This window comes from Shewanella sediminis HAW-EB3 (assembly GCF_000018025.1).
Classification (GTDB): Bacteria; Pseudomonadota; Gammaproteobacteria; order Enterobacterales; family Shewanellaceae; genus Shewanella; species Shewanella sediminis.
The window spans coordinates 2,595,214-3,056,586 of the sequence record NC_009831.1 but is presented as its reverse complement, the minus strand read 5'-3'; the positions used below and the strand labels follow the sequence as shown (position 1 = coordinate 3,056,586).

Below are 461,373 nucleotides of genomic sequence, written 5' to 3'. Positions count from 1 at the left end.
GCCGATAAATTGCACCTCTCCGGCATTGATTTTAAGGGTTTGCCCCATAAATTTATAGCTACCGTCGATGACTCTTATATCGCCGTACAGCAGAGGAGGGCGAAAGGCTTCCTGTCTGAGATCGAGCGTCCCCGTTAGCTTTCCTCTTAACCCCATGCCATCGATTCTAAGTCTATCCGCAACCTTGATTTTAATGTTGGTTGTGATGGCATAGGGGCTTTGTTCGACTTGTCCGCTGGAGATGCTGTCTTCAAATACCACATCATCGGAGACGGCGACACCGCCTTCTGGCAGTTGACTAATCTTAATATTACCCGAATCGATATCTATAGAGCCTTGAATGTCGGCCCTATCTTTATCGAATTTGATTTTAAGTGCAGGGGAGGCCGTGATGATGGCAAGCGGTGGTTGGATAATAGCAAGCTTATCACCATCGAACTGAATATCACCGTTGAAGCTATCGCCTCTCCAATCAAACAAACCAGTAACTTTTGCCTCGCCCTCTCCCATTTTCCACCGCCCATCGAGTGTGGCTTTCTGGCCCGAGAGTAAGAGATCGAGTTCGATATTCTCCAATGGAGTCGGGTTGGCGGCGGCCAGCAGGTGACCATTTTCCAGCTGCACTTTTCCGGAAATATCCGGTTTGGCGAGTGTGCCGGATATCTCCAGCTCACTGGAAATTTTTCCGGTCAGAGTTTCGAGTTGTGGCATAAGCTCCGATAGGGCATCGAGGTTTATTTGATCTAGCTTAGTGTAACCGGATATCGCCCTGTCAGGGGAGACGCTTACCTCTAACTGTCCTTCCCAACTGGCGATATCGTGTGAATCAAATTTAAGTTGGGTGGCAAGCTTATCTTTGTCCAGGCTAGCTTGAAAATTAAGCATCCTGTAGCCGACATCGATAACACGGTTATTATTGTTGAAACTCACCTGACCCGGGGCTAAATTCAGTTCTAAGTAGCCTTCGGGTTTCGACTCTTCTTGCCACTTGATATTAGAGGTTAAGTTAGCGGGGGCCTGCCACGTCAAATTTTCCGGCAGTAATGGCGTCAATACTCCACCTATATCGCCATCGAACAGGATACTGGCCTCACCGTTTTTGCTGAGCTCTGCCGGATCATCGAGGCAAAGTTTACCGTTTTCGTTGAGCCAGCAAAAAGTGTTAACTAAGCCCGTTTGCTTGTCATTATTCCAGCTGACATCGATAGGTGCCTGGAGCGCCCACTTACCCAGCACAGAGTTCAAACTCAAGTTTCTGATCTCGGCCTCTAATTGAGTCGTTTTTGTGTCGTATCGGGAGTAAATTTTGGTATTGAGTTGTAGCTCACCGAACGTTTGCAGCCCCAGTTTCTGCTTTGTGTCATTACCTTTAAAACCCAGGGTAACCGAATCAAGCTTGACGGTTGCGAGCTTCAGTTCCTTAGCCTTAACAGAGAGGGCAAACTCCTGATTATCTTTGGGTCGATAAAAGCCTTTGGCCAGGGCTTGTTCAATTTTGTGTTGTTGAAATTGCAGCTCGAATAACTCGGCTGAAACGGAAACTTGTGGGTGCTCGCTTTCACCCGAGACATTGATAAATGCATCGATACTGCCCGATGACTCGGTATGCCAGAGGCTAAGATCCGGGATCTGCAATTTTGCGTTAACGGCCCAAGCCTCATCAGCATTGCCGGATATGGACAATACACTCTGCAGCGCGCTGAGCTTTAAACTATCGGCTTTGAGGTGCAGTTTATCATCGATATTGATATCCCCGAGGAGGTGAAATGGGTAGCCCTGAATTTCGCCCTCCAGATCTGAGTTGTCAATGCCGACCTCCCAGCGTTTAGAGTCAACCTGGCCCTTGGTGTGAAATTGGCCACTGATGATGCTATCGGGCAGAGGCGTTTCAAGGTTTAGTTTTAGCTGTTGCATCTTGAAGTCGACAGTGTTGATGTCGGCGTCCCAGCTTACCCCATCTTCATACTGTGCGCTGCCTGACAGCTCAGCTTCTCCCAACTCTCCTTCCACTCGCAGATGATCTACATCCAGTTGTTTACCTGTATGTTTAAATTGGGTATCGACAGCCAACACGGGATGAAAAGGGGTCTTGATGTTGCCCGAGAGGATGACATCCTGACTATTGAGATCCCCATGGGTGATAAGACTTATCGATTTACCCGAGTAATTTGGTGCATCGAGTGGCCAACCTATGGCCTTACTCTCAAATTTAAGCTCATAGGGGAGGCTTCTCTTTGCCAGGCCGATATCACCTTGCAGGTTAAAGTCGATATGACCCTTACCAGTCGCCGTCACGGCTAGTTTTTTAAAGCCCTGAGATACGTGGACCGAAAGCTGTTGCAGCTTAAGTCCGGGCAGTTCGGCTACACTGCGTGCATCGACAGTGGCTGAGATATCCATAGGGTAGTCATCTTTGAGTGTGATCCCCCCCTTGAGATCAACCTTGCCATAGGTATGTTCAACATGCAGCTGATTGAGGTTCACCAGAAAGCTATGGTAACTACCGTCGAGTACGATGTTGTCGAAATAGTCATCGCGCTTACCGAGTTTCAGGTGACTCTTCTCCAGGACGGCATCGGTAACAAACACCGGTATCGGCATAAAGACGGCGGGCAGGTGTGCCATGGTCCAGCTGGTGTCTTCGTCTTGAGTCGTTTGGTTTGCCTTTTCAATTATTTCAGCGTTCTTGTCTGCAGAAGATAATGGAATCGATACCAGCAGATCATTACTGTGCAGATACTTGGCTCTGATGCCGGTCTGTTGCCATTGTGCCTGTGTTTGTAGACGTGAGGCATTGAACTGCATATCGTTGACGCGCACCTTTACGTTGGCTAAATCTGCCCGCTTGAGATCGATACCGAAAGGCAGTTGTATCTCTTGGTTTTGATTTGACGGATAGTCCTTGAGCTGAGAGTCATTAAGCTGATTGTCCGGAAAGCCTTGTTTGCCGCTATCAACTTCGGTGGCGCCCTTAAGTCCTGTTAGCTCTTCATCAACCAGGTTTTGATCTCCGAGCTTGTCTGTATCTATCGACACCAACACCTTACTTGCTGCGAGTTCGTTGACACATAACTGTTTGCTCAGCAGGCACATGGGGCGCCAATCTAATATAAGGTCGTCAACATCGACCGCGATACCCTCCATACTCCAGTGGACATCGGTCGTTTCGAGGCGTTTGTTTAACGTGCCTGAGACGTAGGTGATATCGAGATCGGGCACGAAAATATCGGCAAGGGCCACCGCGAGTCTGCTACCTAAGGGGGTGCCTAAAAGTATTGCAAGGATGATCAGCATGCCCAGAGGCAGATAGATAATCGTCCTGGAGACGGCCTTAAAACTTTTCCATAGTGTCCGTGCAAGGCTATTTTTTGGGGCGGCATCAGTACTATCTGACGGAGTTTCAGCCTGGTTAATACCAGTCTCTCTAGTGGGCTGCGTCATAGCTCTGCCCCCATAGTGATATGGATGCGCCAGGGTCTATCGACAGTATCGGTTTCCTTCAGACCGACACCCAGATCGATTTTTATCGGGCCGATAGGAGAGATCCAGTGAATACCTCCTCCCACTGAGACGATGGGCTCAATCTGATTAACATCGAAAGCATTACCCGCATCGATAAAGGAGCCCACACGCCAGGTTGGTGTCAGATAATACTGGTACTCTATGCTACCGACCATAAGATAACGCCCGCCGACAACTTGCCTTGCCAGTTGACCATCGCTGTTGGTGTAGTCCAGGTGGGGGCCGAGCTCCTGATAACTGTAACCCCTGATGCTCTGATCGCCACCGGCAAAGTATCTCAGGGAGGGAGGAATAAGCGCTAAATCATCATCAGCTGCCAGGTTAACTCCGAGATCCAGTCTTGAGACGATTCTATGCTTGTCGAAGAAGGTATCGATCCATTTGTATTTTGTCTGCAGCCGCGTTAACCGTATGCTGGAGCCCAGAGAGGGATCGGCGTGTTCCAGGCTGTAGTGTTGAAAGAATCCGGATTTTGGGTCTAAGCTATTATCGCCACGTGTCGTCTTAGAGATACTGGTACCGAACAGGACGAGCTTGGGGTCATAATCGGTATCCGATTGGTTGTAGAACTCTCGCATCCATTCAATCGAATAACTGAACAGCCACTGATTATCTAGCCTCTGCTGACGGATCACACCTAATAAACGCTTACTTCCTTCAAGCTCACCCGTGTTATCGAACTGATTCTCTTCGGGGTCATAGACCTGAGTCACGCCATATTTATCCCTGAGCATTCCGACCCGGATTTTCAGTTGGTCATCCAGAGGATGGGTCAGAGGAATGGTATAGGTAGTAAGGAACTTGGGTTTATCCGGTGACCATTCGGCCGTGGTTTCCTGAGAGTGACCATGACGGTTGATTTGTGGGGTACGCCAGGTCACACGGACCCTAGGTTCCATGCTGTTATCGGTCGTGTTACCTATATCGGCACCCAGACCCAGTTCGATAGAATGGCTGGGTTTTGGGGATAGTTCAACCTTGATAGGCACGGCTAACCCTTGGGTTTTATCTATTTGGGGCAATACTTTAATGTTGGAGAAATAACTGGTATCCAGCAGTTCCCGATTCAGACTGCTCAGCTTACCTGTGCTGAACAGAGAGTTTGTTTCGAAGGGAAGCAGCTCGTTTAGCAGCTCATCGTTTAATGTGTGTCCTTCGAAACTGACTGTGCCTATGTGGTACCGCTTGCCTGAGTCGTAATGCAGGGTGATCTGCGCCGTGTTGAGATCGCGATTGATGGTGATCTAGGTTCCATGCTGTTATCGGTCGTGTTACCTATATCGGCACCCAGACCCAGTTCGATAGAATGGCTGGGTTTTGGGGATAGTTCAACCTTGATAGGCACGGCTAACCCTTGGGTTTTATCTATTTGGGGCAATACTTTAATGTTGGAGAAATAACTGGTATCCAGCAGTTCCCGATTCAGACTGCTCAGCTTACCTGTGCTGAACAGAGAGTTTGTTTCGAAGGGAAGCAGCTCGTTTAGCAGCTCATCGTTTAATGTGTGTCCTTCGAAACTGACTGTGCCTATGTGGTACCGCTTGCCTGAGTCGTAATGCAGGGTGATCTGCGCCGTGTTGAGATCGCGATTGATGGTGATTGCCGAGCGTTTGTACTTACCATCGAAATAACCCCGGGCTAATGCAATCGTCACCAGTTGAGATTTTAATTGATCATAGGTACCGTGATTTAACACGTCTCCGGGTTTAATCGTCACCGTATCTAACCAGTTGAGAATAAATTTGTCTTCGACAATTTCGCCATCGAAGTTGATATCGATCCATTGGAGTCGTGTCGGTTCGCCGGGCGTAATAGAGAGTGACAGTGTCCAGGGGCCGTCCTTTGACTGGGCGACCTCCTCGTGGATCACACCATGATAGAAACCCAAAGAGTGAAGGGCGGCAGTCGTGTTATCTTCTGCATTAAAGATAAAGGCTCTGCGCTGCACATTAGACTTAGGTAAAGCGCCTAAGTGGGCCTTGATGTTTCGGGCTAAAACATCGTCGACACCTTCAATTTTTAATGTTAACCAGTCATTGGCATGTGCGGAAAATATGCACAGGAAATAGCCTATAAAAATGATGCTCAATGACCATAAACGCAATGAACTGTTTTTCAAAAAATCAGACTCTTTTTAGTAATGAACGAATGCGTCTCTATTGTCGCTAGATTATTGATCTCAGGCAAGTTGATGATTGTAATTATGGATGAAAATGGTTACAAAGAGTGCAAATAAAAAACAAAGGACCCTTTTGTGAAAAATAAATCGACTTTAGTAGCATTGATCTTGGCGGCCGCAGCGTCTGTCACCACTTCTGTATGGGCGGATGATAAGCCATTTTCGATTGCTATCCACGGCGGGGCCGGAACAATTACCAAGGCTAAGCTTACACCGCAGCAGCAACAAGACTATCGCGATAAGCTCACCGAAGCGGTCAATGCTGGATATAAGGTGCTTGAGAAAGGTGGCGATAGTGTGGTGGCTATTCAAGCGGCGATCAATGTGATGGAAAACAGCCCGCTGTTTAATGCCGGCGTCGGGGCCGTGTATACCTATGATGGTGCCCATGAGATGGATGCCTCAATCATGGATGGCAAGACCATGAATGCCGGTGCGGTCTCAGGAGTTAAACATATCAAGAACCCCATTAATCTCGCCGATGCCGTGATGAACCGGTCGCCTCATGTCATGTTATCGGGTGCGGGCGCCGAAGAGTTTGCATTGACCCAAGGTTTTACGCTGGTGCCGGCCAACTCTTTCGACACAGAATCTCGTTATAAGCAGCTACAAGATGCCAAGGTGAAATTAAGAAAAGCCGAGTCGGAAAAGTCGCCCGATTATCAGGCGTCATTAAACGGTGTTCCAGAGATAGACTACCTGGATCTGGATTATAAGTTCGGTACCGTCGGCGCCGTGGCTCTGGATAAAAAAGGCAACCTAGCGGCCGGGACCTCTACAGGTGGCATGACGGCGAAACGCTTCGGTCGAATCGGTGATTCTCCGGTCATCGGTGCGGGCACCTACGCAGAAAATGGGGTGTGCGCGGTATCTGCGACCGGTCATGGCGAGTACTTTATTCGTTACCATGTAGCGGGAGATATCTGTGCACGGGTAAAATACCAACAAAAGTCGATAATTCAGGCGGCAGATGAGGTCATCAATCAACGTCTTATCACTGCAGGTGGTACCGGCGGCGTGATTGCTATCGATCAGCGCGGCAATATCGCTACCCCATTCAATACCGAAGGGATGTACCGCGCCACACGTAAGAATGGTGAGCCAGCAGATGTGATGATCTGGCGGGATATGTAACTCAATGTAGGAGTGGCTTTAGCCGCGAAGCTTGCTCCTTTAGTTAGTAGTACCCACCTGATTAACATCATTTTTCAACACTAACGCCGCTAGGATAGACCAAAGCGAATGGAGGGATCAAGGATAAAATAATGCCAATAACTGTGGCCAGAATGGGTGTTTGAGTTTTTCTTTTGCCCAGATAAAAACTCAATATACCGACCAAAATAGCGGTGAAAAAAATGACCTGGCCCAGAATTGTGGCGTTTATATTCATTATCAAAACTCCTTTTTGATTATTAGCTAGTTACCTCAGTTGTACCATACGCTTACAACTAAGGTTGCTGGTTGAAATGAGCCACCACTTTGTGATTGAGTAATATTTTGAATATCGATATTCGGCTGAGAGGCTAACCAAAGATTAATTTCAGCTTCTAAACCATGGTCTGTAGCTGTGTCAGACTTAGGCAGAAAGCCCACCTTAGGGCGTAAAACTTTAGTGAATATTTTAACTTCCATGATTATTTACAACTCCATAATAAAATTAATCGGCTGGTGATGTAATGCTAATTATGGTGACTAGCAACTTAATGCGGATTACCAATCATGGAAAAGGACAAAAGAGCTATAGTGCTAAAGCCGACTGGGGGGGCGGCTTATTGTGCGCTGTAGCTCCATATGGCTATGGGAAGCACCTTTCAATTTGCGCAAACCCGAACGCAAGACCAAAAATATTCCAGATAGGCGGATTTATATTATCTCGCTTTCTGTATCTTGCCCTTAACTTCTATTCGTTTTTCCAAATTTAAATAGAGAGTTTATTTGATTGTTAAAATCTCCAACTTTAACTATGTGGTAGATGTTGATCATGATGCAAATACAATTCATCAGAACAACAGGGTATGCGCTAATTAGCAGGGCGTAGGTCACCATTATTGCGCAGCCAATTGAATTAAGATAACGAAGCAGGGTTACATTAGCTACCAGTAAGGATATAGCAATAACGGCCGAGCCCAAATAACCGATAAGTTCATAGCTCATTATATTTACCTTTATAAAACTAATAGTTTAACTTTTATTAAACTATGGAGTGTGATGCTTTTATAAAAAGGCTATAAGCCGTTTATATGGCATAAGCACCACATTAGAGTTGACCCTTAAAATAGATTTTTTCCGTGATGGAAGCGATAGATAGCCTCCAAAGCTACCTCTGTCTCCTTCTCGATACCTTGTTCGAGCAGAATATTTCGCTTACCCCAAAAATTTTCGCCTCGTTTATGGTTCGCGGCGACCGCACAGATGGTTGCGCCTTTTAAACCTCGACGGTGACAGACGGTAAATAGCGCCGATGCTTCCATCTCAATATTCTTCAAATTCAGATCGATAAGCTTCTGGATCCATTCAGGGGTCTCACCGTAAAATGAGTCATCGGTTGAGCTGATCCCCCAGTGAACCTGATAGTCATCACCGTTCGACATCTCTTTAGCGACGCGAATTAGCTCGGATGTGACCTCAAGATCGGCGACGGCCGGTAAGTTGTCGGGTACATAGAATTTTGATGTCCCCTCATTCTTCATCGCTGCGGTGGTGATAACTAGATCGCCGATATTGATATCGTCTTGCAAGGCTGCGCAGCTTCCCAAACGGATGAATACCTTGGCGCCAATGTTAGCCAGCTCTTCAGCAGCGATAGCGGTAGATGGGCAGCCCATGCCAGTCGATGTCACCGATACTCTGACCCCCTTGTAGTAACCGGTATAGGTCTTATGTTCACGCTTATGAGCGACCAACTCTACGTCATCCATATATTTGGCGATGATGTCTGTTCTGAATGGGTCTCCCGGCAGAAGAACATATTCTGCGACATCTCCCTCAACCATGCCGATATGATACTGTTTTATTCCATTGGTTCTTTCGCTTTTATTAACGACTGACATAAATTACCTCTGTAAATATAATTAAATGTTGTTTTAAATTAATTTTGGTTTTTCTCAATAGAAAATGTTTTGCATATTACATTGAGAATAATTAACAGCTTTTAGAGTGGTGAAATTTCTAAAAGTCATTATCCCGTCGATAAACAGATGGTAATTAAATTGTTATTTCCTATCTACCAGCAATCACTTGAAACAGTTTTTCCAACTGAGAAGAGGATAGCTGATGATTTAAACAAGGTTTAATACTGCGGTTTGAACAGATATAAGTTCTGCTGGTCAAAATGATGATTAGCGGATAGAGCCGGATGTAAAAGGGGGGGAATCAAGGTGGCAAGTGAGTCGATTATTCGTAGCCATCCAATAGACTTGGATGGCTACGGTGGCTAATCCTTAAGCCATTTGGATAAGTTGTTGTCCCAGTAGGGCGGTTGTCCTATGACCTGTTTAACAAAATCTATGATGGTTTTCAGTCGAACCGGGAGGTTTTGGTATTTCGGGTAAACGGCATAGACAGGCATCTTTTGCGTGGGTTTCCAGTCTGACATCAGCGGAATGAGTTTTCCACTCTCCAGCTCATCGGTTAACAGATAAGTGGCTATATAGCCTATGCCTCTGCCCGCCAGAACGGCGTCACGAATGGCTTCGGCCTTATCTACCCGATAATTACCTGAGACTTGTACATCAAGCTGTTCTTCATCTTTTGCAAATAACCAATGGGTGTAGCTGCGATTTTTGCTGTGGTAGGTGACGCAGTTATGCGCTTTTAAATCGTCTGGGTGTGTTGGCGCACCATGTACCTGTATGTAGTCAGGGGATGCCAACAGAATGAAGTGGGTATCGACGATTCTTTGGGCCACATAACCGGCATTTATCTCTTCGAAAGTGGTGAACCATAGGTCTATCTCCTCCTCCAACATGTCGACCTTATAGTCAAACAGGCTAACTTCGGTGGTGAGTGAGGGATATTTTTTCTGAAGCGCGTCTAATGCCGGTAACACGTGCAGGGTGCCAAATGAGCAGGAGAGTGCCAGTCGAACGTTTCCGGAAACCTCATCTCTGGAATCTGTCATCAGCGTGTTGGCGCTATGGATCAAACCCACTATCTGGTCACAATAATCGGCAAAGTCTTTGCCTTCTTGAGTCAGTGCCAGGCTTCGGGTACTGCGATTGATGAGTTGAACGTTAAGCTTATCTTCCAGAATATGCAGTTGCTTACTGACGTGAGATACAGAGACTTCGAGTCTCTCAGCAGCCTTAGTGAGACTACCTGTGGTCGCTAAGGCATTAAATAGGACCATTTGGTAGGCTTCATGTTGCAGACCGTCCTTCATCTTTCAACCTCATATCGTGGAAAACAGGCGTGAGATAGTAAATCATTCAGCGGCTGATACAAAATAAAACGGCTCATTTGTGCAATACTTTCATAATCATGAAACCGTTTTATCTTACAGTCTTACAGTCTTACAGTCTTACAGTCTTACAGTCTTACAGTCTTACAGTCTTACAGTCTTACAGTCTTACAGCCCCTTTTTATATTGGGTGTCGATAGTGTGGCCAATCAGTTGGTGAAGCTCAGCTTCTGCCTCACTCTGACCTTCGAGCAGCATTTGAAAAAGACGTACTATTGTCGATTTATCCCGTCCGGCTCGGGTATTGGTTCTGATACCTCTGAGATCGATAAAAAAGCTGCTGAACATATCTGGTATATCGCTCACTATCTCAGTATTTAGGAAGTGCTGACTGCCATACATGTTGTTGTGCTCACCCGTCTGCTTATCGATGACAAAAGCGGTATCCTTTAAATTCATGATAGAGACAGATTTCTTGCATTCGGTCAGGCAGTCGGCATCCATAGACTCTTTATGACAACCTGTAGTCTGATGAAATAAACACTGTCTGCTGGTTAACAGCAAGATTGGGTGATAGATGCTGTAATACAGCTTCATGTCACTGCAGCCTGCAATGTGTTTTATCTGTTTCCTGTTAATTTCGTTGGATATAAATGACCCATAACAGTTAAACTCCTCCTTCATCGCCAACAGGCTATATGAGTTGGTGATGTTAAGGTAGGGCCCCGCAATCCAATCTATTCCGTTTTCAAATGCGGCTTGAGCAATGCCTGTGTTGTTGGTCACTATCAGCTTTGGCTTAATCGTTTTTAACAGCTTTACACCTGCCCGATAGTCTTCACCGATAAGAATCGACGGGAACCAGGGGATTAAACGCGCATTGTTAGAAAACAGTTCGATAAGTTGGCTGTATTGGCTCTCGATACAGTCCGGAAGCTGGTAATAGATCTCTGCATTGCCGGTATCACAGAGATCTAAATCTTTAGTCGATGAGATCAGCGCCGACAGACTCGCTTTGGCAGAGTGTCGCTGTTTCGGCAGTTTGGTCAGTGTTATCGGCTCGATGAGGGCTTTCTCATCATTGAGCAGATACTCGATCCGATGCTTTAAAACGGTTAGCTCTTTAAACGAGATTAGCAGGTCTGCATTGAGCTGTTCGGTATTAAGCTCAGCTATCTCATGTTTCGCGTTGTTCAGGCTCTTGAATCTTTGCTTGATACAGGCGTTATCGAGGGTGTATTTCCCGGCTTTGAACAGATTTGTGTCTGAGTGAACTGTAAACTCCTTATCCGGTGTCTCCACCGACACGGTTAAGGGCGTGTTTAATTTACCGGAAACTCTGATTGTCAGCGGCGTTTTTCCAATGTTTAACTCTTTTATCTTCTCTTCGACGGTTTGAATTAGGACTGTTTTTTCGTCATAGAGGGATTGCTTAACCGACTGGATCTCTACCTCAGTGTTATAACCTTTGATGGCGGTAAAATGTTGAACCGAGTTGCCTCTTGGATTATCAATAAACATATTTTTATTAATATCACCCTTAAGGTAGGCGTTGGTAAAGTCTCGGTTGAAAACCTTATAGAGATCTTCATTGTCACTCTTTATGCTCTTATGCTGGCAATAGCGCTGTATCTGTTCTCTCCAGCTGCTGACTACGGTATAGACGTAGTCAAATTTCTTAATACGGCCTTCGATCTTCAACGAGTCGACACCGGCGTCACCGAGCGCGGCAATATCTGAGAATGCGGAGTTGTCTTTGAGATTCAGGGGGAAATCTTTACCTGCTCGAGTCGTTTGGTACTGGTCCCTGCATGGCTGACTGCAGCGTCCCCGGTTGCCTGAGTTACCGCCATGGGCTGAGCTGATATAGCACAGTCCGGAGAAGCCGATACAGTTAGAGCCGTGAACGAACACCTCTGTCATCATATCGTTCTGATGAGAGACTTTTGTTAGCTGTTTAATCTCGTCGATGTTTAATTCGCGGGAAAGGTTTGTTCTGCCTGCACCCAGCTTATTCAGAAATAATATCTGGCCCTCATTGTGTGTCGTCACCTGAGTTGATGCGTGTACATCGAGGGTTTTATAGTACCTGGAGAGGATATAAAACAGGCCTAAGTCTTGAATTATGACGCCGTCGATACCTGTGTTAACCAGTTCATTGAGCAGGCGGATTAACGCCGGGAGCTCACTCTCTAAGATGATGATATTCAGCGTCAGGAATATTTGGCAGTCGCTCTTATGAGCCAGCCTTAAGATACCGTTCAAGTCATCGAATGAGATATTTGCCGCTCGGGTTCTCGCGTTGAAATGATCTAAACCGCAATAGATAGCATCGGCGCCCGCCACAATGGCGGCTTTTATCGAATCTATATCGCCACCGGGTGCCAGCAATTCAAATTGGTTTTTCATAGTGAAACAGTCCACAGGTCAGATCATTTTATCGGGCGCGTATTCTACCTGCTACACCTCTTGTGTGTCTATCGAATCGGGCTGAGTTGTCGGGGGACAATAATAGTTTGAGCACTTTTCAACTCAACTCCGGACAAAAACTTGTTTACTTGTCGGATAACAAGTTTCAAATATCTTTTGGATGATTCATCTGACGGTGTCGGTATTTGTTTGGCTTATGGAATGGCATAGTTTTGTTGGAGTTAATTGCTTGCAGCATGCCTTATGTGTAAACACTTCAGTGACACGCTGTGAATATGTCCCTATACGCTCTGCGACATCATCCCTGATGCCGAAGGTCACAGCCGCGTTTACACCTGACTCTGGTTTCGAGAAAGGTATCTCTTCGAATTTGGTTTCGAGGAATTCTCAAGCTAGCTCATTTCTGGACATAAATGAGCTAGAGCTAAGGCTCTAAAGGTGAGTCGTGAGATTAGGAAATGTATGGTAATCAAATAAAGTTTACACTGACCCCCACATATCTGCTTTTTAACTAGGCTCATTAATCCTAACTAACTAACTAACAAACTGATATGACAGGCAAAGGCTTTTGTATTCCAGATTCAACATTGCAAGGCGCTGCTCTTCGTTCACATCTTCCACGTCACTAGTTAAAGACTGACGAATCGTAGAAGTATGATCTGTTAGTTCAAAGTTCGAATAATGGTTTAAGGCTGCACCATGTGATTGAGGTAAGCACCAGCGTTGTATAAACTCTTTTGTCTTTTTAAAAGGTTCGAGTCTTGAAAGCTTAGTCAATATCGATACGCAAGCACTTATAACTCTAATATGTTTGAAATAAGGTAAGTGATAAGAAGCATACAACTTATCAAGTTCTTGAATAGAAACGATATATGTTTGCATCTTCACGAAGTATTTACCATTTGATTTTAGCGGAAGTTGGCAACTATCACTTGAACAAGACACTATTAGCTCATGCAACTTTGCTCTTGCTTCTTTTATCTCTTGGTTTATCAATGAGCGGGTGCTGTTCCTCGCATTTTGGGTAGCAGTAAAGTACCAACCTAAAACAGCAATTATGAAAGCTATCCACCAAGTCATTCTAATTGCCCCCTAGCTCTTTAATCTGACGAGTGATATAGCTATTTATTTCTTTAATAACTGACGGGTCATCGTTAGACACTAAATTATTTTTAATAAAATTAATCATATCCAACGTAATAAAATCGTACTTAATGATCTTGTCGCCACTTGGATGCATAGATGCTGGGTGAGTAGGCATAGCACGAACAATACCGCCAAAAATCTCTTCCAAGAATGACGAACCGTAGCCAAGAACTCCATCTAAGTTAACTGAAACTTCAGAGTTACTTTTAAGGGCATCGATCAAATATTGTTCTCGAAACTCTTCCCCGCTGTTTGGTCCAAGAACTTTGTACCTTGGGCCGGGGTATTTCGTAAAATCAGTAACTTTTAAATCGAACATGTGATTACTCATTATTTAACTGTTAATGGAATAGACATGGAAATTAGCGTTCCATCCAATCCCGTATCAAAATCTTTAGGATCTACATCCATAGAGTCGGGGTTTGATGCGTCTAACATTAGAGAACCTTTCCCCGACATAATCAAAAGCCTGCCTTCTAGCCCTTTAATGGCATTCTGTAGGTCAACACCACCATAACCTCTATTATCAAAATCTTTGTGTCTGGAGCTTCTTTCACGAACATTTTTAATGTTAATCATACCTTTCAAACATTCACTATCTCTAGATGAGAAACTCTTATTCCCCCGAACTAACCTATTGAATCGTTTGAAAATCTCCCACGAATCTTTTGCCTTTCCATGTTCTAAAGTATAGCGAATACCCACGCCAAGGTCTGCAACAACAACAACAACAAGCTGCCCTTCTATGATAGCAAATAAGCATCGAGTTTTCTTATACTGTAAACCTTTTTCATTCATGAACGATTTATCGTATGCGTGCTCTGGGCAGTTATTCACGGCTTCTATCAGTATCTTGTATATTTTTGCTATCTGATCATTAGAGACATTGGGGACTTGGTGACAGACATTTTCTAGTATTTGCCCAACTAATGAGGAGTCGCTATTGGCAAAAGACTTTGTTTCCCAAATCTTAAGTTTAGGAGGCGGAAGTGTATGACAAAGGGGGGCTTTGGGGCTACCTAATTGTTTATAAAGTTCTAAGTGATTAAATACATGATTAGGCTGGATTGTCTCAACTGAGCTACCAGCATGAGGCTTAATTCGATTTGGATACTTAATCTTAAAGTTAACTCTTGGATATAGCTCTTGAAACATTTCGATGTAGGAGAACAAGAAAGCACACCCGCTAGGGTCTACTTTTACTACTTTCTCAAGGTTTAATAGCACAACCCCATGAAAGTTACTCTTCTTATTAGATTCTTGTAAAAAAGAGCTAACATCCTCAAAGAATTTTAGCAATTTTGTTCTATCTTCAGGATGGAATGGTGCCACACTCAAGGTATTAACTGTTAGCTTAAATTTCTCAGTTTTGGATTTGGCACAGTTTGGGCTACTACATGCTGATGCCTTCCTTCGAAGAGTCGCAAAAGATTTTTTTCTAGTTCTTACTCGACGGTTATTGCTATTAACGAAGCGAGAAAATACTTTTCTAGCCCAGCGTTGCTTTTGAACCTTTTGGATACTTGATGATGCCACACTATCTCCTTTAGCTTTTATCGTGATAAATCACTTATCGTTTCCAAATTTACAAACTCGCGGCCTTTGTAACGAGGTTTATCGAACCACCCAGCAAAAAAACATTTCACCGAGTACGGACTCTGACACCCTAAGCACTAGATCACCAATAAATCAATGGCTTAATGTATGTTACGATATCAATTTGATTGGTTTTTTGCAACCATGATAAATGGACAACCATTAAGTTTCATCACTTCAGCTTTGAACAAAGTAGCTGGAAATTATTGCTTAGATTTAGTAACCCATTCTTAAAATTCACTACGGCTGTACGCTCTATTTGACGCTTTTATCAATTAGGTTTCTTATCGCAAATTCTGATGGTTTATAAAGGCTGTGTATTTTAACTGAATCGTTTTGGGGCAGAAATGAGTTACGCATCCTAGCAAAAAGGCCGAATCGAAGAGATTGATACTCAGGTGCAAGTGAGCACGAGGACTTCGATTTCAGGGATGAAATCGCAGAGCGCCCAGGGACGGGTTTACAGCGTACCGAGAGATTACTTGCACATAAGCTCACCGCAGGTGATAGATAACGTTGAGGGTATGACCATCAAGCAAACTACCCAATATCAACAACCCACATAGAAAATGTAATCAGCCTTCATTCGAAGGCCAGCTAACTTTGGGACACTGGTATGGATGTTATTTCTTAGCAGTCAATGTGGCTTGCTGTTTCATCACGCTATGCCAGAAACTGGCACCTAACTCGCCGATAACCCGGGATTCACCGTTGAGTAGCATGGCCATACCGATCTTCAGACGAGGAGAGTAGGCGACTTCTGCCACATAACCTGCCACCCAACCGGCGTGATAAACGAGCTCCTCTCCCTCAAAATCATATACCCGCCAACCTTTACCGTAGTGGGCGTTATTGAGATAGTTCTTCCAGGCGCGACGTCTTAACTCTTTGCTGGTGCGAACTCCGGGGGTTTTTATCTCCGCTAATAGTCTTGGGCTGAGAACGTCAGGGTTATTGCCCAAGTTTGCGATTAACCATTTAGAGATGTCGAGAATACTGGCGTTAACCCCTGCGGCGGGTTCCACCTGATAGTAGTTAGGTTTAACTTTGACCTTTCTAAACCCGGAGCGGGTCTTAACATGTGGCTTCGCACGGTTATCGGTGGCGAGAAACTTGTCCATGCCGACAGAGGCAGAGGTCATCTTAAGGGGGGTAAATATCCGCTCTGTCACTAAATCGGCGTACTCACTCCCGGTTTGTTGTTCGATGACTGGTTGGATAAATGAGAAGGCGATGTTCTGATAGCTGTAACATTTACCAGGAGAGCACATAGGTTCTAACTTGGAAAATTTTGGGATGATTTTTTCGAGTTTACGATTAGCGTTGAGGATATTGTCGTAGCTGTTCGGCATTAATCCGGTACTTTGGCCTATCAGGTGGCCTAAGTTGATCTGTCTCGAGGCGACGGGATCGGCCAGGCTGAAGTCGGGCATATATTGAGTTAACGGATCGTCCCAGCTAAATCGATTTTCGTGTACCAGCATAGTGGCCAGAGAACCGGCAAAGGTTTTAGATACCGACGCCAGTCGAAAGACGGTGTTGGAGTTGACGTTGAGTTTGCCTCCTTTCTCTCTCTTGCCGTAGGTGCTTAACTTTAAAATGGCATCGTCTTCAATAATGACGAAGGCGCCACCGGGCACTTTATTTTTTTTCAACTTAGAATGAAACAGAGTTTTAAAGTCATCACTTATCCCCTGATATTGGGATTTAGCCTCACCGGACGCGGAGAATAGCAGGCTAAAGAGGGTGAGAGTGATGAGGGGAACAGGCGAACGAAACATGGATAGCGTGGCTCCAATATGGTGAAACTGCCTTTAAGATGCAGACACCCCTATAAACAAATAGATCATAATTATAACAATAAACGGTGTGGATAAAATACAGCTTAATCATCGATGACGTTTGTATGACGTATTTTTGTCCATTACCGTTCTCTCTACAAGGCATAGCAGGCTTTGAAAATGGTACGCGATTGAAGTTATTTGGTTGTTATTTCCTTTTTAGCAGTCAGGATAATCGCCGTAACGGCTGAGCCGTGTGAGTTAATTATTGCTGTCAGCTGCTTTCATCGTTAGTCTGTATTGAGTTGTTTTTATGGAAAAAATGATATGAAACTAGCTTTGGTGAGCGATCATAGCAGTGTTAATGGAATGGCCACGATTCGGTGTGTTCTGAATGCACTCAGCTCGGATATGACGCGTGTCGCCTATATTGCCTCTCAGCCGGACCCGGATCGGATCTATTACCGGGCAACACAGGCTATCTACCGTGAGTTAGGAGCGGATCTGTCTAATCATGTTGAACTTGAGTCGGACTTCGATGAAAGTGCTGTCGCGTCTATGTTCGGTTTCGATGCGATTCATCTATCCGGTGGTGATACCTTCAGGTTTCTTAAGTGGTTAAAAAAGAGAGACCTGCTCACATCGCTGCAAGCCTACCTTAACGATGGGGGGGCAATTATAGGGGTCAGTGCAGGTGCTATGATAATGACGCCCTCTATCGAGAGTGCCCGGCTTTGCGGTGACACTAATGATGTGGACCTGCAGGATCTTTCCTCCTTGTCGCTGGTACCATTTCAATTTGTGCCCCATGTAGACGGTGACATAAAGGATGCTTCCATGTTGCTCAATCAGCTTATGGATGAGCATTCGGATGCGGTGCGGCCCAATACCATGCCCTGGACTGTGGCTTTGAGAAACCTTGTGAATGAGTACTATCTTTGTCCCGATGACGCGGGTATTGCGGTGATAGATGACAAGATAATTGAATTTGGTCAGCCCGTTATTTATCGGCCAAATAGTTAACTTCCAGATTCAAGTATCACTGTCACCTAAATTTCATTCGTAAAAAAAACGCCTGTCAGGCGGTTTTTTGATACAGAACTTTTTTAAAGGCACTCAATGCCTATCGTCTCATGTCTATCGCTTATTGAGAGCGGCATTGAACCGCTCGAATCCTGCTTCCAGATCGGCAATAAGATCGTCGGGGTTTTCCAGCCCGATATGCAGACGTATCAGAGGTTTACTGCTATCCCATTTGGTGGCGGTTCTTAACTTATCGATGCCAAATACCCCTAAGATCAGGCTCTCAAATCCACCCCAGGAGAAGCCCATCTTGAAGTGGTGCATATTTTCGACCAGTGCAGTGACTGAGTTCAGGTCGCCCTCTTTGAGCACAAAGGAGAACAGGCCATTCGAGGCGCTGAAATCGCGTTTAAAAAACTGATGGCCGGGACAGGTGTCGAATGCCGGATGCCTTATATGATCGACCTCGGGACGAGTGGCTAACCAGTTGGCAACTTTAAGCGCATTCTGCTCATGTTGCTGCATACGCACACCTAATGTTCTCAGACCCCGATTAGCCAGGTAGACATCATCGGGTGAGGTGCATTGCCCCATCAGGTAACTATTTTCTCTCAGTTGATCCCAGTGAGCTTCATTGGATGTCGCGGTACCCATCATGACATCCGAATGTCCGACAATATATTTAGTGGCGGCCTGAATTGAGATATCGACGCCCATGTCGAAGGGTCGCGAGTTAATGGGGGAAGCCCAGGTGTTATCCAGCATGACGACGATATCGTGCTTGTGAGCAATTTCACTCAGTGTGGGTACATCCTGAACTTCCATGGTGATGGAGCCTGGAGATTCGAGAAACAACACCTTAGTGTTTGGCCTGATGAGTTCGCTAATGCCGGCACCAATCATAGGATCGTAGTAGGTGGTCTCGATACCGAACCCCGCAAGCAATTTATTGCACAGATCCCGGGTGGGTTCATAGGCGCTATCGACCATTAGCAGGTGATCGCCGGCTTTTAAAAATGAGAGCAGGGCACCGCTGATGGCGGCCGATCCCGACGGATATAGTGCGGTCCCTACACCACCCTCAAGTTCGGCGATGGCGGCCTGAAAAGCAAAGTGGGTCGGCCCGCCGCGTCTGCCATAGAACATCTCTCCATTGGCCCGGTTCTTGATGGCGAAACGCATCTCATCCATAGTGTCGAAAACCATGGTCGAAGCTCGAAATACAGGAGGATTAATGACGCCTTTGGTCCATTTTTTATCTCGACCGGTACTGATTATCTGTGTCTCTTTTTTCATAAGGTACTGTCCACAACCGAAGAGGATTGAATTGTTGTTTAGCCATCTTAACATCTAAACGGCTAAATGGAAGTTCAAGTTAACTGCTCATTCATCTATCAGCTTAATCACATTCAGAAAGTTAGTTACTCTTTGCAAAGCGGTAGGGTGACACAGATGGTGACACCAGAGTGGCCAGGGTCTTGAACACGACTCGGTTCATTGTCTTTTATCGACTCGCTACTCGTCGAAATATTTGTAGCCACAATACTGCCCTGATGGAACTCTGTGATTAGCCTTGCGATATACAGACCTAAACCAAGATGTGGCTTGTCTTGTGCTTTTTGCGCCCGCACAGAGACCATAGATTCAAAGATCTGCTCGCTCATTTTATCGGGCAACTCAGGCCCGAAATTACTGATGCTAAGCTCCGCCTGCCTCTGTTTAACTTCGAGTGAAACCGTAATCGCCGTACCCGGAAGACTAAATTCAAGTGCGTTGGCAATCAGTTTATCCATCAGTTGGGCGATATATTCGGGAACCCCACTCATATTTAATGGTTCATCGGGGATGGAGAGGATAAATTCCTGCTGGGGATAGGTCAGCTGATATCCTTGCATGCAGCCGTTTACCACTTTCGACAGTGGGAATATGTCCATTTCGGCCTTGGAAAGACTCTCTTCTAATCGTGTCGCCTCACTCATATTATTGAGGATCATGCTCAAACGACTTACCCCCTCCTGAGCTCGGTCAACATATTTGCGGCTATCCTTGTCCAGTTGTTGCAAGCCTAAGTGTTCCAGTGATGAGCGAACCACGGCGACAGGCGTTCTTAACTCATGGGATAGTCTGGACGACATATTCTCAAGGTAATGGGTATATAGGCCTAAGCGACTCACGATACTGGCGAAACTTCTGGAGAGATCGCCTATTTCGTCACGTACTTTCGAACCTTGGATATGGTTTCTTATCCGTCCCTGGCTGTCGATGGCGCGTTCGGCTTCATCTCTGAGTTTACGAATACGGCTCGAGATGCTGGAAGCGAAGAAGAACAGGGCTAAGGTACCCATGCTCATGACCGTTAATATGACGTTGAACAGTTTCTCTAAGGCCTTGTTCCTAAGTGTGCGTATGCCGTGGGTGGTCTCTTCAGAGATCACCACACCCATCACCTTATCGTCGATCCAGATCGGGCTGGCAGCGGCGAGGATCACGGCCTTGTTGTCCGGGGTTAGTCGCCAGGTCGAACCCTGCTTTCCGGACAGTGCTCGCTGGATATGGCTACCTTCTAATACAGTTGAATCCTGCAGTGAGTCGATAAAATCTTTAGGAGGCGTCGTCAATATCTTGTAATAAAAAGGGGTCAGGACATTGTGCTTAAATTGCCCCCAAAATGAGGGATCCGGCGCCTCTGTCACCGTCCGGGTCCAAACACTGCTACCGTTGCGTATATCACCGGATTTGGCTAATACGCGTCCATGTTTATCGACCACCCAGATCCGAGAGCTGTTATGGCTCATTCCCTTGATGATGCCTTCAATTTCGGGAGAGGGAACCAGCACTGTGCCGAGTTTATCTACATCATCGATAGCCGATGTGCCGACGACGGCATCGAGTCTGCGGCTCTTGAGATTATTCACATCGTGTATCGCAAACCCTAGCTTACTGCCAACCATATCCAGAGGCATTCGCAGTTCGACATTATAGCCCTGTTTGGTCTTTTTCCATTTACCCTGAATCTGAATCTCAGGTTTGACCGGCGTGCTGAGGGAGGGGTCTTCGGGTAACTCGAAGGCGCTGATCCAACCGTCCTTAATGGTCGATATGATGTAACGTTTAAATACACCGTCGGGGGCGAGTGTGGCTATGGTGAGGTGATCGTTCTGATCGATTCGTAATGTGTTTTTGCCGCGATAGACGACATTGGGATCTGTGACCTCGAAGAAGCTATAAAGGTAACCCGAATACTTACCCACCATATGGGTAAAGCTGACGGTTAAGGGAGTATTAGGATCGGCTTTAAATATCTGATGGTTTTTACCATACTCGATGCTTTTATGACGATAGGGAGCCCAATCTGACAACTTACCATCGAGCTGGATCGGGCCAGCCAGTGGATAGGCATAGAGATCCCGCCCCTGTTGAACCTGAGTTAAAAAGCTCGCCTGACTGTCAAAAAGTTTTGGCCTCTCATGCAGGGCGGTCGCCAGCGCCTGTGTCGTGCCTTCGAGGGTTTTTTCCTGTCCGTGTCTCAGGTACTTCTCCATCTCCCATACATATTGGTAGCCCAGCCAGGGAAGGCAGAGCAGAAAAAGGGAGAGGACCGCAACCTTGGTTCGAAGGCCTACAGGGAGGTTAAACATGCTTGATTAGCTCAATTGAGATAGATGGAAATATGTCCACAGGCGCTCTGGTTGATCTAGATGAGTCTGCCATCGGTTACCCCTGGGGATCCCAGCGATAACCCATGCCGTAAACGGTATCTATGCAATCAAATTTCTCATCTTGAGCCACGAATTTTTTTCGGATCCGCTTCACATGGGAGGTGATGGTGCTGTCATCGACGAATATTTTCGCCTCCTGCATCAACTCCTGACGGTTTTTAACATGACCGGGTCGCTTTGCGAGGGCATGAACCATCCAAAATTCGGTGACTGTGAGTTCGATTGGCACGTTATTCCAGTAAACTTGCATGCGGTTAGCGTCTATGGTCAATGCATCTCTTTCGAGTAAATTGTCATCTGACTGAGCAGCATCTTGAAGATCTGAGCGTCTGAAAAGAGCCGCAAGTCTGGCAATTAGGTGCGGGAAACTGACGTCTTTACTCAAGTAATCATCGGCGCCAAGACGAAGGCCACACACGGTATCGAAGTCACTGTCTCTGGCCGTTAAGAAGATGATAGGCAGATTACTGGACAGGGCTCGCAGAGATTGACACAGGGTGAACCCGCCGTCGATTTCATCCTCGAGTCCGATATCGATAATCGCAAGATCCGGCAATCGGGTACAAAATGCCTGCATGGCAGTGGGGCGGTTGGGATAGGCTTGCACACTGTAGCCTTGCTGTTGCAGCACCTCTTTATAATTCTCCCGGATAGCCGCTTCATCTTCTACGATCGCAATACGTTTGATTGACATTAAAAATAACCTTGATGTTGTAATAGGTATTCAACGCTCTGGAAATACCGCTTTACCTTCTGCGATTGCTATAGGTTTCACCGGTGGCACGCCTGAATACCTTGTCTTATTGCCAGTGACTATACAGGAAAAACAGGGCGATAAAAGATAGCCAAGGCAATTGCCATTTTCTTGCCACAATTCATATGTGTAATGCCATTTTTCATCCCTTCCTTCGACATTTACATCTTGTTTAATACACACATCGAAACGGCGTCGAGATAAGAACTACCGATGTCGACGACTCATTTATGTCAATAACAAGATTAGGAAAAACAAAATGAAGAAGCAGATTATCGCAGCAATGGTTGTCAGCAGTTTAACCCTTTCAAATGTCAGTTATGCATCGGACACAAGCGAAGAGCGTCAGCATCACGAAGAGTTGATAGGACTCAGCTCAGGGATTGTGCTTGGCGCCGTTGTTGCCGGTCCGGTGGGGGCAATTATTGGTGCATTTACCGGCACCATCATAGGTAAGTCAGTCGGTGATGAATCTGAGCTCTACTCACAGCAAGCGCAGCTGGCAATGCAGGAGTCAAAAATGAATCAACTCAGCGATGAGAATCGGTCATTGATGGCAATATCGAACCGATATGATTCGGCGCAACATGAGTTAGCCCAGTTGAAAGCCGAAGATCAGCAAAAACTCGCCGAACTCTCGTTGGGCTTGAATGTACAGTTTAAAACCGGATCATCTGAACTTGTCCCTCACTTCAAATTGCAGCTCGATGAGGTGGCCTATGCCATGTCACTTTCTCCCGAGTTAAGACTCGATTTGACCGGATATGCCGACAGGAGAGGGGACAGTACCTATAACCAGGCTTTATCTGAGCAGCGGGTTGCCGAGGTTAAAACCTATCTGGTCAATCAAGGGATAGATGAGAGTCGCCTGGACTTCAGGGCCTATGGGGCCAGCGCGCCGATGACGGAAGAGCAGAGCTTCGAAAATGACTTTTTCGACCGAAGAGTGACCGTCAAGCTGCTATCGACAGGGTCTGCACTGACTGCCAACAATTAGATTGATTTTCATTATAAAGGAATATGCGTATGAAAATTGATGTGGTATCGGCTACCAGTCAAGGAGCCCCCAACCGGGGGGCTCTCGGCTTCCTCCTTCTTATAGGCGCATTGCTGTTGCCATCGATGAATGTGAAAGCATCATTTGATGCCGAGCTCAGTCAGGGCAGCTTCGTCTATCGAGTGGCAGATCAGGACGGCGGATCGCAAGTATCGATGTCGCTCCCCCTTGAAACTGAAGTTCAGATGACGGTTTCGGGGTGGGTGAATCGGGTTAAGGTGAAACAGACATTTAAAAATCTCAGCGGCGAATGGCTAAATGGCAGCTATCTTTTTCCTCTTCCTAATGAAGCCGCGGTAGATGGTATGAAGTTACTCATCGGCTCCCGAGTCATAGAGGGGCAGATTAAGGAGCGGTTGGAGGCAAAGAAAATATATGAGCAGGCAAAGAGTGCGGGTAAGCGAGCGAGCCTGGTCGAGCACAATCGCCCCAACATTTTTAAAACCTCTGTTGCCAACCTAGGGCCCGATGAGCTTTTAGTAGTGGAGATAAGCTATCAGGAACTGGTGGACTATGACGAGGGTGAGTTTAGCCTCAGGTTTCCTATGGTCGTTAATCCACGATATTACCCTCAAGGCGGCAGTAAACAGCCTGATGACTTTCAGAACCAAGGTTTTCAATATCAGGATTTTCAGTACCGAGGTCTCACCGGAGATGAGAGCTGGCTGGATAAGTTATCTGCTATGGAAGCATCGCTTCGTGGAGAAAGTTACGGAGTAAGAAGCCACAATGCTCCTACAGTTAACATTCGGGTCAACCTCGATGCCGGGGTTGAACTCAGTGAGATCACCAGCGCCTATCACACCATCGATAAAACGCCGCTGGATAATACAGGTTACCAGATCCACTTAGCGAGTCAGGTCGCGGCCAACAGAGATTTTGTATTGCGCTGGAAACCAGTAGCGGGAAGTGAGCCAACAGCTGCTGTATTTGCCCAAAAGGGACAAACTTATTCCTCATCATCGACACAGAAAAACTCATCAGAGCAACATGTAAAATCCGATCCGGAACTAAATGCAAAACCCGATGCTGACTATGCACTGGTTATGCTTTTGCCTCCGTCCCTTGAGAAGAGCCGAAATAGGGTTTCGAGAGAGTTGATATTAGTGATAGATACCTCCGGTTCTATGTCGGGCAGCGCTATGGAACAGGCAAAAAAGGCGATGAAGTACGCATTGGCTGGATTAGGAAGTGATGACACGTTTAACGTTATCGAGTTTAACTCAAAGGTGAGTTCACTCTCAAAGGGGCCGATACCAGCCAGTACGAAGAATATTGAGATGGCGAATCGATTCGTTCATTCGTTAACTTCCGATGGTGGTACGGAGATGGCACTGGCGCTCGAACATGCATTAGGACAGGAGTCTGGTGGCTCATCATGGCAAGAGACTGGGTTACAGGGTAAAGATGAAGAATCGACGAGTCGATTACGGCAGGTCTTGTTTATGACAGATGGCGCCGTGGGCAATGAAGCTGAGCTATTTAAGTTGATAAAATATCGAATTGGCAAGAGTCGTCTTTTTACCCTTGGTATAGGTTCTGCGCCAAACTCTCACTTTATGCAGAGGGCGGCCGAGTTTGGCAGAGGCACCTTCACCTATATTGGTGACTTAGATGAGGTACAAGAGAAGATCCAAGGGCTGCTATATAAAATTGAACATCCACAAATTACCGACATTGAGCTCCATTACACTGACGGAACCATTCCGGATTTCTGGCCAGCGACCATTCCTGATCTCTATGCCGAGGAACCTTTGCTGGTGGCAATAAAAATGCCGTCGGACAAGTACGCGGCATCGCAAGATAAATTGGTGATTTCCGGCTCAATAGCCGGTCGTTATTGGCAAGATGCAGTCTCGCTCGATAATAAAAAAACTGCCGCTGGGCTGGATCTTATTTGGGCCAATAAACAGATTGCAGCCCTTGATTTAAATAAAGATGGCGTTAATAACAGCAGAGTGAAGCAACAGATCACCGCGCTGGCGCTTAATTATCACCTGGTGAGCAGACATACCAGCTTGGTTGCGGTGGATATCACTCCCGTGAAGCATTCATCGATAATTTCCAATAATGCTGCCGTTTTACCATTAACGCCATTTGGTTGGAAACCGCCTGTGGGCAGCTTACCTCAGACTGGCACAGACAGCCGTCTATTCATCATGACTGGGCTGATTTTACTGTGTTTGTTGTGTGTCTACATGATGAGCTTTCGTATTGAATTGCGTATGGAGATAGTGGAGCGATTGACTGGAAAAAAGGTGGGTGAGCGTGATGCCTTATGAGATTCTCAGGAGTTTTACACTTAGTAGTCATCGTTACTCTGTTAGTCGTCAGTACGAGCCTGATTGGCAAGGGGGTCTATATGCAAGCTAAGGCACATTTCGCCCAGTATCTGATCATGCAGGCATGGGAGCAGACGCTCAAAGACAGGCAAGTTCATAAACCCTGGAGCTGGGCCGATACCTACCCAGTCTCTAAGTTAACCTTTTTACCGGTTGCTAATGATTCAGTCATAGATTCAAGCCTGGATAGCTCACTCTATGTACTCGCAGGTGCGTCGGGCAGAAATTTGGCCTTTGGGCCCGCGGAACTGAACCTTAACTCCCATGAAATCGGTGGTAGCCATAGTGGTAATCGAGTGATTGCTGGCCATAACGATACCCACTTTGCGATTTTAAATGGAGTAAATAAGGGGCGTTTAATTCAACTGCAAGATGCAACCGGCAAGAAGGTAGTGTACCGGGTGACGGGCAGAGCCATTGTTCATGAGTCAGATACCCGGGTGCTTGCACCATCTGATGACAGGCTGCTTACCCTAATCACCTGTTACCCGTTTAATTCAGTTGAGGCGGGTGGAGAGCTGCGTCTGGTTGTGAAAGCCGAGGCGATAGCCAGATAACAGGTGATTAGAGGCTGCGTCTGGATGAAGGTCGCAGCCGTTAGAGAGTGCAGATAACAAGTTAATCGGTTTCGTCAGGGTTAACTTGAGATGGGCATGACTCGATTTCGACCTAAACGTTTGGCTTCATAGAGGAGTTTATCTGCTTGTTCAATAAGCTGTGCATGAGTCATAGATGGCTGCCATTGAGCCACACCAAATGAGGCGGTGATATTATTTATTCTGGTATCTTTGCGCCTATCCTTTAGCGACACTTTTTCCAGACTTCGACGCATGGCTTCTGCGAGGTGTCTGGCGGTTCTAAGTTGATTGTTGGGGAGTAACACTGCAAACTCTTCACCGCCATAGCGATAGATTTTTACACCGTCCCGACACGCTTCAGAGAGTCGTTTGGCCACAGCCTTGAGTACCTGATCTCCCAGCTGGTGTCCGTAATTGTCGTTAAATGCTTTGAAATGGTCGATATCTACCAATATTAAGCATGTTCCGTCAGGACTCTGATTGAGGATCCCTTTGAAGTCATCATCGAATGCCCGGCGATTGAGAATGCCGGTCAAGGCATCAAACAGTACATCTTTTTCGGATTGCTTAAGTTGTAACTTTAACGCTTCAATTTCCTGTTGAGCCTTGCTGAGCTGGCCTGTAAAAAACTCGGTGCTGGAACGGATATCATCAGATTCTTTAACCAGATTACGGACAAGTCCAAGCACCTTCTCGAGACTCACGCCTTCCTCTTCGATTCGGTTCAGCTTGTCAAAGTTGCTGTCGATTCGGGTCTGAAATTGTGTGGCGTCGAGGTTGGTATCTTTCAAGGATTGAGACAGTTCAGTTGCCATCGCCTCCAGGTTTTGGCGCATATCGATGACGTCGAGCTCCACCGGATCGGAAACAAACTCGCGGTAAAGCAGTTCAGAGTTTACTGGAGGGCAGGTTTGGTATTGTTCAACTATGATATCGAGCTGCTTGTTTAATGCGGGAGTCTGCTCACCAACATAGGCGTACCAGAGCGCGTAGTTTGTTGGAGTGGTCGGTATTTGATGTTTTAGCATCAATGGAACGGCTTTCTTTAGGTTCCGGGCCGCTTGCTGCATTAATTCTTTAGTCATATCGATACCTGAATTGAAAAAGCGAACCTTTTAATGGATTAGCTATTGGATCTATTTTAGAACATATAGCTAAAATTGAACCTAAACCAGAACTGACGATTCTGGCTTAGGTGTAAAGCACTACGCGGAAATCACGGGGCTGTCTGAATGGGAGCCCAAGATAACCATGCAGGGTTAAGTTTGTTATGCAAGGTAAATACCGCGTCAGCCGATACTTGATTGCCAGAGCTGGTTTGCGCCTGTGTCACCACGCCAATACCGCCGGCCATGATGGTTTCCAGAGAGCCGGTTTCTATCCGCGCGCCTGAAAACAATCCTATATCGACTTTCACGCCAGAAAGATCCCAGAATTGACTCGTTTGATTCACCAAATGACGATACTGCTTATCGATATGAGCCTTCATCCGCACGCTATTGCCAGTGTCTGATAGAAGGTAGCTATCCACTTCACCAATTTTGATACCACGAAAGATGATGGGCGTGCCAGCCTTGACTGAGCCCAGATTGACATCTTCCAGGGTAAATTGAAGCCAATCATGCTTAACTATCACAGGAGCTGTCAGTTCACCAATAAACGCTTGACCGACTCGAGAACTCACTCCTGGCATCACACCAACATAGGGCCCCGTGAGCATCGTTTCCGGTGCCTTAATTCCCGATAGGGATATCTGAGCATCGACCAGATAATAAAGGGCATCTTCCTGGGTAAAATGTTTCGAGTAATCGCCATAAAGGTAAGCACTGGCAGTAACGCTGGTGAGATCTTTATTAAGGGAAACACGCTCAATCTCGCCGACTTGATGACCCTGGTAGCGAATAGGGGCCTTGGCCGATAATTTCACATCGGCCGGGAAGGTGAGGGTGATGGCTTTAGCCTGAGCCAGGGCCAATTTTTTTGATCCATAGAGATGGGTTTTATTCCCCTTTGCATCGGTGTCGAGCAAGCCTAAACTGATACTGCCTTTCAGTGCCCCCTGGAGGGGAGCAACATCAATTTCTACCCCGGAAAGCGCAGCATTAACCGACATGGCACTGTTGCGCCAGAATACGCTGTTGGGCTTAATTAAGGTTTTAAATTGATTCTGAATACTGACTCTTATAGAAAATGCCTCGGAACCTGAAAGCCAATCGATACTGTCTACCCGACCGATCTGCATCTTCTTATAATAGACCGGAGAGCCAGGATTAAGATCTGCACCATCCGGGCTGAGCAGGCTTAACTTAGTGAGGTTACGGTTGGCAAAGAATGTTGTTGCATCTTGGTCTGTGCCAAACAGAGGCAGCTTGGCGTCGCTTTTAACTTTCTTCCTGCTATTCCCCTGAACCAGGCTAATAGCGCCCTTAGTCAGAGTTGTTAAATCCCGGGTCTGTACGCTGACACCATCGAGCGATGCATCAATTGCCAGGGCTGACTCTGATACAAAGTAACTGTTTGCCGTGATAAGTTGCGAAAACTCCGGCCATATCTCTATCTGGTATTCGACACCCGTAAGGGCTTTATTAAGCTTGACGGCGTTAACTTTTCCGATAGGGATCTGTTTGTAGCGCACCTCTGCATCGGCCCCGATACCCGGGTTGGTGTCTGCATTTAATGTCAATACCAGCTTGGATAGCGCATCTTGATCCGGAGCCTCGTCGAGCAGTGTGTATTGCTCAACGGCATCACCCGTACCCAGTGAAAACTTGATCACACTGCCGGTGATGAGCCGCTCAGGATGTTTGATACCCGATAGCGAAAGGTCTGCCCCTTCCAGCCAGAACCGGGATGTGGCAGAGAGAAGTTGGGCATACTCTTCATCCACTTTAGCCTTAAATCGAACACCGATGTCGGTCAGATCCGATTGGGTTATTCGTCCGATCTCTATGCCTCTGAAGACTATCTTAGTGCCAACACTTGCCGTTTCCGAATTGTCTGCCGTAAGTGTCAGCTCGACGCCTCCGAGGGCCATCTTCTGATTGTCATAAATTTGGAAACTTTGGCCATTAGCCGCTTCTTGTGCATCATCTGATGAACTGAAACTGAGTCCTCCGGCAAGGATTGCCGACAAGCTTTCAGACTTTACCTCGATACCCGAAAGAGAGGCATCTATGCTGATCCCAGACACATTCCAAAATTGCGAGTCTGTTTTAACCAAATGTGCATACTGTTTTTTGACAAACGCAGTCATTAATATGCGCTTAGAGCCCTCTAAACGGTAACTGGTGACCTGACCGACTGGAATTTGGCGGTAAAAAAGCTGTGAACCGACATCCAACGAGCCTAAGTTGTCGCTGCTTAACTCTATGACTAGTCCGTCAGTGCCGGGTTGGACTGCCGGAGCGTTGATTTCAGCTTCAAAGAAAGATTGTGACTCTCCCTCACCGGGTTGAATCGCGATATAGTTTCCGGAAAATAGTGCATCCAGGCCTTCAACACCGGTAATTGAGGCTTTAGGGGCAACTAACCAGAACTTAGTGCCGTCGTTCAGAAACGGCCCTGCACGGTAATCCATCTTAAGGTCGACATTAACGCCCTTTAGATCATCATCAATACTGATATCGACAACTTTTCCGACGGTGAGACCTTGATAACGAACCAAGGTTTTCCCAATATCTATCCCGGTTGCACTGGGAAAGTGTATCTGCACCTCAATTCCGGCTTCTTTTATGCTCTTGATACCCAGCCAGCCGCCTAGGGCTAGCGCAACCAGAGGTAAGAGCCAAATTGGCGAGAATAGCTTCTTTTTTACGACTTTAGGTGTTTCCATTTGCGTCATCTTTCGATTCCAATCGATCCCAGAGTAAACGAGTATCCAGCACTTTTGCTGCTAATTGGGTCAGTAATATGACCAAGGCAAAAGCAGTGGCTGCCGGTGCGGGTTTAGCATCTAACAACTGGCCCATATTAACCAGTGCGGCGGTTATTGATATAACGAAAAGGTCCAACATCGACCAACGTCCTATCCATTCAATGATATGAAATCCGATCATCAATTTCTGTTTAGATATTGGCAGTCGGAAACTGATAGCGATCAAATATGCGGTTAGCCCGACGATCTTCAGCATAGGGACCAGAATGCTGGCAGTAAATAGAATGACAGCGATAGGGAACATATCCGACTCGACCAAGTGGACTATCCCTGTGAAAATAGTATCGTGGCGGATCTGCCCTCTGTTGACCAACATAGTGATGGGGTAGAGATTGGCTGGAAACAATAAAATGGTTGCCGTGATCAACAGGGCCCAACTTTTATGGAGACTGGAATAGTCTCGCAATACTAATGCTTTACCACACCGCTTACAGTGAATATCTGAATGAACAGATAGTTTACCGCAAGAGGGACAGGGGGTTAGACCCAGCGTTATGCCTTGCATCTTGTTATTGAGTTCACTCATCTAAAACACTCCACATATGTTCCAGATTGTACTCACGTTGAAGAAACAGGGTGACCAAAAATAACATTCCGAAGCAAAAAGTACCCATCCCTAAGAAAATATCTGCAAAATCTGAGAGTTGAAATACAGAGACGAGAATACTGATCATATAAATTTCTAGCATGCTCAATTGCGCCAACAAGCCCTGATAACTGAGTAGACGTTTCAGTACCGCACGAAAAAAGGGGGAGTTTAGACGATATTTGATTATTAAAATTTGACAGAATACAGACCAAATGAGTAGTGCAGGAGCGATGACTGCTGAAACTAAAACGGCGATACCTACAATCCAATAGCCTTGATTCGATACCGCCATAGCGCCTTCGATAATCGTCGTGGTTCTGACACTGCCTAAAAAGTGCAGCTCAAGCACTGGCAGTACATTGGCCGGAAGCAAAAAAAGTAAAGCTGTTAAACACAAGGCTAACATACCGTTGATTGAACAGTATGGCGTGTCGTATAGAGTTGTATGACAGCGAGGACATAATGCACGGACGCCTGAAGGTAGCGCACGTTTTCTGATAACTAAGTCACAAGAGCGGCATAACACCACACTATTGTCAGCACATTCTTGTTCCATCGCCGATTTCAATCCGTTTCTTACACCCGTTATTGATACATGTCTTTTGCAGATAACCCACCGCTGTTGATTAAGCGTAGCACGCCTGAATCACATTCCATGGAAGATCTCTGTGTCGATAATCAATCAGATACTATCAGATTTTCCAGAGTACTTGCATAAGAACTTGTTTTTATGAGACTCTGTAACTGTATATAAAAACAGTATGAGGGCAGTCATGGCAGTTATTACTAAATTTGTTGTGGTCAGAGAAGGGGTTGAGAAGATGACATTTACATCTAAGAAGGAGGCGGATGCCTACGATAAGATGCTTGATATCGCGGATCAACTCACTCCTTTCTTGACCGAGTCCGAGCTTGAGATAGATGAAAATACTTGTGAAAAGTTAAGTTTCTATCTGGCACAACATAAAGAGCAACTAATGAGTTTATTGAAAGGTGTTGCGCCTAAAAAAGAACCTTCGCCTAAAAAAACGGCTAATAAAGCCGAATCGAAAAAATAAATTGTTAGGAAGTTTGTATGATAACGGAATTTTACTCATCACTGGATAGGCAAGCCAAGGCACTACTCGATGGTGAAGATGACTTGATTGCTGCAATGGCAAACTTTTCGGCCTTGATAAATGACGCCTTAGATGATTTGAATTGGGTAGGGTTTTATCTTTTAAAAAATAAACAGTTAGTATTAGGTCCATTTCAAGGTAAAGTGGCTTGCACGCGGATTCCACTAGGAAAAGGTGTGTGTGGAACGGCTGCTTCAGAGGGCACGACTCAGCGGATTGCCGATGTCCATCAATTTGATGGTCATATTGCCTGCGATGCGGCTAGTAATTCAGAGATTGTGATCCCTATTATGCGTGATCACGAAGTGGTAGCCGTCCTCGATATTGACAGCCCAAGCCTGGCAAGATTCGCTGAAACTGACCAAGTTGGACTGGAAAAATTGGTAAATAGCTTTGAAAAGGCGTTATTTGCTCAAACTACAACCAATTTATCATAATTGATGGTCGCAATCGTCAAAGTCCCGTTTATAATAGGCGGTTCGAATGATAAGGGCGTCGAGATATTTCCATTCGTGGAATGAAAGCTTGGCGTTTGTTAATTGTAATTGCTAAGGTATGTTTGCTGTTTCAGTTCTTCGTATCGAGTTTCAATGTTGCTATTGGAGCTTGTACTTGGCCTAAGACAGACAAATATAAACGACTCTTGGTGGCGTATCTTTTCGATATGTTCAACTAGTGTCCCTTTTTTAACTGTGGAAGTAATGATGGAATCAACAGAGAAGTTGACCGACACCAACGCAATTCTTGCGTATTTATATGAAACATTTCCTTTGTGCTTTATCGCCGAGGGTGAAACGAAGCCATTAAAAATTGGATTGTTTCAGGATTTGGCTGAAAGGTTAGCTGATGATTCTAAAGTCAGTAAAACTCAATTGAGAATTGCCTTAAGACGCTATACTAGTAGTTGGCGTTACCTAAAGGGCGTTAAAGCCGGTGCACAGCGTATCGACTTAGACGGAACCCCTTGTGGTGAGTTAGAGCAAGAGCACATAGACCATGCTCAGTCTACTCTTAAAGAGAGTCAAGAGAAGGCTAAAGCTAAGCGTGTAGCCAAAGCCGCTGCCGCTAAGAGCGAAGGTCAGGCTGCTAAGGCGAATAAAAAGCCAGCAAAGAAACCTGCTGCTAAACGTGCAAAACCAGCACCTAAGCCGGTTAAAGAGCAAGCTCCGGAAGTTATTTTAACACCTGCTGTGTTAAATGAGCTGAAACAAAATCAGCGTGTTAATGTCAAACTAGGTAAGACACCAGTTGCTGGCGTTATCTTAGACATTAAGAAAGAAGATGTTCAGGTACAGTTAGATTCAGGTTTAACCGTTAAAGTACGTATTGAACACATAATGCTGTAACTATCTCATAGTAAAGGAGTAACTTGTTGATGCGAAAAATTACCCTGGCTGCCTCAATCGCCAGTATTTTTGTAGGATTCTCGGCGTGGGCGTTAACCCCATCAATTCCATTCAGCGAGTTACCCGCACTATCGCAGGAACCGCAGCATAAAGTAGCCAGTAAGCGCGTTACTGGCCTCTTTACTCGCTCTCACTATCACAGATTTGATCTTGATGATGCGTTTTCCGAGCAGGTATTCAAGCGCTACCTCAAGCAATTAGATTACCGTCGTAATGTATTGCTACAAACAGATCTTGATACTTTTGCTGTTTATTCGAAACAGTTTGATGACATGCTTAAAAGTGGTGATTTGACTCCTGCTTATAAGATGTTCGAACTCGTTCAAAAGCGTCGTTATGACCGTTTCTCATATGCATTATCTCTCTTAGACAAAGAGATGGATTTTACTCTTGCTAATGATAAGTATCAGTTTAATCGTGAAGATGCCGCCTGGCCGAAAGATGAGGCTGAACTCAACGAGTTATGGCGTCAAAGAGTCAAATATGATGCGTTAAACCTTAAATTAACCGGTAAAGAGTGGGATGAAATTGTTCCCGTTCTTGAGAAGCGCTATAACAATGCGATTAAGCGCCTTAGTCAGACTAAGAGTGAAGATGTTTTTCAAGGCGTGATGAATGCCTTTTCTCGCACCGTAGAGCCTCACACCAGTTATCTCTCTCCAAGAAATGCTGAACGTTTCCAGATGGAGATGAACTTAAGTCTTGAGGGTATTGGTGCCGTATTACAGATGGATGATGATTATACCGTCATCAAGAGTCTGGTTGCTGGCGGGCCCGCAGCAACGAGTGAAAAGTTATCACCGGAAGATAAGATTGTCGGTGTTGGCCAGGATGACAAAGAGATTGTTGATGTCATTGGCTGGCGTCTCGATGATGTTGTCGAGCTGATTAAAGGCCCTAAGGGCAGTAAAGTCGTTTTACAGATTTTACCTAAAAAAGGTGGTTCTTCGGCTAAAACATTCGAAGTGACCATAGTAAGAGATAAGATCAGACTCGAAGATCGTGCAGCTACCTCTGAGGTGATAGAGCCAGATGAAGGTCTCTATGCTAATCGTAAGGTCGGTGTCATCCAGATCCCAGGCTTCTATATGGATCTGTCTAAAGATGTGTCTAAAGAGCTGATTAAGCTGAAAAAAGCGCAGGTCGAAGGTGTTATTATTGATCTGCGGGGCAACGGTGGTGGTGCATTAACCGAGGCTACACTCTTAACCGGATTGTTTATCGAGCAAGGTCCGGTTGTACAAATAAGAGATGCCAATGGTAAGGTCTCGCAAAATCGAGATAATGACGGCCGTACCACCTATAGCGGACCATTAACAGTCATGGTTGATCGTTATAGTGCTTCTGCCTCTGAAATTTTCGCTGCTGCACTTCAGGATTATGACCGTGCGCTGATTGTCGGTGAGTCGACTTTCGGTAAAGGTACGGTTCAGCAGCATAAGAGCCTCGGCCGTATCTATGATATGTATGAGAAGCCAATTGGTCACGTTCAGTACACCATAGCTAAGTTCTACCGTATCAATGGTGGCAGTACTCAGCTTAAGGGTGTTACACCGGATATTTCATTCCCGAGTGCTTTAGAGCCGGGTGAGTATGGTGAAGCTGAGGAAGAGAATGCATTGCCTTGGGATAAAGTGCCGGTTGCACAATATGGCACTCTGGGTGATGTTAGCCCTAACATGATCGGTAACTTGTCTGTTAAGCACGATTCTCGTATTAAGCAAGATGTTGAGTTTAGCTATATTTACCAAGATATTGCCGAATTTAAGCAGCATCATGATGAAAAAACGGTCTCTCTTGTTGAGAGTGAACGTATTGCAGAGCGCGAAGCCAATGACAAGAAGCAGCTCGTTCGTCTTAATGAACGTCGTGTGAGCCAAGGCTTAGAGGTTGTTAAGTCGCTCGATTCAGAAGATACAGAAACTGAATCGGATGCAGATGAAGATGAACTGGTTACACCGGATGCTTTCCGTGATGAAACGGTTTATATCACTCTCGATATGGTCGATATCGAAAGAGTGGCTAAAAACGAATCAAAGTAAAACGAGTTAAATAATTAAAAACGCGCCAATGGCGCGTTTTTTCATATCTGTTACATCCCAAACTTAGTTTATTTATACCAGTTGGTATTATAAGTATGTAAAAAGGATTTAAGGCCTGTTTATGACAACAATGAATGCGAAGTACCTGAAGGATTACCTGGCTCCTGCTTTTACCATCACCCATATCGATCTCGACTTCTATTTGGATGGGGCAGAGACATTTGTCACGGCGAAAAGTCAGGTTGTACGAAAAGATGACCAAGCGACGACCTTAGTATTACACGGTGAAGGTATTGAGATCATTTCACTTAAAGTCGCTGGTGTTGATACCTGCTATAGCCAGGAAGAGGCAAAACTTAGTATCGAGACTCAGCTTGAAGAGTTTGAGTTAGAGATAGTAACAAAACTCGATCCTGAATCGAATTCAAGCCTCGAAGGACTCTATATGTCTGACGGGGCCTACTGTACTCAGTGCGAGGCCGAAGGCTTCAGACGTATCACCTATTTCCTCGACAGACCCGACGTACTTGCTGTGTACAGTGTGAGAGTTGAAGCAGATGCCAAGGCATTTCCCTACCTTTTGAGCAACGGTAATTTACTGGAGCAGGGCGAGACTTCATCGGGACGTCATTTTGTTAAATGGCATGATCCGTTTCCAAAGCCAGCCTATCTGTTTGCCCTGGTCGCAGGAGATTTTGATCTGTTGGAAGATCAGTTTGTTACATCAAGCCAACGGCAGATCAAATTACAGGTCTTTGTCGATAAAGGTAACCTTCATAAGGCTCACCATGCAATGGCATCGTTAAAGAAGTCGATGGCTTGGGATGAGTCCAGGTTCGATCTTGAGTATGATCTGGATATATACATGATTGTGGCGGTCGATTTCTTCAATATGGGCGCTATGGAGAACAAAGGGCTCAATGTATTCAATACCAAATATGTGTTGGCCGATACGAACTCGGCGACAGATGAGGATTATCATGGTATCGAGTCGGTGGTGGGGCATGAGTATTTCCACAACTGGACAGGAAACAGGGTGACCTGCAGAGATTGGTTTCAACTGAGTCTTAAAGAAGGGTTAACCGTATTTAGAGATCAAGAGTTCAGCTCAGATCTCGGCTCTCGTGCGGTTAATCGTATTCATGCCATTAAGGTGATAAAAAATCAGCAGTTCGCCGAAGATTCAGGACCCATGGCGCATCCTATACGCCCTGAGTCTGTGATCGAGATGAACAACTTCTATACGGTTACTGTCTATAACAAAGGTGCCGAAGTTATTCGTATGATGCATACCTTACTTGGTGAAAAGTCATTTCAAGCCGGTATGAAACTGTATTTCGAACGTCATGATGGTCAGGCTGTGACCTGTGATGACTTTGCCGCTGCTATGACAGACGCCAGTGGCGTAGACCTCTCACTATTTAAACGTTGGTATAGTCAATCCGGAACTCCGGTGGTCACAGTGACGGAGAAGTATGATGCTAAAAAGGCGTGCTATTCTCTTGTTATCGAGCAGGTTACACATTCTACGGCGGATCAAACTGACAAACTAGCACTTCATATTCCGTTTGATTTAGAGCTTTTATCACCGGATGGAACCTCAATGTTGAGTCAGGTTTTGAATGTTAAGGAGTCTCGTCAGGAGTTTATCTTTAATGATATTACCGAGCAGCCGATACCTTCGCTACTGCAAAACTTCTCGGCGCCGGTTAAGCTTGATTTCTCCTACTCGGTCGAACAGTTAGTGCATCTGATGCGCTATGCCAGCAGTGAAGTTGCCCGTTGGGAAGCCTCTGTAGCGCTTATCAGCCAATCTATTTGGGATAATGTCGCTAACTTAGACCAGCAGCAATCGATGCACATCGATCCACGAGTGACCGATGCCTACCGTGGTATACTCCTCAGTGAAGAGCTTGACCATGCTCTGGTTGCCGAAATCTTTACTCTGCCTTCGGTCTCAGCCTTAATTGAACAAGCAGAAACTGTCGATCTCGATGCCCTGGCGACTGCCAGGTCTTTTGTGGTTGAAGAGCTGGCAATGGCCTGTGAAGATGAACTACTTAGCCGTTATCGTGAGCAGGCGAGTATCGATAATGCCGGTTCACGTGCGCTTAAGAATATTTGCTTGTTGTTACTTCAAAAAGTTTCAGATGACCATCAGCGATTTGCCAAAGTGCAGTATGAACAGGCTGAAAATATGACTGACAGTCTTGGGGCATTACTGGCGCTCAACGGGGAAGACTCCTCGCTACGCACCACCTTGATGTCTGATTATGAAACCAAGTGGAGTGAGACACCATTGGTGATGGATAAGTGGCTATCTCTGCAGGCTACGTGTGCATCGGATACCTGTTTACAGCAGCTCGAAAGGTTAACTAAGCATCAATCTTTTAGTTTTTCTAACCCTAACAGAGTGCGTTCGTTAATTGGTGCATTTGCGTCTGCAAACACGGTACAGTTCCATAAACTCGATGGCAGCGGTTATGAGTTTGTCACCGACACCATTATCAAGCTCAATAAGTTAAACCCGCAAGTTGCAGCTCGGATAATTACGCCTCTTATTCAGTTTAAAAAGTTTGACCAAGCCAGACAGTCACTGATGAAAGCGTCGCTTAAACGAATATTAGGGCTCGAAGACTTGTCAAAAGATCTGTATGAGAAAGTGTCAAAAGCGCTCGATTCTAAGTAACATACGTTAATCGATGATGACTCCCTGCAGTCCTAAGTGGGGAGTCATCAGTTTGTTGTAACCTTCTGTGATTTAGTTAGTTTCTCATTGTTTTAGTTTGAAAATATGACCTTTTATTTCTCTTTAAATGTAAGTTTTCACGAATTTCAGCGATATTATCAGGGGCATGTCGACAAAGTCGAAGTGCATGATAGTCACGGAAGGAAACTTTGGATCAACGGCCGTCATTTTCGCCAGTTTTTAACTCGCTCCGGTGTTCATGGCAATTTTAAATTGGAGCTCGGTGAAAAGGGAGAGTTGCTTTCTCTGCAAAAAATTTAGCTTTAAAGATTAGAGTAATTACTTCAAACGACTGATTGGCTTTTCTTTGTCGAACAGTCCTGTTCTGCTTTATGTAATCCTTTGTTATTTCACAATATCCTTCTTATTTTTTGCTTATAACACCATCTTCTTATCTAACTTTTAAATCAAGCGTTTAAATTATTGTTTTATTTTTAGCTAAGGTACTTAAATCTTTAGAAGATTTTCTCTAATTCCATCTTGCTCATCAGATGTAAATACTGTAACAATGGTGTTACCTGTAGGCTAACAAGATGTTGGTTGACATTCCTATAACAAGAATCCAGCAGGTTATGGAGAGAAGCTAAAATGAAAAAGGTTATAAACGGCTTTAACAAGTCGACGCTTACTTTGGGGATCGTAGCGGCACTGAGTATGGGAGTTACTTCCGGTGTCAACGCTGTATCATTTGATTGGGGAGAAGTTCAAGGAACATTCGATTCAACCTTCTCTGCCGGCGCTAGTTGGCGGGTCGAGGGACGTGATTGGGATAACAATATTGGTAAAGTGAATCATCCCAGATTTGATTGGTCAAACTACTCTGCGTTCAATAATACGAAATATACCTCCGCCGAGATTTGGGCTCAACCTGGGTCATATTCCAGTAATGGTGACTTGAGTAATCTACTCTATTCCCAAGGTGATACAACGGCTGTTGTGTTCAAGGGTTTACACGAACTTTCACTCAAATACAAAAACTTCGGTATCTTCGCTCGTGGCATGTACTTCTACGATCAGAAAGCGAATAACGGCGACTATGGTTATAGCGATCCGTTAACGGGTAAAGAGTACGATCCTTGTATGGACTCGGAAGCATCGAAAGTCCAATGTAAAGATGTACGCTTGCTTGATGCTTTCGTTTACGGCAACTTCGATTTCAATGATGGGGCTAACCCGCTTACCATTCGTGTCGGTAACCAGGTGGTCTCTTGGGGTGAAAGTACCTTGATACCTCACGGCATCGGTGTGATTAATCCTGTCGATCTCAATATCCTCAATGCGCCAGGTGCAGAACTTAAAGAGGCATTCAGGCCTCAGGGAATGGTGTGGGCATCATTTGGCATGACAGATGAGCTATCAGTCGAGGCCTTCTACCAATATGACTGGGAGCCTGTTTGGGTACCGACGCCAGGATCATATTTCTCGTCGAACGATTTTGCCGGATATGGCGGCTATGGCCAAAATGCTCAGTTAGGTTTTCAGGCCAACCCGGACATGAATCTGGAGTTCCTCGAAGCGGAATATAATAAGTTAGCCCAGATGATTATCTCAGGTGATTATGACTCGGCGACGCTTGGTGCATTAGCTTTAGCCTATCCCACCAAGGCTACGCTGGTACAAGATCAAGCCAGTGCCAGCGATTCGGGACAGTATGGTGTAAAGCTGGGTTACTACTCACCGGCTTTGTGGGAGACCGAGTTTGGCCTCTATTACATGAATTATCATAGTCGCAGACCTCTCATTAGCGGAACGACGGCTGATTTTGGTCAACAGGCGATCGCCAATGATCTAGGTACGCTCGGTGCGCTTGCGGCGACTGGCGGAAGCGTCGATCGCGATGTGCTGCTTGGTTTAGAAACCTTCTCTAAGGCGCAGATCGAGTACCCTGAAGATATCCAACTCTATGGCTTCAGCTTCAATACATTGATAGGCGATACTTCGGTTGCCGGTGAAATTGCTCACCGTCAGGATGAACCACTGCAAATTGATGATGTTGAACTGCTGTTTGCTGCTATGCCGCAACAGCTGGCGAATGCGGGTCTTCGCCCCGATTTCGATGGGATATCTCAATACACCTCTTATGTCGATGACGTGGGACCTGGCGAGTATGCAGAGGGCTTTATACGCCTGGATACCACTCAAGCCCAAGCCACCTTTACTCACCTGTTTGGGCCTACATTAGGCACGAGTAATCTGGTTATGTTAGCCGAGATTGGTGGCGTGTGGATCCATGATATGCCAGGTTTCGATGAGTTAAGACTCAATGGACCGGGGACTGCGCGTTCGGGTGGAAATCCGGATATGCCAGGTATCATCGAAGGTGTGCATAATGGTCCGGAGACCAACCCATTCCCCACTGACTTCGCCTGGGGTTACCGTTTAGTCGCTAAGGCTGATTACAACAACTTGTTTTCTGGTGTCAATATGTCTCCTCGTGTGATCTTCTCACATGATGTAGAGGGTATTACGCCCGATCCTATGTTCCTGTTCACCGAAGGAAAGAAATCAGTTTCTGTCGGCGTAAACTTCGATTATCAGAATCGTTGGGGCGCAGATTTCTCCTACAATAGCTTCTTTGGTGGCGTCGGTACGACTAACCAGATGTCAGACCGTGATTACGTGTCATTTAACATCAAGTACTCAATCTAAATCACAAGGACAATAACAATGAATAAACTTGGGATATTGTCGGCGTCTGTGATGCTAGCACTCAGTGCGCCAGCCGCATTGGCTAAAGTTACAGATGCTGAAGCTGCAAAGCTTGGAACCGAATTAACGCCATTAGGTGGTGTTAAAGCCGGTAATGCCGATGGTTCGATTCCTGCCTGGGATGGTGGGATCACTTCCGCCATTGCAGGTTATGAGAAGGGGATGCATCATCCGGATCCTTTTCCTCAGGACAAGATTGAATTTACGATAACTAATGCCAATAAAGATAAATACAAGGCTCATCTGACCGATGGCCAGAGGAAGTTATTTGAACTTTACCCTGACACCTACAAGATGAATGTCTATCAGACCAGGCGTACCGCTTCTGTGCCTCAGTTTGTCTATGATGCGACTAAAGCCAATGCGACCCGCGCCGAACTTGTATCTGAAGGTAACGGCGTTAAAGGTGCATCGATTGGTGTGCCATTCCCTATGCCTAAAAATGGTTTAGAGGTTATCTGGAACCATGTACTGCGTTTTCGTGGGGTGGATGTAGAAACTTCCCGTAGCCAAGCCGCGCCGACGGCGAGTGGTAGCTATACCTTAGTTGAAACCGCCGAGGAGATACGTTTTCAGTATTCTCGTCCGGAGATCACCTTAGATAAACTCAATGCGTCAAATACCTTGTTCTACTTTAAGCAGGTCGTGACACAACCGGCGCGTCTTGCGGGTACTGCACTACTGGTTAAAGAGACCATGGATCAAGAGGCATTACCTCGCCAGGCGTGGACCTACAATACAGGTCAACGCCGTGTTCGTAAGGCCCCTAATGTGGCCTTCGATACACCGGGTTCTGTATCTGACGGTCTTAGAACGACGGATGACTTTGACATGTTTAACGGCTCTCCTGTTCGTTATAACTGGGAGTTGATCGGTAAGCAGGAAGTCTACATTCCCTATAATGATTACAAGCTACATTCGGATAAGCTTAAGTATGACCAGATTATTCATCCCGGTCATGTGAATCCTGAGCTTGTGCGTTGGGAAAAGCACCGTGTTTGGGTTGTCAAAGCTCAGCTTAAAGAGGGCATGCGTCATATTTATAAGACGCGTACTTTCTATATAGATGAGGACTCCTGGCAGGTGTCGCTAGCCGATATCTATGATAATCGTGATGAGTTATATCGTGTTGCCTTTGCGCATGCTATTAACTATTACGAAGTTCCTACACATTGGACTACGCTTGAGGTCTTCCATGATCTTCAATCCCGTCGTTATATCGCAATGGGACTCGATAACGAAGGCCGTATGTATAATTTTGATGCCAAGCTGAGTGAAGCTAACTTCACCCCCGCGGCGTTAAGACGTGCCGGTATTCGTTAATCCTCCGATACAAAAGGGGCATCGATAGGGTGCCCCTCTATCTCTTAAGGAAGTCTGTATGTTGTTTAGCATGCTTCGATTTGTTTCTGTTTGTTTAATTGCTGCCCTTTTTCTGTCACCTGTATCTCAGGCGAGTGATGCAAACGGTTCAAGTAGTCAAATTCAGCCATTAGCCATCGAGTCAATCATCCTCGATATTGCGACTAAGGGGGCCACTACGGTTGCCGTCGGTGAACGCGGACACGTTTTCATTCTTAATGGTGAAAAAGAGGGGCTGTGGACGCAAGTTTCAACGCCGACGCAGGCCCACCTCACAAAAGTATTTTTTATCACTCCTGAACTTGGTTGGGCGGTTGGCCATGATGCTACCATTATTCATACCATCGATGCCGGCTTGACCTGGCAGTTACAGATGGGGTCACCAGAGATCGAAAAACCTTTGATGGATATTCTCTTCTTTGATGAACAAAATGGAGTGGCTATAGGCGCTTATGGCTTGTTCTATAGAACGTCTGATGGTGGTAAAACATGGTTAAGCGAATACCATGAAGAGTTGCTGTTTGAGGAAGATGTCAGCTACCTGGCTGAATTAAAGGCAGAAGATGAGGCGCTCTATCTAAGTGAACGCAGTGCTTTGCTTCCACATTTCAATCGCATTAATTCGCTGTCTAACGGTCAACTCATTATGGTCGGAGAGCTTGGCTTAGTTGCCGTGTCAGACAATCGAGGCAAGCAGTGGACCAAAGTTGACTTCATCTATGAAGGCTCCCTGTTCAATACCATTCAACTCAATGACACTATTTTCGTTATGGGACTGCGAGGTCACATTTTCCAAGCCTCTCTTGATATGGGCAGCTGGAAAGAGGTGACATTACCTGTCAAGTCTACGATTAACGGCGCTTTGCCGAACAATGATGGCGGGTTGATTTTAGTCGGTAATGCCGGTGTGATAATTGATGTACCCGCTCTGGGAGAGAGTAAGATTATTCATCAGCGACAGGGAGAGAATCTCGTTGCTATTAATCAAGATCCACAGGGACATATTTGGGTGGCTGGTACAAAAGGCCTCTTCGAATTAAAATAATAATAGGATCCTTAAGATGTTAGATAAAATGGTTAATGGACTTGAATCCTATCTATTCAGGCATAGAGCATTTGTTATTCTTGTTTTTTTAGTCACGACAGTGTTCTTAGGCTTACAGGCAAGTAATCTAAAAATGGATGCTGCCTTTATTAAGAATATTCCGCTCAACCATACTTATATGCAGACCTACCTCAAGCATCAAAAACAGTTTGGTGGGGCTAATAGTATTATGGTTGCCGTTGAAGACAGCAGTGGTGATATCTTCAACGAGCGATTCTTCGATGTGTTAAAGAATGTTCACGATCAGTTGTTCTTCATTCCAGGCGTCGACAGGGCTCAGGTTAAGTCTCTGTTTTCGCCATCGACACGTTTCACAGAGGTGGTCGAAGATGGCTTTGCGGGCGGCCCGGTTATACCGGCGGACTTCTCGACAACAACCGCCGGACTCACCGTCGTACGAAATAATATTGAAAAAGCAGGTATTGTAGGAAGACTCATCGCTGAAGATTATTCGGCAGCCATGGTGACGGCTCAACTGATGGATTTTGACCCTCAAACGGGCGAGCCATTGGACACTCTCGCATTTGCATCTCAGCTTGAAGAGGAGCTGCGAACTCAATACGAAAATGACGACATAAAAATTCACATTATCGGTTTTGCCAAGATGGCGGGTGATGTTGCCGATGGTGCCAAAGGGGTCGTGCTGTTTTTCCTGATAGCGATCATAGTGACCGCTATCATGGTCTATCTGTTTTCAAAATCGCTGGTACTGACCTTTTTGCCACTCGCGTGTAGTTTAATCGCCGTGATCTGGCAATTGGGATTACTGACCGTGGTTGGGTTTGGTTTAGACCCCATGTCAATTTTGATCCCCTTCCTTGTCTTTGCCATTGGCGTGAGTCACAGCGTACAGATGATCAATGCGGTCAGGCGCAGGGTGGCCGATGGCAAGTCGACTAAATCAGCAGCAGCCTCGGCGTTCAGAAGTTTGTTGATCCCCGGTGGTATTGCGCTCTTGTCTGACACTGTGGGTTTTCTCACTTTGCTGGCGATTGATATCGGAATTATTCGGGAGTTGGCGATATCGGCTTCTTTAGGCGTTGGTGTCATCATTCTCACCAACTTGATTTTATTGCCCTTGGTTATTTCATACACACAGGTTACTCCACCGAAAAGGTCTCACGATCCTTCCAATGATGGAATAAACCATATCTGGAGGAAGCTGTCTGCGTTTGCCACAACTAAATATGCGATCTGGGTGTTGGTCATCACAACGGGGCTTTACGCTCTGGGCGCCCAGCAAGCTAGCCTGATGAAAGTGGGTGACCTGCAAGGCGGCGCGCCTGCACTTCATTTTGATTCTCGCTACAATCAGGATACTTTTTATATCACTGATAAGTTTTCAATAACTACCGATGTCATGACCGTGATTGTAGAAGCTTTTCCTGAAGCCTGTACTTATCACTCAGTCTTGACTGAAATTGATGAGTTTGAATGGTTGGTCCGTAACACGCCAGGTGTTGAGGCGACAGCAAGCTTAGCCTCTGTTGCAAAGCGCGTTAATGCCGGTTTCAACGAAGGAAATCCTAAGTGGCAAGTGTTACCGCGTACTACAGCGAGCCTGGTACAAGCGGTTGGTCGAGTTCCGACCACATCGGGTTTGCTCAATGGTGATTGTTCTGTCATGCCTGTTTATCTGTTTTTAAAAGATCATAAGGCAGAAACCATTGAGTTGGTGATAGATAAAGTTAAGACTCTGGCAGCTGAAATGGACTCGGAGAAATTGAAGTTTAAGCTGGCTTCAGGTCCCGTCGGTGTCATGGCTGCAACGAATGAGGCGGTGGCAGAAGCACAGTTACCTATGATGCTGTACGTGTATGGTGCGGTCTTTATTCTCTGTTTAATCAGCTTTAGATCGCTACGGGCTACCGTTGCTGTCGTACTACCGCTTTACGTTGTATCAACATTAGCTCAGGCACTGATGACGCAACTCGATATCGGTCTGGCTGTTAGTACTCTGCCTGTTATTGCATTAGGGGTGGGTATCGGTGTCGATTACGGCATCTATATTCTTTCTACTATGGCAGTGAGGCTTAGGGACGGCATGCCTGTTCAGGAAGCCTACTATGAGGCGTTGGTTGAAAGGGGAAGTGCGGTTATATTCACCGGCCTTACTCTAGCGATTGGCGTGAGTACCTGGTTCTTCTCTGCACTTAAGTTTCAAATGGATATGGGGATTCTTCTGACATTTATGTTTTTAGTTAATATGTTGGGAGCCATAATTATTTTGCCGGCAATTGGCGCCTTCTTTTGGCGAAAACCCAGAGTAGAATAGGGATAGAGGGAGCTTCGGCTCCCTTTTTTATTACCCTGTTTTTTGCATAGTTACGCTCAAATGCCGATTGTTTTTTCATCTTTAGCACAAAAATACCGCTATTACTGGTTTCGCAGAGGATCTACCACTAAAATAACACTCGAAAAATGGCAAGTTTAGTAATAGACTTCGCGCATGACCTAGGTCACATTCTCCGGACCGGTCATTTGTACAAGCATCCCAAAAATTATAAAAGCGCTGCCATAGACCCTAAGGAAACAGCAACATGGCCTTGAAAGATGCAATGCCTTCAGTACTACTCGAAAATGTAGTTAGCCTAATTCACTCTAAAGTTCCTCAATCACAATCAAAACAAGTAGAGCAGCTTGCGGCTTGCCTTTATGCTCATATGTCCAAAGACGACCTCAATGCCCGTAATGACAGTGATCTTTATGGTGCGGTACTCAGTTTATGGAATTCGGCAAATGTCACCCCTAAGGGGGAGTCTCATATTCGGGTTTTTAACCCTAGTCAGTCTAAACATGGTTGGCAGTCGACTCACTCGATCATCGAAGTTATTCAACCCGATATGCCATTCCTGGTTGATTCTGTCGGTATGGCACTCAACCGAATAGGTATCACTGCCCACGCGATTCTGCATACTCCTCTCTCAATAAAAAGAACTAAAGGGATGATTTCGCAGGTTCACTACGGGGATGAAGGCGGCGATAAACTTGAAAAGGTCGCAGTGTTCCTGATTGAGATTGATAGACAAAGCAGTGACAAGGATATTAAGCAATTAGAGAAAGAAATTGAATCTGTGTTGGGTGATGTAGCGGCGTCGGTTGGCGACTGGGACATGATGTCTGACAAATTGACAGAGACAATTAAAGAGCTCGATACTCGCCCATACCCGGGCCATAAGAGTGAGCGTGAAGAAGCGATTAATTTTCTTAAGTATCTTAACGATCACCATTTTACACTACTAGGTTATCGCAGGTACGATCTACGCAAGGTTGAAGGTGATTTAGAACTCATTCCCGATACTTCAACGAGCCTGGGATTAATGAATATTCCCGGTAAGCCAAAGCCTGAAACCGGATTACTCATCTCCCGGTTATCGGAAAGCGCCCGTAAAGAAGCCTTGGATAATAGCTTGTTGGTCTTGACCAAAAGTAGCGAAAAAAGTCGTGTTCACCGCCCAGCCTATGTCGATTACGTTGGCGTTAAACGTTTCGATGAAAAAGGCAATGTGATTGGCGAAGATAGATTCTTAGGCCTCTACGTTTCTAATCTCTATAATCGTAGCCCTCGTGAAATTCCACTGTTAGCCGAAAAAGTACAGCGAGTGCTGGACCGCTCCGGTTTGACACCGAGCTCACACGACTATAAAGCCTTGATGCACATCCTGGAGACACTACCCCGCGATGAACTTATTCAGGGGAATGTCGAAGAGTTAGCCCATGTCGCCCATGGTGTTCTGGAGATGCAAGACAGAGATAAATTGAAACTATTTGTACGTAAAGATGGTTTCGGTCGCTTCCTCTCTTGTTTGGTATATGTCTCTAAAGATAGATATAACACTAAACTACGTGAAGATACTCAGCGAATTCTTGGCCAGCACTTCAACAGTGATTCAGAAGTTGAATTTACAACTTATTTCTCAGAATCAACGCTCGCGCGAACTCATTACATAGTGAAAGTCGATAATAATAATATGGATGTGGATGTGGCTGCTATCGAAAACAATTTAATTGAAGCTGCTCGCTCTTGGGAAGATAAACTCAATGATGCATTGAGTAGTGCTCAGGGTGAAGAGTTAGGTAAGAGTCTTAGCAAGCGTTATATCAATGCTTTTCCTCGTAGTTATAAAGAGGATGTATTGCCAAGCTCTGCTGTTGTCGATATTCAGCATCTTGAGTCTCTGAATGATGAGCTGCAACTGGGGATGCTTTTCTATCAGCCACAAGAGACTGCACTTAATAACAGTAAAGTTCGTCTCAAGTTGTTCCATAAAGATGAGCCTATTCATCTGTCTGATGTTTTACCTATGCTGGAAAACTTCGGTCTAAGAGTGATCAACGAACGTCCCTATGAACTTAAGACGGCGGATGGCGCAACCTATTGGATCCTCGATTTCTTGATGACAGTGCAGGGCACGTCAACACAGAGCATCGCTGATAGTCAGCTTCGTTTCCAAACTGCGCTATCTGAAGTGTGGAGAAAGAAACTTGAAGATGATGGATTTAACCGATTAGTGTTAGCGACAGGTCTTGGTGGAAGAGAAGTCTCGATTCTACGTGCTTATGCGAAATATATGCGCCAGATCGATGCAACCTTCAGCCAAGCTTACATCGAGGAGACATTCACTCGCTATCCTCAGATCGCAGATTTTCTGGTTAAGATGTTTATGCGTAAGTTTAACCCGAAACTTAAGACTCGCACGCTGAGTAAGTTTGTTGAACAGATCGATCTGCGTTTGGAAGATGTGTCCAGCCTGGATGATGACAGAATTATTCGTCGTTACTTAGATCTTATCAATGCCACGTTGAGAACGAACTTCTATCAAGTTAGCGAAACTGCTGAAGTGAAAGCTTATCTTTCATTCAAATTTGCACCGGAAGAGATCCCTGAGATGCCTCGTCCTCTGCCTAAATTTGAAATCTTTGTCTATTCACCAAGAGTCGAAGGTGTGCACCTTCGTGGTGGCAAAGTGGCGCGTGGTGGTCTGCGTTGGTCTGACCGTCGTGAAGATTTCCGTACTGAAGTATTGGGTCTTGTTAAAGCGCAGCAAGTTAAAAATACCGTAATCGTACCGGTTGGTGCTAAAGGTGGTTTTGTTTGTAAGCAACTGCCGACAGAGGGAGGACGCGAAGCGTTCTTTACTGAAGGTCAAGAGTGCTACCGCCTGTTTATTCGCGGTTTATTGGATATCTCTGACAATATTATCAATGGGGAAGTCGTACCGCCTGCGAACGTCGTTCGTCATGACGAAGACGACCCTTACTTAGTCGTCGCAGCCGATAAAGGCACCGCAACCTTCTCTGATATCGCGAATGCTATCTCCGAGGAGTATAACTTCTGGTTAGGTGATGCTTTTGCTTCGGGTGGTAGCAATGGTTATGACCACAAGAAGATGGGCATCACGGCTCGTGGTGCTTGGGAGTCTGTTAAACGTCATTTCCGTGAGATAGGTATCGATTGTCAGACAACCGATTTTTCCTGTCTGGCAGTCGGTGATATGGCCGGAGATGTATTTGGCAACGGTATGTTGCTATCTGAACATACTCGCTTGGTTACTGCCTTTAACCATTTGCATATCTTTATCGACCCTAACCCTGATGCAGCATCAAGTTATAAAGAGCGTGCGCGATTATTTGAACTCCCTCGTTCAAGTTGGGAAGACTATAACAAGGAGCTTATCTCTAAGGGGGGGGGCATATTCCTTCGTTCAGCGAAGAAGATCTCTTTGACTCCAGAAATGAAGAAGATGCTGGAGACCAAGAAAGCATCGATGACACCAACTGAGTTGTTAAAAGAGCTGCTTAAGATGAAGGTCGACCTTATCTGGAATGGTGGTATCGGCACTTATGTTAAGGCATCGAACGAAACTCATGCCGAAGTTGGCGACCGCGCTAATGATGCTCTTCGCGTCAATGGTGATGAAGTTCAGGCCAGAATTATTGGTGAAGGTGGTAATTTAGGCTGTACTCAGCTCGGTCGTATTGAATATGCCAGCAATGGCGGACGTATGAACACGGATTTCGTGGACAACGTCGGTGGTGTTGACTGCTCTGATAATGAGGTCAACATCAAGATCTTACTGAACGCACTGGTTGCCGACGGTGAGATGACGTTGAAACAGCGTAATCGCCTCTTAATTGAGATGACTGATGAAGTGGGACGTATTGTCTTACAAGACTGTAAAGATCAAACCAGAACCATTTCGGTTACTCAGGTTCGAGGTGCTGAACAGCTTAAAGAGCAGATCCGCTTTATTCATTACCTTGAAAAAGACGGTAAGCTGGACAGAGGGATGGAATTTATTCCGACAGATGATGAACTTGCGGAGCGACTCGCTAATGGTAAGGCGCTAACTCGTCCAGAGCTGTCTGTACTGGTTGCCTATGCGAAGATGGTGTTAAAAGAGCAATTGCTAACGCCTGAAATTACTGATGACCCTTTCCTGAGTCAGCTGCTCATCGCTTATTTCCCTCAACAGTTAAAAGAGAAGTATAGCGACCGTATGGTAGCTCACCCACTGCGTGCAGAAATTATTGCCACCTCACTCGCCAATGAGCTTGTGAATGATTTAGGCCTTAATTTTGTTCAACGTATGCAAGATGAGACCGGTGCCTCAGTAGCTGAAGCTGCCATTTGTTATACTATGGCACGTGAAGTGTTTGGTTTATATGATTTAACCAAAGAGATCACTGCATTAAATGGAGTTATTCCTGCAGTTGTTCAAGGTGAAATGCTACATCAAATTCGCCGAAATATTCGTCGTGCTTGTCGTTGGTTCCTACGCCATCGCAATCGCAGCCAAAGTATTGAGCAAACTGTAGGGTTTTATGCTCCGGTATTCGCTGACTTAAAAGCGAATGTACACAATTATATGGTCGAAGAAGAGGTCAACGGCATACGTTCAGAAATTGCTGCTTTAGTTAAAGAGGGCGTTACTGAAGATGTTGCTACCCATGTTGTTAATATGAGTACCCTGTTCTCTGCACTGGATATATCACAAATCGCTGAACTTGAAGATAAGCCTGTTGCCTTAGTTGCTCAGACGTACTTCAAGTTAGGTGCGCGTGTTGAGTTACACTGGTTCTTAGATCAGATTAGTGCTCAGCCGGTAGCGAACCATTGGCAAGCGCTCGCTAGAGCGGCCTTTAGAGAAGAGTTAGACTGGCAGCAACGTTCACTGAGTTCGGTCGTACTTCGTACCTGTACAGATACGTGTGATGCAGAGACAATAATCACGCAGTGGATCGACTCCAATGAGGGCTTGTTGGAGAGATGGTTCCACATGCTTGCAGACTTTAAGACTTCGCAGATCCATGAGTTTGCGAAGTTCTCGGTCGCATTGCGTGAACTAAACCTTTTGATTCTTCATTGTGAAGGTCAAAAGTAAACAATAATAATTAAATAGCCCTGGCAAATGCCGGGGCTTTTTTCGGTCTAGGAGAAAACATGTTTTACAAAATTGCTCAAAAAGTCATGTTTCAGATGGATCCTGAGAAGGCGCATCATCTTGCTATAGCAAGTCTTAAGGCGACGGCGAATACACCTTTAGATTGTTTTTATGCGCAGAAGTTTACTCAAGCCCCTGTTGAGTTTATGGGAGTGACTTTTCCTAACCCCGTTGGTTTAGCAGCGGGGATGGATAAAGATGGCGAATGCATAGATGGCTTTCATGCGATGGGGTTTGGTCATATTGAAGTGGGGACAGTAACCCCCCGACCACAACCAGGCAATGATCTGCCACGTCTGTTTCGCTTGAAGCCTGCGAAAGCGATTATCAATAGAATGGGATTTAATAACAAGGGTGTTGATAATCTGGTTGCGAATCTGAAAGCGGCTAAGTCAGGTGCCTTGGTTGGCGTCAATATTGGTAAGAACAAAGATACGCCAGTAGAGCAGGGTAAAGATGATTATCTTATCTGTATGGAGAAGGTTTATGAATATTCGGCATATATCGCCGTCAATATCTCATCTCCCAATACTCCGGGACTCCGTAGTCTACAATATGGTGATTTGCTTGATGATCTATTGGGATCATTAAAAGCCAAACAGAAAGATCTTGCTGAGAAGCATGGTAAGTATGTGCCGATCGCTCTTAAAATTGCGCCTGATCTGTCATCAGAAGAGATTGAGAAAATCGCTGATTCACTGATCAGAAATCAATTTGACGGTGCTATAGCAACGAACACTACTCTCAGTCGCGATGGTGTCAGCGGTTTAATGAACTCCAATGAAGCGGGTGGATTAAGTGGTAAGCCATTAAATTCATTATCTACAGCGGTGATTAAACAGTTATCAGATTGCTTAAAAGGTGAGATACCGATCATAGGTGTAGGTGGAATTAATACTGCTTCAGATGCTTTAGATAAACTGGATGCAGGTGCACAAATGGTGCAAATATACTCAGGATTTATCTATCAGGGACCTAAATTAATCCAAGATATTGTTGAGGCTTATAGGGCTAGATAAAAAATAGATCCTTTTAGGATCTATTTTTTGATCGCGCGATCGTAATTAGATCGCGCATGATCAATATAACATATTGTTATTCAACTCATATTTTGAAAATATATTTTGATATTGGATAAAATATCATCTATTATCGAGCTGTACTTTATATTATGGGTAAACGTTATGTTATTAATGCCAAAAAGGGATTGGCAATGGATATATAACGATGCGTATGGTTTTTTAAGCGTTTCGTTAGGCTCAGATATGGAATTTCTGACCCCTTATAAATCTAAATCTTTAATACCTGATGCCCAATCGGAATTAGAGTTCAGTGTCGAACACGCTAAATTTTATATCGACTTCGTTGAGAGACTCTCTAAATCTATGAGTGTATCTGATGCGACGATGGTGCAATTAGCGCTTAATGCGACTGCCGCGCATTTCTTATTAAAGCCTCAGATGCCTAAGTCTTGGTTTTTCGACACGAGTACTATGTGTGTCTATAGTGAATTAGCTAAAGTTTTTCAACTTAGATGTCAGGGCGTGAACGCACAGGTCCTCGTGGTTGAAACAAATATTCAAGCGTCACTCGTGATGCTCTTATCAAATGAGCTTTCGCTAAATGGCACTAAGTCATTAATGCAATTTGAGTGTATCAAGGTCATGAATGACAGATTGTACCCATTAAATATCAAGCGACATATTGTTGCGGCCTGATTAATAGGCAAGCAACTCGCCATATATTCTGCCTCTGGTTATTTTAGTGATAGCCAGGGACTGACTTAACGCTTCCTTCCCCCCGAAATATTCAACCTTATTAAATAGCCAAAAAAGATGAGAGTCGATCTTTCACTTATCGTACGTTCACAGAACACATAAAATTAATGAAAAGTTTGAATGAATAGTTATGAATCTGATTAATTTATAATTAGCAGAATTGTGAATTAATAAAGGTACGGATCAAGAAAATGGCTAGGGAAGTGGAATTAATTTTAAAGCAGGGTATCGACTTTGGTTTTAGATAAAAATGGTTGCGGGAGCTGGATTTGAACCAACGACCTTCGGGTTATGAGCCCGACGAGCTACCAAACTGCTCCATCCCGCGACTGTTTTTATTAAAGTCCAATAGATGTTTTCATTCTTCTATTAAAGAATTGGTTGCGGTAGCTGGATTACTTTCTATAAAAGCAGGGCAACGACCTTCGACTTTCTTTAAAAATGGTTGCGGGAGCTGGATTTGAACCAACGACCTTCGGGTTATGAGCCCGACGAGCTACCATACTGCTCCATCCCGCGACTGTACTTTTTATAATAAAAGTCTGATAGATGTTTAGATTCTCCTATCAAAGAATTGGTTGCGGGAGCTGGATTTGAACCAACGACCTTCGGGTTATGAGCCCGACGAGCTACCAAACTGCTCCATCCCGCGACTGTTTTTATTAAAGTCCAATAGATGTTTTCATTCTTCTACTAAAGAATTGGTTGCGGGAGCTGGATTACTTTTTATTAAAGCAGGGCAACGACCTTCGCCTTGTTTCAATAAAGAGTTGAGTCCGAGTAGCTTTTATACTGCTCCATCCCGCGTCCGGATGACCTATACACTAGATGAATGAATTGAAGTTTTGATTCTTTCAATTAAAGAATTGGTTGCGGGAGCTGGATTTGAACCAACGACCTTCGGGTTATGAGCCCGACGAGCTACCATACTGCTCCATCCCGCGCCCGGATGACCTATACACTAGATGAATGAATTGAAGTTTTGATTCTTTCAATCAAAGAATTGGTTGCGGGAGCTGGATTTGAACCAACGACCTTCGGGTTATGAGCCCGACGAGCTACCATACTGCTCCATCCCGCGTCCGACTTTCCGCTTAAAGTGATGAAGATAAATAATTGACATAAATCGTTTGTTTATCTGCCCTCTCAAAGCGGGGCGAACTATAGCGATAAGGTTTACCCATTGCAAGCCACATTTACGAAACCTCGATTGAACGTTCATTAATGAAGCTAAACGTATCGTGAACGTACAAATCAGCAAAATCTAAGTGGATTATTGAGCCACTTATCCAATAACTTTTTATCATTTGTCTCATCTTCGGGGTATAATGTCTGATTAATTTTTAAAGTGTACCCATTTATCGATGTTAAATTTCTTTGCTGCGGCTCCTAGGGGCTATGAATATGCGTTATCACTTGAGCTTGCAGACCTCGGTGCTTCTGAAATAAAAGAGAGTGTTGCAGGTGTTTATTTTTCGGCCTCGCTGGAATTAGGATACCGTATAACGCTATGGTCACGGATCGCTAGCCGTATAATTCTTGTTATCCACAAAGGTCCGTGTGAATCACCCGAGCAGCTATATAATGCGGCTTATGGTATCGATTGGCAGATGGAGTTTAATCACCGTAGTACATTCAGCATCGATTTTCATGGTATGGGTGGCTTTATTAATAACACCATGTTTGGTGCGCTTAAGATTAAAGATGCCATCGTTGACCGTTTCCGTGACGATGACTGCCCAAGACCTGACGTTGCTCGTGTCGATGCAGATTTTAGAATCGATGCTCACTACCGCCGCGGACAGATCACTATCGGTTTGAATTTTTCTGGCCCAGCACTCCATAAGCGTGGCTACCGTTCAACAACGGGTGAGGCACCACTGAAAGAGAACCTGGCTGCGAACATGTTGGTTCGTAGTGGTTGGCAAAAGACCCCCGTTACCCTGATGGATCCGTTCTGTGGTAGTGGTACGATATTGATTGAAGCCGCTATGATTGCTTGTGATATGGCGCCCGGACTACATCGTGAGCGTTTTGGTTTTGAACATTGGCACAGACATAATGACAAAGTATGGCAAGGTTTGTTAGACGAAGCCAAAGCCAGGGCGTCAATAGGCAAAACGCGTTGTACAACTAAGTTTTATGGCTCAGACATAGACTCACGGCTCGTTGCTCTGGCAAAACGTAATGCCGAAAATGCTGGCGTATTGGATCTGATAGAGTTTGACGTCTCAAATGCATTGAATGTTAAAGTGCCTGGTGAATCAGGTTACCTTATCAGTAACCCGCCTTATGGTGAGCGATTAGGTACAGTGACAGCACTTTTACAGCTGTACTATCAATTAGGTGATAAGTTTAAGGCTGAATTTGGTGGCTGGAATCTCGCTATTCTAAACAGTGATGTTGAACTCCTGTCAGCATTGAAGCTGAAAGCTGACAAGCAGATGAAGATGAATAACGGTGCGCTGGAATGTGCATTTAATCTTTACACTGTTCATGCAGAAAATACACGACGTGTCGATCCTAGCAAAATCAATCGAGACGGCGATGTCAGTGACATTGCGGTGCCTTTTGCTAACCGGGTTAAAAAGAATTTTAAGCAGTTGCAAAAGTGGGCTAAGAAAGAGGGCGTCGATAGCTATCGTATTTATGATGCCGATCTACCTGACTACAAAGTTGCCATCGATAAATACCTGGATTACGTTGTGATCCAAGAATATACCGCGCCGGTCGATATTCCTGAGTCTGTCACTAAACGTCGTTTAACAGACGTTTTGATCACCTTGCCAAGTGCTATTGGTATCGACCCCGAAAATATTATTTTAAAGACTCGTGAGCGTCAGAAGGGCACTAATCAGTACGAGAAGATCCAAGCAAATAAACTTGAGCTAATAACCACTGAGTACGGCGCTAAATTTAAGTTAAATCTTAAAGAGTATTTAGACACGGGCCTTTTCCTGGATCATCGTCTCACGCGTAAACTCGTTGGGCAAAAGTCTAAAGATAAAGATGTACTGAATTTATTTGCTTATACCGGAACTGCATCAGTGCATGCGGCATTAGGTGGCGCTAAATCGGTCAAAACCGTCGATATGTCAAATACCTATACCAATTGGGCTAAAGAGAATTTTGCCTTAAATGGGTTGAATGATGACAAATATCAGTTCGTTCAAGCTAACTGCATGCAGTGGATCAAAACCACTCATGATAAGTTTGACCTTATATTTATCGATCCGCCAACGTTTTCCAATTCAAAGCGCATGGAAGATTCTTTCGATGTTCTTCGTGACCATGTTGCCTTGTTATCGAGTTTAATTAAGCTGTTGAATCCAGGTGGAGAAATCATCTTCTCCAACAATAAGCGTAAGTTCAAAATGGAAATCGAAGCGTTAGAAGCATTGAACTTTACCGTTAAAAATATCGATAACCAGACATTACCTTTGGATTTCAAGCGTAATCCACAAATCCATAATACCTGGCTGTTGACCCATGCCGAGTAAGCCATTTCAGTATATCTTGTTTCACACAGATGCCTGTCATCTGTGTGAACTTGCAGCTCAGTTACTCGATGAAATTCAGATTGAGTATGAGATGCATGATATTTGCGATGATGATCTTCTTGCCGAACAATATGGCATTCGAATACCTGTATTAAAATGCACGGATACTGATAAAGAGTTAAATTGGCCATTTGATATGGGCAGTTTGCAAGAATTTTTAGGAGCGTAAGTTGAGTCTAGTTCGTATTAATAGTGGTTCATTAGCCTATGGCTACACACCATTATTGCAAAAAGCCGATTTTACTATCGAACCCGGCGAGCGAGTGTGTATCGTTGGTCGTAACGGTGCGGGCAAGTCGAGTCTGATGAAAGTACTCAGTGGTGATGTGCTTCTCGATGATGGCGAATTTAATATTGCAACCGATGTTAAAGTGAGTCGTCTACAGCAAGATCCCCCTAAAGCCGAGAAGGGATCAGTTTATTCATACATTTCAGCGGGACTTCAGGAAGTCGGTGAGAAACTAGAACGATATCATCAGCTTTCACATGACGTTGCCACGGCAACGCCAGAGCAGATGGATCGAATGCTTAAGCAGATGGAACGCTTGCAAGAAGATATCGATCACCTGAATGGCTGGCAGTTAGATAATCGTATCAACCAAAATTGTGCTCTGCTTGGTTTAGATCCTGATGGTGCCTTGAATGAGCTTTCTGGTGGATGGCAGCGCAAAGTGGCGTTAGCACGTTCACTGGTCAGTGATCCCGATCTACTGTTGCTGGATGAGCCGACAAACCATCTGGATATCGATACGATCGAGTGGCTTGAACAATTTTTGTTAAGTTATAAAGGTGCTATCGTGTTTGTGAGTCATGACCGAGGCTTCATTCAACGTATGGCGACTCGAATTGTCGATCTGGATCGTGGCGTGGTGACCTCTTGGCCTGGGAACTATCAGACTTATCTGGATGGTAAAGCTGAGTGGTTAAGAGTTGAAGCCGAGCAAAATGCTCATTTCGATAAGAAGTTGGCTGAAGAAGAATCTTGGATAAGACAAGGTGTTAAAGCTCGTCGAACACGTAATGAAGGGCGGGTACGCGCCCTTAAAGCACTGCGAGTAGAGCGTATGGCACGACTTAATCGCCAAGGTGGCGCTAAGATGGCTGTTGCGGATACCGATCGCTCTGGTAAGTTAGTATTCGATATTGAAAACCTAAACTACAATCTTCCAGATAAGAATCTGGTCAAGAATTTCACGACCTCAGTCATGCGTGGTGACCGAATAGCGCTGATTGGGCCTAATGGCTGTGGTAAATCTACATTAGTGAAACTACTGATTGGCCAGTTAGAAGCTCAGTCGGGTAGTGTCAAAGTTGGTACCAAACTCGAAATTGCCTATTTCGATCAGTACCGTGAAGCACTCGATCCAGAAAAGACAGTGGAAGAAAATGTCGGGGAAGGTAAGAAGACCATCACTATTAATGGTCAAGACCGTCACATTCTGAGCTATCTGCAGGATTTCCTATTTTCACCAATGAGAGCAAGGACACCGGTTAAAGCACTCTCAGGCGGTGAAAAGAACAGATTACTGTTAGCGCGTCTACTGTTAAGACCTGCCAATTTAATTATTCTCGATGAGCCGACGAACGACCTTGATATCGAAACCTTAGAGTTGTTAGAGTCACTACTGACTGAATATCCTGGCACCTTACTTATCGTCAGTCATGATCGAGCCTTTATCGATAATACTGTGACCAGTAGTTGGTGGTTCACAGGTAACGGTGGCTGGGCCGAGTATGTTGGTGGTTATCAAGATGCCGTCTCTCAAGGAGCAAAGTTTTATTCTGCGGAACCTCAAGAGACAAAGAGTGTCCAACCTGTCGAGGTTGAGGTAAAAGAGGTTAAAACCCCAGTAGCTAAAGCTGAAAAGAAGCTGTCGTATAAGTTACAGCGTGAGCTCGAAGCGCTGCCAGCCACTATGGAGCAGTTAGAGCAAGAAGTTGAAGCTTTACAGGAAAAGATTAGTGCGCCAGAGTTTTATGCTCAGGAACAAGAGAAAATTAGCCTTCAACTCGAGCTGCTAGCTAATAAAGAGCAGGAGTTGGAAGTTTGCTTTGAGCGATGGGAAGAACTTGAGTCGCTCAAGTAAGACTAAAAATAATAATGGGAATAGCGTTAATGAAGTTTAAACTGGATAAAACCCTTTCATTAGTTGCCGTAGGCGTAATTGGTGTTCTTCAGGGCGCTCATGCCGCGCCTGTCTATGAAATTAAAAATATCGAAGATTTCGATCTTAACGGCACGCTGGAAAGCACCCGTAACGGATATGGTATGGCTGTCAATGCCGATAACAAGTCTGTCGGTGTTTCAAAGGGTAAGAAAAAACTCGATACTTCTGATGAAGATGATGATGGCGTAATCGATATCGAAGATGGTATAGCCGATGCTGAGAAGATCACCTATTCGATCGATGAGCCGATTAAAGCAAACAACTTCACTTTCACCGCTGATGAGAATGGTGCATCGGGTGCCTGGATACCCACGTTTGATAGCGTGAATGGCACTACGCCGCCAAAAGATACCGATCCTGATGTTCCTGAGTCAATCAACTCTGTCGATGTTAATTACTACGACATGAATGACGCCGGAGTAAAAATTGGCTCCATGACATCCCCGGAGCAGAAAGTTGAATATACTGGGGAGACCGCCGATCAAGATTACTGGTATTACCGGGAGTTTGAAGAGCGTGGGTTTGCTAAAACTGCCAGTGGTAGCGAGATACAACTATTACCACCATTAACTGAATACGTAAAAGACAGTGACACGGTTAATGTTGGTGGCTATTCGGTGGCTACGGCCATTAATGCAACAAGCCTTATCACAGGTTATGCAGGCTCCGAGCTTTCTAAAACGGCAAAAGAGAAGTTAGACAGCTGTATCTCCGGTGATACATACCCGATAGATGTGTGTATTCAGGATGAGCAATATCCCGATACCAATGGTTATAGCAGCATTCAGTATCAAGTACGTGCCTATGTGTGGCAGTTGGGTGCCGATGGCACCGTGACAGAGCGTAAAGAGCTACCATTAGGTCTGTCTTCAACATCCGATACAGTGTTTACTGCGCAGGGACTGGGTGTGAATGGCGAAGGTGTGATTGCTGGGCGCTCGCACGTCTATCGCAACGATGATACAGACAAACTCGCATATGATTCTGCCTACTGGACTAAGAACGGTGACGGCAACTATGAGTATCACTGGATCCCGATGATTGACGATAGATTCAGTTCTATCGCCTATGACATCAATGACAGTGGCATACTGGTTGGTAGTTATCAGCAGTATCTTGAAGGTTATATCAGAGATAAGTTTTTCTATTTCGATACCAATAATCCAGATAGTGAAATCGTCACACCTAACGACTTTTATAACACAACTTCAGATCTAAGCAGTAAAGCTAAAGACATCAACAATAAAGGTCAGGTCGTCGGATTTATCGAGACGACTCATGATAAAGAGAAGCCGCGTCCGAAAGAGGGTTTCCTGTTTGACAAGTCTACCAGCGAGTTCAGCAACTTAAATAAGTTGCTGACCTGTGAATCGAAAGGGTTTGTTAAAAACTCTGACGGTGACTGGGTGCGTAATAAGATAGAAGTTCAAGACGGCACCGGAGTGACACTGACCTATAGCAGTGACATTAAGGTCGTTGAAGCTAACAGCATCAATGAAGAGGGTACTATTGTCGGCACGGCCTTTATTCGTAAGCCACTGTATAAATTTGACGACGATGGCAACCTCGTTATCGGTGAGAATGGTTTGCCTGTATTTGATGTCAATGGCTATGGCGATCCGTTAACTTCTTACCTGCCTCGCATGGTAGTTCTGCAGCCTAATGGTGGAGAAGCAGATGAAGCATTCGTCAACGCAAATAACTGTGTCGATGATAACGGCGACCCAGAGGATTATAAGCGTAAAGGGGCTGCCAGTTTTGCGTGGTTGTTCGCCCTACCACTGCTTTGGCTGCGTCGCAGATTTAAGTAGATCATAAATCTTAAAAAGTCGAGGCAAATGCCTCGATTTTTTTTGTTCAAAAAACTCAATAGCTTAAATAATAACCGGTAAAAATGGTTAAATTTTGATTGATTTTGAGTTCAAAAAACTCTATTTATATTAAGTGAAGCTATTGCTTCTTTGTATGTAGAACAGAGGATGCTTGCATGAAGAGACAAAAAAGAGATCGTTTAGATAGAGCTTTTTCGAAAGGATTTCAGGCTGGAGTTGGCGGCCGCTCAAAGGAGAATTGTCCTTATTCGACACTTGACTCGAAGTCACAATGGTTAGGGGGTTGGCGTGAAGGAGTAGATGGCCGGCTAACTGGCTTATTCAATAAATAACGCAGCATTTTTGCCCTCCGGCCTCATCATATATATATAAGTGAGTTAAGAGGGCATTTTTATGGACGAACAAAAGTGCTTAGAATGAAGATGTATCGGTGAATATACCCACTTTTAGATCTTTTGCACTGTAGATCTCACGTCCGTCAACTTCCATCGTCGCATCGGCAATACCCATTACCAACTTTCGGTATACTTTACGTTTAATCGTCAGCTTATAGGTCACTTTTTTAGCATCAGGTAGTACCTGGCCTGTAAACTTAACCTCACCCACGCCCAATGCGCGTCCTTTGCCTTCAGCACCTTCCCAGCCCAGGAAGAAACCGACTAGCTGCCATAATGCATCTAAACCCAGACAACCAGGCATTACAGGATCGCCTGAAAAGTGACAGCCGAAAAACCATAGGTCAGGGTTAATATCAAGCTCTGCTACAATTTCGCCCTTACCGAATTCACCGCCATCTGCATTAATTTTGGTGATCCTATCCATCATCAACATGTTGTCTATAGGCAGACGTGGAGAGTTTTTACCGAATAACTGACCATGGCCGCAGGCTATTAGGTCTTTTTTATTGAAACTGTTTGCTTTACTCATCGATATACTTCACTTTAGCAATTTTTAGAGCTCAAGATTAGCGAACACGTGTAAGCTAAACAACTCCGATCAGCTGGAAAAGCTGAATTTTTCGACTAACTTCGCAAAAAAACTTTTCTCTTCATCCTGATAACCCGCTAATCCGGCGAGACGGCCCTGAACTAATCCATATAGAGAATCTTCCGGGAAGTTATTATCTTTATCTGCAATACCCGCGCTGATATTCATTAGTTGTTCAACTGCTTCATCAATATGTTCAATTCCATACAGGTGAAACTCACCCGATGTAATGGCTTCTATCAACTGTGGGCTAAGGTTAAGTTGTTGAGTATTCGATTTTGGGATGATGACACCTTGGGTACCGGTTAAGCCACGACGTGAACATAGATTAAAGAAGCCCTCAATTTTCTCATTAACGCCACCGATGGCTTGCACACTTCCAAATTGATCGAGTGCTCCGGTTACAGCAATACCTTGATCGATGGGTTTTTCAGTAATAGCTGAAATCAGGCAGCAATACTCGGCAAGCGAAGCACTGTCACCATCGATCTCTTGATATGATTGCTCAAAGACGATGTTTGCATTCAAGTGCAGAGGTGCATCTTTACCGAAGATCCTGTAGAGACAAGAGGAGAGGATCATCATACCCTTCGCATGAATATTGCCACCTAGCTCAGATTTTCTTTCGATATCGGCAACCTCACCATCACCATAATGGACAGAAGCTGTGATCCTTGCCGGCTCACCATAACTGTACTCGACGGTCTCCAGTACAGTGAGGCCGTTTATTTGACCGACCATAAACTTATCTGTGGGTAAGTTAATAAATTTATCGTCAAAATTTTGAGCCGATAACATTTCAGATGCATTATGCCTGCTCTGATGTTTTTTCAACGCATGAATAATGGATTCACCGGTGAGCTCCTCTTGCCCGGAATAAGCTTTAGCCTGAGCTAACAGGTGTCCAATTTGCGACGAGAGTAGTGACAGCCTTTGCTGATGGTCGGCTAATCGGGCACTGTATGAGAATAGTTGAACAAGGGCGGATTGAGACAGGGTGGCACCTACACCGGCAGCAACGGCTAATAACCAGCATACATAATCGGCTTCAGAATGTTTGCCTAGATCGAGTTCGTTAACCATCTCTCCGAGTAACGGGAAATGTAATGAAAACAGTGCCTCTTCAACCCAGCAGACACTGAATTGTGTACTGGAGCCGACAAGTACTATTTTACAGTTAAGAGGCAGAGCTGGGAGAGTGGAATGTACATGGTACTGTCTATGGGTCAGTATTTCTAAAAGGAGATCCCATAATCCTTCACGTTTCCAGAGTGATTCGGCGCAGATAAATAGATAGTGACATTGTGCGAGCGCCCCGGGAATATATTGAGTCTTATTATTACCCGCTTCTATATTGCTTTGAGCGAGTCTCCCGATGAGATCTGCGCGTTTAATGTTACCGGAAAGGTATTGATAGGATTGATTTTTGGTTGAGAAAATATCCCCTAGAGCGGCTGAGTCGTCGTTTTTCCAATCAAAGGTTAACTGCTTGTTGTTTATTGCTTTATGCAAATATTGGTCTTCTTGAGCACCCAAGTTAAGTGTGAGTGATTTGATGAATTCACACCTGTCTATCCCCGGCAAATCAGCAAGGTACATATGCTGATTTGATGTTCTTGTCAGTAGCTCAAATGCATCGATGACTCTTTCCTGACCTAATAATAAACCTTGTTCATTATGTTTAATTTCAGAGAGAGTTGGAATTTTATGATGGGGTGACAATGCTGAAACTGGGATGACGTTTGAATTCATATAGCAAGTGCTACTTAATAATAAACAGATTAACAATATACAGATGTTAGCACATCTTGATCCTAGCCTATATCCTATTTGCTTTTTTAGTGGTTTATACCACAGGTATTTCTCATGTTTTACGTCAATAATTAATCAATCTGGATAGAAGCTGGTCGCTTGAAGCTTTAAACAGAAATAATGGTTTACATCAAACTGGGATACTTATAATATTCGTCTCGTTCGGAGAGATGGCAGAGTGGTCGAATGCACCGGTCTTGAAAACCGGCATGGGTTTGTAGCCCATCTAGGGTTCAAATCCCTATCTCTCCGCCATATTAAAATCGAGAAAAGCCGTTGATTATCAACGGCTTTTTTTGTATCTGAAGCATTTCGGAACAGTCCTACAGGATTGACTGAGACAATGCACTTATTCCGCGCTCCAAATTGCACCTATTACACACGTATTTGCTACCCAAAGTCTTTGAGAGATATGGGTTTTCCCTTTGATGTAAAAATTTCCTTGTTAACGAAAACTAGAGCCATCGCCAAAAAACGAAATTTACGGGTTATTTTGGCTGTTAATCAAGCAATGGATTCAATTACGACAGAAACTGTTTCAGGTGAATTCAAATCCTCACTAAATAAACAAATTGATGCAGTTCGACTTAGTTTCAGTGACGTCTCTGCTGAAGGCGTTCCACTGCGTTTTGCCACAAAGGGTAAAATCGAGGTAAGGGGACCGAACTTAGCGGTTAAACAATGCGAACAAGTTCCTCTTAAGCTTGCTTTAGAGATGTTCATTAGCTCTAAAAGCAAGGAAGGGGTGCGCACTTTAACAGTACAGCAGCTTTATCAGCGTATTAGTCATTTTATTGATGCCATTAAACCTGATTTCACCAATGAGGTCACGAGCGCTTGTGCGCTTGGCTATAGAGATTTGTTACTCGACGAGGGAAGAAGCCACAAAACCAATAAGGATTATCTTGCTGCGTCGTCACAGCTCTTTAAATGGTGTTGCCTAATGCAGTTCACTGACGCTAATCCATTCGCATTGATCACACTTAAGCAGCACTCCCTGGTTGAGCCTAATTCAGCGCGAACGCGCTGGCAGAAAAGAGATTTACAGGCCTTATTTAGTCATGAAGAGTTTCAAAAGGCTGAAAACGACTTCAAGTGGGCCACATTGCTGATGATGTTTCAAGGGCTGCGACCGTCTGAGGCTTGCCAATTACGTACCGCAGACGTTATTAAACAAGAAGGACTTTATTGTATCAAGATTAATAATGGGGGCGAGAAGCGGAGAGTGAAAAATGCCTCATCTCTTCGTATTCTGCCTATTCATCATTTTCTGTTAAAGCATGGCTTTATTGAGCTTGTTAAGGAAGCTAGCCAGGCCCAACGAGTGCAGCTGTTTAACTATATTCCAAGTAATCAAAATGAGGATTGGAGTCGCCAATATTGTCAATATTTCGGGCGAATGCAGAATCGAATTGGAATGAAGCCGGGTGCTAGGCCGACACCTTACAGTTTCAGGCACACGTTTGTAGATGAGCTGAAACAGCATGAGGTTGACGAAAACATTGTTGCAGAGCTGGTTGGGCACAAAAACCAGAACATAACTTTCGGTAGATATGGAAAAAAATACAAAATTTCTCTATTAAAAAAATACGTAGATATCATTTCATACGATATTGATTATACAGAATTATTTTAACTAAATTAACAATGTAACTTGGCTTTTTTGTGCGGTGAAATTGGTATATCGTTGATTTTATTCGTGTTTTAGTATGGTTTTTGCTTTTTGTACTATGTACGCTGTTGACAAATATTACAGGTGGCACTTGCCCCTATGGTCAACATGATGGAAAAGTTTAACGATTACGCAAAGCAGTATTTAGCAGAGAGCAAGTTTGATAAAGCACATTCAACCTATGTGAGTGAGTGCTCGAAAGTTAAAAATTTAGTTAGTTTTTTTGGCAAAAAACAAATTAGGTCAATAAGCCAATCAGATATAAAACGGTGGAAAATTAAAGTTCATCGACGTTTTAGCAATAAAACCATAAACGAACATTTTACAATTCTCAGAGCTATTTTTTCTTGTGCATTAAGTGATTGTGTTTTGGGTCGTAACCCGATGACTGGGGTTGAAAACCTTAAAATACATACCGCTGAGCCAAAACCATTGGGACGTGAAGAGCTTTTAAAGCTTCATGCTACACCTGCCCAATGTGAAAGTGGTAAAGCACTGCTGTTTCTAGGCGTGCTAACAGGGTTACGAATTAGTGAACTCATAGCTCTAACTTGGGATTGTATTGATTTTGAATCGAGAGAAATCAAAGTTCATACGGCAAAAGTCTTGGGCAAATACAAAGTCCCTAAGACTACTAGTTCAATCAGAACTGTTGAGATGAATCAGCACGCATTCGCGCTATTAAAGAAACACTATGAAGTCACTGGTTCGCTTAGGCCCCGTGTTATTCGGGTGCTTCAGAATGATAACAAGACAATTGAAAAACGACGTGTTCAACATTTGTTTATCAATTCTCAGAGCAATAAGCCATTCATCGACTCTAAGCAGTATTCAAAAACATTCTTCACTCCTTTTTTAGTCAAGGCTTCAGTACAGCACAGAGGTCCAAATCAATTACGCCACACGTTTGCTAGTCAGTGTTTAACTGCTGGAATTAGTAAAGAGTGGATTGCGAGACAACTTGGTCATAACTCGACGAACATGGTCGATAAGCATTACGCTCGCTGGCTTCAAAGTGACGCACCAGATAATGCCGCAAAATATAGTGATGCTATGGGGTCTGTTTTTGCTGAACCGTCAGTCAAGCAGCCGTTTGATAGCAAGTCGGTACCGACTATCGTCGCATCAACCTGGAGTCAGCTTCAACCAAAAGGTCCATTTTCCGCTTTAAACATGGGGCCGCTTCGTGAAGGTCTGCCTGGTGCATTCAAAGTTCAGCGTAGGGGAGGCCTGACTCATGTTTGATTCGATATGGGCCTTAAAATGTATTTTGATATTGGCAGGAGCATGCTTTGATTGTGGCCACGCTGTGAAAGTGGGCCGTGGTATTAACCAGCTAAGCTATCGTCACACTTTTGGCTACGCAAAAGATGAAACGATAGCTGCTGGCAAGGGGGAGCCCTTAACCCCGTTTTTGGCCCACACCTCGCAAAGAGGTGTGGCATGAAAATAATCCGCTTTTTATATCGACAAATGAATCTGAATACGACAGGGAAGCACCGGGCAAGAATTCGTAAAACACTAATCCACTCGCTTCGTATTCTTACAGAAAAGAAGTCAGGGCCTGAATGGGATGAGTCATTATCTGGAGGAAATTTACTTTGGTTCCAGAACAAATGTCGACCGCTCGATGACTATACGTCTGAGCAAAAACAAGTTGTATTCGATACGATTGTACCCCCAAAACAAATCACCAACATGTCACGAGTTAAAACGAAGCGACGGCAGTACAAAGCAAAAATTCAAAATGCGATAAAAGTCGAGCGTATACATGGCCATGATGATGCCGCAGATTTGTTATGGGATCTTATCGGGATTTCAGATGATGTACATATCAAGGAGAGCAAACTTGCTGCATTAGAAATGATGGTCATGAATCGACATAAGCAGCGAATAGAGATGATAAAGACATTTATCAAGGCACACAACAAGCTCATTGACTCCAGGCCCAATAAAAATGCTACTTATGTGCAGGAAGGGATCCTGAAGATTCCACACCGTTGGCAGGTTGGTAGTGATATCGTTAGCCCACAGGACTTTATCGACTTTACCAAAGCATTTTTAACTCACCATTTCCCAAACTATCCTATTCATGCGTTGGTCGTTCACACTGACGAACGGGAGAAAAAAGAATTGACGGGGGCTCACTGCCACTATTTTTTATCTGGACAAGAAACTGTTTTTGGCAACTGGGACTTACTCAAAACCCAGGTTGAAGTGGTGAATCAATATCAACGCGAGAAAAATAAACGCTTAGCAGCTGTAGCTGAGGCCACAGGCGAGGTTAGTGCTAAAACAAATATAGAGGATGAAGAGGCGGCTGGTGCTGACAGCGAAGGGGAGGCTGAAGAAGAGCTACTGCCGGAAAATTGCATTTTGACGTTGGAGCAGAGCGCTATTCATGGGGAACGATTTCAGCGTATGTTTTTTGATTTTGTTAACGACAATCTATTAAATGACAAAGGATTAAATGCAGAGATAGCGCCGGAGTCTGAACGCAAATCCGAAGAACGTAAAATTTTGAATCGTGATGCAAAAAAAACAAAATCGGAGCGACCTTACAACTATGCTACACGTAGCATAGAGCTTAAAGAGAAGCGGCTTGCCCACATTCAAAACCAGATAGTAGAGCAGCATCAAGAGTTAGAAAATGTTCAGTTAAATATTGATAGACAAAAGATACAGGGGCAGCAGGAATTAGATGCAATACAGGTAGCTAAGGACAGCTTAACAAATGATGTAAAGCAACTGGAAACAGAGATAGAAAATAAATTAGAGACAAAGTTTGTCAACTACCTTTCTGAGCTGTGCAGCGCTATCTACGCACGCACTAAGGCGTTAAATACAGGGAATGATGCGCTGGCTGCAAAGTTTGCTAAAAACATAGTCACTAAGATACATGGGGCCTCCACACCTGAGCTTGAGCAGGCGTGCATTCAAGTATTAAACATAGCAGGGGACGATGTGTTGCTTAATGAATATGACAGTAGCAATGATACATCCCCTAATGAGGCAAGCCCTGAAGTAGTTTAGCAATAAACCAAAATGTTGAGATAGAATTCCGTGGGTTACACGCAACTCGGTCAAATTGGTGCATGAGATTCTCAGGGCTGTCTAGTCAGTAATTAAGGTGTATAGAGATTAGAAGGTGTACTCCCAGTTAGCCATAACATCACTTATCATATTCAGCCCTGTTGAGTCTCTGTTATCAGACAATTTCAGGAATATAGGGGATGTCGAGTAATTGGCGTAACCCTTCAGGACCTGATGTATCGAATATTAGCTTCAAGTATTTAAAGTAGGCTTTAACGTCGTATTTATCGTTATACTCTTCGTGATTGACTGATTTCATATAAGCTAAAACACCATTGTTAGGTTTTAACCCGTGTTCAGCATTTAAAATCATTTGCATCGCGCCACATCGAGCTAGCAGAGTGTGTTCTTTAGGCATCATTCTCTCTATGTAAAGTCAATATCCTGTCCCTGATTCGGGGACGGTACGGGTCGTCCCTATAATAGGGACTACTATGATAAAGTAATTAACAATACCCAATACGAGTCAGTAATTAGCTGGTTGGAAAATGCTCGCCGTGAGCAAGGCTTGACTGTGCGAGACGTCGGCATACTTCTTGATGAACCTTTTCAGATCGTCACAAAAATTGAGACATGCCAGCGGAAGCTTAACGTCTATGAATTTGTGCAGTACTGTTCGGCCCTCAAGCTCAATCCAAAAGAGGGGATAGATCTGTTGATGTATAACTCAGATTTTGATACCCGGTTGCATAAATGACATAAGACTAGTTTAGCCATATGTCTGATTTTTCAGTTAAAGAGTCATTATTCAATTCCGGTTTTCTATGAGCGGGTAAACCCGAAAATTATCAATGTTGACCGCTAGATCTAACTCTCTTTTCCATAAGTGGTTGGGCTGTTTGCTAACATGTTCATGCCCCATTGTGAGTTTCAGCTTGTATGCTGCACAGGTAAATAACCAATCAGTTGGCCTACCTTTACTAATCCATTAATGGCACTAGCTGATCGCACTGGGCAACACCTTTGTATCAATCGCACCTTTCGATTACGTTTGCTCGTTTTTTCAGCATCACTCTGATAGAGTGATTATAAATCAATGGTTTTGTGAAAATTGGGCTTAGTTAATAGGTTAATTTAGTGCGCATACGCGTTTTGCCAAATATATCCGAATGCGCACTATACAAAGGTTAGGATCCTAAATGACAATTTTGTTTAGAGTCATAGTGATAGCACTTGTAGCTATGATTTCAGGGACCATAATAATTGCGGCTATTACGGTCTCAGGTTATGGGACCGTAGATTTTGATGATGTAAGTACCATTACACCATATTCTGAAGTTGTGGGTTTAATTGTCACCTCTAAAGAGAAGGTTATCCTCCATGGATGGACGGAAGAGGATCATACAGTGGAAAACCCTGTTTTTTACTCATTTTCACTGCCACCCGGAACCGATAATAGGTTTGTAAAGTCGCGAACAACTATTCCGGCAGGGCTACGGCTTGAAATAGTCGCTGTAGAAAAGTGTAAAAATTGTTTTTTGGATTTTAAACCTCGAATAAAATTTAGAGTAACCGCTCGCAATCTTAAGACTGATCATGATTTACCAATATACTTAAATGATTCATTTTTAGTCGAAGAGTGGGGGGGGAATCATGAGCCGATCACTTATGACTATAGTGTATTTGCAGTTGGCTCCTAACAAGGTCGGCCAGAGGGGCCTAAAAACCGCCGCTTCGCTCTGGTTTTTAGGCCCCTACTGGCGTCGTTAAATGGTAAGGAAGTATTGTGCTTAAACCGAATAAACTAATCGCAGCAAGCATAACACTTGTAGCATTATACTCTGCTTACGTTATCTTACCGAACCTTCCAGTGACGTATGCTGGTTGGCAATCATTCTTTGATCAAGACAGTGTGTTTTACCCAATCATTATTACTAGCGCATATTTAATGGTTCCTCTCGTTTTTCTGTCTATAGCGATTTGTGTATACATTAACAGGCGTAGCTATTTGGTTTTTCCTGCACTAGTATTCGGTTGGTTTATATTTGTCAGTAATACAGTTTACTTCGTATTAGTCTTGGTGCTCTACTGGTGGTTTGAACGTCCTATAAAGCACCATTTAACAAGGCGCAGCACCGGATCGCCAAAAAGCGGCTCCCGATGAGCTAGGAGTTATGTGAATAGGTAAATTGCAATGGGTCTAGATGCTGTCGAGTTTATTATATCTATTGAAAAGCATTATTCGATTACTTTACCAGATGAAGATTTAGAAGGTTTAGCTGTTGTAGGTAACTTTGTAGTTTACGTTGCGAATGCTTGTGAAATGCAAAATGGGAATGAAATTGAATTTGAAGAAGTTTACGAAACAGTAAAGTGTTTTCTTTATCGAGATTTTAATATTCCTGCTAATGAAATAAACCTTAAGTCTCATTTTGTAAACGACTTGGGTATGGGGTAATTCACATACAAGTCATTTAAAAGTGCTAAAAAAAACGGACTATCTCGCTTCGCTCGTATTTTAGCCCACAATTTTTATCCTCGTAATGAGGCATAATGTGTCTAGCCCATGTCAAGTAGAGACAAGATGAAAGAACTTATAATTGATGCAATCGCGTATGGTTCGCAAGGTGACGAAACTGCATTCTTTTCTTGGTTAACGAGTATCGAAGATGTAATAAATGTATTTGGCCAGGGTCTGGAATTACATGTGGAGTTGAAAAGTGATTGTTTAAGTGACGAGCCACTAAGGGAGTTCATCGCACTTTTTAACAGATACGGCATTCCAATGAAGGCATTGGCACAGTTTAGAAGTAAACAGAATGAGTCGTGGTTCTACGGTAATAGGGAAGCATACTGGCATGAGTCTGTTTTTGCTTGTGACTCCGACACATAACAAGAGCAATCAGGCTGCTAGTTACACTCGTCTGGCCCGTTGTTGCTAGCGTTACCGCATATCTGTTTGCCATACCATAGCTAATGAGTAAAGTTCTGTAGAACACCTGACGATGGAACTGACCGACATCACCCCTCTGTTGTATCTAACAAATTTTGAGAGTGCCGCGGTAAACCTTGTCTACCTGTGGTCTTATGACTCTTTGTCGAAGGTGGTGGCAAACGCAACTTTTGAGGAAAGTTGCTCAAACTGTGCGCGTTTACACTTGTTAGTAAAAAAATTAACCTGTAATCTCAGATGCTTACAAAAGTGGTAAGCCCCTAGTTATCTAGACACTTTCTAGTTTCTCAAAATACTGCTTTTCGAACTTCATCGGAGACAGTCCGTTATTACTACCATGATGTCGAACTGGATTATAGAAATATTCTATATAGTTAAATATTTCAGAGCGTGCTTCGTCTCTGGTTTTGTAGACTTTTCGCTTAACTCTATCCTTCTTTAGGAGTGAGAAAAAGCTCTCTGCAACAGCGTTATCATGACAGTTTCCTCTGCGGCTCATACTTGCTTCAAGGTTGTGTTCTTTAAGAAAACTACGCCAGTCTGAACAGGTATATTGCACACCTTGATCGGAATGTATCAGTACCTTTTCGGTCGGAGAACGTCGCCATATCGCCATCAATAGCGCGTCAATAACCAAGTCCGCCTTAGGTGTGCTTTTCATCGTCCAACCGACAACTTGTCGTGAGAATAGGTCGATCACAACAGTTAGATACAACCAACCTTCATGGGTGCGGATATAAGTAAAATCGGTCACCCAAACTTTGTTAGGCTTAGCGACATCAAAGCCACGATTTAGCGTGTTTGGTGCTGTATGGCTAACATCGCCACCACCAAAGCTTGGATTACGCTTATAGCCTCGTACAGCCTTAATCTGAGCAGCTTTCATAATGCGATGCACACGATTTTTACCAACCGATTCACCGTCATCCTTGAGGTCCAATGTAATATTTCGATAACCATACACACAGCCACTCTCCAGCCAAAATTGCTTAATCTTACCTAGCAATCTTTTATCTTCAGCTTCTCGGTTACTCAAAGGCTCCTTTAGCCACGCATAGAAGCCACTGTGGTGAACATCAAGTATTCGACACAGGGTTCTGACAGGATATTGCTTGAGCCTGGACTTTATGAACGTGTACTTTTCTTTGACTCGCTTGCAAAGTACACGGCGGCCTCCTTTAGGATATTTCTCTCTTCGGTTACCCGACGTAGTTCCGCTTTCAGTTTACGTATTTCGTCTTGCTGATTATCAATGGTGATGTGTTGCTTTTCTGGCTTATCAAACTTGTTAATCCAGTTGTGCAAACTTTTGGGAGTGACGCCTAATCTTTCTGCCACATCGGCGATCTGGTGACCACGCTCTGTGACCTGTTTAACTGCTTCGATTTTGAACTCGTCGGGATATCGTTTTCCGCGCATGTAACACCTCATATTTTTGGTCCATTATAACTCTATGAAGTGTCTACTGTTCTAGGGGCTTACCAAACCCTGAACATTTGGCTTGTGTCGATATCACCTTCGGCGCAAGCCTGTGCTGGGTCGGTAATGGCCAATGGTGTTTGCAGGGGGATTAACGTACTGGAGTTTTAAATCATGAAATATGGAACAGAGATTTACAAAGAGTGTAACCATTGTGGTGGTAGCCTCACTCTTCGGCCGTTACTCGAAGTGAATGCACGAACTGCAACACTGTGGAGTGATGGTTATGTCGATAGTCCTATGGTTCCACAGCAGCCATTGCTCGTTAAGTGTGGACACTGCAAAGCCGAAGTATGGTTGCCCGAGTTGAAAACATCTGCGTTTAACAGTGCTGACAGCGCACTTAAATATCTCGCTTTGGATGAAGAGGGACTCTGGCTCCTGCTCGAGAGGTATGGTCAGCAACCCTCAGAGCATCAGTTGTATATTCGGCTGAACTTGTGGCAGTTGGCAAACCATAAGTATCGCCGTGAAAAGACAATTCCGGTCGAGTGGAGCGCTCGAGAGAGAAGTAATATGAAAGATCTGCTGATGATACTGGATATGAATTCTGTGCAGGAGAGGTTACTGGCTGCGGAGTTGCTAAGGCAGCTTGGTGACTTCGAGGAGGCTGAGGAGCCACTGCAGGCACCACTTGAGGGAAGTGCTTTTGAGGTGTCAAAGCAACTTTTACACCGCATTAAGCATAAGCAACAACAGGTGTTCAAGTGTCGTCTGCAGCCATCGAGTGACGAGCTAAAAACAGGTGGCAGCGGTTAAGTTGTAGTTATCTGTAGTCTGGAAAGCAAATGTTATAGTGGCAATGATAAGAGGGGAGGAGATATGACTCAGGTACCGTTATCCGCTGCGCTGAGCTCTTTTTTGCAACAAGGGTGTAAAGACCTTCAGGTAGATGAGATCTGTTATTGCTATGATATTCAGACCCCCTCAGATTGGGGGCGGAAAATGGGCAGTCATAAACATCTGATCCGCAACTTCACTAAACGTCGTAAGTTATTCGCAAGCTCGCTGAAGGGGCTAAGCTTATGGCGGCAAAAGGTATTGTTTTTAAAGAATATGGAGGAGGTCGTTGGCCAGCTCTACAGTCATTCAGTTTGTGTGTGGTCCAATAGGACACTGCCTCGCGGAATGAAGCGATATCTGGATAGCCAACAGATAGAAGGCATAGTGACAGTTTCAGTTTCATGCCCCGTCTCACCTCAGCTGACGGGGCGGTTTAATCTAATACTGCATAAATCAGAACAGGTGAGCGATCTGCTGGGCAGGATTGATGAGGTAGAGGTCTACTTGAGTCGTCTTCAAACCAAAATTGCACTTCATCATGGAATTGAGATCAACCCCTTAGTTGATTACAACATCATCAGTCCAATTTCCGCTTATATACTGACCCACCTTGCCAACGGAGCAGATAGAGAGGAGATCTCATCGCTGCTTAACCTGACTCTGCGGGGAGTGGATTATCACCTCTCAGTGCTCAAACAGACCTTGAACGCACGAAATACGGCACAACTGGTTCATGAGGCCGGCAAGCTTAGTTTACTATGAGGATTAGGGGGGCATCGACGGATAGTCATTGTGGCTATAGTTCAACGAAGAAACCTTTCTACCAACGGCAAAGCTAAGCGCATTTTTGTCGGAAGCCAGCACAGCAAGTCTGCAGTTGCGAGTTTCTTTAAATTGCCCCCTCTTAGACTACACTTCAAAGCACTTATCAATAATCTTACGCTATATAGAGGATGACATTATGAGTGCGAAACCAAGTTTTCAAGGTAGCTGTTTCTGTGGAGCGGTTCAATTTACTGTTAAGGGTACACCAAATGGCATGGGATATTGTCACTGTGAATCTTGCCGAAAGTGGTCGGCAGGACCTGTAAATGCATTTACCCTATGGGAGCCCGAAGCTATTAGCATCACTGCCGGTGCCGATAAAATTTCCAGCTTTAATAAGACTCCCGGTAGTACGCGCAAATGGTGTAGTGAATGTGGCGGACACATTATGACTGAACACCCGACAATGAATTTAATTGATGTATTTGCTGCAAGTATTCCATCACTTAAGTTTGAGCCGGGTATTCATGTTCATTATCAAGAAAGTGTTTTACCTATTAAAGACGGTTTACCGAAAATGAAAGATATGCCGAGTGAAGCCGGTGGTTCAGGTGAAACCATGCCTGAATGATCACCACTTTAGTGTTGTAGGTTAGGCTATTAAGAACAATAGCCATTCAAAGTGTGTCACTTTGGACAATTGGACATCAACTTGATGCTCAAATGAGCATTCAATTGGCTGGTGGTAAGATAGGTATTTACACATAAGGGGCTGGGCGCTATTATATCGCTCGTTCGGAGAGATGGCAGAGTGGTCGAATGCACCGGTCTTGAAAACCGGCATGGGTTTGTAGCCCATCTAGGGTTCAAATCCCTATCTCTCCGCCACATTTAAGATGAAGCCCCAGCAGAAATGCTGGGGCTTTTTCGTATAGTCAGAAGTTGAACCCTAGGGTTCCTTTTGTATAAATCAGCTATCTCTCCGCCATATTCAGATGAAGCCCCTAACAGCAATGTTAGGGGCTTTTTCGTTTTAAAAGGACATGGAATTGAACTCTGGGGTTCCAGTTATAAGATCGGTATCTCGTGCCTCGATTTCTGAACGTGAGTCAGGCTAAGGGCTACACTTCTTGTCATAAAGTTGAACTAGTCAATTAGTATAGGTCTGGTTGGGCATGATTAAGTCTTGAACTATGATTTAGCTTGATAATTCGATGGGTGATAGGTAGATAGAAAATCATACTCTCCAATAGGATAGACTTTAATTACTATGCAGCATCTCCTTTGACTGTTACCTGTCAATAGTTTTTTGTAATAGTTTACTTAAAATTCATTATGTTACATTCTTATAAATACCGCTTTCCTATTGATCATTAATGGGCTAAATTACGAGTAAATAAGATTGTGAATCGAGTTTGATTCATCGCTCTACTTTTAAGGTAAATATCAGTTGATTTCAGTATATTTGGTTGATGATCATGAGTTAGTTCGAACGGGGATCCGTCGTATCCTTGAAGATGAACGTGGAATAAAAGTGACGGGGGAAGCGGGGGATGGTGAAACTGCTGTTCACTGGAGCCGTAGTAACGAAGCCGATGTTATCTTGATGGACATGAATATGCCCGGTATCGGCGGTCTGGAAGCCACTCGAAAAATACTTCGTTATCAACCTCATGCTAAAATTATTGTGTTGACTATCCATACCGAAGATCCGTTTCCTACAAAAGTGATGCAAGCTGGAGCATCTGGCTACCTTACAAAGGGAGCGACGCCTCCGGAAGTGCTTCAAGCTATTCGACAAGTTGCACACGGCCAAAGGTACCTTTCACCTGAGATTGCGCAACAGATGGCGTTAAGCCAGTTTAATCAAACGGAAGAGAATCCTTTTAAAACACTTTCGGAGCGAGAGTTGCAGATCATGATGATGATCACCAGCGGTGAGAAGGTCAATGATATCTCCGAGCAGCTTAATTTAAGTCCCAAGACAGTGAATAGCTACCGATATAGGTTGTTTGCAAAACTTGGTATCAGTGGGGATGTAGAACTGACTCGACTGGCCATTCGTTATAAAATGTTGGATACCGGTCAGTTTTAGTCGACACTCTATTTGAGTACCATGTTTAATACTCTGTTTGAATACTATGCCCTCTACATTTGATTCAAAGTTGTTTCTAAAAACCGTCTCCTCATCGCCGGGTGTTTACCGAATGTATGATGAAGAGGGGACCGTTATCTATGTCGGTAAGGCTAAAGACTTAAAAAAACGGCTGAGTTCCTATTTTCGCGTCAATCTGCCGAATGTAAAAACTCAGGCGTTGGTTTCACATATCGCCAATATTGATGTCACAGTCACCCACAGCGAAACCGATGCCCTTATTCTCGAAAATGATTATATCAAGCAGTATATGCCGAGATATAACGTTTTGCTTCGGGATGACAAATCCTACCCTTATATATTATTAAGCGATCACAAGCATCCAAGGTTAGCGTATCACCGCGGCCCGAAGAGGGATAAAGGCAGCTATTTTGGCCCCTACCCAAATGGCGGCGCGGTAAGGGAGAGCCTTCATTTGTTGCAGAAGATCTTCCCCATTCGTCAGTGTGATGACCTCTATTATAAATCTCGTTCGCGCCCCTGTTTGCAATATCAAATAGGTCGGTGTAGTGCTCCCTGTGTGAATAAAGTCAGTGATGAAGAGTATGCCGTGCAGGTCAAGTTGGCGAGTCTATTCCTGAAAGGAAAAGATCTGCAGGTGATGACCGAACTGGTTTCTAAGATGGAGGCCTCTGCGCTGGCTCTGGAGTATGAACAAGCGGCGAGTTACAGAGATCAAATAGCCGCCTTAAGGAGGGTGGCAGAGCAGCAAGAGGTGTCAAACACCTCCGGCGATATGGATGTTATTGGCGCTTACTACGCCTCAGGAGTCGCTTGTTTTCATCTTTTGTTTATTCGGGAAGGTAAAATATTTGGTAGTAGAAGCTATTATCCAAGTGTCCCCGCGGAAACTGAATTAGATGAAGTTCTCAGTGCATTTATGATCCAATTTTATCTAAACTCAGATAGTCAGCGGACCGTGCCTAAAGAGATACTATTAAGCCATGGGTTTGATGACCTTCCTGAGTTGGAGCGGGCAATACAGACGGCGCTCGAGAAGAAGGTAGAGATTAAAACTAATGTCCGCAGTGAAAGAGCAAACTTTTTACGACTCGCGGTGACGAATGCAACAAATGCGGTGAACACTCGTTTGTCCCATAAAAATACGGTTGAGCAACGTTTCTTGTTACTTGAAGAAGCTTTGGAAGTGTCGACACTTATCCAACGGATGGAATGTTTCGACATCAGTCATACAATGGGAGAGAGTACCGTGGCGTCTTGTGTCGTATTTGATCGAGAGGGGCCCAATAAAGCGGATTATCGACGTTACAATATCAATGGGATCACGCCGGGTGATGACTACGCCGCTATGAAGCAGGCGATAACGAGACGATTTGATAAAATCGATAAAAATGGCAAAATCCCCGATCTGTTATTCATCGATGGTGGAACGGGTCAGCTTCGTATCGCACAGAAAATTGTCGATGAAAAATTTGTCGATATAGACAAAACACCAATGCTGATTGGTGTTGCGAAAGGTGAAGGAAGAAAACCTGGATTAGAGACGTTGATATATGGTGAAAATGAGCAATCTTTCACTATCCCGGCCGACTCAGGAGCATTACACCTTATTCAGCATATTCGCGATGAATCACATCGTTTTGCCATTACCGGCCACAGAAATAAGCGTCAGAAAACAAGAAATACCTCCACCTTAGAATCTATTGCCGGAGTCGGACCTAAACGCCGTAAAGCGCTTTTGCAATATTTAGGTGGTATACAGGAAGTTAAGGGCGCAAGTGTGGCTGAATTGGCTAAAGTACCCGGTATTAGTTTAGAAATGGCACAAACGATACATGATTCATTGCGAGGCTAGTAAAATTAAGGCAAGATTGTCGCTGCTTTTAAACTATTGGTTTTCTCATGCCGTTTAATATACCTATAGCGTTAACTCTTTTCAGGTTGTTTTTACTGCCTGTTTTCGTGGTTATTTTTTATTTACCATACTCATGGGCTCCCTTTGTTGCTGCCTTCGTCTTCTGGTTAGCCGCAGTTACCGATGCACTCGATGGTTATGCTGCCAGGAAGCTAAAGCAATCTACACGCTTTGGTGCCTTCTTAGACCCGGTTGCTGATAAGATAATGGTAACAACAGCACTCGTATTACTTGTAGCCGAGTATAATAGTGTGTGGTTGACACTACCGGCGCTCTTTATGATTGGTAGAGAAATTGTTATTTCAGCATTGAGAGAATGGATGGCTGAAATAGGTAAGAGGGGCGCTGTGGCCGTTTCTTGGATTGGCAAGTATAAGACAGCAGCCCAGATGATTGCGATCATTGGTTTGATTTGGAAACCGAATGACTTTCTAACTTACGCCGCTTATGGTTTGTTCTACGTCGCAACCGTGCTGACTTTCTGGTCTATGATGAGTTACATTCTTGCCGCCTGGGGCGATCTTACTGCTGAATCGGATAATTAAAATGCAATGAGACTATTTAGTGTGCAAGCAGTCATTTATCATCAAATATGCGATTGACTCTTGTGCCTAAATCGGTAGAATGCCATTTCGCAGTCAGGGGAAAGCAGCAATGCAAAACCTACTGAAGATAAAAAAGTTTAAAGCGACATTAGCTCAGTTGGTAGAGCGATACCTTGCCAAGGTATAGGTCATCGGTTCGAACCCGATATGTCGCTCCAAATTCTCTCTTGAGAATTGCAAGAAAATATGGCGCGATGGCAGAATGGCTATGCTGCGGATTGCAAATCCGTCGATCTCGGTTCGACTCCGGGTCGCGCCTCCATATTAGATTGTGGTGAGTTTGTTTTTGAATAAGAGCAAACAGTATTAACTATCGATAATACGTATCATCAGAATCAACGAGTTTGCCCGAGTGGTGGAATCGGTAGACACAAGGGATTTAAAATCCCTCGCTGAATAAGCGTGCCGGTTCAAGTCCGGCCTCGGGTACCATCATTCTCTTAGAGATTGAGCATGAAAGCCTCAACGAAAGTTGGGGCTTTTTTGTATTCCAAATTCAGTATGTAAGAAGCAAATAATAAAATCCCTCGCGCCGTTGATATACACGTACCGGTGCTGGTCCGGCCTCGGGTACCATCATTCAAGCCCTGACTTATTGTCAGGGCTTTTTTGTATCTGCAGAATGATGTAGGTAATTATATGGATTTAGAATCCCTCGCGCCGTTGAAATACACGTGCCAGTTCACTCTCTATTACAAGAAGGGCTTCGGGTACCATCATTCTCTTTGATATGAACAGTAGCCCTGACTTGCGTCAGTTTTTTGTACCTGCAGAATGATGAAGGTGAAGATATGGATTTAAAATCCTTCGCACTCTCAATAATGCAGGGCCAATTCACTCTCCATGACAACCATAGTTTACAAGAGCGGTGAGCCATGTGCGAAAGTCCCAACACCTCATCGCTATGTAACTTTTGTTTCGCTGTTGTTACATTTTGCAGGCTTTCATGTTGAAGTATTCATGCACGGTAGCGATTAATTTGTGTTGATGGCTTTTAAGGAGGATTATCCCTCTGTTTCTCGTGACGCTGGAAACTCAATAGCGGTATAATGTATATCTTATTGGCTGTTAACGTGATTAAAGGTAATAGTGGTAATGAAGTACACCATTTCTAAGGGCTTTACTCTGATAGAGCTTGTTGTCGTGATCATTATTTTGGGAATTTTGTCTGTCGTGGCGCTCCCTAAGTTTATGAGTTTGGGGCAAGATGCACATGACTCGGCGGCTAAAGGTGCTTTTGGCGCATTTCGTTCGGGTGTGAGTCTGTACCACAGCTGTTGGGCCGCTTCGGGAGCCAGTAATCGTGTGGAAGATTTGGCTTGTTATGGCGATGGGACATTGGATTCGAGTAAGACGGGTTACCCGTTGAGTACGAAAAACGGTGGCGATGGCACTGTATTAACCGGAGATAATTGCAGGCAAATCTGGACAGGTTTGATGGAAGGGGATGAGTACGTGCTTAGAAACCTGGGGGCTGCCGATGATTTTGGTCCTGAAACCGACATAGTCTATTGGTATGCTGGTGGTCAATTATATAAAGGTGATGGTACGCCAAATGAGTCTACTTATTGTTTCTATGATTATATCTCCGATAATCGCTCTAAAGTAGAGCATTGGCAGCTTAGGTATGTACCAAGCACAGGTAAGACCTTGATCACCAGGGCTACTCAAAGTTCAAAGGCTCCTTGATTTAATTGTTATCTTTCGTGGCCGATGAATATAGAGCAAAGTTTTTTTGTTCATCGGCCCATCATTTTTTTGATTTATTCCGTTTCAAATCTCTTCTGTGTATTTTCCTCGCATGCCTTAAATTTTGCCATACTTGTATCAACTGCATCAGGAAAGTATGACGATTACTCACCCTGTGCTTGATATTAGAGAGGGGAATTATGGCGCTAAGAAATCTTGTTTGGTTGATATGCACCGGCTTTCTATTGGTTCTGTATGTAACTCCAGTTGCAGCAATGGACAGAAGCGATGCCGGGCTGAACTCTCTACGCTATCAGCTACAGCTAGTAAACTTAGTCAGACCAAGTAAGCAGTCTGAAGATTCCTATCGAATATTACGAAGCGGTACAGTGCAGGAGAAACTCGACAGAGTCGGCGGTATTCAAGCTGACTTGAAATATTTTTGGCAAAATAAAAATATTCCTAATGATGCCAATAGGCTAGATGACACAGAGGATCTTTACCAACGTGCCATCTCTTTAGAACCCACTTCGAGTGATTACCTTCCCGTTAGCAATAGACTGCGTTACTTGCTATGGCTAAGCGAGCATTATCCCTGGAAACCACTTGTTATTGGTGGCTGGCTTAAAGAGGGCGATTATCATAAATCGATACCTGAGATAAGTTTTCGGCTCAACATGCTAGGCGATTTAGATAGCTATGACAGAAACAACAAGCAACTGAACCGAACACTTGCAACTAGTTTACTGCGTTTCCAGCGACGACATGGTTTAAAGCAAGATGCGATAATAGGGCCTGAGACCTTGAGATGGTTGAATGCTTCGCCTAAGAATCGAGCGCGTTTATTAGCAAACAACTTCTTAAAAAAATCCAGTTACTTAGCCTCATTGGATAGTCGATTTTTACTGATTAATATCCCGGCATTTGAGATGGTACTCGTTGACCATGATGAGATACAGCTAAAATCCAGGGTCATTGTCGGTAAACCCTATCGTCAAACTCCCATGTTGAGTAGTCAAATATCTAATGTTGTTCTCAACCCCAGTTGGCGGGTACCCAGACGCCTGCTTTGGCGAGATCTATTACCTAAGGTGAGAGAGAATGGTAGCTATATTACTCAACGAAATTTTGATGTGTTCGATGCTAAAGGCGTGATCATTGAGAAAAGCCCTGATGAGTGGCAAGAGTTAGCCCAAGGCCGCTTTCCGTATCGATTGGTACAGAGACCCGGTGAAGAGAATACATTAGGGCGGTACAAATTTTACTTTGCAAATGACTACAATGTTTACCTTCATGATACCGTCGACAAATCTCTGTTTGAAGAGTCTAACAGAGCGTTGTCATCTGGCTGTATTCGGGTCGAAAATGTGGAGAGCCTGGCAAATTGGATGGCATCGAATTTAGTCAGGGATAAGCAAACCTGGGTAGATATGCAAGTTGAGAGGCAAAAAACACAATGGTTTTCTCTCGATGACTCCTTAGCCGTACATTTAGTATACTGGACCGCATGGATAGATAGTGAAGGGGACTCGCAATTTAGAAATGATATTTATAACCAAAATTCAACAGGTAACCTTGCTTTAATCGAAAATCGATAGTTCAAAGCAAATCCTCACGTCGTTATCGCTTGTCTCGTTAACTTGATTTCACCGCCAATAACGTTTAGTTTATTGGCATTCGTGATTAAAAAGTAGGCAGTGGTGGTAGTGTGTCAATAGTATGTCCAGCCCGTAGGCAGTTGTTGTTAGGCCTTGGTGGCGTTGCAATGTTTTCAATGATCCCCTCAAAAGTACAGGCAAGTCGATCGACTACAGGAGTGCGAAGCTTAGGTTTTCGTAACTTACATACCGGGGAGCGTGGGCAAGGAAGCTATTGGGTAGATGGAAATTATCAAAGTGGTATCCTATCGGATTTCAGTCATATTTTACGAGATCATAGGCGCAATGAGTCGGCCCCCATGGATAAACGATTATATGATCTCCTGTTTAAGTTAAAAGAATCGTTAAATGTGGATCAGGACTTTAATGTGATCTCAGGATATCGGTCGCCTAAAACCAATGCTATGTTAGCCTCAAAAAGTAATGGTGTAGCGAAGAAGAGTTACCATATGAAGGGAATGGCGATGGATATTGCGATCCCAGATGTAAATTTGAGTCATCTGCGTGAAGCCGCCATAGAGTTAAAGTTAGGTGGAGTAGGGTATTATCCTCAGTCTGGGTTTATTCATGTCGATACCGGTCCGGTTCGTACTTGGTAGGATGTTGAACTTAATCTTTTAGTATTAAACAGTTTGTTAGCTGATGTATGTTATGTTAGAATATTGCCGCTTTAAAAACAGTCTTCGTTGGTCGAAAATGAGGGCTATCTGAAATTTATTTTATTTAAGTGAGTAAACTATGTCTTATACTATCGCAGCTGAAATCCGCACTGAAATCGGGAAAGGTTCGAGCCGCCGCCTACGTCATGCGAACAAAGTTCCTGCTGTTATCTATGGTGCTGGTAAAGAGCCTATCTCTATCAAGTTCGACCATAAAGATATCATCAATATCCAAGAAAATGCTGATTTCTACTCAAGCGACCTAACTATCACAGTTGATGGTAAAGACGTTAAAGTACGTGTTCAGGCAATGCAGCGTCATGCATTCAAGGGCCTTATTGAGCACATCGATTTCAAATTCGCATAAGTTGCGACATTGAAATTAAAAAGCGCCAATAGGCGCTTTTTTTATATCTGTAAACTGATATCAGATTCAGAATACCGGTGACATATACCAATCGGTATAAGAAAGTGGTCAACTCAGAGTTATTTTTGGCTGCTTAATTCAAGGCGAAAGAGTGAGAGAATGGTGAGCCCTTTTGAACTCATTCAACACAGAAGTAGGCAGCCAAAAACACTCCTGAAAGGCGAGTTTTAGCGCTTCCGATACGGCGTTAACGAGCTTAAACGTAGAATAACTATGTTCCTCACTCGTTGCCTTGCCTCACAAGCGCTAAACTCTCGCTGAGTGACCACACCTTTATACCGATTGGTATTACTCCTCGGCTTGTTTATCCGGGCAAGAGGCAATGATATTTTGCACTCCCTCTTCGTTAAACTCTTCGAGTCTTACATCAAATCCCCAGAGTCTATGTAGGTGCTTCACGACTTCATGGCGACTTTTGGCTAGTGGGATTCTGTTAGTCGGTACATACCTTAGTGTTAATGAACGGTCTCCGGTAATATCCACTTTTTGAACTTGAATGTTAGGCTCGATATTGGAAAGGTTATATTGTTGCGACAACATCTGACGGATATCTTTATACCCTTGTTCATCATGGATGGCAGAGACTGACAGGTAGTTTTTTTTATCATCGTCAAGAATGCTAAAAAGCTTGAACTGCCTGATGATGTTAGGTGAAAGATATTGGCTGATGAAGCTCTCGTCTTTAAAGTTTTGCATTGCAAAATGTAATGTTTCTAACCAATCGCTGCCAGCAATATCAGGAAACCAAAGTTTGTCTTCTTCGGTAGGGGACTCACAAATTCTCCTTATATCCACGAACATATTAAACCCTAAGGCGTACGGGTTTATCCCACTATAGTAGGGACTATTGTAGCTAGGCTGTACAATGACATTGGTATGATTTTGAAGAAACTCCATCATAAATCTATCGGTAACTACGCCATCGTCATAGAGATGGTTGAGAATCGTATAATGCCAAAAGGTAGCCCAGCCCTCATTCATTACCTGAGTTTGTTTCTGAGGATAAAAATACTGGCCCATTTTTCTTACTATCCGAACTATCTCTCTCTGCCAGGGTTCTAACAAAGGGGCATTCTTCTCAATAAAATAGAGAATGTTTTCCTGGGGCTCGTCAGGAAAGTTGAATGTTTCCTTTTCGATATCATCATGAGGAGTGAAGGGGATGGTTCGCCATAGATCATTGACTTGGCTCTGCAGGTATTCCTCTCTATCTTTTTGTCTTAGCTGCTCTTCTTTGAATGAAATTTCGCTCGGACGCTTATAGCGGTCGACGCCATAGTTCATTAACGCATGGCAGGAGTCGACGATAAGCTCAACTTGGTTTGTACCGTGTGTTTCCTCGCATTGACTAATATAGTTTTTCGCAAAAACCAGATAGTCAATAATCGAACTGGCATCGGTCCAGGTTTTAAAGAGATAATTATTCTTGAAGAAACTATTGTGGCCGAAACTTGCGTGCGCCATCACAAGGGCTTGCATTGTGATGGTATTCTCCTCCATAAGGTAGGCGATGCAGGGATCTGAGTTGATCACTATCTCATAGGCCAGGCCCATCTGTCCTCGTTTATAGCTTTGCTCCGTTTCGATAAACTTTTTCCCGAAGGACCAGTGGGTATAACCTATTGGCATGCCTATGCCGGCATAAGCATCCATCATCTGCTCGGCTGTTATGACCTCTATCTGGTTTGGATAAGATTCAAGCTTATAATGTGCAGCCACTCTTTCGATTTCAGTTAAATATGACTGAAGTAGCTCGAAGTTCCAATCGGGCCCGTCATCGAGTGGAGTTCTCTTTTTTTTAGCATCCATAGCGCCCCCTTAAACTGCTTGCTTCTTAAATAGTTCTCTAAATACCGGGTATATATCTTCCGCCTGTTTAATATGCTGGACGGCGATGTTATCAAACGACTTTTGGAGGTTTTCATACTCCCGCCAGAGTGTTTGATGGGCGCGGTTAGTGATCTCTATGTAACTAAAATATCTCACCACAGGAAGGAGGTTTTTTTCAAGGATCTGTTTACATCCGGGGGAGTCATCAGCCCAATTGTCACCATCAGATGCCTGTGCTGCATAGATATTCCATTCGCTTTCCGGATAACGCTCTTTTTGAATTTTATGCATGAGTTTTAATGCACTCGATACAATAGTGCCACCTGTTTCCTGTGAATAGAAAAACTCGTGTTCATCAACCTCTTTAGCTTGGGTGTGGTGGCGTATATAGACAACGTCAAGATTCTTATAGGTTCGGGTTAGAAAAAGGTAGAGCAGAATATAAAAGCGCTTGGCCATATCCTTAGTTGCCTGATCCATTGAACCGGACACATCCATCAGACAGAACATGACAGCCTGACTCGAAGGTATCTCGCGTTTGGCGAAGTTGTTGTACCTGAGATCAAACGTATCGATAAAGGGAACCCTGTCTATCTTCTGCTTTAGCTCTTCTATCTGCTCCTTGATGAGTAGAATTCTTTCCGCTTCTGCTCCAGGTGTATTTTCCAGCTCTTCAAGCTCTTTCTCTAGCAGGCTAAGTTGGGCCTTCTTCGAGGAGGTCATTGCAATTCTGCGTGCTAATGATGAGCGTAGTGAACGAACAATATTGATATTTGCCGGCACACCATCATTGGTAAAGCCTGCACGATAGGTTTGGTATTCAACCAATTTGTTTAGACGATTATTTTGTAAGTTGGGTAACTCGAGATCTTCAAATAATAACTCAAGGTACTCATCCTTAGAGATCTGGAAAACAAAATCATCTTGCCCTTCACCAGAATCGGACGCATCTCCCTGGCCGGAACCTTGTCCTGTGCCAGAAGGTGGTCGCTCGATTTTATCTCCTCTGGTAAATTGGTCATTGCCCGGATGTACCCGTTCCTTAACTCCTCCTTGTCCTTGATGAAAGGAAGGTTCACTAATGTCTTTCGTCGGGATCCCGATTTTTTCACCCTTATCAACATCGGTAACACTGCGTCGAGTGACAGCATCACTCACAGCTTTTTTTATCTGCTGTTTGTATCTGTTGATAAACCGTTGACGATTAACCGTGCTTTTTCCCTTAGCATTGAGTCGTCTATCTATGAAATTCGCCATGCGCACCTCCCAAGTCATTGTAGGGAGCAGTTAATGCTCCCTGAATGTCTATTTTAAGAAGACTTTCTAACTCTCAGATACCATTCTGAAAGCAATCTGACTTGCTTTTTGGTGTAGCCTTTTTCCATCATACGATTTACAAAATCATCATGCTTTCGCTGATCATCGGTAGATGTTTTGGCATTAAATGAGATGACGGGCAGAAGATCTTCTGTGTTGGAGAACATCTTCTTCTCGATGACAGTTCGAAGCTTTTCATAACTCGTCCATAATGGATTCGAGCCCTCATTGTTGGCACGCGCCCTGAGTACAAAGTTAACAATCTCATTTCTGAAGTCTTTAGGATTACTAATTCCTGCAGGTTTTTCAATTTTCTCGAGCTCTGCATTGAGTGCCGAGCGGTCGAACAATTGGCCCGTTTCAGGATCTCGATACTCTTGATCTTGAATCCAGAAGTCTGCGTAGGTGACATAGCGGTCAAAAATATTTTGACCGTATTCTGAATAGGACTCCAAATAGGCCGTTTGTATCTCTTTACCTATAAACTCAACGTATTTTGGTATTAAGTAGCCTTTCAGAGACTCAAGATAACGCTCGGCAAGTTCAGTCGGGAATTGCTCCTGCTCAATTTGTCGTTCCAATACATAGAAAAGATGGACCGGATTTGCTGCAATTTCACTATGGTCGAAGTTAAAGACTTTAGATAAGATCTTAAAGGCGAATCGGGTCGATAGCCCATGCATTCCCTCATCAACCCCGGCGTAATCGCGGTATTCCTGATAGGATTTTGCTTTAGGATCTGTGTCTTTTAAACTTTCACCATCATAGACACGCATTTTTGAAAAGATTGAGGAATTTTCCGGTGCTATTACACGTGACAGTACACTAAACTGAGCGAGCGTTTCCAGCGTTCCGGGAGCACAAGGTGCTTGTGAGAGTTCTGAGTTGGCTAACAACTTATTATAGATCTGGATCTCTTCAGACACTCTTAAGCAGTATGGCACTTTTACGATGTAAACCCTGTCCAGAAATGCTTCATTTGTTTTGTTATTTCTGAATGTTGTCCACTCAGATTCATTAGAGTGCGCGAGAATAATACCATTATAGGGGAGGGCCGACAGGCCTTCGGTGCCGTTATAGTTCCCTTCTTGAGTCGCTGTTAATAGTGGGTGAAGCACCTTGATCGGTGCTTTAAACATCTCAACGAACTCCATCAAGCCTTGATTTGCGCGGCATAATGCGCCGGAGTATGAGTAAGCATCTGCATCATTTTGAGCAAAATGTTCCAGTTGTCTGATATCAACCTTACCAACCAAGGCTGAGATGTCCTGATTGTTTTCATCTCCTGGTTCTGTTTTCGCAATGGCCATCTGATCCAAAATAGAGGGAAACACTTTGACTACTTTAAATTGTGATATGTCTCCGCCGTAATCGTGCAGGCGCTTCACGGCCCATGGTGACATGATAGATTTGAGGTAGCGAGACGGAATGTTATATTCACTCTCTAATAATCCACTGTCCTCTTCAGGGTTGAATAGGCAAAATGGGTGATCATTTACCGGGCTTCTATCACCATTGGCACTTAACACATAGATGGGTATCTTTTGCATCAGTGCTTTTAATTTTTCGGCGAGAGATGATTTACCGCCACCGACAGGACCCAATAAGTAAAGGATCTGTTTCGACTCTTCCAAGCCTTGAGCCGAGTGTTTCAGGTAGGCAACTATCTGTTCGATAGACTCTTCCATACCGTAAAAGTCTTTAAATTCCGGGAATCGTGAAATTAATCGATTAGAGAAAATTCGACTGAGTATTGGATCTTTCGATGTATCAACGACTTCAGGTTCACCGATTGCTAATAGCAGTCGTTCGGCCGCCGATGCATATGCTGAACGGTCCTTCTTACAGATCTCCAAAAAATCCTGTAATGAATATTCCTCATCGAGCTTTTTTTCGTAGCGCTGTTGGTAATGCTCAAATATGCCCATTTTCCACCCCCTGAAACGCCTAAATTAGATGAAAGCGATAACTGAAAACCAGTCTCCTAGTATTAATCTTAGACCTAATAACTGAAATTAGTATTAAAAAAGTCAAATGAAAACAATGAGAAACAGTTGCAAATGCAACAGTTGCAACTGTGGAGGAGGGGAGTATTACGTGGAGTATTACCAAAGGAGTATAAAAAAGGAGCTTGATAAGCTCCTTTTTTTTATGCTTTAAAAATCGGCTGAAAATGTTAGTTTAGCTAAAATTTTGATTCACAAAGTCCCAATTAACCAGTTCCCAATAATGTGCGAGGTAATCGGGGCGTACATTGCGGTAATCGATATAATACGCATGCTCCCAAACATCCACAGTCATAATGGGTGTCATGCTGTCATCGGTTAATGGCGTTGCAGCGTTGCTTGTATTCACTATGGCTACAGAGCCGTCGGCATTCTTAACCAACCAGGTCCATGCACTACCAAAATTATTAACTGCGGCGTCGGTGAATTTAGCTTTAAAAGCCTCAAATGAACCGAAAGCTTCATCTATGGCTTTAGCAACGGCGCCAGTTGCGGCTCCACCACCATTTGGAGACAAGCAGTTCCAATAGAAAGTGTGATTCCAGATTTGAGCTGCGTTGTTAAAAATGCCACCGGTTGATGATTTTATGATCTCTTCGAGGCTCTTTTCGGCGAGTTCAGTGCCTTCAACAAGGCCGTTTAGTTTTACAACGTAGGTATTATGATGCTTACCATAATGGTATTCGATGGTTTCCTGAGAAATATGAGGTTCAAGTGCGTTTTTAGGATACGGTAATGCGGGTAGTTCAAAAGCCATTGCGATTCTCCACTCATCAATAGTTGTAATATGTTGCTTCTAGCGTTAATTCTATTTGAAAATGTCATTAAGAGTATGATTAATTTTACGATTATAGCAATCTATAAAAACGGTTAACGCTATAATGAAAGCATTTTAAAAGAGATAGCGCCAATTTCCCTAAAGTTCTATTGGGTACTTTAGGTCAATTCAGTGCTTCAATTCGGATCTCTTTTCACTTTTTTGTATGCTGAGTAATACCTTATTGATAGGAATCGTTATAACCCTATTAAAAGTAGGTTTTTGTTCTTGCCATACCTGAAGTACAATAGAGTCAGTTTATTAATCATTGTATGTGTAAGTTAGGAATTAAAAATGGAAACAAACGAAACCGTAGCGAAAATCAAACAGCAGATCGCAGAGAATCCAATCATTGTTTACATGAAAGGCTCTCCTAAGTTACCTAGCTGTGGCTTCTCATCTCAAGTTGCTCAAATTATGATTAACTGTAATGCTCAATTTGCGTTTGTTGACATTTTACAGAATCCCGATATTCGCTCAGAACTGCCTAAATACGCTAACTGGCCAACGTTCCCTCAACTTTGGGTTGAAGGTGAGTTGATCGGTGGGTGTGATATTCTTACTGAGATGTATCAAAAAGGTGAGCTTCAAACATTGATCACCGAAACTGCCGCAAAATACCCGTCAGAAGAGCAAGCGTAATAGCTTGAAAACTCAATAATCTTGAGTTCCGTCATTTTGATGTCTGGCGATTATTGACTTAAGATTTGACATAAAAAAAGCCTTTCTCCCGAAAGGCTTTTTTATTGCTTGTCTGTTAGTGAACCATATTGTTGATTATGCCGTTGCTTCCTCTTTAGGCATAGGCAGTAGCAAGTTCATCGTGATCGCCACGATCCCACACAGGCTAATACCTGTCAGACTGAATGAGCCAATACCAAAGGCCATACCGCCAATACCAAATACCAAGGTCACACCTACAATACAGAGATTTCTGGGTTCATTCAGGTCAACATTATTCTTAATTAACGCATTTAAACCAACAGCGGCAATTGAGCCAAACAATAGACACATGATGCCGCCCATAACGGGGACTGGGATGGTTTGCATTAGTGCACCAAGCTTGCCGATAAAGGCCAGAATAATGGCGGTGATTGCAGTATAAGTCATGATCACAGGATTAAACGACTTAGTCAGTGTCACAGCACCAGTCACTTCTGAATAGGTGGTATTTGGTGGTCCACCGAAAGCTGAAGCGGCGATTGTAGCTACGCCATCGCCAGCGAGTGTACGGTGAAGCCCTGGTTTTTTCAAAAAGTCTTTACCAGTTACATTGGAAATAGCAAGAATGTCGCCAATATGCTCCACAGCAGGTGCGATGGCCACAGGTATCATGAATGCGATAGCATGCCAGTTAAATTCTGGTGCAACAAAATTAGGCATGGAAATCCAACTTGCCGCCGTTACGGGACTGAAATCAACAATCCCGAAACTTAAACTAAGTCCATAACCGACAAGGATCCCTGCGAGAATGGGCATTAATTTTACAATGCCTTTAGCAAAAATAGCGACACTCACCGTGGTTAATAGTGCCGATAGCGAGATGATGAGTGCCGTATTTTGCTCCACAAGTACCAGGCTGCCATCGCCACTCTTTCCCAGCGCCATGTTGACCGCGACAGGTGCTAGTCCTAAGCCGATAACAATAATTACCGGACCGACAACGACAGGGGGCAATAATCGCTTAATAAAATTATCGCCTCTTAGTTTTATCAAACTGGCTAACATTAAATACACCGCCCCCGCTGCCATCAGCCCGCCCATGGTGGAGGGGAGCCCCCACGTTTGAACGCCATACATTATTGGGGCGATAAAGGCGAAAGATGAAGCCAGGAATATCGGTATTTGGCGTTTTGTTATTAATTGAAATAACAGGGTTCCAATACCTGCGGTGAATAAAGCAACATTGGTATCCAGGCCTGTGAGTAGAGGCATTAAGACCAATGCACCAAAAGCGACAAACAGCATTTGCGCCCCTTGAAGGGCAAGTGCAATATTTTTCATTATTATTCTCTTATAGGGTAAACCTGCTAATGTTAACAGTATGATGAATGCTTGGTCGCGGTCGACGTCACTGTTTGCCGATTATGTATGCAATTTCTCGATCTTTTATGCCTTTACATCGTGATTAAGTGAATTCAGATGATAGAGAAGTTGTGGTACAATTTTGATAATTCGTTTTCTTTAGAACAGTAGAACATGCTGAAAACCTTATTAAACTCTTCGCTCCTACTTGCCAGCTGTTTGTTATTACAAGCAAACATGGCTAATGCTGCCGAGGTTTCCAAACTTGATGAAAGTTTGGTACCCGTTGACTCTCGTTCTGCTACTGAGCGGAAAAAAGCCATCTCAACGGGTCTAAAGAGCGTCATATTAAAGAATTCAGGCTCTAAGTCGGCCCTGGCCCATCCAAGTATTGCCGCTATGGTGAAGCAACCAACGGCGTTGATCAGCCAGTTTGGCTACCAAGACATGGATGGAGAACTCTACCTTAAAGTCAGTTTTGACCATAAACGAATCATCCGCTTATTAAGAGAGGCACAGCAGCCTGTATGGGGTAAGCAAAGGCCACTGACATTAGCCTGGATTGTAGAAGATATTCCAGGAGAGAGAGTCATTGTTAATGATGAGTCTTTATTAGAGAGCCGTGATCTGTTTCAAGTGGAGTCAGAAGCTAAGGGAGTGCCGCTGTTATTTCCCTTAATGGATCTCGACGATAATATGAAAGTCTCGGCGAATGATATTCGGGGAATGTTTGCCGATCAAGTTGCCGATGCATCTCAGCGTTATCAAGCAGATTATTTTGTGATGGCTTCCATCGACACAACCGCTGAACCCTTGAAATACAATTTGGCTCTATATCCGGTAGGAAAGGGGGAGCCGATGCATACTCCCTTGGTGAGTAAGCGTGATGTGGTTGGTGATATAAATACTGCGGTGACAGAGATAATATCCACGGTAAGTGAATATTATGTTGGTCGTTATGCTATCGCCGATACCGGTGCCGAAATAGCTAGTTACGTGGATTTTATCGATATCACAGATATGAAACAGCTAGTTTCAATTGAGAAGTATTTAAAACAGTTGAGTGCCGTTAAATCTGTACAGCTTACTCAATTGAATGGGACCAGAGTGCGTTATACGCTAGAGCTCTTTGGAACTGAAGAGGACCTTCATCGTTTGATGAATTTAGAACCGAGAGTGCATGCACAAGAGCGCCTAACCATAGATCCCTTTAATAAAGTACAGGGCTCTGATCCTTTCTCACCGGATGAGAGCGGCGGCATCGAATATCGCTGGCAAGGATAGGTCATTCAAATTCATGGGTACTCATGTTAAAATGGGTATCTAAGTTACATAGCGTGAAACAGAGAAGTATCTGAGTGAAATCGAACTCACCTTTACAACTATCATTACCGGTACACCTGCCTGATGATGAAACATTTAATAGTTATTACCCTGCAGCGGGTAATGACGAACTCATTCAAAGTCTACAAGCCTGCGCCGAAGGGCGGGCAGATCGAAGCGTTTTCTTATGGGGACCGGTCAAGTCAGGCCGAACACACCTTATGCATGCCGCTTGTGCTCATGCGAACGATTTAGAGCGAAGTAGTTTTTATCTGCCTTTGGGTATTCATGCAAGCATATCGCCTATGCTTCTCGAAGGTTTAGAACAGCTCGATCTTATCTGTATTGACGATGTCGATGCCATTGCGGGCCATCCCCTCTGGGAAGAAGCTATTTTCGATCTTTATAATCGCGTTTCAGAGCACGATAATTGTTCTTTGATTGTTAGTGCGAGTGTTTCGCCAAATGATTCAGGTTTTGCACTCCCTGACCTCGTATCTCGAATGCAGTGGGGATTGAATTATCAGTTACAACCCATGGCCGATGATGAGAAGTTAGCCGCATTACAACGGCGGGCCGCTATGCGCGGACTACAGTTACCCGAAGATGTAGGACGCTTTCTATTGAACCGTTTAGCAAGAGATTTAAGAACCTTGTTTGATGTGTTAGACAGACTGGATAAAGACTCCCTCGTTCACCAGCGAAAGCTAACCATTCCCTTCGTAAAAGAGATGCTTAGACTGTGATTTTCGAAGTATCGATTTAAATGTTTTAACAAAGCGCGACCCAAGATTGAGTTGCGCGACTGAGATCCGCTTTCCCTAATTATCTATTTTATGCCTGTCGCCACTGACTCTGAGTTCTGGTATTACTCTCTGTGTGTGATTACTGATAGGAGCCTGTTTTGAGAGGTGCTCAGAGTCAGATGAGATTGACAGAACCGGTGAAATCGTTAAATTATCTAACCAGGACAACCCTTGAGTCATCTGGATCGGATCAGGAAGCGCCCCGACTAAGGTGTTACCATCGAGTTCTGGTAATATTTCATTAATCACTAATGCTGCTCTGGCTTGAATCGTATCCTCTCCTATTCGGCCTCTCTGGCCCCAATCAACAAGAATGTTACTCGCGGTAGGGCTATCCGGTTTATCCGTTATACCGACATCACGTAAGATCCTATATCGATGGCTCATCATCGCCTCTTCAAACAGCATCGCCGTATCTTCACGTTTGGTTGAATAAGCGTAATAACCTGTTGCCCTGTCTGTTGAGAAGAATTGTGTAATATCGGCAGGTAGATAGGCTTTTTGGATAGCAGTAGCCGCCTGACCACGGAAGCTTACATTCGCCAGAGAGGTGAGTTCATCACTGTACAGTGGATATTGAGCTGTAACCTTATCCGATACTAATTCACCAGCAAGGGATCTTCTATTGTAGTGGTCGAGTAAGGTACCACCTTCGATGCTATCGTGTACTGAACGCGGAAAGAAATCATTTGCATGGGCGAGTTCATGATAAAGGAGTGACGAAAGCTCAGGGGACAATTCAGCCATGGTCCGATGGGTGCGGGTTTCTCTAGGTACACTGTAGGAGACATATTGGTTATCTTTTACATAGCGCCAAGGCATAATAAAATTTAACTCGTTGCCGAATAGACTTCGGTAATCAGCGGCCTCATTAATGACGTCACGTTCCTGGGCAAGTAGCCAAAGATCATTTGGATCCAGATAGATCGCGCCGGTTAAGGCCCAGTAGAAAGAAGGACGAATATCGTAACTAATCACGACTGCCGTTACTGATTGTAATAGCTTGGAAAAGTCAGTCGCCGGATCCATTTCATTCAGAAAAGCCTCAAAATTTTCCCCCATCCACTGATGAGAAACCAGTAATCGGTCTAGAATTTTATTCTTGTCCGGTAGCGCTTGTGTATGTCCTATCAATGGCAGCTGCTCTATGCTACAAGGTGCGGTTAGCTGGTTAGAATAAACACAGCTTTGCAGATTACCGGCATAGGGAGTATCGCTTTTGTAAGGATGGGTTCTGGCTATCGGTTTATCAAAATACTCAGAGGTGATGACTTGTTCATGGGTAATGAGAGCAATGACGTCTGAAGATGTTTGAACTCCACCAATGGTAGCCGTCGCTCTAAGCTGGCTTATCGTATCAGTGTTAACCTCTGGGGCAATGAATTGTGGGGTTTCGATATTACTGGTATCGAGATTAAGATCCGGGCCCGCGGCGATACACCAGCTTAAATCGGATGGGATTTGACCATCGACTCTGTCGACTCTGAAGCTGACGTTATTTCCCTCTACTACCTGGTGATCCGAGCGAACATTTAATCTGCTTACCGGGCCTTCCTGAATCGTTAATTCAATATTTTTCTCTAATAACAACTCATCTCCGCTAACGGTAACGGAGAAAGTGTAACTCCCAGGCTTCGTTGCCTGAAACGCTAAGACTTGGCTCTTTATCGATTTTAAAATAAGAGCCGGTCCCGTTAACTGTTGCCAACTGAAGTGTAAACCGTCGCTATCTTGGTTGTTTATTCTTGCGATGATGGCAGCCGACTGATTAACCTGGTAATCCTCCTCAACTAAAAACTCTAAATCAGACCCCGTTTCTATGCTGGTTAACTGCGATTGCAGTTCACAACGAGGAAACGTGGGCATGGGCTCGCCATCATCTGAGCTACCACAGGCGATTAAGGATAATGTACTGACTAACATGACTGTTTTTAAGGTGTTCATTCCAGACATTTCCCCGAATTATTATTATTTTAAGCTGAGTAAATAAAAATATAGCACGTAGTATGGGGTTCAGAAAGTGAAGATATATTGTTCGATTAAAGAGGCGGTGGGGTGAGGGTTTAAAGGAAAACAAGCGCCATGAGGCGCTTGCTATTTTAAAAACTAATTTATCTCTTTTTACTTTGCTTTCTTTTTTAATCCCAGACCCAATTCACGACCTCGAATGCGGGCGTAAAAAGGAAATCCGACCAGCAATGCACCTAGTAGCATGACTTCGGTTAGGGCAAATAGCAGATGTTCATCTGTTACATAGAGTAACGTTAATCCATGTAACATATATAAACAGATGATGAAACTTCCCCAAGCATAGGTATAAGGCTTGCCGGTTAAGACACCTTTTAGCGGCAGCAGGAGTGGTATTATCCATAGCGCAGCAAACGCTAGAGAGTATTCTCCCGTTATCCCTTTATTGATAAACCAAGCACTTAATAGAATGACCAGAGCCATATAACCTGCCCGGCATAATTTAAATAAGGTGTTAGAGCTCATTAGGTTACCTTAACTTATAATATTGAAAGCACGTTTTCAGGTGGTCGGCCAATGGCGGCTTTGTCATTGGCGAGCACAATTGGGCGTTCGAGCAGTTTTGGTGTTTGGATTATAGCCTGGATAAGTTGTGCTTCTGTGAGATTAATATCTGCTAAGCCTTGCTCTTTATATTCTACTTCTTTAGTGCGCATCAATTCGCGAGCACTGATATTGAGCTTTGCCAATAAGCCTTCGATTTCACTTCTGACTAATGGCGATTTCAGGTACTCCACAACTTGAATTTGACAGTCTTGTTCTTGTAACAACGCCAGAGTTTGACGGCTTTTTGAACAACGTGGGTTGTGGATGATAGTAACTTGAGTCATTGGATATACTCTTCATGTGAAATTTGACGCTATCATACTTTAAAAGGTGAGCAAAGTCACAAAAAGCCATAAGCTAGAGCACTGATGGTTTTAGTTTTATTGTGCTTTTCTATAGGGTTATCGCTAACTCCTGAGGAGGAAAGGATTACCATTCAACGACCCGAACCGATGAGAGCATCAGTCCGGGTGACTGGGGGCATACTATTATTTTAACTCTTCTAAGGCTCTATTTGATTGTTTAAACTGACGAATTCGGGCTTCAATTCTTGCCAGTTGTAGAGGATTATCGGCTGATAACTTATAAGCAAAGTTTAATTGATCGATGGCCCCTTTATAGTCTGCGCCCAAAGCCATTGATTCAGCACTCACGAAATGCTCCATCGCTTTATTTCCCGTCTTTTTATAGGCATCTCTCAGTAAAAACAGGGGAAGCTGATTTTGTCTATCCAGAAAAATCATATCCTCTAACAGAGGAATGGCTTTAGTCGCTTGGTTCGATTCAATATAAACATTCGCCAGATTGGTATTGACCACTTGCGAAGTGGGCTTTAGTTTTCTCTGAGTTTCAAGCAGTGCAATCGCATCATCATTGGCTTTTCTTTCTACCAGAAGATCTGTCTTTGTATCTATGTAGAATAAATTATTTCTATCTTCCTTTAGAAGATTGTCTATGATGATTTCAGCCTCATCGAAACGCTCGGCTCGAAACAGTGCTAAGGCTTTTCCATACAGAGCGGCATTTTTAAATGTGTAGCTACGCTTTTTTAGTTGGGTGTCAAACAATGCCAACGCCGCTTCTTCGCTGTAACTTGAAAATCTAACCTGAATACGGGCCTTTGCCAGCTGAAAGTCGATGTTATCGGGTACGTACCTGTGAGGGTATTGAGTCGCTCGGTTTCTTGCCTCTGTGATACGGGATTCAGGAAGCGGGTGGGTCAACAGCATCTGCGGAGGCTTAGTTGTAAAACGGTAACGGGTGGCCAGCTTTGCAAAAAAGTCAGCAGCGCCATTTGGATCAAACCCCGCATCGACTAAAATTTGCATCCCGATCCGGTCGGCTTCTTTCTCGTGTAGGCGGGTATAGTTTATCTTGGCTTGTGTCGCTAATGCTTGTGTCGTTGCTAACGCCGCCATGCCAGCCTGAGGCGATGCAATAGTCAATAAGATAGCACCTAACATGCTTACCATGGTTGCGGTTGAGCTTTTCTCTTGTGCTTCTAATGAGCGGGCTAAATGCCGTTGAGTTACGTGGGTAATTTCATGCCCTAATACCGATGCGATCTGACTTTCGTTGTCTGCATTGAGAAATAAGCCTGTGTGAACGCCAACATGGCCGCCGAAGAAAGCGAACGCGTTGATCTCATCATTTCTTAACAGGAAGAAGTAGAAGGGGGTTTTCACACCAGTGGCATGAGCAACCAGCTTGTTGCCTAGCTCCGTGAGATATTGACTCAGGACAGGGTCGTTGAGAATAGGAGCCGATGAGCGGATAACCCGCATGTAGGCGTCACCATATACCGTCTCTTTCTCGAGACTAAAGGTATTAACGGCGGCGGTTCCAAGATCAGGGAGGTCGTTATTAGCTAGACTCAAAGGCGCGGTTGCACAAAAAATAAGTGACAATGCACCTGCGAGAAGAGATTTTGGCGAAGTAATTTTACTCAAACTGATCCTTAAATTAGGGCTATGTTGTCCTAAGAAGACAATCTAAAAATGTTCTGCAGCAAATTGATTTTACCCGCAGAGTAACTCTTAATCCATATATGTTTTAGTATGAGCTACACAGTGAAACAAATGTAAATCTGTGTTCGCTTACTCACTATATCAAGCACTAAGCTATAGTTGAAAGTCTGATTTAATTAATACTTTTTTATGAAACAGTTTAAAACTTGGTTTTGTTTCATCCTTATCTCTTACTATCTTATGGCATAACTTGTGGTTTGCCGTGCAACTTAGGATAATGGCTTAAGTTTATTCATAGCATGAATATTATGGTTTCTATCGATTTAACGGCAATACGTTGTCCATTAGCTTTAGTGAAAGTAAAACTCGCATTAAAACAACTTGAAGATGGAGAGGTACTTTGTGTCTCTTTATCTGACATTGGCTCTAGGCAGGATGTTCCCCGTTTTTTAAAAAAAGTCGGATATCGCTATTCTGAGGTATGTAATGATGAGAATATGCTGACAATAAAAATATCTAATCTTCGTTAGAACGAGAATGTAAAATTTCAGGAATCTTGAATGTTAAATTTATTAACTACTTGGTATAAAGAGCGATTTAGCGATCCTCAAGCGGTAACCTTAGTTTTTATATTGATGGGGATCGCCCTTGCAATTTACTTTGCTGGTGGCTTGTTGGCGCCATTGTTGGTGGCATTAGTATTGGCCTTTTTACTCGAGTGGCCCGTTGCACAGATGATTAAGGTTGGAATGAACCGGACGACTGCAGCCTCGGCGGTGTTAGTCCTGTTTATTGGCACTATGCTGCTGATAACCTTCGGTCTTGTTCCCAGTATTTGGAAGCAGGGGCTAGCGTTGATCACGGATCTGCCAACCATGCTGGATAAGGGACTTCATACGGCCCAGAGCTATGTGAACCAGTATCCCCAGTTTGTGAATCCCGATCAGCTCGATACTATGGTGGGTGAGCTCAAGAAGATGCTCGATACTCAACATCTGCTCGATATTGGCAAGCAGATCATTGGCTATTCGGCCTCCTTACTCGTATTGATGGTGTACGCTATTCTGGTGCCTTTATTGGTCTTTTTCTTTCTTAAGGATAAAGACGAGCTGATAAAGGGCAGTAAGCGGTTTATTCCTACTAACCGAGAACTTGCCCGCAAAGTTTGGTATGAGATGCATCAACAGATCTTTAATTATATCCGGGGTAAGGTGATAGAGATCATTATTATTGGCGGCGTGAGTTATGTTTTCTTTGCCATCATGGATCTCAGGTATGCAGCACTCCTGGGCGTACTGACAGGATTATCAGTGCTTATTCCCTATGTAGGTGCGACGTTAGTGACCTTACCCATAGCACTCGTGGCATTTTTCCAGTGGGGGATAAGCCCTGAATTTGGATATCTGATGTTAGGTTACGGTATTATTCAAGCTCTGGATGGTAACTTACTGGTTCCAATCCTCTTCTCTGATGCGGTCGATCTTCACCCTGTGTTTATTATCGCCGCAGTACTTATCTTCGGTGGTTTATGGGGAGTATGGGGAGTCTTCTTCGCGATACCTTTGGCGTCGTTGGTGAAGGCGGTATTAAATGCCTGGCCAACACCAAATTCTCAAGTCAATGGCGTCGAACCGAAAACCGAGTAGGCCCAGCCTAGGCATGGTAAAAGAAAAGGGGCTTTGGCCCCTTTTTTTGATCATTTTAGCTTAACAGGCCAGCTTGGTAGCTTTTGCTTTTTGGCTGTCGAGATGTTCAGTCAAAAGTCGACACGCTAGCAAAGGGACTGTTTCGCCGTGACCGCCAGAGAACGATATACTATGGTCGTTTGTTTGGCCTTAATATTCCAGTGCTGCCAATAGAGTGGTACACGCTTCCTTTTCCCTGGCGTTATCTCGACAAGCACGCCTTTTTCAAGCAAAGGTTCTGCTTGAAGGTGCCCCACCAGTCCATATCCTAATCCCTGTATGATGGCGTCGAGAAAGCTCTCCGATGAAGGGATTTTATGTTCACGCCAACTTCCCGGGGACATCTTGAAATATTTACGTAGGTACTTCTCATGCAGCTTATCTTTGGTTGAAAAAACAACCGCAGGGGCCTTTTCGAGTGATGTTTGACTAACATTGACCGGGAAGTACTCTTGGATGAACTCTGGCGTCGCTACGCACAGGTACTCCATTTGTCCCAGGTATTCGCTGCTGCATCCAGCCAGTGGTGCCTGAGTTGTAGTGACACAGCCCACAGCTTCACCATTCTTCAATAGATTGTGGGTATATGATTCATCATCGACAATCAATTCCAATAGCCACTGATGGCGCTTAAATACTTCACATAGTGCCGGAAGGAACCAAGTGGCCAGACTATCGGCATTAACGGCAATTTTAACTATGGTAGGGAGTTTGGGGTCATCGGCATCCATCTCAACACTCAACTCACTTTCTAGAAGCTGAACTTGTGAGTAGTGCCGAAGTAGTCTCTTCCCCATAGGTGTTGCTTCCACAGGGTTTGAACGAATCACTAAGGCTTGTCCAACTCTCTCTTCAAGCTGTTTAATTCGCTGGGAAACGGCAGGTTGAGTGATACAGAGCACCTTAGCCGCGCGATCGAACCCTCCTTCAGATATAACGATTGAAAGGGCGCGTAGATGTGCGTAATCAATCAAAGTCGCTTCTCCATAAATTAAGGTTTTATTATAAGTTTTACTTATACACCATAAAAAACATTAGTTATATTTATTTTTGTTGTTTAGGTAAACTTGCGATCAATTAGTAGTATGACGTTGGAACAACACAGATGCAGGCATTTATTCAGGGTGTAGGAATTGGCGGAAGCCTTATTATGGCGGTAGGCGCACAAAATGCGTTTGTACTTAAACAGGGGCTTAAGCGTTCACATTCTTTACCCATAGCCGCATTATGTTCATTGATCGATGCCTTGATGATAACGGCTGGTGTCGCAGGCCTTGGGCACTTGATATTAGCCTTTCCTTTGATTAAGGATATTGCCAGCATAGGCGGGGCCATCTTCTTGTTGGTTTATGGTGCGAAGGCATTAAAGTCTTCGTTTAATGAGCAGACGATTTCGGAAGGTGCAACTAAAGGGGCTGAAACACTTAAGGCTGCAGTACTGACGACATTGGGTATTAGCTTTCTCAACCCTCATCTGTATCTGGACACTGTAGTGTTGCTTGGTAGCATCAGTGCACAGTTTGAAGGAGTGGATCGCCCTCTATTTGGTGCCGGTGCCGTGCTGGCCTCGTTTGTGTGGTTTTTTAGTTTAAGTTTTGGAGCGAGATATTTAAGTCCGCTATTTCAAAACCCTAAAGCCTGGAGCTATTTAGATAGATTTATCTGCATGACGATGTGGACCATTGCGGCGGTCTTGATCTGGCCTTACTTATAAGTTCAGTGGCCATTGATGGGAGCCTTTTATAAGAGGCTCCTTGTAGTCATATTATAGAAAGTCTCATCATAGAATGCCTTCATACAAAAATGCCCGCTATTGCGGGCATTTTTGTGGGTATTATGGTCTGTTTAAGCATCTTTGAGATGATTAAGGACTACGTCGTGGTGCTCTTTCGTTTTGAACTTATTGAATACATGAGTGACTTTACCATCTTGTCCGATCAAGAAGCTTAATCTATGGATACCGTCATAGATTTTTCCCATAAACTTTTTCTCGCCCCATACTCCGAATGCATCTGCAATAGCATGGTCTTCATCGCTTAACAGGGAAAAGTTCAGTTCCTGTTTCTCGGCAAAACGGCTCAGTTTAGGCACAGGATCAGGGCTAATGCCTAATACCGTTACATTCAGCGTATTGAGCGCAGTTTTACTGTCTCTCAACCCACAGGCCTGTACAGTACAGCCTGGAGTCGATGCTTTCGGGTAAAAATAAACGAGTACCGGGCCGCTCTCAAGGCATTGTGATAGTGAGATGGGCTGATCATCTTGGTTTTTTAGCTCGAAAAGTGGGGCTGAGTCGCCCTTTATCAATGTGTTCATTGGTTTTCCTGTGCGGCCTCGATTATTTTGATGTTATGCCTTGCATACGCTTGATTGTGCACTCTAACGCGACTTCATCTGCGAGTTCATTAATGCTGGTTTCTAATTTATCCAGATCAACTTTCTCTGGAACATTAATGGTGAGGAAAACGTTTTGAGACGGGTCGCCTTGATCATCTTCATCGGCATGGGATCTCACGGCTGCCAGATCCAAGGAGCGGTCGGCAAGAAATTGAGTTATCTTCTTCATGGTGCCGCGTTGGTTGCTACCACTGAACGTGACTTCGAGTCTGGATATGTAATTTTGAGCTGTATGCTTCGAGGTTCGCTTCATTACAGTCATCAATTCGAGTTCTACACTGAGACTCGGAAGATTTGTTTCAACTTTAGTGATTGAAGCCCAAGAGCCGGATAGCATCATGATTAATGTGAATTCGTTACCAAATAAGGCCATTCGACTATCGACAATATCGCAGTCGCATTCACTTGCAAGTCTTGCAAATTTACTGACAATTCCAGGGCGATCGGCACCCAGCGCAGTAACAACAAGATGGTTGGACATGAATTCTCCTTATCTATTCGAATTATTAGAAAAAACGTAATATGTAACACCACGTTTAATAACAGCCGCTAATGTTACCATAAGTTGCGCAAGATGAGATCCCCATCTTATCCCTTGGGGTCTCCAAAGTGTTAGGCTCTGTGGTCTGCATATTGAATCAGATTGGCAATATCTATCATTTAAAGTGTTGAAAACTTTTCATGATGAAAAAGTCTTAACGCTAACCAAACGCTGAAATGCTTGTTTTTAGCGGTTAGCATCAGTACCATAGCGAATCCTGAATTCTTGGGGAAGTCACATGATAAACGGAAGCATCGTAGCCTTAATCACACCAATGAATAGTGATGGCTCAGTAGATTACAAAAGTCTTGAAAATTTAGTTGAGTACCATATTGCTGAAGGTACAGATGCCATCGTTGCCGTAGGCACCACAGGTGAGTCTGCTACTTTACCTATTCCTGAGCATATCGAAGTCGTATCTCAGACTGTAAAATTTGCCGCGGGCAGATTACCTGTCATTGGCGGAAATGGCGGAAATGCAACGGCCGAAGCCATAGAGCTAACCAAAGCCCAGTCTAAATTGGGGGTCGCCGCCATGTTAGGTGTGACTCCTTATTACAACAAACCTAGCCCTAAAGGGATCATCGCGCATTATAAAGCCGTTGCCGCGAGTACCGATATTCCTCAGATACTCTATAACGTACCGGGTCGTACCGCTGTCGATATGTTACCCGAGACAGTGGCTGAATTGGCTGAAGTGCCAAATATTATCGGTGTGAAAGAAGCTACCGGTGATCTTAGTCGCGTTAAACGTCTACGTGAGCTATGTGGAGATGATTTTCTTCTCTATAGTGGCGATGATGCAACGGCCAGAGAGTTTCTGACTCTGGGCGGCGATGGTGTCATTTCCGTTGCTAATAACATAGTACCGAAACAGTTTAAAATGATGTGTGACGCTGCATTAGCGGGTAATGTTCAGGCTGCGATGGCGGCCGAAGATTCAATCAAGGGGCTATTTAGTGCTCTGTTTTGCGAAGCGAATCCAATACCTGTGAAGTGGGCAGTTCATCGAATGGGACTTATCAGCCAGGGCGAAATCCGTTTACCTTTAACGGAACTTTCTACTGAGTTTCATGGTCTGTTGTTAGATGCAATGAAAAATGCTCGAATTGAGGTTAAATAATAGATGTTAAAGCAAGTGACTCCTTTAGTACTCATCGCTGCCGTTACGGCCTGTAGTTCACCGGTGGAACGCAGACAAGCGAATGGTGGGGACGAGTACACCAATGTGAAAGTACAACCCGCTTTGACCATTCCAGAAGGGTTAAATGCTCCTACTTATAGTAAAGAATTTGATATTCCGAAGCTTAATTCGAAGGCCGATGACAAATTGGTTGGTAAGCTTTTGGATATCAGACCGCCATTGCAAGTGTTACCCATGGCGGAAGGCACTCATGTAGAAGAGAGTGGTGATAGCATCAAGATCGTTGTCGAGTCCATCGATAAAGATGTCGATCTGAAACAAGAACTCTATACCGTGTTGAATAACTATTTGGCGAGTCAGTCGATTAATGTTCTCAGTGAAGATTATGACAAAGGGCTAATTGAAACGGATTGGATTGAAAACGAGGAAGTGATCGACTCCAGTTTCTGGGGCAGTGATGAGATCTATCAACTTCGTCAACGCTATCAGTTTGAGGTGGATGTTCGTCCCCATGGACGCAGTGGTAACATAGCCATAAACTTGATTGACCATGAAGAAAGTTTTGATGGTAAGCAGCAAAATATCCTCCTGAGTGGCGAAGATAAACGTCGTTATACCATTGATATGTTGAACAATGCTGTAGCTTACATGAGTGTAAAACGCTCTCAGGCTATCAAGGCCAAACGTCTCAGAGAGAGTCTGGGCATCGACGTTAATGTCGTAAAAGGTGCACCTGCAACTGTTGAAGGTGAGGCGGCTGAACAGTCTTATTGGTTAGCCGATGCGCCGTTCGAACGTACCTGGGATAGATTACGTATCGTATTACCGGAAATGGGTTTCGAAATTGTTGATATGGACAGTAATAAAGGCCTTTATTACATCAATGTTAATGACGATTCAGGTTTCTGGAGCTCACTATGGAGTGAAAAGAAACTCCCTGTTGAGGAAGGTTCTTATCGAATGTTACTAAAAGAGGGTGACAGCGAAGATAAGACGCGCATCTACCTCCACAACTCAGAAGATAAACCCTTGGATAATGTAGTGGTCGAAGCTGTGTATGAAGGCTTCTCTGAGCTTATGCAGGAAGATCGTAAAATTCGATAGTTAATATCTGTACAATAGAACCTAAAAGGAGGCTTATGCCTCCTTTTTTTTATTTTTAAATAGTCGACTCGGCTAGAGTAAACGACTCGATAAAGCCTATATCCCAGTAGTTATCATTAATAATCTCACCTCTGTTCGAGTATACCAATACCTTAAGTTGGTGTAATGAATGTGTTTAATTGTAAGTAAAGGTAAAACAACTTGATGCTGTGTTATGCATGGGTAAACTGTCATGTATCAAAAGAAGTAGTGTCTTGGACAGTTAATGAAAAAAATAATAATAATGATCATTTTGGTCTCGGTGGCTTGGTTTGCTTACCAGGAGTTTTCTCCCAATTCCCCCTCTCAAATAAAAAAAGCCAGGCCTATTGCTAATGTCGTCGTCGCCAAAGCTGCTATGGAGCAGGTTAGGGATGAGGTCGAGGCGCTAGGTACCAGTAAAGCCTACGAGTCAATAACGGTAACCCCTAAAGTTACAGAGGTAGTGACGCAAATTAATTTCAACGATGGTGATAGTGTTGAGAAAGGACGCTTACTTGTCCGGTTACAGGATCGAGAGCAAGTTGCCAGAGTCACAGTCGCAAGGGTACGCGTGAGTGACCATATGAGAGAACTTGAACGGATCCGCTCGCTGGTTACCAGCCAGACAATTGCAGAACTGGAAAGAGACAGGCTTCAAACCTTAATCGACACCACGAAAGCCGAGCTGGTCCAGGCGCAGTCGGCGCTAAAGGACCGCACCATTACTGCCCCCTTCAAGGGCCGATTAGGTCTACGTCAAATCAGCGTGGGTAGCCTGGTCTCTCCGGGGACTGTGATCACCACATTGGATGATATTTCGATAATTAAGCTGGATTTTTCAGTTCCCGAGCGTTTCTTACAGTCCTTAGCAATAGGTAAAAATGTGGAAGCCACCGCGGTAGCATTCCCCGATGAGCTGTTTACCGGTCAAGTGGTCTCAATTGATAGTCGTGTTAACCCAACGACCCGAGCCGTGACGGTACGCGCGGAGATCGGCAATGCTAAGCATCGACTCCTGCCCGGCATGCTGATGAAAGTAAAGTTGATCAAGGAGAGCAGACAAGCCTTGATTTTACCTGAGTCTGCCATCATCCCAATTCAGGACAGACATTTTGTCTATCTCGTGAATGATGAAAATGTAGTGTTTAAGAGAGAGGTTGAACTTGGACTGAGAAAGCGCGGTTGGGTCGAAGTGCTTACAGGGGTCGAGCTGGGTGAGCAGGTGGTGATCCGGGGTATTCTCAAGGTGAGACCCGGTGACAAGGTTAAAGTCCAATTTAGTGAGAAATTTAGTTTTTTAAAAGAAGCTAAGGTAGGGCCTACCGCATGATTTTAACTGATCTGTCGGTAAAGCGGCCTGTCTTTGCCTCTGTGATAAGTATTCTGCTTATCGCTTTTGGCCTCGTCTCCTTCGATAAGCTCCCGTTAAGAGAATATCCCAATATTGATCCACCCGTGGTATCGATTCAAACGAATTATCGCGGTGCAAGTGCATCTGTGGTCGAGAGTCGTATCACTCAGCTTGTGGAGGACCGTATCAGTGGCGTCGAAGGTATTCGCCATATTAACTCCTCGAGTCGGGATGGGCGCTCCACTGTAACTTTAGAGTTCGATGTCGGAAGAGATATTGAAGCCGCCGCTAACGATGTTCGTGACCGCGTCTCTGGTTTACTCAATAACTTACCCGAGGAAGCTGAGCCGCCAGAGGTGCGAAAAGCAAATGGTGGTGATGAAGTCATCATGTGGTTAAATTTGGTGTCCGATCAGATGACGACATTACAGCTGACCGACTATGCGCGCCGTTACCTGACCGACAGGTTGTCTGTCATCGATGGTGTTGCCAATATTCGCATCGGTGGTGGTAAGGTCTATGCGATGCGGGTTTGGATCGATAGACAGGCACTCGCAGCGCGGGATCTGACCGTGGCCGATATCGAAAAAGTGCTTCGCTCTGAAAATGTTGAGCTTCCGGCGGGCTCTGTTGAATCAAAAGAGAGACATTTCACCGTTCGCGTCGAACGAAGTTTTCGAACCGCCGAAGATTTTGCCAGCCTGGTGCTCACCGAAGGGGATGATGGTTATCTGGTAACATTAGGCGATGTAGCAAAAGTTGAAATAGGCTCGGAGGAGGAACGCATCACCTTCAGGGGGAATCGTGAGGCTATGATAGGCTTGGGGATCTCCAAACAATCCACAGCCAATACCCTGGACGTTGCCAGGGCGGCTAATGCACTCGTCGATAAGATAAACCCGACATTACCTGCCGGTATGGAGATTAAACGTTCATACGACAGCTCTGTTTTCATCGAAGCCTCGGTAAAGGAGGTGTATCAAACCCTCTTTATTGCCATGTTTCTGGTTATCGTGGTTATCTATCTTTTCTTAGGTAGCGTACGCGCCATGCTGATCCCCGCAGTAACGGTACCCGTCTCGTTAACGGCAACCTTTATCGTGTTATACGCCCTCGGGTACACGATTAACCTGCTGACTCTGCTAGCCATGATATTGGCCATAGGTATGGTCGTCGATGATGCCATTGTGGTGCTGGAGAACATTCATCGCCGTATTGAGGAGGGGGATTCGCCGCTTAAGGCGGCCTATCTGGGGGCGAGGGAAGTGGCGTTTGCCGTTGTGGCCACAACGCTTGTACTTGTTGCCGTATTTATGCCGATCACCTTCTTAGAGGGCGATCTGGGTAAGCTATTTAAAGAGTTTGCAGTCGCGATGAGCGCGGCCGTGATCTTCTCGAGTATCGTCGCGCTGACCTTGAGCCCCATGATGTGCTCGAAACTACTTAAACCAGCGGGTGACGATCCCTGGCTTGTCAGGAAAGTGGATGCAGGAATGAACTATGTATCGGCTCAGTATCAGGCTCTGGTTATTAAGTTGATGCGTTATCCGCTGATGGTTAGCTCTCTGGTATTAATAGCTCTGGCATGTAGTGCATTTTTAGTTAAAGAGGTGCCTCAGGAGTTTGCGCCAAGAGAGGACAGGGGCTCAATGTTCCTCATCGTAAACGGCCCTCAAGGCGCGAGTTATGAATATATTGAATCCTATATGGATGAAATTGAAAATCGATTGATGCCTCTTGTCGAATCGGGTGAGGTAAAACGCCTGCTGATCCGTGCACCGAGAAGTTTCGGCCGCAGCGCCAACTTCTCAAATGGTATGGCCATCATAGTACTCGAAGATTGGGCTCAAAGACGAAGTGCATTTGAGATCACCGGGGATATTCGTCGCCGTCTATCCGATCTCGCCGGAGTCAGAGCCTTTCCTGTGATGAGACAGGCATTTGGCCGTGGCGTCGGTAAACCGGTTCAATTTGTACTGGGAGGCCCGAGCTATGAGGAGATTGCAAGGTGGCGGGATATCATCCTTGAGAAGGCGAAAGATAACCCTAAGCTGGTGGGGTTAGATCATGATTACAAAGAGACGAAGCCACAACTTAGGGTCATCATCGATAAAGACAGGGCCGCCGATCTTGGTGTCTCCATATCCCATATCGGCCGAACATTAGAGTCTATGTTGGGCTCTCGTCTGGTGACGACCTTTATGCGTGATGGGGAGGAGTATGATGTCATCATCGAGGGGAATCGGGATAATCAAAATACCGCATCAGATCTTGAGAATATCTATGTTCGTTCAGACCGGAATAAGGCATTGATCCCTCTGTCTAACTTAGTCAGTGTCGAAGAGTTTGCCGATGCGAGTCAGCTAAACAGATACAACCGTATGCGCTCTATTACATTGGAAGCAAACTTAGCCGACGGTTACAGTTTAGGAGAAGCGCTGGATTACCTTAACGAGCTATCGAGTACTTATCTGCCGGCCGAGGCGGTGATCAGCTATAAGGGGCAGTCACTCGATTATCAGGAGTCGGGCAGTTCGATGTACTTTGTCTTTATTCTTGCACTCGGGATCGTCTTCTTGGTGCTGGCCGCACAATTTGAGAGCTTCATCCATCCCATGGTTATCATGTTAACCGTTCCTTTGGCCACACTCGGTGCCTTGGTCGGCTTATGGTTAACCGGACAAAGCCTGAACATTTACAGCCAGATTGGTATCATCATGTTGGTGGGGCTGGCGGCTAAAAATGGTATCTTGATCGTCGAATTTGCCAATCAGCTCAGGGATAAAGGGGTTGAATTCGAAAGGGCAATTGTGCAGGCGTCGGCGCAACGATTACGTCCTATTTTAATGACCGGGATCACAACCGCTGCCGGTGCCGTACCTCTGGTATTGGCTCAGGGAGCGGGGGCTGAAACCAGATTTGTTATCGGGGTCGTGGTGCTATCGGGGATAGTGTTGGCCACTATGTTCACCTTACTCGTGATCCCTGTGGCCTATTCGCTATTTGCACGAAATTCAAGTTCACCCGAAGCTGTTGCACGCGAACTGGCAAAAGAGTTAGAAATAAAGTAATTACATAAATACAGCGTTAGATGTGTAAAGTAGCAAAAGGCCTGTCAGTGAAACTGGCAGGCCTTTTAATTGTTCTATAAAGGTAAATGGTTAGCCGAGCGGTATATCCCGCAACCTACAAACTTTCTAGTTTTCAGGATAATAGACCGTTTTGGCACGCCTTATTTTCAGCATCTTATACTTTCTATGTTGCACCATGATAGATATCACCTCTTCAATATCATCGGTTACTGTGAGCAACTCCAGATCTTCCGGTGAGATGAGGCCATGTTTAAGGGGTTGAGCCGCCATCCAGTCTAATAGTCCCTGCCAAAAATCAGTGCCGTAAAGCACGATGGGTATGGGGTAGATTTTATTGGTCTGCAATAAGGTCAGAGCTTCAAAGAACTCATCGAAGGTGCCAAACCCTCCTGGCATACAGACATACCCCATGGAGTGTTTGACAAACATGACTTTTCTGGCAAAAAAATAGCGATAATTCAGGGAGATATTTTGATAGGGGTTAGGTGACTGCTCCATGGGGAGATCTATGTTCAGCCCAACCGATTTAGCCTGATTTTCATTGGCTCCTTTATTACCCGCCTCCATAATTCCAGGACCGCCACCTGTGATGGTGGCAAACCCCTCTTGGGCTAAACGCCGTGCGAGCTGCTCCGCTTTTTCATAATAGATGTTGTCGGGAGTGACCCTCGCTGAACCAAAAATCGATATGGCAAAGCCTAGATCTGAGAGGGCATCAATGCCTTCGGTAAACTCTGCGATAATTCTGAATAGACGCCATGACTCATCGCCTTTGAAATCATCAATCATACTTTCATACTCGATAGTTTGTTGTGATAGTTCATTGTGATAGTTCAATGGAAAGAACAAAATCAATATGAAGAGAGAGTGTCGACTTATTCTAAGTCTAGGTCAGAGTGATTAAATTCGCAGGATTAACAATTATAATTTATTTGTTCCGGGAAAAAATTGATTTAAACAGAGAGCTTGGGGAAAACTAATTGCTGGATAGGGGATACAAAAAAAGCTTACAGCTTAACTCTATAATAAGAATAAGCTATAAGCCTTTTTCACTTCTTCTACACCTTATACCGATTGGTATAATGACTAGTTGTCAGTATTGTGCTTGTCTGATGAGGCAAGATCTGCGTCTTTGTCAGAGTTGTTTTCGCTGAGCTTTTCAGCTTTATTGGCCTCATCTTTAAGTTTAGATTTTGGCTTAACTTTATGGTCCTTGCCAAATTGAGGCATCTTATATTTGGTACTGTATTTCAAGACTGCAAGGTTACTTGCAATCACACCAATCACTAAGATGATGATGAGCCAGGTTTCAAGATCTGACATCGACACTCCTCAATATGTAAACGATCAATATACTAAGTCGTTTAATCGACCGCTAAACGAGACTCACAGACTCGAATATCTTCGGGGGTATCAACTTCCGGAGAATCAAAAGCACTGATAGCGACCTTGATTTTATAGCCATGTTCGAGCGCTCTGAGTTGCTCAAGTTTTTCTAAATCTTCTAAACGTCCGAGGGGTAACTTAGCAAATGTAGAGATAAAACTTCTGGTGTAAGCGTAGACACCTAAATGCTTATAAACAGGATAGTCGTTGGTATCTCTGCCGAACGGGATACGTGCACGAGAAAAATAGAGTGCATTAAACTCGTTATCGAATACCATTTTAACGTGCTTAGGATCGTCGAGTTCACATTTTTCAGTGATCTCAAATCCTAAGGTTGCCATTCCAAATTCTCCTGGATGGCGTTCAAACAGGCTGATTATCTGCTCGATAGAGATGGGGTCGATTAAGGGCTGATCGCCTTGCAGGTTAACCACAAGATCATCATCTTTCAGGCCTAATTGCGTAATGGCATCTTCGATACGATCTGTACCAGAAGCGGCGTCAGGACTCGTCATGACTACTTTCCCACCGAATCCTTCGACAGCGTCTTTAATGCGGTCATCATCGGTTGCAACGTAGATAGCGGTTAAGCCTTTTGCCAAAGATGCACGTTCATAAACATGCTGGATCATTGGCTTACCGTTAATCGGCGCCAAAGGCTTGCCAGGGAAACGGCTTGAGCCATAGCGAGCTGGGATTAACAGAGTTACGTTCATTCGTTATACCTATTGGTTTACTTTTCAACAAGGGTTTTCTAATCGAAAAGAGTTTACTGATCGACAAGGATTTATTTATAGAAAAAGGGCTCAATTGGAGCCCTTATCACTTTAGAGACTAGATGCGGCGGAACAGTTTAGTCAGCATCTCGTCGGTCACTTTCTCTTCCCAACCTTCGCCATAAACGTTATCCCAAAGTGGTCCCATGCTCTTAGTCACGGCGACCATCTTAGCGATCGTTTCATCGGGAAGATCTTTACAGATGTTCTTCGGGAGCACGATGTTGTGCTTAATCATCATCTTACGGAACTCTGCAACGCCTTCAGGGTAGAACTCTTCGAGTACATCGAAGGCAAGACAGTTACCGATACCATGATGGTAGCCTAAGACATAGCCCAGACCATAAGAGACGGCATGACAGGCACCGACCTGGCTATACGCGATACTCATTCCGCCCATATAGGAGGCCATCATCAACTTATCGGCTTTTTCAGCATGATCGTCGATGTAGACTTCACGACATAGATCCATCGATTTTTCAGCGAAAGCCTTGGCAAATTCGTTGAGGTAAGTCCCTTCCAGTGACTCAACACAGTGAATATAGCAATCCATACCGGTGTAGAACCATTGATCGGTTGGCACACCGGCAATGAGCTCTGAGTCCATGATGATCTGATCAAATACTGTGTAGTCTGAGTTTAGACCCAGCTTACGAACAGGACCACAAAGCACGGCAGTACGAGACGCTTCAGCACCCGTACCGGAGACAGTTGGTATACCGATATGGTGAATAGCCGGGTTCTTAATCAGGTCCCAACCTTGGTACATCGCTGAGCCACCTGGGTTAGTTAGCATCAGCGAAACGGCTTTTGCTAAATCCAGTGTCGAACCGCCGCCCAGTCCCACAACACTGACTGGCTGATTTTTGCTGAAAGCTTGAACTTGTTCAGTTAAGGCATCGACTTGCTTAGTCGTTGGCTCGTCGTCAACGTTGACATAGATAAGCAGATCATGAGCTTTTACCGGAACACGGCCACCCAGTGGCTTGTCCTGATGCACATCATCGACAAGAAATACGACGAAATCTTCTTCTGCTTTACGTTCTTCGCCCAAGACTTTATCAAGGTCGGCAAATGAACCACGACCAAAAATCATTTTGGGTACGCATTTGAAATTTTTAAAACTCATTACAACATTCTCCGTTGAGATTAGTACTGTAAAAAGTGAAATTGCGCCTCAATTAAGGCGCAATTGAATGATATGGTTTGAGAACTTAAGCAAAGGCTTTCTTAATATTCTCAATACGCTGTGCGATCTCTTCTTCAGTCCAAGACAGCTTGATCAACATAGAGATAGTTCGGCTCATGATCGCATCAGATTTTGGTACCGACACGTTAGTATAGTCAGGACGGTCTTCAATTAATGTGATTGGCAGGGCAGAGCAAGACTTGAGTTCTTGAATGTGTTTCCAATTACTTAGGTAATGCCAGTTGTTTACATACCAGTAGAAGCAACCGTCGACGCCATTTTCAGCCAGCTTCTTGTTGATCTCTATGGTACGTTCTTCGGTTGGCATCATAAAGGTCAGGAAACCCGCTGAATCACCTTCGGCATCTGGTAGTTCGCGGAAAGAGAGTTCAGCGATATCTTTTATGCCATTTTTGATGGTGTTTTTGTTTTTACGTTGAATATCGATAATGGTATCGAGTTTACGCAGTTGAGCAAGACCCATTGCTGAGTTCATCTCAGAGATACGGAAGTTCAAGCCCATAATGGGGTGATCTTCGGCGCCACGATCGTTACCAACATGGTCATGACCATGGTCTGAGAACATGTGAGAGTTTTTGTAGATGGTTTCGCTGTTCGTGATCACAGCGCCGCCTTCACCACAGGTGATGGTTTTTACCGAATCGAATGAGTAGCAACCTACGTCACCGATAGTACCCAATGCCTGACCTTTATAGGTGCCACCAATTGCCTGACAGGCATCTTCTAAAAGAACAAGGTCATGTTTTTCACATACGGCCTTAATCTCGTCAAGCTTGCCCATAGAACCACACATATGAACTAAGTTAACCGCCTTAGTACGTGGTGTGATGGCGGCTTCAATACCTTCTGGAGACAAACAGAGAGTCTCATCGATCTCAGCAAAAACGGGCACCGCACCAGCCATAAATACGGCTTCTACAGAGGCGACGAAAGTGAAAGGAGGAACGATGACTTCGTCTCCGGCACCAATACCTGCAGCGGCAAGTGCCGTTTGAAGAGCTGCAGTACCGCTTGATAGAAGGTGCGCGTGATTAACATTCATCTTTTCACACAACAACTGCTCCATTTCACGCGTCTTCCAACGATCATTACGCATATGATCGAAGTTATAACGGAAGGTGAAACCGTTCTCCATTACATCTGCAACTTCCTGCTTCTCTTCAGGACCAAATAATTCAAAACCAGGCATGGAAATTTCCTTAGAATTCGCTGCGCTTTTTGCGCGAGAAATAAAACATAACTAGAGGATTATAACTGGGATGGACGGAAAACTGCGATGTTTATTAAGGAATATTTAGCTAATTTGGGCATTTTTTTCAATGATAGTATAAAGCGTGTACTAAAGGCCCCTAAAATGGGGGAGATTAAGGGCCTTCGATCTCTGGATATTGAAGCGCTTGCTGTTGAAAATGTTGAGCCAGTGGTGATAAGCGTCACCACTCAAAGCCTAAGGGCAATGAGTAAACACATTAAACCCAAAGAATTAAATTACTAAACTTGGGGTTTAAATTTTTCGTTATCGACAGTCACATCTAGATCTGAGAGTAGTCCGTTCTCGATACTATAGATCCAGCCATGAACGGATACATTCTCCCCTCTGGCCCAGGCATCTTGTACTATATTGGTGCTACAGACATTGCCGACCTGTTCGATGACGTTTAGCTCGCAGAGACGATCAAACTTCTCTTCACCCTCAAGCTTATCCAGCTCATTACTGTGAAGGCGGTGAATATCTCTGATATGGCCGAGCCAGTTGTCGATAAGCCCGAGTCGTTCGTTCCCCATAGAAGCCTTAACTCCACCACAGCCATAGTGTCCAACCACCATGATATGTTTAACTTTGAGGACTTCTACGGCATATTGCAGTACCGATAAGCAGTTTAAATCTGTGTGGATCACCATGTTGGCAATATTTCGATGAACAAACACTTCACCGGGCATTAAGTCGATGATCTGGTTGGAAGGAACGCGGCTGTCTGAGCAACCGATCCAGAGATATTCAGGGTTTTGTTGAGTCGCGAGCTGTTCAAAAAAATCAGGTGTCTCTTTAACGATACGTTCAGCCCAGCGGCGATTATTCTCAAAAAGGGGAGTTAGTATTTTCATTTGTCTCAACAATTCAGTAAGTAAGGGTATTCCTCATTGCACAAAGATAATAGCATTGAAATACACCTTTGGTGGTCCATTCAGTAAAATAACCAATTAATATTAATCAATTATTAATAGCTTTGCTTTATTGTTAAATAAGCTCTCAAAAGGTTAAGGTGAGCCATCGATTCATGACTCACCTGAATGCCGGTATTGCTATGATGCTTAAGGCTTGAGATGTTTATTTAGAAAATTAGTGAGCTGTTCATTGATAAACTCTGGCTGCTCCAGGCTAGAGATATGCCCCGCATTAGGAATATGAATATATTCACTGCCATCTATGGCGTCATGCATCAAGTATCCCTCGAGAACCGGACGTACACTGTCTTCGAGACCTGTCATAATTAAACAGGGAAGGGTGAGCTTTTCTACCTCTTCCATGGTATCTCGTCTGCCGAAGATGATCTTGCCTAATCTAAATAGTGTTTCGACGAGTTCAGGTTTTAACTCTGCAAGAGATTGTTTGAAGTGAGCAAACAATTCGGGGGTATTTTGAGCCGCATTTTTAGCAAAAAACAGTGGTGCGATCTGTTCGATTAAAGGCGCGGGAACACCCTGACTGGCCTTAATGATATCGAGCATATTGTAGTACTTGGTGCGCGATACTTCGGGCTCAAAGCCAATAAAGCAGCCCATCATCACGAGCGTGGTGACTCGTGTAGGTGCTTTTAAGGCCAGTTCCGCGCCCCACATGCCTCCTACAGACAAGCCAATGACCGAGAACGTCTCTACCTTCAAGGTATCCATGAGAGTGAGCATCTGATCGGCAATATGCTGTAGGGAGTGCGTGCTGTCAGGAATAGGGTCTGAATGACCATGACCCCATAGATCGGGAACAATACAACGATAATGGCGGGAAAGGTGAGCGAGTTGAGGCGCCCACATCTGTGAGTCCCAAAGATAACTATGACCGAATAAAAGCACCGGGCCATCGCCGATATCTAAATAATTAAGACATTTGTTATCTACTGTGATCTGATTTCGATAGGAAGAAAAATTCATATTTCCTGCTGTGATAAAATTTTGATTAATAATAAATATTATATTTAATTATAGTTGATTGGGTGGAGGAGCAATAGTATAGACGTACTCGTTGACAAGAGATTCAATTCTCACCATGACCTCGGCTTTAAGTTCGAGCTCAGCATCATTCAGAATTTGCTTTAATGCGTCAACATCGAACGCTCTGAGAATGTCAGATGAGACAGGGTAATAACTCAGATGCCAAGGTTCGGCACTGACACCACTTAAGCCTTCCTGGAAGGGAAAATAGAAGCCAAAATCCCCGGCGTGTTTAACCAGCCAGCGATGCAGCTTCCCACAGGGTCCGGAAGAGGTATATTCGGAGGAGACCAGCTGTAATTGAGTACGTTCGATGCCATTTTCATCATAAACATCGATATCAGTGCCCCAATGATGCCTGGATGTGCCGGGCAGAGCAGACCAGAGCATGATGAGATCTACGATCTCTTTATCACTCTTTTGATTTAACTCGATGGGTTGTGAGTCTTTGTCGAGGACTGTTCGTTTACCCCGAGCTTTATCGTTCCAGATTTTCAACTGTCTGGAAAAGTCGCGGTAGCCGGAGCAAACCTTGATTTTTATCCCATCCAGGCTCGCCGCCTGCGCCATCTTCTCGAGGGCTTTAGCGGTTTCAGCTTCTAAAAGATGGCCTTGATAGTCAACTAAATCAGCATGTACAAGGCCATAAGGTGATGTCGTCGGCATTAGCAAAGTAGCTTTTCCAAAATGACTTCATAACAAAGGGCGAGTTGTTCGAGATCGGCGACTTTTACACACTCGTTCACTTTGTGAATGGTCGCATTGACAGGGCCAAGTTCGATGACATGTGCGCCTGTCGGTGCGATAAAGCGCCCATCGGAAGTGCCACCAGAGGTTTGAGGGTCGGTATCAGTGCCCGTCACTTGTTTTATCGCGTCTCTCGTTGCATCGAGTAGTGGGCCCTCTCCGGTGAGGAAAGGGAGGCCATTGAAGGTCCAACTAATGTCATAATCCAGTCCATGGGCATCGAGTATGTTGAGCACTCGCTTAATCAACTCTTCAGCGGTCACTTCTGTCGAGTAGCGGAAGTTAAACATGACCTCCAGTGAACCCGGAATAACATTTGATGCGCCGGTACCACCGTTGATATTGGCTATTTGGAAACTGGTTGGCGGGAAAAACTCATTGCCATTATCCCACTTCATGCGGGCTAACTCATCGAGGGCTGGGGCTGCGTTGTGAATTGGATTATCGGCAAGGTGAGGATATGCAACATGGCCTTGGATACCGTTAACCGTTAAGTTGCCTGTCAGACTTCCTCTGCGGCCATTTTTAACGATATCACCCAGCTTATGGGTGGAAGAGGGCTCACCGACTAGTGCCCAGGTTATTTTCTCGTTACGGGCCTCAAGTGTATCAATGACCCGAGTTGTCCCATTGATAAATGGCCCCTCTTCGTCACTGGTAATTAAAAAGGCAATTGATCCGTTATGATCCGGGTGCTTCTCTACAAAACGCTCGGTGGCAACCAACATGGCAGCGAGTGAGCCTTTCATATCTGCGGCGCCTCGACCGTGAAGGTATCCATCGATAACGACAGGATCGAAAGGAGGGGTATGCCAGCGATTCAGATCGCCCACGGGAACCACATCGGTGTGACCCGCAAAACAGAATAGAGGCCCGCTATTACCACGTCTCGCCCACATGTTGGTTGTATCATCAAAGACCATGGATTCGATATCGAAGCCTTTGGCACTCAATCGGTCGGCCATCAGTTGTTGGCAGCCTTCATCTAAGGGAGTGACAGACTCACGAGAGATAAGATCTTGGGCAAGCGTTAATACGTCCTGACTCATAGGTTAAACCACGCTTTATACTCGGATTCTTTAAAGCCGACCATGACTTTATCATTCGTGACCAAAACGGGCCTCTTGATCAGTGTCGGATGCGTCAGCATCAACTCGATGGCTTTCGCTTCGTCAATATTGGATCTGTCTTCATCGCTGAGGTTTCTATAGCTGGTGCTACGCTTGTTGAACAGGTTTTCCCAGCCTAAATAGGCAGCCCAAGTTGCAACTTGATCTTTAGTCAGGCCATCAACACGAAAATCATGGAAAGGAATAGTAAGATCGTTGGCTTCAATCCATTTACGGGCCTTCTTGACCGTATCACAATTTTTAATGCCGAAAAGCGTCAAGGTGTTTTCTCCGATGAGGGCGTGTTGAGCACGCGGGGTAGGTTATTGTCGTTAGTCTTCTTCATGCATTGTGTCATTGCCTTCTGGATGTCTCAAGTTCTGTTAGTGTGAATAGCTGAACTTTTTTCATGGAGAGAAACGTTGCCGAGGACTTAATTGCCAAATATTTAATTAACGCGCCATCGTTGGTTTAACTATTTGTCAATCGCTTTTGAATAGGCTGATTGCTTCGGTATTGCTGGATGTCGAGCGTGAGAAGGACTTTATAGAGGGCTTTGCCGGGAGATAGAGAGAGCATTCGCTGGTTAAACTGACTGCATCATTGGGACGATAGGGCGGCTCATTTTGTCACATAGAATAAGCCGCAATAAGTATCAGAGCTCTACCGAGAAAATAACGTCTTTACCTGCTTCTATGGAACCATGACGTTTATCCAATGAGCGGACATCTTCCATATTAGCCAGTACCACAGGGGTGAGCAGACTCTCTACTTGCTCTTTAAGGTATCCCAGATCGAATTCAAGAATAGGCTCACCCACCTTAACAACTTGTCCCTCTTCGGCGAGACGTTTAAATCCATTACCACGCAGCTCTACTGTGCCTACACCGAAATGGACAAAGAGTTCCAGCCCTTGAGGTGATTCGATGCTGAACGCATGATTTGTTTCGAATATTTTCCCGATAGTTCCGTCGATGGGAGCGACAATCAAGTGACCTTTTGGTTGAATGGCCAGGCCATCACCGACAATTTTTTCGGCAAAGACGACGTCGGGAACCTTCTCAATGGCGACAATGTCGCCTGAAACGGGAGCAAAAACATCAATTCCGCCAACCAGGTTGGTTTGCCCCGACATTAAACGTCTGATACGGCTTAAAAATCCCATTTTTATCCCCTAGTACAAATATTGTTATTCGCTATAATTTTTATTTTGACTAGCATACTGAATAATCTTCACTAGTAACAGTGCGATACGTAATGATTTAGTTCATCTATGCGTTGTATCAATAATGCCTCTTCACTGCATTTGATATAAGTGGCAAGTTCGTTATTACAAATTGCCGATTTTAGTTCCAGTAATGAGTTTAAATTTACACTTAATTCATCGATTCCCATTCCGATAAGAATAGGTGCAACGAGGGGGTTGCTCGCCAGTTCGCCGCAAAGTGAGACAGGAATACTCGCATCTTTTGCCGCATCGATTGTCATCTTTATCAGCTTTAAAATTGAGGGAGATAAGGAGGGGTAGATTTTGGTTAAATCAGGGTTGGTTCTATCTGCGGCCATCGAATATTGAGTAAGATCATTGGTCCCGATACTGATGAAATCCAGAAGCGGTAACATGGAGGTCAGGTTTAAGACTGCCGACGGGGTTTCAACCACGATTCCATAACTTAACTCACCGAAGCCCCGTTCTTCCTCTACCAGCTCCGCTTTACACTCTTCAATCATGTTAAAGAGCTCATCTAACTCTTCAACTTGATTTATCATCGGAAACATCAACCTGATAGAGCCATGGTTAGCGGCGCGAAGTACCGCCTTTAATTGACTCTTAAACAGATCGGTATGAGCGAGGGAGTAACGTGCACCACGAAATCCTAATGCCGGATTCACTTCTTGAGGCAGAGAGAGGCAGGGAAGTTCTTTATCTGCCCCGATATCAAATGTTCTGATGGTAAAGGTTTTGCCATCGAGCAGTTGTAAGGCATCACAATATAGGCCGTATTGAACATCTTCACTGGGCATGTGGCTTGCGTTCATCAACATGAACTCAGTCCTGAATAATCCTATGCCATCGGCACCCACATCAGAAACATGGCTTATATCACTTAAAGAACCCACATTCGCCAAAAGTGAAATTTTATGTTTGTCGCGGGTTTCTGTAGGGAGGTCTTTAAATTTTTGTAATCTGCTCTTTCTTAACTTATCTTCCGATCCGATCCGTTCTAAACGGTTAATAACCTCTTGGTCTGGATTAACATGCAGCCGGCCAGATAATGCATCGAGTGCTATTTGTTGATTGTTGGTCAGCTCTTCGTCGAAATCACAACTCAGCAGTGCCGGGATCCCGGCACTTCTGGCTAAAATAGCCGTGTGGCTCGTGAGACCACCGGTTTTCAACACAATGCCATTTATCTTATCTAACGGCAGCGTTGCAAATTCGGCGGGGGTTAAGTCAGTGGCGAGTAATATGGTGGGGTAAGTTAAGTTTTCGAGATCATGTTCTATGCTGCCATTGATGGCTGCGATTAAGCGACTGCCGAGGCAGAGGACATCTTCGGCTCTGTTAGCCAGATAAGGGTCCTCCATGGCCAGCATTTGGTTAGCCTGTTGAGCAAAGACCCGCTGCACAGCCACACTGGCGGTAAACTGTTGCTCGCCTATACTGGCTAACAGTTGATGAGTTAACTCTTCATCTTCGAGTAGTAGAATATCGGCTTCAATCAGTTGGTAGTTGTCGCAATCCGCTTCGAGTCTGTGTAATCCGATCTGTAATCGCTGCAACACTTGTTCGATAGCGTGAGATAATTTTATTTGTTCCGCTTTTACATTGGATAAAGGAAGGAGTTGATAGTCTAATTCAGTGCTATGCTGGTGCAGTATTCTCGATTGGCCAAATGCGATTCCGGATGAAACGACAATTCCCGAAGTGGACATACTCTTTTCCTGTATAAGACAAGTTACAGTGTAATATACGCAAACTCCTTCAAAGTGCAAGATTCGCACTTTTGAGGTGGGGGCATTTATGTTTAGCGTTTGTGGGTTAAGTGTCGGATAGGCTTATAGTTTTGTGGGAGTGAAACGACGTTTTTAGATGGATCCGTGATTCAATTAGCTAAGTGTGATTAATAGTTCAGATACTTTCTCAACGGCTTGCTCCGCCTGAGGTCCATCTGCCAGCACCTTTACCGTCATCCCATGGTATAAACCTAAGGTTTGTAACTTAAATAAACTTTTTGCACTCGCCTGTTTACCATTACATTCCACCAGAACATCACAGTCATAGGTTCTGGCTTCCTTGACAAGCAGCGCAGCCGGGCGAGTATGAATACCATGCTTAGCTGTAATTGTGACTGATTTTTCATACATAGGATTAACACTCTTAAATAGTTTGAACGGAATAAACTAATATTCCGTGATCTGATAGTTTTTCTTTTTTAAAGCGATGATAGCCTTAGATAATTTATCTCTCTTAACTAAGATGTAATCGGTGTCGAACGTCGATATAGCAAAGATACTAATGTCTGCGTCGGCCAAAGCACCCGATACGCTGGCCAGAATACCCGTCATCGAGAAGCCTAACGGACCAATCACTTCGATACAGCGCCAGTTACTCTCCTCTTCGAGACTATCGAGATTAAGTTCTGCTGGAACGACCACGGATAACTCATCTTTGGTTTTTCCAACAAAAAACATATCTTGTTGGAATATCTCTGCTGCAATAGAAGCGTCAGGACTGAAGCTATGAATGCTATAGAGTTGAGAATGAACGGCTAGAGTCATTCGCGCCATGGGTAAGTGTGACCTCAATTGAGAATAAAAAACCTTCTTCCATAAGCTTATCACACTTTATCTAACAGATTGGAGGCGAAACGCCCCCAACTACCCCATTTGAAACTTAAACTTTAAATTGGCCAAGGGTCTGCGCCGTGTCTTTACTGATATCCTGTAAGGAAACGGCTGCACAACGATTGCTCTCGTTAGCCTGTACCGAGACCTCTGTGAGCTCGGTAATGCTACAGATATTTCGGTTAATCTCTTCGGTAACCAAGGATTGTTCCTCGGTGGCACTGGCGAGCTGGGTATTCATATCACTGATATGGGCGATAAGTTCTAAAATTTCCCCTAACGCATCACCGGCTTCTTTGGCTTGTGACTGAAGTTTAACCGAGGTTTGTTGCGTTCCAGCGTTGCTGGTCATGACCGAAGATACACCCGATTGTATTTCGGTAATAATCTTTTGAATTTCATTGGTTGATTCTTGAGTTCGGGTTGCCAGAGCCCTGACTTCATCGGCTACAACCGCAAAGCCTCTGCCATGTGTGCCGGCGCGTGCGGCTTCAATGGCTGCATTGAGTGCTAACAGGTTAGTCTGTTCAGCAATGCCTCTTATTACGTCCAGAATACTGCCGATCTGCTGTGAGGAGTTGCCTAAATCGTGTGTAATTGACTCTGCGGTTTGCAGCGCATCGACCAATTGCTCAGAATTGGATACCGTCAGGTCCATCATGGCTTTACTTTGTTGAGCCTGGTTTTTTACGCTGTTAGCGGAATCGGCAGCCTGTTGGGTATTACTGGCCATCTCTTGGGTTGTAGACAGCATTTGGTTGATGGCCGTGGCAACGCTGCTGGTTTCTTGATGAAGGTTATCGACGCTCACATTCGTCTCCTCGACGGATGCGAGTAAGCGATTTGCATCTTGATTCAAACTTGAGCCAAGTGGCTTTAAATGTCCGACAGTGTTGCCAATCTTTTCAACAAAAAGATTAAAGGCGATAGCGAGCTCGACCACCTCATCATTGCCTTTTGTTGGCAGACGTTTAGTCAGGTCACCTTCACCTTTGGCAATATCTTCCATAGCTGCAATGGCTTCTTTTAATGGTGTGCTGATGGAGTGGTTGAGAACAAGGAAAAAGGCAAATATTGGTGCGGCAATCAAGGTCATGATGACCAGATATCCGGGAAGTAGTGAGAACGTGGCGTCGTTAATATCGCTCATGTAAGCACCGGTGACCAGCGTCCATTGCCAAGCAGGGTAATATCTGGCCTCAAGCATCTTCTCTTCTATGACACCTGATACCGGGTTTTTAAAGGAAAATGTCTGTTTAGAAACAGAGTCTCTCTGCGCTTCTTTTACCATATCTGATAGCGTGATATGACCGTCTTGTGCTCGAATAACGTCAGAAGTTTGGCCAATGAGTTTTGGAGATACGCCATGGGAGATAATGTTATTCTCTGCATTAACAAGGATAAAAAATCCGTCTTGACCAAAGTTTATTTTATTAACTAAGTTTGCCGCTTCCTGTTTGGCATCATCTAAGGTTATCTTGCCTTCGAGTGCCTGTTGGCGATGCGCCTCTATAACACTGAGAACGGTACTGAGTTGTGCATCATTTTGAACCCATTTCTGTTCAATCAGGTTATTTCTTTGTTCAATGATGGAGAAACTGGCAAAAACAAATGTGCCTATAGCGGCAAGCGCTAACATCAAGATTAAACGGTGAAGTATAGTGAAACGTCTGAGTATGGCTATCATAGATATCCTTTCTAAAAATGGGCGTGTCAACAGATGAAATATACCTTGTAAGAGAGTGTAATTGAATGATTTACAGGTGATTTACGACTCTTTTATCAAATATTAGAGCTTGTTCACTTTATCGAAAAAATTATATAATTATTCATTAAAGTTCTATGAATTTGTCTGTTTAAATGAATTAAGTTGTACGTTCGTGCCGAAATGCCGTGTGATAAAACTTTACCTTTAAATTACAGATATTTAGCTATAACTTGTAATTTGCTTGTTTAGGAATTGTTTAATATGTTGTTTTGGCTTTGATTTTTTGTGCGTTTGAGCGCAAAATTAAACATTATCTTTTATTGGTTTAGCCCATGAATAAATCACCTCAAATTGTTACCTCTGACGATATCTTATTGAAATTGTGCCATTCAGTTTCTCACGTACTATCGAGTACAACCGCGAGCCAAATTTCTCATGCCGCGATGGTTCAAAGCATCACACGTACCTGCCTAAAGCCTGATCTAGGTTGTTTTTCTATTTTCGACGGTGGGTTTTCCGGTCTGGTTGTTATTAATTTCTCGGCACCTGCTGCGATTGAGATCTACCGCTCATACATGCAACAGATGGGAATGCCTGAAGCTGAGTTAGCCTTCTCTCATACATCAGATGAAGTCGGTGATGTGATGGGAGAGTTGATGAATCAAATTTTGGGTGACTTTATCAGCAAAGTGAATAAGCAGCTTCAAACCTCTATTCACCAGAGTCAGCCAAAGATGTTGACGATCAATAAAGAGCTTACTATCTCGATTGACACTAATTTAGATGAAGCCGTGGCGAGACGAGTCTCGTTTAAAACTCAAAACAATCATATTTTTTATCTTGAATTTGCTATGGATAAAACCGAGTTCATCAAGTTAGACGAGTTCGATGCCGAAGATGAGTTCGATCCCGATGATCTTTTGGCTGAACATGGTAACAAGCATGAGAGTAAGCCAGAAGCTTCTCCCTGGACTCAGGCTGCAAATAAAGAGGTGGCAGGTGATGATGCAGATGAACTGCTTAACGAGTTGGGGATTTAGCTCTTTGTATTGATATACATTTTGACAGTTTTGGCGGCACTTAGCACTCATACCGACTGGTATTATATAGCTGGTGCCGTCACTTTATTTTATACCTAATTACCGTGTATGGCGGTTAGCATGAATTAGCGCCGGCCACCTGAGGTTAAAAATGTGTGGACCGTAGACTTTGACTTCTTAGAGAGTTGCTGCATCAAGTTGAAGCTCGGTGATGCTATTTGATAGTCATCTTGCATATCCTCAAGCATTTTAAGCCAGAGTTTCGCTGTCACTTCTGAGTCGGCGAGTGCCCTGTGAAAAACACCGTCATTCTCAATCTGTTTATATTCGACGAGTCCCCCCAGTTTATGATTAGGGGCGGCTTGATATAGCCTGCGGGCAATCAACATAGAACAGGCAAATTCGCCACCATAAGTTCTACCAATTCCATCGAGTTCGGCATCGAGAAATCGCTTATCGAATGACGCATTGTGAGCGACTAAATTATCATTACCGATGAAACCTGCAAATTGAGCCATGACTTCATTGCAGGGAGGTGCTGAATTTAACATGGCATTTGTTATGCCCGTGTAACCTTCGATAAAACCACTGACTCTAAAGCCCGGATTCATTAACTCTTGAAATGTATCGACGACAATTCCGTCTTGTAACTTTACGGCACCAATCTCAATGGCGCGATCGCCTTGGTTAGGGGAGAGACCTGTGGTCTCGAAATCGAGAACAATGACTGAGTTGGCTGCGCGAGTCGTCATGCTTATAACCTTTTTAATTTATACCAATTAGTATAAGAAAGTGATCTACTCAGCGTGTTTTTTGGCAACTAATTCAAGGCGGATGAATGATGGAATGGTTGTTCCCTTGTGAGGCCATTCAACGCAGAAGTAGGCAGCCAAAAACACGCCAATCAGGCGAGTTTTAGCACATCCGATGCTGTGTTAACGAGCTTGAACGTAGAATAGCTATGCTCTTCACTCGTTGCCTTGCCTCAGAAGCGCTAAATTCTCGCTGAGCGATCACATCTTTATACTGATTGGTATTATACCGTTCGGTATTATTTCTATATAAAACAACGCCCATTTATTCCAATCTCTTGTAAATGTGGCATCAGTGTTCCAAACAAAAAAGCCCGCGAATAAGTCGCGGGCTTTTTACATGTCTAGAAAGTGCTTAAAAAGTAATATTACTTCTTAGCTGCAGCTTCACGTGCTTTAACGTCAGCGATAACTTTCTCAGAAACACTGTTTGGACATGGTGAGTAGTGAGCGAATTCCATAGAGAATTGGCCACGACCAGATGTCATAGTACGTAGTGAACCGATGTAACCGAACATTTCTGATAACGGTACGTCAGCTTTAATACGAACACCTGTAACGCCAGCGTTTTGATCTTTGATCATACCGCGACGACGGTTAAGGTCACCAATTACGTCACCAACGTTATCATCTGGGCTGAATACGTCAACGTTCATGATAGGCTCAAGAAGTTGTGCACCGGCTTTAGGCATTGACTGACGGAAAGCGCCTTTAGCAGCGATTTCGAAAGCGATTGCAGATGAATCCACTGCGTGGAATGCACCATCAACAAGCTCTAGTTCAACGTCTAACACAGGGAAACCAGCAACAGTACCGGTATTCATCATGCTAGCGAAGCCTTTCTCAACTGCTGGCCAGAATTCCTTAGGAACGTTACCACCAACAACTTTAGAGCTGAAAGTGAAACCAGTGTTTTGCTCACCTGGACGGATAACGTAGTCGATCTTACCGAACTGACCAGAACCACCAGACTGTTTCTTATGCGTGTAGCTATCTTCAGTAACCTTAGTGATAGTTTCACGGTAAGCAACTTGAGGCTCACCTACAATTAGGTCAACGCCGTAAGTACGCTTAAGGATATCTACCTTAATGTCTAGGTGAAGCTCACCCATACCTTTAAGAATAGTTTCACCTGAATCTTCGTCAGTCTCTACGCGGAATGATGGGTCTTCTGCAATCATCTTACCGATAGCGATACCCATCTTCTCTGATCCGCCTTTATCTTTTGGCGCAACAGCGATAGAGATAACTGGCTCAGGGAATACCATAGCTTCAAGAGTACAAGGGTTCTTAACATCACACAGAGTGTGACCCGTTTGAACATTCTTCATACCAACGATAGCGATGATGTCACCCGCTTGTGCGTAATCAAGTTCGTTACGCTCATCAGCTTGCATCTCAACCATACGTCCAACACGTTCAGTCTTACCTGTAAACGAGTTAAGGATGGTGTCACCTTTGTTGATCTTACCTGAGTAGATACGTACGAAGGTTAGGGCACCGAAACGGTCATCCATGATTTTGAATGCTAGTGCTTTAAATGGCTCATCAATAGCAACGATTGCATGCTCGCCAGTCTCGTTACCTTCTTCATCAGTAAGAGGCTGTGGATCAACTTCAACTGGGTTTGGAAGGTAGTCAACAACAGCATCAAGAAGAAGCTGCATACCTTTGTTCTTGAAAGCAGAACCACAGTATGTTGGGAAGAAGTCCATTGTACGAGTACCCTTACGGATACAACGCTTAATGTCTTCCATAGATGGCTCTTCACCTTCCATGTAAGATTCCATCAGATCATCGTCCTGCTCAACAGCAGTTTCGATTAGCATCTCACGGTACTCTTCTACAAGCTCAACCATGTCAGCTGGAACATCTTCAATCTTGTAGTTCTCAGCTTCACCTGTTTCGTCCCATATCCAAGCTTTACGAGTTAGCAGGTCAACAACACCACTGAACTCATCTTCGATACCGATAGGAAGAACCATAACTAGTGGGTTAGCCGCTAGTACATCTTGTGTTTGCTTAACTACACGTAAGAAGTCAGCACCCATACGGTCTAACTTGTTTACGAAGATAATACGTGCAACTTCTGATTCGTTCGCATAACGCCAGTTAGTCTCTGACTGAGGCTCAACACCGCCTGAACCACAGAATACACCAACACCACCATCAAGGACTTTAAGAGAACGGTAAACTTCAACTGTGAAGTCAACGTGGCCAGGGGTGTCAATAACGTTAAAACGGTGATCGTTCCAAAAACAACTTACAGCAGCAGACTGAATGGTAATACCACGCTCAGCTTCCTGTTCCATGAAGTCAGTTGTAGATTCACCATCATGAACTTCACCGATCTTATGGATCTTACCGGTAAGCTTAAGGATACGCTCTGTTGTGGTGGTCTTACCCGCATCAACGTGAGCGAAGATACCAATGTTTCTGTACTTTGCTAAATCAGTCATTTTTCTACTCTAATTGGAGTTACGTTCTAAAATTCGGGGGGAAGTATATCAACACTTTGAGAATTGTTTTATAGATTTTTATCAAAATCGTTCAATTTCGGCTAAATAACCAATGTTAGCGCTATACTCTAACGACTTACATCTTTCTGATACCCTTGGTGGGTGAGACTTGTAGCCATCTAGTGTCTCAATCGTTAGAGCCTGTTTCTGCTTATATCATTTTTCCCAAATGTGACCTTTGTTCAGTACAATTTTATCTGTAATTCCTTTTTCGTGTATTACGGCTTACTGTTTTATGATTTTATCGAGTGCTTCAACGTCAATTAATTGTTAGCATCGACAAAATTTTTTATGGTTAATCGACTATGCAACTTGAGTTAGGTGCACTGACACCGGAAATCTTTATCAGAGACTATTGGCAGAAGAAACCTCTGGTTATTCGACAAGGGTTCAATAACTTCAAAGACTTGCTTACACCTGAAGAGATGGCCGGATTGGCATGTGATGAGATCGTTGAATCACGTAGGGTATACAAGAGTGAAGGTGAGTGGCAGGCCGAGTTTGGGCCTTTTGAGAGCTATGAGCACTTGGGGGAGTCAGACTGGACCTTAGTGGTTCAGGCACTCAATAATTGGTTACCCGATGCTGAGAAACTGATTCAGTGTTTCGACTTTATCCCCAGATGGCGCTTCGATGATGTGATGGCGAGTTATGCCACTCCAGGTGGCGGTGTCGGGCCCCATATTGATCTGTATGATGTATTTATATGTCAAGGCTCGGGTCGACGTCGCTGGCGAGTTGGTGACCGTGGTCCACATAAGGAATTTGCGGCCCATCCTGCATTACTGCATACAGAAGCCTTTGATCCGATTATTGATGTAGAGTTATTACCGGGCGATATCTTGTATCTACCACCTGGTTATCCTCACGACGGGATCACTTTAGAGCCATCGATGAGCTTCTCTGTCGGTTATCGAACTGCTTCGGCAAAAGATATGGTCAGTGCGTTAGCCGACCACCTTATCGACAGTGAATTAGGCTGTGAGCAGATAGAAGATCCTGACAGAGAAGTCAGCCAACAAAGCGGGCGAGTTAACGCAACTGACTTAGCGAGAATTAAAGCGCAATTGCTGGCAACTCTGGATGATAAATTGGTCAGTGAGTTTTCGGGGCGTTACCTGACCAACTCAAAATGTGAACTGGACCTGCCTGACGAACATCTGGGATTTCAGTGTGACGATGTGCTTGATATGTTAAATCAGAATGAGTTAACCAGATTAGGTGGACTCAGAGCACTTTATTTCGACACTTCTGTATCGCAGGGGAGCTTCTACATCAATGGGGAAGAGGTGACTTTCCCCCTGGAGCTTGCGGACGCGATACCTGTGTTATGTGACAATCAGATGCTGAGCGCCACCAGTTTAGCGCCCTGGTTATCTAATCAGACATTTATTGAAAAGTTAACAGATTGGATTAATAGCGGATATTGGTATTTCGAAGAGAGTTGAATATCTTTATCTCTAAGATAAATAGCGCCTTATACCGATTGGTTTAAGGCGCTATTTTTTTGGTTATCTCCTCTCAAGTGATTCGATTTCACCCGTTAATGACAATAAACGCGAGTAAAGTTCGGGGCGCCTGTCTCTGAATAGGCCCCAACTATGGCGTGCTTGGCTACTTGCCTGCAGATCTATCTCTGCATAGATGATTTCTTCACTGCTTCGGCCCGCTTCGGCTAATATTTTTCCCGTATGGTCGGTAATAAATGATGAGCCATAGAAGTGAGTCTCTAACCCGTCATCTGTTTCGACGCCGGTTCTGTTTGCCGCTATCACAGGAATTAAATTTGCTGCAGCATGACCTTGCATCGTTCGCTGCCAATGACCTCTGGAATCTAAGCTAAGGTCTTGTGGTTCTGAGCCTATCGCGGTGGGGTAGAATATGGCTTCGGCTCCCGCGAGCGTCAGACTGCGGGCTAACTCGGGGAACCACTGATCCCAACAGATCCCTGCACCGAAACACCCATATCGTGTCTGCCATACCTTGAAGCCTGTGTCTCCTGGGCTGAAGTAATATTTTTCGCAGTAACCAGGACCATCGGGTATATGAGATTTTCTGTAGTTATCCAAAATTCGTCCATCGGCATCGATCATCACCATAGAGTTAAAAAATGTGTTGCCTGATTTTTCAAAATAACTGACCGGGATCACCACCTTGAGTGATTCAGCAAGCTGACTCATCTTATCTATTAATGGATGTTTTTCACGCTCTGCGGCTAATTCGAAATACTTCGCCCTCTGCTGCTTACAAAAGTAGGGGGCGGCAAACAGCTCCTGTAATACGATAACCTGCGCACCTTGCTGCGCCGCATCTGTGATGGCCTGGGTAGCATTAGATAAATTACTATCCAGATCCCAGCTGATGCTGAGTTGCACCGCTGCAAACTTTACACATTTTGACATCTTACACTGCCTCTGTTGAATATTGGCCTTTCGGGATTGAGCTTCAAGCGAACAAAGGTGAATCAGCATCGTCATTCACCTTCGGACCAGATTGAATTTGTGAGTTACAGACCTGTCTTGACCCGTGTCCACATTCGATTCATCGCTCGTTCATATTTCAGTGTGCGCCCCTTATCGGCAAAGAGGTTTTTACGCGTCTTATTATCCGGATAGATCCCGGGGTGTGAGGTGATATCGGTGTCGATATACTCGAATGCATCTTGGTTGGCATTGGCGTACCAAACATAGTTTGAGATCCCGGCTATTACTTGTGGCTCTAAGATATGGTCGAGAAAGGCGTAGGCCGCATCAACATTTTTAGAATCGCTGGTGATATTGAAGGTGTCCGCCCAGCCTTGTGCTCCCTCGCGAGGAATAACATAGTTGACGTTAATCCCATTTTTCGCTTCGATAGCGCGATTAGCTGCCATAAACACATCACCACTCCACCCCATCGCGAGGCAGATGTTGCCGCTGGCCAGATCCGTGACATAGGAGGAGCTATGGAAGTAGGTGATATAGGGGCGTATTTTCAATAAATGCTCCTCAACCAGCTTAAGATCGGCTAAATCCTGAGAGTTGGGGTTCTTGCCTAAGTATTTGAGCATGGCGCTGACGACTTCACTCGGGGCATCGACCATGGCGACACCGCAATCGGTAAATTTAGATACGATATCGACTTGAAACAAGAGTTCCCAGGTGTTGACGGGCTTGTTTCCCAGAATTTTACTGACTTTATCTATGTTGTAACCAATCCCTGTCGTTCCCCACATGTAGGGAATAGCATGTTGGTTGCCTTCATCGAATGAAGCGACAATATCTAATACCTTAGGGTCAAGGTGATGGTAGTTTTTAAGGCGACTCTTATCTAAGGGTTGAAATACTCCCACTTTTATTTGACGCTGCAGAAAAGAGCCCGATGATACGACAAGATCATACCCAGTTTTTCCTACCAGCAGCTTTGTCTCTGCCAGCTCCTGGGAATCATACACATCATAATTGACCTCAATACCGGTTTTGGCTTCAAATGAGGCTATTGCTTCTTCACTGATATAATCGGACCAGTTATATATGTTGAGTGTGTTTTCAGCCGCCGAGACCGAGGTGGTACAAAGTGTTAATGTCGCTAACAGTATTTTTGTTTGAGTTTTCATCTTCGCTTCCTGTTGCAAGTGTCTGTTTTTTATTTCTGTTATGATATTCAGAATGCTTGGCTGATAAATTATTAACCTGCGTATTGTGGCTGGGTGATACAGGCGACATTGCCACCACCAAGCAATATCTCACGAGCATTTGGGATCCCGATCACCTTATGTTTTGGAAACAGGGTTCTGAGTACCGCCTGAGCGGGTTCGTCCATGGGATCGTCGTAGGCGGGGACCATGATAATGTCGTTACCTATGTAATAATTAATGTAGGAGGCGCAGATTTTAGTGCCTGCGACGCGGGCATGGGTCCCTGTGGCATCATCAAGGCCGGAGGCTTCCTCTATTGTCCACTCAAGCGCTTTAGGCTGCGGGATCTTATGGATTTTAATTGAACGGCCTCTGGCATCGGTGCTGCGACTCAAGATCTCATAGGCTTCTTGATAGATCTCATATTGGGGATCGCTTTCATCGTCCGTCCATTGCAGCAGAAGTTCTCCGGGGGCAACCCAACAGGCAAGATCGTCGATATGGCCATCGGTTTCATCAAACTTGCAGCCTCGTGGCAACCAGATGATCTTCTCGACTCCCATATAATCCCTTAACTGCTGCTCGACTGCTTCTTTGCTCAGATGTCCGTTTCGATTGGGATTGAGCAGGCATTGCTCCGTGGTGAGTAGAGTGCCTTGTCCGTCACATTGAATGCCCCCCATTTCGGCAATCAATGGGGAGCGGTATCTATCGAGGTTTTCTATTTCAAGGATCTTCTGCGCTATCTGATCGTCACTGTCCCAAGGGAAGTAGAGCCCGCCATTGAGTCCTCCATAAGCATTAAATGTCCAATCGGTACCCCTGACATCCCCTCTATCGTTGACCAGAAAAGCACAGGCCGAGTCCCTGAACCAGGCGTCATTGGTGCTCATTTCTACCACGCGAACCGTATCGGGTAACATGGCACGGGCGTTTTCATACTGAGCTTGGGAAACACAGACTGTCACCAGCTCGCTTTGTGCAATGGCGGTGCATATCTGAACCCAGACCTTTTGTGCAGGTTTAGCACCGTTACGCCAAACGTCACAGCGCTCAGGCCAACCGAGCCAACAACCTTTTTTGGGTTCAAACTCTCCGGGCATACGAAAGCCGTCCTGGCGCGGTGTGGAGTCTAATGTACGTGGCATATCTTTACCTTGTCGTTTGTTTGGATAGCTTCAAACCTAACGAGGCAAAGGAGGAGGGTCTACTGATAAAAATTGCGCTAATCGTTTATATTTTTTCATCAATAAGCGATAAGTTTGCTAATGATCACTGCAAATGTAGAGAAAAATTCATCCTAATCTGTGCTGCCTTAGGGGGCGTTCGGGCGAGGAACGATAGGATGATATTCATAGCCAGATGCATCGGGCTGATGACTCAAGTCTTATCGAAAAGATTAATCACTTATAGCGCTTGGGGCGTGTCGATGAACTGGGCATTTATCCGTGTCAGTAACCAGTCGATAAAAGCGCTGAGTTTATCGTCACCGGTCTTTCGCTTTTCGGCAACCAGATAATAATTGCCAAGGGAGGGGACACTTTGTTCGAAAGGGCGTACTAAGTTTCCGCTGGCCAGGCCTGCTGAGGCGGTGTAGTTGTCGCCTATGGCTACGCCGTAGCCTGCGATGGCAGCCTCCAGAGAGAGTCCTGCATGTGAGAAGTTGAGGTGTTGAGGAATATTGATAATTTGTGGAGCGTGGGCGCCTAGCCAGGTGGCCCAGGTTTTACCATCCTGATCATCGTGTAACAGTCGTTGGTGTGCCAAATCGAGTGGCTGAGAGAGAGAATTGTTCTTCTCTAAGTGTTGTGGGCTACATACCGGGAAAAATTGAATAGGATGCAGTGGGGTTACCCAATAACGATTCCAGTCTCCATCTCCGGCCCCATAGATGATACTCAGATCGGCTTCCGGGTTGATGTTCTGCTCATCGCTGGCGTGTTCGAGTAAACTGACATCGATTGAAGGGTAACGGTCGGCAAAATCACCTATCTGCTTAATCAGCCATTTGGATGAGAGTTCTGGTGGAGCTGAGATAATCAATCGGCCGGTCACCCCGGGTTTGACTGCTTTCTCGCACGCCTCACCTATGATATCGAAGGCTTCCTGTATCGCTGGCAATAAATTTTTACCTGATTGCGTCAGTTTGGCATTACGCCCTTGTTTCTCAAATAGCGTGATCCCTAACGCCTCCTCTAATGTCCTCACTTGATGGCTAATGGCGCTGTTAGTGACACACAGCTCATCGGCAGCACGAGAGAAATGCTCGTGTCTGGCTGCAGATTCAAATGCCCTTAGGGGGTTTAGTGGAGGAAGACGACGCATAAGCCTCTAATATGGTTATTAAATATAATGGTCAATGTTTGTCTAGATTAAGCCAGAATGAGTGAGATTAACAATAACAATTTTATAACTCTGTGTTTCGATTAAAAAGCGAAGACAATAATTTATGCAGCATGAGAAGCGTATTTTTGCTAGAGTCCCGATGATAATAGCATTCGTGGCGGCAGGAATTTTCCTGCCGGAGTCAACACATTAGGAGCGTCCCATTGGCAATTGAACACAGCGAATTGATGGCTGAGTTAAGTTCACTCAACTGCAGAACAAATTTCACCATTAAGAAAATCACCGAATATATGCTGCCGGAGCTCAAAGAGCCTATCTACCTTCACGGTGCCGATAAAGATTGCCAACTGGTTATCAGGCCTGCTTATGAAGTGTTCCTGGCCGATCTTTCTGAACTCGAAGGAGTTAAACACAAAGAGGGCTATTTCCATAATAATGAGATGACTCGATTTCCTAAACGTGTGCAGAAGAGCCTCAACGGCATTCATTATGGTCTAGCATTTAAGTTTTCCGATAAAGAGGCGGTCAAACGATTCATCAACAGACTTATCAGTATTATTAATGGCGGTTGAATTTGTTAGTTTAACGGTAAGTTAAATAGGTGAACTTTAGCGGGTAGTGAAATTAGCCAACGAAAAGCTCTGTTGCTTTCACTACCAAAATATTGCGCTTTATCCCCATGACAAATATCCGAAATCAAGATGAATAAATCAATATTACTCACCGAAATACTGAAACAACTCGACGCCATCAAGTTGTCCGCTGAAAAGGCGGCAAATCAAGCTCATGAAACAGCCACTCATAGTGAGACGGTCGCCAGGAGTAAGTACGAAACATTTGGACTGGAAGCATCGTATCTTGCACATGGACAAGCTCAGCGTGTGGCACAGTGCTCGATGGATCTCAAAGCGTTTACAGAACTTAATCTCTGCGCATTTAATGATGAGACACCGATAGGGCTTGGGGCTCTGGTTGTCATCATGGATGAAAAAGATGATGAACAATCTCTATTTATCGGACCCGGTGCCGGCGGCGTAAAATTTTCCATGAAGGTGGATAACCAGGCCTTAGCTGAGGATGTTGAGGTTATGGTAATCACGCCTTCCTCTCCCCTTGGCAATGCGTTAATGGGCCGAATGCTTGATGATACAGTGGTTATCAATATTGGGGATAATCGAAAGGAATATGAGATCATCGCCGTTTACTGATGATTGACTGTTTTAATCAAACTTATCTTGTGTCGCCTATTGGCAAACTTTTATTTGCTTGTAACTTCAAGGTATTATAATCGACACCTCTAATCATAAGGCAATATATGAAACAGTCAGACACCTATTCGATCGGCATACCGGGCAATAAATGGGGTGAAGAGGAGAAGAAGCAATGGCTCCTTCAACAAGAGGTCAAACGCTCCTATCAAAAAGAGGTGGTAGCAAAACTGGAGCCTTTGAAGGCTCGTTTCGATGTCGAACAATATGGTGAGCTCTCCTATGATGCGGGCACATACCCGCTGTTTGTCGTCAGAAGTCGTCAATGGGATAGCAACAAGGCGACCATCTTGGTCACCGGAGGCGTTCATGGTTATGAAACCAGCGGTGTTCAGGGGGCCATTCGCTTTCTTGAAACCAAAGCTGAGTCTTATAGCGACCAGTTCAACATTATTGTTGCGCCATGCCTGAGCCCTTGGGGATATGAAACCATTAACCGCTGGAATCCAAGCGCTGTAGACCCTAATCGCTCCTTCTATGAAGATAGCCCATCACAAGAGTCGGCTGCATTGATGCGATATATTGCCACATTCCAACTTAAGCTCACCGCACATATCGACCTTCATGAAACCACTGACACCGACAATAGTGAGTTCAGGCCTGCGTTAGCTGCCCGAGATGGCAGTGTGCATAATAATTGGAACATCCCCGATGGCTTCTACCTTGTGGGTGATACTGAAAACCCGGTTGATGAATTTCAAAAAGCGATTATTGAGGTCGTCGCCCAGGTGACACATATCGCGCCGCCGGATGGGGAGGGTAAACTCATCGGCGTCCCGCTTTCTCAGGAGGGGGTGGTAAATTATGCGACTAAGGCACTGGGTTTATGTATCGGTTTTAGTGACGCGGCCTTTACGACGACAACCGAGGTTTATCCTGACAGCCCTCTGGTCGACGATGAAAACTGTATCCTTGCACAAGTTGCAGCGATAACAGGCGGGTTAGACTTTATCTTAAAGAGAGGCTAACGGTTTTTGCGTTAGGTTTATCAGCTTAGATGGGATGCTCTTGTTGCCTTTTAACTTAAGTACGACAAGATTGAATACTAATCTGGTATTTTGCCGTACTGTCGCTGTACTATTAATTTTTAGGCAAAAATATGTCGGAGGCTACTCTTTGAATCTACGTCATTTAGCACTAAGTTCAGCACTATTAGTGTCACTGTTATGGTTAACCGGGTGCAACTTAGCCAACCATGGCTCATTCGTGACGCAAACATTTGTGGCGAACAATGAAATAGAGGAGCAGGGTCTGACAAATCTTGGGCCTGTAGAAGGTAAAAGTTGTCAAACGGCAGCGCTTTACTTCATCCCACAAGATGACTCGACATCAACGAGCGCAGCGATAGCCGATGCAAAGGGGCAAAGGGAGGGGACACTATTTTTAACCGACGTATCCATAGATGATAAGCTTTGGCTGGAGTTTGGTTATTCGGTGCAATGTATCTTAGTCAGTGCCACTGCCTACGGCGTCGAGCCATAATACTGCCTTAGACTTTCGGTGAGATTATTTAGTTTACTCTGCTGACAGGTTAAATAGCCAGTTGTCGAACGCAACTGGCTTACATCACAAATTACCTCGTAATAGCATTAAGCAATTAAACGCTCAAGCCCCACATATCGAAGGTTTCTCTACAGAGCTGTTCTCTGAAATCTGGATGGGCGATGTCGATCAGCGCTCTGGCTCGCTCTCTCAGAGAGCGTCCACGAAGATTGGCGATGCCATATTCGGTGACGATATAGTGAACATGAGCTCGAGTCGTCACTACGCCTGCGCCGGGTGAAAGGACTGTCGCAATTCTTGAGACCTTGCCGCCAGCTGCGGTGCTCGGCAGTGCGATAACCGAACGCCCGCCCTCAGATAAACCCGCTCCCCGAATAAAGTCCATCTGACCACCTACACCAGAATAGATACGAGTCCCTAAAGAATCTGCACAGATCTGGCCGGAAATATCGACCTGAAGCGCGGAGTTAATTGCCATCACATTCGGATTTTTTCTGATGATAGAGGTGTCATTCACCTGCTCAATATCCATAAATATGACCGAAGGGTTATCGTCAACATAGTCGTAGAGTCGCTGGCTGCCCAATGCAAAGCCTGTCACCAGTTTACCCGGGTGAACTTTCTTCTTACTGTTATTGATCACACCACTTTCGACCAGATTAAGCACTCCATCGGAAAAGAGCTCAGTGTGGACCCCCAGATCTTTATGGCCATTAAGGCAGCTAAGTACCGCATCCGGAATCGCGCCAATCCCCATCTGAAGACAGTCACCGTTTCTGACCAGCTTTGCCACGTTATTACCAATCGCCAGGCTGGTTTCATCGCTGGCAGCGAGTGGGTGCTGGGGCAGAGGAGCACTGGCCTCGTAGACCGCGGCAAACTTGTCGTAATGGATAAAACCATCACCATGGGTACGGGGCATCTGTGGGTTGATATGTGCAATGATCTTTCCGGCCATCTGACAGGCGGCCAGTGTCGCTTCCACCGAAATACCTAAGGAGCACATGCCATGCTTGTCGGGTGGTGAAACCTGAACGATGGCCGTGTCTATCTTCTGTTCGCCCGAGCGAAACAGCTTAGGAACTTCCGAGAGGAAGATGGGGACATAGTCGGCATCCCCTTGCTGTAGCAATAGGCGCGTCGGTAAGCCACCAAAGAAACAGCGGTGGCGCAGGTGCCCTTTGAGTTTCTCATCGCTAAGGGATTCGGCACATTCGGTATGAAGTTGTAACAGGGTGAGATCTTTCTTGGTCAGAGCGTGCTGAGCCAAGGCGTTGAGCAGTAATCTGGGTGTCGCTCCCATGGAGTGGGTCCAGAGGGTCTCGCCGTCCTGGATTAGGGAAACTGCTTCGAGTGCACTCTTACAAATGATAGGAGCCATTAAAGATATCCGTTGATTAAGTTATTGTTTAGGTTCTTCTTTAAATATTTGTTCAACTTGTCGTTTAGATAATGATGGAAAACATAATTTGTTTAGCGTGAATTAAGCGTGGCTAAATTTATTGAGTCGCTCAATTTGAGATACACCATACGGTGAAGTAAAAAAAGAGTCATTGATTAAGATCAGGCTTGCCGATTAATGTCGGTTCCATCATCCCTTGTTGTAACAACTGATTTTGCACTCTGGTAAGCTCTGATTGAGTGAGCGGGGCATAAGTTCGTGGATAGCTCCAGCCATAGCCCCAGCGAAAACCGGAGTGAAATATTTTTAGTACTTTGTATTTCATATGTATTGGTATTTCACTGATATTTTCGTCAAAAACAGTAATAAAATGGAAATAGATTATCGTGTTGTACACTAACAAGCCTTATAGGCCCGATACAAGAACTGTTTATTGCCGTTTTCAAGGCTGAGATAGCGTCTTCAGGGGGTTATACCTATTGGTATTAGCCCCACTCTGGAATGTTAAGATCAAGAGGAAGTAAATGAAGCTAAGCCCAAACTTATTTAAACGATTACTTAATCTTTACCCGCCTTACCTCGGAGCGGGCATTAAAATTACCTATATTAGCCAGGATTGGCGTGAGCTACATGTATCCATGTCTGTGCGTTGGTTTAATCGTAACGCGGTTAATACCCACTTTGGCGGTAGTCTCTACTCCATGGTCGATCCACATCTGATGTTACTTTTGATGCGGCTGCTCGGTGATGGATACTGGGTATGGGACAGTGCAGCAAATATCGAGTTTTTAAAGGCGACCAGAAAAACGGTGCGATGTGTGATCGCAATTTCAGATGACCAATTGGAGCAAATTAAACTTAAAACAGATAGTGGTGAGAAATATTTCCCTTCATTCACTTTAGAGATAAAAGATGAAATGGGTGATGTGATAGCCAAGGTGAATAAGACTCTCTATGTAAAGAAAAAGCCGCACAAGACTTAGAGTCTGGTGCACTTCTACTTTGAGCATGGGCTGGCGTTTATTTGATTAAAAACAGTGAACCCAACAGGAGCCTGAAAAAAGTGATCTGCTCGGCGGGCAGGGCTGCATATTTAGCGAATACCCCTATAGTGCCCATCATGATTGCCGACAACAGTGCCAATAAGATGTATACCGCTTGAGATTGCATCGCACAGTCCTAAATATCACAGGTGTAGTGTGTGATTCATTTCGTCAAAGGTTCAATGGCTAATCATTATGGATATAGGGAAGCGGTTTAACAAACCTTTTTAAAATCCCGCAAGTACAGTTATTATCATGTCGGAAGAATTTCACAGGGTGACAGATGAAACAATCAATTATTCATATCGCATTGGTGGTCAAAGACTATGATGAAGCCATCGATTTCTACGTCAACAAGCTGAAGTTTGAGTTAGTCGAAGACACCTATCAAGCTGAGCAAGATAAACGTTGGGTGGTTGTCTCTCCTCCTGGCTCAAACGGTGTGACCTTGCTGTTAGCGCGAGCTTCTAAAGCGGAGCAGGAAGACTTTATCGGTAACCAAACTGGTGGCAGAGTGTTCCTTTTTCTCAATACCGATGATTTTTGGCGGGATTATCATCGAATGTGTGCCGAAGGGATCCGGTTTATCAGACCGCCCAAAGAGGAGGGCTATGGCACCGTTGCCGTGTTTGAAGATCTATATGGCAACCTTTGGGATCTACTGCAGATGAATGACAGTCATCCCATGGTCATGAGAATGTCATAATCTTGCTTGACCAGGGCCAAAAATTCAGGGCTTTATTTGAACAATTATCGCCTTTTGAGATATCTGTACCGCATTGGAATTCATTCCAAAACTGGAGGGGGGGGGGAGTTTAGCTGGAAATTTGAGACTTGAGTCCTAGTTCTTGAGAGTAGACAGTGATTACAGGTGTACCTTTTGATTGTATTCTAGTAATTTGAGTAGTGAAGGGCGGGGGGAGATTTTGTAGATAAAAATCTTCGATTGTCGTTCACTTAGACATGGACTTAGCCCTTGAATTATTAGCCTTTGAATATGAAATATCTAAGGCTTTCATGTAAAGAGCGATGATATTCAATACGTTATAGAACAATCAACTTATGGATTAAACGATAAGAGTGTCTATAATGAGTATGGTAAATGGATTTAATACCAAGGATGAGCATACTTTTGAGATTTAATCTTACTCTGTGTGTAGCAGTGATTCTTCTCTCTTTGTTTACTCAGGCTTCCCATGGCGCTGAGAGAACGCTGACGATTCTCAATTGGAGCGAATATCTGGATCCGGACCTTGTTCTTCGTTTTGAACAAGAATATCAGGTTAAAATCTCCGAAATTTATTATGGCTCAGATGAGCAACGCTCAGATCTTCTACTACAAAATAACGCCGATGGTTACGACCTCATTCTCTCTTCGGGTGTCGATCTGCAAAGTTATATTAATCGTGGCTGGATTGCCAAGCTAGAAACCGACAAACTCCTTTTTCTTGAGCAATTGAGCCCTAAATGGAGAAGCGCATTTCCCGGGGCGGTGGAATATGCCATTCCTTATTTTTGGGGAACCGTAGGTATCGTCTATCGCCATGATGTCATCAAAGAGCCTATCACTCATTGGAAACAGCTATACAGCCCTGCTCCTGACTTAAAAGGCAAGCTCGGTATGATTGACGAGCCTCGCGATTTGATTGGTATGGGGCTTAAATCATTGGGATACTCGGCTAATAGCGAAGTGAGTTTACAGCTCAATGAAGTTGAAGAAGTGCTGCAATCACAAAAGGCTATGGTTAATTCTTATATCTATATGACCCTCGATGAACACTCGCCCATAGTGACCGGGGAGATATTAGCGTCCATGATCTACAACGGTGATGCCCTGATGGTAAAGGAGCACAGCGAAAACCTGACCTTTGTGTTGCCTGAAGAGGGAGGAGCAATTTGGGTTGATTACCTCACCATAGGTGCAAAGGCGAAAGAACCTGACCTGGCCTATGCTTTTCTTAATTTTATTAATCAAGCTGAGCATGCGGCTCAACTCGCTCAATACGTCTATTACGCAACCCCCAATCTGGCGGCCGAAAAACTATTGCCCGATGAGTTTTTGAACGACAAGGTGATCTATCCCGATGCTGATAGCCTTAAAAACTCTGAGTTCTATAAGCCACTATCCGCCAGGAGCCAGCGTAAACGTAACATTATCAGCATAAATGTTTTGCCATAGACGCCTATGAAACTTAAGACAAAGCTACCTCTATTATTGACATCACTGGTTTGCATCCCGCTCATCTTGCTGGGGGCCATGGCTTTTGTTGAACTTAAGAGCGCTGCAGAGAAAAGCAGTGTTACTCAGGTGACTAAGTACCTTGAACAAGTTGTCGCTCAAACGGATCGTCTAGTGAACACGGCACAAGCTAATGTAGAGTTAATTGTGAATGACTCCTTGTTACATAACTATGTGTTGACCGAAAATGAGGATGAGCGCTATACGCTGATGCAGCGTCCTTTGCTGCGGAAATTGAAAAGCATCATGAAGGTATTTCCTCAATACTACGAAATGCGGGTAATACTCCCCGATGGTTACGAAGATCTCCGTTTAACTTCTTATTTTATCGCGAATCTTAAAGATGAAGAGGAGGCGAGTGAGCTATTTATCTCGATGGGGCATGATGAAAATAATAATAAAACACAGCTTCTTACTAACCCGGACAATGACAAATTTAGTCTGTATGTGTCAAAACGGGTAAACATTATTAATAAGGCGGTGGATTCATTTAACGCCGATCCAAAGATGCGGGGCTACTTTGTCATCACAGTTAGCCTGGATGCCATAAACGAAGTGCTTCTTGACTCTCCCTGGAGTGGAGGGCGTTTTATTATTACTGATCAATCGGGGGCCGCAGTTTTACCCTATTCTGCTAAGTCGGCAACCGATATCACCTCCGTTTACCAGGCTTTAAAACAAGATTCAGAGAGGCCATCAAGCTTTAGCGTTCATGAACTCGATGGTGAAAGTTTTTATCACACCAGCATGCCTCTGAAACAGGGGTTATGGTTACATGCCTTGCTTCCCGAGACCATTTTGCTGCAATACAGCAGAGATATGAGTTGGTTAGTGACCATTATTACGCTTTCTACGGTTGCATTTGCGATTCCTCTGTTGATCTTCCTGAGCCATTTCCAAATTATTCGTCCGCTCAATAAGTTGCATCACGCATTTCTGCGTTTGGGTAATAATGTCGAATTGATTCAGGTGAAAACATCGGGTGATGATGAACTTAATGAATTAGGCAAAGAGTTTAACCGGATGAGTCTTAAGCTTTTTAAATCGAATGAGAAAATCCGTGAATTGGCATTTAACGATCCTCTTACCGGATTACCCAACCGGTTTATGTTTACCAAACATCTGAACCTATCTTTGGAATCCGCCAAATGCGATAGGGGACAACTTGCTGTCATGTTTATCGACCTGGATAACTTTAAACATATTAATGACAGCCTAGGGCATCAGTCGGGTGATCAACTTCTGCATGAAATTGGTGACCGCTTGCACCGCAATCTGCGTAGTAAAGATTTCTGTGAGCACTTCAGTGATAGCGATATGGTGGCCAGGCTTGGTGGAGATGAATTTACCGTCTTCCTTGGCGAATTACCGTCGATTAACATCGCCGAGAAAGTCGCAAAACGGATCCTGGAGATAATATCTCAGCCTATCTTGCTTAGCGGTAAGAGCTATTATATCAGCGCCAGTATTGGTATTGCCTGTTATCCACAAAATGGAGTGACGACTCAAGAGTTGATAAAGAATGCTGATATCGCCATGTATCATGCAAAGAAGAAGGGGAAAGGGGGCTACCAGCATTTTTCTGATAACCTGAGCCGTCAAAATGATGAGTTCTCTGTCATAGAGCAAAAAATGCATGAAGCGGTAGAAAATGAACGATTTGAGCTGTATTTCCAACCCATTGTAGATAGCAATACTCACCGTATTGTCTCACTTGAAGCCCTTATCCGTTGGTATGACGTTGAGTTTGGTTTCATTCCACCGGACAAGTTTATTCCCTTAGCCGAGAAAAATGGCTTAATCACGGTAATAGGTGACTGGGTCATTCGTGAAGCATGTCGTCAGCTAAAAATCTGGCAGGATAGTGGAATCGTCGATATTCAACTCGCTATCAATGTCTCGGCGATACAGCTGAATAACCCCAAGTTTGCCCAAGAGTTGTACCAAACTATAAAAAATAGCGGGATAATTCCGGGTACTCTCTATATCGAGCTAACAGAGACAACCATTATCAATGGTGAGCAAGAGATCTTTGTGACATTAGAATGGCTTCGCAGTAAAGGGATCAGGGTTGCCCTGGATGATTTCGGAACCGGCTACTCCTCCTTGAGTTATTTGAGAAACCTTCCCATCGACATTTTAAAAATTGATCAGAGTTTTATTCGTGATATTAACGATAAAAACAACAATGTGATCTTATCCGCCGTTATCGTTATGGCGCATGCGCTTGGCTTTAAAGTGGTAGCCGAAGGGGTAGAGGAGAGAGGACATCTTGCCTTTTTGGTCAAGGAGGGTTGCGATCTACTTCAAGGTTACATGTTTAGTCGACCACAAACTGCAGATGATATTACCAGATTACTGCTTAAGGAAACCAAAGAAGAGGAAAGCAAAACGGGATAGTTTGGGAGCTCGAGACTTGAATCATATTTATTTAGGTCTTAATATTCCGCCCATCGCACATTGCAATCAAGGTTTCACTTTGTACAAGAATATTGCGGGAGTCTTACTCTGCTTAATACTGCTGAGTGGCTGTGTTGCCTACCCGACCACGAGAACCTATTTCAAGCCTGATCTAAACGATGGCCAACTCACACCATCTATGGGTTGTGGCTACCATACAACAAGAGATGATGCGGTTGAGAAAATTGTTGGTGATGTGACTCTCACTGTTATGCCCGAATATGTTTCCGGCGCGAACTTGAAAATTACATTGCTGATCAGAGCAAAATCAAAAGCTGGTGCATTGTTGCCCGAAAATGTATTTGTCAGCTCATCAAATTTTTCATCTAAACTCTATCCGGCTGATATTACTGTCACCGAGCAGGAGCCGAGCGGAGCAATCGACCATTTCAGTCAATGGTATACATTGGTATTTCCGGTTTCGGTCGATGGGATAAAGGAGTTTGAATTAACTATTCCCTGGAATAACTCGAGCACAACTAGGCAAGAGGATGGGGTGTTAAATTTCAGTTTTGAGAAAGTCGAAGTTGCAGATTTTTATTATAACTCGATAAACTGTTAGCACTTTTAAAAGCGCTGAATGGAGTTTGTGTTGTGATAAGCCTGTTGTAATAGACTTGCTGTGATGAGTCTTTGATAACTTGCTCCTTGTTCTTCTGTTATAATCACCCCCTATTTTTCTGTTAGTGCCTTTTGATTTTTGTCTATCGGCCTTTTCAGCTAATTATCAATCATCACTCTGAGACTTTACATGTCATTTTCTACACTCGGATTAAGCGCTCCTATCTTAAATGCTATTAGCGAACTGGGCTATCTGACGCCTACGCCTATTCAGGCTGAAGCCATTCCGCTGGCGCTTAAAGGCAAAAACCTAATTGCTGCTGCGCAAACGGGTAGTGGTAAGACAGCCACTTTTGTGTTGCCAATCCTTGAGATGTTGGCCCGTAGTGAAACGCAACGTAAAAAACGTGCTCGTGCGCTTATACTTACACCGACCAGAGAACTCGCGGTGCAGGTTTGTAAGAGCATTGAGGTGTACGGTAAAAATCTTAATCTTAAATCCATAGCCATCTATGGTGGTGTCGATTATGCGCCGCAAAAACAGGCGTTAATTGATGGTGTCGACATCGTTGTTGCAACACCTGGCCGTCTACGGGACTTGTATACCCAGCGCGCGATCCACTTCGATGAGATTGAGATGTTAGTGCTCGATGAAGCTGACAGAATGCTGGATATGGGTTTTATCGAAGATATCACTAAGATTATCGATACACTGCCTGAAGAGAGACAAAATTTACTGTTTTCAGCCACACTTTCCAGACAGGTAAGAGAACTGGCTAAAGACACGGTTTCCAATGCGATCCAGCTCTCCTTTAATAAAGAGCGTGCAGGTAAGCCAAATATTGACCAGTGGCTCATTACTGTTGATAAAGATAAGAAGTCGGCGCTGTTAAGCCACCTAATCAATGAAAATAACTGGCAGCAGGCACTCATTTTTATCGAAACCAAACATGGTGCCGGTAAATTAGTGAGCCAGCTTGAGAAGCGTGGCATTGAGGCTGAATGTATTCACAGCGGTCGTACACAGGCCATTCGTGAGAAAATATTAGCCGACTTTAAAACAGGTAAGATCAAGTATTTAATTTCGACTGGAGTATCTGCACGCGGTATCGACATCGACGTACTACCGCTGGTGATCAACTATGATCTGCCTTTCCCTGCCGACGAATACGTACATCGTATTGGCCGTACGGGACGTGCGGGTGCTGCGGGTGAAGCTATCTCTTTGGTGTCGAAAGACGATTTTAAAAATCTGTGCATGATTGAAAGGCGTCTAGATCATTTGATTGAAAGAAAGGTGGTTGAAGGTTTTGAGCCGCGTAAAGTAGTGCCGGTTTCTGTTTTGAACTTCGAGCCTAAAAATAAGCCTGTTAGAGATGCTGCGTCTAAAGAGGAGCGCGGACACTCTAAATCATCAAAGCCTGCTTATTCTAAGCGTGACTCTTCAAAATCAAATTCTTCAAAAAGTAGGTCTTTAAAAGATAGCTCTTCAAAAAATCGGTCTTCAAGCAATAATCGTTCAGATAACAAAGAAAGCTCAGCAGATAACAAGCTTCCGCTTAACCCTTGGAACCGTTAGCTGATTTGATTTCAAATGTGTCCGCTCATTTTTGGACGGACCTGATGATGAAAAAAGCGATCTAAGGGTCGCTTTTGTATTATATCGTCACTTAATCTCCTTTGGGAGGCGAGAGTTTACTTGCGTATTGCTTGCTTAACTCCTATGATCCACACGTTTTTATTTCATGCATCTACAACAGGCAACTTCATGCTTAACTCTCCGCTTTCACCTAGCTCGACAGAATTGGTTATTAGTGTATTAGATATGGTCTTATCTGAAGGTAAACCTTTAGACAGAGCCTATTCGGTACACTTTTCAGGCCTACAACTTGCGCCATCAGAACAGGCCCGTATCACCAAGGTTGCCGGAGATATCTTACGTAGATTGAACTTGTACTGTTTCCTGTCCGATGTGAAACCCGAAGAGATGTCTCGTCTGGGTACGCGTTTGATAAATGCATGGCACCTGTTTCATGAGCTTGAACTTCCTAAGCTGCAATATTCTCTGCCACTTGTTGAAGCCGAATATTTTGCTCGTCTCGAAGAGGCTAAGAAGCAACCGGCACTTTGGGATGGTTGTCCCGAGTGGCTCGATGAGATGGGTCAATCACAGCTTGGTGAAGCTTGGGCCAAAGAGCGTGCGGCATTAAATACGCAACCTAAGCGTTTTATTCGTACTAACTTATTAAAGTGTACCCGTGAAGAGTTAGCCAAAAAATTACGCAACGAGCAGGTTCAAACCCAGGAAGTTGAAGGCGTAGATACCGCGTTGGAGGTCACTTCTGACTCCGCCCTGTTCCGTACCGAAAGCTTTAAAAAGGGTTGGTTTGAACAGCAAGATGCTGGCTCTCAGTTGGTTGCTGCCGCTGTCGATGCAAAACCGGGTATGCGTGTTATCGATGCCTGCGCCGGAGCGGGTGGTAAAACATTATCAATCGCATCTCAAATGAAAGGCAAGGGCCGCTTATTAGCGATGGATGTAGAACAGTGGAAGCTCGATAGCCTCAAGCAACGTGCACGACGTGCTAATGCCGATAATATCGAGACACGTATCATTGCCAGCAGCAAGACGATTAAGCGCCTTAAACTCAGTGCCGACAGAGTTCTGCTCGATGTACCTTGTTCGGGACTGGGTGTACTTAAACGTAACCCGGATGCTAAGTGGCGTGATACGCCGGAGCGTCTGCCAGTTTTGGTTGAGCTACAAAAGCATATCTTGCAAAGCTACAGTCGTATGGTGAAAGTTGGCGGCATGTTGGTCTACGCAACATGTTCAATTATGCCGGAAGAAAACCGTAACCAGGTAGATGCTTTTCTTGCTGAAAATGATCATTTTAAGTTTATCGAAGATGAGACTATTAGTGTTGCGGATTCAGGTTTCGATGGTTTTTACTTAGCCAAACTTGAGCGTATTGCTGAATAGCTTAAGTCTCAATGTTAACCAGCAGAGTCTACATTCTGCTGGTTAAATCATATTTTTCTGTATAAACCATATCTGTATAAACCAGAGCAATCTCATCACGCAGAATCACAGTACAGCCCACTACTTCTCTCCTGAATAATACCGATTTGTATAAATACCGTTATGGCCAGAACAAAGATTATTTGTCACCTAAGATATTGTTTTGGATTTCTGTTGCTAAATTGTGTCGGCAATTATCTTGACAAGTTGACTAGACAAGAAGCCATCAATTTAACCTAAATCTCTTATTTACATAGAGTTTATGATTAGTATATCCTAATTGGTGTCGTAGGATTTTTAAGGATAGAAATCCGTCATTCAGGGGGCTGTATGAGCCTAAGTTATGAATCAATAATACCCGTTATTCCGAGCCTAACCGATTCTAATGTCAGTATAAAACGCTACGGCGCCATACTGACCATGCTGTTAGATGGCTCTCCTCTCGAAGAGATTCTTATCGCTCTGGTTCTTCACATTGAAGAGGAGAAGCTGGGCACGAAAGGCTCTGTACTGCTATTGAGCGATGACGGTAAACGTCTTCTCAATGGTGCGGCTCCAAATCTTCCCGATGATTATAATCAAGCGATTCATGGTATTGAGATCGGTGATGGTGTCGGCTCTTGCGGCACTGCGGCATCTACCGGTCAAAGGGTTATCGTCGAAGATGTCGAGACTCACCCCTTTTGGGAGGTCTTTAAAGCATTGCCTCTGGCAGCGGGTCTTAACGCTTGTTGGTCTGAGCCTATCAAGGGCAGTCAGGGAAAAGTGCTGGGTACGTTTGCCATGTACTATGACACCATTAAGTCTCCTACTGAGAAAGACCTGTTACTCATTTCGGAAGCGGCCAGACTTGCTAGCTTGGCCATCGAGCGAAGCAGGGCGCTTCAGTTCGAGCGGTTAACGGGAAATATCTTCAACCATCTCCCCTTGGGGCTGGTGATCACCGATCTGCACTGGACTGTTCTGAATGCCAACCCGGCATTTTATGCGATAACTGAGCTTACTTCGGGCCTTGAAACCAAATTTGACCCGGTACAGTTTTTTAAACGATCGGGGGAAGATACACTCGATAGTATGCTTGCCAGCCTGGCTACCAAAGAAGCCTGGCAGGGAGAGCTCGTTGGCACCAGAGCGTCAGGTGAGAGTTTCTATCTGGAAGTGACAGTGAACATGTTTAAAGAGCGCGGTTCACAAGAGCTATGTTACTCGTGGTTATTCAGTGATATTACCGAACGTAAACGCGCCTCAGCCCTAATCGATTATCAAGCAAATTATGATTCATTGACGCAACTGGCCAACCGTAACTATCTGTTTAAAATTGTTCAAGCCGAAATAGAGTCCGATAGCTTAAGTCCGGGCTTTGGTTTTATGTTGATGGATCTTGATAATTTCAAGCAGATCAACGACACCTTAGGCCATGATAAGGGTGATCAACTTCTTGTCGAGGTGGCAAAACGAATCGAATCCAGTACTAAAGGTAGGGCCTTGGTTGCTCGATTAGGAGGTGATGAATTTGCGCTTTTCCTGCCTGGTATGGTCAAAGAGAGCGATCTTGTCCGGCAGGCACATGCAATCAATGACTCGGTTGTTTTGCCCTATCTGTTGGGCCAGGACAAGCGTGTATTAACCAGTATCAGTATCGGTATTGCCAGATTTCCAGAAGATGCCATGAACCTTGAACAGGTACTCAATTGTGCCGATCAGGCGATGTATATCTCGAAGAGTGAGGGACGAAACTGTTTTCACTTCTTTACTCAGCAGATGCAACTTGATGCAGAACTAACGGCCAAACTACATAACGACCTAAAATTTGCACTGGAGACTAATGCATTCGAACTCTACTATCAGCCGATTGTCTGTCTGGAAGAGAATAAAATAGTTCGAGCAGAGGTGTTATTAAGGTGGAAGCATGAAGGGGCTTTCATCTCCCCTGAAGTGTTCATCCCCGTCGCCGAAAGCAGTGGATTGATCGTCGAGTTGGGTCACTGGGTTCGTAAAGAAGCCATGGCTTCTCTGCTGGAGTTTAAGCGTAAAGGGATAGAGATCGGTCTGTCGATCAATGTTTCTATGTACGAGTTTTGGTCCCACGCTTTACAAGATTGTCTTGTCACCTCGATTAATGATATCGCCGTGGATTTAACCACGGATAGTTTCCCTTTCGATGGTATTACTTTGGAGATCACCGAGTCGCTCTTGATGAAGCAGCATCAGCATCTCATCGATGCACTCCAGAAGCTGAGAGATATGGGGATAGAAATTGCGGTCGATGATTTTGGTACGGGTTACTCCTCCTTATCTTATTTGAGTCATTTCCCAGTCGATCACATCAAGATAGATAAATGTTTTATTCAAGAGTCCGGCTCTTCGGTGAAACAACAAGCTTTGGTAAAGGCTATCACCACATTGAGCCATGCGCTGGATCTACACGTGATTGCGGAGGGGGTAGAAACTGAAGAGGAGCTTCAGTTTGTTCGATCTGCAGATATCGAGGCCGTTCAGGGCTATTACTTCTATAAACCTATGCCTAAACAGAACTTGCTGACTTTGCTGGAGTAATGCATTTTACCGCGTTAGGCTTGGCATATCTTTCATTAATAATCTTCATAAATACATTATTTTTAAGTGATTTCTTCATTAATGAAGATTAACTGAAATTAGTACAGAACAACGTAAGCTAAGACTGATATCACATTTTGCTTATTGGGGAATAGCGATGAAAAACCATAACAGTGACAAGAGCAATAACAAAAGAGATAACAACGCTGAAAAGGTCACAACTTACCAAGTCTGGGACAGGCCGAGTCGATTCTTTCACTGGGTGAATGTATTACTGGTGTTAAGCTTAGTTTTTGTCGGTTTGATCATGTTGTTTCGTAAAGATCTGGGCATAGATGCGCTTGAGGCCAAGATTAAACTGAAAGAGTTACATGTCATCATAGGTTACCTGTTCGCGGCTAATTTGTTGGTACGGATTATCTGGGGATTCATTGGGAATCGTTATGCTAAATTCTCTCATAACATACCCAACATTCGCGCCATCAAACAATACAGAACGGCACTTAAAGATGGTCAAAATCCACAGTATGTAGGACACAATCCTTTAGGTAAGCTTGCTGTTGCGACCATAATGTTGACGCTGACCTTGATCATGGCAACAGGCCTGTTCAGGGCCGGTACCGATATCTATTATCCTCCTTTCGGCTCCGCAATCACTCAGTATATTGCGGCCGATGGCGTCGATGCGACGTTAATTAAACCTTACGATGAGACTGGAGTAGATAAGAGTAAGCTTGCAGAGATGAAACCTGTTAAGAGTATCGCAGGTAAGGTTCATCTCTATAGTGTTTACTTTTTAATGCTCTTGATTGGGCTTCATGTTGCCGCCGTTATACAAGCAGAACGCCGTCATCAACCCGGGATAATCTCAGCGATGTTTTCCGGGAAGAAGCGTATAAAAGGAACTGTTGAGAATGAAGACTAGTAGTACCAGTTTCTGACTCAGCCATTTTACCGGCTATAGATTCGAATACAGTACTTGAGCCACCCTTTGGGGTGGCTTTTCATTTAGAGGCTTCATTTCTATCTTCTCTTCTAGGCTGCAGGTGATTGTTTTAATGGAAGCTAAGTGCATCTTTTTCTTTTGGTGCAGGTTATATCTCAAATATTGATTAAAATAACCTGTAGTCCTTGAAAATCAATGTTATAGTTCTCCCTTTCGGTTTAATTTTAATGGCCCATTCACTATTTGGCCGTATCTATTAAGTCATAAATAGTCATCAAGATTAGAGCAAGGCGATCTCATTGGTACAGCTAGAAGAGTATTTTAGTCAGTCTGCAATATTTCATGGTATGCAGCTGTTGTTGGCAGGGCTGTTAGTTAAGAGCGAACAATCAGGTTTGATTATTCGCGCCGAGTTTAAGTCCGACGACGTGAATGCAGCCAGTACTAAAAACAGTACTCAAAAGCCATCGAGTCGGGGGGCGGCCAGGAGCATTAGCTCTATCTATACAGCGCTCGATTGGTCGGCAGGTCCCGTTGTTGCATCGACCCACTCTCACTGCACTTGTCATAATGAAGAGGATAAGGCTTGTAAACATCTGGCCGCCATTGCAATCGAGCATGTCGCGAAACAACACCCGATAACTCCTTACGCCAGCGATAAAAAAAGACCCGATACGGCAAAAAGGCTGCTAAGGACAGAGCTAAATCAACGCTTCGATCCCTATCCCAATATGGCTCGTCACCGGATCATCTATCTCTTGTCAGATAACCAAGATGGATTACATCTGTCTGTACATAAAGGTTACCTGAGTAAAACCGGCATTTATTCGATTAAGAGCTCCCTGGGGTTAGACGTGTTCACGAAAAGTGTATTGCCTAAGTTTGTCACTCAGGCAGACAGATATTTACTTGATAAGCTATCTCTCTTGATTGAGCAGTGCAGTGAAAAGGAAAAAGGAAAACAACGAGACGCCGTTTCAGTCAACCTGAGCGAACTGACGGGGCTCGACTTTATTCGGCATCTGGTTTCGACTCAACGGTGTTTTTGGGAAAACTGTTCAAACCCGGCATTAAAAATTGAGCAACACTACCATCAAGATTTTCTGGATCCGGCACCATTTATTGAGATCGATGCAGCTAGCTACCTTGATCTTGCAAGCATGAGCCTGCTCCTCACCTCCGACCCTTTTTCGATGCCGGATATTAACCCCGATGCCGAGTTTGATTGGCAACCACAGTTGAGAGTTACCCGGCATCATGTGGAATACCCTTGGGATGATACGCATGCATTGTCACTGGACCTTGCTAACTTCTCGCTAGTTAATGGTGAGGTAGTTTACTCATTGAGTGAGGTTTTTGATTACGCTCAAGAAGTACCGCACTGTTTAAATTTAGCCGCAGAATGGAACATCCAACTGTCAGAACTGCCATTATTAACTTCGGTGTTTGAATCTCCCGTGTGGCAGGGATTCCCCCTTGGTTGTCGTCTGCTACCCAGTGTATTGAGTGAGCAGATGATAGCCCTCTACCGGTTATCGTTAGCGGGGTGGTGCATTGAATTTGATATGAAGAACCGATTCAGCATTGTAAAAGCTCAACGTTGGTACGGTGAAGTTGCTCAGGATTCTGGTAGTAAGAATTGGTTTGACCTCGAGATAGGTGTCGAAGTTAATGGCCAAAAAATCAATCTGTTGCCTTATCTTGTCAAAGCGATTCGCTTGGGGCTTGTCGAAAATATTGAAGATCAAGATACCATTTTAATGGAGCTCGATAGTGGCGAGCGACTCGCCTTACCTGTAGATAGAGTCAAACAGATATTAGCCGTACTGGTCGAATTATATGAAGCAAGGCCACTGTCTGATGACGAATTGCTGACACTTCCCATGCACCAGATGACAAGGCTCGCCGAGCTATCTTCACCGATAAAGAGCCAGCAGAAACAGTGGCATTGGCAGGGGAGCACCTGGTTAAATAATAAAGCACAGCAGCTTTACTCATATTTAGATAGTCAGGATCACAATGATTTTTTTGTGTCTCAACCCGTTGGTTTAAATGCCAAATTGAGAGAGTATCAACAGCAAGGTTTGAATTGGTTACAGTTTTTGCAAAACCAGTCTTTCGCCGGGATCCTGGCCGATGATATGGGGCTTGGAAAGACCATTCAGACTCTGGCGAGCATTTTACTCGATAAAGAGTCCGGACGACTAACTAAGCCTTGTTTAGTGGTTGCTCCGACGAGTTTATTAGCAAATTGGTTGCATGAGGCGCAGACATTTACTCCAACGCTTAATGCACTCCTGTGGTCGGGTCCCAGACGTCACAAGCTGGAGTCACAAGTTGAATCGACCGACCTATTAATAACAAGTTACGGTACCCTACAGCAGGACTCACAATTTTGGGCCGATAAACACTTTCATCTGATTGTTTTGGATGAAGCACAAACCATTAAGAATGTTCGTAGTCGTATTGCCAAGGTGGTGGCGAGTTTATCGTCCACGCACAAACTGTGCTTAACGGGAACGCCACTGGAAAACCATTTAGGCGAATTGTGGTCCCTGTTCAATTTTTTGATGCCAGGTTTTTTGGGAACCTATGCGCAGTTTCAGCGTTTGTATCAATTCCCGATAGAAAAAGATCAAGATGATGAAAGGCGTCTAGCTTTAGTTAAGAGGATCAGTCCTTTTATGCTACGCCGAATGAAGTCGGATGTAGCGACCGAACTGCCAGAAAAAACAATAATTAATGAGTATATTAGTTTAACTCAGGAGCAGGGCGATCTTTACGAAACCATTCGTTTGACTATGTCCGAAGAGGTGCAGAAAGCGGTGATGCTGTCAGGCATTAAGCGAAACCGTCTGGCGATAAGTAATGCGTTACTGAAACTCAGGCAGGTATGTTGTCACCCTCAACTATTAAAACTCAGTCATAGTCATATTAGTCAGACAGAAGGTGTTACAGCATCGAATGATGAGAGTTTTCAGAGTGACGATGTGACTTCGTTTACTCAGGAAAGTGTCGAACAGGGGCTAACCGAATTTGCCACCGGCTCCGGTAAACTCAATTGGTTGGCAGATAAACTTCCCTCCATGCTTGCAGAAGGGCGCCGAATTCTTATTTTTTCCTCTTTTACCAGCATGTTAACCTTGATAGGTGAACTGTTGGAACAATTAGCCGTCACTTATGTGGAATTGACAGGTAAGAGCCGAGACCGTGCAAGTTTAGTCAAACGTTTTCAGCAACATGAAGTCCCCGTTTTCTTAATCAGTTTAAAGGCCGGCGGTGCTGGATTGAACCTTACCGCGGCCGATGTCGTTATTCACATGGATCCGTGGTGGAACCCGGCTGCAGAGCAGCAAGCGAGTGACCGAGCGCATCGTATAGGGCAAGATAAATCTGTATTTGTCTATAAGTTGATCTGTAAAGATACGGTGGAGGAGCGCATTCAGTTGTTACAGGAGTCTAAGCAGAGCCTTGCGCAGAGTATCTATCAGCAAGAGGGCGCAAGCGTGACTGAGATGAGTGGAGATGATTGGCTCGAACTGCTTAAACCAATCACCATAGATGAATCATAGTTCTGAAGTGTAATTTTCTTTAAGAGATATCGGCCTCGGGTCAATATCGCTCTCAGACAAACTGGTTAAAGAGTAAACCTTTGCGTTCCTCTTCATCTTTCTTTGTTAACACGGCAATTTTAAGTTGTAGCTCGGCTTTAATTTGCTCTGAAGATGTTTCTGCATAATCGGTATCTTGAATACGGGAGCGGGCTTCTGATGTATTAATGCTACTCACTTGATAGTTATTGATGCGGCTATCTAAGCCATTGCTTTGAGCGCCAATATCGCTGGCAGTTTGATCTATGGTGGCACTGGCGTCCGATACTATTGTCTGAGAAGCTGAAGGGTCTGAGGCGTCGAGGCCAGAAATAAAATTGGCCTGTCCCAGTGCGCTCTCTGCGATAACGTTGATCTCCTCCGTCAGTTGATCCAGTTCAGCCTGAATTGCACCGCTGTCATTGAGCGGGTTTCCGGCCTGTATCGATAATTCATTTGCTCGCTGCAGGCTATCCGTAATAGATGAAAGCTGACCAGCCTGCGTATTATAGATGCTCTGTTGATCTCTGGCATTCGTTGCACGTTGATCCGATGCGTTAATACTGGAAGTTAATCGATTAGCTATCTGCAAGCCTGCGGGATCATCGGAAGCTCTGTTAATCTTAAGGCCCGAGCTGAGCTTTTCGGCTTCCTCCTCTCGTTTTTTCTCGAAGCGATCTATGTAGCTTAGTGTTGATGATTCAGTGCCTGGTAGCTTCATGTCAGCCTCATAGAATTTAGGAGTTACTTAATTATCTAACCTGGCTGGATAAAAAACAAACACTGCAAACTGCATATTTAGAGTGAATTGATGTAAAGAAATGACTGATAGAAGAAAGGGGACTAAGTGAACCTTGTAAGAATGACATTATTTATAGATATAAAGAGGTGAACTAAGTGAATCCATTTATAATTATTCACGATGCTCCGGAATATGCAGATAGTCTCAGGTCACCTTTTATGGCGTATCTCTGACTGAGGGAGAGGTCAGTAGTCTTGATTAATGAAGGGGGAACAATGTCAAAAATTCCTTTGATGATTGTCATTTATACCTGTTTTGCTATCTCTACTGCACAAGTACGGGCCGACTCACGAGTCATTACGCTATGGAATTACTATCTTTCACCTCCTTTCCAAATCTCCGGGGATGAAGGTCTTGCTTTTGATTTTGTTAATCTGTTGAACGATGAATTTAGAGGCAGATTTGTATTCAGGTTGGATTCACTTCCAAGAGCCAGATTGAATAAGTATTTAGCAGAACAAAAACAAGGGCTTGTTCTCTTTGTTAATTGGCGGTGGATGGGAGATGGTGCAGAGGCTAATTATTTGTGGACGCCCCCGTTGTGGCAAGATAGAAATGAAGTTATCTCCTCAATAGAAAATAAAGTCGTATTTGACGGACCTGAATCATTAAAGGGCCTGACGCTAGTCGCCGTCAGGGGCAGAAAGTATAAGTCACTCGAACCACTCTTTGCGAGAAGTGAGATCACACGTTTCAATGTAAACAGGGAGGAACAGGCACTGGCTTTGTTACTTAAAAGTCGTGGAGATCTAACAATTCAACCCAGAAGTGTAGTTATGTTTTTGCTTAATGAATTGAATTTACAAAATAAAATTTACTTGTCACCAACTCCATTCTTCTCTTTTACCAGGCATATCATGCTGACACCGGGTCTTATTGAGCTTCATCCGGAATTGTCTGAGTTTGTTCTTCAACTAGATACCAATGTCAGATGGCAAAATATTTTACAGAAATATGATTTAGTGGAAGAAACCGAATAAGCAGTTTTACTTTCCACTCAGGTTTTCAATTATTCGCCCTGTATCGTCACAACAACTCTTCGACTACCGGCCCTGTCTCTGGGCTCACATAGATATATCCCTTGCCAGGTCCCAAGGTTTAACTTGCCATTGGTGATTGGCAGAGTGAGTTCACAGCCAAGCAGTGATGATTTAAGGTGGGCTGGCATGTCATCCGGACCTTCATAGGTATGTGTGTAATAGTGCTCATTTTCAGGCGCCAATCGATTGAAGAATCGCTCGAAATCCTCTCTGACACTTGGATCTGCATTCTCGTTTAAGGTCAGTGCGGCTGAGGTATGCTGAAGCAGAATATGAACCAGCCCAACGCTTAGCTGGTTAATCTCAGGTATAGCATCACAAATTTCATCGCTAATAAGGTAAAAACCTCGTCGTCTTGCTTTGAGGCTGACTTCTTTTTGGAACCACATAGAGTCATATATCTCGATTGATTGTTAATGATTGATAATTTGCCGTATTAGCCTCTAGATTGCAAAGGCTTTGTTAAGTATATATTTTACTAAATACTCGACTGTTTTTTTTGACCGGTCCAAGAAGTAATGCTGGATTTTTAGGAGGGAGGGCATCTGCGAAATCTGTTTGTGGAAGATCTCTATAATTTCGAATCGGCTATATGGAAATAGAATAATGATGATAACACCTCGAATCTGGGGCCAAATTTAGTGTGCCACTACAGCTACTACAGCCACTACAGCCACTATGTACCTATGTACCTATGTAGCAATTGGTTAGCCCAAAACTAAGCTTGCGAGATATGATGCCCAAGTGAGGGGGCCATAAATTGTAGATAATTCATTGTAAATTGGCTAAAAAACAATTCCATGACTATGCTGAAATGAGTGCCTATGGATATGATGTTCGAAAGGAAAATTGTTAATGTTACAACACCTTTACCGCTTTGCTTTGTTGCTATTGAAGTATGTTCTGCCCTTGGTCTGTATAGTTCAATTTCTTATGATCACCATATTACTGCCATTGAATGGTGATATTGGATGGCTGTTTCATGCAACTCAAGAGTGGCTACAGGGCAAAAGGCTCTATATAGACATCATTGAAGTCAACCCGCCGATGGTATTTTTAGTCATGGCACCTGCGGTTTTGTTGTCAAAGGGATTGGGTCTATCAGCCGCCTTAACTACAAAAGTGTACCTTGTGGCTATTTCTGCAGCAGCAACATTCTTATATCTTCGTATTATGCGAAAAATTTTACCTCAAACCATATTCTCCTATGTATTTATTTCCGCAAGTATAATAATTATATTTGTTATGCCTGAATATGATTTTGGACAACGAGACTATTTGGCGATTGTATTCCTGTTACCTTACTTAATTAGTCGGTTCCATGAATCTCATGGAGGGGGGCAATTGACCGGTGGTAAATTCTATGAGGCGGTTATAATTGGTTTCATTGGTGGTATAGGTGTTTGCTTTAAACCTTATTTCATTATTTTTCCTGTCGTGGGGGAATTATGGCTTTTCATGCAATGCAACCGCCGCTTTGCTACTGTACCGGTTCAGATGGCAAGTATGTTTGCAGTCATAGGCGCATTTTGTTGCTCTGTGTTGCTGTTTTTTCCTAGCTATTTGACTAAGATTATTCCACTCGGAATCGCAACCTATTGGACTTATGGTCATCCATTAAAAGATTTTAACCTTCCTTATTTTTTAATATTGTTATTGGGGCTTGTATTTGCTACTTATCATATCAACATTGAAATACACCGTAGGCTCACACAGTATGTAAGCGTGTTAACATTTTCAGCACTTATCTCCTTTTTAGTGCAATCGCACTATAGCTATCAATTAATCCCCTTTAAAGTTTTACTCTTCATAAATTTTGTTCTAGTTATTAGTTTGTTTTTAATCGAGCGTCCTCAGCTTAAGTCGTTTTCCTCGGTTACGGGCTCACTTATGGCGGTTTGGATCGTTTTTGTTACTGGAGGTCTGATTTACAGAAAAGCGGATGTTGCTCAATATGTGATCACAAAATCAGAACTCCCTAGCTTTAATATTCTGGGTTACAGCTACTTGTCCGATGCGGTTGATGTGATCAATGAAAACTTTGCTGGGCAGCCCATCTATGTATTTTCAACTAACGTATGGCCCTCGAGTTTTATTACCACCTACACCAAAAGCCATTGGGTATCGGCTTTTCCTGCCCTGTGGCCTTTACCTGCAATTGAGTTTTATGAAAGCCACTCGTATATGTTGCAAGAAAAAAAGAGAATGCAAATCCTAGCGGTGAAAACTGACGTTATAAATAGATTGACGATGGAGTTGTCGCTAAATAAACCAGTGGCAATAATTGTTGACACAAGCATATCGCCAAGTTATTTTCCAGCAGGGTTTAGGTATTCTGACTTTATTGTAAGGAATGATGAATTGGAGACTTTGTTTAGAAATTACAAACTATCAACGTTGAAGTTGAAGTTTTTTGAAAATAAAACCTATGATGTGTATGTTATTAATGAATATCATATTTAGTTTAAATTGTGTTCATTTCTGTTTTTTCTGTTTCTTTTGGTTAAAAACATCTGTTTAAAAAGGAGTAGTAATGGAGGAACGTGCATACTATGAAATGGCAAAACTGCAGGATGAGCATTGGTGGTTTAAAGGTCGCAGGGACATAATAGAACTATACTTATCCAAGCTTAATCTGCCAAAAAATATAGACATTCTCGAAGTAGGTTGTGGAACCGGTGGGAATTTAAAAATGCTCAGTAAGTATGGAAACCTAAGAGCGTTTGAGTTAAATGATTTTTCAAGAAAATATGCTAGTTCGATTAGTGGTATATGTGTTGAAAACGGTTGGTTGCCAAACAATATTCCAGTTCAAAATAGTCGATTTAATTTAATCTGTATGTTTGATGTGTTAGAGCATATCGAAAATGATAGGAATTCAATAGCGATATTGAAGGAATATTTATCTGTTGAAGGTAAACTAGTCTTGACAGTTCCGGCTTTTAAGTTCCTGTTTGGCAAGCATGATTCAAAAATGCATCACTTTAGACGTTATGATGAAGATGGATTATCTTTATTAATGCAACAGGGAGGGTTTGAGGTTGAATATATTTCATATTTTAATACATATCTATTCCCTCTAGCCATTATTTCAAGATTGATGGATTTTTTTAGTAAGGCTGATGACTCACTTGGAAGTAAAAAACCTCACAGGTGCTTGAATTCTGTTTTATATAGAATATTTAGGTCGGAGCTTAATGTATTAGAAAATAAAAAAATGCCATTTGGGCTATCAATTATCTGCGTTGGAACGGTTAAGCAGTAGTTATAAGTTCCTTAGGTATTGGGACGATTTAATAGGAGACTAAATGCAAAAAATAAGCTTTATAGCCCCATGTTATAACGAAGAAGAAAATATTTCCGAGTTTTACAAAAGGGTTAAGTCAGTGGCCAGAGAGTTTGATGATTTTGAGTTTGAGTTTGTTATCGTTAACGATGGAAGTCATGACGAGAGTGAAACGATTCTGGATAAGTTGGCAGACATAGAACCTAGATTAGTGGTTATTCATCTTGCACAAAATATGGGACATCAAACGGCACTTTTTGCAGGGATTGAAGCAGCAGATGGTGATATTAATATAACGTTGGATATCGACCTTCAAGACCCTCCTGAGATGCTAGCAAAATTTTTAGAGAAAATAGAGCAAGGATATGAAATAGTCCATGCTCAAAGGAGTGTCCGAAACGGGGAAACAGTATTCAAAATATTAACCGCGAAATTTTTTTATAAGTTTATAAAACTGGTATCAAAGCTCGATTTGATAGACAATAGTGGCGATTTTCGTGCATTTACAAAGCCAGTGAGGATCATTATTTCCCAGTTTAGAGAGAAACACAAATTTCTCCGTGGGCTATTTGTTCTGGTAGGGTTTGCACAAACTAGTATAAAGTACGAGCGCCATGAAAGGTTGGCTGGTGAGACTAAATACACCTTAGCTAAAATGATAAGGTTGGCTGTTGATGCGACACTAAATTTTTCGCATTTTCCTATACACCTGATGTTTGTGGTTTCAAGTTTAATGTGGTCACTTAGTCTTCTATATTTATTCGCGGCTGTCTTAGCAAAGTTTGTGTTCGGAACTGCTATTCAAGGTTGGACATCAATTGTTTTCCTTCAGGTTTTTTTTGCTGGAGTTCTACTATTTTTTATTGCCTTGTTAGGGGCTTATATTGGACGTATTTATGAGCAGGGGCAGGATCGGCCATTGTATTGGATAAGAAAAGTAAGGAACTATAAGGGAGATAAATAGCTTTACCTGTTGTTGGGAAAATAGTTTTAGCTATGGTGTAAAAGTATTTGAATTCGTTTTTCTGTTAAGAAAAGCAGTATCTATGGTCGTCGTAACATATAACAATTTATTAGATATGGTTAGCGATGCATAAGAAAAGTGGTGAATTTTAATGAGGAAGATATTACTAGAGGGGAGCAGGTTTTTTTGGGCGGGAGTACTAACTACTGTCATCTATTTTGGGATAGCAATGTTTTTGATTGATGTCATCGGTTTTAACCTAGGATTTAGCACTATTATAGCCTTTAGTATTTGTCTCGTTATCTCCTATGTTTTACATTCTGGATGGAGCTTTAAGGTAGAATATAGTTTGAATCGGTTCATTCGTTTCACTTTAGCTGCGATACTAAATTTGGCAGTTTTGCTGGGGATCAGCGTTCTTGCTGAATCACTTCATATCTCTAACCTGAAGAGTGTTTTACTTACATGCACCCTTATTCCACTAGCTAGTTATTTGCTAAATAAGATATGGGTTTTCAGGTAAACATATTAAGACAGAGTAGATGCTGTTAATCTAACGACCGACACGTTTTCCCATCAATTTTGTCTATAGCTTGCTCTAAGCAAATCTCAAGTTTGTTACTCTGTTTCGACCACCGTTCTTAGCTCGATATAATGCTTTGTCAGCCGCTTTCATAACATTTTCCGGTATGGTTTCCGAGACGCTATCCGCTACACCTATGCTGATGGTGATATTTACAGATTCATTATTGGCTTTTTCCATTTCAGCTTTGAGACCTACGCCCATTACCGGACGAGAGGTGTGGTCGCGGATCTTAAGGTCATATTCTGCGACTCTGGTTCTTAGGCTATTGAGGTATGGCATACATTGATTAGCATTTTTGCCCTTGAATATAATGGTGAACTCCTCACCGCCGTAGCGAAAAATCCTACCCCTTCCCTTATTTTGATTCATTAATTGTGCGACCAAACGCAGTACTTCATCTCCTGTTCTGTGGCCAAATGTGTCATTGAAATGTTTGAAGTGATCGATATCTATCATGGCTATAGTGTATAAGCCGGATAGATGCTTTATCTCAATTTCGAGGGAGCGTCGCCCCGGTACCTCTGTTAATTGATCAATAAAAGCAAGTTCGTGGCTCGAATTAATAATCGATATTAGTAATAGTATTGCAGCCATTGAGGCGGTCAAGGCAGGCATCAGGGCTTGATTAAATGATAAAAACATAACGCTTGTAAATAGCAGAGTGATATAGACAGCTTGATCTGAGTTGTGACCTCTGAATAAGAGTATCAGGGCGCTGAAAATCGTTATAAAGAAAGATAATAATATGATAATTAAGGGGGAAGGTGATAATGTTGGTAATGGTTTTAGAAATGATTGCCACAACCAGTTAACATCAGTTGCCGATAGATTTTGCATTAGAATAGATAACCAGACTAGCTGTAACAGGATAAAAAGTGAAAAAGTGATCCCAAACCTGGAGAGTATTCGCTTATCCGGTAAAGCATGGATTAAAAGTAAGTTTATCGGTAATAGAGTCGCTAATAATACAAATATGACTCTGTTCATATCTTCCAGCGGCACGATCAACGAATTTTGGATTACATAGTAACTGAGTATCATTAATAGTGAAACTAAACCTGTACTGCCCTGGTTGAATGGCTGACTCAAGAGAATAACCAGTGCAAATAGTATATAGGGAACGACATTAACCAACTCATGATAAGAGGCCAGCAGAGTAAATATCTGTTCCTGTGATAGACACAGTTGAATAGCTAGGGCTAACGGGAATCCAATTTGGAAGAGTGAACTTCTAAATAAATTGTAAAGTGACATAGGTAAGTCCTTTGAATATACTCACAAAAATCCTTTAATGTGGTCTGCTAACATCATTTTATTTAGAGCATATTGTATGATATTGGCAATTTTAGGTTTCGTAGACTGTAAAAAGGATAGTCGATAAATGGCATATATTTATTTTTATTTCGATTTAAACTGTTTTCCTTTTGAAATTATCAAATGAAAGTCGATAGATAATTGTTAAGTTTTAATCAAAGGACTTGTTACTGCTAGGTAGCAATGGTTGTGAGTTTACTATTTTGTTTGAGCATTTATCATTAGGGTCAAAGCCCTGATCGTCTCGGTAGTGTTCACACAAACTCGTCAGCATTTTTTGCCAAGGAGCTGTACCCTGGTAGTTAGTTATTAAACTCCAGGTTTTCATTTTTGTATCAACCAGAATCAGTTCTTCAAAATCCGGTAACATGGCAAGTTGCCAGTGTTTATAATAGATAGATCGTTGCTTCTCACCTATTAATTTATTGTGAAATTGCGGTAACATGACTATTCGCCCATTGTCTCTGACTTCATATTTTGACGCGGTTTCAGATAGGACTTTTTTATCATCGATGAAACTCGCGTTGATCGATTTTACAGGCCGAGATGATTCCACGAACACCTCCCTTTCAGTTATATCGGTAATTTTTGATACCCTGTCCTTTGGAAGTACAATGCCATCAAAGATTTTATCTGAACCTTCTAAACTTAAATTAAGTTCGCTAAACAAACTCGGGGCGATGTCGATTAGTGAAAAAATACCAGATACCATTTGAGGCTTAGATTGAGACCCCGGGGGAAATTTTCTATATGCCATGAGTACGTTTGACTGTTCCTGGCTGAGAATATTAGTGCCATGACCCCATGCATTGACATTTAATTTACCAATATTATTGTCAGTTTTTTGTAGGGTGTCTTGTCCTAACATGAACCCTTCACCATGATCTGATATCAGATAAACAATGGCATTTTCTAAGAAACCACGATTCTTGAGGTCATCCATAAAATGATGAAATTGCTCATCTACCTTAGATAGTAAGGCTTGGTACATAAAATGGTTATAATTGCCTTTCCATTTGGCGCTATCCATATCGATAAAGTCTTTTGAGGTATATGGCCAGTGCAGTTGACAAAAGTGAACTGCTAAAAAATTTGGCTGACTGGTTGATAAACTACCGCTCACAGTTTGGTTAAACAATATTGGATCATAGCCCTTTCCGTAGGCACGGTTCATATAAAGGTACGGGAACAATACCTCTGAGAGGGGAAGCTTGATAAAGAGGTTAATTAAAGGGATATCTGCAATATTAGTAATTATGGCATCGGCGGCTCCAATTTTAGGTCCTATAACCTGTTCGAAACCATACTTTTCATCTATTTGATTGAAACGTCTCTCATCCATTGCATAGGTTGTCATGTAACCTTGCTGTTTCAACTCTCTGACTAAGGGGAACTCTGTTTGCACCAGCTCGGGTGGCGCTAAATTAAACCTTGCACCATGATTTATCGGGTATTGCCCCGAAAGTAAGCTCATCCACGCAACATAGGTTCTACCTTGAGGAGTATATGTTTCATCAAAAATACTTGCACGGGAAAGAAATTTGTCAATATTAGGGGTGAAGTGATTATCCGGGTTTCGATAACCCAGGTGATCCGGTCTCAGAGCATCTATGCCAATAATAAACACATTTGGATTTGTCTTATCTGTAGGTTCATATGGCTCAGCAACATTAATTGTCGAGATAAAGCCTAGTGTAAAAGTAGTTACAACGAGGCTAATGGTGGCGACTCTGCCGATATAGTTGTAGAGCCCCCATAAAAATTGACTCATGAGTAAACAGCCAAGGACAGTTAAACCTAAGGGGGAAGCTAAAGGAGTATCTCTTAGAAAACCCAGTACAGAAGTTGGAAACAGGTAAGCATTAGCGGCTAATACAAAAGTGATATGAGACAAGGTGATAATGAGCCAGATTTGAGTTCTGATCCCTTCATGTTGAGTTAATCTAAACCAATGTTTACAAGAAATGGTTATGATGAGAGACCAGATAAAGTGAAGGAGTATTACTAAAATAATAAACTGCGATAAATCAATAAGTAATCCATGACTTAGGAGGTCAGATTTACTTACATGAGTCATAGTTGTAGAGATTGAAAATGAAGAGTTGAATTGCAGAAGTTGCCTGAAGTTATTGAGTAAGACCAATGAAAGTAACATCAAGGCGTTAGTTCGCCAGAATGTTCTCAGCATAGATACCTCGCCTGACCCTTCAGGTGTACTATCCATCATAAAATCCCTTAAATTCAATTTTGCAGTTATAAGCTTTTTATTAGATTCTAATTGTTATTTTTTGCACTCTTTTTATCTTTAATTAGTAGATATTTATTATTGTCCTCAAGAGCACTGTAGACATCAGAAGCTGGCCAGTCTCCCAAAATGAGGTACCGCTCAGCGAAGCTCGAACCAGTCGGACTGTCTGTCGTTATTGACAATCTGGACTCGTAAACCTGCCATGCGGGGATGATGTTGATCCCCATTAAAAATATAATAATGACAGATAAGCTTACCTGTACTTTCAAGCTTCTTCCTAAGTTCATCGAAACTACTCATCCTCATCGATACCCGAACACGTGTGATGGCTAAATTTCACTTTCACTTTTATAAAAGTATAGTTGGCTTTGACTTTGTTAGTAAAAAAGTAAGATCAGTTTTTAAATCATTCAAAATGAAAATTTGTCCATAGTAAATTTTTGTACTAAACGTTATAGGGATGATTTGACGATAAATTTTAAGGTTAGAAGATTAGGAATAGATGCACAAGAGAAGGTACCCCCCGATATTTTATGATTGGTTTACAGGTATATATCTATATTTTGAAGTATTAAACCTATCTTTTTATGTTGAACAGTAAGAATTTTTTCTGATAAGGCACTAGGTATATGAGATTTGGTTCATCGTTATTCATATCTATTGCAGTGGTTATGATGTTTGTATGTGATCTGTCAGAGGCAAAGCCTTTGAGCGACGAACATATGATGGCAGAAATGTATGAGCGGGCTGCCGATGAGCTTCTATGGTTTGATCGAAGAGGCGTCAGTTTAAATGGAATGACCCTTATAAGTTTACTCGATGATCTTGGTGTCGAAGTCAATATCCCCCAACCTATCAAAACGACTAAACACCGTAAACAAGCAGATACTAGCTACACAAAAGCGTTACTGACCGTTATCGAAAGGATGTCAGAGTCGAGTCATAAAGAGCTATCTGTGGAGCAAACTAAACTGCTACAAGCGATCAAGCGTGACCGTTTATCTGAATTCATCGGTACTATTTTGCCCTCTTTTGATGAGATTTACCGACTCAGAAACATGATTGGTGAATATAAGAAGAAGGTCAATGTAAAGTGGCCCACCATGAGTCAATACGAGTTCAGGTTGGGACAAAGTTCAAATGAGGTTAAACAGCTTAGGTGGATGCTCACACAGCTTGGCGATCTGGAGCATAGTGAACTGACCCGTTACCGAGAGGCCATTTATGATCCTATGGTCATCGATGGAATTAAGTCTTTTCAACTGCGCCATGGCTTAAACGTCAATGGCAACCTCGATAAATACACTGTGGAAGCAATAAATGTCACTCCTTTGCAACGAGTTGAACAGATGCAACGTAATCTCTGGCGCTGGATAACACTATCCACCCCAAACGCTGAAAAGCTGGTTTGGATAAACATACCCGGCTATCAATTGAGCATCTTCGAACAGGGAAGTGTAACGTTACAGATGAAAGTCATTATTGGTAAACCGAGTTCACCAACACCAATACTATCTACTTATCTGACTAAATTGACGATTAACCCATCATGGAGACCACCAGCTAGCATAATAAAAAGTGAGTTATTACCTCTTAACGCAGCAGAGCCTGGATATCTTAATCACAAACAGTTTGAACTGCATGGTGTAGGTTTGAACAAAAAACACGTTATTAAACTAGGTGACGTAGACTCAAAGCAACTCCCGACTCTACTGAGGCAATATAGGTTGGTGCAAGCACCGGGTGAAGATAATGCCTTAGGTAAGATGCGGTTTACTATTGTTAACCGTCACTCGATATATCTTCATGACACGCCTGCAAAACAGTTGTTTAAACGCAATGTGAGGGCATTGAGTCATGGTTGTATTCGACTGGAAAAACCTATCGCACTTTCCAGTTATTTAGTGGAAACAGATGAGAGAGCAAGAGAGTTACAAAAGGCTGTAGGAGGAAGTGGTACTCGGCATTTTTCACTATCAAGCCCAATTCCGGTGTATATCACTTATCACACCTCTTGGGTCGATGCTGCAGGTAAGCTTCAAGTCAGACCCGACATCTATAACTTAGATATGGAGATATAAACCATGGCTCAACCGGCATGTGATACTCCCGATTTTATGAAACTTATTCAACAAGAAAAAAATGCCAGGATGAAGTTGAAGCTACTGGCTTTGCTTCATTTTCATGAAGGTAAATCAAGATATCAAATTGCAGACTACCTGAAAGTTAGTCGAACCAGTGTCAACAAGTGGATTTCAAGCTACTTAACCTATGGTCTGGATGGTCTTAAAGATAAAAAGCACACCGGTAGACCAGCCTCTTTATCAGATGAGCAGATACAGCAACTATCACGATATATTAAACATCGTGCGACGACACGAAATGCAGATAAGTTGCAGGGCTGTGATATTCAGGCATACATCGCAGATAACTTTGGTGTAGATTATGAAATTTCTAATATATACAGAATTTTAGACCGTTTGGGTTACTCTTGGGTCACTCACTCTCCTAAGCGTGTATTGAACGATGGTATCTAGTTGCTGTAATTATTTTAGGTCAACAGAATCGACAAATACTCAATGACCTTGTATTTTTAATCTATAGGTTGAGTTTATATGTTCCTCCATGTCCATAGCGAACATAGGGTAACTGAAATAATCATAAATTTATGCTTACGAGGTGTTCAACTGTTTTAACTAACCTTTTTAACTTAATGGGTTAGAGTCAATGTTTTTCGTTATTCATCCTAAATAAAACTGTCTACTGATTAATTAACTGATCTGATTTACCTTTTTTTGTTAAATAAACTGTAATCTGACAGACTTATACTATACCTTCTTTTATATCAATTATTTAACGCCGAAATAGATACTATTTTATATGCTGTTTAGCTATGCGCACAATAGTTGGCTTTCAGAAAAAGTATTATTAATACTCTATTTAGTCACATTTAACTTCCTCTAAAACAGAACAGTAATTTAATCAGCGTGGTGCATCCCCGGTACCTTTGCTACTTTTAAGTTAGCTTTAGAGTTCATGTGTTGTGGGCACTAAAAGCAGCTAGGTGGATGCTATAGACCTAGTACTGACTAAGGGAACTTTTGTAACCTTTAGTATTGTGTCGATAAACCAGGAGAAACACATTATGAACATTAAACAGATATTCATTGAGTTTATTGAAGATGAAAGTGGATTAACGGCTGTTGAATATGCTATTGCCGGTGGTTTGGTGGTTGGCGGAATGATTGCTGCTTTTAATGAGTTGGGAACTAATGCCCAAACTAAGATTGAATGTTTAGCATCAGCAGTAGCGGGTGATAGTTCCGACTGTACACCTAGCGGTTAGATGCTATTTCTATAGAGTTAGTAACAAAACGCAGCAGAACCAAAATTGGGATTTAGCCCATAAGGATGTGGGCGTACTTACTGACCGAGTGATTGAGGGGGGGATATGTCCGAAACTCAACTTACAATTCAGTTGACCCTTGCTGGAGTGTTTTTTATTACTGCTATAAGTGTAGATCTCTATAAAGAAAAAATACCTAACAAGCTGAGCCTGCTGGCGATCTTTTGTGGATTTGCGATTAATGCTTACTATGCCCAGTTAGCCGGGGTGTTAATGGCGTGTTTTGGTTTTGGTTTAGCTTTCATATTACTGTTTCCAACCTTTATATTTAGGATACTTGGAGCGGGTGATATTAAGCTTATGATGGGAATCGGCGCCCTTATGGGTCCAGATCTACTATTTTCAAGCTTAGTTTATGGCATAGTTGCAGGTGCTGGAACTAGTTTGATATTAATCACTTGGAAAGCTGGATTCAGAGGACTATTCAAAACAGTTAAGCGCTATTGGGATTGTTTCTACTTGCGCACATACTTCAAACCTGAGTCTGATGAAGCTGCCGGGCAAAGAGTACCCTATGCGCCGGCACTCGCCATTGGCTGGTTATGGGCATGCTCTCTCGATAAAGATATCGTAGCGCTCTATCAAAACTGGTCTCTATACCTTGGGTTAGGGGTCACCTGATATGTTTAGAGTGAATGCCGGCGATTCCATGCGAGAGCATAGAGTCGTAAATACGAGTGTAAATTCTGAATTGGCTCCGAGACCTAAATCAATTGAAGATACGGGCATTCAAGAGTCTCTTTTACTTGACCTTATGCTTAAGCATCTACTCGGAGGCGGGGTATTAACTAAATCTGAATTGGTTATGAAGATGGGCATTTCTGGCGGCATTATTCAAAACCTGTTGGATAATGCTAAACAGCTTGCTTGGGTTGAAAACAGACAATCGACTCCCGATGGACAGATGCGATATGCGCTAAGTCATGGAGGAGACGAATACGCCAAACAAGCATCTGCCAAGAGTGGTTATCGTGGATTAGTGCCAGTGCCGCTTGCTCAGTACACTGACATTTGTCAGAAACAATCCAGCCGAAAAAATCCAATTACCTTAGAGATGTTACAGTACGGATTACAGGCACTGGTTTTGCCCAATGATCTTCTGCGCAAGATAGGTCCAGCTCTGAATTCGAGCCGACCGGTTCTTATTTATGGGCCTCCGGGAACGGGGAAAAGTTATCTTTGCCGTAACCTCAATTTAACGTTAGGTGATAATGTCCTGATCCCTTATGCAATTGCAATCGGGAACGAGGTGATACAAGTTTATGATCCACAACTGCACCATAAGGTTGAGAGCACTACGTCCGTTAATGCTCTGGACTTGGTACAAGGCCATGACCCTCGCTGGATCGAGTGTAAGAGACCCCTTCGTATTACCGGTGGTGAATTAAACGCTGAGATGCTAGAGGTGCAATTTGATAGCCATAGCCGAACCTACATGGCTCCGATTCAGTTAAAGGCTAACAATGGCATTTTACTCTTGGATGATTTAGGTCGTCAAAAGATCAGCGCAAAACAGCTTTTTAACCGATGGATTATTCCTATGGAAGAGCGAAGAGATTTTCTCTCTCTGCAATCGGGTGAACATTTTGAGATCCCTTTCGAGCTAATCTTACTTTTTTCTACTAACCTAAATCCTAATGACCTGGTTGATGATGCATTTCTACGTCGTCTTGGATACAAGATTCACTTCGACGCATTAGATGAGCCTTTATATCGTAGGATCTGGTTTCAGGTGTGTGAAGAGAAAGGGCTTAGCTGTAGTGAAGAGATGTTTCAGCATCTGCTCATTGAATTTCATCAGAGGTATGCAAAGCCCTTGATCCCATGTTATCCACGCGATCTGTTGGGAATTATGGCCGATCAAATGAGTTTTATGGAGTTAAAACCTGAGGTGACGAAGGCATTAATTACAGAAGCTTGGTCAATCTATTTTGTGTAGTTCATATCGTTAGACTTAATAAGCGAGAAAGGAGCTCTTGATGAACAATAAAACCATATTATTCGTCCTATTGTCGTTAATATTTGGCGTTGCAGCCGTTTTCCTTGCACAAAGTTGGTTGAAAACTAATACCGAGGCCGTTAATCCGCAAGTTTCAACGAGTGTGATCACTATGGCCACATTAGTTCCGCTTGGAACAATACTTGAGCGAAAACATCTTATACTTACTCCTATGCCAAATACCGTTATCCCGGAAACTGCGATTAAAACGTTTGAAGGTGCAGAGGGTATGGTCGTTAAGCAGAACCTGTATGCGGGAGAGGTGCTTCGCAGTGAAAGGATAACTGTAAAAGGTGAGGGAAGCACATTAGCCAGCTTGATATCTCCGCAAATGCGCGCCGTCACCATTAGGGTTAACGATGTGGTTGGTGTTGCAGGTTTCTTGCTCCCGGGTAATCGTGTTGATGTACTCAACCTGTTTAAAAGAGGGGGGCGTCTGCAAACTGATGTTGTATTGGCGAACGTTAAAATTCTTGCAATCGATCAACGCTCTTCAAATGATGAAAATAAGCCTAAATTGGTTCGTGCAGTGACTCTCGAACTCAATTTAGAGCAGGCTGAAGTGTTAATGATCGCAAAAGGGCGTGGCAAGCTTCAATTAGCGCTAAGAAATCCGAATGATTCAACAAAAGTTGAACTAGCATTAATTAATGAGGCTAAAGATACAATCGATAGCGAGCCCACGCCAGCTGTCAGGCCTATGCCTGTCGTATCTAAAGACATAATTCAAGTTTCAACTAAAACGAATTCAAAAGTCTATCTGCTTAAAGGAATGCAAGAGCAGGTAATTAAAGTGAGCAATTAGATGCCGATGGAATTATCTTCGCATTAATAAGGAGCGCACCATGCCACGAACAATAACCAGAATGGTTACGATAGCATGTTGTTTTTTAACTGTATGTCTTGTTTTTATCAATTTTTCAGTCAACGCTGGCGGTCCAACTGGAGCGAGCCGGGATATCAAACATATCCCGATTTTTAAGTCACGGGTATTAAAACTAAAGCAAGCGATTCATCGGGTATCTGTAGGTAATCCCAATATAGGTGATATCAAACTTCTTCCTAATAATGAATTGTATGTTCTGGGAAAAAAGTTGGGTAGTACCAATATCATGGTCTGGGATAAGAATGAGCAGTTAGTCGATGTGATCGATATTGAAATTACCCATGATCTCAATGGATTGAAAACCCGCTTGCATGAGTTTCTGCCGGGGGAAAAATTGGGTGTACAAACCTCACAAGGCCAATTGCTGATAAGTGGCCAAGCGAGTAACCTCCAAAAAATGAATACGGCGGTCGAACTGGCTCAGGCCTATGCAGATGCCGCATCTGTTTCTAAAGTGAAAAGTACGGTGTTAAACATGATGACAGTAGGGGGAGACCATCAGGTTATGCTCGAAGTCGTTATTGCCGAAGTTCAAAAAGAGGTCGCCCGTCAATTTGATTCAAAATTCTTTATCTTTAACAAAGGCGATAAAGGGTTTATTGGTACGGCTGGTGCCGGTGGAACCTTCGATCTTGACCCCGCTGCAGCCATAGACAGTCGTGGATTCTTTGCTCGTTATCTCGACGGCAATTTAATGATGAACTTTGCTCTCGATGTTGCTAAACAACATGGTCTTGCTAAAGTCCTGGCTGAGCCTAATGTAACGGCAATGAGCGGACAATCGGCAGAGTTCTTATCGGGGGGAGAGTTTCCTATTCCGGTTCCGGGCACCAATGGTTCGACAACAATACAGTACAGAGATTTTGGTGTAGGCGTTAAGTTTGTGCCATCGGTGTTAGATTCAGGGCAAATTAATCTTAACCTCAATGTAATGGTAAGTGAAGTCAGTAACGCTAACTCGGTTACACTTTCCGGTGGCTCTAATACCGCTCTTGTTGTGCCTTCAATAGTTAAGAGAACGACAGCAACAACCGTTGAATTGGCCGATGGACAAACCATCGCAATCAGTGGACTCATTAGTGACACTTTACGTGAAAATATCGATAAATTACCGGGGCTCGGAGATATTCCCATCTTAGGTCAGCTATTTACCAGTAAAAGTTTTCAGAGTGGACAAAGCGAACTGGTTATTCTGGTAACACCCAGATTAGTTAGACCGTTTAATAAAAAGCAGATATCACTGCCAACCGATGATTTTGTCTTGCCATCTGATATGGAGTTCTATCTGTTAGGTAAAATGTCGCATAAGCAGTCCGAACAAGAGAAGCATGAAACGCCTTACGAAGCGATAGAGTCCGATGCGAAAATTGATGACAGCGGAACTCAGCAAAAATATGGACATTCACTATAGTTAATGGAGAGGTGGTGTATGAATAAGTTAAACGTAAACCTTAACGGCTACATTAAATTTTGCTGTTTGGTTGGCGCTCTTCTATTAACGGCTTGTGCTCAGGTGAATGACTTTCCAATGGGCGAAAGTTACCAACAGGTGAAGCAAGTTCAGATATTAGACCCGGGTGCACCTGAAAGAAATGAAGGTATTGTAGGCGTCTTAGAGGGAAATTACGGTGAAAGAGTGATGCAAGCCTATCGCGTAAGTAATATGTCCCCCCAAACTGGGAGAGATAAGGTCTCCATTAAAGCGATTGATTGATTTTCTTAGGTGTGTGTCATGGGGTGTTTAATTATTCAATGTGGGAAAATAGACAGTTTCTATTTCATGGCATGGTGAACAAGATGAATATAAGACCATATCGCAAGCAAGGTGGAGCTATTCTGGTCATGTTTACTATTGGCCTGTTTTCATTGATCGCTGTGGCTGCATTGGCACTCGATGGCGGACACCTGTTATTGAATAAGGGGCGTTTACAAAATGCGGTCGATGCGTCAGCCCTGTATGCTGCAAAAGAGCTACAGGATGGTGCGAGCTTGTATGAAGCCAGAGAAGCGGCTACTACTTTGCTATTACAAAACCTTCAATATCAGGAAAACGGGGAACTCAATAGCAGTATCGATCTCTCTGCACCCGATTACAACTCAACTCAGGTAGCAGCCAATCTGTTTATTGAGTTCTCAGAGTGGCCAGATCCTTTCTCGCCAATATTGGTGGAGGGCAGTGAGTATGTTCGGATTAGAATTGAAAATGTCGGGTTAACAAATTTTCTCGCTCAAATCATGAATTTTGATAAATCGGTGAGAGCATCTGCCATCGCGGGACGTAGTACGGACATCGAGTGCCTCAACAAAGCTGTTCCTATGATGGTGTGCGCATTAAATGAAGATGAAGATGATGATTTCGGTTTTAGTCCAGGAACTGTCCATATTATGAAGATTGGCTCTAACGCAGATAGTCCTATTGGGCCTGGAAACTTTCAGCTTCTGCGGTTAGATGGTAATTCAGGTGGTGCCGATATTCGTAGGGCCCTAGCAGGGGACTTTACTCTCGGTCTGTGTGTGGAGGATGGAGATGAAATTCCAACTGAGCCGGGCAACACTGTGGGACCCGTGGTACAGGGGTTAAATACACGTTTTGGAACCGATAAAGGTGGTGGAAATATTAGCGAGTTCAAGAGGGATTTCGATGCCTGTCAGGGTGATAGAGTTTTAGTTAATGATGACGGTGATATCGTTGTCCAGCTTGATGAGGCTGGGGACCCTGTACTCGATGCTGATGGGCATACTATTCCAGTCGACAGTGCGGGAGCCATAATCGATTATTATACTCATGCCGAATACAGCCCAGCTTCCCCGCTTCTTCCTCCAACCAGCTGTCCTACAGGATTTTCTGGTGATATCTTGTCTAAACCCTCATCAATAGCGTCGACTGGACGTCGTGAATTCCCCATTGTTATCGGTATTTGCGATGGTGTTACCAATGGAGCTAACACGATCACGACTCTGGGCACCGGTTGCTTCTTTTTGACACAAGAAGTGTCACAAAAGGGAAATGAGGCCCATGTGATTGGCGAGTTTCTCAGTGTCTGTTCCGGTTCAGGCAGTGCTTCACTCGATCCCACCTACGAGAGCAAAGTATCAACAGTGGTCTTATACCGAGATCCCGATAGTCCGGACTCATAGGTGAATATAATGAGAATGGTTAAGCAAAAGGGGGTCGCTGCAATCGAGTTTACTATCATGTTGCCTGTGTTATTGTTGATGCTGTTCGCTACGGCAGAGATTGGCCGGGCTATCTATCAGTATAGTCACCTTACGCGAATGGTGCGTGATGCGAGCCGTTACCTATCTGTTACGGCTATACCCGATACAAGTGGATCATTAGCCGCAAGTTTCGATGATAATTGTGACCTGGGTGATGATTGTAATTTAGATTGTAAGAATTGTATCTCCGAGACGAAAGACTTGCTTGTTTATGGCAAAGTCGGAGGAACGGTACCTTTACTCTATGGTTTGTCAACCAGCGATGTGATCATTTCAGGTTCGCCTGCTACAAGCATCGTCACGGTCTCAGTCGATTATAATTGGCACCCCTTATTCAGTGACCGAATTTCAGGATTTGGAATTGGTGATGGTATCGATTTAAGTTTCAACTTCAGCGTTAGTCATGCGATGCGAGCCGGTTTATGAGATTTCAACGAGGAGTTTATGCCGTTGAGTTTGCCATAGTCGCTGGTGTATTCCTGATGCTGCTATTTGCCATAATTGAAGTGGGTAGGTTGATGTATACCTATAATGTACTTCATGAAGCGTCCCGAAGAGCGGCAAGAATAGCTGTTGTGTGTCAGGTGACAGATACGGATATTAAAAATATGGGACTGTTTAATGGTATTGATTTAATTCCCAATTTAACCCCTGCAAACCTGACTATCAGTTATCTCGACAACGAGGGCGATGAGGCTACCGGTATGGCGATTGTACTCGTTCGTGCCGAGATAGCTAACTATCAACACGAGTTTTTAGTACCGGGTCTTTATCGAGTGATAAATTCTCCCACTTTTTCGACTTATCTCCCCCGGGAAAGCCTAGGTGTATACCATGTAGAGGATGAAGATCCTGGTTCCGGGTATATTGATTGCAATTAAATCATCGACTTTAGAAAAAGCTTACTATAGTAAATATAAGGACTTTTTATCTGAGAAGGATGATTAAATGGATAAGCCACTGGAGCTGCTAGTGTCTAATGATGAAAATAAGGAGACTAGTTCGCCTGCCAGTACGGTTTCGAATAATATATTGCCTTATCCGGTACATGTGTTACTGATTAACACTCAAGGCGATAATGTTAGTGAGATAGAGGTTAGTCTCGAGACCTGCCTGAATCTCTCATGGGAGTCTGTTCATTCTCTCAATCCATTTGCAGCCAGATCGTCCACTGCCAGACCCTTTAACCTTATTCTTCTCGTGTTGCCAAACGATGAGCCGAGCGCCGTTCATGCATTGAAAGCAGCCGCTGCTTATGAGGTCGATATTATTTTGCTCGGTCATGATACGCCGCAGAGTGTCCTTCGCTTAGCCTTCCAACAGGGGGTCAGTGATTTTATTCCACTCGATGAACCTGAAGTTGATCTGCTACCGGCTTTAGAAAAGATCGCAATAAAATTGGCTGAAAAAGCCGATTTGGCGCCCGTCGTAGCAGTGATGAATGGGAAAGGTGGCTCTGGAGCAAGCTTTATCGCAACGAGTATGGCCGTAGTCGCCTCAGCGAGAGAAGAGGGAGAAGTGGCTTTACTCGATACGGATCTACTACAAGGCACATTAGCCCATATGCTGGGGTTAGAACCTACCTATTTTATTACCGAAGCAATACAAGAGCTGGAGTCCTTGGATGAAGTAGCTCTTAAAGGAACTATGACCAACAAAGGACATCTGCATCTATTAGCTGCTAAACCGTTTGCAGTGTTGAATGCAACTGAGCATATCGAACTACGTAATACCAATGAGCTTCTTTTGAAATGTCGGCAATACTATGATCAGGTCATCGTCGATCTCTCTCGTGGCCCGGAGGTATGGAATGCAGATATTCTGACTAACGCCGATATTTTATTGGTGATACAGCAGAATGTGATGAGTATTCGAGAAACAAAGGCAGTCGTTAATCAATTAATTAATTTTATGGGGATCGATAGTAACCGAATACATCTGCTGGTTAATCGTTATCAAAAGACAAATTCAGGGATAAACCTAAAAGATATACAAGAGACAACTGGCATTAAATCACTATTTGTCGTGGCAAATGATTTCAAGCTCGCCAGTCAGTGTATAGATCTTGGAACGCCCATAACCGATGTGGCGAAAAGAGAACAGATGTTGACAGATCTGAATTTGGTAACTGAGCACTTTTTTCCGAAGTCGAGTAATGGTGATAAAAATTCAAAAGGATTTTGGAACCGACTATTAGGTAAATAATTATGACAGTCCTGAGTCAACAAGGGATGACAAGCTTTAAACCGCTTTCAATAGAAGAGCTACAGATCAAAGAACAGGTTTACAACAAACTATTGAATGTGATGGATCTTTCTTTGATAGAAACGATCTCAAAAGAGCAGGCCAGAGGACAAATTAATGAGATTTGTGAAAAGCTCATTAGTGAACTGCATCTGCCCATTAATCTAACTTCCAGACAGCATTTAATTAAACTTATCATAGATGAAGTCTTAGGTTTAGGCCCTCTGGAGACGCTTCTTGCTGACCCGACCATTTCGGATATCTTAGTGAACTCCTTCGATAGGATATATGTGGAGCGTCGAGGGAAACTCGAACAGGTATCGATAAAATTTCACAGCAACGCTCACTTGCTCAATATCATAGATCGGATTGTATCGAGTGTCGGACGACGTATAGATGAATCATCTCCTATGGTTGATGCTCGTCTTGAAGATGGTTCGCGTGTGAATGCCATTATTCCCCCATTGGCACTCGATGGTCCCGCCTTATCCATCAGAAGGTTTTCGGTGGACAAACTCAATGCCGAACAGCTCATCAATATTGGTTCGATAACACCGGAGATGAATGAGTTATTAAAAGCCGCTGTTAAAGGGAAGCTGAATATTTTGGTCTCCGGAGGTACGGGTAGCGGTAAAACCACGCTGCTGAATATGCTATCCGGGTATATTCCTAGAGACGAGCGAATCGTTACCATCGAAGATTCTGCGGAGTTACAGCTGCAACAACCCCATACCGTTCGACTGGAAACACGCCCTGCAAATATTGAAGGACGTGGTGAAATCACCCAAAGAGATCTGGTGAAGAATTGTTTACGTATGAGGCCTGACCGGATTGTTATTGGTGAGGTTCGTGGCGGAGAAGCATTGGATATGCTAACCGCGATGAACACCGGTCACGAAGGTTCACTAACAACATTGCACGCCAATAGCCCGAGAGATGCATTAGGTCGACTGGAGTATATGGTATGTATGGCCGGTTTTGACATGCCAGTCAGTAACATAAGAACGCAAATTGCTTCCGCCATCAATCTGGTTGTTCAACTGGAGCGTCTCGAAGATGGCACCCGCCGCGTTACCAGTATCCAGGAGATCAACGGCATGGAAGGAGAGGTCATTACTATGTCTGAGATATTTCGTTTTGTTCGTGAGGGGCGAGATCAGAATGGCGATATTATCGGTAAATTCAATTCTACTGGCGTGATCCCGGGATTTCACAACAAGCTTAAACAACATGGTATCGATCTGCCTTTTGAGTTGTTTAACTCTGGTGATCCATTTGCTGACTTTTAGAGGAACTAGTGATGCCTTCAAATGAAATAATATTTCTGGGCTTGATTTTTCTGGCTGTGATCTTGCTGTCACAAGCACTATTTTTACCCGTTTATAGCCCACAAAGAGCTAATACGGCCTTAGTGAGAAAGCGTCTGAAACAATTGTCTAAAAATTCAGATGACTCGGAATTTGAGACCTCTTTACTTAGAAAAAGTAAGCTGCAAAAGTTGAATCGATTCGGGAGAGCATTGGAAAAAATCGAATTCATCGAAAATTTAAGCTATCGCCTGGAACTTGCTGATTATAAGATGATGGGCCATCATTTCTTCCTGCTTGCTCTAGTCACGTCCATTATAACAGGGCTATTAACCTGGCAATTTACCCGTGAGCCCATCATTACGGTATTCGTAATGGCAGTGACTCTTATGCTGTTTCATATCAAACTTTCCCGGGATACAAATAAACGTATGGATGCCATCGAGGCCAGCTTTCCCGATGCCTTAGATGTCGTTCGAAGAGCACTGCAGGCCGGATACTCCTTCTCCGATGCGATTAAGCTTGCAACAGAGGAGTTGGAGGGACCCATAGCGAAAGAGTTCAAATTGATGTTTGCTAATATTAATTATACTAAAGATGTAAAACGTGCGCTGCTTGGGTTTATTGAGCGAGTGCCTAGTATCTCAGCCATGGCTTTTGCCAGCGCCGTTATGGTGCAAAAGGAAACGGGCGGAAATCTGGCTGAAAATATTGAAAGTTTGTCGAGAGTGATAAGAGAAAGATTCACTTTCAGACGTAGGGTTAAAACTTTGTCGGCGGAGGGAAGGCTGTCTGCCTGGATTTTGATTTTGCTGCCTTTTGTTCTGTTTGCTGTGATTTATCTTCAAACACCCTCCTATGTTGGCGAATTAACGGGAACTGAAGGTGGGAAAAAGTTATTGATGTGGGGGGCTATTGGTATGACTATCGGTGGCTGGTGGATTAGCAAAATAATCAGAATAGATATGTAATTATGGACTATTTAATTGGATTGTTTGGTTCTCTCTTCGATGACCCTGAACAAATAAAATGGGCGATATTTGCTGTAGCTGGAATCGCAGGGGTTATGTTTGCATTGTCACTCGCCTTCTTGATTAGCGGTATCTATTCGCCTTTAAGGCAGAGGTTAAAAAGTTTAAACAAAGAAGAGCAGATAAAAACCGTACAAACGGATGTCAATGCCACGCTTGAGCATGGTATAGGTAGCATGGTTGAAAAGTCACCTCTCAATATGTCTAATGACGAGACTCGTAGGTTGCTTATCCATGCTGGTTTACATTCAGAAAATGCAATGGCAATTTTCAGCTCGATAAGAATAATCTTACTTCTCATCGGTGCGGGCTCGTCGGTTTTAGTCTTAAGCTTATATCCGGATTTATCAACAATGATGAGTGTGTATATTGTTGCCCTGCTTGTCGGCGGTGCTTTCCTGTTACCCTCTCTGGTGCTACAGAAAATAGCGAGTAGGCGCATGAGGATGCTGAGAACGGGTTTTCCTGATGCGTTGGATCTGTTGGTTGTGTGTTGCGAAGCCGGTTTAGGCTTGATGGCTGCAATGCAGCGTGTGGCCCGGGAGCTTGCATTGAGTCATCCAACCTTGGCCAGTGAGCTTGATCTGGTATGCAGTAAAGTCAGAGCCGGTTTAACCGTTAAGGTGGCGCTTAATGAGTTTACCGATCGAACGGGGTTGGAAGATATAAAGGGGCTTAACTCTGCTATTTCTCAAAGCATACGTCTTGGTACCGGTATTGCGGAAACATTACGCGTATTTTCAGATGAGTACCGAAATAAGCGACTTCAGGAAGCCGAGGAGCAAGCGGCAAAATTGGCAGTAAAAATGATCTTTCCTATGATGTTATGTATCTGGCCTTCGTTTTTCATTGTTGCCATTGGGCCGGCGGTGCTCAAGGTGATGAAAGTATGGGGCCAGGCATTTTAGGTAAAACTGATGTCGATGGAGATAATAATCTTAGGGAGCGCTAATGAAAGGTTTGAATCGATTTATCAGTAGTAAGAGATATGCAGTTACAGTGTTGATAGCACTATCACTCCAACTACTTGTGGCCTGCAGTGCGACAAAAACAGATGAGGAGTTGCTCAATTTAGAGGTGACACCACCGACTCGGCAAGATCTTTATGATGGCAGCTCTATGGGGTCTGTTACTGCGGCAAATCCTCCCAAAGATGAGGCCGATGCTTTAGTGCGTGCAAAAAAAGAGGAGGAGAAGGGGAATCTGGATCAGGCATTATACCTCTATGTACAGGCGCTCGATTTTAAAGCTGACAACGCACTGACTCTATATAATATTGCAAGAATTCACAGCATCAAGGGTAACATTCAACTTGCCTATCTCACCTATAACGAATCCTTGACCATAGATCCTGAGATGCTTATGTCTCATGCTGGGCTTGGCTTGATTAACATGGATAAACGTCAGCATGAACAGGCAAAAATTCATCTGGAAAAAGCGGTGAGTTTAGACCAATCCAGACTCACTGTTACCGGTAAAGAGGTTACAGAGGAGGGGATGTACCTTCTGGACCTACAATCTCCGATACGAATTTATAATGCGCTGGCTATTCTCTATGACCTGGAAAATCGGCACGAAGAAGCCCGTCATTACTATTTACTGGCATTGCGCAAAGAACCTCACTCTGCTTTGATTATCACCAATCTGGGATACTCACACTATCTCGGTGGAAATATAGCCCTTGCGGAAAAATACCTTAAGAAGGCGATTAAGGAAGATCCAAATTTTGAACGTGGCTGGACAAATCTAGGGCTTGTTTATGTCAGAAAGGGCTTGTATGCCAGAGCATTATCGACGTTCGAGCATACCATGGAGCCCGCCGATGCCTTGAATGATCTGGGGTATTTCCTCATGTTAGAAGGGGAGTATGAACAGGCCGTTGAATTGTTTCAGAGAGCCATTGATAGCTCTCCCAGCTACTTTGAGCAGGCTCAAAAGAATCTAAAAAGAGCATCGATGGAATTAGATACGCAAAGAAGGAATTAGTTTTAAACTGTTAAACATCAGATATAAAAAAAACGCCCATTTGGGCGTTTTTTCATTGTTTGGCTAACTTTGGTTAATCGCTTAGAAGCTTGCCGATTTTGGTGCACGAGGGAATGGGATCACGTCACGGATGTTAGAAACACCTGTAACATATGAAACCAGACGCTCAAAACCAAGACCGAAACCTGAATGCGGGACGGTACCGTAGCGGCGCATATCACGGTACCACCAGTAGTCTTCCTTACTCAGGTTCATCTCTTCGAGACGTGCATCAAGTACATCCAGACGTTCTTCACGCTGTGCTCCACCGATGATCTCACCAATGCCTGGTGCGAGTACATCCATCGCGGCAACGGTTTTACCATCATCATTGAGGCGCATGTAGAATGCCTTGATGTCTTTTGGATAGTTTTTAACAACAACCGGAGCCTTGAAATGCTCTTCAGCCAAGTATCTCTCGTGCTCGGATTGAAGATCGATTCCCCACTCAACGGGATATTCAAACTTCTTACCACAACTCTTAAGGATCTCTACCGCATCGGTATAGTCGACTTGAGCAAAATCACTGCTTACAAATGACTCGAGACGATCGATAACTGTTTTATCGACGCGCTGGGCGAAAAATTCAAGGTCATCACGGCGCTCTTCCAGTACGGCTTTGAAACAGAATTTCAGCATCTGCTCGGCAAGACCCGCGACATCATCGAGATCGGCAAATGCAACCTCAGGCTCAACCATCCAGAATTCAGCTAAGTGACGACTGGTGTTTGAGTTCTCTGCGCGGAAAGTGGGGCCAAAAGTATAAACCTTAGACAGTGCACTCGCGTAGGTTTCTGCGTTTAACTGACCTGAAACGGTCAAGAAAGACTCTTTACCGAAGAAGTCTTCGCTGTAATCGACTTTACCTTCGTCGTTACGTGGGAGATTTTCCATATCGAGAGTCGAAACACGGAACATCTCTCCGGCACCTTCAGCGTCTGACGCAGTAATAAGCGGTGTCGAGACCCAGATGAAGCCCTGTTCATGATAGAAGCGATGAATAGCCTGAGATAGGCTGTTACGTACTCGCGCTACTGCACCAATAATGTTGGTTCGTGGGCGCAGATGAGCCAACTCTCTCAAGTGCTCGATAGAGTGACGTTTAGCTGCCATAGGGTATGTATCTGGATCTTCAACCCAACCAGCAACTTCAACACTAGACACTTGTAGCTCAAACGCTTGACCTTTACCAGGAGAGTCAACGACTTCACCGGTCATAACTACAGAACAACCTGCTGTTAGTTTTAAGATTTCGTCATTATAATTTTCTAAGCTATTTGGCACTACACCCTGAATAGGGTCAAAGCAGGAACCATCATAAACGGCAAGAAAAGAGATGCCGGCCTTGGAATCTCGGCGAGATCTTACCCAACCGCGAACAGTAACTTGCGAACCGATCGCAAATTCACCTTTAAATACAGAAGCGACAGATGTAATGCTCATTGTTGCTTAGTTCTCCAACGAAACGTTTTATAAAAAAATTTGGACGTTCATATTACCCTGCTGACGGCTTTTCTCAAGTTAAAAAGGGGATAATCACGCTATAGAAGTTAAATAAACTGTGATTCTTTTGCATATGTTCGAATTTTATCCCCGATGAACAGAATTTTTACTGCAAAAAGCAGGTTGAAACAAGGGAGTATCCTTGGATGTTGCTTAAAAAATGTTATATTTAAAGAGTATCTGGTGGCTGACAGGAGAGACTAATTGAAAAAAGTTAAAATATTTCAGTTTTTGCTGGCTTCTCTTTCCATTATGGGCTGGTCATTGGCGGTATATGCACTCTTGCTGTTCGATAAGGCCAGGCCAGATCGCGCCATAGGCTATTTTCTCAGTAAGGGAGCATCAGTTCGCTTCGATTGGGATCCTACTCAGACGGTTCAACTCGAATATGTCATCTGGGTATGTGCTGCGATCAGTTTTATCAGCATGATTTTTAATTATTACACCGCTCACCATAGCAGAATGGGATATTGGTTTAATATTCCCTTGCTTCTGCTCAGCTCTGTTGCGGCGGGGTTGTATCTGCGCTTCTTCGTTTGAGTTAAGAGGAACCCACTCTCTCTGTTTTCCGGCTTGGCGGCTTAGTTTACCAGCCTTGGATAACTCTCCCAGTCCCTTCAATATCAAACTTATTAATGCGGTTCAGGGGAAGCCATGATTAGAGCTGTTATTGACTCAGCTGCTTACATAAGTGCTCGATAATTGCCGCCGTTGCGCCCCAGATAACATGCTGCTTATAGGGGATAAAGTAAACCGGGTATTCGATGCCGTGACGGCGGTAGAGGTATTCTTGCCTGTTGGCTGTGTTTAATAGAAATTTCAAAGGAATCGTAAAGTAATCAGCAACTTCATCCGGGTCGAGTATGGGGTCAAAATCATTTTTTACGATGCCAAAGACAGGTGTGATCTCAAAGCCTGTAAACGTCTTATATTTAGGATATTGTCCCAGTACTTCTACATTTGATATCGGCAGTGCAATCTCCTCCTCGGCTTCTCTTAAGGCTGTGGCAATGTGGCTGCTATCACTATTTTCTACTTTACCGCCGGGAAAACTGATTTGGCCAGGGTGATGCCTGAGATGGCTGGGTCTTTGAGTCAGAATGAGGTGAGTTTCATTCTTGACCTGAGTGAAAGCGATAAGCACGGCTGCAGGCTGTAGTTTACTGGAGATGAGGGGACTCTTGAGAGCGGTAAGAGGTTGAAGGTTATACCTTATCCTCAACTCTATTAAGTTCATACGCCCCCCGAAGTTTATCGTTTAGTTAATATCAGCTTTTTGCTCATACAATTTTAAGAATCCACCTTTTCAAGAACAGGAAGTATCTTACTGACCTTATCAAAGGTTTCCTGATATTCATCATTAGCTTGGGAGTCGGCGACAATCCCGCCGCCGGCCCAGCAGTGTATGTGATTGGCTTGTGCGACTAATGTGCGAATAGTAATACTGGTGTCCATCTGTCCATCTTGGCTGATATAGCCAATAGACCCACAATATAGGCTGCGCCTCGAGGGTTCAAGCTCTTCTATGATCTGCATCGCACGGATTTTTGGGGCACCGGTAATAGAGCCACCGGGAAAAGCCGCTTTTAACAGGTCGGTTGCTTGATATTTGTTGTGTAACTCGGCCGTTACCGTACTGACTAAGTGGTGGACGGCTGGAAAACTGTCAATTTGGAAAAGGTGAGGAACCTTGACTGAGCCTGCTTTTGCAACTTTGCCTATGTCATTTCGTAGTAGATCGACAATCATTAAGTTTTCGGCGCGATCTTTCTCTGATTCGGCGAGTTCGAGTGCAGAAGAGGTGTCTGCTTCTGCATTTTCAAATCGAGGCCGTGTTCCTTTTATGGGCTTTGTTTGCACTTGACCATCACGAAGCTGAATAAATCGCTCAGGTGAGATAGAGAGTATTGCCGCATCATCTAATCGGATAAATGCCGAAAAGGGGGCTCTGTTTGTCTCACGCAGCTTGAGGTATGCGCGCCATTCATCGCCTCGATAGCTTGCGGTAAAACGCTGAGTCAGATTTATCTGATAGCAATCACCACTATTGAGGTAGGATTGGATTTTATCAAATTTTTCAATGTATTGTGATTTAGTTATCTGATTAATCCATTGACTGGTTAAGGAGAAGTCACCGGTAACCGAATTGGGTTTAGCTTCGAGCAGGGTATTAAGTTGTGCCAGAGTCGACTCAAGTGGAGCCTCTCCATGGTAATGAGCCAGAGTCCAGCACGCGTTTAAGCGATCGAAAATTAATGCCCAGGGATACAAGCCAACATTCATTTCGGGCAGTAAAATGTCTCTGGCCGCTATTTGGGGGAGATGTTCAATCTGGCGACCCAAATCGTAACTGAAACAGCCCACAGCGCCTCCGCTAAAAGGTAAGGGGCTTGGATATTGATGAGGGAAATAGTGATTTATCGTGTCATTGAGAAGCGTGAAGGGGTCACCACTGTGAACTTGACTATCTGCTATTTCGCCGTCTTGTAGATGATTCACCCTGCTCGATTGGCCATCGGTTACAATCGTCGCGATAGGATCGCACACTATGATGTCAAATTTTGCATCCAGGTGAGCAGCATCTGCCGAGTCGAGCAGCATGGCCCAGGGCTTGTCTGCGAGGTGGGAGAATAGTTCTGTGGTGGTGTATTTCCAATTCAGATGCCTGAAAGCAAGTTGCTGCTGCGGCGAAAAACTCATCGATTAACCTTATCTAAAATGTGATATTCCCCTAAAAGTCGCGAAAGAGTATCATATCCAAATGCCGGGATTAATAAAAAGAAACACGCCAGCTATACAAGGCAATGACGTGATACATTCTCTGCGGGCTGGGGGAGTGTATGAAATGTCCGGGCAAGAATTAATAAAAATAAATACGCAAGCCAAAAATGGCTAATGGAGCGCACCCTAATGTCTGTTGAAAAGGAAGTGTCTGTGACTAAAGAAGTTATCATAAAGCAAGCCGATCTAATCGAGAGCGTTGCCGATTCCCTACAATATATCTCCTATTATCACCCCAAAGATTTTGTCGATGCTATGTCAGAAGCCTATGACAGAGAAGAAAGTGCAGCCGCAAAAGATGCCATTGCACAGATCTTAATTAACTCTCGTATGTCGGCAGAAGGAAAGCGTCCTCTGTGCCAGGACACCGGTATCGTTACCTGTTTTGTTAAAGTGGGTATGGGTGTTAAGTGGGATAAGACTGATATGACGGTTCAGCAGATGGTCGACGAAGGCGTCAGACGTGCGTATCAGAACCCGGATAACCCATTAAGAGCCTCAATCGTTTCAGACCCTGCCGGGGCGCGTAAGAATACCAAGGATAATACCCCCTCTGTCGTTCATATCGATATGGTGCCCGGGGATCATATTGAGGTTGCAATCGCGGCTAAGGGCGGCGGTTCTGAAAATAAATCTAAGATGGCGATGCTCAACCCTTCAGATGATGTTGCTGCATGGGTTGAGAAGACACTGCCGACGATGGGCGCGGGCTGGTGCCCACCAGGAATGCTGGGTATTGGCATCGGCGGAACCGCAGAGAAAGCGGCGGTACTCGCTAAAGAGTCTCTGATGGATCCCGTCGACATTCATGAACTACAGGCAAAGGGCGCCGAAACGGCCGAAGAGAAGTTGCGTCTGGATATCTTCGAGCGCTCTAATAAGTTAGGCATCGGTGCTCAGGGCCTCGGCGGTTTGACCACGGTTCTGGATGTAAAGATTAAATCGGTACCGACACACGCAGCCTCTAAGCCTGTTGTGATGATCCCGAACTGCGCAGCCACACGTCATGTTCATTTTCACTTAGATGGAACGGGTCCTGCAGTATTAACGCCTCCATCGTTAGAAGATTGGCCTGTGATCACCCGTGAAGCGGGTGAGAACACTCACCATGTCGATCTCAACAGTGTGACACAAGCCGATATTGAAACGTGGAAGAGTGGCGATACCTTGCTACTTAACGGCAAGATGTTAACCGGCCGTGATGCTGCCCATAAGCGTATTCAAACCCTAATTGAAAGCGGTGAAGGTCTGCCTGAAGGCGTCGATTTTACCGGTAAGTTTATCTATTACGTAGGGCCTGTGGATCCTGTCGGTGATGAAGTTGTGGGCCCTGCGGGTCCAACGACGGCAACGCGTATGGATAAGTTCACCGATATGATGCTGGAGAAAACGGGCCTGATGGGGATGATAGGTAAAGCCGAGCGGGGACCTGCAACGGTTGCATCCATCAAGAAGAATAAAGCGGTTTACCTGATGGCTGTGGGTGGCGCCGCCTATCTGGTATCGAAAGCGATTAAAACCTCCCGTGTTGTCGCATTTGCCGACTTAGGTATGGAAGCTATCTATGAGTTTGACGTTAAAGATATGCCGGTTACTGTGGCTGTAGACTCCAATGGGGTCAACGCTCATGAGACTGGCCCGGCTATCTGGAAACTTAAACTCAGTTAATACCCTCTGTTTTTGATCACCTCTTTAGACCGATAATACGGCTTAGGCATCTTGCCTAAGCCTTATTATTTGGGTAGTGTTCACCACCAAGATAAAATCATAGACTTGCATGGATGCAGTAGATAACCATTTTATTTATAAGCTAGTAGTGATTTGCTTAGGTGCTGTCGCTTATAAATTAAACTTAAATCAACAAAGACGATAATAACAATGAAAAAAACTGCAATCATACTTGCCATCGCGAGTGCCGGGCTTTCAATATCGGCTCAGGCCGCGAATCCAGAACCGTTCACGGTGCAACATCTAGTTAAAATCAATAAGCTTCATTCGCCCGCTTTATCTAATGATGGCAGTAAAATTGTTTATGCTGTCAAAAAATTTGATGCCGAGGGTGAGTCAAGCTCCGATCTCTATATTCAAGATCTCTCTCAAGCCGACAGTAAGGCTAAGCAGCTGACCTCGGTTAAAGGCACTGAGCACAGTGTCGCCTTTGCTGCAGATGACCAATCTATCTATTTTCTCGCCGGTCGCAGTGGCTCCAGCCAACTTTATAAGTTGTCTTTAAATGGCGGTGAAGCGATTCAGATCTCTGACTTCCCGCTCGATGTCGAAGGTTTCAAGCTGTCTCAAGATGGCACTCAAGTCGTAATGAACATGAGAGTATTTCCTGAGTGTAAAGATCTGAAATGCTCTGAGGATAAGTTTACTGCCGAGCAGGAGCGTAAATCGTCGGGACGCGAATATAAACAACTAATGGTCAGACATTGGGACACCTGGAGTGACCATTCAAGAAGCCACTTGTTTGTCGCAAAGCTCAATGGTGAAAAAATCATCACCGCTGTGGACGTTACCGCAGGTTTAGATACAGAAACGCCGCCAAAACCCTTCTCGGGCATGGAAGAGGTGACCTTCACACCAGACGGTAAACACCTTGTCTACGGCGCTAAGGCGCCGGGTAAAGATCAGGCCTGGATCACCAATTACGATTTATGGCAGGTTCCGGTAACCGGCGGCGATGCGGTGAACCTTACCGAAGCCAATAAAGCCTGGGACGCCAATCCGACGTTCTCTGCCGATGGCCGTTACCTGGCGTATCTTGCCATGACCAAGCCAGGTTTTGAGGCCGACAGATATCGCATTATGTTGCGCGATACGGTAACCGGGCAGGAGAAAGAGGTGGCTCCGTTATGGGATAGAAGCGCGAGTTCGCTCACCTTCGGTAAAGATAACCGTACACTCTACGTCACGGCTCAGGATGTCGGCCAGGTTACCGTATTCGAAGTGAATACCCAATTTGGTGATGTGAAAACGGTCTACAACGATGGTAGTAACAGTGTTGTAGGTGTGACTAACGACAAGATTATTATTAACCACAAATCTTTAGTTCAACCGGGCGATCTCTACTCGATGAACTTGGATGGTCAGGGTATAAAGCAACTAACCCAAGTTAACCAAGAAAAATTAGCCGAGATAAAGTTTGGTGAGTTCGAGCAGTTTAGCTTTAAGGGCTGGAACAACGAAGAGGTACATGGTTACTGGATAAAGCCTTCCGACTACAAAGCCGGTCAAAAGTATCCTATTGCATTCCTCGTTCATGGTGGTCCACAAGGATCATTTGGTAACTCATTCAGCAGCCGCTGGAATGCTCAACTGTGGGCGGGTGCCGGTTACGGTGTGGTCATGATCGACTTCCATGGTTCAACGGGTTACGGTCAGGAATTTACCGATTCGATCTCACAAGACTGGGGCGGCAAACCCCTCGAAGATCTTCAGAAAGGTTTGGCTGCCGTCACTAAACAGCAGAAGTGGCTGGATGAGACTCGCACCTGTGCCTTGGGTGGTTCATACGGTGGCTACATGATGAACTGGATCCAGGGTAACTGGAGTGATGGCTTCAACTGTCTGGTCAATCATGCCGGTCTGTTCGATATGCGCTCAATGTACTATGTGACCGAAGAGCTATGGTTCCCTGAATATGAGTTTGGTGGTACCTATCAGGACAACAAGGAGTTGTACGAGAAGTTTAATCCGGTTAACTACACAGAGAACTGGAAGACGCCAATGTTAGTGATCCATGGTGAAAAAGACTTCCGTGTTCCTTATGGTCAGGGTTTAGCCGCGTTCAGCTTTATGCAACGTAAAGGGATCCCGTCTGAGTTGCTTATCTACCCAGAAGAGAACCATTGGATCCTGAATCCGGATAACCTCGAGCAATGGTACGCTAACGTGCTTGGTTGGATGGATCGTTGGACCGAAAAGAAATAAGCGTTCAACCTTGAAATAACATAGACTTACTCATTGAGGCCAGAATATTTATTCTGGCCTTTTCTGTTTTTAGCGATTAAGTTGAACCTAGAGTTGTACCGATTCGGTTCGGTTATCATCTTTGTATTAAAGGTCATGCGGATCGAGTAATAGTAGATCAAGGATAGAGAATGCGGTTAATCCAGCTGTTTAAAAAGGAGTTGTCACACGAAGCTCGTACCTGGGTACGTGATGAGCTTGTGTCGGAGCAGCAGGCTAATTCGATATTGGCCCGCTACGGCACGAGCCTCAATGATGACACCGATAAAAATTCCTTCGGTTATTACCTGCTGATGTCATTGGGAGTGTTGTTTATTGGTTTAGCGCTGATACTGATCGTTTCACACAACTGGGATGAGATCCCAAGAAGCATACGTACAGGAAGTTTACTGTTATTAACCTTGGTGACTAACGCCGTCGGTATTAAACTATTTTTATCGAAGCGAATACGCGCCGGCATCATCTGGTTACTCTTTGGCGGCATGAGTTATGGCGCCAGCATCATGCTCATCGCACAGATCTATCACCTGGGAGAACACTTCCCTGATGGCATATTCTGGTGGGCATTGGGTATATTACCTTTGGTGGTCTTTACTCAGAGTCGACTTTTGGCGCTGTTGTCCTTGAGCTTGGCCAGTATCTGGCTAGTGGTCGAATCGGGGGAAGACTTTTTCCCGACGCTTTATCCGATATTTATATCAGTGACACTTTGGTTAACCCTGTTTCAGGCTCGCTCCCGTTTACTGTTCCTGTCCTGTGTTGTGGGTTTACTTGTCTGGATAAATTTAGGTCTGGCTTGGATCATGGGCAGTGGCTATCACTTCGATCCCGTGGCAGAGCAATTACCCTTTTCTTTAGGCCTGGGGCTTATCATAAATGGTGTTGCATGGTGGCTAATGCGCGCTGATAAGAGTGACTGGCGAGAGTACGGACTGGTGGTACACATCTGGTTACTCAGGGCGGCCATTATTACCCTGTTAGTATTCAGCTTCGAAGGCGTGTGGGAAGAGTACCCGAGCGACCAGAGTTGGTTGTCTGTGATAAGTGTTATCTTCATCCTAGTGTCGGGGATGCTTGCATTTCGGCTATCTCGCGCAAGTGGTCGATACGCATCTCTGCCGACGTTGATGCTGACCGGCTATCTGACGTTCTCATTTTATCTGGTGAGCGCGTTTAGCCATATGGAATTTATCTCAGCCATCGCCACTAACTTGATGCTGCTCCTGATGGGGATCCTCTTGATACGAAGAGGTATCGATCAATCCGAAACCCACTATTTCTATACCGGCATTGTCGTCCTGTTACTGACGGCATTTATACGATATTTCGATCTTATAGGAGATTACATAGGTGGAGCTGTTCTGTTTCTCGTCGCGGCCGGTATCTTGATGGCCGCGGCAAAATACTGGAAGCATCATGTCACCCTTATCGCTTTAAAACAGGGAGGTCATAGCGAATGAATACCATGACCGTTCCTGGTTGGCTGCATAAGAAGCCCGGTAAACGAACGATACAAATCGGGCTTATTCTAACCCTTTTTTTTCAACTATCTGTTTTGAGCATCGAATACCTGGGCTCCGTTTTACCCATATGGACAGGTGAAGAGATCATCTTAAAGACTGAGCCCGTTGACCCGCGTAGTCTGTTTCGTGGCAATTTTGTGCGTTTAAACTACGAGATTAACCGCATCCCGACTGAGCCCCAAACAGAGTTTAAAATGGGTAGTCTGATCTACGTTAGTCTGGTTGAGATAAATGGTATTTGGCAGTTCGATACCTTCAATACAGCTAAGCCGAAGATGGGAACCTATATTCGCGGACGAGTACGCAGAGTCGACTCCGGTACAGTTCGGGTTGAGTATGGCATTGAGGCATTTTTTATGCCCAAGGAGAAAGCTTTGAAAGTCCAAAATGAGATGGGCGGTCAGGCGCAGGTTCGGGTATTTGTCGCCCCTAATGGTAAGGCTCGTGCGGTGGGGTTTAAATGTCTGGGTGATGCGTGTTTATAACCCTTATTGATACATACGAGAGTGAAAACTCTCGGCTCAGGTTATTGTCAGGCGTTGGTGACGGACTTATGCAGACTTTTATGGTAATTGTTCGGCTTATAAAATAAACTCCCGCATCTAACGAGAGTATCCCTATGCTGTCGGCATGTTTAATCTGCCGCCGCACTAAGTAGCAGCCTCTTTCCCTATCAAGCAGACATAATAGAATATTATCAATGAAATATGATTGGATCCTCTTCGACGCCGATGAAACCTTGTTTCATTTCGATGCTTTCGAAGGCCTGAAATTGATGTTTAGCCGTTTTGGCGTGAGTTTTACCCGTGTCGATTTTGATGCCTATCAACTCATCAACCAGCCACTCTGGGTCGATTACCAGAATGGTGTCATCTCAGCGGCAGAGCTTCAGCAACAAAGGTTTACCCACTGGGCTGAAAAGTTAAGTGTGACCGCAAGTCACCTTAACAGTGCCTTCTTATCGGCAATGGCCGAAATTTGCGCTCTGCTGCCAGGCGCGAAAGAGTTAATCGAAAAATTAAGTGGTAAGGCAAACCTTGGCATCATCACTAACGGCTTTACTGAGCTGCAGACGGTCAGGTTAGAAAAGACCGGTTTGCTCGGTGCATTCGAGCATGTCGTGATATCTGAGCAAGTTGGAATAGCTAAACCCGATGTCGGTATCTTCGAACATGCATTGAAACGTATGGAAAACCCCGACAGAGAGAAAGTCTTAATGGTGGGTGATAATCCTCATTCCGATATTCAAGGTGGAATTAATGCCGGATTGCATACCTGTTGGCTGAACACCCATAATGCACCGAGACCAGAGGGGATAGAGCCACACTTTGAAGTGAGCTCGCTGCATGAGTTACAGCGGATCTTAGTGGCTTAATCGCTTTTTCAATCCGTATTTGGCAATAAAAAAAGCCAGAGTATTGCTACTCTGGCTTGGCTCTAGTGGGAAGCTAGAAGGAAATGTTATTAATCAAATGTGATTAACCAAATTGGTTCATTGTGTTGTCTTTACCGGATGCTTTCAGTGCCTGGTCTCCGGAGAAGTACCCTTTGTGATCATCACCCATATCTGACCCCGCCATGTTCTGGTGTTTAACACAAGCGATGCCCTGACGGATCTCCTTGCGCTGTACGCCGGCTACATAACCCAGCATACCTTGGTCACCGAAGTACTCTTTAGCCAGGTTATCTGTAGACAAGGCCGCAGTATGGTATGTCGGTAGTGTGATCAGGTGGTGGAAGATACCCGCTTCACGCGCCGCATCAGCCTGGAAGGTACGGATCTTCTCATCGGCTTCTATCGCAAGCTCTGTTTCGTCATAATCGATGCTCATTAACTTAGCACGATCGTAACCCGATACATCCTTACCCGCTTCTGCCATCGCATCGAAGATCTGCTGACGGAAATTAAGCGTCCAGTTAAACGAAGGTGAGTTGTTATAAACAAGCTTGGCATTCGGTACGGTTTCACGGATAGCGTTTACCATAGCGCCAATTTGGGCAACGTGAGGCTTCTCTGTTTCAATCCACAATAGATCTGCACCGTTTTGCAGGCTGGTGATACAGTCAAGAACGCAACGCTCTTCACCCGTACCCGATCTGAACTTAAACAGGCCGTTTGGAAGGCGTGATGGCTTAACGAGTTTGTCACCGCGTTTAAATACTACATCCCCATTGAGTAAGTTATCGGTCGATACCTCTTCAACTTCAAGGAATGAGTTGTATTGGTCGCCCAGATCGCCAGGTTCAGTGGTTACTGCAATCTTCTGTGTCAGACCTGCACCCAATGAGTCGGTACGGGCAACAATGACACCATCGTCGATGCCAAGCTCGAGGAATGCGTAACGTACAGCATTGATCTTGGCAAGAAACTCAATATGTGGCACCGTGACTTTACCGTCCTGGTGTCCGCACTGTTTCACATCAGATACCTGGTTTTCAAGCTGGATACAACAGGCACCCGCTTCAATCATCTGTTTTGCCATCAGGTAGGTGGCTTCTTCATTACCAAAACCGGCGTCGATGTCGGCGATAATCGGTACTACATGAGTTTCAAAGTTATCAATCTTGTCTTGTACAGCGGCTTTATCTGCACCTTCGGCTTTATCCAGTTCGCGAAATAGTCCACCTAATTCACGGGCATCGGCCTGACGAAGGAAGGTGTATAACTCGGCGATAAGGCTGGCGACAGACGTTTTTTCGTGCATAGACTGATCCGGCAGTGGGCCGAACTCGCTGCGCAGTGCTGCAACCATCCAGCCAGATAGGTACAGGTAACGGCGTTTAGTCGTTAAAAGATGCTTCTTAATCGCGATCATCTTCTGTTGGCCGATAAACCCGTGCCAGCAACCCAGTGATTGAGTGTACTGTGAGCTGTCTGCATCATAGTTAGCCATGTCTTCGCGCATTATTTTGGCGGTATACTTGGCAATGTCCAAACCTGTCTTAAATTGGTTCTGAGCTCGCATACGGGCTACTGATTCAGGGTTGATTGCATTCCAGGCGCTACCTTCTTTCTCTAACAAGGTTGTTGCTGTATCGATATCTGCTCTGTAATTTGACATGGTAAGTCCCTTCCTACAAAAAATGATTAACAACGATTGATTGCTTCCGTTAAAAATAATAGTAAGATTAGGTTAAATTAGTCTAATTTATAGTTATTATCTTCGGTATTTGTTTTATGAATATATCTCGTATTGACCTGAATTTATTGGTTTATTTTGATGTTTTACTTCGTGAACTAAATGTTACTCGGGCCGCAGATCAGCTGGGTATCAGCCAACCAGCGATGAGTAACGGCCTGAAAAGATTGCGTGTTCTATTTGATGATCCCCTGTTAATCAGAACCAGCAAAGGTATGACCCCGACTGAGCGGGCATCGGAGCTAAAACCTGAGATCCGCGAGTTGCTGGTGGGCCTGGAGAAGGCGGTACAACCCAAAGCCAAGTTCAACCCTTATGAAAGTGAGAAGGTGTTCAGAATGATGGCCTCCGATTACGCCGAAGCCACCCTGATCCCACTTCTTATAGCCAGATTACGTAATGAAGCGCCGAAGGTGATCCTTGATATCATGACACCCAGCGATGTTAACTTTCCAGATGTTGAGCAAGGAAGAGTCGATATGGTGATCAACCGTTTCGACAGTATCCCGCAATCTTTTCACCAAAAAGTACTGTGGAAAGACACATTCAGCTGTTTAATCAACAAAAAACATCCGGTACTGAAAAACTTTAATCTTGAAAGCTATCTGGATGCGCATCATGTTTGGGTAAGTAAAACCGGGATGGGGGTTGGTGTTGGTATGGATCCCGATGATGTTCAGCGCTTAGGTTGGGTCGATGAAGCACTGGCTAGATTAAATGCTAAACGCAGGATCACCGTATTTACCCGACATTATCAAGCGGCGAGTTCATTGGCTGAACGTCAAGACCTGATAGCGACAGTCCCCAGTAAGATGGCGAGACTACAACAAGATAATAGTAGGGTAAGTATCGTTCCTCCACCTTTCGATATACCTCCTATAGAGTTGACAATGGCATGGAGTCCGCTGTTGCAGCACAACCCTGCTCACAGGTGGATGCGAGAGCTTATCACCGAAACCGCACGCATCATCGATAGGTTCTGAGCTGAATGTTGAGTATTATAATTTGTATGAATGCCAATAATAATTACGATAAATTACATATATGCCAATAGGGTGATATAGACTCATAATTGTCTTATTTTCCATACTTGCTTATAAAACCTTCGGTATTTTGGTATGAATGGTAAAAGTAAATGGGATTCAGGTTCGAATAATAGAAGAGTCGCTATCAAGCTGACATCAGTTAATTAACAGAAGGGATGCGATATGACATCACGAATTCAAGTTGGCAATCTGCAAGTGGCAACTATGCTCTATGAATTGATCAATGAGCAGATCATTCCGGGGACAGGGATCGACTCAGATAGATTCTGGACTAAGTTTGAAGCCTTAATCGATGACCTCGGACCCAAGAACCGAGCACTTCTAGAAAAACGTGATGAATTACAGCAGCAAATCGATCAGTGGCACTTAACCCATAAGCAGCATGAACCTGACGCCTATAAGGCGTTCTTGACCAAGATTGGTTATCTTGTTCCTGAAGGTGAAGATTTTTTGGTGTCGACGGCAAATGTGGATATCGAAATAGCAGAGCAAGCCGGTCCTCAGTTAGTGGTGCCGGTTAAAAATGCACGATTTGCCTTAAATGCTGCTAATGCCCGATGGGGCAGCTTATATGATGCCTTGTATGGTACCGATGCTATTAGCTTCGATGGCGGCGCAGAAATAACTGCACACTTTAATCCTGTTCGCGGTGCAAAAGTTGTCGCGTTCGCTAAACAACACTTAGATACACTGGCCCCGTTAGCCGTTGGGAGTCATAGTGAAGTCGTTCATTATCAGGTCGATGGGGCAAGCCTGTTGGTTACGCTATCAGACGGTTGCGATACTCGCTTACGGGAGCCGGAAAAGTTTATTGGCTATCAAGGAGATGAGAAGTCACCAACAGCGATTTTATTGAAAAATAACGGCCTACATGTAGAGATACAGATAGATGGCGAACATCCTATCGGTAAGACCGATAAAGCCAATGTCAAAGATCTACTCGTCGAAGCCGCCGTCACCACCATTATGGATTGTGAAGACTCCGTCGCTGCCGTCGATGCCGAAGATAAGTGTGAAATATACCGTAATTGGCTTGGTCTTATGCAAGGCACTCTGTCTGCAGAGGTGAAAAAAAGTGGTAAGAGCTTCACCCGTGAGTTAAACGAGGATCGCCAGTATAAAGACACCGAGGGGAGAAACCTGACTCTACCGGGCAGAAGTCTGTTGTTTATTCGTAATGTTGGTCATTTGATGACAAATAATGCGATTTTAGACAAAGAGGGTAACGAGATCCCGGAAGGGATCTTAGACGGCATGGTGACTGTGCTCGCCGCTATGCATGATCTAAAAGGCAACAATAACAAGCGATCGAATAGCCGTGCGGGATCCGTTAATATCGTTAAGCCCAAGATGCACGGTCCCGAAGAGGTCGAGTTTACCTGCGAGCTGTTCACTAGAATTGAAGATGCGCTCAAGTTATCCCGTGACACCATTAAGTTGGGCATTATGGATGAGGAACGCAGAACCACAGTCAACCTCAAGGAGTGTATTAGGGTCGCACAAGATAGGGTCGTGTTTATCAATACCGGTTTTCTGGACCGCACCGGAGATGAAATACATACTTCGATGCTTGCCGGGCCTTTCGTTCCCAAGACTCAGATGAAACAGCAAGCCTGGATTAATGCCTATGAAGATTGGAATGTCGATATTGGTTTGGCCTGTGGGCTACCTGGAAAAGCGCAGATAGGAAAGGGAATGTGGGCGATGCCCGATGAGATGGCAGCTATGTTAGCTCAGAAAGGTGCTCATCCAACCGCCGGAGCGAATACGGCATGGGTACCGTCGCCCAATGGAGCAACCTTACACTCTTTGCACTACCATCAGATCAATGTACAGGATCGACAACAGCTACTTTGTGAACGAGAGCGGGCGAGTCTGGAGGATATATTGACGATTCCACTGCTTGAAAATCCGGCAGAACTGACTCATGAACAGATCCAACGTGAACTCGACAATAACGCTCAGGGAATTTTAGGCTATGTGGTGCGCTGGATCGATCAAGGGGTGGGCTGCTCGAAAGTACCGGATATTAACGATGTCGGTTTGATGGAAGACAGGGCAACGTTAAGGATCTCATCTCAACATATCGCCAACTGGCTCGAACATGGTATCTGTACTGAAGAGCAGGTGATCGCTTCAATGCATAAGATGGCGAAAGTTGTCGATAAACAAAATGAAGCCGATAGGCAGTATATTAATATGGCACCTGAATTTGACGGTATCGCTTTTAAAGCAGCTTGTGATCTGATTTTTAAAGGAAAAGATCAACCATCAGGATATACAGAGCCTCTATTGCATGCCTATCGCATCGAGGCAAAGTCTCGTCAGCAGGCGTAAACTGTCTAAAGTGTTAAAAAGTTAGCCTCACTCAGCGCATAAGGCCTCAACATTCAGTTGGGGCTTTTTGTTATAAACAGTCATCCCGCACCTCTGATGTGTCGATGATCGCCGTCATACTTTTCACAAAAATGCACTCATTCTTTATCTAAATATTGATTTGTTGTTACATTCCTTTTACGCTCAAATGAATTAGAGCTTTTACTCTAAAGTCGTTTTTACTTGAAATTGGTTTTTTCGAAACGTTAATAATAACGGAGTTGGTATGACTGAGAAAATACAGGTTGAAGATGTGGATGTTTACGTTGAGGGTATGGGTGATGAAACCATCGTGATGGTTCACGGCTGGCCGGATACCTACCGGGTTTGGGATAAGCAAGTTGAAGTTCTCAAAGATAGATATCGTTGCGTTAGGTTTACCTTGCCCGGTTACGACAAAAGCAAACCAAGACGTGCATATGATCTGAAAGAGATCGTGCAGCTGATCAATACCATTGTCGACACTGTCGGCAATGGAAAGCCTGTGACATTGATGCTTCATGACTGGGGATGTTTCTTTGGTTACCAGTTCTACATGAACTATCGTGAAAAAGTCACTAGAATTATTGGAGTGGATATAGGTGACGCAGGCTCCAAAGAGCATGTGTTGTCGGCCAAGGTGAAAGCCTTTATGTTTGGTTACCAGATGTGGTTGGCTGCGGCATGGAAAATTGGTGGAAAATTAGGTGATGCCATGACTCGTAAGATGGCAAAGCTGCTTCATGCTCCAGGAGAACCCGGATCTATCACCTCATCGATGACCTATTCCTATTATTGGAAGTGGAGTCATGTGTTAACAGGACGATCGCTGGATCATCTTCCTCTGGAGATCACCTGCCCATTGCTCTTCATGTACGGTGAAAATAAACCCGGCATGTTCCACTCAACACCTTGGGTAGAAAAGATTGCCTCTGATAAGCGAAATAGGGTGGAGCCATTTCAAACAAGACATTGGGTAATGATTGAGGCCCCAGAACGGTTCAACAACATCATGTTAGATTGGCTGGGGAAGAAAGATTAGACTCACTACCTAGAGTAGAAAAAAGCCAGTTACTTAAGGTAACTGGCTTTTAATTATGTCAAATCTTACTCAGTGACTGAATTGTCCAGTGAGTTTATTTGTCGCTGTAAGCTGTACCATAGAAACTTGCAAGCAGTACCTGCTTAAGCTCTTCGATTAGCGGATATCTTGGGTTAGCCCCTGTACATTGGTCATCGAACGCATCTTCAGCTAGCTCGTCGAGTTTTGCAAGGAAGTCGGCTTCGTTGACTCCTGCTTCTCGGATCGAAGCCGGAATGCCAATCGTCTTCTTGAGTTGATCGACCTCTTCAATGAGTGCTTCAACTTTTTCTTCATCGGTCGTTCCACCTAGGTTTAAATATTCTGCAATTTTCGCGTAACGACAAAGTGCCTTAGGACGGTCATACTGACTGAAGGCCGCTTGTTTAGTCGGCATGTCAGTTGCGTTGAAACGGATCACATTGTTAATCAATAATGCATTGGCCAAACCATGTGCAAGGTGGAACTCGGCGCCTAACTTATGGGCCATCGAGTGACAAATTCCCAAGAAAGCGTTAGCAAAGGCGATACCCGCAATGGTCGCACCGTTGTGTACTTTCTCACGTGCAATAGGGGCTGCTGCACCGTGGTTATAAGAATCAGGAAGGTGCTTAAATAGTAGATCCAAGGCCTGAAGCGCCTGGCCATCGCTGTATTCGTTGGCCATCACACTGACATAGGCTTCCAGAGCATGGGTTACCGCATCGATGCCACCAAAAGCGGTTAATGATTTTGGCATGTCCATGACAAGGTTCGGATCCACAATCGCCATATTCGGTGTTAGCTGATAATCGGCAATAGGGTACTTCATGCCGGTTTTTTCATCGGTAACAACCGCAAACGGTGTCACTTCTGAACCTGTACCTGAAGTTGTAGGGATGGCAACCATCTGCGCCTTAACACCCAATTTAGGGAATTTATAGATACGCTTACGAATATCCATGAAGCGCAATGCCAAGTCGGCAAAGTCTACATCGGGATGCTCATACATCACCCAGATGATTTTAGCTGCATCCATTGGAGAACCACCGCCAAGCGCGATAATCACATCGGGTTGGAAGCTCTGAGCCATCTTAGCGCCTTGAGTGACAATTGCTAAGGTTGGATCGGCTTCCACTTCGTAGAAGATTTCGGTCTCGAGGCCTTGAGATTTTAGGATCTTAATCGTCTCATCACAGTAACCGTTATTAAATAGGTATTTATCTGTAACGATAAGGGCGCGTTTCTTATCACTCAACTCTTCGAGTGCAATAGGTAGGCTACCGCGACGGAAGTAAATTGAAGACGGTAGCTTGTGCCACAACATATTTTCAGCCCTCTTAGCGACCATTTTCTTATTGATTAAGTGACTTGGACCCACGTTTTCAGAGATAGAGTTACCTCCCCAAGAACCACAACCCAGTGTAAGTGAAGGCGCTAGTTTAAAGTTATAAAGATCGCCAATACCACCTTGTGATGCTGGAGTGTTAATCAATATTCGCGCAGTCTTCATGCGGAAACCAAATGCCATCACGCGCTCAGTTTGTGTATCTTGGTTGGTGTACAGACCCGATGTGTGACCAATACCACCCAATGTAACCAGAGCTTCGGCTTTATCCATGGCAGCTTCGAAGTCTTTGACTCGATACATACCCAACAATGGCGATAGTTTTTCATGAGCAAATGCTTCAGCTTCAGAAACATCTTCCACTTCACCAATCAATACCTTAGTCCAGCTCGGAACTTCGATATCGGCCATGGCGGCTATGGTTACAGCGCTTTGCCCGACGATATCGGCATTGAGGCCACCATTTTTTAAGATGACATTCTGCATCGCAGCTGTTTCATCTTTAGATAAGATATAGCCACCATGTGTAGCAAAACGTTCCTTAACGGTATCGTATATCTCATCGACAATCACGACGGCTTGTTCGGAGGCACAGACCACGCCGTTATCGAATGTTTTAGACATCAATATTGAGCTCACAGCACGTTTAATATCTGCGGTTTCATCGATGACAATTGGGGTGTTACCTGCGCCAACACCGATAGCCGGCTTTCCTGAAGAGTAGGCCGCTTTAACCATTCCTGGTCCACCAGTTGCCAAGATCAGGTTAATCTTGTCGTGGGTCATCAACTGATTTGAGAGGGCAACACTAGGCTCGTCGATCCAACCGATAATATCTTTAGGTGCGCCGGCTTCGATGGCTGCATTTAATACTAACCTTGCAGCTGTAGTCGTGGACTCTTTGGCGCGAGGGTGAGGTGAGAAAATAATGCCGTTACGAGTCTTGAGGCTGATCAATGCCTTGAAAATGGCGGTAGAAGTCGGGTTTGTCGTTGGCACGATGCCACAAATAATGCCGACAGGTTCCGCTATAGTAATGGTGCCGAATGTCGGATCTTCATCCAATATCCCACATGTCTTCTCATCTTTGTATTTGTTGTAGATGTATTCAGATGCAAAGTGATTCTTAATCACTTTATCTTCAATCACACCCATGCCAGTTTCATTGGCAGCCATCTTGGCTAATGAGATCCTGGCATCTGCAGCGGCGAGTGCCGCAGCTCGAAATATTTTATCTACCTGCTCCTGACTGAAATTTGCATATTCGGCCTGAGCATCTGCTACACGTTGTACAAGAAGATCGAGTTCTTGTTCATTTGTCACAGTCATAATATGTTCCTCGAAAAAAATTTAGCAAAACTTGGTGATTTGGCTAAATCATCTCCATGGAGAAAAATTACACCCAAATGCCAATATTAACCGTGATCATAACCACAAATCCGGCTGTATATGTAATAAAATAACGATGTTAACAACTTGTTTGCACACTTTAACGGCAATAACAGAGTTTGTTGATTAATTTTTTTTATCTGAAAATGTGAAATAAATTATAAAAACTCATTTTTCCCATAAGCAATCATAGGGTACAGTAGCGAAATTCGTTATGAGCTAAATAATAAAACAGCTTTATTGTTTATTGTAGAGGGTAAGTACTTGGATTTAACACTTTATGTTAAATTTTTTCTTGGATTAGTGGCGATCATTAATCCCGTTGGCTTGTTACCGGTTTTTGTCAGCTTAACCAGTCATCAGACTGAAGCTGAACGTAACCATACCGGTAAGGTAGCTAATTTTGCGGTGGTCGTCATTCTATTGGTGACGATTGTAGCGGGACAACATATTTTGAATATGTTTAGTATTTCGCTTTCAGCATTTCGTATAGCGGGTGGTTCGCTGATAGCCATTATTGCCATGTCTATGCTTCAGGGTAAGTTAGGTGAAGTGAAACGCAATAAAGAGGAGGACCGTGAAGCGTCGGGGATGGAATCCGTCGCAGTCGTTCCTTTAGCGCTGCCGTTAATGGCTGGCCCCGGTGCGATCAGTTCGGTAATCGTGTCGGCCGCAGAGCATGATTCTTTCATTAACCTTATCGGCATGTCTTTGACAGTCGTCTTGTTTGGAATAACGAGTTTTGTACTCTTTAGAATGGCACCTGTGATCTATAAGGTTTTGGGAAAGACGGGAATTAACGTGATCACACGTTTGATGGGACTATTGATGCTATCCATCGGAATCGAAGTGATTGCCGCAGGTTTCAAAGGCCTCTTCCCGAGTTTGCTGGGTTAGCTATCGCATCGATGATACCGCATCTATATAAACGCACTTTTATGTGCGTTTTTTTATGCATCTATTATTAATAGGTCTCTAATAAATTGGGCGAATTGTCATTAATTTATCGATAATTTTCCTTTTAACCTACCTATATATTACCAATACTAAATCAAATATCGCATTCATGCGCTCCTGTTGTCGATGTCAGTGGCAGGTGTTTTAAGGTTGTTAGTTCAACGGATATTGTTCACTTTCATGCGAGTAATAAGGACGCCAAAATTGAGCGGGCATGGGACTCTTGTTCAAAGTAGAAGTGCACCCATAAAATTATCGAAGTCGGAACGGATACTTCCATTAAAGAGGCTGCCGAACTTATGGTTGCTCATAATATTCATCACCTTCTAGTGGTCGAGAATGATGCCATTAAAGGGATCGTTTCATCGATCGATTTTATTGGTGAGCTTTTGCTGAAAAAAGCTGAGCTGCAATAAAAGAGTAACGTCACACTGAATCCTTGCAGATATACAGTTAAGGTTGATACTTAAGGTATCCCTATAATCGCTGCCAGAAACTTTAGGAGGCGTTTGTCATGTTTCGTCGCCGTGCAACTCAGGTACAAGATGCTTGTGTGCCTCAACATAAGATAATTGCGGTATACGATAAACTTGCACCCGTTTATGATATCTGGGGCGCACTGACAGAAACTAAGGCCAGAAGCAGGGCACTCGAGTTGGCTAGCATCGATGATGGTAGCGCTATCCTGGAAGTCGCGGTCGGGACGGGTTTAACTTTTGCAGAGCTTGTAAAACAAAATCCCACAGGAACAAACATCGGCATCGACATCTCGACCGGTATGCTCGACAAGGCAAAGGCCAGACTCAAGAAGGTTGAAAATGCGACTTATCAGCTGGAAACAGGAAGTGCATTTAAACTCAATATAGAGAGTCATAGTGTCGATATTCTCATGAATAATTACATGTTCGATCTGATCGCCTTTAAAGAGATGCCTGTTATTCTCAATGAGTTTAAAAGGGTGTTGAAACACGATGGTCGACTGATTTTAGTGAATATGACTCAGGGAGAGTCTCGGTTCAGTCGAATGTATGAGTTGATATACCATCTATCGCCAAAATTGATGGGAGGTTGTAGAGGCGTCACGTTAACCGATGAGCTCATAGCATCGGGTTTTAAGGTAGAGACGCGGGAATATATCCAGCAGATGTTGTTCCCATCGGAGGTTATTCTTGCCCGGCCCAATAACCGAGCGCCTTTGGAGTAACGACTCTCTATCCGGAACTATAGAGACTTAAGGCTTTTATCGTCACTCCCGGAACGCTCGCTCAAAAGTCTAAAGCTCTCCATTTAGCTCTATCATAGAACCTGCCTTAGGATTGAAGAGGTGCTGATGAAGTCTGGCGGCGAATTCATCTGTCATGCCAGAGATGTAATCGGCGATAACTCGATGGCTGTTTAGCCCTTTGGTGTGACTCTCCCGCCAGCGCTCCTGAGTATGGGTTGGCAGTAATCGCTCCGGATCTGACTCAAATGCCTCAAACAGCTCCATCACAATCTGTTGTCCCTTGTATTCGAGCATCTGGATCTCAGGCTTTCTGATCACATATTTATAGACAAACTGCTTCAACACCTCTAAGGCTTCCGAGAAACTGGTATCGAGGCCCGCATTGAAACGTAAAAGGGGGTCGGTAAAGGCTCTGTCTTCAACGATATCGATGGCGGTAACAAATCCATTGACCAAAGTGCCGATAGCATCTTTTCTGAGATGGTGTTGATGAGAGAACAGATTCTGCCCTATGTTGGTAAACTCCTCTTTAATCCATGCATCATGACTCAACGTGAGTTTCGACGCCACATCCTGCTGCCATTGAGATGGTGTGACAATGCCCATGACAATAGCATCTTCGAGATCATGTACGGCATAAGCGATGTCATCGGCAAGCTCCATTACAGAGCAATCTAATGATTTAAATTGCGTACGCAGGTGCTTATTGGCACCGAGATCACGGTGGGATAAAAATCTTTCCCGGTCCGATCCGTTTAACGGCTCGAGCACCCAATCTAAAATCCCACTGTCATCATCGAAAATTCCCTTAACCGGCGTCCACTGTGAAGGCTTAAGTTGTCTGATGTTGTTAACTGGCTTGTTACCGGAAGCGCGGTATAACGATGAGTAAGGAGCCGGGTATTTTAAGATCCCCAACAGGGTACGCCTGCACAGGTTCATGCCATAGTATTCGGTATAGGGTTCCAGTCCTGTGAGTATTCTGAATGTTTGACCATTTCCTTCGAAGCCGCCGTGATCGCGCATCATATAGTTGAGTGCCACCTCTCCGCCATGGCCAAATGGCGGGTGTCCGATATCGTGAGCGAGGCAGAGAGATTCAATTAAACTCATTGAATCAAACAGGTGATCAAATTCCGGCCGTTTTTGTTTTAGCTGAGCGCGAATGCCGGTTCCTATTTGAGACACCTCTAATGAGTGAGTGAGTCGGGTGCGGTAGAAATCGTTCATGCCTACACCGAGCACTTGTGTCTTAGCCTGCAAACGTCTGAATGCCGCGGAGTGAAGGATCCGCGCTCGATCCCTTTGATAGGGACTGCGATGATCGTTGCGCCTTTTCTTCTCTTCCGTCAGACGCCTTTCGTGCCATAGAGACTCTGTCATCGGTAACCTTATTTTTGCGAGTTAAAGTAATCTGTTAATGTCATCCAGGTTTAGTTTAAAGCTGGGAATAAAGCAGTCGATGAAATATTTAACTGCCGGGTTCGGATCTTGCTCTAACGACTGCTCGAGTCGTTTCCTGGCAGTATTAAATTCATTATTCCCGGCCCTATGCTCTTCTAAACATTTAAGGAATGCACAAAGGGTATCGGCGGATTTAACCAGCTGTTTATATTCACTGTCGGCATACTCACTGGATAACAGCGACTGGTAATCACTTTTAAACTCCTCAGGCACCATCTCTAACAGTCTGTGTTCTGCGATGGCCTCGATTTTTTTATACTCGGCCTCTATCTCTTTATTGAAATATTTAACCGGGGTAGGGAGATCACCTGTCAAGATCTCACTGGCGTCGTGAAAGATAGCGACGGTAGCGGCTCTATCCGGACTCAGTTGCGTTCCAAATTTTTGATTGCTAATGATGGCCAGGGCATGTGCAACCATAGCCACTTGCAAGGAGTGTTCCTGCACATTTTCACTTCTAACATTGTACATTAATGGCCAGCGTTGAATTAATTTCATGCGAGCGAGATGGGCGAATAAGTGACTCATGCTATTTTGCTACTTAATACAATGACTACATCAAGTTACATTAGCACAAGGCTTCAAGATAGAGGCAAATAAATGTTGCTTTGCTATGAATTCTCCTTTTCATTGTGAATTAATATCTCTTGGTTTCTTCAGATCTAATAGATAACCTAGCTTACAAGTTAACTTTTAATATTTAGGTGGATTACGGCCATGTTGGATTGGGTTCAAAAAATTGCCTTCAGCGACAGTAGTCCTCTCGAAACCCAGGGGATGGAACATAAGTTTGGCTTCAGAAGGCTTCAACCCAAGGTGATGCCCCATAGCCATTGGCACGGACATATAGAGATTAACTATCTATTTAACTGCTCAGCAGATTATCTGATTAACGGTAAGAAGATAAGTGTGCCAGAAGGACGTATGTTGCTGTTTTGGGCCTCCTTTCCACACCAGATGACCGCGACATACGGCGAGGGCGATCTGGTTAATGTCTATGTTCCCTTGCAGGCATTTTTAACATGGAAGCTTCCCAATGAGTTTGTCAGTCAGCTTTTGCATGGTGAGGTATTAGTTTCCGATAGTTTGTATGCCTGTGATGAACAGATCACTCAGATCTGGGAAAAGGATCTGTTGAAAAATAATCACATGATGACGGTACAGGTTATCAATGAAATTCGTGGTCGGATCCGGCGTATGTCGCTGGAGAACTACAGCACCTATGATCTGGCAAATAAAGCGTGTAATGATAATAACGCGCCTACCTTGAGCGGATTGACCCATATCCAAGCCATGCTGCGTTATATAGCTGACAATTATGATCAGAAGATCACTATTGCCGATGTTGCTAACTCCACGGGGTTACATAAAAACTATGCGATGAAGTTGTTTAATCGTGTCATGAGGGTTTCAATTAAACAATATATAAATCAGCTGCGTTTGCAACATGCTCAGGCACTGTTAGTCGACACCGAGAATCCTGTATTAAACATCGCTTTAGAGGCCGGTTTTGGTTCCGTGAGCCGATTTTATGATATTTTTCAGCGTGAATATAATATGTCACCTTTAGAGTTCAGGCGGTGCGTCTTGTAGCAGTATATGTTCAGGCGTTTACGATTAACTTTGGTCGTGAGTTTCGTAATGAATTTTAGCGGGTTATTTTTCAGGAATAGTTAGTTCTTTATCAGTACGTTAGATTGAGTAAATCATGCTTGAATGGCTATCGAAACATTATGGTTATCTCGATTCGATACTTACAATCACATTCACTCTGAGTCGAACGCCATAAGATTTTGGTTATTGTCATCGAGAACTAAATCTTGAAGCTACTACTACTACCAGAGAAACTCATATGCGCCTACCACTCTTGCTTGCATCTTGTCTGTTTGTCCCTTTGATACCATTATCCACTCAAACAGCGAACGCTGAAACGGCGGTAAAGCTAACTGCTTCGGTCGACAGCCTGGCTAATACGTTAACCGATCGCTGGACTCTGTCCGATACCGGTATCGCGTGGCGGGTGAAGGACCAACATGAAGATCATCTGGAATTCAGTGGTGAACAGGTCTCAGGCATTATCTATTATGGCAGTGATGAGAAGGAAAACCTGTCACTTCAACGCAAAATTGTTTGGCCAATGCTGCGCACTATCCCCAATGATACCCATGCCAGTTTAATTCATGATTTTCCGCTTTCCGTTTCGCCTATGATAACGGTTAATGGAAAGGCCACCAATCAGGAACGAGTGAGAGGTATTCAATTTGATGGTGTGCTAACCATTACGAGCAAGATCGATGACAATGTGAGGCTGTCGCGAACACTTGCGCCCAGTCCGACTGCGCCGATCATAGTGGAGCGATTCACTATTACAAACATGGGCACTGAACAGGTTTATGTAGGTATTTCAGCATTAGACTATAGGGTGAAAACACCGGAAAAAGAGGGTGTTTACGGTGCATATATCATTACTGCCCGTAACGACAGAACAGGTATGTTTAAACTCGCCGTCGGGGAGTCGGTAACCAGTTTCGTTCAATTTAAGGCGACGAAACAGGGTCAGCAAGCAGGCTATAACTCTTCTGACGAACTTGTAGCTCGACAAGCCTATGTCAGCAGTTTGAAAAATGATCTGCAGCTGGAAACCCCGGATCCTGTATTAAATAAGATGTTTGACTTTGCTAAGTTACGTTCGGCCGAGAGTATCTTTCGTACCAAAGGTGGTCTTATGCATGCGCCGGGTGGGGGACGTTATTATGCCGCCATCTGGGCCAACGACCAGGCCGAATATATCGATCCTTTCTTTCCTTTTCTCGGCAATAAAACCGGTAACGAATCGGCCATTAACAGTTTCCGGCATTTCGCCCGTTATATGAACGATGACTTTAATCCAATTCCATCATCAATTATTGCCGAGGGGGATGACATATGGAATGGCGCTGGTGACAGGGGAGATTGCGCAATGATCGCCTACGGTGCGAGCCGATTTGCGCTGGCTTACGGTGACAGGGATCAGGCCAAGCAGTTACTGCCCCTAATCGATTGGTGTCTCGACTTTAGCTTCACAAAAATGTCCGAGCTTGGCATTATCGCATCCGATAGCGATGAGCTTGAGGGGCGTTTCCCGGCCGGTGAGTTTAATTTGAGTACAAATATGCTGACCTATGGTGCGCTTATCTCCTCGGTTCACCTTAACCAAGAGCTGGGACGGGAAGCGGTTGCCCGAAGATATCAAAAGCAGGCTGAGAAATTACTTCACTCTATCGAGAGTTATTTCGGCGCTAAGGTTCAGGGTTACGACACCTATCGCTACTATGAAGGAAACGACAAGTTAAGGGCCTGGATCGCGCTGCCGTTGACCATGGGGATATTCGATCGTAAGCAGGGGACCTTAGATGCCTTGTTATCGCCTCTGCTATGGAGCGCTGATGGCATCTACAGTGAGGCGGGCAATGAAACATTTTGGGACAGGGCGACCCTCTACGCATTCAGAGGAATATTCAGTGCTGCTGAGACTGATACCGCGATGCGTTACTTCAAATACTATTCCCGCAAGCGCCTTCTGGGTGAGCATGTTCCCTATGCGGTAGAGGCTTGGCCGGAGGGGAGCCAGAGGCACCTATCGGCCGAGAGCGCGCTCTATGCACGTGTCGTTACCGAAGGGGTATTTGGTATCGAGCCGACGGGATTCAAGCGTTTTAACTTAGCGCCTTATCTGCCAACCACCTGGAATGTGATGTGCCTCAACCATATTCGTGCATTCGCTAATGACTTCAATGTCTGTGTCGAGCGAAAAACGACTGACTTTGAAGTCAGAATTACAACGGCTGAGGGCAAGGTTCAAACCATTTACTGGGCGGGTGATAAGCCATTCAGCGTCAGTTTGTAAGCTATATCTTGTAACCCTCTTAATATTGAGCTGGTGGTAGAGCATAGAGCCCTATCGCCAGTTTCACCGTAAATTGCCGTAGAGAGGTGATTGACTAAGAATCACCTCTTTCATTGCTCTCTATATACAATTCTCTGCTTTTATTAAGCCCTCTGTCTTTTGTCTGTATCAGGTTCATATTGGTTCACCATAGACATAACTGAGTAACCTTTATGGATACATCTCTACTGGTGAGGGAACACCAATTAATCACCGCCTAATACAGTAGTCATGCATTAATAACGCATAGGTTGTCACCTGAAATACTTTCGGTAATTTTATATGGACAACTCATTAAGTTAGACGCTTGTACCAATCGGGCGTGCTAGTGCAGTTTATATGTCGGTAATGTGGTGATCAAGGAGTGATTTCAACTGTTCAATAATTGACTTAATTCAGCTGAAAATGTAACATGCCGCCCCGTTTTTTTGCTGGTGGCGCGAGCTGTGTTGCTGGTTTGTTGTTGATGTTTCAGCCTTGGTGTTTTGTCTTTCTGGAGAATTGAATTGAAAAAAGTGGTAATTACGCAGTCAGGGGAAGTTTTACTTGCTAGTGGCGATATCAAGGTTGAAGTTAACAATGTGGTGGAAAATGTCACCCAAGGTAAACACATCCAGGCTGGATCAATTCTCTTTATAGAAGATAGTGCTGAACTTAACATTGCGTATGAAGATGGCACCGAATTATATCAAGGTCAAATCGATCAGATTGTCGATAATAATGAAATCAGTGACGCTCTGTCTGTTGCTGCTGAGATCGCCCAACTGCAAGATTTGATCGCTGCCGAAGAAGACCCGACCGCTCTGCTACCTGAGACCGCTGCAGGGGCAGGAGCCGGTAATGAGGGAGAAAGTCACTTCATCTCTGTGGGACGAACCGGGGATGAAACCATCGCTGCGGCAGGTTATTCCACAATTGGTAGCACTCAAATCAGCCTTGATACGACAAATAGTATTGATAGCAGTGACGTTGATGAGCCCTCGGCTCTGGAAAATGACAGTAATACTATTACAGAAGACAGTGTTGCGACCGGTAATGTATTAGACAATGATACCGACGTTGACAGTGATCTCAGTGTTGTTGGTTTTGAGGTAGACGGCAGCACATACAGCGCCGGTACTAGGGTTATATTGGATGATGGCACCTTAGTGCTCAACACCGATGGCAACTACACCTTTACTCCCAATGAAAACTGGAATGGTACGGTTCCGGTAATCACCTATACGGTGAACACCGGCTCAAGCGCCACCTTGACCATAGTCGTGACCCCGGTTGACGATGCCAGCATTCTGGCTGACGACAGTAACACCATAGCCGAAGATACTGTTGCGACCGGGAATGTGTTAGATAACGACGCCGATATTGATAATGATCTGAGTGTAATGAGCTTCGAAGTCGAAGGCAGCACATACAGCGCGGGAACTACGGTTATATTGGATGATGGCAGTCTGGTGCTCAACACCGATGGCAGCTATACCTTTACTCCGAATGAAAACTGGAATGGTACGGTTCCGGTTATCACCTATACCGTGAACACGGGGTCAAGCGCCACCTTGACCATAGCCGTGACTCCGGTAGATGATGCCAGCATCCTGGCTGACGACAGCAACACCATAGCCGAAGACACGGTCGCGACCGGGAATGTGTTAGATAACGACGCCGATATTGACAATGATCTGAGTGTCGTGAGCTTCGAAGTCGAAGGCAGCACATACAATGCCGGCACTACGGTTATATTGGATGATGGCAGTTTAGTACTTAACACCGATGGCAGCTACACCTTCACACCAAATGAAAACTGGAATGGCACGGTACCGACTGTAACCTATACGGTGAACACGGGTTCCAGCGCAACCTTGAACATAATTGTGACCCCGGTTGATGATGCCAGCATTCTGGCTGACGACAACAACACCATCGCCGAAGATACCGTTGCAACCGGCAATGTGCTCGATAATGACGCCGATATCGACAATGAATTGAATGTGGTGGGCTTCGAAGCCGAAGGCAACACATACAACGCCGGCACAACGGCGATTTTGGAGGATGGCAGCTTAGTCATTAATTCCGATGGCAGCTACAGTTTCACACCTAATGATAACTGGAATGGTACGGTACCGGTTATTACCTATACGGTGAATACGGGCTCTAGCGCTAACCTGAATATCATCGTTACTCCAGTTAATGATGATTTTACCGATAATGATGAAGTTCGCACTATAGCCGAAGACAGCCCACAAGTGGGCGGCAATGTGATCGATGGCGTCAGTGTCGACGGCGATATTACTGTGACCACCTTTAACATCGCCGGCGATAATTCGATTTATCAGGCCGATGGCAGCAATATTACAATCAATAATGTCGGTACATTCAGCCTGAACAGCAATGGCGATTACACTTTCACTCCGGCCGCTAACTACAATGGCTCGGTACCGGTGATCACCTATAGCTTGACCGATGGTTCGAGTGGAGACACCTCAACCTTAAGCATAACTGTCACGCCGGTCAATGATGACTTTATCGATAATAATGAAGTGCGCACCATAGCAGAAGACAGTCCTGAGATAGGTGGCAATGTGATCGATGGCACCAGTGTCGACGGCAATATCATGGTGACTAGCTTTACCATAGGTAGCAACAGCACGATTTATCAGGCCGATGGCAGCGATATTACTATCAATAATGTCGGTACATTCGGCCTGGACAGTCATGGTGACTACACCTTTACGCCTGCCGCCAATTATAATGGCTCGGTCCCTGTGATCACCTATAGCCTGACAGACGGTTCGAGCGGTGATACCTCGACTTTGAGCATAACTGTCACGCCTGATAATGATGGTTTTACCGATAACGATGAGATCCGCACCATCGCCGAAGACAGCCCGCAAGTAGATGGCAATGTGATCGACGCCAACAGTGTCGATGGCAATATCACCGTATCCAGCTTTACCATTGCCGGCGATAGCACGACCTATCAGGCCGATGGACGTGATATCAGTATCAGTAATGTTGGCACATTTAGTCTGGATAGCCAGGGTAACTACACCTTCACCCCGGCTGCTAACTACAATGGCTCGGTGCCGGTTATCACCTATAACCTGACCGATGGCTCAAGCGGGGACACCTCGACCCTCAGCATAACAGTCACGCCTGATAATGATGGTTTTACCGATAATAATGAAATACTCACCATCGCCGAAGACAGCCCGCAAGTAGGTGACAATGTGATCGACGCCACCAGTGTCGATGGTAATATCACCGTATCCAGTTTTACCGTAGGTGACGATAGCACTGTGTATCAGGCCGATGGCAGTGACATTAATATCGCTAATGTCGGTACGTTTAGCCTCGACAGTCATGGTGACTACACCTTTACGCCCGCCGCCAACTATAAAGGCGCGGTACCGGTGATCACCTACAGCCTGACCGATGGCTCAAGCGGGGACACCTCGACCCTCAGCATAACAGTCACGCCTGATAATGATGGTTTTACCGATAATAATGAAATACTCACCATCGCTGAAGACAGCCCGCAAGTAGGTGACAATGTGATCGACGGTACCAGTGTCGACGGCGAGATCACGGTAACCAGCTTTACCTTAGAGGGGAATAGTACTGTGTATCAGGCCGATGGCAGTGACATTAATATCGCTAATGTCGGGACATTCAGCCTCGATAGCCATGGTGATTACACCTTCACCCCAGCTACCAACTATAACGGTTCGGTCCCTGTGATCACCTATAGCCTGACCGATGGTTCGAGCGATGATACCTCGACCCTAAAGATCATGGTCTCTCCGGGGAATGATAAGCCAACAATAAGCGGTATCACCGATGCCGTGGTCTCAGAAGAGGGGCTATCAACGGGTCTCGCCGATAACCAGGGCAGCTTAGATACCACAGATTCAGTGACTGCGAGTGGGGCATTTAGCCTGCAGGATATCGATGGCGATACCTTGTCGGTCACTCTTTCTGGCCCGCAAGGGGTAACATCAGGTGGACAAGCAGTGCAGTGGGCATGGGATGAGGACACTGAGAGTCTATCCGGTTATGTTGGTACACCCGGCGAGAATAGTTATCAAGAGATAATGGCGATCAGCCTGACAGCTCCAGCTGGAAACTCATCCGGGGGTTGGGGTTATAAGTTGACCTTGAATGGTGCCGTGGATCATAGCGATGGCAACGCTGAAGATACACTTTCATTGGTTCTCGGCGTTAATGTCTCCGATGGAAATGGCGGGACGGCGAGCGGTAGTTTCTCTGTTACCGTCGAAGATGATGCCCCCGAGTTTAGCGCCGTACCGGCCGTTGAGGTCACCTTTAACGATATTCCGGACGCATTAATTGGAGAGACTGAATTAACTCACTCTTCGGGCGTTCATGACTCGCTGGATTTCGACGGCTTTACTATTACCGGCCGTGGATTTAGCTCGGCCACAGATTCAACTCTGGTCAAAAGTGAGCTGAACGGTAGCAGTCAGGGGATAGGGGTTGCCAGTGCTGGCTCACCTTACCTTCCTTTAAACAACGAAGTTGAGTTTCGTAAGTTTGACGATGGTAGCTCAGCTTCGGAAGAGGTTATTATTACTCTCGATCCGGGGACCGTCGCATTCGGTATGAACATAGAGTTCAGCAAGATGTTTGGCGGTGAGCTAGAGGTCGGCGTAGCCGAGTTTTACCGCGATGGTGAGCTGGTTACGAGTCAAAACTTTACTTCCGATGCAAACCACGGCGACTATGCGGCAAACTTCGAAGTACTCGAGGGTGGATTTGACAGTGTTGTTATCAGGGCGACGGATAACGGTCGTCCGGCTGAGCACGGTGATAACAGTGATCTGACGATAAAATCGATTGAATTTGTCGGAGTTGAAACAGGCGATCCAATTGCCTATGCATCGGGAACTGTCACTCCAGAGTGGGGGGCCGATGGAGCTGGCTCTATCGAACTGACCGGGAGTGATGAAACGGGTCTTGTGACAAGCAGCGGCGAAGCCATAACAATCACTCAATCGGGTAACACCCTGTTGGGACAAACCGCATCCGGAGTCGTGATCTTTAAGCTTGAGTTCACACCGGGTACCGGGCAGTGGGATTTCCATCAGTATCAGGATATCAAACCCACTACCGATGGCGATATTGACTTCAATGTTCTCATCACCGACGGCGATGGTGATAGTGTCGAAGGGGAGTTTGCCGTAAAGCCTAAGACCAGCACGCCACCTGAAACACAAGAGGATAGTTTAGAGCTCACCGAAGGCGAGTCTACCAACTTCAATGAGGCGAGCCTGTTAGACAATGACGACGGCTACGACTCAGGTAGCTTGTCAGTGATCTCGTTAGCAACAAACAGCTGGGGTAGTGGTGCGATAGCGACCACAGAACTGGGCGCGAGCTTTACTACGGCGCTCGGTGGCACCGTCACCATTAATCCCGATGGCAGTTACAGTTATCAGGCTCCTGCGAGCCTGGTTCACAATGGCAGTGATAACCTGACCGACAGCTTCTACTATCAGTCATCTAATGGCGTAGAAAAATCAACCTGGACCAAGGTCACTGTCAACGTTGCCGATACGGCGCCCGTCGCAAACGATGATACCGACAGTATCGGCTTCGGTGGTACGGCTCATGGAAACGTTATCACCGCAGCGGGCACCGATGGCGCGGGTGTCGACAGCCTGGGCGCCGATTCGGCAAACATCTCTTCAGTATCCTATGGGGGAATCAGATACAGTGATTTCGATGCCGAAGGTAACCTCACTATCACGACCGATGATGGTATCTTAACGGTTAATCAGGATGGCAATTACAGCTACCAATCGACGCTAAACGAATTCGTTAACCTCGACGCCGGCGCTCTTGTTGTTGGGAATGGTGTTCAGCTGTACGGGTTTAACTCATCCACCGATTTTGTCAATGGTAATACTCTTAACAGGTCTATGCTTACCGAAAATGGCATAGGCATAGGAGGTAATGACACTCAGGTAGGAGCAGGTAACAACGAATGGATAGAGTATGGTGAGTCGGTAGTTATCGATCTCGAGGCAAATTTCAACGAGGTATCATTAGGGTTAAATGGCGGGGAAGAAAACGCCAGTAGTGTCAATGGACAGTGGTCTATCTATGACAATGATGGTCAACTGGTGGATAGAGGAAGCTTTTCTGGCAGTGATTCACTGAACCTTGATTCAGGTCAAGCTTATCAATATGTTGTGATAACGGCAGATTCCAGTAGTTCCTTGTCACTGACTTCGTTGCAAACGGTGGTAGTGCATCCGCTGACTAGTGATGAGTTTGAATATATTCTTACCGATGCCGATGGCGACAGCGATTCGGCGACACTGCTCATCAATCAAGACTCAAACCCAGAAGCGATAAACGATTCTGCCAGCGTGGCCGAATCCGGCCTGGCGTCTGGTACGACAGCCGGTGACGGCAGTAATATCACTACCGGTAACCTGCTCGATAATGATTCAGGTGTAAGTAGCTCAACTCATATCACTGAAGTGGAAGGCGTCGCCGCCGTAAACGGTGTCATCACTGTGACTACGGCCTTGGGTGAGCTGGCTGTTTATAGTGAAGATTCAACCGATCACAGAGCCGGAGACTACGAATATAAGCTGACGGCCAATAGCACCGACGGTGACATTGCCAGTGAGTCTTTCGATTACACCTTAACTAACAGTCTTGGCAGCAACAGTAGTGCCAGCCTGACCGTCAAGATAAGTGATGATGCACCTGTTGTACATGATATCAGCCAGAACCTACAGGCTAATGCAGATGTTGTCACCACAAACCTGACTCTGGTATTGGATGTATCCGGCAGTATGGGCGACCCGGTCGGTAATGGACAAACCTACCTTGAAGTGGCTATCGATGCGCTAACCGCCTTGATTAACGAGGTAGATAGCACAGGCAATGTTAATATTCAGATTGTCAATTTCCACAGCAATACCGGTTCGTCCGGCTGGTTGATTGACGATGTGGCCGGCGCCATCAGCTACCTGGAATCATTGGTCACCTATGGACCGACTCACTATGATGCGGCACTCAATGCGGTAATGAATAGCGGGTCGCTGCCTGATGGAGCCGATCAAAGCCTGCTCTACTTTATCTCCGATGGCTCCCCGTCACCGGGGCAGGAAGTTGATCCCGCATTGCAGTCTATCTGGGAGAGTTATCTTGTAAACAGTGGCTATAAGACAGCGTTCGGCATCGGTATCGGCAGTGCGGGCTTGAGTGATCTGCTACCCGTTGCTTATCCTGAGGTCGACGGTGATGAAGTCTATGCGGTTAAACTCGATGACCCGGAAGATCTAGCCAGCACCATACTCAACTATTTCGATGGTGATACCATAAAGGGGAGTTATACCACTGGTGTCGTATTCGGCGCCGATGGTGGACACATAGAGAGCATAGCTGTCGATGGTGTGACCCATAACTATGATGGTGTAAATCCGGTTCAGGTGTTTATGACGGCACTTGGTGGCAAGTTCACCGTTAATTTCGATACCGGTGAGTACAGTTACTCTATCGATGTGGATCGTGATGTGCTCAATGAGCAAGAATCTTTGGTCGCCGTAGTGACTGACGGTGATGGAGATACTGCCTCAGTCACTTTAGATCTTGGTATCGATTACCATGCAAACCTTGATGCTAACTCGAACAATATCATTACCAATTTGGCCGAAGGTACTACCATAGATATTCCGGTCGAATACCTGCTCCACGGCGATAAGACTGCGGGTAATGCCGGTGTCACTCAGGTCTCCGGCGATAATGTGACGCTCAATGGCGGCGTTGTGACTCTGTCTTCAACGACAGAGGATTCGAGTTTCAATTACACCCTAAAGGGCAGCAGTGATAAAGGTGAAGATACAACTCATGTTGATCTGGACTATGCGCAGCAGTTAATCGGAACGGCAGAAAACGATATTATTATCAACTCCGGTAACGGGGAGGTAATGCCGAATGACGCGTTGATCACCGCCATCGTGACACCGGGTGAGAACTGGAGGCCTATCATAACCAATCCGTTTGGTTTCAAATTTGCCAGTAACAGCGATGCACTGTCGGTTACCAGTGTCAGTGTTAATCTCAAAGGCGGCCATGATAATGATGCCTTCATCGAAAATTATGCACTCGGTGATTCAATCGGCCTGAACCCATCGTTCAGTATTTTCACCCTGTCCGAGGACGGCTCTATTATCACGGCTAAATTTGCCGAGGGTGATTTTACATCAGGTGATGAATTCTGGTTTACCCTCGATACCAGTATGCTCAACAGTAACGCCAGTAATGCATTTGCACAGCAAGCGGTCACCTTCACCGTTGCCCTGAGCGATGGCTCGGAAAAGAGCGGGGTCTATCTTGCCTATGAGGGCGGGGCTCAATCTAAACTGGTATTCGGTGATGTATTAGATGGCGGCGCCGGTGATGATGTTCTCGTTGGCGGCTCAGACAGTGATATTCTGCTCGGTGGTGATGGTAACGACATGATGATCGGCGGACTGGGTGATGACATATTAAGCGGCGGCAGCGGCGCAGATACATTCATCTGGGCCAAGGGAGAAGAGGGAACAGATCATATTACCGACTTTGATCTTAATGAAGATAAGCTGGACTTGAGCGATCTACTTCAGGGAGAAAATAACGGCAATCTCGACGAGTACCTTAACTTCAGCGTCGACAGTGCCAGTCACTCTACTACCATAGATATAGATGGTGACGGTGATGGCACATTCGAGCAGCATATCGTTCTGGATGGGGTCGATCTGAAAGCTGCGTTTGGTAATACCGATGGGCAGATAATCAATGGTCTGTTGGGAGAGAATGGTGAGGGGCCTTTAATCATCGATACTCAGTCTGAAGATGCAGCAGCTTTGTCAACGGGAACAGGGTCGACACATTCGATGGATGATGAACAGATGTTCCATGCTATACCGTAATTAGCGGTATGCATTCATTGGTCTGCTTTGGGATTGTGGGTAAGCAATTATCCACAATTCTTAAGGAATGATATTAAACGAGAGGTAAAAGTATCTTTTCAGGAATGACGTGATGATCTCTATACAGCTAGAGTAGACACATAAGCTATTTGTAGAAATAAGGCTAGCTGCTGTGACAATTTCAGAGCAATTCGATCCAACTGAGCATCCTCATCGCCGATATAATCCGTTAACATCAGAGTGGATCTTACTTTCACCTCACCGCGCCAAACGACCATGGCAGGGCCAGGTAGAAGCTCTCGATGAAACGGCTAAACCGAGTTATGACGAAAATTGTTTTTTGTGTGCAGGAAACGAGCGGATAAGTGGTGAGGTTAACCCTCACTATCTGGGGACGTTTGTTTTTCAAAATGATTTTGCGGCGCTGAAACCGAGTGGACCGGAAAAGAGATCAGATGATCCTCTCTTTTCCATGCAAACGGAGCAGGGAGAGAGTAGGGTGATCTGTTTCTCCCCCGATCACAGCAAAACGATACCTGAATTGGAGATAGGTGAGATTGTTCAGGTGATCTCAAGCTGGCAAGAGCAGAGCGCCGAGCTGGGACGAGTATACCCGTGGGTACAGATCTTTGAGAATAAAGGGGCTGTGATGGGCTGCTCTAACCCCCATCCACATGGTCAGGTCTGGGCACAGTCTCAATTGCCCACTATGGCTGCTAAGAAGCTGGAAAATTTCAGTGAATATTATAAGAAATTTAGTCGCGCTCTGCTAAATGATTATATGAGTCGGGAGCTGTTAAACGAAGAGAGGGTTGTCGCCAGTAACAAAGATTGGGTGGTAGTTGTGCCTTACTGGGCTGCCTGGCCATTTGAAACTTTGTTATTACCCCGATTTCCGATTCAAAGACTCACCGAATTAACCGAAGTCAATCGCCAATCACTCGCCGATATAATTCAAGACATTACCATCAGGTACGACAATCTGTTTCAAACCTCATTTCCCTATTCAATGGGGTGGCATGGAGCACCGTTCGATGATGACTCACATCCTGAGTGGACCCTGCATGCCCATTTTTTCCCGCCATTACTACGCTCGGCTTCTATCAGAAAATTCATGGTGGGCTATGAGTTGATGGCAGAGGTTCAAAGGGATATTACCCCGGAGCAGGCCGCGAAGCGGTTACGCGAATTGCCCTCGGTTCATTACAAGCAACGAGCGATTTAAAGCGATCGAATGATCGCTTTAAATCGGCGAAACATAATGTCTAGGTTAAGGCATTATTGCCTGTAGCCATCCATAAACTCACCGAACTCGATTAATGCTTTTTCAAGTTCCTCTTTATGAGGTAAAAACACGACTCTGAGATGGTCAGGTTCTGGCCAGTTGAAGGCGGTGCCTTGTACCAGAAGAATTTTTTTCTGTTTCAGAAGATCGAGAACCAAACGTTCGTCATCACGGATGTTAAATTTCTTAGCATCGAGCTTAGGGAAAGCGTACATGGCCCCTTTGGGACATTTGACACTTATGCCCGGGATTTGGTTGAGTAATTCAACGCAGGTATCGCGCTGTACTTTCAAACGGCCGTCATCGATAAGCAGCTCATTGATACTCTGATAACCTCCCAATGCGGTCTGAATGGCGTGTTGATTCGGCACGTTCGAACACAGTCGCATCGAAGCCAGCATATCTAAGCCTTCGATATAACTCTTAGCATCTTTTAAGTTACCCGATAGCATCATCCAGCCGACACGAAAGCCAGCGGCACGGTATGATTTGGACAGGCCATTGAATGTCACGGTTAAGATGTCATCTGAGAGGCTGGCAGCAGGAATATGCTGAGCTTCATCGTAAAGTATCTTGTCGTAAATCTCATCTGCGAACAGGATCAGATCATGCTGACGACAGATCTCGACGGCTTCAAGCAGTAGGTCTCTGGAGTAAACCGCGCCCGTTGGGTTATTGGGGTTGATGAGTACTAAAGCCCGGGTGCGAGGCGTGATCTTACTCTTGATATCGTCCAGATCGGGAAACCAATCAGATTCCTCATCACAGCGGTAATGTTGTGCCTTGCCGCCTGACAGGTGAACGGCAGCTGTCCATAAGGGGTAATCGGGTGAGGGGATGAGCACCTCGTCATCGGTATTTAACAGTCCCTGCATCGCCATCACAATAAGCTCGGATACGCCATTACCAATATAGACATCTTCAATATCGACACCAAAGATCCCCTGCGATTGATAGTGCTGCACTATGGCCTTACGGGCAGAGAAAAGTCCTTTCGACTCACAATACCCCTGCGCGCTGGGAAGATTTAAGATGACATCACGGACAATCTCCTCCGGTGCTTCAAAACCAAAGGGAGCCGGATTACCGATATTAAGCTTTAAAATTCTATGGCCTTCGTCTTCGAGATGGCGCGCCTCTTTATGCACAGGCCCTCGAATGTCATAACAGACGGTATCTAGCTTATTTGATTTTATAATTGGACGCATCCACAACCTCTAAAATGCTATGTCGATGTAGGGCTATAATCAGCCACAACTTAAGTATTGGGACAATAACGAATTATGGCGATGTTGAGAAGGGCTTAAGTGGGTTTCTAGAAGATAAATCTGACATTGACTGCGGATAATTACACTAAATAATAAGTTAATAACTTACCGGCTTGGTATATTTCTCTGTTTATTGGCTTGGTATTAGTGTTTGCATCTGCCTCGATTGAGTTCAGATACAAAAAAACCAGTGACAGGCACTGGTTTTCAAAGTATTAAGCTTTATGACTTAGGCACGCTTCTTGAACTCACCTGTGCGAGGATCAATTTCAATCATTTCGCCAGTCTTTATGAAGTCTGCAACGCTGAGTGTTGCGCCACCAGCGATAGTTGCTGGCTTCATTACTTTACCTGAAGTATCGCCACGTGCAGAAGGCTCAGTGTAAGTCACTTCGCGTACGATAGTCGTCGGTAGTTCAACTGAGATAGCTTTACCTTCGTAGAAGGTTACCTGGCAAATCTCTTCCATACCATCAGTGATGTAAGCCGCAGCATCACCTAAGTTTCCAGATTCTACGTCGTACTGATTGTATTCAGCGTCCATAAAGACGTACATAGGATCGGCAAAGTATGAATAAGTACAGTCAAGACGTTCTAAGATGATATCTTCCATCTTATCTTCACCTTTAAAGGTGGTTTCAGTCGTTGAATCAAGCAGTACGTTCTTTAACTTCATCTTAACGATGGCGGCGTTACGGCCAGAACGAGTCGTTTCAGTTTTCTGAACAACCCATGGGCTGCCATTTAACATGATCACGTTACCAGGACGGATTTCATGAGCAGTTTTCATTATACTATTTCCTATTTTTGGACTTTTCTATTTCAGTGCAGCATCTTAGCTATTTTTGACGAATTGAACCAGTCGAGTAGCAAGATCTGCATCATTTAATGCGAAAATTGGCCATTTTTGTGCGTGTTGCAACAAAGGCAAATTAACAGAATCAAGGTTTTGCCAGTGAAGATTCACGGCAGATTGCTGTTCTTGGTTGAATGCAAGATTCAATTCGGTCCAATACTTGGCAATTTCAGGTGCAAGATTATCGCAGTAAAGACTAATAAAAGCTTCTAATTTTACCAGGTGATAGTCATCTTCTTGAGGATAAATGTGCCAGATAAAGGGTTTAGCCGCCCATTGAGCCCTCAAAAATGAATCTTCGCCTCGCACGATATTAAAGTCACAACTCCAGAGTAGGCGATCGAAGCTCGGTTGATCTGTCATTGGCAGAATGTGAAGGGTCAAATTGTTGATAACAATCTGTTGCCCCGGGGTCAACGCTTCAACGGAGCAAGGGAGCAAATGAGTCAGACTATTTAAGCTACGACCTTTGGGGATCAAAGCATGTATCTTTTGACTAGACTCTTGCCACTGTTGACACAGTGCCGATAATGCCAGCGTTTCATAGCTGAAAACACTGATCACTTTATCTTGCACATCAATGCCGCTCAGGCCTAACTGTGAAAACAGTGCCAGCTTATTAGCGGGGTCCGACTGCCACGCAGTACGCTGCTCAAGCAACTCGTTTTCGCAAATGAGTCCCCCTGTTTTTGGGGTAAAGCCAGGAAAGTAAAAGTACTTCTTTATACCGCTTGCTTGCATCGAGGGTAGACCATGACACCCTTCTACCCAATTTTCGGCACTTAGGTATTCCAGGTTTAGCCAAAGCGGGGGAGTGTCATCGGGACTTTGTTGCAGTGCTATTAACTGAGATTTAACTTGCTCAGGCAGCTCACAGGCGAAGGCTTCAATCAGAACGGCCCCCGGTACAAAGTTAATGTCTAACGGAACATTCCATTGATGTATGGTGACATGGTCAAACGTTTGTGTTGCCTGATCTGGTTTTAGTCCCGGTAAAATATGCGAGAAACTCTTTAAATCATCGACCCAGAGATTGATATCAATCTGGTATTCTTTGACGAGCTGCTTTGCTAAACGCCATGTTACGCCTATGTCGCCGTAATTATCCACGACTTCGCAGAAGATATCCCAGTGTTGATTAGCTATTTCAGTACTCATAAGTCGTTGTTTAATTAGTTAAGCATAAAAAAAGCGGCTGGAAGCCGCTTTAATTCGAATCTGATGATAACATGTGATGGAAAATTAATCTTCCAGCTCTGCTAAACACATCTCTTCGTGGATCTGTTTAACCCATGCATCGACGCGCTCTTCGGTCAGCTCAGGCTGTCTGTCTTCATCGATACCCAAACCGACGAAGTGCTTCTCATCGGCAGTTAAGCCTTTAGAAGCCTCGAAGTCATAGCCTTCGATTGGCCAATGGCCGATGACGATACCACCACGACCTTCGACAATTTCGTTTACCATGCCCATGGCATCGAGGAAGTATTCTGCGTAATCTTCTTGGTCACCACAACCAAAGATAGCAACTAGCTTATCTTCGAAGTTGATCTGCTCCAGATCGGGGAAAAAATCATCCCAATCGCATTGAGCTTCACCGTAATACCAAGTTGGGATCCCGAAAAGTAATAGATCGTACTCTTGAATTTGTTCTTTGGTACTCTTGGCGATGTCTTTAACATCGACCATCTTCTTACCCAGTTTCTTCTGGATCATCTTGGCGACGGCTTCAGTGTTGCCTGTATCGCTACCGAAAAAAAGACCTACAGTTGCCATTGTCTTTCCTTTATCTAATTCACTGTGTTTTGGATTCGTTTACAAGAGTTATTGAGGAGTCACTTGCTCTTGTAATATTAATTCTATTAGTTGACTGCGGCTAATTTTACTGGCCAAAGCCTTATCATTCAAGGCGTCATACAAATCTTGTGACACCTTTAACTCAATTCGCTTTAACCCGTTAGCCCTATCACGCTGGATCTGGTTTCGCTTATTGACTTTTAGCTGCTGGTCTCTTGGTAGTGGGTTACTACGGGGACGGCCACGGCGTGTTTCTGTTGCGAACAGATCGATTGTGGTTCTGTCTGATGTTTCTTTTGCCATTTAATCAGTGTTTAACCTATGCCCGAGCCTTCCCAGGACATCTGTATTAATCCTTTTGCTATAAACCCGGCGCAGCCGAGAAATAAAACTAACCAAACGATATAGCGGCCAAATTTAGGGACTTTGCCCTGTTTTAGCACATCATGAATGGCCATGCCGATAAAGAAAAAAATTGATGCAAAAAATAGGTTTAAACCTAAAGCTTCAATTTGTTCCATATACTGAGATAACATTTCACGGTTCCTCAGGCCAAAAGAGGCGCGAATATACCATAGATGATGAGTGTATGAAACGGAGTTGAGCGATTAATTCCTATCATTCTTTTCGATAAAGTCACCGACGATTCGGTTAAAAATGTTAGGTTTTTGTGCATGTAACCAATGACCTGTTCCTTCAATCGTTTTTGCTTTTACATGAGGGAACTGGGCTAAAATAGCTTGTCTGTGCTCAGAGGTAACATAATCAGACTCACCACCTCTGATAAACAAACTGGCACCAGTGTATTGCAATGGAGCGGCGACATCGTTATACCAGCCTATCAGATTGGCGTAACACGTCTTTAGCCCTGTGAGGTTCATTTTCCATTGAAAGCCGGTGTCACTTCTTGACAGGTTTTTCAGTAGGAATTGGGCCGTACCTTCATCAATGCCTGCATTTAATAGTTGGCTCAGAGCCTGGGCTCTATTTTGAACCAGACTTAGCTCAATCGAGTCGAGCGCTGCAAATACGGCATCGTGCCTGGATTGGTAGCTTACCGGCGCGATATCGGCTGCAATCACAGATTGAATTCGCTCCGGATAATTGAGCGCGGCGGCCATGGCTATCTTGCCCCCCATAGAATGCCCGACCAGATGCGCCTGTGGAATCGATAATCTATCCATTAACTCGATGACGGCTTGAGCCAGAGTGGGGTAGTCCATCGATTCCCAATGTGCACTCAATCCATGATTAGGCACATCGACTCGTATGACCCTATGGTTTACTTCCAGGGTTCTTCCCAGTGTTTTCAAATTATCTGAATTACCGAAAAGACCATGGATCAATATGACAGTCGATCCCTGGCCTGTAGATATAAAGTGCATGCTTGACTCGTAACGCTAAGAACAGGATGTGGATTGTGCCTCTAAATAGGCCATTTTGACAAGATTCATTGTTTCGGGAGTAAAATGAGTGGTGGCTTTTTGACCGAATAGACGGAGTTTGTGCAAAGAGCAGCAGAACAATCACAATTTAGAACTAATGCCTCTTTATTATAAGGCCATAGATGGCATACACTTGGGAATCGATCTAACGAATAAAAACAAAGATCAAACCCGTCATTATTTGTTATTGAACAAAGCTAGATAAAATCTCACTTAAGGAAGATTAAGGTCATGAAATATATCGAGGTTGATGAAGAGTTATATCGCCATATAGCCGGAAAAACTGAGCGTATCGGTGAGAGTGCTTCAGATATCCTACGTCGTTTACTGGGCCTGAATGTCGAAGCGGTGAACCATGATACCCCGCAGACAATCAGTCACCCGGGTATGGAACAAACCGACAACGTTGTCGCGCCCGTTGAAAACAGAGAGATTGCCAAAGATCTCACCGAAAGTATCAATAAAGAGGAACTTGCAGCCCAAAAGGGCGCTGTTGGACGTTTTCTGTTTATCCTCGAGGCGGTTTACCGTGCGGCGCCGGAACAATTTTCTCAGGTCTTACAAATTCAAGGCAGAGACAGGCTATATTTTGCGACATCTAAGGCTTCATTGCTAAAGGCCAGTAAATCTGCAAACCCTAAAGAGATTGGCCAAAGTGGGTTTTGGGTCACGACCAATAATAATACCGCTAAGAAGCGTACTATTTTGACTGAGGTACTTCATCAATATGGTACTGTCGAAGCGCAAATAGAAGCCATAACAAATAACATTTAGTGACTTAAACATCACAACTTGTGCACCTTTGTGGGTGCGCAATTCTTGAAGCGATCCACTTAATATCAGGAGATTTCCTTGACGATTCATAAGCGAGCAGGACAGGTAGCGATTCAACAGGATTTGGTCAATATCCCTAAGCTAATGAGTTGTTACTACTGCATAACTCCGGATATGAAAATAGCTGAACAGCGGGTCAGCTTTGGCACTTCAGGTCATCGTGGTTGCGCGTTTAACGGTAACTTCAATGAACAGCATATTCTAGCCATTACCCAAGCCGTCGTAGATTACCGAAATTCTGTGGGAATAACAGGTGCCCTGTATCTGGGTATCGACACTCATGCACTCTCTCAAGCTGCCTATATCAGCGCTGTAGAGGTCTTGGTTGCTAATAATATCCAGGTAATAGTTCATCAAGATGATGGTTTCACACCAACGCCTGTTGTGTCACACGCTATTGTGGTCGCCAATAAGCAAGGTGGACAATCAGTCGATGGTTTAATTATTACCCCATCCCACAATCCGCCTCAAGATGGTGGCATTAAGTACAACCCTCCACATGGTGGCCCGGCAGAGGGTGAGATAACCCAATGGATAGAGCAGCAGGCAAATCTTTATCTAAAGGCTGACCTTAAAGGGGTCAACATAATTAGCTACAAACAGGCTATCGGTTCAAGCTTGGTCGATTCGCTCGATCTCATCGCTCCCTATGTCGATGATCTCGACAGTGTCGTCGATATGAAGGCGATAGCCAAAGCCGGTGTGCGTATCGGTGTCGACCCACTAGGTGGTTCAGGGATCTATTACTGGGACAAGATAGCGGCTCGTTATGGTCTCAACATCGAACTGGTTAATGAAAGTGTCGATCCACGTTTCGGGTTTATGCCTCTGGATAAAGATGGCAAGATCAGAATGGATTGCTCCTCACCTTATGCCATGGCCGGACTCTTGAAACATCAGGACAAATTCGATCTCTGTGTGGGGAATGATCCCGATTATGATCGTCACGGTATCGTTTGTCCGGGTAGCGGATTGATGAACCCAAACCATTTTCTGGCCGTCGCTATCGATTATCTGCTCACGCACAGGCCATTGTGGTCACAAAAATTGGTGATAGGTAAGACCTTAGTTTCAAGCTCAATGATAGATAAGGTGTGTGCACAGCATCAGCGAATGATGAGTGAAGTTCCCGTCGGATTTAAATGGTTCGTCGATGGTCTTGCCAAAGCGCAATTTGCTTTCGGTGGAGAGGAGAGTGCGGGCGCGGCATTTTTAAGACGCGATGGCACTACCTGGTGCACCGATAAGGACGGATTTATCTTAGCCCTATTGGCTGCCGAAATTCTGGCTGTCACAGGTAAGACACCGGCCGAACGTTATAAGGAATTGGTCGCCCGGCACGGGGAAAGCTTCTATACCCGTGTCGATAGCCCTGTCAGCGCCGAAAAGAAAGCCAAATTTGCCGACATTATTGCTAATGATGTCGATGTGAATGTCTTAGGTACGACTGACTTAGGCGGTGAGTCTATCCAGGATGTCATGAGCCGGGCACCTGGCAACAATGCCAACATAGGTGGTATCAAGGTTGTCACCGAAAACGCTTGGTTTGCGGCGCGTCCCTCGGGTACCGAAGCCCTGTTTAAGATCTATGGCGAAAGCTTTATCAGTCAAGCTCACTTAGAGCAGGTGATAAGTGAGGCTCAGTCGATTATCGATCGTATGTTGAAGAATTAACAGTACTAATCAGTTTCCAGGTTCTCGGTTCCAGCTTGTGGGTATTATTCCTATTGCCTGGAACCTGTGCCTCTTAATACCAGTTGTATTAAATATGTAATCAATTCAGAGCCCCTCAGGGTTTTCAATTCAAGGCACATTGATGAAAAAATGGCCACTCCCTTTTAAGTCAATGTAAAGTAGAAGTGGAAGGCCTGAGGCGCTCACGTAGTGCGGTTTTCAAAGCCCTTTATGCTGCGGTGAATGCTTTCGATATAGAATAACTATTAGCTTCAATCATACAACTTGCCTACAGAGCTTTGAATTCCCGCTGAATGGTAAGATATTTAGTACAATTGGTATAACACTTTAGTAAGAGATGTGACAACTGGGTAAGTTGTTTTTTTCCAGGTAGTTCTGATGGTATTCTTCGGCTCGGTTAAATTGTAATACCGGAACAATCTCCGTCACTATCTGCCTCTCTCCCCATTTTCCACTACGGGCTAAGTCCAATTTAGATTGTTCAGCCACGGCTTTTTGCGCTTTAGAGTGAAAGAATATGGCACTACGATATTGTGAGCCGATGTCTCCACCCTGGCGATTTAAGCTGGTTGGATTATGGTTCTGCCAGAATACGGCTAACACCTGTTCGTAAGACACCTGGTTTTCATCGAACTCTACCTGAACGACTTCAGCATGTCCCGTCTCTCCGGATTTGACCTCCGTGTAGCTGTTAGCGGAATCATGACCACCCATATATCCGCAGCTGGTTTTTGTCACTCCCTGGATCTGATTGAAAAAGTACTCAACACCCCAAAAACAACCTGCACCAAATGTCGCTATGGCCATACACTACCTCTCTTTAATTATTTACACGACCCAAATCTGATGCACTTAACGTTGCGAACGTCTGGACGGCTAGATGTCTGCATTGTGTTTCACTTCGGGGATAAAAGCAAACAGAAATTGAAATACTTGAGCTAACCTTGTGGCTAAAGGCGATTTCCGCCGCCGATAAATGGCTGATGTGGGCGTAAAATGCTAGTATCCTTGTTCGAGCTTTCATAAAAACTATAAAAGGATCCTGCGTGTAGATGTCTGTTTTCCAGAACATATCTTTGTGCAGGAACAATTAAGGAGTATCTCGTGTTTCAAGCGCTAAAAGAGTCGAAGGACTTTTTAAATCTCACCCTTGCTCATCCTCAACATATCGATGAAACCTGTTCATTTTCGGTAGGTGACCATACTCAAGTAGAAGTATGGGATACCGGTGTTATCGTATTTGAACCTAAAGTTAATCAAGCCAAAGATATTGTCCTCTCCTGTGCCGTACACGGGAATGAGACTGCACCGATAGAATTGTGCAACGAGCTGGTTACAGCGCTGCTTGAAGAGAAACTTATCGCTAAACAAAGGGTGCTTTTTTTGTTTGGTAACCCAGCGGCTATTATCAATGGAACCCGTTTTATCGATGAAAACTTAAATCGACTATTTAATGGGGCACATTCATCCGGTGAAGGTCTGGTTAACCCGGAAAGGATCCGAGCCAAGAAACTTGAATTTTATGTCGACAAGTTTTTTGCAGGTCAGAGAGAAGAGCGTCATCGTATTCATTATGATCTTCACACGGCCATTCGCGGCTCAAAGCATGAAAAATTTGCTATCTACCCTTATCGTCCGGGAAGAAAGTTTAGTGGTGAGCAGATCATGTTTCTTGAGGCATGCGGTATCGATACCGTCCTTTTTCATCATGAACCTACGACCACCTTCAGCTATTTCTCATCTCTGAATTATCAGGCCGATGCATTTACCATCGAACTGGGGAAAGTCTTGCCCATGGGGCAAAATGACATGACTCGCTTCATTGCGCTGAAGGAGATGTTAAACAGACTGATAGGCAATGATCCACTCGAGTTGTCCGCTTTCGATGTAAACAAGGTCAATCTTTATCAAGTCTGCCGTGCTATTAACAAAGAGTTTGATGATTTCGAATTCACCTTCACCAATGATGTCGAAAATTTTACATCCTTTCCAGAAGGTTACATCCTGGCGAAAGAGGGCGGCAACAATATCAAGGTTGAACATAAAGTTGAGGCGATTGTCTTTCCTAATGCCAAAGTACCCGTGGGGCAGAGAACCGTGCTTTGCTTAAAGCCTGCAACGACAGAGAATATCGATTTAGGTAACTAATCTCTATCGACTGGACTGACATACAATGAACAGGGTCAGTTCGGGTATTGTAAAGCTAAAGATACGCGCAAGGCCGAGGTTAGTTTTATTAAGCGGGTGAGAATAGTTGATAGGTAGTTTACGTTAACGTAATGTTTCTCCCGCGTATTACAAAAATTGGCGTTCTCTATGTAGAGAGCACACTAAATAACAAATGCACTCAGCTGATAAGAGAATAGTATGAGCAACGCAACAAGCCATAATGAAACTGTCCATCGCGTCAGTTTTCTCGATAAGGACTCTGTGTCAGTCCCTATTTTAAAGATATTGCAAGCGGACGGTACAGTGTATGAAAATGCTGTTCTGCCCACGATAGGTCAAGAACTGGCAACAAAAATTCACGATACTTGTGTTTTTACACGAGTGTTGGATGAACGTATGTTAGGCGCTCAACGTCAGGGTCGTATCAGTTTTTATATGACCTGTACCGGTGAGGAAGCCTCAATCATAGGCAGTGTGGCATCGCTAGATAGCGATGATGTCATCTTAGCCCAGTACCGTGAGCATGCTGCGATACGTTACCGTGGTTTTTCTACTGAGCAGTTTATGAATCAGCTGTTCAGTAATGAGAAAGATCTGGGTAAGGGACGGCAGATGCCGATCCATTATGGCTCTGCCGAGCTTAACTATCAGACTATCTCCTCTCCACTGGCTACCCAAATACCTCAGGCATCCGGCGTGGGGTACAGCTTGAAGATGCAAGATAAGCGTAATGTCGCCGTTTGTTACTTCGGTGAAGGCGCCGCTTCGGAAGGCGACTTTCATGCGGGATTAAATATGGCGGCAGTACTTAAGTCACCGACCATCTTTTTCTGCCGCAATAATGGTTATGCCATCTCAACGCCAACCAGCGAGCAGTTTATGGGCAACGGTATTGCCAGTCGCGGTCCGGGGTACGGCATACACACCATACGCGTAGATGGTAATGACATGCTGGCGGTTTTAGCGGCGACACAACAGGCGCGTGCTCATGCTATCCACAATAAAGAACCTGTTCTGATCGAGGCGATGACCTATCGACTCGGTGCTCATTCGTCCTCAGATGATCCATCGGGTTATCGTTCTAAAGAGGAAGAGGCCAAATGGCAGACACATGATCCGGTTAAACGTTTCAAATTATGGATGATTAACAAGGGCTGGCTGACTGAAAAACAAGATGCAGACCTGTATGAGAAATACCGTAAAGAGGTACTTGCCGAATTAAAACTTGCAGAAAAACGTCCGATGTCGATGCTCGATACCATAGTTGAGGACGTTTATGATGCGCCAACGCCTAGGTTACAACAGCAGTTGAAATCCCTTAAGAAGCATCTGAACAAGTACCCTGATTCATATCCTAAAAGTGTAGGGAGAGGTTAAGTCGTGGCAAAAATTAATATGTTACAAGCCATCAATGACGCGCTTTCACTTGTATTGGAGACTGACGATAAGGCCATTTTGTTTGGTGAAGATGTCGGACATTTCGGTGGAGTATTTCGTGCGACTTCCGGTCTGCAGGAAAAATACGGAAAAGAGCGTTGCTTCAATACCCCATTGACTGAGCAGGGGATCGCCGGTTTCGCAAATGGATTAGCCTCTAACGGAATGACGGCGATAGCCGAGATTCAGTTTGCCGATTATATTTTTCCGGCCATCGATCAAATTGTGAATGAATCGGCTAAATTCAGGTATCGCAGTGGTAATGAATTTAATGTGGGTGGCATTACCTACCGTACACCTTACGGTGGCGGTATAGCCGGCGGCCATTATCATTCTCAGTCTCCGGAAGCTTATTTTACCCAAACTGCGGGTTTAAAAGTCGTGGTTCCGCGTAATGCCTATCAGGCTAAAGGCTTATTACTCGCCTCTATCCGAGATAAAAACCCGGTTGTTTTTTTTGAGCCTAAGCGTCTCTATCGCGCCAACATTGGGGAAGTGCCCGATGGCGATTATGAAATTGAGCTAGGCAAGGCAGAAGTCGTCCGCGAAGGTAAAGATATCACTCTGCTCGCGTGGGGGGCCCAGATGGAGATCATCGAAGAGGCGGCCGATATGGCGACAAAGCAGGGGATATCCTGTGAAGTTATCGATCTGAGAACCTTGGCACCTTGGGATATAGAAACCGTAGCAGCCTCTGTTAAGAAGACTGGTCGACTGCTGATCAATCACGAAGCACCATTAACGGGTGGCTTTGCCGGAGAGATCGCAGCCACGATACAGGAGGAGTGTTTTCTCTATCTTGAATCGCCAATCAGTCGTGTTTGTGGTTTGGATACCCCGTATCCATTGATCCATGAGAAAGAATATATGCCAGATGCGCTGAAGACGTTTGAAGCGATTAAAGCAACGGTCAAATTTTAGGAGCTTGGCAATGATTAAAGAGTTTATTCTACCCGATATTGGCGAGGGTGTTGTCGAGTGTGAGCTGGTCGAATGGCTGGTGAGTGAAGGTGATACTGTCAGTGAAGATCAGCCTATTGCTGATGTGATGACGGATAAGGCATTAGTCCAGATCCCGGCTCCTCACGCCGGTGTCATCAAAAAACTTCACTACGCCAAAGGTGAGATTGCCAAGGTGCATGCGCCACTTTATTCTGTTGATATAAAAGGGAATAGTTCACCAGCTATTGATGCCTCTTCTGTTGTTGATGACCAGATGGATGCTGAAGTGGCGAAAAGTGATGAAATTATTTCATCTGAAGCCGTGACGTCTGTTCCGCAAAAGGGCGTTCAAGTTGAAGAGTTCCTGTTGCCGGATATCGGTGAAGGAATTGTAGAGTGTGAGTTGGTTGAGTGGTTGGTGAGCGAAGGTGAGCAAGTCGTCGAAGATCAACCCATAGCCGACGTTATGACAGATAAGGCGCTGGTTCAGATCCCCGCGATAAAGTCGGGGAAAATTGTCAAGCTGCACTACCGTAAAGGTCAGCTGGCCAAGGTTCATGAACCCCTGTTTGCCGTAGAGGTGGAGCTGGAGTTGCCCGCTGCAGTCCGTGAAGAGAGCGAGAAAATACACACCGCAGAATCCATATCCGCATCTGGTGATATCAAAGAGCCGGTCGCTCAGGGTAAGGCATTAGCCAGCCCTGCGGTTAGACGCTTGGCTCGATCATTGGATATCGATATCGCTCAGGTTCCCGGAACTGGTAAAAATGGTCGTGTATTTAAGGATGATATCGAACGCTACCATTCGGGCACAAGCGCCCATACCAATACAATGACCGCAAGTCCTGAACATGATGTCAGCTCAAGCACGCTATCTGCGCCGGGTATGAACACCGGCTCAACAGATGGCGGGCAGACTATCGATAGAGTCGAGCCTATTCGTGGTGTCAAAGCTGTGATGGCTAAGATGATGACCGAGTCGGTTAGCACTATCCCTCACTTTACCTACTGTGAAGAGATCGATCTGACTGAGCTGGTAACATTGCGTGAGAGCATGAAGAAAAAGTACTCCACCGATGAGCTCAAGCTCACCATGATGCCTTTTTTCATGAAATCTATGTCGCTTGCCCTAAAGCAGTTTCCGGTGATAAACAGTCGGGTCAATGAAGATTGCAGCGAGCTTACCTATCTTTCCAGTCATAACATCGGCATGGCAGTCGACTCGAAAGTGGGCTTGTTGGTACCAAACGTTAAAGATGTACAGAACAAGTCTATCTTAGAGATAGCCGCAGAGATCACCAGATTGACGACCGCGGCGCGCAGCGGTCGAGTCAGTCCGAACGATCTTAAGTCTGGCACGGTTTCTATCTCTAACATCGGTGCCTTAGGTGGAACTGTGGCGACTCCTATCATCAACAAGCCTGAGGTGGCGATTGTCGCCTTAGGTAAGTTACAGGTGTTACCGCGCTTTAATGCCGATGGCGAAGTCGAAGCAAGGAAGATCATGCAGATCAGCTGGTCCGGTGATCATCGAGTTATCGATGGTGGCACGATTGCTCGGTTCTGTAACTTGTGGAAGCAATACCTAGAAGAGCCTCATGAGATGCTGCTCGCTATGCAGTAGTTGACTGAAATGGCAAATAAAAGGAACGCGATATGCGTTCTTTTTATTTCTAATACGCTTAAATGAGTTAATTTTTTGCCTCCAATTACGTATAATCTCGCTAATATACATTTCTCCTTGGTTTTAACATGAGTCTGTCAGCCCCACAAATCGAAAGTGTTCAATATCCATTTCCTGCTAAGCCATTGCCGTTAACCGATCTTGAAAAGGCTAACTACAAGGCTCGTATCAAACAGTTGTTGGTTGAAAGAGACGCTGTGTTGGTCGCGCATTACTATACCGATCCCGAGATACAGGCGTTAGCCGAAGAGACGGGCGGTTGTGTTTCTGATTCACTGGAAATGGCAAGGTTTGGGCGTGATCACCCGGCAAAAACCTTGATCGTTGCCGGTGTTAAATTTATGGGGGAAACCTCAAAGATTCTAAGCCCCGAGAAAACGGTTTTGATGCCGACGCTTGAAGCCACGTGTTCTCTCGATATTGGTTGTCCGATCGATACTTTCAGCAAGTTCTGTGATGCTCACCCGGATCATACCGTGGTGGTATACGCTAACACATCGGCGGCGGTTAAGGCTCGTGCGGACTGGGTGGTGACCTCGAGTATCGCGCTTGAGATCGTTGAGCACTTAGATAGTCAGGGTAAGAAGATTATCTGGGGACCGGACCGTCATCTGGGTAGCTATATCGCCAAGCAAACCGGTGCCGAAATGCTGATGTGGCAAGGTGATTGTATCGTTCATGACGAATTTAAGGCCAAGGCGCTGCGAGAGCTCAAGATTAAAAATCCAGATGCGGCCATTTTAGTGCACCCGGAATCGCCTGCTAGTGTCGTCGAACTGGCCGATGCCGTTGGTTCGACGAGCCAGCTAATCAAGGCCGCACAAACCATGGATAATGACACCTTTATCGTTGCAACCGATAGAGGCATCTTCTACAAGATGCAGCAAGGGGCGCCGGATAAAATATTGATAGAAGCGCCAACAGGCGGAAATGGTGCTACTTGTCGAAGCTGTGCTCACTGTCCCTGGATGGCGATGAATGGCCTTCAGGCCATCGAAGCTTCATTGACTGCCACAGATACATCTCCCCATGAGATATTTGTGGATGATGACCTGCGTGAAGCAGCACTCATTCCGCTTGACCGTATGCTGAATTTCGCACAGACATTAAATATGAAAGTGAAAGGCAACGCGTAAATGCAGCTATCCTTTTGCTATAGTCTTGCCAAATAGCCTTCAAGTATGATCTTGAATAAAAAGTCTTCATTTTGGAGGCTTTTTTTCTATAACATCCAAAAAATTAACCCTATGTACGCTAAACTTTAAGTCGAAAGTGAACTTTAGTGACATTAGAAAGGATATTTTCATGAAGCTTCGATGGATCGGAAATTTAAGCATAAAAAACAAACTTATGCTCGTCATACTCCCTCCGATAATAGGTTGTATTCTATTTGGTACTTCTGTTGTATATAACCAGTATCAACTGGGACACGGGCTCGAGCAGGTAAAAGTGCTGAGTCAACTGGCGACCGTGAATAGTGATCTCGTTCATGAGTTACAAAAAGAGCGGGGAATGAGTGCCGGCTTTCTAGGGTCCAAAGGCAAATCGTTTGCCGGTAAACTTCCGGGTCAGAGACAATTAACCGATAAACAATTATCAGGGTTTAATACATTCGTCCGTGATAATACCTTACCTGCGGTATTCTCGACTCAGCTGAGCCGCGTTAATTCCGAAGTTTCCAGACTGAACAATATCCGCTCCGGTGTCGATAGTCTGTCGATATCGGTAGCCGAAGAGGTCGGTTACTACACCCAGCTTAATAAGATGTTATTGAGTATTGTCGATCAAACGGCCAAAGAGGGGGATAGCCAGGAAATTGCAATTCAGGCTGCTTCATTCAGTGCCTATCTTCAGATGAAGGAGAGAGCGGGAATAGAACGTGCGGTGTTAAGTTCCACATTCGGAAATCCTGAGTTTAAGTCAGGCATGTTTATTAAGTTTGTCACTCTGGTATCGGAGCAAGCCAGTTACGAAGAGCGCTTTCTTGCCTTGGCGTCTGAAGAGGTTAAAAGCCGGTACAGACAACTGACCAGTTCTCAAGCCGTAGCCGATGTTCAGGCACTCAGACAGATTGCATTAAGACAAAAGGGTGAGGTTATCAGTGCTCAAAGCGCCGAGAGTTGGTTTGCTAAATCCACAGCCCGAATCGAATTGGTGCGTGCATTCGAAAAATCGCTATCTGAGTCCCTGATTAGCGTGACAGAAAAACAGCTGAAAGCCTCCCAATCTGTGATGTTGAGTATCATAGTCATATTGATTATTTCAGGTGCGCTGGTCATCTTTATCTCGGTTACTGTCGCAAAATATATGCACAATCGTCTGCATTACCTGCACTCAACTATCAGTACCGCACAGCAAAATTACGATCTTAGTGTTCGTGTTAAAAGTGAGACAAATGACGAGCTTGGTGAATTAGGTAGGGCTTTCAATAATATGATGAATGATTTTGAGCAAGTCATTCATAAGGTCAGGGATAATACCGACAGGCTATTGCATGCGTCTGAGAAGATGGATACCTGTGCAACGGCTATGCAACAAGACGTTGCTATCGGGCATAGCGAGGCCGAGCAAGTCGCCTCGGCGATGACGGAGATGAGTGCGACGGTGCAAGAGATCGCAATCAATGCGGTGAAGGCCTCTGAGGCGTCCACAGCGGCCAATGTCGAAGCGAAAGAGGGAAATATTGAGGTCAGCAAAACCTGCGACAGTATTAACTTATTGGCACAGGAGATAGGCGAGGCATCTACCGCTATTCATGAATTGGATAATGATATTCAAGGAATTGTGAGTGTCTTAGGGGTGATCAGTGGCATCGCAGAACAGACGAACCTGTTGGCCTTAAATGCAGCGATCGAAGCGGCACGTGCCGGTGAGATGGGAAGAGGGTTTGCCGTTGTCGCCGATGAGGTGCGAAGTTTGGCTCAGAGAGCGCAAACCTCAACCGAAGATATCAGGGATATGACTGAACGCCTCGAAAAAGCGGCTGTGGTTGCCGTTACAGCGATGGATAAGGGTAAGTCCCAGGCAGAGATCAGTGTTACCGAATCGGAAAAAGCGGGTCAAGATCTCGATAAGATTGTTCATGAAGTGGGTGTGATTGACAGTATGAACGAACAGATAGCTGCTGCAACACATGAGCAGTCAGCAGTTTCCGAAGAGGTCAATCGTAATGCACTTAAGATCAGTGAAACTTATCAAAATACCCAGGTGGTCTCCGACGAGCTCAGTCAGCTAAATGAAACCTTATTAGCAGATGCCAATGCCATGGCCGAAGAGGTGAGTAAGTTTAAGCTAAGCTAAGTGTCAGTGATTTAAAATTTAGTGTGTACGTATCAAGCCCTGTCGAAAGATGGGGCTTTTTTGTGGACGAGTGTTTTTATAGCGGTTGGTATTAGTTCGGGATATAAAATATTGGCACAGTAGGGTGGCTAAAACTGACAAACTCTTCAATAATTCAACGAATTTAATACGGCAATTGGCTGGTTTTTTATTATAGTTTTAATTGCAATCTAATCAAAATATTTGTCGGAACGATATACCCACACTATCAAACGCATAACAGGTTATAGAAAGCCCCGGACATGTTACCGGATTAACGGCTGGTTCATCGCTGATTAAGGCGTTGTGTGAAGATGAAAACGAAATTATTGAGGTTATGATGAACGCAAATCTTTCTATTGATGCTCATTTGACTGTACAGCTTATAGAGTCGTACCTTAAAAAATTGGTCGAAACAGAAAAGAGTAATGGATTGCTTCTTGGCCTTAGCGGTGGCATCGACTCCTCTGTGCTGCTCACTATTGCCGTAAGGGCCGTTGGAAAGGAGAATGTGCACGCTTCTTTTCTGTATGACCGTGATAGCGAAAAGGGCTCTGAGGCAAAAGCGCGGATTATGGCGCAATGGCTGGATATAAGGCTCGATATTGCAGATATATCACCGGCCATGAAGAGTAAAAACATTTATTCTCCTCTGATTATGAAGCTGGTACCTTATTCAGCTCTCTTTAACCGTATGATTCAACACTCTTACCGTTTTATTAACGGGGAAGTACCATTTAAAACATCTCTTAAAATAGGCAGTCGTGTCGGTGAAGGTTCATGGATTAAGTGTTTGATGTATAAGTTCATTATATGCCATATCGATCGGGGTTTTTCAGAGCGCCATATACACCGAAGAGAGCTACTGAATAAAAAAGCCATCGAAGAGAATCTAAGCCTGATCGGCGCAGCCAATCGCTCGGAGTTTGAAATAGGTTGGTTTGTTAAGGATGGTGTTGACGACCTGCCTGTTCAACCAATGACGGGACTGTACAAGACACAGGTGTGGCAACTTGCATCACACTTGGAGCTGCCCGATGAAATCCAGAAGCAACTGGCTTCTCCCGATATGATGTTTGGGATCACCGATGAGTTTGGTATTGGTCATAACTATCGTCAGTTGGATATCATTCTCGATATGATGGAGCGGGAAGAGACAGATGAGGAGATGATTAATCATGGTATCAGTAGAGCAGATATCGAAGATGTTCGGGAATTGAAGAAATATTCTGAATGGAAAAGAAACTCTTTACACGAAACATCTCCGGTTCAAGGTGGAGTCGATGGCAATGTACGTTTACCTAATAGGGCACCCAGCTAGTATCGATAGCACTCATAATAGTTCACAGTTAAAGATATTATGCTTGTCGAAGCCCTAAAGTTAGATAAATTTAAAACTCAATTGGCGATCTGACTAAGAACTTTCATCAAGAATTCTTAATCTATTGTCTGGAAGGTCACATGAGACGTGATTGCTTTCAGCAATAGGCTGCAAGTTTCCGTCGAATAAAGTAAAATAACGTACATTTTTCGAATGAAAGTTGTTCTAAACGAGGATCAATGAATACAAGAAAAGATAAATACAGTATTGATAATACCGATTACACCATCGGACAAGATAACATTCAAAAATGGGGCTTTGATGTTCACAATCCTGTTTTTGGGATCAGCGCAGCCTTAATTGGCCTATTTTTATTAGCCATTTTGGTGGCCGACCCAGAAACATCAAAATCTGTATTAGACGGCATAAAATGGAAAATCATTGGCGCTTTTGATGGTTTGTTTATGTGGTCTGCCAATATTTTTGTGATTTTTTGTGTAGCAATGATTGTCTCCCCATATGGCAAAATTCGTTTAGGTGGTGATGAGGCAAAAACCGACTATTCGATGAAGTCATGGATAGCAATGTTATTTGCTGCTGGTATGGGTATTGGACTCATGTTTTGGGGGGTTGCAGAGCCTGTTGCCTACTTTACCGGTTGGTACGAAACGCCACTAAATGTTGCTGCAAACACACCGGAAGCCGCTAAGCTGGCTCTTGGCGCCACCATGTTCCATTGGGGACTTCACCCATGGGCGATTTATGGCGTCGTGTCACTGTCGTTAGCATTTTTCGCTTACAATAAGGGCTTACCGCTTTCCATGCGTTCTGTCTTTTATCCTATCCTGGGTGATCGCACTTGGGGTTGGCCTGGGCATGTTGTTGACATTCTAGCGGTGCTTGCCACTCTGTTTGGTCTCGCGACTTCTCTGGGACTGGGTGCTCAACAAGCCGCGAGTGGTTTTCATCATGTGTTCGGAATTGAAAATGGCTTAATGCTTCAAATCGCTATCATATTTATAGTGACCTTGTTAGCCGTTATCTCTGTCGTTCGTGGCATTGAAGGTGGTGTAAAAATCATCAGTAATGTCAATATGCTGCTGGCACTTGCTTTAGTGGTGTTTGTGACTTTGGTGACTTTTGCAGTATCCATGGGAACCATTCCGACAACAGTCATGGGATACATTGAAAATATTATTCCATTAAGTAACCCAATTGGCCGTGAAGATGAAGCCTGGATGCATGGCTGGACTGTTTTCTATTGGGCGTGGTGGATCTCTTGGTCTCCTTTTGTCGGCATGTTTATTGCGCGTATTTCACGTGGACGTACAATTCGTGAGTTCATGACTGCTGTACTCATTGTACCAACGGTGGTTACTATGCTTTGGATGTCAGTATTTGGTGGTGTTGCGATTGATCAAATCGTTAATAAAGTCGGTACGTTAGGTGAAAAAGGCTTAACAGAAGTGCCACTTGCCATGTTCCAAATGTTTGACGCATTGCCAATGGGTAATATTTTGTCTCTACTCGCTGTTGTGTTAGTGCTGGTTTTCTTTGTGACCTCATCAGACTCTGGGTCACTGGTTATCGATAGCATCACATCAGGTGGTAAAGTCGATGCGCCAGTTCCTCAACGCGTATTCTGGGCATTTATTGAAGGCGCAATTGCTGCCGGTCTGGTTTGGGTGGGTGGTACCGAAGCCATTGAAGCCTTGCAAGCCGGTGCTATTTCAACAGCCTTGCCGTTCACCATTATTTTGTTGGTGATGTGTGTCAGTTTGATAAAGGGACTACGAACAGAAAAACGTCCTGGTTAATCTGTTGAATAGTTAGATCAAAATAAAAGCCGAGTGATGCAATTATTCTTTGAATTCTGCATCACTCGGCTTTTTTATTGCTAAAGCTTTATAACCAAGATTGATATTATAACAACAGTTTTTTTATTGGTGTGTCTGGGCTGAAGTGGTGGTGAATTTGCGCTTGCAGTAACTCCGCCGTGGCAATTGCATCGGTCAAAGCATCGTGTGGCGGATACGTTGGCAGATTATAACGCGTACGACTATTGGCGAGTCGAATCGATTCTGGACGGGTATTTTTAAGCCAATCTATAAAGCTTCTCGGGCGAGCCTGCTGGATATCAGCTTCAATTTGCATGGTATCAACAACGGGGAAAACAATGCCTTCTTTGATTAAGCTTCTTAGCGCCGCATCAAAGAAGTCACGTTCAATTCTGCGGTAATGCACCACCACAATTTTTCCAGCCAGTTCATCCAACAGCTGCTCTAAGATCCGCAATAGATCCGGCGCACCTTTCAGATCTGAGTGGGTAATACCATGGATGATGATTGAATCTTCCTGCAGTTTATCTTCCGGTGTTACAAACCAGTGTTTCGCCTGTCTGCAAGCAATTCGTTGCAGAGTAAAAGGGACTAAACCAATGCTTATAATGCTGTTTTGATTTGCATCCAGTCCAGTGGTTTCAAAATCTAAGGCAACAAAGTCAATATCCTTAAGTTTGGTTTCTTCATGGTAAGTGCCGGCATTATAAAAGTGAGTCAGGCGGCTATCTTTACTTTCTAGCGCTTTAATTTGCAAAAAAGCTTTCCAGTTTAAGACCTCTTGATTACTGAAATTACGCATTATTTATCCCTGCATGCTGTTGGCACTGTAGCGGAATTTTAAAAAGTTTTGCGCACTGCTTAAGACCAAAAAGGCATCCTTCAAATTTCGCCTTTCAAAATCTGACATGTTTTCTGGCTCAATATTATTATCTGGCTCTTGCTCTGACTCTATGTCTAATGCTTGATGACGAATGCGAACCAAAGAGATGAATTCCATCGCATGTTGCAGATCTTTACCTTTTGATGGAGGTAAAATCCCCGCTTCGATGATGTCTTCTAATCGATCAAATGAGTTCTGGGATTGGGAGCCGATAGCAAGGGCGTGCACACGGATGAGGTCCGCTAAAGGTGCCGTACCTCTTCTCTTTAAATTAATGGAGTTGTTATGGCGGCCATCTTTTTCCATCACAAAGTCTTTAAAGAAGCCAAGTGGTGGTGTGCGGTTTAATGCATTTCTGGCAAGACAGGCCAAGAAGCGGTTGTTCTTTTTCGCCTTTCTAAGGATAAACGCGTTCAACTGTTCAGCCCATTTGGGTCTGCCGTACACACCGTTGAGATCGAAAAATATTGAGCTATTAAGCAAAGCTTGCGGGTTTGGATTCTCAATCCAATCAGCAAAACACGCTTCCCATTGAGATTGTGTTTTTCGATACTCAGGATTAGTTGCCATGATGTCGCCCGTACAATAGGTGTAACCGCAAGCGGCTAAACCATCACACACATAGGTGGCAAGCGCTTTAAAGTAATCCCCATGGAGTGACTCTTGATATTCGTTATCGAGAATGATCGCATTGTCTTGGTCGGTCACGATAAGCTGTTCATCGCGAGCCATTGATCCAAGCGCTAAGAAGCAGTACGGCACCGGCGGTGGCCCTAATTTTTCTTCAGCCAATTCAAGCAGACGTTGTTTAAAACTTCTGCCGATTTCAGACATCGCCCGACCGACCATGTGCGAGTTGGCATCTTCGTTTATCATGCGGACAAAACAGTCTTTGAGTTGATTCGACAGCATAATCAAATCTTCAATGCTATTTTGCTGGAAAATACTGCTGACAAATAACAAACTATTTTGTGATTCATAACGAATGATGTCGCTGACTTCAATTAAGCCTATCGGTTGTTTGTTTTTTAGAATAGGGAGGTGATGAACGTTATAGCGAAGCATTAACAGCATCGCTTCAAAAATGTAGGCGTTGTGATCCAAAGAGATCAGCTCTGTTGACATCACCTCGACCACTTGGGTATCGACATCTAGCCCTTGCGCGATAACTTTTGCGCACAGATCGCGCTCAGTAATAATGCCAACAAAGCTGTTGCCACCTTCATCGGCGAGGGTTGGATCATTGATAATTGCAGCAGAGACATTCTCTTCAGACATGATTTTGGCCACGTTCTGAATTGTGGTGGTGATAGGTAGCATCACAGGCTCGCCACTGAGTAAGGTCTTTACCTTTGAGGTGGTCAGTGAGTTGGCATCATCACTATTATCTTCAACTGCTTGCTGTAATCGAATACTGCCTTCTACTTCAACAAAGTCGGCAAAGGTCTCATAGCGTTCGCAGAACTCTTCAAAAATATTCTGTGGAATGCAGTATAAAAGAGTGTCTTTAATTGATTTGGCTGGGAAACGAACTTTATTATTAGTTAATAGCCCCATCTGCCCAAATAAGCCACCTTGGTCAAGACGGTTATAAAGCTCACCAGTACGGCGATATATCTCGACCACACCACTGCGGACCATAAAGAGATCGTGAATTTTATCAGCAAATTCAATGATCATACTGTCAGCTCGGTAGTATGAGATCTCGACACTTTTTGAAACTTCGATTAATGCATCTTCAGGCAGTTGATCAAAAGGGGGATATTGGCGGATGAAATTTCGAATTTCAAGTAGCTCGACTTCCATGATTCGCTCGATATTGATGATGATTTGAGTATATGAACAACAGTATATGGTATATACGAGATATATGCAGCCAGCCCGTTTCTCAGACTCTTACTCTTATTATTAATATTCAAACGTTTTTCATCGAAAGTGATCGACATAGCTTGCTATCAACCCTGCAGATCTTTTCCGATTTAACACGACACGACACGACACGACACGAAATTAAGCGGCATATGACTAAGATAAAAGTTGATCTAACACTCTAACTTAATGGTGTACTACAAATGGGTTTGGCTAGCTATTATCTCAGGACGGGACAAACCCAGAACGAAAAAAGGCTGTCCATTCGGACAGCCTTTTTTCTAAATATGGCGGTGAGGGAGGGATTCGAACCCTCGGATGGTTTAACCCATCACACACTTTCCAGGCGTGCTCCTTAAGCCACTCAGACACCTCACCAAATTGTTAGTCATGTTTAATGTGTTTGACTCCACATTTAGTCAGACATTGCCTGCTAACGGGGTCGTACTTTACGCAAAACCCATAACGCGGTCAAGCGATAAAACAGTGGATTTAGGCGTTTGCATAATAGATAAACAAATCATTAGATAAGAAGTGTTTTTTCGAACTATTATGACCTGTGACCTCATCATTTAATGGTTTTTCTGACGATATCTCTCTGTTTTAATCTCATCAATTAGAGTAGCGGACTGAAGAGGTAGAAAAACTGCTCGATGACTCGTTTGTAGACGGGGCGCTTTTGCCAAGCCTCAATATCGACAAGATGGGCATTATCTATGTAAGACTGTTGGAGAAGATTCATTTGGTCTGTGAAGTTCTGGTCATCCACGGCCAGTGTCACCTCGAAGTTTAACCATAGGCTGCGCATATCCAGATTGACCGTGCCGATAAGGCAATGACTTTCGTCGATGACCACAGACTTGGTATGTAGCAGGCCACCGTTGAATCTATGTATTTTAACTCCGGCGCTTAACAGCTCACAAAAAAATGAACGGCTGGCCCACTCGACCATGACGGAGTCATTCTTATGAGGAATGATAATGTTAACGCAGACACCTCGATGGGATGCAGCAATGAGCGCAACCAACAGGTTCTCACTGGGTACGAAGTAGGGGGTAGTGATCACAATTTTATGTTCCGCTTGATATATGCTTTGCAGCAGAACTTCATGGATGATCTCTTCCGGCATCCCCGGGCCCGATGGGATCACCTGGACCATATCGACTTTTTCAGGTTCGGTATGGGGCTTACAAACAGGAAGTTCGGGCAATAGACGTTGATTCGTTTCCACTTCCCAATCCCATGACTGAATGGCATTGAGCAGAGGGACCGTGGTGCCCTTTATTCTGACCATAACATCGATCCATTGCCCGACACCCGAATTGGTCTTAAAACAGCTTGGATCGACCAGGTTCATTGAACCTGTATAGGCAATGCTATTATCAATAACGACTATCTTTCTGTGCATTCTGAGATCCATACGTCGAAACAGGACTCTGATGGGGCTTACCTTTAATGCCCTTGCAATATGGATCCCCTCGGCCTCGAGTATGGCTGGCCATTGGCTTCGAAAAAATTGATTGCTGCCGGCTGAATCTAATAATAATTTAACGGATACATTACGCTTTGCGGCATTAATCAGAGCTAACGCCACGTCATCGGCCATGCCACCGGGGTGCCAGATATAAAACTCCAGATGAATCGTCGACTTTGCCCTATCAATATCTTTGATGAGAGAGTTCAGGATCTGCTTGGGTGTCGATTGTAATTCAAGGGCATTGTCCGCCAATGAAGGGATCCCCAATTGGTTCTCACACAGGGCGCTGATAGATTGAGCATGTGAGCTCAAAACATTCGGCCGATACTGGCGGATTTTATAGAGGTGGGCGAACCAATCGGCGTAGGGTTGATACATATCTTTTGCGCGTTGGGCCCGGGTTCGGCCGATATTCTGCTCACCAAAAAGCAGGTAGGCAAAAATGCCAACGATAGGGATGACGTAAATGACCATCATCCACGCAAAGGAGACACCGACAGATCGACGCTTGATAATAATTCTTACGGTAATGCCAGCAATGATGACCCAGTAGAACAGGATGCCTGCCAGGGTTAGCAGTTGATAAAAATGTGCCATTGAATAGTGCGCCATTAGGAAAAACTAAAGGAAAAATATACTTCTGATTCAGTTTGCATTTAATTCCAGGGAAATGACAGACTTTTTGACGGATAACCAAACAGTTACCTTGCATATTAAGTAAATTTAATCTTATTCACGGTTTTATAACGAGTGGGTTATTGGTTTTTTCTTTCTCCAGGACTTATGATGTTAGTAGGTGATTTATATTTTCGATGTTATTGAATGAAATTTTTCTCAAAAACCAGATGGTTACTGGCTTTAGTTTGTTTTATTACTTTTAGTTTTGTCCTGACTTTTAGTGGGATTAACCACGCTAACGGTACTCCCAAGGTGATGATTAATTTGGTCGAACCAATTTTTCAAACTCAGTGTGCACATCCTACCTCCTCCGGTCACCTCGATATTGACGGTAGGCTTAATGTGTCGGTGTGGAATATCTACAAGCAAAAAAGGAAAAACTGGAAACAAGTGCTTAAGCGACTCTCTCATTCCAGCCAACTCGTGTTACTGCAAGAGGCCGGACTCACCACCGAGATGGTTGATTTCATCAACTCTCACTCCTTAAATGTGGCGATGACTAAAGCGTTCAAACTTTTTGGCACTTCGCTTGGGGTAATGAATTTATCCGTCTCACAAGCCAGCAGTGCCTGTGCGTTTCATGCCACAGAGCCATTGATTAGGTTCGCCAAATCGGCACTTATCACTCATTATCCTCTCTCCAATGGTGAGACACTTCTGGTGGTCAATCTTCATGGAATCAATTTTGACTGGAAACTGACCCGTTATACCGAGCAGTTCGAAGCCTTAAGCCTGGAACTCGGTGGGCATAGCGGTCCGATAATTCTTGCCGGCGATTTTAATACCTGGCGAAACGACAGACTCAAGCTGATCTATGAGTTTGCCAAGCGTTTTGGTTTAAGTGAGGCTGAGTATCATCTGGATGAACGTCAACGATTTTTCGGCCTGGCCTTAGATCATCTCTTCTATCGGGGGCTCGATTTCCATCATGCGGAATCTAAAGTGACCGACGCTTCGGACCATAACCCAATTATTGCCCATTTCACTCTGAAATCGTAACAGGTGAGTGAGCCAGCTTGTTGAATTAATATTAGTTTAATCGTTTGAATCTCAGCTTTTGTTTCCCGTTCTCGATGGGGAAAACCAAATATTGTGCCCGGTAACTATCGCGGCGCCGCACAGCTTATGTAGATGAGTGTTATCATATACGCATAAGAAAACTCTTTTCGACAGGTTAATTTTATGTCTCAATCTCCCCATGCATTATTACAGGCTCACTTTGGATTTTCAGATTTCAGGAGTGGTCAATATGATGTGATTAACCATGTTCTTCAAGGGCATAGCGCCGCGGCTATATTTCCTACTGGCTCGGGTAAGTCATTGTGTTATCAGTTGCCGGCAATTGCGCTACCCAACCTTACCTTAGTGGTTTCGCCACTATTAGCCTTGATTCAGGACCAGTTGTCATTCCTGCAGTCGAAGGGAATTAACGCTGCCAGTATCGACTCCAGTCAGAGTCGGGAGCAAACCCTGGACGTCATGCGCGGGGTGAGACAGGGAGAAGTAAAGATATTGATGATCTCTGTTGAGAGACTCAACAATGAGCGTTTCAGGCAGTTTATCAGTGAGGTGCCGGTTTCAATGTTAGTGGTCGATGAGGCTCACTGTATCTCCGAGTGGGGCCACAATTTTCGCCCTGATTACCTTAAGCTGCCACGATACAGGAAAGAGTTGAATATCCCTCAAACTCTACTGCTGACTGCCACAGCGACACCTAAGGTGATAGAGGATATGGGCAGTAAATTTGGCATAGCCCCTGAAAAAGTCACCTTAACCGGGTTTTATCGGCCCAACCTTCACTTAAATGTTAAGGGGGTCGCTAGCAGGGATAAAGTTGACGAGTTGGCGTTATGGCTTAGCTCCAGAGTCCATCAATCCGGCATCATCTACGTCACCCTGCAACAAACCGCAGAATTTGTGGCCGAGAAACTTAGCCAGCGCAACATTCCTGCCAAGGCCTACCATGCCGGAATGGCGTCCGAGGTCAGGCAGGCTATCCAGCATGACTTCATGTCCGGAAAGCAAGAGATCATCGTCGCGACCATTGCCTTCGGGATGGGGATAGATAAGAGCGATATCCGTTTTGTGGCGCATTATGACCTGCCTAAATCCATCGAAAACTACGCCCAGGAGATTGGTCGTGCGGGACGGGATGGATTGAACTCAGATTGTTTAGTTCTCGCCAATGCCGATAACCTGAGCACCCTGGAGAACTTTGTTTATGGTGATACGCCCGAGCCCGGCGCCATCAGCGTTGTTCTCGATGAGATCCTCAAAGCGGCAGAGCTGAGCTCTGGACAAGCTCAGTGGGAGGTCGTACTTAACAGTTTATCTAATCAGTCCAATATCCGGCCCCTGTCTTTAAAAACACTCTTGGTTTACCTCGAACTTCTGAACATTATTAAGCCGACATACAGCTATTTTGCAGAGTATAAGTTTAAATACCTTATGCCTGAGGCACAGATAATTGAGTTTTTTAAAGAGGAGAGGAGAGACTTTATCCGGGCCATATTTACCAGCGCTGACAGGGCAAAGATATGGTCCAGTGTGAACTTCGATAAACTGAATACTGCTTATGCCAGTGACCGTCAGCGGGTATTGAAAGCAATCAACTACCTTGATGAAAAGGGAATGATTGAGCTGCAAAGTAAACAGATGACTCAGGTATATCAAATTCTCGATACCCGGTTTGACCGGGAACAGCTACAAATATCCCTGTTCGAACGCTTCAATGGTAAAGAGACCAGTGAAGTAAAACGCATTAATCAGTTGATTGGCTTATTTACATCGGATCAATGTCTGAGTCATCAGCTGGCACACTACTTTGCCGACGAGCAGATGACTCAAAATTGTGGTACCTGTTCGGTTTGCCGAGGCGAGCAGGCGGTGCTACCTCCAATCCCCTATCTAAAACCTCTCGATGAGATAGATTTTAATCAAATTACTGCTGAGGCTGTGTCTAAGTTAGGTAAGGCATCCAGTATCGTTCTGGTGTCGCGTTTTTTGTGTGGTCTAACGACGCCAATCTTCACTAAGTTGAAGTTACGAGCCTGCAGAGGGTTCGCTAGTTTAGAGAAGTACCGCTTCAGTGAAGTGAAACTCTGGGTTCAATCACACCTGAGTGACTAGGGCCTGTTGAGCTGAGACTTTACTTAAGTCATGACTCATTTAGTCCAATATTATCAGTGCAGTCTACCAAGTGTGTAACACAATATTTCAGCTTCAGTATCGAAGCTGAAATATTTTTTTATACATGCTTTACTAAGCCTGAAAAATATAACAAATAATAAACTTAGAATCGGGATAAAAAAATGAAAAAAGCAACACTGTCATTAGCGGTAGCATTGTCATTAACAGCACTCGCTGGTTGTCAATCTCAAGAGGTAGCCGAACAGGTATCGCCGGCTTCGATAGCTTCAAGCCAACAGTTAAGCTTTGCCCAATTTTCAACGCAGTTTATAGACGAGCTATGGAAGCAAGCACCGACATGGGCACTCTATAGTGGTTACCATAAATATGATGGCGTGCTTAAAGTGCCTAACGATGCTAGCCGCGCCGAGGCAATAAAGTTTAACAAGCAACAACTGTCCATGTTACAGGCCTTCGACAGAGATTCATTGTCGGCTAATGAGCTTATCGATTATCGTCTGATTGAGAACTTGCTTAAACGTGATACCTGGGAGATCACTAAGTTTAAATCCTGGCAGTGGAACCCTGCATCGTATAACGTTGCCGGCGGTTTTGCCCAGTTGATCAATGAAGATTTTGCCCCGCTCGATGATAGGTTACGTTCAGTATTGGCTCGAATGGAGAATGTCCCAGCCTATTACAGTGCCGCTCGGGAGAATATTAATAACCCGACACTCGAGCACACTCAACTGGCTCAGATGCAGAATAAAGGTGCATTTTCTGTTTTTTCAGCAGAACTGCTCGCACAAGCCGAAAGCTCGGGACTGACAAGCGATGAAAAGGCATTGTTTAAAACGCGTTTCGATGCGGCGACTCAGTCAATCAATGAGCATATCGCCTGGCTGGGTGAGCTAGTATCTAAACTGGAAAAAGAGGGCGCACGCAGCTTCAGGATTGGTGAAGCGCTTTATGAAGAGAAATTCTCTTTCGATATTCAAGCTGGAATGAGTGCAAAAGGATTGTATGAAAAAGCCCTGGCTGACAAAAGTCGGGTTCAGGGTGAGATGGCAAAGATCACCGCTAAGCTATGGGATACCTATTTCGACACTCCTAAACCTTTAGATGATAATAAAGCTACGCGTCAGCTGATCGATAAACTCTCCTCTAAGCATGTAAAACGTGAGGCGTTTGTCGATGAAGTTCGTGCTCAGATCCCAGCCTTGATAAAATTTGTCAATGACAAACAACTCGTTACCTTAGACCCTAAAAAGCCGTTAGTTGTACGTGAAACACCGGAATATATGCGCGGCTTCGCCGGCGCCTCTATCAGTGCTCCCGGGCCTTATGAGAAATCCAGCAATACCTATTACAACGTTACGCCTCTCGATGCCATGGATGATGAGTCTGCCGAAAGTTATCTTAGAGAGTATAACCACTGGATCTTGCAGGTACTGAATATTCATGAGGCAATACCTGGCCACTACACTCAGCTGGTCTATTCAAATGAGTCACCTAGCATGGTGAAAAGCCTGTTTGGTAACGGTGCTATGGTAGAGGGCTGGGCTGTTTATACAGAGCGTATGATGCTCGAAGAGGGTTATGGTGATTTTGAGCCCGAGATGTGGCTGATGTACTACAAGTGGAACCTACGAGTCATTGCCAACACGCTACTGGATTACAGCATTCAGGTGAAGGGCATGACAGAGGATGAAGCTATTAGCTTAATGACCGAAGAGGCATTTCAACAAACCGCAGAAGCCGAGGGTAAGTGGAGAAGGGCGACATTGAGTCAGGTTCAGTTAACCAGCTATTACTCCGGCTACCGTGAGATCTATGATTTTCGTGAAGAGTTAAAAGCGAAGCAGGGGGAGCAGTTTGACCTTAAAGCATTCCACGAGCAGTTCTTAAGCTATGGAAGTGCGCCTGTTAAGTATGTGCGTCAGTTGATGCTCAATCAATAACAGTTTCTGTATTAACTTCAACTGTTATTTAACTTTTCAAAAGGCCAGAATATTCTGGCCTTTGTTTTATCAATCCAGAATGACTTTCACCCCCTTGCTTCTCTCCACTATCAATCAGACAACAAACTCGCTCACATCACAGATCTGAAAAAACAACTGGAAATTCACCAACGCATATAGTAGTGTAAATGATAACAGTTCGTATTTGCAGTAGTGGTAAATGAGTAAAGTATTAGTAGTAGATGATGATCTGATTTTCAGGGAGTTACTAAAAGAAGCATTAGAATGTGAAGGACATGAAGTTATTAGTGCCCAAAACGGTATGGAAGCCTTATCCATTCTCGAGTGTGAACTCCCGGACATTATCCTGCTAGATATCATGATGCCAAAGTTAGATGGATTTGGATTATTGGCTGCGAGAAAAGATCAGATCCCTGTGATAGTCATCTCTGCCATCGACAATGAAGATGAAAGGATTAAAGGCTATGAACTTGGGGCTGATGACTTTTTAACTAAGCCGTTTAGCATAAAGGAGCTTTTAGTGCGCATGACAGCATTACAACGACGAGTCGAGTTAACCCGAGCTGAGAACACTGCAGAATCCGATTCTCTGAATAGTGAAATACTATTTGATGATATGCAGTATTGTGTATCGATCGCCTCGCGGGAAGTGGTGTTAACTCAAACTGAATTTAAGTTATTTAAATACCTGTTCGAAAGAAAGGGTGAGGTGATCACCAAGCAGGAATTGCAGCGTAGTGTGCTTCAAAAGGACTTAGGTCGATTCGATCGAAATCTCGACATGCACATCAGTAATACCCGTCGAAAGCTGGCCGATACTAAGTTACCCAAAACCTTGATCAATACAGTTAGAGGACAAGGTTACAGTTTTGCTTCTTAAACAAATTTATACCCGATAAAAGCCGCCATTAGTGTGGCTTTTTTGCTTTTCAGGCTACTCAATACCCAAGCTACTTCAAAATGCTTGTTTCAGAGCTCCCGTAGGATAGCTGGACAAGGAAGTGATTGAAGAGAATGGTTGGGTATATACACATTTTTCGTTTATCCTATCCCCAATCTGACAAGTACCCTATGACTTGTCTTCTCAGTACGAACAAAGGAATCGTTATGCGGATCAGTGCCAATTTTGATGGCGGTAATATTGAAGTCATTAATCAAGACAATATTAATGACGTACAACTGGCTATTCGTCCCGATGTAGGTAATGAATTTTATCAGTGGTTTAACTTTCGTTTAGAGGGGGAAGTCGGTAACCGGTATACCCTTAATATTATGAATGCCGGCTCGGCCTCATATACAAAAGGCTGGGAAAATTACCAAGCCGTTGCTACATATGACAGACAGACCTGGTTCCGTCTGCCGACGCAATATGAAGATGGCAAGCTTACTATTTTAGTCGATTTGGATTGTGATTCTATTCAAGTCGCTTATTTTGCTCCATACAGTTATGAACGTCATCAAGATCTGCTTGCCGCGATTCAGGTACATCCTCAGGTTAGTCTTGAGCACTTAGGACTCACTCTGGACGGTCGCGATCTATCTCTGGTCAAAGTCGGCGATGGTGACGAGTCTAAAGCCAACATCTGGATCACCGCGCGTCAGCATCCCGGTGAAACGATGGCCGAGTGGTTAGTTGAAGGTTTTATCAATAACCTACTCGATAGCGACTGTGCTAACGCCAAGGCGCTTCTAGATAAGGCGAACTTCTATATTGTCCCTAACATGAATCCCGATGGTGGAGTACGTGGTCATCTTCGTACTAATGCGGCGGGTGTTAACCTCAATCGTGAATGGCAGAGCCCGTCATTGGAGAAGAGTCCGGAAGTGTTCCATGTTACCCACAAGATGAAAGAGACAGGTGTCGATCTTTTTTATGATGTCCATGGCGACGAAGGTTTACCCTTTGTGTTTCTGGCTGGCTGCGAAGGCGTACCTTCGTTTGATGCTAAAATGGAAGCGCTGCAGAAAAAATTTGTGGATGCGTTACTGCTCACCAGCGCCGATTTCCAATCTGAGTTTGGTTACGACAAAGATGAGCCAGGTAAGGCCAATCTAACGGTCGCATCTAACTGGGTGGCTGAGACCTTTAACTGCCTCTCTAATACCCTTGAGATGCCATTTAAAGATAATGACAATATGCCCGATCCTATGGCGGGTTGGTCTCCTGAACGTTCGATATATTTAGGTGAAGCGTCTCTAACGGCCATGCTTGCCGTTGTCGATGAGCTGAGATGATTGAATGGGCTTAAGAGATAAGCGCTCTGAGCCCAATATTGTAAAATAGTTTATCTGTACTTTGAGGTAATGATGGCGTTAATTGAATGCCCAAGTTGTAAGAAACGGATCTCTAATAAAGCTAAGGAATGTAGCGCATGTGGTGCAAACCTCTCAGGGAATACTGAGTCATTGTCGCTGATAAGCAATATTAAACGCTCTAATCAGCTGATGAATCAAAGCCTGTTATGCATGTCTCTGTTTATTGCAGGTGTAGTGGTCTGGTTTTGGGGCGGAGAGCCGGCTCAAGGGGTAAGGTCTTACATTGCCGGTGGTCTTTTCGTATTGGGCTTTGTTGGCTACTTAATAACCAGGGTGAGAATCGTCTTGCATAAGCGGAAGAGAGTATGACTGATATAAATAAAATGATCGATGAGATGCCTCAAGAAGTGTATGAGCGTCTTAAGAGTGGTGTCGAGCTGGGTAAGTGGGAAGATGGCACCGTCCTGACACAAGAGCAACGTGACTCAACCATGCAGCTGGTAATGCTTTATCAGGCAAGAAGACTGGATCAGACTGATCATTTTACCATCAACAGTGAAGGTAAAATGAATGAGCTGACAAAGGCTCAGTTGAAGAAGCAGTTTAAAGGTGAGCCGATCGCCGAATTTAAAGAGCAAGAGCTTTAATACCGATAGGTATAACTAATCCGCATGTATATTGAGAAGGCTGGTAACCAAACTAAGGTTACCAGCCTTTTTATTTGTCAGTATTTACGGCTTGCTAATATGTGAAGCATATTATTTTGATTTCCCATACTTCAATAAACATAAAATTTACTGTAAGGCTATGATGGGAAATTAATCTTCGGTGAGTTCACCGATTAAATTTTGCTGCATTGCTTCTCTAATCTCTTGCGTCGACATCGATTTAGAGAGTAAGTAATGAAGTTTTGTTAACGCCGCTTCTGTAGTCATATCTGAACCGCTGATGACGCCCGCCGCTTCTAATGCATTGCCTGTCGCGTAGCCTGACATATTGACCTTACCCTGCAGGCATTGCGTCAGGTTGACCAGTATGATGCCGCGTTTATGTGCATCTGACAGCACCTTCAGCAATGCCGGATTTTGTGGCGCATTACCCACACCATAGGTGAGTAAAATCAAGGCTTTTACCGGTTGCTGGAGGATATTTTTAATAATATCTGTGGTGATACCGGGATATAAGGTGACAACACCAATCGGTTGCGGACTGATGGTGGCAACGTCGAGTTGCTTGTTCTCATCTCCGCCAACTTTTCCCGCCTTTAGACGAATCTTTATGCCAGCCTCTAACAGAAGAGGGAAGTTAGGTGAAGCAAAGGCACCGAACCCGTCGGCATGTGCCTTAGTCGTACGATTTCCCCTGAAAAGCTTGTTGTTGAAAAACAGACATACTTCGGCAACAGGGTAGTTCGCCGCAATGTAGAGGGAATTTAACAGGTTGGTTTGACCGTCAGAGCGCAGTTGTGCCAGCGGGATCTGAGACCCGGTCACGATGACGGGTTTAGACAGTCCTTGCAACATAAATGAGAGCGCAGATGCCGTAAAGGCCATGGTGTCGGTACCATGCAAGATAACAAATCCATCGTAGTCTTCGTAATTTGCTTTGATATCATTGGCGATCATCTGCCAATCCGTCGGCGCCATATCTGAAGAGTCTATGAGAGGGCAATATTCATGAATGACAAAATCAGGCATTTCGTCATGATAAAACTCAGGCATAGACTTAACACAGTTAGTGAGAAATCCGGCGACGGGTGCGAACCCTTGCGCCGTTTTTTGCATGCCTATCGTACCGCCGGTATAAGCTACATATATGGAACGTTTGGTCATTTTCTACTTCAGATGAACGCTAGTTGGCAGAAGTATACTTGCTAGAGGTGTTCACCCCAATAAGAATCTGAGATATCACTAAAATTTTGTATTTGTAGAACAGTTGAGGCACAAAAAAACCGGTAGGAGAGGACTCATACCGGTTTTTGTTTAACTGGCTCCTGCCTAGAAGTTACAGGTATCGCAGTAGAGATACATGCCGTTAGGGTCGTCGAATGAACTGAACTCTTCAATTACACCAGACCACTGAGAAAGCAACTGTTCTAATACAGTACTCGTTGACGACTGTGGCAAGTAGGCCGCGGCCGAAGCGAACATCTCCTGGATGAAGAGCTCCTGTGGGCTTAGCTCCTGCTCGATTATCTGACTGTCGAAGTCTTCAAGGTTTGCCATCTTAGCGGCTTTCGCTACGGCGCTGTCCAGATCGCCAAGTTCATCGACTAAGCCTAGCTCGACGGCTTTCTTACCTGACCACACGCGCCCCTGAGCGATATTGTCGACATCATCAAGGCTCATGCCACGTTCAGTCGCAACCAGCGAGATAAAGTCATGATAGCCACGTTCTATATGACGTTGAATGACCGATTTGATCTCGGGAGTGAGACCTTTTGTAACCGATATTCCCGCCCAATCTGAGGTGGCAACACCGTCTGTGTGTATACCTATGCTGGATAACGAGTCTTCGAATGTTGTCACCATGCCAAAGATACCGATTGACCCGGTAAGTGTGGTAGGCGTTGCATAGATATAATCGGCACTGGCCGAGATCCAGTAACCGCCTGACGCGGCATAGCTACCCATGCTGACTACAACAGGTTTACCTGCAGTTTTGAGTGCAAGTACCTCTTGTCTTATCTGCTCCGAGGCAAATGCGCTTCCGCCCGGGCTATCGACCCTTAATACGACGGCTTTAACCTGCTCATCGAAACGAGCCTTACGCAGCAGCTTTGATGTGCTCTCGCCACCAATTTGTCCGGCAGGTTGATTACCATTCAATATGGTTCCCTTCGCGACAATAATACCCACCGTATCCTCGATTAAGAGGGAGGGGTGAGTGGCAATCAAAGACTGATAATCGAAAAAGTCGATCTGTTTGAAGCTGTTTCCTTCATCGGCTTTACCCACAGTGTCGATCATCTTGAGTCTGAATGCCTCGGCCGATGCCAGCTCATCTACCCAGTTCATATTCAGCGCCATCTCGGCAGACTTGCCGTTGGCTCTCTCTAATTCAATAAGATACTGATCGGCACTGAGAACGAGCTTGTCGGCTGAAATATTCCGATTCTCGGCGACTTGAGTTTCATAATTTGCCCAGATATCGTTAAGCAGTTCGGTGTTGGCCTCTTTGGCTGCGGGTGACATATCGTCACGAATATAGGGCTCGACGGCAGATTTGAAGGTACCGACACGGAAGATATGCGCCTTAATCTTCAGTTTCTCTAACGCCGACTTATAATATTGGCGATAGCGACTCAATCCTTCCAGTTCGACACTACCTTGAGGGTTTAGATAGATAGTGTCGGCAAAGCTGGCAAGAAAATATTGGTTCTGACCGTACCAATTGGCCTTGGCTATGATAGGTTTTCCCGACTCTTTGAAGCGGGTTAGTGCGTCACCAATCGATTGAAGTTTACTGATCCCGGTCCACCTCAGGTGACCAATATCCAGTACGATCGATGAGATCCGTGTGTCCAGAGCCGCGTTATCGATAACATTGAGGACATCAGCAAGTAACAGTTCACCACTGGCGTCCTTGCTCTTGCTGCTTTTCATGGCGGCTTCGATGGGATCGACTTGCCTTTTCTGTTCAACGACAGAGCCGGATAGGTTCAGCACTAAGGCCGAGCCGGAATCAAGTTTTACATCATCTTCAACTGTCATCGCGACTATGATCGCCGCAAGAATACCAAAGAAGAAAATATTAAGGATCAGCTTACGGATCCCATTTAAGGTATTCCAAATCAGTAGGGATATTCTTTTTATAAATGAGGGTTTAGCGGACATTATCCACTCCTATATTACTCCAATCTACATATGCTAACTGAAAAAAGCTCGAGAGGGAAAACTGAATTGTAAAGGAATCTGTAAGAGCTGATAAGATATAGTTGAGCTAAGATCATACAAAAGGTATGCTGGTTTAAATCACTTGTTTAAAAAGGATGTTTGAATGTCGTTTCCGCATTTATTAGAACCCTTAGATCTGGGCTTTACTCAGTTAAAAAACCGTGTGCTTATGGGCTCAATGCATACCGGTCTTGAAGAGGAAAAGGGCGGTTTTGAGAAACTGGCAGCTTTTTATAAGGAACGCGCACTCGGTGGGGTTGGATTAATCGTTACCGGCGGCATTTCACCTAACCTTCGTGGTCGCTTAGCCCCTAATGCCTGCCAGCTCAGTTTTCCCTGGCAAGTGGGTAAACATAAAGTCGTGACCAATGCGGTCCACGAAGCCGGTGGTAAAATCTGTATGCAGATATTGCATGCCGGTCGCTATGGTTACCATCCTTTTTCACAAGCCCCAAGTAAGATTAAGTCACCGATCACGCCATTTACCCCATCATCCATGTCTTCGAGACAAGTAAAGTGCACCATTAAGGATTATGCAACCAGTGCCTCTCTCGCTCAGAAAGCGGGTTATGATGGCATCGAAGTGATGGGAAGCGAAGGCTATCTCATCAATCAATTTATCAGCAGTCGCACTAACATAAGAGACGATGAGTGGGGCGGGACCTTCGATAATCGGGTGCGCTTTCCACTCGAAATTGTACGTTCGATTCGCAAAAAAGTCGGCGACGACTTCATTATCATTTTCAGACTCTCGATGCTCGATCTCGTCGATAATGGCTCCAGCTGGGATGAAGTCGTTGAACTGGCAAAGTGGTTAGAAAAAGCCGGCGTGACCATAATCAATACCGGTATTGGTTGGCATGAGGCGAGAGTACCGACCATCGCGACCAGCGTACCTCGTGGCGGTTTTGCCTGGGTAACCGAGCGTCTGCAGAAAGAGGTGTCGATCCCCTTGGTCGCGACGAACCGAATCAATACGCCTGAGATTGCCGAACATATACTCTCTTCTGGTCAGGCAGATATGGTGTCGATGGCGAGACCTTTCCTGGCAGATGCCGACTTCGTGAATAAGGCGGCAGCGGATACCCCTGAGCTGATTAATACCTGTATCGGTTGTAATCAGGCTTGTTTGGATCATACCTTTGCCTTGAAGCGTGCGACTTGCTTAGTTAACCCAAGAGCTTGTTATGAAACCGAACTCAACTTTACACCGACGGTAAACAAAAAACGTATCGCTGTGATGGGGGCGGGGCCTGCAGGGATGGCCTTCTCTATCTACGCCGCATCTCGTGGTCATGAGGTTGTCCTATTTGAGGCAAAACCTGAAGTCGGAGGTCAATTTAACCTCGCTCGTAAGATCCCAGGTAAAGAGGAGTTCAATGAGACTATTCGTTACTTCAAGGAACAGATGAAACTCAATAACGTCGAGTTGCGCCTCAATACACGGCTCGACGCCTCAGTCGTCAGAGATGAACATTTCGATGAAGTGGTCATGTCATCGGGTGTGGTACCAAGAAAAATCGACCTGCCGGGCTTTAATGACCCCAGAGTCGTCGACTATCAACAAGTGTTGAATGGTGAAGTGACTCTAGGTGAAAGCGTTGCCCTTATCGGTGCCGGTGGTATTGGTTTCGATATGGCACATTATCTGTGTGAGCCGGAATCTACGACACTGCAGCCGGATAAATGGTTGAAGCAGTGGGGCATAGATAAGGGTTACAGCCACAGAGGGGGATTGATGGAACCTCAATCGGCCGAGGTACCTCGTCAAATCTATCTGCTACAACGTAAAAGCACTAAGATGGGTAAAGGTTTGGGTAAAACCACCGGATGGATCCATCGTCTCGTATTGAAAAAGCATCATGTCCATATGAAAACCGGCGTGTCCTACCAAAAGTTTGATGATCAGGGGTTACATATCTCAGTCGATGGTCAGGATGAAACGCTTGCCGTTGACAATGTCGTGCTCTGTGCGGGCCAGGAGTCAAACAGAACGCTGCTCGATGAGATGAAGGCAACCGGGTTACCCGTACACCTGATTGGCGGTGTCGATGTTGCCGCTGAGCTCGATGCTAAGCGGGCCATCAGACAGGGCGCTGAGCTGGCCATTCGCCTCTAGTGAGTTAGCCGCTTTTTGACGCTAAAAGCCTGAATGACTCCTCTTAACGGGGAGACATTCAGGCTTTTTTTATTTAATTAAGATATACCGATTGGTATTACACCTTGAACTGCTGGATCATTCCGTCGAGATTGACAGAAAGTTGCCTTAGCTCCCGGCTCGATTGGGAGACAAGATGCGATCCATCTGATACGCGCTGACTTGCGTCGCTGATATTGGTGATATTGCAACTTAACTCTTCGGTAACGGCGGTTTGTTGTTCTGTGGCGCTGGCCACCTGAATGGCAATATCATTGATACTGCCGATAGCATTGCTGATCTCTTCCATGGCAAGGTGAGCCTGATCTGCCGCTACCACGCTGGTTTGCATCTTACTTTGACTCGATTTCATCGATTCAACTGCCTGCTTTGCTCGCTCCTGTAATACTTCTATGGTGTCTTTAATTTCCCGTGCCGATGTTTGTGTACGCTGTGCCAGTACGCGGACTTCATCCGCCACTACTGCAAAGCCGCGTCCCTGCTCTCCGGCCCGTGCAGCTTCAATGGCGGCATTGAGGGCGAGTAGGTTTGTCTGTTCGGTAATATTGGCTATCACATCCAAAATAACGGCTATCGCATCAGTGTCTTTCTGTAATTGCTCGATGACGGTGTTGACCTTGTCGATCTCCATTGCTGACTCATCGATGGCCAGAAGTGTAGAGGAGACTACGCTCTGTCCCTGTGTGGTTGCTTGAACCGCATTGTTAGCAAATTCTGCCGTTTGGCTTGTGTTACGTGAGATCTCGACGATCGATGACTGTAACTCGTTCATTGCTGTGGCAACCTGAGTGACTTCATTGCGTTGCTGCTCCATACCTGTGGCGGAATCACTTGCAACGCAGCCAAGATCTTCCACGGCACTTCCCAATTGCACAGATGAGGTGCCAATTTGGGTGATCATCTGTTGAAGCTTCATTCGGGTGGAGGTAAGCACATCGGCTAACGCGCTGTATTCGGCGCTGTTAAATCTTGCCCGTTCAATGTCAACGGCCAAGTTTCCAGCTGAGATCTCAGTTAGCACTTCTGTGGTTGCTTGCAGTGGAGCAAGGATGCGGCGTACGAGAATGATGCCCGCAAAGACAATCGTCATGATGAAAATTACAGCGATAGCGATAAGACTGCTCTTTAAATTATTTATGGCATGGCTACTTGACTGTTTGGCGCCATTGACTATCTCAGCCTGTTGTTGAGTGAGTGCCCGTATCTCGGTTTCTATCCTGTCATAGATCTTCCAGGAGGCGGTTGAGGTTAACATCTTCGCCGTCTCTCTTGGTTTCGCGTTACTATCCATGGTTAAGAATTGCTCATGAAGTAGCTTAAATTCCGCAATGGGTTGTTCTAATTGTGCAAGTTGTTCCTGTGTCCGGACATTGGCCAGTTTCTTTAACTTGGTGAAGGTCTGATTGAGTGTGACGGCTTCACGCTCGATATATTTAACCGAGTCTGAACTCATCTTAGTGCCTAATACGCGTCTTAGACTGTATCCGATCTGCTCTCTTCTTAGCCCCGAGCTTGATTGGAGTAACTGAGCCGCTAGATTGCTGGAGATATATTCCCGCTCCAGTGAATCTATCTGTGTGCGAACATTTTCTATGTTGTAGCCGATCAGGGTCAAACCAATGCAGAATATGATGACCAGTGCAGAGAAAGTAGCGATCAGTAGATGTTTGATGGAACCGTAATTTTTCTTTTCAGTATTCAAGATGTTCAGCCCTTATGTAGTGCTTAATACCAGTCGGTATCAGTGCGAGATCACGGCCATATGGTTAGCGATGCTGAATGCTAAGGAATCACAGGCCGAAATTTGAGATGTTCTGAAACATCAAAAAATATGCCAAGGCTGTATAAAAGTGCAACATGGAACATGGGCGAGAGCAGGATCGATAAATTGTGATATGTCGTTGTTTTATTTCGTTAAATGCCGTGAGGAGCACGATATTTCGAGGTGTGTTACCCCTGACCAAACCATATCGGGTAGATAAAAAAGCCATGGCTGGCAGGGGGATAAAGATGAAGCAGATTATATATTTGCGGCTTCCGGGATCTTCTGTTTAGGTGTTGCTCTGACGACCTGTGCCCCATCGGCTGGTAGATCCAAGTCGAGATCACCGTCGGGCATACAGCAGCAGGGCAGGCACTCATCGCCCTCAAGAGAAACTAACGGCTCGGTATGATAAGTCACACTACCGCTGTTTATCTTGGTTTTACAGGCACCACAATAGCCATTTCGACACTCTGAAAACAGCTTAACACTCTTCTGTTCCAGTGCATCTAACAGGCTGATGTGTTGCTGATTAAACAGCAACACTGGTTGACCATTTAGGCTGACGATAGGCGCCTTATGGAGGATCTTTTTATAGTTCAAAGTCATCGAAGTCATCATCTGAGACGGTTGCATCAACTTGTCCGACTAAGTATGAGGTGATCTCACTCTCCTGTGGAGCGACCTGAACATTGTCACTAACAAGATAGGTGTTGATCCAAGGCAGTGGATTATTCTTAATAGCAAATGGTGCTTCGTAGCCGATTGCTTCCATACGGTTATTACTGATGTACTCGATATACTGCTTCAAGATCTCAGCATTTAGACCGATCATAGAGCCATCTTTGAATAGGTAGTCAGCCCACTCCTTCTCTTGCTCAACAACATCAAGGAAGACTTGGCGACCCGCTTCACGTAGTTCCTGACAAACTTCGACCATCTCAGGATCGTCATTGCCGTTGGCCCAAAGTTTAAGAATATGCTGTGTACCGGAAAGGTGCAGAGCCTCATCTCGGGCAATTAATTTAATGATCTTGGCGTTGCCCTCGAGCAGTTCACGCTCTGCAAAGGCAAATGAGCAGGCAAAGCTGACATAAAAGCGAATCGCTTCTAATGCGTTAACTGAGCATACAGCAAGATAGAGTCGCTCTTTGAGCTTGCGAGCTGAAACCTCTATGGTCTCACCGTTAACTTCGTAGCTGCCTTCACCTTGTGATTGAAGGAGCTGTGTCGTTAAGATCACGTCATCAAAATATTTAGCAATGCTGGTCGCACGCTTTAAAATCGCAGGATTGACGACGATATCGTCAAACACCTCACCTGGCTCAGTGAACAGGTTTCGTAAGATGTGGGTATATGAGCGGGAATGAATTGTTTCACTAAATGCCCAAGTCTCTACCCAGGTCTCAACTTCAGGTAGAGAGACAAGTGGCAATAACACTGCATTGACGGAGCGAGCAGCCATGCTGTCCAGTAGAGTCTGGTACTTTAGATTTGAGATGAAAATATGTTTTTCAGACTCAGTTAAACGTTGCCAGTCTGCGCGATCTTTTGAGATATCGATCTCTTCAGGGCGCCAGAAGAAAGAGAGCTGCTTTTCAATCAGCTTTTCAAAAGAGACATGCTTTTGTTGGTCATAACGAGAGACATTAACAGAGTTACCCAAAAACATAGGTTCGAGTAGTTGATCGTTTTTTACTTGGTTAAACGTCGTATAGGTCATGAACGTCCCTTAAGAGATTACTAATTTGTTGTATTAAACACAGTTAAGCGGTTGCCAAAAACATTACACCACTGAAAAGTGAGTGTATCATTATGCGAAGTGAACCGGACAATAGGTTCACTTCATTTTTCCTGGCGACGGTGAGCTTAGATCTTACAAGCTCCGCCTTCGCAACCCTCGTCCTCTTTCTCAACACTGACAATGTCACTGTGAGAATCGGTCGCTCCGTCGCGAGTGTTATGATAGTAGAGTGTCTTAACACCAAGTTTATAGGCGTTGAGCAGATCTTTTAGCAGCACCTGCATCGGTACTTTCTGACCCTCGAAGCGGCTAGGGTCATAGTTGGTGTTAGCCGAAATGGCCTGATCGACAAACTTTTGCATCAGTCCTACTAACTGCAGGTAACCTTCGTTGTTCGGCATCTGCCAAAGCAATTCATAGCTGTATTGATACTTATCAAAGTCTGGAACCACCTGTTTAAGTTGCCCATCCTTACTGGATTTTACACTGATTAACCCACGAGGTGGCTCGATGCCATTGGTGGCATTTGAGATCTGAGAAGAGGTTTCAGATGGCATTAATGCAGACAGGGTAGAGTTACGTAACCCGTGTTGGACGATATCCTGGCGCAATGTTTCCCAATCCATATGCAGCGGCTCATCACAGATCTGATCCAGATGGCGCTTATAAGTATCGATAGGCAAAATACCTTTCGAATAGCTTGTCTCATGGAAAGAGGGGCAAGCACCTTGCTCTTTTGCCAGATTCATCGATGCTTTCAATAGGTAATATTGAATCGCTTCGAAGGTCTTGTGAGTGATGTTGTTCGCCGAACCATCGGAATAACGCACACCTTCCTTCGCTAAGTAGTTAGCAAAGTTGATCACACCGATACCCAATGTTCTGCGGTTCATCGAAGACTTCTGAGCTGCAGTGATTGGATAGTCCTGATAATCGAGTAGGTTATCGAGTGCACGAACAGCAAGATCTGCAAGGGGTTCGAGTTCAGATAGATCCTTTATGGCGCCTAAGTTCAGTGCCGACAGGGTACAAAGCGCAATCTCGCCTTCTGGATCATCGATATTATTCAGTGGTTTTGTTGGCAGTGCGATCTCGAGACAGAGGTTAGACTGTCTGATTGGCGCAACTTTGCTGTCAAAGGGACTGTGGGTATTACAGTGATCCACGTTTTGAATATAGATACGACCCGTCGATGCACGCTCCTGCATAAGCAGTGAAAATAGCTCAGCGGCCTTAACTTGTGTTTTACGAACAGAATCGTCCTGCTCATATTGATGGTAAAGGCGCTCAAATTCATCCTGATCTTCGAAGAAGGCATCATAGAGGCCTGGGACGTCAGATGGACTAAATAGGGTGATCATGCCGCCCTTGATCAGTCTTTGATACATCACCTTGTTTAACTGTACGCCGTAATCTAGCTGGCGAACGCGGTTATCTTCGACGCCGCGGTTATTTTTAAGAACCAATAGAGATTCAACTTCCAGGTGCCACAGAGGATAGAATAGTGTGGCTGCACCACCACGCACGCCACCTTGTGAACAAGACTTAACCGCCGTTTGGAAATACTTGAAGAAAGGCAAACAACCGGTATGGAATGCTTCACCGCCGCGAATAGGGCTGCCTAATGCGCGGATACGACCCGCATTGACACCGATACCGGCTCTCTGACTTACATACTTAACTATCGAGGACGCTGTCGCATTAATAGAGTCGAGGCTATCACCGCACTCGATCAGAACACATGAGCTGAATTGACGTGTAGGTGTACGCACACCGGCCATTATCGGAGTCGGTAGAGAGATCTTGAAGGTAGAAACCGCATCATAGAAGTTTTTGATGTAGGTTAAACGTGTCTCTTTTGGATATTTGGCAAACAGACAGGCGGCAACCAAGATATAGAGAAACTGTGCGCTCTCATAGATTTCGTGAGTGACACGGTTTTGGACCAGGTATTTACCTTCCAGTTGCTTTACGGCGGCATAGGAAAAGTTCATGTCACGCCAGTGGTCGATATAACCATCCAGGGTATCGAGCTCTTCACGACTATAATCATGCAGAATATGAGCGTCATATTTGCCCATCTCAACCAGTTTAACCACATGTTCGTAGAGTTTAGGCGGTTCGAATTGACCGAACGCCTTCTTACGAAGGTGGAATATCGCTAAACGAGCCGAAAGAAATTGGTAATCGGGAGACTCCGGGGAGATCAGGTCGGCAGCGGCTTTAATGATTGTTTCATGAATAGCTTCTGTTGGAATGCCGTCAAAAAATTGCAGGTGAGAGCGAAGTTCAACTTCAGATACCGATACATTATTGAGGTCTTTGGCAGCCCATGTGATGACACGGTGGATTTTATCTAGGTCGATGGTTTCACGTTCGCCACTGCGTTTTGTGACTTTCAGATTGCTATTCATTAAAGATAGGCCTTGGTTTTAAAATTTATGAAGGTGCTCAGTGCTGACCACCCTACGATTCCTTGTAAACAATCAAATTGAACACCGAAAATCGGTAGTTTCCTTGACTTCACACAAGCGAGCACTTGTGTCTCTGATTGTCACTAACACACTATATATGGTGTTTTTTAATTTCTTAGGTACAAGATAGTGAGGTTGAGCACATTTTGCAAGTATGAATTTTGGGGGCATCTTGTGGATAACCTGAGGGTAAACTTGCCTGTTAGTAATGGCTAACCTTTGATGACTGTTTTTATTAGGCTTGCAGGCTGGAGAATAAAAAATAAGCGAACTGATCCAGATCAAAAATCCAAAGGACCGACTGGCGATCTTTTGGATCTTTGAGTGAATAGTACGCGCTTAATTAGGCGGTGCTTAAATTGGTCTGTTTGAAATTGACTCAATAAAAAAGTCGATGATTGCGGTGGGGGATTCAAAAGAAAATTGTCCCGGCCAGGAGTGAGTGTGAGTCACGTCGTCAATATAACCCCATTGCGCGATGCCGCCCAACATTGCACTATCTGCAGCTGCGACTAAGTCACGCTCCGCATCACCTAAGTATAAGATCTCATGGACCTGACAATTAAGTTGCTGCGCGGCGAGTAACATAGGCGCGGTATGGGGCTTTGAAAACTGCGTACTGTCACCGCTTATTACCGTTTTCATTCTTTGCGTGAGTGATAGGGCTTGGATTAATGGACGCGTGTATTTCGCCGCCTTATTGGTAACGATGCCATAAGGGATCCCATTCGTGTCGAGATAATCGAGAAGGCCTCCAACGCCATCGAACAGTTGGCAATGGTTTCCGTTAACTCGTGCGTAGCTATCCAGTAAGCCCTGTTGAACGGCTCGGTGTTGAGTGTCGGTTGCACCGGGCAGGGCAGCTTGAGCTAATGCCAAACTGCCATTAGATGCCACGTGACGCATGGTTTGCAGCGACACTTGCGGGTGGTCGAACGATTCAAGACTCATGTTAAGTGCGGCAATAAGATCGGGGGCGGTATCGACGAGTGTCCCATCGAGATCAAAAAGTACCCCTTTTATATCGGTTGCAATCAGGGTTTGAGTCACCACAGTCATTTAATCAATACTCTTTCTGGTCGCTATCATATAGTTAACATCGACATTTTTGGTGTAGGTAAATGTTTCGGTGATCGGGTTATAACTGATACCGGTAGCATCTTCACAAAACAGTTCGGCATGTTCGGCCAAGGAGATTAATTCAGATGGCTTAATAAACTTATTATGGTCGTGTGTACCGACAGGCAGCATCTTCAACAGGTACTCGGCACCTAAAATCGTTTCGACGTATGCCCTGATATTACGATTAATCGTGGAGAAAAAAACATAACCGCCAGGTTTTACCATGTCGGCACAAGCTTGCACTACAGAGCGAGGGCTGGGGACGTGCTCTAGCATCTCCATACAGGTCACGATATCGTAGGTTTCTCTATGTGTTTCACGATGAGATTCGGCGGTGTCTTGAATATAGTTAACTTCAACATCCATCTCTAATGCATGCAGACGTGCAACGTCTAAAGGTTCAGTACCCATATCCAGACCATCGACGATAGCACCAATTCGCGCCATGCTCTCGGATAGAATACCGCCACCACAGCCAACATCGAGTATACGTTTACCAAAAACGCCACCGCTGGTTTGGTCGATATAGTTAAGGCGAAGCGGATTTAATTTATGTAATGGCTTAAATTCGCCTTCAGGATCCCACCAGGTTTCGGCCATTTTCTCAAATTTGGCGATCTCTTGTGGGTCGACATTGATCTCTTGCTTCACTTCTTGCTGCACTACATCACCTCAATAGCGATTACTTATTAATGTCATTATACCCATAGGTTCTAATAAACAAAGGAGATTCAAAAGAGATTTAAGCGATAATTTAACCAATTGATTATTTAGCGAACATAGTTTGATATGAGTCAATTAATTATAATTTATATCTAAAGTTGAATAGGGTCTACCGACAATAAATAACTGTGTTAGAATGCCAAATCACGTTTTCAGGCCCAACAATTTCACCTGCCCATTTCGGGTACTGATTTGTCGGCTAAATTTCAAGGGATCGAGCAGTTTATGACTGATCTGGCTTCATCTATAACACCAATTAATATTGAAGACGAATTAAAGAATTCATATCTTGATTATGCCATGAGCGTAATCGTAGGCCGGGCATTACCAGATGTCCGTGATGGCCTTAAGCCTGTTCATCGCCGCGTTCTTTTCGCGATGAGTGAGCTTAAAAATGATTGGAACAAACCCTATAAAAAGTCGGCACGTGTTGTCGGTGACGTAATCGGTAAATATCACCCTCATGGTGACACCGCCGTTTATGACACCATAGTACGTCTGGCTCAGCCTTTCTCGATGCGTTACACCTTGGTCGATGGTCAAGGTAACTTCGGTTCTGTCGATGGCGATGCCGCGGCAGCGATGCGTTATACCGAAATTCGTATGGATAAGGTAGCTCATCAGTTATTGGCCGATCTTGAGAAAGAGACGGTCGATTTTGTTCCTAACTATGATGGTACTGAGTTTATTCCTTCAGTCTTGCCGACACGTATTCCGACGCTTCTGGTTAACGGTTCATCGGGTATTGCGGTAGGTATGGCAACTAACATTCCGCCACACAACATCAATGAAGTGGTTAGTGGCTGTCTTGCCTTAATCGAAAACCCCGATCTGACCATTAACGAATTGATGGAATACATTCCGGGCCCGGATTTTCCGACAGCCGCAATCATCAATGGCCGTAAAGGTATCATCGATGCCTATCACACGGGTCGTGGCCGAGCTGTCATGCGTGCGAAAGCCGATGTCGAAACTGAAGACAATGGTCGCGAGCGTATTATTGTCCACGAGATCCCTTATCAGGTTAACAAGGCGCGCTTGATCGAGAAGATAGCCGAGCTGGTTAAAGATAAGAAGATCGAAGGCATCAGTGGGCTGCGTGACGAGTCAGATAAAGACGGTATGCGTATCGTTGTCGAGATCAAACGTGGTGAAGTGGGTGAAGTCGTTCTAAACAACCTTTATGCACAAACCCAAATGCAGTGCTCGTTCGGTATTAACATGGTTGCTCTGACCAATGGTCAGCCAAAACTATTTAATCTCAAAGAGATGCTTGAATGCTTCATCTTACACCGTCGTGAAGTTGTTACACGTCGAACCGTATTTGAATTGCGTAAAGCCCGCGATAGAGCTCACATCCTTGAGTCTCTTGCGATTGCATTAGCTAACATCGATCCAATCATCGCATTGATCAAGGCTTCTCCAACACCAGCCGAAGCAAAAGTGAAGCTTATTGCTGAAGGTTGGGAGTTAGGTCATGTGCAAGGCATGCTTGAAAAAGCAGGTGATGATGCAGCTCGCCCTGAGTGGTTAGAGCCTGAGTACGGTATCCGTGACGGTCGTTACTACTTAACAGAGCAACAAGCACAAGCGATCCTTGATCTGCGTCTACATAAGTTGACCGGTCTTGAACATGAGAAGATCTTAAAAGAGTACGAAGAGTTACTGGAGATCATTGCAGCGCTTCTTTATATTCTTCGCAGCCCGGAACGTCTGATGGAAGTTATCACTGAAGAGCTTCAAGAAGTTCTCGAAAACTTCGGTGATGAGCGTCGCACTGTGATTAATGCAAACGAAGTTGATATGAGTCTTGAAGATCTGATCAACGAAGAAGATGTCGTAGTGACGCTATCTCATCTTGGTTATGCTAAGTACCAGGCGCTTACGGACTATCAAGCTCAACGCCGTGGCGGTAAGGGTAAAGCTGCGACAAAAGTGAAAGATGAAGACTTCGTAGAGAAGTTACTCGTTGCCAACACCCATGATACGATCCTTTGTTTCTCTGATTTCGGTAAGATGTATTGGCTGAAAGTATACCAGTTGCCACTTGCGAGCCGTACGGCCCGAGGTCGTCCAATTGTGAACATACTGCCACTGTCTGAAGGCGAACGTATTACCGCTATCTTACCGGTACGTGAATATGCCGATGATAAATACATCATCATGGCCACTGCTCACGGTACTGTTAAGAAGACTGCACTGACTGCTTACAGCAACCCACGTGCGAACGGTATCATTGCGGTTAACCTTAAAGATGGCGATCAGCTTATTGGTGTAGATATCACCAATGGCGAAGATGAGATCATGCTCTTCTCAGACGCGGGTAAAGTGGTTCGTTTCAATGAGAAGGTACGTGATTCAGAAACCGGTCAAGTTAAGCTCGACCCTGAAACAGGTGAAGAGGTCTTAGCCTTACGCCCAATGGGTCGTACAGCGACTGGTGTTCGCGGTATTCGTCTTGAAGATGATCAAAAAGTGGTATCGCTAATCGTGCCTAAAGACGATGGTGCAATCTTGACTGTGACTGAAAATGGTTATGGTAAGCGTACCGACCTTTCTGAGTACCCAGCTAAGAGCCGTGCTACTAAAGGTGTGGTTTCAATTAAGATCAGTGAACGTAACGGAGCCGTTGTCGGTGCCGTTCAAGTAGGTGAAAACGATGAAATCATGCTGATCAGTGACAAGGGCACCTTAGTACGTACTCCTGCGACGGGTGTATCGAGCATTGGTCGTAACACGCAAGGTGTAACGATTATTCGTACTGCAGAAGAAGAGAAGGTTGTTGGTCTGCAGAGAATCGATGAAATCCAGGATGATGAGGTCGAACTCGACGAAGAGGGCAACCCGATTGTTCCTGCAACCGATGAGGCAGTAGAAACAACATCTGAAGTAGATACACCTAAAGCTGACGATGCACCAGAAGCTGAGCCAGCAGAGTAGTTGCTAATCCTTTAGCGAATATGATTAACGGGCGTCCATTTGGACGCCCGTTTTGTTTTATTCTTTACAAAAGATTGAGTTATTTGAAAATAGTCTAGGAATATTGTCATCTCCTATGACAATATGGATGACTACATAAAAGTGGCCAATAGCATTAAAGGTAAAGGAGAGAAGAGTGAGCACGACATATAATTTCTGTGCAGGTCCCGCAATGTTACCCCAAGCCGTAATGAAGAAAGCTCAGAGTGAGCTGCTCGACTGGAACGGGCTGGGCACATCGGTCATGGAGATAAGCCATCGCAGTAAAGAGTTTATTGCCTTAACCGATAAAGCTGAGACCGACTTACGTGAATTGATGTCAATTCCAGAAAATTATCATGTGTTGTTTATGCATGGAGGCGGTCGTGGGCAGTTTTCAGCAGTTGTGAATAATTTTCTCGGCGAGAATGGAAAAGCGCTCTATCTTGTCTCAGGAAGTTGGTCTAAGTCTGCAGTAGATGAAGCCAGAAAGCTCACCAGTGATGCACAAATTGATACCTTAGATCTGGTCGTGAATGACAATGGTATCGGCGCTGTTAGCATTCCTGAATTGACGGGCGAAGCCGCGGATTATCGCTACCTGCATTACTGTCCTAATGAGACGGTTGATGGTATCGAAATTTTTGAAGACATTAACAGTCCTTGGCCTATCGTGGCCGATATGTCATCCAATATCATGTCACGAGAGATCGATGTCAGTAAATTCGGTTTGATCTATGCCGGCGCTCAGAAAAATATTGGGCCATCGGGTTTAAGCATCGTTATCGTGCGTGATGACATGCTGGAACTACCTAGTTTGCCGCAATCATCGATCATGGATTATCGATTAGCCGTTAAACATGGCTCTATGTATAACACGCCGCCGACGTTTGCATGGTACTTAGCTGCCGAAGTGTTTAAATGGTTAAAGAGCAGTGGTGGTGTAGCGACAATGGCAGAGGTTAATGCCAAAAAAGCCCAGCTTCTTTATGATTTTATTGATGGCTCCAATTTTTATAACAATACCGTTTCAGCGCAGAACCGTTCCTTGATGAATGTGATATTTTATCTGGCGAATGAAGATAATAATGCCGACTTCCTGGCCGAAGCGAGTAGAGCGGGTTTAGTGGCGCTAAAAGGTCATCGAAGTGTCGGTGGTATGCGCGCCAGTATCTATAACGCCATGCCCATCGAAGGGGTAGAGAAGTTGGTTGAGTTTATGAAGGGCTTTGCTGAAAAAAATAACGGCTAGAAGTTGAAAGCAGTTCCTAGGATCTAGATCCTAGGAACTAAATACCTTATTTAAATCACCTTAGCTATCGACTCCGCTAAGTAATCAACATTTCCATGTCCGATACCTGCGATACTGATCCGGCTTGAATCTACCATATAGATACTGTGCTCTTGCTGAAGCTGTTCAACCTGCTTTGGATTGATACCAAGGAAGGAGAACATCCCTTTTTGCTCGGCGATAAAGTCAAAGTTACGTTTGACACCCTTTTCTTTTAGCTTTTCTACCAACATTGAGCGATTGCCGTTAATACGGTCGCGCATGACTTTAAGCTCGGCTAGCCACTCTTGTTTAAGCTCATCAGAGCCCAGAACGGTTTCAACAATGGCAGCGCCATGGGCTGGCGGCATAGAGTAGATGCAACGTACAACGTAGAGTAAAACAGAAAAGGCCACATTAGCCGATGATGCATCTTTGCCTACGATGGAGCAGGCACCGATACGCTCACGATACAGACCAAAGTTCTTAGAGCAAGAGCTACATAAGATCATGTTATCGACTGCGGCGGCCATCTTTCTCACACCATAGGCATCTTCATCCACGCCATCACCAAATCCCTGATAAGCCATATCTATGAGCGGAGTGAAGCCTTGTTCTTTTGTCAGTTCGATGATTTCGTCCCATTGGCTTTGGTTCAGATCCATGCCACTTGGGTTATGACAGCAAGCATGCAAGAGTACGACATCATCGGGTCCCACGTTTGCAAGCGCGGCTTTCATCTCATTAAATTTTAGGGTCTTGGTATCATAGTCGTAGTAAGGGTAGGTTTTAACGGTGATCCCCGCCGCTTCGAACAAGCCGGTATGATTAGCCCAGGTTGGGTCGCTGACCCAAATCACCGCCTCGCCACTTTTCGTCACCGAACTGGCTCGTTTGATGAAATCTGCTGCTACACGCAGTGCCCCAGTTCCGCCGGGAGTCGAAACGGTACGAACACGGTTAGCCAAAATCGCGGGATTATCGATACCAAACGCCAGCTCACCCAGAAGTTGATTGAAACCGGCAGAACCGGTAGGTCCGATGTAAACTTTTGTTTCCTCGGTGTCTATTCGATGTTGCTCTGCCTTTTTAACACAAGTCAAAATAGGGGTATGACCCGCTTCATCTTTATAAACACCGACCCCAAGGTCGACCTTGTTCGTGTGTGTATCTTCACGATACTTAGTCATAAGTCCTAAGATAGGGTCGGAAGGCATAGCGGTTAGTTTATCGAACATAGCTCAATCACCTTTATATTTTTGTCGGCAAGTCTGCCTTTTCTAATTGACTTTAGGGTAACGTAAATAAGCCAGTTTGTAATAGCTAATCATGATAAATAGCTCAAGCCCCGTTATGGCATGAAATTGTTCCAGTGGTCTGGCTTTCATTTGGTTGACTTCAATAAAACTCTCCAACACGGGTGAATATAGTCCAAGTTAAATAATGATTTGAGCCCTTAAAGGGTAAAAAAGGGTTAAAACCTCAGAAAGCATAGTAAGTGTTGCACTTACTACTTGAATCTAACGCGTGCAATCGGTAACTTTGTAAGCACGAAGTTCAAACACCAGTCAGTCGGATAACCATTTTGTCGTGGTGGTTGTTAGTGCCGTTTGCACTGTTCGATTGACATGAACATCTATTGCTAACCTGTGGGTTGTTTGTCCCGCGATAATAAAGAAGTATTTTAATGAAGCAGCTACGTCTTGAGCCAATCAACAAGGTTCAGGGGACCATCAATATCCCTGGATCGAAAAGTATCTCTAACCGCGCGCTTTTGCTTGCTACACTTGCGAAAGGCACCACGACACTGACCAATTTACTCGACTCCGATGATATCCGTTATATGTTGGCGTCGTTGAAACAGCTTGGCGTAAATTATCGTCTATCGAATGACAATACCGTTTGTGAGCTTGAGGGAATAGGGGCGCCACTCAATAGTGAGCAAGCCCAAACCCTTTTTCTTGGTAATGCAGGCACCGCAATGCGTCCCTTGTGTGCAGCGTTAACGCTGGGACACGGCGAGTTTACCTTAACGGGCGAGCCTCGAATGGAAGAACGGCCTATTGGTGATCTCGTCGATGCGTTGAGACAGCTTGGGGCCAATGTTACCTACCTTAAGAATGATGGCTTCCCGCCTTTAACCATTAATGCGACCGGACTCGATGCGGGTGAAGTTGAGATCGCAGGTGACCTTTCCAGCCAATTTTTAACCGCATTACTTATGGTTGCGCCATTGGCGACTGGCGACGTTAATATCAAGATAAAAGGGGAGCTGGTTTCTAAGCCCTATATCGATATTACCATCGCGTTGATGGCTCAGTTTGGTGTGCAAGTGGTTAACCACAGTTATGAACGTTTTGAGATAAAAGCCGGACAAGGCTACGTCTCACCGGGTAAGGTCCTGGTAGAAGGGGATGCGTCATCGGCCTCTTACTTCTTAGCGGCTGGTGCGATTAAAGGTGGTGAAGTAAAAGTCACCGGAGTTGGGCGCATGAGTATTCAAGGTGATGTGAAGTTTGCCGATGTCTTAGAAAAAATGGGCGCCGATATCGAGTGGGGGGATGACTACATCATTTCACGGGGTTCGACACTCAAGGCTGTTGATCTCGATATGAATCATATTCCCGATGCGGCCATGACTATTGCAACGGCAGCTCTGTTTGCAACCGGCACGACCCATATTCGCAACATCTATAATTGGCGTATAAAAGAGACTGACAGACTCGCTGCGATGGCAACCGAACTTCGTAAAGTCGGTGCGATTGTCGACGAGGGACATGATTATATCAGTATTACTCCACCAACTAAGCCACACACGGCAGATATAGATACGTATAACGATCATCGAATGGCGATGTGTTTCTCTATGCTGGCGTTTGCAGATTGTGGGATCACGATTAACGATCCAGATTGTACATCTAAAACCTTCCCTGATTACTTTAATCAGTTTGCTGCATTAGCGCAGTAGCTTAACCCATGTTATTAAAGAGTTAATATCTCCAGTCGCTTCTGTAAAGACAATTGAGCAAGTATTGAAGTGATTGGGGATATCAATATCGAACAGAAAATATAGGTTTGATACTTTTTATTACAAAATTTAAGTTAGAAATTTATACCGCTTTCTCCATCTAGTTGGTTTATAATACGCGCGCTCATTTTTCGGTGAAATCATTTTGACCTATCTCATTTTTCAAAGATGTCATATGACTAACCCATTAAAAATCTTAGGGAAATGGATTTTACTGTGGAGAAATATATGTCTGAACGGGCTCCTGTTGTCACTATTGACGGTCCAAGCGGTGCGGGAAAAGGTACAATCAGCCAGTTATTAGCCGAACGTTTAGGTTGGAAATTACTGGACAGCGGCGCAATTTACCGAGTATTAGCCTTAGCCGCGATCCATCACAATGTTGAGCTGGATAACGAGGACTCGCTGAGTTTGTTGGCCGCGCATCTCGATGTGCAGTTCATTACCGGTAACGGGTTACACGGCATTAAGGTTGTACTTGAAGGCGAAGATGTTTCAATCGATATTCGCAGTCAAGAGTGTTCAAATGCCGCTTCTAAAGTGGCTGCTTATCCACGCGTAAGGGAAGCTTTGTTGCGCCGTCAACGTGCATTCAATGAAGCGCCTGGTTTAATTGCCGATGGTCGTGACATGGGAACGGTTGTTTTCCCCAACACCCCTGCTAAAATTTATTTAACCGCATCTGCTGAAGAAAGGGCGCAAAGACGCTATAATCAGTTGCAGGACAAGGGCTTCGATGTTAATATCGACCGTCTTTTGTCCGAGATAATAGAACGTGACGACCGCGATACCAATCGCAGTGTTGCTCCTTTGGTACCTGCCGAGGATGCTTTGATCATCGACACGTCTGGAATCGGGATTGATGAAGTGCTCGATATTGCGTTGACGCACATACAAACTAAATTACCAAGTGTGAGCTAATTTCGGCTTACACTTTATTATTCGCAACATGGATGATGCGGATTATTATACTGACTCCACGTCCAGGATGAGCCGTGGTTTATTAAAGAAAGTAACTAAAACATGACTGAATCTTTTGCTGATCTATTTGAACAATCCCTAACTGAACTTGAGTTCCGTCCTGGTTCTATCGTAACTGGTATAGTTGTATCTATCCAGAACGGTATGGTACTAGTTGACGCTGGTCTTAAGTCTGAAAGCCCAATCCCAGCTGAACAGTTCAAGAACGACCAAGGCGAACTTGAAATCTCTGTTGGTGATTCTGTTGCTGTTGCACTTGACTCTGTTGAAGACGGTTTCGGTGAAACTCAACTGTCTCGTGAGAAAGCTAAGCGTCACGAAGCATGGATTGTTCTAGAAAAAGCGTACGAAGATGCTGAAACTGTAATCGGTGTCATTAATGGTAAGGTTAAAGGCGGTTTCACTGTTGAATTAAACGGTATCCGTGCATTCCTACCTGGTTCTCTAGTTGACGTTCGCCCAGTTCGCGATACTGCTCACCTAGAAAACAAAGATCTAGAATTTAAAGTTATCAAGTTAGACCAGAAGCGCAACAACGTTGTTGTTTCTCGTCGTGCTGTTATCGAATCTGAAAGCAGTGCAGAGCGTGATGCTCTTCTTGAGAACCTACAAGAAGGTCAATCAGTTAAGGGTATCGTTAAGAACCTTACTGACTACGGTGCATTCGTAGACCTAGGTGGCGTTGACGGTCTACTACATATCACTGATATGGCGTGGAAGCGTGTTAAGCACCCATCTGAAATCGTAAACGTTGGTGACGAAATCAATGTTAAAGTTCTTAAGTACGATCGTGAGCGCACTCGTGTTTCACTAGGTCTTAAGCAACTTGGCGAAGATCCATGGTTAGAAATCAGCAAGCGCTACCCAGAAAACACACGTTTGACTGGTCGCGTTACTAACCTAACTGACTACGGTTGTTTCGTTGAAATCGAAGAAGGCGTTGAAGGTCTTGTTCACGTTTCTGAAATGGATTGGACTAACAAGAACATCCACCCATCTAAAGTTGTTAACTTAGGTGATGAAGTTGAAGTTCTAGTTCTAGACATTGACGAAGAGCGTCGTCGTATTTCTCTAGGTCTTAAGCAGTGTAAAGTTAACCCATGGGATGACTTCGCCGAGCGTTTCCAGAAAGGCGACAAGGTTTCTGGTAAGATCAAGTCAATCACTGACTTCGGTATCTTTATCGGTCTTGACGGCGGCATCGACGGTCTTGTTCACCTATCTGATATTTCTTGGAATGGTACTGGCGAAGAAGCTGTTGCTGAATACAAGAAAGGCGACGAGATCAACGCAGTTGTTCTTTCAGTTGACCCAGAGCGTGAGCGCATCAGCTTAGGCGTTAAGCAAACTGAAGACGATCCATTCAATGCTTATCTTGCAGATAAGAAGAAAGGAACTGTTGTTAACGGTACAGTTACTGCAGTAGACGCTAAAGGCGTAACTATTGAACTAGCTGACACTGTTGAAGGTTACTTACGTGTAGCTGATATCTCTCGCGAGCGTATCGAAGATGCATCTACTGTTTACTCTGTAGGCGACGCTGTTGAATCTAAGTTCATGGGTGTTGACCGTAAGAACCGTACTATCAGCCTATCTATCCGTGCGAAAGATGAAGCTGAAGAGAAAGAAGCAATGGCTAGCTTGAACAAGCAAGAAGACGCTGTGATGAGCAGTGCTATGGCTGAAGCGTTCAAAGCAGCTCGCAAGTAATCGCCTGAAGTTCTGGGGTGCTTGCACCCCTGTTAGGTGACTGTGTTTGGCTTGATAATAGAGGGTATAGGATGACAAAATCCGAACTGATCGAAAAACTCGCCACGAGGCAGTCGCAGATGTCGGCTAAAGAAGTGGAAAGTGCAATCAAAGAGATGTTAGAGCAGATGGCTCAAACATTAGAAGGCGGTGATCGTATTGAGATCCGTGGCTTTGGTAGTTTCTCTCTTCACTTCCGTGCGCCGCGTACTGGCCGTAATCCTAAGACTGGAACATCAGTCGATTTGGATGGTAAGTATGTTCCGCACTTTAAGCCTGGCAAAGAACTGCGCGAACGTGTTGATGCAATTAATGCTTAAATGACATTGTTTTAAAAGCCTCCGAATGGAGGCTTTTTTATGCCTATAATTCAGTAATCCCTAGCTAGTTGAGTGAAATTCTTAGATAATCAAGGGATATCATTCGGTGTGTGGAGAGTCACGTGAAGTCATTTATCATCACAGTGTTAGTTGCACTGTTTTTCTTTCTTGCACTGATTTTTGGTGCTCGTAACGAACAAGTTGTGACGATAAGTTATTTCGTTGCTCAGGGTGAGTTTAGACTGCCTATTGTGCTCGCTGTTGTGTTTCTTGCGGGTTTCCTCATAAGTTGGATTTTTGCGATGTATCATATTGCCAAACTCAAATTGGCACTAAGAACCGCAAACAAAAAGAATTTAAATCTTGAAAATAAAATTACAGATCCAACATTGCTTCAGGAAGTAGACGCCTAATATGCTTGAGATCCTGTTTCTGTTACTACCCATTGCTGCCGGATATGGCTGGTATATGGGACGTCGAAGTGTCCGGCATAAACAGAGTAGCGATCGCAAAAAGTTGAGCCGTGATTACTTTACCGGCCTTAACTTCCTTCTTTCGAACGAGTCAGATAAAGCGGTGGATCTCTTTATCTCCATGCTCGATGTCGATGACGACACCATAGATACACATCTATCTTTGGGCTCACTGTTTCGTAAGCGCGGTGAAGTAGACCGCTCAATTCGAATTCATCAAAATTTGATTGCCCGCCCTAGCTTAGCTACCGAACAACGCGACATAGCGATGATGGAGTTGGGCAAAGATTACCTCGCGGCCGGATTTTATGACCGAGCGGAGGAAATTTTTCAAAACCTGGTTAAGCAAGACGACCACAGCGAAGCCGCTGAAACCCACTTGATCGATATCTATCAGGTGACAAAAGAGTGGCAGAAAGCCATTAACATCATAAAAAGTCTAAAGCGTAAGCGACAACTCGTTTTAAAGCACAATACCGCACATTTTTATTGTGAGCTTGCCAATGAAGAAGCGGACAGCGGCGGACAACTAAAATTACTGCAGGCTGCAATCAAGCAGGACCCACAATGTGGTAGGGCAATCCTGACCTTAGCCCAAAAATATCTTGATCAAGGTGAACTCATAAAGTGTAAAGATATGCTTTATAAGCTGTTAGAGGCTGATGTTGAGTTGATCCCCGATGCTCTGGCGACCTGCAGACAGGCATATCACGAGAGTAATGACTCGACGGGCTACTGTGACTTTCTCAGGCAGGCACTTCAACAGGGCGCAGGTGCCAGCGTTGCGATCACCTTGGCGCAGCACCTGATAGAGCAGGGGGAGACTCAGGCTGCCGAGAAATTAGTACTCGATGGTCTGTACCGACACCCCACGATGAAGAGTTTTCAGCATTTGATGCAGATGCAGATGCTACAGGCGGAAGATGGGCAGGCTAAAGAGAGCCTGACCATGCTTGAGAAATTAGTTCAGCAACAGATTAAGTTCAGACCAGGTTATCGCTGTAGTGAATGTGGCTTCCCTTCCCACAGTCTCTATTGGCATTGTCCCTCTTGTAAAAGTTGGGGCAGCATTAAACGGATACGGGGATTGGACGGCGAATAGGCTCGTTCCATTTATCGATGAGACAAGGGAACCCTTGACTCGCAAAAGTAAACTCAGAGTAGAATTTACGCTCAAATGTATATCGCAAAGCAATTGGAGAAATAATGAATAATAAACCTATCGTGGTCGCCCTGGATTTTGATGACAAAAATGCTGCTTTGCAATTGATCGATCGCTTAGACCCTCAAATGTGTCGTTTAAAAGTGGGCAAAGAGATGTTTACCCTCTTTGGTCCAGAGCTTGTTAAAGATATTCATAGCCGTGATTTCGACCTGTTTTTAGACCTTAAATTCCATGATATTCCAAATACAGTGGCTAAGGCTGTTACAGCTGCGGCTGAGTTAGGTGTTTGGATGACCAACATTCATGCCACCGGTGGTTTAGCCATGATGGAAGCGGCGAAGAAGGCTCTGGTCCCTTACGGTAAAGATGCGCCTTTGTTGATAGCGGTAACGGTATTAACTTCTATGAGCGATGAAGATCTTAAGCTTATCGGCATCGATGTACCAGCTTTCGAACATGTTCAACGCCTGGCAAGACTCACACAACAGGCAGGTCTCGATGGTGTTGTTTGTTCGGCTCACGAAGCGCAGCTATTGAAATCAAGCTTAGGTGAAAGTTTTAAATTGGTGACGCCGGGTATCCGTCCTGCTGGAGCAGACAAGGGCGATCAACATAGGGTCATGACGCCACCACAGGCTATTGAGGCGGGATCGGATTATCTTGTCATCGGTCGACCTATTACTAAGGCCGCAGACCCATTGGCTGCGCTGACCGCGATCCATCAGTCGCTGAGCATTCCTGGTTAAAATAGCCGTGCTTTAATTATTATTTTTAGAGATAGTAATGCTCGAAATATTAATGCTAGAAATAATCGTTTAAACGTAAGATTCAATAGATACAGTTAAGTGAGAAACAGATGGCAAATCCTTTTCAGGAACAGTTACTCAAAGCGGGACTTGTGAGTAAACAGAAAGTTCAGAAAGCCAAAACACAGAAAAAGCGCGATCGTAAGGCCAAGGTCGACGATGGCAGCGCTGCGTTGAAGCAAGAGATCGCCGCACAGAAGAAAGCGCAAGCAGAGAAAGATAAGGCGTTAAACGAAAAACGTTTCGAAGAAGCGTCTGAGAAGGGATTAGTCCGCGGACTCGTCACCGAGTTCAAGCGTCTGGCCATTAAGCTGCCTCAGCATGCCGAATTAAAATTTAACTACACCTTTAATAATAAAATATTCTCTCTCTATGTTGATGAAAAGCTGCAGTCTCAGCTTCTCAATGGCCAGTTGGGTATCGTGCGCCATGAAGAGACTAGCTATCTGGTCCCTCACAAACTGGCCGAACGCGTCAACATGTTAGTGCCTGAGTGGTGTGGCTACTTGTGGGTTAAAGATGATAAAACCCAAGTCGTTGAAGAGGATGATCCTTATGCAGATTATGTCATTCCAGATGATTTGATGTGGTAGGAAACCAAGGAGCTAGATTCGAGTATCTAGCATCTAAAACCCTAAGAGGTTTCTGTCTCAGCAGAAACCTTTTTTTGCTGTTATTTTCTATCCAGGTTCTAGGTCCTAGTGCCTAGATTCCTAATTTACATCTTTGCCTGAACTATTTTCCTCTCTCTTCATCAAAAATCCCTTTCTTTTCCTACGGTATCTGGTATAAATTAAAACAACTGTTTTAATCCATTGTTTGAGAGTCGATAATGAATCCGTACCAAGCTCCGTTAGCCGAAATGAAGTTTATGTTAGATAAGGTCTTTGATGCGCCAAATACATGGGCGTCATTACCTGCCATAGCCGAAAATGTCGATATGGACACAGCGGTAGCGATAATGGATGAAGCAGACAAGATAAGTCGTGAACTTATACATCCTATTAACCGTAGCGGTGATGAGCAAGGTGTAAGGCATGAAGATGATAAGGTGATCACGCCTGACGGCTTTAAAGCCGTCTATGACCAATATGCTGAAGGTGGCTGGGTTGGCTTATGCGGCGACCCTGAACTGGGTGGTATGGGCATGCCGAAGATGTTGGGCGTGCTGGTAGATGAGATGTCTTATAGTGCCTGTAACTCTTTTACCCTTTACGGTTCACTCACCGCCGGCGCAGCCTTGTGTATCAATGCACATGGCAGTGATGAGCTAAAAGAGAAATATCTGCCTATGCTGTATAGCGGCGAATGGGCTGGTGCGATGGATATGACCGAACCTCAGGCGGGGTCAGATCTGCGAAATATTCGTACTAAAGCGGTCCCTAACGATGATGGCAGCTATAACATCACGGGCAGCAAGATTTTTATCACCGGCGGCGATCATGATCTGACGGAGAATGTCATCCACCTGGTATTGGCAAAGCTACCCGACTCGAACGGTATATCTCTATTCTTAGTGCCAAAAATCAAGGTAGATGACTCAGGTAACTTAGGTGAGTCAAATGGCGTAACAGTGGGTTCAATCGAGCATAAAATGGGGCTAAAAGCCTCCGCCACATGTGTGATGAACTATGATGATGCTCAAGGTTATCTTATCGGTAGACCTAACCGTGGACTCGTCTGCATGTTTACTATGATGAACTATGAGCGTCTGGCCATTGGTATTCAGGGGTTGGGAACCTCCCAAGCGGCATACCAGATGGCTTCCGATTATGCTAAAGAGCGTGTTCAGGGCGTGGCAGCAGGCGGATCGCCAACCGGCGCAACCTGCGATCCAATCCTGGTTCATGGTGATGTCCGTCGTATGCTTCTTAATATCAGAACCTTGACCGAGGCGGGCCGAGCCCTCTCCATATTGACCGGTAAGCAGCTTGATATTGCAAAGTACGGTGAGGGAGAGGACAAGGCTAAAGCGGCGCGTTATGTCGGCTTGTTAACCCCAGTTGCTAAGGCATTTCTCAGTGACCGTGGACTGGATGCCGCAATCATGGCCCAGCAAGTGTTTGGTGGGCACGGTTATATACGTGAAACGGGTATCGAACAACTCGTACGTGATACCCGTATTGCTCAAATATATGAAGGGACAAACGGCATTCAAGCCATAGATTTCTTAGGCCGCAAGGTGACAGGAGATAATCTGGCGGCACTGACTGAGTTTGTTACCGAGTGCAATGAGAAGCTATCTCAAATGACTCATGTCGATGATGCTCATAAGGAGAAAGTGGCATCACTGTTCAACCAGTTACTGGCCGTTGCAGATACCGTTAATGACAACAAGATTTCGAGCCCAGCACTCATCAACACTTGTGCCGTCGATTTCCTCGATGCGTTTGGCCATATCCTCTACGGGTATTTCTGGTTGCTGATGACGGACACAGCTGCAGTTCATGAAGATGAAAAGTTTACGGCGCAAAAACGTCACTTAAGCGACTTCTATATCAATAAGGTACTTCCTAAGGCTGAGTATCACCTTGCACAGGTCAGTGCCGGGGATGTTTGTGTCATGAATATCCCTGAAGAGACGTTCTGATAAGTGATAAGCAGAAGGTTTAGTGACGAGTCCTGTCTCTGAACTCATGGGTTAACAAGAAAAGTTGTTTTAAAAAGGGAATACTTCCGAAGTATTCCCTTTTTTGTTGGCCGTGTTTATTACCCAAGCTATTAGCGACGAGCCACCAGCTTTCGCCTGATTCATGTTGTTAGTATGAGTGTGTTAATTCGCTATTACTGACTTGGCCGTCGTCGCATTGAGCTCTGTGGGCGCTGCGGTGTGGTCCAGTAAGGTCTGCAAGAAAAGGGCACTGAATGGTGCAAGTTGCTGCTCCTTCTCTATCGGGCTCTGTCCATTTTCTAAAATGACAAACAGCATATCGTCTGTCTTGGGCTTCTTGATAAAACCAGCCAAGTTATCAACGCCCTGCATAGACCCTGTCTTTGCCCAAACATATTTTCGAAGTGGGGCGCTGGTAAATGATGGTTTGTATTTGAGGGTGCCACTGATACCTGCGACAGGTAGTGATTCCATGAGACTCATAAATCTCGGATCTGTATAGATTAACCTCAATACCTGACTGAGCTGTCTGGCACTAAGCAAGTTATAACGCGATAGCCCCGAACCATCCACAATTCTGGCGTGGGTCAGATCGACACCTTCTTCAGTCAAAATCTGAACCATCGCCTTGCTGCCATTAGTAAAGGTGCCGGGACGGTTATACTGCTTGTGTCCTATCTGCTTCAATAAGCTATCCGCGATGAGGTTATCAGATTTGACTAACATGGTATTGAGCATCTCAGGCAGCGCTTTTGACTGATGGCTGGCAATAAGGCTGCGATGTTGTGGCAAGGTGTCTTTGAGTAATATCTTACCTGTTACCTTGATTTGACTACTCTTCGCAATCTGAGCCACGGTATCTCTTGCAAACAAGGCTGGTTCAGTTATGGCTATGGCGAGTTTTAAGGGACGATTTCCGGAGTGACAGCCCGTTAGATTAAAGTGATTATTGGTTAGACGCTGTAGACTCAAATTACAAAATTCAAGGGTACTGTTTTTATCAAAAATGGCACTATTATCGATAATCACCGGAAGATAGCTGGGGAATTGGATTTGACTGGCACTACTAGCAAGTGTTGGTTTTAGTTGCCCATGTACACAGTTTTTATTGATAATAAAACTGGATACGGGAGCGGCAAAACAGATCCCTAAGTCATCCCATACCCAACCGGGTGCTTGTAACTCTTCATGTTTCTCGCCGACGAGATAGAGATCCCCCTCTATTTGAAGCAGGCCCTGATCCGTTAGTTGTTTAAACAGTTCTCTTAGCTCAAGACTAGTCAGTGTCGGATCGCCACTAAATTTAATAAAAACATCACCCATAATCTTACCGTTTCGGATCGGAAAATGAGAATAAATTTCAGTCTTATAATTAAACTGATTTCCAAGAGCTGCAGTTGCGGCAACTGCGGTGAGCAACTTTTGAGTACTGGCAGGCAGAAGTAAAATATCGGCATTTTCCTCGTAAATGACGGAGTCATTGACCAGATCAGTTGCTATAACAGAGGTGTGAGAGTGAGGAGGCTTAATCAGAGACAATATATTACTGAAATACTCATCAGCGCAGGCTGTCGAAGTGGAAAGCCAATATAGGAGTAGGGCAGAAGTTAACTTTTTCATAAAACGTCTTAACTCAGGTTTGGTGAAACAGATAGAACGAAAACAAGCGCATTAAGAGGAGAGCTTGATAAATACGGCTTGGTATAAGCATAACCTAAGGCAGGGATTATGCTTACTCACCGACCATATCTATCAGGCAAAAGCTAAGTTAATGATGCCGGACTCTGTGGGCAGATGAACTTGTGTTTATACCGATTGGTATTATTCATCCTCAGGGGCATCTTTCTCCATTAATCGATAGAGTCTCAGAGTGACAAAGGATACCAGGGCAATGAAGATGGGCAATATAAATAGCCCAAGCTGAGCTTTAAAATGAAAAACTGCCCAAGCGAGTACCAGGGCGATAGCTAAGGTTATTAAGATCTTCAGGTTCATGTAACGTGGTCACGGTAATAATAGATAAACGCTATCTTATCAAAATCATTCAATTTATGTCGTTATATCAGTTCAATAGGCGATGCCAATCGACCTCACCTGCATTAAGCACTGTTCATCAACATGGGGTTAATCTTATTAGAAAGAAGTTACCCGGTTTTTACAACAAAACAGTCCAAAAGTGAAAACAGTTTGTACTCATATTTGAACAGTTTATGGCTGTTTTTTTGGGGGGATGGGATTTTGATTCAAATTAGTACAAAAGTTAATGTGTTAACACGCAATATTGCAGAAAAACCTTGCTCAAAGGCCCTTAAATCGGTAATTTCTATCCCCTTATGAATTTGTAAGGGATCGATATGCCTCATATTCGTATGCGGGGTTTACCAGAAGCTGCTGTAGCTGAGTTAAGCAAGACGTTACTCGAGCGATTAGCCGATATTTGTGAAGTCAATTCGCAAGGATTCACTTTAGATTGGATTCCAAGCGTAGGTTACCGTAACGGCAGTGCTGACCAGAGTTTCACACAAGTTGAGATGCTCTGGTTCCCTAAAGATCCCGAAACTCACCATTTGGTAGAGAAAGTTATCCGTGAAGCCGTTCAGAAGGCTTATCCGGAGTCACTGCATATTGTTGTGATGTTCAGGCAACTAGAACCTGAAACTTACTACCGAAATGGCCAGCATTTTTAAAGGAGATATCCTTGCTGAATAAGCTTGGTGGAATACCTGTCCAACCAGACGCCATACGTTGGTTGTTGACACCTAAAGGCCTCAAGGCCGAATTATTAGAACGTATTGCCTCTGCAGAGCACTCGATTTACATCTCAGCCCTCTATCTGGAAGATGATGAGGCAGGACGTGAGATCTTAACTGCTTTAATGTCTGCCAAGCAGCGCACACCTTCCATGGATATTAAGGTTTTGGTCGATTTCCATCGCGCCAGGCGCGGTCTTATCGGTCATAAAGGTGACAGTGGTAATTATCAGATGTACCGTAAGGTCATGGCTGAGGCCGAGCACCCCATCGATATATTGGGGGTACCCGTTAAGTCTCGTGAATTTATGGGCGTCTTGCACCTAAAAGGCTTTATTGTCGATGATACTGTCATCTACAGTGGTGCCAGCATCAATAATATCTACCTGCATCAACAAGAGAAGTATCGCTTCGACAGGTATCATGTTATCGATTCTGCTGAGCTTGCGCGTTCCATGCGTCAGATGATCCAGACCTATCTTGTCGAAGATATTGCCGTCTGTTCTCTTACTCAAGATAAAGAATGTGAGCTGTTGCCAGAGAAAAATGATGTTCGTAGCCTGAAAAACCGCCTTAGTAAGGCGCATTATGAGTTTACGAAGGTTAACCAGGGTAACCGGATAACACCGCTTGTAGGGCTGGGTCGTAAGAAGAACAGGTTAAATAAGCTGGTCGTCGATATGGTGGCACAGTCTAAAGAGTCACTCTTTATCTGTACGCCATACTTTAACCCACCATACGTTCTTGCCAGAGCGATGGCAAAACATCTTAAGGATGGGAAACGAATAGATATTGTTGTTGGTGATAAGACGGCTAATGATTTCTATATCCCACCTGAAGAGGAGTTCTCTACCATTGGTGCTTTGCCATACATGTATGAGCAATCGTTACGGAAATTCGCCAAGAGACAGCAGTGGGCCATAGAATCGGGTCAGTTGAGCATACATCTTTGGAAAGATGGTATTAACAGCTACCATCTTAAAGGCATCAGTGCCGATGATAAGTGCCACCTGATCACCGGCAGTAATTTGAACCCTCGTGCCTGGGCTTTGGATCTTGAAAATGGCCTGCTCTTGCAGGATGAGTCCGGAGCCTGGAAAGAGAAGTTCCAAGTAGAGCAGGCGCACATTCTTCAACATACTGAGCGTTTGTATCATTACAGTCAGCTAGAGACATTAAATAACTATCCAGCGCCTGTGCGTAAGATAATGACGCGTATCAGACGCCTTAAGGCTGACTTCCTGCTAAGAAGAATTCTTTAGATAGTATCAGGGCTTTCACGCCCTGAAATAGGTTGACGGTTTTAAAGTGCCAGTTGGAACTCCCAACTGGCTTTTCTTTGCCCAATTTTAAGTCAGGTCACCAGATAGGTTCTCGATTCCTCGCTCCTCGCTCCTCGATTCCTCGCTCCTCGCTCCTCGCTCCTCGATTCCTCGCTCCTCGCTCCTCGATTCCTCGCTCCTCGCTCCTCGCTCCTCGCTCCTCGCTCCTCGCTCCTCGCTCCTCGCTCCTCGCTCCTCGCTCCTCGCTCCTCGCTCCTCGCTCCTCGCTCCTCGCTCCTCGCTCCTCGCTCCTCGCTCCTCGCTCCTCGCTCCTCGCTCCTCGCTCCTCGCTCCTCGCTCCTCGCTCCTCGCTCCTCGCTCCTCGCTCCTCGCTCCTCGCTCCTCGCTCCTCGCTCCTCGCTCCTCGCTCCTCGCTCCTCGCTCCTCGATTCCTCGCTCCTCGATTCCTCGCTCCTCGATTCCTCGCTCCTCGATTCCTCGTACCTTACCTCTTATTTACAACACCGCCACATCACTCTTATCCAGATCCGTACCCGACCTGGCATAGTTCAGTGCCAGTATCACTAACATCACCATCAAGGCACACAATCCCCCGATGCTGAGTTGTCCGTGCATTGGCACTAAGGACATGAGCAGGGCTGCCACACCGGCACCAAAATTTTGCAAGCCACCCAACAGTGCTCCGGCCACACCGGCGTGTCTGGGAAATGGCTCTAATGCCGCCGACGTTAATACCGGGAACAGTATCCCAGCTCCGGTAAAGAACAACACCGAGCCCACGAGTAAGCTCCAGCCAATAACCAGGTCGGACAGGCCTGGGATAAGCAGGAAGAGTGCGCCCGAACCCAGTAGGGCAACGCTTCGATAGGTACTCTTATTATTATCTTTTAACTTCGCCGCATAATAGGCTCCGGCAAGGTAACCGGGGATCGGAGCAACAAAGTATATGCTGACCCAAAAAGGAGATAGTGCTAATACCTGGCCGTAGAGCACGCCGGCAACGGCCTCAAATGCCGCAATACCTGAAAATGTGGCCACGAGACAAAGCAGATAGCTTTTAAACTTTCTATGGGCTAACACAAACCGGTATGAGCTCATGATTGACTCAGGCTTACGCTTATCCGCAGGGAGCGACTCCTTAAGTCTGAATATAACCAAAAGCAGTACTAGGGCACCAAAGCCTGCCAACAGTGAGTACACAGACTGCCAGCCAAAGTAGTGTGTCATCATACCGCCTGCAAAAGGTGCAAGAAGTGGCGAAAATATGACGGCCATCGAGATATAACTGTTCAGTGATACCAATGGCTCGCCAAAATAGTGATCCCTTGGAATGCTCCTGCATAATGCACCGGCACTGGCCGTTCCCATGCCCTGAAGCAAGGTGGCGGCGATAAGCTCGCTATAGCTTGTTGCTACACTCGCCAGTAAAGCGCCAATGACAAACAGTGACAAGCCAAAGATGAGCAGTGGCTTACGACCCAAACGGTCTGACGCAGGTCCATAAACAAACTGGAGCAGACCATAGGAGAGTAGATAGCAGGCCATGATCGCTTGCAGTTGTCCGGCAGTAACTGTGAAACTGTCTGCGATTGCCGGCAGGGCGGGTACAAATATCGTCTGTGCCATTTGACCACAGGCAACCATCATCACAATCAGAAAGATAAGTGAGGAAAAACCCGGGTTATTCTGGCTTGGGTTTGACTTCATCAAAGGGCCGTTCATTCTTACTCCAAAACTGCATAAATAGTACTTTAATAAGGATGGCGCATCATACTGAGTATTTAGACAATTACAATCCATTAGCACTAATAAATTCAGGCATTTATTTTGGAAGTTTCGATAAGTTTTTCTAAGGCGTAAGTGCTGTAAACGCAAGCTTACACCTTGTATTGATGGCGTTACAGGTGCGTTGGTCTCAATAATGGATTTATGGGCACTAATTCCAGTGATCACTAATGCGCAACCCTGATTCCGTTATAGCATTTCATGGGCGATCCTCTGGTTTTTTTCCCGGCTAAAGCCGGTCCTACATGTGAGCGTGCTTTAGCCGCGAAGGTTCGATGTGAAGATAGGCAATGCATCCGAAATGATATGTCTTGCTGTAGGAGCGTGCTTCAGCCGCGAAGGTTAGATGTGAAGATAGGCAGTGCATCCGAAATGATATGTCTTGCTGTAGGAGTGAGCTTTAGCCGCGAACAGTACTTGTGAGACATTGAGGTTAAGCGTAGTATGCCCAGCCTTTATCCTCCTCTCGTTATGCTAGAGTGTGTTTGTGATTAGCCAGCCGGGTTTATCAGTAATTGTTGATGTAGGTACCAGCCTTGGCTTGCTAAGATATTGGGTAATATTTTGCTATCAAATTTTTTAACGGTAACCATTTGAAATATGAGTTTTCACCAGCACGCAGTACATAGGCTTTATCGATATCGTAAGGCTATTTCCACCAAACCCTATGGAGCACGGGGGAAAAATTTGGTTCGTTGTGAGCAATGTCTACTTGCAGAGGTGTATTGCACCTGTGAATCTCGCACACAGCTTGAATCGAATAATGCTTTTTTATTGATAATGTACGATGATGAAGTCTTAAAACCCAGTAATAGCGGGCGTTTAATTGCCGATCTCATTCCCGATACCCATGCCTATATCTGGTCGCGTACCCAAGCAAATCGGAAGATGTTGGCCTTGATCCAGAGTCCTGAATATCAACCCTTCGTAATTTTTCCCGGTGAATATGCTTATGACAACCAGCCTATAGTCGACAAAGTTATCCCTTCGTCCATTGGTGAGGGTAAGAGGCCCCTGTTTATCATGCTCGATGGTAGTTGGCGTGAAGCGATTAAGATGTTTCGTAAAAGCCCCTATCTTCATTCATTGCCGTTATTGTCATTTACGCCGGAAACGGCTGCAAAGTATGGTTTACGAAAAGGCAGTCGAGATTTTCAATTGGGAACGGCGGAGGTTGCGGCCTTGGCTCTGGGGGCGTCGGGTGAGCAAGGCAATGCCGAGTCACTCAACGCCTGGTTTGAACTCTTTATCGAGTCGTCTATTTTTAGCCGAAGCCGTAAAAGCACCTCAGATTTAACCCCCTTGATGGAGCTTACTCAGGCGTTTAAAGCTAGTCTCAAATAAAGCGCTCTTAAATCAATTTGAATACTCATATATACAGCTCAGAGTTTGTAAGGTCATCAATTGAGACTGGCCTTATAAACCAATATACGTTAATGCCTCAGACTCTCAGCCATCGAAGTGGAAAGGCATCAGGGTTATTGTCATAGAGTCACAGGCATCGCTTGGCGGAGACAAACAGATTTACCCTTCATTTTTCATCATTTCATTAACCATCCTTTCTCTTTTTCTTGATGTATATAACGCTAAGTCATTACAATGTGTGCAATTGTGTTTGTCGTAACGGCTTGTGTTGTCACTATTATCATTATAAAGCCAGTCTCAAATCTTTAATCGGCAATAAAGTAACCGATCACCAAAATTAAATCATGGATGGAACTATGCCTCATTTTCCACGCAGCGCTCAGATTAACCCACTCGCTAAATTTCTATTCAGTAACTTTAAACGCCCCTCAATGGGATTCGCTATTTTACTTGGCTCGCTGGCAGGTATCAGCGGATGTGAAGAGGTGGCACCGACAATCATTCCTAAAGCAGTGGTCGTCGAGCAGGTGTCAACGGCCACCGTTCCTCTGTATGGTAATTATATCGGCATCACTAAAGCCTCATTGGATGTTGAGGTGAGGGCTCGGGTAAACGGTTTTGTCGAAGATAAGAGTTTCATCGAAGGAAGTGGAGTAAAAGAGGGCTCGGTGCTCTATCGCATCGACGATCGTCCCTATGTTGCTGTGGTAAACCGCTTAAAGGCAAATATGGAGTCTCAGCAGTCGGTATTGGATAAGGCTCAGCGCGATGTTGAGCGATTAAAACCTCTCTATGAGCAAGATGCAGCCAGCCAACTCGATTTCGATAATGCACTGTCTTTGTTATCGCAAGCCAAGTCCAGTTTAGCTGCCAGTAAAGCACAATTGGAAGAGGCGCAGCTCGAACTCAGTTACACCTCGATACGTTCACCTATCAGCGGCTTAGTCAGTCGCTCCGAGGTGGACATCGGTGCCTTGGTAGGAAGCAGTGGCCAGTCATTGTTAACCCGGGTCAAGCAGGTCGATCCCATCTACGTGACCTTCAATATGTCGGCACTCGATTACCTGAACGCAAGGCGACGTATGACGAGTTATTCAGAGAAAAAGGAGGCCGAGTCAGAGGGTAAGGCAGTCGAAGGGTTTGTTACCATCACGCTCCCCGATAACAGTGAGTATCGCTATTTGGGTGATGTACGCTTTACCGACCCGTCAGTAAATCCAGAAACGGGCACCTTTCAGGTTCGCGCCGAACTACCTAACCCTGATAAAGAGCTGCTTCCCGGTCAATACACTAATGTGCGCATCAAGCTCAATGAAGTGAATAATGCCATCGTCATTCCTCAAAAAGCCACTCAAGTTGAGCAAGGTGGCGTGTATGTGATGGTTGTCCTGCCCGATAACAAGGTCGAGCGACGTTTTATCGTCATCGATCATCAGGGACCCATGGGGGTCGTGGTACAAAGTGGGTTAAAGGCCGGAGAGTTAGTCATAATCGAAGGTATGCATAGAGTCAGACACGGCCAAATTGCCGAGCCGTTAACGGCAGAGCAATATCATAAGAAAGAAGATTCAAAAGAGAAACAGCAGGCGCTTAAACAACAAGAGTTAGAGCAGATACAGGAGCAAGAATAATGGCTCAGTATTTTGTTAATCGCCCTGTTTTTGCCAGCGTGATATCCATCGTCATCGTGCTCCTTGGCGTTATTGCCATGTTCCAGCTGCCGATAGATCAATATCCCTATATTACGCCGCCACAGGTGAAGGTCTCGGCCTCCTATCCCGGGGCAACCTCAACTACCGCCGCCGAATCTGTTGCAACGCCGCTCGAGCAAGAGTTAAACGGTGTGCCCAACATGATCTACATGAGCTCGAAAAGTACCAACTCGGGCAGCGCTAACGTGACTATCACCTTCGATGTGGGCACCAATCCCGATCTGGCTGCTGTCGATGTGCAAAACTCGACCCAGCAGGCGACGGGAAGCTTGCCCATCGATGTACAAACAGAAGGGGTGTCAGTCTCCAAAGAGGCCTCGGTAGAGCTGCTTAAATTAGCACTGACCTCCAGTGACGAGCGTTATGATGAGATCTATCTCAGTAACTACGCCACCATTAATATTCAGTCGGCTCTGAAACGCATTCCCGGTGTGGGGCGGGTACGTAACACCGGCTCTCGTAGTTACTCGATGCGAGTCTGGCTTAAGCCTGACATGATGGCAGGCTACGGCTTGACGACCAGTGATGTTATCGGTGCCATCAAGGCGCAAAACAGGGAGTCGCCGGCTGGCTCTATTGGCTCTCAGCCAAATACCGACTCGCTCAGCATGACATTGCCCATTACCGCCGCCGGGCGTATGAGCAGTGTGCCACAATTTAATGAGATCATCGTTCGGGCGAACACAGATGGTTCACTGATCCGCTTGCGTGACATCGCCAGTATAGAACTGGGCTCCTCAGCCTATACACTGCAGTCTCAATTAAACGGCGCTAACGCGACTATCTTGCAGGTCTACCTATTACCGGGGGCCAATGCCTTAGAGGTGACTAAAAGGGTCAAGCAAGAGATGGCCGCATTAGGAGAAAAATTCCCACAGGGGATGGAGTGGCAGGTCTTCTTCGATGCATCGATATTTATCCAGAACTCGATAGATGAAGTGGTAAAGACGCTCATCGAAGCCCTGGTATTAGTTATTCTGGTCGTCTATCTGTTCCTTCAGAACTGGCGCGCCACGCTTATACCGGCGATTGCCGTACCCGTCTCCCTGATTGGTACGTTAGCCGCTATGCTCGCCTTTGGGTTCACCATCAATACCGTCAGCTTGCTGGCTCTGGTATTGGCTATCGGTATTGTGGTCGATGACGCCATCGTTGTGGTGGAAAATGTCGAGCGCCTGATGCATGAAAATGGCCTTAGTCCAACAGAGGCGACCAAGGTGGCGATGAAGGAGTTATCGGGTGCATTAGTGGCAACCAGCTTGGTACTGGCCGCCGTTTTCGTCCCCGTCTCTTTCCTGTCAGGTATTACCGGTATCATGTACCGAGAGTTCGCGGTCGCGATCACCGTTGCCGTACTTATCTCAACCGTGGTGGCGTTGACGCTGTCGCCGGCGCTGTGCGCCTTACTGTTAAGGCCGGGCGATCAGGCAACCTCCGGTTTTTTCAAATGGCTTAACGACAAACTCGATATGAGTACGAGTAAGTATGTGGCGTTAGTTACATTAACGAATAAGCATGCTAAACGCAGCTATCTGGCCTTTGCCGTAATGGTGGGCGGTGTGTATGTCATCATGTCTGGCCTGCCATCGAGCTTTATGCCCGATGAAGATCAGGGACGCTTCTTTATCGACATGTCGCTACCTAATGGCGCCACCGTTAACCGCTCACAGGCGGTACTCAAAAAAGCCGAAGCCAAGGTACTTAATCACCCAGCCGTGGCCTACTCATTTACCTTGGCGGGGGAGAACCGTCGTTCTGGCTCTAACCAGGCCAATGGTATGTTTGAGATCATATTGAAGCCCTGGTCGCAGCGCGCCGATGACAATGCCACCGTGCAGCAGGTGATGAAGGATATTAAGGTCTCCCTACAAGATATCTTAGAGGCCGAATTTAGTGTCTATCTGCCATCGGCCGTGCCGGGTTTAGGTAATGGCTCGGGCGTCGAGATGGAGCTGCAAGATACATCCGGCACTAACTTTAAAGGCTTAATGGAGACGGCGGATGAACTGGTAGAGGCACTTAAACTACAACCTGAGATAGCCACTGCCGGTTTATCGCTGCAGAGCGCCATACCTCAGCTGCACCTCAGTGTTGATGAAGCTAAGGCCATGGCTATAGGTGTTAATATCTCTGATATCTACAGCACGATTAAAACCTTTACCGATTCATCTACCGTCAACGACTTTAACCTGTTTGGCCGGGTGTATAGGGTTAAGGTCCAAGCCGAAGACAAATACCGTCAGTTCCCTGAGCAGATTAAAGATTACTACGTTCGTTCATCCAGTGGAGCCATGGTGCCTATCGGTGTGTTAGCCGAATATGATTACTCTGTGGGTCCGGCTGCCGTAACTCACTATAACTTGTTTACCAGCGCTTCAATCAATGCATCTCCGGCTCAAGGCTATGCGTCGGGTGATGTGATCCGCGCAATAAACCGGGTTGCCACGCCTATGCTGCCAAATGAGTTCAGGTATGAGTGGACCGGGATCACTTACCAAGAGGTGCAATCGGCAAACCAGACCGGGATAGCGGTAACGCTCGCCATGGTGTTTGTGTTCCTCTTCTTGTGCGCCCTATATGAGAGTTGGACGATTCCTATCGCCGTGTTACTTATCGCGCCTATCGCCATGTTGGGAGCGGCGTTAGGCACATTCGTCAGTGGCATGGAGAGTAACCTATTTTTCCAGGTGGCATTTATCTCGCTTATCGGCATGGCTGCAAAGAACTCGATTTTGATCGTCGAATTTGCCAATCAGCTGCATAAACAGGGCAAGAGTCGCTTAGAGGCGGCTTTGGAAGCCGCCAATATGCGTTTCCGTCCTATCTTGATGACCTCGATGGCCTTCATCTTAGGGGTATTGCCCTTGGTGTTATCGGTTGGGCCTGGCGCTGTGAGTCGACAGTCGATCTCGATTCCTATCCTGTGTGGCATGATCTTCGCGACCACGATAGGCATAGTGTTGGTTCCGCTCTTCTTTGTTACTACTGCGGGATGGTTCAAGTCTAAAACTGAGTCAAAGTCAGAAATGCAGAGCGCCGAAAATGAGTCCATTACCCCAACGGGTGAACAGGGAGGGGCAGTTTAATGGATAAGTTTATTTATAAATGGCCGATGTTCAAACGTTCGTTGTCAAAGCCTGGTCAAAACCGAATTGCATGTATCGCCCTGATGGGCTGCACAACGCTCTTAGCGGGTTGTGCCATGGGGCCTGATTATCAACAGCCTGAGCTGGACCTTCCGGGCCAGTACCATAATGAATTACAGCAAGGAGAGGGCGATAATATAGGTAAAACCCAGTGGCGTGATTTTTATCTGGACCCCCAACTACAACCTTTGATAAACCATGCTTTGGCGCAGAACCTGGATCTGGAAGCCATGCGCTCACGTCTTATCGCCGCGAGGCAGCGCATTACCGTCACCGACGCCGCTCTGTATCCTAAAGTTGGGATCGATGCCTATGGCGAACGTTCACTCGATAGCGGACTCACCAATACGGAACCCTCAAGTGAAGATGAGTTCAATTTGTCAGGCGTCGTATCCTGGGAGCTGGATATCTGGGGCGCAAATCGCCGACGCAGTGAAGCTGAATATGCGAACTTCCTCTCAGCTCAGGAGTCATTGAACTTAGCGACAATCAGTTTGATCAGTGATGTCGCCAGTCGTTATTACGAATGGTTGGACATAGAGCAGAGATATCAAATTTCGACCAATACCGTGGCCCTGCGTAAAAAAGAGCTGGATTTGGCTCGTCTTCGCAAAGAAAATGGCGTCATCTCCGGCTTAGAGGTCAGGCAAGCAGAAGTTGAATTCCAGAGTGCCAAAGTCACCTTACCCGATCTCGATTTCGAAAGAGGGGAGAAGGCTAACCAATTGAGGATATTGCTGGGAGAGTTCGGTTATCCACTCCAGCTACAGACCGAAGCGGAGCTTAGAGTGGAAGACGCACTCTTCCCCGCACAATTTAATGTCGGTGTCCCCTCTGAGATGTTATCTCAGCGTCCCGACGTCAAGGCGGCAGAACAGGCTTTGATTGCGATGAATGCAAAAGTGGGAGTCGCCAAGACGGCATTCTTTCCGAAGTTTACCATCAGCGGCAGTTTTGGTCGTGAATCCGATGAACTGAGTAACTTGCTCGATAGTGAGGGTGTTACCTGGTCGTTACTCGGAGGCATTACGGCGCCAATCTTTAATGCCGGGAGTATCTCTGCTCAGTATGAGATTGCCAAAGAGGAGTCCAAACAGGCCCTGCTTGCTTATAGAAATACGGTGCTGAGGGCTTACTTTGAAGTCAATGATGCCATGAATAGCTTCAGACGTTCTGAGCTTGCCATCAATGCCCAGCAGGAACTGGTGGCTGCCTCGAGTGAGTATAACCGTTTAGCCGGACTGAGATACCGCAATGGTGTCGCCAGCTCATTGGATCTGATGGATGCTCAACGTAAACTGTTTAGCGCCCAACTCGCCTTGAGTCAGATAAAACGGGACAGACTCCTTTCCATGATAACGCTTTACCGCGCTCTGGGTGGTGGGATTCTTTCGCTACAAGATGCGCCGCCTGTGATGGCTGCCGATATTATCGAGGGGGAATAGAGTTTAGCGGCATTTCACAATATGGGCACGCAGGCTGGAGAGCCTAAAAAGGGTCTGCGTGTTTTTATTGTAAGCATAGGTTCAATCTGCCACGTTTAGGGGGGAATGGCGTTAAGTTTTGCCAAATAGCCCAGACTTCCCTATATTGATAATAAGGCCAGTAACTCTATGGCTGGTGTCTAAGCTTTAACCCTTCAGTATACCTGTCGTGCTTTATCGCTTCGTAATATCAACATGAGGAGTGATAGATGACCAAACGCCCCATCCATAAGTTTCTCCTGTTGACCGTATACTCGGTAGCGACATATTTGAGTGTGAGCATGCTTGCTGGTGTAGATAACTCTGCCTATCTGTATTCTTTTAAGCAGGAAACTAACCAACAAAGAGTACAACAAATCACCTTCAACCGTTATCAAGTCGGGCATGTTTGTAAAGAGAGGGGATGGGAGTTTTGCAAGAAATGGTCAAGGTACTCTCGTACGCGTCTGGCCTAGGCAAGATTTGATATACCTATCTAGCTGCTAATTCTATTAAATATCTCCATCAAAGTGTTCGCGGCTAAAGCCGCTCCTACATAGTGGCTCGAAGCCCGAAGCTCGTGGACTCATTCTTCACTCTTGGCCATTAGGTAGGCCAGCTCTGCAGCGTTACTGACTTGCATCTTTTGCATCACTTTCTGTCTGTGTAATTCTATGGTTCGTTGGGCAATGTTGAGCTCGGCTGCAATGACTTTATTCAGCTTTCCTTCGAGCACCTTTAACATCACTTCATGCTCTCTAGGGGTTAAGCTTGCGACTCTATGCTCTATTTCTGTTTGCAGGCGAAGTTCATCAAATGATTGTAAGCTTATCTCTTTTGCCCGCGCCAACAGTAAGCTAAGTTTATCGCCATCGACTGGCTTCTCCAGAAAGTCTATAGCCCCTTGTTGTATCGCCTGTACAGCCATAGTGATGGTTCCGTGACCGGTAAGCATGATGACACTCATAGGGCTGGCGGCAACTTTGATATGGTGAAGTAACGCAATACCGTCCATACCCGGCATCTGAATGTCTAAGATGGCGATGCCAGGTCGAGTAATATCGACAGCACTCAAAAAGCTTGCGGCATTTAAAAAGCCCTGAGTTTTGAGACCGAGGCCATCTAGCATCCAGCTCAAAGAATTTAATACATCCTGGTCGTCATCGACGAGGTAGATATCACACATCTTGTTGCTCCTTTATGGGCAGGGAAACGGAAATTTTGAGCCCTTTAATCAGGTTTACGGCATGGATTTGACCGCCGTGTTCTTCAATGATCCGTTTGCAAATCACCATACCGAGGCCGAGCCCCTTCTCTTTAGAGGTTTCAAAAGGAAAAAACAGTCGACTCAGGGCCTCTTCTGATAAACCTATGCCATTATCTTCGATGACAATTAATGCCTGATTATCTTCTTTAACTAGCCTGATCCCAAGCTCTGGCAACGCTTCTGACTCCATTGCATCCAGTGAGTTACGGATCAAGTTGACTAATACCTGTTGTATCAGGCTGATATCGGCAATCGTTGTGACTCGTTCCAGTGACAACTTGGGTGAGATATTCATCCTTTTAAACTCTGGGGCCATCAGGTTCAGGGTCTCTTCGATCAGATTTTTGAGATCGCATTTTTCATATACACTGGGTTGCTGGCAAAACTGCCTGAAACGTTTGATGGTGCTCTGGGCCCGGTCGACTTGTTCAATAGCCTTATTCAATGCGCTATTTAATTCACCTTGTTCGGGTGTCAGACGATACAGGCAGCCTTGGGTTAAATATCTGATCCCGGCGAGGGGCTGATTAAGCTCATGGGCGATACCTGAGGCCATCTCACCGGTTAGCAGTACTCGTTGAGCCTTGTAGAACTGCTTTTGTTGCTCAAATAACTCCTTTTGGGTGTGTTGATGCTGCTCCATCTCTGAAGATAGGGCACGTGTACGCAGGACAACCAAACGTTTGACTCGAAGATGGTGTAGGTATCCCAGTAATAAAAGAATCAAAGCCCCAATGACCCAAGGCACGGCACCTTTAAGTAAGAACTCCCAATTGGTGACAAATGGCCACCGGTTGAGTGTACGTAGTAATCTAAATACCTCGCGGTCATTTACCGGTGCCGACCAGTATTGATATCGCCCGGAAATGGCTTCTTTATCTTTATTTGTAATTGTCAGTAAGGATTTAACGACTTGGGTGGCCAAAACATGACTGGTATGGCCGAGTTTGGAGAAGGCATATGAGGGGTACAGAGAGCTCGATACTGCACATTCATAGTTTGGCACCTCTTTTTGGAGCACCACTTTCAATGCAGATTCCGGAACGAGCCCCTTCTCGATCGCCGATTCGAGCACACAAGAGGGCAAGATAGCGACATCGGCCTTTTTATCTAATACCAGGTTGAGCAACTTATCCTGGGGAAAACCAACGAAGGTGAGCTTTTTAAAGTCTTTAAAGGGGTTAATACTGAGAGATGCAAGTTCACCGGCCAGAATTTGAAAGCCACCAAAGGCATTAGGATCCGATGAGACGACAGACATGGTACTGAGCTGTTCAATATCTTCGATATTGATTGATGAACGTGTGATCAAGGCTGAGCCAATGGCATGATCCGGATCAGAATGATAATTAGGGACGAGTGAAAGTAGGTTACTCACACCATAATCTTTCTTAAATGTCACTGTGGTGAGTGCATTACCGATAATGAAGTCGAGCTTGTCATTTGCGACAGACTCTTGTAGTTCACCTGGGGTTAATGGCAACACTGAAAAAGTATGACCCGTATCCTCGGCAACCCGATCGAAGGTCGGTGCCCATCTCTGGTAAACGGTGTGGGGGGATGCGAAAGATAGCACACCGATCCTCACTGGCTCATTCCCACCTGCAGAAGCAAAGCAGGAGAGCAGTGAGGTTATCAATAGCAAGATTCGTTTCATAAAAGCGTAGTTCGGTGACCTATTGTCATTTTGTTTTAATTATCATCTATAATCTGAAATTATGATAGCGAGTCGCATAGAGCGAGGGATCTGACACACAATAGTGGCTTTATTGCGGAAAACCACTATATCACTATTGTAATATCAGTTGGTATAATCAAGTTGTCATTGTTTTAAATGTAACAGTTTTATAAAATATCAGCTTTATAAGTTCAGTTATAAATTCTCAGTTAAATAATTCCAACTTGTCAATTCTAGCTCAAATTGATTTCAGCTCAATAAACTCACTTAAATAAACAATCTGCAAATACGACATGTTGTTTCAGAGTTGGTTTTATATTAATCACTTAGTTTAAACCTGTACTTATCAAAGTTAGCCGAACTTACCTTATTCCCTTCATTGTCTAAATACCAAACTGCTTCCAGGTAATCTGAACGATCTGCAAATTCCAGAGCCTGCTCAAGTGGCATTAAGAATAGAGTCGTCGAAATCACATCGGCAAATATTTGCAGTCCGTCGAGAACAACTGACGTTGATATCCCTTCCGGTTTAGGTTGCAACGTCTTGGGATCGATAAGATGATGGTATTCCTTGTCTTTTACCCGGTAATAGCGCAAATAGTTACCGCTGGAGACTATGGTTAGATCAGTACCATGAATGACCTCGTGGTACTGGCCCTCAAACTCCCTACACTCAGGAAGTTGATAATCAAATTTCTTGCAGAGGGGATCTTCTATGGCCGTGACAAACTCTCTGCCTTCAGTGTGTAACCCTAAGTGACGTATATTTCCACCAGCGTTGATCATAAATGAGGTAAGCCCCTCAGATTTTAGTTGCTCATATACTTTCTCTGCCATCCACCCCTTAGCAATCCCACCAAGGTCAATGCTCATGCCGGTTTTTAGGCGGATGGTGTTATCGGCTTGGTTAAGCGAAATATCCTCTATATTGATATATTCAGCGGCATTTTGTAGCTTATCCATTCCAGGTTTGGTGCACAAACCATTGTCTTTTATCTTACCTTTACATTCACTTCGGTGTTTTCGCCAAAGGTTGATTACCGGAGAAAGGGCGATGTTAAAATAACCATCACTCTTGTCATACCAATCCAAACCCGCTGCTATAAGAGCAGTTAGCTTGGGGTCAATCTTATGTATGCTTGCCGGGCTATTATTAATGCTTTTGATATTTTCAACATGGGGATAGGTGCTGTAGTTTGAAGCCAGGTAGTGATATTCCTGAACCACATTAAGCGCATGACAGAGAGCTTGGCCCGCTTGTTCTGGCTTGCTGTTATACACATCGATAGTGATAGATGTGCCAAAATACTTAAGTGTATTCAGGGTCGATACGCCACCGGTATGGCTAATGATCCCATTTCCCTCACATTGGTAAGGTTTAAATGTTTCCTGGATGGCAAGCTCACTGTTTGGTTTTGCCATAACCGTACTCGACACGGAGACCCCTAAAACAAGCAAGGTAGATAATAGTGATGGCCCAAACCGTCGATTGATAATAGGTAGTCGATTCATAACAGTTCCAAAAGTGTGTGTTCTAATTAGTGTGTATTTTAATTAATGAATAAATGAACGCTTATTAAATAAGTAGCATGTTAAAAAGAGCAGCAGGTAATTATTGTCGCTAATGTGTTAACTGGGTCAAATATTGTGAACAAACAACTCTAACCTGCGGTTTTCCGCAATAGTTAATATTTTTGTGCTCGTTATTCTGTATGAAAACTTATGCAAATTATATATCAAGTTATAAACCAAGTTATAAACCAAGTTATAAGGCAGAGGCGAGATGATAAAAAATAATAGATTTAAAAGAAGCCTGGTTTGTTCGGCAGTTACCATAGCAAGCTTAGGATTAGCTGGCTGCGCGACGACCCCTATTGAAGGTAAATACGTTGACGGTACTCATGAAGTCAGCGGTAAAGGTAAAAAAAGCCAAATCACGCTAACCGTTAACGTGAAAGAGGGCAAGATCACCGATGTCACAACCAAATCTCATAAAGAAACCGAGTCACTGTTTCTTAATGCTGAAAGACTGCTAGCCAAGATTGTTTCTAATAACGGTCATGAAGGTATCGACGCGGTATCCGGTGCAACTTTCTCATCTAATGGCATTCTTAAAGCGATTAATAAGCTCCCCCGAGCGGATGGAAGTACCCCTGAATATGTCGCTGTAGGTTCGAAAGAGGTGTCGGGTAATGATGATTTCAAACTGAAATGGTCAATTCAACCACAGCTTGGCATGATCATCGGCGATTACTACTACCAGGAAGCCAGATTCCGTCAGGGTCACATGGGTAGCATGGCTATCGTTGTCGATAGTGACAATGCGAAAGATGTCATCTTCGCGGAGTTCAATGAGAGCGGTCGTCCCAACTATTACACCCGACTTTTTCAGGATGTTCCTAAGCGTACCTCAGAGTACAACTTCTCTATGGGCAAGAAAAAGGGCACAGCCTGGGTGCAGTCAGCCTTAACCATGGAGAAGTTGATGGTTGAGCAAGACAAACTTACCTTCGACCTGAACCCGGATTACGATCCCAAGTTACGTAACAAGTTAAAGCAGCCAAACCGTCTTAAGTATTCCGGTATTGACGTCGTTGCAGGGGCTTCAAACAGTATCCAGCAGTCGATGGTTCCGCTAACGGCGAAAATTCACGCTCAGATCAATGGTGAAGGGAGCACGCTTAAATTCTATCAAAATGCTGAAAAGCAGTTAGATAAAAATGGTAAGTGGACTGGTATTACAACCGTATTGCGCTTGATCGTCGATACAGAGACAAAACAGATCACAAAGTCATATTTCGATGAAGTTTTCGCTGACGAGAAGAATGAGATAAAAGATGCGTCTCTCAAGAAGCATTACCGTCAATCTAAATATGCCTCAATCAATTATGTTGAGCCTGCACGAATTGGTTTTAACGTGATGTTTGATGCGCTAAACGTTCATCTTCAACAGGGGGGGTCTCTATTCGACATTAACGACCTGCCAGCCACCGGAGACTCCGGCAGTTATGCTGCAACCGGGTTTACCAAACGCTCATCTTCATGGGACATCTACCTCAAGCAGGCCGATATTCTCTACAGCCAGATGAGAGCCGATAACGTTATCAAAACACATAACAAGCCTAACTAATCAGAGGGTACCCGGCCTAGGAATCTTAGTCGGGTACCCAAGTGTTACTCAATACCTAAAAATTATATAGTGAGATGATTATGAAAACATTTACCCTTTCGCTGTTAGCAACCAGTATGCTGATATCACCACAGATTTTGGCGGACGATCTACTTAAGTTCTATGGCCGAATCGATTACTCAGTTACCAATTCAGACAGTGGCTCTGCGACTCATAATGGAAAGAGCGGTACCGTGCTGGAGAATAACTGGAGCCGTTTAGGTGTCAAAGGCAGCAGCGAGATAATGGATGACACCGAGATTTTTTATCAAATTGAGGTGGGCGTCAACGGTGCTTCTCAAGATAAAGGAAAGAATCCTTTTTCATCCAGGCCCACCTTTATCGGTATTAAACACGCCTCGGTCGGCCAACTGGCTGCTGGTCGCATCGATCCGGTCTTTAAGATGGCTAAAGGCACTGCCGATGCCATGGACATGTATTCGATGAAACATGATCGCCTATTTGCCGGTGACAAACGCTGGGGTGATTCATTAGAGTACAAGAGCGTTAAATGGAACAAGTTACAGTTGGGCGCCAGCTACATCATGGAAGATAACTATTATGGTGAGGATGATCTTCGCCGTGATAACGGCAACTATCAATTAGCTCTTACCTATGGTGATAAACATTTCAGAAGTAGTAACCTCTATCTGGCCGCTGCTTACACCGATGGTGTTGAAGATATCAAAGGTTACCGCGGCGTCGTGCAATACAAGTACGGCAACTTAATGCTTGGCTCTATCTATCAAGCTTCTGAGCTGGTAAACCCCTACAAGACCAACTGGGAACAGCGCGATGGCTCAGGCTTTATAGTCAGTGCCAAGTATCAAATCGACAAGCTTCTACTTAAAGCACAATACGGTCAGGATGATTCGGGTACCGGTAGAATCGCAGCAAAAGTCTATGATAAATATGGTGAGTCAGTGACGCAGACCCCTGAAGTTTCGCAGTGGGCAGTCGGTGCTGAGTACCGAGTATCTAAATCAACCCGCCTTCATACCGAAATTGGCCAGTTTGATGTTGAGCAATTCGATGACTTCGATGACACTATCGTCAGTGTCGGTGTTCGTTACGACTTCTAAATATCGCTAAGCCTATAAAGTTCAACCCCAAATCTGCGCTCCCTGCAGAACCGGCACAAGGATGTGCCAGTCCACAAATTTCCTTATATTGTCATCCAAACATCTCTTTGCGGCTAAAGCCGCTCCGACAAATCGGTTTCTGAAATCTCACCGATCATTCAAACTTATCGAATGCGATAACACTATCGGCAACGCTATGAGATTCTAACAACTCTATAGTCGATTCCATCATAGGCGCAGGTCCGCAGAGGTAAAATTCAACGGTTTCTATCTGTCGGTGGCTCTTAATCTCTACATCTTGCTGATTTGATGCTAGCTTTACCTGATCACAGTCCTTCAACTGCTTATCCAGTAATAGTTGTTGAAGGTTCAGCGCTAACTTGTCCTGTACATAACCCGTTGCCCCGCACCAATCCTGCTCAGGCCTGGAGAGTACCGGCAGATAATGAAAGTTTGGGTATTGGTCTGACAGTTGTTGAAAGTGCTCACTGTAGATAAGATCTATCTGACGGCGGGCACCAAAATAGAAATAGAGTTCCCGCGAACTGGAGTTCTTAATTAGCTGCTCCTCGATCAAGGCCTTTAATGGCGCCATCCCTGAGCCCGCGCCAATCAATACCATAGGTTTACTGCTCGATGGCAGGGCATAAAACTCTTCGAATGGGCCTACCGCTTCGATTGTTTCCCCCGGGGCCAGATTGCAGATGTAGCTCGACCCTATACCGGGTTTAACCCTCTCGTTGGGCGAAGTCTGAATTTTTACTGTAAACACCAGCTCATCGCTCTGACCATCACCATTGGCGAGCGAATAGTTACGACTGCAGGCTAAGTGCTCATATTCCATGTGTATAACGTCTTGCCAATGGTGCAGCAACTCTACGGGTAGATACGCCGGAATCGAGCTGCCTTTAGCGGCAGGGATAAAGATACGCATAAATGCACCGGCCCTGAATTCCAGTGTTTCTCCGCTCACAGCCTTAAAGCGCAGCTGCTTGATATAAGGAGAGATAAACTCGCTACTGATTAACTCCAATTCATGAGTTTCGGCCTCTGTCACATCGACTAAGGTTAACTGCTCAAGCTCATCGCTGTTATGCTGACAGGCTAAACGATAACCGGCCTGCAACTCTTGCTCGGTCAACTGACTCTTATCAGCCGAGGTCATCTTGATATTAAGATCAACCTTTATCTTACAGCGACCACATGTGCCGCCACCGCCACAGGTCGAGGGGAGGGCAATATCGTGATTGAGCAAACTGTCGAGCAGGTTTTCATGAGCAGACATGGCAAGCGGCCCCAGGCTTTTGGAGTGCTTATCGAATATCTTTACCTTCCTGGTCTTAGCCATGTTACGACCAAAGAGCAAAGCAGGTTTATATTGGCCGTTGAACCCCAGCTCGACCATCCAGATAAGACCGGTTAAGGAGAAAAAGAGCGTGAAAATGGCGAAAACGATAACCTGAACATTGTTAAAACTGCCCTCGCCAGCGTAATCCATAAAGTGGAGCATAAAGATAAAATCGACGAATCGTTTATCATCATTACTGTGTCCTATCAGTCGGCCAGAACCCGCATCGACATAGACACTAGTATTGAGGTCATCATCGATGTTTACCTGCCACAAGCTGTTTTGCTCTTTGGGGAAATCGTCACTCGGTCCTGTGAGCTCAACTGCAGAAGCGACAGTTGCCGCCCCCTTATAGGACTCCAGCGCGATGGCGGTAGCTATGGTCTTAGTGATACTAAAAGGTTTGCCGGTGACGGCATTGACCATTGAATAGCGACTCTTGAAATGACGGTATAACCCTTTCTCATGGGCCAGCAGGTAGTATGGATGAGAAAGTATGGTTATCAAGCTCATAGAGACGGTATTATCGTATTCCCGTAACACGGTTTTAGGCTCCATAAGCAGGTGAAGATCAACGGCCGGGCTCTCAACCCTTTGCCTGTGTTGATTGCCCGAGGCCTTATCATGATCCATCAGGTTGAAATACAAACCTGTGCCCAGCCAGATGAGCAGCTGTAGACCCACAAGAAGAGATAGCCATTTATGAAATGTTTTAATCAGATTCATCGGCTGGCCTCCTTGTTTTCAGAGACACTTTCATTTCCGTCATCGTTATCTTGGGCGTTTGCCTTAAAAACCCTGAAATAGGTTAAGACTAAACCTAATATCGCCGCCAACAGTGAAAACAGCACAACCCAGAACAGTAACCAGTTACTGGCATCTTCCTCTTCATAATCCATCACATGTAATCTAAACATAGTGTCGAATGTTCGCCAGAACTCGTGGCGCTTGGTGACTAACTTGCCACTGCGTGCGGAGAGATAGAGTGAAGGGCTACCGAAATCGTCGAAGTTAATCCGCCAGGCAGGCAGGGCCCGCGAGCTCAGCTCGAAAGGGGGATTCTCTGTGATCAGATCCACATCGGCTATATCCCCTGTGCCACTGTAATAATGCCGCGCGGCAGTCACTGCCTGCTCTTCACCGAGTGGGGAGAGTTGCCGACCAGTACTGGCATCCAGAAGGTATTGAGTACCATCCTGTCTGAACCGATACACTTCCTGATTGATAAACAGGCCGACTTCAATCTTTTCGGCACTCGGGTAGTGCTTAATTAGCTCGAACAAGGAGTAATTGATTTTATCGGGATTTATCTTAGCCTGGTGGTCAGCAACCAGAGTGTCACCATGGATATAGTCGATATCGAAAATCACCATATAGGCACCGGACACCGACCAGATAACAAACTGCACCCCTAAAAAAAGCATCAACCACCTGTGATACTTACGACTTATTTTTAATAAGTTCATTATTATTGTCCTTTGAAAAATATTGTTGCAAACATGTCTTAAAGGCTTAGCTGAATGTCTCTTGCTGCGTTGCACAGTGAATATAAACGAAATAATCGTAAATTCTGGCTTTCAATAATTTGATGGCTGCTTCTGATTTCTGTGTTGCTACAGCAATATAAAACCTGACAAATGCTGTTACTGCTCATGTCATCACTTCACTCTGAGTGGCTGCGACTCAGCTCAGAAAAATTTGTGATCGACGTAGAACAGTATCGCATATGATGTTCTTTAACAATCAGGGCTATACCGTTCCACATGTGTATCTGGACAGTTCAGATACTCTCATATTTTTCAATTCCCGCTTACTACTCAGCGACTTATTCGCAAAGGTATCAGCTCTACTTTCAACGCTACTATTTAAACTAAGCTGACAAAAACAATAAAGATGAAATGCAACAAAGTGAGTGCCGGAGAGTTGCCATTCTCTAGCTGAAAGGCATTAACTAAGGACATCAGTTCTGCGTGACTTGAATTAGAGACTGTGATCAAAGTAATCTAATACCGATTGCTATCAGTTATCCATCAAGGGATTGAATGAATGAAAAAAGCATCCTGGTATCTTAGTGTGGCCCCGATATTCTTGTTAATATTTTCTGCGAATGGAATCGCCGCGGAAAACAACTCAGCTAATCGAGCGGCTGAGCAACATTCGATGAGTTTACTGCAACTCGAGGGTTGTACGCCCGAACCGCAATCCGTTCAACAATCTTCTAAGCGGGGAGGTTCACAGATCTACACCTGGACAGATGAAAATGGTCAGGTGCATTTTAGCGATAACCCACTCCAGGGGCAGAAAAATGACGCCGAGCTGACGCACTATCAGGATGCTGAGTACGCTTTCGTGCTCAAAGTTAAATCCACCAATGGTTATTACCCACCATCCTATAAAGACAATGTCACGGCGGCGATTAAGAAGGTGAGTGAAATTTATGAGTTTTACCTGCCAAGCTCGGGGGTTCCGCCTGTAACGGTCAATCTCACCTTAGCCAATGATCAAGCTGGTTATCAAAAGTTACAGAGGCAATATGCACCCGCTTTGGGCCAGAGTCAGGGTTTTTATGTCACCAACCTGAATCTCGCTGCTGTTTGGTATCGCAACGATAAACAGGCACATCAGACATCGATCCATGAATCGGTTCATGTACTCAATGCTGGTTTATTCGGGCTAAGCCCAAGGTGGTTTAATGAAGGGTTGGCTGAGTATTTTTCCAGGATGCAGATGCAGGGATCCGCAGCCAAGATCCCAAGCCCCCCTTGGAAACAGATACTGTCAGGGACTGAGCTTAATTTAACGAATTTACTCATGGCGAGTACCGAGCAATGGACAGCGAGTGAACTGCAACGCTTGCTCTACGCTCAGTCATACGCGTTCGTCCAATACCTGATGAGTACGAGCAAAGGCAAACAGCTTATGAAGCAGTTGCTGGCACATTTGATTAAGACCCGCTGCGAACAGGAGAGTGATGTATTTTCAATCTTAGGCCAGTACCCGGGAGGTATAAGTCAGCTTGAAACCGACTGGTCCGCGTGGATAAACCATGAGCGTTACCGTTCCCAGTCATTTTAACCGCTCTTGTAAATCATTCTTCGCGGCTGAAGCACGCTCCTACAAGTCGTCATCATCAATGGTTCAAAAAGAACGCATTGTGATTGAAATCTAAACGCTTTTGTGAGCATATAGACCTTATATAATGTATGGTTTAATTATTCGCAGAAGTAAGCGTTCCAACACCTCATTAATTTAAAGACCTTGATTTAACACCATAGGTCTGACACAAAATTTTTAGACACAGATAATCGCTATTTGGCAGCGGATCCCCCATGGACAGCTTGCCGACTTTGATCACCAAAGAAATGATCACAAAGGAAATGGTATGAAATCACAGTCCCATGATATGACAAATCCACCGGATCTGCTGCTAAGTGATGGCACCGGACCCTCCACGCAGCGTCAGCCCATTTTTCAAAACTACCTTCCTCCCTGTAATCAAGGTTGTCCCGCAGGCGAAAATATCCAAGGCTGGCTGGGGCTAGCCCATGAACAGAAGTTCGAGCAGGCCTGGCAACTCTTGATAGCCGAAAACCCTATGCCTGCGGTACATGGCCGAGTCTGTTATCACCCCTGTGAGTCTGTGTGTAACCGGGCCAATGTAGATAGCTCTGTCAGCATCCATCAGGTCGAGCGATTCCTCGGAGACATGGCAATCGAGCAGGGATGGCAACCCAGATTCGAGGCCAGACAAAGCGGCAAGAAGGTGCTCATAGTCGGCGCAGGTCCAAGCGGACTGTCGGCGGCGTATCACCTTGCACGGCTTGGTCACTATGTCGAGGTGCGCGACGCGGGTCCCATTGCAGGCGGTATGATGCACTTCGGTATTCCAGCCTATCGTCTGCCTCGCACTATTCTGGCGGCCGAGATCCAACGCATCGAAGATATGGGGGTTAAATTTACCCTTGATCATAAGGTCGAAGATCTCAAGCAGGAAAAGTCGGACGGACAATTCGACGCGGTCTTTGTCGCCGTCGGTGCTCATATCAGTAGAAAAGTGGAGATCCCCGCCCGTGAAGCGGGTCATATCTTAGATGCGGTGAGCTTTTTAAGGGATGTCGGCAAGGGGGAGGCGACCAAACTCGGACGACGGGTCGCCATCTATGGTGGAGGGAATACCGCCATGGACGCCGCGAGAACCGCCAAGCGTCTGGGTGCCGAAGAGACACTGATCATCTATCGACGCAATATGGAGCAGATGCCGGCCCACCAGTTTGAAGCGGAAGAAGCCCTCGAAGAGGGGGTGAAGATTAACTGGTTAAGGACCATCAAGGAGATCAATCTCGATCAGATCACCGTCGAGAAGATGACCCTGGATGAACATGGTAAACCCGTGCCTACAGGCGAGTTCGAAACCTTAGAGGCCGATGCGCTAATCTTAGCGCTTGGGCAGAATATCGATTCCGAGCTGCTTGCCTGCTATCCTGAGATCACCTTTAAACCCGACGGTACGGTTATCGTCGATGAGCAGATGATGACGGCGCGTAATGGCATCTTCGCCGGTGGTGATATGGTGCCCTGCGATCGCACGGTCACCATAGCCACAGGCCATGGAAAGAAGGCGGCCCGTCATATTCATGCATTCCTCTCCGGCACCGTTCACCGAGGCAGATGTAAGCCTCCGGTTGCAGATTTCGAGTCGCTAAACCTCTGGTATCTCACCGAGGCGGAGCAAACCCATCAGCCCACACTTCCGGTAGATAAACGCGATCACTCATTTGCCGAGATCCTCGGCAGTCTCGATACAAAGCAGGCCACGTTCGAGGCCAGCCGTTGTTATAGCTGCGGTAACTGTTTCGAATGTGATGGCTGTTATGGCGCTTGTCCAGAGCAGGCCATTATCAAGCTTGGGGAAGGGCGTTTCTATCAGATCGACTACTCCCGTTGCACAGGTTGTACAGCCTGTACCTTACAGTGTCCCACCGGTGCCATACATATGGTCACGACGCGCTAACGGTAACGCTAACTCTAACGAAATTGCACAGGAGTCATGTTATGGCCAAGCAGGTAACCATAGACGGTGGAGAAGCCACAGCCTTCGTCGCTTATCGTACTAATGAAGTTTGCGCTATCTACCCAATCACGCCGTCTTCGACCATGGCAGAATTGGCCGATCAGTGGGCCAGTCAGAATATTGAAAATATCTGGCAACAGGTGCCGCTTGTTGCCGAGATGCAGAGTGAAGGAGGTGCGGCCGGAACCGTACATGGCGCTCTGCAGACAGGCGCGCTGACCACCACCTTTACCGCCTCTCAGGGACTGATGTTGATGATCCCTAACATGTTTAAGATTGCCGGCGAGTTAACGCCCACCGTGTTTCATGTTGCGGCGCGGGCCTTGTCGACCCAGGGTCTGTCGATCTTCGGCGATCATCAGGACGTGATGGCGGTACGAATGACGGGGTTTGCCCAGCTGGTCTCTTCGTCGGTACAGGAGTGTCATGACATGGCACTGGTGTCACAGGCGGTGACACTCAACTGCCGCGTTCCTTTTATTCACTTCTTCGATGGCTTTCGTACCTCCCATGAGGTGAGCAAGATAGACCTGCTCGAAGATGAACAGATAAAGACGATGATCGATGATGAAATGGTTTTTGCTCATCGTTCGCGGGCACTAAACCCGGATAACCCCTTCATGCGTGGCAGTGCACAAAATCCGGATACCTATTTCCAGTCGCGGGAGTCCGCCAGTCGTTACTATAACGATGCCGTAGAGGCGGTAGACGTGGCACTGGACAGGTTCTATCAAGTCACAGGTCGCCGATATCATAGCTTCGAATACTATGGAGACAAGGATGCTGAGCGGGTTATTGTCATCATGGGCTCTGGCAGCGAGACGGCGATAACCACGGCGCAGCATCTCAACGCACAAGATCATGTTACGCAAAAGAGTAGAGTCGGTGTACTACGGGTGCGCCTGTATCGGCCTTTTAGCTGCGAGCACCTGCTCAAGGCGTTACCGCAATCGGTAACAAGTGTCGCCGTGTTAGACAGAACCAAGGAGCCCGGCAGCGATGGCGAGCCTCTATATAAAGATGTCAGTAATGCACTCTATCAGGCGGTAAGCAGAGGCGATCGTAAAACCATGCCCGTGGTCATTGGCGGCCGCTATGGTTTAGCCAGCAAAGAGTTCACTCCTGCCATGGTGGCCAGGGTCTACCAGGAGCTTACAACTAAAGCGCCCAAGAACGATTTCACTATCGGTATCATCGATGATGTCTGCCACAGTAGCCTGGAGGTGAAGGAGAGCCTGGACATCGAGTCTGACAAGCTGGTGCAGGCGATGTTTTATGGTCTGGGCTCCGACGGTACCGTCAGCGCCAACAAGAACAGCATCAAGATCATCGGCGGCGTCGAAGGATACTACGCCCAGGGGTATTTCGTTTATGACTCCAAGAAAGCCGGATCACAGACGGTTTCTCATCTGCGTTTCGGCCCCGAGCCTATTCGCGCGCCCTATCTTATCCAATCGGCAAACTTTATCGCCTGTCATCAATTCAGTTTCATCAAACATGTGGAGATGCTGGAACGGGCGAAGCAGGGGGCCACTTTCCTCTTAAATAGTCACTACGATGCCGATCAGATCTGGGATCAACTTCCTGCCCATGTCCAACAGGAACTACTCGATAAGCAGATCAAATTCTATGTCATCGACGGAGCCAAGGTGGCCCGTTCGGTCGGCATGGGTAAGCGTATCAATACCGTGATGCAAACCTGTTTCTTCGCGCTCTCCGGTGTGATGCCCAAGGAGCAGGCTATCGAGCGGATCAAACAGGCGGCAGAAAAAACCTATGCCAAGAAGGGCGAAGAGGTGGTGAAGCGAAACTTTGCGGCCATCGAGCAGGCCCTGGCTCATCTGCAGCGGGTTAACTTGCCTCGCAAGGTGAGTAACACCAGCGGTAGGGAGGCCGATGGGTTATTCGACCGCGCTTCCGGGTTTGTGAAAGAGGTGACCGCCGAGATGTTTCATGGCCGCGGCGATCGCATTCCCGTGAGCATGCTACCCGACGACGGCACCTATCCTACCGGCACCAGTCAGTATGAGAAGCGAAGTATTGCCAGTGAGATCCCTATCTGGGACAGGGAGATCTGCATTCAATGCGGTAACTGCGCCATTGTCTGTCCCCACGCCGCGATACGGGCTAAGTTTTATAACAAACGTCGGCTGCAGGGAGCGCCAACGACATTCCCGTCGAGTAATGTCACATCCCGTGGCTTCCCCGATGCACGATACACCTTGCAGGTTTATGCCGATGACTGTACCGGTTGCGGCCTGTGCGTGAAGGCCTGTCCCGTCAACCACACTGCCGACGAACATCACCACGCAATTAACATGCAGAATAAAGAGAAGCATCTGCAGGATGAACGCAGGAATCTGGAGTTTTTTGAGACCATCGCCTACAATCGGCGAACCCGGGTCGATTTTTCTAACGTTCGCGGCGTTCAGTTTCTGCAACCTCTGTTCGAGTTCTCGGGTGCCTGTAGCGGCTGCGGTGAGACTCCGTATCTGAAGCTACTCAGTCAGCTGTTTGGCGATCGTATGCTTGTGGCCAACGCGACAGGATGTTCATCGATCTATGGTGGCAACTTGCCGACCACGCCTTGGGCCAAGAACAGCGAAAACAAAGGCCCCGCATGGGCGAACTCGCTGTTTGAAGACAATGCCGAGTTTGGGTATGGCTACCGCCTCACCGCGGATAAGCACCTCGAGTTGGCGCAATCCAGGCTATTGGCCTTAAAGGAGAGACTCGATCCTGAGCTGGTGGAGCAAACGGTTAATGCTCCACAATCCCATGAATCTGAGATACACGAGCAGCAGGAGCGGGTAAAAGATCTGACAGAGCAGTTACAGACGTTGGACGATCCCAGAGCCAAAGAGTTGCTGTCGGTTATCGATCACCTGGTGCGCCGCAGCATCTGGATAGTCGGTGGTGACGGCTGGGCCTATGACATCGGCTATGGCGGCGTCGACCATGTGCTAGCCAGCGGTCGTGACGTTAACATCTTAGTGATGGACACTGAGGTTTACTCCAATACAGGTGGCCAATCATCCAAGGCAACCCCAATCGGAGCGGTCGCTAAGTTTGCGGCCGGAGGTAAGGCGGTGCCGAAGAAAGATCTGGCGCTGCAGGCCATCGCCTACGGAAACGTCTACGTGGCACGTATCGCCCTTGGCGCCAGCCCACAACAGACCCTGCAAGCCTTCCGTGAAGCCGAAGCCTATAACGGCCCGTCACTCATTATTGCCTACAGCCACTGTATCGAACACGGGATCAATATGATCGATGGCATGCAGCAGCAAAATCTGGCGGTAAAGGCCGGCTACTGGCCCCTGTATCGTTACAATCCGACGCTGAGAAGTGCAGGACGTAACCCCTTTATGCTCGACTCACTACGCCCCACGTTGAAACTTGAGGATTACGCCTATAATGAAAACAGATACCTTAGCCTGTTAAAGTCCGATCCGGATGAGGCCGCGCGCCTTATCAATCTGGCACGCCAGGTGGTAAACCAGAAATGGGCGCTGTATGAGGAGATGGCGACGCGAAATGCCCATAAGTTTACCCCTCATACCCGTAGTCGAACCTGATTGCTAACTTAACGCCTGGCTTGATACTGAGTTAGGTAAAAAAGATGATAAGCCGGCTTATTGACGAGTAGAAGCTATAGGTAAAAAGAAATAAAGAGTAGAGAAGTTGACAGACGTTGAGAAGAATTAGAGGAGGGAGAGATGAAAAGTACAATGCTGAGTATGTTGGTCACTCTACTCCTGATCTATCTGAGTGTCTGTCTAGTGGTGTTTTTGCTGCAACGTAAACTCCTGTATTTCCCCACGCCGCCACTGCTGCACTTTTCGCCACCAATGGAGGCGACTAAGGTAAGCTTTGAAAATGGTGGCGAGCGCCTCAGTGGCTGGGTGGTCAATGAAGGCCGCGCTAAGGCACTGCTTTACTATGGAGGCAACGCCGAGAATATCGAGTACAACATCACTTTTTTCAAGGATAACTTGCCGGACTATACCATCTATCTGATAGCCTACCGGGGCTACGGCGACAGCACCGGAGAGCCGACGGAGGCGCACCTATACAGTGATGCCCTGCATATTTTTGACCAGGTAACCGCTGAACATTCACAGCTGTCCTTACTGGGCCGAAGCCTCGGCTCAGGTGTCGCCACCTATGTGGCTACCCATAGGGAGGTCGATAAGCTTGTTCTGGTGACGCCGTTCGACAGTACAGCTAATGTCGCTAGATCCGTCTATTGGATGTTTCCGGTATCCCTGCTGATCACCGACAAATATGAATCGGCTAAACGAGCGCCGAATATTGTTGCCAAAACGACCATCATCTACGCCGAAAATGACAATGTGATCCCTAGAGAGAGCACAGAACGCTTGATTGAGGCGTTCTCACACAGGCTTGAAAATAGCATCTTAATCAGAAGCGCCGATCATAACGATATCTCGGAATTCCCTGAATATGCAGTAAGGCTTAAAAGAGCACTGAATTGACCGTTTATTGAATACCGCTTCCTCTTTATCACTGAACTGTTGTGGTCAAGTATTACTACGAATATTAAAAACATTAATAATCTTAGTAACTCTTGGTAAAAGAATCCTTTATATACTCCTAATCAAGAAATCATCCCCTTGTATCTGTCGATATATGCTGTGGCTCTCTGGTAACAAACCTATCCCCAATGGCTACAGCAGGCGTACAAGCACGCAAAATTTTGGAAAGCATGAATGCAGATTAGTGATAACTTCATAAAAGAGATTAAAGCACCAAGCAATCATAGAGTTAAGATGTTCTTGAAAGATACCAGAACCTGTTACCAAGAAGAGGTAAACGGCGTAGATAGGGAAACATTAGACTTTAAAGCTGCTGTATTTATCGAAAGCGCTTATAAACGTGAGGTCATGCTGCTTGGTTTAGATTGGGGGGAATGGTTTAACCAAACCCTCTCTGAAATGTCATTGTGTGAGATCCCATTATGGTTAAAAAAAGCCAGCCTTGCAGATTGTTTATGCTGCCTCACTATGATTGTTCGGCAAAGCCGTTTTTGCGATGGTAGCTTGGCCAGGGCCATTTCAGATGGGATAGTGAGCGCATTACTTGTCAGATTAGAGTCGCTGAATTCATAAAAGATCGGATTTTTGGAAGATAGAAATGATTAAAATTACCAAAGATGAAACAGATGGCTTGATTTTTATTGGTGATCTTCACGGCCAGTATCAAAAGCTTATCGACTTGCTTGAGCAATTAGATTTTAATCTCGATGACTCTAGCTCAAATGCCGAATTCAGTAAGCTGGTTTTTATGGGCGACCTTATCGACAACAAGCCTGAAAATGCCGTTCAACAAGTTGAGACTCTTGAACTGGTTAAATCACTGGTCGACAGTGGACACGCCTATTGCCTGCTCGGAAATCATGAGTTTAATGCCGTATGCTGGGCAAGCGCTCATCCGCTCACAGATGAACCACTGCGGACTCATTCTGTAAATAATTACAAGCAACATCAGGTCTTTCTCGATACGGTGACTGAAAATAGCCGACTACATATGAAATGGATTGAATGGTTTAAAACATTGCCTCTGTTCATCGATTTCGGCGATGTCAGAGCCGTTCATGCGTGTTGGGATGATGTGGCTATTCAGCGGGTATTACCCTATCTGGACGGTGATCATGCATTGCAGCACAATGTGTGGTTTAAAGCCGCAGATAAAAAACATGAACTCTATAGCTTGGTAGAAACTTTGCTAAAGGGCCCCGAGATTGCCTTGCCTAAAGGTTATTCCTTTAAAGATAAGACGGGCACTGAAAGACACCATATTCGTGTCAGATGGTGGATTATTAATGCTATTACCTACAAAGATATTGCACAGGTACAGGCAAGTGCCGTTGAAAATATTCCAAGTATTGCACTGCCTGTCGCGTTTCTGAATAAACCACAAACGATCCCTGTCGTTATCGGCCATTACACCTTAAACAATGAACCCGGACCACTCAACGCTAAGGTTGCCTGTGTCGATTATAATGCGGCCAGTGAAGATGGCGATCTCATTGCCTATTATTGGAGCCGTTATGACGAGGCGTTTACTGCTTGTGGGTTTTATTGCCATAGGGATCTGGATCTACATGAAAAATCCAGTTATGAGTTGATGAAGGATGATTATGAAAAGGTAATAGAATCCTTTAATCATGGTGGTGAGTATTCTGCATTAGAGGAATCGTTTGCGGTAAAGGTTGATAACATTCTTTTGCAAGAGTGGGACCCAATTGGCGTTAACGGCGTAGAAGAGTGCCGTGATGAATATTATTTTGCCATCTATGACATCACGCTGTTAGGCATATACGGAAGTATTGAGCAGCTAAAATCCCATCTGGAATTTTTGGAGGTTCATTACATTCTGAGTGATAGAGAAGATGTTCGTGAGAGATGCGGTCGTGTAGCCCATCTTATCAATAAGATGGCAGAACAGACACGTTCAAACACAAATATCAATGTAATACCGATGCGTTATGGCTGCTAATCATACTGATAGAAACAAGATCTATAGAGAACTCTTTGAGTATTGTGATTTCGAAGAGTTCGATTATGACAGTGATTCAGGCTTAACAGGTCAGCTGTTTGATGGCACTTACTTTGAAATTGAGCTCGATTGGAATACTTCTAAATATATTTATACCTGCTATCCCGAGCCAGGTTTAGAAATCTTTTTTGTGGCAGAAACGGATGAAGACGCTGAATTCGAGTTGATGAGGTGGAAGTATACAGGTGAAGCGATGAAGGTTTACCGCTCACCTTACTGGTTTTATAAAAGAGGGAAAAAACTTAGACATCAGTTAACCTACTTTGACAAAGAGTTCCGCAAATTCTGTGATTGTGTTGAAAAGGGGGGATGTCATAAGTTATATCAGGAAAGAGCCGATGCCCTCATCGGCGAGTTTGAAACTGCAGATGTTGAACTTATCATCGAATAACCCGCCCCCGTAATATTGGGTTTCATCTGGCCTGAGTAATCACAACACTTAGACCAGCATGAAGCCTTCCATTCTTCATTATCTTCTTAATTTTAGTGTAAATTCACTAATCATTATAGTAATGCTTGGTGATTCATACCTACATATAATCGTCCTGACTTTCATCAATTGTGGCATGGCCACATTGAAACTAAACCACTTACTATTACAGGTTATTAACCATTTTGAATCAGAAATCTATCTCATTAGTTGAACGTGCAAAAGGTGCATTGCTTGGTCTTGCCTTAGGCGATGCCTTGGGTACGACATTGGAGTTCAGACCAAAAGATTCTTATCAACACCTTACCGATATGATTGGTGGCGGCCCCTTTAGACTAAAACCGGGTCAGTGGACCGATGATACTGCCATGATGCTCTGTCTCGCAGATAGTTTTATTCACACTGGCAAGAATGATATTCAGGATCAGGTGGCGCGGTATTGGTCCTGGTACCAGGATGGTCTTAACTCATGTACGGCTGAGTGCTTCGATATCGGTAATACAGTAAAAAATGCATTAATCTCGTATCAGAATGATGGTAATGCCATGGCTGGCAGCAGATCACAATACAGCGCCGGAAATGGTAGCTTAATGCGAATTGCGCCAGTTGCACTCATGTATCACAGTGCCTCTATAACCGATGCGATGACCGCAGCATGGTTTAGTGGTGCTACAACACACGGCGAACCCAGATGTATTCAAGCTTGCCAGCTAATGACATTTTATATTCACAAGCTTCTCAATAGCGAAAGCCAACCTCCTAAAGATGAACTTTTTGAATTGCCATTTTTTCTGCTTGACACGATTTCAAGTGAATGGTCAGAAGAGATTAAATATATTGCCCTGGGTGAATACAAGAACAAATCACGTCAACAAATTAAAGGCACGGGTTTCGTCGTAGAGTCACTTGAGGCTGCGCTTTGGTGCTTTTATCAGACTAATGACTTCGAGTCGGGCGCATTACTTGCCGCAAATTTAGGTGACGATGCTGACACCACCGCCGCGATTTACGGTCAACTGGCAGGTGCCTATTATGGTTTATCAGGGTTGCCGGCTAACTGGCTGAACAAATTGGCCTGGAAAGAGACAATAGAAGAGAAAGCTGCACTGCTAATCACAACCCCTATGTTGGCCCATGAGTATACGAACTTTAGTTTACTAAAACATGAGATCTGACAAGTTATTTACCGCTATCTCGAAGTGTTACAAAAAATATGATCTATGCATAAAAGGTAAGTAGCGATGGAAACAGATATTAACAAGCTTCATCAGGGGCTTTTTCCTGAAGAGTATGACTTTGTCTACGACAGCTATTGCGATGCTTTAGCCAGAAAACGTGGCATCAATCCGATGAGCCAAGTATATCAAGATGAAGTTAACGAAAGACGTAGGAAGCTGGGTGTAAGGCCCTATGAGTGTGAAGACAGTAGCTCTTGTAATAGTTCAGATAATACTTCAGATAGTGAGCTGATTAGTTCGATGGAGTATTGTCGAATATTAGTTAATTCAATGGATTGAATAGCCTGTTACAAAAGGTTGGCGTTAAACATAAATACAGACAATCATTAAATTTGTCAGATTCATTCAAATAAATAGTTAATAACCCTTATGTGATCATCAGGTCTACTGGTGTTTTTGCAAGGGGGAAGTGAAACATTTAACAAACTCAGCAGAGGACCATCTAATGGCTTACCAAACACCAATCACGATTAGAAGTGCCATAGAGAATATTAAAAAACGCCGCTATCTTTTGCCATCTATTCAGCGCGAATTTGTTTGGGATACGGACCAAATTGAAACATTGTTTGACTCATTGATGCGTGATTATCCTATCAGTACCTTTTTGTTTTGGAAGGTCGATAAGAACAAAGTAAAAGATTTTCAGTTTTATGAATTTTTAAATAATTATCATGAAAAAGATAACCGACATAACCGTAAAGCAGAACCTGCTGATGACGAAGATATCATTGCATTGTTAGATGGTCAGCAACGAATGACGTCAATGTTTATCGCACTTACGGGGACGTATTCTAAAAAGATGCCTTATTATCAATGGAATAGTCCACATGCTTTCCCTGCGAAGAAGTTGTATTTGAACCTATTAAAGCCGTCTGATGGACTTGAGGTTGAGTATGACTTTAAATTCTTAACAGAAGAGGACGCAACTCAAACCCATGGCCATTACTGGTTTGAATGTGGGAAAATTCTTGAGCTGACAGACATGGGTAAGGTATCCATGTTTATGATGAAAAATAAGCTAATGGACACATCATTCTATACTGAGAAAGAATCTGAATTTGCCATTAATACACTGAGTGAGTTCTTCAAGGTTATCCATGATAAAGGCACCATTAGTTACTACCTTGAAAAAAGTGAAGAGTTAGACAAAGTACTGCAAATATTTATTCGAATTAACAGTGGTGGTACCAAGCTAAGTTATTCAGACCTTTTACTATCCATTGCAACGGCACAATGGAAAGACAAGGATGCGCGTGAAGTTATCCATGAGTTTGTCGATGACATAAATCAAATTGGAGACGGCTTTAATTTTAACAAAGATATTGTTTTAAAATCATGTCTCGTACTTTCAGACTTTGATGTTAAGTTTAAAGTGGATAATTTCACAAAAGAGAACATGGCTCAAATTGAGCTGAATTGGGATAAAATTTCAGCAGCTGTGTGTTCGAGTATCCAGTTGGTATCTAAACTAGGTTTTAGTCGAGAAAATTTGGCGGCAACTAACACTATTATTCCAATCGCTTACTTTATTTACAGAAATGGCTTTGAAAACAGCATCCTCCATTCAGTACAGAGATTTGAAGATCGGATAGCAGTTAAAGACTGGTTAGCTCGAGTGTTACTTAAAGGCACTTTTGGTGGACAGCCTGATTCGATTTATCCCAAGATGAGAGATTTGGTCAATGAAAACCTTGGTAAATTCCCGTTGCAAGAAACGATAAACCACTACCGTGGAAGCAGTAAGTCAATTAGCTTTACTGAGGATGATGTTGATAATTTGTTAAGCCATCAATATGGCAAAGCAAAAACCTATTGTACGTTAACTTTGTTGTACCCAAGCCTAAATTACAATTTTAAGTATCATCAAGATCATGTTCATCCCCAGTCTTTCTTTAAGAAAAACCAACTGAAGACTAACGGGCTTTCAGATGAGCAAATCGAACAGTTTTTGGCAACCTTTAACTGCTTACCAAATTTGCAGTTATTAGAAGCGACTCAAAATATTGAGAAGAGTGACAAATCGTTTGATGAGTGGTTGAATCTTGTTCACCCGACACAGCCTGCAAGAGAAAGCTTTTTGCGGCAACATCATATAATTAGTGACACCTCACTGGCATTTGAAGACTACCTTAGTTTTTATGAGCAACGTCGTAATGTTTTAAAACTGAAGCTTATTAATTTGCTAAATGTTTCAGTAAGTTCTTCTGCTAATGTTGAGCTGGTGTGAGTAAGTTGCAAGTACATATTGGCACAGAAGTTTTATGACAAAAACCTATGGGCGTCACAAACAAATCTTTTGTGGCGCAATAATTAGGACTGTATTGTTAGATGCGTTCTCTGACTATCTGACAGGTGTTTCAATGGTCAAATGCACCGACCAAAACGATATCTCAGTGTTCCCTGAATATGCTGTGAGGCTTAAAAGAGCACTGGATTGATATTTTTGTCACAGATTGCCGCTATCGTTCACATAAACAGATACTTAACTGATGCTTTTATCACCCTTAATGTGGTAATTTATTGATTGTAAAAACATCTCTCCGGGTTAAGCAAAAGGAATCGCGTCTGTGACAACCGAGTTTTACAACGACAATGCAGATCTGTTAGCCCGCCAGTACCTATCGACCACCTTTGAAGAGGTGCATGCTTCCTGGTTACCTCACCTTAATCAACTGTTCGACCATCACGTTTCAGGTTTATCCATATTAGATGTCGGTGCGGGTATTGGCCGCGATTCAAAATACCTGGCCCAGCACTGCTCGTCTCAACATACGCCAGCAGAACAAAAGGTAGATGTGGTTGCCGTCGAGCCCGCTCATCTCTTGGCGGACTTAGGTAAGAAGTACACCAAAGGGCACAATGTCACTTGGATCGTTGATAGTTTGCCACGCCTAAATCGCCTGACAATCTACCAAAATGGATTCAATCTTATTCTACTTAGCGCCGTGTGGATGCACATTCCACCGAATGAGCGCAGCGTCGCACTGCAAACCCTCGAAAATCTACTTGCACCCCATGGCAAGTTGGTTATCTCACTGCGCCACGGGCCAAATAATGACAACAGAGTCATGCATCCGATGAGCGTCAATGAACTAAAGACCTTGGCGAAAAGGGCGCATCTAGCGATTGTAGACTCGACCGATAGAGATACCGATAAACTCGGTCGTACCCAAGTGTTTTGGGAAACGGTGGTGCTACAGCGTGCTAATGATACTGTAGCAAACAGTCCTGCAATAAATGGCTGTCCTGAATGAATTCAGCAGCGTTTTCCCAAATAGATGCCACAAAGCAGGTCGAGTTTATCGCTTATCTGCAACGACTACTTGTCGAGGGGGACTTTGCCGCCACCTATAAGTTTGCATTGCTACATGCTTTAGCCGATATCTGTATCGAGAGACCATTCAATAATGTTTCAGGTTTCGATGCTTGCGAAAGAGTGCCGGAGAATATCATCACCATAGATGAACTGGTTGAGAAGTTTATCGAGCTCTATTGGCAACATTCACTGCCTTATACTAGCGCGGCCAAAGTTGTAAGTACCAGTGGTATGGGTGGTACTGTCGACACGCCATTTATCCCGCTCCAAAATGCAGGAAAACAATCAGCATTGATTAAGAATCTCGCTGAATATCGCAATCAAGGTGTTAGAACCTTAGCTCAGCTGAAAATGCATCCTGATTGGTATAAGCTGCTCAGTAAGACCCGCAGCACCTTCAAGGAGGGACCGCTGTGGCGTTTGCAGTTATTGGCGGGCAGCGAAGAGTGCTTCTATTACCCACATGATAAAACACAAAAACATATCGTGCTAAATCCAGGTATCGCTTTTTGTTTCAGGCGCTTTCACGATCTGGTTGTATCACTTGCCCGCAGTCACTGGACGCAGAAGGTGTGTGATTTCCCGTTAAACCATGCCGTCATTGGCGGGCAGGGTAACTTGTCGGAATTCCTATTTGGTAGTGACAGAAACTCCATCATCAAAGCAAGTCCTGTGCTGCACGATATTCAAAAGGGAAAATGCTTCTACTGCAACAAGCCGCTTAAAGAAACTGGCGAGGTGGATCACTTCATCCCTTGGGCTAGGTACCCTAACGATCTCGGTCATAACTTCGTGCTGGCACACAGCACATGTAATAACGCGAAAAGTGACCATCTAGCCGCAGAGCAGCACAAAGAACGCTGGTTCGAGCAAAACATCATCCGGAATACGAATACAATCACCACAGAACTTAGCAGTTACTTTGTTTGTGAAAGTGGGCGCTCTGAAGCGATTGCCACATGGGCTTATCAGTTAGCCGTTCAGAACCAGTCACCGCTTTGGTGGAAGGGCAAGAGCTTTGAGACGTTTGGACAAACTGATAAAGGGCATTTTGTGTGAAGGTTATACCTTCATTGTTATCTATCGCTTCCCTGCGGGGGGATGTGCAGATACTTCTACGAGACGCTGGCTCTTGATTTCATAAGAAGTGTCCCTGTACGCTCTGCGATTTCAAATAACCTCCATGTTTAAATGCCAGTTCGGTATCCCTACCTCTCGCTCAGTTAGTTTCACAATGTGAAACTTCGCCATGCAATCTAAGCTCGCAGCAGCATCTACACTTGGTTATTGCCTCTCTTCGATTAGGCTTTATTGCTAGGCTTCGTAACTCATTTCTGCCCTTTTTGGAAGCTCGCTGCCACATCGGTACTCGCTAATTTACAAGAATAATCATTGTTCCACTTGAGCTTTATTACTTGCTTTTTGTAACTCGTTTAGACCCCTAATGATAGAAAGTTAGGAGGGATTTACCTTATTCGCTCTGACCCCTTTATCTTTTTCTGACTGACGATGCTTCTTTAGCAACAACCCCTTAAGCAAGCATGTGCCACAGTAGAAACTGTCATGATAATGCAGTAGCGGAATGCTTTTTTCATTGTTGAAGAAAGATAGAGTGAACTGGAAAAGCGATAAAAGTAGGGACGAGTCACACTCCGAGAGATTAGCTACTGCTAACCCCCTAGAACAGTAGTTAATCCATTGAATTCAACCTATTATTTTTATACTAATTAGGTAAATTAATTTACAATAGTGATGTTTAAACAACAACATTAATGATGGCTATAATGACAAATGATAAACCGTGGTTAAAAAAATATCCTGAGGATGTGCCCACAACAATAGATTCAAGTATGTATAATAATATCAATGACTTGTTCAAAGAGTCTTTTAGTGCGCATGCTAAAAAAGCAGCATATATTAATATGGGACATAGCTTATCCTACCAAGATCTCGAAAGTAAAAGTAACGCTTTTGCTGCTTATCTACAATCTGAACTAAAAATGAAAAAAGGCGAACGAATCGCCTTGATGATGCCTAATTTATTGCAATATCCCATAACTATTTTAGGTGCATTAAAAGCAGGACTCATTATTGTCAATGTTAATCCACTTTATACCCCTCGAGAGTTAAAACATCAATTACGAGACTCAGGGTCCAGTGCTATTGTTGCCGTAACAAATTTTGGTAACAACCTTCAGCAAATACTGCATGAGACTAGCATTAAGCATGTTATTTTAACCAAAATCGGCGATGAGTTAGCTATTCATAAGCGTACATTGGTTAACTTTCTTATCAAACATGTCAAAAAAATAGTGCCTAAATACCATATTCCCGACGCTATTTCATTGCGTAGAGCGTTAACCGAAGGCAAGAAACTTCCCTTTATTGATCCCCAAATAACAGTAGATGATTTAGCATACCTCCAATATACAGGTGGAACGACTGGTCCTGCGAAAGGGGCAATGCTTACTCATAGTAATATTATTTCTAACGTTCTACAGGTTCATGCGCATTTTAGCCCAAGAACCTTATATGATAAGGAATATGCAGTAACCCCACTTCCGCTTTATCATATTTTTGCCAATTCAGTGAGTATGATGTTTATGCTCTTTCTCGGTGCAACGAATTTACTCATTACCAACCCAAGAGATATCGATGGTTTCGTAGCAGATTTAAGTAAATATCCATTCACAATGGTTTTTGGTTTAAATACACTTTTTAATGGTCTAAACAATCATGCTGGTTTTCAAGAATTAGATTTTAGTCACGCTCGTTTTACTATTGCAGGTGGAATGCCGACGCAGAAAAATATTGCTGATCGTTGGCAAGAGCTCACTGGAATGCCTGTCATAGAAGGTTATGGCTTAACTGAATGTTCCCCTGTGGTCGCTGCAGGTACTCATCAACAACAGTCATTTATCTCTTCAATTGGTGTCCCTTTACCCAGCACTGAACTCCGTATCGTTAATGATGAAAATGAACCTTTAGCCCCCAACCAAATTGGTGAAATTCAAATTAGAGGGCCCCAAGTGATGAAAGGCTATTGGCAACAAGAAGCCGAAACCAATACTGTAATGCATGCAGGAGGTTGGTTAAGCTCTGGCGATATAGGAAGAATGGATGACGATGGGATTTTTTATATTGAAGACCGTAAAAAAGATATGATTCTAGTGTCGGGATTTAATGTTTTTCCAACTGAAATTGAAGAAGTTGCAACACTTCACCCTCACATCATCGAAGCTGCGGCCATTGGCATTCCTGATGACGCCACAGGAGAAAAAGTTAAATTATTTATTGTACGCAAAGGTCATGTGACCGTTGATGAAATAAAAAAACATTGTAGAAAATATCTTACCGGTTATAAAAACCCAAGGATAATCGAATTTAGAGATGAATTGCCAAAATCAAATGTTGGGAAGATCTTACGTCGAGAATTACGAGATTCATAAGCGCTATTACTGACGTCCTATGTCATCAGCTTAAAAAAACGGTTTTATACGTAAAATTCGGGAAAAAGAAGCTGGTGGCAGTTTTATTTTTCATCAAGGTTATGAGTTGGTTGATATGGGGCAGGGTGTTTATCAACACGTGTATGCAAACTATCAAGGTGCGGGAATGAGCACCTAAAGTGGGTTAGTGCTGTTAGCTAACCACTTCTTTATTACTCTATATGCTTACGGCTACAGTCCTAAACACCACAGGGCCTAAGACGGTATATATTCCCGCTGTCTGTGGATATAAGCAGATAACCTTGTTCATCTTCGATAACCTGACGTATCCGTTCGTTAAGCTCGGTCAGCAGTCGATGCTCAGAGCTGGCGTGTTCGCCATCGAGTACGATGCGATTCAGGTGCGTCAGTTTAAGTGCACCGCTGAGCAGATTGCCTTGCCATTCGGTGAAGGCGCGTCCGGAATAGACCAACAGACTCGAGGGGGCGATGGATGGGGTATAGACTTTCACTGGTGGTTCCATCCCTTCTTTAAATGTGCCTTCGCCGACGCTAATCGGTCCCCAATACTCCTTGCCAAATGAGACAACGGGCCAGCCATAATTATGGCCGGGTTTTATCAGATTAATCTCATCGCCGCCTCTGGGACCATGTTCTATCGACCATAAGCGTTGGTTTTTAGCATCAAATGTCAGCCCCTGAGGGTTACGGTGGCCATAGCTGTAGATCTCGGGCAGTGCATTACTTTTGCTGTCAGTACTAATATCAGAACCTGAGACGAAGGGATTGTCTTTAGGCACAGTGCCATCGAGGTTTAATCGGAGAATGCTACCGGCGTGGGTAGTTAAGTCCTGGCCGTTGGGTCTATGGCCGCGATCACCGACCGAGAAAAATAGATGGCTTTTGTCGTCGAAGGCGATGCGCGAACCGAAATGACGGCCGGTATCGGTTGCCGATTCCGTGATAAGTAGATCTTTCCAGTTAACTAACTCATTTCCTCGAAGCTGGGCTCTTGCAATTGTGGTTCGGCCCTGACCAGAGACAGGCTTTGAGTAGGTGAAATAGAGCCATTGCTCCTTACTGTTATCAGTGCCAGAGCCATCACTTGAATTAGAAGGGCCGAGTTGGATATCGAGTAAGCCGCCTTGTCCATCGACGTAAATGGGCGGCAAGCCCATAATTGTTTGACGCTGCCCGGTGGTAAGATCCAGCTGTAACAGTTGTCCACTTCGCTCGGTGACCAATAGTGTATTCGAGTCTAATAAGGCCATGCCCCAGGGGATCCCGAGACCTGCAGCGACCTTCTCAAGCCGATACTCTTCGCAGGGTTTTGCCTGGCTATCTATTGAGACCAGTGCAGTTAATAAGGTCAAAATTAACGGTAAACTTTTCATTGGTCAGCCTTGGGCAGCGGTTGAGTGGGTTTTACTCATTCTTAGTGCTAAAATTCGTTATCTACAACAGAGTAATATCTATAACGCAGCTTTGGGTGAAAAACAATCGACTATGATAATTCTTGGTTTTCTCGTGGGGGTTAAGGTTTTCTACATCGTAGAGATGTGTGCTTATTATTCATAACTTAATCTATAGGTAAACCCGCTTCAACATAGGCTTTTACGCCGCCATCCATAAAGTAATAATTTTCTACACCTATTTTTTCAATTAAGTATTGTAACCAGGGTGTTTGCTTGCCTACTGCATCATAAAACAAGATAGTTTGCTGATTATTTTTGGCCTTACGTAAAAGCCCGAGGACTTTATCTGATGATGCGACCCGGGTAACCCCCTCGAGAATAACCGGGTCTCTGTGATAATGCTCTCTGATATCGATAACCATCACCGACTTATCAATTTTCGCGACAAACTCATCGGGTGATAAAAGGTGTAACTGATACTTCTCCTTGGTGATCAGTCTATCTTCCGGCACCGTATCTTCGCCTAGAATTACCGCGGCATCAGGAAAAGCCTCAATCCAGCCAAATATCCCAAGGTCCATGGTAGCCACATTCGTAATACCATTCTTAATCGCTTTATCACTCGCCTTATAGGATTTTTCGCAGGTTATGCCGTTACAGTAAAACACGATTTGACGTGAGTCTTGCACCCGTAACTTCTTAATTCTTGTTATAAACCCCAGATTAGAGATGGAAATATTGAGCGCACCTTTGATGTGTAGCGTGTCGTACTCATGCTTGGATCGCACGTCGATGACGATGGTACTTTCCAGCTGTTTATATAACGTAAGATGATCGATGATCGGAATGTTTTTATAAACGAAGCGCAGTGGAAAGTTAGCGTCAGCTTGTTCCGCTTGGGGCTCTGTGGCCAATACAGGTGCGAATAGGCAGCTCATTATTAGCGGAAGTAATCCAATCCAATACCTTTGTAACTTCATCGTCATACCCACTTACAAACAGTGCCAGGTCCTTACTAATCAGACCGGAGATAAGCATCAATAGTAAGCATAGTTAAAAATGGCGGGAACCTTCTTATTGTTGGGTCTTGGCTCGCGGGTGAAGATGCCTGGTTTGTCATTTAAGGTATAAAGGGGAGGGAGTTTAGTATCGAGAGCACTTGATATGAGAAGAGTCTCGATACTAATCCTGATTCTGAGGGTTGGCTTTAAGTGCGCTTTTTCTGGGTTAGTTCTCGGTGATTTTTTAACTTTTACTGGATGTACTCATTACCAGAAGTACTGCAAAGAAAACGATTGCGCCTATCACTATGATTGTATTCATTGTTTATTCCTTTTAAGTAGATGTTGGTAGATGTAATAGGCCCCTATTGAGACGATGATGAAGGGGATAACAGTGACTGCAACATTGAACATTAGTTTGGTCACCGGAATGATGATTATCGTTGCCACAACCAGCACGGCTAAGGTGACCAAGGCGATGATAGTTATCTGATTCATGTAATTCCTGAGTACGAGTGAAAGTGTAACTGTGTCAGAGAAAACAGCGTCTAACGATTGATATTCAATAATATTAGTATCGCAGCCTTACCTTATTCTTCCCTTAATTGAATTTTAAAGTGAAGAAAAGGGGCTAAGACGATACTTCGTTGTAGAGCTAAGACGACGCTATGCTGTAGGGGCTGCGCCGGTAATTGCTCCTGCATAACCGGCATTTCCGCCGTCCCTGGCGGTCAGACGACGCTTCGCTGAACAAGCTAAGATGACACTTCGTTGGTAGAGCTGAGATGACGCTGCGCTAGAAAAGCTACGCCGGCAACTGCTCCTCGGCTCTAGCATCCTGCTTCGCTCTACCTCCTATATCCATCTAGTCGTGCATAACCTGCATTTCCGCAATCTGACCCATAGGGCCTGTGATATTCCTGATATCACTCAAGCATTTCCCACGTCCGTGTGGGTCAGATGTGGTAATCCTCGTTTACTATAATTTCTAGCATTCGCGGCTAAAGCACGCTCCTACAACTGGTGAATTTGGATTTGATGGGAGTGGGATATTTCAGAAATAGGTTTATATTCAAGGGGGGAAGCCAGAATTAGGTGTCATGTTTTCCATAACCATACCAATATAGCAAACCAGTCTAAAAACCTTACTTTGTAAATCCCATTTTGAATATTGTAATAGGAATCATTACTGATAACCTTAGCGCCATTGTGGACAAATAATAAAAAATTGGTATGACAAAAATATTTAAAACACTTCATAACTGGATAGGCTTTTTTATCAGTTTAATCATGCTGATTGTATTAACTACCGGTATCTATTTAGGTGGTGCAGATCTGTTTAAACGATTGGACGATAAAGGTCAGGTCTATTCGGAGCTAACTCATGAGAAAAAGGCTGAGATAGCTGCCAATGCTCTGGCGAACTACCCGGAGGCATCAGGGGTTAAGTTACCCACGGAGATGCATCCCTATGTTGATGCTTATTCTCGTCAGCAATCTGTATTTCTAACCGCAGGGTTTGATGAAATTGGCACCCAGGTAAAAAGTAAAGACTCTCTGCAAAGCTGGATGTTCTGGTTTCATCGCAACTTTCAGTTGGGTGATGTGGGCAAACATGTCAACGGCATCAGCGCTATCTTAGCAACGGTAATTATGTTTATCGGGCTTTACCTTTGGTGGCTTATTCGTAATGGTTTCAGATGGAAACATACCTTACCTAAAACAGGTAAAAACAGTGCCTTGATTAAGAGTCATATCCAGTTAGGGCTTATTTTTTCAATCCCAATGTTGATCATGGCAATTAGTGGCGCGTATATCACTTATGGTTTCTGGGGTGATTCTACACTTGATGACAATCGACATAAGCCTACTCTGGCACAAGCTGGTGATTGGGAGGCACAGATTGTCGCAGCCCAAAAAATATGGCCGGAGTCTGAGCTGGTTGCGGTGTCTAAACCTCGTAAGGTTGAAGGCGATAGTTATGTCTATTCACTGAGCTTTAATGGCGATAATGCCTTAGGCCTTATGCAAACAGACACTATTAAAATTGACCTGAATACGGGTAAGTTAGATTCAGCGCAGACCTTCAGTGATAAGGGTCTTGCCTATCAAGCTAAATACAGTGCACGTTTCTTACATGATGGGGCGAGAATGCCGACCTGGTATCTGCTTATGCTTATCTTAAGCTCAGTCGTCGGGACATTTATGGTGAGTTTTGCCTTGGTGACGTTTGTGAGGAAGGAGGTTCTTGGTCGAATGAAAACCAGAGCAGCGCTGCGTTTGCAAAATTAGTTTGCAAAAGGTGATGTGTGAGAAAGGTCAGAATGAGAGCTATCTGTCATTCTGGCTTTATTATTCGTTGTAAAGAGTAGAATCCAGATTTTAGAATACAGGTTTATAAGCCATGAGATGGATTCCGGCCTACGCCGGAATGACGATTGAAGGTCTGAATGGCTAGCAAAGATAGGACACCATACCTTCTAGGATAAAGCTTGGCGTTTACAGACAAGGGAACGAACGAAGCTATATCAAATGTAGGACCGGCTTTAGCCGGGAATGGGTCTGTTTTGCAAAAATCTTCGCGGCTAAAGCCAGCTCCTACAGAAAGATGACATCTGTGCGGCTAAAGCTTGTTCCAAGAAAGGATCCGCCTCTTCGAGGATAAAGCTTGGCATTTACAGACAAGGGAACGAACGAAGCTATATCAAATGTAGGACCGGCTTTAGCCGGGAATGGGTCTGCTTTGCAAAAATCTTCGCGGCTAAAGCCAGCTCCTACAATTTGTAGTTAAATGATAGGTAATGGGTTTCGGCCTTCGCCGGGTCGATAAATGCTTATCGACTCGAATTAAATTCGTCTAGAACGCATCATACCGTGGCGGTCAGATGACAGGATAAAAGAATCGATTCATGTCTTGTCGTCCAGATGACGGCAAAAAAAATGGAACCCTGTATGGGTTCCATTTTAAGTCAACAGATGTTCAAACATTGCCGACACTTCTTACTATTACCTGCATCAGTTATTCTGATTTTTTTGAGTGTAGGTTGCAGAGTCTATCTTTAGTAAGTCTGTAACTAATGGAACCTGTTTTAAATCCAGGCTCCACTCTCAGCTAAATCTACTTCAGCTATTGCAGCAAATTAGCGCAGGATCATCTGGTCACGTTCAGGGCCTACAGATACCATGCTGATTGCTACACCCATTAGCGCTTCGATACGAAGTACATAGTGTTGCGCGGCTTCAGGTAGGCTTTCAAAGGTTCTACAACCTGTGATGTCTTCGCTCCAACCTTGCATCTCTTCATAGACAGGAGATAGGGCAGCGGTTTGAGGCCAGATTGGGTTTTGAGTATGCTCACCTTCGTAAGATACGCAGATCTTCAGATCTGTCATGCCAGTTAAACAGTCAATCTTTGTCAGTGCGATTTCGGTAGCGGCTTGAAGCTCAACACCATTACGTGTTGCGACGGCATCGAAGTAACCCATATCACGTGGACGGCCGGTGGTTGCACCGTACTCATTAGATGTTTCACGGAAGTTATCTTGCTCTTCCATTGCCGTTACCAATGTACCGGTACCGACAGATGAGCTGAATGATTTAGCCACTGCAATGATACGTTCAGGGCGAAGTGCAGGTAAACCACTACCGATACCGGCGTAAGCTGCCGTTACGTTTGAAGAGGTTGTCCAAGGGTATTCGCCATAAACTAAGTCACGACCTGCACCGAGTTGGGCTTCAAAAAGCAAGCTGGCATTATTGCTTTGCATGACTTTTAGTGGTTCTGTCACGTTGCAGATAAATTCGCGCCAAGGTGCTGTTACCTCTAATAACCATGCGGTCATCTCTTCAGCGCTTTGGCTGAAGTCACAGCTAGGGTAGAGGGCTTTCAGTTGTGGCATTTTCCAATCGAGCATAAATTTAATACGCTCAAGTAGGACTTCAGGTTGCATTAACCAACCGACAAGAATGCCTTTTTTCATGACGCGATCGCCATATGCAGGTGCGATACCTTGTCTTGTTGAACCGTAAGCACCATCGCCTAAACGTTCCTCTTCCAGGGTATCTTCGAGTGCGTGTAGAGGCAGACATAGAGTGGCACGATCTGAGATGTGTAGTTTTACATTCACGCCAGCCGCTTTTACTTCTGCAATCTCTTCAGTTAACGCTGCAGGGCTGATGACCATGCCTGGGCCGAGAACTGCGGTACAGTCAGGGTTGAATATGCCACTTGGAAGCTGGTGTAATTTAAAGGTACCAAAGTCATTAACGACTGTATGCCCCGCATTATTACCACCTTGAAAACGAATACTTGCAGATGCATCTGCCGCAAGAAAATCAACGATACGGCCTTTACCTTCATCGCCCCAATTAGCACCAACAACAACAATAGACGGCATAACTCACACTCCTGAATAATTAAGCAGCTATGCTAATTCAATAGTTCTGATATGAGAAATTAATTATTATTATCGGTTTGATAAGAAATTCATATATGATGGTAATGTAACGAATCAAGAACTTAGGTAAGGGTATGCTGGATCTCAATTGGCTTAAAACGTTTGTCACCTTAGCGGAGCACCAACATTTCGGCAAAGCCGCAGCGGCGCTGCACATGACTCAACCTAACGTAAGCCTGCATATCAAGCAGTTAGAAAGTACGACGCGGGTTAAGTTAATTGAACGTAATCCATTTCACCTGACCGAAGCGGGCGTTCGATTGTTGAAGACTAGCCAGAAAACCTTAATGGAGTTGCAGGTTTGTCAGGCGGACCTCAACGCGATTAATGATCTTAGCCAAGGGACGCTAACCATCGCGGCCAGCGATATCATCTCTCGCTTACTCTTGATATCACCATTTCAGTTGTTTAAAGCCGAATTCCCCGGAATCGATTTTTCTTTATTGAATACCACCTCATCACAAGCATCAGAATTGGTTAAAAACGCACAAGCTGATTTGGGCTTTGTGATAGCCCAAAAAGAGAGTCAGCCGCTGCACTTCACCGAGTTACAACAGATCAGGTGGTGCGCGCTAGGAGATAATCTGGCGTTATGGCAACAGGCAAAGCTGCAGCCTGAACTGGTATTAGAGAGTGAACCCACCTTGATCTTACTGGGCCATGATACCCGTACCCGGGATCTGCTCGACCTAGCCTTGCCATCGCTGAATCTGCCAAAGTATCGGATCATGGAGGTGGGTAGTGTCGATGCACAGATAGACTGGGCAGAAGCGGGTTTTGGTGTGGCTATAGTGCCGGAGTTCTCGATTCATACTAAACGAAGCCTTAAGACCAAGGTGACGCCATTACCCGAGTTTCCCACCACCAGCCTGGGTTATATTGTGCGTCAAAATCAGATCCTATCGAAAGCGATTAAGCAGTTATTAAAATGGGTCGATGAGGAGATTATTCGGTCGCAGAAGTAGAGGCAAAGCTAAAATGACGCTTCGCTAAACAAGCTGAGACGATGCTCACTCCGTGATCTGGACAAGCAGAGATGACGCTTCGCTGTTGAAGCAAAGACGGCGCTACGCTGAATCTAAATGTAGGACCGGCTTTAGCCGGGAATGACTCTCCTTTGAAAAAAGCTTCGCGGCTGAAGCACGCTCCTACAAAGAAAGCACATCTTCGAGGATAAAGCTGCCGTTTACAAAGAAGGGAATGAACAGAGCTATATCTAAATGTAGGACTGGCTTTAGCCGGGAATGCCTCTCCTTTGCAAAAAGCTTCGCGGCTGAAGCACGCTCCTACAAAGGAACTTACACCTTTGCAGCTAAAGCCAGGTTCTACAGGTCGTCATTCCGAATTCATTCTTTGTTAAGAGTAGAATCCAGCTTGTGATTTTTGCTTATACGAAAATGGATTCCGGCCTTCGCCGGAATGACTAATAAAGGCCGGTATTACTATTGAAGGCCAGGATGACTATCTAAGGGGCTGAATGACTATTGAAGGCCAGGATGGAGGACTAGATTCGAGAGGTGGACTTGTCCTGATCATTTTTCCTGTTTAATTCGTATATTATTGGCCCAGATCATGCTCATCTCTGCAATGAGATATATCCTGACTATACTAGTAGCACATGAATGACTCATTGTTAAAAAAGTAGTAATTTTGGGGTGTTAGGTATGGTTGAATCAGGAAGTTCTCAACAAGAAAGTAGCGAAAATATGATCGATATGGACGCCATGGGAGATTTTTATGATGACTTCAAGACGGCTCATGAAACATGCGACTCTGTTTTAATCGATTTAGAGTTGGATCCCACTAACGCCACTCTGCTTAATTCCCTGTTTAGGTCTATTCATACCATTAAAGGCAATCTGATCTATGTGGGTTTGAAAGATATCACGCCGCTTATCCAGAGTGTGGAAGACTTGCTGGATGCCATCAGAAAGAACCGCATCGACTATGACAGTCTGTTATGTGATGTGGTCCTACTCACGCTCGATAAGACTGAGAATATGGTTCAGTCAAAAATAGATGATAGGCCATGTGTATTGTCTGATGATGAGATTGATCGTTTGTGTATCAATATCAGCTGCATTGCCGATGTCGCGCCTGAGGCTAGAATTGAATACATTAAAAACTGCCTATTTATTTTAGACCCGGATACTCACTTAAATAACACCCATTCGAATGAGGTTCTCGAAACGTTAGATGATTGCGATGATAAATCTCTGGTTACGCCGGAAACAAAAGTCAGCAGCGACGGTCCCAGAGAGCCTTTAGTTAATACCGATTATCTGGTTGATAATGAAGTCGTTGCCGATAAGAACATTAAAGATGTGCTTGAAAGTCATGGGATAGAACACGATGAAGATATCGGCTTCTTCGAAAGCTTGAGTACCCCATTAGAAAACCGTTCGTTTTATTGGAAGGGACGTACGGTACGTTTATTACTCTTAGCGCTTGCGATGAATGATAAGTCACAGGGAAAGGTTGACCCGACCCAGCTCGCCGTTGCCGTATTAATTCACGATATCGGCATGTCATTCCTGCCACGCTCTCTTCTTACCAAGAAAGGGGCCTTCACAGAAGAGGAGCGACAAGCATTACATCGGCATCCCAACTCTGGTTGTCAGTTGCTCATCGAATCAGACAGATGGGCACAGGCCGCTAAAATGGTTTTACAGCATCATGAACAGGTGGATGGTTCGGGTTATCCAAACCACTTGAAAGGAGCTGATATTTGTCACGGCGCTAAAATCTTAGCCATTGCAGACACTTTCGATGCCAGATCCCATGAAAGAGCTCATCGAACACTGCTTAAGCGGCCGTTAGTACGAACCATGAATGAAATCAATAACTTCTCTGGGACGCAGTTTGACCCATATTGGGTCGATGTTTTTAATCAGGTTGTAGCTACGCCTGATAGCTAGCGCGACATAGTGATAATGATCTTTTTCAGTAGAGAGCTATTTATTCGTAATAGGTTATTCGTAATAGATTACTCACAATAAGGCAGTTGCAATATGTTACTCATGAAACCTCACTGACGATAAGTTACCGGCTATGATTCACAGCTATTTTTTACCAGCCATATAATGTGATTTCGAGAAGAGTTGCTATCCCTTTGTTTTGAGCTAATATCTTAGCTGTACATCGATAAGCTTGCCTTAGTTCGCAAGTTATCAAGGACGGCAAATTGCTTATAAGATTATTCAAGGAATGAATATGACTAATTCAGCTTTCTCAGGTAATGCTACTCATTCTTCACTTGCCACTCGCTTGGCTACTTCCGGTTCAGTTAACCCAGAGACTTTCCATTTCACACTTCCTGCGGATCAAAGACCTGATTTTGTCCCCTTAAAAGAGGAGCTACATCCCGCGTTCGGTTGGCTAACCAAGAACAGAGCTCGTTCGCGCGGGCGTGATGTGTTTGAGTCTATCGATACTATCGTGATCCATGCCACTGCAGGTTATGCAACGAAACATGCTGTGGATACGTGGAAAGAGAGAAAGGCGAGTGCACACTGGATAATACCCGATGAAAATGAAGCCGAGCATGGTCATTTTATCTGGGCCATGGTGGCAGAATCGAAAGCGGCCTATCATGTGGGCAACGTCGATTATGCATCGATACTGGGTGAGGGCCTCAATGTTAATGATCGCAGCTTAGGTGTTGAGCTGGTTAATACTCAGAATGTTCAATATTTTCGAGATCCCTATTCCCAATGGCAGATAGATATGTTGGCTCGTATCGTCCTCTATGCCTGGGCCAAGTATCCCAATCTCAAACATGTTATCTCCCATGCCAAACTGGACCCCGCTCGCCGCTCCGATCCTGGTGAAAACTTTCCATGGGAGGCGTTTAAACACAAGGTATTGTCTCAATCTGTATTGAATGAGCGGCATCCTCTGGTGTTCGAAACAAGTGCCTCCTCTGTTACGAGTGATACAGATAGTTTGAATCTAGCGGTAACAACCAGGGCCGGTCATTGCTGTGAGCCGTAGCATCTGCTCATGAAATCCCTTAAGAATAGACTCCGGCATTCACCGGAGTGACGACAAGACGACAAGGAGTCAGACTCATCGTAAAGTGGATTCAGCCTCTATCATGATATTCTTGCCTATTTCTACTTCCTGCAACCGTGTTCTCTAGAGTCAAAATTACAGAGGGTCACATCCTTGTGGGTAAGACACGCCCCTACAAAGAATATACATCTACGAGGGTAAAGCTGCTGTTTACACATAAGGTAATGAACAGAGCTATATCTAAATGTAAGACCTGCTTTAGCCGGGAATGGCACTCCTTTACAAAAAGCTTCGCGGCTAAAGCGCGCTCCTACATAATTCAATTCGTAATTCTGACTTCATTATGATCACTGCCTTATCGCTGGATTATTGCGCTGTCAGTTGCTGCTTTCATGACTCATGTTCGGGTATCTTGTAAACTAAATTTATATCACATTCATGTACTTCTTAGCCTCGGCGTTGTGCCATCTCTTTTAGGCTGAGCTTTTAGGACCCATCTTGTCTCGACTCAGTACTACAAAGCCAATAATAGCATCTCAATCGTTAACTATTGCACAACCAAATGTTGGACCATCATCAGGTACTCCATCGGATATTTTGTCTGGTACATCGTCTGATTCTTTATCTGATTTATCATCTGGCACACCTCCGGCAGGGGAGCCTTTCTCCTCCTTAGTTGAAGTAGGAGCTTCGAGTGAAGAACAAGCCGTTAAGCAGATTCCTTATAGTTGGTTTGGCCAATTCTTTAAGCAGTCAGAGTTTGCAGTCAGGTTTGATGCTAGTGGGCTTACTCTCACTACATTGCATCAGAATCGATTCTTTACGGCTGAACGTTTTAATAAGAGTGAAAATAGCAGTACCGATCGCCATTCACTTGAAAAAAACGTAGAAAATAACGATGACGATGATAAGGGTGCTGCGCTTCATTTTAACTGGCAGCAGCTGGATAAACCTGCGGTGTTTAATTGGAGTTTCTTCGGCTACCTGATGAGCTTTTCAACAAATGAGCAGATCTACAGTACCCCATTTTTGTCCTACGGCTCAAAGTCACAGTTTGGTGAAGATATAGCCCTGCTCTGGGCTGAGGCTAATCAAGAAAGATTATGTAAACTGGTCAGCAGAATAGAAGATGCGATATCCGGCGAGTATCTGCGTCAATCACGCCTTAAGAGCATCTCAGCCCGTGTCGCGCGAGAATATGCACGTTGGTTTCCCTGGTCAAAGAATCCTTCTCTTAATCTGGACGAAGAGACCCAAACTGCTTTATCTAAGCTGCAGCAGTTTAAAGGCTGGACAGACCGAGATATTGACAATATCCGTGAGCTGTACGTTCAGCAGCAGTTGCTTCGGCACAAGGCGTTTTTCGATAATGTAGAGTCTAATCCATTAACTGAGAAACAGCGCCGGGCCTGTGTTATCGATGATAATAACAATCTCTTGTTGGCCGGAGCCGGTACGGGAAAGACCAGTGTTATGGTTGGCCGGGCAGGGTATTTGATTGAAAGCGGACAGGCTATCGCCGATGATATTTTACTGCTCGCTTATGGAAAGGTTGCCGCCAAAGAGATGGAAGAGCGTATCAAGCTCAAGCTAGGTCCGCTATTAGGCTCTCCTGAAAAAAACCAGGGACAGATGGGCGTTGGTAATGATATCAGGGTAAGCACCTTTCATAGTTTGGGCCTGCGAATTATCACCGAGGTCGAAGGGACAACACCTAAGTTGTCTCCCTGGATTAATGACGAGAAAGGCAAAGAGAGTTGGCTTAATGACGCGCTCGAGTCGTTAATTAAAGAGAAGCGTTATCGTAAGCGATTTCTGGCGTTCTTCGGTGAACATTTTCAGGTAGAGATGAGTCCCTTTGATTTCGAGAGTGAAAAAGACTGTATAGACTATTTCAGTGCTAACGATATTCGAACTTTCAAGGGCGATAAGGTAAAGAGTTTTGGTGAATTGCAGATAGCCAACTGGCTGTATAAGCAAGGTATTGAGTACCGTTATGAAGCCAGCTACCAACACAAGGTTACTGATAAGAAAGCGCGTCAATACAAGAGTGATTTCTATCTGCCTCAATATGATCTTTATATCGATTACTTCGAAATCGATGAAACAGGTGCCGCGCCTGCCTTTATCGATAATGACTCATATCAGGCTTCGATAGAGTGGAGACGCGAGCTTCATAGTCAAAATAACACTCACTATGTCGACTTGTATCACCACCAGCACAATCAGGGACAGATGCTTAAGGTACTTTCCAAGGCCCTAACCAAATATCGGGTTAAACGCGCTCCTATGGATGATGAAACACTGTTAGCCCAGCTACGTCACTCTGGCGATATCACCAAACTGGTAAAGTTATTCAGTCAGGTACTGACGCTGTATCGGGGGGCGTGTCTGGATGATAAGTCTCTGGCCGGGCTCCTGTCTGAGTCGGCAGAACAGAAACAAACGCAAGCCGCATTTACATTATTAAAGCCCATCTTGAAGTCATATCGTGACCATTTAAATAACAGTGGTGAGATAGATTTTGAAGAGATGATAGCGAAAGCGATTCAGTATATTGAACAGGGCCGGTTTGTCTCTCCCTGGCGCTTTATCATGGTGGATGAGTTTCAGGATATCTCTGAACCAAGGGCTCGACTGATAAGGGCGCTGCGAGATTCAACTTGTCGAGTCTCAAAAGAGAAACCTGCAGAAGAGGCAAAATCGGCCGCGGGCTCTAAAGACAAAGCTAAAACCCGAGCTAAAGCTACAAGCTCTGTAAAATCCGGGCGTTCAGCTTCACTGTTTTGTGTCGGAGATGACTGGCAGGCTATCTATCGTTTCAGTGGTGCCGATGTAAAGCTAACCACTGAGTTTGAACACTATTTTGGCTCCGTCACTAAGAGTCATTTAGATCTTACATTTCGTTTTAACTCACGTATCGGTGATGTCGCGTCCCGGTTTGTCACGCAAAACCCTATGCAGCTTAAGAAGACAATCAATTCGATCACCAAAGGCAGTAGATCTGCGGTGTCGATTGTTAAAGCAAGGGCTGCAAACAAGCAGAGCGGTGATGTGAGTGATCAAGGCCATTTAAATCAAGGGCAGTTGAATCAAAGCCTGTTAAAACAGAGTACGCTCACCGAGACCTTAAATGCGATTACGCAATTAGTGAACAAGGAGAAAGGCAAACCAGAATTTAAGCAAAAAGCTAAGCCCACAGTTTATCTGCTGGCGAGGTATTGGTTTGTGTTACCCGACCAACAGGAGTTAGCTTTACTCAATCAAGCCTGTCCTGGTATTAACATCGAGTGCCACTCTTTTCACGCCTCAAAGGGTAAGGAGGCCGACTATGTGATTATTATGGGGCTGACTACCGGCGTTTATGGTTTCCCATCTCTGAAGACAACGCCTCCCGTATTAGATGCTTTACTTCCTGAGGCGGAGGACTTCAACTTCGCCGAAGAGCGCCGTCTGTTTTATGTGGCGTTGACCCGTGCTCAGCATAAGGTGTACTTGCTGGCCGACAGGAAAGGAGTTAGCCCGTTTGTCCATGAGATCGCACAATTATGTAGGAACTAGGTTTAGATTAACTGTAGGAGCGTGCTTTAGCCGCGAAGAATCTAACATTGTAGGAGCTGGCTTCAGCCGCGATACGAATAATCTTCGTCTTTCCGACGCAGGCCGGAATCTATCTTTCTGCCTGTCAGAAACTATATCTGGATTCTACTCTTTGCAAAGAATGAGTTCAGGCCGATGACTTGTTGGAGATCAAATGTAGGAGCCGGCTTTAGCCGCGAATGCTTTCGTATTAAATGGAAAAATAGGGTATTTATCTGCTGTCCCTATACTTAAAACCATACTCAATCGGATATACGATTCCTGCCGCCGACTTTGGCCTTGTATAGGGCTTCATCGGCACGGTTCATTATACTTTTTACATCGTCTTCAGGTTCAAATTCTACGACACCGATACTGACAGTAAATGGAATGACTTTCTCATCTGGCCCGATAAACGCTTGTTCACTAATGTGTTTGCATAACCGTGTGGCAGTCAGTTTAGCCGCATATAGCTCGGTTCCGGGTAGAATGACTGCAAATTCCTCTCCGCCGAATCGTGCAATTTTATCTCCCTCGCGTAGCAGTGCGGTGGCTGCATCGGCAAAGCATTTCAGGATCTGATCGCCAACCATATGGCCATAGGTATCATTGATCTGTTTGAAATGGTCTAAGTCGATCATCAACAGGGAAAACCTAAATCCATAACGCTTAAAGCGGTTCGACATGCTGATTAGTTTATGATCGAGATAGTTACGGTTTCTAAGCCCTGTCAGATAGTCGGTATTAAGCTTGAATTTCAGTTCATCGAGTAGCTGTGTTCGCTGCGAAACATCTCTGATGATCGCGGTAAATTCCGTCTCTCCCTCGACAAGTATCTTAGAGATGCTTATTTCTGCAGCAAACTCTACGCCACTTTTTTTTAGGCCATATATCTGTATCCTCTCTCCCATATCACGAGAAGAGACTATTTCATTGTTAAACTCTTCTACATATTCCGAATGGTGCTCTCTGTGGCGAACAGGCATCAGGCTAGTGATTGGTTTGCCAATAATCTCTTCTGCGCTATATTCAAAGATTAGCTCTGCCGCCCGATTAAAATAGTTAATTGTCTGGTATCTGTCCATGGTGATGATGGCATCGAAGGCTCCCTTAACCACAGAGCTGTATCTGGCTCCAGTCTTATTAATTTCAGTTTCGAGGGCGACTTTATCATCCATATTTATCCCCGTTATCATCACTCGCTTTTGATGACCATGGGGTTGTGCCATAGGTTTCAAGAACAGACGCCACCACTTCGACTTTTGACCTTTCTCGAATGCCTGCTCTAACTCTATTGGTTCATCGGTATCAAATACCTCGGGAAGAAACCTCAACAGAGTATTGGCCATCGAGGTAGCCAGAATGCTGTTAAGCGAACAATAAGGAGTGAGGTTAGGATTTTCTCCAAGCATATTTTTAAAGCGTTCATTACAGGCAAGAATGATAAATTCATGCTCATGTCGTTCAACCACGGCAATACTTGCATGGATGGCATCGACCATTTGTTGTAATTTTTGTGGTGTTTTCAACATGAGTTTAGCTTCAACCTCCAAGATCAACCATTTAAGTCTAGTTGGAAGTTGCAGTTTTTTCCTGATCTAAGGGTTCGGCTCTGACATTCTTCAAATTTGTCGTTTATGGTGTTTTTTACTGAGAATTTACACCACTAGCGTGAATTTTTATTCTAAAATATGCATTTTGGTTAGAAAATTCTCGGGGTTATATTTTTTATTTTGCATAATCATTGAATAAAGGGTGAATGGAGGATTAGTAAGCAGAAGCAGCAGTAGAAGGTATAGCGAGTTGTAGGAGCCGGCTTTAGCCGCGAAGAATGACGATTTGTAGGAGCTGGCTTTAGCCGCGAATCGAACTAACCTTTGTCATTCCGGCATGCCTTTGGCCGGAATCTAGATAGGATAAAACATGCTTAATTGGTACCCCATTCGTTGACGTGATCGAATCGGATATTGAAGCTAGTTTAACCTATTAAATCGATTCTTTGTGCTTACTCTTGTAAGCGCTATTAGTGTGATTATTTTTTGTAAGATAGTCATACTAAGTGCATGTCTTTTACTATGCTTAGATCTGTTAATTGGTTTCTAGTTGATTTTATTGGAGTTGATTAGTTCAAACCACACCGTATGCTGACCAACTTTTTTAAAGAATCTATTTGTTTATACCCTAGAGATATAGCTGCAAGTAGAGTGCGTCCACCTCAAGTAAGTTATTGACTAATATTGCTTTAACATTCTGCGATAATGGAAATGACATAGGTTGTTTTCAATTAATAAAAGGATTAGGTTATGCAACTGAATAAGCAGTACTTGTTTTTCTTGTTGTCTCTGCTTTTCATTTCCGGCTGCTCAACAGTACCTGACTACACCCCAGTTCCTGAACACCTTGTAAATAAAGTTGAACCTATGGGGATACCTGAAATTAGAGCTTGGGGCGATGTTAATGACTATGTTATTGGCACTTATGGTGAGACCGTACTTGCAAGGCAGGACGCTGCAGGGCTCTTGTTGAATGAGGATGGTAGTTTTAAAGAAGCCAATATGTTGACTCTATCTGGTGGTGGAGAAAATGGTGCCTTTGGTGCTGGTATTCTCAAGGCTTGGAGTGATTCAGGATCACGACCTGAATTTTTAGCCGTAACAGGTATCAGCACTGGCGCGATTATATCTGTTTTTGCTTTTTTAGGAACAGACTATGATGACCAATTAACCAGCTTTTATACTTCAACCGATGCTAAAGATTTATATGTTAAAAAAGGCTTTCTCGCTGCGATCACAAGCCTATCTTTATTCGATACCAGCCAATTTGAATCCAAGGTACGTGACACCATTAATCCAGAATTACTCTCACGAACTGCTGAGGCATATGGACAGGGACGCATTCTACTAATAGGTACAACTAATCTCGATGTTCAGCGCATGGCTATTTGGGATATGGGATATATTGCGTCACAGGGAACCCCTGAAGCAGAGAAGCTGTTTGAAGATATTGTGTTAGCGTCTGCGTCTATTCCTGGTATGTTTCCTGCGGTGCCTGTGAATGTTGAGTATGAAGGGGAGCAATATCAAGAAATTCATGTTGACGGTGGTGTTGTGCGACAAGTTTTTTTACTTCCAGATGAAATATCTATAACGCCAGCGCTGTTAACTTACCCCGAAAGAGATCGCAATTTATTCGTCATACGTAATGGTGAATTTAAGGCTAGCTATAAACAGACGGAACTAAAGCTACTAAGCATCACAGGCAGATCCATATCCACATTACTGAAATATCAAGGACGTGGTGATGTAATGCGCTTGTACAACAAGGCTCACGAAGCAAATATGAATTTCAACATGGCCTACATTGATAATGATTTTGAGCGTGAAGACCTTAGCAGTGACTCATTTGAAAAAGAATATATGCAAGCACTGTTCGATTACGGTTATACAAAGTTTCAATTAGGAAACTTGTGGAAAGCTAAACCGCCAGGTATCGACTCTAAAGAACTTAAGTTCCTTAAAATATCAGAAAAACCTTAACGAAGGGGCTTACCAGTTATTACTGGCTCCATAAATTTTGAAATTGGATATTTCTACCTTCAAATTCTTGTTCACATCACCGATGGTCTTCAATAAGCTATTGACTCTAAATAGAAAAAACTTATTACGTAAATTCTTACAATTTTACGCTTCAAGTTAGGTGAAATTGATACGCATTTAAGCTCCATAAAAGAAGCTTTTTACTATGCTTAGATGTGTTAATTAGTTTCAGGTAGGAGTTTTACGATGAGTGATACAAGTTTGTATGAGCGCTTAGGTGGAGAGGGAAAGATTGCGCTTATTGCTGCCGATATTTTCGATACCCACGCAGCTAACCCAACAATTGCCAGCCGATACAAAGATTCAGATAGAGATAGAGTCATTAAGGTTGTCACCGAGTTTCTCTGTTCGGGTACCGGAGGGCCGCAAGATTACACCGGCAAGAATATGCTGGATGCACATAGAGCGATGAACATTAATGAACGTGAATATATGGCTGTACTGGACGACATCATAGTGGCGTTGGATAAAAATGGTGTTGGAGAGCGAGAAAAGCAAGAGATGTTGATGATTGCTTATTCTATTAAGGAAGAGATCATCGGCGTTTAAGATAGATTTTCAGTGTATTCATCTATGCCCTATGCACCTATTAATCTATGATTATTAAAGCAAAACGCAGCCAATTTGGCTGCGTTTTTGAAATTTGTTGTGATTATTTTAACTAGTGCTCTTCTTTGGTAACCGATACCGTCCATTGATACAAAGGTGCGTCGTTATCTATCTGAAATTCTAATGACGCTTCTTGTCCATCGGGTAATAGTGTAAAACCTGGAAGAGTCTCAATGTTGAGGAAATCCCCCTTTCGATAAATAAGCTGTGCTGTCAGATCAATTTGCCCCAGATTATCAGAGAGACTTAAACGCAAGATATTGACACTCTCGAGTTCTATCGGAAACTCTACAGGGTGGTCTGCTCCAATTGTCACTTGAGTAGGACCTATTGTGATACCGTCACGTATCAGATCGGTATTGACCACATAGTCTTCGGAATGACATGCACTTAATGATGCTATCAAGATAAATGCGAAAAAAGATCGTAGAAACATCGTACTCTAATAATGGGTAACGTTAATGGCGCCATGTTAACACTATTTGTTATCACGTTAGTTACTTTTTACTAACCATTTGTGTGCGATACGCCCTTTTTAACTATTTGTTCAGCTTACATTCAGCGAAATCTCCCGCTTTGTGGTTATGCGGACGGTTCGAAGCACATCAGCCCTTCAGGCGTGTCCATTTTTTCTGTATCATCTGCATCCCTAACTCCTTATTAGGTGAGCTATGCAGCCCCAAGCCGACCCATTTATCGTTCCTGTATGTCATGATGAGATTGAGATCTTGTATCAGGATGAAGCATTGATTTTAATCAACAAACCCAGTGGCTTATTGAGCTTATCGGGAAAGCATCCGGATAATAAGGATTCGGTACACTTTCGTCTTGTTCAGGACTTTCCGAGCTGTACCATGATCCATAGATTGGACTTTGGTACGTCCGGCATCATGTTAGTTGCGATGAATAAGCAGGTAAACGCTCAACTCTGCAAGCAGTTTAGTGAAAGAACCGTGTCGAAGCGCTATACGGCACTATTACATGGACATCTGAAGATGGATGAGGGCCTGATTGATTTTGCTATCGCAAAAGATACAGAGAACTTTCCTCTGATGAAAGTCTGCCAGCAAACTGGTAAGCCGGCGGTCTCAAAGTTTAAGGTACTCGAACGTTTCGTTCAGACTCATAACAACGCTTTTTTCCAGGAGCATAAAAAAGCCGGAGATAGGGCGGTTACCCGGGTCGAATTTGAGCCTGTAAGTGGTCGGACTCATCAGTTAAGGCTTCATAGTCAACAGATAAAACACCCCATTTTGGGCTGTGATCTCTATGCCACCGATGAGGCGTTCTTTACCTCTTCGAGGCTATTGTTACATGCCAGCGAACTTAGCTTTGACCACCCAATAACGGGAGAGCGGATGAATATTATCTCTCCGAGTCCGTTTTAGGATTTCTAATCTCACCTTCGCGGCTAAAGCGCACTAAATGTAGGACCGGCTTTAGCCGGGAATGGTCCACCATTTACACAAAGCTTCGCGGCTAAAGCGAGCTCCTACAGAGAGCCACATCTTTGTAGGTGAAGCACGCTGCTACTGATGTAAAAACTCTCCCAGATAACATTTGAGGTAGGCGATACTGGCTCTTTTCGCTTCCTCTTCCATCGTATCGGTTATCTCATCGTGTTTATTAACCGACAACATAAACATCAGATCGGCAATTTCCACGGCGTGGAAAAAGACCTGTGCCTGGTCCGGGAAGTCCGGAATAACAAAATGATCTTCTATGGCGTCGATCAATAGCCTTCCTATGACCTCATCATTTCGTCTATCGGCTAATTTGATATAAGCGGGAGTCTTACCTCCGATGATCAATTGCTGATACGACCTGTTATTACGGTAGAGCTCGGCCGCACGCCGAATACAGATCCGAATAATGGCTTGCCAATTATCATCTTCATCCAGTGTGAACGACTTGAATATGACTTGGCTGATCTCAGTTCCAAATACAGACGCAATCTCCACCCACAGACTATTGATATTGGGGAAGAAGTGATAGCTGGATGCCAGCGGGATCTCGGCAAGTTTAGCGACATTGGCCAGCGAAATCTCTTCGATACAGCGCTCTTCGAGCAAACTTTTGCCGGCAAGGATCAGCTTTTCTCTTCTTACATTTCCTCGATTCTGAGGAAGGCTCTTACGCTTTTTTCGCGTATTTATTTCTGATGGTTTTGTCATATTTTTATTCTATGTGTTTCAACCATATTTTGTCGATACAAATTATTTAAACACGAATTAATTCGAGTTTTATGTTGACCGATGTCACAAAACTGCTAGTTTAGTGACAACTAAAGGTTAAAAGTCGAAGGTTTTTTAATCTGTAGGTTGTACAAAAAACAAGACGAAACGTGCTAAATACTCACGCCCGCAGTACTGGCTAAGTTGTATAAGCAGCACACACAAATAACAAAAATAGGTAATGCTGATATGTTAATGAAACCAAGTTCTGTAGCCATCGCCATCACGATGGCAATCGCGTCAAGCCAGGTACACGCGAATGAAGATGAGTCGGGCACGACCGAACAGCCTGAGATTAAAAAATCCAAGAGTTCGCTAATAGAAAGAATTGAGGTAACGGCGCAGAAGCGACTCCAATCTGCCGATGACATCGGTATGCCTATCGCGGCATTTAGCTCGCAGCAGATGAAAGATCTGGGCATCAACAACGCCATCGATATCACCAAGTTTACCCCCGGGGTGGTTTATTCTGAAACCTCCGCGGTTGGCGTCCCAATCTACACTATTCGCGGTGTGGGCTTTGATGACTACAGTACCGCAGCAAACTCGACGGTCGGTATTTATGTGGATGAAGTGAGTCTGCCTTACCCCATTATGACCCGTGGACTGCAATTTGATGTGCAACGTGTGGAGATCTTAAAAGGGCCGCAAGGAGATCTGTACGGCAGAAACAGCACGGGGGGCGCGTTTAACTTTATCAGCAACAAACCGACTCAGGATTTTGAACTGGGCGTGAACCTGGAGTACGGCAGTTACCAGAGAGTGAAGACCGACGGTTTTATCAATGGCGGTTTAACCAATAACCTGAGTGCTCGCTTCTCCTTTGCTACCCTCAATGAGGGGGAGGGTTGGCAAACCCATGCAGTAACAGGTGAAGATAATGGCGCGCAGGATCAGCTGGGATACCGATTATTAGTTAACTGGGACCTCTCTTCCGATGCCAGTTTACTCTTTAATGTTCACGGCGGCAGAGACAAATCGGAGAATTCCGTTCCTCAGGCATTTGCTTATCGTCCTCTGGTTCCAGGCTTCGGTACCGTCCCCACAGATATTGACAAAATAAATCTCAATGATTCAAGTAGTGCCTCATGGGGAGTATCGGATTTTGAAGGGACATCACCGATAGAAACCAAGCGTGACAGCAATAGTTTTGGTGCATCGGTCACGCTCGATTGGGCATTGAATGATAATTTGTCACTCACCTCAATCACGGCTTATGAAGAGTTTGATCGAAAAGACGGCAACGATTGGGATGGCAGCGATCTGCGCAGCACAGATGTGTATAACGACAGCGATATTCAGGCCATTAGCCAGGAGTTACGCTTATCAGCGGATAATGGTGAAGACTTTTCTTGGATTGTCGGCGCCTATGCCTCCTCAGACTCAGTCAAAGAGAGCTTTTTCTCCGATGTTGTTCAGGCGAGTAACTCTGATTTCACATGGATAGCACCCGACATGTACCTTCAGTATGTCGATACAAGGTATGAGATCAATACCAAAACAGCGGCGCTATATGGCCATACCGAATGGGATTTTGCAGAGGATTGGACGCTAATTCTCGGTGCACGTTACACGGCTGAGGAGCGTGAGTTACTCGATGCGTGTACCTATGATGTGGAAGGCGCGTTAACGCCAATTTTGGGCACCGGACCGGGCGATTGCGGTACGGTAAACCCGGAGACCGGAATGACAGAAACATTCAGCGATGAGCTATCTGTAAGTAACCTGTCAGGAAAAGTCGGTATCAATTACAAGCTTAACCAGGATGTATTACTCTATGGCTTAGTCAGTAATGGTTTTAAATCAGGTGGTTACCAGGGAGCCCACGCATCATCGACCTCACAATGGGGGCCGTATGATGAGGAGATCCTTAATGCTGCCGAGCTAGGCTTCAAATCGGTCCTACTCAATAACACCATGAAGGTAAACGCCTCCGTATTTAATTACTGGTATAAGGATAAGCAGGTACAAGATACCCTGGTCGATCCCCTTTTTGGTCCCTTGAGTGTCATCATAAACCTGGAAGAGAGTGAGATCCGCGGCGCCGAAATCGAATGGGTATTGAATCCACTCGATGGCTTAGATCTGCGAGTCTCAGGCACCTGGCTTGATACTGAAGTGATAGAGGGAACCGGGATCAACTTGGAAACCTTAGAACCTATGGACCTTGCAGGACAGAAACTGACCAATTCGCCAGAGCTTCAATGGTCAGCACTTATTTCATATGAAGCTGAAATTGGTGACGATTGGCTACTTAGAAGCCAACTAGATGGGTTTTATAGCGACTCATCCTTCTCTTACCTGACTAACGATCCTGAGCTGAACACCCTTGAGAGTTATACCGTGGCAAATCTACGTTTTGCATTACTTCAATCTGACGGGGCATGGGAAGTATCCGCCTTCGTTCGCAACTTAACCGACGAGTCCTATTACACCTCTTCATCCTATGCTAACGACATCTATTCTCGTTCGATGGCGCGTCCACGTACTTTCGGGGTTGGTTTTAGCTACAGCTTTTATTAACCAACGACCTTAGCAGTTAAGGGAGGGCAGCCTCCCTCATTTCAAGTGAGAACTTTTATGCTCAGTCATTTAACGAAAAAAAATACGCTGGAAATAGCCCATAAACACCTTATTCCGGCCAGGCTCGATGCTTTCAGCAGTTTTGGGGTAGAGCTGGTCATAGGAAGGCGTGAAGGATATCGGATCTGGGATCTCGATGGCCATGAATTGATGGATCTGCATCTTAATGGTGGCACATTTAATTTAGGGCATAGAAACAAGGAGTTGTGTGATTTACTCAAAGAAGGTCTGGACTATCTGGATATTGGTAATCACCATTTCGCTAGCCCGGAGCGGGCAAAATTGGCCAAACGCCTGTCGGAACTGAGTCCGGGTGAGCTTCAATATACCGTGTTTGCCAGTAGTGGTTCCGAGGCCGTCGATATTGCGATTAAATCCGCGAGACAGGCGACCGGGAAACGAAAAATCATCTCACTTTCATCTGGATATCATGGCCGTACTGGCTTATCAGGCGCTGCGGGTAACGATGAGGCGGCTCAGTTTTTTAACAGTGCCTATCCGGATGAATTTATCACAGTACCTTTTAACGACTTAGATGCGATGGCAACGGCTTTGGCATCGAATGATATCGCAGCAGTATTAATTGAAACCATTCCTGCAACGCAAGGATTTTTAAGCCCGATAGACAACTACCATCTTAAGGTTAAACAACTATGCGAGCGTCACGGTGCCTTGTATGTTGCCGATGAGGTACAAACCGGCCTCGGTCGCAGTGGTTGTTTATGGGCCATCGAGAAATATAATGTTGAGCCGGACATCATGGTGATTGGAAAGGGGTTATCGGGGGGGATCTACCCGATTGCCGCCGCCATGTTGAGCGCAAAAGTCGGCCAATGGTTAACCGAAAGTGGTTGGGGACACGTGTCAACGTTTGGCGGCGCCGAACTTGGTTGTCTCGTTGCAAACCGGGTGCTGGAGATCTGTAGTGACAGTTCTGTTATGGCCATAGTCGATGCCAATCAATCATACCTGCGTGAAAAATTGGAATTACTGAAAGCGCAATACCCCTTGTTAAGTGAAATACACCAATGCGGATTAGTGTTCGGTCTTAAATTTGATCAGGACGATGGTGGGATCGAGATGATGCGTGCCCTGTATAAACACGGTGTCTGGGCCATTTTTGCAGGCTTCGACACCAGTATATTGCAGTTCAAGCCAGGACTCCTGATAGATAGAGCCTTCTGTGATGAGTTAATGACTCGATTTGAAAAAGCCCTACAAGAATTATAAGTCTGTGTGGACATAGATAAAAAAGGAAAATAGCAATGACTATAACTATGACAAATCAATTCTATTCACTAGATGAAAAGCAACAGTGCCAATTTTTTGAAAAACTGCTTAGAGAAGCGATATGCCAATGGCCAGTAGATATCGAATCATTAGAATTAGTCAAACACAGAGAAAATGCGGTATTTAAACTAACGACAACTTCCGGGGAAAAATATGCGGTCAGAGTTCATCGGGCTAATTATCACACCAACGATGAACTGCTTTCCGAAATAAAATGGAACAAGGCACTGGCCGATAGCGGCATAGAGACATCTTCATTTTTAAAAACTAAAGACGGCAGATATTTTCATGTCGAAAAACGAGATTATGTCCCGGAGCCTCGTCAGATAGATATTGTGAAATGGGTCGATGGTGAACCTCTGGGGTCTATCGAAGCTGGCGTCGATCTCTCTATTGAATCTTTAATGGCCTCTTATACCTGTATCGGCGAGATCATGGCAAGGTGTCATAATCAGGCCAGTCAGTGGGAACTTCCAACAGATTTCACCCGTCATGCATGGGATGTCGATGGCTTGTTTGGAAAGTGTCCAACCTGGGGTAAATTCTGGGAACTTGAATGTCTTAACAACCAGGAGCGTATCTTACTGAATACAGTAAAAAAAGAGCTATCTAACGAGTTCAATGAATTTGGTCAAACTCCAGATAGATATAGTCTTATCCATGCCGATATGTTGCCTGAAAATCTACTGGAATCCGGAGATAGTTATTCATTAATAGACTTTGATGATGCAGGGTTTGGCTGGCATATGTTTGATATTGCTACTTCACTATTTTTCCATCTGGGAGAGGAGCATTTCGATGATGTACTTCACGCCCTGTTAACCGGTTACCGAAGAGTACGAGATCTACCCGATGAGCATCTCGCTATGTTGCCATCATTCCTGCTAGCCAGAGGGACAACCTATTTAGGCTGGGCTCATACCCGTAAAGAAACGGATATTGCAAAGGAACTCACCCCGATTGTTAAAGCCGGGGTCATAGAGTTGGCGGAGCATTATTTATCTCAGCATAAAGCAGCTTGATTAAACATATTCAATACAAATTTTTATGATTAATAGAGTAACGGGAATTAACTATTCAAAATTCCCGACAGTCATTGTAATTTTATTCTTCTGAAATCTTTCTTTGTAATTTAATAGTTCGCAAGTAAATTGGTTGGAAATACATTATGAAACGAATAGCTTCAATTTTAATTAATATCGGCGTTATTGCCTTTTTGTCAGCGTGCGCCGATAAAAACAGTGGCTCTGATGAACAGATTAATAGTCAAATAACCAAAGTTTATGTCAATGGTCGTGTATATACACAAGATAATGCAGCCCCCTGGGCCGAAGGTTTTGTGGTTATCGATGATAAATTTGTTGCCGTTGGTGACGCTGAATCACTTAAATCCTGGATGACACCCGAGTCTGAGACTATCGATCTGGCGGGACAATTTGTTATGCCCGGGTTTGTCGAAGAGCATATCCATCCGGACATGGCGACCGAGAGTTATCTTGGTATCAATATCGTGCCATCTATGGGCTGGGAGAAAGTCAGCCATATTATAGAAACGTTTGGTGAACAAAAATCAGATGATAAATGGATCATAGGTGGTGCATTAAATTGGTTAGCCGATAATGGCGAGAAAATGCATCAGATTGATGCATTATCACATTTCACTACACTCGATAAATTGATTAACGATAAACCTCTGCTCTTGTGGGACGTCGGCGGTCATGCCGTATTAATCAATTCACTGGGTTTAAAAAAGTTGGGGATCGATGAAAATTCAACGGCGCCGGAAGGGGGCATAATAGTCAAGGACAAAGACGGGCAACCTACTGGTGTGCTGAGAGAAACTGCCGCAAACATGGCGTACGAAATAGCACTTAAAGATCTTCCAAAGGGTAGAGAATTGATCAACAGTGGGATAAAACCTATCTTTTCTCAACTCAACCAGTTCGGAATTACCAGCATCACTGATGCTTGGGCACGTGCCTATATGTTAGATGCTTATAAAACATTGGCGGATAGCGGTGAACTTACGCTCAGGATTAAGGCATATATTGCAGATCCAATAGAGTGGCTGAGCCCGGAATGGAAAGAGGCCGCAAGCAATGCGATAGCAAATCACCAAGCCTATAAAGTTGACCACTGGCTGAATGCCGATGGAGTCAAGTTTGTTCTCGATGGTTCAGCCGGCGGTCAAACCATAATTATGGTTGAGCCTTATGAAGGAACCAGCGATCAGCATGGCGGCCCATGGCGAAATGATCCCGACTACTTTGCTGAGAAATTCAGCGAATATGACAAGAAAGGGCATGTGATGAAAGTGCATGCCGTCGGTTCGCAATCTATTCGAACGGCGCTCGATGCGATTGAAAAGTCACGGGAGAATGGTTCAACACTTAGACATAATATTGCCCATACGGTATTTGTTCACCCGGATGACATTAAGCGCTTTAAAGAACATAATGTCGGCGTCGAGTTTTCACCCCATTTTTGGTATCCGGTTTCTGGCTGGGACATTATTCGTGATGAGTTAGGGCAACGAAGATTGGATTGGGCATTTCCCTTTAAAACACTAAAAAATGAGGGGGTTGCTATATCGGTTGGATCGGATTGGCCGGTCGCAGAATCTCCCAATCCATTCTTAGAACTTGAGACTATGGTTACCAGGCAAGTACCAGGCGGAGGCGGGGAAATTTTATCCGATCCTAAAGAACGTATATCCCTCAGCGATGCCATAGAAGTGTTTACTATCGGTGGGGCCTTCGCTCAAAACCGTGAGGACATCATTGGGTCGATTGAAACCGGAAAACTCGCTGATTTTATTATTTTGAATCAGAACCTATTCGAAATTGAGATAAATCAAGTGCATAAGACTCGCGTGATACAAACCGTGGTCGGTGGCAAGACCGTTTATGAAACTAAAACTGAAACTGAGAAAGGGACCACGAATGGATCTACATTGTAAAAAGCTTCGCGGCTGAAGCGCGCTCCTACAGAAGGGCATACACCTTCGCGGTTGGAAGCACGCTCCTACAAAATAGCATTAATCTTTAGGTTTCAGATAGTGTCTGAGCGATCTCGGATCTGTGTGCCCGGTTCTTGCCATGATATAGAGGTGATCTTTATCATTTTCATGGAGCTGGGTAACACAACCACTACGTAAACTATGTGCTCCATAGAACTCCGGACTTAAACCCGATCTTGCACAATACTTCTTTATCATCTGGTAAATATCATCACCGCGTAGAAAACCGCAGTTTCTATTCGACCGGGACAGTGGGAGTTCTTCGTTATCCATCGAAGTCTGGTTTATTTTTCGATTTGTTGTATCACTGACACTGTAGGGTCTTATCTGACTCCCATCTCGTGAGATGGAGCGAAATAGATGCCCCTGCTTGATTTTTGAGACTTCTATCCACTCTTTAACAGCATCGAATGCGGCAAAGGGTTCAGTTTGCGGTAGATCTTTCCACTCCCTTTGTCCCTGCTGATTACTCTTGGAGTAGGGGAGGCGAACCTTGAGCTTGTTTCGCAAAAAACTGAGATGGTTAACTTGAATGTCGGCAAGCTCAGAGCGACGAAAACCTCCCTGAAAACCGAGTTGAATAATGGCCTTATCTCTCGCTCTTGTCATTGGTTGCGGCTGCTGATTGATCACATCTATCAGCATTTCCAGCTCATCATACATTATCGGTTGCTGATCGTAGTCTGCGACTTTTCGATATTTATTTCTGCTCAGTCCTCGCATTACCCGGATCACCAGGGGGTGTTCCGTTGGCGAGTGAAATCCAGCTTGAATATGATGATACCGGATCGCTGCCAATCTTGATGTCAGTGTTTGCCTGGAAAGCTGTGCACCACTGCTCTGTTGAATGCTCTCTTTTTGATGACCGATAAATGAAATGACAGAACGGGGGTCGGCCGGAAGTGGACTTAATCCATGCTCCAGGCAATAACGGTTAAATATCGCATAGCTGGATGTATAGACGCGCCGGGTATTTTCTGAGATCTCATACTCGGTTTCACTGGCAGCACTCTTATAGTCATCCAAGATTGAGAGGGGAAGTTGGGTTTCTTCAAAAAACTTTTCATCAGAAGCGTTACTATTACCATTTGTTCCGGACGGAACAATAGATGTATTAGGTGTCAAAATCGAATTTATTGTGTGGCACGCTGACTTTGACATTTAATTTAAAACACCTATAAAGAAGAGGGTAGAGCTAATAGAAAACTGTGAGCGGTTTATTAGTTAGCCTATGACTGAGTCCGCTTAGACTAAATAATAAACAGCGCGTTAAATCCGATAGATTGAATAAAGACTCTTTCATCCAAATTAAGGTCTAAATTATAGAGATAAGCGGCTACCTCTACCAGTGATAATCGTCATTATCACTGGTAGAATGTCTAAACGTATAAATAACGCGCAGGGGTGGTTATTTATACTTCAATTAGGTGAGAGGTGAGAAAACCCTGTGATGGCCTGTAAAACTGAACTCGCATTGTAAAAAGCTGGTTTATGATCTTGCTTGCCAAGTTGTTAATCGCGAGCATGGTTATTCCTGTCCTATCTAAATGAAGAACAGTGAACTTTCCCTGTCACCGCGGCCTAATATCTGTTTAAAAATAGAATGTTGAGAGTGATTTTTGAGCGGCCACAGTTGAAATAAACAGGGGCATTACAGGGTGGGATTTAAAGACGCAAAGAATGGTTACACCATTCTATTAAGTGTTATTTCGATTAATCACATCAATATTGAAAGGGTATCGTCAACCAACAGCTTAATATACCAAGAAGGGATAGATATTATCTGTGTGCAATTTTTGCATGTTGAAATTCTTCTTGAATGATTGAGCCTGGACCCGAATTAGAATGTATATAATGGTGTAACCATACTATTGCCTTATGTTCTTTTGATGGTACTATATCTGCATTAAAAACTTCTGTTCATACTTAAAACATTAGTATTAAAAGATAACTGAACAATTAATTGATAGCATCCAGGGAATGATTATGAACCACCAACAAGCATGGGTTTATCACGGTGAGAAACCTAAGGCTGGAAGAAAACTTCTTTTATTGGAAGCCGATGAATTGATACTGGCTATTCCATTAATATATCGTCTCATCCATCCGGATGAAATCCTATTAAGAAAAGATTGGTTCCTGCCTGAGTTGGTCGAAGACAAGTCTAAAAATAGTTCTCAAAACAATTCACAACAAAGTGAAAAATATATTTTGCTGGTTCCTCAACTTCAGCGTGTTACTCAATTGCGAAAAGAGCTTGAGTTATTAGCCGAAGCCTTACAACATCTAAACATGAGTTTGAATGCATACTTCAGTGATTTTGGGTGGCGCATGGTTCGAAAGGAACTATCGCAGTTAAAGAAAAGACAGAAGAAAGCGCATATCGAACTAAGCAAAGATATCATCATAAAACTGAAACATTACATGGAGCGTGAAAAATTTGAGAGCTTCGATCAGGCCATTGATAATTTATTAACTGAAGTAAACTCTGGTCATGAGGTTGAAGAGTAATTTTGAAGTAAACTGATCATGCAGCTCTTGGTTTGAAGATATCAAGGTAGGGGATGAGTATCCGATGGGAATAAAAACATTTGCACTAAGGTCAATCTACAAGAGTGCTTTTCTTTAGTAATGTCGGTGGAAGCTGGACATCCCAACGCTCTAGTTCATGCTGACTGAACATGAACGTGCCGCGTTTTGGTGTTGATATCGCGGGTAAGGCTCCTTTTACAAAAAAGTGATTCACTTTATCAGCAGCTGCAAGACCTTGTTCGGTACCGTTGATAATTAAGCCGCCAATCGCTTTTCCTCCCCCAATGGAATATGACCAAAATGCAAATACGGGGAGCGGGGCTTTTCTACTCGTCCAGTGACTGACTTTGTCCAGGCTGACATTTTCGCAGAACCTATTTGTTAAGGCTGCATAGTTAGCGATGATGATTGCATCATAGCCATTCTCCTTGGTTTTCGCGACCGTAGCTTTCCAGTCGTGAAAGCTCCCCTCGAGGGTAATGTCGACTTCGATATTGGCTATCGTTTGCCTGAATTTGTCATCGAAGGAGGTCTCCAATATTGCATATGACGTTGGATTCCTATCCATCAATACTTTGACCTTTTTAATATTGGGCATTAGTTGACGTAACATAAAAACAGAACGTTTGAGTAATGGCCGTTCTAATGACCCCGAAACATTTTTATCGAGTGTAATATAGTGACGAGGGTTGGCGTTGATGCCGAGAAATACTAGAGGAATTTGAGCCTCAACGACTCTCGGGCCCAACAGCTTTAGGGCGTTATCATCGGCGAGTACCACTATCTTTGGCTGTTGCTCTTGAATAAATTGCCAAGTTTGAGTTGCGATTTCTTCATATTCAGTAGACGGTTTTCGTTTAGTATCCATCTCATATTCAGTAATGCTATGACCTTGGATACCGGAAAGAAAGCCTTCTCGATACTCTTGAACCCAGGGGTATCCTTGATGATAACTATGAATAAAGGCGATATCGGCCGAGACTGCATCTTCTGCAAGAACGCAAAACAATAGGCCAAGTACTGATGGTTTAAATGCTAATTTCATATGTTAACAATTTGTTTTCAGGTCACCTACATATATATCATTTCTTTTGATCTTGTGCTGATTTTATTTCAATAAATGCGCTTTATGTCTGCCAAATTACGGTCTGCATAGAATACTCGATGGCGTTTATATTTTTACAGCTGAGTATTTAACAAGAAGACCGAATAGAGGAGAGACAAGCATTACTTTTTGACCAAACGTGATTTTGGTTGGGTTGTGTGTGAATGAGTAATTGTAAAATTATTAAATAGCAGGCATACAAAAGAGAGTCCTGATTTCGTAATATTGCGTCACCTGACGCTTTTGGTCACTGACCATTTTACGTTTATCCGATAACTCCCTTCTACTATCAGTTTAGTCCAGATTAGGTTAAATAGGTAACAAATGATGCTAATATTTAAACCTGCGTTATCCACTCAACGCCTTTAACCGTAAGGCTTTCAGGTTTAAACATAGGTGTTAAAAACAGATATCAAAAGGTATCAACAAATAGATATCAACATCGCTATTTGACATCTATTTTTTGACTGAAGACGAACCTAGAGCCTCTAGGGCTATTTTCGTCATTTTCTGACTGAAACCATTATTCTTAGGATGTCCCGGAGACCAGCCCAATATAAAGCGCTGAAAATCGGCCCAAGCGACAAAAAACAGAGGGCGCCATTCTCGCTCGACCATTTCGAAATCGATACTGGAAGGATTTAACTTTAATGCAACACTCAATTGTGAGAAATAATGTTCAATTAGCTCTTCAAACTCCTGATCGCATTGCTCTTCTGTTAAGCAGCTTCCAATAAAGTAGATCAGATCTTTCATACCACACCCACCCCCAACGTATTGGAAGTCGACGGCGGCAACCCGATCACAATTTTGACTAAAACAGAAATTAGCGACTTTTGCATCTCCATGAACCAGAGTCTTAAATCGACAACCGTTTAATTGTTGGTCAATCTCTTTTGCAGCTCTCTTCAATGGTGAGTCCGGCATCGCTTCATATTCGTCGGCGCGCGTCCCCAGGTGCCAATAGGTTCCTATCGGCCACAAGCCTGAAGGCCAACTTTTATCCGGTGTATCTTGCAAGAACCTAGCGTGAAAATGGGCTAGCCAGGTGATACATACTTTGCTCTGCTCAGTGGTTAAGGACTGTTTTCTCACCATAAAACCCGATTCATCGAGGTCGCTGAGTAAAATTAAACACTTTTCAGATAGTGGTACTGATTTTTTGTCAGCTTTGAAGGGGGCGCTGCAATTCTCTTCTAATATACCAAAACACTCAGGTACAAAGGAGGGAGCATGGCACTGGAACGCCCAGTCGCGATACCAGTTTGCTTCGACTCGATAGGAGAGCAATTTTCTTGTGTGTGAATGTCGCGTATCCCAGCCTCTGGGGTGGGCTGACTCTGTTGGAGGGGAGACAGATTTGACAATGATAGTCCCCGGACAATGTTCGCCCTCGAGCTTATAGCGAACAATCTCGCCATAACCACTCCATAGCGTCTGCACAGACTCTAATCTATGTGCCGCATTACAATCTATTCGTTCGCTAATATATTCTTCTGTGTTCAATGCTATTTATCCAAATCTTTCGTTTGATAATGATATACCAATTTCATTAAATATCTGTTCATTCAGCGGGAATTCAAAGTGCTGAAGGCAAGGCGGATGATTGAAGCTAATAGTTATTCTATATCAAAAGCATCGAACGTAGCATGCAGGGCTTTGAAACCCGCCCGTTGGGAGACTCTCAGACTTCCAACTTCTGCGTTGCATTGACTTACAAGGGAGTAACCATTCTTTCATCAATGCGCCTTGCATTAAAAAGTCTGAGTGGCTCTGAATTGATAATATATTTAATTAAACTGGTATTCTATCAATTGAAGGTGTTATGAATAGACTATGGTAATATGAATTTTCGTTGACTCATGGAGCAAGCTTATTCGTTTGCAGTGTCAAAGGTTCCTAACTGAGTGAGCGTTAAACGTTAAGCTTCAAAATATAGTGTCTTACGAAGACTTTTCGAATGGATTTTTACAAAAGGAGTTATAATTATCTATACCTATCTTTCGATATTCACTTTATGACGACATCACGTGCCTTACCTCAAGAGAAAAAACTCACGGTTTTAAGTCGGATCGAACCTGGGTGCCTCGGGCCGGATGGTGTCGATCACATCGAGTCTTTTTGCCGGTTTGCTAATCAGGAATTAAAAAAAGTAGATTCAAACTTCATCAAATGGTTACCTTTACCCCGTTACGATAAGTCCCTTCCTGAGATGCAATACTCCGTCAACAGTAAACAGTTGAGCCGTGATAAAGCCGCAAAATACCTATCGCACTTTAATAGTGAACTCGATGAATTTGAAGAACATTTTCATGACAAAGTATCATTACTAATCAATGAATTTCTATCTAAACATAAAGAATAACCTTACTAGCCAGACACGTAAGGACTATCCCTCATAAGGACTCTCAGAATGGCAAAACATCTTTTGATCACAGGTGCTAATCGTGGCATTGGTTTAACTATGGTTCAACATTATCTCGCCGATGGCTGGCTTGTGACTGCCTGTTGCAGAGAGCCTGAAGAAGCGAAAGAGCTACAGTCGTTATTGGAGGCAAATGAAGGCCTCTCGATTTTTCAACTCGATGTCACCGATTATGAAGGGGTAGATGAACTAGCCGAAAACCTTGCCGGAGAGCCAATCGATCTGCTTATTAACAATGCTGGCTATTACGGCCCTAAGGGCAGTGGTTTTGGCGGTACTGACGTTGAAGAGTGGCGACAAGTTATGGAGATTAATACCATTGCACCACTGAAAATCGCCGAAGCCTTTTGTGCAAATTTAGCGCTCGCCGAGCACGGGATCTATGCTGCCATTTCATCGAAGATGGGCAGTATGGGTGATAATTCGAGTGGCGGTTCATACATTTATCGCTCGTCGAAGGCTGCGCTAAATTCGGTAGTAAAGAGTTTGTCTATCGACCTGCAACCCGAGGGGACAAGCGTGGTCGCTATCCACCCTGGATGGGTTCAAACTGCCATGGGTGGACCCAACGCGTTGATCACAACAGGTGAATCTGTAACAGGAATAAAGCGACTCCTTGATGGTTTCTCGACAGAACACAATGGTGGTTTTTATGACTTTAACGGTAATGAGATAGCTTGGTAATTAAGAACAAGATACCAGGCATATCGTTCGCCTGGTATCTAAGCTTAAGTCACTACACTAGGAGCAGTAATTAGCCACTCACCGCCGGGAAGGCGGGAGATATACACTTCTTAACTTCGAACGTAAATCCATAGTCTGCAGTGTTATCTTTCCTTATTTCTACTATTTCATAATCATTAAGTTCAACGACATTACTACCTGGTGATATCTCGCATCGTGAACGACTGTCTGATTCCAGTTGATAAGCAAAACGTGCAATCAAGGTTCTGACCAATTTTTCATAATCAGAACGAACATCTCTATACAGCTCTTCCTTCTCTTTGTTGATTTCATCTGACCCGAAAGATAAGCCTATAGTCGGTTTATCACTAGTTGCTTCCTGAGCTTCAAGATCTTTATTCGCACGATCGAGCTCTGTAGCTAGTTCTTGCTTATCACTTTCAGAAAGCTTGTTTAACACTATCCCGTCAGGATCATTTAAGTCGTCTGATAACTCATTATTTAAGCTGGCGATTAAAATAAGGTGGTAGAGCACAACCGAAGCCAATATCAGGCGTATGAACATAGTCGTAAACCTGAAGTGGCTGTGGTTAATAAGCTTTAACCCTTTTACACCGAAAGGTTTTAAGAGCAGCAGCCCTATAAGATAAAAAGGCACGGCAACTTGCAACATTAGGATGGCCAACGCTGTCATGGCTATTACCCATGCTGGCAAGTAAAGCAATATGGCAAAGTTGTGGGTATATGAGAAGTGAGTTGTTGCTACACCTACCACCTCATTCACCACTGATGCAGCGCCTGCAATGGCAAAGTTTGCAATGATAGCGTAAAAAAGCAGTAAAACAGCTTTTCCAGATAAAGAGTGCCAGACACGAACAAAAAGAGGCCAAAATTCCAGTGTTAATGCGATAACAGTAATTATTGCAACTAAACCCAAATTATCTGGAAGGACAAGAAGAATGAGGGATAGAAGATAAAGCTTCTGAGCAAGAGTCAGTCGACCTAGCACACCACTTGTTGAACTGATAAATTTTACAATAAGCTCATAGATGACGACTACAAGTTTCCTTGGTCTGTTAACTGACTTTTTAAATCGTACACCAGGCTCTTCTTGTGGTATCTGTTCCATTTATATCTTTTCCGCAATATTCTCCATACAGATCAGATGATAACCTTTTTGTAACAATCGCTCCATCGATTTTCCAACCAATAAGCCTGTCACTAAGGTCGTTAATTATTAAATAAAAGCCCATCAATCCAATCAGATTAATGGGCCCGAAGGTGTTACTCACTAAAAATACGGCTAAGGATGAGTGTTTTCTATAAGTTCAGGATTAAGTTTAAATTGTTGGATAATTTGGCCGAATATCTGTCGGAATTGATTCCATTTTTATGTTCAATTGAGCCACTTCTGCAGACATGACGGCATATCTTTCCAGGAATGACTTAGATTTCTGGTAATCCCCAAGCGCTTGGATCATACAGACATCATGTACAAGATCCGATATTGATTGAGCCATAGCGTCTAAGTTGACCGTGTAACGTTCAGAGACAGGGTCAAAACTGAAGGCTTGCTTCTCTTTAAAGTAATTATATTGAAAAGCTGCGCCTGCTCCATGAGCCTCATGAACGCCGAAGCGCATCGAGCGGAATAAACCGGCAAAATAGGTGACTAACATGCTATCGCGCTCAGCTTTAGGAAGCTCACCTTTATCCATCAAAAACAACATATTGTAAGCGCCCATCACATCGGCTTTCCCCTCCTCTATCTTAGAGTAGGTCTCCTGAAGTTGCTCGGCTACAGTGGTGTTTTTACCATCCTTAATTATGGAACCGGGACCTAAGCCATGGGACAGTTCATGGAAGAGTGTCTCGTTAAAGAAATACTTCTCCATAAGCAAGGATTGCTGTTCATCGGCAATAATAAGCTCAGAGATGGGTTTCATCACGGCATTGTACTTAGCGTTGAGTACATTTTTTAACATGACTTTTTTGCTGCCTTTGACCTCACGAACGTATTCATCGTTCGGTAAATTAAAGGCGGTCGTTTGAACTGCAGGTTTATTGTCCCCACCACCGGCGACTTGGTCGACCACAGAGATAGGTGATTCAGACCCACGCTGCAGGTTTTTGTGCTGATCCGGGATAGGTAAGTTCAGCTCCATCTCTTTAAGGTACTTTTTATAGACATCGAGCTTAGCGCTGTCTTCTGGATTTCTGACGGTAATGAAAGCTTCATAAAAGGTCTTATACCCGAATAATTTGTCGGTATAGGTTTCATATGGGCCAATGGCAACTTCGAGACTGCCATCGAGATCCATCCACGCCATCTCGGAGTCCCGGTATTCGTCATTCAGAAATGCATCAGCACGTTTGGTCAGGAAGGTTTTAAGACTCTGATCTAAAGTCAGTGCGGCGGCTTCGCGCATCAAGGCCGCCGATGCTTTCATCTCTTTAGCGTAAAATTGGCTATAGGGGATAGCAATGAGTTTATCGCCTTGACGTCGTATTACGGTATAGCCACTCTTGAACTTCGCCTCATCTTCCGGATGGAGCTTAATCCATTCATTAAACTCCTCTTTACTCATGTCGGTTGGGTATACACCGGCGCCATCGGGCCTCTTGATATCACCAAAGAAGTTTTTATCACCCTCTAAGGTATCCCAAGGACCATAATGAAGGTCATATAGAGAAAGTATCAACTCTTTGTCCGCAAGAGATGATTCGAGGATCTGAGCGCGTATCGAGGCATTGTCATCATAAGTCTGACGCAGGTACACCTCATCGAGAATGTCGGCAACTTGTATTAACTTTTTCAATACTTGCTTGTCGATGTCACTGAGCGCCGTGAGGTCGGCTTTCATATCAATAGTCACGAACCTGTCTAACATCTCCTGATACACGTTATTTGTAACAGCTTGAGAGTCTTGAGAGGTGGCCTGATTGCCAGTTTGAGCATGGTTGAGACTATTGTCATCTGTTTGAGAGCAACCAGCTAAGGCGGCTATCAAGGCTAATGATAGTAAACTTGGTTTCATGTAATGCTTCCCCATCTTTTTGTTTTTTTCATGCATAACTTACAGGTAATGCTATGAATGATAAAGCTTCTAAGGGATAAACTTCGCTTCAATACTGGCCACAAAATTCGTCTTGTTAGTTTATGGCTAACCATAAACTCAACTTTTGCCGCTATATACAAGTCGTGCGATTTTGTTTAATTTAAAACAAAAAAAGAGAACTTCAGATGATACAAAGCTTAAGTCCGCAGCATTTCAGTGATGTCATCCAGCTTGGCAATCTGGTTCATGGCGCAGGATATTTAGATCGTCACTCCATCGAATTACTTTATAAGAAAGGAATAAAGTCCGGTATCAATGCCAATTTTGTTGCGTATCAAGATGGGGAACTCTTAGGATTTAGACTGACCTATGCCCCAGGTCATTGGCTGCCCGACCGTTGGTGTACACCAGATGCCTGGGGGATTAAACCCAATGAAGTCTGTTATTTTAAATGCAACACAGTGGCAGAAGGCTCACGAGGAAAGGGGATAGGTGGACAACTGCTTAATGCCTCTATAGCGGCCGCTAAACTACAGGGTGCTAAGGCTGGAGTTAGTCATTTATGGAAACAGAGTCCAAATAATTCAGCCATACGTTATTTTAGTAAGGCCGGCGGTGTATTAATTAAAGAGCATCCGAATAGGTGGAATGACACTTTGGAACATCCTGATTACGTCTGCGTGTTGTGTGGTGCCGATTGTCATTGCACGGCCAGTGAAATGCTGCTTGTTTTGTAAGTAATTGAGTTAACCATGACCACCAATACTAGCTATGATCCTCTGGTTGACACGTCTCCGGCCAACCTTAATTGGCCCGATTCCTATTGGGCCAGTACAGTCAACAAACCGATATCTAATTCACATCTATCGGGACGTCTCCAAACTGATGTTGCCATCATCGGAGCCGGATATACCGGACTTATTACGGCTTATTACCTTGCAACGCGATTTAATATTGATTGCTGTGTCTTAGAAGCAAACACGGTAGGTTTTGGTGCCAGCGGTCGCAATGCGGGGTTTGTATTGAAAGGCTCCGGTCGGCTGGGATATGCACAGATGGCAAAGCGGTGGGACCTCGCCACGGCAAAGGGGATCTACCACGAATTTAGCCAGGCGGTAGATAGAGTCGGTGAGCTCATAAATACTCACCAGATCGATTGCGACCCTCAGGAGAAAGGCTATCTCAAAATTGCGCACAATAGTCATGCCCTAAAGTCACTTCAAAGCGCTTCGAGTTTTATTACCGAGCATTTGGGAGGCGAGGCCGAGTTTATATCGCAAAGCAGATTAACCAGTGAATTTATGGCACACCATCAAGCCTATGGCGCAATGAGGTTAAATGATGGCTTTGGACTTAACCCGCTTAAGCTGGTGCTCGGCTATAAGCGGATGGTGGAGAAGCAAAAGGTCAATATATTCGAGAACACCTGTGTTAAACACTGGTTCGAGGAAAAGGGTAAGCATAGGTTAATCACGGAGCATGGTGAAATACTGGCAAACAAAGTCATTAGCGCGGGTAATGCATACACGCCGAAGGTGTTTAGTCCTAAACTGGATGAAAAATTCCTGCCTATACTGAGTAATATTATTGTCACCGAGCCACTCAGTCATGAAGAGCTACAGCTTGCTGGCCTTCATACCCGACAGGTAACAATGGACACTCGCATACTCAAATATTATTACCGTCTGCTCCCTGATAATCGATTGTTATTGGGAGGGCGAGGGGCTATCTATGGCAAAGATGCCATGAATCCAGTATACGCCCAGCGATTACGTTATGCTTTGGGTCAGTGTTTTCCATCACTAGCAAATAAATCTATATCTCATAACTGGACAGGCTGGATAGCTGCGGCAATGGACGATATGCCCCATGTTTATGCGCGGGGAGGGACCGGGTACAGTTTAGGTTATTGTGGTGCAGGAGTCTCTTTCAGTGCACAAGCAGGCTTCAGGTTGGCTCAATCTATTGCGGGGGAGGAGATACCATCTCTCCCCCTATATACTAACCCCTTACCCCATTTCCCAATGCCAAGGTTACGTCGACTGGGTCAATGGGGCTATTATCACTACGGTTGGTTGAAAGATCGCTATTTATAATTTATTGATAAAGAACTAGTGCCCTGTACTGACCTTGGCTCTGTCGGTCATTTTTTTCATGATATCGTAACTTGAATTATCAAAGGGGGGGACGATCCAAATTTTTTTCACTATGTTATCCACATCTCCCAGCATGGGGTTGGCAGCAACTTTCTTCGAGGCTGGGATCATCGACAGTTCACTGGATATACGGGTTTGAACCTCTTTCCCAATGAAATAATTTGCGAAGATTTCAGCGGCTTCCAATTTTTTACCGTTCACACCTTTTACGAAATTGATGGTGTCTAACCAGGCCATATGACCCTCTTTGAAGTCAATCAATTGCCAATTATCTCCCTTAACATTTTGAGAATGTACCTCCGGTCCCCAGCTACTGACGATTAACAGTTCATCGTTGAAACCAGATGAGTTTAACCAGAAGCTTTTTGCAGCCAGGTAAAGCTTGGCTATTTTGTACTGCAACTCTCCGTCTGGCGATGACATCTTAAGTACAGTCTGTCGATCGTGTGATTTCAGGGATTCATAAAGATAAAATGGTGAATGCCCCATGCTCATCAATGCCAACCCAAGGTTGTACCACTCCTGAGCGATATTTAACGAGAAGGTGTTTTTCCATTCATCCAGCCACAAATCGGATACTGATGTCGGGATATCTGACCGCTTAACTTTGTCCGTATTAATATAAAACCCGTAAATTCCACCACCCCATGGAATGTACAAGGGCTCACCGTTGGCATTGATTCCAATGTCCAGTCGAGTGAGTTTCGCGTGAAGATCCGGGAAATTGGACAGTCTGGGTGACTGAGTATTGATGGCTTGTAACAATTTGGACGTCTGCTCTTTCTGCATCTTAATAAAATAGAGGGTCAGAAATGTTATGTCGCATTTTCTTGCTCGAATAAGATCGAACATCTGATCGGCACTCTGTGCAAAAGGCGTGACCAGTTCAACTTCATAGTTATAGCCTCGTTTGGCGAGTATTAAATTAACTTCACGGATATCTTCAGCTGTAACATATCCCTCCCAGGTCAACACCCTTAGTGGTTGCTTAACTTCAACATCCTCTGTTTGATTCGCTGAATAACACGACATGGAAAAGAGCAATGCCACAATAAAGATAGGCCACCAAGCGCTAAGTTTTAACCTCATAGGTATTCCTCATGATTAATAATTCTTAAACCAATCGTTGCAGTTCGCTGTTCATCAATATTAAAAGTAAGGCCACATTAAGTTTAGTACAGCATTTAACAGTGCAAGATTTCGATTGAAATAGTGCTAAATTTACCCACCCTTGCTATCCTTAACGACTGGTCTATGGGGGTACAGATGAAATCAAAATTAGATAAGATGCTTTCCAATCATGGCAAGCTGGTTCACTCGGAAGGTGTGAAGATAGTTTCTCATACGCAGAGGGATGTAGAGGAGTGGGTACAACATACCGTCATGATTGAAGGGTGCGATGCCCCATTTAAATTCAGAAGGCCAAAGAAATTCAGATGTTTGAAGGGCAACAGAGTCAACATGACCTATTATGCCGAAACAGAAAAAGTTGCAGGGTTTGAAATCGAAATAATGAAAGTAGTACGTATTAAGCGCTTTTAATTCTGCATAAACTAGGATTAGGGGCGAGATATGACCCATGGATTGCCCCTAATTACGTAAGTTGATTTTCTCTAAAATAGACTGCAGTTAATTCTTAAAACCTGTCTGTTTGATACAGTGCCTAACTCAGCCAACATCCTCCTTTATACATATCATTAAGTAACAATTCAGGCTACATGCATTATCTTATGGGCTAAACTCAAGTTACGACAAAATTTGGTGCGTTTCTTTGTACAAACTTAGATAAGGTTATTATGAAAAAGTTACTATTATTTATTGGATTACTGTCATTCCAAGCATCTGCTTGGGCAAACATTGTTGTAGATAAAACGGGGGTAGACGAGAAAGATTATGTCTTCGATCTGCATGAGTGTACTGAACTCTCCCAACAGGCTCAAAAAAAGGCTACCCAGGGTGGCGCCATTTCCGGAACAGCAAAGGGGGCTGCCGTTGGCGCTGCGGCAGGCGCAATATCGGGTGGCTCCGGGACTGATGGAGCTAAGACTGGTGCAGCGGTAGGCTTGGTGGGTGGAGTACTTGGTAAGAGTCGCTCAAAAAGACAGAATACAGCCAGCCATGAACAGGAAAAACAAACGATTGTTAAGAACTGCATGATTAATCGTGGTTATGTCGTACTAAATTAAAGTCAAATCAGCAGACTGGTAATAATCTGGGATGGTTTACTTTTAATTGTGGCACCGCTTTTATTAAGTAAAGATAAAGAGCGAAGAAGAGTAGGGCATTTAACTCCACTCTTCTTGACATTTTAACTGGTTAACTATCCTGACTTCCCATCTGGGATTGGATATAGTTATGGATACCAATCTTATCGATTAAGCCTAACTGTTGTTCCAGCCAGTAAATATGATCCATCTCGGTATCTTCCAATAAGTCTTCTAAAATCTCACGACTGACATAGTCCTTCTCTTCTTCACAGATGGTGATAATTTTGGTTAGACTGGCTGCAACGACCCTTTCAGCTTCAAGATCATTTTCGTGCATCTGTTGCACATTACTGCCCACGTTAATAGGCTTTCGGGATGCGGTGTCCGGTGTTCCTTCCAGAAAGAGGATCCGCTCTGCTAATCGTTTAGCGTGACCAAGTTCCTCCTCGTACTCATGGGACAGTCTTTCGTGTAGTTTGTTAATACCCCAATCTTCGTACATCTTGGAATGAGCAAGATATTGGTCCATCGAGGTTAACTCTAGGGTCAATTGTTGATTAAGGTGGTCTATAACCTTCTGATTGCCTTGCATGTTAATCCTCCATCATAGATTGTAGATAATTCTGTACACCGGTTGTATTGATCAGGTATTGCTGCGACTCAATCCAATCCAGATGATCTTCTTCATCTTCTAAAATTTTATCCAGCAGTTCACGGCTAACATAGTCCTGCTCTTGCTCACATAGATAAATGGCACTGCGCAGTTCTGCAATTTGTTCTTCTTGTAAAATCTTGTCACACTCGATCATCTCTTCGGCGTGCTCACCGATACGTAACTTATTCAATTGTTGTAGATTAGGAAGAGCCTCGAGAAATAGGATCCTTTCAATCAAGGAGTCGGCCTGTTTCATATCTAATATGGATTTTTTATACTCCTTTTCGTCGAGTTCCTCGAGTCCCCAGTTTTTATACATTCGTGCATGTAAAAAATATTGATTAATCGAAGTGAGCTCAAGCAGCAGTATTTGGTTAAGTGCACTGGTTATCTTCGTCTTGCCTTTCATTGAACACGTCCCTTTTATTGATCTATATCAATTAATGCTAGACAATTTAGCCACCGATGTTAGAACGAAATCTTATGCTTGAACTAAAGACTGCACTAATTACAATAAGCAAATCATAGAGATAATCATTCCCATTAAGTTTGAGGGCGGTGATAAGCTATATAGGGTTTTTATACGAGTTTTTATCAATATATAAAGCTATCTTGCTGCCAGATGAATAACCTGTTGTTAGGCAGGATGCTGAATTTTGCTAGATAATTAACCATAATTACAATTGATTAGAGGCAGCTTTCAGCATTAAGTCTACACTTTCACTATAAGCCACCGATGAAATCGTATTTGAGTTTGTTCCGCTAGAATAATATTGTTTCTAAAGGAGAGAGATAACAAACAAATGACCATCAACATGTGCCGTTTTATTTTTATTTTAATCCTTATGAATATTGCTCAAACCAATGCCAACGAGTTCAATCGAACGCCTGAGGCTTGGTCAATGGAGGGCGGTCCCCTAATTGTTGCAAACTCAAAAGCGTGGAAGCCATTTTCCTATATTGATGACTCCGGAGAGCCACAAGGATTACTGGTTGATATTTGGAAAGAGTACGCAAGAGTAAATAATATTAAAATAATATTTCTGCTAACGGATTGGAATGAATCGGTTCAACTCGTTCGCAGTGGTAAGGCAGATGTACATGCTGGTTTGCTGTGGTCAGATACCAGAGAGTCATTTTTTGACTACCTTGACGGAGTCGTTGAAATTGAGACGCAACTGTTTTTCTCGGCGGACTACCTTGGAACCGATGTCGCTCAGTTTCTTCAATCGGGTGAACTTGGTGTCGTGATGGGTGGATACGAAGAAAGTTATATAAGAGAGAAATATCCAAATGTTAAGTTAATCTCATATACAAATAATGAAGTCATGTTGAACAGTGCCTTTTCTGGCGAGCTCAATGCGTTTGTAGCCGATTTCCAAGTGGCAAACTTCTATCTGTATACTTCATCTGAACCAAGCTCATTTTCACCCGTTAAGCATCTCTACAGTGCCCAAATTAGACCTGCAGTGAAGGAGGGGGCCCATAGGCTCAGAATTGAATTAGAGACAGGTATGAGCAATATCTCTAAGGTCGATCTGCAGCGAATCCAGCGTAAATGGCTTCATGTTGAAACGGTTTACCCAAAGTACCTATTTCAATTCGTATTTTCGTTATTGTTAGGTTTTTCTTTGCTCTATATCCTTCAATTACGCAAGACCGTTTCATCGCGGACGGCAGAGCTAAGGCAACTTAATCTCGAGTTACAACACCTGGCTTCAATAGATTCACTCACAGGCATCTATAACAGACGATATTTCATAAGAAGCTTGAAAGATGCGTGCCGGACAATGAATGAAGAGGCCAGCCTCACTCTGCTCCTATTCGATATCGATAAGTTTAAAACAATTAACGACAATTTTGGCCATGTGGTTGGCGACTATATCATTAAGCAAATTGCCCAAGTTGTGGCCGAGGAAATTCCAAGCGATGCCGTCTTTGCCAGAATTGGAGGAGAGGAGTTCTGTATTTATCTTCACAACTTGACGGTTAAACAAGCCAATACTTTATCAAAAAAAGTTCAAGCTTGTGTATCTGCAGCTCAATTTGAAAAAGATCAGGTTTGTCATCATGTCAGTGTGAGTTTAGGTAGCGTGTATTGCACGACTGCAATGGTGGACCATCAATACCTAATAAACCAAGCCGATCATTTGATGTATATTGCTAAGTCTTTAGGAAGGGATGGTTATCAATTTAAGACATTATAAACAGAGGTGTTCACGTTGTACGGCTAATGTTTAAAGCTGAGCGACGAAAGGTCTGGGTTTAAGTGTAATTATGGGATTAACAGATACAAAAAAGCCAACCTGAGTGGTTGGCTTTTAAACTCTATGAATACGAAATTATTTCGCAGTCATCAAGGCTACAGCATTATCTAGCATACGGTTACTGAAACCCCACTCGTTATCATACCAAGACATCACTTTAACTAAGCGACCTTTAACACGAGTCTGAGTTGCATCAAAGTTTGATGAGAACGGGTTGTGGTTAAAATCGATAGAAACCAATGGCTCTTTATTAACCGCTAACACTTCGCTCATTGGCGCAGCTGAAGCAGCTTTTTCGATTATCGCGTTAACTTCTTCGACTGTAGTATCGCGAGATGCAATAAATGATAGATCGACAAGTGAAACGTTTACTGTAGGTACACGTACCGCCAGACCATCAAACTTACCAGCAAGTTCTGGTACCACAAGTCCGACTGCTGCAGCGGCACCAGTTTGAGTTGGGATCATTGACATTGCAGCTGCACGAGCGCGACGTAAGTCGGTGTGATAAACGTCTGAAAGACGTTGATCATTCGTATAAGCGTGGATAGTGGTCATCAGACCTGATTCAATACCAATTGCATCGTTTAACGGTTTAGCAACAGGTGCCAAACAGTTAGTCGTACAAGAAGCATTAGACACAACCGTCATATCAGCTGTGATTTCATTGTTGTTTACACCGTAAACGACAGTTGCATCAACATTCTTACCAGGAGCAGAGATAAGAACTTTCTTAGCTCCTGCATCTAAGTGAGGCTGAACAGCTTCTTTAGATGTGAACATACCAGTACATTCGAAAACGACATCAACTTTCAACTCAGCCCAAGGCAGTTTTGATGGATCACGTTGAGAGAAGGTCAGAATTTTATCTTGATTAACATAAATAGCTTCGTCATCATGTTCAACCTTTGCGTTGAAACGACCATGAACAGAGTCATACTTAGTTAAATGAGCATTGATAGAGGCATCACCAAGATCGTTGATAGCAACAATCTCGATCGGGTAATCTTTTTCACTTTCATAAAGTGCACGTAAAACATTTCGTCCAATACGGCCATAGCCGTTAATAGCAACGCGGATAGACATCTCATATCCCTCAGGTAAGTGTAAAAATAATTTCTGGTAGTAAAATTACCAAACTGACAGCCACCGTCAAGTAATATCCCCAATTTAGGCTGTTTATCATTAACATTTTCGGTATTTCTTTTACAATGGTCATGCTTTTTACAAATAATGACACTTTCCATGTAAAAAATATTCGTTATGGCAAACATCTTGCCGAGCTTGAAAATGGCTTTCACAGTGAGAGGCTTCCTCACCGAGAGACTAGTTTTCAATCAACTAAATACTTTAAAAGAAGATTTCAAAAACAGATACAGTATTGAAAATATAGACTAGGTTAATATCAATTCAAATAAAGCCTGAATAAACTCTTATTTATTTCCTGATTTCATGTTCTAAGGTAGCCAAACTACCAATGAAATGGTTTAGCTATAGATACTATCGATCAAAGTGCAGACTTATCTCGCATGAACATCAACCTGAATGAACTTGTCTTAAAATCCCCTGAATTTAATTCATCGACTAAGTCTTCAGCCTGATCATCGAGTACGGATTTAATTGCTTCATCATTTTTGATTAACCGCAGCATTTTTTGTTCAGACACCTTATGTTCAGTCATTAAGACATTGGCTCTGGACAAGAGGTAGGTAAGCTCGAGATCGTTGGTTTTTTGGTAGGTATTAGCTAAGCCAAGTAACCAATCGGGATTGAAATTATCTTCATTGCTCAGGTCAAAAACGTGCAGATAAACTTGTTGGGCCTTCTTAGCATCAAACTTTTGATAGTATGAAGCTATGCTTGCCAGCAACTCGATATCATTCACCTGTTGTTTTTTTTCGGCGTTTAGTACTACGGCTTGGGCTTTCTCATCATTGAATCGTGTCCAGTGATAATAGGCAAGGTAGAGGTCTGTACTGTCTTTAGTCGTTTCCTGTAATTGTGCCAAACTCTGTGCACTTAGCCCGTATGCTCTTATTCTGTCATTAGTCCGTTCGGGATGTAGGATATGCTGTACACCGGCTGCCAGTTCAATACATTTACTGTAGTTTTCTAAGTTGATCAGATGGCGATAAAGCTGCTGTCCTGTTGGTGATGGGGTGTGCTTTAACGTATATCTTTTCTTAATAAGGTCTGCTTTTTCATATCGACACCAACTATCTTTGTGTAAATCACTACAAAGTTCAGGATTATTTTTACAGATCGTGCCTGTATTCACATCATTTTCGCAGCCAAAAAGGGCTGAAATTGCGATAAAGCTAATAAATGATGTAAACATTACGAGATTTCTTCTCAAAATAGGCTCCAAAGCAACTTTTTTGCTAATAAAATTACAACCTTACAAAGAATATCTTGCTGGCCTGTATGGCTACTTTTCATTACAATAGCGCCGACCAAAAGGGATTTTTTCCCTACCAATAATTAGAGTATTGGTCTTTTCTTTTTGTTACTCAATCATTTCTGCAAAAAAAAAGCAGAATAGTGAGATAAAGGATCTGTAAATGAGCGCTGATAAACACCTACAAAGCTGGCAAGAACGTTTCGAAATGGCAGAGGCTATGCAGCCTTTGCTTGGTAAATTATATCGTAATCAAGGTGTCGAAGTCGTTCTATACGGTAAGCCACTACTCAACGCATCGACGATAGAGATCATCAAGTCACACCGTTTGGTGCGTCGTCATGTCGGACATAAGCTTAGATTGCGTGAAAGCTTTCCATTTGTAGAAGCACTAAGTAAATTAGCGGTAAAACAATGTAAAGTTGATATTGGAAAACTTGCAATAAAATATTGGCGCGAGAATGACACTATTGACGGTATTGAAGCCTATATGAGTCGTGAGCTAGCTGACGGGATCGATCATGAAGATACCGAAAAAGCTAGAGATGTCGTGCTTTATGGTTTCGGACGAATCGGCCGCCTTCTTGCCAGGCTGTTGATCGAAAGAACTGGTGTAAGCAATAAGCTCAGATTACGTGCAATTGTTCTACGTGGCGGTCGAAAAGGGGATCTTGAAAAGCGCGCAAGTTTATTGAGAAGAGACTCGGTTCACGGGCCATTTAACGGCTCTGTTGAAGTTGACGAAGAAAACAATGCCATTATCGCCAACGGAACATACATTCAGGTCATCTATGCAAGCTCTCCGGATGAAATTGATTACACCAAATTTGGTATCAATGATGCGCTAGTCGTCGATAATACCGGGATCTGGAAAGATGAAGATGGTTTAGGTCTTCACCTTAAATCTGAAGGTGCCTCAAAAGTACTATTAACCGCACCGGCTAAAGGCAACATTAAAAACGTCGTTTATGGTGTTAACGAATCAGACATCCTCGATGAAGACACCATTGTGTCTGCGGCAAGTTGTACGACCAATGCCATTACACCTGTGTTAAAGGCTATGAATGACAAGTATGGCGTTACCAATGGCCATGTTGAGACGATTCACTCATATACCAATGATCAAAACTTGATTGATAATTATCATACAGCTGACCGTCGCGGACGTAGTGCACCGTTAAACATGGTGATCACAGAAACAGGAGCTGCAAAGGCTGTAGCAAAAGCGCTACCTGTACTTGCTGGTAAGCTAACGGGCAACGCGATACGCGTTCCTACGCCAAATGTATCTATGGCGATTATCACGTTGAACCTGGACAGTGAGACAAACAGTAAAGAAGACGTCAATCAATATCTACGTAATATGTCTCTTAACTCTGAGTTGCAAAATCAAATCGATTTCACCGAATCGACAGAGATTGTTTCTTGCGATCTGGTAGGTTCACGTTATGCAGGTGTCGTCGACTCCCATGCAACCATTGCCGAAGGTAATCGTGCGATTCTTTATGTTTGGTACGATAACGAATTTGGTTACAGCTGTCAGGTTGTCGGTGTTATGCAGAAGATGCTCGGGCTGAACTACCAATCTCTGCCTCATGGCTAGTCTTAGCTTAGAACAGTAAACCTAGTGAAGAAGCCTCAATGATTTGAGGCTTTTTTGTTTTAAGGCTAATTTTACAACACTCAGATCAAAAACAGCTTTTTATCCGCTTTTCATGATTGACTCTACCCACCAAATCGGTAGAATGCCATTCCGCAGTCAGGGGAAAGCAGCAATGCAAATCCTGATAGCAAGATAATTTAAAATGCGACATTAGCTCAGTTGCTAAAGGTTAAAGGTTAAAGTCCGATACCTTTGGTAATGATTACAGATAGTGTTGATATGAAAGATTAAGGCGACATTAGCTCAGTTGGTAGAGCGATACCTTGCCAAGGTATAGGTCATCGGTTCGAACCCGATATGTCGCTCCAAATTCTCTTATAGAAAATATCGAAATTAAAGATAAAAATATGGCGCGATGGCAGAATGGCTATGCTGCGGATTGCAAATCCGCCTATCTCGGTTCGACTCCGGGTCGCGCCTCCATATTAGATTGTGATGAGTTTGACTCTTCAATAAGAGCTAAACAGTATTAACTACCGATAATACGCATCATCAAAATCAACGAGTTTGCCCGAGTGGTGGAATCGGTAGACACAAGGGATTTAAAATCCCTCGCTGAATAAGCGTGCCGGTTCAAGTCCGGCCTCGGGTACCATCATTCTCTTAGAGAATGAGCATTCAAGCCTCAACAATAGTTGGGGCTTTTTTGTATCTGGAATTCACTGGTTAAGAAGATAAAATAAAATCCCTCGCGCCGTTGAAATACACGTAGCAGTACAAGGTCGGCCTCGGGTACCACCACTCTCTTTGAGATCAAACATCAAAGCTTCAGTGAAAGTCGGAATGTATTTGTAACTGACGAACAGCTCAAACTCCTCTTTATATATGTAAGCGAGCTTCGATATCAAAGTAAGCACGAAAGGAGAGGGCGGTATTCCATAGCTATTTCTGTTTATTATCCCAACGCATTGTAGATAAAATAAACCAGCATGAATGGTTTTCAACCACTTGAATAAAAGAGACAAAACTTAATGTTGACTCATCAGGTAAATCCGTTAAAGTAGCCACACTTTCTTAGAGCAGCAAAGCTTTAAGACAGTTGATAAGCGACATTAGCTCAGTTGGTAGAGCGATACCTTGCCAAGGTATAGGTCATCGGTTCGAACCCGATATGTCGCTCCAAATCTTCTTTTGAAGATGCGACATTAGCTCAGTTGACTCTTTATTTAAGTCAAGTGCGCGATACCTAGTTATAGGATATCGGTGACTTATTTCGAACCCACTTTTTATTAAAGAGAGCTCGCTCCAAATTCTCTTGAAAGAGTTGATGCCTTTTCCCAAGGTATGCTTCTCGTTTAAATCAAGAGCTGGTTCGAACCCACTCTTTATTAAAGAGAGTTCGCTCCCAATTCTCCTTATAGAGAATGCCGAAATTAAAGATAAAAATATGGCGCGATGGCAGAATGGCTATGCTGCGGATTGCAAATCCGCCTATCTCGGTTCGACTCCGGGTCGCGCCTCCATATTAGATTGTGATGAGTTTGGCTGATTATTAATAGCCGTGCAGTGTTAACTACCGATAATACGCATCATCAAAATCAACGAGTTTGCCCGAGTGGTGGAATCGGTAGACACAAGGGATTTAAAATCCCTCGCTGAATAAGCGTGCCGGTTCAAGTCCGGCCTCGGGTACCATCATTCATTATAGAATGAGCATTGAAGCCTCAACGATATTTGGGGCTTTTTTGTATCTGAAATTCACCGGTTAAGAAGATAAAATAAAATCCCTCGCGCCGTTGATATACACGTGCTGGTTCAAGTCCGGCCTAGGGTACCATTCTTTTAAAAAGAATGAACAACAGAGCCTCAACGAAAGTTGGGGCTCTGTTGTTCATCTAAAATACTCAAAACACAAGTCAGTAGAATCCTCGCTATGCAATTAAACTATTCTCACCAAAGATACGTAAAAATTGATACATCTATAATTTTCCGTTAAATTATTATCAGTTAACCCAGTGGGGAACTATTTTTCATACTATTACAAAAACTCACTATCGAATGTGAACCGACAATGGTATAAATAGACCCAAAACGTCCCTACATTCAAATATTTTAGGAAAGCCGTCATGATATTTACCCAGGTTGAACTTGCTCCTGCAGATCCAATTTTAGGCCTAACAGATGCATTTAAAGCTGATACCAGAACAGAAAAAGTAAACCTTGGGGTAGGGATTTATAAAGACGAATCAGGCTCAACACCTATATTAAAGTCCGTAAAGCTTGCCGAAGAGAAGATCCTCGCAACAGAAAACAGCAAAAGTTATCTGGGCATCGAAGGTGTTCAGGCCTATAACCGTGTCGTTCAAGAGTTACTGTTTGGTGCTGAGCATAGTGTTGTAAAAAATAAGCGTGCCCTAACGGCTCAGGCTCCTGGCGGAACCGGCTCTTTAAGGGTCGCAGCAGAGTTTCTGGTACGTAATACCGAATCTAAAACAATTTGGGTAAGTAACCCAACTTGGGCAAATCATCAAAATATCTTTAAATCTGCTTCTCTGGGCATTCAGCAGTACCGTTACTACAATGCTGAAACACATGGTAAAGACTTCGATGCCATGCTTACCGACCTGTCACAAGCAAAAGCCGGAGATCTTGTCCTGCTGCATGGCTGCTGTCATAACCCAACAGGCATAGATCTTAACGAAACAGAGTGGCAGCGTGTTGCTGACCTATGTTTAAAACAAGATCTTGTACCACTGTTTGATTTCGCCTATCAGGGTTTTGGCGTAGGCATTAATGAAGATGCGAAAGGCTTAAGAATTGTGGCAGATACAGTGCCTGAACTATTGATAGCAAATTCATTCTCGAAAAACTTCGGTCTTTACAATGAACGAATAGGTGCTGTGACCTTAGTCGCCGATACCGAAACAACCGTAGCCAAGGCATTCAGTCAGGTAAAGAGTACCATTCGCGGTAATTATTCAAACCCACCTGCACACGGCGCCCTGATCGTCAGCACTATCCTCGCCGATGAAGAGTTAAAGTCATTATGGGAGTCTGAGCTTAAAGAGATGCGTGAACGTATTGCAAAAATGCGTACACTCTTTGTCGAATCACTGAAAGCGGAAGGTGTCACTCAAGACTTCAGCTTCATCTCAAGACAAAATGGTATGTTCAGCTTCTCAGGATTAACGAAAGAGCAGGTCACGCAGCTCAAAGAGGTGCATGCAGTTTATATCGTAGGATCCGGACGGATCAGTGTAGCCGGTATGACTCGAACCAACATGCCCGTTATCTGTAAAGCCATCGCCAAGGTTCTTGCCTAGGTGCTTGCGTAGGCTCATCTATCTCAGACACTAAGTAACAAAAAAGGACAGCTAATGCTGTCCTTTTTGATCCTGTAAAGAGGCTTTTGACCGCTTTATTTACTTAGGGGAAGCTGCCAGCATGCTTGAAATTGCATCCACTAGAGCTGTTCTATCATGGAGGCCAGGGTGATGCTTGCTAACTAGCGGACGGTAAGATATCTTCCCATCCTGATAGCTTCGCTCTGAGTGACAAAGCACCTTATCAATCACCTTTATCCCCAACACCTGATGACACCAATCGATTCGCTGTTCTAAAGAGAAATCTGCAGAGGGAGAGGGTTCACGAGTCAAATTATCGATTAAAATCACTTCGGCATTCGAATTAGAAAGTGCCGATGCAAATTTAGGCAGTAACAAGGGTGGCATAATACTGGTCAAAAAGCTGCCTGGCCCGAGTATCACCAGATCGGCCTTCGAGACCGCTTCACATGCTTCACATGTTGCGGTAACCATGGGCTCCAATGATAAGGCCATTGGATGTTCATCCATGTTATCAACATTGGTCTCACCAAAAATTTTATTCCCGCAAGCCTCTATCGCAACCAGATGAGTAGGCTCTTCCGACATAGGGATCACTCGGGTTTCGATCTTGAGTAATTGCCGGATAAGGTTGACGGCTTCTAACGGTCTGACGCATAACTGATCTAAGGCGAGGAGAATAAGGTTACCCAAGTTATGGCCGGACAGGTCACTTTCCCCATCGAAACGATATTCGAATAATAGTGTACCGATAGAAGGGTGGTTGGCGAGTTGAGAAAGGCAATTTCTCAGGTCTCCCCAGGCGATGCAGTCTTGTTCTTGTCTGAGCCGCCCCGTAGAGCCACCATTATCAGTGGTTGCCACCACACCGGTTAGCCTAGGTCCCAAAAATGACAGTGAAGACAGCACTCGTCCCAGACCGTGTCCCCCGCCGATAGCGACTACATGCTCATATTGATTTAACGCGCTTTTATGCATCCGGGTTGTTCCTTCCTGAATACCCAATAGAAGTTTTCTATAAACCTGACGATTATATCTTAAAACACTGTTTTGATGTGTAGTTTAGTTCAATATGACATATAATCCGTTTCAGTTTTCTACTACTGAGATAAAAATGAAGACAGGAAGAGTTGGAAAATTAACCGTGGCTATTAGCCTCGTCTTTATTTCGATCATTGTATTAAAGGTGGTTTTCGTAGAAATCGATGACGATAAAGGAGAGGAGGTCGGCGCATTAGTCGAAAATAAACAAGCCCTTAGCCTTATCCCTGATTTTTCTGCCATTTCAAATGTTGGCCAAAAGAAGCAAGCTTTTTTCGATTATTTAAGGCCTTCAATTCGACTTCAAAATGGCATCATCAATGATGAGCGTACTTTCTTACAAAGGTCCAAACAGCATCTGGAAGATGGTTTATTACTCACAGATGCAGAGCTGTATCGTATCGAAGAGATAGCAGATAAGTATCAATATTCGTCGAGGAGTATAAACACAAACACACTGGACAAATTACTGATTAGAACCGACACCATCCCGGAGTCGATGGTTCTTATCCAAGCCGCCAATGAAACGGGCTGGGGGAGCTCTCGCTTTGCGAAAGAGGGCCTTAACTTCTTTGGACAGTGGTGTTTTAAAAAGGGGTGTGGACTCGTTCCTCAGTCAAGAACCGCAGGCATGTCACATGAAGTTGCGGTATTTGAATCAGTTGAAGCTTCCGTCGCCTCTTACATGAGAAATCTAAACTCCAATGCCGCTTACTCACTACTGCGCTCCATAAGAGCCGATCTGAGGGCTCAGAATAAACAGCCTCAGGCAAGTGAATTAGTTTGGGGCTTGGTAAACTATTCAGAACGTCAGGAAGCTTATATCGATGAGCTCCTGGAAATGTTACGTCAAAATAAACGGTACTTGGTGGAGAATCATGAAGAAAGGCCTTCTGTTTAGTTGTTTAATCATCGCTTGTTCCTCGGTTCAAGCTGCGCCTATCTCTTTGGAGTATCAAGGTTTTTACCAAAGGCTCAAGCAAGTTAATAAGGGACACTATCCCTTAGTCGAAATCGCGTTTTCGGTGCCAATGGCTGGCCCCTGCAAAGTAAAGAGTGGAACCTTGACGACAGAGAAAGAGTCTTTCCCACTGACAATCACCGAGAGGCAAAGGATCTTTTTGCCCTATGATGGCAAGCTAAAGTCAGACCGAGCCCTGATTAATCTCGACATAGATGGCGATAGCAGCAAGTGCAGTATCGCCATGCAGGTTAGGGCGAAACAGACAAAAGCCAAATACTTACAAACTGAAGTTGTGCAAATACAAACCGAGATGGACGAGTTGCTCAATGATATGCAGGGGTTTCCCATGCGTTATTTTAGCTCTGACATTGCTGGATTAAACTTCGAGTTTGAACCCGGCAGTAAGACACGTGTAACGATTGATGGTGTAGAGCAGATAGTCACAGATTTACTAAGGTTACCGCGTGAAAAAATTGCCACGCTGAATAAAATTGAGTTCGAGACTAAGCCTTTAGTTATCAGTCCCTGGACCAATGGTTAAATTATACCAATTGCATTAAATAAAAAGCCCGGCATCAGCCGGGCTTTTTTATATCTGAACTTTATATATCAACTACGAACAGCGCTTTATAATTGCTTTTAAAAGGCGGATCCTAAGGAGTATAAGTACTCACGATGTCGATTTTATTTTCACTGCGACTCTTGGCTGCAGCATCCAGATCGATATGACCATTGTTAGCCACATCGACAAAATCGAATGCCGGAAGATCTGATTCGGCCACATCCCCTCTAAGTGGCGCATCTGCATCTCTTTGCAGAGAGTTAAAGTCAAACTGCTCGCGGTCTACACCCTGTGAAGGAGAGGTGTTCTGCATCGCCGTGAAGATAGACTCAATTCGCCCCGGGTGGTGCTCATCCCAGAGATTAAGCATATCTTTGACTTCGGCACGCTTCAGGTTTTCTTGTGAGCCACAAAGATTACAGGGAATGATCGGGAAAGCTTTGAGTTCGGCGTACTCGGCAATATCTTTTTCGCGGGAATAAGCCAGAGGACGGATAACCATGTTAGCACCATCATCAGACAACAATTTTGGGGGCATGGCCTTCTGTTTTCCGGCAAAAAACATATTCAAAAACAGAGTTTCAATGATGTCATCTCTGTGGTGCCCTAATGCGATTTTAGTCGCACCGATTTTTTGTGCGAAGCCATATAAGGTACCGCGACGTAATCGAGAACATAATGAACAGGTTTTTTGCCCTTCAGGGATCTTCTCTCTGACGACTGAGTAGGTGTCTTTTTCAATAATATGATACGGCACATTCAGAGTATCCAGATAAGCCGGCAACACCTCTTCAGGAAACCCCGGTTGTTTCTGGTCCAGATTGACAGCAACAATCTCAAACTTGATGGGTGCGCGTTGTTGAAGGTTGAGCAGGATATCAAGCATCGCATAGCTGTCTTTTCCGCCGGAAAGGCAACACATGACCCGATCACCTTCCTCAATCATATTGTAATCGCCAATCGCTTTACCCACTTCACCGCGTAGCTTACGCTGAAGTTTGTTCATTCGAGAGGTGTGTAGTTTGGAAAGATCTTCAGACATAAAAAACGCGCCTAGTAACACTTGAATTCTGGGCGCGTAGTATATATTAAAACTTAATCTTAAAAAAGAACCGTAAGGGTTAACTCTCTTCTAATGGTGAATGGTAACCATCGGGTTTAATAGCCAACAGATCACAGTTAATACTATCGATAACATGTTCAGCTGTATTGCCGATGAGTGCTGCAGAGAAACCGGTACGACCTACGGTACCTAATATCACGAGTTCTGCGTCCAGCTGCAGGGCTAGATCCGGGATGACATCCTCAGGTAAACCTTCTTTAACATGACAAAAATCGGTAGAGATCCCAAAGGTATTCGCCAAAGAACCGACTCGCTGTTCATGCTGCATACGAATAGTCTCACTATAGGTATGTGCATCGAAGTCCGGAAGCTCAATGGCCAGATTAACCGGCGTTCCCGGATAACCATTAACAAGGTGCACCTGAGCATCAAACTTTTGAGCCAGGCCTTGTGCATGCTCAATTATCTTGCCGTTTAATGACTGGTGATCGTCATCTTCGGAGCCGACATTAACGGCACAGAGTATTTTACCTGCGACAGGCCAATCATGTTCTTTAACCAACAAGACTGGTACGGGCGCCTTACGCATAAGGTGCCAATCAGTTGGAGTAAAGATAACAGACTTAAGCTTGTCATGTTCATGGGTCCCCTTGACGATAAGATCATACTCACCGGCGATGGCATGCTGGATAATGCTCTCGAAAGGGCGGTTATGCCAAATGACCTCAGTTTCAATCACGGTGTCAGCTTTAGAATAGGCTTCGACTAAGTCCTCTATCCATGCCTTGCGCTGGGCAATAACACCTTGTCTCATCGCTTCACGTTCATGACCCGAGAGTATTGAAGTCATCTCATAGGAGAAATCAAAAATTGATAGAAATACGGTTATAGCGGCCTGATTTTTTGAAGCAAGTTCAACGGCGCGAGCAAGCGCGGGTTGCTTATCGCTAGTCGGATCGACAACAACTAAGAGCTTTTTATAGTCCTTCATAATCATTCCTCTTTCTCATACGTTAACTTAATAATGAGCTACAGAGGGCAAAATACATTGTTTCAGATCAATATTGCCCGATTTTCCTCACCTGATTTAAACTGATTCTCGATTTGAGGATTAATTAAAATAAGCTATGTGAGTCATGTATTTAACTATACATTAATTTACGGTAAGTAGAACAGAATAGCGCAAAATTGAAGCGAAAAAGTAAGAGAGGATGGGTGGCAATCAAGCTACCTTGGTGGATCCGATGATTTATTTGGGGGGGCCGGGAAACTTATAGAGACATAGCTAATTTTTCTGAAAAAAAAGCCATGTCTCCTGACACTTATATTTTATCTTGCAATCGCGGTATTACCTGCAAGGGTATTAAGCGCTTCAAAGTTAACGATAGTAATATACTTACCCTTAACTTCGATCAGATCGGCTTTTTGGAAGCGGCCAAGCAGGCGGCTAATCGTTTCAACCGTAAGCCCTAAATAGTTACCTATGTCACCACGAGTCATGGTTAGTCTGAACTCTTTTGGAGAAAAGCCACGATTGCCAAAACGGGTAGCCAGGTTACTGATAAATGCGGCGAGTCTCTCTTCAGCATTCTTTTTACTGAGCAGCAGAATCATCTCCTGATCGCTTTGGATCTCATTGCTCATTAAGCGCATGATCTGTTGTCTTAGCTTTGGCATAGTGCCACTGAGATCATCTAGAGTCGTATAAGGAATTTCACAAACCATCGAGGTCTCAAGGGCTTGGGCAAAGCTTTGGTGTTCCTGAGCGTGGATACCGTCAAAACCAATCACGTCACCAGCCAAATGGAAACCCGTGATCTGCTCGTCACCTTGCTCTGTAATAGTAAAACTTTTTATGGTTCCTGAACGAATGGCATAAAGAGATTTTAAAGGGTCACCAGACTTGAATATCTGCTCACCTTTTTGGATAGGCTTTTTTCTTTCAATAATCTCATCGAGACGATCGAGTTCATTGGTATTGAGTGTAAAAGGAATACACAAGGTTCCCATACTGCAATCATGACAATGAATGGCGCATCCGGGAACGGTCGAACGACGACTTTTATTGTTGTCTGTCATAGTGTCTCTCAAATTTCTCTATTACGCACATGGTAAACTAATTTAATAAGCTGAGCTAGCTCAGCTGAGCAATTGCAATGTACAAAGTTTGTAAACCAAATATGACCAAGATCGAGCCGCTGACAAATCTTACCGTTCTATTTTGAACCCAACGACCGAAAACATTGGCCGCAACCCCCGCACTGAGCAGGGCTGGAAGGGTCCCCAGTCCGAAAGATGTCATTATCATGGCTCCCTGAGATGCAGAGTTAGCCGCCACGGCCCACGTTAATGTACTGTAAACTAACCCACAAGGAAGCCACCCCCATAACATTCCGCCGACGAATGCCTGTGGTACTGTTTTAACGGGAACCATTCGACTAGCAATGGGAGATAAAAACCGCCATATAAATTTACCTGCACGTTCAATCTGTACGACGCCAGACCAAATTTGTGCAATGTAAAGACCCGTTACAATCATCATAAGACCGGCTATCAGCCTCAAAGTGATGAGATACAAGTCCATATCAAACAGCATGCCTAACGCACTTGCAGAACCTCCTACGAGAGCACCAGCTAAGGCATAACTTAATATTCTGCCCAAATTATAGGTAAACAGAAAACGCAGTTGTAATGCCAACTGATTTTGTTTAGCGGAGCGGGGAAGTTGAGATGAAAAAGCACCGATTAAACCACCACACATTCCTATGCAGTGGCCAGCGCCCATCAACCCTACCAAGAAGGCACCGGTTACGCTGTAATCAATCAAGAGGGCGTTGACTCATTATCGTTAGCTTTTGGAGTCGGTTTTTCATCTTCGTCAAATAGGATTGATACACTCTGCCTGTCAAGATCATCGAACTGTTCAGATTTTACAGCCCAAAAAAAGATCCCAATCGCGATAAGAACAAATAACATGGCTATCGGGATCAACACATAGATGATACTCATAAACGAACCCTTAATAATCTAAGACTATTACCGACCACGATAAGTGAACTTGCAGACATACCTAAGGCAGCAATATAAGGTGCAACATGGCCCGTAACGGCCAACGGGATTATAAACAGGTTATAACCGAGAGCCCAGTACAAATTCTGCTTAATGATCTTATCGACTAGCCTTGCAACGGTTACCGCATCGTTAAAACGTGAAAGGTGATCGCCAAGTAAGATCAGATCGGCACTATTTTTAGTGATTGCCGAGCCACTGCCCATCGCGACAGAGAGGTTGGCTCCCGCCAGAACGGGGGCATCATTGATCCCATCGCCAAACATGGCAACAGAAGCGCTCTTTTGAAGGTTTTGGATAAGACTCAGCTTGTCTTGGGGCTTTAATCCTTTATAAACATCGGTAATGCCAATTCTTCCGGCAACCTCATCGACATGTATCGAACCGTCACCACTGGCCACAGACACTTTACAGCCTTGCTGTGTAAGCGTCTGCACCGTCGCCTTAGCATCTGTTCTTATTTCGTCAACCAAGGTGAACCTCGCGAGAAGCTCATCACCCTGAGCCAGATAGACGGCTTGTGAATGTTCACCGGTAACCTCGATAAACTCGGCGCTACCAATTCGGTAATCAATGTTATTAATCTGACCACTTAAACCAAGACCTACAAAACTTTGTATCCGGCTCACTGTAAGTTGTGGATTATTGTATGGCTCGAAGGCCTTGGCTATCGGGTGTAGAGAGCTCGCTTCAAGCGCTGCTGCGACTTCAAGCACTTGTGCCTTATCGAGTTGACCATAAAGTTCGATATCTGTGATCGTGAGTGTGCCACAGGTGAGGGTACCTGTTTTATCGAAAACAACATGATCTATTTTCGTGAGTTTTTCGAATACACCAGGCTTACGGGCAATGATACCGATTCGGGTAAAGATCCCCGTTGCGCACGTCACGGCGGTAGGTGTAGCAAGCGCCAATGCACAAGGACAGGTGGCGACTAACACAGCTAAGGTGACCCAAAATGCATCTTCTGGCCAATATATTTTCCAAACGATGTAGGTCAATAACGCGATAGAGAGAATTGCCCAGGTAAAATAATTTGAGATAGTATCGACATACAGGGCAACTTTTGGTTTGTTATTTGAAGCCGACTCCTGCAGACGAATGATCTCCGCCACGAGTTGATCTTGACCCGTTGCGGTGATCTTAAGTTTAATCGGCTGCTCAACATTAATGGTGCCTGCATAAACCTCACTGGTATCAGATTTCTGTACCGGTGTCTGTTCACCCGTAAGCATGGCCTCATTGAAGCTGGAACAACCTTCGATAATTGTGCCATCGGCGGCGACAACCTCTCCAGGTTTAACCAGTATGATGTCTCCCACTTTCAATCCTTTAGCGGGTACCTCTTCGCAGGTGTCATTTGATATCAGGTGAGCCGTAAGCGGCACCAACTTATGTAAATTACTGGAGCTTACCGACGCTTTCTGTCGGGCATTTTGCTCGAAGTATCGACCGAGTAACAAGAAAAAGGTAAACATACTGACCGACTCAAAATAAACCTCGCCCGTAGCGTTAACCGTTGCAATACAGCTGGCGATATAAGCCCCTAAGATGGCTATCGATACCGATACATCCATATTGAGCCGTCCACTGAACATGGAACGGATGGCACTAAAATAGAAGGGTTGAGCCGAATAGAACACCACCGGTGCGGCGAATATCATACTCACCCAGCGAAAGTAATCACGAAACTCAACTTCGAGCTCAGTGAAATAGCCGGCATAGAGGGCGAGGGCAAACATCATCACCTGCATGGTGGCAAAACCCGCTAAACCCAGCCTCAATAAAAATTGTCGACTGTTCTGCTTACTCTGGATCTCCTGCTCATCGACCTGATAAGGGGCCGCCTGATAACCGATAAGGCTAATTTGGCTGAGTATTTCACTGAGTTTTATCTGCGTTGGCAACCAGGTGACTAAGGCTCGTTCCGTCGTCGTATTCACCTGAATACTTGCGATCCCCGCAACATGCCTGAGTTTATGTTCAATAAGCCAGGCACACGCCGCACAAGTAATGCCATCGATAGAGAGCGATACCCTTGAGATATCGCTTTCACTGTGTACAAAGTCTTGCTGAACCTCTGGGAGATCGAATGCTGAATAAGCGGTTAACTCTTCGGGGACCAGTGCCGTCTGTTTACTGCCGGGCTCGGTTCTGTACTTATAATAGTTACTGAGTCCAGCCTCTAAAATAGCGGCAGAAACGGCCTGACAGCCAGGGCAACACATTAAACGATCACTATTATTAATGTGGGTCGTGAATTGAGAGCCTGTTAATACGGGCTCACCGCAATGAAAACATTCAGGGTACTTCATAGGTGATGTCGTTTAACCTAGTTCAACCAGTATTGAGAGTCATCTTTGATCTCAAGACGTTTTTGAATTCGCCAGCTTCGATCGAACCCTTCCAATCTCACTTCCCATGCACCAGTAACAGGGTTAGCAAGTTTGATCCGGTAGGCTTTATCGCCGTCGGCCGTCACAATCTGCCCGAAATCACGCTTTTCAATGGTGGGGTGAAAAAATTCTACACTCAGTGCTGCAAGGTAAGACTCACCACCATGCTGAGTGATAGTGACTTCATTGTCGTCAACGAGTAATTCAAATTGCATTCCAAGCTGTTTAGCCTGTTTGATTTTCTTAAGATCCATATTAATGGCTTTACCATCTTTATAATAATCTTCAGAAACAAGAGAATCTTTATTATCTATCGCAAGAAAGAGTAAGTTGAAGCTAGCCAAAACCGCACAAAGGGGCAAAATAATTAAAAACCAAGGCCAGAACTGCTTATACCAGGCTTGTTGTTTGTTCATCTGTCATACCTATTATAATAATTGCGATTATTTTACCGCTAAAAATGTGATTTAGCACCCTAAAAAAAAGGCCTCGATAAGATCGAGGCCTCCATGTTGCTTATATGTAACTACTTGTTTGACAAGCTATAAACATAAGCTGTGATAACGTGAACTTTCTCTTCACCTAACACATCTTTCCAAGCTGGCATGACACCGCTACGGCCATTCTTAATTGACTGTTCGATAGAACCACGGCTACCGCCATACAACCAGATGTTATTGGTAAGATTAGGCGCACCCATCATCTTATTACCCGTCGCATCCATACCATGACAAGCGAAACAGCCCTTCATGAATGAGCCTTGACCTTGAGCGGCTAGGGCTTCATCGTGATCTCGACCGGCAAGCTTAGTAACATACTCAGCCAAACCTTTAATTTCACTGTCTTCGATTGGAAGACCACCTTTAGGTGGCATCATCCCATGACGACCATTCATGATAGAGGTTTTAATAGTGGCTAACTCACCACCATATAACCAATCACCGTCTGTCAGGTTAGGGAAGCCTTTACTACCACGGGCATCACTACCATGACATTGCGAACAATTGTGTAAGAACAGACGGCCACCCACTTTAAGGGCCTCTTCGTTCTTAACCAACTCATCGAGAGGCGTTTCAGCATAAGCCTTGAAGATAGGGCCAAATTTCTCATCGGCACGCTTAACTTCCTGGTCATACTGAACCCAACGACCTTCTTTAGTCGCAAGCTCAACCGCTGCTTTAGAATCAGCTGCGATGCCATTCTCGGTTCCGATGCTTTGGTTAGCACTCGACCAGCCTAAGAAACCTTTGAAGTTTCCAAGACCCGGATAAAGCGCTAAGTAAATAACACCAAAAACGATGGTGACATAGAACAGATAACTCCACCACTTAGGTAGTGGGTTGTTCAGTTCTTCGATGCCGTCAAAGCTATGCCCCATCGACTTGCCTTCTTCAACACCCGTGTTGTTTTTAGAGACAATTCTTAAAAGGACAAAACATCCAACGATTACCACGATAGTGAGTACGGTAATCCATATACTCCAGAAGCTACTCATCACTTATGTTCTCCTGAACCCTTGTTTAATTCATCATCTGAAAAAACAAGGTTAGCCGCTTCGTCAAATTGATCTTTACGACGAGAGCTGTAAGCCCATGCAAATATACCGACAAAGGTTAACATCACGACAATGGTTATAATGCCTTGTATTGTTCCGTAATCCATATAGTTGCCTCCTAGTTATTTCAGTGCATGTCCAAGGGACTGCAGATAGGCGATAAGTGCTTGCATCTCAGTTTTACCTTCGACAGCTTTTTGTGCACCCGCAATCTCTTCATCGGTATAAAGGTCTTGGCCTTTATTTCCACCTTTATGAAGATTACGAAGGATATCCATCTTCTGGCCAGTTAACTTGCCGTCAAGCTTGTTCTCTGCCAACCAAGGGAAACCAGGCATATTTGATTGAGGTACCACTGCGCGTGGGTCAATCAAGTGAACTTCATGCCATTTATCGCTGTATCTACCGCCTACACGTGCCAAATCAGGACCGGTACGCTTAGAACCCCACTGGAATGGATGATCCCATACAGACTCACCAGCTACAGAGTAGTGACCATAACGCTCAGTCTCTGCACGCAGTGGGCGGATCATCTGGCTGTGACAGTTATAACAACCTTCACGGACATAGATGTCACGACCTTCAGTCTGGAGAGCTGTGTAAGGAATTAATCCATCGACAGGCTCGGTAGTGTCTTTTTGAAACAACAGGGGAGTGATCTGCACTAAACCACCAATACTGATGGCGATAACAGTGAGAATACCCATTAAACCGATGTTTTTCTCGACTAACTCATGATTAAATTTCATCGTTTCTACCCCTTATGCTTCTGCTAATGCAGGCAAAGATTCTTTAGGCGCTTTTACTGTCTTAAACACGTTATATGCCATTAGAAGCATACCGGTTACAAAGAAACAGCCACCAAGGAATCGAACAAAGTAGAATGGGTATGAAGCTTCAATACTTTCAACGAAGCTATAAGTCAGAGTACCGTCAGAGTTAACTGCACGCCACATCAGACCTTGCATCACACCAGAGATCCACATAGATACGATATATAGAACTGTACCGATAGTCGCTAACCAGAAATGAACATTAACTAGGTTAGAGCTATACATACGACCATGTCCGTAAAGCACAGGGATTAGGTGATAAAGCGAACCAATAGAGACCATCGCAACCCAACCTAGCGCACCAGAGTGAACGTGACCAACGGTCCAGTCAGTGTAGTGAGATAGGGCGTTTACGGTCTTGATTGCCATCATTGGGCCTTCGAAGGTAGACATACCGTAGAAAGACAATGAAACAACAAGGAAACGTAATACAGGATCGGTTCTTAGTTTATGCCAAGCACCTGACAGGGTCATGATACCGTTAATCATACCACCCCAAGAAGGAGCGAATAAGATAAGTGACATCACCATACCCAACGACTGAGTCCAATCCGGCAGCGCCGTATAGTGTAGGTGGTGAGGACCAGCCCAGATATACAGAGCAATCAGTGCCCAGAAGTGAACGATAGACAGACGGTATGAGTAAACCGGACGACCCGCTTGTTTAGGTACAAAGTAATACATCATACCTAAGAAGCCGGCGGTAAGCAGGAAGCCTACGGCATTGTGACCGTACCACCACTGAACCATTGCATCGACCGCACCGGCATACAGAGAGTAAGACTTCCATAAGCTGACGGGTACAGCCATAGAGTTAACTATGTGCAATACAGCGACAGTGATAATAAAGGCACCGAAGAACCAGTTCGCCACATAAATATGGGAAGTCGTTCGTTTAACAATAGTACCGAAGAAAACTATCGCGTACGTGACCCACACTATGGTGATCGCGATGTCGATAGGCCATTCAAGTTCAGCATATTCTTTACCACTGGTGATACCCAGAGGCAGAGTCAGTACTGCTGAAAGAATAATGGCTTGCCAACCCCAGAATGTAAATGCAGCCAATTTGGGTGCAAAAAGTCGGGTTTGACACGTGCGTTGAACGATATAGTAGGATGTTGCAAAAAGTGCTGAAGTACCAAACGCGAAAATCACGGCATTAGTATGCAGAGGTCTAAGACGACTGTAAGTAAGCCAAGGAGTATCGAAGTTTAGTTGTGGCCAGATCAACTGAGCCGCGATCAATACACCCACTGACATACCAATAATTCCCCACAAAACTGTTGTGAGGGCAAACTGGCGGACAACGGTGTAATTGTAATCAGCGCCTTGTGGCTGGGAATGGTTCATCATATTGCTTCCACTGCTTATTACTTATATTTATTGTTTGAGTAAAAATGAGTCTTTACCCGTTAAAAAGACACAAAACCGCGCTCCCTACGGAACATTTGGGTATGTGTCAACGTGCAGCCCTGTAATATTTGCGATATTAACAAGGTAAAGCAATGATACTTGAGCTATGTCAAAAAAGATAGGAATTGCAGGGGGGTAAAAGTTGATCTAGATCAACCTACGCAATAGAATGTAAACACTTTTCATCTAATGGTTAGAATTTGTGCTACGAGTAAAATTTACTAAGCAGTTTTCGCTTTATCTTATTCTAATGTTGGGATTATTTTGTTCATCTTGCTCTCATGATGCTCCCAAAGATGTATCAAAAACAACCAAAGACAGCTCGCTTTGTGACTTTAATGCGGGTAAGTGTACTCAATCTGTTGCTGGTGTTGGATTTGACCTATTAATCACCCCCTACAATTCACCCAGTGAAAGGCCATTAACCCTAGAGCTCATCAGCTCTGAACCCGTAAATAACCTGGCTATGAGGGTTGAGGGAAGAGATATGTTTATGGGGGTTATTCCGGTTAATTTAACTAAAGTTGATGAAAACCTATATAATGGTCAGCTGATATATGGTTCTTGTAGCAGTAATTATATGGTGTGGAGAGCCTTTGTTACTTTTAATAAGGAAGGTTCTCAGCATATCGTCATGTTCGACTTTCTTGCCGATAATGAAGAAAGCGAGCTTTAGGTCTTTTTGATAAAGCCAGAGATAAATCCCGAGTGTATGCCAGAATCAAAATAGGCGTGGCACTTAACTGTGGTGAAATGCCTATTTAATTCCTGGATGGTATAGCCTAATAGTTTAACTCTGTAGGTTTTCGTCACTCAGTTCATCTTTAACTTTGGTAAACACTTCAATATTATCGATAAAGTGTCGTAACAAATCCGGGTCAAAATGTGAACCAGAACCTTCTTCCATTGTCTTTAGCACTTCATCTAAAGGCCATTCAGGTTTATAACACCTAGCGTGGGAGAGGGCGTCAAATACATCGGCGATGGCAACGATTCGGGCAAATACATGGATCTCATCAGCTCTCAAGCCTGTTGGGTAACCCGAACCATCATATTTTTCATGATGCTGAAGTGCGATGATACTTGCCGCCTTCAAAATTGGTCGCTCAGAGTTAGCCAGAATTTGATGACCGACAGCAGGGTGCTGCTTCATCACATTCCACTCCTCTTCGTTCAATTTACCTGGTTTTAATAGCACAGCATCAGGCGTAGCAATTTTACCTATATCATGCATCGGGGAGGCATGCTTTATCAGATCGGCCTCATGTTCTTCCATACCCGAAATAAGCGCCAGCTTATAACAGTACTCGGCCATGCGCTTAACATGGTTAGCCGCCTCCTTAGAACGACTCTCTACAACATCTCCTAAACGCAAAATCAGTTCAGATTGGGTATCTTCCAGTTCCTTATTTAGCAGTAAATTTTCAAATGCGACGCCGACATTGATAGCGAAAATGTCTATTAACTTCTTATCCAGATCATCAATTTTACTGATCCCATCCATGTAGAGCAGATTAATCCAGCCACTCTTGGCGGGGAAATACCCAATAAAACAATCCTCTTCGTATAAACAACGCTTCTGTTTAAGGGCTGACTGTAAAAGCTTTCTGATGTGATCGGGCACGGGCTTTTCATGATGGCTCGAGAACTGTCCGGTACCTGCGAGAATATGTAGCTCATCGGTATTGACCTGTTCGCTCATTGCATCGATGGCATTACAGGTCAGCAGTAAGGTTTCACTGTCGAGATTTAACAAGTTCGCGACCTGAGTCAACAGGCCATCGGCAAAATTAAATAGAGTACGTAACTCAAACAGACCCGATGTGGCCTGGACGACTCTTTCCAACCCTTTTCTATGCTTAATTTGATTTTCCTTGGCCTCCTCAATCAACATGATATCCCGGTAGGAGCGAAGAGCGGAGTAGACACTGGTGACTAACTTTCTGGAGTCGAGTTCTGCCTTTGCCTTATAGTCATTGATATCATAATTGACGATGACATCTTCTTCGGGCGCCTGGCCGGGTTGACCCGTTCTGAGTATCAGTCTGATGGAGCTATTTTTAAGATCCTCTCTGATCCATTTCACCAACTCAAGCCCAGCGTGATCGCTTTCCATCACCACATCGACAAAGGCCATTGCCACATTTTCCTCTTTAATAAGGATTTGCTTTGCTTCTTCACCGCTATAGGCATTGATAAATTCAAGTGAACGCTTATCGAGTTTAAATCTGGATAGGGCTAATTTGGTTACGGTATGGACATCGGGTTCATCGTCCACGATAAGGATCTTCCACGCCGGACCAGAGCTCTCTTCCGGCGCCTTTTTTTTACCTGAAAAAAGGGGGCTTTTCTTTGCTATATCGATCAGCATTAGACAACCTCAAAAATTGAAAAAATGTATCCCTATCCATTGAGTGTAGAACAATGTTCAGGATGCTGGAAAATAGTCAGACAAAAAACAGCTAAATACCGTTACCTATTAATTACCGTATAGTTTTATTTAAACCGCCATTGATAATCATTCTCATTTGAGGGTATCATTCACTCATTACTGCTTTATATAGGGACCAACAATGAAAAACTCGAACGTCAATATGTCTATCTCTTCGCAGAAGTTAACTGAGCTTATCCAATCGGGCGCCTTGTGTGCCGCTGATTTTCGTTGTCTCGACTTGGAATCTAAACAAACCGTATGGCAGATGTGTCTATGGTGCTGTAGTAAGCGGATACATTGTTCCCATGACTGCACTAAAAACTGCCCAAAACCATGCACCGATTCAGTAAATTTACACACAACTACAAGTATTGAACAAGCTGACCAAATAACAAGTAAAGAGATGAAGTATATCGACATAATTTGAATGACTTAGTCGTACTGTCAGTAAGAGGTATTATAAAAATTACGTTAATTTGATAATTAAGTTCAGCAGCTCAATTCAGAGGCTTGCATAGATTACAAATTCAATTTAATACTGCTAAAATCATAAGGTTACCTTAAGCACAGAATATTTCCGGATCTCGGTCTTTCCTCCAAGTATAAAGAGCAATTAATATGCAGATGCCTCCTGTTTTTCCACTGTTTGAATCAGCAAGCAATATCGAGGAGGGGAATAGCATCGTCAATCAGCACATTACGCGGATCAGCATAGATACAGTTCCGGATGCGGGACTGGTTTACGAACATGCAACAGAGTTACTCTATGAGCAGAAGCATAATGAGAATAGTTATAAGGCATACAGAAGCGAACTCACCACCTTCTTTCACTGGTGCTTCGATGTCGCCGGACAAACCCCGGCTTCATTAACCCGTAGGGAGATAGCGCGATATATCGATTATTGTCAGCATCCACCCGAAAACCTGATTGGCTACTTTAATGTTGCTCAATTTAAACTCGATAAAGCATCCGGGGAGAGGGTACCTAATCATGCCTGGCGTCCGTTTGTGGGTAAGAAAGCACTGGGTAAAGAGCAGCCTTATAGCTTGAGCGAGAACGCGTTAAAGACAAAAATTGCCATTCTCTCCTCCTTCTACAGCTATTTAATGAGCGAGGACTACTGCGAACGTAACCCGGCACAAGCCTGGATGAACCACAGTCGGTTCTCCTCGAAAAAGAAATACCAGGTCAAAATGGAGGAGGGCAGCGTGCTCTCATTCACCGAGTTACAGTGGTCCTATGTTATCGCGTCAGTTGAACAGTTGGCTAAGGAGGAACCGGAACTGCACCAACGAAGTCTGTTTCTTATTAAGCTTATCTATTTTTGTTATCTTCGTATCTCTGAAGTGGGGGCCAGGGCAGGCTATTCACCGGTCATGGGGCAATTTAAGCAAGACAAACAAACCGGGATCTGGAGCTTTTACATTCCCTTAAGCAAAGGGGGGAAACGACGTAGCGTCGCTATATCGAAGGCTCTACTCGCAGGATTAGTAGAGTACAGAAGGCACCTGAAACTGCCAGATTATCCGACTCAGGGTGACAATCATCCGCTTTTTATCAGGCACAGAGCGGCAGGGCGAGGCAGGGATGTTGGTGCTATTAATGCTAACTTAGGGATCCGCCAAATAAGGGAAGAGATCGAAAATATCATTGAACATGCGGCTAAAAGTGCCGAAAATGACGGATTTGGCGAAGATTCAAAGCAGATGAGGGGATTAACTGCCCATAATATTCGCCATACGGGGATCACCCATGACATCAATATTAACGGCAGACCGTTATCTCATGTACAAGCCGATGCAGGGCACGAGAGTATCGATACCACATCGCAATATCTGCATACCTCACAGATAGAGCGGCATCAAAGTGCACAAAATAAAGTACTGGATCATCTGCAGGGAATCGAATAATTTCGGTCGAGATCGTAATCATTGGCTAGTTAAAAGCAGATGTTCAAAATCCAAACCCGTCTAATTATGAGTAATGAGTTAATGCCGATAAGTGTCATTATCGGCAATTGAGGTTAAATCGGAATATCATGTTCATATGCTTCTACTAAGCTTATTCTTGCTTGCTATAAATTGGCTCACTATCAACGACAATTCTGGAGATACCAATACCAGAATCCACCAATTATATATCCCCAAATAATACTTTGATTTGAAGCGTCATTTTAAAGACTTAGCGATATCCACACCAGATCTAAGCTGCTTAGTTACAGTCAATCCACATCGACAACACCAATATCAACGGCACTAAAAACCCTGACATACAATCCAGAAACAGCAATGTCAGACACAGTTGATTATGAGATAAATGAGCCTAACTATATCAACGCCTGAATGAGCGAATATGGTTTTGCTATTTAGTAGTGAGTCTACTTAACAGAAAATCATACAGGCCTTAATAACTACGACTGAACTGGCATTAAGCACACAAATTCAACGCGTTGCTACGTGCATGCTTTTAATTTTACTGGGTGGTACATCGTCAGATTTCACGTAGCGCACGTCTATAATTCTTTGCGGTAGCTCGTTCCTGGATAAAAGCCCACGGACAATAGTTCATACGTAGAAGTTCGTGAGCAAATGTCCTCTGATTGAATGTTCGTTGATAGATAGCCAATAGAGTCAAACACCACAAACAATCAGCTCATACGATTAGCGATTAGTGCCAGATTTAATCCATCCATGGATATAGCCGAGTTCAGCGCTGCTCATAAACGAGAAACCTGACAGTGCTACTTTATTGGAGAAAGGATTGAAGGAAGCACCAAAGAGATCGAGACTTGTGCCTGACAAGGAACTCATTCCACATGGACGTGATGAATCGTTAAAGTAAAAAGTCATAGGATAGGTAGCAACGGCTGTAAAATTTAGTGATACTCGGTTATCAATGAATCAATCACCTAAGAGGCTGATATTCTCGACCTAAGTGAAATTTTTCACATATGCATATTCTTACAAACCCCATTTAACATAATATACATTGTGCGCACAGGCAGATATTGCCACAGCACATAAGTATGACTTTCATTAGTAAAATACAGAAATAGAAAGCTAACCGCCTGTTTTGAAAACATTACCGTTTTCTCGACATATAACCATTAAAAACACATGAGGCAGCTTTCTATGACTAATAATTCTAAAGAAATGGAGTTTCCTATAATGTTAAGTCGTACCCGCTTTTGGTTTTTAACTAATTTTGGAACCAAAAATGGTTCTATAGATAGCCACAAAGCCGCCGCCTATATTGGCGTATCACCGCGAACGGTTCGCCAATGGTGGCGCGTTGGTTGCCCACCGTGGATCGATAAATTGGCCGAACTAGCATCCCGTACCATTCCTGACACTAAGGATTGGGATGGTTTTACGTTTAAGGATGGTCGCTTAATTACCCCATACGATAAGCTAACCTTTGCACCCAGTGAGTTAATGCGTATTTTCTATGACCGACAATTCAACCGATTTGACCGTGTTGAAAAAGACCAGTTAAAGGTTCAGGTTAACGAGCTAAGAAATGAGGAGGAAGCCAGCGCGATTAGAGACGAAATTGACGGCATGATACAGAGCCTTGAATCACTTAAGCGTTCGCCTATTGTGGCACCTAAGATGGTGTATGCTAAAAAAGTAAGAGATAAGCGGCAACGGTAAGATAACAAAAAACCATGGATTATTACGTTACTAAAAGCTGGCGACCCGACCCATAAACGGAGTGTTTGGGTCGGAACAGCTATTATTGTTAATTTCTTTATGCTTTTGCATCTCGTTTTTCGGCGTTTTTTCTTGGCCCCTCTGGTGTCATGGAGTAAAGAGCCATTAACTCGTTGGGTTCAGTGATGCCTTTTTTAACGATGAAGTTCAACAGCTCAAACATTTTGGAGGCAATATGGTCAAAATCATCGTCAGACATTTCTCCAGGATGAACTGCATTGTTTCCTGTAATTCGTACAGTATCAGCAACTTTGACAACTAGCGGTGGTAAAGTATTATTGCTTGCGAGAGCTCTTATATCTTCGTTGATATTATCGCCCTTCTCTCCAAGATGCTTACACAATTTTTGTAAACCAAGTCTCAATAAGGCAGCTGCGCCTCTAGGAGATTTCGAAAATATTTTAGCCGCTTCTTGATAATCGACAATAACGTCGGCAGGCATATCTGTTGCAGGCAAAGGGGCTACACCAAAGTCTGGGAAAAGCATTTCTCCTTTTATAGCTGCCGAGCGACCTTCAACATACCCTTCTTTAATAACCCGCCAAATACTAGAGTTATCACATCTGGAGCAACAGGCTTGCATATAAGAAGTTGCAACCCCCCTATTAAATAGTCTATTCCAATTCATATGTGCGAACGTTCCACATAACGGACAATGAAAGCCAGTTAGTGTAATGCATGGTGCTACGTAGTTCATTTAGTTGTCCGTATTATTAATACTATTTAGAAGAACAATCAGTAAATACAAAATTTCGTTTAAAACCAATCTACTTTACTGTTTTTTAGTGATTTTTCAATATTTATTGGGTTTATAATTTCAACTTTCTTGGATTGTTCATTTTAAATAGTTCTGCGGTGGCAATACATGTTAAATCCCTACTTTAACGCGAATATCATTAACCCTGTCTTGCAGCTTCTTAAGCCAGCTTTTAAGCTCATCATTTTGCTGTTTAAGATGCGCAATGTTACTGCGATTATTCCCTATCATAGTAGCGACAATAATCGCTTGAGTGGCCAGATAAATAGCATCTTTTGCGTTTATATCCATTAATTCACCACCGCATCAATTAAGCCGTGAACCGAACAGTAATCAACGCCAACGCTTAAGCCTTGCTCGTTTAATTCCGCTTTTAATTGCGCTCTGAATTCGTCAGTTGTTGCCCCGCAATATGCTGCTGATATATCGCCAACTTGATAGTCAATATTGGCGCAACCTGCCAACAATAAGATAAAAAATGCTGTGCTTTGTTTCACCATTTTGGACCACCTATTTTTATAGCTAAATACATCATTTTTGCTTTTATTTTACCCACCCCAGCACACAAACAGGCGTTGTAATACATCTTGTGCACCTGCTTATGTGTCCGGCCTGACCTTTCACGTAGAACACAAAACTTGTCATGCACAATACTGGCGTTTCTGTGCTTACCAACAAACGGCGAACCTATCAGCGTCCAAGCAGGTCGCGGAATACTTGAGCCGTCCGGCGTGTCGTTTGCTTCTGCTTTCCACTCGATACCATTGGCATCAGTAAAGGTGAAATCTTCAAGCAAGCGAACATTACGACCATCGGGCAACCATTCTGTTTTAGGCAACCCTGAAAAACATGCTTTTCTCATGCTACAAGCCCCCTATCGGCTTACCGATTAAATGCCTGTATTCAGGTTTTAGTGTCCGACCATCAAATAACTGTTTCATCATTACCCGATAATCGGTGTCTCTGGTAAGCACTTGCCACGCCTCCTCAGAGATCACAAAGTTGGTATTGAGATACCATGGCTGAATAACTAAGTCGGTTAACTCAACAGGTGACCAGCCCCCTAGCCTTGCATCAACATCAGACCAAAGTTGTCCAACAGGCTTTGTTGCTTCATTAACAACCTTATCTAAACGCTTATAACCCTGTGAATATTTGTAAACGATATACACAGCAGCCAACGCCAAAATAATGTTATGCGAACCCTTCGGCAGTTGCATTGCTGATAGTGATTTCATCATATGGGTTATATCCATTTTCGAAGTGAATCATTGCAGAAACTACCCGAGGATAATCAGCCGCGCCTAATGGTTGAGAGGCCAAAACCCCAGCTTTTCTAGCCACGAATGAAATGTATTTATCAGTCGGGTTATTGTCGCTTGGCGGAGCCCAACGGGTAACAATATCTTGAACATTATTAAGCCCCCATTTATCTCGATAAGTTTTAAGAGTACGAGCGGCAGCACGAATGCCCCAAAATGGAGACTCGAAGATGATAAAGCGACCATCATCGCCCTTCATGCCCTGCCATTGGTCACGACCAGCCTCTATATTTAGCGGGTTATTGTTCCTAATACCTTTTGGTACAGGATCACCGCCAGATTGTTGATATGGTTTGTTTGATATTGGCATGTTGCTGTCTCCCGACAGTATTTTATTAAAATCAAAATTGAGGTAATCGAGCGGTGAATCAGCACCACTCGTTTGACCAGGAGAGGAAGAGTTGACGGCTACGGGCGTTGACCGTGGTGACTTTAACCACCACCAAGCCCCCGCCGCACAAACTGCGCCCGCCGTGATTATCATCATGCGGCGCATTAGCTTAATAGCTCCATAACCTCGACCGTTGCGGGCGCTAAATCCCCGATAATCGCCACGTTGAAGCGGTAAATATCATCACCATAGCCCACAATTAACACGCCGTTTTCAGCAACCCTTAATTCTCTATAAGTGCCGCCCTCAACCGCGCCATGTGTTGCAAGGTCTGCGACCACCTCAAAAGCGGTATTGCCTGACGAGTCTTTATAAACCAAGATGATTTTCAAGTCAGTACAGGCCATTAATGCCATTGAGTCGTTGAGGAATACGATTTGACTGTCCTCTGCCCCAGAGGTGAAACTGGTGTTATAGGTTTCGTAGGTTTCTAAGAAATCATATGAGATCACCATACCCGCCGAACGCTTCGCAATGAAAAAATTCCCACTCTGATTAATAGCATACTGAGTCATCCCCCAGCCTTGCGGCTTAATGCCAACCTCCACCCAATTTTTGCCACCGTCATAGGTACGCTGTAATTTATCATTCCCATTTGGCGCACCACGATAGCCGTTTAACTCATCGGTAAACATGACCCGCCTATAATTTAACGTTCCTTTTTGCGAGTAAAAACTGACTAGCGTGTCCATATTAATGACAGCGTGATAAGCCCCCGCATTGGTTGTCAAAAAAGAGCCTGAGCGAGTTGTTTTTTCTCCCATACCCGCAGGAAGAAAACCCATATTATGACTGATTAATTTGACCAACTTGAAAGTTAGACCGTGATCAGTAGACACATAGTAACCAACCCGATTCGAGTCTAAGCCAACCGCCCATAACTCGCCGCGCTCGGCATTGAGATCAATCAGATCCATAGTGTTCCAATTTACCCCCGACCACAGCCCAGCCGTCACATGGTCGCGCCATACGGGATCGCCCACCGTCCAGATACGCATTGGGTGAGCGCCATTATAATCATGTGCCAACCTAACCGCGCCGTCATCACTCTCCCAACGCCAAAACGAAGTTGCCACCCCCTCATTAAAACCGCCAACTTGAGAGTCTTTAAACGTGGTTTGTGAGGCATCCAGAAATGCAGGTCTTTTATAAGCCATAAGCACACCAGCTAAGGGGATCTCCTCCGTGACACCAGCTTTTAACTTCCAGCCGCTACCATCAACACCCGCACCGCCAAGAAAAACATCTTTATTGGTTCGTAATCTGGTAGCTGTTCGGGTTAAGTCAGAGCCGTTAATCTGAGCTTCACCCTCGACTTTTACTTGCTCTGTTCTAATGGCTTTTGCGGCTGAATTACTATAGCGACTTTGTGACATAGACACTTTACCCGCCCACAGTTCAATAGGCTGATCCAAGTCACTGGTTATAATGATTTCATCAAACGGCATAGCTTGAGGGAGGCTCATACCAACCCACATTTTAGAGTCGATAACCGTTGAACCTTTAAGCCTAAGTTCAACATTCACGATCCCACTTGCAGAAACCAAAGAGAAGTAACTTCCCTCCTTTCCCATATTAACAAAGCCACTTTTAATTGAAGTGTTAATTATCATGCTGCTTTCCTCTTTGAAGCCACGACAACGAGCACCGCTAACGTTAATACAACGCCTCCGGCAACCATCATCATTTTATTATTACTTTCAGCTATTGCCGCACCATCAGAGCGACTAAAGTCATTGGCGAAATCCATCACCTGCCCAAAACCATCGGCCAGCTGTTTATTGGCATCACGGCTTGAATCGGCAATGGTTTTGGTGGTCATTTCTGCAAGGTAAGCACTGTTATCGAGTGATTTACCCGCCAGTATTGCGTTATCTTCACCAGAACGCGCAACCGCACCAGTAACCAATTGAGCTAAATCAAAGTTACCTTCCATAGATGCTTTTGAAATATCGGCGTTTAGCCTTGCCGCATCGTCCAAAGACGCCGCCGCATTGTCCAAAACACCCGCACCTAATAACAACGTATTGCGGTTACTTTCAGCCGTTAATTCTGAAAGCTCAGTGAGTGAATCAGTTGAAAGTCGTGCTAGTTCGATATTGGTATCAAAGGCACCCTCAACTAATTGCCCTGAGGCGTTCAAGAAGTTTTCGCCCTGCCTTTCGACAGACATTGATATATCACTAACAGCATTAAAACCATCGGAGACCATTCCGGCACCTTGGCTAAAAAACATAGGGAGTGTTTTAACGAGATCGCCAACGACTTTAAACGCGCCCCCATCGGTTACCGTGTTGCCATTACCATTTAGAACAAGGCCATTGTTTGCACCCTGAATACCAAAAGTGGTACTTGTGTTGTTAGTCGTTTGACTTGATGCAGAACGTGAATTAGAACCCATCAGAATACCCTTCTTAAAACTGTCTCCGCGCGTACTAGCCCGAGGCCAGCGGCTTTCGACATTCTAAGCATGGGCTCAGGTTTTAACGTATGAAGACGAACAGAATAATACCCTTGTAACTTTGCTTGTCGCATAATCTCAAAGGTGTGTTTTTGCGAATTTTTACCCGCCGCCGCAACTATCACTAACTCTTTACCTTTTGCAGCTTGTTCATCTCGCAAAACTGCAAAAAACTCATTACCCCAACTGGTGAGAATAGAACGACCATCAGTGACTTCTTGCTGTATTTCCGGCAAGTCATCACCTAAGGCCGTTTCGAGTAATCGCCAGATAAGACGATTTATTTTTTCTGAGTTAGCAGCCACAATGCGCCCAAAGCAAGCAGACCGAACAGAATCATGTTTGAGTTACCACCCGCACCAGATCCCATACCAAAATCAACATTTCCGCCAGTAAATGAGGCGTTGTTGGCTTGGTCACCAGTGCCCGAGCTGGCGGCGCTGCTGTTGCTCATGCTTGGCATGCCGCTCATCAGTCACCCGCCTTATCTTTTCCATACTTAGAATTAAGCACCTTAGCGACAATAATTCCGGCGGTGGCACTGGCAGCGCAAGCAATCGCAAACTGAATAAAGAATTTCTGCATTATGCTTTACCCCGCAGAGCTAACCCGACAACCAGCAATACTGCAAAACCAGCAATAACGGTTTTCTGAGGCAAACCAAATACCATAGTTTCTGCTGGCTTAGGCGCTGGCTGATGCACTACAGGAAGTGGTTGCTGGTCAACTTCGGCTAATTGGTTCTGAGCTTTTGGGTTTGAATCTTTGAGCGCATTAACCTGTTCGATTTGCGCCCACTTATTCAGCCCTAAATCAAGAAAATCTAGAGCACCACCCCAAGCACCACCGAGACCACTATCAGTGGAGCCATATTGATTAATTGGCATCATAATGCGCTCCTTATAGACCCGCTAAACCACTGACATACTCAACAATCAAATAAGCTGGTGTTGATGCGACAGTGTCATCAGCGGCGGTGATAGTTAGACGGAAATCTTGCACATCATCACAAGAGACAGCCTGTTTAATATCACCCTCAAGCACAAAATCTACGCTATCCCAATCGGCTTGCGCGTTTCGGCCATTAGCTAGATTCAGCTTGGCGATCACATCCGTTGGCAAGTCGTAAAGCGTTGCGCCATTGCGTTGAACCTTTAACTGATCAACCGTTGCCGCCGTCACAACATGAACAGCCAAAATTCGGGTATTGGGTGCCATAACAATGTTATCAATTTCATTTTCACCCGCTGAAATAGCTAACGGCACATGGCGGTTTTTGGTACAGATGCCGAAAGGCGCTACATCAGACTGATAAGCAAATGCTTTTAGCACAGGAGCGGCGGCACCAGCATCAATATCAAACTCAATGGTTACAGATGTGATGACATCAGCACCTTCAAATACATTTGAAGTACCCAAAGATAAAGCACGTTGTTCAAGCAATGTTTTCATTTCATCACGCTTAAAATGAAAATCGAGGTAACCCGCTGTTAGTTTGTATTGGTAACGGTCGTTAAACTTGTTCAAATCCGTACCATGCTTAAAGGTGGCAATCTGCTTACCATTCACTTTAATTTTGATATTTTTGATTTGAGCGGCAGTGACACCCGTATGTTTAACTACAACTTGGTCATAGGTCGCGCCAATTGGAAAGGTTAAAACGGCAGTTTCACCTTTAGCAACAGACGAGAAAGAAGGAAGTCTTTGATATAAGCGCATAATCTACTCCCTTAACCTATTGAACGGCGAACAGTAGAATTGCGGTTACTCATGTAGGTAACAACAACAGAGACAGCAAGCGAAATGCCAGCGGTGATTAAATGTGATTTTTTCATCTTCATTTTCCCTTAAAGGACGGTGGAGCCTTCCGGCTCGGTTAATTCCGTTTCACAACGGTTCAGCTTTGCGTGTCGCTTCACAGCGAGACTTAATTGATAACCCTGCAACGTGCTAGTAAAAATCATCAATTCACTACAGCGTGTCACAGGCTTATCGAGGGCTACAATAAAACCCTACATTTGGAAAAATTTAAAACTAATTCCCGAAACATTCCGGCAATTTCCCGCAATTAGAACGTATAAACCTTGTTTTGATAGTTGCCTATGCCCTTAGTCTTATAGAGAAAGTGCTTTTCGCGTTTCTTGTTAAGCTTGCCAAGGTTGATTATTTCAGTCATCGGGCAATCGAGTTCATCTTGCCAACGCCTTGCGTCAACCATTGCTTGCTGTTCACCGATAAAGTGGCGTGTTGCATTGGCAATCATGGTTTTAGGCACTTCTGAGGGACGTTGAAAAACCCAATGAGCTATCAAGCCAAACTTACGCCCACCAGAGGCAATCTCACCAAGCTTTGACCTATCCGCCCCACTGGTTTCGGTATACTTGCCTAATTCCTCAAAAATCACATCTAAGACGCGATTACCATCGGACGCCGCCCACATGATCCCCGCGAACCATAGGGCTTCATCCCGTAACTTTTCAGCACTCACATTTGGTTGATAAGCGACCGCAAATGTCTTGCCTGAACTCCACGCCTGAATGAAGTATTTCAGGAAGTTATTGCGGGTTTTGTAATGGTGAACCTTTCGGCCTTTCCCTAGCCCTGATAAGGCTTTGAGCTTCCCCATGCGATAATCACCGTATGGATCAAAAATGGCCGCATTCCTGCCGACTAATCCGGCAAGTTTCACCGCAACGGTTTTACCAGAACCAGACGCCCCGCAGTAACATGTATGCAGGTTGTCATGCTTATTGTTCGGATTGATTGCCATGGTCTTTCTCTTCCTGTTTTTTCTTGGCTTCTTTGGCTTCGGCATCTTCAAGTGCATAGCGACGATGCGCCCCATAAACTCCCGCACCTAACGCCAAACACCCCGCCCCCGCTTGAAGTTCAGCACCCCATTTAGACATGAGCTGACCCATATCAGTTAGGTCGTATTTAACGAGCAACGGAGCCATTGAATCAGCCCATTTATCAAGAGCGGTCTGGTTAACGCCATAGTCACGACCAAACACCATAGCCGCACCACCCGCAATCATGCCCCCAATCTCTTTAGCCATGGTCTTAGCTTCTGCTAACTTACCGCCTTGCGTTGGTACAGAATCCGGCATTGCCGCCGACTCATCAGGGATTGCTGCTGATTCTGAGCTGTTAGCCATTGCCGCAAGTTCATCAGAGATTTCCGCCTGAATCTCATCTCTTTCTTCCAGAGATAACGGGCTTCCATCCTGCGCCCCGTCTAGGGATTCCTGAACTTTTAACGCCTCATCTATGACATCAACATTTTCAGTCACTTTATTGCTTTTATCATTTGATTTACCAGCCATCATTTATCCCCTAACTGCTTTAAAAAACATGGCTAATACAGACAAAACGCCAATTGTACCCACCGCTACACTCTTACCTGAGATCCCCGAATTTTCCGGTTTATCTTCGGCATTACTTTCCGGCTTATCTTCAACAGGTGGTGACCATTCACCCTCCACGCTTTCGGCCTGTTCAGGGGCATCCGGCAAACCTGATTTACCATCAATAGCCGCTTGCCATTTAGCTTGGAGCTGCTTACCTGAACGTCTATCCATTCCGCAGGTTTTGCAATGCAGATAAAGCAGAGGCGAGTTATTCAACTTTTTAACCGAAGCATCACCACCACAGGCGTCACACTGAATAGTCACTAATATTGGATTAGCCATGTAGTCCCCCAGTAAAATAGATAGAAGCTCAGATACACAAGGCTGAGATGATAAAGCGAACCATCAAACCGCTTAGGTTTGCTTTTAGTCTTTTCAATGGCCGTAGACACGAATGATTTACCATCGTGAACCAGACCAACAGAACCAACATTCACGGCTTGTTTTGGCTCATCGGTTGCGACAGTTTCACCTCGATTAATGGCATAGATGCGATTGTGTTCTAACGCCCTTGTTTTTTTGCTCTTATGATTTCCCATCATTAGTCCTCTGGTTAAATTGCTTTGGTCATTCTTCCGGTTTTCCGGCTTCTGGCTGAATCGGTGTAATACCCCTTATTTTCACGTAAAAATTCGGCTACCTGCTTAAACTCAATCGCCGCATCTGATGGAATCCAAACAGTAACTTTCTCTAACCCTTGAGCCTTTAATTTGGCTTCATACTTCTGGTTTTTTGATAATTTTGCCGACATATGACCCCCCAACAAATAGGTCATCAGTGACCTAGCCTTAAAACTGATTTTTATTGTTTGCTTGAACGTGCTTCAATTGCTCTCAATTCGCCTTCTTTTTTTCGCTTTTCATACCGCGATTCAATCGAAGTAACTTCGTACTCAACTCCGTATATTTCCCGATATTCTTGTTTAGTTATGACTTTTGGGTAAGTGAAATGGCATTGTCCCGAGTAACAGCAACCCATCATCAGCCCTTATCTTTCTCAACTAAGTAGGCAATCAGTTCACCCATTAATTTATGACTGTCTCTTGCTGCTTTTTTTGCCAAACCTGCGACTTCAAACATACTTGCCTTGTCAGCTTTATCGATCGTCAAGCCAACTTGTTTATGCTGTTCAATTATGCGTTCAAGCATGCTTCATACTCCATATAATCCACGCCCCATTCAGAGGCTTGTTGTTCAGTGTCGATTTCTGGCGGTAGCTTTTCCCTAAGCCATAAACCCCAAATAATTTCGTTTTCTAAATATCGGTTTCTCACTCGGCTGAATGTTTTTCTAACCCCCTCTTTTGCTGCGGTTAACATGTTTGTAAAAGGGCTTTTCTCTGGTGCCGCCGTTGAATCTGTCGCATTCCACATACGAACACCCACCGCCCAATTGAGAAAAGTTTTCAGACTGAGATCACCTTTAAAGGTGATCATGTAATCATTTGCCCTAACGGGGCTTTTTCTCAGTTCAGCTTTAAAATCACTGATACTTTTTTCAATGGCTTTAATCCGGCCATTTACTTTGGTAAGGCTCTGTTTGGTATTTTTACAAAATGATTTATCTCGAATTGCTTTGTCTAGCGACTCATTAGCCAGCCTGATTTTATGCAGCACTGGTTTTGCTTTGTTGTGCATCTTGGCTTTAATCTCACCAATCATTGAAGCCATATGTTCAGCATGAAAGTTGGCTATATTTTCCCAAGGTAAAGCGCGAGCGGTTTTAGATATGTTGTAGCGGTTGCCTTTGACTTCCCCCTGGTCACTTGAGCTATCTCCCTTAAGCAAATAACCCAAGGCTTTGAGCATGTAACCGCTCGCCGCTTGCGGGTTTTTAATCCGCTCAAGCTTGGCGAACCCTTGCCCCCATATCCCTTCTATTCTCGCCGCCCAGTCGTGGAACAAATACGGTTCAACATTCCAGCGCATCAAAACATGACAATGAGGGTTTGGGCTTACTTCTCCGTAACATTCAAAACCATTGCGGCGGCTAATCACTTTTGGTTTTGTCGGTGCCTCTGCTACCCATAAATAATCCAGTTTATCTGCGTTTGGTGGGATCACTTCACTAGCGCCGATTGAATCAAATGTATGGCGGCTTTGCTTTGGGATTTCTTCACCATCAAAGCCAATACACTCAAAGCCTTGGCGCGTTTTTAATACTTGGTTATCGACCGACCAGCCCCGTTGATACATTTTTTGCATTGCATCAAAAAAGCGCGAGCATTCAGCCCCGATAGTTGACTCACCCGAGTTGATACGCGCCCTTGCCTCAGCATTAAAAGTCAGGGTTAAAAACGTGTTATAGCCACCTTTGACAGCGGCAACATAGGCACCTGAATCAAGAATATTTTTAGCTGCGCGAGTGGTTAAAAACTTAGTAACCCGATCACCTGCTTGAGTGGGGGGAGGGCTCGAAGGGCTAACATCGGCTGTTACTCTAATTCGGTATTCATTAGCCCATTCACGGTGAGACAAGCGAGCAATTGCGGTTTTTTGACTAAAAGCGGGTTTAATTTCACCCGTTTCAGTATCGACAACGCCAACGCCTGCAACATGCTTCAATACATTAGCCGCACTCAGAGCCCCGCTATCAACGACCACGCTCTCAAGCATTTCTTGAGGCGCTAACCCTTCACGCCGTAGTAAAGCGTTAAAATCATCAATTGCTTTCGAGGTTGCCCTATTGGGAACACCATCAACAGGTTGTGTCGGACTTTTGCGATCCTTGACTAGCCTAGCTTTTTCGGCCGTTGGCCGCCCTGCGGGGCTTGGTGCATATTTAAAATATTCGCGCTCATCACGCTTAAATAACCAATCTAAATTTCTAACTTGTTCTTTGCTTTTTTCCGATGCAAAAAAACCAGCTCTTGGGCTGGTTAAATCTTGCGGTTCAAACACTGGCGGCGAGATATTTTCATTTATATCCACCGCATTCATTGAGAGCTTAGTGATCATCGTCATCACCCTCAGTTACAGAAAAGCCTGAATCAAAAGCAAGAGGCTGCTCTACACGATCACGCCAATCAGGGGAAAAATTTTCATCTGCATACAACTCGGCGAGCAATTGCCCATCGCCGTAGTGCAGCTCTAAATAGTCGATTAACGAAAGAGCATATTCAGTCATCATCTATAGGCCTTGAATCGTTTCTTTCTAAAAACACTTCACGTCTACAGTGATAAACATCATCACTACTCAGATAAACAATAAAATCGCCAGTGGTTACTGGCTCATAGTGTTTAAAGAAAACTACTTCTCCACCGATATTTATCGCCGAAGTGCTTTTCTCGTGTAATGCTTCAACTATCAAATCACAATCTTTGACTTCATAAGCAGTTCTGACAACGGGTCTACTTTGATATTTTTTAAACATCAAAGCCCCCTTACCATTTCGGCAGCTTGTAAACGGTACTTTTTGGCAATGGCGAACTGTTCGTCAGCTTTGGTTAATTCGCCCATACCGCGCCAATACTTTGAGTAACTAAGGTGATTTTTGGCTGATTCGATTAAGTGTTCGGGAGTTAAAAAGGACATTGGTCAACCTCCCAATCCATCATCAAATCTATTGCAGCTCTAAGCTTGCCTCCTAGCTCACTATGTTCTAATGAGCTTGGCAGCTCTACATAAACGGTCTTTAAAACCTTATGCAATGCATCAATATGTAAATGTGCTTCGGCGGCACTGGCTTTCATGTCGTCGAATTCGTCAGGGCTAGGCATATCAATTTCGAGGGTTTCGGCATGGGCGCAAATCATGCGCAAGTGAGGCGTTAAGGTAAGGGTTATCATTTTACCCCCCTTAAATGCAGCAGTTTAAAGCGGCGCAAACATAAGATATTACGCGCTAACTTTTCGGGGTCTTGCTCATGGATAGCTGTTACAGGTAAGTAACTAGCTATCTCAATATTTGTGTGGGGTACTTTTTTATATTTCATTTAATTCGTCTCCTGTAATGCCTGTTGGGTTTTGTGGCTAACGGAACGCATCCGGCGATCCGCGCCACAACAGGACGGGAAAACGATACAACGGTTACAACCGAACTACAACGGTCATCACCGTTGCTTTGCGCGTTGCCGATGCAACGGCTACACTAGTTGTAGGACACCAAAGGGACTTAAAAATGCAACCATCTGAAATCCTCGATTTCATAAGAGCCGCGTACGGGCTGACTTCTGACTATCAAGTAATGAAGAAATTTAACTTTTCTCAGGCTTGCGTTTCTGGATGGCGTACTAACCGCTATTTTCCGAAAGATGCTGTTTTGATTGAAATCTCGGAAGCACTCGACATTCACTTAGGCGTTTTACTATTACATTCAGCCGTTTGGCGTCAAAAAGACCCCAAAGCAAAAGCGGCTTTAGAGAGCATCATAAGAATGCTTCCTTATTGTAAATATCCAGAAAATGAAGAGGCTTTAAGCTAGTGAGGTGTGGCAATATGTGCCACATTTTACGGGCTATAACTATCAACTAAGCTACTGTATACAAGCGCTTTTGTCCATTTGCGCTTGAGTTAACTTTCTATACATTGTGCGCATACGCATGTAAGCATTTATGAAGTGACTTTATTAGACAATTGGTGGTCAAAGCCTTTCAGAATGTATTCTTTCACTTTTAAGATCTGCCTTCGATTAAGCTTCAATATATTAAGATCTAAAAGCATCGCTACTAGCTGAGGTTAAACGTTGTGACATCTAATCCGATAATTGAAATAGCCGACGCTCGTGATACATAAGGCATGTATTGCGCCCAGCCCACAGTCTTAGATAAGCCCTAATATTATTGAGTTCAAAATTGTGTCGCTTGAACTTACATGCATTCAATACATTAATATTTGCGGCAGCTAGAAATCCAGGCGGATAGACATGTTGTCGGACAGTAACTTCTATCGATATCATTACAAGTCGAGATGCTCGGTGCGGACCTTAAAATAACTGCGTTAACTTCCTACATAGAATGGAGATCTGCCATCACGTGGCACGGCAACATACCGGCCTCCATCGACTGTTATTGTATGGTACAGGTCGAACATGAACAGATCGCAATTATCCAAGCTTTCATTGTACGCCGTGACACCTAAGCGTTCTGAGCCTCTGGATATTTTTGACAGAGAATCTGTCCCAATAAAAATTCAATAGCCGTCTGTTCTGCTGTTTTCATGATTTCATTAGCTCTTGATTAGCCAGTGCTATGACTATAGATCAATAAAACTAAATTGACTCATTAGTCATGCTGTTGAGTCTTAACAATTGTCATTTTAGTCATTGCACAAAGGTATTTATGAAAAATTCCAGCGTCTGATTATGTCTAAGCCTATATTAAGTGATAAGCGCCCTCACCTAGCCAACCGTTACATGGCGCGGATGAATATGTGGTTTCTCGAACTCAATCTTTGTACTGGTCCCAGTCATCAGATTTTTTTACGATCGTATCGATAATGTCAGAAAGTTCTTCGCCTTTTGGCGTTAATCCGTAATACACGGACAAGGGTACCGTTTCTTCTTGTCTTCGCCACACGAACCCCTCTTGATTTAACAGCTTCAATCGTTCACTTAATACTTTGCTAGAAACGAGTGCTAGCTGCTTTTTTATCTGCCCAAAACGCATTTCATGATGCTGACCCACTAACCAAACAATATGAGCCGTCCACTTTGTCGAGATCAAGGTTAAGTATTTGTCTGCACTACAATAGCCTTCGGGTTGCTTGCCTTGTTCACTCATACTACTTCCCTTCATCTTTGCTTTGAAAGCATCAAACTGACACTTAATCACCACCTTGGTTATCTAAGTTAGTTACTTATAGGTAGTTAGTTACTTTTAAGTACCTAGTTTCTTTTTGATACTTACTTCAATATTATAACTTCAACATCAAAAACATCCAACTGAGGACATATTATGAAAGCTGTATGGTTCGTAATTTTAAGTACAATATCTCTTTTCTCTTATGCATCAACAGATTATACAAAACCGCAAACACCTGATGAATTACACCAACTCTTTGCAGAGTATTTCTCAAATAAAGATGTTGCAGGGTTAAGCACGTTATTCCATGAAGATGCGGTATTCGTCTTAGACGCTGAAGGCAATCTAGCCAAAGGCAGAGAAGCAATATCGCAGGTTCTAACTGGTTATATGCAAGGCGATGTTACCATGGTCACACACGCCACTTCGATTCACATCAACGGTAATCTTGCACTTATCCGTTCAGATTGGGAAATTCCTAATGTACAAACAGGGATGGCTCTTGAAGTGATGAAGTACATTGATGGAGGCTGGGTTTATGTCATCGATAATCCACATGGATTCTAAGAACTATCCATCCACCTAAGAACCAATTGAACAGTGCACTGTTCAATGTTCAATGTTTACAGCAGGAATAAGATTGGCGGCGTATACAACACCGACAGCAATGGCAACACATGTAAAACCTCTCCTACAGCTATGCAGCAATTACTACTTCGCTATGTCGCCTGCGGCAAGTTCAGTGAAACTATAGGATACATCTACCCGTAAATAGCTTCATTAAGTGGCTAATAACCGGTTCATAGATAGCAGATCAAAAGAGATTAATCCCCACTTAAGCTTAATGGTGTAACATCTTGATTTAACGAAATCTTTTTACCTATGACCATTTCATTTTTTAGACCGAAAGAAATGAGAGTTGATTAAGCCGTACTTTGGCCGAGGGTTAGTTCAGAAACATCATTTTGGCTAAAACTGAATGAGAGCAGAAGAATGACACAAGTAAATATTGAAGACAAAATGAATGAACGCCTAAGAAATACCTTCAATACAATCCTTATTGGATCGATGATAGCTTTAGCTATTGCGGGTTCTCATATTGCTTTGGATAGAAACTTCCCGGTTATTGTCGAAGAGACAACAGATGGCACAAATATCAGAGTCAACTGTACCGGTAAAGGCCAGGGACACATTGTCGATAGCTATCAGATCGAGGGGGACATACTTACCTACAAGTTGTCAGGTAAAAATACTGAGGTCATCGCTCATATGGCTAACTGTAGAATCATGATCGAGAATAAGCAGTAACATGTTAGCGGCTCTATCAGTACTGTTATTTTCACTATCTAAACCAGGAAGACCTTGTTTTAAAACAGCAAAAAAAGGCCTGCTAAGAAGCAGGCCTTAAGAAAAGTGAGTGAAAAGCGCGTCGGGGGCTAGCTATTTCAGGGTTTTGCTACTTCCCTCGTTGACCGCGCTGTAAGCCCAGAAACTAACACGGTTGCTGAACTTAGAGTCATGATATCCTATAAACTTAACAACCCTATCACGCTCTAAGAAACGCTTTTCATAGTTCAGTATAGTCAACTTTTTACCTACTATTTGCCTATAAGTGGTTTAGGAACCAAACAGTCTAAAAAGATTGAGCGTTATTTCTAACATGAAGACATGGTTAGGAAGCTCTCTACCTTGTCACATAACCATTGAGGATCATCCAGTGGTATATCATGACCGGCAACCGTATTCACAAGCAATGGCTCATGCCATTTATCCGCTATTGCCTTAGTAGCATCATGGCTAACCAGGTTATCATTGAGGGATGATATAAATAGCAGTCTGCAACTCACAGGCCTTGTGATGTCAAACCTGAACGCTGCCAATAACTGCCTGAAAAAGTTGTTTTTTCTGATTGGGTACTCCTCTGCATAACTAATCCAATCATCGATTGTTTTGGTGCTTTCACTCCGGTTTGAAACCAGACTATAGATAGCCTTCTCTCGTCGCTCCACATTTGAGAATACAGCCTTGATGATTTTAAAATAATTTTTCGGACTTAACCTATGATGGAAACCGGAATAATTTTTGGCACTGGTATTTATACAGATCACGCTATTGATCTCATCCGGGTACATTGCAGCCCACCGCAAGCCAATCATGCCTCCCATAGAGATGGCTATGATGTTGACAGGACTTCTATCACCAAGATCTTCTCTGATTTTATCTACCATCGACTCGATAGAGATTGGAGACAGTTCCATATTTCGCCGACCAGATCCTGGAATATTAACGCAAATAACATCTGCATCAGGAAATTTTTTAGATAGAAGGGCCGGGAATCTCCCCCAATGTCTCTGCTCTCTGAATAACCCTCTGATCAATACAAAGGAGATCGATTTTTTCGTTATCGGCATATTACTTCTACTGTTCCAGGTGCTAACCAAGCGTCACTTCCCCTTCCAGGCGGTTCCTATTCTATACATATTAGGGCACTGACCAAGGATTAGGAATAGTCACGGTTCCACATACGATCATAACCATGGATATAATACCGATCGATAATTGGTGTGGGAATGGTGCTCCCTTCTGAAGTCATTCAACGCAGAATTAGGCAGCCAAAAACACTCCTGAAAGGCGAGTTTTAGCGCATTCGATGCTGTGTTAACGAGCTTAAACGTAGAATAACTATGCTCTTCACTCGTTGCCTAGCCTCAGAAGCGCTAAATTCTCGCTGAGCGATCACATCTTTATACCGATTGGTATAACTCCGTTATGTATCGTTCCCCGCTGGTTCTACTATAATTTTAATTCATATACTTGTTCTTGCTACTGGCATAACAGGCATACATAAGAATGCCGGATGATATAAGTGAATAACGATAATGACTGAACTTAAGATACGTGCCGTGGGTACGGGGTTGGGAGTTGAGCTGCCACACGATGTGCTCGACCAGCTCAAGCTCCATAAAGGCGAAAGCCTATTTCTGGAAGCTATGCCTGACGGCAACTATCGGCTGGCCATAAACAATGGAACAGCCGATGAGCAGATGACCCTAATCGAAGACTATATGCACGAAGAAGACGCATGAAATAGAGTAACCACTACCCCATTACTGTTTATTGTAATCTTTGGGGCGCACCATACTTGAGCCCTTTATTTCAAGAGCTGTTTTCCGCAGCATAAACAATAGTCTCGTTTTTACACGCCTTTACATTTGGGCGATACTGCTTGAACGTGTATTTGATACGCTGTAGCTATCAACTACGCCGGAGTGCTTATGTCTACATCAACCACATGAGGTCGACATACTTAACTTATTGGTTTAATAGCAAAATACCATAAGGCTCTAAGTGAAGGGACATCGATATTAAAAGACATATAGGCCTACAGCTTCCGTAGTGGACTACACTCATAGAGACTCTGAAATACTTTTAAACCAATAACTCAGCGCTTATGATTTGTAAGGAGTATAAATGGAACTACTACTTGATGAGCTTATGGACATTATCGAGTTTGTGAGTGAATACCAATACACAGGGGGTGGAAGTTATGAGAAAAAAGACAGCTTCCAACAAGGTCGCTTTCGGACTATTGAGATAAAGGAGAAGTGTATAGCGGACTATAATGATTCTCCATCCATTGAAAAGCTCAACCAACTACTTGGACAGCTCGACAAAAGATTAGAGAAAGGCTACGACAACCCTGAACTCCAAGTCTGGAAATTGATTTAAAATAACCGCTTCTGTTAGCCAGTTGACGTTCCAACTGGCTTTTCCTGTTCGATAAAACTATCGACTAACATTTCATCGAGCGCTTCGAAGTGGATTTTTTCATTCACTCTTTCATTGAACGAACCAGCTTAAGCAAACTTTACTTGTTAAGCGATGCTGGTTAACACGCCTGATTTAATCTCTTTTTCGCGCAGTACCCATGCCTGAGCGATCGACTCTTGAGCGCTGGCTAAGGGATTATCTCTCTCTAATGCCTCGGTCATCGTCTCTAACGTGTTTAGCGATTGTGCTCTTCTTAATTTGAGAAGGTAATCCAGTGTCATTGGATCAATTTTTGAAGTTTGCATTTAATCTCGTATTGTTATTAATCTTGTATCGGCCAGTGTAGTCAGTTAATCCTGAACTAAACCAAAGAGGTTTAACTCTGTGAGTTGCAGATTGTACAGCCGTATCCAGGTAGATAATAGGTAGTTTAAACGATCGCTAATTGAAAGATCAAAGTTTAGTCGTGGTCAATTTAGCACTAACCCAAAAAAGGTGCTGGCAGATAGATAGTTTAGCCACATTAAAACCGGTTATCAGTGTAGTACCAGATCCAACATCTTTGTCTCCTTGCTGTTGGTGGTAAGTTTGTTGATGTTTATGGCAGGCATGCTATTTATTCTCTTCTTGCCTTGTGTCTATCGGGTGATTTTTAACTTAATTGTCTCTACTCTACCTTTACCAGGCAGCTTAGCTTAGTTACTAGCCCTCCCCTTTAAGCAGTGATAAAACTTCAAATTTCAGATTAAGCATGGTCAAAACATTTTATTTTAATTCCACCACAATGTCATTAATGGTTCAACTCTTCCCGTTAACATAAATTAAAAACTAAATGACGTTAATCGTTCTACTTACACCCCATATGTAGAGTGAATACTCCATTTTATAACGAGGTCTACTTCGTTGATAAATATAAGCAGCCCTCACTGCTAATTAACCCATTTATCATTTACGATTTTACTGCGGATTTATATTCCCAGAGGAGTAATTAGCCAGCCATATCACAATACAAAGTTTCAGCTTTAAACATTTCACTAGCTGCTAAACCTTTATTCATTGCCCTGTGCGTAAACACTGTAATTAAAACACGCCAATTTGGCCATCTCTCCTAAACTTCACTTTATCTACAACCTTCTTACAACCTTAAAGAAATAGACGTTTTACATAGAGCACCTCTAAAAGCATTAACCTCTAACTTAACTTCTCCAAGCGATAAGCTCGCTATTTTATTCGAATAATAATCTCTGTGATTAAATTGACATTCGGGCCTAAAAGATAACCTATATCACGTTACTCAGCATTTGGTGACCAACTCCACAGTAAGAGCCCACATCCAACCGCAGTCAAACTTATCACATTAAAAACAGCAACCTACACACGAGAGGACATCAACAACAAGAAAGCCTTCACTTCTTGATCTGGTTAACATCAGCCTTATTAATATACTGGTAGGAAACAGTCGATCTTACGCTGTATTTAGTATTTCCTACACGCCCGCACAAGCACCTCATTAATTAAGGGAAAGCTGTAGTAAAAAAATCTTATACGTTTTTCTAAAAACTAGATCTAGCTCATAAAACAAACTGAATCGTTCATGTAAGTTGAACTAAAATGAAGTAACAAATTTGTTAAATGTAATTACCAGCGTAAACATGAATCGTTATTTTAATATTCGTTAACTTTGAGTGGAATATTAGCTTCAACAAAAACACCAATTAAGCATGAGTGTAAAACCGTCGGCTTACACTCTGTAATATAAGTAAACTGCCGACAAACATAACCGTTCAATGCGGTTTTAATTTTGGAAGAGACAAACGTTGGATCATGTCTTTCGACTAAGTGCATCCTGAATAAATCTAAGGCGCTTCGAGTGACTGTTGTAAACAGTAAAAATTTTATAGAAAGCCCCTTGTTTTATGAGGTGATATTTACATCTCTTAGCATAAAAAGGCATTAATCTGTTTTTGGCGTAGTGGTCTAATCCATAAATACCATTATATAAAAAATAAAAATGGAGTGCAGTGATGAGTAAAACTAAAGTATCAGGATATATAGGCTTACTTGCCTTAATCCTTGCTCTTCCGGTTAGCGCCGGTAAACCTGTAGACAATGATGGAGATGGTTACAAATCGAGTTTAGATTGTAACGATAACAACTCATTGGTCTGGGAGCTCAACTCATGTGGCGTCTGTGACGTCGAACCCGTTAATGGCTGTAATGCTTCTAACCCACACTCAGATCTGAGTTGGACCGACTACCCAAATGCTTGTATAAACTGTCACGACGGTGGGGTTGGTGGTTCTCAGTATGATGAGATGTTTGGCTCTACTCACTATCAATGGACGGGTGATACACCTGACATGGTAAACCAGGGTGGTACCCTACAGGGTAAGCTTACCAACGCAGTAAACAGCTATTGCATCAACATCGAAGGTGACTGGCCGGTTTGTGGTTCATGTCATGCTGGCCGCGGTATTAAGCCTGGCGAAGGTGATACCAACGCCAATGTCGATTGTTTGATGTGTCATAACAAAGACTACGCCCTAAACCGTGTAAGAAAACCAGACGGTAGCATGGGTCCATCAGATGGTACTGCACAGGTCGATCTGGATAGTTACGTTCAGAACATCGCGGCCCCTGGCAGAACTAACTGTCTTAAGTGTCATGCCTACGCCGGTGGTGGTGATGGTGTGAAGCGCGGCGATATATCTTCGGCCTTAATGGCGAACTCAGACATGCATTTCGATGTTCATATGAATGTCGCCGGTGCTAACCTGGAGTGTCAGGATTGCCACAAGTTTGATAGCCATAGAGTGATAGGTAAAGGCTCAGATCTGCGCCCTACCGATGATATAGTCAGAGGCGCTGAGGTGACATGTAGCAGTGGTACCTGTCACGTCGGAATGGACTCTGGTTCAGGACATGCAAGCTCTGGACGTCGTGATGAGCCCGATCGTCATGTGGCAAGAGTTTCATGTCAATCCTGTCACATTCCAACCTATGCAAAAGATCTTGGTGACCCTTCACATGTACCTACAGAGATGCACAGAGATTGGCGTTTCCATCATGATGGTACACCAGCCGATGGTGTTTCCGGTGCTGGTCACCCCCATGCCGATAAATTGGCAAACCAGACTCCGGAGATGAGATTCTGGAATCGTAAGAGTGATAACTACCTGCTGCATGATCTGGGTATTGTGGATCCCGCCACCGGACGCTATCCGACTTCTCGTCCTATAGGTGATGTATCGGATGGTAAGTTAATGCCATTCAAGTACAAGACAGCGACTCAGCCAATGACGGTTGCCGACGACCGTATGATTGCACTCGATACCTTCGAATATATCAAAGGTTCCGGTGACGCAGTTGCAGCTATCGAGGCTGGTCTGGTTAACATGGGCTACCCTGTGAATGAACCATACAAGTGGATAGAAACCGATACTTATCAGGTGATAAACCATGGTGTTAACCCGGCAAGTGATGTTGCGGCTTGTAGTCAGTGCCATGAAGAAAATCTTGATTTAACTACTGACTCTAAGCTCGATGCCTTAGGGTACAAACTCAAAGGACCTAAAGAGCAAGTGTGTGCTCAGTGCCATGATGGCAGTAAAAACTTACCGCGCACCTGGGATAGAATGCACAATCATGTCGAGAAAGGCAGCGCTGGTATAGGTTGTAATTTCTGTCACGATGTTGAACGTGTCGAGCGTAACCTATGTGATCCTTGCGATTCCAGTTGCTCCATCGAATATGTGGATAACATCTCCTATCCACATCAGTGTAACTAACTAAATTTCACCAAATCATCAAAAGTAAGTACGAGGCTGGCACCAGGTGCCAGCCTTTTTTATAGCCCCCGGATATTCACTAGCCTTTAACCCCGGGCAATCGTAATATCAGACACATAGCCATGCTCGGTTCCAACCAGCGCTTGCTTAAGCATGGTCGCCGCTTCATCTGCGCTCATAAAGCCGGATGTATCTAATGACTTTCCACTCGAGGGCCAAAATTCCGTTGCCATTCCCCCGGGGTAAACCGCAATTAGCTTCATGGGGCTTCCTTTGAGCTCCAGGCGTACAGATTCAACCAATCCCCGTACCGCCCATTTAGCCGCACAGTAGGTCGACTCACCCGCCTTAGCCGCCAGAGCCGCCGTCGACATAACAATCACAACCGTCACAGCCTGCTCTTTGTAGCGCTTCACCGCTTCACGTAAAAGCATGATTGCCGACGTTACATTGTTTTCTATCAAAGCGTTAATAGCATCGGGTTCTTGATCTTCCAGGGCACCAAAATAACCGCTACCGGCGCAGTGAATGATGGATTTCGGCGTGTGTAGGCAGGTATCAAACAGGGCTTTTATATCGTCGGCACGACTCAGGTTCGCCGTCTTAGACTGGACTTTATCACTTAAAGGATCTGAGACTTCACGCAAACGTTGTTCGTTACGGCCAGAGATTAACAGCTCGGCCCCCTCTTCGCTGTACAGCTTAGCCAGGGCAGCCCCTAGTCCGCTACTGGCACCGGTAATGACAATCATGGATAACTCACTGTTTAACTTATTCGGATAAAAATAGTCACATAAATGGGGCAAGACTACAAAGAAATCTAGCCAGGATGAGTTATTTTTTGTGACGACAGAATAGGTTCCGCCCAATTCTTATAATGAGTGCTTTATTGCATCTACCAAGTTCAGGCGCCGCATCAATAACTACAGACAGTATTCCTATCACGACTCTTAGCTTCATAGAGGGCTATATCCGCCTCATGAATAAGGTCGGTTAATGTTTGCTGTCTGTAACATGAGATACCAATACTCACGGTCAGGTGTAGTCGCTGACTTTTACTCAGCCTCATCGCTTTTTTGGCCAGCGCCGTTCTATAGCGCTCTGCGAACGTTATGGCATCACCTTCGGCAACGTTGGGGAGAAATATAAGAAACTCCTCGCCGCCATAACGGACCAGAACATCTGACTTACGGCTGGTTTGTCGCAAGGTATTGGCAATAAAGTGAAGGGCCTGGTCGCCTACCTGATGGCCGTATTGATCATTGACTCGTTTAAAATGATCCACATCCAGCATTAATACGGCTAAGGGCATCTTATTGCGCCGGGTTAACTCATATAATTCCCCCACCCGATTGAGTCCTTCCCGGCGATTGTACAAACCGGTGAGAGAGTCATAAGTGGCCTGTTCAGTCAGCTTACTTTCTAGTTGTTTCTGAGCCGTAATATCGAAGATGATCCCAATGAGACCCGCAACCTCATTATTGTTATCTTCAAAGCTGGTTTTATGAAATTTTACATAGCGTTCATCCCCTTGGGTTGAACGCACCATACCTTCATAATTCTGTATTCCGGGGTTATCGAACAGGGCTTGATCGGCACTATGATAGATCTCGGCCAGTTCTCGGTCGAAGAGTTGAAACACATTATTCCCGATAAGCTGACTACGCTCGATCTTGATAAAATCTTCGAAGGCACGATTACACCCAAGATAGATCCCAACTTTATCCTTATAAAAAATAGGCACAGGTAGCGTATCTATCAGACATTGCAACATAGGGTTATTGCCTGACAGATAGGTGATGAGATCAGAGTCTAACGAACTATCCATATTCATTTAGCGACATTCTCTAATACTGTATTTGTTATACAATTCAATTGTATTCCCTTCTGTCAATAACCGCTAGTTTTCTGTACGTTTTTCACACAGTTATCATACCTGTGTCTCCTTAAGTCATACTTATCGCTCATTCATCGGTTTCTGCCATGTTTTATCCATGCTTGTGTATCTATTTATCAACATTACTTTCTAAGTTATTGTTATTATCCGAGCTAACCTTCACTTACTTAAGCTTGTTAACTTAGATGAGATATCATGACTCTGTTTGAAATTGCCATATTGCTAGTCGCTCTTTTTTTGGCGATGACGATAGTTTGGACCACTATACGTGTCGGGATCTCGCCGATGCCCAGTTCGACAAAAGCGTATAGAGCCATGATCAAACTAACCGAACACACAGGCGATGGCCCCATTTATGATCTTGGTTCGGGCTGGGGAAGCTTAGTCATCCGTATGGCGACCAAATTTCCTAAGCGTCAGGTTGTCGGCTACGAACTCTCTCTGTTACCTTATCTGGTGAGTTTATCGGTTAAGCGGCTAATGAGGTTAGATAACTTGAATCTGTATCGGCAAGATTTTATGAAGGCCGATCTATCCGGGGCATCGGTGCTGCTTTGCTACCTTTATCCTGATGGCATGTCAAAGTTAGATCTCCTTATCGATACACAATCGAAAAAAGATTTATGTACATCAACGTCCAGTCTCAGTAAGGTCAACTCCAAGCATTTATTTAGTGACACTCCCCATTTTCACTGTGGATGTAACCCCGACTTTGTCATCAGTAATAACTTCGCGCTTCCATCTCGAAAGGCCGAAAAAGAGGTCCGTTTAGACGACCTTTATCGCTCGCCCATTTTTCGCTATAAATTGGACCAATCTGTTAACCGCATAAGTTAACCAAACTGCAGCAAACATTAACCCTGACAAAGTCATCAATCGTTCTGTCAAATACCGACTACACTGGTTAAGTCTCTTACTGATCTGAATCCCAATTTTTCATAATTTGGTTAACTCTTACTCATCCGCAGTTGAATTTTGCACATTATTGTCGACTAATTTCTAACTAACTGCGTATATCTGTTTATAAAGTAGGCATTCGGTCAAAAATTGTTATTAATTTTGCAAACAACAGCAATAAACTACTGAAATTTAAAATCTTCATGCCTACACTTAAAATAACAAGTGTCATATATGAGGTACTCTCCCTATGAAAACATTTCCTCTTGTCTCCCCTCTTAGTAGTGACCAGCTCTACCGAACATCTGAACTTTCGGATCTCGCTCCTGAATTCAAATCCACCAAAAACTTAAGCCCTATCAATGAAATAGTGGGTCAGGAACGCGCTCAACAAGCGGTTGAGTTTGCGATGTCCATGAAGGATAAAGGCTACAATATCTATGCTATCGGACGTAATGGCTTAGGCAAGCGCACTATGGTACTGCGCTACCTCAACCGCCACGAACCAAATGGTAATGGGCATACCTTATATGACTGGTGTTATGTCATTAATTTCGACGAGGCCCGTACGCCTAAAGTGCTGAAACTGCCCGCAGGCACTGGAATGGAGCTAAAAAAAGACATAGAGAAGCTCATGTTACGTTTAGTCAAAGCCCTGCCGCTCGCTTTTGACAACGAAATGTACTACTCCCGCGCCGAAAAACTCAAGGGGTTACTCGCCCAGAAACAGGAGTCCGCTTTGCTGGGGCTCACCAATGAGGCAAAAGAGTCCAGTATCAGCCTGACTATTACCCCGCAGGGTAGCTATGAACTGGTCGCCATGAATGGTGAGGAACCCTATACAGAAGAATCCTTCGCTCAGCTGCCTAAGAAGAATCAAGATAAGTTAGAGACGGCCATTACCTCACTGGAGTCGAAGCTCAGGGTTATCGTCAGGAAGTTTACGGTTTGGGAAGAGGAGTATTCCGAAAAGCAGCTCAAGCATGATGAGCAGGTCGCTCAAGATGTATTGGCTCACCTCACCGATAAGTTAAAAGATAAATACAGTAGCTTACCCGCAGTGAAAAGCTATCTGTCTGGCATGCACAAAGATGTTATTGATAATTTAGACCTTTTCCTTGAAGAGAACGAGGAGCAATTGGCACTCTCCTACGCCTCACTCGACAAGAAGATGCCAAGACGTTATCAGATCAATGTATTAGTAGGCCAAGATACTGAGAAGATGCCGATCCACATTGAGGAGACGCCTAACTATCACTCTATTTTTGGCTACATAGAGAATGCGACCTTCAAAGGCACCATCTTTTCTGACTTCTCACTCATCAGACCCGGAAGCCTGCATAAAGCCAATGGCGGCGTGCTAATGATCGACGCGATTAAGGTACTCGAACAACCCTACGTTTGGGATGGGCTTAAACGCGCATTAAGATCGAGAAAACTCAGCCTGAGCTCACTCGAACGTGAAGTCACCTTATCAGGGACTATCTCATTGGATCCTGAGGCTATCCCTTTAGATATCAAGATTATCTTGCTTGGCGATTATCAGACCTATCAGCTTCTACAACACTACGACCCTGAGTTCAGTGAGCTATTCAGGGTTACCGCAGACTTCGAAGACGTCATGCCACGCACACAAAAATCAGAAGCACAATACGCACAATTTATCTCGAGTATTATTCACGGTAATAAGATGCTTCATTGCGACCGTGGTGCGATAAAGCGCATTATAGAATTCAGCTCCCGACAGGCCGATGATCAAAACAAACTGTCTCTGCATTCCGCCGATATTGCCAATCTGCTTCGAGAGTCTAACTATTGCGCTCGTGCGGTTAAGGCCAATATGATCCGCGCCAGCCATGTGGATCAGGCACTGCATAATCATGAGCTCAGGGTATGCCGTCTCAAAGACAATGTGATGCAGAGTTTTGTCAATGGTACCACCTTGATAAGTACTCAGGCCCATGCCATCGGGCAGGTCAACGCCCTGTCTGTAATTGCGACTTCAGATCACCAATTTGGCGCGCCTAACCGGATAACCGCAACCACGGCATATGGCGAGGGTAAGGTGTTCGATATCGAACGAAAGGTCGAACTCGGTGGCAGTTTACATTCCAAGGGGGTGATGATCCTCTCGGCTTATCTGGCCTCTATCTTAGGCAAAACGGCTAAGATCCCCCTGACGACTCACCTCACTTTCGAGCAGTCCTACGGCGGCGTCGATGGTGATAGCGCTTCGATGGCGGAACTGTGTGCCATGGCGTCGGCGTTCTCTCAACAGCCCATCAGACAAGATATCGCTATTACAGGCTCAATGAACCAATTTGGCGAGGCTCAACCTATCGGCGGCGTCAATGAAAAAATCGAAGGCTTCTTCGATGTTTGTGCCATCAAAGGACGCAAGGCGACTCAGGGGGTGATTATTCCTCAATCTAATGTCCAAAATCTGATGCTTCGTAAAGATGTCGTCGAAGCGGTTAAGAAAGGCAAGTTTAATATTTGGGCAATCGAGCATGTCACCCAGGCCATAGAACTTCTGACCGGTATCCCTTCAGGAATGAATGTCAAAGGCAGCGGTAAAAAAGCGTCATATCCCGATAACTCTATCTTCGGTATGGCTCAAGCCCGATTGGAAAAATTGAGAGAGAAGCACTCACGGGTGAGAAAAGGAGAATAACGGGGGGACGTTTGTGTTCTTCAGCATCGATGACAAGAGGATAAAGGTCATCGATGCTTAATTAGTCTTTATATTTAGAGCCTTACTAGCTAAATCCTACTAGCAATAGTCTTACAACTTATGGTTAAGGGACTAATACCAGCGGAATACCGATACAGTGCGCTAATTTATTGGCCACACTCCCAAGGATCAGGTCGGCGAAACGAGAACGACCTCGACGACCGACAAAGAGCATATTGGCGCGCTCCTCCTTTGCGCAATCATGCAGCACCAGTGCAGGATCGCCCCATACCAACTCCGTCGTTATCGGTACATCTGCTCCACTGTATTTTCGTTTGAGTGGCTCGAGTACATTCTTTGTGACCTGCTTTTCCTCTTCGTCTTGGTCTAAAATAATGGGTGGAGCCACCTCTTCTACCATCATAGGTTGTACTGCCGGCCAACTCAGGACATAAACCAGCTTTACCTGTGCGCCGGTTTGCTTAGCTAAATGCACGGCTCGCTCCGTTGCCCTATCGCCCCACTCGCTACCATCCACACCCACAAGATATAGACATTTATTCATCAGTTATCTCCATTGTGCTAAAGGAACCTCATAGGTACATTGCACTGCTCACCAATGAGTTATACCTCTATCATGCCAAGCAAAAAATCAGTCGTCCACCTTTGATTTGAATATATTTTTTATGACTCAATGAGGCCATCAACACTGCCTATCTCATAAGGTCAAGTGAGTAAGGTGAGAGGATGCCTACGGTGAAAATTGAAACTCCAACCTGGCCAATGTGAGTCACTTTAGGGTTTATCACGCTATATTTTGCTCCAGGTGAGCCAGCATTTTCTTGAAGGTATTTACGTTTGGGTAGTCTCTCTCTGTTATTTTCACCCCTGTTAATTTTTTTATTTCGATCAGGTAATTCAAAAAGTCCATAGAATCTAAATCACATGCATCACGGAGATCTTCCTCAAGATCAATATCCTCAAGCTCTATCTCCGGGGCTATCTCCTGTATGGCCTTTAGTAAAACAGCTTTTATCTCATGATTTTTCATAACAGCTCCGGCTTCTGCAGTTGTTTTGACAAAGCATTAAGGAATTTTGCCCCTAACATGCCATCGATAACCCGATGATCGGCACTCAGACACACACTCATTACATCGCGGCTTACAAGAATAGCGTCGACAAGTTGCAGTGTCTCTCTTATCTTGCCAAAACCAATAATGGCCACTTGTGGAGGATAGATAACAGCAAATACGGTATCGGTTCCACGTTCACCCATATTCGTTATGGTAATGGTCGCATCGGTTAACTCAGAGCTACGCAGGTGCCCGTTACGGCCCCTTGCGGATATGTCGCGGATGGCCTGCATGGTTTCATCAACCGAGAGTTTATCGACATGATGGATCGCCGGAACGACTAATCCCCCCTGACGTATGCTGATCACGTTACCTATATGGATCTCTTTTGCATGTACAAATTGATTCTCTTGATAAAAGCCATTTAAATCCGGGTATTTCGTCAGTGTCTTAGCCACGGCTTTTAATAACAGGGCCAAAAGTAATATATGCTGCTCAGGTGCTCTATCTTCATTGGTTTTCTTTAGCCACTCCTGTGCATTGCCCAGTTCGATATCTAAGCTTTGATAAAAATGGGGGATCTCGTTTTTTGATTTGCTCATCGCGGCGGCGATGGCTGCGCGCATGCTCTTAGTTATACCACTGCTCTGCTTACGGTCTGATGTGCTAGCCCGTATCTCCTCAGTGTTTTCCGGCAAGTCCCTCAATAAAATGGCCCCCTTGGGTCCACTGCCCTTAATGGCTGTCAAATCGAGACTCTTCCCCATTGCAATTTTACGAACGATTGGTGAGGCTATTGCTGCAACGCGGTCCGCTGCTGTATCTATCTGTGGAGCGACTGTATCAATCTGCGGAGCTATTGTCGCTGCAACCTCCCTGTCACTGGCTTGAGTTTCAACTCTCGCCATAACCGTCCCGACAGGCAGCGTAACGACAGGTTGGTGTAATATTTCACTGATGACGCCGGTGTGGTACACCTCCATATCGATCGCACCTTTCTGTGTTTCGATGACTGCGATAATATCGCCTCGCTTTACCGGGTCTCCGCGCTTAACCAGCCATTCAACCAGCATCCCCTCTGTCATATCGGCCCCCAGGGAGGGCATAACTATCTCTTTCACCTGATCGTTTTCTCTGTCCATCAGCGCCCATCCATTATGGCTTGAGCCATTTCTACTATCTGTTCTACCTGAGGCAACGCCGCCTGCTCCAGGTGGCTCGGATAGGGGATCGGCACTTCGGCCGTGCAGATTCGTTTAACGGGGGCATCCAGCATCCAGAAACCTTGCTCCATGATGATGGCACTGATCTCTCCGGCCAGACCACAGGTTTTCCAGCCTTCGTCAATAATGATGGCACGATGGGTCTTCTCAACACTGCCCAGGAATGTATCCGTGTCCAGTGGACGCAGGCAGCGCAGATCCACGACCTCAGCACTAATGTTTATCTTGGCAAGCTCATCTGCCGCAGCCAGGGCCTTGTGCAGGCAGCCCCCATAGGTGATAAGAGTGACATCTTCTCCTTGTCTACGTACCAGGGCGCTTTCCATATCGGCTTCAGGTGCTTCAGAGACCTCTCCGCTCTCATTCAATAACATGACATGCTCGAAGATAATCACGGGATCGGGATCTTTCAATGCCTGTCCCAACATATGCCTGGCATCGGTGTGAGTCCCAGGGCTCAAGACTTTTAGCCCCGGAATATGTGCGTAAAAATTCTCCCAGCTATGAGAGTGTTGGGCGGCCAATTGACGCCCTGCGCCGCAGGCCATGCGGATCACTACCGGGATATTAAACTGACCTCCCGACATATGCCGTAATGTGGCTGCACTATTAACGATTTGATCCATCGCCAACAGGCTGAAATTAACCGTCATCACCTCTACGATAGGCCGTAGCCCTCCAAGTGCGGTACCAATTCCAACACCTACAAATCCGGATTCACACAGAGGTGTATCGATAATTCTCTGCTCGCCATAGTAATCAAACAACCCCTTGCTCACCGCATAGCAGCCACCGTAGCGACCCACATCCTCCCCCATCAGGAACACGCGCTCATCATCTTCCAGGGCCTGCTCTATTCCCGCACGTAATGCTTCTCTGTATGTTAAGGTTTGAGCATTCATCCCGGCTCTCCTTCTTGAGTTGGGCTATAGACATCTTTGCAGAGATCTCTGGTATCCTCCCAGGCGCCCCCTTCGGCAAATTCGATGGCGGCCTCTATTTCGGCCTTTATCTCCGACTCCAGCTCATCGAGCTCCTCTTCATTGAAGTGATTATTTTCTTTTAACCAGTTTTGCAACCTGATCACAGGCCCCTTCTCCTCCCACTGACGGATCTCCTCTTTTTCACGATAGAGTTGTCCATCGAAACTGGAGTGACCGCGGAAGCGATAGGTTTTACACTCCAGAAAATAGGGCTGAGAGGTTGTCTTTATCAGCTCCAGCGCAGATGACGTTGCCGATTCAACATCGACGACATTCATACCATCGACTTGAGAGGAAGCCATGCCATAACCGGACGCCTTCCTGGCCAGGTTGGTTTCAGACTCAGACAAAGACAAGGCCGTCCCCATGGCGTAACCATTATTTTCACACACAAACAAAACGGGAAGTTTCCATAAGACGGCAAGGTTCATCGCTTCATGAAACTCTCCCTCGGCTACGGCGCCCTCACCGAAGAAACAGACAGTCACTGCGTCTCTATGTTGCTTTTTATTGGCCATGGCCAACCCGGCGGCTAAGGGTAAACCGCCGGCTACGATGGCATTACCGCCATAAAAATTCATTTGCTTATCGAACAGGTGCATCGAGCCCCCACGGCCCCTGCTGCAACCGTTGATTCGACCGAACATCTCGGCCAATATACTGCCCATCGATAAACCGCGAGCCAGTGCATGACCATGCTCTCTATAAGTTGCCACTATCTGATCTTCCGGTTTCAACACCGACATCACCCCAACCGCGATGGCCTCTTCACCTATGTACAGATGTAAGAAACCACGTATCTTCTCCTCGGCATAGAGCTGTGTACACTTCTCCTCGAAGCGACGAATACGCAGCATCTGCCTTAACTGATTAATCAGATGTACTCTATCTATACGTAATTTTTGATTCATTGCTCATCACTCTCCAAGGTTGAAATATCACCTTCCGGTAGCCCAAGCTCTCGCGCCTTTAACAGACGACGCATGATTTTTCCGCTACGGGTTTTGGGCAGGTTCTGACGAAATACGATCTCTTTTGGTGCGACGGCGGCACCTAAGCGTTTACGGGCGAACCCTTTTAGCTCTTTTTGTAGCGCCTGTAATGTCTGCTCAGTCTGTTCTACGTCCGGTTTCAATGCCACATAGGCTTTAACCATCTCACCGGTAAGCTCGTCCGGAATGCCGATGACCCCCACTTCGGCCACACTGCTATGTTCCATTAGTGCACTTTCGACTTCAAAGGGACCGATCAGGTGGCCCGATGATTTGATCAAGTCATCGACGCGACCAACAAACCAGTAATAGCCCTGTTCATCACGCATGGCCAGATCGCCACTCAGGTACCAGCCATTATTAAAACAGCGCTCATACCTTTCACTCTGGTGCAGGTAACCGCGAAACATCGATGGCCAGCCCTGTTTTAACGCCAGCTCACCGATCTCCATCGGCTGCTGCACCTGTTCAACATCACCTTGCTCATTTCGTTTAACGATTCCGGCTGTGATCCCGGGCAGAGGCAGGCCCATTGAACCGGGTTTGATTGGCTGACTCGCATAATTGGCAATCATGATCGCTCCCGTTTCGGTCTGCCACCAGTTATCGTGGAACGGAAGTCCTAAGGTTTTCTGCCCCCATATAACCGCTTCAGGGTTCAGGGGTTCACCGACACTTGCAATAAAACGTAATGCCGAGAGATCATATCCCTGTCTAACTTCACTCCCCGCCCTCATCAACATTCGAATGGCTGTAGGTGCGGTATACCAGACCGTTATGTGCTGTTCCTGCAAGATCCGATACCAGCGCTCCACTTCAAACTCAGCCTCATCGACGATCATCGTCGCCCCCATGCATAATGGAGCGACAATGCCGTAGGAGGTACCTGTCACCCAACCGGGATCGGCGGTGCACCAATAGATATCCGATGGGTGAAGATCGAGTGCGTAATAAGCCGATAGCTTATGCTCCTCTACGGCCTGATGAACATGCATGACACCTTTGGGCTTCCCCGTGGTACCACTGGTAAAATGCAACAGTGCCATCTCATCTTTCTGGGTATTAACACAGGGATATTGCGGGTCCCCCTGACTCAGTAACTCAGGTAATGCATAACAGCCCTCGTCCAGCTCACCACTGCCATCTATCAATAAAATAGCCTTAAGGTGTGATAACTCCCGCCACCATGGTGCAACCTTTTTTCGATAGAGACTCATGGTTGTGATCAGCACATTTGCTTCACCGATCTCCATTCGCGAACGGATAGGTTCTGGCCCGAAGGCCGAAAACAAGGGGGTAAACACACAGCCCGACTTTAATGTACCCAGAGCCGAGATATAGAGCAGCGGCAGACGACCCGCTAAGCTGAAGATGCGGGCTCCCCGTTCAAACCCCAGACGATGAAGCGCACTGGCAAAGCGACTGCTTTGTTCGGCTAGTTCCCGATAGCTGAAATCCACGATTTCATCTTGTTTACTTAGCCAACGCAGGGCTAATTTACCTTCAATCTCGGTATTGAGATGACGATCGATCGCTTCATAAGCGATATTTATTGTTTCTCTATGAGATAAGTCAGATACAGCAGAAGGAGGCTCTGCAGAAAAGGAGGTGTAGCACTTATGGTAATCGGTCAAGTTTGACGTCACTTGCCGGTGAGGTGGTTTATCAATGGTTTCAGTCATACGGAGGTCTTCCCTGGCTCTGAATGGACCCTATGGCGATACGGCTTGGTATCAGTATAGTAGCCAACCGGTAGACGACTGCTGAATTGCTTGATCTACATCAACTTATTTCTAACCTCTTAAATATTAAACGATATTAATGCTATCTCTTAGTGATTCAACAGATACAAAAAGGCCGAAGCACTATTTCTAATGAAAATTGCTTCGGCCTGATATTTGGAACGGTCGATTAAGCGCTATGGGTTAAGCTAATGCTTCCTGCAACGGTGGCACGACCTGCTTCTTACGGCTCAATACGCCATCAAGCCATACACGGCCATTTTCAGTTGGTTTACCATAAGCTCGCTCGGTCAGGCTTGCATCATCGCTGACAATTAACAGTTCAGAGCCTTCCTTCATGATGTCGGTCAGCAGTAATAGCATACTGTGACGCCCACCTTCGGCTTTCATTGCTTTGATATCGGCTTCCAGCTCGGCTTTGATATCATCGAATACTGAAAGGTCGATAACCTCCAGTTGACCGATACCGACCAGATGGCCGTTCATGTTGAAGTCTTTAAAATCACGCATAACGAGATCGCGTACCGGAGTACCTTCGACGGCAGACTTAACCTTAAACATCTCCATACCTAACGCTTTAAAGTCTTCGATGCCGGCAATTTCAGCCAGCGCTTCGACACACTTAATATCTGCAGTGGTACATGTTGGAGACTTAAAGATAACCGTATCACTCAAGATGGCGCACATCATGATGCCCGCAATATTCGCTGGAATTTCAACACCATGAAAATCATACATCATCTTAATGATAGTGTTGCTGCAACCAACAGGACGGATCCAACACTCAAGTGGTGTAGAGGTGGTCAGATCGCCCAGTTTATGATGATCGACAATCCCGACAATCGTCGCTTCGCCAATATCGTCCGGCGCTTGCGTTAGCTCAGAGTGATCGACAATATACACCTGCTCACCGGCATAGCTTGTCTTAAACTCCGGCGCTTCGAAACCAAACTTTTCTAAGATGAATGCGGTTTCTGGCGCTAACTCACCGAGTCGTGCTGCTATCGATGCTTCACCGATTTGATTTTTCAGGTAAGCAAGTGCAATTGCACCACAAATGGAATCTGAATCTGGGATCTTATGGCCCACAACATAAACTGACATTGATAACTCTCCTATTAGTCCCCCTATTCTACCAAATCTGACTCATTTGAAAAACCTAAATTGGTGCTTAAAAGCGCATGCTCACACACTATGGCTAAAAAAGATTGCCAGCTTGAAGATTACTGCTAAACTGATTACTGTATATTTATACAGTACGCGGTGAATTATTAACTTATGAAAGTGATCCCAATCTCAGCCTGCGCCGGTATTACCGGATTCGAGAGTCCGGCAGCAGATTATAAGCAGCTACCGCTGAGCCTGGATGAACTGCTTGTCGAACATCCCAGCGCCACTTTTATCGGCCAGGCCAGCGGCAACTCGATGCAGAATATCGGTATATTCGATGGGGATATTCTTATCGTAGACAGGCATGTCTCCGTTAAAAATCAAGATGTGATCGTCGCTAATTATAATGGCTGTTTTGTCTGCAAAATTATTGATACCTACAGGCGGTTATTACTGTCAGCCAGCGATGAACACCTGCCGGTGACCATACATGAGTATGATCAGTTTAGCGTTGAGGGCGTTGTTGTACGGTCGATACGGTGCCACCGCCCAAGTCCTCTGCTGACAAAAGGTACAGGTCAGGTTGAGAGTTGATTCGTGAATAAATTTGACGTGAAAGTCGTAGCCAGTCCAGTTATTCGCAATCAATTGTGTTGTAGACACCTCTGTTCCCCATTGCGACTCGTATCTGAATATTTAACATTGATACCGATAGCAAGGGGGAGATAGATGTTTGCTTTGGTCGATGCCAACTCCTTTTACTGCTCCGCCGAGCAGGTATTTCGTCCCGAATGGCGCGGTCGCCCGATTGTGGTTCTGTCGAACAACGATGGATGTATCGTAGCGGCGAATCGTCAGGCCGTTGATGCCGGGATCCCCAAGTTCGAGCCCTTTTTCAAGGTTAAGTCACAATGTGAGCGGTTGGGCGTGATTGCACTCAGTTCAAACTATGAACTCTACGGCTCGTTGTCGGCCAGTATGATGGAGGTCATAGGCCGCTTTGCGCCCGAACAGCATATCTACAGCATCGATGAATCCTTTCTCTCCTTTAAACACTGCTCTACGGCGATCCCCTGTTTAATTAAGCATGGTGAGGCCTTGAGGCGTGCCGTCTGGAAAGAGACCCGCTTACCGGTGTGCGTTGGCATGGCAGAGACGCTCACCCTGGCCAAGATTGCTAATCATGCCGCAAAGAAACATGAGGGATATCATGGTGTCTGCCTAATCGACAATCCACAGCAACGTAAAGCGATCTTACTTAAAATGCTCCCGGGAGATGTATGGGGGATCGGGCGCCGCTTGGCTAAGCGCCTGGATATGATGGGCATCAAGACCGCCTATGCCCTGTCTCAAATGGCGCCCGGGATTGCCAGAAAGCAATTCAGCATTGAGGTCGAACGCACCGTCCGTGAGCTCAATGGCGAAGCCTGCAAAGGCTGGGACGAGGCCCGCGCAGATAAGCAGCAGATATTTTCCACACGTAGCATGGGTGAGCGGATAGTCGATGCCACCTCACTGCAACAGGCATTAAGTAAACATGCGGGAATAGCCACCAGCAAGGCAAGAGAGCAAGGCTCACTGTGTTCGGTAATACATATTTTTGCATCGAACTCCCCCTTCGATGAACACCCGACTGGCTTTAAAATCACCCACCGTTTTGCTTATCCTACTAACGATACCGGCGAGATCACCGAGGTGGTCAACCGCATAGCCGCACGGCAATTTCGAGAAGGGGTCCGCTACTACAAGGTGGGTGTAGGCTTGATCGATCTGGTCAGCGAAGCACATCTGCAGGGGGATCTGTTTGAGCCTCCTAAAAACCCCGCATTAATGCGGGTGTACGATAGGCTTAACCATAGGTATGGCTCAGACTCACTCTTTATGGCTGCCCAGGGGATCACCCCGAAATGGAGCATGCGCAGACAATACCTTAGCCCCCAATACACCACATGCTGGAAGGATCTGCCTAAGATACAGTGCTAGAGGTACTGACCGTAGGTAGATGCCAACAAAGTTGTGCTAGAAAAATAAGAAGGGAGCAAGCTGGTTAATCTGATAAAAAAATCAACCAGCTATTACGGGGTATGAAAAGATTAACCCATGCTATGCCGAATCATCTCTCGGCTTCCTTTTCAAAATAGTTAAAATCATCTTCATTGACAACACGCTGTTCATGAACCCAAAGCAACTGCTCTACATCGGTAACGGCGACAAAACCTATGCTGATCTCACCAATTTCGGCGGCCTTCATGATGAGTTTAGCTACGTTATCAACATGTTCAGCGCTGGTATAAACTTCCAGCTGAGTATGACCAACTAACTGATCTTGAGTGTATAAGTTACTGTATTTACCTCGTCCTCTGACGGTAAACACCGTAAAACCGCTGATGCCATGCGCCTCGAGTGCATGTTGAACACTCTCAAGTTGCATATCCCCTATAACCGCAGTGATTTTCTTAAGCTTCATACAGAACTCCTTTCAAAATGAGTTAACTCGAGTAGCTAAAAACATAGCCAATGAAGAACGAACATCCCATTAACTAGTTTAGCCGTAAATAACCGGAGCCTATGACAAATTGTGCAAATAAATGACGAGGTTATGGAAAGCAGGACGAAAGACGATTCGCCCGACGTTCCTGTTAGATGAAGTTGAGGGAAGTGATAGGTAATGACGACATCAAGAATCAATCAACCCCTCATATTTGAAGGGTTGAATACTTTTATTGAGCGCTAGTGCTTCTTACTGCCAGGTAACGCTTTTGGTAATGAGTTACGGGGAACGGGCTCATTCTCATCGTTGTCTTTGACGTTTTGATCGACGTACTTGTAGTAGCCCTCTTTAAATCGCGTCCACCAGCCGTGTGACAGCTCGGCTCCATGAGCCTCTATATGTTCCTCGATTCCATCCAGATTACAGTGGGTCGCATCATAGGCAACATTTAACGTAGAAGATTCATCATCATAAGAGACACTATCGATACCGATAATTTGATCGATCTCATCTATGATAATCTGCTTATTTTCAGCTGTGATCCCCTCTAGCTTCAGATGTCTGACAACAAGGTTAACTTCTTTTACACCGCCTCTGTGGTCTAAATCACTCATTTTACCTTCCTCATTAAGTCACAAATTCTAATAGAAACAACTGATTTTATTGTTATATGAAGCATCCTATTAAAACCCAAATGTATCGAATACCTGAAAATAAAGCCTATCCGGCACTCTACACATAATGGCTAATAAGCCTGTTTAAGCTTCATTGCTTCTTACTTCCGACTCCAATAATAGTTCACCCTAAGCATCATCTCACACAAAGAAACATTTTTTTAACTGTTTCGCCCCACTTTTGACACAGATCAACAACCGGCAGTAAGCCTCAAGCCAGCTAACAATCATCAGACTCATCGACTTAGCCCTTAACAGCCATACCACAACTAGACCTTAGTCGTAACATGATTAAATCTTGAGCAACAATTGACATAGATCAACAGCGACTACCCATAAAGGAGTAGTATAAGATAAAATTCATATAATATCGGCCCTACTATGAAAACCAATACAGCACTCTTATTGTTATCCTCACTGCTACTGGTTAGCGCATGCGGAAGTGATAGCTCCGATCCTGAAAAAGAAACGGTGTTGCCAACAGCGAAGTTATCATTAGCTATCTCCGACTCCCCCATGTCTGGCGTTTCACGTTTAGGCATGGTCTTGAATGAGCTGGTGATGACCGATGCAGCAGGAGTCGTACACAGGCACGACCTGCAAGATATGACATTTAACCTGCTCGATTATCAGGGTATGGACAGCCATATGGTGGTCTCGGGCATTGATCTGCCTCAGGGTGATTATCACGATGCCTATATTACAGTTCATCAGGGTGATGGTAATCAGGGGTGTTACATAGAGGACGGCCAGGGGCGCCACGGTCTGCATGTGACAGATGGACACTTACCGGTCCGTGATTTCGAACTGGTCGCAGGGCAGCATCTTTCACTCACAATGGAGATCGACCTCTATCGCGGGCTTTCCTACCATCAAGGCCAATATGAATTAAATCATCAAGGGATGTGGAGTGTAGACAATCGCTATATGGGTCACTTGATAGGAGAAGTCGATCCACAATGGATAGCCGACTGCGAAACAACATACTCAGGTTTAGTTCCAACTGGCGGACAATTTACCCATTTAGCCTACCTCTACCCTAATACAGTCACTGATATAGGTCAGATGGCAGACATGGGAACGACGCCACCAAGTGGACTTACAGCACCTTCGGCGGTAAGTCCTATGATGCAGGATATTAACGGTAACTGGCACTTCGCCATGGGATACCTGCCTGCAGGTGAATACAGAGTGGGTTATACCTGCTTAGGGCACCTGGATGATCCAATAGCCGACGATATCAGTAGCGGCCCATTTGTGATATTTAAGGATTCTGGTTCTATCTCCATAGAGACAGGTTCTCAGGGGGGGCAACAGACAGTACATGAATGTGGAAGAGGCAACGGTGGCCACCATGGTGGTGGCAGACACGGCGGATAATTCACTGTTTTAGGGGCTTCAGATTTTGGAGCCTCTTTTTTAGAGAAAACAGCGAAGCACTTTCTTAAATACTTCCCTTCACAGAGCTTTTAACATATAGCTTTTAACATTTATTAGTGATCTGAATGAATGCCTTCGCCTCCCCCCCAACACTAAAAATAGCCACTAATTTTCAACAGCTAACGTGACTCCCATCGGCGATTGACATAAATCCCATAAAGTTGACATACATATTTACACAATCCACAGGTAACATTGACGCAGATCAATTAACATATTCAGCTTAAATTATTCTTTCGCCAAATTCTGTAGCAGATACACAGTTAAACGTATGTGTTTACAAAAGTTAATAATAAAAAAACTGGCTTCAACAAGAGGAAGTGTTCGTGGCTACAAAAAAACAGATTATTTTGCCTATTGTCGTATTATCCGTTGGGATCGGCGGTTTCGTTGCGATGTCGGCAATGAAGAAACCACCCGAAGAGAAAGAGGCGGTTGACAATACCCCATTAGTTGCCGTCAAGCAGGTCGAAATTAAACCTATGACATTCTCTGTCAACTCCTACGGTATCGTCAGTGCTAAATATGAAACAGAGCTGGTTTCTCAAGTTAACGGTGAGATAGTCTTCCTGTCGGAGAGTTTTGTACGAGGTGGATTTGTTAAGAAAGGCACTGTTCTGGCCAAAATTGACTCCAGTGATTATGACGCCGACCTTATCGATGCCCAGGCCACTCTGGCATCCGCCAGAGCGACCCTGGTTCAGGAAAAGGCCTACGGTAAGGTAGCCGAAGAGGAATGGAAACGGATCAAGGATGGCGTACCGACCGAGCTAAGCCTTAGAAAACCACAGCTGGCTCAAGAGATAGCGAAACTGAACTCCTCTGAAGCTGGCCTTAAGCGCGCACTGCGAAATGTCGAGCGCACCACCATTAAAGCGCCCTATGATGCCCTTATCGAAAGCAGAAATATTGGTTTAGGCTCCTACGTCAGTAAAGGCACTCCTCTGGGTAAAGTATTAAATACGGATAATGCAGAAGTTCGCCTCCCCCTTGCAGATAAAGAGCTCCAATACCTAATCAAAAAAGGTAAAAATGCCAAGGTTAATTTAATTGCCGATCTCGGTGGTGAGAAGCAGGAGTGGACAGGCACTGTTGTACGCAGTGAAGGCGTTATCGATAGTCGCAGCCGAATGACCTATCTGGTTGCCGAAGTGATCGATCCTTACGGACTAAAGTCAGATAAAAGCGAGCTGAGATACGGCACCTATGTGACCGCAAATATTGCCGGTAATGACGCAGGTAATGTTGCCGTTGTCCCAAGACACCTTATCGTAAATGGACAGATCGCAGTATTGGACGATGAGAAAAAATTACGATACAAGCCGGTTAACATCATTCGACAGTTTGGGGCCGAAGTCGTTATATCTGAAGGGCTTGATGCAGGGATGAACATCATCACCTCGGCGCTGGATTATCCGGTAGAGGGGATGCAGCTGGCCCTGCCTGAAGATAAGATCCTACAAGAGGATGATTCTGAAGAGTCTGAGACTCAGTTAGCGATGGAAGAGAAGGAGTAAACGATGCCGGATACAAACAGAGGCATCATCTCCTGGTTTGCGCGCAACAGTGTCGCGGCGAACCTTCTGATGCTCATCATTATATTAGGTGGTCTCTTGACCGCCGATACCATACGTAAACAGTTTTTCCCTCAGATAGAGATAAACTGGGTTGAATTTAATGCTTTCTACCCGGGAGCCGCCCCACAGGAAGTTGAAGAGGGGATCACAATAAAAGTCGAAGAGGCGCTCGAGAGTGTTCAGGGGCTTAAACGTGTGATCACCTACTCAAATCGTAATTCGGCCAGGGGTTACTTCCGAATAGAAGATTCTTACGACCCTCAGATAGTACTGGATGAGATAAAATCAGAGATCGATTCAATATCCAGTTTCCCCGATGGCATGGAGCGACCTAAGGTTGAACGGATAAAACTGCGTCAAGAAGTACTCTACATGAGCTTATATGGTGATATGACACCGAGGCAGCTCAAAGAGTTAGGTGAAAAGATCCATGATGAATTGATGCAACTTCCACTGGTCAATATTACCGATTTCTACGGTGGGCTCGACTATGAGATCGCCATCGAGGTCAGTAAAGACAGGCTTCGGGAGTTTGGTCTGAGCTTTAACGACGTTGCCGCCGCGGTCAGAGGGTTTTCCCGCAATATGTCGGCAGGACAGATAAGAGCCGAAAATGGTTATATTAACCTACGAGTTCAAAATCAGGCCTATGTGGGATACGAATTTGAAAATCTGCCACTGATCACACTCGATGATGGAACCACAGTACTGCTGGGCGATATCGCAACGGTTATCGATGGATTCCAGGAAGGGATCCAATACTCTAAGTTTAACGGTAAAAACTCAGTCACTTTCTTTATCGGCGCCGCTAACGATCAGAGCATGACCGATGTCGCGGATGTGGTGAAAGCTTACGTAGCCAAGAAACAGGAAGTATTGCCTGAAGGGCTTAAACTCGAGACCTGGGTCGACATGACCTACTATCTGGAAGGTCGACTGGACTTGATGTTAGATAGCATGAAAACCGGTGCCGTCTTAGTATTTTTGATGCTCGCACTATTTCTGCGCGTCCGTCTCGCATTCTGGGTGATGATGGGACTACCGGTCTGTTTCTTGGGTACCTTGCTATTTATGCCTATGGCCATGATAGATGTTACCGTTAACGTCATCAGCCTGTTCGCCTTTATCTTAGTCTTGGGTATCGTCGTCGATGACGCCATCGTCATGGGCGAGAGTGCCCATGAAGAGTGCGAACAAAGTGGGCAGAGCCTTGATAATGTCATCCGCGGGGTTAAACGCGTTGCCATGCCCGCCACCTTCGGCGTACTGACAACCATAGCCGCATTTTTACCCCTGACGATGGACGATGGTCCCTCCTCCGCCTTCGGTAAAGCTATCGGCTATATCGTTATTCTGTGTCTGATATTTTCATTGGTCGAGTCAAAACTTATCTTGCCGGCCCACCTGGCGCGGATGAAGAAAAAGACCATAGTCAAACCGGGCTCTAAAAATCCGATAGATTGGCTACGAAACGGCGTCAATTTCGTCCAGGGTAAAGTCGACTCAAACCTGAAAAAAATGATCCAGAACGTCTATAGACCCACGCTGACCATGGCAGTCGAGTACCGCTATACGGTTATCATGTTGTTCATCAGCTTCGTACTGATCTGCGCCGGTTTATACGCGGGCGGCATGATACGTTTCATCGGACAGCCTAAGATCCCCCATGACTTCCCACGCGTCACCTTTGAGATGAATGTGGATGCTTCTGAGAAAGCGACGCTATCTGCGGCTTTGGCAATAGAAAAAGCCATCTATAACGTCGATAAGCAGCTCGAAGAGAAATATGGCCAGGGTATGATCTCCGATATGCAGGTCGATCTCGAGGGACGTACCTCGGCAAAAGTAATGACCAAGTTGGTCGACCCTGAGATAAGACCACTCGATACTTTCGAACTGGCGGAGATGTGGCGTAAAGCCATGCCCCTTATCCCGGGAATGAAATCATTCGAAGTTCAGGACAACCTGTTTGGCGGTGGTCGTGACGATGGCGATATCAGTTTCCGTCTCGAAGGAAAAAACGAAGAGCAACTCGTCGCCGCATCGCAGGAGCTTAAGGCAAAACTGAACTCACTCAAGGGGGTTGGTGATGTCAACGACAGTCGACAGTCCAGCGCTAAAGAGGTGCAGTTCGAGCTTAAACCGCAAGCTTATGGTTTGGGGCTTACCTTAGCCAATATCGCCTCACAGGTCGGCAATAGTTTCTATGGCCTGGAAGCACAGCGGATCTTAAGAAACGGTGAAGAGATAAAGGTGATGCTCCGCTACCCTGAAGAGCAGCGTAACTCTATCGCTCAGGTATCCGAGGTATTGATTGTGACGCCTCAAGGCGCCGAGGTACCTCTGTCGGAGGTCGCGAATATCACGGTGACACAAGGTGTGAATGGTATTCGTCGTGAGAACGGTAACCGGACAATTAATGTCTGGGCCTCTGTCGATGCCGATCAAGCCGAGCCATTTAAGCTGGCTCAGGATATCCGCGACAACTTTATGCCTCAGCTATTGAAGAAATACCCGAGAGTGAAGAGTGAAGTCTCGGGCAATATTCAAGAGCAGATGGACAGCGCTAAGACTCAGTTACGTGACTTCATCATATCCTTGCTGATCATCTATAGCTTACTGGCAATACCGCTAAAATCTTATTCACAACCTCTTATGATCATGGCCGTGATCCCATTTGGTGTGATTGGCTCAGTACTCGGTCATATGATTATGGACATCGATCTCAGTGCCCTGTCGCTGTTCGGTATTATTGCTGCGGCGGGTGTGGTGGTGAATGACTCTCTGGTGATGGTCGATTACATCAACAAGTCCAGAGAGTCCGGCATAGCGATGAAAATAGCGGTGCTGGAAGCGGGGTGTCGACGATTCAGAGCCATCATGCTGACCTCTCTGACCACCTTCATCGGTTTGATGCCAATCATGACTGAGACCAGTATGCAGGCCAAGATGGTGATCCCGATGGCAACCTCACTCGCCTTCGGCGTGCTGTTTGCGACGGTGGTTACATTGATGCTGATCCCATGTCTCTATCTTGCTATCGAGGACATTAAGAAACTGTTTGGCAGTAAATCACGAGCCCACCATGAAGCAGATCATGGAATGGAGCCAGAGCTAATCAAATAGAGTAGCTTAAATAAGATTGTTCTAGCCGACATCGGCAAAAGATTAATGGCTCAATACAAAAATGCCGCTCTACATCAGAGCGGCATTTTTTATGAAGGGTAAAACAAATAGTAAAACAATTAGTATACCCGGTCACAATATACTGTTCATTATATAGCCAGAACAGGAGTTAAAGAAAATCCAACCTTTCGACCACATGAACTCAGACCAAAGCTCAGACTAAAACTAAAAGCCGCTTTCGACTTAGTAAGAGAAATGTCGACGGTTAAGAGAAACTCGAAAAGATGCAACCTATTGATGTTTGAGTTAAATTTATCCTATTAAACACTATACGGCAAACCTTAATAAAAAAGACTGTAAGAAGTAACAGTCTTTTTCATTTTAAACTTTGTGTGTGATCTTCGCCATGTTCAAGCTATGTCATTATCGCTATATTCGCATCGACTTAAGGGCGTTAATTTAACTTAATCGGGAACGTGGTGAGACCCCACGGCTGTACCTGCAACTGTAAACAGAGCGAAACATTATTACCACTGGTAAAACCGGGAAGGAATGTTTCTAGATGCTGTGAGCCAGGAAACCGACCCAGAAGAACTATTGACTCAAGCGGGTTTCTTGAGCAAGTAGACGATGCAGGTGTCTGGGTTTTCCCAAAACTTAATATTTCACACCTTTATTATCTATTCGTCATAAGGATGAGTCTTTAAAAAAAGGCTTAACCATGACGCATTTTCCCGCAAATTTCAAACTCAAATAAATAAAGGTTAACCATGAGTTTTAAACTGCGACTCTCAGTACTAACTATCGCGATATGCCAGACATTTTCAGCCGCCGCTACAGCACCAGCCAATCCCGTAGATGATATTATTACGGTAACGGGTGACAGATTTGACAACACTGCGGATCAGCAACTCACCGTTATCAATACCATCGAGAGAGAGGAGATAGCCAGACTCAACCCTAAGTCTGTGGTTGATATGTTAGAAACCTTACCTGGCGTCAGTGTGACCCGCAATGGCGGCGCCGGACAATCCGCTTCCATTAGCATGCGTGGAACAAACACCGATCATGTATTGGTTCTCGTAGACGGTGTTCGTATCGGCTCGGCAACCCTGGGCGCTGTGAGTTTCAACGCCCTCACCCCTGAAAATATTGAACGTATCGAAGTCGTTAAAGGCCCAAGAGCCGCTGTTTGGGGCAGCGACGCCATCGGTGGTGTTATTCAGATTTTCACCCGTAAATTAGAGGGCGGTGAATGGTATGCCTCTGCCGAATATGGCAGTGATGACTATATGCGCGCCAGTGCCGGTGCGGGCGTAAGCCACGGTGACGGCCATACCAGCATCAGCATCAATCGTGAAAAGAGCGATGGATACGATATTAAAAACGATGCAGAAGATGACAATGACGGTTACGACCGTTTGGGCGTGAGCGTTAACGGCCTGCAAAACCTTAATCAGCAATGGCAGCTTACCTGGGCAGGTCAACTGGAGAGCGGTAACTACGAGTATGACAATATGGGTTATTACGGGCCCGGTGTTAATGAGGCCGACTACGATAACTACCTGGTGAACATCGCGGCGCAATATCAAACAGAGAAGTTAACCAGCAAGTTGGCCCTTGGTCAATCACGGGATAAGAATGAGAACTTTCGCGCAGAAGACCCGAGTTTAGGCGTCAATTTATATGAAACGACCCGTGATCAGCTCAACTGGAGTAACCGATACACGGCAAACGATGACCTGACCTTCATTGGCGGCGTCGACTGGTCGAAGGAATCTATCGAGGGTGACTATGCCGTCGACGAGCGCGATCTACTTGGCATCTATGGCCTGGCACGCTACCAAATTGGCAAACTCTTGATGGAAGGAGTTATTCGCTACGACGATGTTGAAAATATCGATAGCGAAACCTCATATAACGCGAGTCTGGCCTATCAATTCAATGACCAATGGCGTGTTACTGCCAGTTCAGGAACAGGCTTCAAGGCCCCAAGTTTCAATGACCTCTATTGGCCAGATTCAGGTAATCCGGAGCTGGTATCTGAGACATCCGAAAATCTGGATCTCACCATCAGCTATACCGGCGATTACCTGCGTGGTTACTTGAGTATCTACCAAAACAAGATTGATAACCTGATCCAGTGGGCCCCTACAGGTGAGAAAGATGATTATGGCTACGATATCTGGAAACCGGACAATATTGAAGATGCCGAGATAACCGGAGTAGAACTCTCCCTTAACTACAGCACCTGGGATATTGAACATCAGCTGGGTTACAGCTACATCGACGCGGTAGATGGGGAAAGTGACGAACAGTTAGTGGGCCGAAGCGAACATGAGTTTGATTATGCGCTCAGCTATACCTGGTCTGAGTTCGATCTGCTGGTTAACTATCACTATCAGGGCGAGCGTAACGCCGGCGATTATGACTATGACGGCGTGACTGACTTCCTGGATGCCTACCATCAGGTCGACATGAGTATCGGTTATAAGCTTGCCGAAGCATGGCAACTCAGGTTGAAGGCCAATAACCTGCTCGATGAAGAGATCATCTCAGATCGTAACTACTTCAGCCCCGGCCGCCAACTGTTTTTAAGCGTGAGCTACCAGGCTTTTTAACCTTAGATAGCAGCAAATTGCGTCGGCATTGCCGGCGCAACATTGGATACCCTAGTAATGCCAACAAAATTTCAGTCTAACTCTCACATGGAAGTTAATCACCTGAGTTGGGCAACTTCATCTAAGAAGGTGCTCGACGACTTAAGCTTCACCATCGAAAGAGGCGATTTTGTCGGCATCTTGGGACCCAATGGTGTTGGAAAATCATCCTTGTTGCGCTGCATGTATAAGTACATGAGTCCCGATAGTGGCAAGGTATTCCTTAATAACCAAAATATCGACTCGATTTCACATCGGGAGTTCGCCTCGAAAGTCGCCGTGGTGTTACAACACACCCATGTAGGCTTCTCGATGACTGCAAGGCAGTTATTGGCGACCGGTTTGATAAACCAGCAAAAATGGTGGCAGCGCATCGACCACAACGCTGAGAAGGTGGAGATTGACCGCGTCTTGTCGCTTGTGGATCTGACCGATAAAGCCGAACAGGTTTTTGAGTCACTTTCCGGTGGCGAGCAGCAGAGGTTGCTGATCGCCAGAGCGCTACTGCAAAAACCTGAGATCTTACTCCTCGATGAGCCAACCAATCACCTCGATGTCGGGTATCAGGTTGAGATCTTAAAACTGATAAAAAGCCTGGATATCACAGTCGTAGCCAGCATTCACGATCTTAATCTTGCCAGTGCCTTTTGCGATAAGCTTCTTCTTCTCCGGGAGGGCAAACTGATAAAGCACGGCACTCCTGCGCAGGTGTTAACCCCTGCAAGTATCGAAAATATTTACGGTATTAAAACCGAGGTGGACAGACACCCAAAAGGCACTCATCCCAGGGTCACCTACCACTTCGACGGGGTACGCCATGCGGCTGTTTAACCCTACACTGTTACTGGCACTCTTGATCCCCTTGGCTGTGATATCGCCCTTGATTGCCATTGTGCTCGGCAGTGCCGACATCAGCCTGGCCGAAGTAATTGGCGCCATAGGCCGCAGTGTCACGACCCTGTTCCAGACAGAATCAAACACGTCACTGGCAGATCGCATCATCATCGAACTCAGAATGCCACGGGCCTTGATGGCTATGGTATGTGGTGCCGGGCTCGCGGTATCGGGCTCTGTACTTCAAAGCGTAACCAGAAACCCCCTCGCCGATCCTTACCTGTTCGGCATCTCCGCAGGGGCATCCCTTGGGGCGATTCTGGCACTCACAGGTGGGTTAACCTTTCTTCCCCTGCCTGTTAGCGCATTTTTAGGCTCCTTGATTGCCGTCGCCGTTGTGGTGGTGATGGCACGGGATGGCCAGGTTGAAACCCTGGTGCTATCGGGCGTCGCCATCTCCTTCCTGCTCTCATCAATTGCCAACCTTGTTTTGTACTTCGGCGATCCCCAAGCCATGCAGGCAGTGCTGTTTTGGTCTCTTGGCAGCTTCAGCCGTGCCACCTGGAGCACACTCATGGTACCTGGCTTTATTGTGATCATTGCCACTGTGATTATTTACCAATTTCAGCGCCCATTGCAGGCACTGATGGCCGGCGACGAGAGCGCTCATACTCAGGGCGTTGCAGTTCTCCCCCTGCGTTTAGGCATGTTAATTCTTACAGCCCTGATGACCTCATCATTAGTGGCGGCCTGCGGTGGTATCGGATTTGTCGGACTGATGGTACCTCATATCGTCCGCATGCTTATCGGTTCAGCAAGTTCAAGTTCTCTCATTGCCACGGCTTTGCTCGGTGGCGTACTCATGGTGTGGGTCGATCTGTTGGCCAGACTGATCCTGCCGGCACAGGAACTTCCTGTCGGTGTGATGACCGCCATGCTGGGTAGTGTCTTTTTCATCGGTTTGTTGGTTAAGCGTAAACAGGGGCATAGATAGATGAAGCAATTAATTATCGGTGGTGCAAGGTCGGGTAAAAGCCGACTGGCACAGGAATATGCCAAAACCTGGCAGACTCGCACAAGCGGTGACGTCATCTTGGTTGCGACGGCAGAAAGCACCGAAGGTGCCATGGCTAAGCGTATCGCTCACCATAAAAGCCACCGCCCACAGGAGTGGAAGGTCGTCGAGACAAGTTTAGATTTGGCCCAAATCCTGATTGAAGAGAGCCGGAGCGATAACCTTATCTTAGTCGACTGTCTGACCCTGTGGCTGTCGAACATACAGCTGAGTGACCGGGTATGGAAACAGGAGAAGCAGGCCTTATTGGACGTTGTGAATGAGCTCCCCGGAGAGGTTGTCTTTATCAGTAACGAGGTCGGTCAAGGTGTAGTCCCCTTGGGTGAGTTATCACGTGAGTTTGTCGATGAATCCGGTTGGTTACATCAAAGCCTGGCAAAACAGGTCGACAGGGTCACGATGGCGATAGCCGGCTTACCTCTGGTGATTAAGTCGATGGAGGCATAAATGAGATATCCAAGTCCCCTGCTGGCGCTTTGTCTGACTTTCTGTCTGGCATTAAGCTGTAGTTCTTCTGCCAGCGCCGAGAAGCAACCTCGCTTAATCGTATTGGCACCCCATGCCGTCGAGATGATATTCGAAATCGGCGCCGGAGATACCATCATAGGTACGGTCGAGTATGCCGATTATCCCAATGAAGCAAACCAAATTCGTCGTATCGGTCGTTACGATTTTATCGATTATGAAGCGGTGATGCTGCTTCAGCCTGATGCCATCATAGTCAACACCAGCACCACCTCAGCCCCTATGCAGACAAGACTCAAAGAGCTGGGCTTTACCTTGATAGACTCAAGCGTCAGTGAGCTGAAGCAGATCCCACAGCGTCTGCTGGAGTTAGGAGATATAACTGGTCAACAGCAAGAAGCAAAACGGAGTGCAGAGAAATTTGAAAGCACTCTGGCCGGGATCAAGAGCCAGTATCAAGACCTGGCCCGTATCGATCTCTTTTATCAGGTTTGGCCTGCGCCACTCACGACGACGGCCAGCAGCTGGATGAATGAGATATTTGTAGGTTGCGGCGCCAATAACGTCTTCGCTGACAGTGTCAGTGAGTATCCCCAGGTGAGTCTTGAGCAGGTCCTCTCCTCTACACCCGAGATGATCATCAAGCCGATATACCACGGTAACAGTAATCAGGAGGCCATTAACTGGGTCGAATGGCCGGAGATCCCTGCAGTTGCAAATGAGCAGATCATTACCATCGAAGGCGATCTTGTCCATAGAACCGGGCCGCGGGTGTTAAAAGGCATGCAGCAGGTGTGTGAAAAAGTGGCACAGGCCCGTGCTCAGAAACAATCACAGAAACAATCACAGAAACTGTCTATCCAAAAGGCTGCAATCCAATGATCAGCTTATATATCGGCGGTGCCAGAAGTGGTAAGTCAGGGTTAGCCGAGCAAGAGGTGAGTGATCTTGACCTCCCGACAACCTATATAGCGACGGCAACAGCTAGCGTCTCAATGGCGGAGCGTATCGCCCTGCACCGTGAGCAGAGACCCAATGACTGGATAACCGCAGAGATCCCTCTGGAACTGGCCTCAAGCCTGACTGAATTGGATGCAAAACAGAGCGTGATCATCGTCGATTGTCTGACGCTCTGGCTCACCAATCAGCTTATGGCGGAACATTGTTTAATAGATGAGATCGAACGACTCTGCCACACACTCACCTCACTTCAATGCCACCTGGTATTGGTCAGTACCGAGGTGGGTCAAAGCCTGATCCCGGATGATGAGATGAGTCAGCAGTTTGTGACCTCAAGTGGACTCATGCACCAGAAGATTGCCGCCATTGCCGATAGGGTCAACTTTTGTCAGGGCGGGCTCACGACTCGATTGAAAGACCCCGCTAAAGCTTCGTCTCAACATCGTAAACCGGATAGCAAAACAACCGACAAAGGTGCCATATGAAAAACGACACCCAATTTACCCTGCTGCGCCATGGACTCCCAGAGCAATCAGGTTGCCTCCTCGGCCGTACCAACCCGCCGCTGACGGCTAAAGGCTGGCAGCAGATGGATCAGAGCAGTGACTCACTGGCATTCGACATCATCATCAGCTCGCCGCTTGTCAGGTGTCAGGCATACGCCCAGAACCTGGCCCAAAAACATAACAGCAGCCTTTTCATCGATGCGGCCTGGCAAGAGCTCGATTTCGGTCATTGGGATGGCGACAGCATCGCCAGGCTATGGGAAGACCCGGAGCAAGCTTACGGCCAATATTGGCACGCCCCCTTTAAACACACGCCACCAAACGGCGAGTCAACTTCAGATCTATTGAAACGACTGACGACGAGTATCGATGAGCTAAGCCGTAAGTACAGAGGCCAGCGTCTGTTAATCGTCTGTCATTCAGGAGTGATGCGGATGGTCCTGGCATGGCTTCTGTGTAGCACTCAAGAGAGCAACCCACATCTGAGTCGGGTTCAGCTCGAGCATGCGGCGCTGTTGCATTTCAACACCTATATCGATGAAGAAGACACCCTGTGGCCGCAGCTTCAAGGCTTAATCAATCCGAGCGTATCTCTTAACTCTTTGATGGATAACTAAATGAAAACGATCTGTTTTAATATCTTAAACGGCGCGGCGACCCATCTTCCCGGTCTCCATCAACTCTCCGATGCGGGCGTGGGCCAAAACCTTATGCACCTCACTCCCACCAGAGATAGTGAGCTTATCACCTCCGGCCAAAGCAAGACGCCCCTGCCCGGGATACAGCTAAGCGGTGATGGTCTGCTCTCTAATCGCGGCGTCAGCCCGGCTGTCCTGACCCGAGGTCTGCTTAGAATGTTTTACAAGGCTGGCTACCGGATAGAGTTTAATAGCTTCAACTTCAATGTGCCTCAGCCTCAGGTCGAGTCGCAAGAATGGCTCAGTGTTAATCAGCACTTTGGCGGCATCAATAGCGACACCGATAACTTAGTCAATGAACATCTTCTGCCAACTCTTACTTCTCAGGCAGAACGTAACTGCATCAGCATCCTGGCCGAATGCGGCGTCGGAGGCACGACATTTTCCACACTCTGGCTGAGACTGCTGACCGGCTTACGCCTCTCTCCGGCGGGCAGCACACTGGACAAACAGAAGTTAGCCAGTAAATCCGCAATATTGACACAGCTTGAGCAAGTGTATCTTCATGACAATGAAAAGTTTGAGCTGGATATACTTCTGGCGGATACGCAATTTCATGACGAAATTCAACAAGCCATCTGTGGTCTTGTTCGTCAGTGGCCCGCTCACTTGCCGCTACCCCAGTTTGCCGGCGGCATGATGTTTGTAGCACCACTGTTAGGCGCAAGACGAGCACAAGAGTTCAAACAAGCCGTCACCATTTCTACAACACGCTGGGTACTCAAGGGCGACGGGCTTCACATCATAAAACACTTAGGCGATGACGATGTCATTAACGCCAATAACACCAGTTTTAATGCCTCTGTAATGGACTGTCTCAATGTCTATGAGCAGGGGCAAGTGGTCGAAGGCTGCGGTCTGGGAGGCTGTCTGGTACTTGCCGAAGAACTGGGGTGGAGTGAGCAGGTAATCATCGAGTCACTGGAACAGGCCGTTCACTGTCATCTTAATAATTTCTTAGATAAAAACCTGTCATTAAAGGAAAACGTTGCATGAGCGGATATAAATTGATGGTGCAAGGCACCACCAGTGATGCAGGTAAAAGCGTTATGGTTGCCGGGCTTTGCCGGGTTCTGGCACGTAAAGGTATCGCCGTGGCCCCTTTCAAGCCGCAAAATATGGCACTCAACAGCGCCGTCACCCCCGATGGCGGCGAGATTGGCCGAGCCCAGGCTGTACAAGCGCAGGCCTGCAACCTCCCCTTGAGCGTGCATATGAATCCGGTACTGCTTAAACCCAATACCGATACGGGGGCTCAGGTGATCATTCGCGGCAAGGCCATAGAGGATATGGATGCCGTCAGTTACCACACCTTTAAACCCCAACTGCTCGAGATGGTATTAGAAAGTTTCGAGTTCCTGGGAAAAGGTATGCAGGCCAGATTGGTCGAAGGCGCGGGTAGCCCTGCAGAAGTTAATCTTCGCGAACACGATATTGCCAACATGGGCTTTGCGCTAGCGGCAAAGACGCCTGTGGTGATCGTTGCCGACATCGACAGAGGCGGCGTTTTCGCGCACCTCTATGGCACATTCGATCTTCTGTCCGATGAAGAGAAGCTGTTGGTTAAGGGCTTTATCATCAACCGTTTCCGAGGCGATGTCACCCTACTGGAAAGCGGCCTTACCTGGCTCACCGAAAAAACCGGCGTGCCTGTGCTGGGCGTTGTGCCCTATCTGCATGGTCTGTATCTGGAGGCGGAAGATGCCATCAATCAGCAGCAGCTCGATGATGATACCCATTTTAAGATCGTCGTTCCCGGCCTGCCACGAATAAGTAATCATACCGATTTTGATGCCCTGAGACTTCACCCCGGTGTCGATCTCTGCTTTGTTAAGCCCGGTGATGATCTGCCGCCTGCAGACTTAATTATTCTCCCCGGATCCAAGAGTGTCCGCGGCGATCTAATGGCGCTCAGAGATCGCGGATGGGACAAGCAGATCGCTCGTCATCTTAGATTTGGCGGAAAGTTGATCGGGATCTGTGGCGGCTATCAGATGCTCGGTCGCAGCATTGATGATCCCCATGGCGTCGAAGGAGAACAGGGCAATAGTGAAGGGCTTGGCTATCTCAACGTTACAACCACTCTTGATACTCAAAAAACCTTAAAACAGGTAAGTGGTGAACTGCAGCTGAATGGCAAAACTCATCCGGTTACAGGCTACGAGATACATGCCGGTGTCAGTGAGGTAAATGAATTGCAACCTGTTACTTTAAATGGCCAGCTCGACGGCGCACTAGGTTGTGACAATCAAGTACTGGGTAGTTACCTGCATGGCATCTTCGATGAGCCAGACGCCTGTAATGCACTGCTCAATTGGGCAGGCTACCAGCAACAAAAAGCACAGGATATGTCGGCGCTCAGAGAAGAGAACCTTAACCGGCTCGCCGATAGTCTGGAGGAGTCGTTAGATCTTGATTCGTTGTTTAGCGGCATCGAGGGCTGGCGCTAATGAGCTTAGATAACGCCTATTGCCCCGCCCTGTTTGTCACGGCGCCAGGTAGCGACAGCGGTAAAACCACCTTGGTCGCCGCCATGGCAAGGTATTGGAGCAACCGGGGCAAGAAAGTCAGAGTCTTTAAAACCGGACCGGACTTTATCGACCCTATCTTTCATGAATTCGCCAGCGGTTCTCCTGCCCATCAACTGGATCTAGGCATGATGGGCGAAACCATCTGCAGACAGCACCTCTATCAGGCCGCCTTGGAAGCCGATCTGATTCTTATCGAAGGTGTGATGGGCATGTTCGATGGGGCCAACAGTAGCGCTAACCTTGCCGCCAAATTCGGTATTCCACTGCTTGCGGTGATCCCCGCAGCCAAGATGGCACAAACCTTCGGGGCGATCGCCTATGGTCTTGCCCACTATCAGGATAACGTCAACCTGTTCGGTGTTATCGCCAACTATGTAGGCAGCCCGGGGCATGCCGCCATGCTTGAAGATAGCCTGCCTGATGGCATCGAGTTTTGTGGTGCCATGCCGCGGGACAGCAGCCTCGCCCTACCGGAAAGACATCTTGGCCTGGTACAGGCGAGCGAGATAGAGGGGATAGACGAGTGGTTGGACAGAGCCGCGAAAGCCCTGGGAGACAGCTGCGTACTGCCGCTACCTGCCCCCGTCTGTTTTGAAGCACCTGACAGTGAATCGGACAATTTTTTATCCTCAGCACCAGTATCAAATTTGGCATCCCAGCATCTTAGTGGCCAAACCGTAGCCGTAGCCAAAGATGCCGCCTTCTCGTTCATCTATCAGGACAACATCACCCTGCTTGAAAGCTTAGGTGCTCAGATTCAATATTTCTCCCCAATTAACGACAAGAGTTTACCAACGGCTGACAGCCTCTATCTTCCCGGAGGCTACCCGGAACTACACCTAAAAGCACTGAGCGAGAACATCTCAATGTGCACCTCTATCAAACATCACATTCAGAGTAATAAACCAACCCTGGCCGAATGTGGCGGCATGCTCTATCTGCTGGATCAATTGACGACGAAGAGCGGAGAGACGACCGATATGGTGGGCGCATTGCCAGGCAAAGCATCGATGCAGGATAAACTGCAAGGTCTGGGTATGCTTAGCGCCGAAATCATTGGCCATAGCTTGACCGGACACTGCTTCCACTACTCCAAATCTGATATAACTCAGCTACCAATCGCAATTGCATCCCAGGCGGGTAAAACCCGAATGCAGGAGCGGGTGTATCTGCACCGCAACACCCTCGCCTCCTATGTTCATTGGTATCTGCCAAGTTCACCACAGCTGGTTTGTCGACTCTTTCTGGGTCAACTCAATTGTACAGATGGAGCCTCGATATGAAGCGACATCTGGGCGCCATTCTCGCTGCCGCCAGCTTTCTCACCCGCTTATCTATGCCTCAATGGGTAGGGAAAGACAGCGAAGCTATCGCCCAGGCCAGTCGCTGGTTCGCCCTGATAGGCCTGTTTATCGGTGTTATCGCAGCTTGCTTGCTCTATACCTTCACGGCATTGATGGGACAAGAGCTGGCGGTGGTATTGACTCTGGTGGGGATAATACTGCTGACCGGTGCATTTCATGAAGATGGGCTGGCTGATCTCTGTGATGGGTTCGGCGGTGGCTGGGAGCGCAGCCGTAAACTTGCCATCATGAAAGACAGCCAGATAGGTGCCTATGGGGTATTAGCGCTCGTCGCCTCTTTTGCCATCAAGGTTATGGCCCTGTCACAGCTCTCACTGTCAGCGGCCTGCAGCGCCCTGATTATCTGTCATGCCGGCAGCCGAGCAGTTGCCGGGCTGGTGGCCGTTTATCTTCCCTATGCCAGGGACTGTGACAGTGACAACAAGACACCACAAAAAGACGCCGCACTGCCACTGAGAAACCGATTCATTCTCTGCATCTGCGGCGCGCTGCCATTGGCTTTCTTGCCCCTATCTGCCGCGCTTGCATTACTCACTGTCTGGCTGCTGACATTTATCGCCATGATTAAGTTGATGCAGCGCCATATCCAGGGCTATACCGGCGACACCTTAGGCGCCACACAGCAGATAGTCGAGATCGCAGGTCTGATATTTTTTGTTATCTATCACTTTCAAATAACGGTATCCCCATGAGTTATAACCCTAAAAAACAGAAGCAACACAAAGAAAATGTCGAAAAAGCCGTAGAAAACGCTCAAGAGGAGCGTGGTCAGGTGCTGATCATTACCGGTAACGGTAAGGGCAAGACCACCGCAGGGTTTGGCAATATCGTCCGCGCCTTGGGCCACAAACAGGATGTCGCCGTGGTGCAATTCGTCAAAGGTGTCGGTGAGTGCGGCGAACGTAACCTGCTTGAGTCCCGCGGCGTACCCTTTCATACCATGGCGACCGGCTTCAGCTGGAACAGCGAAGACAAAGCCAAGGACAAACTCGCCGCACAGCAGGCCTGGCAACAAGCCAAGGCTTGGCTGCAAGATCCACAGCTGGATATGGTGCTGCTGGACGAGCTTACTTACATGATCACCTGGGACTTTATCGATCTCGATGAGGTCATTACCACGCTTAAGCAGCGACCCAAAGAGATGTCTGTGGTTATCACAGGCAGAGCGGCCCATCGGGAGCTAAAAGAGTATGCCGATACCGTTAGTGAGGTGCGCCCCGAGAAGCACGCTTTTCATCAGGGCCTCAAGGCACGTAAAGGGCTCGACTGGTAGCCCGGTCGATGCGGCAAGGAGAAGCGATGCAGCAGTTAGCTAATATTACCGTTACCCCAAAACCCGGCCACCTGTTCAATAGTTGGAGCAGCGCCGGGCAATGGCTCAGTAACATGAGTCTGTCAGGTTTCGAGATCTATCCCCACGGCGTGCTCAATGCCGAGGATATTCCCGCTAAGCTCGTCGGCGGCTTTCATCTGCAATCATTCCCCATATTAACGCCTATGCTCTATAACGACAGCAGCAGGTTACTTAAGATCTTCGGTGACTGGCAGACCGTTGAGCAGTTCTATGGCGGCAAAGATTCCGATCATATAGTGAATACTATGGTCAGTCAGCTCAACCTCGCCGCTAAGCTCAATGCGCCCTACGCGGTTTTCCATCCCATGGATTGCGACATGGAGCACCTGTTCAGCCAGAATTTCCCCTGGACACTGGACGACACCTTCACGGCGTGTGCCGAACTGCTCAACTTAGCGCTTAAACGAAGTCAATTCAAAGGTTGGCTGCTGCTTGAAAACATGTGGTGGAAACAAAGTTTCCGGCTGGATAGCAGACAGGAGTATGACGACCTTAGAAGCCGGATAAACTATGCCAAATGCGGGATCTGTTTTGATACAGGCCATATGATGGCGACGAATAAGAGCCTAAATGATGAGTCTGGCGCGATATCATTTTTAATGAATAGATTACACCAGCTAGATCTAAATTCGGAGATAAAGACCCTGCATCTCAACAGCAATCTGACCTCTGATTCAGAGATTAAAAGCTGTCCAAGCGAGCAATCTCAAACCAGTTATCAAAATTGTAGTGAGTTCTGGTCACAGTTCGATATCGCTCTGAAACATATCTCGGGCCTGGATCCTCACAATGGGTTTAATAATGCTGAACTTTCCAGCCTAATTAATACTATTGAACCCAATTTTCTGGTTCATGAGGTCTCAAAACAAAACCTTTTCAGTTGGCAACAAGCCATCACTATTCAACAGCAATTGATCTCATCTAAACCAAAGCCCTATCAGATCTGGTCCATGTCGGCTTAGATAGAATTAGCACCTGAACATTGGAAATAGATTGCTGCGATGAACGGCAGACAATTTATTTAATTGCCACCAGAACCTAAAAAAGCAGGCTCCCAGCTCAGAATGCTGAATTGGGAGGCTGCTTTAATCGGTAATTAGATAAATGCTGTTTTATTCGCCGCAATATAATCTTTCATCTTCGTCATCGGACGTCCCATCAACAGCTCACCATCGGGGCTAACCATAGCCGCTTGGTTAGTTGCAAATACCTCGAACAATTCAAGCATCCCCTTTGCTTGCCACTCTGGCCAGCCGGTATTTAACAGAGAATCGAGAGTATCTTCTGTAGAAGGTGAAACATAACTCACAGTCTTGCCAGTAACATCAGTGAAGACATCCGCCATATCCTGACCTGACAGGAGCTCTGGCCCGGTGACATTATAGGCTTTATGCTGATGGCCGTCTGTTGTCAGAAGGTTCGCCGCCATTTCACCGATATCTGCGACATTAAGTGGTGCAAATTGCCCTTCACGAATACCAAAATATAGGCCACCTTGCTTGATTCCTTCGGCCCAACCGTGAAAATTATCCTGAAAGAAAATTGTACGTAGATGAGTCCAGTTGAGGCCTGAGGCTTCCAGATACTTCTCACCTGCACGGAACTGCTTGCCGAACAATATAGCTTCATACTCAGCACCAACGACAGAATAATACACAAATTGTTTAACCGTACCTGCTGCAACGGCAGCGTCAACTGCGTTTTCTGAATGCTGTTGTCGATTCTCAACATTACCGGGGATCATAAACACCTTAGTCACATTCTTGTAAGCTGCGGTAAGTGTTTCCGGCTTGTCGAGATCGATAATAACCGTTTCTATTTCAGGAAACCTATTTTGAAGATTTTGTGCTTTTTCCTGACTGCGAACTGCGGCCCGAACTCGATACTTAGAGATGTTTTTGTTGACCAGTGATTCAATGGTCGCAACACCGTTATTACCAGCTGCGCCGATAATTAAAACAGTCTCTTTATTCAAAATATTTCTTAAGATTGATGACAACATAATAATTTCCCAATATCAATTTGTATGGGCGTTTCCCCTAGTGGTAACGCATTGACCATACAATAAGCCTTACATTGGGATCATAAAATCGGAATGATTTGACAATGAGGTACAAAAATTTTGAACAATAGTTTTTCTCTCAATCAGGTGTAGCCTTAAACCTAACCTCCCTATGTTATCGGTAACAAAGCTACATACGTTTAACGTGAACATTAAAAATCGATGATGATTAAAAGCACTATCAACATACAGAGGCCTTTGAATCAAATATTTTGAACAAACTTGCAAGCGCAAGTATTTAACAATAATAAACACGATCGCCCGCGATGCTCTACCGACCGTAGGAGCATTTATTTAATTTTACGCTATTAACGGCAAAAATGCCTAAAACAGTAATGTTTAGCTGCATGTCGAGCCGTCGTTTTCATACTGAATGGCACTTTTATTCGTTATATTTCTTCTTTAATCGATTATCCAATGCATATGAGCCTGGTCCATTGGCGAATATCATCAAAAAACCACCGGCAATTGCCAGGTTTTTCATGAAACTAATCATTTCAGCTTGAACACTGAAATCATTATGAAAAAACACAGTGGCTAAAACACTAAAACCGGCCAGTGCTATAGCTGCGTAGCGGGTTTTCCAACCAATGATAATTGCGACTCCGCCAATGACTTCCGTAAGGATCACCAAAGGTAACAAGGCTCCTGGAACGCCCATCGATTCCATGTAGCCTTGAGTGCCTGCATATTGAGTAACCTTAGTGACGCCAGACAGAAAGAAAATAATTGCTATCAAAAAGCGGCCTAAGGGGGCTGCAAAAACTTGTAAGGTATTCATATAACCTCTCCAAATAAACAATTTTTTAGTTAGCTTGGATTTTATTGGTATAGATAATATTAGTTGCGAACAATGAGAATAAACAGACTAGAGAGCTAAGCTGTGTATAGCCCTAGGCTCATTTATTAAAAGCAAAAAAAACCGGGAATAGATGCCTCTATTCCCGGTAAAGATGGCTGCAAGTAAAGCTATAAACTTGCGATTTTTTATTGCTACCCTCTCAGTTGCCTGAAAGAGTAGCCTTTATGATCATGGGTGTACCAAACGAAGAAACCAGATTAAACCTTGCAGGGACGAAAACACAGTTTCAGCGTTTGATACTGATCATTGCATCAAAAACGATACTGTAAAGTTGCCAGTATCAAATGGGCATCATAATCATGATTCAATACGCCTAAAGTGTTTAGGCCAGTCGGGCCTGTTCCCGGGTAGTAATAGGTCGGCAGCTGGGTATCATCAGAGTCACGGTATCGTTCGAACTGATATTTAAGCCCTACAATTGCCTGCTCTGTCATCGCGTAGGTCGCTTGGAACGTCACGTTATGGCTGGTGGACTCATAATCACCTAAGGCATTGTAACCATTTGAATAGCTGTCGCTGATAGAGATCGCGTAGCTATAATCGGCACTTAAGTTTATTCCTTTATCACTCAAGCCAGTGTAGTTGAAGCCGATGCCGGCGAAGCCAAACTGATCTTCGGTATCGGCTTGCCACATATCCAGGTTAGTGGTCTGTGCGCTGGCTTGGTCGCTGTCGATCCATTGGTAACCACCATCGATATTAACGCTTAAGTCTTGCAGTGCCTGCCAGCTCAAACCCAGGTCGTATCCATAATCTTTAGACTCGACTAAGCCAATTTCAGTATTGGTATAATCGTCCAGGCCATAATAGCCTCTGAAACTAAGACTCAGCGTATCGAGTGGCGCATGGGTAACAAATAACTCGGCTCTGCTGCTCTTCTTATCGGCCAGATAATATTTACGCATCAGGGTGTTTTCACCACTTTCACTCAGCTGGTCATAGACGAACTCGGAGCCACCGCGGTCACTGTAAAGCCCCTTTAAGCGAATATCCCACATCTCTAAGCCAGTGACTCGCCACTGTGCCCAGAAAATATTGTCATCGGTCTCTTCACGATCCTGATTAGAGCGCTCAGTTTCGATGCGATCATATCCGGCCTCTATACGTTGCCCCTTTGCCAGACTGTAACTCGCGCTAGCTTTATACGCTGTACGAGTCGTATCGAGCGGGGTATTTGCTTTAAAATCGCCACTGAGCTCATCATAGCTGTATTGCTCATACATCCTGACATCGGTCTTATTATCTCTATCTGAGTAATCGACCGACGCCTTGAGCCTTAAACCTGACATCACAGTGCTGGTAACTTTGAAGTTAGCATCTAAGGTGTCGACTTGTGTATCGGCGTTCCCCGGTCCTGATGTGACCCCACTAAGCGTCACAAAATCGGCATCTTGGGTCATACTACCCTGGCTGATGCGACCACTGAAATGGGTCCTGCTCAGAGAGTATCGGCCCGTAAGAGTGACGAACTGAGACTGGTTATCCGGTGCTTGCGAGCTTACCGGATACCCCATGCCGTTAAGCTGCAACGAATCGATATCATTTTCGAACCAGCTGCCTTTATAACTGAGCTCGGTTAACCAGTTCTGGCCACTGAGGCTCACGCCTGCCGCCATGTTCTGTGTTTGCGTGTCGATAGGCGCGGCAATATTAATGGCCTTGATACCGCCGTTAGTCATACTCGAAGTATGCTTACCCGTTTTATCCTCACTTGAAAAACGAATGTAGCTGGCCACATTATCTAATTTGAGCTTTGTCTCGATGGCAGATTTTTTTCGCTCTAAGGCCAACTGTTGAGTGACCATCTCATCCTGTGCGATAAGGCTGTTGCCATCGGCTAACCAGACACTCTCGGCGTTATCAGCGTTATCGCGTCGTTTCTCATCGTAGCTGGCCTTTACGTTCCATACACCCAGCCTGCCGGTTTTAATGGCCCCATAGCCCTGCTCGCTGCCTAACTGGTCGGCAACAACTTCTGTGCGATAACCCTTGTTGTTATAGACAACGTCGGCATTGACGCCGGCGGCGAACCCATCGGTATATTTAAGGTTATTGGCCGCATGATCGTCATCGCTGTTCATGGAACCAAGCTCGATACCGGCTTGTCCGATAACAGATTTTTTACTGGTGCACTTCTTACAGGCCCATTTTGCGTTGGTGTTTGTCTGAGTGTTGGCCGATGTGACGCCAAAATCGAATGCAAAAGCACCACTGCTACAGGTTGCCAGCGCTAATGTGATAAGACTTAATTTAAATTTCATTTTACGCTCCCTTAAAACTGAAATGCTTTACCAGATGGATGATTCGAGCCGTGGATCTGACCATGACAATTGAGACAACCTTGACCGCCGGTTTGAATACTCGAGTTATCACCAGGCGCAGTGCCTGCGTGTCCGTCGTTGGCATGACACTGCTTACAAAGCATTGGCACTCTTGATTTGAGCAGTGCTTCATTTACGCTGCCATGGGCATCATGACAATTGGCGCAATTTTCCATCACCGGCGCATGTTCCCAAAGGAATGGACCGCGTTTTTCAGCATGGCATTCGAAACAGGTTTGATTAACATCAATTTCATTTAATGCCGAATCACTCATCGAACCATGAGGGTTATGACAGTCACTACAGGTCATATCGCCCCACTTCAATGGATGGCTGGAACGCTTGTTCATATCGGCTTTTGCGCTGATATGACACTCACTACATACCTCTACCAGTTGATCTTTAACCAGCACAGGATCTTTAGTGACATGCAGTTGATGACAGCTTACACAGCTCACATCTTGTTCTGCATGCAAGGACGTGTGCCAGGCAACACGGCTGGTATCGTTATGACACGCGGTACAGACCGAGTTTTGCATCTCTGCCGTTAAAGGCGACGATTCACCGAAGGTCACCATAGGCTCGTTCTTACCCTTGTGTTTCCCCTGAGGACCATGACAGGCTTCGCACTGAAGTCCGGCCATTGGGCTCTTACTGTTCGCTTGCCCGTGCACACTATCGAAGATAGCCATCACCTTATCGGAGCGCTTATGGCACATAATGCAAGTATCTGCGCCCTTCTTCGAATATTTACCCTCCTCAAACTTTTTCATTAACGTATCGAGGGGATCGGCGCCGACCCCCGTAGATATGCCTGATAAAAGAACGAGCACAACACTCATCACATTAAATATTTTCATCGTCATCTGCCGTAATGTTTTTTAATTATTAAAATCTAACTAACTGAAAAATAATATTCAGTAGCAAGGCTAGAGGATGAAAGAGTTCATTTCTCTGTGATTTATTACACACTTCGCTTTAGTGTTAACTATGTCGTTAAAATTTTTCACATCAATGATGCGTCAAATAGTCATGGCATATCACTCATACCTTCACCACAATGGATGACGGTAACCAGCTAATAAATCTACAGATTGAAACTCTTCTCCCCCGATATTCAGTAGTCAGAGCACTAGACTATGCGCTGAACCACTCGAATTAATCCCAGCGAAAACTGCGGCTCGCGACTCCCAAACAGGTCAGGATAATCGCAACGAGAAACAGCAGGTGATCGCCTATATCTAACAGGCCAGCGCCGTCAATGATCACGGCTCGGTTAGCATCATTCATATGTGTCAGCGGCAGGCAGTCGGCTAAGAACCTGACCCAGGGCTTGCTGCCTTCCAGAGAGAACCAGATCCCCGACAGAAACATCATCGGCCAGGAGAGGATGTTAAGCAGACCGTTACACAACTCGTCGGATCGGGTGCGACTGGCCACCAGCAAGCCGATACTAATCATGGCTGCGCTGCCAAGCAGGGTATTGAGTACCAACAGGGCCACATTGCCTTGAGAGCGGATATCGAACATGACAGCGATAACCGCAAACACTAATATGGCTGAGAGAACCGTGGCGCCCAATCTGGAGATCAGTTGTGATGCCAGAAATTGCCACGCGGCGAGTGGCGTCACCTGCAGGCGTTTGAGTACGCCGGTTCTTCGGTACCTGACCACGACATACCCAACGCCATAGAGGGCCGAGAACATCATGTTCATACCTATGATACCGGGTAAAATCCACTCGACATGGCGCACGGCTTTACCAGCGATAGCCCTTTGATGTAACTGAGGTAACTTGCCAAGAATGAGTTGCTCCAGGATGTAACCTTGCGCGCTCTCAGGATTGACCCAGTAAGTGTCATTGCTTATCAAGCCATCGACTAAATGCCTGGATACCTTATGTTTTGCCTGTTCCAGGTCGCTGTAGTAGATAATTTCGACATGCTTTAATGCCGTTATTTTTTCTATCTGTTCTACCTCACCATAAACACCAAGCTGATAGAGCGTCGGATTATCATCATCAAACACCAACACCAGCGCGATCACTATGATGATGGGAAACAGAAGTGACCAACCCAGCGCCGACTTATCACGAAGAAACTCAAGATTACGGGCGGTGATCAGTGCAAACAGTGCATTCATAGTCGTAGCTCACTACCGGTTAACTTTAAAAACAGATCTTCGAGGTGCGGCTTACGCACTGCCATGCCGCTTGATGAGCCCGTCGAAGCATTCAGCATAGGGAGCAGATCGTTAAAGGAGTGACATTCCACTCGTGTCTGCCCTGCGCACCGGCTTATCTTTACCGGTAAGCCGTCAAAGTCACGCTCCGAATACTCACCATTGAGCTCGACTATCTGAGGCATGAAATTGTCTTTGAGTAAGGTGTCTGGCGAGCCTTCGGCAATAAACTCCCCTCTGTCCATGATCGCTATCTGATCGCATAGTTGCTCCGCTTCTTCCATGTAATGCGTCGTCAATATTATGGTCTTGCCCTGCTGTTTAACTTCTCTGATCAACTGCCAAAAATGCAGACGGGCCTGTGGGTCGAGTCCGGTAGTGGGCTCATCTAAGAAGAGCAATGCGGGGTCGTTTATCAGACTCAGTGCAAGCAATAACCGTTGTCTTTGTCCGCCTGAGAGGGTGTAATGAAATTGGTCTGCGATATCTGAAAGCTGACACTGTTTTATCAGATGAGGAATAGGTGTATGGCTCTGATAGAAGCTTGAAAAGAGTTTCAGGCAATCGTATACGGTCAGGTGGTCGGGCAAGGTTGTCGACTGAAACTGAATGCCGATCTCTTGCTTAAAGTTTTTATCGATTGGCAGGCCTCGGTACAATACCTCACCACGAGTGGGCTTAAGCACGCCCTCTAGGATCTCCAGCGTCGTCGATTTACCCGCACCATTGGGTCCAAGCAAGCCATAACACTGGCCCGCCTGAATATCCAAATTTATGTTATTGACCGCAACAGAGTCACCGTAACGGTGAGTCAGCTCACGTACACTCAATAAAACTGACAATACAACCTCGAAATAGCTAAATAGAGCTGTATTGTCTGCAGTGTAATGACAAAAAACACTGGGGTTTTTAACAGACTTTTATATCGCAGTTCATAATTGTGTGCTTGTACACAAACCGGTTTTAACGTGCTTGTCTTTAGCTGGGATCTCCCCATCATGTTCATATATTAGAAAATAGAGATCTCACATGCGCGCGATAAAGATAATAATCTGCCTGTTACTACTACTCGGGCCCCACACGGTATTCAGCCAGGAGGGACAAGAACTCAGAATCGTCTCCCTTGCTCCTAACTGGAGTCATACCGTTGCAGAGATTGGTGCCATCGATGACTTAGTGGGCGTTACACGCTATGCACGATTTCCGGCAGAGTTGCCTTTGAGAGTCCAGCAGAAACGTATCGATGTGGTCGGTGGCTTCACGGATATCTCCATCGACAAGATTACCCGGCTCGATCCGGATCTGGTGCTTACCGCCACAGGCTTACAACTGAGGTTAAAAGCTAAGTTACAGGAGTTAGGAATAACCGTTATCCATATGGAGGAGTCCAGCTTAGAGGAGGTGTACGCTAAGATCTCATTACTCGGCAAGACCATAGATCATCAACAACAAGCCGACGAGCTGGTAGCGTCGATAAAGAGCGAGTTGAAGGAGATAGCGGCCGAGTTCACGGAGCAAGACTCACCCGAGGTCTACTACGAAATAAACTACCTCTATAAATGTGTGCCGGGTAAACACTCCTATATGACCGAGCTGATTGAGCTGGTGGGTGCTAAACCGATCTTTTCCCATCGCGACGGCATAGCCCCTATGGTCACCTGGCCCGAAGTGGTCAAACAAAACCCGGATGTTATCTTATTGCCGATGTGGCCCGATGCTACGGGACCTGTATTCGAGGGGCCACAAGCGGGAAGCGGCACCACCACCATAGCCGAGGTTTATTCCCGGGAAGATGCAGATAAGGTTAACGCCGTAAACAACAATGCCGTCAGGTTTATCGACTCGGCCGTCACCAAGCAAGCAGGCCCAAACATCCCACAGGCCGCCAGGCTGCTTGCCGAGGCGATATACGCACAGCAGTAACGAGTAGTAACTTAGCCGAGTGTTCTTCCGGGCACTCGGTTTCCTTCTTTCAATACATCACCAAAACCGCCTCAAAGAGCTGTTTAATGCCAAAAACCGGGCTCAGCTGGTGAGTTTTACGCACTCATTAGGCGTGTTGGATTAATCCGATTCGCCATTATTCAAAGCAAAAACAATTATTCAACTTCCGATTAAAATCATATCCACATCACAACTCGCTTTTCCCCGCCAAAACACTACGACTAGTCGTAGCGTTTTGGCGGATCGCATCGGCTAATCTCATGTCTGCAAATTCAGATGTAATTTGTGACCTAGAAAACAATTCAACAACTTACACCGAGAGAGATGATGATGAGAAAAAAGCTATATAACGCGCTGTTACTGAGCATGTTAGCTGGATGTGGTAGTGATGACTCTCCACAGACTCCTGTAACGCCAGAAGAGCCGAAGCCAGAGAAATCCAAATACCTGACGCTGGATATCAAACCTGATACTAAATTTACCGGTGAATTCTATGTAAATTTGGGGCGGTACGAAGATCCGGTGACGCATTGGATACATGACAACAGCGACCTGGATAATAAAGACAAGCCAAAAGCCAACTGGCCAGATGTCGATTTCAATAATGATGGTTGGATAGATGAACGAGACGCGCACCTGGCTGGTGTGTATAACCCGAAAGAGGCAACTATAAAAATCGATGCAATCAAGATGCATCAGCTATTAATGACCAACCCAGACGGTTTAGGCGCTGGCACTGCGCGTCCCGATATATTCGTTCACGGTCACTACGGCGTATTTGATGCTCTACGCTACCTTGCCGTTACACGTAATGATCTTAAAATCGAAAATATTGTCACTCCGGAAAACAGCGGCCGTGATACCTTCGAATTTGTAGTGTCCTGGGACAGCAATGGCGACGGTGTGTTCGATGATCAAGATAACGATATCTATGCCAACTACCAAGGCAAAGACTGGCATTTCAGGTCAAAGTACCATGGAGGAGAGTTTAAAAAAATCGACAGCACCATAAGTGGTATCGGACCTCAGGGCGAGCTCACCTACTCAAGAATGGATCAATTCTGGATCCAGCCAGGCATGTCTATCCGCTTCCAACCCTTTTCTCCTGAGATGACTCAGAGACGACACTGGGTTCAGGACAGAGAGATGGCCCGTGTAGCAGAAGCCGGAGGCAAGGTTATTGTGCCAACAATGGCAATCGATTACAAAAAGCCTGATACGCAGCCAACCGTCATTAAAAATCTGGAGGTAACAGCTCACAACATGCGGCCTGACATCTTCCAGCCTGGTGTTATAACTAAGATGGATGTGTACCTCTCTGCTGCCGATGCGGGGCAAGATATCGCGTTCAATTACTGGCCAACTCTCTCCACCGGAGCCAGAATAGAGCACTTTGCCCTGTTCAGGATCAATGGTGTGGCATCAGATGTGGGGCGTGGCTGGACAACCGGGTATGGTGAAATGGCAATGATCAAAGATTTCACCCGAAACTCAACATGTGACTTCTCATCACCGGCTGGTGGAAACATGGAGATAGAGGTAGATCCGGAACATTGTCGCATAGATTGGAGAACTAATTTCGGTGGCTGGGCCGTGCATATCATGTCCGATGTATGGGTAATGAACCAGCCAGTCGAATATGTCTATGCGGAAATAAAGTCTCATTACAAGGTGTGGGGAATGCCGGAGTATTCAGGTAAAGATGTGATGGAACGTGATTTCAGCCAGGACGAAGATGGCTCGGATATCATGACGCTTCAGGTATTTGACCTTCCAGATGACACGAACTCTGAATCAAACAGAGCCATGTTAAAACCCACTCACTTCGGCTGGGGGATCGCCGATTGCACCGAATGTCACAATGAGAGTAAAGACCCACTGGGCCATGGTGGCCACAGTTGGCCGATAAACAGCAGCGATGGTTTCGATGAGACTCAGCCTTATTACTGTGCCACCTGTCATGGGAGCAATGGTGCACCGCAGGGACATAACGAAACTGCGCGCTGTTTCTGGTGTCATGACACGAAAGAAAACCGACCGCAACACCATGGTGATGCCTCCACTCAACGTCGCTATCAGGACAGCAAAGGGGAAATAAAGAGCAACACCCACATATACAATACCAATATCCCTAAGGATTTAAACTCTTTACCTAGGGATAGCATGGGTAACTATGAGGAGTACACGGACCTGATGAGCTCGGTAAACTCTGACTGGGATATGAGCCGGGTATTCCCCGATCCTTACTCCTGTATGACTTGCCATCCAAACCAAAATTAAATTGAGATAACGCAAGTTAATTAGCCAAACCGGGCTTGGGCGACAAAACGCCCAAGCCCTCTTTGACAATGGATATCGCCATGGGTAATCTCATTAACTCAGAGCCTACCTAAGACTCAGCACAGCATTAAATAACATTGAT

General features: G+C 44.8%; 378 protein-coding genes, 17 tRNA genes, 2 pseudogenes and 1 riboswitch (1 of these 398 only partly in view). Of the genes and pseudogenes, 220 read left to right on the top strand and 177 right to left on the bottom strand.

All coding sequences use genetic code 11. The features are described from left to right. The 3 genes and pseudogenes from SSED_RS13190 to SSED_RS25215 form a co-directional block, all read right to left on the bottom strand. Positions 1–3,441, bottom strand: partial view of a translocation/assembly module TamB domain-containing protein gene (locus SSED_RS13190; protein ID WP_012142851.1) — the 5' portion only. 519 nt of this gene lie to the left of the window's left edge; 3,441 of the gene's 3,960 nt are visible here — the first part of the coding sequence; its start codon is at positions 3,439–3,441; its stop codon lies off the left edge, out of view. Then, positions 3,438–4,766, bottom strand: a pseudogene (locus SSED_RS13185) (autotransporter assembly complex protein TamA); the annotation flags it as partial. The gene SSED_RS13190 and the pseudogene SSED_RS13185, both read right to left, overlap by 4 nt. Then, positions 4,694–5,611, bottom strand: a complete 918-nt coding sequence (locus tag SSED_RS25215; RefSeq protein WP_223296000.1) for an autotransporter assembly complex protein TamA — start codon at positions 5,609–5,611, stop codon at positions 4,694–4,696. The gene SSED_RS25215 and the pseudogene SSED_RS13185, both read right to left, overlap by 73 nt. A 192-nt stretch (positions 5,612–5,803) precedes the next feature. Between SSED_RS25215 and SSED_RS13175 the strand changes: the two genes are divergently transcribed. Further along, positions 5,804–6,835 carry an isoaspartyl peptidase/L-asparaginase family protein gene (locus SSED_RS13175; protein WP_398355956.1) on the top strand — a complete coding sequence of 344 codons (1,032 nt, stop codon included), beginning with the start codon at positions 5,804–5,806 and terminating at the stop codon, positions 6,833–6,835. A gap of 67 nt (positions 6,836–6,902) precedes the next feature. Here SSED_RS13175 and SSED_RS13170 read toward each other — a convergent pair whose 3' ends face one another. The 9 genes from SSED_RS13170 to SSED_RS13125 form a co-directional block, all read right to left on the bottom strand. After that, on the bottom strand, positions 6,903–7,091 hold the full coding sequence (locus SSED_RS13170) for a hypothetical protein (protein WP_223295916.1): 189 nt from the start codon (positions 7,089–7,091) through the stop codon (positions 6,903–6,905). Positions 7,092–7,126: 35 nt separating this feature from the next. Next, the gene (locus tag SSED_RS13165; RefSeq protein ID WP_012142848.1) at positions 7,127–7,333 is read right to left on the bottom strand and encodes a hypothetical protein; all 207 of its coding nucleotides are present in this window, start codon (positions 7,331–7,333) and stop codon (positions 7,127–7,129) included. Between the two features lie 638 nt (positions 7,334–7,971). Next, a complete protein-coding gene (locus SSED_RS13155) occupies positions 7,972–8,751 on the bottom strand; it encodes a nucleoside phosphorylase (RefSeq protein ID WP_012142846.1) in 780 nt (259 codons plus the stop codon). Between the two features lie 383 nt (positions 8,752–9,134). Beyond that, positions 9,135–10,082 (bottom strand): LysR family transcriptional regulator, encoded by a 948-nt coding sequence (locus SSED_RS13150; RefSeq protein WP_012142845.1) that lies wholly within the window; start codon positions 10,080–10,082, stop codon positions 9,135–9,137. A gap of 186 nt (positions 10,083–10,268) precedes the next feature. Continuing rightward, entirely contained in the window at positions 10,269–12,509 is a 2,241-nt protein-coding gene (locus SSED_RS13145) for a peptidase U32 family protein (protein ID WP_012142844.1), read from the bottom strand. Positions 12,510–13,064: 555 nt separating this feature from the next. Continuing rightward, a complete protein-coding gene (locus SSED_RS13140; RefSeq protein WP_041421686.1) occupies positions 13,065–13,610 on the bottom strand; it encodes a hypothetical protein in 546 nt (181 codons plus the stop codon). 1 nt (position 13,611) lies between these two features. Next, positions 13,612–13,995, bottom strand: a complete 384-nt coding sequence (locus SSED_RS13135) for an STAS-like domain-containing protein (RefSeq protein WP_041421685.1) — start codon at positions 13,993–13,995, stop codon at positions 13,612–13,614. Positions 13,996–14,006: 11 nt separating this feature from the next. Continuing rightward, positions 14,007–15,212 carry a hypothetical protein gene (locus tag SSED_RS13130; protein ID WP_012142841.1) on the bottom strand — a complete coding sequence of 402 codons (1,206 nt, stop codon included), beginning with the start codon at positions 15,210–15,212 and terminating at the stop codon, positions 14,007–14,009. A 683-nt stretch (positions 15,213–15,895) separates the two neighbouring features. Beyond that, entirely contained in the window at positions 15,896–17,053 is a 1,158-nt protein-coding gene (locus SSED_RS13125; RefSeq protein WP_012142840.1) for a serine hydrolase domain-containing protein, read from the bottom strand. A 327-nt stretch (positions 17,054–17,380) separates the two neighbouring features. Here SSED_RS13125 and SSED_RS13120 point away from each other — a divergent pair, with 327 nt between their 5' ends. Continuing rightward, entirely contained in the window at positions 17,381–18,076 is a 696-nt protein-coding gene (locus tag SSED_RS13120; protein ID WP_012142839.1) for a Type 1 glutamine amidotransferase-like domain-containing protein, read from the top strand. Between the two features lie 114 nt (positions 18,077–18,190). On the opposite strand, the gene SSED_RS13115 is transcribed toward SSED_RS13120, so the two are convergent. The 3 genes from SSED_RS13115 to pdsR all read right to left on the bottom strand — a co-directional run bounded on the left by SSED_RS13115 (position 18,191) and on the right by pdsR (position 22,483). After that, on the bottom strand, positions 18,191–19,372 hold the full coding sequence (locus SSED_RS13115; RefSeq protein WP_041422155.1) for a cystathionine beta-lyase: 1,182 nt from the start codon (positions 19,370–19,372) through the stop codon (positions 18,191–18,193). Positions 19,373–19,497: 125 nt separating this feature from the next. Then, positions 19,498–21,714, bottom strand: a complete 2,217-nt coding sequence (gene pdsS, locus SSED_RS13110; RefSeq protein ID WP_012142837.1) for a proteobacterial dedicated sortase system histidine kinase — start codon at positions 21,712–21,714, stop codon at positions 19,498–19,500. 76 nt (positions 21,715–21,790) lie between these two features. Further along, positions 21,791–22,483 (bottom strand): proteobacterial dedicated sortase system response regulator, encoded by a 693-nt coding sequence (gene pdsR, locus SSED_RS13105; protein ID WP_041422154.1) that lies wholly within the window; start codon positions 22,481–22,483, stop codon positions 21,791–21,793. 325 nt (positions 22,484–22,808) lie between these two features. Between pdsR and pdsO the strand changes: the two genes are divergently transcribed. Genes pdsO through SSED_RS13090 form a run of 3 tightly spaced genes read left to right on the top strand, consistent with a single transcriptional unit; the run spans position 22,809 to position 26,505 of the window. Continuing rightward, positions 22,809–23,546: a sortase-associated OmpA-like protein PdsO gene (pdsO, locus tag SSED_RS13100; protein ID WP_012142835.1), complete on the top strand. Its 738-nt coding sequence runs from the start codon at positions 22,809–22,811 to the stop codon at positions 23,544–23,546. Between the two features lie 29 nt (positions 23,547–23,575). Next, positions 23,576–25,888, top strand: coding sequence for a marine proteobacterial sortase target protein (locus tag SSED_RS13095; protein WP_012142834.1), 2,313 nt, complete (start codon positions 23,576–23,578; stop codon positions 25,886–25,888). Continuing rightward, on the top strand, positions 25,885–26,505 hold the full coding sequence (locus tag SSED_RS13090) for a class GN sortase (RefSeq protein WP_012142833.1): 621 nt from the start codon (positions 25,885–25,887) through the stop codon (positions 26,503–26,505). The genes SSED_RS13095 and SSED_RS13090 overlap by 4 nt, the downstream gene beginning before the upstream one ends. Before the next feature lie 80 nt (positions 26,506–26,585). Here the strand turns inward: SSED_RS13090 and SSED_RS13085 are convergent, their stop codons facing one another. The 4 genes from SSED_RS13085 to SSED_RS13070 form a co-directional block, all read right to left on the bottom strand. Continuing rightward, positions 26,586–27,611 (bottom strand): GGDEF domain-containing protein, encoded by a 1,026-nt coding sequence (locus tag SSED_RS13085; protein WP_012142832.1) that lies wholly within the window; start codon positions 27,609–27,611, stop codon positions 26,586–26,588. A 131-nt stretch (positions 27,612–27,742) separates the two neighbouring features. Further along, positions 27,743–30,367: an MlaD family protein gene (locus tag SSED_RS13080; protein WP_012142831.1), complete on the bottom strand. Its 2,625-nt coding sequence runs from the start codon at positions 30,365–30,367 to the stop codon at positions 27,743–27,745. Then, positions 30,345–30,986 carry a paraquat-inducible protein A gene (locus tag SSED_RS13075; RefSeq protein WP_012142830.1) on the bottom strand — a complete coding sequence of 214 codons (642 nt, stop codon included), beginning with the start codon at positions 30,984–30,986 and terminating at the stop codon, positions 30,345–30,347. Before SSED_RS13075 ends, SSED_RS13080 begins: the two co-directional genes overlap by 23 nt. Continuing rightward, positions 30,979–31,605 (bottom strand): paraquat-inducible protein A, encoded by a 627-nt coding sequence (locus SSED_RS13070; protein WP_012142829.1) that lies wholly within the window; start codon positions 31,603–31,605, stop codon positions 30,979–30,981. The genes SSED_RS13075 and SSED_RS13070 overlap by 8 nt, the downstream gene beginning before the upstream one ends. A gap of 217 nt (positions 31,606–31,822) precedes the next feature. Here SSED_RS13070 and SSED_RS13065 point away from each other — a divergent pair, with 217 nt between their 5' ends. From SSED_RS13065 to SSED_RS13005, 13 genes are all read left to right on the top strand, one after another. Beyond that, a complete protein-coding gene (locus SSED_RS13065; protein WP_012142828.1) occupies positions 31,823–32,107 on the top strand; it encodes a YebG family protein in 285 nt (94 codons plus the stop codon). A 17-nt stretch (positions 32,108–32,124) separates the two neighbouring features. Beyond that, complete coding sequence (msrC, locus tag SSED_RS13060) at positions 32,125–32,604, top strand: free L-methionine (R)-S-oxide reductase MsrC (protein ID WP_012142827.1); 480 nt, start codon at positions 32,125–32,127, stop codon at positions 32,602–32,604. A 267-nt stretch (positions 32,605–32,871) separates the two neighbouring features. Next, complete coding sequence (proQ, locus tag SSED_RS13055) at positions 32,872–33,513, top strand: RNA chaperone ProQ (RefSeq protein ID WP_041421684.1); 642 nt, start codon at positions 32,872–32,874, stop codon at positions 33,511–33,513. Positions 33,514–33,542: 29 nt separating this feature from the next. Next, entirely contained in the window at positions 33,543–35,615 is a 2,073-nt protein-coding gene (gene prc, locus SSED_RS13050; protein ID WP_012142825.1) for a carboxy terminal-processing peptidase, read from the top strand. 121 nt (positions 35,616–35,736) lie between these two features. Beyond that, on the top strand, positions 35,737–38,304 hold the full coding sequence (gene pepN, locus SSED_RS13045) for an aminopeptidase N (RefSeq protein WP_012142824.1): 2,568 nt from the start codon (positions 35,737–35,739) through the stop codon (positions 38,302–38,304). A gap of 105 nt (positions 38,305–38,409) precedes the next feature. Further along, on the top strand, positions 38,410–38,625 hold the full coding sequence (locus SSED_RS13040; RefSeq protein WP_012142823.1) for a DUF2835 domain-containing protein: 216 nt from the start codon (positions 38,410–38,412) through the stop codon (positions 38,623–38,625). A gap of 327 nt (positions 38,626–38,952) precedes the next feature. Next, on the top strand, positions 38,953–41,013 hold the full coding sequence (locus SSED_RS13035; RefSeq protein ID WP_012142822.1) for a DUF1302 domain-containing protein: 2,061 nt from the start codon (positions 38,953–38,955) through the stop codon (positions 41,011–41,013). 18 nt (positions 41,014–41,031) lie between these two features. Further along, positions 41,032–42,396 (top strand): DUF1329 domain-containing protein, encoded by a 1,365-nt coding sequence (locus SSED_RS13030; protein ID WP_012142821.1) that lies wholly within the window; start codon positions 41,032–41,034, stop codon positions 42,394–42,396. Positions 42,397–42,454: 58 nt separating this feature from the next. Continuing rightward, the gene (locus tag SSED_RS13025; protein WP_012142820.1) at positions 42,455–43,480 is read left to right on the top strand and encodes a WD40/YVTN/BNR-like repeat-containing protein; all 1,026 of its coding nucleotides are present in this window, start codon (positions 42,455–42,457) and stop codon (positions 43,478–43,480) included. A gap of 16 nt (positions 43,481–43,496) precedes the next feature. Further along, complete coding sequence (locus SSED_RS13020; RefSeq protein WP_012142819.1) at positions 43,497–45,815, top strand: efflux RND transporter permease subunit; 2,319 nt, start codon at positions 43,497–43,499, stop codon at positions 45,813–45,815. Between the two features lie 265 nt (positions 45,816–46,080). Beyond that, on the top strand, positions 46,081–50,925 hold the full coding sequence (locus SSED_RS13015; protein WP_012142818.1) for an NAD-glutamate dehydrogenase: 4,845 nt from the start codon (positions 46,081–46,083) through the stop codon (positions 50,923–50,925). 59 nt (positions 50,926–50,984) lie between these two features. After that, complete coding sequence (gene pyrD, locus SSED_RS13010) at positions 50,985–52,004, top strand: quinone-dependent dihydroorotate dehydrogenase (protein WP_012142817.1); 1,020 nt, start codon at positions 50,985–50,987, stop codon at positions 52,002–52,004. Between the two features lie 165 nt (positions 52,005–52,169). Beyond that, on the top strand, positions 52,170–52,703 hold the full coding sequence (locus tag SSED_RS13005; RefSeq protein ID WP_012142816.1) for a cell division protein ZapC: 534 nt from the start codon (positions 52,170–52,172) through the stop codon (positions 52,701–52,703). A gap of 311 nt (positions 52,704–53,014) precedes the next feature. Here the strand turns inward: SSED_RS13005 and SSED_RS13000 are convergent. The 5 genes from SSED_RS13000 to SSED_RS12980 all read right to left on the bottom strand — a co-directional run bounded on the left by SSED_RS13000 (position 53,015) and on the right by SSED_RS12980 (position 53,844). Then, a tRNA-Met gene (locus tag SSED_RS13000) sits at positions 53,015–53,091 on the bottom strand. A gap of 114 nt (positions 53,092–53,205) precedes the next feature. Beyond that, positions 53,206–53,282 (bottom strand) — tRNA-Met (locus SSED_RS12995). A 56-nt stretch (positions 53,283–53,338) separates the two neighbouring features. After that, positions 53,339–53,415 (bottom strand) — tRNA-Met (locus tag SSED_RS12990). A gap of 215 nt (positions 53,416–53,630) precedes the next feature. Further along, positions 53,631–53,707, bottom strand: a tRNA-Met gene (locus tag SSED_RS12985). Between the two features lie 60 nt (positions 53,708–53,767). Beyond that, positions 53,768–53,844: transfer RNA gene (locus SSED_RS12980), tRNA-Met, on the bottom strand. 283 nt (positions 53,845–54,127) lie between these two features. On the opposite strand from SSED_RS12980, the gene rlmKL reads away from it, so the two are divergent. From rlmKL to rmf, 5 genes are all read left to right on the top strand, one after another. Continuing rightward, positions 54,128–56,263, top strand: coding sequence for a bifunctional 23S rRNA (guanine(2069)-N(7))-methyltransferase RlmK/23S rRNA (guanine(2445)-N(2))-methyltransferase RlmL (gene rlmKL / locus SSED_RS12975; RefSeq protein ID WP_012142815.1), 2,136 nt, complete (start codon positions 54,128–54,130; stop codon positions 56,261–56,263). Beyond that, on the top strand, positions 56,253–56,492 hold the full coding sequence (locus tag SSED_RS12970; protein ID WP_012142814.1) for a glutaredoxin family protein: 240 nt from the start codon (positions 56,253–56,255) through the stop codon (positions 56,490–56,492). Before rlmKL ends, SSED_RS12970 begins: the two co-directional genes overlap by 11 nt. 1 nt (position 56,493) lies before the next feature. Continuing rightward, on the top strand, positions 56,494–58,410 hold the full coding sequence (locus SSED_RS12965; protein ID WP_012142813.1) for an ABC transporter ATP-binding protein: 1,917 nt from the start codon (positions 56,494–56,496) through the stop codon (positions 58,408–58,410). A gap of 29 nt (positions 58,411–58,439) precedes the next feature. Continuing rightward, entirely contained in the window at positions 58,440–60,302 is a 1,863-nt protein-coding gene (locus SSED_RS12960; RefSeq protein ID WP_012142812.1) for a DUF3466 family protein, read from the top strand. A 176-nt stretch (positions 60,303–60,478) separates the two neighbouring features. Then, entirely contained in the window at positions 60,479–60,655 is a 177-nt protein-coding gene (gene rmf, locus SSED_RS24065) for a ribosome modulation factor (protein ID WP_012142811.1), read from the top strand. 79 nt (positions 60,656–60,734) lie between these two features. On the opposite strand, the gene fabA is transcribed toward rmf, so the two are convergent. Continuing rightward, complete coding sequence (fabA, locus tag SSED_RS12955) at positions 60,735–61,250, bottom strand: bifunctional 3-hydroxydecanoyl-ACP dehydratase/trans-2-decenoyl-ACP isomerase (protein ID WP_012142810.1); 516 nt, start codon at positions 61,248–61,250, stop codon at positions 60,735–60,737. 69 nt (positions 61,251–61,319) lie between these two features. After that, entirely contained in the window at positions 61,320–63,062 is a 1,743-nt protein-coding gene (locus SSED_RS12950; protein ID WP_012142809.1) for a S16 family serine protease, read from the bottom strand. Between the two features lie 224 nt (positions 63,063–63,286). On the opposite strand from SSED_RS12950, the gene SSED_RS12945 reads away from it, so the two are divergent. From SSED_RS12945 to SSED_RS12925, 4 genes are all read left to right on the top strand, one after another. After that, a tRNA-Ser gene (locus tag SSED_RS12945) sits at positions 63,287–63,377 on the top strand. Between the two features lie 157 nt (positions 63,378–63,534). After that, positions 63,535–64,758 (top strand): site-specific integrase, encoded by a 1,224-nt coding sequence (locus SSED_RS12940; RefSeq protein ID WP_049772114.1) that lies wholly within the window; start codon positions 63,535–63,537, stop codon positions 64,756–64,758. Between the two features lie 147 nt (positions 64,759–64,905). After that, positions 64,906–66,039 carry a tyrosine-type recombinase/integrase gene (locus tag SSED_RS12935; RefSeq protein WP_190273158.1) on the top strand — a complete coding sequence of 378 codons (1,134 nt, stop codon included), beginning with the start codon at positions 64,906–64,908 and terminating at the stop codon, positions 66,037–66,039. 198 nt (positions 66,040–66,237) lie between these two features. Next, on the top strand, positions 66,238–67,827 hold the full coding sequence (locus tag SSED_RS12925) for a hypothetical protein (protein ID WP_012142806.1): 1,590 nt from the start codon (positions 66,238–66,240) through the stop codon (positions 67,825–67,827). 175 nt (positions 67,828–68,002) lie between these two features. Here SSED_RS12925 and SSED_RS24855 read toward each other — a convergent pair whose 3' ends face one another. After that, positions 68,003–68,146 (bottom strand): hypothetical protein, encoded by a 144-nt coding sequence (locus SSED_RS24855; protein ID WP_190273157.1) that lies wholly within the window; start codon positions 68,144–68,146, stop codon positions 68,003–68,005. Positions 68,147–69,026: 880 nt separating this feature from the next. Here SSED_RS24855 and SSED_RS12910 point away from each other — a divergent pair. From SSED_RS12910 to SSED_RS12900, 3 genes are all read left to right on the top strand, one after another. Further along, on the top strand, positions 69,027–69,527 hold the full coding sequence (locus tag SSED_RS12910) for a hypothetical protein (protein WP_041421680.1): 501 nt from the start codon (positions 69,027–69,029) through the stop codon (positions 69,525–69,527). A gap of 494 nt (positions 69,528–70,021) precedes the next feature. Next, positions 70,022–70,285, top strand: coding sequence for an acyl carrier protein (locus SSED_RS12905; protein WP_012142803.1), 264 nt, complete (start codon positions 70,022–70,024; stop codon positions 70,283–70,285). A gap of 126 nt (positions 70,286–70,411) precedes the next feature. After that, positions 70,412–70,720 (top strand): hypothetical protein, encoded by a 309-nt coding sequence (locus SSED_RS12900; RefSeq protein WP_150104338.1) that lies wholly within the window; start codon positions 70,412–70,414, stop codon positions 70,718–70,720. A gap of 328 nt (positions 70,721–71,048) precedes the next feature. On the opposite strand, the gene SSED_RS12895 is transcribed toward SSED_RS12900, so the two are convergent. Continuing rightward, positions 71,049–72,199, bottom strand: a protein-coding gene (locus SSED_RS12895; RefSeq protein WP_086022444.1) for an IS3 family transposase whose coding sequence is annotated in 2 segments (ribosomal slippage) — positions 71,049–71,962 and positions 71,962–72,199 — 1,152 coding nt in all. Because the reading frame shifts where the segments join, the coding sequence is not laid out codon by codon here. 174 nt (positions 72,200–72,373) lie between these two features. On the opposite strand from SSED_RS12895, the gene SSED_RS12885 reads away from it, so the two are divergent. The 14 genes from SSED_RS12885 (at position 72,374) to rplY (ending at position 82,816) form a co-directional block, all read left to right on the top strand. Continuing rightward, positions 72,374–73,018 carry a hypothetical protein gene (locus tag SSED_RS12885; protein WP_012142802.1) on the top strand — a complete coding sequence of 215 codons (645 nt, stop codon included), beginning with the start codon at positions 72,374–72,376 and terminating at the stop codon, positions 73,016–73,018. Positions 73,019–73,081: 63 nt separating this feature from the next. Then, on the top strand, positions 73,082–73,804 hold the full coding sequence (locus SSED_RS12880; RefSeq protein ID WP_012142801.1) for a helix-turn-helix transcriptional regulator: 723 nt from the start codon (positions 73,082–73,084) through the stop codon (positions 73,802–73,804). Between the two features lie 199 nt (positions 73,805–74,003). Then, positions 74,004–74,438: a GFA family protein gene (locus tag SSED_RS12875; protein ID WP_012142800.1), complete on the top strand. Its 435-nt coding sequence runs from the start codon at positions 74,004–74,006 to the stop codon at positions 74,436–74,438. Between the two features lie 166 nt (positions 74,439–74,604). Beyond that, positions 74,605–74,695, top strand: a tRNA-Ser gene (locus tag SSED_RS12870). Positions 74,696–75,257: 562 nt separating this feature from the next. Beyond that, positions 75,258–75,902: a UvrY/SirA/GacA family response regulator transcription factor gene (uvrY, locus tag SSED_RS12865; RefSeq protein WP_012142799.1), complete on the top strand. Its 645-nt coding sequence runs from the start codon at positions 75,258–75,260 to the stop codon at positions 75,900–75,902. Between the two features lie 46 nt (positions 75,903–75,948). Further along, a complete protein-coding gene (gene uvrC / locus SSED_RS12860; protein ID WP_012142798.1) occupies positions 75,949–77,778 on the top strand; it encodes an excinuclease ABC subunit UvrC in 1,830 nt (609 codons plus the stop codon). A 47-nt stretch (positions 77,779–77,825) separates the two neighbouring features. Then, entirely contained in the window at positions 77,826–78,383 is a 558-nt protein-coding gene (pgsA, locus tag SSED_RS12855) for a CDP-diacylglycerol--glycerol-3-phosphate 3-phosphatidyltransferase (protein ID WP_012142797.1), read from the top strand. Positions 78,384–78,525: 142 nt separating this feature from the next. Beyond that, positions 78,526–78,601, top strand: a tRNA-Gly gene (locus SSED_RS12850). A 30-nt stretch (positions 78,602–78,631) separates the two neighbouring features. Next, positions 78,632–78,705, top strand: a tRNA-Cys gene (locus SSED_RS12845). An 84-nt stretch (positions 78,706–78,789) separates the two neighbouring features. Beyond that, positions 78,790–78,875 (top strand) — tRNA-Leu (locus tag SSED_RS12840). 663 nt (positions 78,876–79,538) lie between these two features. Beyond that, positions 79,539–80,132, top strand: a complete 594-nt coding sequence (locus tag SSED_RS12835; protein WP_012142796.1) for a type II secretion system protein — start codon at positions 79,539–79,541, stop codon at positions 80,130–80,132. A gap of 200 nt (positions 80,133–80,332) precedes the next feature. After that, positions 80,333–81,730 carry a L,D-transpeptidase family protein gene (locus tag SSED_RS12830; protein ID WP_012142795.1) on the top strand — a complete coding sequence of 466 codons (1,398 nt, stop codon included), beginning with the start codon at positions 80,333–80,335 and terminating at the stop codon, positions 81,728–81,730. 110 nt (positions 81,731–81,840) lie between these two features. Further along, complete coding sequence (gene mepK, locus SSED_RS12825; RefSeq protein ID WP_012142794.1) at positions 81,841–82,389, top strand: peptidoglycan L,D-endopeptidase MepK; 549 nt, start codon at positions 81,841–81,843, stop codon at positions 82,387–82,389. Positions 82,390–82,528: 139 nt separating this feature from the next. After that, on the top strand, positions 82,529–82,816 hold the full coding sequence (gene rplY / locus SSED_RS12820; RefSeq protein ID WP_012142793.1) for a 50S ribosomal protein L25: 288 nt from the start codon (positions 82,529–82,531) through the stop codon (positions 82,814–82,816). A gap of 348 nt (positions 82,817–83,164) precedes the next feature. Here rplY and SSED_RS12815 read toward each other — a convergent pair whose 3' ends face one another. The 4 genes from SSED_RS12815 to sodB form a co-directional block, all read right to left on the bottom strand. Beyond that, positions 83,165–84,685: a SpoVR family protein gene (locus SSED_RS12815; RefSeq protein ID WP_012142792.1), complete on the bottom strand. Its 1,521-nt coding sequence runs from the start codon at positions 84,683–84,685 to the stop codon at positions 83,165–83,167. A 9-nt stretch (positions 84,686–84,694) separates the two neighbouring features. Beyond that, on the bottom strand, positions 84,695–85,963 hold the full coding sequence (locus tag SSED_RS12810; RefSeq protein WP_041421677.1) for a YeaH/YhbH family protein: 1,269 nt from the start codon (positions 85,961–85,963) through the stop codon (positions 84,695–84,697). 53 nt (positions 85,964–86,016) lie between these two features. Then, a complete protein-coding gene (locus SSED_RS12805; RefSeq protein ID WP_012142790.1) occupies positions 86,017–87,951 on the bottom strand; it encodes a PrkA family serine protein kinase in 1,935 nt (644 codons plus the stop codon). Between the two features lie 253 nt (positions 87,952–88,204). Continuing rightward, positions 88,205–88,786, bottom strand: a complete 582-nt coding sequence (gene sodB / locus SSED_RS12800) for a superoxide dismutase [Fe] (protein ID WP_012142789.1) — start codon at positions 88,784–88,786, stop codon at positions 88,205–88,207. 354 nt (positions 88,787–89,140) lie between these two features. On the opposite strand from sodB, the gene grxD reads away from it, so the two are divergent. After that, positions 89,141–89,488, top strand: a complete 348-nt coding sequence (gene grxD, locus SSED_RS12795) for a Grx4 family monothiol glutaredoxin (RefSeq protein WP_012142788.1) — start codon at positions 89,141–89,143, stop codon at positions 89,486–89,488. Between the two features lie 135 nt (positions 89,489–89,623). Here grxD and SSED_RS12790 read toward each other — a convergent pair whose 3' ends face one another. Next, the gene (locus SSED_RS12790) at positions 89,624–90,850 is read right to left on the bottom strand and encodes a uracil-xanthine permease family protein (RefSeq protein WP_012142787.1); all 1,227 of its coding nucleotides are present in this window, start codon (positions 90,848–90,850) and stop codon (positions 89,624–89,626) included. 195 nt (positions 90,851–91,045) lie between these two features. On the opposite strand from SSED_RS12790, the gene SSED_RS12785 reads away from it, so the two are divergent. Both SSED_RS12785 and hda read left to right on the top strand, forming a co-directional pair. Further along, complete coding sequence (locus SSED_RS12785) at positions 91,046–92,155, top strand: DUF2066 domain-containing protein (protein ID WP_012142786.1); 1,110 nt, start codon at positions 91,046–91,048, stop codon at positions 92,153–92,155. A gap of 74 nt (positions 92,156–92,229) precedes the next feature. Beyond that, positions 92,230–92,940: a DnaA inactivator Hda gene (hda, locus tag SSED_RS12780; RefSeq protein WP_012142785.1), complete on the top strand. Its 711-nt coding sequence runs from the start codon at positions 92,230–92,232 to the stop codon at positions 92,938–92,940. A gap of 75 nt (positions 92,941–93,015) precedes the next feature. Here the strand turns inward: hda and SSED_RS12775 are convergent, their stop codons facing one another. The 4 genes from SSED_RS12775 to bepA all read right to left on the bottom strand — a co-directional run bounded on the left by SSED_RS12775 (position 93,016) and on the right by bepA (position 97,523). Beyond that, a complete protein-coding gene (locus SSED_RS12775) occupies positions 93,016–94,944 on the bottom strand; it encodes a hypothetical protein (protein ID WP_012142784.1) in 1,929 nt (642 codons plus the stop codon). 177 nt (positions 94,945–95,121) lie between these two features. Continuing rightward, entirely contained in the window at positions 95,122–95,493 is a 372-nt protein-coding gene (locus SSED_RS12770; protein WP_012142783.1) for a DUF2069 domain-containing protein, read from the bottom strand. Between the two features lie 14 nt (positions 95,494–95,507). Next, positions 95,508–95,858: an arsenate reductase (glutaredoxin) gene (gene arsC / locus SSED_RS12765; RefSeq protein WP_012142782.1), complete on the bottom strand. Its 351-nt coding sequence runs from the start codon at positions 95,856–95,858 to the stop codon at positions 95,508–95,510. A 204-nt stretch (positions 95,859–96,062) separates the two neighbouring features. After that, positions 96,063–97,523, bottom strand: coding sequence for a beta-barrel assembly-enhancing protease (gene bepA, locus SSED_RS12760; RefSeq protein ID WP_012142781.1), 1,461 nt, complete (start codon positions 97,521–97,523; stop codon positions 96,063–96,065). 326 nt (positions 97,524–97,849) lie between these two features. Between bepA and SSED_RS12755 the strand changes: the two genes are divergently transcribed. After that, complete coding sequence (locus tag SSED_RS12755) at positions 97,850–98,071, top strand: sulfurtransferase TusA family protein (RefSeq protein WP_041422150.1); 222 nt, start codon at positions 97,850–97,852, stop codon at positions 98,069–98,071. A 30-nt stretch (positions 98,072–98,101) separates the two neighbouring features. Further along, entirely contained in the window at positions 98,102–99,187 is a 1,086-nt protein-coding gene (locus SSED_RS12750; protein WP_012142779.1) for an AI-2E family transporter, read from the top strand. Between the two features lie 125 nt (positions 99,188–99,312). On the opposite strand, the gene SSED_RS12745 is transcribed toward SSED_RS12750, so the two are convergent. Then, a complete protein-coding gene (locus SSED_RS12745; protein WP_012142778.1) occupies positions 99,313–100,200 on the bottom strand; it encodes a LysR family transcriptional regulator ArgP in 888 nt (295 codons plus the stop codon). A gap of 131 nt (positions 100,201–100,331) precedes the next feature. Here SSED_RS12745 and SSED_RS12740 point away from each other — a divergent pair, with 131 nt between their 5' ends. After that, positions 100,332–100,940 carry a LysE/ArgO family amino acid transporter gene (locus SSED_RS12740; protein WP_012142777.1) on the top strand — a complete coding sequence of 203 codons (609 nt, stop codon included), beginning with the start codon at positions 100,332–100,334 and terminating at the stop codon, positions 100,938–100,940. 131 nt (positions 100,941–101,071) lie between these two features. On the opposite strand, the gene bcp is transcribed toward SSED_RS12740, so the two are convergent. Continuing rightward, positions 101,072–101,542 (bottom strand): thioredoxin-dependent thiol peroxidase, encoded by a 471-nt coding sequence (gene bcp, locus SSED_RS12735; protein WP_012142776.1) that lies wholly within the window; start codon positions 101,540–101,542, stop codon positions 101,072–101,074. 22 nt (positions 101,543–101,564) lie between these two features. Continuing rightward, positions 101,565–102,104: a glycine cleavage system transcriptional repressor gene (locus SSED_RS12730; protein ID WP_012142775.1), complete on the bottom strand. Its 540-nt coding sequence runs from the start codon at positions 102,102–102,104 to the stop codon at positions 101,565–101,567. Positions 102,105–102,402: 298 nt separating this feature from the next. Here SSED_RS12730 and dapA point away from each other — a divergent pair, with 298 nt between their 5' ends. From dapA to SSED_RS12710, 4 genes are all read left to right on the top strand, one after another. Next, on the top strand, positions 102,403–103,287 hold the full coding sequence (dapA, locus tag SSED_RS12725) for a 4-hydroxy-tetrahydrodipicolinate synthase (protein ID WP_012142774.1): 885 nt from the start codon (positions 102,403–102,405) through the stop codon (positions 103,285–103,287). 3 nt (positions 103,288–103,290) lie between these two features. Then, the gene (gene bamC, locus SSED_RS12720) at positions 103,291–104,412 is read left to right on the top strand and encodes an NlpB/DapX family lipoprotein (protein WP_012142773.1); all 1,122 of its coding nucleotides are present in this window, start codon (positions 103,291–103,293) and stop codon (positions 104,410–104,412) included. 265 nt (positions 104,413–104,677) lie between these two features. After that, on the top strand, positions 104,678–105,763 hold the full coding sequence (locus SSED_RS12715; RefSeq protein ID WP_012142772.1) for an efflux RND transporter periplasmic adaptor subunit: 1,086 nt from the start codon (positions 104,678–104,680) through the stop codon (positions 105,761–105,763). Then, a complete protein-coding gene (locus SSED_RS12710; protein ID WP_012142771.1) occupies positions 105,760–108,855 on the top strand; it encodes an efflux RND transporter permease subunit in 3,096 nt (1,031 codons plus the stop codon). Before SSED_RS12715 ends, SSED_RS12710 begins: the two co-directional genes overlap by 4 nt. A 126-nt stretch (positions 108,856–108,981) precedes the next feature. Here the strand turns inward: SSED_RS12710 and SSED_RS12705 are convergent, their stop codons facing one another. From SSED_RS12705 to kdnA, 5 genes are all read right to left on the bottom strand, one after another. Next, a complete protein-coding gene (locus SSED_RS12705; protein WP_049772113.1) occupies positions 108,982–109,665 on the bottom strand; it encodes an LOG family protein in 684 nt (227 codons plus the stop codon). A 297-nt stretch (positions 109,666–109,962) separates the two neighbouring features. After that, on the bottom strand, positions 109,963–110,199 hold the full coding sequence (locus SSED_RS12700) for a DUF2897 family protein (protein WP_012142769.1): 237 nt from the start codon (positions 110,197–110,199) through the stop codon (positions 109,963–109,965). A gap of 41 nt (positions 110,200–110,240) precedes the next feature. Then, on the bottom strand, positions 110,241–110,978 hold the full coding sequence (gene kdsB / locus SSED_RS12695) for an 8-amino-3,8-dideoxy-manno-octulosonate cytidylyltransferase KdsB (RefSeq protein WP_012142768.1): 738 nt from the start codon (positions 110,976–110,978) through the stop codon (positions 110,241–110,243). A 118-nt stretch (positions 110,979–111,096) separates the two neighbouring features. Beyond that, the gene (gene kdnB / locus SSED_RS12690; protein WP_012142767.1) at positions 111,097–112,167 is read right to left on the bottom strand and encodes a 3-deoxy-alpha-D-manno-octulosonate 8-oxidase KdnB; all 1,071 of its coding nucleotides are present in this window, start codon (positions 112,165–112,167) and stop codon (positions 111,097–111,099) included. A gap of 85 nt (positions 112,168–112,252) precedes the next feature. Further along, entirely contained in the window at positions 112,253–113,437 is a 1,185-nt protein-coding gene (gene kdnA, locus SSED_RS12685; protein WP_012142766.1) for an 8-amino-3,8-dideoxy-alpha-D-manno-octulosonate transaminase KdnA, read from the bottom strand. An 87-nt stretch (positions 113,438–113,524) separates the two neighbouring features. Here kdnA and SSED_RS12680 point away from each other — a divergent pair, with 87 nt between their 5' ends. After that, positions 113,525–113,743, top strand: a complete 219-nt coding sequence (locus tag SSED_RS12680; protein WP_041421675.1) for a hypothetical protein — start codon at positions 113,525–113,527, stop codon at positions 113,741–113,743. On the opposite strand, the gene can is transcribed toward SSED_RS12680, so the two are convergent. The 10 genes from can to SSED_RS12630 form a co-directional block, all read right to left on the bottom strand. Continuing rightward, entirely contained in the window at positions 113,740–114,354 is a 615-nt protein-coding gene (gene can, locus SSED_RS12675) for a carbonate dehydratase (RefSeq protein WP_012142765.1), read from the bottom strand. The genes SSED_RS12680 and can overlap by 4 nt on opposite strands. A 207-nt stretch (positions 114,355–114,561) precedes the next feature. After that, the gene (locus SSED_RS12670; protein ID WP_012142764.1) at positions 114,562–115,398 is read right to left on the bottom strand and encodes an alpha/beta fold hydrolase; all 837 of its coding nucleotides are present in this window, start codon (positions 115,396–115,398) and stop codon (positions 114,562–114,564) included. Between the two features lie 48 nt (positions 115,399–115,446). Continuing rightward, the gene (locus SSED_RS12665) at positions 115,447–116,124 is read right to left on the bottom strand and encodes a M15 family metallopeptidase (RefSeq protein WP_012142763.1); all 678 of its coding nucleotides are present in this window, start codon (positions 116,122–116,124) and stop codon (positions 115,447–115,449) included. Further along, positions 116,124–117,254 carry a succinyl-diaminopimelate desuccinylase gene (dapE, locus tag SSED_RS12660; RefSeq protein WP_012142762.1) on the bottom strand — a complete coding sequence of 377 codons (1,131 nt, stop codon included), beginning with the start codon at positions 117,252–117,254 and terminating at the stop codon, positions 116,124–116,126. Before dapE ends, SSED_RS12665 begins: the two co-directional genes overlap by 1 nt. After that, positions 117,251–117,595 carry an ArsC family reductase gene (locus SSED_RS12655; RefSeq protein ID WP_012142761.1) on the bottom strand — a complete coding sequence of 115 codons (345 nt, stop codon included), beginning with the start codon at positions 117,593–117,595 and terminating at the stop codon, positions 117,251–117,253. The genes dapE and SSED_RS12655 overlap by 4 nt, the downstream gene beginning before the upstream one ends. 374 nt (positions 117,596–117,969) lie before the next feature. Then, on the bottom strand, positions 117,970–118,479 hold the full coding sequence (gene crr / locus SSED_RS12650) for a PTS glucose transporter subunit IIA (protein ID WP_012142760.1): 510 nt from the start codon (positions 118,477–118,479) through the stop codon (positions 117,970–117,972). 71 nt (positions 118,480–118,550) lie between these two features. Continuing rightward, entirely contained in the window at positions 118,551–120,251 is a 1,701-nt protein-coding gene (gene ptsP, locus SSED_RS12645) for a phosphoenolpyruvate--protein phosphotransferase (protein WP_012142759.1), read from the bottom strand. Positions 120,252–120,425: 174 nt separating this feature from the next. Further along, positions 120,426–120,683: an HPr family phosphocarrier protein gene (locus SSED_RS12640; RefSeq protein ID WP_012142758.1), complete on the bottom strand. Its 258-nt coding sequence runs from the start codon at positions 120,681–120,683 to the stop codon at positions 120,426–120,428. Between the two features lie 36 nt (positions 120,684–120,719). Continuing rightward, positions 120,720–121,106 (bottom strand): ACT domain-containing protein, encoded by a 387-nt coding sequence (locus SSED_RS12635; protein WP_012142757.1) that lies wholly within the window; start codon positions 121,104–121,106, stop codon positions 120,720–120,722. 106 nt (positions 121,107–121,212) lie between these two features. Then, a complete protein-coding gene (locus SSED_RS12630; protein WP_012142756.1) occupies positions 121,213–122,850 on the bottom strand; it encodes a methyl-accepting chemotaxis protein in 1,638 nt (545 codons plus the stop codon). 353 nt (positions 122,851–123,203) lie between these two features. Between SSED_RS12630 and SSED_RS12625 the strand changes: the two genes are divergently transcribed. Continuing rightward, complete coding sequence (locus tag SSED_RS12625; protein WP_012142755.1) at positions 123,204–123,911, top strand: DUF3334 family protein; 708 nt, start codon at positions 123,204–123,206, stop codon at positions 123,909–123,911. 125 nt (positions 123,912–124,036) lie between these two features. On the opposite strand, the gene SSED_RS12620 is transcribed toward SSED_RS12625, so the two are convergent. Together SSED_RS12620 and fusA are read right to left on the bottom strand one after the other, a co-directional pair. Beyond that, positions 124,037–124,663, bottom strand: a complete 627-nt coding sequence (locus SSED_RS12620) for a 3'-5' exonuclease (RefSeq protein WP_012142754.1) — start codon at positions 124,661–124,663, stop codon at positions 124,037–124,039. Between the two features lie 428 nt (positions 124,664–125,091). Next, a complete protein-coding gene (gene fusA / locus SSED_RS12615; RefSeq protein WP_012142753.1) occupies positions 125,092–127,182 on the bottom strand; it encodes an elongation factor G in 2,091 nt (696 codons plus the stop codon). Positions 127,183–127,547: 365 nt separating this feature from the next. On the opposite strand from fusA, the gene SSED_RS12610 reads away from it, so the two are divergent. Beyond that, positions 127,548–128,690: a ribosomal protein uL16 3-hydroxylase gene (locus SSED_RS12610; RefSeq protein ID WP_012142752.1), complete on the top strand. Its 1,143-nt coding sequence runs from the start codon at positions 127,548–127,550 to the stop codon at positions 128,688–128,690. A gap of 63 nt (positions 128,691–128,753) precedes the next feature. Here SSED_RS12610 and aguB read toward each other — a convergent pair whose 3' ends face one another. The 4 genes from aguB to gcvA form a co-directional block, all read right to left on the bottom strand. Continuing rightward, positions 128,754–129,713: an N-carbamoylputrescine amidase gene (gene aguB, locus SSED_RS12605; RefSeq protein ID WP_012142751.1), complete on the bottom strand. Its 960-nt coding sequence runs from the start codon at positions 129,711–129,713 to the stop codon at positions 128,754–128,756. Between the two features lie 35 nt (positions 129,714–129,748). Beyond that, complete coding sequence (locus SSED_RS12600) at positions 129,749–130,837, bottom strand: polyamine ABC transporter substrate-binding protein (RefSeq protein ID WP_012142750.1); 1,089 nt, start codon at positions 130,835–130,837, stop codon at positions 129,749–129,751. 71 nt (positions 130,838–130,908) lie between these two features. Then, a complete protein-coding gene (aguA, locus tag SSED_RS12595; RefSeq protein WP_012142749.1) occupies positions 130,909–132,006 on the bottom strand; it encodes an agmatine deiminase in 1,098 nt (365 codons plus the stop codon). A 259-nt stretch (positions 132,007–132,265) separates the two neighbouring features. Continuing rightward, a complete protein-coding gene (gcvA, locus tag SSED_RS12590; RefSeq protein WP_012142748.1) occupies positions 132,266–133,183 on the bottom strand; it encodes a transcriptional regulator GcvA in 918 nt (305 codons plus the stop codon). 224 nt (positions 133,184–133,407) lie between these two features. On the opposite strand from gcvA, the gene SSED_RS12585 reads away from it, so the two are divergent. The 4 genes from SSED_RS12585 (at position 133,408) to SSED_RS12570 (ending at position 135,954) form a co-directional block, all read left to right on the top strand. After that, a complete protein-coding gene (locus SSED_RS12585; RefSeq protein ID WP_012142747.1) occupies positions 133,408–133,776 on the top strand; it encodes a hypothetical protein in 369 nt (122 codons plus the stop codon). Positions 133,777–133,905: 129 nt separating this feature from the next. Then, a complete protein-coding gene (locus SSED_RS12580) occupies positions 133,906–134,412 on the top strand; it encodes a GreA/GreB family elongation factor (protein ID WP_012142746.1) in 507 nt (168 codons plus the stop codon). A gap of 107 nt (positions 134,413–134,519) precedes the next feature. Beyond that, complete coding sequence (locus SSED_RS12575; RefSeq protein ID WP_012142745.1) at positions 134,520–135,440, top strand: M14 family metallopeptidase; 921 nt, start codon at positions 134,520–134,522, stop codon at positions 135,438–135,440. A 148-nt stretch (positions 135,441–135,588) separates the two neighbouring features. Then, positions 135,589–135,954, top strand: coding sequence for a hypothetical protein (locus tag SSED_RS12570; RefSeq protein ID WP_041421674.1), 366 nt, complete (start codon positions 135,589–135,591; stop codon positions 135,952–135,954). Between the two features lie 115 nt (positions 135,955–136,069). Here SSED_RS12570 and SSED_RS12565 read toward each other — a convergent pair whose 3' ends face one another. Further along, positions 136,070–137,356: an acetyl-CoA hydrolase/transferase family protein gene (locus SSED_RS12565; RefSeq protein ID WP_012142743.1), complete on the bottom strand. Its 1,287-nt coding sequence runs from the start codon at positions 137,354–137,356 to the stop codon at positions 136,070–136,072. A gap of 545 nt (positions 137,357–137,901) precedes the next feature. Between SSED_RS12565 and SSED_RS12555 the strand changes: the two genes are divergently transcribed. Continuing rightward, complete coding sequence (locus SSED_RS12555) at positions 137,902–138,360, top strand: DUF4442 domain-containing protein (RefSeq protein WP_012142741.1); 459 nt, start codon at positions 137,902–137,904, stop codon at positions 138,358–138,360. A 43-nt stretch (positions 138,361–138,403) separates the two neighbouring features. Here the strand turns inward: SSED_RS12555 and SSED_RS24610 are convergent. After that, a pseudogene (locus SSED_RS24610) lies at positions 138,404–138,547 on the bottom strand (DMT family transporter); the annotation flags it as partial. Positions 138,548–138,703: 156 nt separating this feature from the next. Between SSED_RS24610 and SSED_RS12550 the strand changes: the two are divergent. From SSED_RS12550 to SSED_RS12510, 9 genes are all read left to right on the top strand, one after another. Then, positions 138,704–139,126, top strand: a complete 423-nt coding sequence (locus tag SSED_RS12550) for a VOC family protein (RefSeq protein WP_012142739.1) — start codon at positions 138,704–138,706, stop codon at positions 139,124–139,126. 426 nt (positions 139,127–139,552) lie between these two features. Further along, entirely contained in the window at positions 139,553–140,599 is a 1,047-nt protein-coding gene (locus tag SSED_RS12545) for a polyamine ABC transporter substrate-binding protein (RefSeq protein WP_190273156.1), read from the top strand. A 6-nt stretch (positions 140,600–140,605) separates the two neighbouring features. Then, positions 140,606–143,059 carry an EAL domain-containing protein gene (locus SSED_RS23655; RefSeq protein ID WP_012142737.1) on the top strand — a complete coding sequence of 818 codons (2,454 nt, stop codon included), beginning with the start codon at positions 140,606–140,608 and terminating at the stop codon, positions 143,057–143,059. 16 nt (positions 143,060–143,075) lie between these two features. Then, positions 143,076–143,681 (top strand): hypothetical protein, encoded by a 606-nt coding sequence (locus SSED_RS12535; RefSeq protein ID WP_150104337.1) that lies wholly within the window; start codon positions 143,076–143,078, stop codon positions 143,679–143,681. A 189-nt stretch (positions 143,682–143,870) separates the two neighbouring features. Further along, positions 143,871–145,259: a DEAD/DEAH box helicase gene (locus SSED_RS12530; protein ID WP_012142735.1), complete on the top strand. Its 1,389-nt coding sequence runs from the start codon at positions 143,871–143,873 to the stop codon at positions 145,257–145,259. 189 nt (positions 145,260–145,448) lie between these two features. Beyond that, positions 145,449–146,663 (top strand): RsmB/NOP family class I SAM-dependent RNA methyltransferase, encoded by a 1,215-nt coding sequence (locus tag SSED_RS12525; protein ID WP_041421673.1) that lies wholly within the window; start codon positions 145,449–145,451, stop codon positions 146,661–146,663. A gap of 369 nt (positions 146,664–147,032) precedes the next feature. Beyond that, positions 147,033–149,258, top strand: coding sequence for a sensor domain-containing phosphodiesterase (locus SSED_RS12520; protein ID WP_012142733.1), 2,226 nt, complete (start codon positions 147,033–147,035; stop codon positions 149,256–149,258). A 157-nt stretch (positions 149,259–149,415) separates the two neighbouring features. Beyond that, positions 149,416–150,183, top strand: a complete 768-nt coding sequence (locus tag SSED_RS12515) for a cytochrome b/b6 domain-containing protein (RefSeq protein ID WP_012142732.1) — start codon at positions 149,416–149,418, stop codon at positions 150,181–150,183. Between the two features lie 320 nt (positions 150,184–150,503). Next, the gene (locus SSED_RS12510; protein WP_012142731.1) at positions 150,504–153,776 is read left to right on the top strand and encodes a DEAD/DEAH box helicase; all 3,273 of its coding nucleotides are present in this window, start codon (positions 150,504–150,506) and stop codon (positions 153,774–153,776) included. A 52-nt stretch (positions 153,777–153,828) separates the two neighbouring features. Here SSED_RS12510 and SSED_RS12505 read toward each other — a convergent pair whose 3' ends face one another. After that, entirely contained in the window at positions 153,829–154,515 is a 687-nt protein-coding gene (locus tag SSED_RS12505; RefSeq protein ID WP_012142730.1) for a flagellin, read from the bottom strand. Positions 154,516–154,811: 296 nt separating this feature from the next. On the opposite strand from SSED_RS12505, the gene SSED_RS12500 reads away from it, so the two are divergent. Next, the gene (locus tag SSED_RS12500; RefSeq protein WP_012142729.1) at positions 154,812–155,576 is read left to right on the top strand and encodes a transporter substrate-binding domain-containing protein; all 765 of its coding nucleotides are present in this window, start codon (positions 154,812–154,814) and stop codon (positions 155,574–155,576) included. 29 nt (positions 155,577–155,605) lie between these two features. Here the strand turns inward: SSED_RS12500 and SSED_RS12495 are convergent, their stop codons facing one another. Beyond that, the gene (locus SSED_RS12495; protein ID WP_012142728.1) at positions 155,606–156,025 is read right to left on the bottom strand and encodes a secondary thiamine-phosphate synthase enzyme YjbQ; all 420 of its coding nucleotides are present in this window, start codon (positions 156,023–156,025) and stop codon (positions 155,606–155,608) included. Positions 156,026–156,491: 466 nt separating this feature from the next. Here SSED_RS12495 and SSED_RS12490 point away from each other — a divergent pair, with 466 nt between their 5' ends. The 4 genes from SSED_RS12490 to SSED_RS25155 all read left to right on the top strand — a co-directional run bounded on the left by SSED_RS12490 (position 156,492) and on the right by SSED_RS25155 (position 160,409). After that, a complete protein-coding gene (locus tag SSED_RS12490; RefSeq protein ID WP_012142727.1) occupies positions 156,492–158,099 on the top strand; it encodes a hypothetical protein in 1,608 nt (535 codons plus the stop codon). A 70-nt stretch (positions 158,100–158,169) separates the two neighbouring features. Beyond that, on the top strand, positions 158,170–158,901 hold the full coding sequence (locus SSED_RS12485; RefSeq protein ID WP_012142726.1) for a class I SAM-dependent methyltransferase: 732 nt from the start codon (positions 158,170–158,172) through the stop codon (positions 158,899–158,901). Between the two features lie 43 nt (positions 158,902–158,944). After that, the gene (locus SSED_RS12480; protein WP_012142725.1) at positions 158,945–159,886 is read left to right on the top strand and encodes a glycosyltransferase family 2 protein; all 942 of its coding nucleotides are present in this window, start codon (positions 158,945–158,947) and stop codon (positions 159,884–159,886) included. Positions 159,887–160,037: 151 nt separating this feature from the next. Next, entirely contained in the window at positions 160,038–160,409 is a 372-nt protein-coding gene (locus SSED_RS25155; protein ID WP_041421672.1) for a GtrA family protein, read from the top strand. A gap of 75 nt (positions 160,410–160,484) precedes the next feature. Here the strand turns inward: SSED_RS25155 and SSED_RS12470 are convergent, their stop codons facing one another. Further along, a complete protein-coding gene (locus SSED_RS12470; RefSeq protein WP_012142724.1) occupies positions 160,485–161,726 on the bottom strand; it encodes a GGDEF domain-containing protein in 1,242 nt (413 codons plus the stop codon). A 211-nt stretch (positions 161,727–161,937) separates the two neighbouring features. Continuing rightward, on the bottom strand, positions 161,938–163,941 hold the full coding sequence (locus SSED_RS12465; RefSeq protein WP_223295999.1) for a sulfatase-like hydrolase/transferase: 2,004 nt from the start codon (positions 163,939–163,941) through the stop codon (positions 161,938–161,940). Between the two features lie 764 nt (positions 163,942–164,705). Between SSED_RS12465 and SSED_RS12455 the strand changes: the two genes are divergently transcribed. The 16 genes from SSED_RS12455 to SSED_RS12380 all read left to right on the top strand — a co-directional run bounded on the left by SSED_RS12455 (position 164,706) and on the right by SSED_RS12380 (position 180,112). After that, positions 164,706–166,115, top strand: a complete 1,410-nt coding sequence (locus SSED_RS12455; RefSeq protein ID WP_223295915.1) for a L,D-transpeptidase family protein — start codon at positions 164,706–164,708, stop codon at positions 166,113–166,115. Positions 166,116–166,118: 3 nt separating this feature from the next. Next, positions 166,119–166,571 (top strand): helix-turn-helix domain-containing protein, encoded by a 453-nt coding sequence (locus SSED_RS12450; protein WP_012142720.1) that lies wholly within the window; start codon positions 166,119–166,121, stop codon positions 166,569–166,571. Positions 166,572–167,179: 608 nt separating this feature from the next. Then, a complete protein-coding gene (locus tag SSED_RS12445; RefSeq protein ID WP_012142719.1) occupies positions 167,180–167,380 on the top strand; it encodes a Flp family type IVb pilin in 201 nt (66 codons plus the stop codon). 105 nt (positions 167,381–167,485) lie between these two features. Next, positions 167,486–168,061: an A24 family peptidase gene (locus tag SSED_RS12440; protein WP_012142718.1), complete on the top strand. Its 576-nt coding sequence runs from the start codon at positions 167,486–167,488 to the stop codon at positions 168,059–168,061. Between the two features lie 28 nt (positions 168,062–168,089). Then, positions 168,090–169,379: an ATP-binding protein gene (locus SSED_RS12435; protein WP_049772161.1), complete on the top strand. Its 1,290-nt coding sequence runs from the start codon at positions 168,090–168,092 to the stop codon at positions 169,377–169,379. A gap of 40 nt (positions 169,380–169,419) precedes the next feature. Next, positions 169,420–170,244 carry a Flp pilus assembly protein CpaB gene (gene cpaB, locus SSED_RS12430; protein ID WP_012142716.1) on the top strand — a complete coding sequence of 275 codons (825 nt, stop codon included), beginning with the start codon at positions 169,420–169,422 and terminating at the stop codon, positions 170,242–170,244. A gap of 40 nt (positions 170,245–170,284) precedes the next feature. Further along, positions 170,285–171,736 carry a type II and III secretion system protein family protein gene (locus SSED_RS12425; RefSeq protein ID WP_012142715.1) on the top strand — a complete coding sequence of 484 codons (1,452 nt, stop codon included), beginning with the start codon at positions 170,285–170,287 and terminating at the stop codon, positions 171,734–171,736. An 18-nt stretch (positions 171,737–171,754) separates the two neighbouring features. Beyond that, positions 171,755–172,039, top strand: coding sequence for a hypothetical protein (locus tag SSED_RS12420; protein WP_041421671.1), 285 nt, complete (start codon positions 171,755–171,757; stop codon positions 172,037–172,039). Between the two features lie 83 nt (positions 172,040–172,122). Then, on the top strand, positions 172,123–173,463 hold the full coding sequence (locus SSED_RS12415; protein WP_223295914.1) for a TadE/TadG family type IV pilus assembly protein: 1,341 nt from the start codon (positions 172,123–172,125) through the stop codon (positions 173,461–173,463). A gap of 9 nt (positions 173,464–173,472) precedes the next feature. After that, positions 173,473–173,970, top strand: a complete 498-nt coding sequence (locus tag SSED_RS12410) for a TadE family protein (protein ID WP_012142713.1) — start codon at positions 173,473–173,475, stop codon at positions 173,968–173,970. Further along, positions 173,967–174,425 carry a TadE/TadG family type IV pilus assembly protein gene (locus SSED_RS12405; RefSeq protein WP_012142712.1) on the top strand — a complete coding sequence of 153 codons (459 nt, stop codon included), beginning with the start codon at positions 173,967–173,969 and terminating at the stop codon, positions 174,423–174,425. Before SSED_RS12410 ends, SSED_RS12405 begins: the two co-directional genes overlap by 4 nt. A 67-nt stretch (positions 174,426–174,492) precedes the next feature. Continuing rightward, the gene (locus SSED_RS12400) at positions 174,493–175,749 is read left to right on the top strand and encodes a CpaE/TadZ family protein (protein ID WP_012142711.1); all 1,257 of its coding nucleotides are present in this window, start codon (positions 174,493–174,495) and stop codon (positions 175,747–175,749) included. Between the two features lie 2 nt (positions 175,750–175,751). After that, positions 175,752–177,077 carry a TadA family conjugal transfer-associated ATPase gene (locus SSED_RS12395; RefSeq protein ID WP_012142710.1) on the top strand — a complete coding sequence of 442 codons (1,326 nt, stop codon included), beginning with the start codon at positions 175,752–175,754 and terminating at the stop codon, positions 177,075–177,077. 11 nt (positions 177,078–177,088) lie between these two features. Beyond that, positions 177,089–178,066, top strand: a complete 978-nt coding sequence (locus SSED_RS12390; RefSeq protein ID WP_012142709.1) for a type II secretion system F family protein — start codon at positions 177,089–177,091, stop codon at positions 178,064–178,066. 2 nt (positions 178,067–178,068) lie between these two features. Continuing rightward, positions 178,069–179,034: a type II secretion system F family protein gene (locus SSED_RS12385; protein ID WP_012142708.1), complete on the top strand. Its 966-nt coding sequence runs from the start codon at positions 178,069–178,071 to the stop codon at positions 179,032–179,034. A 43-nt stretch (positions 179,035–179,077) separates the two neighbouring features. Beyond that, the gene (locus SSED_RS12380; RefSeq protein WP_012142707.1) at positions 179,078–180,112 is read left to right on the top strand and encodes a tetratricopeptide repeat protein; all 1,035 of its coding nucleotides are present in this window, start codon (positions 179,078–179,080) and stop codon (positions 180,110–180,112) included. A gap of 81 nt (positions 180,113–180,193) precedes the next feature. Here SSED_RS12380 and asnS read toward each other — a convergent pair whose 3' ends face one another. Further along, positions 180,194–181,594, bottom strand: coding sequence for an asparagine--tRNA ligase (gene asnS, locus SSED_RS12375; protein ID WP_012142706.1), 1,401 nt, complete (start codon positions 181,592–181,594; stop codon positions 180,194–180,196). Positions 181,595–181,858: 264 nt separating this feature from the next. Between asnS and SSED_RS12370 the strand changes: the two genes are divergently transcribed. Further along, positions 181,859–182,194: a hypothetical protein gene (locus SSED_RS12370; protein ID WP_012142705.1), complete on the top strand. Its 336-nt coding sequence runs from the start codon at positions 181,859–181,861 to the stop codon at positions 182,192–182,194. 127 nt (positions 182,195–182,321) lie between these two features. Here the strand turns inward: SSED_RS12370 and SSED_RS12365 are convergent, their stop codons facing one another. Together SSED_RS12365 and pabB are read right to left on the bottom strand one after the other, a co-directional pair. Continuing rightward, positions 182,322–182,891: a CoA pyrophosphatase gene (locus SSED_RS12365; protein ID WP_012142704.1), complete on the bottom strand. Its 570-nt coding sequence runs from the start codon at positions 182,889–182,891 to the stop codon at positions 182,322–182,324. 53 nt (positions 182,892–182,944) lie between these two features. After that, on the bottom strand, positions 182,945–184,354 hold the full coding sequence (pabB, locus tag SSED_RS12360) for an aminodeoxychorismate synthase component I (RefSeq protein WP_012142703.1): 1,410 nt from the start codon (positions 184,352–184,354) through the stop codon (positions 182,945–182,947). Between the two features lie 210 nt (positions 184,355–184,564). Between pabB and SSED_RS12355 the strand changes: the two genes are divergently transcribed. The 5 genes from SSED_RS12355 (at position 184,565) to yjjG (ending at position 191,305) form a co-directional block, all read left to right on the top strand. After that, entirely contained in the window at positions 184,565–186,103 is a 1,539-nt protein-coding gene (locus SSED_RS12355; protein ID WP_012142702.1) for a fumarate hydratase, read from the top strand. 210 nt (positions 186,104–186,313) lie between these two features. Continuing rightward, complete coding sequence (locus SSED_RS12350) at positions 186,314–188,368, top strand: dipeptidyl-peptidase 5 (RefSeq protein ID WP_012142701.1); 2,055 nt, start codon at positions 186,314–186,316, stop codon at positions 188,366–188,368. Positions 188,369–188,538: 170 nt separating this feature from the next. Next, complete coding sequence (locus SSED_RS12345) at positions 188,539–189,867, top strand: DUF2157 domain-containing protein (RefSeq protein WP_012142700.1); 1,329 nt, start codon at positions 188,539–188,541, stop codon at positions 189,865–189,867. Then, the gene (locus SSED_RS12340) at positions 189,864–190,415 is read left to right on the top strand and encodes a GDYXXLXY domain-containing protein (protein WP_012142699.1); all 552 of its coding nucleotides are present in this window, start codon (positions 189,864–189,866) and stop codon (positions 190,413–190,415) included. The genes SSED_RS12345 and SSED_RS12340 overlap by 4 nt, the downstream gene beginning before the upstream one ends. 215 nt (positions 190,416–190,630) lie before the next feature. Continuing rightward, positions 190,631–191,305, top strand: coding sequence for a pyrimidine 5'-nucleotidase (yjjG, locus tag SSED_RS12335; protein ID WP_012142698.1), 675 nt, complete (start codon positions 190,631–190,633; stop codon positions 191,303–191,305). A gap of 103 nt (positions 191,306–191,408) precedes the next feature. On the opposite strand, the gene SSED_RS12330 is transcribed toward yjjG, so the two are convergent. Next, a complete protein-coding gene (locus SSED_RS12330) occupies positions 191,409–192,992 on the bottom strand; it encodes an isocitrate lyase (RefSeq protein WP_012142697.1) in 1,584 nt (527 codons plus the stop codon). Positions 192,993–193,108: 116 nt separating this feature from the next. Between SSED_RS12330 and SSED_RS12325 the strand changes: the two genes are divergently transcribed. The 3 genes from SSED_RS12325 to SSED_RS12315 all read left to right on the top strand — a co-directional run bounded on the left by SSED_RS12325 (position 193,109) and on the right by SSED_RS12315 (position 197,513). After that, positions 193,109–194,053 carry a LysR family transcriptional regulator gene (locus tag SSED_RS12325; protein ID WP_012142696.1) on the top strand — a complete coding sequence of 315 codons (945 nt, stop codon included), beginning with the start codon at positions 193,109–193,111 and terminating at the stop codon, positions 194,051–194,053. Between the two features lie 225 nt (positions 194,054–194,278). Beyond that, positions 194,279–196,453 (top strand): malate synthase G, encoded by a 2,175-nt coding sequence (locus SSED_RS12320; RefSeq protein WP_012142695.1) that lies wholly within the window; start codon positions 194,279–194,281, stop codon positions 196,451–196,453. A gap of 265 nt (positions 196,454–196,718) precedes the next feature. Continuing rightward, complete coding sequence (locus SSED_RS12315) at positions 196,719–197,513, top strand: alpha/beta fold hydrolase (protein ID WP_012142694.1); 795 nt, start codon at positions 196,719–196,721, stop codon at positions 197,511–197,513. Between the two features lie 94 nt (positions 197,514–197,607). Here SSED_RS12315 and adhE read toward each other — a convergent pair whose 3' ends face one another. Continuing rightward, on the bottom strand, positions 197,608–200,208 hold the full coding sequence (gene adhE / locus SSED_RS12310) for a bifunctional acetaldehyde-CoA/alcohol dehydrogenase (protein WP_012142693.1): 2,601 nt from the start codon (positions 200,206–200,208) through the stop codon (positions 197,608–197,610). A gap of 324 nt (positions 200,209–200,532) precedes the next feature. Here adhE and SSED_RS12305 point away from each other — a divergent pair, with 324 nt between their 5' ends. The 3 genes from SSED_RS12305 to SSED_RS12300 all read left to right on the top strand — a co-directional run bounded on the left by SSED_RS12305 (position 200,533) and on the right by SSED_RS12300 (position 202,429). Beyond that, entirely contained in the window at positions 200,533–201,165 is a 633-nt protein-coding gene (locus SSED_RS12305) for a YchE family NAAT transporter (RefSeq protein ID WP_012142692.1), read from the top strand. 311 nt (positions 201,166–201,476) lie between these two features. Continuing rightward, the gene (locus tag SSED_RS25150) at positions 201,477–201,641 is read left to right on the top strand and encodes a CBS domain-containing protein (protein WP_083758946.1); all 165 of its coding nucleotides are present in this window, start codon (positions 201,477–201,479) and stop codon (positions 201,639–201,641) included. Positions 201,642–201,739: 98 nt separating this feature from the next. Beyond that, positions 201,740–202,429, top strand: a complete 690-nt coding sequence (locus tag SSED_RS12300; protein ID WP_012142691.1) for a class I SAM-dependent methyltransferase — start codon at positions 201,740–201,742, stop codon at positions 202,427–202,429. A gap of 69 nt (positions 202,430–202,498) precedes the next feature. Here the strand turns inward: SSED_RS12300 and SSED_RS12295 are convergent, their stop codons facing one another. Further along, complete coding sequence (locus SSED_RS12295) at positions 202,499–203,833, bottom strand: anti-phage deoxyguanosine triphosphatase (RefSeq protein WP_012142690.1); 1,335 nt, start codon at positions 203,831–203,833, stop codon at positions 202,499–202,501. A 21-nt stretch (positions 203,834–203,854) separates the two neighbouring features. After that, positions 203,855–204,442 (bottom strand): 5'-deoxynucleotidase, encoded by a 588-nt coding sequence (yfbR, locus tag SSED_RS12290; protein WP_012142689.1) that lies wholly within the window; start codon positions 204,440–204,442, stop codon positions 203,855–203,857. 189 nt (positions 204,443–204,631) lie between these two features. On the opposite strand from yfbR, the gene SSED_RS12285 reads away from it, so the two are divergent. From SSED_RS12285 to SSED_RS12270, 4 genes are all read left to right on the top strand, one after another. Beyond that, complete coding sequence (locus tag SSED_RS12285) at positions 204,632–205,507, top strand: helix-turn-helix domain-containing protein (RefSeq protein ID WP_012142688.1); 876 nt, start codon at positions 204,632–204,634, stop codon at positions 205,505–205,507. Between the two features lie 259 nt (positions 205,508–205,766). Next, positions 205,767–207,800 (top strand): glucosidase family protein, encoded by a 2,034-nt coding sequence (locus SSED_RS12280; RefSeq protein WP_012142687.1) that lies wholly within the window; start codon positions 205,767–205,769, stop codon positions 207,798–207,800. A gap of 554 nt (positions 207,801–208,354) precedes the next feature. Then, positions 208,355–216,784 carry a retention module-containing protein gene (locus tag SSED_RS12275; RefSeq protein ID WP_223295998.1) on the top strand — a complete coding sequence of 2,810 codons (8,430 nt, stop codon included), beginning with the start codon at positions 208,355–208,357 and terminating at the stop codon, positions 216,782–216,784. Positions 216,785–216,962: 178 nt separating this feature from the next. Continuing rightward, positions 216,963–218,009, top strand: coding sequence for a UDP-glucose--hexose-1-phosphate uridylyltransferase (locus SSED_RS12270; protein ID WP_041422140.1), 1,047 nt, complete (start codon positions 216,963–216,965; stop codon positions 218,007–218,009). Positions 218,010–218,062: 53 nt separating this feature from the next. Here the strand turns inward: SSED_RS12270 and SSED_RS12265 are convergent, their stop codons facing one another. From SSED_RS12265 to SSED_RS12235, 7 genes are all read right to left on the bottom strand, one after another. Further along, entirely contained in the window at positions 218,063–219,277 is a 1,215-nt protein-coding gene (locus SSED_RS12265; RefSeq protein WP_012142684.1) for a pyridoxal phosphate-dependent aminotransferase, read from the bottom strand. 289 nt (positions 219,278–219,566) lie between these two features. Further along, entirely contained in the window at positions 219,567–220,127 is a 561-nt protein-coding gene (gene efp / locus SSED_RS12260) for an elongation factor P (RefSeq protein ID WP_012142683.1), read from the bottom strand. Between the two features lie 45 nt (positions 220,128–220,172). After that, positions 220,173–221,351, bottom strand: coding sequence for an elongation factor P maturation arginine rhamnosyltransferase EarP (gene earP / locus SSED_RS12255; RefSeq protein WP_012142682.1), 1,179 nt, complete (start codon positions 221,349–221,351; stop codon positions 220,173–220,175). 84 nt (positions 221,352–221,435) lie between these two features. After that, positions 221,436–221,966: a flavodoxin FldA gene (gene fldA, locus SSED_RS12250; RefSeq protein ID WP_012142681.1), complete on the bottom strand. Its 531-nt coding sequence runs from the start codon at positions 221,964–221,966 to the stop codon at positions 221,436–221,438. A 48-nt stretch (positions 221,967–222,014) separates the two neighbouring features. Then, a complete protein-coding gene (ybfE, locus tag SSED_RS12245; protein ID WP_012142680.1) occupies positions 222,015–222,290 on the bottom strand; it encodes a LexA regulated protein in 276 nt (91 codons plus the stop codon). Positions 222,291–222,301: 11 nt separating this feature from the next. Further along, a complete protein-coding gene (locus SSED_RS12240) occupies positions 222,302–222,523 on the bottom strand; it encodes a DUF2788 domain-containing protein (protein WP_012142679.1) in 222 nt (73 codons plus the stop codon). 72 nt (positions 222,524–222,595) lie between these two features. Next, positions 222,596–223,372, bottom strand: a complete 777-nt coding sequence (locus SSED_RS12235) for an alpha/beta fold hydrolase (RefSeq protein WP_012142678.1) — start codon at positions 223,370–223,372, stop codon at positions 222,596–222,598. Positions 223,373–223,663: 291 nt separating this feature from the next. Between SSED_RS12235 and seqA the strand changes: the two genes are divergently transcribed. Both seqA and pgm read left to right on the top strand, forming a co-directional pair. Then, a complete protein-coding gene (seqA, locus tag SSED_RS12230; RefSeq protein WP_012142677.1) occupies positions 223,664–224,206 on the top strand; it encodes a replication initiation negative regulator SeqA in 543 nt (180 codons plus the stop codon). A 78-nt stretch (positions 224,207–224,284) separates the two neighbouring features. Continuing rightward, positions 224,285–225,940 carry a phosphoglucomutase (alpha-D-glucose-1,6-bisphosphate-dependent) gene (gene pgm, locus SSED_RS12225; RefSeq protein WP_012142676.1) on the top strand — a complete coding sequence of 552 codons (1,656 nt, stop codon included), beginning with the start codon at positions 224,285–224,287 and terminating at the stop codon, positions 225,938–225,940. A gap of 348 nt (positions 225,941–226,288) precedes the next feature. Here the strand turns inward: pgm and msrA are convergent, their stop codons facing one another. Next, positions 226,289–226,768 carry a peptide-methionine (S)-S-oxide reductase MsrA gene (gene msrA, locus SSED_RS12220; protein ID WP_012142675.1) on the bottom strand — a complete coding sequence of 160 codons (480 nt, stop codon included), beginning with the start codon at positions 226,766–226,768 and terminating at the stop codon, positions 226,289–226,291. Between the two features lie 297 nt (positions 226,769–227,065). Between msrA and astE the strand changes: the two genes are divergently transcribed. From astE to SSED_RS12180, 8 genes are all read left to right on the top strand, one after another. Further along, positions 227,066–228,109 carry a succinylglutamate desuccinylase gene (gene astE / locus SSED_RS12215; protein ID WP_012142674.1) on the top strand — a complete coding sequence of 348 codons (1,044 nt, stop codon included), beginning with the start codon at positions 227,066–227,068 and terminating at the stop codon, positions 228,107–228,109. A 219-nt stretch (positions 228,110–228,328) separates the two neighbouring features. Continuing rightward, positions 228,329–229,507 carry a thiamine pyrophosphate-dependent dehydrogenase E1 component subunit alpha gene (locus SSED_RS12210; RefSeq protein ID WP_012142673.1) on the top strand — a complete coding sequence of 393 codons (1,179 nt, stop codon included), beginning with the start codon at positions 228,329–228,331 and terminating at the stop codon, positions 229,505–229,507. 3 nt (positions 229,508–229,510) lie between these two features. Further along, on the top strand, positions 229,511–230,488 hold the full coding sequence (locus tag SSED_RS12205) for an alpha-ketoacid dehydrogenase subunit beta (protein WP_012142672.1): 978 nt from the start codon (positions 229,511–229,513) through the stop codon (positions 230,486–230,488). A gap of 10 nt (positions 230,489–230,498) precedes the next feature. Then, a complete protein-coding gene (locus tag SSED_RS12200) occupies positions 230,499–232,133 on the top strand; it encodes a dihydrolipoyllysine-residue acetyltransferase (RefSeq protein WP_012142671.1) in 1,635 nt (544 codons plus the stop codon). A 128-nt stretch (positions 232,134–232,261) separates the two neighbouring features. Beyond that, the gene (nadA, locus tag SSED_RS12195; RefSeq protein WP_012142670.1) at positions 232,262–233,329 is read left to right on the top strand and encodes a quinolinate synthase NadA; all 1,068 of its coding nucleotides are present in this window, start codon (positions 232,262–232,264) and stop codon (positions 233,327–233,329) included. 169 nt (positions 233,330–233,498) lie between these two features. Beyond that, entirely contained in the window at positions 233,499–235,493 is a 1,995-nt protein-coding gene (locus tag SSED_RS12190) for a methyl-accepting chemotaxis protein (RefSeq protein WP_012142669.1), read from the top strand. A gap of 355 nt (positions 235,494–235,848) precedes the next feature. Next, a complete protein-coding gene (gene nadE, locus SSED_RS12185) occupies positions 235,849–236,832 on the top strand; it encodes an NAD(+) synthase (protein WP_150104335.1) in 984 nt (327 codons plus the stop codon). A gap of 239 nt (positions 236,833–237,071) precedes the next feature. Then, positions 237,072–238,649, top strand: a complete 1,578-nt coding sequence (locus tag SSED_RS12180; protein ID WP_012142667.1) for a BCCT family transporter — start codon at positions 237,072–237,074, stop codon at positions 238,647–238,649. Positions 238,650–238,755: 106 nt separating this feature from the next. Here SSED_RS12180 and SSED_RS12175 read toward each other — a convergent pair whose 3' ends face one another. The 4 genes from SSED_RS12175 to cls all read right to left on the bottom strand — a co-directional run bounded on the left by SSED_RS12175 (position 238,756) and on the right by cls (position 243,496). After that, positions 238,756–239,472 (bottom strand): 3'-5' exonuclease, encoded by a 717-nt coding sequence (locus tag SSED_RS12175; protein WP_012142666.1) that lies wholly within the window; start codon positions 239,470–239,472, stop codon positions 238,756–238,758. 3 nt (positions 239,473–239,475) lie between these two features. Then, positions 239,476–241,359: a DUF294 nucleotidyltransferase-like domain-containing protein gene (locus SSED_RS12170; protein WP_012142665.1), complete on the bottom strand. Its 1,884-nt coding sequence runs from the start codon at positions 241,357–241,359 to the stop codon at positions 239,476–239,478. Positions 241,360–241,710: 351 nt separating this feature from the next. After that, a tRNA-Ser gene (locus tag SSED_RS12165) sits at positions 241,711–241,800 on the bottom strand. A 238-nt stretch (positions 241,801–242,038) separates the two neighbouring features. Then, positions 242,039–243,496 (bottom strand): cardiolipin synthase, encoded by a 1,458-nt coding sequence (gene cls / locus SSED_RS12160; RefSeq protein ID WP_041421669.1) that lies wholly within the window; start codon positions 243,494–243,496, stop codon positions 242,039–242,041. A 225-nt stretch (positions 243,497–243,721) separates the two neighbouring features. On the opposite strand from cls, the gene SSED_RS12155 reads away from it, so the two are divergent. From SSED_RS12155 to SSED_RS12125, 7 genes are all read left to right on the top strand, one after another. Then, positions 243,722–244,576, top strand: coding sequence for an endonuclease/exonuclease/phosphatase family protein (locus tag SSED_RS12155; RefSeq protein WP_012142663.1), 855 nt, complete (start codon positions 243,722–243,724; stop codon positions 244,574–244,576). Between the two features lie 183 nt (positions 244,577–244,759). Beyond that, on the top strand, positions 244,760–246,706 hold the full coding sequence (locus tag SSED_RS12150; protein ID WP_012142662.1) for a RecQ family ATP-dependent DNA helicase: 1,947 nt from the start codon (positions 244,760–244,762) through the stop codon (positions 246,704–246,706). Positions 246,707–246,888: 182 nt separating this feature from the next. Beyond that, the gene (locus SSED_RS12145; protein WP_012142661.1) at positions 246,889–248,667 is read left to right on the top strand and encodes a DUF885 domain-containing protein; all 1,779 of its coding nucleotides are present in this window, start codon (positions 246,889–246,891) and stop codon (positions 248,665–248,667) included. Positions 248,668–248,887: 220 nt separating this feature from the next. Further along, positions 248,888–249,568 (top strand): response regulator transcription factor, encoded by a 681-nt coding sequence (locus tag SSED_RS12140; protein WP_012142660.1) that lies wholly within the window; start codon positions 248,888–248,890, stop codon positions 249,566–249,568. Positions 249,569–249,795: 227 nt separating this feature from the next. Next, entirely contained in the window at positions 249,796–250,923 is a 1,128-nt protein-coding gene (locus SSED_RS12135) for a M14 family metallopeptidase (RefSeq protein WP_012142659.1), read from the top strand. Between the two features lie 72 nt (positions 250,924–250,995). After that, positions 250,996–251,313: a zinc ribbon domain-containing protein gene (locus tag SSED_RS12130; RefSeq protein WP_012142658.1), complete on the top strand. Its 318-nt coding sequence runs from the start codon at positions 250,996–250,998 to the stop codon at positions 251,311–251,313. Then, positions 251,310–251,591: a YeaC family protein gene (locus SSED_RS12125; RefSeq protein ID WP_012142657.1), complete on the top strand. Its 282-nt coding sequence runs from the start codon at positions 251,310–251,312 to the stop codon at positions 251,589–251,591. The genes SSED_RS12130 and SSED_RS12125 overlap by 4 nt, the downstream gene beginning before the upstream one ends. A gap of 171 nt (positions 251,592–251,762) precedes the next feature. Here the strand turns inward: SSED_RS12125 and ansA are convergent, their stop codons facing one another. Continuing rightward, entirely contained in the window at positions 251,763–252,776 is a 1,014-nt protein-coding gene (ansA, locus tag SSED_RS12120; RefSeq protein ID WP_012142656.1) for an asparaginase, read from the bottom strand. Between the two features lie 165 nt (positions 252,777–252,941). Further along, on the bottom strand, positions 252,942–254,780 hold the full coding sequence (gene sppA, locus SSED_RS12115; protein ID WP_012142655.1) for a signal peptide peptidase SppA: 1,839 nt from the start codon (positions 254,778–254,780) through the stop codon (positions 252,942–252,944). Positions 254,781–254,943: 163 nt separating this feature from the next. Between sppA and SSED_RS12110 the strand changes: the two genes are divergently transcribed. Then, positions 254,944–256,959: an oxidoreductase gene (locus SSED_RS12110; RefSeq protein WP_012142654.1), complete on the top strand. Its 2,016-nt coding sequence runs from the start codon at positions 254,944–254,946 to the stop codon at positions 256,957–256,959. Positions 256,960–257,056: 97 nt separating this feature from the next. Here SSED_RS12110 and SSED_RS12105 read toward each other — a convergent pair whose 3' ends face one another. The 6 genes from SSED_RS12105 to ubiG form a co-directional block, all read right to left on the bottom strand. Next, positions 257,057–258,700 carry a methyl-accepting chemotaxis protein gene (locus tag SSED_RS12105; protein WP_012142653.1) on the bottom strand — a complete coding sequence of 548 codons (1,644 nt, stop codon included), beginning with the start codon at positions 258,698–258,700 and terminating at the stop codon, positions 257,057–257,059. A gap of 318 nt (positions 258,701–259,018) precedes the next feature. Next, positions 259,019–259,369, bottom strand: a complete 351-nt coding sequence (gene yfaE / locus SSED_RS12100) for a class I ribonucleotide reductase maintenance protein YfaE (RefSeq protein WP_012142652.1) — start codon at positions 259,367–259,369, stop codon at positions 259,019–259,021. Continuing rightward, positions 259,353–260,483: a class Ia ribonucleoside-diphosphate reductase subunit beta gene (gene nrdB / locus SSED_RS12095; RefSeq protein ID WP_012142651.1), complete on the bottom strand. Its 1,131-nt coding sequence runs from the start codon at positions 260,481–260,483 to the stop codon at positions 259,353–259,355. The genes yfaE and nrdB overlap by 17 nt, the downstream gene beginning before the upstream one ends. A 146-nt stretch (positions 260,484–260,629) precedes the next feature. Beyond that, the gene (gene nrdA, locus SSED_RS12090) at positions 260,630–262,918 is read right to left on the bottom strand and encodes a class 1a ribonucleoside-diphosphate reductase subunit alpha (RefSeq protein WP_012142650.1); all 2,289 of its coding nucleotides are present in this window, start codon (positions 262,916–262,918) and stop codon (positions 260,630–260,632) included. Between the two features lie 414 nt (positions 262,919–263,332). After that, positions 263,333–264,037, bottom strand: a complete 705-nt coding sequence (locus SSED_RS12085; protein WP_012142649.1) for an HAD-IA family hydrolase — start codon at positions 264,035–264,037, stop codon at positions 263,333–263,335. Next, complete coding sequence (gene ubiG / locus SSED_RS12080) at positions 264,038–264,751, bottom strand: bifunctional 2-polyprenyl-6-hydroxyphenol methylase/3-demethylubiquinol 3-O-methyltransferase UbiG (protein ID WP_041422137.1); 714 nt, start codon at positions 264,749–264,751, stop codon at positions 264,038–264,040. Positions 264,752–265,048: 297 nt separating this feature from the next. Between ubiG and gyrA the strand changes: the two genes are divergently transcribed. Together gyrA and serC are read left to right on the top strand one after the other, a co-directional pair. After that, a complete protein-coding gene (gyrA, locus tag SSED_RS12075; protein ID WP_012142647.1) occupies positions 265,049–267,763 on the top strand; it encodes a DNA gyrase subunit A in 2,715 nt (904 codons plus the stop codon). 175 nt (positions 267,764–267,938) lie between these two features. Further along, complete coding sequence (gene serC / locus SSED_RS12070) at positions 267,939–269,033, top strand: 3-phosphoserine/phosphohydroxythreonine transaminase (RefSeq protein WP_012142646.1); 1,095 nt, start codon at positions 267,939–267,941, stop codon at positions 269,031–269,033. Positions 269,034–269,083: 50 nt separating this feature from the next. Here the strand turns inward: serC and SSED_RS12065 are convergent, their stop codons facing one another. Then, positions 269,084–270,289 carry an amino acid aminotransferase gene (locus tag SSED_RS12065; RefSeq protein ID WP_012142645.1) on the bottom strand — a complete coding sequence of 402 codons (1,206 nt, stop codon included), beginning with the start codon at positions 270,287–270,289 and terminating at the stop codon, positions 269,084–269,086. A 449-nt stretch (positions 270,290–270,738) separates the two neighbouring features. On the opposite strand from SSED_RS12065, the gene aroA reads away from it, so the two are divergent. The 9 genes from aroA (at position 270,739) to SSED_RS12020 (ending at position 280,163) form a co-directional block, all read left to right on the top strand. Next, entirely contained in the window at positions 270,739–272,019 is a 1,281-nt protein-coding gene (gene aroA, locus SSED_RS12060) for a 3-phosphoshikimate 1-carboxyvinyltransferase (RefSeq protein ID WP_012142644.1), read from the top strand. Positions 272,020–272,307: 288 nt separating this feature from the next. Next, positions 272,308–273,000: a (d)CMP kinase gene (gene cmk / locus SSED_RS12055; RefSeq protein WP_012142643.1), complete on the top strand. Its 693-nt coding sequence runs from the start codon at positions 272,308–272,310 to the stop codon at positions 272,998–273,000. 102 nt (positions 273,001–273,102) lie between these two features. Next, positions 273,103–274,770: a 30S ribosomal protein S1 gene (gene rpsA / locus SSED_RS12050; protein ID WP_012142642.1), complete on the top strand. Its 1,668-nt coding sequence runs from the start codon at positions 273,103–273,105 to the stop codon at positions 274,768–274,770. 71 nt (positions 274,771–274,841) lie between these two features. Continuing rightward, complete coding sequence (gene ihfB / locus SSED_RS12045) at positions 274,842–275,129, top strand: integration host factor subunit beta (RefSeq protein ID WP_012142641.1); 288 nt, start codon at positions 274,842–274,844, stop codon at positions 275,127–275,129. 122 nt (positions 275,130–275,251) lie between these two features. Next, positions 275,252–275,542, top strand: coding sequence for a LapA family protein (locus tag SSED_RS12040; protein ID WP_012142640.1), 291 nt, complete (start codon positions 275,252–275,254; stop codon positions 275,540–275,542). Between the two features lies 1 nt (position 275,543). Then, entirely contained in the window at positions 275,544–276,704 is a 1,161-nt protein-coding gene (lapB, locus tag SSED_RS12035) for a lipopolysaccharide assembly protein LapB (RefSeq protein WP_012142639.1), read from the top strand. 104 nt (positions 276,705–276,808) lie between these two features. Continuing rightward, complete coding sequence (gene pyrF, locus SSED_RS12030) at positions 276,809–277,513, top strand: orotidine-5'-phosphate decarboxylase (RefSeq protein ID WP_012142638.1); 705 nt, start codon at positions 276,809–276,811, stop codon at positions 277,511–277,513. A 110-nt stretch (positions 277,514–277,623) separates the two neighbouring features. Further along, positions 277,624–278,166 carry a DUF2058 domain-containing protein gene (locus tag SSED_RS12025; RefSeq protein WP_012142637.1) on the top strand — a complete coding sequence of 181 codons (543 nt, stop codon included), beginning with the start codon at positions 277,624–277,626 and terminating at the stop codon, positions 278,164–278,166. A gap of 239 nt (positions 278,167–278,405) precedes the next feature. Further along, positions 278,406–280,163, top strand: coding sequence for an acyl-CoA dehydrogenase family protein (locus SSED_RS12020; protein ID WP_012142636.1), 1,758 nt, complete (start codon positions 278,406–278,408; stop codon positions 280,161–280,163). A 183-nt stretch (positions 280,164–280,346) separates the two neighbouring features. Here SSED_RS12020 and dacB read toward each other — a convergent pair whose 3' ends face one another. Both dacB and SSED_RS24450 read right to left on the bottom strand, forming a co-directional pair. Beyond that, a complete protein-coding gene (dacB, locus tag SSED_RS12015; protein WP_012142635.1) occupies positions 280,347–281,804 on the bottom strand; it encodes a D-alanyl-D-alanine carboxypeptidase/D-alanyl-D-alanine endopeptidase in 1,458 nt (485 codons plus the stop codon). 201 nt (positions 281,805–282,005) lie between these two features. Continuing rightward, the gene (locus SSED_RS24450; RefSeq protein ID WP_012142634.1) at positions 282,006–282,179 is read right to left on the bottom strand and encodes a hypothetical protein; all 174 of its coding nucleotides are present in this window, start codon (positions 282,177–282,179) and stop codon (positions 282,006–282,008) included. 359 nt (positions 282,180–282,538) lie between these two features. Between SSED_RS24450 and SSED_RS12010 the strand changes: the two genes are divergently transcribed. Continuing rightward, positions 282,539–282,871, top strand: a complete 333-nt coding sequence (locus SSED_RS12010; protein ID WP_012142633.1) for a DUF1904 domain-containing protein — start codon at positions 282,539–282,541, stop codon at positions 282,869–282,871. Between the two features lie 11 nt (positions 282,872–282,882). Beyond that, the gene (gene pssA / locus SSED_RS12005; RefSeq protein ID WP_012142632.1) at positions 282,883–284,196 is read left to right on the top strand and encodes a CDP-diacylglycerol--serine O-phosphatidyltransferase; all 1,314 of its coding nucleotides are present in this window, start codon (positions 282,883–282,885) and stop codon (positions 284,194–284,196) included. 516 nt (positions 284,197–284,712) lie between these two features. Here pssA and emrD read toward each other — a convergent pair. Further along, complete coding sequence (gene emrD, locus SSED_RS12000; protein WP_012142631.1) at positions 284,713–285,939, bottom strand: multidrug efflux MFS transporter EmrD; 1,227 nt, start codon at positions 285,937–285,939, stop codon at positions 284,713–284,715. A 663-nt stretch (positions 285,940–286,602) separates the two neighbouring features. On the opposite strand from emrD, the gene SSED_RS11995 reads away from it, so the two are divergent. The 5 genes from SSED_RS11995 to SSED_RS11975 all read left to right on the top strand — a co-directional run bounded on the left by SSED_RS11995 (position 286,603) and on the right by SSED_RS11975 (position 294,164). Continuing rightward, entirely contained in the window at positions 286,603–287,346 is a 744-nt protein-coding gene (locus SSED_RS11995; protein WP_012142630.1) for a tRNA-uridine aminocarboxypropyltransferase, read from the top strand. A 377-nt stretch (positions 287,347–287,723) separates the two neighbouring features. After that, positions 287,724–288,998: an efflux RND transporter periplasmic adaptor subunit gene (locus tag SSED_RS11990; protein ID WP_223295913.1), complete on the top strand. Its 1,275-nt coding sequence runs from the start codon at positions 287,724–287,726 to the stop codon at positions 288,996–288,998. Further along, on the top strand, positions 288,998–292,165 hold the full coding sequence (locus SSED_RS11985; protein WP_012142628.1) for an efflux RND transporter permease subunit: 3,168 nt from the start codon (positions 288,998–289,000) through the stop codon (positions 292,163–292,165). The genes SSED_RS11990 and SSED_RS11985 overlap by 1 nt, the downstream gene beginning before the upstream one ends. After that, positions 292,165–293,670, top strand: coding sequence for an efflux transporter outer membrane subunit (locus SSED_RS11980; RefSeq protein WP_012142627.1), 1,506 nt, complete (start codon positions 292,165–292,167; stop codon positions 293,668–293,670). Before SSED_RS11985 ends, SSED_RS11980 begins: the two co-directional genes overlap by 1 nt. 248 nt (positions 293,671–293,918) lie before the next feature. Next, on the top strand, positions 293,919–294,164 hold the full coding sequence (locus SSED_RS11975) for a hypothetical protein (RefSeq protein ID WP_041421668.1): 246 nt from the start codon (positions 293,919–293,921) through the stop codon (positions 294,162–294,164). A 110-nt stretch (positions 294,165–294,274) separates the two neighbouring features. Here the strand turns inward: SSED_RS11975 and SSED_RS11970 are convergent, their stop codons facing one another. From SSED_RS11970 to SSED_RS11960, 3 genes are all read right to left on the bottom strand, one after another. Next, positions 294,275–294,874, bottom strand: coding sequence for a response regulator transcription factor (locus SSED_RS11970; protein WP_012142626.1), 600 nt, complete (start codon positions 294,872–294,874; stop codon positions 294,275–294,277). Continuing rightward, entirely contained in the window at positions 294,867–296,612 is a 1,746-nt protein-coding gene (locus SSED_RS11965; RefSeq protein WP_049772112.1) for a sensor histidine kinase, read from the bottom strand. Before SSED_RS11965 ends, SSED_RS11970 begins: the two co-directional genes overlap by 8 nt. A gap of 339 nt (positions 296,613–296,951) precedes the next feature. After that, the gene (locus SSED_RS11960; RefSeq protein ID WP_083758943.1) at positions 296,952–298,145 is read right to left on the bottom strand and encodes an FAD:protein FMN transferase; all 1,194 of its coding nucleotides are present in this window, start codon (positions 298,143–298,145) and stop codon (positions 296,952–296,954) included. Between the two features lie 271 nt (positions 298,146–298,416). Between SSED_RS11960 and SSED_RS11955 the strand changes: the two genes are divergently transcribed. Next, positions 298,417–299,763, top strand: a complete 1,347-nt coding sequence (locus SSED_RS11955; protein ID WP_012142623.1) for an FMN-binding protein — start codon at positions 298,417–298,419, stop codon at positions 299,761–299,763. Between the two features lie 80 nt (positions 299,764–299,843). Then, positions 299,844–300,884: a porin gene (locus SSED_RS11950; protein ID WP_012142622.1), complete on the top strand. Its 1,041-nt coding sequence runs from the start codon at positions 299,844–299,846 to the stop codon at positions 300,882–300,884. A gap of 154 nt (positions 300,885–301,038) precedes the next feature. Here the strand turns inward: SSED_RS11950 and SSED_RS11945 are convergent, their stop codons facing one another. Together SSED_RS11945 and SSED_RS11940 are read right to left on the bottom strand one after the other, a co-directional pair. Continuing rightward, positions 301,039–302,958 (bottom strand): 2Fe-2S iron-sulfur cluster-binding protein, encoded by a 1,920-nt coding sequence (locus SSED_RS11945; protein WP_012142621.1) that lies wholly within the window; start codon positions 302,956–302,958, stop codon positions 301,039–301,041. Beyond that, positions 302,955–303,698: a PepSY domain-containing protein gene (locus tag SSED_RS11940; protein WP_012142620.1), complete on the bottom strand. Its 744-nt coding sequence runs from the start codon at positions 303,696–303,698 to the stop codon at positions 302,955–302,957. Before SSED_RS11940 ends, SSED_RS11945 begins: the two co-directional genes overlap by 4 nt. A 580-nt stretch (positions 303,699–304,278) precedes the next feature. Here SSED_RS11940 and SSED_RS11935 point away from each other — a divergent pair. The 13 genes from SSED_RS11935 (at position 304,279) to SSED_RS11875 (ending at position 322,315) form a co-directional block, all read left to right on the top strand. Beyond that, positions 304,279–305,307 carry a DUF4124 domain-containing protein gene (locus SSED_RS11935; protein ID WP_012142619.1) on the top strand — a complete coding sequence of 343 codons (1,029 nt, stop codon included), beginning with the start codon at positions 304,279–304,281 and terminating at the stop codon, positions 305,305–305,307. A gap of 226 nt (positions 305,308–305,533) precedes the next feature. Then, positions 305,534–307,243: an NAD(P)-binding protein gene (locus tag SSED_RS11930; RefSeq protein WP_317623652.1), complete on the top strand. Its 1,710-nt coding sequence runs from the start codon at positions 305,534–305,536 to the stop codon at positions 307,241–307,243. Between the two features lie 41 nt (positions 307,244–307,284). After that, positions 307,285–310,878: a pyruvate:ferredoxin (flavodoxin) oxidoreductase gene (nifJ, locus tag SSED_RS11925; RefSeq protein ID WP_012142617.1), complete on the top strand. Its 3,594-nt coding sequence runs from the start codon at positions 307,285–307,287 to the stop codon at positions 310,876–310,878. Positions 310,879–311,019: 141 nt separating this feature from the next. Further along, positions 311,020–311,799, top strand: coding sequence for an alpha/beta hydrolase (locus SSED_RS11920; protein WP_012142616.1), 780 nt, complete (start codon positions 311,020–311,022; stop codon positions 311,797–311,799). A gap of 234 nt (positions 311,800–312,033) precedes the next feature. Next, positions 312,034–312,432, top strand: coding sequence for a DUF6508 domain-containing protein (locus SSED_RS11915; RefSeq protein WP_012142615.1), 399 nt, complete (start codon positions 312,034–312,036; stop codon positions 312,430–312,432). Between the two features lie 25 nt (positions 312,433–312,457). Continuing rightward, the gene (locus SSED_RS11910; protein ID WP_012142614.1) at positions 312,458–313,822 is read left to right on the top strand and encodes a metallophosphoesterase; all 1,365 of its coding nucleotides are present in this window, start codon (positions 312,458–312,460) and stop codon (positions 313,820–313,822) included. After that, positions 313,812–314,273 carry a hypothetical protein gene (locus SSED_RS11905; protein WP_012142613.1) on the top strand — a complete coding sequence of 154 codons (462 nt, stop codon included), beginning with the start codon at positions 313,812–313,814 and terminating at the stop codon, positions 314,271–314,273. The genes SSED_RS11910 and SSED_RS11905 overlap by 11 nt, the downstream gene beginning before the upstream one ends. Positions 314,274–314,497: 224 nt before the next feature. Beyond that, on the top strand, positions 314,498–315,487 hold the full coding sequence (locus SSED_RS11900) for an ADP-ribosylglycohydrolase family protein (protein ID WP_012142612.1): 990 nt from the start codon (positions 314,498–314,500) through the stop codon (positions 315,485–315,487). A gap of 66 nt (positions 315,488–315,553) precedes the next feature. Continuing rightward, positions 315,554–315,829, top strand: coding sequence for a hypothetical protein (locus SSED_RS11895; protein WP_012142611.1), 276 nt, complete (start codon positions 315,554–315,556; stop codon positions 315,827–315,829). 166 nt (positions 315,830–315,995) lie between these two features. Then, positions 315,996–317,777, top strand: a complete 1,782-nt coding sequence (locus SSED_RS11890; RefSeq protein WP_012142610.1) for a DUF262 domain-containing protein — start codon at positions 315,996–315,998, stop codon at positions 317,775–317,777. 340 nt (positions 317,778–318,117) lie between these two features. Continuing rightward, positions 318,118–318,804 carry a class I SAM-dependent methyltransferase gene (locus tag SSED_RS11885; RefSeq protein ID WP_012142609.1) on the top strand — a complete coding sequence of 229 codons (687 nt, stop codon included), beginning with the start codon at positions 318,118–318,120 and terminating at the stop codon, positions 318,802–318,804. Beyond that, positions 318,801–319,925, top strand: coding sequence for an HNH endonuclease (locus SSED_RS11880; RefSeq protein ID WP_012142608.1), 1,125 nt, complete (start codon positions 318,801–318,803; stop codon positions 319,923–319,925). The genes SSED_RS11885 and SSED_RS11880 overlap by 4 nt, the downstream gene beginning before the upstream one ends. 713 nt (positions 319,926–320,638) lie before the next feature. Next, the gene (locus tag SSED_RS11875; RefSeq protein ID WP_012142607.1) at positions 320,639–322,315 is read left to right on the top strand and encodes an AMP-binding protein; all 1,677 of its coding nucleotides are present in this window, start codon (positions 320,639–320,641) and stop codon (positions 322,313–322,315) included. Between the two features lie 239 nt (positions 322,316–322,554). Here the strand turns inward: SSED_RS11875 and SSED_RS11870 are convergent, their stop codons facing one another. The 3 genes from SSED_RS11870 to SSED_RS11860 all read right to left on the bottom strand — a co-directional run bounded on the left by SSED_RS11870 (position 322,555) and on the right by SSED_RS11860 (position 325,229). Beyond that, the gene (locus SSED_RS11870) at positions 322,555–323,709 is read right to left on the bottom strand and encodes a PQQ-dependent sugar dehydrogenase (protein ID WP_012142606.1); all 1,155 of its coding nucleotides are present in this window, start codon (positions 323,707–323,709) and stop codon (positions 322,555–322,557) included. Between the two features lie 185 nt (positions 323,710–323,894). Further along, on the bottom strand, positions 323,895–324,710 hold the full coding sequence (locus SSED_RS11865; RefSeq protein WP_012142605.1) for a rhodanese-like domain-containing protein: 816 nt from the start codon (positions 324,708–324,710) through the stop codon (positions 323,895–323,897). A gap of 339 nt (positions 324,711–325,049) precedes the next feature. Continuing rightward, positions 325,050–325,229: a hypothetical protein gene (locus tag SSED_RS11860; RefSeq protein ID WP_041421665.1), complete on the bottom strand. Its 180-nt coding sequence runs from the start codon at positions 325,227–325,229 to the stop codon at positions 325,050–325,052. Between the two features lie 735 nt (positions 325,230–325,964). On the opposite strand from SSED_RS11860, the gene SSED_RS11855 reads away from it, so the two are divergent. Next, positions 325,965–327,023: a PepSY-associated TM helix domain-containing protein gene (locus SSED_RS11855; protein WP_012142604.1), complete on the top strand. Its 1,059-nt coding sequence runs from the start codon at positions 325,965–325,967 to the stop codon at positions 327,021–327,023. Between the two features lie 848 nt (positions 327,024–327,871). Here the strand turns inward: SSED_RS11855 and SSED_RS11850 are convergent. Continuing rightward, positions 327,872–329,128, bottom strand: coding sequence for an adenylosuccinate synthase (locus SSED_RS11850; RefSeq protein WP_012142603.1), 1,257 nt, complete (start codon positions 329,126–329,128; stop codon positions 327,872–327,874). Positions 329,129–329,262: 134 nt separating this feature from the next. Here SSED_RS11850 and SSED_RS11845 point away from each other — a divergent pair, with 134 nt between their 5' ends. The 4 genes from SSED_RS11845 (at position 329,263) to SSED_RS11830 (ending at position 336,763) form a co-directional block, all read left to right on the top strand. After that, positions 329,263–330,153, top strand: a complete 891-nt coding sequence (locus tag SSED_RS11845) for a LysR family transcriptional regulator (protein WP_012142602.1) — start codon at positions 329,263–329,265, stop codon at positions 330,151–330,153. A 699-nt stretch (positions 330,154–330,852) separates the two neighbouring features. Beyond that, positions 330,853–332,106 (top strand): HD domain-containing phosphohydrolase, encoded by a 1,254-nt coding sequence (locus SSED_RS11840; protein WP_012142601.1) that lies wholly within the window; start codon positions 330,853–330,855, stop codon positions 332,104–332,106. Positions 332,107–332,401: 295 nt separating this feature from the next. Continuing rightward, positions 332,402–333,181 (top strand): N-acetylmuramoyl-L-alanine amidase, encoded by a 780-nt coding sequence (locus SSED_RS11835; protein WP_012142600.1) that lies wholly within the window; start codon positions 332,402–332,404, stop codon positions 333,179–333,181. A gap of 519 nt (positions 333,182–333,700) precedes the next feature. Beyond that, positions 333,701–336,763 (top strand): UvrD-helicase domain-containing protein, encoded by a 3,063-nt coding sequence (locus SSED_RS11830; RefSeq protein WP_012142599.1) that lies wholly within the window; start codon positions 333,701–333,703, stop codon positions 336,761–336,763. A gap of 281 nt (positions 336,764–337,044) precedes the next feature. Here the strand turns inward: SSED_RS11830 and SSED_RS24045 are convergent, their stop codons facing one another. Continuing rightward, entirely contained in the window at positions 337,045–338,313 is a 1,269-nt protein-coding gene (locus tag SSED_RS24045) for a sensor domain-containing diguanylate cyclase (RefSeq protein WP_012142598.1), read from the bottom strand. Between the two features lie 771 nt (positions 338,314–339,084). Between SSED_RS24045 and SSED_RS11820 the strand changes: the two genes are divergently transcribed. Next, a complete protein-coding gene (locus SSED_RS11820; protein ID WP_012142597.1) occupies positions 339,085–340,317 on the top strand; it encodes a patatin-like phospholipase family protein in 1,233 nt (410 codons plus the stop codon). A gap of 246 nt (positions 340,318–340,563) precedes the next feature. Continuing rightward, positions 340,564–340,926, top strand: a complete 363-nt coding sequence (locus SSED_RS11815; protein ID WP_012142596.1) for a group I truncated hemoglobin — start codon at positions 340,564–340,566, stop codon at positions 340,924–340,926. Between the two features lie 112 nt (positions 340,927–341,038). On the opposite strand, the gene SSED_RS11810 is transcribed toward SSED_RS11815, so the two are convergent. Then, positions 341,039–341,422 carry a hypothetical protein gene (locus tag SSED_RS11810; RefSeq protein WP_012142595.1) on the bottom strand — a complete coding sequence of 128 codons (384 nt, stop codon included), beginning with the start codon at positions 341,420–341,422 and terminating at the stop codon, positions 341,039–341,041. Positions 341,423–341,657: 235 nt separating this feature from the next. On the opposite strand from SSED_RS11810, the gene SSED_RS11805 reads away from it, so the two are divergent. Then, on the top strand, positions 341,658–342,374 hold the full coding sequence (locus SSED_RS11805; protein ID WP_012142594.1) for an RluA family pseudouridine synthase: 717 nt from the start codon (positions 341,658–341,660) through the stop codon (positions 342,372–342,374). Between the two features lie 141 nt (positions 342,375–342,515). On the opposite strand, the gene SSED_RS11800 is transcribed toward SSED_RS11805, so the two are convergent. Further along, on the bottom strand, positions 342,516–343,160 hold the full coding sequence (locus SSED_RS11800; protein ID WP_012142593.1) for a TetR/AcrR family transcriptional regulator: 645 nt from the start codon (positions 343,158–343,160) through the stop codon (positions 342,516–342,518). A 249-nt stretch (positions 343,161–343,409) separates the two neighbouring features. Between SSED_RS11800 and SSED_RS11795 the strand changes: the two genes are divergently transcribed. From SSED_RS11795 to SSED_RS11780, 4 genes are all read left to right on the top strand, one after another. Continuing rightward, positions 343,410–345,743 carry a TonB-dependent receptor gene (locus SSED_RS11795; RefSeq protein ID WP_012142592.1) on the top strand — a complete coding sequence of 778 codons (2,334 nt, stop codon included), beginning with the start codon at positions 343,410–343,412 and terminating at the stop codon, positions 345,741–345,743. A gap of 57 nt (positions 345,744–345,800) precedes the next feature. Beyond that, positions 345,801–347,033, top strand: a complete 1,233-nt coding sequence (locus tag SSED_RS11790) for a class-III pyridoxal-phosphate-dependent aminotransferase (protein WP_012142591.1) — start codon at positions 345,801–345,803, stop codon at positions 347,031–347,033. 35 nt (positions 347,034–347,068) lie between these two features. Then, positions 347,069–348,115, top strand: coding sequence for a phosphotransferase enzyme family protein (locus tag SSED_RS11785; protein WP_012142590.1), 1,047 nt, complete (start codon positions 347,069–347,071; stop codon positions 348,113–348,115). A gap of 146 nt (positions 348,116–348,261) precedes the next feature. Then, positions 348,262–350,052, top strand: a complete 1,791-nt coding sequence (locus tag SSED_RS11780; protein WP_012142589.1) for an amidohydrolase — start codon at positions 348,262–348,264, stop codon at positions 350,050–350,052. A gap of 78 nt (positions 350,053–350,130) precedes the next feature. On the opposite strand, the gene SSED_RS11775 is transcribed toward SSED_RS11780, so the two are convergent. Next, the gene (locus tag SSED_RS11775; RefSeq protein ID WP_012142588.1) at positions 350,131–351,273 is read right to left on the bottom strand and encodes a tyrosine-type recombinase/integrase; all 1,143 of its coding nucleotides are present in this window, start codon (positions 351,271–351,273) and stop codon (positions 350,131–350,133) included. Between the two features lie 825 nt (positions 351,274–352,098). On the opposite strand from SSED_RS11775, the gene SSED_RS11770 reads away from it, so the two are divergent. After that, complete coding sequence (locus tag SSED_RS11770) at positions 352,099–352,623, top strand: hypothetical protein (RefSeq protein WP_012142587.1); 525 nt, start codon at positions 352,099–352,101, stop codon at positions 352,621–352,623. A 91-nt stretch (positions 352,624–352,714) separates the two neighbouring features. Here SSED_RS11770 and SSED_RS11765 read toward each other — a convergent pair whose 3' ends face one another. Together SSED_RS11765 and SSED_RS11760 are read right to left on the bottom strand one after the other, a co-directional pair. Further along, entirely contained in the window at positions 352,715–353,689 is a 975-nt protein-coding gene (locus SSED_RS11765) for an ABC transporter substrate-binding protein (protein ID WP_012142586.1), read from the bottom strand. 516 nt (positions 353,690–354,205) lie between these two features. After that, positions 354,206–355,255, bottom strand: coding sequence for an oxidoreductase family protein (locus tag SSED_RS11760; protein WP_012142585.1), 1,050 nt, complete (start codon positions 355,253–355,255; stop codon positions 354,206–354,208). A 511-nt stretch (positions 355,256–355,766) separates the two neighbouring features. On the opposite strand from SSED_RS11760, the gene SSED_RS11755 reads away from it, so the two are divergent. Together SSED_RS11755 and SSED_RS11750 are read left to right on the top strand one after the other, a co-directional pair. Further along, positions 355,767–356,114, top strand: coding sequence for a hypothetical protein (locus tag SSED_RS11755; RefSeq protein ID WP_041422122.1), 348 nt, complete (start codon positions 355,767–355,769; stop codon positions 356,112–356,114). 48 nt (positions 356,115–356,162) lie between these two features. Then, positions 356,163–356,858, top strand: a complete 696-nt coding sequence (locus SSED_RS11750; protein WP_012142583.1) for an SDR family oxidoreductase — start codon at positions 356,163–356,165, stop codon at positions 356,856–356,858. A gap of 70 nt (positions 356,859–356,928) precedes the next feature. Here the strand turns inward: SSED_RS11750 and SSED_RS11745 are convergent, their stop codons facing one another. Both SSED_RS11745 and SSED_RS11740 read right to left on the bottom strand, forming a co-directional pair. Further along, positions 356,929–357,987, bottom strand: a complete 1,059-nt coding sequence (locus SSED_RS11745) for a hypothetical protein (protein WP_012142582.1) — start codon at positions 357,985–357,987, stop codon at positions 356,929–356,931. Between the two features lie 211 nt (positions 357,988–358,198). Then, a complete protein-coding gene (locus tag SSED_RS11740; RefSeq protein WP_012142581.1) occupies positions 358,199–359,896 on the bottom strand; it encodes a DUF8614 domain-containing protein in 1,698 nt (565 codons plus the stop codon). Between the two features lie 206 nt (positions 359,897–360,102). On the opposite strand from SSED_RS11740, the gene SSED_RS11735 reads away from it, so the two are divergent. Continuing rightward, a complete protein-coding gene (locus SSED_RS11735; protein WP_012142580.1) occupies positions 360,103–360,654 on the top strand; it encodes a GNAT family N-acetyltransferase in 552 nt (183 codons plus the stop codon). Positions 360,655–360,669: 15 nt separating this feature from the next. Continuing rightward, on the top strand, positions 360,670–362,013 hold the full coding sequence (locus SSED_RS11730) for an NAD(P)/FAD-dependent oxidoreductase (RefSeq protein WP_012142579.1): 1,344 nt from the start codon (positions 360,670–360,672) through the stop codon (positions 362,011–362,013). 15 nt (positions 362,014–362,028) lie between these two features. Here the strand turns inward: SSED_RS11730 and SSED_RS11725 are convergent, their stop codons facing one another. Continuing rightward, on the bottom strand, positions 362,029–363,162 hold the full coding sequence (locus SSED_RS11725) for an ABC transporter substrate-binding protein (protein ID WP_012142578.1): 1,134 nt from the start codon (positions 363,160–363,162) through the stop codon (positions 362,029–362,031). 177 nt (positions 363,163–363,339) lie between these two features. Between SSED_RS11725 and SSED_RS11720 the strand changes: the two genes are divergently transcribed. Next, positions 363,340–363,615, top strand: a complete 276-nt coding sequence (locus tag SSED_RS11720) for a hypothetical protein (RefSeq protein ID WP_012142577.1) — start codon at positions 363,340–363,342, stop codon at positions 363,613–363,615. 254 nt (positions 363,616–363,869) lie between these two features. Next, positions 363,870–364,259, top strand: coding sequence for a glycine zipper family protein (locus SSED_RS11715; RefSeq protein WP_012142576.1), 390 nt, complete (start codon positions 363,870–363,872; stop codon positions 364,257–364,259). Positions 364,260–364,389: 130 nt separating this feature from the next. On the opposite strand, the gene bfr (SSED_RS11710) is transcribed toward SSED_RS11715, so the two are convergent. Both bfr (SSED_RS11710) and bfr (SSED_RS11705) read right to left on the bottom strand, forming a co-directional pair. Then, the gene (bfr, locus tag SSED_RS11710; RefSeq protein WP_012142575.1) at positions 364,390–364,872 is read right to left on the bottom strand and encodes a bacterioferritin; all 483 of its coding nucleotides are present in this window, start codon (positions 364,870–364,872) and stop codon (positions 364,390–364,392) included. A gap of 1 nt (position 364,873) precedes the next feature. Next, a complete protein-coding gene (gene bfr, locus SSED_RS11705) occupies positions 364,874–365,344 on the bottom strand; it encodes a bacterioferritin (RefSeq protein ID WP_012142574.1) in 471 nt (156 codons plus the stop codon). A 406-nt stretch (positions 365,345–365,750) separates the two neighbouring features. On the opposite strand from bfr (SSED_RS11705), the gene SSED_RS11700 reads away from it, so the two are divergent. After that, positions 365,751–367,142, top strand: coding sequence for a transporter substrate-binding domain-containing diguanylate cyclase (locus SSED_RS11700; RefSeq protein WP_190273206.1), 1,392 nt, complete (start codon positions 365,751–365,753; stop codon positions 367,140–367,142). Positions 367,143–367,277: 135 nt separating this feature from the next. On the opposite strand, the gene gap is transcribed toward SSED_RS11700, so the two are convergent. Both gap and SSED_RS11690 read right to left on the bottom strand, forming a co-directional pair. Beyond that, on the bottom strand, positions 367,278–368,288 hold the full coding sequence (gap, locus tag SSED_RS11695; RefSeq protein WP_012142572.1) for a type I glyceraldehyde-3-phosphate dehydrogenase: 1,011 nt from the start codon (positions 368,286–368,288) through the stop codon (positions 367,278–367,280). 421 nt (positions 368,289–368,709) lie between these two features. Then, the gene (locus SSED_RS11690) at positions 368,710–369,540 is read right to left on the bottom strand and encodes a DUF2989 domain-containing protein (protein ID WP_012142571.1); all 831 of its coding nucleotides are present in this window, start codon (positions 369,538–369,540) and stop codon (positions 368,710–368,712) included. A gap of 223 nt (positions 369,541–369,763) precedes the next feature. Here SSED_RS11690 and SSED_RS11685 point away from each other — a divergent pair, with 223 nt between their 5' ends. The 8 genes from SSED_RS11685 (at position 369,764) to SSED_RS11650 (ending at position 374,526) form a co-directional block, all read left to right on the top strand. Then, a complete protein-coding gene (locus tag SSED_RS11685; protein WP_012142570.1) occupies positions 369,764–371,203 on the top strand; it encodes a glyceraldehyde-3-phosphate dehydrogenase in 1,440 nt (479 codons plus the stop codon). Positions 371,204–371,495: 292 nt separating this feature from the next. Next, positions 371,496–371,571, top strand: a tRNA-Gly gene (locus SSED_RS11680). 41 nt (positions 371,572–371,612) lie between these two features. Further along, positions 371,613–371,686 (top strand) — tRNA-Cys (locus SSED_RS11675). Between the two features lie 86 nt (positions 371,687–371,772). Continuing rightward, positions 371,773–371,858: transfer RNA gene (locus SSED_RS11670), tRNA-Leu, on the top strand. Positions 371,859–372,309: 451 nt separating this feature from the next. Then, a tRNA-Gly gene (locus SSED_RS11665) sits at positions 372,310–372,385 on the top strand. Positions 372,386–372,652: 267 nt separating this feature from the next. Next, a tRNA-Cys gene (locus SSED_RS11660) sits at positions 372,653–372,726 on the top strand. 86 nt (positions 372,727–372,812) lie between these two features. Then, a tRNA-Leu gene (locus SSED_RS11655) sits at positions 372,813–372,898 on the top strand. A gap of 431 nt (positions 372,899–373,329) precedes the next feature. Continuing rightward, positions 373,330–374,526: an amino acid aminotransferase gene (locus tag SSED_RS11650; protein WP_012142569.1), complete on the top strand. Its 1,197-nt coding sequence runs from the start codon at positions 373,330–373,332 to the stop codon at positions 374,524–374,526. A gap of 99 nt (positions 374,527–374,625) precedes the next feature. On the opposite strand, the gene yvcK is transcribed toward SSED_RS11650, so the two are convergent. After that, the gene (gene yvcK / locus SSED_RS11645; RefSeq protein WP_012142568.1) at positions 374,626–375,525 is read right to left on the bottom strand and encodes a uridine diphosphate-N-acetylglucosamine-binding protein YvcK; all 900 of its coding nucleotides are present in this window, start codon (positions 375,523–375,525) and stop codon (positions 374,626–374,628) included. Positions 375,526–375,661: 136 nt separating this feature from the next. Here yvcK and SSED_RS11640 point away from each other — a divergent pair, with 136 nt between their 5' ends. Both SSED_RS11640 and SSED_RS11635 read left to right on the top strand, forming a co-directional pair. After that, positions 375,662–376,489, top strand: coding sequence for a glucosaminidase domain-containing protein (locus tag SSED_RS11640; RefSeq protein WP_012142567.1), 828 nt, complete (start codon positions 375,662–375,664; stop codon positions 376,487–376,489). Further along, positions 376,467–377,093 (top strand): DUF2987 domain-containing protein, encoded by a 627-nt coding sequence (locus SSED_RS11635; RefSeq protein ID WP_012142566.1) that lies wholly within the window; start codon positions 376,467–376,469, stop codon positions 377,091–377,093. Before SSED_RS11640 ends, SSED_RS11635 begins: the two co-directional genes overlap by 23 nt. Positions 377,094–377,205: 112 nt before the next feature. Here SSED_RS11635 and ttcA read toward each other — a convergent pair whose 3' ends face one another. The 11 genes from ttcA to ccoN all read right to left on the bottom strand — a co-directional run bounded on the left by ttcA (position 377,206) and on the right by ccoN (position 387,386). Further along, positions 377,206–378,156, bottom strand: a complete 951-nt coding sequence (ttcA, locus tag SSED_RS11630; RefSeq protein WP_012142565.1) for a tRNA 2-thiocytidine(32) synthetase TtcA — start codon at positions 378,154–378,156, stop codon at positions 377,206–377,208. A 79-nt stretch (positions 378,157–378,235) separates the two neighbouring features. Then, on the bottom strand, positions 378,236–379,168 hold the full coding sequence (gene uspE / locus SSED_RS11625) for a universal stress protein UspE (RefSeq protein WP_012142564.1): 933 nt from the start codon (positions 379,166–379,168) through the stop codon (positions 378,236–378,238). A 338-nt stretch (positions 379,169–379,506) separates the two neighbouring features. After that, a complete protein-coding gene (etrA, locus tag SSED_RS11620; RefSeq protein WP_012142563.1) occupies positions 379,507–380,256 on the bottom strand; it encodes an electron transport transcriptional regulator EtrA in 750 nt (249 codons plus the stop codon). A 55-nt stretch (positions 380,257–380,311) separates the two neighbouring features. After that, entirely contained in the window at positions 380,312–381,004 is a 693-nt protein-coding gene (locus tag SSED_RS11615) for a sulfite exporter TauE/SafE family protein (protein ID WP_012142562.1), read from the bottom strand. Then, entirely contained in the window at positions 381,001–381,186 is a 186-nt protein-coding gene (gene ccoS / locus SSED_RS11610; protein WP_012142561.1) for a cbb3-type cytochrome oxidase assembly protein CcoS, read from the bottom strand. Before ccoS ends, SSED_RS11615 begins: the two co-directional genes overlap by 4 nt. After that, positions 381,183–383,561 (bottom strand): heavy metal translocating P-type ATPase, encoded by a 2,379-nt coding sequence (locus SSED_RS11605; protein ID WP_012142560.1) that lies wholly within the window; start codon positions 383,559–383,561, stop codon positions 381,183–381,185. The genes ccoS and SSED_RS11605 overlap by 4 nt, the downstream gene beginning before the upstream one ends. A 17-nt stretch (positions 383,562–383,578) precedes the next feature. Then, the gene (locus SSED_RS11600; RefSeq protein WP_012142559.1) at positions 383,579–384,058 is read right to left on the bottom strand and encodes a FixH family protein; all 480 of its coding nucleotides are present in this window, start codon (positions 384,056–384,058) and stop codon (positions 383,579–383,581) included. Positions 384,059–384,168: 110 nt separating this feature from the next. Beyond that, a complete protein-coding gene (ccoP, locus tag SSED_RS11595; RefSeq protein WP_012142558.1) occupies positions 384,169–385,137 on the bottom strand; it encodes a cytochrome-c oxidase, cbb3-type subunit III in 969 nt (322 codons plus the stop codon). After that, positions 385,137–385,304, bottom strand: a complete 168-nt coding sequence (locus SSED_RS11590) for a cbb3-type cytochrome oxidase subunit 3 (protein WP_012142557.1) — start codon at positions 385,302–385,304, stop codon at positions 385,137–385,139. Before SSED_RS11590 ends, ccoP begins: the two co-directional genes overlap by 1 nt. 15 nt (positions 385,305–385,319) lie before the next feature. Further along, complete coding sequence (gene ccoO, locus SSED_RS11585; RefSeq protein WP_012142556.1) at positions 385,320–385,946, bottom strand: cytochrome-c oxidase, cbb3-type subunit II; 627 nt, start codon at positions 385,944–385,946, stop codon at positions 385,320–385,322. Positions 385,947–385,958: 12 nt separating this feature from the next. Beyond that, entirely contained in the window at positions 385,959–387,386 is a 1,428-nt protein-coding gene (gene ccoN / locus SSED_RS11580) for a cytochrome-c oxidase, cbb3-type subunit I (RefSeq protein ID WP_012142555.1), read from the bottom strand. Between the two features lie 262 nt (positions 387,387–387,648). On the opposite strand from ccoN, the gene SSED_RS11575 reads away from it, so the two are divergent. Continuing rightward, positions 387,649–388,122 carry a hypothetical protein gene (locus SSED_RS11575; RefSeq protein ID WP_150104332.1) on the top strand — a complete coding sequence of 158 codons (474 nt, stop codon included), beginning with the start codon at positions 387,649–387,651 and terminating at the stop codon, positions 388,120–388,122. A gap of 114 nt (positions 388,123–388,236) precedes the next feature. On the opposite strand, the gene SSED_RS11570 is transcribed toward SSED_RS11575, so the two are convergent. Further along, positions 388,237–389,817, bottom strand: a complete 1,581-nt coding sequence (locus SSED_RS11570) for a DUF3369 domain-containing protein (RefSeq protein ID WP_012142553.1) — start codon at positions 389,815–389,817, stop codon at positions 388,237–388,239. Between the two features lie 681 nt (positions 389,818–390,498). Between SSED_RS11570 and SSED_RS11565 the strand changes: the two genes are divergently transcribed. Together SSED_RS11565 and SSED_RS11560 are read left to right on the top strand one after the other, a co-directional pair. Further along, complete coding sequence (locus SSED_RS11565) at positions 390,499–391,791, top strand: tyrosine-type recombinase/integrase (protein WP_012142551.1); 1,293 nt, start codon at positions 390,499–390,501, stop codon at positions 391,789–391,791. A gap of 1,257 nt (positions 391,792–393,048) precedes the next feature. Then, a complete protein-coding gene (locus SSED_RS11560; RefSeq protein ID WP_012142550.1) occupies positions 393,049–393,534 on the top strand; it encodes a hypothetical protein in 486 nt (161 codons plus the stop codon). A gap of 97 nt (positions 393,535–393,631) precedes the next feature. On the opposite strand, the gene SSED_RS11555 is transcribed toward SSED_RS11560, so the two are convergent. The 24 genes from SSED_RS11555 to SSED_RS24835 all read right to left on the bottom strand — a co-directional run bounded on the left by SSED_RS11555 (position 393,632) and on the right by SSED_RS24835 (position 405,868). Beyond that, complete coding sequence (locus SSED_RS11555) at positions 393,632–394,222, bottom strand: DUF4145 domain-containing protein (RefSeq protein WP_150104330.1); 591 nt, start codon at positions 394,220–394,222, stop codon at positions 393,632–393,634. Between the two features lie 240 nt (positions 394,223–394,462). Then, positions 394,463–394,642 carry a hypothetical protein gene (locus SSED_RS11550; RefSeq protein ID WP_041421662.1) on the bottom strand — a complete coding sequence of 60 codons (180 nt, stop codon included), beginning with the start codon at positions 394,640–394,642 and terminating at the stop codon, positions 394,463–394,465. Beyond that, positions 394,642–394,851 carry a hypothetical protein gene (locus tag SSED_RS11545; protein ID WP_041421660.1) on the bottom strand — a complete coding sequence of 70 codons (210 nt, stop codon included), beginning with the start codon at positions 394,849–394,851 and terminating at the stop codon, positions 394,642–394,644. Before SSED_RS11545 ends, SSED_RS11550 begins: the two co-directional genes overlap by 1 nt. Beyond that, positions 394,845–395,213 carry a DUF1353 domain-containing protein gene (locus SSED_RS11540; protein WP_049772111.1) on the bottom strand — a complete coding sequence of 123 codons (369 nt, stop codon included), beginning with the start codon at positions 395,211–395,213 and terminating at the stop codon, positions 394,845–394,847. Before SSED_RS11540 ends, SSED_RS11545 begins: the two co-directional genes overlap by 7 nt. 1 nt (position 395,214) lies before the next feature. After that, entirely contained in the window at positions 395,215–395,592 is a 378-nt protein-coding gene (locus SSED_RS11535) for a hypothetical protein (protein ID WP_223295977.1), read from the bottom strand. Beyond that, positions 395,546–396,169 (bottom strand): hypothetical protein, encoded by a 624-nt coding sequence (locus tag SSED_RS24850; protein WP_012142546.1) that lies wholly within the window; start codon positions 396,167–396,169, stop codon positions 395,546–395,548. The genes SSED_RS11535 and SSED_RS24850 overlap by 47 nt, the downstream gene beginning before the upstream one ends. Next, positions 396,169–397,677, bottom strand: a complete 1,509-nt coding sequence (locus SSED_RS11525; protein ID WP_012142545.1) for a hypothetical protein — start codon at positions 397,675–397,677, stop codon at positions 396,169–396,171. The genes SSED_RS24850 and SSED_RS11525 overlap by 1 nt, the downstream gene beginning before the upstream one ends. Beyond that, on the bottom strand, positions 397,674–398,465 hold the full coding sequence (locus tag SSED_RS11520; RefSeq protein WP_012142544.1) for a hypothetical protein: 792 nt from the start codon (positions 398,463–398,465) through the stop codon (positions 397,674–397,676). The genes SSED_RS11525 and SSED_RS11520 overlap by 4 nt, the downstream gene beginning before the upstream one ends. Then, positions 398,465–398,830: a hypothetical protein gene (locus tag SSED_RS11515; protein ID WP_012142543.1), complete on the bottom strand. Its 366-nt coding sequence runs from the start codon at positions 398,828–398,830 to the stop codon at positions 398,465–398,467. Before SSED_RS11515 ends, SSED_RS11520 begins: the two co-directional genes overlap by 1 nt. Beyond that, the gene (locus tag SSED_RS11510; protein ID WP_041421659.1) at positions 398,806–398,997 is read right to left on the bottom strand and encodes a hypothetical protein; all 192 of its coding nucleotides are present in this window, start codon (positions 398,995–398,997) and stop codon (positions 398,806–398,808) included. Before SSED_RS11510 ends, SSED_RS11515 begins: the two co-directional genes overlap by 25 nt. Before the next feature lie 112 nt (positions 398,998–399,109). After that, positions 399,110–399,415: a hypothetical protein gene (locus SSED_RS11505; RefSeq protein WP_012142542.1), complete on the bottom strand. Its 306-nt coding sequence runs from the start codon at positions 399,413–399,415 to the stop codon at positions 399,110–399,112. A gap of 10 nt (positions 399,416–399,425) precedes the next feature. After that, positions 399,426–400,244, bottom strand: a complete 819-nt coding sequence (locus tag SSED_RS11500; protein ID WP_012142541.1) for a major capsid protein P2 — start codon at positions 400,242–400,244, stop codon at positions 399,426–399,428. A gap of 349 nt (positions 400,245–400,593) precedes the next feature. Then, positions 400,594–401,295 carry an ATP-binding protein gene (locus SSED_RS11495; RefSeq protein WP_012142540.1) on the bottom strand — a complete coding sequence of 234 codons (702 nt, stop codon included), beginning with the start codon at positions 401,293–401,295 and terminating at the stop codon, positions 400,594–400,596. Then, positions 401,273–401,854 (bottom strand): hypothetical protein, encoded by a 582-nt coding sequence (locus SSED_RS11490; protein ID WP_012142539.1) that lies wholly within the window; start codon positions 401,852–401,854, stop codon positions 401,273–401,275. Before SSED_RS11490 ends, SSED_RS11495 begins: the two co-directional genes overlap by 23 nt. Then, a complete protein-coding gene (locus SSED_RS11485; RefSeq protein WP_012142538.1) occupies positions 401,855–402,217 on the bottom strand; it encodes a hypothetical protein in 363 nt (120 codons plus the stop codon). Beyond that, positions 402,199–402,477, bottom strand: a complete 279-nt coding sequence (locus SSED_RS11480) for a hypothetical protein (RefSeq protein ID WP_012142537.1) — start codon at positions 402,475–402,477, stop codon at positions 402,199–402,201. The genes SSED_RS11485 and SSED_RS11480 overlap by 19 nt, the downstream gene beginning before the upstream one ends. 11 nt (positions 402,478–402,488) lie before the next feature. Then, complete coding sequence (locus tag SSED_RS11475) at positions 402,489–402,686, bottom strand: hypothetical protein (protein WP_041422118.1); 198 nt, start codon at positions 402,684–402,686, stop codon at positions 402,489–402,491. Positions 402,687–402,915: 229 nt separating this feature from the next. Further along, the gene (locus SSED_RS24845) at positions 402,916–403,083 is read right to left on the bottom strand and encodes a hypothetical protein (RefSeq protein WP_190273205.1); all 168 of its coding nucleotides are present in this window, start codon (positions 403,081–403,083) and stop codon (positions 402,916–402,918) included. Next, on the bottom strand, positions 403,068–404,891 hold the full coding sequence (locus tag SSED_RS11470; RefSeq protein ID WP_012142536.1) for a hypothetical protein: 1,824 nt from the start codon (positions 404,889–404,891) through the stop codon (positions 403,068–403,070). Before SSED_RS11470 ends, SSED_RS24845 begins: the two co-directional genes overlap by 16 nt. Further along, positions 404,881–405,063: a hypothetical protein gene (locus tag SSED_RS11465; RefSeq protein ID WP_041421658.1), complete on the bottom strand. Its 183-nt coding sequence runs from the start codon at positions 405,061–405,063 to the stop codon at positions 404,881–404,883. The genes SSED_RS11470 and SSED_RS11465 overlap by 11 nt, the downstream gene beginning before the upstream one ends. Then, complete coding sequence (locus SSED_RS11460; RefSeq protein WP_041421657.1) at positions 405,053–405,307, bottom strand: hypothetical protein; 255 nt, start codon at positions 405,305–405,307, stop codon at positions 405,053–405,055. The genes SSED_RS11465 and SSED_RS11460 overlap by 11 nt, the downstream gene beginning before the upstream one ends. Beyond that, positions 405,307–405,468, bottom strand: a complete 162-nt coding sequence (locus SSED_RS24840) for a hypothetical protein (RefSeq protein WP_190273204.1) — start codon at positions 405,466–405,468, stop codon at positions 405,307–405,309. Before SSED_RS24840 ends, SSED_RS11460 begins: the two co-directional genes overlap by 1 nt. Continuing rightward, positions 405,456–405,722: a hypothetical protein gene (locus SSED_RS11455; RefSeq protein ID WP_012142534.1), complete on the bottom strand. Its 267-nt coding sequence runs from the start codon at positions 405,720–405,722 to the stop codon at positions 405,456–405,458. The genes SSED_RS24840 and SSED_RS11455 overlap by 13 nt, the downstream gene beginning before the upstream one ends. Beyond that, positions 405,719–405,868, bottom strand: a complete 150-nt coding sequence (locus SSED_RS24835) for a hypothetical protein (RefSeq protein ID WP_190273203.1) — start codon at positions 405,866–405,868, stop codon at positions 405,719–405,721. Before SSED_RS24835 ends, SSED_RS11455 begins: the two co-directional genes overlap by 4 nt. Before the next feature lie 185 nt (positions 405,869–406,053). Here SSED_RS24835 and SSED_RS11450 point away from each other — a divergent pair, with 185 nt between their 5' ends. Then, complete coding sequence (locus SSED_RS11450) at positions 406,054–406,356, top strand: hypothetical protein (RefSeq protein WP_041421656.1); 303 nt, start codon at positions 406,054–406,056, stop codon at positions 406,354–406,356. A 961-nt stretch (positions 406,357–407,317) separates the two neighbouring features. On the opposite strand, the gene SSED_RS11445 is transcribed toward SSED_RS11450, so the two are convergent. Then, entirely contained in the window at positions 407,318–407,653 is a 336-nt protein-coding gene (locus SSED_RS11445; protein WP_012142533.1) for a winged helix-turn-helix transcriptional regulator, read from the bottom strand. A 174-nt stretch (positions 407,654–407,827) separates the two neighbouring features. Between SSED_RS11445 and SSED_RS11440 the strand changes: the two genes are divergently transcribed. Together SSED_RS11440 and SSED_RS11435 are read left to right on the top strand one after the other, a co-directional pair. Then, positions 407,828–408,241 (top strand): YybH family protein, encoded by a 414-nt coding sequence (locus SSED_RS11440; protein ID WP_012142532.1) that lies wholly within the window; start codon positions 407,828–407,830, stop codon positions 408,239–408,241. A gap of 426 nt (positions 408,242–408,667) precedes the next feature. Next, positions 408,668–408,982, top strand: coding sequence for a hypothetical protein (locus tag SSED_RS11435; RefSeq protein WP_012142531.1), 315 nt, complete (start codon positions 408,668–408,670; stop codon positions 408,980–408,982). Between the two features lie 347 nt (positions 408,983–409,329). Here SSED_RS11435 and SSED_RS11430 read toward each other — a convergent pair whose 3' ends face one another. Continuing rightward, positions 409,330–410,085, bottom strand: a complete 756-nt coding sequence (locus SSED_RS11430; protein WP_041421655.1) for an alpha/beta fold hydrolase — start codon at positions 410,083–410,085, stop codon at positions 409,330–409,332. Between the two features lie 468 nt (positions 410,086–410,553). Between SSED_RS11430 and SSED_RS11425 the strand changes: the two genes are divergently transcribed. Continuing rightward, the gene (locus SSED_RS11425; RefSeq protein ID WP_041421654.1) at positions 410,554–410,760 is read left to right on the top strand and encodes an AbrB/MazE/SpoVT family DNA-binding domain-containing protein; all 207 of its coding nucleotides are present in this window, start codon (positions 410,554–410,556) and stop codon (positions 410,758–410,760) included. A 385-nt stretch (positions 410,761–411,145) separates the two neighbouring features. Beyond that, positions 411,146–411,403 (top strand): hypothetical protein, encoded by a 258-nt coding sequence (locus SSED_RS11420; protein ID WP_041421653.1) that lies wholly within the window; start codon positions 411,146–411,148, stop codon positions 411,401–411,403. Positions 411,404–411,549: 146 nt separating this feature from the next. Here SSED_RS11420 and SSED_RS11415 read toward each other — a convergent pair whose 3' ends face one another. Continuing rightward, on the bottom strand, positions 411,550–411,750 hold the full coding sequence (locus SSED_RS11415; protein WP_041421652.1) for a hypothetical protein: 201 nt from the start codon (positions 411,748–411,750) through the stop codon (positions 411,550–411,552). A 1,719-nt stretch (positions 411,751–413,469) separates the two neighbouring features. On the opposite strand from SSED_RS11415, the gene SSED_RS11410 reads away from it, so the two are divergent. Next, positions 413,470–415,233, top strand: a complete 1,764-nt coding sequence (locus SSED_RS11410; RefSeq protein WP_012142528.1) for a hypothetical protein — start codon at positions 413,470–413,472, stop codon at positions 415,231–415,233. Between the two features lie 86 nt (positions 415,234–415,319). Here SSED_RS11410 and SSED_RS11405 read toward each other — a convergent pair whose 3' ends face one another. Beyond that, positions 415,320–415,985: an SDR family NAD(P)-dependent oxidoreductase gene (locus tag SSED_RS11405; protein ID WP_012142527.1), complete on the bottom strand. Its 666-nt coding sequence runs from the start codon at positions 415,983–415,985 to the stop codon at positions 415,320–415,322. A gap of 164 nt (positions 415,986–416,149) precedes the next feature. After that, on the bottom strand, positions 416,150–417,067 hold the full coding sequence (locus SSED_RS11400) for a GGDEF domain-containing protein (protein ID WP_012142526.1): 918 nt from the start codon (positions 417,065–417,067) through the stop codon (positions 416,150–416,152). Between the two features lie 258 nt (positions 417,068–417,325). Here SSED_RS11400 and SSED_RS11395 point away from each other — a divergent pair, with 258 nt between their 5' ends. Both SSED_RS11395 and SSED_RS11390 read left to right on the top strand, forming a co-directional pair. Next, entirely contained in the window at positions 417,326–417,967 is a 642-nt protein-coding gene (locus tag SSED_RS11395; RefSeq protein ID WP_041421651.1) for a class I SAM-dependent methyltransferase, read from the top strand. A 310-nt stretch (positions 417,968–418,277) separates the two neighbouring features. Continuing rightward, positions 418,278–420,701, top strand: coding sequence for a Lon protease family protein (locus SSED_RS11390; RefSeq protein ID WP_012142524.1), 2,424 nt, complete (start codon positions 418,278–418,280; stop codon positions 420,699–420,701). A 124-nt stretch (positions 420,702–420,825) separates the two neighbouring features. Here SSED_RS11390 and SSED_RS11385 read toward each other — a convergent pair whose 3' ends face one another. The 7 genes from SSED_RS11385 to SSED_RS11355 all read right to left on the bottom strand — a co-directional run bounded on the left by SSED_RS11385 (position 420,826) and on the right by SSED_RS11355 (position 427,820). Further along, positions 420,826–421,266, bottom strand: coding sequence for a universal stress protein (locus tag SSED_RS11385; protein WP_012142523.1), 441 nt, complete (start codon positions 421,264–421,266; stop codon positions 420,826–420,828). A gap of 240 nt (positions 421,267–421,506) precedes the next feature. After that, positions 421,507–421,752, bottom strand: coding sequence for an acyl carrier protein (locus SSED_RS11380; protein WP_012142522.1), 246 nt, complete (start codon positions 421,750–421,752; stop codon positions 421,507–421,509). After that, positions 421,749–422,918, bottom strand: a complete 1,170-nt coding sequence (locus SSED_RS11375) for a dihydrolipoamide acetyltransferase family protein (RefSeq protein WP_150104328.1) — start codon at positions 422,916–422,918, stop codon at positions 421,749–421,751. The genes SSED_RS11380 and SSED_RS11375 overlap by 4 nt, the downstream gene beginning before the upstream one ends. Further along, a complete protein-coding gene (locus SSED_RS11370) occupies positions 422,918–423,901 on the bottom strand; it encodes an alpha-ketoacid dehydrogenase subunit beta (RefSeq protein WP_012142520.1) in 984 nt (327 codons plus the stop codon). The genes SSED_RS11375 and SSED_RS11370 overlap by 1 nt, the downstream gene beginning before the upstream one ends. After that, the gene (gene pdhA, locus SSED_RS11365; protein WP_012142519.1) at positions 423,898–424,893 is read right to left on the bottom strand and encodes a pyruvate dehydrogenase (acetyl-transferring) E1 component subunit alpha; all 996 of its coding nucleotides are present in this window, start codon (positions 424,891–424,893) and stop codon (positions 423,898–423,900) included. The genes SSED_RS11370 and pdhA overlap by 4 nt, the downstream gene beginning before the upstream one ends. Further along, entirely contained in the window at positions 424,890–426,656 is a 1,767-nt protein-coding gene (gene acsA, locus SSED_RS11360) for an acetate--CoA ligase (RefSeq protein ID WP_012142518.1), read from the bottom strand. The genes pdhA and acsA overlap by 4 nt, the downstream gene beginning before the upstream one ends. Positions 426,657–426,899: 243 nt before the next feature. Continuing rightward, entirely contained in the window at positions 426,900–427,820 is a 921-nt protein-coding gene (locus tag SSED_RS11355; protein ID WP_012142517.1) for a manganese-dependent inorganic pyrophosphatase, read from the bottom strand. Positions 427,821–427,994: 174 nt separating this feature from the next. Here SSED_RS11355 and SSED_RS11350 point away from each other — a divergent pair, with 174 nt between their 5' ends. Together SSED_RS11350 and SSED_RS11345 are read left to right on the top strand one after the other, a co-directional pair. Continuing rightward, complete coding sequence (locus SSED_RS11350) at positions 427,995–428,420, top strand: LexA family protein (protein WP_012142516.1); 426 nt, start codon at positions 427,995–427,997, stop codon at positions 428,418–428,420. Between the two features lie 135 nt (positions 428,421–428,555). Then, complete coding sequence (locus tag SSED_RS11345; RefSeq protein ID WP_012142515.1) at positions 428,556–429,809, top strand: Y-family DNA polymerase; 1,254 nt, start codon at positions 428,556–428,558, stop codon at positions 429,807–429,809. 130 nt (positions 429,810–429,939) lie between these two features. On the opposite strand, the gene SSED_RS11340 is transcribed toward SSED_RS11345, so the two are convergent. Together SSED_RS11340 and SSED_RS11335 are read right to left on the bottom strand one after the other, a co-directional pair. Further along, a complete protein-coding gene (locus tag SSED_RS11340; RefSeq protein ID WP_012142514.1) occupies positions 429,940–430,293 on the bottom strand; it encodes a P-II family nitrogen regulator in 354 nt (117 codons plus the stop codon). 263 nt (positions 430,294–430,556) lie between these two features. Further along, positions 430,557–430,931 (bottom strand): hypothetical protein, encoded by a 375-nt coding sequence (locus SSED_RS11335; RefSeq protein ID WP_012142513.1) that lies wholly within the window; start codon positions 430,929–430,931, stop codon positions 430,557–430,559. A gap of 441 nt (positions 430,932–431,372) precedes the next feature. On the opposite strand from SSED_RS11335, the gene SSED_RS11330 reads away from it, so the two are divergent. From SSED_RS11330 to SSED_RS11255, 16 genes are all read left to right on the top strand, one after another. Beyond that, entirely contained in the window at positions 431,373–432,371 is a 999-nt protein-coding gene (locus tag SSED_RS11330) for a DUF4382 domain-containing protein (RefSeq protein WP_012142512.1), read from the top strand. A gap of 386 nt (positions 432,372–432,757) precedes the next feature. Next, on the top strand, positions 432,758–433,948 hold the full coding sequence (locus tag SSED_RS11325) for an efflux RND transporter periplasmic adaptor subunit (protein ID WP_012142511.1): 1,191 nt from the start codon (positions 432,758–432,760) through the stop codon (positions 433,946–433,948). Positions 433,949–433,951: 3 nt separating this feature from the next. After that, positions 433,952–437,134: an efflux RND transporter permease subunit gene (locus tag SSED_RS11320; protein WP_012142510.1), complete on the top strand. Its 3,183-nt coding sequence runs from the start codon at positions 433,952–433,954 to the stop codon at positions 437,132–437,134. A gap of 432 nt (positions 437,135–437,566) precedes the next feature. Further along, positions 437,567–437,737, top strand: a riboswitch (cobalamin riboswitch). A 167-nt stretch (positions 437,738–437,904) separates the two neighbouring features. Further along, the gene (locus SSED_RS11315) at positions 437,905–439,755 is read left to right on the top strand and encodes a TonB-dependent receptor domain-containing protein (protein WP_012142509.1); all 1,851 of its coding nucleotides are present in this window, start codon (positions 437,905–437,907) and stop codon (positions 439,753–439,755) included. A 57-nt stretch (positions 439,756–439,812) separates the two neighbouring features. Next, positions 439,813–440,625, top strand: coding sequence for an ABC transporter ATP-binding protein (locus SSED_RS11310; protein ID WP_012142508.1), 813 nt, complete (start codon positions 439,813–439,815; stop codon positions 440,623–440,625). Beyond that, positions 440,612–441,622: a FecCD family ABC transporter permease gene (locus tag SSED_RS11305; protein WP_012142507.1), complete on the top strand. Its 1,011-nt coding sequence runs from the start codon at positions 440,612–440,614 to the stop codon at positions 441,620–441,622. Before SSED_RS11310 ends, SSED_RS11305 begins: the two co-directional genes overlap by 14 nt. Continuing rightward, the gene (cobU, locus tag SSED_RS11300) at positions 441,623–442,150 is read left to right on the top strand and encodes a bifunctional adenosylcobinamide kinase/adenosylcobinamide-phosphate guanylyltransferase (RefSeq protein ID WP_012142506.1); all 528 of its coding nucleotides are present in this window, start codon (positions 441,623–441,625) and stop codon (positions 442,148–442,150) included. Continuing rightward, positions 442,151–443,050 (top strand): cobalamin-binding protein, encoded by a 900-nt coding sequence (locus tag SSED_RS11295; protein WP_012142505.1) that lies wholly within the window; start codon positions 442,151–442,153, stop codon positions 443,048–443,050. Then, complete coding sequence (cobU, locus tag SSED_RS11290; protein ID WP_012142504.1) at positions 443,047–443,613, top strand: bifunctional adenosylcobinamide kinase/adenosylcobinamide-phosphate guanylyltransferase; 567 nt, start codon at positions 443,047–443,049, stop codon at positions 443,611–443,613. Before SSED_RS11295 ends, cobU (SSED_RS11290) begins: the two co-directional genes overlap by 4 nt. Beyond that, entirely contained in the window at positions 443,610–444,251 is a 642-nt protein-coding gene (locus tag SSED_RS11285) for a histidine phosphatase family protein (RefSeq protein ID WP_012142503.1), read from the top strand. The genes cobU (SSED_RS11290) and SSED_RS11285 overlap by 4 nt, the downstream gene beginning before the upstream one ends. Then, complete coding sequence (locus tag SSED_RS11280) at positions 444,252–445,328, top strand: nicotinate-nucleotide--dimethylbenzimidazole phosphoribosyltransferase family protein (RefSeq protein ID WP_012142502.1); 1,077 nt, start codon at positions 444,252–444,254, stop codon at positions 445,326–445,328. Continuing rightward, the gene (locus tag SSED_RS11275) at positions 445,325–446,782 is read left to right on the top strand and encodes a cobyric acid synthase (RefSeq protein ID WP_012142501.1); all 1,458 of its coding nucleotides are present in this window, start codon (positions 445,325–445,327) and stop codon (positions 446,780–446,782) included. The genes SSED_RS11280 and SSED_RS11275 overlap by 4 nt, the downstream gene beginning before the upstream one ends. Beyond that, complete coding sequence (locus SSED_RS11270) at positions 446,782–448,146, top strand: cobyrinic acid a,c-diamide synthase CobB (RefSeq protein ID WP_012142500.1); 1,365 nt, start codon at positions 446,782–446,784, stop codon at positions 448,144–448,146. Before SSED_RS11275 ends, SSED_RS11270 begins: the two co-directional genes overlap by 1 nt. Beyond that, positions 448,143–448,919 (top strand): adenosylcobinamide-GDP ribazoletransferase, encoded by a 777-nt coding sequence (gene cobS / locus SSED_RS11265; RefSeq protein ID WP_012142499.1) that lies wholly within the window; start codon positions 448,143–448,145, stop codon positions 448,917–448,919. Before SSED_RS11270 ends, cobS begins: the two co-directional genes overlap by 4 nt. Continuing rightward, positions 448,916–449,500: a cob(I)yrinic acid a,c-diamide adenosyltransferase gene (cobO, locus tag SSED_RS11260; RefSeq protein WP_012142498.1), complete on the top strand. Its 585-nt coding sequence runs from the start codon at positions 448,916–448,918 to the stop codon at positions 449,498–449,500. The genes cobS and cobO overlap by 4 nt, the downstream gene beginning before the upstream one ends. A gap of 26 nt (positions 449,501–449,526) precedes the next feature. Beyond that, a complete protein-coding gene (locus SSED_RS11255; protein WP_012142497.1) occupies positions 449,527–450,543 on the top strand; it encodes a TIM barrel protein in 1,017 nt (338 codons plus the stop codon). Between the two features lie 134 nt (positions 450,544–450,677). On the opposite strand, the gene SSED_RS11250 is transcribed toward SSED_RS11255, so the two are convergent. The 6 genes from SSED_RS11250 to SSED_RS11225 form a co-directional block, all read right to left on the bottom strand. Next, on the bottom strand, positions 450,678–451,583 hold the full coding sequence (locus tag SSED_RS11250) for an SDR family oxidoreductase (RefSeq protein WP_012142496.1): 906 nt from the start codon (positions 451,581–451,583) through the stop codon (positions 450,678–450,680). Between the two features lie 442 nt (positions 451,584–452,025). Beyond that, positions 452,026–452,424, bottom strand: coding sequence for a DoxX family protein (locus SSED_RS11245; RefSeq protein ID WP_012142495.1), 399 nt, complete (start codon positions 452,422–452,424; stop codon positions 452,026–452,028). A gap of 332 nt (positions 452,425–452,756) precedes the next feature. Beyond that, positions 452,757–454,766 (bottom strand): MtrB/PioB family decaheme-associated outer membrane protein, encoded by a 2,010-nt coding sequence (locus SSED_RS11240; protein ID WP_012142494.1) that lies wholly within the window; start codon positions 454,764–454,766, stop codon positions 452,757–452,759. An 11-nt stretch (positions 454,767–454,777) separates the two neighbouring features. Continuing rightward, the gene (locus SSED_RS11235) at positions 454,778–455,692 is read right to left on the bottom strand and encodes a DmsE family decaheme c-type cytochrome (protein ID WP_012142493.1); all 915 of its coding nucleotides are present in this window, start codon (positions 455,690–455,692) and stop codon (positions 454,778–454,780) included. Positions 455,693–455,984: 292 nt separating this feature from the next. After that, positions 455,985–456,968: an ABC transporter permease gene (locus tag SSED_RS11230; RefSeq protein ID WP_012142492.1), complete on the bottom strand. Its 984-nt coding sequence runs from the start codon at positions 456,966–456,968 to the stop codon at positions 455,985–455,987. Further along, the gene (locus tag SSED_RS11225) at positions 456,965–457,849 is read right to left on the bottom strand and encodes an ABC transporter ATP-binding protein (protein ID WP_012142491.1); all 885 of its coding nucleotides are present in this window, start codon (positions 457,847–457,849) and stop codon (positions 456,965–456,967) included. The genes SSED_RS11230 and SSED_RS11225 overlap by 4 nt, the downstream gene beginning before the upstream one ends. 187 nt (positions 457,850–458,036) lie before the next feature. Between SSED_RS11225 and SSED_RS11220 the strand changes: the two genes are divergently transcribed. Next, positions 458,037–458,930, top strand: coding sequence for an ABC transporter substrate-binding protein (locus SSED_RS11220; RefSeq protein WP_012142490.1), 894 nt, complete (start codon positions 458,037–458,039; stop codon positions 458,928–458,930). A gap of 348 nt (positions 458,931–459,278) precedes the next feature. Next, positions 459,279–461,231: a hypothetical protein gene (locus tag SSED_RS11215; protein ID WP_223295976.1), complete on the top strand. Its 1,953-nt coding sequence runs from the start codon at positions 459,279–459,281 to the stop codon at positions 461,229–461,231. The last annotated feature ends 142 nt before the right edge of the window (positions 461,232–461,373 follow it).

Bases quoted from the DNA above. Each gene is read 5' to 3' on its own strand.
- SSED_RS13170 (WP_223295916.1), bottom strand. From the start codon at position 7,091: ATGAATATAAACGCCACAATTCTGGGCCAGGTCATTTTTTTCACCGCT.
- SSED_RS13165 (WP_012142848.1), bottom strand. From the start codon at position 7,333: ATGGAAGTTAAAATATTCACTAAAGTTTTACGCCCTAAGGTGGGCTTT.
- SSED_RS13155 (WP_012142846.1), bottom strand. From the start codon at position 8,751: ATGTCAGTCGTTAATAAAAGCGAAAGAACCAATGGAATAAAACAGTAT.
- SSED_RS13150 (WP_012142845.1), bottom strand. From the start codon at position 10,082: ATGAAGGACGGTCTGCAACATGAAGCCTACCAAATGGTCCTATTTAAT.
- SSED_RS13145 (WP_012142844.1), bottom strand. From the start codon at position 12,509: ATGAAAAACCAATTTGAATTGCTGGCACCCGGTGGCGATATAGATTCG.
- SSED_RS13140 (WP_041421686.1), bottom strand. From the start codon at position 13,610: ATGACTTGGTGGATAGCTTTCATAATTGCTGTTTTAGGTTGGTACTTT.
- SSED_RS13135 (WP_041421685.1), bottom strand. From the start codon at position 13,995: ATGTTCGATTTAAAAGTTACTGATTTTACGAAATACCCCGGCCCAAGG.
- SSED_RS13125 (WP_012142840.1), bottom strand. From the start codon at position 17,053: ATGTTTCGTTCGCCTGTTCCCCTCATCACTCTCACCCTCTTTAGCCTG.
- SSED_RS13120 (WP_012142839.1), top strand. From the start codon at position 17,381: ATGAAACTAGCTTTGGTGAGCGATCATAGCAGTGTTAATGGAATGGCC.
- SSED_RS13115 (WP_041422155.1), bottom strand. From the start codon at position 19,372: ATGAAAAAAGAGACACAGATAATCAGTACCGGTCGAGATAAAAAATGG.
- pdsS (WP_012142837.1), bottom strand. From the start codon at position 21,714: ATGTTTAACCTCCCTGTAGGCCTTCGAACCAAGGTTGCGGTCCTCTCC.
- pdsO (WP_012142835.1), top strand. From the start codon at position 22,809: ATGAAGAAGCAGATTATCGCAGCAATGGTTGTCAGCAGTTTAACCCTT.
- SSED_RS13095 (WP_012142834.1), top strand. From the start codon at position 23,576: ATGAAAATTGATGTGGTATCGGCTACCAGTCAAGGAGCCCCCAACCGG.
- SSED_RS13090 (WP_012142833.1), top strand. From the start codon at position 25,885: ATGAGATTCTCAGGAGTTTTACACTTAGTAGTCATCGTTACTCTGTTA.
- SSED_RS13085 (WP_012142832.1), bottom strand. From the start codon at position 27,611: ATGACTAAAGAATTAATGCAGCAAGCGGCCCGGAACCTAAAGAAAGCC.
- SSED_RS13080 (WP_012142831.1), bottom strand. From the start codon at position 30,367: ATGACGCAAATGGAAACACCTAAAGTCGTAAAAAAGAAGCTATTCTCG.
- SSED_RS13075 (WP_012142830.1), bottom strand. From the start codon at position 30,986: ATGAGTGAACTCAATAACAAGATGCAAGGCATAACGCTGGGTCTAACC.
- SSED_RS13070 (WP_012142829.1), bottom strand. From the start codon at position 31,605: ATGGAACAAGAATGTGCTGACAATAGTGTGGTGTTATGCCGCTCTTGT.
- SSED_RS13065 (WP_012142828.1), top strand. From the start codon at position 31,823: ATGGCAGTTATTACTAAATTTGTTGTGGTCAGAGAAGGGGTTGAGAAG.
- msrC (WP_012142827.1), top strand. From the start codon at position 32,125: ATGATAACGGAATTTTACTCATCACTGGATAGGCAAGCCAAGGCACTA.
- proQ (WP_041421684.1), top strand. From the start codon at position 32,872: ATGGAATCAACAGAGAAGTTGACCGACACCAACGCAATTCTTGCGTAT.
- prc (WP_012142825.1), top strand. From the start codon at position 33,543: ATGCGAAAAATTACCCTGGCTGCCTCAATCGCCAGTATTTTTGTAGGA.
- pepN (WP_012142824.1), top strand. From the start codon at position 35,737: ATGACAACAATGAATGCGAAGTACCTGAAGGATTACCTGGCTCCTGCT.
- SSED_RS13040 (WP_012142823.1), top strand. From the start codon at position 38,410: ATGACCTTTTATTTCTCTTTAAATGTAAGTTTTCACGAATTTCAGCGA.
- SSED_RS13035 (WP_012142822.1), top strand. From the start codon at position 38,953: ATGAAAAAGGTTATAAACGGCTTTAACAAGTCGACGCTTACTTTGGGG.
- SSED_RS13030 (WP_012142821.1), top strand. From the start codon at position 41,032: ATGAATAAACTTGGGATATTGTCGGCGTCTGTGATGCTAGCACTCAGT.
- SSED_RS13025 (WP_012142820.1), top strand. From the start codon at position 42,455: ATGTTGTTTAGCATGCTTCGATTTGTTTCTGTTTGTTTAATTGCTGCC.
- SSED_RS13020 (WP_012142819.1), top strand. From the start codon at position 43,497: ATGTTAGATAAAATGGTTAATGGACTTGAATCCTATCTATTCAGGCAT.
- SSED_RS13015 (WP_012142818.1), top strand. From the start codon at position 46,081: ATGGCCTTGAAAGATGCAATGCCTTCAGTACTACTCGAAAATGTAGTT.
- pyrD (WP_012142817.1), top strand. From the start codon at position 50,985: ATGTTTTACAAAATTGCTCAAAAAGTCATGTTTCAGATGGATCCTGAG.
- SSED_RS13005 (WP_012142816.1), top strand. From the start codon at position 52,170: ATGTTATTAATGCCAAAAAGGGATTGGCAATGGATATATAACGATGCG.
- rlmKL (WP_012142815.1), top strand. From the start codon at position 54,128: ATGTTAAATTTCTTTGCTGCGGCTCCTAGGGGCTATGAATATGCGTTA.
- SSED_RS12970 (WP_012142814.1), top strand. From the start codon at position 56,253: ATGCCGAGTAAGCCATTTCAGTATATCTTGTTTCACACAGATGCCTGT.
- SSED_RS12960 (WP_012142812.1), top strand. From the start codon at position 58,440: ATGAAGTTTAAACTGGATAAAACCCTTTCATTAGTTGCCGTAGGCGTA.
- rmf (WP_012142811.1), top strand. From the start codon at position 60,479: ATGAAGAGACAAAAAAGAGATCGTTTAGATAGAGCTTTTTCGAAAGGA.
- fabA (WP_012142810.1), bottom strand. From the start codon at position 61,250: ATGAGTAAAGCAAACAGTTTCAATAAAAAAGACCTAATAGCCTGCGGC.
- SSED_RS12950 (WP_012142809.1), bottom strand. From the start codon at position 63,062: ATGAATTCAAACGTCATCCCAGTTTCAGCATTGTCACCCCATCATAAA.
- SSED_RS12940 (WP_049772114.1), top strand. From the start codon at position 63,535: ATGGGTTTTCCCTTTGATGTAAAAATTTCCTTGTTAACGAAAACTAGA.
- SSED_RS12935 (WP_190273158.1), top strand. From the start codon at position 64,906: ATGGAAAAGTTTAACGATTACGCAAAGCAGTATTTAGCAGAGAGCAAG.
- SSED_RS12925 (WP_012142806.1), top strand. From the start codon at position 66,238: ATGAAAATAATCCGCTTTTTATATCGACAAATGAATCTGAATACGACA.
- SSED_RS24855 (WP_190273157.1), bottom strand. From the start codon at position 68,146: ATGAAATCAGTCAATCACGAAGAGTATAACGATAAATACGACGTTAAA.
- SSED_RS12910 (WP_041421680.1), top strand. From the start codon at position 69,027: ATGACAATTTTGTTTAGAGTCATAGTGATAGCACTTGTAGCTATGATT.
- SSED_RS12905 (WP_012142803.1), top strand. From the start codon at position 70,022: ATGGGTCTAGATGCTGTCGAGTTTATTATATCTATTGAAAAGCATTAT.
- SSED_RS12900 (WP_150104338.1), top strand. From the start codon at position 70,412: ATGAAAGAACTTATAATTGATGCAATCGCGTATGGTTCGCAAGGTGAC.
- SSED_RS12885 (WP_012142802.1), top strand. From the start codon at position 72,374: ATGAAATATGGAACAGAGATTTACAAAGAGTGTAACCATTGTGGTGGT.
- SSED_RS12880 (WP_012142801.1), top strand. From the start codon at position 73,082: ATGACTCAGGTACCGTTATCCGCTGCGCTGAGCTCTTTTTTGCAACAA.
- SSED_RS12875 (WP_012142800.1), top strand. From the start codon at position 74,004: ATGAGTGCGAAACCAAGTTTTCAAGGTAGCTGTTTCTGTGGAGCGGTT.
- uvrC (WP_012142798.1), top strand. From the start codon at position 75,949: ATGCCCTCTACATTTGATTCAAAGTTGTTTCTAAAAACCGTCTCCTCA.
- pgsA (WP_012142797.1), top strand. From the start codon at position 77,826: ATGCCGTTTAATATACCTATAGCGTTAACTCTTTTCAGGTTGTTTTTA.
- SSED_RS12835 (WP_012142796.1), top strand. From the start codon at position 79,539: ATGAAGTACACCATTTCTAAGGGCTTTACTCTGATAGAGCTTGTTGTC.
- SSED_RS12830 (WP_012142795.1), top strand. From the start codon at position 80,333: ATGGCGCTAAGAAATCTTGTTTGGTTGATATGCACCGGCTTTCTATTG.
- rplY (WP_012142793.1), top strand. From the start codon at position 82,529: ATGTCTTATACTATCGCAGCTGAAATCCGCACTGAAATCGGGAAAGGT.
- SSED_RS12815 (WP_012142792.1), bottom strand. From the start codon at position 84,685: ATGGATGCTAAAAAAAAGAGAACTCCACTCGATGACGGGCCCGATTGG.
- SSED_RS12810 (WP_041421677.1), bottom strand. From the start codon at position 85,963: ATGGCGAATTTCATAGATAGACGACTCAATGCTAAGGGAAAAAGCACG.
- SSED_RS12805 (WP_012142790.1), bottom strand. From the start codon at position 87,951: ATGGGCATATTTGAGCATTACCAACAGCGCTACGAAAAAAAGCTCGAT.
- sodB (WP_012142789.1), bottom strand. From the start codon at position 88,786: ATGGCTTTTGAACTACCCGCATTACCGTATCCTAAAAACGCACTTGAA.
- grxD (WP_012142788.1), top strand. From the start codon at position 89,141: ATGGAAACAAACGAAACCGTAGCGAAAATCAAACAGCAGATCGCAGAG.
- SSED_RS12790 (WP_012142787.1), bottom strand. From the start codon at position 90,850: ATGAAAAATATTGCACTTGCCCTTCAAGGGGCGCAAATGCTGTTTGTC.
- SSED_RS12785 (WP_012142786.1), top strand. From the start codon at position 91,046: ATGCTGAAAACCTTATTAAACTCTTCGCTCCTACTTGCCAGCTGTTTG.
- SSED_RS12775 (WP_012142784.1), bottom strand. From the start codon at position 94,944: ATGAACACCTTAAAAACAGTCATGTTAGTCAGTACATTATCCTTAATC.
- SSED_RS12770 (WP_012142783.1), bottom strand. From the start codon at position 95,493: ATGAGCTCTAACACCTTATTTAAATTATGCCGGGCAGGTTATATGGCT.
- arsC (WP_012142782.1), bottom strand. From the start codon at position 95,858: ATGACTCAAGTTACTATCATCCACAACCCACGTTGTTCAAAAAGCCGT.
- SSED_RS12755 (WP_041422150.1), top strand. From the start codon at position 97,850: ATGGTTTCTATCGATTTAACGGCAATACGTTGTCCATTAGCTTTAGTG.
- SSED_RS12750 (WP_012142779.1), top strand. From the start codon at position 98,102: ATGTTAAATTTATTAACTACTTGGTATAAAGAGCGATTTAGCGATCCT.
- SSED_RS12740 (WP_012142777.1), top strand. From the start codon at position 100,332: ATGCAGGCATTTATTCAGGGTGTAGGAATTGGCGGAAGCCTTATTATG.
- bcp (WP_012142776.1), bottom strand. From the start codon at position 101,542: ATGAACACATTGATAAAGGGCGACTCAGCCCCACTTTTCGAGCTAAAA.
- SSED_RS12730 (WP_012142775.1), bottom strand. From the start codon at position 102,104: ATGTCCAACCATCTTGTTGTTACTGCGCTGGGTGCCGATCGCCCTGGA.
- dapA (WP_012142774.1), top strand. From the start codon at position 102,403: ATGATAAACGGAAGCATCGTAGCCTTAATCACACCAATGAATAGTGAT.
- bamC (WP_012142773.1), top strand. From the start codon at position 103,291: ATGTTAAAGCAAGTGACTCCTTTAGTACTCATCGCTGCCGTTACGGCC.
- SSED_RS12715 (WP_012142772.1), top strand. From the start codon at position 104,678: ATGAAAAAAATAATAATAATGATCATTTTGGTCTCGGTGGCTTGGTTT.
- SSED_RS12710 (WP_012142771.1), top strand. From the start codon at position 105,760: ATGATTTTAACTGATCTGTCGGTAAAGCGGCCTGTCTTTGCCTCTGTG.
- SSED_RS12705 (WP_049772113.1), bottom strand. From the start codon at position 109,665: ATGATTGATGATTTCAAAGGCGATGAGTCATGGCGTCTATTCAGAATT.
- SSED_RS12700 (WP_012142769.1), bottom strand. From the start codon at position 110,199: ATGTCAGATCTTGAAACCTGGCTCATCATCATCTTAGTGATTGGTGTG.
- kdsB (WP_012142768.1), bottom strand. From the start codon at position 110,978: ATGAACGTAACTCTGTTAATCCCAGCTCGCTATGGCTCAAGCCGTTTC.
- kdnB (WP_012142767.1), bottom strand. From the start codon at position 112,167: ATGAGTTTTAAAAATTTCAAATGCGTACCCAAAATGATTTTTGGTCGT.
- kdnA (WP_012142766.1), bottom strand. From the start codon at position 113,437: ATGCCTGGTTTTGAATTATTTGGTCCTGAAGAGAAGCAGGAAGTTGCA.
- SSED_RS12680 (WP_041421675.1), top strand. From the start codon at position 113,525: ATGTTTATTAAGGAATATTTAGCTAATTTGGGCATTTTTTTCAATGAT.
- can (WP_012142765.1), bottom strand. From the start codon at position 114,354: ATGAAAATACTAACTCCCCTTTTTGAGAATAATCGCCGCTGGGCTGAA.
- SSED_RS12670 (WP_012142764.1), bottom strand. From the start codon at position 115,398: ATGAATTTTTCTTCCTATCGAAATCAGATCACAGTAGATAACAAATGT.
- SSED_RS12665 (WP_012142763.1), bottom strand. From the start codon at position 116,124: ATGCCGACGACATCACCTTATGGCCTTGTACATGCTGATTTAGTTGAC.
- dapE (WP_012142762.1), bottom strand. From the start codon at position 117,254: ATGAGTCAGGACGTATTAACGCTTGCCCAAGATCTTATCTCTCGTGAG.
- crr (WP_012142760.1), bottom strand. From the start codon at position 118,479: ATGGGATTTTTAAGCCGTATCAGACGTTTAATGTCGGGGCAAACCAAC.
- ptsP (WP_012142759.1), bottom strand. From the start codon at position 120,251: ATGTCCACTTCGGGAATTGTCGTTTCATCCGGAATCGCATTTGGCCAA.
- SSED_RS12640 (WP_012142758.1), bottom strand. From the start codon at position 120,683: ATGTATGAAAAATCAGTCACAATTACAGCTAAGCATGGTATTCATACT.
- SSED_RS12635 (WP_012142757.1), bottom strand. From the start codon at position 121,106: ATGGCGCGAATGACTCTAGCCGTTCATTCTCAACTCTATAGCATTCAT.
- SSED_RS12630 (WP_012142756.1), bottom strand. From the start codon at position 122,850: ATGATAGCCATACTCAGACGTTTCACTATACTTCACCGTTTAATCTTG.
- SSED_RS12625 (WP_012142755.1), top strand. From the start codon at position 123,204: ATGAATAAATCACCTCAAATTGTTACCTCTGACGATATCTTATTGAAA.
- SSED_RS12620 (WP_012142754.1), bottom strand. From the start codon at position 124,663: ATGACGACTCGCGCAGCCAACTCAGTCATTGTTCTCGATTTCGAGACC.
- fusA (WP_012142753.1), bottom strand. From the start codon at position 127,182: ATGACTGATTTAGCAAAGTACAGAAACATTGGTATCTTCGCTCACGTT.
- SSED_RS12610 (WP_012142752.1), top strand. From the start codon at position 127,548: ATGCAACTTGAGTTAGGTGCACTGACACCGGAAATCTTTATCAGAGAC.
- aguB (WP_012142751.1), bottom strand. From the start codon at position 129,713: ATGCTGATTCACCTTTGTTCGCTTGAAGCTCAATCCCGAAAGGCCAAT.
- SSED_RS12600 (WP_012142750.1), bottom strand. From the start codon at position 130,837: ATGAAAACTCAAACAAAAATACTGTTAGCGACATTAACACTTTGTACC.
- aguA (WP_012142749.1), bottom strand. From the start codon at position 132,006: ATGCCACGTACATTAGACTCCACACCGCGCCAGGACGGCTTTCGTATG.
- gcvA (WP_012142748.1), bottom strand. From the start codon at position 133,183: ATGCGTCGTCTTCCTCCACTAAACCCCCTAAGGGCATTTGAATCTGCA.
- SSED_RS12580 (WP_012142746.1), top strand. From the start codon at position 133,906: ATGAATAAATCAATATTACTCACCGAAATACTGAAACAACTCGACGCC.
- SSED_RS12575 (WP_012142745.1), top strand. From the start codon at position 134,520: ATGAAACAGTCAGACACCTATTCGATCGGCATACCGGGCAATAAATGG.
- SSED_RS12565 (WP_012142743.1), bottom strand. From the start codon at position 137,356: ATGGCTCCTATCATTTGTAAGAGTGCACTCGAAGCAGTTTCCCTAATC.
- SSED_RS12555 (WP_012142741.1), top strand. From the start codon at position 137,902: ATGAAGCTAAGCCCAAACTTATTTAAACGATTACTTAATCTTTACCCG.
- SSED_RS12550 (WP_012142739.1), top strand. From the start codon at position 138,704: ATGAAACAATCAATTATTCATATCGCATTGGTGGTCAAAGACTATGAT.
- SSED_RS23655 (WP_012142737.1), top strand. From the start codon at position 140,606: ATGAAACTTAAGACAAAGCTACCTCTATTATTGACATCACTGGTTTGC.
- SSED_RS12530 (WP_012142735.1), top strand. From the start codon at position 143,871: ATGTCATTTTCTACACTCGGATTAAGCGCTCCTATCTTAAATGCTATT.
- SSED_RS12525 (WP_041421673.1), top strand. From the start codon at position 145,449: ATGCTTAACTCTCCGCTTTCACCTAGCTCGACAGAATTGGTTATTAGT.
- SSED_RS12520 (WP_012142733.1), top strand. From the start codon at position 147,033: ATGAGCCTAAGTTATGAATCAATAATACCCGTTATTCCGAGCCTAACC.
- SSED_RS12515 (WP_012142732.1), top strand. From the start codon at position 149,416: ATGAAAAACCATAACAGTGACAAGAGCAATAACAAAAGAGATAACAAC.
- SSED_RS12505 (WP_012142730.1), bottom strand. From the start codon at position 154,515: ATGAAGCTACCAGGCACTGAATCATCAACACTAAGCTACATAGATCGC.
- SSED_RS12500 (WP_012142729.1), top strand. From the start codon at position 154,812: ATGTCAAAAATTCCTTTGATGATTGTCATTTATACCTGTTTTGCTATC.
- SSED_RS12495 (WP_012142728.1), bottom strand. From the start codon at position 156,025: ATGTGGTTCCAAAAAGAAGTCAGCCTCAAAGCAAGACGACGAGGTTTT.
- SSED_RS12490 (WP_012142727.1), top strand. From the start codon at position 156,492: ATGTTACAACACCTTTACCGCTTTGCTTTGTTGCTATTGAAGTATGTT.
- SSED_RS12485 (WP_012142726.1), top strand. From the start codon at position 158,170: ATGGAGGAACGTGCATACTATGAAATGGCAAAACTGCAGGATGAGCAT.
- SSED_RS12480 (WP_012142725.1), top strand. From the start codon at position 158,945: ATGCAAAAAATAAGCTTTATAGCCCCATGTTATAACGAAGAAGAAAAT.
- SSED_RS25155 (WP_041421672.1), top strand. From the start codon at position 160,038: ATGAGGAAGATATTACTAGAGGGGAGCAGGTTTTTTTGGGCGGGAGTA.
- SSED_RS12470 (WP_012142724.1), bottom strand. From the start codon at position 161,726: ATGTCACTTTACAATTTATTTAGAAGTTCACTCTTCCAAATTGGATTC.
- SSED_RS12465 (WP_223295999.1), bottom strand. From the start codon at position 163,941: ATGTTACTTTCATTGGTCTTACTCAATAACTTCAGGCAACTTCTGCAA.
- SSED_RS12455 (WP_223295915.1), top strand. From the start codon at position 164,706: ATGATGTTTGTATGTGATCTGTCAGAGGCAAAGCCTTTGAGCGACGAA.
- SSED_RS12450 (WP_012142720.1), top strand. From the start codon at position 166,119: ATGGCTCAACCGGCATGTGATACTCCCGATTTTATGAAACTTATTCAA.
- SSED_RS12445 (WP_012142719.1), top strand. From the start codon at position 167,180: ATGAACATTAAACAGATATTCATTGAGTTTATTGAAGATGAAAGTGGA.
- SSED_RS12440 (WP_012142718.1), top strand. From the start codon at position 167,486: ATGTCCGAAACTCAACTTACAATTCAGTTGACCCTTGCTGGAGTGTTT.
- SSED_RS12435 (WP_049772161.1), top strand. From the start codon at position 168,090: ATGCGAGAGCATAGAGTCGTAAATACGAGTGTAAATTCTGAATTGGCT.
- cpaB (WP_012142716.1), top strand. From the start codon at position 169,420: ATGAACAATAAAACCATATTATTCGTCCTATTGTCGTTAATATTTGGC.
- SSED_RS12425 (WP_012142715.1), top strand. From the start codon at position 170,285: ATGCCACGAACAATAACCAGAATGGTTACGATAGCATGTTGTTTTTTA.
- SSED_RS12420 (WP_041421671.1), top strand. From the start codon at position 171,755: ATGAATAAGTTAAACGTAAACCTTAACGGCTACATTAAATTTTGCTGT.
- SSED_RS12415 (WP_223295914.1), top strand. From the start codon at position 172,123: ATGAATATAAGACCATATCGCAAGCAAGGTGGAGCTATTCTGGTCATG.
- SSED_RS12410 (WP_012142713.1), top strand. From the start codon at position 173,473: ATGAGAATGGTTAAGCAAAAGGGGGTCGCTGCAATCGAGTTTACTATC.
- SSED_RS12405 (WP_012142712.1), top strand. From the start codon at position 173,967: ATGAGATTTCAACGAGGAGTTTATGCCGTTGAGTTTGCCATAGTCGCT.
- SSED_RS12400 (WP_012142711.1), top strand. From the start codon at position 174,493: ATGGATAAGCCACTGGAGCTGCTAGTGTCTAATGATGAAAATAAGGAG.
- SSED_RS12395 (WP_012142710.1), top strand. From the start codon at position 175,752: ATGACAGTCCTGAGTCAACAAGGGATGACAAGCTTTAAACCGCTTTCA.
- SSED_RS12390 (WP_012142709.1), top strand. From the start codon at position 177,089: ATGCCTTCAAATGAAATAATATTTCTGGGCTTGATTTTTCTGGCTGTG.
- SSED_RS12385 (WP_012142708.1), top strand. From the start codon at position 178,069: ATGGACTATTTAATTGGATTGTTTGGTTCTCTCTTCGATGACCCTGAA.
- SSED_RS12380 (WP_012142707.1), top strand. From the start codon at position 179,078: ATGAAAGGTTTGAATCGATTTATCAGTAGTAAGAGATATGCAGTTACA.
- asnS (WP_012142706.1), bottom strand. From the start codon at position 181,594: ATGAGCATTACATCTGTCGCTTCTGTATTTAAAGGTGAATTTGCGATC.
- SSED_RS12365 (WP_012142704.1), bottom strand. From the start codon at position 182,891: ATGAACTTAATAGAGTTGAGGATAAGGTATAACCTTCAACCTCTTACC.
- pabB (WP_012142703.1), bottom strand. From the start codon at position 184,354: ATGAGTTTTTCGCCGCAGCAGCAACTTGCTTTCAGGCATCTGAATTGG.
- SSED_RS12355 (WP_012142702.1), top strand. From the start codon at position 184,565: ATGTCTGTTGAAAAGGAAGTGTCTGTGACTAAAGAAGTTATCATAAAG.
- SSED_RS12350 (WP_012142701.1), top strand. From the start codon at position 186,314: ATGAAAAAAACTGCAATCATACTTGCCATCGCGAGTGCCGGGCTTTCA.
- SSED_RS12345 (WP_012142700.1), top strand. From the start codon at position 188,539: ATGCGGTTAATCCAGCTGTTTAAAAAGGAGTTGTCACACGAAGCTCGT.
- SSED_RS12340 (WP_012142699.1), top strand. From the start codon at position 189,864: ATGAATACCATGACCGTTCCTGGTTGGCTGCATAAGAAGCCCGGTAAA.
- yjjG (WP_012142698.1), top strand. From the start codon at position 190,631: ATGAAATATGATTGGATCCTCTTCGACGCCGATGAAACCTTGTTTCAT.
- SSED_RS12330 (WP_012142697.1), bottom strand. From the start codon at position 192,992: ATGTCAAATTACAGAGCAGATATCGATACAGCAACAACCTTGTTAGAG.
- SSED_RS12325 (WP_012142696.1), top strand. From the start codon at position 193,109: ATGAATATATCTCGTATTGACCTGAATTTATTGGTTTATTTTGATGTT.
- SSED_RS12320 (WP_012142695.1), top strand. From the start codon at position 194,279: ATGACATCACGAATTCAAGTTGGCAATCTGCAAGTGGCAACTATGCTC.
- SSED_RS12315 (WP_012142694.1), top strand. From the start codon at position 196,719: ATGACTGAGAAAATACAGGTTGAAGATGTGGATGTTTACGTTGAGGGT.
- adhE (WP_012142693.1), bottom strand. From the start codon at position 200,208: ATGACTGTGACAAATGAACAAGAACTCGATCTTCTTGTACAACGTGTA.
- SSED_RS12300 (WP_012142691.1), top strand. From the start codon at position 201,740: ATGTTTCGTCGCCGTGCAACTCAGGTACAAGATGCTTGTGTGCCTCAA.
- SSED_RS12295 (WP_012142690.1), bottom strand. From the start codon at position 203,833: ATGACAGAGTCTCTATGGCACGAAAGGCGTCTGACGGAAGAGAAGAAA.
- yfbR (WP_012142689.1), bottom strand. From the start codon at position 204,442: ATGAGTCACTTATTCGCCCATCTCGCTCGCATGAAATTAATTCAACGC.
- SSED_RS12285 (WP_012142688.1), top strand. From the start codon at position 204,632: ATGTTGGATTGGGTTCAAAAAATTGCCTTCAGCGACAGTAGTCCTCTC.
- SSED_RS12280 (WP_012142687.1), top strand. From the start codon at position 205,767: ATGCGCCTACCACTCTTGCTTGCATCTTGTCTGTTTGTCCCTTTGATA.
- SSED_RS12265 (WP_012142684.1), bottom strand. From the start codon at position 219,277: ATGCGTCCAATTATAAAATCAAATAAGCTAGATACCGTCTGTTATGAC.
- efp (WP_012142683.1), bottom strand. From the start codon at position 220,127: ATGAAAACTGCTCATGAAATCCGTCCTGGTAACGTGATCATGTTAAAT.
- earP (WP_012142682.1), bottom strand. From the start codon at position 221,351: ATGAGTACTGAAATAGCTAATCAACACTGGGATATCTTCTGCGAAGTC.
- fldA (WP_012142681.1), bottom strand. From the start codon at position 221,966: ATGGCAACTGTAGGTCTTTTTTTCGGTAGCGATACAGGCAACACTGAA.
- ybfE (WP_012142680.1), bottom strand. From the start codon at position 222,290: ATGGCAAAAGAAACATCAGACAGAACCACAATCGATCTGTTCGCAACA.
- SSED_RS12240 (WP_012142679.1), bottom strand. From the start codon at position 222,523: ATGTTATCTCAGTATATGGAACAAATTGAAGCTTTAGGTTTAAACCTA.
- SSED_RS12235 (WP_012142678.1), bottom strand. From the start codon at position 223,372: ATGCACTTTATATCTACAGGCCAGGGATCGACTGTCATATTGATCCAT.
- seqA (WP_012142677.1), top strand. From the start codon at position 223,664: ATGAAATATATCGAGGTTGATGAAGAGTTATATCGCCATATAGCCGGA.
- msrA (WP_012142675.1), bottom strand. From the start codon at position 226,768: ATGGCCATAGCGACATTTGGTGCAGGTTGTTTTTGGGGTGTTGAGTAC.
- SSED_RS12210 (WP_012142673.1), top strand. From the start codon at position 228,329: ATGAGCAACGCAACAAGCCATAATGAAACTGTCCATCGCGTCAGTTTT.
- SSED_RS12200 (WP_012142671.1), top strand. From the start codon at position 230,499: ATGATTAAAGAGTTTATTCTACCCGATATTGGCGAGGGTGTTGTCGAG.
- nadA (WP_012142670.1), top strand. From the start codon at position 232,262: ATGAGTCTGTCAGCCCCACAAATCGAAAGTGTTCAATATCCATTTCCT.
- SSED_RS12190 (WP_012142669.1), top strand. From the start codon at position 233,499: ATGAAGCTTCGATGGATCGGAAATTTAAGCATAAAAAACAAACTTATG.
- nadE (WP_150104335.1), top strand. From the start codon at position 235,849: ATGATGAACGCAAATCTTTCTATTGATGCTCATTTGACTGTACAGCTT.
- SSED_RS12180 (WP_012142667.1), top strand. From the start codon at position 237,072: ATGAATACAAGAAAAGATAAATACAGTATTGATAATACCGATTACACC.
- SSED_RS12175 (WP_012142666.1), bottom strand. From the start codon at position 239,472: ATGCGTAATTTCAGTAATCAAGAGGTCTTAAACTGGAAAGCTTTTTTG.
- SSED_RS12170 (WP_012142665.1), bottom strand. From the start codon at position 241,359: ATGGAAGTCGAGCTACTTGAAATTCGAAATTTCATCCGCCAATATCCC.
- cls (WP_041421669.1), bottom strand. From the start codon at position 243,496: ATGGCACATTTTTATCAACTGCTAACCCTGGCAGGCATCCTGTTCTAC.
- SSED_RS12155 (WP_012142663.1), top strand. From the start codon at position 243,722: ATGAAATTTTTCTCAAAAACCAGATGGTTACTGGCTTTAGTTTGTTTT.
- SSED_RS12150 (WP_012142662.1), top strand. From the start codon at position 244,760: ATGTCTCAATCTCCCCATGCATTATTACAGGCTCACTTTGGATTTTCA.
- SSED_RS12145 (WP_012142661.1), top strand. From the start codon at position 246,889: ATGAAAAAAGCAACACTGTCATTAGCGGTAGCATTGTCATTAACAGCA.
- SSED_RS12140 (WP_012142660.1), top strand. From the start codon at position 248,888: ATGAGTAAAGTATTAGTAGTAGATGATGATCTGATTTTCAGGGAGTTA.
- SSED_RS12135 (WP_012142659.1), top strand. From the start codon at position 249,796: ATGCGGATCAGTGCCAATTTTGATGGCGGTAATATTGAAGTCATTAAT.
- SSED_RS12130 (WP_012142658.1), top strand. From the start codon at position 250,996: ATGGCGTTAATTGAATGCCCAAGTTGTAAGAAACGGATCTCTAATAAA.
- SSED_RS12125 (WP_012142657.1), top strand. From the start codon at position 251,310: ATGACTGATATAAATAAAATGATCGATGAGATGCCTCAAGAAGTGTAT.
- ansA (WP_012142656.1), bottom strand. From the start codon at position 252,776: ATGACCAAACGTTCCATATATGTAGCTTATACCGGCGGTACGATAGGC.
- sppA (WP_012142655.1), bottom strand. From the start codon at position 254,780: ATGTCCGCTAAACCCTCATTTATAAAAAGAATATCCCTACTGATTTGG.
- SSED_RS12110 (WP_012142654.1), top strand. From the start codon at position 254,944: ATGTCGTTTCCGCATTTATTAGAACCCTTAGATCTGGGCTTTACTCAG.
- yfaE (WP_012142652.1), bottom strand. From the start codon at position 259,369: ATGACTTTGAACTATAAAAAGATCCTCCATAAGGCGCCTATCGTCAGC.
- nrdB (WP_012142651.1), bottom strand. From the start codon at position 260,483: ATGACCTATACGACGTTTAACCAAGTAAAAAACGATCAACTACTCGAA.
- nrdA (WP_012142650.1), bottom strand. From the start codon at position 262,918: ATGAATAGCAATCTGAAAGTCACAAAACGCAGTGGCGAACGTGAAACC.
- SSED_RS12085 (WP_012142649.1), bottom strand. From the start codon at position 264,037: ATGACTGTGGTGACTCAAACCCTGATTGCAACCGATATAAAAGGGGTA.
- gyrA (WP_012142647.1), top strand. From the start codon at position 265,049: ATGACTGATCTGGCTTCATCTATAACACCAATTAATATTGAAGACGAA.
- SSED_RS12065 (WP_012142645.1), bottom strand. From the start codon at position 270,289: ATGTTCGATAAACTAACCGCTATGCCTTCCGACCCTATCTTAGGACTT.
- aroA (WP_012142644.1), top strand. From the start codon at position 270,739: ATGAAGCAGCTACGTCTTGAGCCAATCAACAAGGTTCAGGGGACCATC.
- cmk (WP_012142643.1), top strand. From the start codon at position 272,308: ATGTCTGAACGGGCTCCTGTTGTCACTATTGACGGTCCAAGCGGTGCG.
- rpsA (WP_012142642.1), top strand. From the start codon at position 273,103: ATGACTGAATCTTTTGCTGATCTATTTGAACAATCCCTAACTGAACTT.
- ihfB (WP_012142641.1), top strand. From the start codon at position 274,842: ATGACAAAATCCGAACTGATCGAAAAACTCGCCACGAGGCAGTCGCAG.
- lapB (WP_012142639.1), top strand. From the start codon at position 275,544: ATGCTTGAGATCCTGTTTCTGTTACTACCCATTGCTGCCGGATATGGC.
- pyrF (WP_012142638.1), top strand. From the start codon at position 276,809: ATGAATAATAAACCTATCGTGGTCGCCCTGGATTTTGATGACAAAAAT.
- SSED_RS12025 (WP_012142637.1), top strand. From the start codon at position 277,624: ATGGCAAATCCTTTTCAGGAACAGTTACTCAAAGCGGGACTTGTGAGT.
- SSED_RS12020 (WP_012142636.1), top strand. From the start codon at position 278,406: ATGAATCCGTACCAAGCTCCGTTAGCCGAAATGAAGTTTATGTTAGAT.
- dacB (WP_012142635.1), bottom strand. From the start codon at position 281,804: ATGAAAAAGTTAACTTCTGCCCTACTCCTATATTGGCTTTCCACTTCG.
- SSED_RS24450 (WP_012142634.1), bottom strand. From the start codon at position 282,179: ATGAACCTGAAGATCTTAATAACCTTAGCTATCGCCCTGGTACTCGCT.
- SSED_RS12010 (WP_012142633.1), top strand. From the start codon at position 282,539: ATGCCTCATATTCGTATGCGGGGTTTACCAGAAGCTGCTGTAGCTGAG.
- emrD (WP_012142631.1), bottom strand. From the start codon at position 285,939: ATGAACGGCCCTTTGATGAAGTCAAACCCAAGCCAGAATAACCCGGGT.
- SSED_RS11995 (WP_012142630.1), top strand. From the start codon at position 286,603: ATGAGTTTTCACCAGCACGCAGTACATAGGCTTTATCGATATCGTAAG.
- SSED_RS11990 (WP_223295913.1), top strand. From the start codon at position 287,724: ATGCCTCATTTTCCACGCAGCGCTCAGATTAACCCACTCGCTAAATTT.
- SSED_RS11985 (WP_012142628.1), top strand. From the start codon at position 288,998: ATGGCTCAGTATTTTGTTAATCGCCCTGTTTTTGCCAGCGTGATATCC.
- SSED_RS11980 (WP_012142627.1), top strand. From the start codon at position 292,165: ATGGATAAGTTTATTTATAAATGGCCGATGTTCAAACGTTCGTTGTCA.
- SSED_RS11975 (WP_041421668.1), top strand. From the start codon at position 293,919: ATGACCAAACGCCCCATCCATAAGTTTCTCCTGTTGACCGTATACTCG.
- SSED_RS11970 (WP_012142626.1), bottom strand. From the start codon at position 294,874: ATGTGTGATATCTACCTCGTCGATGACGACCAGGATGTATTAAATTCT.
- SSED_RS11965 (WP_049772112.1), bottom strand. From the start codon at position 296,612: ATGAAACGAATCTTGCTATTGATAACCTCACTGCTCTCCTGCTTTGCT.
- SSED_RS11960 (WP_083758943.1), bottom strand. From the start codon at position 298,145: ATGAATCGACTACCTATTATCAATCGACGGTTTGGGCCATCACTATTA.
- SSED_RS11955 (WP_012142623.1), top strand. From the start codon at position 298,417: ATGATAAAAAATAATAGATTTAAAAGAAGCCTGGTTTGTTCGGCAGTT.
- SSED_RS11950 (WP_012142622.1), top strand. From the start codon at position 299,844: ATGAAAACATTTACCCTTTCGCTGTTAGCAACCAGTATGCTGATATCA.
- SSED_RS11945 (WP_012142621.1), bottom strand. From the start codon at position 302,958: ATGAATCTGATTAAAACATTTCATAAATGGCTATCTCTTCTTGTGGGT.
- SSED_RS11940 (WP_012142620.1), bottom strand. From the start codon at position 303,698: ATGAACTTATTAAAAATAAGTCGTAAGTATCACAGGTGGTTGATGCTT.
- SSED_RS11935 (WP_012142619.1), top strand. From the start codon at position 304,279: ATGAAAAAAGCATCCTGGTATCTTAGTGTGGCCCCGATATTCTTGTTA.
- nifJ (WP_012142617.1), top strand. From the start codon at position 307,285: ATGGCCAAGCAGGTAACCATAGACGGTGGAGAAGCCACAGCCTTCGTC.
- SSED_RS11920 (WP_012142616.1), top strand. From the start codon at position 311,020: ATGAAAAGTACAATGCTGAGTATGTTGGTCACTCTACTCCTGATCTAT.
- SSED_RS11915 (WP_012142615.1), top strand. From the start codon at position 312,034: ATGCAGATTAGTGATAACTTCATAAAAGAGATTAAAGCACCAAGCAAT.
- SSED_RS11910 (WP_012142614.1), top strand. From the start codon at position 312,458: ATGATTAAAATTACCAAAGATGAAACAGATGGCTTGATTTTTATTGGT.
- SSED_RS11905 (WP_012142613.1), top strand. From the start codon at position 313,812: ATGGCTGCTAATCATACTGATAGAAACAAGATCTATAGAGAACTCTTT.
- SSED_RS11895 (WP_012142611.1), top strand. From the start codon at position 315,554: ATGGAAACAGATATTAACAAGCTTCATCAGGGGCTTTTTCCTGAAGAG.
- SSED_RS11890 (WP_012142610.1), top strand. From the start codon at position 315,996: ATGGCTTACCAAACACCAATCACGATTAGAAGTGCCATAGAGAATATT.
- SSED_RS11880 (WP_012142608.1), top strand. From the start codon at position 318,801: ATGAATTCAGCAGCGTTTTCCCAAATAGATGCCACAAAGCAGGTCGAG.
- SSED_RS11875 (WP_012142607.1), top strand. From the start codon at position 320,639: ATGATGGCTATAATGACAAATGATAAACCGTGGTTAAAAAAATATCCT.
- SSED_RS11870 (WP_012142606.1), bottom strand. From the start codon at position 323,709: ATGAAAAGTTTACCGTTAATTTTGACCTTATTAACTGCACTGGTCTCA.
- SSED_RS11865 (WP_012142605.1), bottom strand. From the start codon at position 324,710: ATGAAGTTACAAAGGTATTGGATTGGATTACTTCCGCTAATAATGAGC.
- SSED_RS11860 (WP_041421665.1), bottom strand. From the start codon at position 325,229: ATGAATCAGATAACTATCATCGCCTTGGTCACCTTAGCCGTGCTGGTT.
- SSED_RS11855 (WP_012142604.1), top strand. From the start codon at position 325,965: ATGACAAAAATATTTAAAACACTTCATAACTGGATAGGCTTTTTTATC.
- SSED_RS11850 (WP_012142603.1), bottom strand. From the start codon at position 329,128: ATGCCGTCTATTGTTGTTGTTGGTGCTAATTGGGGCGATGAAGGTAAA.
- SSED_RS11845 (WP_012142602.1), top strand. From the start codon at position 329,263: ATGCTGGATCTCAATTGGCTTAAAACGTTTGTCACCTTAGCGGAGCAC.
- SSED_RS11840 (WP_012142601.1), top strand. From the start codon at position 330,853: ATGGTTGAATCAGGAAGTTCTCAACAAGAAAGTAGCGAAAATATGATC.
- SSED_RS11835 (WP_012142600.1), top strand. From the start codon at position 332,402: ATGACTAATTCAGCTTTCTCAGGTAATGCTACTCATTCTTCACTTGCC.
- SSED_RS24045 (WP_012142598.1), bottom strand. From the start codon at position 338,313: ATGTTGAAAACACCACAAAAATTACAACAAATGGTCGATGCCATCCAT.
- SSED_RS11820 (WP_012142597.1), top strand. From the start codon at position 339,085: ATGCAACTGAATAAGCAGTACTTGTTTTTCTTGTTGTCTCTGCTTTTC.
- SSED_RS11815 (WP_012142596.1), top strand. From the start codon at position 340,564: ATGAGTGATACAAGTTTGTATGAGCGCTTAGGTGGAGAGGGAAAGATT.
- SSED_RS11810 (WP_012142595.1), bottom strand. From the start codon at position 341,422: ATGTTTCTACGATCTTTTTTCGCATTTATCTTGATAGCATCATTAAGT.
- SSED_RS11805 (WP_012142594.1), top strand. From the start codon at position 341,658: ATGCAGCCCCAAGCCGACCCATTTATCGTTCCTGTATGTCATGATGAG.
- SSED_RS11800 (WP_012142593.1), bottom strand. From the start codon at position 343,160: ATGACAAAACCATCAGAAATAAATACGCGAAAAAAGCGTAAGAGCCTT.
- SSED_RS11795 (WP_012142592.1), top strand. From the start codon at position 343,410: ATGTTAATGAAACCAAGTTCTGTAGCCATCGCCATCACGATGGCAATC.
- SSED_RS11790 (WP_012142591.1), top strand. From the start codon at position 345,801: ATGCTCAGTCATTTAACGAAAAAAAATACGCTGGAAATAGCCCATAAA.
- SSED_RS11785 (WP_012142590.1), top strand. From the start codon at position 347,069: ATGACTATAACTATGACAAATCAATTCTATTCACTAGATGAAAAGCAA.
- SSED_RS11780 (WP_012142589.1), top strand. From the start codon at position 348,262: ATGAAACGAATAGCTTCAATTTTAATTAATATCGGCGTTATTGCCTTT.
- SSED_RS11775 (WP_012142588.1), bottom strand. From the start codon at position 351,273: ATGTCAAAGTCAGCGTGCCACACAATAAATTCGATTTTGACACCTAAT.
- SSED_RS11770 (WP_012142587.1), top strand. From the start codon at position 352,099: ATGAACCACCAACAAGCATGGGTTTATCACGGTGAGAAACCTAAGGCT.
- SSED_RS11765 (WP_012142586.1), bottom strand. From the start codon at position 353,689: ATGAAATTAGCATTTAAACCATCAGTACTTGGCCTATTGTTTTGCGTT.
- SSED_RS11755 (WP_041422122.1), top strand. From the start codon at position 355,767: ATGACGACATCACGTGCCTTACCTCAAGAGAAAAAACTCACGGTTTTA.
- SSED_RS11750 (WP_012142583.1), top strand. From the start codon at position 356,163: ATGGCAAAACATCTTTTGATCACAGGTGCTAATCGTGGCATTGGTTTA.
- SSED_RS11745 (WP_012142582.1), bottom strand. From the start codon at position 357,987: ATGGAACAGATACCACAAGAAGAGCCTGGTGTACGATTTAAAAAGTCA.
- SSED_RS11740 (WP_012142581.1), bottom strand. From the start codon at position 359,896: ATGAAACCAAGTTTACTATCATTAGCCTTGATAGCCGCCTTAGCTGGT.
- SSED_RS11735 (WP_012142580.1), top strand. From the start codon at position 360,103: ATGATACAAAGCTTAAGTCCGCAGCATTTCAGTGATGTCATCCAGCTT.
- SSED_RS11730 (WP_012142579.1), top strand. From the start codon at position 360,670: ATGACCACCAATACTAGCTATGATCCTCTGGTTGACACGTCTCCGGCC.
- SSED_RS11725 (WP_012142578.1), bottom strand. From the start codon at position 363,162: ATGAGGTTAAAACTTAGCGCTTGGTGGCCTATCTTTATTGTGGCATTG.
- SSED_RS11720 (WP_012142577.1), top strand. From the start codon at position 363,340: ATGAAATCAAAATTAGATAAGATGCTTTCCAATCATGGCAAGCTGGTT.
- SSED_RS11715 (WP_012142576.1), top strand. From the start codon at position 363,870: ATGAAAAAGTTACTATTATTTATTGGATTACTGTCATTCCAAGCATCT.
- bfr (WP_012142575.1), bottom strand. From the start codon at position 364,872: ATGCAAGGCAATCAGAAGGTTATAGACCACCTTAATCAACAATTGACC.
- bfr (WP_012142574.1), bottom strand. From the start codon at position 365,344: ATGAAAGGCAAGACGAAGATAACCAGTGCACTTAACCAAATACTGCTG.
- SSED_RS11700 (WP_190273206.1), top strand. From the start codon at position 365,751: ATGTGCCGTTTTATTTTTATTTTAATCCTTATGAATATTGCTCAAACC.
- gap (WP_012142572.1), bottom strand. From the start codon at position 368,288: ATGTCTATCCGCGTTGCTATTAACGGCTATGGCCGTATTGGACGAAAT.
- SSED_RS11690 (WP_012142571.1), bottom strand. From the start codon at position 369,540: ATGTTTACATCATTTATTAGCTTTATCGCAATTTCAGCCCTTTTTGGC.
- SSED_RS11685 (WP_012142570.1), top strand. From the start codon at position 369,764: ATGAGCGCTGATAAACACCTACAAAGCTGGCAAGAACGTTTCGAAATG.
- SSED_RS11650 (WP_012142569.1), top strand. From the start codon at position 373,330: ATGATATTTACCCAGGTTGAACTTGCTCCTGCAGATCCAATTTTAGGC.
- yvcK (WP_012142568.1), bottom strand. From the start codon at position 375,525: ATGCATAAAAGCGCGTTAAATCAATATGAGCATGTAGTCGCTATCGGC.
- SSED_RS11640 (WP_012142567.1), top strand. From the start codon at position 375,662: ATGAAGACAGGAAGAGTTGGAAAATTAACCGTGGCTATTAGCCTCGTC.
- SSED_RS11635 (WP_012142566.1), top strand. From the start codon at position 376,467: ATGAAGAAAGGCCTTCTGTTTAGTTGTTTAATCATCGCTTGTTCCTCG.
- ttcA (WP_012142565.1), bottom strand. From the start codon at position 378,156: ATGTCTGAAGATCTTTCCAAACTACACACCTCTCGAATGAACAAACTT.
- uspE (WP_012142564.1), bottom strand. From the start codon at position 379,168: ATGAAGGACTATAAAAAGCTCTTAGTTGTTGTCGATCCGACTAGCGAT.
- etrA (WP_012142563.1), bottom strand. From the start codon at position 380,256: ATGACAGACAACAATAAAAGTCGTCGTTCGACCGTTCCCGGATGCGCC.
- ccoS (WP_012142561.1), bottom strand. From the start codon at position 381,186: ATGAGTATCATCTATGTGTTGATCCCGATAGCCATGTTATTTGTTCTT.
- SSED_RS11605 (WP_012142560.1), bottom strand. From the start codon at position 383,561: ATGAAGTACCCTGAATGTTTTCATTGCGGTGAGCCCGTATTAACAGGC.
- SSED_RS11600 (WP_012142559.1), bottom strand. From the start codon at position 384,058: ATGAACAAACAACAAGCCTGGTATAAGCAGTTCTGGCCTTGGTTTTTA.
- ccoP (WP_012142558.1), bottom strand. From the start codon at position 385,137: ATGAGTAGCTTCTGGAGTATATGGATTACCGTACTCACTATCGTGGTA.
- SSED_RS11590 (WP_012142557.1), bottom strand. From the start codon at position 385,304: ATGGATTACGGAACAATACAAGGCATTATAACCATTGTCGTGATGTTA.
- ccoO (WP_012142556.1), bottom strand. From the start codon at position 385,946: ATGAAATTTAATCATGAGTTAGTCGAGAAAAACATCGGTTTAATGGGT.
- ccoN (WP_012142555.1), bottom strand. From the start codon at position 387,386: ATGATGAACCATTCCCAGCCACAAGGCGCTGATTACAATTACACCGTT.
- SSED_RS11570 (WP_012142553.1), bottom strand. From the start codon at position 389,817: ATGCTGATCGATATAGCAAAGAAAAGCCCCCTTTTTTCAGGTAAAAAA.
- SSED_RS11565 (WP_012142551.1), top strand. From the start codon at position 390,499: ATGCAGATGCCTCCTGTTTTTCCACTGTTTGAATCAGCAAGCAATATC.
- SSED_RS11560 (WP_012142550.1), top strand. From the start codon at position 393,049: ATGTTAAGTCGTACCCGCTTTTGGTTTTTAACTAATTTTGGAACCAAA.
- SSED_RS11555 (WP_150104330.1), bottom strand. From the start codon at position 394,222: ATGAATTGGAATAGACTATTTAATAGGGGGGTTGCAACTTCTTATATG.
- SSED_RS11550 (WP_041421662.1), bottom strand. From the start codon at position 394,642: ATGGATATAAACGCAAAAGATGCTATTTATCTGGCCACTCAAGCGATT.
- SSED_RS11545 (WP_041421660.1), bottom strand. From the start codon at position 394,851: ATGGTGAAACAAAGCACAGCATTTTTTATCTTATTGTTGGCAGGTTGC.
- SSED_RS11540 (WP_049772111.1), bottom strand. From the start codon at position 395,213: ATGAGAAAAGCATGTTTTTCAGGGTTGCCTAAAACAGAATGGTTGCCC.
- SSED_RS11535 (WP_223295977.1), bottom strand. From the start codon at position 395,592: ATGATGAAATCACTATCAGCAATGCAACTGCCGAAGGGTTCGCATAAC.
- SSED_RS24850 (WP_012142546.1), bottom strand. From the start codon at position 396,169: ATGCGCCGCATGATGATAATCACGGCGGGCGCAGTTTGTGCGGCGGGG.
- SSED_RS11525 (WP_012142545.1), bottom strand. From the start codon at position 397,677: ATGATAATTAACACTTCAATTAAAAGTGGCTTTGTTAATATGGGAAAG.
- SSED_RS11520 (WP_012142544.1), bottom strand. From the start codon at position 398,465: ATGGGTTCTAATTCACGTTCTGCATCAAGTCAAACGACTAACAACACA.
- SSED_RS11510 (WP_041421659.1), bottom strand. From the start codon at position 398,997: ATGAGCGGCATGCCAAGCATGAGCAACAGCAGCGCCGCCAGCTCGGGC.
- SSED_RS11505 (WP_012142542.1), bottom strand. From the start codon at position 399,415: ATGATGCCAATTAATCAATATGGCTCCACTGATAGTGGTCTCGGTGGT.
- SSED_RS11500 (WP_012142541.1), bottom strand. From the start codon at position 400,244: ATGCGCTTATATCAAAGACTTCCTTCTTTCTCGTCTGTTGCTAAAGGT.
- SSED_RS11495 (WP_012142540.1), bottom strand. From the start codon at position 401,295: ATGGCAATCAATCCGAACAATAAGCATGACAACCTGCATACATGTTAC.
- SSED_RS11490 (WP_012142539.1), bottom strand. From the start codon at position 401,854: ATGATGGCTGGTAAATCAAATGATAAAAGCAATAAAGTGACTGAAAAT.
- SSED_RS11485 (WP_012142538.1), bottom strand. From the start codon at position 402,217: ATGGCTAATCCAATATTAGTGACTATTCAGTGTGACGCCTGTGGTGGT.
- SSED_RS11480 (WP_012142537.1), bottom strand. From the start codon at position 402,477: ATGATGGGAAATCATAAGAGCAAAAAAACAAGGGCGTTAGAACACAAT.
- SSED_RS11475 (WP_041422118.1), bottom strand. From the start codon at position 402,686: ATGTCGGCAAAATTATCAAAAAACCAGAAGTATGAAGCCAAATTAAAG.
- SSED_RS24845 (WP_190273205.1), bottom strand. From the start codon at position 403,083: ATGCTTGAACGCATAATTGAACAGCATAAACAAGTTGGCTTGACGATC.
- SSED_RS11470 (WP_012142536.1), bottom strand. From the start codon at position 404,891: ATGATCACTAAGCTCTCAATGAATGCGGTGGATATAAATGAAAATATC.
- SSED_RS11465 (WP_041421658.1), bottom strand. From the start codon at position 405,063: ATGATGACTGAATATGCTCTTTCGTTAATCGACTATTTAGAGCTGCAC.
- SSED_RS11460 (WP_041421657.1), bottom strand. From the start codon at position 405,307: ATGTTTAAAAAATATCAAAGTAGACCCGTTGTCAGAACTGCTTATGAA.
- SSED_RS24840 (WP_190273204.1), bottom strand. From the start codon at position 405,468: ATGTCCTTTTTAACTCCCGAACACTTAATCGAATCAGCCAAAAATCAC.
- SSED_RS11455 (WP_012142534.1), bottom strand. From the start codon at position 405,722: ATGATAACCCTTACCTTAACGCCTCACTTGCGCATGATTTGCGCCCAT.
- SSED_RS24835 (WP_190273203.1), bottom strand. From the start codon at position 405,868: ATGAAATATAAAAAAGTACCCCACACAAATATTGAGATAGCTAGTTAC.
- SSED_RS11450 (WP_041421656.1), top strand. From the start codon at position 406,054: ATGCAACCATCTGAAATCCTCGATTTCATAAGAGCCGCGTACGGGCTG.
- SSED_RS11445 (WP_012142533.1), bottom strand. From the start codon at position 407,653: ATGAGTGAACAAGGCAAGCAACCCGAAGGCTATTGTAGTGCAGACAAA.
- SSED_RS11440 (WP_012142532.1), top strand. From the start codon at position 407,828: ATGAAAGCTGTATGGTTCGTAATTTTAAGTACAATATCTCTTTTCTCT.
- SSED_RS11435 (WP_012142531.1), top strand. From the start codon at position 408,668: ATGACACAAGTAAATATTGAAGACAAAATGAATGAACGCCTAAGAAAT.
- SSED_RS11430 (WP_041421655.1), bottom strand. From the start codon at position 410,085: ATGCCGATAACGAAAAAATCGATCTCCTTTGTATTGATCAGAGGGTTA.
- SSED_RS11425 (WP_041421654.1), top strand. From the start codon at position 410,554: ATGACTGAACTTAAGATACGTGCCGTGGGTACGGGGTTGGGAGTTGAG.
- SSED_RS11420 (WP_041421653.1), top strand. From the start codon at position 411,146: ATGGAACTACTACTTGATGAGCTTATGGACATTATCGAGTTTGTGAGT.
- SSED_RS11415 (WP_041421652.1), bottom strand. From the start codon at position 411,750: ATGCAAACTTCAAAAATTGATCCAATGACACTGGATTACCTTCTCAAA.
- SSED_RS11410 (WP_012142528.1), top strand. From the start codon at position 413,470: ATGAGTAAAACTAAAGTATCAGGATATATAGGCTTACTTGCCTTAATC.
- SSED_RS11405 (WP_012142527.1), bottom strand. From the start codon at position 415,985: ATGATTGTCATTACCGGTGCCAGTAGCGGACTAGGGGCTGCCCTGGCT.
- SSED_RS11400 (WP_012142526.1), bottom strand. From the start codon at position 417,067: ATGAATATGGATAGTTCGTTAGACTCTGATCTCATCACCTATCTGTCA.
- SSED_RS11395 (WP_041421651.1), top strand. From the start codon at position 417,326: ATGACTCTGTTTGAAATTGCCATATTGCTAGTCGCTCTTTTTTTGGCG.
- SSED_RS11390 (WP_012142524.1), top strand. From the start codon at position 418,278: ATGAAAACATTTCCTCTTGTCTCCCCTCTTAGTAGTGACCAGCTCTAC.
- SSED_RS11385 (WP_012142523.1), bottom strand. From the start codon at position 421,266: ATGAATAAATGTCTATATCTTGTGGGTGTGGATGGTAGCGAGTGGGGC.
- SSED_RS11380 (WP_012142522.1), bottom strand. From the start codon at position 421,752: ATGAAAAATCATGAGATAAAAGCTGTTTTACTAAAGGCCATACAGGAG.
- SSED_RS11375 (WP_150104328.1), bottom strand. From the start codon at position 422,918: ATGGACAGAGAAAACGATCAGGTGAAAGAGATAGTTATGCCCTCCCTG.
- SSED_RS11370 (WP_012142520.1), bottom strand. From the start codon at position 423,901: ATGAATGCTCAAACCTTAACATACAGAGAAGCATTACGTGCGGGAATA.
- pdhA (WP_012142519.1), bottom strand. From the start codon at position 424,893: ATGAATCAAAAATTACGTATAGATAGAGTACATCTGATTAATCAGTTA.
- acsA (WP_012142518.1), bottom strand. From the start codon at position 426,656: ATGACTGAAACCATTGATAAACCACCTCACCGGCAAGTGACGTCAAAC.
- SSED_RS11355 (WP_012142517.1), bottom strand. From the start codon at position 427,820: ATGTCAGTTTATGTTGTGGGCCATAAGATCCCAGATTCAGATTCCATT.
- SSED_RS11350 (WP_012142516.1), top strand. From the start codon at position 427,995: ATGAAAGTGATCCCAATCTCAGCCTGCGCCGGTATTACCGGATTCGAG.
- SSED_RS11345 (WP_012142515.1), top strand. From the start codon at position 428,556: ATGTTTGCTTTGGTCGATGCCAACTCCTTTTACTGCTCCGCCGAGCAG.
- SSED_RS11340 (WP_012142514.1), bottom strand. From the start codon at position 430,293: ATGAAGCTTAAGAAAATCACTGCGGTTATAGGGGATATGCAACTTGAG.
- SSED_RS11335 (WP_012142513.1), bottom strand. From the start codon at position 430,931: ATGAGTGATTTAGACCACAGAGGCGGTGTAAAAGAAGTTAACCTTGTT.
- SSED_RS11330 (WP_012142512.1), top strand. From the start codon at position 431,373: ATGAAAACCAATACAGCACTCTTATTGTTATCCTCACTGCTACTGGTT.
- SSED_RS11320 (WP_012142510.1), top strand. From the start codon at position 433,952: ATGCCGGATACAAACAGAGGCATCATCTCCTGGTTTGCGCGCAACAGT.
- SSED_RS11315 (WP_012142509.1), top strand. From the start codon at position 437,905: ATGAGTTTTAAACTGCGACTCTCAGTACTAACTATCGCGATATGCCAG.
- SSED_RS11310 (WP_012142508.1), top strand. From the start codon at position 439,813: ATGCCAACAAAATTTCAGTCTAACTCTCACATGGAAGTTAATCACCTG.
- SSED_RS11305 (WP_012142507.1), top strand. From the start codon at position 440,612: ATGCGGCTGTTTAACCCTACACTGTTACTGGCACTCTTGATCCCCTTG.
- cobU (WP_012142506.1), top strand. From the start codon at position 441,623: ATGAAGCAATTAATTATCGGTGGTGCAAGGTCGGGTAAAAGCCGACTG.
- SSED_RS11295 (WP_012142505.1), top strand. From the start codon at position 442,151: ATGAGATATCCAAGTCCCCTGCTGGCGCTTTGTCTGACTTTCTGTCTG.
- cobU (WP_012142504.1), top strand. From the start codon at position 443,047: ATGATCAGCTTATATATCGGCGGTGCCAGAAGTGGTAAGTCAGGGTTA.
- SSED_RS11285 (WP_012142503.1), top strand. From the start codon at position 443,610: ATGAAAAACGACACCCAATTTACCCTGCTGCGCCATGGACTCCCAGAG.
- SSED_RS11280 (WP_012142502.1), top strand. From the start codon at position 444,252: ATGAAAACGATCTGTTTTAATATCTTAAACGGCGCGGCGACCCATCTT.
- SSED_RS11275 (WP_012142501.1), top strand. From the start codon at position 445,325: ATGAGCGGATATAAATTGATGGTGCAAGGCACCACCAGTGATGCAGGT.
- SSED_RS11270 (WP_012142500.1), top strand. From the start codon at position 446,782: ATGAGCTTAGATAACGCCTATTGCCCCGCCCTGTTTGTCACGGCGCCA.
- cobS (WP_012142499.1), top strand. From the start codon at position 448,143: ATGAAGCGACATCTGGGCGCCATTCTCGCTGCCGCCAGCTTTCTCACC.
- cobO (WP_012142498.1), top strand. From the start codon at position 448,916: ATGAGTTATAACCCTAAAAAACAGAAGCAACACAAAGAAAATGTCGAA.
- SSED_RS11255 (WP_012142497.1), top strand. From the start codon at position 449,527: ATGCAGCAGTTAGCTAATATTACCGTTACCCCAAAACCCGGCCACCTG.
- SSED_RS11250 (WP_012142496.1), bottom strand. From the start codon at position 451,583: ATGTTGTCATCAATCTTAAGAAATATTTTGAATAAAGAGACTGTTTTA.
- SSED_RS11245 (WP_012142495.1), bottom strand. From the start codon at position 452,424: ATGAATACCTTACAAGTTTTTGCAGCCCCCTTAGGCCGCTTTTTGATA.
- SSED_RS11240 (WP_012142494.1), bottom strand. From the start codon at position 454,766: ATGAAATTTAAATTAAGTCTTATCACATTAGCGCTGGCAACCTGTAGC.
- SSED_RS11235 (WP_012142493.1), bottom strand. From the start codon at position 455,692: ATGACGATGAAAATATTTAATGTGATGAGTGTTGTGCTCGTTCTTTTA.
- SSED_RS11230 (WP_012142492.1), bottom strand. From the start codon at position 456,968: ATGAATGCACTGTTTGCACTGATCACCGCCCGTAATCTTGAGTTTCTT.
- SSED_RS11220 (WP_012142490.1), top strand. From the start codon at position 458,037: ATGCGCGCGATAAAGATAATAATCTGCCTGTTACTACTACTCGGGCCC.
- SSED_RS11215 (WP_223295976.1), top strand. From the start codon at position 459,279: ATGATGAGAAAAAAGCTATATAACGCGCTGTTACTGAGCATGTTAGCT.